The sequence below is a fragment of the Pseudomonas bijieensis genome (assembly GCF_013347965.1).
GTDB classification, from domain to species: Bacteria; Pseudomonadota; Gammaproteobacteria; order Pseudomonadales; family Pseudomonadaceae; genus Aquipseudomonas; species Aquipseudomonas bijieensis.
Map to the genome: position 1 here is coordinate 5073674 of NZ_CP048810.1, position 461373 is coordinate 5535046.

At 60.7% G+C, this 461373-nt stretch carries 392 protein-coding genes, 8 tRNA genes, 3 rRNA genes, 1 other RNA gene and 24 pseudogenes (2 of these 428 only partly in view); 232 read left to right on the plus strand and 196 right to left on the minus strand.

Annotated elements, in window-relative coordinates:
* Positions 1–136, minus strand: the beginning of a protein-coding gene (locus tag GN234_RS22310) for a polyribonucleotide nucleotidyltransferase (protein WP_109756263.1). 284 nt of this gene lie to the left of the window's left edge; 136 of the gene's 420 nt are visible here — the first part of the coding sequence; the start codon lies at positions 134–136; the stop codon falls past the left edge of the window.
* A gap of 95 nt (positions 137–231) precedes the next feature.
* Here GN234_RS22310 and hrpB point away from each other — a divergent pair, with 95 nt between their 5' ends.
* On the plus strand, positions 232–2751 hold the full coding sequence (gene hrpB, locus GN234_RS22315) for an ATP-dependent helicase HrpB (protein ID WP_176689088.1): 2520 nt from the start codon (positions 232–234) through the stop codon (positions 2749–2751).
* 18 nt (positions 2752–2769) lie between these two features.
* On the opposite strand, the gene GN234_RS22320 is transcribed toward hrpB, so the two are convergent.
* From GN234_RS22320 to GN234_RS22330, 3 genes are all read right to left on the minus strand, one after another.
* Positions 2770–4005, minus strand: a complete 1236-nt coding sequence (locus GN234_RS22320; RefSeq protein WP_176689089.1) for a hypothetical protein — start codon at positions 4003–4005, stop codon at positions 2770–2772.
* Positions 4006–4018: 13 nt separating this feature from the next.
* Complete coding sequence (locus GN234_RS22325) at positions 4019–5098, minus strand: endonuclease/exonuclease/phosphatase family protein (protein ID WP_109756260.1); 1080 nt, start codon at positions 5096–5098, stop codon at positions 4019–4021.
* Between the two features lie 90 nt (positions 5099–5188).
* A complete protein-coding gene (locus GN234_RS22330; protein ID WP_109756259.1) occupies positions 5189–5851 on the minus strand; it encodes a YciC family protein in 663 nt (220 codons plus the stop codon).
* 176 nt (positions 5852–6027) lie between these two features.
* Between GN234_RS22330 and GN234_RS22335 the strand changes: the two genes are divergently transcribed.
* The 3 genes from GN234_RS22335 (at position 6028) to GN234_RS22345 (ending at position 8028) form a co-directional block, all read left to right on the plus strand.
* Positions 6028–6786 (plus strand): DUF2076 domain-containing protein, encoded by a 759-nt coding sequence (locus tag GN234_RS22335; protein ID WP_163856523.1) that lies wholly within the window; start codon positions 6028–6030, stop codon positions 6784–6786.
* 128 nt (positions 6787–6914) lie between these two features.
* Positions 6915–7394, plus strand: coding sequence for a LabA-like NYN domain-containing protein (locus GN234_RS22340; RefSeq protein ID WP_053182045.1), 480 nt, complete (start codon positions 6915–6917; stop codon positions 7392–7394).
* Positions 7395–7416: 22 nt separating this feature from the next.
* Positions 7417–8028 (plus strand): 3'-5' exonuclease, encoded by a 612-nt coding sequence (locus GN234_RS22345; protein WP_116833518.1) that lies wholly within the window; start codon positions 7417–7419, stop codon positions 8026–8028.
* Between the two features lie 132 nt (positions 8029–8160).
* Here GN234_RS22345 and GN234_RS22350 read toward each other — a convergent pair whose 3' ends face one another.
* Complete coding sequence (locus GN234_RS22350; RefSeq protein ID WP_109756256.1) at positions 8161–8613, minus strand: Lrp/AsnC family transcriptional regulator; 453 nt, start codon at positions 8611–8613, stop codon at positions 8161–8163.
* Between the two features lie 160 nt (positions 8614–8773).
* Here GN234_RS22350 and yedA point away from each other — a divergent pair, with 160 nt between their 5' ends.
* Positions 8774–9676 carry a drug/metabolite exporter YedA gene (gene yedA / locus GN234_RS22355; RefSeq protein ID WP_109756255.1) on the plus strand — a complete coding sequence of 301 codons (903 nt, stop codon included), beginning with the start codon at positions 8774–8776 and terminating at the stop codon, positions 9674–9676.
* Between the two features lie 58 nt (positions 9677–9734).
* Positions 9735–11072 (plus strand): DEAD/DEAH box helicase, encoded by a 1338-nt coding sequence (locus tag GN234_RS22360; RefSeq protein ID WP_116833517.1) that lies wholly within the window; start codon positions 9735–9737, stop codon positions 11070–11072.
* A 124-nt stretch (positions 11073–11196) separates the two neighbouring features.
* Here the strand turns inward: GN234_RS22360 and GN234_RS22365 are convergent, their stop codons facing one another.
* Both GN234_RS22365 and GN234_RS22370 read right to left on the minus strand, forming a co-directional pair.
* The gene (locus GN234_RS22365) at positions 11197–12438 is read right to left on the minus strand and encodes a TIGR03862 family flavoprotein (protein ID WP_176689090.1); all 1242 of its coding nucleotides are present in this window, start codon (positions 12436–12438) and stop codon (positions 11197–11199) included.
* 280 nt (positions 12439–12718) lie between these two features.
* Complete coding sequence (locus tag GN234_RS22370) at positions 12719–13639, minus strand: histone deacetylase family protein (RefSeq protein WP_176689091.1); 921 nt, start codon at positions 13637–13639, stop codon at positions 12719–12721.
* Positions 13640–13712: 73 nt separating this feature from the next.
* Between GN234_RS22370 and GN234_RS22375 the strand changes: the two genes are divergently transcribed.
* From GN234_RS22375 to GN234_RS22385, 3 genes are all read left to right on the plus strand, one after another.
* Positions 13713–14282 (plus strand): GNAT family N-acetyltransferase, encoded by a 570-nt coding sequence (locus GN234_RS22375; protein WP_116833514.1) that lies wholly within the window; start codon positions 13713–13715, stop codon positions 14280–14282.
* 104 nt (positions 14283–14386) lie between these two features.
* Positions 14387–15256 (plus strand): acyl-CoA thioesterase II, encoded by an 870-nt coding sequence (tesB, locus tag GN234_RS22380; protein WP_176689092.1) that lies wholly within the window; start codon positions 14387–14389, stop codon positions 15254–15256.
* On the plus strand, positions 15253–15846 hold the full coding sequence (locus GN234_RS22385; protein ID WP_116833512.1) for an HAD family hydrolase: 594 nt from the start codon (positions 15253–15255) through the stop codon (positions 15844–15846). Before tesB ends, GN234_RS22385 begins: the two co-directional genes overlap by 4 nt.
* A 144-nt stretch (positions 15847–15990) precedes the next feature.
* Here GN234_RS22385 and GN234_RS22390 read toward each other — a convergent pair whose 3' ends face one another.
* Both GN234_RS22390 and ypfJ read right to left on the minus strand, forming a co-directional pair.
* The gene (locus tag GN234_RS22390; protein WP_163856533.1) at positions 15991–16938 is read right to left on the minus strand and encodes an alpha/beta fold hydrolase; all 948 of its coding nucleotides are present in this window, start codon (positions 16936–16938) and stop codon (positions 15991–15993) included.
* The gene (gene ypfJ, locus GN234_RS22395; RefSeq protein WP_134925918.1) at positions 16939–17826 is read right to left on the minus strand and encodes a KPN_02809 family neutral zinc metallopeptidase; all 888 of its coding nucleotides are present in this window, start codon (positions 17824–17826) and stop codon (positions 16939–16941) included.
* Positions 17827–18038: 212 nt separating this feature from the next.
* On the opposite strand from ypfJ, the gene GN234_RS22400 reads away from it, so the two are divergent.
* The gene (locus GN234_RS22400; protein WP_176689093.1) at positions 18039–18815 is read left to right on the plus strand and encodes an IclR family transcriptional regulator; all 777 of its coding nucleotides are present in this window, start codon (positions 18039–18041) and stop codon (positions 18813–18815) included.
* A 54-nt stretch (positions 18816–18869) separates the two neighbouring features.
* Entirely contained in the window at positions 18870–19748 is an 879-nt protein-coding gene (locus GN234_RS22405; RefSeq protein WP_116833508.1) for a DMT family transporter, read from the plus strand.
* An 85-nt stretch (positions 19749–19833) separates the two neighbouring features.
* Here GN234_RS22405 and GN234_RS22410 read toward each other — a convergent pair whose 3' ends face one another.
* On the minus strand, positions 19834–21171 hold the full coding sequence (locus tag GN234_RS22410; protein WP_109756243.1) for an MFS transporter: 1338 nt from the start codon (positions 21169–21171) through the stop codon (positions 19834–19836).
* A 270-nt stretch (positions 21172–21441) separates the two neighbouring features.
* Here GN234_RS22410 and quiC point away from each other — a divergent pair, with 270 nt between their 5' ends.
* Together quiC and GN234_RS22420 are read left to right on the plus strand one after the other, a co-directional pair.
* Positions 21442–23343 (plus strand): 3-dehydroshikimate dehydratase QuiC, encoded by a 1902-nt coding sequence (gene quiC, locus GN234_RS22415; protein WP_109756242.1) that lies wholly within the window; start codon positions 21442–21444, stop codon positions 23341–23343.
* 103 nt (positions 23344–23446) lie between these two features.
* A pseudogene (locus GN234_RS22420) lies at positions 23447–24125 on the plus strand (TetR/AcrR family transcriptional regulator).
* Between the two features lie 121 nt (positions 24126–24246).
* On the opposite strand, the gene GN234_RS22425 reads toward GN234_RS22420, so the two are convergent.
* The 4 genes from GN234_RS22425 to GN234_RS22440 form a co-directional block, all read right to left on the minus strand.
* A complete protein-coding gene (locus GN234_RS22425; protein WP_370873694.1) occupies positions 24247–25098 on the minus strand; it encodes a shikimate dehydrogenase in 852 nt (283 codons plus the stop codon).
* 5 nt (positions 25099–25103) lie between these two features.
* A complete protein-coding gene (gene aroQ, locus GN234_RS22430) occupies positions 25104–25544 on the minus strand; it encodes a type II 3-dehydroquinate dehydratase (RefSeq protein ID WP_109756239.1) in 441 nt (146 codons plus the stop codon).
* Positions 25545–25790: 246 nt separating this feature from the next.
* Positions 25791–26870, minus strand: a complete 1080-nt coding sequence (trmA, locus tag GN234_RS22435; RefSeq protein WP_176689094.1) for a tRNA (uridine(54)-C5)-methyltransferase TrmA — start codon at positions 26868–26870, stop codon at positions 25791–25793.
* Positions 26867–28162, minus strand: coding sequence for an NCS2 family permease (locus tag GN234_RS22440; RefSeq protein ID WP_109756231.1), 1296 nt, complete (start codon positions 28160–28162; stop codon positions 26867–26869). The genes trmA and GN234_RS22440 overlap by 4 nt, the downstream gene beginning before the upstream one ends.
* Before the next feature lie 204 nt (positions 28163–28366).
* Between GN234_RS22440 and GN234_RS22445 the strand changes: the two genes are divergently transcribed.
* The 5 genes from GN234_RS22445 (at position 28367) to GN234_RS22465 (ending at position 33537) form a co-directional block, all read left to right on the plus strand.
* Entirely contained in the window at positions 28367–28822 is a 456-nt protein-coding gene (locus tag GN234_RS22445; RefSeq protein ID WP_176689095.1) for a DUF4879 domain-containing protein, read from the plus strand.
* A gap of 137 nt (positions 28823–28959) precedes the next feature.
* Positions 28960–29526 (plus strand): DJ-1 family glyoxalase III, encoded by a 567-nt coding sequence (locus GN234_RS22450; RefSeq protein WP_116833502.1) that lies wholly within the window; start codon positions 28960–28962, stop codon positions 29524–29526.
* Positions 29527–29813: 287 nt separating this feature from the next.
* Positions 29814–30338 carry a (2Fe-2S)-binding protein gene (locus GN234_RS22455; protein ID WP_176689096.1) on the plus strand — a complete coding sequence of 175 codons (525 nt, stop codon included), beginning with the start codon at positions 29814–29816 and terminating at the stop codon, positions 30336–30338.
* Positions 30335–31336 carry an FAD binding domain-containing protein gene (locus GN234_RS22460; RefSeq protein WP_176689097.1) on the plus strand — a complete coding sequence of 334 codons (1002 nt, stop codon included), beginning with the start codon at positions 30335–30337 and terminating at the stop codon, positions 31334–31336. Before GN234_RS22455 ends, GN234_RS22460 begins: the two co-directional genes overlap by 4 nt.
* Complete coding sequence (locus GN234_RS22465) at positions 31336–33537, plus strand: xanthine dehydrogenase family protein molybdopterin-binding subunit (RefSeq protein ID WP_176689098.1); 2202 nt, start codon at positions 31336–31338, stop codon at positions 33535–33537. Before GN234_RS22460 ends, GN234_RS22465 begins: the two co-directional genes overlap by 1 nt.
* On the opposite strand, the gene GN234_RS22470 is transcribed toward GN234_RS22465, so the two are convergent.
* Complete coding sequence (locus GN234_RS22470; RefSeq protein ID WP_116833500.1) at positions 33534–34772, minus strand: MFS transporter; 1239 nt, start codon at positions 34770–34772, stop codon at positions 33534–33536. The genes GN234_RS22465 and GN234_RS22470 overlap by 4 nt on opposite strands.
* 506 nt (positions 34773–35278) lie before the next feature.
* On the opposite strand from GN234_RS22470, the gene GN234_RS22475 reads away from it, so the two are divergent.
* Genes GN234_RS22475 through GN234_RS22485 form a run of 3 tightly spaced genes read left to right on the plus strand, consistent with a single transcriptional unit; the run spans position 35279 to position 37896 of the window.
* A complete protein-coding gene (locus tag GN234_RS22475) occupies positions 35279–36709 on the plus strand; it encodes a cytochrome ubiquinol oxidase subunit I (RefSeq protein ID WP_176689099.1) in 1431 nt (476 codons plus the stop codon).
* 3 nt (positions 36710–36712) lie between these two features.
* Positions 36713–37720 (plus strand): cytochrome d ubiquinol oxidase subunit II, encoded by a 1008-nt coding sequence (gene cydB, locus GN234_RS22480; RefSeq protein WP_053125566.1) that lies wholly within the window; start codon positions 36713–36715, stop codon positions 37718–37720.
* 11 nt (positions 37721–37731) lie between these two features.
* Positions 37732–37896, plus strand: a complete 165-nt coding sequence (locus tag GN234_RS22485) for a DUF2474 domain-containing protein (protein ID WP_003205785.1) — start codon at positions 37732–37734, stop codon at positions 37894–37896.
* 40 nt (positions 37897–37936) lie between these two features.
* Here the strand turns inward: GN234_RS22485 and GN234_RS22490 are convergent, their stop codons facing one another.
* Positions 37937–39061 carry a methyltransferase gene (locus GN234_RS22490; RefSeq protein ID WP_163856545.1) on the minus strand — a complete coding sequence of 375 codons (1125 nt, stop codon included), beginning with the start codon at positions 39059–39061 and terminating at the stop codon, positions 37937–37939.
* Between the two features lie 181 nt (positions 39062–39242).
* Positions 39243–39983 (minus strand): autoinducer binding domain-containing protein, encoded by a 741-nt coding sequence (locus GN234_RS22495; RefSeq protein ID WP_233459483.1) that lies wholly within the window; start codon positions 39981–39983, stop codon positions 39243–39245.
* A gap of 265 nt (positions 39984–40248) precedes the next feature.
* Here GN234_RS22495 and GN234_RS22500 point away from each other — a divergent pair, with 265 nt between their 5' ends.
* Complete coding sequence (locus GN234_RS22500; protein WP_176689100.1) at positions 40249–41025, plus strand: ferredoxin--NADP reductase; 777 nt, start codon at positions 40249–40251, stop codon at positions 41023–41025.
* Positions 41026–41067: 42 nt separating this feature from the next.
* On the opposite strand, the gene mscL is transcribed toward GN234_RS22500, so the two are convergent.
* Positions 41068–41481: a large-conductance mechanosensitive channel protein MscL gene (mscL, locus tag GN234_RS22505; RefSeq protein WP_072411386.1), complete on the minus strand. Its 414-nt coding sequence runs from the start codon at positions 41479–41481 to the stop codon at positions 41068–41070.
* Between the two features lie 282 nt (positions 41482–41763).
* On the opposite strand from mscL, the gene katB reads away from it, so the two are divergent.
* The 3 genes from katB to radA all read left to right on the plus strand — a co-directional run bounded on the left by katB (position 41764) and on the right by radA (position 45401).
* Entirely contained in the window at positions 41764–43305 is a 1542-nt protein-coding gene (katB, locus tag GN234_RS22510; RefSeq protein ID WP_163856547.1) for a catalase KatB, read from the plus strand.
* A 137-nt stretch (positions 43306–43442) separates the two neighbouring features.
* The gene (locus tag GN234_RS22515) at positions 43443–43991 is read left to right on the plus strand and encodes an ankyrin repeat domain-containing protein (protein ID WP_109756327.1); all 549 of its coding nucleotides are present in this window, start codon (positions 43443–43445) and stop codon (positions 43989–43991) included.
* 42 nt (positions 43992–44033) lie between these two features.
* Positions 44034–45401: a DNA repair protein RadA gene (gene radA, locus GN234_RS22520; protein WP_030140305.1), complete on the plus strand. Its 1368-nt coding sequence runs from the start codon at positions 44034–44036 to the stop codon at positions 45399–45401.
* A gap of 140 nt (positions 45402–45541) precedes the next feature.
* On the opposite strand, the gene GN234_RS22525 is transcribed toward radA, so the two are convergent.
* Complete coding sequence (locus GN234_RS22525) at positions 45542–45898, minus strand: PilZ domain-containing protein (RefSeq protein WP_109756220.1); 357 nt, start codon at positions 45896–45898, stop codon at positions 45542–45544.
* Positions 45899–46056: 158 nt separating this feature from the next.
* Between GN234_RS22525 and GN234_RS22530 the strand changes: the two genes are divergently transcribed.
* The 3 genes from GN234_RS22530 (at position 46057) to yjiA (ending at position 49463) form a co-directional block, all read left to right on the plus strand.
* Positions 46057–48123 (plus strand): carbon starvation CstA family protein, encoded by a 2067-nt coding sequence (locus GN234_RS22530; RefSeq protein WP_116833495.1) that lies wholly within the window; start codon positions 46057–46059, stop codon positions 48121–48123.
* Between the two features lie 13 nt (positions 48124–48136).
* Complete coding sequence (locus GN234_RS22535) at positions 48137–48334, plus strand: YbdD/YjiX family protein (protein WP_003201656.1); 198 nt, start codon at positions 48137–48139, stop codon at positions 48332–48334.
* 157 nt (positions 48335–48491) lie between these two features.
* Positions 48492–49463 (plus strand): GTPase, encoded by a 972-nt coding sequence (gene yjiA, locus GN234_RS22540; protein ID WP_163856549.1) that lies wholly within the window; start codon positions 48492–48494, stop codon positions 49461–49463.
* Here yjiA and GN234_RS22545 read toward each other — a convergent pair.
* From GN234_RS22545 to GN234_RS22570, 6 genes are all read right to left on the minus strand, one after another.
* Positions 49455–50168: a GntR family transcriptional regulator gene (locus GN234_RS22545; RefSeq protein ID WP_176689101.1), complete on the minus strand. Its 714-nt coding sequence runs from the start codon at positions 50166–50168 to the stop codon at positions 49455–49457. The genes yjiA and GN234_RS22545 overlap by 9 nt on opposite strands.
* 22 nt (positions 50169–50190) lie before the next feature.
* Positions 50191–50895, minus strand: coding sequence for a FadR/GntR family transcriptional regulator (locus tag GN234_RS22550; protein ID WP_176689102.1), 705 nt, complete (start codon positions 50893–50895; stop codon positions 50191–50193).
* 59 nt (positions 50896–50954) lie between these two features.
* On the minus strand, positions 50955–52268 hold the full coding sequence (locus GN234_RS22555; RefSeq protein WP_109756398.1) for a C4-dicarboxylate transporter DctA: 1314 nt from the start codon (positions 52266–52268) through the stop codon (positions 50955–50957).
* Positions 52269–52754: 486 nt separating this feature from the next.
* Positions 52755–53285, minus strand: coding sequence for a hypothetical protein (locus tag GN234_RS22560; protein ID WP_176689103.1), 531 nt, complete (start codon positions 53283–53285; stop codon positions 52755–52757).
* 208 nt (positions 53286–53493) lie between these two features.
* A complete protein-coding gene (gene glyA / locus GN234_RS22565; protein ID WP_058544066.1) occupies positions 53494–54747 on the minus strand; it encodes a serine hydroxymethyltransferase in 1254 nt (417 codons plus the stop codon).
* Positions 54748–54969: 222 nt separating this feature from the next.
* Complete coding sequence (locus tag GN234_RS22570; protein ID WP_176689104.1) at positions 54970–58818, minus strand: sensor domain-containing protein; 3849 nt, start codon at positions 58816–58818, stop codon at positions 54970–54972.
* Positions 58819–59089: 271 nt separating this feature from the next.
* Here GN234_RS22570 and ettA point away from each other — a divergent pair, with 271 nt between their 5' ends.
* Entirely contained in the window at positions 59090–60754 is a 1665-nt protein-coding gene (gene ettA, locus GN234_RS22575; protein ID WP_018601028.1) for an energy-dependent translational throttle protein EttA, read from the plus strand.
* A 177-nt stretch (positions 60755–60931) separates the two neighbouring features.
* On the opposite strand, the gene lanM is transcribed toward ettA, so the two are convergent.
* From lanM to GN234_RS22605, 6 genes are all read right to left on the minus strand, one after another.
* Positions 60932–64006: a type 2 lanthipeptide synthetase LanM gene (gene lanM / locus GN234_RS22580; protein ID WP_176689105.1), complete on the minus strand. Its 3075-nt coding sequence runs from the start codon at positions 64004–64006 to the stop codon at positions 60932–60934.
* Positions 64007–64090: 84 nt separating this feature from the next.
* Entirely contained in the window at positions 64091–64249 is a 159-nt protein-coding gene (locus GN234_RS22585; protein ID WP_162893868.1) for a hypothetical protein, read from the minus strand.
* 533 nt (positions 64250–64782) lie between these two features.
* On the minus strand, positions 64783–65274 hold the full coding sequence (locus GN234_RS22590; RefSeq protein ID WP_109756394.1) for a GreA/GreB family elongation factor: 492 nt from the start codon (positions 65272–65274) through the stop codon (positions 64783–64785).
* A gap of 70 nt (positions 65275–65344) precedes the next feature.
* Positions 65345–65701, minus strand: a complete 357-nt coding sequence (locus GN234_RS22595; RefSeq protein ID WP_109756393.1) for a hypothetical protein — start codon at positions 65699–65701, stop codon at positions 65345–65347.
* A gap of 103 nt (positions 65702–65804) precedes the next feature.
* Positions 65805–67658, minus strand: coding sequence for an Lnb N-terminal periplasmic domain-containing protein (locus tag GN234_RS22600; protein WP_176689106.1), 1854 nt, complete (start codon positions 67656–67658; stop codon positions 65805–65807).
* Between the two features lie 87 nt (positions 67659–67745).
* Positions 67746–68234: a DUF3015 domain-containing protein gene (locus GN234_RS22605; protein ID WP_030140293.1), complete on the minus strand. Its 489-nt coding sequence runs from the start codon at positions 68232–68234 to the stop codon at positions 67746–67748.
* Positions 68235–68520: 286 nt separating this feature from the next.
* Here GN234_RS22605 and GN234_RS22610 point away from each other — a divergent pair, with 286 nt between their 5' ends.
* The 4 genes from GN234_RS22610 to GN234_RS22625 all read left to right on the plus strand — a co-directional run bounded on the left by GN234_RS22610 (position 68521) and on the right by GN234_RS22625 (position 73093).
* Positions 68521–70959 carry a Lon protease family protein gene (locus GN234_RS22610; protein WP_109756391.1) on the plus strand — a complete coding sequence of 813 codons (2439 nt, stop codon included), beginning with the start codon at positions 68521–68523 and terminating at the stop codon, positions 70957–70959.
* 351 nt (positions 70960–71310) lie between these two features.
* The gene (locus GN234_RS22615) at positions 71311–71652 is read left to right on the plus strand and encodes a PA4575 family protein (protein ID WP_013694243.1); all 342 of its coding nucleotides are present in this window, start codon (positions 71311–71313) and stop codon (positions 71650–71652) included.
* Positions 71653–71784: 132 nt separating this feature from the next.
* Entirely contained in the window at positions 71785–72273 is a 489-nt protein-coding gene (locus tag GN234_RS22620; RefSeq protein WP_003205748.1) for a TIGR00645 family protein, read from the plus strand.
* A 202-nt stretch (positions 72274–72475) separates the two neighbouring features.
* The gene (locus GN234_RS22625; RefSeq protein ID WP_042731943.1) at positions 72476–73093 is read left to right on the plus strand and encodes an FKBP-type peptidyl-prolyl cis-trans isomerase; all 618 of its coding nucleotides are present in this window, start codon (positions 72476–72478) and stop codon (positions 73091–73093) included.
* Positions 73094–73225: 132 nt separating this feature from the next.
* Here GN234_RS22625 and GN234_RS22630 read toward each other — a convergent pair whose 3' ends face one another.
* From GN234_RS22630 to GN234_RS22640, 3 genes are all read right to left on the minus strand, one after another.
* Positions 73226–73483, minus strand: a complete 258-nt coding sequence (locus GN234_RS22630; protein ID WP_176689107.1) for a PA4570 family protein — start codon at positions 73481–73483, stop codon at positions 73226–73228.
* 205 nt (positions 73484–73688) lie between these two features.
* Positions 73689–74030 (minus strand): zinc ribbon domain-containing protein YjdM, encoded by a 342-nt coding sequence (locus GN234_RS22635; RefSeq protein ID WP_053123983.1) that lies wholly within the window; start codon positions 74028–74030, stop codon positions 73689–73691.
* Between the two features lie 146 nt (positions 74031–74176).
* Positions 74177–75145 (minus strand): polyprenyl synthetase family protein, encoded by a 969-nt coding sequence (locus GN234_RS22640; protein ID WP_176689108.1) that lies wholly within the window; start codon positions 75143–75145, stop codon positions 74177–74179.
* A 239-nt stretch (positions 75146–75384) separates the two neighbouring features.
* Between GN234_RS22640 and rplU the strand changes: the two genes are divergently transcribed.
* The 6 genes from rplU (at position 75385) to GN234_RS22670 (ending at position 81432) form a co-directional block, all read left to right on the plus strand.
* The gene (gene rplU / locus GN234_RS22645; protein ID WP_003176051.1) at positions 75385–75699 is read left to right on the plus strand and encodes a 50S ribosomal protein L21; all 315 of its coding nucleotides are present in this window, start codon (positions 75385–75387) and stop codon (positions 75697–75699) included.
* Between the two features lie 35 nt (positions 75700–75734).
* Complete coding sequence (rpmA, locus tag GN234_RS22650) at positions 75735–75992, plus strand: 50S ribosomal protein L27 (RefSeq protein WP_003205738.1); 258 nt, start codon at positions 75735–75737, stop codon at positions 75990–75992.
* 190 nt (positions 75993–76182) lie between these two features.
* On the plus strand, positions 76183–77406 hold the full coding sequence (cgtA, locus tag GN234_RS22655) for an Obg family GTPase CgtA (RefSeq protein ID WP_176689109.1): 1224 nt from the start codon (positions 76183–76185) through the stop codon (positions 77404–77406).
* A 325-nt stretch (positions 77407–77731) separates the two neighbouring features.
* Complete coding sequence (proB, locus tag GN234_RS22660) at positions 77732–78850, plus strand: glutamate 5-kinase (RefSeq protein WP_176689619.1); 1119 nt, start codon at positions 77732–77734, stop codon at positions 78848–78850.
* Positions 78851–78859: 9 nt separating this feature from the next.
* A complete protein-coding gene (locus GN234_RS22665; protein ID WP_003205733.1) occupies positions 78860–79315 on the plus strand; it encodes a CreA family protein in 456 nt (151 codons plus the stop codon).
* An 80-nt stretch (positions 79316–79395) separates the two neighbouring features.
* Complete coding sequence (locus GN234_RS22670) at positions 79396–81432, plus strand: toxin-antitoxin system YwqK family antitoxin (protein ID WP_176689110.1); 2037 nt, start codon at positions 79396–79398, stop codon at positions 81430–81432.
* 227 nt (positions 81433–81659) lie between these two features.
* Here GN234_RS22670 and rpsT read toward each other — a convergent pair whose 3' ends face one another.
* Entirely contained in the window at positions 81660–81938 is a 279-nt protein-coding gene (gene rpsT / locus GN234_RS22675) for a 30S ribosomal protein S20 (protein ID WP_003185593.1), read from the minus strand.
* A gap of 254 nt (positions 81939–82192) precedes the next feature.
* On the opposite strand from rpsT, the gene murJ reads away from it, so the two are divergent.
* From murJ to ispH, 6 genes are all read left to right on the plus strand, one after another.
* Complete coding sequence (murJ, locus tag GN234_RS22680; protein WP_116833487.1) at positions 82193–83731, plus strand: murein biosynthesis integral membrane protein MurJ; 1539 nt, start codon at positions 82193–82195, stop codon at positions 83729–83731.
* 130 nt (positions 83732–83861) lie between these two features.
* A complete protein-coding gene (gene ribF / locus GN234_RS22685; protein WP_162893867.1) occupies positions 83862–84800 on the plus strand; it encodes a bifunctional riboflavin kinase/FAD synthetase in 939 nt (312 codons plus the stop codon).
* 13 nt (positions 84801–84813) lie between these two features.
* A complete protein-coding gene (gene ileS, locus GN234_RS22690) occupies positions 84814–87645 on the plus strand; it encodes an isoleucine--tRNA ligase (RefSeq protein WP_163856561.1) in 2832 nt (943 codons plus the stop codon).
* Positions 87638–88150, plus strand: a complete 513-nt coding sequence (gene lspA, locus GN234_RS22695; protein ID WP_109756384.1) for a signal peptidase II — start codon at positions 87638–87640, stop codon at positions 88148–88150. The genes ileS and lspA overlap by 8 nt, the downstream gene beginning before the upstream one ends.
* The gene (fkpB, locus tag GN234_RS22700; protein ID WP_116833486.1) at positions 88143–88580 is read left to right on the plus strand and encodes an FKBP-type peptidyl-prolyl cis-trans isomerase; all 438 of its coding nucleotides are present in this window, start codon (positions 88143–88145) and stop codon (positions 88578–88580) included. Before lspA ends, fkpB begins: the two co-directional genes overlap by 8 nt.
* Positions 88581–88716: 136 nt before the next feature.
* Positions 88717–89664, plus strand: coding sequence for a 4-hydroxy-3-methylbut-2-enyl diphosphate reductase (gene ispH / locus GN234_RS22705; protein ID WP_134925881.1), 948 nt, complete (start codon positions 88717–88719; stop codon positions 89662–89664).
* On the opposite strand, the gene GN234_RS22710 is transcribed toward ispH, so the two are convergent.
* Positions 89618–90157 (minus strand): GspH/FimT family pseudopilin, encoded by a 540-nt coding sequence (locus GN234_RS22710; RefSeq protein WP_176689111.1) that lies wholly within the window; start codon positions 90155–90157, stop codon positions 89618–89620. The two genes, ispH and GN234_RS22710, sit on opposite strands and share 47 nt — an antisense overlap.
* Before the next feature lie 189 nt (positions 90158–90346).
* Here GN234_RS22710 and GN234_RS22715 point away from each other — a divergent pair, with 189 nt between their 5' ends.
* The 8 genes from GN234_RS22715 (at position 90347) to GN234_RS22750 (ending at position 98743) form a co-directional block, all read left to right on the plus strand.
* Positions 90347–90820: a GspH/FimT family pseudopilin gene (locus GN234_RS22715; protein WP_176689112.1), complete on the plus strand. Its 474-nt coding sequence runs from the start codon at positions 90347–90349 to the stop codon at positions 90818–90820.
* A complete protein-coding gene (gene pilV / locus GN234_RS22720; protein ID WP_116833483.1) occupies positions 90817–91278 on the plus strand; it encodes a type IV pilus modification protein PilV in 462 nt (153 codons plus the stop codon). The genes GN234_RS22715 and pilV overlap by 4 nt, the downstream gene beginning before the upstream one ends.
* On the plus strand, positions 91275–91988 hold the full coding sequence (locus GN234_RS22725; RefSeq protein ID WP_109756378.1) for a PilW family protein: 714 nt from the start codon (positions 91275–91277) through the stop codon (positions 91986–91988). The genes pilV and GN234_RS22725 overlap by 4 nt, the downstream gene beginning before the upstream one ends.
* Positions 91989–92008: 20 nt before the next feature.
* Entirely contained in the window at positions 92009–92479 is a 471-nt protein-coding gene (locus GN234_RS22730) for a pilus assembly PilX family protein (protein ID WP_176689620.1), read from the plus strand.
* Positions 92466–95567: a pilus assembly protein gene (locus GN234_RS22735; protein ID WP_176689113.1), complete on the plus strand. Its 3102-nt coding sequence runs from the start codon at positions 92466–92468 to the stop codon at positions 95565–95567. Before GN234_RS22730 ends, GN234_RS22735 begins: the two co-directional genes overlap by 14 nt.
* Before the next feature lie 10 nt (positions 95568–95577).
* The gene (locus tag GN234_RS22740) at positions 95578–95979 is read left to right on the plus strand and encodes a type IV pilin protein (protein WP_134925875.1); all 402 of its coding nucleotides are present in this window, start codon (positions 95578–95580) and stop codon (positions 95977–95979) included.
* 56 nt (positions 95980–96035) lie between these two features.
* Positions 96036–97136, plus strand: a complete 1101-nt coding sequence (gene thiO / locus GN234_RS22745) for a glycine oxidase ThiO (protein WP_176689114.1) — start codon at positions 96036–96038, stop codon at positions 97134–97136.
* Positions 97137–98377: 1241 nt separating this feature from the next.
* Positions 98378–98743: a DUF6124 family protein gene (locus GN234_RS22750; protein ID WP_176689115.1), complete on the plus strand. Its 366-nt coding sequence runs from the start codon at positions 98378–98380 to the stop codon at positions 98741–98743.
* A 174-nt stretch (positions 98744–98917) separates the two neighbouring features.
* On the opposite strand, the gene GN234_RS22755 is transcribed toward GN234_RS22750, so the two are convergent.
* The 4 genes from GN234_RS22755 to GN234_RS22770 all read right to left on the minus strand — a co-directional run bounded on the left by GN234_RS22755 (position 98918) and on the right by GN234_RS22770 (position 103215).
* Positions 98918–100264 (minus strand): sigma-54-dependent transcriptional regulator, encoded by a 1347-nt coding sequence (locus GN234_RS22755; RefSeq protein WP_163856580.1) that lies wholly within the window; start codon positions 100262–100264, stop codon positions 98918–98920.
* Positions 100261–101850, minus strand: coding sequence for a two-component system sensor histidine kinase NtrB (locus GN234_RS22760; RefSeq protein WP_176689116.1), 1590 nt, complete (start codon positions 101848–101850; stop codon positions 100261–100263). The genes GN234_RS22755 and GN234_RS22760 overlap by 4 nt, the downstream gene beginning before the upstream one ends.
* Positions 101840–102073, minus strand: a complete 234-nt coding sequence (locus tag GN234_RS22765; RefSeq protein ID WP_109756371.1) for a PP0621 family protein — start codon at positions 102071–102073, stop codon at positions 101840–101842. The genes GN234_RS22760 and GN234_RS22765 overlap by 11 nt, the downstream gene beginning before the upstream one ends.
* Positions 102074–102198: 125 nt before the next feature.
* Positions 102199–103215: an outer membrane protein assembly factor BamD gene (locus GN234_RS22770; RefSeq protein WP_176689117.1), complete on the minus strand. Its 1017-nt coding sequence runs from the start codon at positions 103213–103215 to the stop codon at positions 102199–102201.
* Positions 103216–103366: 151 nt separating this feature from the next.
* On the opposite strand from GN234_RS22770, the gene rluD reads away from it, so the two are divergent.
* From rluD to GN234_RS30420, 9 genes and pseudogenes are all read left to right on the plus strand, one after another.
* The gene (rluD, locus tag GN234_RS22775; protein WP_116833478.1) at positions 103367–104329 is read left to right on the plus strand and encodes a 23S rRNA pseudouridine(1911/1915/1917) synthase RluD; all 963 of its coding nucleotides are present in this window, start codon (positions 103367–103369) and stop codon (positions 104327–104329) included.
* A complete protein-coding gene (gene pgeF / locus GN234_RS22780; protein WP_163856586.1) occupies positions 104326–105051 on the plus strand; it encodes a peptidoglycan editing factor PgeF in 726 nt (241 codons plus the stop codon). The genes rluD and pgeF overlap by 4 nt, the downstream gene beginning before the upstream one ends.
* 130 nt (positions 105052–105181) lie before the next feature.
* Entirely contained in the window at positions 105182–107746 is a 2565-nt protein-coding gene (clpB, locus tag GN234_RS22785; protein ID WP_053125348.1) for an ATP-dependent chaperone ClpB, read from the plus strand.
* A gap of 299 nt (positions 107747–108045) precedes the next feature.
* Positions 108046–108121: transfer RNA gene (locus GN234_RS22790), tRNA-Asn, on the plus strand.
* A 7-nt stretch (positions 108122–108128) separates the two neighbouring features.
* Positions 108129–108205 (plus strand) — tRNA-Pro (locus GN234_RS22795).
* Positions 108206–108210: 5 nt separating this feature from the next.
* Positions 108211–108286 (plus strand) — tRNA-Lys (locus GN234_RS22800).
* A gap of 93 nt (positions 108287–108379) precedes the next feature.
* Positions 108380–108456 (plus strand) — tRNA-Pro (locus GN234_RS22805).
* A gap of 145 nt (positions 108457–108601) precedes the next feature.
* A pseudogene (locus tag GN234_RS30415) lies at positions 108602–109324 on the plus strand (MCP four helix bundle domain-containing protein); the annotation flags it as partial.
* A 303-nt stretch (positions 109325–109627) separates the two neighbouring features.
* Positions 109628–110227, plus strand: a pseudogene (locus GN234_RS30420) (methyl-accepting chemotaxis protein); the annotation flags it as partial.
* A gap of 208 nt (positions 110228–110435) precedes the next feature.
* Here GN234_RS30420 and GN234_RS22815 read toward each other — a convergent pair.
* Genes GN234_RS22815 through GN234_RS22830 form a run of 4 tightly spaced genes read right to left on the minus strand, consistent with a single transcriptional unit; the run spans position 110436 to position 113171 of the window.
* A complete protein-coding gene (locus tag GN234_RS22815; RefSeq protein WP_176689118.1) occupies positions 110436–111734 on the minus strand; it encodes an NAD(P)/FAD-dependent oxidoreductase in 1299 nt (432 codons plus the stop codon).
* A 60-nt stretch (positions 111735–111794) separates the two neighbouring features.
* Positions 111795–111968 (minus strand): DUF3094 domain-containing protein, encoded by a 174-nt coding sequence (locus GN234_RS22820; protein ID WP_003185543.1) that lies wholly within the window; start codon positions 111966–111968, stop codon positions 111795–111797.
* Between the two features lie 52 nt (positions 111969–112020).
* Positions 112021–112548 (minus strand): MOSC domain-containing protein, encoded by a 528-nt coding sequence (locus tag GN234_RS22825; protein WP_116833475.1) that lies wholly within the window; start codon positions 112546–112548, stop codon positions 112021–112023.
* Positions 112545–113171, minus strand: coding sequence for a DUF1780 domain-containing protein (locus GN234_RS22830; protein WP_003205682.1), 627 nt, complete (start codon positions 113169–113171; stop codon positions 112545–112547). Before GN234_RS22830 ends, GN234_RS22825 begins: the two co-directional genes overlap by 4 nt.
* A gap of 145 nt (positions 113172–113316) precedes the next feature.
* Here GN234_RS22830 and GN234_RS22835 point away from each other — a divergent pair, with 145 nt between their 5' ends.
* Positions 113317–114003, plus strand: coding sequence for an energy-coupling factor ABC transporter permease (locus GN234_RS22835; protein WP_116833474.1), 687 nt, complete (start codon positions 113317–113319; stop codon positions 114001–114003).
* 63 nt (positions 114004–114066) lie between these two features.
* Positions 114067–114282 (plus strand): hypothetical protein, encoded by a 216-nt coding sequence (locus GN234_RS22840; protein ID WP_013694234.1) that lies wholly within the window; start codon positions 114067–114069, stop codon positions 114280–114282.
* Here the strand turns inward: GN234_RS22840 and yacG are convergent.
* The 5 genes from yacG to pilB are packed head-to-tail and all read right to left on the minus strand — an operon-like array spanning position 114279 to position 118896.
* Positions 114279–114485, minus strand: a complete 207-nt coding sequence (gene yacG, locus GN234_RS22845) for a DNA gyrase inhibitor YacG (protein ID WP_109756364.1) — start codon at positions 114483–114485, stop codon at positions 114279–114281. The two genes, GN234_RS22840 and yacG, sit on opposite strands and share 4 nt — an antisense overlap.
* Positions 114482–115105 carry a dephospho-CoA kinase gene (coaE, locus tag GN234_RS22850; protein ID WP_163856593.1) on the minus strand — a complete coding sequence of 208 codons (624 nt, stop codon included), beginning with the start codon at positions 115103–115105 and terminating at the stop codon, positions 114482–114484. Before coaE ends, yacG begins: the two co-directional genes overlap by 4 nt.
* On the minus strand, positions 115105–115974 hold the full coding sequence (locus GN234_RS22855) for a prepilin peptidase (protein WP_176689119.1): 870 nt from the start codon (positions 115972–115974) through the stop codon (positions 115105–115107). Before GN234_RS22855 ends, coaE begins: the two co-directional genes overlap by 1 nt.
* Before the next feature lies 1 nt (position 115975).
* Positions 115976–117193 (minus strand): type II secretion system F family protein, encoded by a 1218-nt coding sequence (locus GN234_RS22860; RefSeq protein WP_109756361.1) that lies wholly within the window; start codon positions 117191–117193, stop codon positions 115976–115978.
* Between the two features lie 2 nt (positions 117194–117195).
* Positions 117196–118896, minus strand: a complete 1701-nt coding sequence (gene pilB / locus GN234_RS22865; RefSeq protein ID WP_109756360.1) for a type IV-A pilus assembly ATPase PilB — start codon at positions 118894–118896, stop codon at positions 117196–117198.
* A 224-nt stretch (positions 118897–119120) separates the two neighbouring features.
* On the opposite strand from pilB, the gene GN234_RS22870 reads away from it, so the two are divergent.
* Both GN234_RS22870 and GN234_RS22875 read left to right on the plus strand, forming a co-directional pair.
* Positions 119121–119540, plus strand: coding sequence for a pilin (locus tag GN234_RS22870; protein ID WP_134925863.1), 420 nt, complete (start codon positions 119121–119123; stop codon positions 119538–119540).
* A 281-nt stretch (positions 119541–119821) separates the two neighbouring features.
* Positions 119822–120175 (plus strand): BON domain-containing protein, encoded by a 354-nt coding sequence (locus GN234_RS22875; RefSeq protein WP_109756359.1) that lies wholly within the window; start codon positions 119822–119824, stop codon positions 120173–120175.
* A 311-nt stretch (positions 120176–120486) separates the two neighbouring features.
* Here the strand turns inward: GN234_RS22875 and GN234_RS22880 are convergent, their stop codons facing one another.
* From GN234_RS22880 to dksA, 14 genes and pseudogenes are all read right to left on the minus strand, one after another.
* Positions 120487–120783, minus strand: a complete 297-nt coding sequence (locus tag GN234_RS22880; RefSeq protein WP_176689120.1) for a DUF2845 domain-containing protein — start codon at positions 120781–120783, stop codon at positions 120487–120489.
* 1 nt (position 120784) lies between these two features.
* Positions 120785–123718 carry a DUF748 domain-containing protein gene (locus GN234_RS22885; protein WP_176689121.1) on the minus strand — a complete coding sequence of 978 codons (2934 nt, stop codon included), beginning with the start codon at positions 123716–123718 and terminating at the stop codon, positions 120785–120787.
* A 121-nt stretch (positions 123719–123839) separates the two neighbouring features.
* Positions 123840–124856: a class I SAM-dependent rRNA methyltransferase gene (locus GN234_RS22890; protein ID WP_176689122.1), complete on the minus strand. Its 1017-nt coding sequence runs from the start codon at positions 124854–124856 to the stop codon at positions 123840–123842.
* Between the two features lie 195 nt (positions 124857–125051).
* Entirely contained in the window at positions 125052–126989 is a 1938-nt protein-coding gene (acs, locus tag GN234_RS22895; protein WP_176689123.1) for an acetate--CoA ligase, read from the minus strand.
* 224 nt (positions 126990–127213) lie between these two features.
* Positions 127214–128878 (minus strand): glucose-6-phosphate isomerase, encoded by a 1665-nt coding sequence (pgi, locus tag GN234_RS22900; RefSeq protein ID WP_116641323.1) that lies wholly within the window; start codon positions 128876–128878, stop codon positions 127214–127216.
* Positions 128879–129253: 375 nt separating this feature from the next.
* A pseudogene (gene panC / locus GN234_RS22905) lies at positions 129254–130115 on the minus strand (pantoate--beta-alanine ligase).
* Positions 130112–130912 carry a 3-methyl-2-oxobutanoate hydroxymethyltransferase gene (gene panB / locus GN234_RS22910; RefSeq protein WP_116833467.1) on the minus strand — a complete coding sequence of 267 codons (801 nt, stop codon included), beginning with the start codon at positions 130910–130912 and terminating at the stop codon, positions 130112–130114. The pseudogene panC and the gene panB overlap by 4 nt, the downstream one beginning before the upstream one ends.
* Positions 130913–131277: 365 nt before the next feature.
* Entirely contained in the window at positions 131278–131763 is a 486-nt protein-coding gene (gene folK / locus GN234_RS22915) for a 2-amino-4-hydroxy-6-hydroxymethyldihydropteridine diphosphokinase (RefSeq protein ID WP_109756352.1), read from the minus strand.
* A 3-nt stretch (positions 131764–131766) separates the two neighbouring features.
* Positions 131767–133164, minus strand: coding sequence for a polynucleotide adenylyltransferase PcnB (locus GN234_RS22920; protein ID WP_057450877.1), 1398 nt, complete (start codon positions 133162–133164; stop codon positions 131767–131769).
* Between the two features lie 716 nt (positions 133165–133880).
* Positions 133881–135314, minus strand: coding sequence for a sigma-54-dependent transcriptional regulator (locus GN234_RS22925; protein ID WP_116833466.1), 1434 nt, complete (start codon positions 135312–135314; stop codon positions 133881–133883).
* A gap of 22 nt (positions 135315–135336) precedes the next feature.
* Positions 135337–138291: a sensor histidine kinase gene (locus tag GN234_RS22930; RefSeq protein WP_163856611.1), complete on the minus strand. Its 2955-nt coding sequence runs from the start codon at positions 138289–138291 to the stop codon at positions 135337–135339.
* Positions 138275–138451 carry a hypothetical protein gene (locus GN234_RS22935; RefSeq protein WP_003176118.1) on the minus strand — a complete coding sequence of 59 codons (177 nt, stop codon included), beginning with the start codon at positions 138449–138451 and terminating at the stop codon, positions 138275–138277. The genes GN234_RS22930 and GN234_RS22935 overlap by 17 nt, the downstream gene beginning before the upstream one ends.
* Positions 138452–138528: 77 nt before the next feature.
* Positions 138529–139416: a tRNA glutamyl-Q(34) synthetase GluQRS gene (gluQRS, locus tag GN234_RS22940; protein ID WP_176689124.1), complete on the minus strand. Its 888-nt coding sequence runs from the start codon at positions 139414–139416 to the stop codon at positions 138529–138531.
* 155 nt (positions 139417–139571) lie between these two features.
* Positions 139572–140015 carry an RNA polymerase-binding protein DksA gene (dksA, locus tag GN234_RS22945; protein ID WP_109756347.1) on the minus strand — a complete coding sequence of 148 codons (444 nt, stop codon included), beginning with the start codon at positions 140013–140015 and terminating at the stop codon, positions 139572–139574.
* 350 nt (positions 140016–140365) lie between these two features.
* Here dksA and GN234_RS22950 point away from each other — a divergent pair, with 350 nt between their 5' ends.
* Together GN234_RS22950 and sfsA are read left to right on the plus strand one after the other, a co-directional pair.
* On the plus strand, positions 140366–141538 hold the full coding sequence (locus GN234_RS22950; protein WP_109756346.1) for a pyridoxal phosphate-dependent aminotransferase: 1173 nt from the start codon (positions 140366–140368) through the stop codon (positions 141536–141538).
* Positions 141538–142293 (plus strand): DNA/RNA nuclease SfsA, encoded by a 756-nt coding sequence (gene sfsA / locus GN234_RS22955; protein ID WP_163856620.1) that lies wholly within the window; start codon positions 141538–141540, stop codon positions 142291–142293. Before GN234_RS22950 ends, sfsA begins: the two co-directional genes overlap by 1 nt.
* On the opposite strand, the gene GN234_RS22960 is transcribed toward sfsA, so the two are convergent.
* Entirely contained in the window at positions 142249–142566 is a 318-nt protein-coding gene (locus GN234_RS22960) for a Rieske (2Fe-2S) protein (RefSeq protein WP_109756344.1), read from the minus strand. The genes sfsA and GN234_RS22960 overlap by 45 nt on opposite strands.
* A 194-nt stretch (positions 142567–142760) precedes the next feature.
* Between GN234_RS22960 and GN234_RS22965 the strand changes: the two genes are divergently transcribed.
* From GN234_RS22965 to GN234_RS22980, 4 genes are read left to right on the plus strand one after another with little or no spacing between them, the layout of a single operon-like run.
* Positions 142761–143639, plus strand: a complete 879-nt coding sequence (locus GN234_RS22965) for a heme/hemin ABC transporter substrate-binding protein (RefSeq protein WP_176689125.1) — start codon at positions 142761–142763, stop codon at positions 143637–143639.
* Between the two features lie 50 nt (positions 143640–143689).
* Positions 143690–144673, plus strand: a complete 984-nt coding sequence (locus GN234_RS22970) for a FecCD family ABC transporter permease (protein WP_162893923.1) — start codon at positions 143690–143692, stop codon at positions 144671–144673.
* Positions 144673–145440: a heme ABC transporter ATP-binding protein gene (locus GN234_RS22975; protein WP_109756341.1), complete on the plus strand. Its 768-nt coding sequence runs from the start codon at positions 144673–144675 to the stop codon at positions 145438–145440. The genes GN234_RS22970 and GN234_RS22975 overlap by 1 nt, the downstream gene beginning before the upstream one ends.
* A gap of 22 nt (positions 145441–145462) precedes the next feature.
* A complete protein-coding gene (locus GN234_RS22980) occupies positions 145463–146311 on the plus strand; it encodes a ChaN family lipoprotein (protein ID WP_176689126.1) in 849 nt (282 codons plus the stop codon).
* A gap of 240 nt (positions 146312–146551) precedes the next feature.
* On the opposite strand, the gene GN234_RS22985 is transcribed toward GN234_RS22980, so the two are convergent.
* The 3 genes from GN234_RS22985 to GN234_RS22995 all read right to left on the minus strand — a co-directional run bounded on the left by GN234_RS22985 (position 146552) and on the right by GN234_RS22995 (position 149046).
* Positions 146552–146824 (minus strand): TfoX/Sxy family protein, encoded by a 273-nt coding sequence (locus tag GN234_RS22985; protein ID WP_003205623.1) that lies wholly within the window; start codon positions 146822–146824, stop codon positions 146552–146554.
* Between the two features lie 232 nt (positions 146825–147056).
* The gene (locus GN234_RS22990) at positions 147057–147398 is read right to left on the minus strand and encodes a pentapeptide repeat-containing protein (RefSeq protein ID WP_063324353.1); all 342 of its coding nucleotides are present in this window, start codon (positions 147396–147398) and stop codon (positions 147057–147059) included.
* A 91-nt stretch (positions 147399–147489) separates the two neighbouring features.
* Entirely contained in the window at positions 147490–149046 is a 1557-nt protein-coding gene (locus tag GN234_RS22995) for a bifunctional aminoglycoside phosphotransferase/ATP-binding protein (protein WP_176689127.1), read from the minus strand.
* 116 nt (positions 149047–149162) lie between these two features.
* On the opposite strand from GN234_RS22995, the gene mrcB reads away from it, so the two are divergent.
* From mrcB to GN234_RS23010, 3 genes are read left to right on the plus strand one after another with little or no spacing between them, the layout of a single operon-like run.
* Positions 149163–151481: a penicillin-binding protein 1B gene (gene mrcB, locus GN234_RS23000; RefSeq protein WP_109756338.1), complete on the plus strand. Its 2319-nt coding sequence runs from the start codon at positions 149163–149165 to the stop codon at positions 151479–151481.
* A 16-nt stretch (positions 151482–151497) separates the two neighbouring features.
* Positions 151498–152217 (plus strand): hypothetical protein, encoded by a 720-nt coding sequence (locus tag GN234_RS23005; protein ID WP_176689128.1) that lies wholly within the window; start codon positions 151498–151500, stop codon positions 152215–152217.
* Positions 152217–152546, plus strand: coding sequence for a YqcC family protein (locus tag GN234_RS23010; RefSeq protein WP_116833458.1), 330 nt, complete (start codon positions 152217–152219; stop codon positions 152544–152546). Before GN234_RS23005 ends, GN234_RS23010 begins: the two co-directional genes overlap by 1 nt.
* Before the next feature lie 6 nt (positions 152547–152552).
* Here the strand turns inward: GN234_RS23010 and GN234_RS23015 are convergent, their stop codons facing one another.
* Positions 152553–152975, minus strand: a complete 423-nt coding sequence (locus tag GN234_RS23015) for a DUF4124 domain-containing protein (protein ID WP_162893865.1) — start codon at positions 152973–152975, stop codon at positions 152553–152555.
* 401 nt (positions 152976–153376) lie between these two features.
* On the opposite strand from GN234_RS23015, the gene GN234_RS23020 reads away from it, so the two are divergent.
* From GN234_RS23020 to GN234_RS23085, 14 genes are all read left to right on the plus strand, one after another.
* On the plus strand, positions 153377–155101 hold the full coding sequence (locus GN234_RS23020) for an acetolactate synthase 3 large subunit (protein WP_116834279.1): 1725 nt from the start codon (positions 153377–153379) through the stop codon (positions 155099–155101).
* Positions 155102–155103: 2 nt separating this feature from the next.
* A complete protein-coding gene (ilvN, locus tag GN234_RS23025; protein ID WP_003205610.1) occupies positions 155104–155595 on the plus strand; it encodes an acetolactate synthase small subunit in 492 nt (163 codons plus the stop codon).
* A gap of 45 nt (positions 155596–155640) precedes the next feature.
* The gene (gene ilvC / locus GN234_RS23030) at positions 155641–156657 is read left to right on the plus strand and encodes a ketol-acid reductoisomerase (protein WP_109756335.1); all 1017 of its coding nucleotides are present in this window, start codon (positions 155641–155643) and stop codon (positions 156655–156657) included.
* A gap of 144 nt (positions 156658–156801) precedes the next feature.
* Entirely contained in the window at positions 156802–157647 is an 846-nt protein-coding gene (gene pssA, locus GN234_RS23035; protein WP_053125264.1) for a CDP-diacylglycerol--serine O-phosphatidyltransferase, read from the plus strand.
* A 75-nt stretch (positions 157648–157722) separates the two neighbouring features.
* Positions 157723–158736 carry a protein-methionine-sulfoxide reductase catalytic subunit MsrP gene (gene msrP / locus GN234_RS23040; RefSeq protein WP_176689129.1) on the plus strand — a complete coding sequence of 338 codons (1014 nt, stop codon included), beginning with the start codon at positions 157723–157725 and terminating at the stop codon, positions 158734–158736.
* A complete protein-coding gene (gene msrQ / locus GN234_RS23045; RefSeq protein WP_109756333.1) occupies positions 158736–159356 on the plus strand; it encodes a protein-methionine-sulfoxide reductase heme-binding subunit MsrQ in 621 nt (206 codons plus the stop codon). Before msrP ends, msrQ begins: the two co-directional genes overlap by 1 nt.
* Before the next feature lie 544 nt (positions 159357–159900).
* Positions 159901–161436 (plus strand): 16S ribosomal RNA (locus GN234_RS23050).
* Positions 161437–161500: 64 nt separating this feature from the next.
* Positions 161501–161577: transfer RNA gene (locus tag GN234_RS23055), tRNA-Ile, on the plus strand.
* A gap of 27 nt (positions 161578–161604) precedes the next feature.
* Positions 161605–161680 (plus strand) — tRNA-Ala (locus tag GN234_RS23060).
* A 247-nt stretch (positions 161681–161927) separates the two neighbouring features.
* A 23S ribosomal RNA gene (locus GN234_RS23065) occupies positions 161928–164811 on the plus strand.
* Positions 164812–164983: 172 nt separating this feature from the next.
* A 5S ribosomal RNA gene (gene rrf, locus GN234_RS23070) occupies positions 164984–165099 on the plus strand.
* The 16S, 23S and 5S rRNA genes sit together here with 2 tRNA genes alongside, the layout of an rRNA operon.
* A 148-nt stretch (positions 165100–165247) precedes the next feature.
* Positions 165248–165907 (plus strand): paraquat-inducible protein A, encoded by a 660-nt coding sequence (locus tag GN234_RS23075; protein WP_116833455.1) that lies wholly within the window; start codon positions 165248–165250, stop codon positions 165905–165907.
* Positions 165894–166517 carry a paraquat-inducible protein A gene (locus tag GN234_RS23080; protein ID WP_109754934.1) on the plus strand — a complete coding sequence of 208 codons (624 nt, stop codon included), beginning with the start codon at positions 165894–165896 and terminating at the stop codon, positions 166515–166517. The genes GN234_RS23075 and GN234_RS23080 overlap by 14 nt, the downstream gene beginning before the upstream one ends.
* Positions 166510–168813 (plus strand): PqiB family protein, encoded by a 2304-nt coding sequence (locus GN234_RS23085; RefSeq protein ID WP_116834278.1) that lies wholly within the window; start codon positions 166510–166512, stop codon positions 168811–168813. Before GN234_RS23080 ends, GN234_RS23085 begins: the two co-directional genes overlap by 8 nt.
* Before the next feature lie 198 nt (positions 168814–169011).
* Here GN234_RS23085 and mksF read toward each other — a convergent pair whose 3' ends face one another.
* The 3 genes from mksF to mksB are packed head-to-tail and all read right to left on the minus strand — an operon-like array spanning position 169012 to position 173820.
* On the minus strand, positions 169012–171852 hold the full coding sequence (mksF, locus tag GN234_RS23090; RefSeq protein WP_025215488.1) for an Mks condensin complex protein MksF: 2841 nt from the start codon (positions 171850–171852) through the stop codon (positions 169012–169014).
* Positions 171849–172550, minus strand: coding sequence for an Mks condensin complex protein MksE (gene mksE / locus GN234_RS23095; RefSeq protein WP_176689130.1), 702 nt, complete (start codon positions 172548–172550; stop codon positions 171849–171851). Before mksE ends, mksF begins: the two co-directional genes overlap by 4 nt.
* Positions 172540–173820, minus strand: coding sequence for an Mks condensin complex protein MksB (gene mksB / locus GN234_RS23100; RefSeq protein WP_109754932.1), 1281 nt, complete (start codon positions 173818–173820; stop codon positions 172540–172542). The genes mksE and mksB overlap by 11 nt, the downstream gene beginning before the upstream one ends.
* A gap of 181 nt (positions 173821–174001) precedes the next feature.
* On the opposite strand from mksB, the gene GN234_RS23105 reads away from it, so the two are divergent.
* Positions 174002–174781 carry an energy transducer TonB gene (locus GN234_RS23105; RefSeq protein ID WP_109754931.1) on the plus strand — a complete coding sequence of 260 codons (780 nt, stop codon included), beginning with the start codon at positions 174002–174004 and terminating at the stop codon, positions 174779–174781.
* On the plus strand, positions 174774–175226 hold the full coding sequence (rimI, locus tag GN234_RS23110; RefSeq protein ID WP_047229376.1) for a ribosomal protein S18-alanine N-acetyltransferase: 453 nt from the start codon (positions 174774–174776) through the stop codon (positions 175224–175226). The genes GN234_RS23105 and rimI overlap by 8 nt, the downstream gene beginning before the upstream one ends.
* A 143-nt stretch (positions 175227–175369) precedes the next feature.
* On the opposite strand, the gene GN234_RS23115 is transcribed toward rimI, so the two are convergent.
* Positions 175370–175774, minus strand: a complete 405-nt coding sequence (locus GN234_RS23115) for a serine kinase/phosphatase (protein WP_176689131.1) — start codon at positions 175772–175774, stop codon at positions 175370–175372.
* Between the two features lie 132 nt (positions 175775–175906).
* Here GN234_RS23115 and can point away from each other — a divergent pair, with 132 nt between their 5' ends.
* Positions 175907–176551, plus strand: a complete 645-nt coding sequence (can, locus tag GN234_RS23120) for a carbonate dehydratase (protein ID WP_003205581.1) — start codon at positions 175907–175909, stop codon at positions 176549–176551.
* Positions 176552–176558: 7 nt separating this feature from the next.
* Here can and GN234_RS23125 read toward each other — a convergent pair whose 3' ends face one another.
* The 3 genes from GN234_RS23125 to GN234_RS23135 all read right to left on the minus strand — a co-directional run bounded on the left by GN234_RS23125 (position 176559) and on the right by GN234_RS23135 (position 179955).
* Positions 176559–177086, minus strand: coding sequence for an SET domain-containing protein (locus GN234_RS23125; RefSeq protein WP_109754929.1), 528 nt, complete (start codon positions 177084–177086; stop codon positions 176559–176561).
* A gap of 177 nt (positions 177087–177263) precedes the next feature.
* Complete coding sequence (locus tag GN234_RS23130; protein ID WP_109754928.1) at positions 177264–178424, minus strand: hypothetical protein; 1161 nt, start codon at positions 178422–178424, stop codon at positions 177264–177266.
* A gap of 112 nt (positions 178425–178536) precedes the next feature.
* A complete protein-coding gene (locus tag GN234_RS23135; RefSeq protein ID WP_109754927.1) occupies positions 178537–179955 on the minus strand; it encodes a short-chain fatty acid transporter in 1419 nt (472 codons plus the stop codon).
* 375 nt (positions 179956–180330) lie between these two features.
* Here GN234_RS23135 and GN234_RS30425 point away from each other — a divergent pair.
* The 4 genes and pseudogenes from GN234_RS30425 to GN234_RS23150 form a co-directional block, all read left to right on the plus strand.
* Positions 180331–180903, plus strand: a pseudogene (locus tag GN234_RS30425) (PAS domain-containing protein); the annotation flags it as partial.
* 156 nt (positions 180904–181059) lie between these two features.
* Positions 181060–181491, plus strand: a pseudogene (locus GN234_RS30430) (methyl-accepting chemotaxis protein); the annotation flags it as partial.
* A gap of 94 nt (positions 181492–181585) precedes the next feature.
* On the plus strand, positions 181586–182140 hold the full coding sequence (locus GN234_RS23145) for a DUF2975 domain-containing protein (RefSeq protein WP_176689132.1): 555 nt from the start codon (positions 181586–181588) through the stop codon (positions 182138–182140).
* A gap of 7 nt (positions 182141–182147) precedes the next feature.
* Positions 182148–182381 carry a helix-turn-helix domain-containing protein gene (locus GN234_RS23150; RefSeq protein WP_176689133.1) on the plus strand — a complete coding sequence of 78 codons (234 nt, stop codon included), beginning with the start codon at positions 182148–182150 and terminating at the stop codon, positions 182379–182381.
* Here the strand turns inward: GN234_RS23150 and ggt are convergent.
* From ggt to GN234_RS23165, 3 genes are all read right to left on the minus strand, one after another.
* Complete coding sequence (ggt, locus tag GN234_RS23155; protein WP_176689134.1) at positions 182363–184204, minus strand: gamma-glutamyltransferase; 1842 nt, start codon at positions 184202–184204, stop codon at positions 182363–182365. The two genes, GN234_RS23150 and ggt, sit on opposite strands and share 19 nt — an antisense overlap.
* Positions 184205–184404: 200 nt before the next feature.
* A tRNA-Met gene (locus GN234_RS23160) sits at positions 184405–184481 on the minus strand.
* A 103-nt stretch (positions 184482–184584) separates the two neighbouring features.
* Positions 184585–186642, minus strand: coding sequence for a methyl-accepting chemotaxis protein (locus GN234_RS23165; RefSeq protein ID WP_116834277.1), 2058 nt, complete (start codon positions 186640–186642; stop codon positions 184585–184587).
* A gap of 331 nt (positions 186643–186973) precedes the next feature.
* Between GN234_RS23165 and GN234_RS23170 the strand changes: the two genes are divergently transcribed.
* Entirely contained in the window at positions 186974–188191 is a 1218-nt protein-coding gene (locus GN234_RS23170; protein WP_116833452.1) for an MFS transporter, read from the plus strand.
* Between the two features lie 217 nt (positions 188192–188408).
* Here the strand turns inward: GN234_RS23170 and GN234_RS23175 are convergent, their stop codons facing one another.
* A complete protein-coding gene (locus GN234_RS23175; RefSeq protein ID WP_176689135.1) occupies positions 188409–190709 on the minus strand; it encodes a hypothetical protein in 2301 nt (766 codons plus the stop codon).
* A gap of 511 nt (positions 190710–191220) precedes the next feature.
* Here GN234_RS23175 and GN234_RS23180 point away from each other — a divergent pair.
* From GN234_RS23180 to GN234_RS23215, 9 genes and pseudogenes are all read left to right on the plus strand, one after another.
* Complete coding sequence (locus GN234_RS23180; RefSeq protein ID WP_163856661.1) at positions 191221–191790, plus strand: hypothetical protein; 570 nt, start codon at positions 191221–191223, stop codon at positions 191788–191790.
* A gap of 38 nt (positions 191791–191828) precedes the next feature.
* Positions 191829–192929, plus strand: coding sequence for an ankyrin repeat domain-containing protein (locus GN234_RS23185; RefSeq protein ID WP_233459484.1), 1101 nt, complete (start codon positions 191829–191831; stop codon positions 192927–192929).
* A 773-nt stretch (positions 192930–193702) separates the two neighbouring features.
* Positions 193703–194677 (plus strand): annotated as a pseudogene (locus GN234_RS30435) (PDC sensor domain-containing protein); the annotation flags it as partial.
* A gap of 429 nt (positions 194678–195106) precedes the next feature.
* Positions 195107–195625, plus strand: a pseudogene (locus tag GN234_RS30440) (methyl-accepting chemotaxis protein); the annotation flags it as partial.
* 65 nt (positions 195626–195690) lie between these two features.
* A pseudogene (locus tag GN234_RS30090) lies at positions 195691–195884 on the plus strand (ATPase domain-containing protein); the annotation flags it as partial.
* A gap of 170 nt (positions 195885–196054) precedes the next feature.
* Positions 196055–197251 carry an enoyl-ACP reductase FabV gene (fabV, locus tag GN234_RS23200; RefSeq protein ID WP_116833448.1) on the plus strand — a complete coding sequence of 399 codons (1197 nt, stop codon included), beginning with the start codon at positions 196055–196057 and terminating at the stop codon, positions 197249–197251.
* 140 nt (positions 197252–197391) lie between these two features.
* The gene (locus tag GN234_RS23205) at positions 197392–197835 is read left to right on the plus strand and encodes a DUF3592 domain-containing protein (RefSeq protein ID WP_109754917.1); all 444 of its coding nucleotides are present in this window, start codon (positions 197392–197394) and stop codon (positions 197833–197835) included.
* 4 nt (positions 197836–197839) lie between these two features.
* The gene (locus GN234_RS23210) at positions 197840–198427 is read left to right on the plus strand and encodes a hypothetical protein (RefSeq protein WP_176689138.1); all 588 of its coding nucleotides are present in this window, start codon (positions 197840–197842) and stop codon (positions 198425–198427) included.
* Positions 198428–198643: 216 nt separating this feature from the next.
* Positions 198644–200707, plus strand: a complete 2064-nt coding sequence (locus GN234_RS23215; RefSeq protein WP_176689139.1) for a calcium-binding protein — start codon at positions 198644–198646, stop codon at positions 200705–200707.
* Positions 200708–200768: 61 nt separating this feature from the next.
* Here GN234_RS23215 and ychF read toward each other — a convergent pair whose 3' ends face one another.
* The 8 genes from ychF to GN234_RS23255 all read right to left on the minus strand — a co-directional run bounded on the left by ychF (position 200769) and on the right by GN234_RS23255 (position 207689).
* Entirely contained in the window at positions 200769–201869 is a 1101-nt protein-coding gene (gene ychF, locus GN234_RS23220) for a redox-regulated ATPase YchF (RefSeq protein WP_109754914.1), read from the minus strand.
* A 22-nt stretch (positions 201870–201891) separates the two neighbouring features.
* Positions 201892–202476, minus strand: coding sequence for an aminoacyl-tRNA hydrolase (pth, locus tag GN234_RS23225; protein ID WP_003185374.1), 585 nt, complete (start codon positions 202474–202476; stop codon positions 201892–201894).
* A 166-nt stretch (positions 202477–202642) separates the two neighbouring features.
* Positions 202643–203245 carry a 50S ribosomal protein L25/general stress protein Ctc gene (locus tag GN234_RS23230; RefSeq protein WP_109754913.1) on the minus strand — a complete coding sequence of 201 codons (603 nt, stop codon included), beginning with the start codon at positions 203243–203245 and terminating at the stop codon, positions 202643–202645.
* Positions 203246–203388: 143 nt separating this feature from the next.
* Complete coding sequence (locus GN234_RS23235) at positions 203389–204330, minus strand: ribose-phosphate pyrophosphokinase (protein WP_003171603.1); 942 nt, start codon at positions 204328–204330, stop codon at positions 203389–203391.
* Between the two features lie 47 nt (positions 204331–204377).
* Positions 204378–204452: transfer RNA gene (locus GN234_RS23240), tRNA-Gln, on the minus strand.
* Positions 204453–204489: 37 nt separating this feature from the next.
* Positions 204490–205341, minus strand: coding sequence for a 4-(cytidine 5'-diphospho)-2-C-methyl-D-erythritol kinase (ispE, locus tag GN234_RS23245; protein WP_109754912.1), 852 nt, complete (start codon positions 205339–205341; stop codon positions 204490–204492).
* A gap of 1 nt (position 205342) precedes the next feature.
* Positions 205343–205960: a lipoprotein insertase outer membrane protein LolB gene (gene lolB / locus GN234_RS23250; RefSeq protein WP_109754911.1), complete on the minus strand. Its 618-nt coding sequence runs from the start codon at positions 205958–205960 to the stop codon at positions 205343–205345.
* A 4-nt stretch (positions 205961–205964) separates the two neighbouring features.
* Positions 205965–207689 (minus strand): tetratricopeptide repeat protein, encoded by a 1725-nt coding sequence (locus GN234_RS23255; protein ID WP_060740651.1) that lies wholly within the window; start codon positions 207687–207689, stop codon positions 205965–205967.
* 172 nt (positions 207690–207861) lie between these two features.
* Here GN234_RS23255 and hemA point away from each other — a divergent pair, with 172 nt between their 5' ends.
* The 6 genes from hemA (at position 207862) to GN234_RS23285 (ending at position 213241) form a co-directional block, all read left to right on the plus strand.
* Positions 207862–209151: a glutamyl-tRNA reductase gene (gene hemA / locus GN234_RS23260; protein WP_116833445.1), complete on the plus strand. Its 1290-nt coding sequence runs from the start codon at positions 207862–207864 to the stop codon at positions 209149–209151.
* Positions 209148–210230, plus strand: coding sequence for a peptide chain release factor 1 (prfA, locus tag GN234_RS23265; RefSeq protein WP_063324387.1), 1083 nt, complete (start codon positions 209148–209150; stop codon positions 210228–210230). The genes hemA and prfA overlap by 4 nt, the downstream gene beginning before the upstream one ends.
* 14 nt (positions 210231–210244) lie before the next feature.
* Positions 210245–211075, plus strand: a complete 831-nt coding sequence (prmC, locus tag GN234_RS23270; protein WP_176689140.1) for a peptide chain release factor N(5)-glutamine methyltransferase — start codon at positions 210245–210247, stop codon at positions 211073–211075.
* On the plus strand, positions 211069–211824 hold the full coding sequence (locus GN234_RS23275; protein WP_176689141.1) for a molybdopterin-synthase adenylyltransferase MoeB: 756 nt from the start codon (positions 211069–211071) through the stop codon (positions 211822–211824). Before prmC ends, GN234_RS23275 begins: the two co-directional genes overlap by 7 nt.
* Positions 211817–212608, plus strand: coding sequence for a glutamate racemase (gene murI / locus GN234_RS23280; protein WP_163856691.1), 792 nt, complete (start codon positions 211817–211819; stop codon positions 212606–212608). Before GN234_RS23275 ends, murI begins: the two co-directional genes overlap by 8 nt.
* Positions 212609–212722: 114 nt before the next feature.
* Complete coding sequence (locus GN234_RS23285) at positions 212723–213241, plus strand: acyloxyacyl hydrolase (RefSeq protein ID WP_025215451.1); 519 nt, start codon at positions 212723–212725, stop codon at positions 213239–213241.
* A gap of 133 nt (positions 213242–213374) precedes the next feature.
* Here the strand turns inward: GN234_RS23285 and GN234_RS23290 are convergent, their stop codons facing one another.
* From GN234_RS23290 to GN234_RS23315, 6 genes are all read right to left on the minus strand, one after another.
* Entirely contained in the window at positions 213375–213680 is a 306-nt protein-coding gene (locus GN234_RS23290; RefSeq protein ID WP_163856702.1) for a YkgJ family cysteine cluster protein, read from the minus strand.
* A gap of 27 nt (positions 213681–213707) precedes the next feature.
* Complete coding sequence (locus GN234_RS23295; protein ID WP_176689623.1) at positions 213708–214481, minus strand: SDR family NAD(P)-dependent oxidoreductase; 774 nt, start codon at positions 214479–214481, stop codon at positions 213708–213710.
* 123 nt (positions 214482–214604) lie between these two features.
* Positions 214605–216056 carry a deoxyribodipyrimidine photo-lyase gene (phrB, locus tag GN234_RS23300; protein WP_176689142.1) on the minus strand — a complete coding sequence of 484 codons (1452 nt, stop codon included), beginning with the start codon at positions 216054–216056 and terminating at the stop codon, positions 214605–214607.
* Positions 216057–216070: 14 nt separating this feature from the next.
* Positions 216071–217018: a MerR family transcriptional regulator gene (locus GN234_RS23305; protein ID WP_176689143.1), complete on the minus strand. Its 948-nt coding sequence runs from the start codon at positions 217016–217018 to the stop codon at positions 216071–216073.
* Positions 217018–217980 carry a YbgA family protein gene (locus tag GN234_RS23310; RefSeq protein ID WP_163856712.1) on the minus strand — a complete coding sequence of 321 codons (963 nt, stop codon included), beginning with the start codon at positions 217978–217980 and terminating at the stop codon, positions 217018–217020. Before GN234_RS23310 ends, GN234_RS23305 begins: the two co-directional genes overlap by 1 nt.
* A 174-nt stretch (positions 217981–218154) precedes the next feature.
* A complete protein-coding gene (locus tag GN234_RS23315; RefSeq protein ID WP_163856715.1) occupies positions 218155–219141 on the minus strand; it encodes an NAD(P)/FAD-dependent oxidoreductase in 987 nt (328 codons plus the stop codon).
* A gap of 196 nt (positions 219142–219337) precedes the next feature.
* On the opposite strand from GN234_RS23315, the gene GN234_RS23320 reads away from it, so the two are divergent.
* Both GN234_RS23320 and hemH read left to right on the plus strand, forming a co-directional pair.
* The gene (locus tag GN234_RS23320) at positions 219338–220237 is read left to right on the plus strand and encodes a TIGR01777 family oxidoreductase (RefSeq protein ID WP_109754902.1); all 900 of its coding nucleotides are present in this window, start codon (positions 219338–219340) and stop codon (positions 220235–220237) included.
* A gap of 13 nt (positions 220238–220250) precedes the next feature.
* Positions 220251–221276 carry a ferrochelatase gene (gene hemH, locus GN234_RS23325; protein WP_176689144.1) on the plus strand — a complete coding sequence of 342 codons (1026 nt, stop codon included), beginning with the start codon at positions 220251–220253 and terminating at the stop codon, positions 221274–221276.
* 142 nt (positions 221277–221418) lie between these two features.
* Here the strand turns inward: hemH and GN234_RS23330 are convergent, their stop codons facing one another.
* On the minus strand, positions 221419–222693 hold the full coding sequence (locus GN234_RS23330; protein ID WP_109754900.1) for a uracil-xanthine permease family protein: 1275 nt from the start codon (positions 222691–222693) through the stop codon (positions 221419–221421).
* A 2-nt stretch (positions 222694–222695) separates the two neighbouring features.
* Positions 222696–223334, minus strand: coding sequence for a uracil phosphoribosyltransferase (gene upp / locus GN234_RS23335; RefSeq protein WP_003185330.1), 639 nt, complete (start codon positions 223332–223334; stop codon positions 222696–222698).
* A gap of 173 nt (positions 223335–223507) precedes the next feature.
* Here upp and GN234_RS23340 point away from each other — a divergent pair, with 173 nt between their 5' ends.
* Complete coding sequence (locus GN234_RS23340; protein WP_060614135.1) at positions 223508–224065, plus strand: hypoxanthine-guanine phosphoribosyltransferase; 558 nt, start codon at positions 223508–223510, stop codon at positions 224063–224065.
* Positions 224066–224068: 3 nt separating this feature from the next.
* The gene (locus GN234_RS23345; protein ID WP_109754899.1) at positions 224069–224542 is read left to right on the plus strand and encodes a WbuC family cupin fold metalloprotein; all 474 of its coding nucleotides are present in this window, start codon (positions 224069–224071) and stop codon (positions 224540–224542) included.
* 135 nt (positions 224543–224677) lie between these two features.
* Here the strand turns inward: GN234_RS23345 and dauA are convergent, their stop codons facing one another.
* A complete protein-coding gene (gene dauA, locus GN234_RS23350) occupies positions 224678–226420 on the minus strand; it encodes a C4-dicarboxylic acid transporter DauA (protein ID WP_163856722.1) in 1743 nt (580 codons plus the stop codon).
* 286 nt (positions 226421–226706) lie between these two features.
* Between dauA and GN234_RS23355 the strand changes: the two genes are divergently transcribed.
* The 3 genes from GN234_RS23355 to GN234_RS23365 all read left to right on the plus strand — a co-directional run bounded on the left by GN234_RS23355 (position 226707) and on the right by GN234_RS23365 (position 228191).
* Positions 226707–227192, plus strand: a complete 486-nt coding sequence (locus GN234_RS23355) for a hypothetical protein (protein WP_163856725.1) — start codon at positions 226707–226709, stop codon at positions 227190–227192.
* Positions 227193–227252: 60 nt separating this feature from the next.
* Entirely contained in the window at positions 227253–227540 is a 288-nt protein-coding gene (locus GN234_RS23360) for a PA4642 family protein (RefSeq protein ID WP_109754896.1), read from the plus strand.
* Between the two features lie 186 nt (positions 227541–227726).
* The gene (locus tag GN234_RS23365) at positions 227727–228191 is read left to right on the plus strand and encodes a hypothetical protein (RefSeq protein ID WP_176689145.1); all 465 of its coding nucleotides are present in this window, start codon (positions 227727–227729) and stop codon (positions 228189–228191) included.
* A 54-nt stretch (positions 228192–228245) separates the two neighbouring features.
* Here GN234_RS23365 and mqo read toward each other — a convergent pair whose 3' ends face one another.
* Both mqo and GN234_RS23375 read right to left on the minus strand, forming a co-directional pair.
* Positions 228246–229751, minus strand: a complete 1506-nt coding sequence (gene mqo / locus GN234_RS23370) for a malate dehydrogenase (quinone) (protein ID WP_116833437.1) — start codon at positions 229749–229751, stop codon at positions 228246–228248.
* Positions 229752–230488: 737 nt separating this feature from the next.
* Positions 230489–230722, minus strand: a complete 234-nt coding sequence (locus tag GN234_RS23375; RefSeq protein ID WP_109754893.1) for a hypothetical protein — start codon at positions 230720–230722, stop codon at positions 230489–230491.
* Positions 230723–230906: 184 nt separating this feature from the next.
* Between GN234_RS23375 and GN234_RS23380 the strand changes: the two genes are divergently transcribed.
* Positions 230907–231491, plus strand: coding sequence for a YajG family lipoprotein (locus GN234_RS23380; protein ID WP_003205489.1), 585 nt, complete (start codon positions 230907–230909; stop codon positions 231489–231491).
* Between the two features lie 133 nt (positions 231492–231624).
* Here the strand turns inward: GN234_RS23380 and GN234_RS23385 are convergent, their stop codons facing one another.
* A complete protein-coding gene (locus tag GN234_RS23385) occupies positions 231625–231831 on the minus strand; it encodes a hypothetical protein (RefSeq protein ID WP_047735959.1) in 207 nt (68 codons plus the stop codon).
* Positions 231832–232171: 340 nt separating this feature from the next.
* Between GN234_RS23385 and GN234_RS23390 the strand changes: the two genes are divergently transcribed.
* Positions 232172–232453 (plus strand): hypothetical protein, encoded by a 282-nt coding sequence (locus tag GN234_RS23390; protein ID WP_109754892.1) that lies wholly within the window; start codon positions 232172–232174, stop codon positions 232451–232453.
* Positions 232454–232659: 206 nt separating this feature from the next.
* Here GN234_RS23390 and GN234_RS23395 read toward each other — a convergent pair whose 3' ends face one another.
* The gene (locus GN234_RS23395) at positions 232660–233826 is read right to left on the minus strand and encodes a 1-acyl-sn-glycerol-3-phosphate acyltransferase (protein WP_109754891.1); all 1167 of its coding nucleotides are present in this window, start codon (positions 233824–233826) and stop codon (positions 232660–232662) included.
* Between the two features lie 138 nt (positions 233827–233964).
* Between GN234_RS23395 and GN234_RS23400 the strand changes: the two genes are divergently transcribed.
* Genes GN234_RS23400 through GN234_RS23410 form a run of 3 tightly spaced genes read left to right on the plus strand, consistent with a single transcriptional unit; the run spans position 233965 to position 235078 of the window.
* Positions 233965–234147, plus strand: coding sequence for a CPXCG motif-containing cysteine-rich protein (locus tag GN234_RS23400; RefSeq protein ID WP_109754890.1), 183 nt, complete (start codon positions 233965–233967; stop codon positions 234145–234147).
* A gap of 11 nt (positions 234148–234158) precedes the next feature.
* Positions 234159–234419 (plus strand): putative signal transducing protein, encoded by a 261-nt coding sequence (locus GN234_RS23405; protein ID WP_109754941.1) that lies wholly within the window; start codon positions 234159–234161, stop codon positions 234417–234419.
* A 35-nt stretch (positions 234420–234454) separates the two neighbouring features.
* On the plus strand, positions 234455–235078 hold the full coding sequence (locus GN234_RS23410) for an SOS response-associated peptidase (protein ID WP_176689146.1): 624 nt from the start codon (positions 234455–234457) through the stop codon (positions 235076–235078).
* 196 nt (positions 235079–235274) lie between these two features.
* On the opposite strand, the gene GN234_RS23415 is transcribed toward GN234_RS23410, so the two are convergent.
* The 3 genes from GN234_RS23415 to algW form a co-directional block, all read right to left on the minus strand.
* Positions 235275–235994, minus strand: a complete 720-nt coding sequence (locus GN234_RS23415) for a DUF4198 domain-containing protein (protein ID WP_176689147.1) — start codon at positions 235992–235994, stop codon at positions 235275–235277.
* 13 nt (positions 235995–236007) lie between these two features.
* Positions 236008–238113 (minus strand): TonB-dependent siderophore receptor, encoded by a 2106-nt coding sequence (locus tag GN234_RS23420; RefSeq protein ID WP_176689148.1) that lies wholly within the window; start codon positions 238111–238113, stop codon positions 236008–236010.
* A 254-nt stretch (positions 238114–238367) separates the two neighbouring features.
* Complete coding sequence (gene algW / locus GN234_RS23425; protein ID WP_109754886.1) at positions 238368–239528, minus strand: Do family serine endopeptidase AlgW; 1161 nt, start codon at positions 239526–239528, stop codon at positions 238368–238370.
* A 104-nt stretch (positions 239529–239632) separates the two neighbouring features.
* Between algW and GN234_RS23430 the strand changes: the two genes are divergently transcribed.
* The 3 genes from GN234_RS23430 to cysN all read left to right on the plus strand — a co-directional run bounded on the left by GN234_RS23430 (position 239633) and on the right by cysN (position 243487).
* Positions 239633–240391, plus strand: a complete 759-nt coding sequence (locus tag GN234_RS23430; RefSeq protein WP_176689149.1) for a Nif3-like dinuclear metal center hexameric protein — start codon at positions 239633–239635, stop codon at positions 240389–240391.
* Positions 240392–240661: 270 nt separating this feature from the next.
* Positions 240662–241579 (plus strand): sulfate adenylyltransferase subunit CysD, encoded by a 918-nt coding sequence (cysD, locus tag GN234_RS23435; protein ID WP_003178041.1) that lies wholly within the window; start codon positions 240662–240664, stop codon positions 241577–241579.
* Between the two features lie 9 nt (positions 241580–241588).
* Entirely contained in the window at positions 241589–243487 is a 1899-nt protein-coding gene (cysN, locus tag GN234_RS23440; protein WP_109754883.1) for a sulfate adenylyltransferase subunit CysN, read from the plus strand.
* A 179-nt stretch (positions 243488–243666) separates the two neighbouring features.
* Here the strand turns inward: cysN and GN234_RS23445 are convergent, their stop codons facing one another.
* The 3 genes from GN234_RS23445 to GN234_RS23455 are packed head-to-tail and all read right to left on the minus strand — an operon-like array spanning position 243667 to position 247072.
* The gene (locus tag GN234_RS23445; RefSeq protein WP_163856736.1) at positions 243667–244575 is read right to left on the minus strand and encodes an acyltransferase; all 909 of its coding nucleotides are present in this window, start codon (positions 244573–244575) and stop codon (positions 243667–243669) included.
* On the minus strand, positions 244576–246675 hold the full coding sequence (gene pta, locus GN234_RS23450) for a phosphate acetyltransferase (protein ID WP_109754881.1): 2100 nt from the start codon (positions 246673–246675) through the stop codon (positions 244576–244578). It lies immediately after the preceding gene.
* 58 nt (positions 246676–246733) lie between these two features.
* Complete coding sequence (locus GN234_RS23455) at positions 246734–247072, minus strand: DUF3565 domain-containing protein (RefSeq protein ID WP_109754940.1); 339 nt, start codon at positions 247070–247072, stop codon at positions 246734–246736.
* Between GN234_RS23455 and GN234_RS23460 the strand changes: the two genes are divergently transcribed.
* The 3 genes and pseudogenes from GN234_RS23460 to GN234_RS23470 all read left to right on the plus strand — a co-directional run bounded on the left by GN234_RS23460 (position 247041) and on the right by GN234_RS23470 (position 249481).
* Entirely contained in the window at positions 247041–247526 is a 486-nt protein-coding gene (locus tag GN234_RS23460; RefSeq protein ID WP_003205467.1) for an FKBP-type peptidyl-prolyl cis-trans isomerase, read from the plus strand. The two genes, GN234_RS23455 and GN234_RS23460, sit on opposite strands and share 32 nt — an antisense overlap.
* Positions 247527–247647: 121 nt before the next feature.
* Positions 247648–248130 (plus strand): glutathione peroxidase, encoded by a 483-nt coding sequence (locus tag GN234_RS23465; RefSeq protein WP_109754880.1) that lies wholly within the window; start codon positions 247648–247650, stop codon positions 248128–248130.
* Positions 248131–248376: 246 nt separating this feature from the next.
* Positions 248377–249481 (plus strand): annotated as a pseudogene (locus GN234_RS23470) (NADH:flavin oxidoreductase).
* 118 nt (positions 249482–249599) lie between these two features.
* Here the strand turns inward: GN234_RS23470 and GN234_RS23475 are convergent.
* A pseudogene (locus GN234_RS23475) lies at positions 249600–250800 on the minus strand (glycosyltransferase family 4 protein).
* A gap of 40 nt (positions 250801–250840) precedes the next feature.
* The gene (gene cysZ, locus GN234_RS23480; protein ID WP_109754877.1) at positions 250841–251596 is read right to left on the minus strand and encodes a sulfate transporter CysZ; all 756 of its coding nucleotides are present in this window, start codon (positions 251594–251596) and stop codon (positions 250841–250843) included.
* Between the two features lie 310 nt (positions 251597–251906).
* On the opposite strand from cysZ, the gene trxB reads away from it, so the two are divergent.
* Positions 251907–252869, plus strand: a complete 963-nt coding sequence (gene trxB, locus GN234_RS23485) for a thioredoxin-disulfide reductase (RefSeq protein ID WP_003205459.1) — start codon at positions 251907–251909, stop codon at positions 252867–252869.
* A gap of 181 nt (positions 252870–253050) precedes the next feature.
* On the opposite strand, the gene GN234_RS23490 is transcribed toward trxB, so the two are convergent.
* From GN234_RS23490 to GN234_RS23520, 7 genes are all read right to left on the minus strand, one after another.
* On the minus strand, positions 253051–254301 hold the full coding sequence (locus GN234_RS23490) for a 2-aminoadipate transaminase (protein ID WP_109754876.1): 1251 nt from the start codon (positions 254299–254301) through the stop codon (positions 253051–253053).
* 300 nt (positions 254302–254601) lie between these two features.
* The gene (locus tag GN234_RS23495) at positions 254602–254940 is read right to left on the minus strand and encodes a HopJ type III effector protein (RefSeq protein ID WP_176689150.1); all 339 of its coding nucleotides are present in this window, start codon (positions 254938–254940) and stop codon (positions 254602–254604) included.
* Positions 254933–255229: a DUF1244 domain-containing protein gene (locus tag GN234_RS23500; RefSeq protein ID WP_063324421.1), complete on the minus strand. Its 297-nt coding sequence runs from the start codon at positions 255227–255229 to the stop codon at positions 254933–254935. The genes GN234_RS23495 and GN234_RS23500 overlap by 8 nt, the downstream gene beginning before the upstream one ends.
* Positions 255230–255333: 104 nt before the next feature.
* On the minus strand, positions 255334–255705 hold the full coding sequence (gene folX, locus GN234_RS23505) for a dihydroneopterin triphosphate 2'-epimerase (RefSeq protein WP_003178065.1): 372 nt from the start codon (positions 255703–255705) through the stop codon (positions 255334–255336).
* The gene (folE, locus tag GN234_RS23510) at positions 255706–256266 is read right to left on the minus strand and encodes a GTP cyclohydrolase I FolE (protein ID WP_109754874.1); all 561 of its coding nucleotides are present in this window, start codon (positions 256264–256266) and stop codon (positions 255706–255708) included. It lies immediately after the preceding gene.
* Between the two features lie 20 nt (positions 256267–256286).
* Positions 256287–256997 (minus strand): dihydromonapterin reductase, encoded by a 711-nt coding sequence (folM, locus tag GN234_RS23515; RefSeq protein WP_116833426.1) that lies wholly within the window; start codon positions 256995–256997, stop codon positions 256287–256289.
* A 95-nt stretch (positions 256998–257092) separates the two neighbouring features.
* On the minus strand, positions 257093–257653 hold the full coding sequence (locus GN234_RS23520; protein WP_116833425.1) for an antibiotic biosynthesis monooxygenase: 561 nt from the start codon (positions 257651–257653) through the stop codon (positions 257093–257095).
* A 209-nt stretch (positions 257654–257862) separates the two neighbouring features.
* On the opposite strand from GN234_RS23520, the gene GN234_RS23525 reads away from it, so the two are divergent.
* The gene (locus GN234_RS23525; protein WP_163856757.1) at positions 257863–258822 is read left to right on the plus strand and encodes a MerR family transcriptional regulator; all 960 of its coding nucleotides are present in this window, start codon (positions 257863–257865) and stop codon (positions 258820–258822) included.
* Between the two features lies 1 nt (position 258823).
* Here the strand turns inward: GN234_RS23525 and GN234_RS23530 are convergent, their stop codons facing one another.
* Together GN234_RS23530 and GN234_RS23535 are read right to left on the minus strand one after the other, a co-directional pair.
* Positions 258824–259429: a hypothetical protein gene (locus GN234_RS23530; RefSeq protein WP_109754870.1), complete on the minus strand. Its 606-nt coding sequence runs from the start codon at positions 259427–259429 to the stop codon at positions 258824–258826.
* Positions 259430–259483: 54 nt separating this feature from the next.
* Positions 259484–259957 carry a PAS domain-containing protein gene (locus tag GN234_RS23535; protein WP_109754869.1) on the minus strand — a complete coding sequence of 158 codons (474 nt, stop codon included), beginning with the start codon at positions 259955–259957 and terminating at the stop codon, positions 259484–259486.
* Positions 259958–260111: 154 nt separating this feature from the next.
* Between GN234_RS23535 and GN234_RS23540 the strand changes: the two genes are divergently transcribed.
* From GN234_RS23540 to GN234_RS23555, 4 genes are all read left to right on the plus strand, one after another.
* Positions 260112–260567 (plus strand): flavodoxin, encoded by a 456-nt coding sequence (locus tag GN234_RS23540; protein ID WP_109754868.1) that lies wholly within the window; start codon positions 260112–260114, stop codon positions 260565–260567.
* A gap of 135 nt (positions 260568–260702) precedes the next feature.
* Positions 260703–261485, plus strand: a complete 783-nt coding sequence (locus GN234_RS23545; protein WP_176689151.1) for a class II aldolase/adducin family protein — start codon at positions 260703–260705, stop codon at positions 261483–261485.
* Positions 261485–262387 carry an alpha/beta fold hydrolase gene (locus GN234_RS23550; protein WP_176689152.1) on the plus strand — a complete coding sequence of 301 codons (903 nt, stop codon included), beginning with the start codon at positions 261485–261487 and terminating at the stop codon, positions 262385–262387. Before GN234_RS23545 ends, GN234_RS23550 begins: the two co-directional genes overlap by 1 nt.
* Before the next feature lie 262 nt (positions 262388–262649).
* Positions 262650–263561, plus strand: coding sequence for an SDR family oxidoreductase (locus tag GN234_RS23555; protein ID WP_134925770.1), 912 nt, complete (start codon positions 262650–262652; stop codon positions 263559–263561).
* A 44-nt stretch (positions 263562–263605) separates the two neighbouring features.
* On the opposite strand, the gene GN234_RS23560 is transcribed toward GN234_RS23555, so the two are convergent.
* Both GN234_RS23560 and GN234_RS23565 read right to left on the minus strand, forming a co-directional pair.
* Positions 263606–264370, minus strand: a complete 765-nt coding sequence (locus GN234_RS23560; RefSeq protein WP_176689153.1) for an N-acetylmuramoyl-L-alanine amidase — start codon at positions 264368–264370, stop codon at positions 263606–263608.
* Between the two features lie 205 nt (positions 264371–264575).
* Entirely contained in the window at positions 264576–264827 is a 252-nt protein-coding gene (locus GN234_RS23565) for a bacteriocin immunity protein (protein ID WP_176689624.1), read from the minus strand.
* A 768-nt stretch (positions 264828–265595) separates the two neighbouring features.
* On the opposite strand from GN234_RS23565, the gene GN234_RS23570 reads away from it, so the two are divergent.
* From GN234_RS23570 to GN234_RS23585, 4 genes are all read left to right on the plus strand, one after another.
* Positions 265596–267389: a DUF1302 domain-containing protein gene (locus tag GN234_RS23570; protein WP_176689154.1), complete on the plus strand. Its 1794-nt coding sequence runs from the start codon at positions 265596–265598 to the stop codon at positions 267387–267389.
* A 22-nt stretch (positions 267390–267411) separates the two neighbouring features.
* On the plus strand, positions 267412–268779 hold the full coding sequence (locus tag GN234_RS23575; protein ID WP_109754862.1) for a DUF1329 domain-containing protein: 1368 nt from the start codon (positions 267412–267414) through the stop codon (positions 268777–268779).
* A gap of 226 nt (positions 268780–269005) precedes the next feature.
* On the plus strand, positions 269006–271561 hold the full coding sequence (locus tag GN234_RS23580) for a helix-turn-helix transcriptional regulator (protein WP_176689155.1): 2556 nt from the start codon (positions 269006–269008) through the stop codon (positions 271559–271561).
* Positions 271562–271684: 123 nt separating this feature from the next.
* Positions 271685–272386 (plus strand): hypothetical protein, encoded by a 702-nt coding sequence (locus tag GN234_RS23585; RefSeq protein WP_176689156.1) that lies wholly within the window; start codon positions 271685–271687, stop codon positions 272384–272386.
* On the opposite strand, the gene GN234_RS23590 is transcribed toward GN234_RS23585, so the two are convergent.
* The gene (locus GN234_RS23590; RefSeq protein ID WP_176689157.1) at positions 272351–273172 is read right to left on the minus strand and encodes an IclR family transcriptional regulator; all 822 of its coding nucleotides are present in this window, start codon (positions 273170–273172) and stop codon (positions 272351–272353) included. The two genes, GN234_RS23585 and GN234_RS23590, sit on opposite strands and share 36 nt — an antisense overlap.
* 152 nt (positions 273173–273324) lie before the next feature.
* Here GN234_RS23590 and hmgA point away from each other — a divergent pair, with 152 nt between their 5' ends.
* Genes hmgA through maiA form a run of 3 tightly spaced genes read left to right on the plus strand, consistent with a single transcriptional unit; the run spans position 273325 to position 276583 of the window.
* Positions 273325–274629 carry a homogentisate 1,2-dioxygenase gene (gene hmgA, locus GN234_RS23595; protein WP_176689158.1) on the plus strand — a complete coding sequence of 435 codons (1305 nt, stop codon included), beginning with the start codon at positions 273325–273327 and terminating at the stop codon, positions 274627–274629.
* 3 nt (positions 274630–274632) lie between these two features.
* Positions 274633–275937, plus strand: a complete 1305-nt coding sequence (gene fahA / locus GN234_RS23600; RefSeq protein WP_163856774.1) for a fumarylacetoacetase — start codon at positions 274633–274635, stop codon at positions 275935–275937.
* 10 nt (positions 275938–275947) lie between these two features.
* Positions 275948–276583, plus strand: a complete 636-nt coding sequence (maiA, locus tag GN234_RS23605) for a maleylacetoacetate isomerase (RefSeq protein ID WP_176689159.1) — start codon at positions 275948–275950, stop codon at positions 276581–276583.
* Between the two features lie 204 nt (positions 276584–276787).
* Here maiA and GN234_RS23610 read toward each other — a convergent pair whose 3' ends face one another.
* Positions 276788–277591: a SirB1 family protein gene (locus GN234_RS23610; RefSeq protein ID WP_109754855.1), complete on the minus strand. Its 804-nt coding sequence runs from the start codon at positions 277589–277591 to the stop codon at positions 276788–276790.
* A gap of 186 nt (positions 277592–277777) precedes the next feature.
* On the opposite strand from GN234_RS23610, the gene GN234_RS23615 reads away from it, so the two are divergent.
* Positions 277778–278797 carry a Glu/Leu/Phe/Val dehydrogenase family protein gene (locus GN234_RS23615; RefSeq protein WP_109754854.1) on the plus strand — a complete coding sequence of 340 codons (1020 nt, stop codon included), beginning with the start codon at positions 277778–277780 and terminating at the stop codon, positions 278795–278797.
* A 137-nt stretch (positions 278798–278934) separates the two neighbouring features.
* Here the strand turns inward: GN234_RS23615 and glyA (GN234_RS23620) are convergent, their stop codons facing one another.
* The 5 genes from glyA (GN234_RS23620) to GN234_RS23640 form a co-directional block, all read right to left on the minus strand.
* On the minus strand, positions 278935–280173 hold the full coding sequence (gene glyA / locus GN234_RS23620; protein WP_116833415.1) for a serine hydroxymethyltransferase: 1239 nt from the start codon (positions 280171–280173) through the stop codon (positions 278935–278937).
* Positions 280174–280184: 11 nt separating this feature from the next.
* Positions 280185–281438 carry a threonine synthase gene (thrC, locus tag GN234_RS23625; protein ID WP_176689160.1) on the minus strand — a complete coding sequence of 418 codons (1254 nt, stop codon included), beginning with the start codon at positions 281436–281438 and terminating at the stop codon, positions 280185–280187.
* A gap of 94 nt (positions 281439–281532) precedes the next feature.
* Entirely contained in the window at positions 281533–281964 is a 432-nt protein-coding gene (locus GN234_RS23630; protein ID WP_109754851.1) for a Rid family detoxifying hydrolase, read from the minus strand.
* Between the two features lie 27 nt (positions 281965–281991).
* Positions 281992–283164: an NAD(P)/FAD-dependent oxidoreductase gene (locus GN234_RS23635; protein ID WP_176689161.1), complete on the minus strand. Its 1173-nt coding sequence runs from the start codon at positions 283162–283164 to the stop codon at positions 281992–281994.
* Entirely contained in the window at positions 283161–284366 is a 1206-nt protein-coding gene (locus GN234_RS23640) for a benzoate/H(+) symporter BenE family transporter (protein WP_176689162.1), read from the minus strand. Before GN234_RS23640 ends, GN234_RS23635 begins: the two co-directional genes overlap by 4 nt.
* A gap of 342 nt (positions 284367–284708) precedes the next feature.
* On the opposite strand from GN234_RS23640, the gene GN234_RS23645 reads away from it, so the two are divergent.
* Positions 284709–286100, plus strand: coding sequence for an aminotransferase-like domain-containing protein (locus GN234_RS23645; protein ID WP_109754848.1), 1392 nt, complete (start codon positions 284709–284711; stop codon positions 286098–286100).
* Positions 286101–286165: 65 nt separating this feature from the next.
* Here the strand turns inward: GN234_RS23645 and GN234_RS23650 are convergent, their stop codons facing one another.
* On the minus strand, positions 286166–286426 hold the full coding sequence (locus GN234_RS23650) for a YebG family protein (RefSeq protein ID WP_003205410.1): 261 nt from the start codon (positions 286424–286426) through the stop codon (positions 286166–286168).
* Between the two features lie 322 nt (positions 286427–286748).
* Between GN234_RS23650 and GN234_RS23655 the strand changes: the two genes are divergently transcribed.
* On the plus strand, positions 286749–287249 hold the full coding sequence (locus tag GN234_RS23655; RefSeq protein ID WP_047699631.1) for a phosphate-starvation-inducible protein PsiE: 501 nt from the start codon (positions 286749–286751) through the stop codon (positions 287247–287249).
* Here the strand turns inward: GN234_RS23655 and GN234_RS23660 are convergent.
* The gene (locus GN234_RS23660) at positions 287246–287563 is read right to left on the minus strand and encodes a DUF3509 domain-containing protein (RefSeq protein ID WP_109754847.1); all 318 of its coding nucleotides are present in this window, start codon (positions 287561–287563) and stop codon (positions 287246–287248) included. The two genes, GN234_RS23655 and GN234_RS23660, sit on opposite strands and share 4 nt — an antisense overlap.
* 506 nt (positions 287564–288069) lie before the next feature.
* On the opposite strand from GN234_RS23660, the gene GN234_RS23665 reads away from it, so the two are divergent.
* Complete coding sequence (locus tag GN234_RS23665; RefSeq protein ID WP_109754846.1) at positions 288070–288480, plus strand: HPF/RaiA family ribosome-associated protein; 411 nt, start codon at positions 288070–288072, stop codon at positions 288478–288480.
* A gap of 405 nt (positions 288481–288885) precedes the next feature.
* Here GN234_RS23665 and GN234_RS23670 read toward each other — a convergent pair whose 3' ends face one another.
* Positions 288886–289761: a helix-turn-helix domain-containing protein gene (locus GN234_RS23670; protein WP_109754845.1), complete on the minus strand. Its 876-nt coding sequence runs from the start codon at positions 289759–289761 to the stop codon at positions 288886–288888.
* A gap of 140 nt (positions 289762–289901) precedes the next feature.
* On the opposite strand from GN234_RS23670, the gene GN234_RS23675 reads away from it, so the two are divergent.
* Complete coding sequence (locus GN234_RS23675; RefSeq protein ID WP_109754844.1) at positions 289902–290804, plus strand: DMT family transporter; 903 nt, start codon at positions 289902–289904, stop codon at positions 290802–290804.
* 45 nt (positions 290805–290849) lie between these two features.
* Here the strand turns inward: GN234_RS23675 and GN234_RS23680 are convergent, their stop codons facing one another.
* The 5 genes and pseudogenes from GN234_RS23680 to norR all read right to left on the minus strand — a co-directional run bounded on the left by GN234_RS23680 (position 290850) and on the right by norR (position 296051).
* Positions 290850–291779, minus strand: a complete 930-nt coding sequence (locus GN234_RS23680) for a 2-hydroxyacid dehydrogenase (RefSeq protein ID WP_233459558.1) — start codon at positions 291777–291779, stop codon at positions 290850–290852.
* 275 nt (positions 291780–292054) lie between these two features.
* Positions 292055–292804, minus strand: a complete 750-nt coding sequence (locus tag GN234_RS23685; protein ID WP_109754842.1) for a YkgJ family cysteine cluster protein — start codon at positions 292802–292804, stop codon at positions 292055–292057.
* A 78-nt stretch (positions 292805–292882) separates the two neighbouring features.
* Complete coding sequence (locus GN234_RS23690) at positions 292883–293209, minus strand: hypothetical protein (protein ID WP_116833410.1); 327 nt, start codon at positions 293207–293209, stop codon at positions 292883–292885.
* A gap of 98 nt (positions 293210–293307) precedes the next feature.
* On the minus strand, positions 293308–294210 hold the full coding sequence (locus GN234_RS23695; protein ID WP_109754840.1) for a chemotaxis protein CheV: 903 nt from the start codon (positions 294208–294210) through the stop codon (positions 293308–293310).
* Positions 294211–294493: 283 nt separating this feature from the next.
* A pseudogene (norR, locus tag GN234_RS23700) lies at positions 294494–296051 on the minus strand (nitric oxide reductase transcriptional regulator NorR).
* Positions 296052–296203: 152 nt separating this feature from the next.
* Between norR and hmpA the strand changes: the two are divergent.
* Entirely contained in the window at positions 296204–297385 is a 1182-nt protein-coding gene (gene hmpA, locus GN234_RS23705) for an NO-inducible flavohemoprotein (protein WP_163856787.1), read from the plus strand.
* A gap of 113 nt (positions 297386–297498) precedes the next feature.
* Here the strand turns inward: hmpA and GN234_RS23710 are convergent.
* Positions 297499–298458, minus strand: a pseudogene (locus GN234_RS23710) (IS110 family RNA-guided transposase).
* Positions 298459–298871: 413 nt separating this feature from the next.
* Between GN234_RS23710 and GN234_RS23715 the strand changes: the two are divergent.
* The 8 genes from GN234_RS23715 (at position 298872) to GN234_RS23750 (ending at position 305796) form a co-directional block, all read left to right on the plus strand.
* Entirely contained in the window at positions 298872–299381 is a 510-nt protein-coding gene (locus tag GN234_RS23715; protein WP_109754837.1) for a disulfide bond formation protein B, read from the plus strand.
* A 775-nt stretch (positions 299382–300156) separates the two neighbouring features.
* A complete protein-coding gene (gene cyoA / locus GN234_RS23720; RefSeq protein WP_003205397.1) occupies positions 300157–301104 on the plus strand; it encodes a ubiquinol oxidase subunit II in 948 nt (315 codons plus the stop codon).
* A gap of 3 nt (positions 301105–301107) precedes the next feature.
* Positions 301108–303138, plus strand: coding sequence for a cytochrome o ubiquinol oxidase subunit I (gene cyoB / locus GN234_RS23725; protein WP_109754836.1), 2031 nt, complete (start codon positions 301108–301110; stop codon positions 303136–303138).
* Between the two features lie 3 nt (positions 303139–303141).
* A complete protein-coding gene (locus GN234_RS23730) occupies positions 303142–303768 on the plus strand; it encodes a cytochrome o ubiquinol oxidase subunit III (RefSeq protein WP_109754835.1) in 627 nt (208 codons plus the stop codon).
* On the plus strand, positions 303769–304104 hold the full coding sequence (gene cyoD, locus GN234_RS23735; protein ID WP_025211927.1) for a cytochrome o ubiquinol oxidase subunit IV: 336 nt from the start codon (positions 303769–303771) through the stop codon (positions 304102–304104).
* An 11-nt stretch (positions 304105–304115) separates the two neighbouring features.
* Positions 304116–305003 (plus strand): heme o synthase, encoded by an 888-nt coding sequence (gene cyoE / locus GN234_RS23740; RefSeq protein WP_109754834.1) that lies wholly within the window; start codon positions 304116–304118, stop codon positions 305001–305003.
* Between the two features lie 137 nt (positions 305004–305140).
* Positions 305141–305485 carry a toxin gene (locus tag GN234_RS23745; protein ID WP_176689164.1) on the plus strand — a complete coding sequence of 115 codons (345 nt, stop codon included), beginning with the start codon at positions 305141–305143 and terminating at the stop codon, positions 305483–305485.
* Entirely contained in the window at positions 305482–305796 is a 315-nt protein-coding gene (locus GN234_RS23750; RefSeq protein WP_003205391.1) for a helix-turn-helix domain-containing protein, read from the plus strand. Before GN234_RS23745 ends, GN234_RS23750 begins: the two co-directional genes overlap by 4 nt.
* Before the next feature lie 237 nt (positions 305797–306033).
* On the opposite strand, the gene GN234_RS23755 is transcribed toward GN234_RS23750, so the two are convergent.
* The 4 genes from GN234_RS23755 to GN234_RS23770 form a co-directional block, all read right to left on the minus strand.
* Positions 306034–306738, minus strand: a complete 705-nt coding sequence (locus tag GN234_RS23755) for a hypothetical protein (RefSeq protein ID WP_109754832.1) — start codon at positions 306736–306738, stop codon at positions 306034–306036.
* A 138-nt stretch (positions 306739–306876) separates the two neighbouring features.
* Positions 306877–307620 carry a DUF72 domain-containing protein gene (locus GN234_RS23760; protein WP_109754831.1) on the minus strand — a complete coding sequence of 248 codons (744 nt, stop codon included), beginning with the start codon at positions 307618–307620 and terminating at the stop codon, positions 306877–306879.
* A gap of 92 nt (positions 307621–307712) precedes the next feature.
* The gene (locus GN234_RS23765) at positions 307713–308726 is read right to left on the minus strand and encodes a sensor domain-containing diguanylate cyclase (protein WP_109754830.1); all 1014 of its coding nucleotides are present in this window, start codon (positions 308724–308726) and stop codon (positions 307713–307715) included.
* Between the two features lie 243 nt (positions 308727–308969).
* On the minus strand, positions 308970–309887 hold the full coding sequence (locus GN234_RS23770) for a LysR family transcriptional regulator (RefSeq protein ID WP_176689165.1): 918 nt from the start codon (positions 309885–309887) through the stop codon (positions 308970–308972).
* A 97-nt stretch (positions 309888–309984) separates the two neighbouring features.
* Between GN234_RS23770 and GN234_RS23775 the strand changes: the two genes are divergently transcribed.
* Positions 309985–311160: an aspartate aminotransferase family protein gene (locus tag GN234_RS23775; RefSeq protein WP_109754828.1), complete on the plus strand. Its 1176-nt coding sequence runs from the start codon at positions 309985–309987 to the stop codon at positions 311158–311160.
* Positions 311161–311311: 151 nt separating this feature from the next.
* Positions 311312–312050: pseudogene (locus GN234_RS23780) on the plus strand (OmpA family protein).
* A 361-nt stretch (positions 312051–312411) separates the two neighbouring features.
* On the opposite strand, the pseudogene GN234_RS23785 reads toward GN234_RS23780, so the two are convergent.
* Positions 312412–312850, minus strand: a pseudogene (locus GN234_RS23785) (Z-ring associated ZapG family protein).
* Positions 312851–312997: 147 nt separating this feature from the next.
* On the opposite strand from GN234_RS23785, the gene GN234_RS23790 reads away from it, so the two are divergent.
* The 3 genes from GN234_RS23790 to zapE all read left to right on the plus strand — a co-directional run bounded on the left by GN234_RS23790 (position 312998) and on the right by zapE (position 316205).
* Complete coding sequence (locus GN234_RS23790) at positions 312998–313627, plus strand: alpha/beta hydrolase (protein ID WP_109754826.1); 630 nt, start codon at positions 312998–313000, stop codon at positions 313625–313627.
* A 24-nt stretch (positions 313628–313651) separates the two neighbouring features.
* Positions 313652–315007, plus strand: coding sequence for a tryptophan--tRNA ligase (locus GN234_RS23795; RefSeq protein WP_163856809.1), 1356 nt, complete (start codon positions 313652–313654; stop codon positions 315005–315007).
* Between the two features lie 103 nt (positions 315008–315110).
* Complete coding sequence (gene zapE / locus GN234_RS23800; RefSeq protein WP_163856812.1) at positions 315111–316205, plus strand: cell division protein ZapE; 1095 nt, start codon at positions 315111–315113, stop codon at positions 316203–316205.
* A 190-nt stretch (positions 316206–316395) separates the two neighbouring features.
* On the opposite strand, the pseudogene GN234_RS23805 reads toward zapE, so the two are convergent.
* Positions 316396–317293 (minus strand): annotated as a pseudogene (locus GN234_RS23805) (GlxA family transcriptional regulator).
* 245 nt (positions 317294–317538) lie between these two features.
* Between GN234_RS23805 and GN234_RS23810 the strand changes: the two are divergent.
* Entirely contained in the window at positions 317539–318675 is a 1137-nt protein-coding gene (locus GN234_RS23810; protein WP_116833403.1) for an acyl-CoA dehydrogenase family protein, read from the plus strand.
* A gap of 132 nt (positions 318676–318807) precedes the next feature.
* Here GN234_RS23810 and GN234_RS23815 read toward each other — a convergent pair whose 3' ends face one another.
* Positions 318808–319848 carry an NADP(H)-dependent aldo-keto reductase gene (locus GN234_RS23815; RefSeq protein ID WP_116833402.1) on the minus strand — a complete coding sequence of 347 codons (1041 nt, stop codon included), beginning with the start codon at positions 319846–319848 and terminating at the stop codon, positions 318808–318810.
* 245 nt (positions 319849–320093) lie between these two features.
* On the opposite strand from GN234_RS23815, the gene rplM reads away from it, so the two are divergent.
* The 7 genes from rplM (at position 320094) to GN234_RS23850 (ending at position 324971) form a co-directional block, all read left to right on the plus strand.
* The gene (gene rplM / locus GN234_RS23820) at positions 320094–320522 is read left to right on the plus strand and encodes a 50S ribosomal protein L13 (RefSeq protein WP_003205365.1); all 429 of its coding nucleotides are present in this window, start codon (positions 320094–320096) and stop codon (positions 320520–320522) included.
* A gap of 14 nt (positions 320523–320536) precedes the next feature.
* Positions 320537–320929, plus strand: coding sequence for a 30S ribosomal protein S9 (gene rpsI, locus GN234_RS23825; protein ID WP_003228056.1), 393 nt, complete (start codon positions 320537–320539; stop codon positions 320927–320929).
* 256 nt (positions 320930–321185) lie between these two features.
* Positions 321186–321779 carry a ubiquinol-cytochrome c reductase iron-sulfur subunit gene (gene petA, locus GN234_RS23830; protein WP_109754820.1) on the plus strand — a complete coding sequence of 198 codons (594 nt, stop codon included), beginning with the start codon at positions 321186–321188 and terminating at the stop codon, positions 321777–321779.
* Entirely contained in the window at positions 321779–322990 is a 1212-nt protein-coding gene (locus GN234_RS23835; RefSeq protein ID WP_003205362.1) for a cytochrome b, read from the plus strand. Before petA ends, GN234_RS23835 begins: the two co-directional genes overlap by 1 nt.
* Entirely contained in the window at positions 322990–323772 is a 783-nt protein-coding gene (locus GN234_RS23840; protein WP_109754819.1) for a cytochrome c1, read from the plus strand. Before GN234_RS23835 ends, GN234_RS23840 begins: the two co-directional genes overlap by 1 nt.
* 151 nt (positions 323773–323923) lie before the next feature.
* Positions 323924–324541 (plus strand): glutathione S-transferase N-terminal domain-containing protein, encoded by a 618-nt coding sequence (locus GN234_RS23845; protein WP_003178195.1) that lies wholly within the window; start codon positions 323924–323926, stop codon positions 324539–324541.
* Between the two features lie 16 nt (positions 324542–324557).
* Positions 324558–324971, plus strand: a complete 414-nt coding sequence (locus tag GN234_RS23850; RefSeq protein ID WP_058545586.1) for a ClpXP protease specificity-enhancing factor — start codon at positions 324558–324560, stop codon at positions 324969–324971.
* Between the two features lie 164 nt (positions 324972–325135).
* Here the strand turns inward: GN234_RS23850 and GN234_RS23855 are convergent, their stop codons facing one another.
* The 4 genes from GN234_RS23855 to GN234_RS23870 form a co-directional block, all read right to left on the minus strand.
* Positions 325136–325714: a BON domain-containing protein gene (locus GN234_RS23855; RefSeq protein ID WP_030139689.1), complete on the minus strand. Its 579-nt coding sequence runs from the start codon at positions 325712–325714 to the stop codon at positions 325136–325138.
* Positions 325711–326304, minus strand: coding sequence for a phosphoheptose isomerase (locus GN234_RS23860; protein ID WP_007928463.1), 594 nt, complete (start codon positions 326302–326304; stop codon positions 325711–325713). The genes GN234_RS23855 and GN234_RS23860 overlap by 4 nt, the downstream gene beginning before the upstream one ends.
* A 102-nt stretch (positions 326305–326406) precedes the next feature.
* Entirely contained in the window at positions 326407–326769 is a 363-nt protein-coding gene (locus GN234_RS23865) for a YraN family protein (RefSeq protein WP_109754818.1), read from the minus strand.
* Positions 326769–328580: a penicillin-binding protein activator gene (locus GN234_RS23870; RefSeq protein WP_109754817.1), complete on the minus strand. Its 1812-nt coding sequence runs from the start codon at positions 328578–328580 to the stop codon at positions 326769–326771. The genes GN234_RS23865 and GN234_RS23870 overlap by 1 nt, the downstream gene beginning before the upstream one ends.
* Before the next feature lie 366 nt (positions 328581–328946).
* Here GN234_RS23870 and rsmI point away from each other — a divergent pair, with 366 nt between their 5' ends.
* The 19 genes from rsmI (at position 328947) to GN234_RS23965 (ending at position 352634) form a co-directional block, all read left to right on the plus strand.
* Positions 328947–329819, plus strand: coding sequence for a 16S rRNA (cytidine(1402)-2'-O)-methyltransferase (rsmI, locus tag GN234_RS23875; RefSeq protein WP_176689166.1), 873 nt, complete (start codon positions 328947–328949; stop codon positions 329817–329819).
* A gap of 74 nt (positions 329820–329893) precedes the next feature.
* An RNA gene (gene rnpB / locus GN234_RS23880) (RNase P RNA component class A) lies at positions 329894–330247 on the plus strand.
* A 308-nt stretch (positions 330248–330555) separates the two neighbouring features.
* Positions 330556–331011 carry a division/cell wall cluster transcriptional repressor MraZ gene (gene mraZ, locus GN234_RS23885; protein WP_003205355.1) on the plus strand — a complete coding sequence of 152 codons (456 nt, stop codon included), beginning with the start codon at positions 330556–330558 and terminating at the stop codon, positions 331009–331011.
* The gene (rsmH, locus tag GN234_RS23890; protein WP_162893864.1) at positions 331008–331955 is read left to right on the plus strand and encodes a 16S rRNA (cytosine(1402)-N(4))-methyltransferase RsmH; all 948 of its coding nucleotides are present in this window, start codon (positions 331008–331010) and stop codon (positions 331953–331955) included. Before mraZ ends, rsmH begins: the two co-directional genes overlap by 4 nt.
* On the plus strand, positions 331952–332245 hold the full coding sequence (gene ftsL / locus GN234_RS23895) for a cell division protein FtsL (RefSeq protein ID WP_003178214.1): 294 nt from the start codon (positions 331952–331954) through the stop codon (positions 332243–332245). The genes rsmH and ftsL overlap by 4 nt, the downstream gene beginning before the upstream one ends.
* A complete protein-coding gene (locus tag GN234_RS23900; protein WP_162893922.1) occupies positions 332245–333984 on the plus strand; it encodes a peptidoglycan D,D-transpeptidase FtsI family protein in 1740 nt (579 codons plus the stop codon). The genes ftsL and GN234_RS23900 overlap by 1 nt, the downstream gene beginning before the upstream one ends.
* Positions 333984–335447 (plus strand): UDP-N-acetylmuramoyl-L-alanyl-D-glutamate--2,6-diaminopimelate ligase, encoded by a 1464-nt coding sequence (locus tag GN234_RS23905; protein ID WP_176689167.1) that lies wholly within the window; start codon positions 333984–333986, stop codon positions 335445–335447. The genes GN234_RS23900 and GN234_RS23905 overlap by 1 nt, the downstream gene beginning before the upstream one ends.
* Positions 335440–336807 carry a UDP-N-acetylmuramoyl-tripeptide--D-alanyl-D-alanine ligase gene (locus GN234_RS23910; RefSeq protein WP_163856821.1) on the plus strand — a complete coding sequence of 456 codons (1368 nt, stop codon included), beginning with the start codon at positions 335440–335442 and terminating at the stop codon, positions 336805–336807. The genes GN234_RS23905 and GN234_RS23910 overlap by 8 nt, the downstream gene beginning before the upstream one ends.
* A complete protein-coding gene (gene mraY / locus GN234_RS23915) occupies positions 336807–337889 on the plus strand; it encodes a phospho-N-acetylmuramoyl-pentapeptide-transferase (RefSeq protein WP_109754813.1) in 1083 nt (360 codons plus the stop codon). The genes GN234_RS23910 and mraY overlap by 1 nt, the downstream gene beginning before the upstream one ends.
* Positions 337890–337894: 5 nt before the next feature.
* A complete protein-coding gene (gene murD / locus GN234_RS23920) occupies positions 337895–339241 on the plus strand; it encodes a UDP-N-acetylmuramoyl-L-alanine--D-glutamate ligase (protein WP_109754812.1) in 1347 nt (448 codons plus the stop codon).
* Positions 339238–340455 carry a putative lipid II flippase FtsW gene (ftsW, locus tag GN234_RS23925; RefSeq protein WP_109754811.1) on the plus strand — a complete coding sequence of 406 codons (1218 nt, stop codon included), beginning with the start codon at positions 339238–339240 and terminating at the stop codon, positions 340453–340455. Before murD ends, ftsW begins: the two co-directional genes overlap by 4 nt.
* Positions 340445–341515 (plus strand): undecaprenyldiphospho-muramoylpentapeptide beta-N-acetylglucosaminyltransferase, encoded by a 1071-nt coding sequence (gene murG / locus GN234_RS23930; protein WP_109754810.1) that lies wholly within the window; start codon positions 340445–340447, stop codon positions 341513–341515. Before ftsW ends, murG begins: the two co-directional genes overlap by 11 nt.
* On the plus strand, positions 341508–342968 hold the full coding sequence (gene murC / locus GN234_RS23935) for a UDP-N-acetylmuramate--L-alanine ligase (protein ID WP_109754809.1): 1461 nt from the start codon (positions 341508–341510) through the stop codon (positions 342966–342968). The genes murG and murC overlap by 8 nt, the downstream gene beginning before the upstream one ends.
* Positions 342965–343930 (plus strand): D-alanine--D-alanine ligase, encoded by a 966-nt coding sequence (locus GN234_RS23940; protein ID WP_109754808.1) that lies wholly within the window; start codon positions 342965–342967, stop codon positions 343928–343930. Before murC ends, GN234_RS23940 begins: the two co-directional genes overlap by 4 nt.
* 3 nt (positions 343931–343933) lie before the next feature.
* Positions 343934–344800, plus strand: coding sequence for a cell division protein FtsQ/DivIB (locus GN234_RS23945; RefSeq protein WP_030139675.1), 867 nt, complete (start codon positions 343934–343936; stop codon positions 344798–344800).
* A gap of 14 nt (positions 344801–344814) precedes the next feature.
* Positions 344815–346074, plus strand: coding sequence for a cell division protein FtsA (gene ftsA / locus GN234_RS23950; protein WP_003178237.1), 1260 nt, complete (start codon positions 344815–344817; stop codon positions 346072–346074).
* Between the two features lie 98 nt (positions 346075–346172).
* Positions 346173–347366 (plus strand): cell division protein FtsZ, encoded by a 1194-nt coding sequence (ftsZ, locus tag GN234_RS23955; RefSeq protein ID WP_109754807.1) that lies wholly within the window; start codon positions 346173–346175, stop codon positions 347364–347366.
* A 112-nt stretch (positions 347367–347478) separates the two neighbouring features.
* On the plus strand, positions 347479–348390 hold the full coding sequence (gene lpxC, locus GN234_RS23960) for a UDP-3-O-acyl-N-acetylglucosamine deacetylase (RefSeq protein WP_030139673.1): 912 nt from the start codon (positions 347479–347481) through the stop codon (positions 348388–348390).
* A gap of 200 nt (positions 348391–348590) precedes the next feature.
* Complete coding sequence (locus GN234_RS23965; RefSeq protein ID WP_176689168.1) at positions 348591–352634, plus strand: dermonecrotic toxin domain-containing protein; 4044 nt, start codon at positions 348591–348593, stop codon at positions 352632–352634.
* 34 nt (positions 352635–352668) lie between these two features.
* Here GN234_RS23965 and GN234_RS23970 read toward each other — a convergent pair whose 3' ends face one another.
* From GN234_RS23970 to GN234_RS23990, 5 genes are all read right to left on the minus strand, one after another.
* Positions 352669–354165, minus strand: a complete 1497-nt coding sequence (locus GN234_RS23970) for a sensor domain-containing diguanylate cyclase (RefSeq protein ID WP_109754805.1) — start codon at positions 354163–354165, stop codon at positions 352669–352671.
* Between the two features lie 232 nt (positions 354166–354397).
* Positions 354398–355765: a heavy metal sensor histidine kinase gene (locus GN234_RS23975; protein WP_109754803.1), complete on the minus strand. Its 1368-nt coding sequence runs from the start codon at positions 355763–355765 to the stop codon at positions 354398–354400.
* Positions 355752–356435, minus strand: coding sequence for a heavy metal response regulator transcription factor (locus tag GN234_RS23980; protein WP_109754802.1), 684 nt, complete (start codon positions 356433–356435; stop codon positions 355752–355754). Before GN234_RS23980 ends, GN234_RS23975 begins: the two co-directional genes overlap by 14 nt.
* Positions 356436–356444: 9 nt before the next feature.
* A complete protein-coding gene (locus tag GN234_RS23985) occupies positions 356445–359561 on the minus strand; it encodes a multidrug efflux RND transporter permease subunit (RefSeq protein WP_176689169.1) in 3117 nt (1038 codons plus the stop codon).
* Entirely contained in the window at positions 359558–360715 is a 1158-nt protein-coding gene (locus tag GN234_RS23990; protein WP_109754800.1) for an efflux RND transporter periplasmic adaptor subunit, read from the minus strand. Before GN234_RS23990 ends, GN234_RS23985 begins: the two co-directional genes overlap by 4 nt.
* Positions 360716–360951: 236 nt before the next feature.
* On the opposite strand from GN234_RS23990, the gene GN234_RS23995 reads away from it, so the two are divergent.
* Positions 360952–361209, plus strand: a complete 258-nt coding sequence (locus GN234_RS23995; RefSeq protein WP_109754799.1) for a hypothetical protein — start codon at positions 360952–360954, stop codon at positions 361207–361209.
* A 29-nt stretch (positions 361210–361238) separates the two neighbouring features.
* On the opposite strand, the gene GN234_RS24000 is transcribed toward GN234_RS23995, so the two are convergent.
* On the minus strand, positions 361239–362207 hold the full coding sequence (locus GN234_RS24000; protein WP_176689170.1) for a LysR family transcriptional regulator: 969 nt from the start codon (positions 362205–362207) through the stop codon (positions 361239–361241).
* A 324-nt stretch (positions 362208–362531) separates the two neighbouring features.
* Between GN234_RS24000 and GN234_RS24005 the strand changes: the two genes are divergently transcribed.
* The 4 genes from GN234_RS24005 to GN234_RS24020 are packed head-to-tail and all read left to right on the plus strand — an operon-like array spanning position 362532 to position 367280.
* Complete coding sequence (locus GN234_RS24005; protein WP_176689626.1) at positions 362532–364004, plus strand: efflux transporter outer membrane subunit; 1473 nt, start codon at positions 362532–362534, stop codon at positions 364002–364004.
* Positions 364005–364011: 7 nt separating this feature from the next.
* On the plus strand, positions 364012–366216 hold the full coding sequence (locus tag GN234_RS24010; protein ID WP_109754938.1) for an FUSC family protein: 2205 nt from the start codon (positions 364012–364014) through the stop codon (positions 366214–366216).
* Positions 366206–366406: a DUF1656 domain-containing protein gene (locus tag GN234_RS24015; RefSeq protein ID WP_024617598.1), complete on the plus strand. Its 201-nt coding sequence runs from the start codon at positions 366206–366208 to the stop codon at positions 366404–366406. The genes GN234_RS24010 and GN234_RS24015 overlap by 11 nt, the downstream gene beginning before the upstream one ends.
* 10 nt (positions 366407–366416) lie before the next feature.
* Positions 366417–367280, plus strand: coding sequence for an efflux RND transporter periplasmic adaptor subunit (locus tag GN234_RS24020; RefSeq protein ID WP_176689171.1), 864 nt, complete (start codon positions 366417–366419; stop codon positions 367278–367280).
* Between the two features lie 207 nt (positions 367281–367487).
* Here the strand turns inward: GN234_RS24020 and GN234_RS24025 are convergent, their stop codons facing one another.
* The 14 genes and pseudogenes from GN234_RS24025 to GN234_RS24090 form a co-directional block, all read right to left on the minus strand.
* A complete protein-coding gene (locus GN234_RS24025) occupies positions 367488–368312 on the minus strand; it encodes an SDR family oxidoreductase (protein ID WP_116833392.1) in 825 nt (274 codons plus the stop codon).
* Between the two features lie 38 nt (positions 368313–368350).
* Positions 368351–368815, minus strand: coding sequence for a multidrug transporter (locus tag GN234_RS24030; RefSeq protein WP_109754794.1), 465 nt, complete (start codon positions 368813–368815; stop codon positions 368351–368353).
* A 161-nt stretch (positions 368816–368976) separates the two neighbouring features.
* Positions 368977–370429, minus strand: a pseudogene (locus tag GN234_RS24035) (mannose-1-phosphate guanylyltransferase/mannose-6-phosphate isomerase).
* 218 nt (positions 370430–370647) lie between these two features.
* The gene (locus tag GN234_RS24040; RefSeq protein ID WP_109754792.1) at positions 370648–371313 is read right to left on the minus strand and encodes an alginate O-acetyltransferase AlgF; all 666 of its coding nucleotides are present in this window, start codon (positions 371311–371313) and stop codon (positions 370648–370650) included.
* Positions 371314–371327: 14 nt separating this feature from the next.
* Positions 371328–372503 carry an alginate O-acetyltransferase gene (locus GN234_RS24045; protein WP_116833391.1) on the minus strand — a complete coding sequence of 392 codons (1176 nt, stop codon included), beginning with the start codon at positions 372501–372503 and terminating at the stop codon, positions 371328–371330.
* A gap of 11 nt (positions 372504–372514) precedes the next feature.
* Positions 372515–374080, minus strand: coding sequence for an MBOAT family O-acyltransferase (locus GN234_RS24050; RefSeq protein WP_109754790.1), 1566 nt, complete (start codon positions 374078–374080; stop codon positions 372515–372517).
* Between the two features lie 223 nt (positions 374081–374303).
* Positions 374304–375428: a mannuronate-specific alginate lyase gene (locus GN234_RS24055; RefSeq protein ID WP_134925699.1), complete on the minus strand. Its 1125-nt coding sequence runs from the start codon at positions 375426–375428 to the stop codon at positions 374304–374306.
* 23 nt (positions 375429–375451) lie between these two features.
* Positions 375452–376900 (minus strand): alginate O-acetyltransferase, encoded by a 1449-nt coding sequence (locus GN234_RS24060; RefSeq protein WP_109754787.1) that lies wholly within the window; start codon positions 376898–376900, stop codon positions 375452–375454.
* A gap of 11 nt (positions 376901–376911) precedes the next feature.
* Positions 376912–378501 (minus strand): mannuronan 5-epimerase AlgG, encoded by a 1590-nt coding sequence (gene algG, locus GN234_RS24065; protein WP_109754937.1) that lies wholly within the window; start codon positions 378499–378501, stop codon positions 376912–376914.
* 26 nt (positions 378502–378527) lie between these two features.
* A complete protein-coding gene (locus GN234_RS24070; RefSeq protein ID WP_176689627.1) occupies positions 378528–380018 on the minus strand; it encodes an alginate export family protein in 1491 nt (496 codons plus the stop codon).
* A 5-nt stretch (positions 380019–380023) separates the two neighbouring features.
* Positions 380024–381508, minus strand: coding sequence for an alginate biosynthesis TPR repeat lipoprotein AlgK (gene algK / locus GN234_RS24075; RefSeq protein ID WP_176689172.1), 1485 nt, complete (start codon positions 381506–381508; stop codon positions 380024–380026).
* 15 nt (positions 381509–381523) lie between these two features.
* The gene (locus GN234_RS24080; protein ID WP_109754785.1) at positions 381524–382693 is read right to left on the minus strand and encodes an alginate biosynthesis protein Alg44; all 1170 of its coding nucleotides are present in this window, start codon (positions 382691–382693) and stop codon (positions 381524–381526) included.
* A 35-nt stretch (positions 382694–382728) separates the two neighbouring features.
* Positions 382729–384210 (minus strand): mannuronan synthase, encoded by a 1482-nt coding sequence (gene alg8 / locus GN234_RS24085; RefSeq protein ID WP_370873689.1) that lies wholly within the window; start codon positions 384208–384210, stop codon positions 382729–382731.
* A gap of 100 nt (positions 384211–384310) precedes the next feature.
* Positions 384311–385627 carry a nucleotide sugar dehydrogenase gene (locus tag GN234_RS24090; RefSeq protein ID WP_057448969.1) on the minus strand — a complete coding sequence of 439 codons (1317 nt, stop codon included), beginning with the start codon at positions 385625–385627 and terminating at the stop codon, positions 384311–384313.
* Positions 385628–386100: 473 nt separating this feature from the next.
* Between GN234_RS24090 and GN234_RS24095 the strand changes: the two genes are divergently transcribed.
* Positions 386101–386355 carry a hypothetical protein gene (locus GN234_RS24095; protein ID WP_176689173.1) on the plus strand — a complete coding sequence of 85 codons (255 nt, stop codon included), beginning with the start codon at positions 386101–386103 and terminating at the stop codon, positions 386353–386355.
* Between the two features lie 83 nt (positions 386356–386438).
* On the opposite strand, the pseudogene yaaA reads toward GN234_RS24095, so the two are convergent.
* Positions 386439–387220, minus strand: a pseudogene (gene yaaA / locus GN234_RS24100) (peroxide stress protein YaaA).
* 272 nt (positions 387221–387492) lie between these two features.
* Between yaaA and GN234_RS24105 the strand changes: the two are divergent.
* From GN234_RS24105 to GN234_RS24130, 6 genes and pseudogenes are all read left to right on the plus strand, one after another.
* A complete protein-coding gene (locus GN234_RS24105) occupies positions 387493–388617 on the plus strand; it encodes a polysaccharide deacetylase family protein (protein WP_176689174.1) in 1125 nt (374 codons plus the stop codon).
* 338 nt (positions 388618–388955) lie between these two features.
* Positions 388956–390351 (plus strand): annotated as a pseudogene (locus tag GN234_RS24110) (PhoH family protein).
* 261 nt (positions 390352–390612) lie between these two features.
* On the plus strand, positions 390613–391086 hold the full coding sequence (gene moaC, locus GN234_RS24115; protein WP_030139643.1) for a cyclic pyranopterin monophosphate synthase MoaC: 474 nt from the start codon (positions 390613–390615) through the stop codon (positions 391084–391086).
* A complete protein-coding gene (locus tag GN234_RS24120) occupies positions 391083–391325 on the plus strand; it encodes a MoaD/ThiS family protein (RefSeq protein ID WP_163856846.1) in 243 nt (80 codons plus the stop codon). The genes moaC and GN234_RS24120 overlap by 4 nt, the downstream gene beginning before the upstream one ends.
* A 3-nt stretch (positions 391326–391328) precedes the next feature.
* A complete protein-coding gene (gene moaE, locus GN234_RS24125; protein ID WP_109754779.1) occupies positions 391329–391781 on the plus strand; it encodes a molybdopterin synthase catalytic subunit MoaE in 453 nt (150 codons plus the stop codon).
* 268 nt (positions 391782–392049) lie between these two features.
* Positions 392050–392826, plus strand: coding sequence for an ABC transporter substrate-binding protein (locus GN234_RS24130; RefSeq protein WP_176689175.1), 777 nt, complete (start codon positions 392050–392052; stop codon positions 392824–392826).
* 127 nt (positions 392827–392953) lie between these two features.
* On the opposite strand, the gene GN234_RS24135 is transcribed toward GN234_RS24130, so the two are convergent.
* From GN234_RS24135 to GN234_RS24155, 5 genes are all read right to left on the minus strand, one after another.
* A complete protein-coding gene (locus GN234_RS24135) occupies positions 392954–393580 on the minus strand; it encodes a helix-turn-helix transcriptional regulator (RefSeq protein WP_109754777.1) in 627 nt (208 codons plus the stop codon).
* A gap of 88 nt (positions 393581–393668) precedes the next feature.
* Positions 393669–394796 (minus strand): NAD(P)/FAD-dependent oxidoreductase, encoded by a 1128-nt coding sequence (locus GN234_RS24140; protein WP_109754776.1) that lies wholly within the window; start codon positions 394794–394796, stop codon positions 393669–393671.
* Between the two features lie 149 nt (positions 394797–394945).
* Positions 394946–395902, minus strand: coding sequence for an ornithine cyclodeaminase family protein (locus GN234_RS24145; RefSeq protein ID WP_176689176.1), 957 nt, complete (start codon positions 395900–395902; stop codon positions 394946–394948).
* 164 nt (positions 395903–396066) lie between these two features.
* On the minus strand, positions 396067–397530 hold the full coding sequence (gene rhlB / locus GN234_RS24150) for an ATP-dependent RNA helicase RhlB (protein WP_109754774.1): 1464 nt from the start codon (positions 397528–397530) through the stop codon (positions 396067–396069).
* Positions 397531–397628: 98 nt separating this feature from the next.
* Positions 397629–398285 (minus strand): alpha/beta hydrolase, encoded by a 657-nt coding sequence (locus tag GN234_RS24155; RefSeq protein ID WP_109754773.1) that lies wholly within the window; start codon positions 398283–398285, stop codon positions 397629–397631.
* Positions 398286–398758: 473 nt separating this feature from the next.
* Between GN234_RS24155 and GN234_RS24160 the strand changes: the two genes are divergently transcribed.
* From GN234_RS24160 to GN234_RS24175, 4 genes are all read left to right on the plus strand, one after another.
* Positions 398759–399790, plus strand: a complete 1032-nt coding sequence (locus tag GN234_RS24160; protein ID WP_060740792.1) for an amino acid ABC transporter substrate-binding protein — start codon at positions 398759–398761, stop codon at positions 399788–399790.
* Between the two features lie 65 nt (positions 399791–399855).
* Positions 399856–401037 (plus strand): amino acid ABC transporter permease, encoded by a 1182-nt coding sequence (locus tag GN234_RS24165; RefSeq protein ID WP_109754772.1) that lies wholly within the window; start codon positions 399856–399858, stop codon positions 401035–401037.
* A gap of 10 nt (positions 401038–401047) precedes the next feature.
* Complete coding sequence (locus GN234_RS24170; RefSeq protein WP_109754771.1) at positions 401048–402145, plus strand: amino acid ABC transporter permease; 1098 nt, start codon at positions 401048–401050, stop codon at positions 402143–402145.
* A gap of 10 nt (positions 402146–402155) precedes the next feature.
* Entirely contained in the window at positions 402156–402920 is a 765-nt protein-coding gene (locus GN234_RS24175; protein WP_003178331.1) for an amino acid ABC transporter ATP-binding protein, read from the plus strand.
* Between the two features lie 63 nt (positions 402921–402983).
* On the opposite strand, the gene GN234_RS24180 is transcribed toward GN234_RS24175, so the two are convergent.
* Positions 402984–403466 carry a type II toxin-antitoxin system MqsA family antitoxin gene (locus GN234_RS24180; RefSeq protein WP_109754770.1) on the minus strand — a complete coding sequence of 161 codons (483 nt, stop codon included), beginning with the start codon at positions 403464–403466 and terminating at the stop codon, positions 402984–402986.
* Positions 403463–403774: a type II toxin-antitoxin system MqsR family toxin gene (locus GN234_RS24185; protein WP_176689177.1), complete on the minus strand. Its 312-nt coding sequence runs from the start codon at positions 403772–403774 to the stop codon at positions 403463–403465. Before GN234_RS24185 ends, GN234_RS24180 begins: the two co-directional genes overlap by 4 nt.
* 165 nt (positions 403775–403939) lie before the next feature.
* Here GN234_RS24185 and GN234_RS24190 point away from each other — a divergent pair, with 165 nt between their 5' ends.
* The 5 genes from GN234_RS24190 to GN234_RS24210 all read left to right on the plus strand — a co-directional run bounded on the left by GN234_RS24190 (position 403940) and on the right by GN234_RS24210 (position 407855).
* Positions 403940–404599 (plus strand): FadR/GntR family transcriptional regulator, encoded by a 660-nt coding sequence (locus GN234_RS24190; protein WP_109754768.1) that lies wholly within the window; start codon positions 403940–403942, stop codon positions 404597–404599.
* Complete coding sequence (locus GN234_RS24195; protein WP_176689178.1) at positions 404589–405917, plus strand: CynX/NimT family MFS transporter; 1329 nt, start codon at positions 404589–404591, stop codon at positions 405915–405917. The genes GN234_RS24190 and GN234_RS24195 overlap by 11 nt, the downstream gene beginning before the upstream one ends.
* Positions 405918–406004: 87 nt before the next feature.
* Positions 406005–406475: a nuclear transport factor 2 family protein gene (locus GN234_RS24200; protein ID WP_116833389.1), complete on the plus strand. Its 471-nt coding sequence runs from the start codon at positions 406005–406007 to the stop codon at positions 406473–406475.
* Positions 406476–406516: 41 nt separating this feature from the next.
* Positions 406517–406840 (plus strand): GIY-YIG nuclease family protein, encoded by a 324-nt coding sequence (locus GN234_RS24205; protein WP_109754765.1) that lies wholly within the window; start codon positions 406517–406519, stop codon positions 406838–406840.
* A gap of 79 nt (positions 406841–406919) precedes the next feature.
* A complete protein-coding gene (locus GN234_RS24210) occupies positions 406920–407855 on the plus strand; it encodes a glutathione S-transferase family protein (protein ID WP_176689179.1) in 936 nt (311 codons plus the stop codon).
* 210 nt (positions 407856–408065) lie between these two features.
* Here the strand turns inward: GN234_RS24210 and GN234_RS24215 are convergent, their stop codons facing one another.
* Positions 408066–408422, minus strand: coding sequence for a glutaredoxin family protein (locus GN234_RS24215; protein WP_109754763.1), 357 nt, complete (start codon positions 408420–408422; stop codon positions 408066–408068).
* On the minus strand, positions 408422–409426 hold the full coding sequence (yejK, locus tag GN234_RS24220) for a nucleoid-associated protein YejK (protein ID WP_014340016.1): 1005 nt from the start codon (positions 409424–409426) through the stop codon (positions 408422–408424). The genes GN234_RS24215 and yejK overlap by 1 nt, the downstream gene beginning before the upstream one ends.
* Before the next feature lie 396 nt (positions 409427–409822).
* Here yejK and GN234_RS24225 point away from each other — a divergent pair, with 396 nt between their 5' ends.
* A complete protein-coding gene (locus GN234_RS24225) occupies positions 409823–410104 on the plus strand; it encodes an HU family DNA-binding protein (protein WP_058544106.1) in 282 nt (93 codons plus the stop codon).
* An 89-nt stretch (positions 410105–410193) separates the two neighbouring features.
* On the opposite strand, the gene rlmF is transcribed toward GN234_RS24225, so the two are convergent.
* The 5 genes from rlmF to GN234_RS24250 form a co-directional block, all read right to left on the minus strand.
* Positions 410194–411219, minus strand: a complete 1026-nt coding sequence (gene rlmF, locus GN234_RS24230; protein ID WP_109754762.1) for a 23S rRNA (adenine(1618)-N(6))-methyltransferase RlmF — start codon at positions 411217–411219, stop codon at positions 410194–410196.
* 265 nt (positions 411220–411484) lie between these two features.
* The gene (locus tag GN234_RS24235; RefSeq protein WP_176689180.1) at positions 411485–414331 is read right to left on the minus strand and encodes a valine--tRNA ligase; all 2847 of its coding nucleotides are present in this window, start codon (positions 414329–414331) and stop codon (positions 411485–411487) included.
* A 245-nt stretch (positions 414332–414576) separates the two neighbouring features.
* Entirely contained in the window at positions 414577–414942 is a 366-nt protein-coding gene (locus GN234_RS24240) for a DNA polymerase III subunit chi (RefSeq protein ID WP_109754759.1), read from the minus strand.
* 8 nt (positions 414943–414950) lie between these two features.
* Positions 414951–415379: a DNA polymerase III subunit chi gene (locus GN234_RS24245; protein ID WP_109754758.1), complete on the minus strand. Its 429-nt coding sequence runs from the start codon at positions 415377–415379 to the stop codon at positions 414951–414953.
* A gap of 60 nt (positions 415380–415439) precedes the next feature.
* On the minus strand, positions 415440–416930 hold the full coding sequence (locus tag GN234_RS24250) for a leucyl aminopeptidase (RefSeq protein WP_109754757.1): 1491 nt from the start codon (positions 416928–416930) through the stop codon (positions 415440–415442).
* A 314-nt stretch (positions 416931–417244) separates the two neighbouring features.
* On the opposite strand from GN234_RS24250, the gene lptF reads away from it, so the two are divergent.
* From lptF to pdxJ, 8 genes are all read left to right on the plus strand, one after another.
* Positions 417245–418366, plus strand: a complete 1122-nt coding sequence (gene lptF, locus GN234_RS24255) for an LPS export ABC transporter permease LptF (protein ID WP_176689181.1) — start codon at positions 417245–417247, stop codon at positions 418364–418366.
* Positions 418359–419420 carry an LPS export ABC transporter permease LptG gene (gene lptG, locus GN234_RS24260; protein ID WP_109754755.1) on the plus strand — a complete coding sequence of 354 codons (1062 nt, stop codon included), beginning with the start codon at positions 418359–418361 and terminating at the stop codon, positions 419418–419420. The genes lptF and lptG overlap by 8 nt, the downstream gene beginning before the upstream one ends.
* A 213-nt stretch (positions 419421–419633) precedes the next feature.
* Positions 419634–421433, plus strand: a complete 1800-nt coding sequence (gene lepA / locus GN234_RS24265) for a translation elongation factor 4 (RefSeq protein ID WP_109754754.1) — start codon at positions 419634–419636, stop codon at positions 421431–421433.
* Positions 421434–421438: 5 nt separating this feature from the next.
* Entirely contained in the window at positions 421439–422293 is an 855-nt protein-coding gene (gene lepB, locus GN234_RS24270; RefSeq protein ID WP_109754753.1) for a signal peptidase I, read from the plus strand.
* Between the two features lie 184 nt (positions 422294–422477).
* On the plus strand, positions 422478–423167 hold the full coding sequence (rnc, locus tag GN234_RS24275; RefSeq protein ID WP_109754752.1) for a ribonuclease III: 690 nt from the start codon (positions 422478–422480) through the stop codon (positions 423165–423167).
* Positions 423160–424062, plus strand: a complete 903-nt coding sequence (gene era / locus GN234_RS24280) for a GTPase Era (RefSeq protein WP_109754751.1) — start codon at positions 423160–423162, stop codon at positions 424060–424062. The genes rnc and era overlap by 8 nt, the downstream gene beginning before the upstream one ends.
* A gap of 169 nt (positions 424063–424231) precedes the next feature.
* Positions 424232–424921 (plus strand): DNA repair protein RecO, encoded by a 690-nt coding sequence (gene recO / locus GN234_RS24285; RefSeq protein ID WP_116833386.1) that lies wholly within the window; start codon positions 424232–424234, stop codon positions 424919–424921.
* A gap of 49 nt (positions 424922–424970) precedes the next feature.
* The gene (gene pdxJ, locus GN234_RS24290) at positions 424971–425714 is read left to right on the plus strand and encodes a pyridoxine 5'-phosphate synthase (RefSeq protein WP_109754749.1); all 744 of its coding nucleotides are present in this window, start codon (positions 424971–424973) and stop codon (positions 425712–425714) included.
* A 217-nt stretch (positions 425715–425931) separates the two neighbouring features.
* On the opposite strand, the pseudogene mltF reads toward pdxJ, so the two are convergent.
* Positions 425932–427393 (minus strand): annotated as a pseudogene (gene mltF, locus GN234_RS24295) (membrane-bound lytic murein transglycosylase MltF).
* Positions 427394–427681: 288 nt separating this feature from the next.
* Between mltF and purL the strand changes: the two are divergent.
* The 3 genes and pseudogenes from purL (at position 427682) to ltrA (ending at position 433798) form a co-directional block, all read left to right on the plus strand.
* Positions 427682–431578: a phosphoribosylformylglycinamidine synthase gene (purL, locus tag GN234_RS24300; protein ID WP_109754747.1), complete on the plus strand. Its 3897-nt coding sequence runs from the start codon at positions 427682–427684 to the stop codon at positions 431576–431578.
* Positions 431579–431582: 4 nt separating this feature from the next.
* Positions 431583–431894, plus strand: a complete 312-nt coding sequence (locus GN234_RS24305; RefSeq protein WP_109754746.1) for a YqfO family protein — start codon at positions 431583–431585, stop codon at positions 431892–431894.
* A 481-nt stretch (positions 431895–432375) separates the two neighbouring features.
* Positions 432376–433798: pseudogene (gene ltrA / locus GN234_RS24310) on the plus strand (group II intron reverse transcriptase/maturase).
* Positions 433799–434160: 362 nt separating this feature from the next.
* Here ltrA and nagE read toward each other — a convergent pair.
* From nagE to GN234_RS24335, 5 genes and pseudogenes are all read right to left on the minus strand, one after another.
* Positions 434161–435877 (minus strand): annotated as a pseudogene (nagE, locus tag GN234_RS24315) (N-acetylglucosamine-specific PTS transporter subunit IIBC).
* 33 nt (positions 435878–435910) lie between these two features.
* Entirely contained in the window at positions 435911–438424 is a 2514-nt protein-coding gene (gene ptsP / locus GN234_RS24320) for a phosphoenolpyruvate--protein phosphotransferase (RefSeq protein ID WP_176689182.1), read from the minus strand.
* Between the two features lie 44 nt (positions 438425–438468).
* Entirely contained in the window at positions 438469–439491 is a 1023-nt protein-coding gene (locus GN234_RS24325; protein WP_176689183.1) for an SIS domain-containing protein, read from the minus strand.
* Entirely contained in the window at positions 439472–440578 is a 1107-nt protein-coding gene (gene nagA / locus GN234_RS24330; RefSeq protein ID WP_109754742.1) for an N-acetylglucosamine-6-phosphate deacetylase, read from the minus strand. Before nagA ends, GN234_RS24325 begins: the two co-directional genes overlap by 20 nt.
* Positions 440579–440595: 17 nt before the next feature.
* The gene (locus GN234_RS24335; RefSeq protein ID WP_176689184.1) at positions 440596–441327 is read right to left on the minus strand and encodes a GntR family transcriptional regulator; all 732 of its coding nucleotides are present in this window, start codon (positions 441325–441327) and stop codon (positions 440596–440598) included.
* A gap of 1167 nt (positions 441328–442494) precedes the next feature.
* On the opposite strand from GN234_RS24335, the pseudogene GN234_RS24340 reads away from it, so the two are divergent.
* A pseudogene (locus GN234_RS24340) lies at positions 442495–443793 on the plus strand (IS4 family transposase).
* A gap of 299 nt (positions 443794–444092) precedes the next feature.
* On the plus strand, positions 444093–444449 hold the full coding sequence (locus GN234_RS24345) for a DUF6124 family protein (RefSeq protein ID WP_176689185.1): 357 nt from the start codon (positions 444093–444095) through the stop codon (positions 444447–444449).
* Positions 444450–444671: 222 nt separating this feature from the next.
* Here the strand turns inward: GN234_RS24345 and GN234_RS24350 are convergent, their stop codons facing one another.
* From GN234_RS24350 to GN234_RS24360, 3 genes are all read right to left on the minus strand, one after another.
* The gene (locus GN234_RS24350) at positions 444672–445745 is read right to left on the minus strand and encodes a scabin-related ADP-ribosyltransferase (RefSeq protein ID WP_176689186.1); all 1074 of its coding nucleotides are present in this window, start codon (positions 445743–445745) and stop codon (positions 444672–444674) included.
* Positions 445746–446117: 372 nt separating this feature from the next.
* The gene (locus tag GN234_RS24355; protein WP_072409000.1) at positions 446118–446624 is read right to left on the minus strand and encodes a L,D-transpeptidase family protein; all 507 of its coding nucleotides are present in this window, start codon (positions 446622–446624) and stop codon (positions 446118–446120) included.
* 46 nt (positions 446625–446670) lie between these two features.
* Positions 446671–447222 (minus strand): NUDIX hydrolase, encoded by a 552-nt coding sequence (locus tag GN234_RS24360; RefSeq protein ID WP_092166299.1) that lies wholly within the window; start codon positions 447220–447222, stop codon positions 446671–446673.
* A 145-nt stretch (positions 447223–447367) separates the two neighbouring features.
* Between GN234_RS24360 and GN234_RS24365 the strand changes: the two genes are divergently transcribed.
* Genes GN234_RS24365 through GN234_RS24375 form a run of 3 tightly spaced genes read left to right on the plus strand, consistent with a single transcriptional unit; the run spans position 447368 to position 448714 of the window.
* On the plus strand, positions 447368–447967 hold the full coding sequence (locus tag GN234_RS24365) for a CoA pyrophosphatase (RefSeq protein WP_109753727.1): 600 nt from the start codon (positions 447368–447370) through the stop codon (positions 447965–447967).
* Between the two features lie 16 nt (positions 447968–447983).
* Positions 447984–448508, plus strand: coding sequence for a gamma carbonic anhydrase family protein (locus tag GN234_RS24370; RefSeq protein WP_109753728.1), 525 nt, complete (start codon positions 447984–447986; stop codon positions 448506–448508).
* Positions 448505–448714 (plus strand): DUF1289 domain-containing protein, encoded by a 210-nt coding sequence (locus tag GN234_RS24375; protein ID WP_109753729.1) that lies wholly within the window; start codon positions 448505–448507, stop codon positions 448712–448714. Before GN234_RS24370 ends, GN234_RS24375 begins: the two co-directional genes overlap by 4 nt.
* A 92-nt stretch (positions 448715–448806) precedes the next feature.
* On the opposite strand, the gene GN234_RS24380 is transcribed toward GN234_RS24375, so the two are convergent.
* Together GN234_RS24380 and GN234_RS24385 are read right to left on the minus strand one after the other, a co-directional pair.
* Positions 448807–449418 (minus strand): Pr6Pr family membrane protein, encoded by a 612-nt coding sequence (locus GN234_RS24380; protein WP_109754012.1) that lies wholly within the window; start codon positions 449416–449418, stop codon positions 448807–448809.
* Between the two features lie 36 nt (positions 449419–449454).
* Positions 449455–449685 (minus strand): VF530 family protein, encoded by a 231-nt coding sequence (locus GN234_RS24385; RefSeq protein ID WP_003205228.1) that lies wholly within the window; start codon positions 449683–449685, stop codon positions 449455–449457.
* A gap of 502 nt (positions 449686–450187) precedes the next feature.
* Here GN234_RS24385 and GN234_RS24390 point away from each other — a divergent pair.
* Positions 450188–452604 (plus strand): annotated as a pseudogene (locus GN234_RS24390) (glucose/quinate/shikimate family membrane-bound PQQ-dependent dehydrogenase).
* Between the two features lie 196 nt (positions 452605–452800).
* Here the strand turns inward: GN234_RS24390 and purT are convergent.
* From purT to GN234_RS24410, 4 genes are all read right to left on the minus strand, one after another.
* Positions 452801–453982: a formate-dependent phosphoribosylglycinamide formyltransferase gene (purT, locus tag GN234_RS24395; RefSeq protein ID WP_063324546.1), complete on the minus strand. Its 1182-nt coding sequence runs from the start codon at positions 453980–453982 to the stop codon at positions 452801–452803.
* 101 nt (positions 453983–454083) lie between these two features.
* A complete protein-coding gene (locus GN234_RS24400; protein ID WP_176689187.1) occupies positions 454084–454551 on the minus strand; it encodes a VUT family protein in 468 nt (155 codons plus the stop codon).
* Between the two features lie 258 nt (positions 454552–454809).
* The gene (locus tag GN234_RS24405) at positions 454810–455595 is read right to left on the minus strand and encodes a siderophore-interacting protein (RefSeq protein WP_163856894.1); all 786 of its coding nucleotides are present in this window, start codon (positions 455593–455595) and stop codon (positions 454810–454812) included.
* Positions 455592–456170, minus strand: a complete 579-nt coding sequence (locus tag GN234_RS24410) for a helix-turn-helix transcriptional regulator (protein ID WP_116833372.1) — start codon at positions 456168–456170, stop codon at positions 455592–455594. Before GN234_RS24410 ends, GN234_RS24405 begins: the two co-directional genes overlap by 4 nt.
* Before the next feature lie 426 nt (positions 456171–456596).
* On the opposite strand from GN234_RS24410, the gene GN234_RS24415 reads away from it, so the two are divergent.
* The 4 genes from GN234_RS24415 to GN234_RS24430 all read left to right on the plus strand — a co-directional run.
* A complete protein-coding gene (locus GN234_RS24415; protein WP_176689188.1) occupies positions 456597–457082 on the plus strand; it encodes a CS1 type fimbrial major subunit in 486 nt (161 codons plus the stop codon).
* 125 nt (positions 457083–457207) lie between these two features.
* Complete coding sequence (locus tag GN234_RS24420; protein WP_176689189.1) at positions 457208–459721, plus strand: CS1-pili formation C-terminal domain-containing protein; 2514 nt, start codon at positions 457208–457210, stop codon at positions 459719–459721.
* 256 nt (positions 459722–459977) lie between these two features.
* Entirely contained in the window at positions 459978–461222 is a 1245-nt protein-coding gene (locus tag GN234_RS24425) for a hypothetical protein (protein ID WP_176689190.1), read from the plus strand.
* Positions 461223–461266: 44 nt separating this feature from the next.
* Positions 461267–461373 carry the 5' portion of a hypothetical protein gene (locus tag GN234_RS24430; protein WP_176689191.1) on the plus strand. The gene runs 1141 nt beyond the window's last position, so 107 of the gene's 1248 nt are visible here — the first part of the coding sequence; the start codon lies at positions 461267–461269; the stop codon falls past the right edge of the window.

A 461373-nucleotide genomic window follows, 5' to 3' on the forward strand; every position in this document is an offset into this window, starting at 1 on the left:
GCGCGGCAATCGCCGGGTCGATCTTGCCATCGATCTGGCCGCGACGGTCCGGGTAGAAGATCGAGCCACAGGCGCTGATCTGAGTCAGCAGGGAGGCGACCAGCACGCCACCGATCACGCGAAAGGGAATACGCATAGCAATCTCCTGAACAGGTAAAGGCGTTGCTGGTTGGAGTCCAGACCACGCTAAACAGTTCGCCGTTATACTCGGCCCTCTGTTTTGGAGCCAGCATGATTTCTTTGCCGATTGATGAAGTTTTACCCGCCCTGCGTCAAGCCTTGGCATCGCGCCACGAAGCCGTGCTCGAAGCGCCGCCCGGTGCCGGTAAAACCACCCGTGTGCCCCTGGCCTTGCTGAACGAGCCCTGGCTGGCCGGGCAGACCATCCTGATGCTCGAGCCCCGGCGCCTGGCGGCACGGGCGGCGGCCGAGCGACTGGCCAGTGAACTGGGGGAAAAGGTCGGTGAAACCGTCGGCTACCGGATTCGCCTCGACAGCAAGGTCGGGCCCCAGACCCGCATCGAGGTGGTCACCGAAGGCATCCTCACTCGCCGCTTGCAGGATGATCCGGCGTTGGAAGGCGTGGGGCTGCTGATTTTCGATGAGTTCCACGAACGCAGCCTCGATGCCGACCTGGCCTTGGCCTTGAGCCTCAACGGCCGAGAGCTGTTTCGTGACGACCAGCCGCTGAAGATCCTGCTGATGTCCGCCACCCTGGAAGGGGAGCGCCTGGCCGGGTTGCTGGACGATGCGCCGATCCTGCGCAGCGAAGGGCGTATGTTCCCGGTGGCGGTGCGTTGGGGGCGGCCGTTTCAACCCGGTGAATTCATCGAGCCGCGACTGGTGCAGACCGTGCTGGAAGCGCTGCACGATGAAACCGGCAGCGTCCTGGTGTTCTTGCCCGGCCAGGCGGAAATCCGCAGGGTCCATCAACAACTGGCCGAGGCCTTGGGCGAAAACACCGATGTGCTGCTCTGCCCGCTGCATGGCGAGCTGGACCTGGCGGCCCAACGCGCCGCCATCGACCCTGCGCCACCGGGCCAGCGCAAAGTGGTGCTGGCCACTAACATCGCCGAAACCAGCCTGACCATCAACGGCGTGCGGGTGGTGATCGATGCTGGCCTGGCGCGGGTGCCGCGTTTCGACCCGGGCAGCGGCATGACCCGTCTCGACACCCAGCGCATTTCCCGGGCCAGCGCCACCCAGCGGGCCGGACGGGCCGGTCGATTGGAACCGGGCGTGTGCTATCGATTGTGGTCCGAAGACCAGCATGAACAACTGGCTGCTTACGGCAGTGCGGAGATTCTTTCGGCGGATTTGGCCGGGTTGGCCCTGCAACTGGGGCGCTGGGGTATGGCGCCGCAGCAATTGGTCTGGCTCGATGTCCCGCCGGCCGCTGCATATGCCCAGGCCCAGGATCTGCTGCAACGCCTGGGCGCGCTGGAGGGCGAGCAACTGACCCGCCACGGCCAGGCCATGGCCGAACTACCAGCCCACCCGCGCATCGCGCATCTGCTGCTGCGCGGCCAGGCGCTCGGGCTGGCGGACATGGCCTGTAACGTCGCTGCGCTGCTGGGCGAGCGCGATATTCTGCGTGGCGCCGGTGCGGATCTGCACAGTCGCCTGGCCTTGTTGTCCGGCGAAGAACGAGCGGCGCGTGGCGCCCAAGGCGGGGTGCAGCGGGCGCGGCAACTGGCCCGGCAGTATCGCGGTTATCTACGGGGCAAGGCCGAAGAAGCGGTGGCCGATCCCGATCATCCACGCTGGCTCGGTGCGTTGCTGGCGCTGGCCTACCCCGACCGCGTCGCCCAGCAGCGCCGGCCCGGCGGCGCGGAATATCGCTTGGCCAATGGCCGTGCGGCGCTGTTTGCCGAAGCTGACAGCCTGATGAAACAAGCGTGGCTGGTGATCGTCGACCTGGGCAGCCGCCATGGCCAGCGGGAAGAGCGGATCTACCTGGCGACGGATTTCGACCCAGCGTTGTTCGATTCGGTATTGGCCGAGCAAGTCCGTGTTGTGGATCAACTGGATTGGGACGAGCGTGAAGGTGTGCTGCGTGCCGAGCGCCAGCGCAAGGTCGGCGAACTGGTGCTCAGCCGCGAGCCATTGATCGGCCTGGATGAGTCAGCCCGTAGCCAGGCCCTGGTAAACCTGGTGCGTCGCAAGGGCCTGGAATTGTTGCCCTGGACCCCGGAACTGCGGCAATGGCAGGCGCGGGTGGCGCTGCTGCGTCGCCTGGACCTGGAGGCCAAGGGCGAGAGCGAGTGGCCGGATGTCAGCGACGTGGCGTTACTGGACAGTCTCGAACATTGGCTGATGCCGTATCTGGGGCGAGTCTCGCGCCTCAGTCACTTCGCCAACCTGGACTTGTCCAGCATCGTTCACAACCTGTTGCCCTGGCCCCTGCCGCAACGCCTGGATGAACTGGCGCCGCACCATTTGAGCGTGCCCTCGGGCTCGTCCATCCGGCTGGACTACAGCGAGCACCCGCCGATCCTGGCGGTGCGCTTGCAGGAGCTCTTCGGCCTGGCCGACACCCCGCGCATTGCCGGCGGGCGGCAGGCGGTCAAGTTGCACCTGTTGTCACCGGCGCGGCGACCGGTGCAGGTGACCCAGGACCTGGCGAATTTCTGGCGCAGCACCTACGCCGAGGTGAAGAAGGACCTCAAGGGGCGCTATCCCAAGCATTACTGGCCGGACGACCCCCTGGTGGCGGAGGCGACGGCGCGGGTCAAGCCGCGTAAACCCTAGTGCCCTGTATCACAAAGACTATTTCAGATGCCTCGAGACGATATCTGCAATCAAAAGACCTATTTTTTCGCTGAAGGCCACTGATACCTGACCGTTGGCATACTGGATCCTGGCCGGTGCGAGGGATTCGTCGCTTTCGGTCACGCCCTTTACAACGGCATATCCATTGACCGATACGGTCAGGCGAACTCTCTTGACCGACAAGCCATGGCCAAAGTCCTTTTGCAGGACGTCCGCCGGGACAATGCCTGAAATTCTGGGGTCCGCTAGCGGCGAGCTTGCATCTCTATCGTAGTGGTTGAAGAACCGCTCGATGAGTACGCCCTCTACCTGCTCGAATGTGAACGCCAGGTTGTCGAAAAGTCGGTGTGGGTCGAATTCCTGTGTTCTCAGGCAGAACGTCAAGACCTTCAAGATGACTTGCGACCCTTTGAAATTAGGGTTACCCGCAGGCGGATGAGTGCTTTCGGAGAAATGGAGCCGGGTCAGGTACAGGGCATCGTCCTTGACCAGGATATTCAAGTCGATCCTGGGTGGCGTGGGTTTTATCCCGGCGGATTTAATGCTGTACCATTCATAAAATCCGCCGAACCGGTCATGAATGGGGGTATTGGGTTTACGCCCGTTGTTGATGTCGGATTCGTAATACAGCATGTTGGAACACAGTGATTCCGCCAGTTCTTCAGTCGGCGAGATATGCGTCCAGGGCCACTCCTCGATGGAAGCGAAGCGTTCGTCTTCCGTTTCGATCTGGTGCCTGAGATGGTGTGTCCCGGAACCGGCTAGATAGCAGGTTCCAAAGTTCTTGGTGGTTATCGTGGCTTCGGGGCGGTGGATGTAGGCGCGCTTGGCACCTTTTCCATCCAGTAGAACGCCCAGCATATGGAATGCACCCGCGGTCCTGCCCATGCCCATTAGAGCCTGGTCGATCGTGTCGGCATCTATCAGGGCATCCGGTTGATAGCTGAGTTTTGTCTCGATCGACCCTGCCAGCGCCACCCAGAATTCATAAGCCGATCGACAATCCCCTGCAAAGGCGAGCATGCCGCTGTTGTTCTTCAGGATGTAGGTTTTTCGACCCATTCGCGCGATATGAAACGGACCGTCGGCGTCATGCCAATCAGTGGGTATCAACCCCAGTGAAGGAACCCATACAGACATCGATTTGCGCATGTCCGGACCGTCCGCGCTGATCAAACAGTCGGCGATCAAGTGCGGGTCATTCTCGGGGTTGATCAGGGCGATTACCGTCATGGTGACACTCCGTTCATGGCATTGCCGGCAACAAGAACCGCGCAATCACCGGCAAATGATCGGAGATGCGCAAGGTATCGTCCTGCCTTACCTGAGCTTCAACCCGTTTGATCCGCGGGCTGTAGAACAGGTAGTCGACGGTGCGGTCGGGGCCGTTGAGGCCGGGGTCGTTCGGGTAGTGGGTCAGCCAGTGTTCGCGGTCGATGCCGCTGGCCTCGTTGTTGGTGGGGATCATCGGGTATTTGTCCCACAACAGGTGCAAGGGGCTGTCGGCGGAGTAGGGCGTGCGTTGCTCGGACGGCAGGCGCCGGTACTGGCCCAGGGGCAACTGGTTGAAGTCGCCGCCGATCAACCAGGGCGTGCCCGCCGATTCGAATTTATCCAGTGTCTTGGCGACGGCGGTGATTTGTCTGGGCGGGGTTTCTTCCGGCTCGGTGGCCCGTTCCAGATGCGTGTTGAGCACCGCCAGTTGGCCGCCATCGCTCAGTGGCAGATAGCTCACCAACAAGGCATTTTTCGGCTGGAACTGACGGCTGATGAAGTTGGCGTCGGCCACCGGCAGTTGTACTCGTTCGGCGTGTTCGATGCGGTAGCGGCTCAGGGTCGCCAGTTGCCGGCCGACGCTGCCGAAGATATGCGGGTTGGGGATGAAGTCGGCCTTCCAGTCGAAGGCACTGGTGCCGCACGGGTAGAGGTCGGCCAGGCGTTCCTGCAACAGCTTGAGCTGGTCCTGGTAATCGCTGGCCTTGGCGCCCTTGTCCAGTTCCTGGAGCAGCACGATGTCCGGTTGCTCGTCGCGGATCACCCGTGCCACTTCGTCGAGGCTGAAGGCCATGTCTTCCAGGGTCGGGCTTTCATCGTCGCCCTGGGCCAGGTCGTTCCAGAACACGTAGCGCTTGCCGGCGAGGAACTGAACGTTCCAGGTCATCACCTTCAACGCCTGGCCGGGCACCAGCGGTGCCGCGTTGGCGGTGCAACTGACCGGCACGGTTTCCCGGGGCTGTGGTCGCCAGGTCAGGCCGTAGATCGACAGGGCGGCCAGGCTGAGGATCAACAGCAGGCCCAGCAAGGTGTAGCGCAGTAGACGGGTCATGGCTCGGCTTATGGGCGAAACGCGAAAGTGCTCCCGAGCATAACCGAGAGCGGTTCTCAAGCCCAAGCCCAGGGCCTTCGCAGTGTGCGATCAGCGGTTATCAGGCTTGGCCTCGATCAACATGAACATGCGGAACAGCACCACGCTGGTGAACAGTTGCAGGAAACTGTGGACGCTGTCGATCAGCAGGCTGAGCACGGGGTTCTGGGGCGACGGATACACCGAGACGCTGACGCCCTTGAGCAGCCATAGCGGGCCCATCACCGCGAGAATGCACAGCAGGATCCGCCAGAAGTTGCCGCGGGACAGGTTCAGGCTTTCCTTCATCGCGGCCAGGGGTGTCAGGCCCCTGAGGACCAACAGGTATTCACTGAAGGCCAGGGTCACCATCAGCCACAGGCCAGGCAGGAAGTACAGCGAAAGCCCCACCAGGATCAACAGCGTGTTGAGGGCCGTCAGCAAGGCAAAGCGTGGCCACAGGGTGAGGGCGGTTGCGAGCAAGTCACGGGTGCGTGGCGCTTCACCGCGGCTGCGGGCGTCGAGAAACAGGATCAACGCGGCGGTGTACAAGGGGTAGACCAGGAGCCCGACGATCACGCTGTAGCCGGGGAAACCCTCGGGGCCGACGGCGTTGTCCACGCCTTGCTGCAGCACAGCCTCGAGTATGACCAACGGCAGGCACAATTGGGCGATCCGGCCCAGATGGCGCTTGAAGAAATACAAAGAGTCGCGCAACACGTCAAACGGATTCATGAGTCGGTATCGCAGTTCAAAAAAGCGGTTCGACACTTTAACCGATCAGGCGCCCGCACAAGCAAACGTAAACATCAGGTAAAGACCATTGAAACCTTTTTGGCGAGCCCCATTACTGGTGGGCACCGGTCTTCGGGATCGGAATGGTTTCTACCCGGCAATCTAACGAGGTCGCCATGAACAGCGAAGAACAAACCCTGATCGATGGACTGTTTTCACGGCTGCAACAGGCCGAAAAGGAATCAGCCCCGCGTGACGCCCAGGCCGAGGCGCGGATCAAGGAGCACATGGTCAGCCAGCCAGCGGCGGGCTATTTCATGGCCCAGGCGATTCTGGTGCAGGAGGCCGCGATCAAGCGCCTCGATGAACAGAACAAGCAACTGAGCCAGCAAGTCGAGCAATTGCAGGCCGAGCTGCAACAGGCCCGCAAACAGACGTCGGCGCCCAGCGGCGGCGGTGGTTTTCTCTCGAGTATTTTCGGTGGCAGCTCGCGGGATTCACGCCCATCGAGCCCGCCGGCCTCCAGTGGGGGCGGCTGGCGCGAACCGGCGCCGTCGTCCTTCAATGCTCCGCCCCAACAGGGCTTCGGCGCGCCGCCCGGCAATTACGGCGCACCGCAACAGCAGGCCCCGGCAGCGAGCAGCTTCCTGGGCGGCGCCCTGAAAACCGCAGCGGGCGTGGCCGGCGGCGTGATGCTGGCCCAAGGCATCAGCAGCCTGTTCCACAGCGGCCAGCAACCGCAGGAAATCGTCGAAGTCATCAAGGAAGAGCCGGCCCAACCGGTCAACGACACTGCCAACAGCAGTGACAACGGCTGGGGTGATGATCAGCGGGTGGCCGATAACGATACCTATGGCAACGACCAGGGTGGTTTCAGCGACGCGGACTACAGCGACGATTCTTCTTTCTTCGGCGACGACGACTCCTTCGTCTGACCCACCATTCGTCCGGGGCGCCCTGGCGCCTCGGGCCGATTATTCGCGGAACAATCCTTCAGACTGGCATACTGGGCAACTTTTCGGCCCAGGTGGTCTGCGTGCGTGTGCATCCAAGAGGAAACGCGGTGAAAAAAATTGCAGTGTTCGCCGATGTCCAGAACCTCTACTACACCGTGCGCCAGGCCTATGGTTGCCATTTCAATTATGCCGCGCTGTGGGCCGATGTGAGCAAGCAGGGGCAGATCGTCGAGGCCTATGCCTATGCGATCGATCGCGGCGACAGCAAACAGCAGCAATTCCAGCAGATCCTGCGCAACCTGGGTTTTGTCGTGAAGCTCAAGCCCTACATCCAGCGCAGCGACGGCTCGGCCAAGGGCGACTGGGATGTGGGCATCACCCTCGACATCATGGACGCCGCCGACCACGTCGATGAAGTGGTGCTGGCCTCCGGTGACGGCGATTTCGACATGCTGCTCGAGCGCATCATCCAAAAGCACGGCGTCCAGGCTGTGGCCTATGGCGTGCCGGGGCTGACCGCCAATTCGCTGATCCGCGCCGCCAGCCGCTACGTGCCCATCGAAGGCGCCTTGCTGCTCAAGAATTGATTTTTACGGAGCTCAGACAGGTTTGGAACGCATCGCAGTCATCGACTTTGAAACCACCGGCATCACGCCAAGCAGCAGTTGTCGGGCCACCGAAATTGCCGTGGTGATCCTTGAGCAGGGCCGGATCGTCGACCGCTACCAGAGCCTGATGAATGCCGGCGTGCGCGTCCCGGCGTTTATCGAGCAACTGACCGGCATCAGCAATGCCATGCTGCGCAGTGCACCGTCGGCGGAAAAGGTGATGAACGAGGTCAACGAGTTCGTCGGCATCACGCCGCTGCTGGCCCACAACGCCGCGTTCGACCAGAAGTTCTGGGACTTCGAACTGGGGCGAATCAAACGCACCCGCTTGCAGAATTTTGCCTGTTCACTGTTGCTGGCCCGGCGCCTGATGCCGGCGGCGCCGAACCACAAACTCGGCACCCTCAACGCGTTCGCTGGCTTGCCCCACACCGGCCAGGCTCACCGGGCCATGGCCGACGCCGAAATGGCCGCCAACCTCACCGCGCACCTGGCCTCGGAACTGCGGCAAAAGCATGGGCTGCGGGAGTTGTCCCATGATTTGCTATGCAGCTTGCAGAAAGTGCCGGCGGCGAAGATCAACGAGCATCTCAAGCGGCATCGCGGGTTCTAAGCACACCACAAAACAAAAACTGTGGGAGCGAGCCTGCTCGCGATTGCGGTATGTCAGTCGACATTGATGTTGGCTGATCCAACGCTATCGCGAGCAGGCTCGCTCCCACAGTTTTGATTTGTGTTGGGTCGTTTATTTCCCGTTGCCTTCCAACTGCCCCAACGGCACACGCTTTTCAATGGCGCTGGACAGCACGATCGAGGTCTTGCTGAAGCCGAACTTGGCGATGCGGTTGATCAGCTCTTCCAGCTCCGGCATAGAACCGACCGCCGCTTGCATGATCACGCACGGATCGCCGGTCACCCGATGGCATTCGGTCAGTTGTGGGATCTTGCACAGTTCGTCGTAAGTCTTCTGTTTACCGTGTTGGTCCATCCGCAGTTCGATGACGCATTGGATCGGCAGGCCGATTTTCGCCATGTCGACTTTGGCTTGATAGCCGGTAATCACGCCGCTGGTTTCCAGCTTGCTGACTCGCTCGGCCACGGCGGGGGCCGACAGGTTCACTTTGCGGGCCAGTTCGGCGTAGGACGCACGACCGTTTTCCAACAAAGCGCTGAGCAGCATGCGGTCGTATTTATCCACGGTTTGGCTTCCGATGACATGACTTTCGAAAGCATGGTTTATAGCGTTTATCTCCGTGTTTTGAAAAGTGTATGGGTCGGATAAACAGGTTTTGTAACTTATTTTCCGTCTGTCGCCTTTCTAGAATAGCGTCTCTCATTGTCCTGACTTCGAGCCGACCATGCCTGGCCCACGCCGTTTTCCTTTGCCATTGATCGCTGCCTTTTTCGCCTTGTACGTCATCTGGGGATCGACCTACCTGGTGATTCGCATCGGTGTCGAGCATTGGCCGCCGCTGTTGCTGGCGGGGATCCGTTTCGTGCTGGCCGGTTCGCTGATGTACGGCTTCCTGCGCTGGCGTGGAGCGCCGGCACCGACTTGGGCGCAATGGAAGGCCGGGGCCATCATTGGCGTGCTGTTGCTCAGTTTCGGTAACGGTGCGGTGAGTGTGGCCGAGCACACGGGCGTGGCATCCGGGGTCGCTGCGCTGGCGGTGGCGACGGTACCTTTGTTTACCCTGCTCTGCGGCTACTTCTGGGGCGCGCGCAATACCCGTCTGGAATGGGCGGGGATTGTGCTAGGGTTGATCGGCATCGCCATGCTCAATCTCGGTTCGAACCTGCAATCGAGCCCGTTGGGCGCGACCTTGCTGGTGTTCGCGGCAGCGTCCTGGGCCTTCGGTTCGGTGCTGAGCAAGCACCTGCCGTTGCCGGCGGGGGCGATGGCCAGCGCCGTGGAAATGCTGGTGGGTGGCGTGGTGCTGTTGATCGGCAGCGTGGCCAGCGGTGAGCATCTGGACAGTATTCCGCCGTTGGAAGGTTGGTTCGCCCTGGCTTACCTGACTTGCTTCGGCTCGATCGTTGCCTTCAACGCCTACATGTACCTGCTCAAGCATGTACGTCCGGCGGCAGCCACCAGTTATGCCTACGTCAACCCGGCCGTGGCGGTGTTGCTGGGCATTGTGTTCGCCGGTGAGACCATCGGCATCGAAGAAGCCCTGGCGATGCTGGTGATCATCAGTGCGGTGGTGTTGATCGGCTTGCCCCAGTGGCGCAAACCCAAGCCTGCGCCGGCCACATCCTGATTTAGGGTAAACTGCCGCGCATTGCACACCTTGCGCTGATTTTTCCTACGGTATTTCCATGACTTTCGCCACCCTTGGCCTGATCGAACCCTTGCTGCGCGCCCTCGAGACGCTTGGTTACCAGACCCCGACTCCGGTGCAGGCCCAAGCCATGCCGGCAGTGCTGGCCGGTCGCGACTTGATGGCCGCCGCCCAGACCGGTACCGGCAAGACCGCCGGTTTCGCCGTGCCGCTGTTGCAACTGCTGACCACCGAGGGACCGAAAGTCGCGGCCAACTCGGTGCGGGCGTTGATCCTGGTGCCGACCCGCGAGCTGGCCGAACAGGTCCATGAAAGCGTGCGTCAGTACGCGCAAAACTTGCCGCTGAGCACTTACGCTGTGTACGGCGGCGTCAGCATCAACCCGCAGATGATGAAACTGCGCAAAGGCGTCGACCTGCTGGTCGCCACGCCGGGCCGCTTGCTCGACTTGTTCCGCCAGAACGCGCTGAAGTTCAACCAGTTGCAGACCCTGGTGCTGGACGAAGCCGACCGTATGCTCGACCTGGGCTTCTCCGAAGAACTGGCGAATATCTACAAGGCCCTGCCGAAGAAGCGCCAGACCCTGCTGTTCTCGGCAACCTTTTCCGATGCGATCCGCTTGCTGGCCGGGCAGATGCTCAACGATCCGCTGAGCATTGAAGTGAGTCCGCGCAACGTGGCCGCCAACACCGTCAAGCAATGGGTGGTGACGGTGGACAAGAAGCGCAAGCCGGAATTGTTCGTGCACCTGATGCGCAAGAACAAGTGGAAGCAGGTGCTGGTCTTTGCCAAGACGCGCAACGGCGTCGATGCGCTGGTGGAAAAACTCCAGGGCCTGGGCGTCAACGCCGACGGCATCCACGGTGACAAGCCCCAGGCCACCCGCCAGCGTGCCCTGGACCGCTTCAAGGCCAGCGAAGTGCAGATCCTGGTGGCCACCGATGTCGCCGCCCGTGGCCTGGATATCGAGGATTTGCCGTTGGTGGTGAACTTCGACCTGCCGATCGTCGCCGAAGACTACATCCACCGTATCGGTCGTACCGGTCGGGCGGGCGCTACGGGGCAGGCGATTTCTTTAGTCTGCGCCGATGAAGTGAATCTGCTGTCGGCCATCGAGATGCTGACCCGTCAGACATTGCCCCGGCAGATGGAGCAGGACTTCGAGCCTGAGCATCGGGTGCCGGACACTGATGCCAGTGGCCAGGTCATCAAGAAACCGAAAAAGCCGAAGAAACCAAAGGCCTCGGGCGGTGGTGGCAAGCGCAACCTGGGCAAGTGGGTGGACAGCGGCGATTCCTCGCCTGTGGAACCCTCGGTCAAGCCTGTGCGAAAAGTGCCGGTGTTCAATACCGGGCCGCGTAAGCGTAAGCCTTGATGATCTGCTCTATCTGATAAACCACTTTCGCGAGCAGGCTCGCTCCCACATTCGACCGAGTTCTTTCAGAAAGAATGCGATCACTGTGGGAGCGAGCCTGCTCGCGATGGCCGCGCCTCGATCTTCAATCCAGGCGCTGTAACCACTCCACCATGCCCAACCCCGCCGCCCGGCCGCTGGCAAAGCACGCCGTGAGCAGGTAGCCGCCGGTCGGCGCTTCCCAATCGAGCATTTCCCCAGCGCAGAACACGCCAGGCATTTGCTTGAGCATCAGGCGTTCATCCAGGGCTTCGAACGCCACGCCACCGGCGCTGCTGATTGCTTCGTCCAAAGGCCGGGTCTTTACCAGGGTGACCGGCAAGGCCTTGATCGCCTGGGCCAGCCGCGCCGGGTCAGCGAAACAATCGGCGGGTGTGAGCTCGCGCAACAGCGCCGCCTTGACCCCATCGATGCCCAACTGGCTGTGCAGGTGCTTGGCCAATGAGCGTGAACCGCGAGGCTTGCTCAGGGCTTGCTGGATTTTGTCCACAGGTCGCCCTGGCAGCAGGTCCAGATGAGTCGTTGCGCTGCCGTGTTGGTTGATCGCTTCGCGAATCGCTGCCGACAACGCATAGATCAAGCTGCCTTCGATGCCCGTGGTGGTGATCACGCATTCGCCGAGGCGCGGCACATCGTCGTTAAGGCCGATGGCGATGTTTTTCAGTGGGGCGCCGGCGAATTTGCTGATCATCAGGTCGCTCCAGGCCTCGACCTCGAACCCGCAGTTGCTCGGTTGCAACGGTGCCAGGGCCACGCCGTGCTGTTCCAGCGCCTGCATCCAGGCGCCGTCAGAGCCCAGGCGTGACCAGCTGCCGCCGCCCAGTGCCAGCAGTGTCGCGTCGGGGCGTAGTGTTTTCTCACCTTCCGGACTGGCTATTCGCAAACTGCCATCGGGGTTCCAACCGAGCCAGCGATGACGGGTGTGGATCACCACGCCGGCATCACGCAGGCGCTTGAGCCAGGCGCGCAACAGCGGGGCGGCTTTCATGTCGGTAGGAAACACTCGCCCGGAACTGCCGACGAAGGTGTCGATGCCCAACCCGTGAATCCATGTGCATAACTCATCCGCACCGAATGCCCGCAGCAGCGGCGCGAGGTTCGGTGCGCGCTCGCCATAGCGGGACAGGAGGGCCGGGAAGGCTTCGGAGTGGGTGATGTTCATGCCGCCAACGCCAGCCAGCAGGAATTTCCTGCCTACCGATGGCATGCCGTCGTACAGGTCGACCTGAAGGCCGGCCTGGCTCAACACCTCGGCCGCCATCAGGCCGGCGGGGCCGCCGCCGATGATGGCGATGTTCGGTGTGGAAGGCTTGGCGGTCGAGGTCATGATTTGAACTGTGGGGGCTGGAATAGGCGGGGCATTCTACCAGCACAGATCCCTGTGGGAGCGGGCTTGCTCGCGAATGCGGTGTGTCAGTAACATAAATATCGACTGGCGCACCGCATTCGCGAGCAAGCCCGCTCCCACAGGAGTAGGTAGGTGCTCTTGAGAGCTGATCAAAAAACAACCAGGACTGCGCAAGCTATAGTCAACACAGCCTGTAGGCCGTTTCGCTCAGGTTATCCACAGGCCGGCCCACAGGCATTGTGGGTAACGCGCCCAGCGTTCAATGACAACCTGATGACGACCAGACCTTTTGTACGCTGTGGTGCAGGATCCCATGGCGACGGGCCAGGGCCTGGCGGTCCTTGCTGTAGCCGCCGCCGATCACGCCGACCACCGGGATATCGCGTCCCAGGCAATGGCGCATGACGCTCTCGTCCCGGGCGGCGAGGCCTTCGTCGGTCAGCTTCAGGTAACCGAGGGCGTCGTCCTTGTGGACATCGACGCCGGCGTCATACAGCACCAGGTCGGGCTGGTAGAGCGGCAGCAGATAGTTGAGCGCATCGTCCACCACCTTCAAGTAAGCGGCGTCGCCCATGCCCATGGGCAAGGGGATGTCCCAGTCGCTTTGGGCCTTGCGTGCGGGAAAATTCTTTTCGCAGTGCAAGGAAACTGTCACGGCATCGGGGGTGTCATGGAGTATTCGAGCGGTGCCGTCGCCCTGATGTACATCGCAATCGAAAATCAGCACCCGCGAGACCCGACCGCTGGCCAGGAAATAGCGACTGATCACCGCCAGGTCGTTGAAAATGCAGAACCCGGCCGGGTGGTCGTAATGGGCGTGATGGGTGCCGCCGGCCAAGTGACAGGCCAGACCGTGCTCAAGGGCCTGTTCGGCGGCCAGGAGCGAGCCGCCCACGGCGCGTACCGTTCGACGGGCCAGGGCTTCGCTCCAGGGCAGGCCGAGTCGCCGTTGGTCTTCGCGGGACAACTCGCCGCCCATGTAGCGTTCGATATAGCCACGGTCGTGGGCCACGGCGAGAATGTCTGGCGGACACAGCGCCGGGCGCAGCAGGTCGGCGTCGCGGGTCAGGCCGCTGTCGACCAGGTGATCGCGCAGCAGGCGAAACTTATCCATGGGGAAACGATGTTCGGCCGGGAATTCGGGACTGTAGTCTTCGTGATAGATCAGTGGCAGCGGCATGGTGTTTTCAGTGGTGATTATGTGACGGATCCTACCAGCGTTGTAGACTCTGGGGCATGGAAGGGGAGTGAAGATGGAGCCGATACTGGAACTGGAAAGCGCACGGCTGCTGTTGCGGCAGTGGCGTGACGAGGACTTGCCGGAATTTGCCGCCATGTGCGCAGACCCACAGGTGATGCGTTATTTCCCCGCGCCCTTGAGCCGCCTGGAAAGCGCCGCCCTGATCGGTCGCGTGCGTGGGCATTTCGCCGAGCATGGTTTTGGTTTGTGGGCCCTGGAGCGCAAGGACACCGGGGCCTTCATTGGCTTTACCGGGCTCGGTGTGGTCGGGTTCGACGCGCCGTTCACACCGGCCATCGAGATCGGCTGGCGTCTGGCGCGGGAGCACTGGGGGCTGGGCTATGCCAGCGAGGCGGCGTGGACCGCACTGCGCTGCGCCTTCGACCAGTTGTTGCTGGACGAAGTGGTGGCGTTCACCGCTGTGGATAACCTGCCGTCGCAAAAGGTCATGCAGGCCATCGGCATGCAGCACGATCCGGCTGACGACTTCGAACACCCAAAGCTCGCGGTCGGGCATCCATTGCGTCACCATGTGCTCTATCGCATCAACCGTGAACAGTGGCTACAGACCCTGCACGGTTAGCCGACACGGACGTTTACAATGCCCGCCACAATGGCTCGGGCCAACAATCGATCCACCGCCGCAGCGCAGACTGCGCGGTGTTGCGCTGTGTGAGGAAAGTCTGAATGAGCCACGTGTTGGAAGATCTGGTCGACCTGCTGACCCTGGAACCGATCGAAGAGAACCTGTTTCGCGGTCGCAGCCAGGACCTGGGGTTCCGTCAGTTGTTCGGTGGCCAGGTGCTGGGTCAGTCGTTGTCGGCGGCCAGCCAGACCGTGGAGGAGGCGCGTCATGTGCACTCAATGCACGGTTATTTCCTGCGTCCGGGTGATGCCGCACTGCCGGTGGTCTACCAGGTGGACCGGGTGCGTGATGGCGGCAGTTTCAGCACCCGCCGGGTGACGGCGATCCAGAAGGGCAACCCGATTTTCACCTGCAGTGCGTCGTTCCAGTATGACGAACAGGGCTTTGAGCACCAGAGCAGCATGCCGCAAGTCGTCGGGCCGGAGAACCTGCCGTCCGAGTTGGAGCTGACCCAGCAGCGCGCGCACCTGTTGCCTGAGCACATGCGCGAAAAACTGCTGTGCCCCATGCCGATCGAGGTGCGCCCGGTCACCGAAAAAGACCCTTACAACCCGCAACCGGCCGATCCGATCAAGTACGTGTGGTTCCGCGCCGATGGCGCCCTGGCCGATTCGCCAGCGTTGCACAAATACCTGCTGGCCTACGCCTCGGACTTCGGCCTGTTGACCACTTCGCTGCTGCCCCACGGCAAATCGGTGTGGCACAAGGATATGCAGGTCGCCAGCCTCGACCACGCCTTGTGGTTCCACGCCGACCTGCGCGCCGATGACTGGTTGCTCTACGCGATGGACAGCCCGTGGGCTGGCAATTCCCGCGGGTTTTCCCGTGGCAGCGTGTTCAATCGCGCCGGGCAACTGGTGGCCTCGGTGACCCAGGAAGGCTTGATCCGCCATCGCAAGGACTGGGCATGAGCCTGGCCGACGTTCGACACTGGGTATTCGACATGGACGGCACGCTGACCATCGCCGTGCATGATTTCGCGGCGATCCGCGTGGCTCTGGCGATTCCGGCCGAAGATGACATCCTCACCCACCTGGCGGCGTTGCCGGCCGATGAAGCCGCAGCCAAGCATGCCTGGCTGCTGGAGCACGAACGGGACCTGGCGTTGGGCTCCAAGCCCGCACCGGGGGCGGTCGAGTTGGTGCGCGAACTGGCGGCGCGTGGCGTTCGCCTGGGGATCCTGACCCGCAACGCCCGCGAGCTGGCCCACGTGACCCTTGAAGCCATCGGCCTGGCGGACTGTTTCGCCGTGGAAGATGTGCTGGGCCGCGACGAAGCACCGCCCAAGCCTCATCCCGGTGGCCTGTTGAAACTGGCCGAGGCCTGGAACGTGGCACCTGAGACAATGGTGATGGTCGGTGACTACCGTTTCGACCTGGACTGCGGGCGTGCTGCTGGGGCGCGGACGGTGCTGGTGAACCTGCCGGACAATCCATGGCCGGAGCTGACGGATTGGCATGCGCGCGATTGTGTCGAGTTGCGGCGGATGCTTTTGGCTTGAGGGTTGTATTGTCTGATCGATCGTTATCGCGAGCAGGCTTGCTCCCACAAGGGGATTTCTGTTGATCGCAGAATTTGTGTCCACACCAGATCTACTGTGGGAGCGAGCCTGCTCGCGATGAGGTTCTGGCATTCGCTAAAAAACTCACTGACCAAACAACACCCTCAACCCCTCAGGCGAAGTCAGCATCCCATTCCCGTTATGCCCCACCCCCGGCACTTCGATCAGCCGCTGGTTCAACCCCACGGGATGGCGCCGGGTCAGGTAGTCAAAGAAGAAATGCCCGCGCAATAACCGATACGGCCCCTGGGTCTGCGCTTCGCAGCCCTTATCCAGCGCCGGCTGCTCCGGATCGGTGTCTTGTTGCCCGAGCAAATAGACGATGTCGCGCTTGACGTAGTTATTTTCCAGTTGCGTGGGTGTTTGTCCCGCCGCGTAGGCGGGCAAATCCTGCAGGCCGTATTTCCAGTGGTTGAAGCCAGGGCAACTGGCAGGGTCGAAAGCCATGGGGCGTTGGGCATCGAAGTAGGCATAGGACGACGGGTTGGCGATGACAAAGCGTGGCTCTATCCGATATTGACCGTGGGCGAGCAGGGCATAACGCTGCACGACCTGGGCGCCGCCGGAATGGCCGGCGATGACGATTTCTTTCACTTCGGGAAACTGCTGCCGGTCACTGACGCGCGCAACGATGTCGTCCAGAACCTGGTAGGAACTGACCGGATTGGGCCCTGTGGACAGGCCTCCGGCCATCCAGTCGTTGCCGTGCCAGCGCAGGACGTCATTGGGTAGCGTGTGGCGAGCCACGTCCTGCTCATTGAGGAACTGCGGGGCGATGATCAGGGTGGTGCCCAGTTGCCCGGCCTGCCCGGCAGCCTTTTCGGCGCTGTGCAGATAGGTGTTGGCATTGCGCAGCCGACCGTGGAGGATGATCAGCACACGCTGGATAGACGCCGGGGGCGGGCTCACGGCGACGGCCATGGCTCCGCCTTTGAGTTGCAGGCGCCCTTGGGCGACCACCTTGACGCTGTGTTCCTCGGCCTGGGCCACGGCGCAGCACAGCACCAGCCCGATCAATGCCCCCCACTTCATCTACAGGGTTTTCGCCGCGAACGTGTCGCACTGGCTGACCTGGCCCTGGGCGAAGCCGGTCTTGAACCAGCGCACTCGTTGTGCCGAAGTGCCATGGGTGAAGGAGTCCGGTACCACGCGGCCCTGGCCTTGTTGCTGCAAGCGGTCATCACCGATGGCATTGGCGGCGTTCAAGGCCTCCTCGATGTCCCCCGGCTCCAGCCAGTTCAGGCGTTTTTGCGCATGGTTGGCCCACACGCCGGCCAGGCAGTCGGCTTGCAACTCCTGGCGTACCAATAAGCCTCCATCACCTTCCATCTGCCGACCTTGTTGGCGGGCTTCCTGGATTTTCGCCGACACGCCGAGCAGGGTCTGCACATGGTGTCCGACTTCGTGGGCGATGACGTAGGCCTGGGCGAAGTCCCCGGCGGCAGCGAAGCGTTGGGACATTTCCTTGAAGAAGCTCATGTCCAGGTAAACCTGGCGATCGGCCGGGCAATAGAACGGACCGGTCGCCGAAGAGGCGAGACCGCAGGCCGAGTTGACCCGACCGCTGAACAACACCAGTTTCGGTTGTTGGTATTGGCGTCCGGCTTGCTGGAAGACCTGGCCCCAGGTGTCTTCGGTGTCGCCGAGGATCGAGCGCACGAATTCGGCCTGTTCATCGTTGGCCGGTGGCGCCTGGCGGGTTTGTGAGGAGGCGGGCGCAGAGGTCTGGTCCATCTGCCCGGCCAGTTGTCCGAGAATCTGCATCGGATCCTGGCCGGTGATCCAGCCAATGCCGACGATCAGAATGATGGCCGTCAGGCTCAAGCCCTTGCCGCCGCCGAAGCGCATCCCGCCACCGCCCCCACCGTCACCGCGAGCGTCCACCACGTTGTCACTGCGGCGACCTTTTTTCCATAACATGTGGGCGTTCCTCTGATTGACCGGAGTGTCACTGTACTGCCGTTGCGGTGAGTCTAGCTTTTGGGGCGTCAGGATGCGCGTGGCGCCTGAGCTTTCAGGCAATCATCGCGGGGTTTGGTTCATCAGGGCATGAATGAATGGCTCACCGGTTCCAGAATTTGAATTACACTTTGCATATTCTGGAACTTGCGAACATTACATCTGGATCTCTCATGGCCGGCAGTCAAATCGAACGGGTTTTCAATGTGCTGGAAAGCCTCGCCAGTGACCCTCGCGGGTGGCCGCTGCTCGGCTTGGCCGAACAGTTGCAGATCCCCAAGAGTGCCACCCACCGTTTGCTCGCCGAACTGATGCGCCTGGGCTATGTGCGCCAGAACCCCGAGAACCTGCGTTATCACTTGTCGACCCGCCTGGTTGCCATGGGTTTTCGCTATCTGTCGCGAAGCGGTGCCGACATCGTGCAGCCAGTGCTCGATCGCCTGGCACGGGAAACGGGTGAACTGGTGCGCCTGGGTGTCATCGAAGGGGAGTGCCAGACCTGGATCGCCAAGTCTCAGGGGGCTCGTTCCGGCTTGCGCTACGACCCGGACATGGGGCGTGAGACGCCGTTGTTCTATACCGCGTCGGGCCATGCCTGGCTGGCGTGCATGAGTGATGCCGAGGCGTTGGCGCTGGTGGCGCGCCAGGCCGTGCAAATGCCGGCGGACGCCGGGCCGAACGCGCCACGCAGCAAGGCTGAACTGCTCCAGTACCTGCACCAGGCTCGTGAGCAAGGCTATGCCTGTGTCGAGGAAAGCTCGGCGATCGGCACGTCGGCCATTGCCGCTGTGGTCCGTCATCCATTGGATGGCCGGGTCATAGGTGTGCTGAGTGTTGCCGGGCCCAGCGCTCGGATGACACGGGCACGCCTGCATGAGCTGGCACCGACCTTGCTGGTGTTTGCGGAGGAGTTGTCGCAAGCCAGCCAGGCCTCGGAGTTGTTCAGCTGAATCCACGGTCGCAGATATTGGTTCTTCCCTACACACGCAACGCAGGATTCCTACATGACCGTCAGCACCCCGCTTTCCGGCGTCAATCAGGCCTTCAAGGGCATCCTGCTTATTCTCTGTGCGACGTTCCTGTTCTCCAGCCATGACGCACTGTCGAAATATCTCTCGGGTTTCTATCCGATCATCATGGTGGTGTGGGCCCGATACGTGGTGCATACGTTACTGATGGCAGGTATTTTCCTGCCGCGCTCGGGGCTGCGGGTCCTGCGGACCAAGCGCCCTCTGTGGCAACTGGCCCGGGCCCTGTGCCTGCTGGGGACCAGCCTGTTCTTCACCACGGCCCTGATGTATATCCCGTTGGCCGAGGCGACCGCGGTCAACTTCCTGGCCCCGGTGCTGGTCACCGCGCTGTCGGTGCCATTGTTGGGCGAGCATGTGACGCGTGGCCAATGGATCGCGGTGATCTTCGGTTTTATCGGGGTGTTGATCATCGTCCATCCGGGCGGGGATCTGTTTACGCCGGCGGTGTTGTTGCCGTTCTGTTCGGCGCTGTTTTTCTGCTTCTACCAGTTGCTCACGCGCAAGCTCAGTGAGATCGACAGCCCGACCACCAGCAACTTCTTCGCCGGCCTGTGCAACACCTTGGTGATGAGCGCACTGGTGCCGTTCTTCTGGCAAGTGCCGAGCCTGTTGCACGGGGCGATGATGCTGGCGCTGGGGGCCTGCGGGATGACGGCGCACCTGATGCTGACCCAGGCCTTCCGCTTTGCCGCCCCGGCGCTGCTCGCGCCGTTCGGGTACTGCCAGATCGTGTTTGCCGGCTTGCTGGGGTGGTTGCTGTTCAACCACACGCCGACGCTGACCACGGTGGTGGGCATCGCTCTGATTTGCTTGAGCGGGCTGGCGGCGGCGTGGCAACAGCGGCGTAAATAACTGGCTACACAGACCTCCTGTGGCGAGGGGATAAATCCCCTCGCCACAAAGGTGCTCGGCTTGATTGCTCGAAACTGGCCCGGTATCAGTTTTCCAGCGTCGGCACCTTGCGCGGCGCCATGAAGTACAGCCAGGTCAGGGCAATGAAGTACATCGCCGGAATCAGCGTGAACAGCACGGTGTAGTTGTTATTGGTGATCGTCAGGATGTGGCCCACCAGTTGGGTCATGAACATCCCGCCGATGGCCGCGCACATGCCGCCGAAGCCGAACACCGTGCTCATCATGTGCTTGGGCGTGTAGTCCATCACCAGGCTCCAGATGTTGGCAGTCCAGGCCTGGTGCGCGCCGATGGCCAGGGAAATGGCAAACACCGCCATCCACAGGTTGCTTGCGCCGGCCGCCATGATCACGCCGATGATGCAGCAGGCGAACAGCAGCATGGACACCAGTCGCGCCTTGATCGGATTGAGGCCGCGACCGATCAGGAACGAAGACAGGATGCCGCCGCCCACGCTGCCGAAGTCGGCGGTGAGGTAGATGATGATCAACGGGATGCCCATCTGGGTCACGTTGATGCCCAGGTTGTATTGCTGGTTCAGGAACGGCGGCAGCCAATACAGGTAGAACCAGAACACCGGTGCGGTGATCGAGTAGGCCAGGGCGAAGGCCCAGGTGCCCCGCATGCGCAGGATGCGGGAGAACGGCACGCGGACCTGGTCTGGCTCGTCCTGGGCCTGGATGTAGTCCAGTTCCGACTGTTTGACGCGGGGATGATCTTCCGGGTTGAAGTATTTCAGGCCCCAGAACAGTAGCCAGATCCCGCCCAGCGCGGCCATGCACAGGAACGCGGCCTGCCAGCCCCATACGTGCAGGACCAGCGGCAGCAGCATCGGGGTGAACATCGCGCCGACGTTGGTCCCAGCGTTGAAAATGCCAGTGGCCACCGCCCGTTCACCGGCCGGGAACCACAGCCGCGTGGTCTTCACGCAGGCCGGGTAGTTGGCAGCTTCGGTCAGGCCCAGGATAAAGCGGCAGACCATGAAGCCCACCGCCGAGGTGGCCAGGCCGTGGGCGCCGGTCGCCAGGCTCCAGAGCAGCACGGCGCAGAAGAACACGCGCTTGACGCCGATCCGGTCGATCAGCCGCCCTTGCAACACGAAGCCGACGGCATAACCGACCTGGAACCAGAAGTTGATGTTGGCGTAATCCATCGCCGTCCAGCTCATCTCCTTGGCAAGAATCGGCTGCATCACGCCCAGGGCGGCGCGGTCGATGTAGTTCAGGGTGGTGGCAAAAAACACCAGGGCGAGCATGCCCCAACGGGTCTTGCCTACGGCCATGGCGCCGCGGATCTTGTCACCGATGCCACTGGTCGAGACACCCAGGCCGGGGGCCAGGCGGGAGCTTTGGGAAGGAATCATAGCGGGTACCCGTTTTTGAAATTCTTATGGTTGGTCTGGGTCTGTCCATTGATGCCGGCGGCCAGGGCCTGCGTCAATGTGGAAGCGATGGTGCGCAGTGAGCAAAAAATCGTCAATTCGACAATCGGCATTTTGTTCGATAATCGCCCAAAAAACTAACCGGATGGTACATATTAAATTGCTGAAAGAAACCGGCAGCTCAATAATCGGCTGACTCTTTAAAAAGCGGCGCACCTTTTGTAGCCGATGCCTGTCCCGGGAGCCGAAGTCATGCAGCGTTCCATTGCCACCGTGTCCTTGAGCGGTACCTTGCCGGAAAAACTCGAAGCCATTGCCGCCGCCGGTTTTGACGGGGTGGAAATCTTCGAGAACGACCTTCTCTATTACGATGGCAGCCCTCGGGAAATCAGGCAGATGTGCGCCGATCTGGGCATTGCCATCACCTTGTTCCAACCGTTTCGTGACTTCGAAGGCTGCCGCCGCGATCGCCTGGCGCGCAACCTGGAGCGCGCCGAGCGCAAGTTCGACCTGATGCAGGAGCTGGGCACCGATCTGGTGCTGGTGTGCAGCAACGCCTCGGCCGACAGCGTCGGTGATGAACAGATCCTGGTCGATGACCTGCGCTTGCTCGCCGAACGCGCCGGTGCGCGTGGCTTGCGTATCGGTTACGAAGCGCTGGCCTGGGGGCGGCACGTCAATACGTATCAACAGGTCTGGAACATCGTGCGCCAGGCCGATCACCCCAGCCTCGGCGTGTTGCTCGACAGCTTCCACACCTTGTCCCTCAAGGGCGATCCGAGTGCGATTGCCGAGATCCCCGGCGAGAAAATTTTCTTCGTACAAATGGCCGACGCGCCGATCCTGGCGATGGATGTGCTGGAGTGGAGTCGGCATTTCCGCTGCTTCCCCGGGCAGGGTGAATTCGATTTGCCTGGCTTCCTGGCGCCGATCATCAAGAGCGGCTACACCGGGCCGTTGTCCCTGGAAATCTTCAACGACGGCTTCCGCGCCGCGCCGCCACGGGCCAATGCCGCCGACGGTCTGCGCTCGCTGCTGTACCTGGAAGAAAAGACCCGCCAGCGCCTGGCCGAAGAAGCGCCGTCCACCGGCAATGCCGATATCCTTTTCGCCACACCGCCGGCGAGTGAATACAACGGCATCGAGTTTCTCGAGTTTGCTGTGGACGATAACCTCGGCGCCAAACTGTCCCATTGGCTGGAGCGGCTGGGCTTCGTCAAGGCCGGTCAGCATCGCTCCAAGAATGTGAGCCTGCTGCGCCAGGGCGATATCAACCTGATCCTCAACACTGAGCCGTACTCCTTCGCCCACAGCTTCTTCGAAGCTCATGGACCATCGTTGTGCGCCACTGCCGTGCGGGTGAAAAACAGCGCCAGTGCCCTGGAACGGGCGGTGGCCTACAAGGGTCAGCCTTATCGCGGGTTGGTGGGCCCCAACGAACTGGAACTGGCGGCGGTGCGTGCCCCGGACGGCAGCCTGATCTACCTGGTGGATCAGGAAGCCGATGTCTATGGCACCGATTTCAACTTGCAGCCCGGTGCCGTGATTGGCGCCGGACTCAAGCGCATCGATCACATGGCGATGGCGCTGCCGGCCGACAGCCTCGACAGTTGGGTGCTGTTCTACAAGAGCCTGCTGGATTTCGAGGCCGATGACGAAGTCGTCTTGCCCGACCCTTATGGCCTGGTAAAAAGCCGTGCGTTGCGTAGCCGCTGCAGTTCGATCCGCTTGCCGCTGAACATTTCCGAGAACCGCAATACCGCGATCTCACACGCACTGTCGAGTTATCGCGGTTCGGGGGTGCATCACATCGCTTTCGACTGCGACGACATCTTCGCCCAGGTCAGCCGTGCCAAGGAAGCTGGTGTGCCGTTGCTGGACATCCCGCTCAACTACTACGACGACCTGGCGGCGCGGTTCGATTTCGATGATGAGTTTCTCAGCGAGCTGGCGTATTTCAACGTGCTGTACGACCGCGACGCCCAGGGTGGCGAGCTGTTTCACGTCTACACCGAGCCGTTCGAGGGGCGGTTTTTCTTTGAAATCATCCAGCGCAAGAACGGTTATGCCGGTTACGGCGCGGCCAACGTCGCGGTGCGCCTGGCGGCCATGGCCAAGTCCCGCAGCGGTGGCTTGCGGCACGCCAAGTTGTAGGGAAATCGTAAATGCGGCGGTAAAGGGCAATGCCGTGGCTTCCTTCACTGCACGGTGCGGCCCATAATCGCCAGCCTGTGCAGTGATGGCCGTGAGCCCCGCAATGACTATGAATCCAGAGCTTTCCGCAGCGCTCGACGAACCCGTCGCCACGCCGCGCAAGAGTCGCAAGAACAACCCGGAGAAGACCCGGGAGAACATTCTTCAGGAAGCCATCGTCGAGTTCGTCCAGCAAGGCCTGGCTGGCGCCCGGGTCGACGCCATCGCCGAGCGCATCCACACCTCCAAGCGCATGATCTACTACTACTTCGGCAGCAAGGAGCAGTTGTACGTCGAGGTGCTGGAAAAACTCTACGGGGATATCCGCACCACCGAGAGTCGCCTGCACCTGGCCGAGCTGGCCCCGGTCGACGCGATCCGGCGCCTGGTGGAGTTCACCTTCGACCACCATGACCGTAATGTGGATTTCGTGCGCATTGTCTGCATCGAGAACATCCACAACGCCGAATACGTGAAGCAGTCAGGCGCGATCAAGGCGATGACCAATACCATCCTCGATTCCCTGGGCGTGATCCTGCGGCGCGGTGCTGAAGAGGGCGTGTTCCGTCCTGATCTCCAACCCCCTGGACGTGCACTTGCTTATCAGTTCTTTCTGCTTTTACCGTGTGTCCAACCGCCAGACGTTCGGCGAGATCTTTCAGATCGACCTGTCGGATGAAGCGGTCAAGCAGCGGCATCGGCGGATGGTTTGTGAGTCGGTGTTGAGATACTTGCAGGCCTGATTCTGGAAACCTTGTGGGAGCGAGCCTGCTCGCGATAGCGGTATGCCAGTCAAGTCGATGCTGGCTGATCCACCGCTATCGCGAGCAGGCTCGCTCCCACAGGGGGGAGTATCACTAGACCTTAATGATTCATGCTCTGGAAATGCGCCAGCATCCGTTGTGCATCCGGCGCCACGCCGCTGAACAGTTCGAACGCCTTCACCGCCTGGAACACGGCCATGTTGCCGCCGTCCAGCGTGCGGCAGCCGAGGGCACGGGCGTTGCGCAGCAGTTCGGTTTCCAGTGGGAAGTAGACGATTTCCGCGACCCACAACTCGCCCCGCAACAGCTCGACCGGTACCGGCATGCCCGGCAGTTTTGCCATGCCCATGGGCGTAGTGTTCACCAGGCCGTCGGCATCGGCCATGGCGCTGGCCAAGTCATGCCCGGCCCGGGCGCGGCCTGCGCCGAAGTGTTGGTTGAGGTTATTAGCCAGGGCCTCGGCACGGCTGACTTCGACGTCAAAAATGCTCAGCGTCTGCACGCCTTCTGCCAGTAGCGCATGGGCCACCGCCGCGCCAGCGCCACCGGCGCCCATCTGGACCACGCGCTGGCGCGCCACATCTCCCAGGCCGCGCCGAAAACCTTCGGCGAACCCCAGGCAGTCGGTGTTGTGGCCAATGCGTTTGCCATTCTTGAGCACCACGGTATTCACCGCGCCAATGCCCCGGGCCTCCGGTGACAGTTCGTCCAGCAATGGGATGATCGCCTGCTTGCAGGGAAAGGTAATGTTCAGGCCGGTGAAGTCCATGCGCTCGGCGGCCTTGAGCAAATCGGGCAGGGCGCCGCTGTCGAGTTTCAGCGCGTCGAGGTCGATCAGCCGATAGAGGTAGCGCATGCCCTGGGCATCGCCTTCACGCTCATGCAGCGCCGGTGTGCGAGACGCCTGGATGCCCGCACCGATCAGGCCGGCCAGCACAGTGATATTCGACATGCTCATCAACCCTTCAAACGCTGACTGAAATGTTCCAGGGCCATGCGATAACCATGGCTGCCAAACCCGCACATCACGCCGATGGCGACCGATGAGACGAAGGAGTGGTGGCGAAAGGTTTCCCGGGCGTGGACGTTGGACAGGTGGACTTCGATGACCGGCACTTCGCTCGCCACCAGGGCGTCGCGGATTGCCACCGAGGTGTGGGTCCAGGCTGCCGGGTTGATGACGATGCCGGCGCATCGGCCGCGTGCGCCATGCACCCAGTCGAGCAACTCGCTTTCCTGGTTGGTCTGGCGAAACTCCACCGCCAGGCCGAATTCTTCAGCAGCACGGCCGCACAGTGCCGAGATGTCGGCGAGGGTTTCGTGGCCATAAGTTGCCGGCTCGCGGGTGCCGAGCAGGTTCAGGTTCGGGCCGTTGAGCACCAGAACGATCGGAGGCATCGCAATTTCTCCACATTTTTATTGTTGGCGTCGGCCAGGTTCAGCCGCTGGAGATAAATTGTACTAGATGGTTAATTTGGTCAAACAAAGCAGCCGACATCGGCCAATAAGTGTTCGATGATCGAACATGACCTTTGTCGGGAGAGGAGGGAGGGCACTTGTGGCGAGGGCATTTATTTGTGGGAGCAAGCCTTGCTCCCACAGAGTTTTGCTCCGTCCAGCCCATAGGGGAGGACGCCCCAGCGTTTAACGCCGAGTCAACAACACCCCAGATTCCATGTGATGGGTCCAGGGAAATTGATCGAACAACGCGCAGCGCGTGATGCGGTGGGTGTCGTTCAGTTGCGCGATATTCGCGGCGAGGGTGTCAGGGTTGCAGGAGATGTACAGGATGTTGTCAAAACGGCGGGTCAGCTCGCAGGTGTCCGGGTCCATGCCGGCGCGGGGCGGGTCGACGAAGACGCTACCGAATTCGTAGCTCTTGAGATCGATACCGTGCAAGCGACGGAAGGGCCGGACTTCGTTCAAGGCTTCGGTCAGTTCTTCGGCGGACAGACGTACCAGCGTGACGTTATCCACAGCGTTTTCGCTGAGGTTGCTCAACGCGGCATTCACCGAGGTCTTGCTGATCTCGGTGGCCAACACTTTGCGTACGCGAGTGGCCAGGGGCAAGGTGAAGTTGCCGTTGCCGCAGTACAACTCCAGCAGATCGTCGCTGCGATCGCCCAAGGCCTGGTAGGCCCAGTTGAGCATCTTCTGGTTCACCGTGCCGTTGGGCTGGGTGAAGGCGCCTTCGGGTTGGCGATAGCTGAAGGTCCGGCCGCCGACGTCGAGTTTCTCCACCACGTAGTCGTGGCCGATCACTTCGCGCTTGCCCTTGGAGCGACCGATGATGCTCACGCCCAGGTCGGTCGCCAGTTTCGCGGCCGCCGCGTGCCAGTGTTCATCCAGCGGGCGGTGATAGCACAGGGTGATCATCGCATCGCCCGCCAGGGTGGTCAGGAACTCCACCTGGAACAGCTTGTGGCTCAAGGGCGCGCTGGCCTGCCAGGCGGCCTTGAGCTGCGGCATCAACTGGTTGATGCGCAGGCTGGCGATGGGAAATTCCTCGATGAGGATCGGTGTGCGCTTGTCGTCCTGGGAGAACATTGCGTAGTGCCGTTCGCCGGCCTCGCGCCACAGGCGGAATTCGGCCCGCAGGCGAAAGTTTTTCAGGGGCGAATCGAACACCGCAGGTTCTGGTGCATCGAACGGGGCCAACAGGTCACGCAAGCGGGTGACCTTGTCCTGCAACTGGGCGGCATAGGCCTGGGAATCAAAAGTCATGCGTTGAACCAACCCAATTTGATCACGAACAGGATCGACAGAATGACCAGCGCCGGGTTCAGCTCACGGCCACGACCCGACACCAGCTTGATGGCGGTCCAGGCGATGAAGCCGAAGGCGATGCCGTTGGCGATGGAATAGGTGAAGGGCATCGCCAGGGCGGTGACCACCACGGGGGCGGCGACGGTGATGTCGTCCCAGTCGATTTCCGCCAGGCCCGAGGTCATCAGCACGGCGACGAACAGCAAGGCTGGGGCGGTGGCGAAAGGCGGGACACTGGCGGCCAGTGGCGAGAAGAACAGCGCCAGCAGGAACAGGATCGCCACGACGATGGCGGTCAGGCCGGTGCGGCCGCCAGCGCTGACGCCCGCTGCCGACTCGATGTAGCTGGTGGTGGTGGAGGTGCCCAGCAGCGAACCGGCCATGGCGGCGGTGCTGTCGGCGATCAGCGCACGGCCCATCTTCGGCATATGGCCGTCCTTGCCCATCAGCCCGGCGCGCTTGGCGACGCCGATCAGGGTGCCGGAGTTGTCGAACAGGTCGACGAACAGGAAGGCGAAGATCACGCTCACCAGGCCAATGTCCAGGGCGCCCTTGATGTCCAGTTGCAGGAAGGTTGGGGCCAGGGACGGTGGTGCGGAAATGATGCCGCCAAACGGGGTGAAACCCATCAGGATCGAGACGATGGTGACCGCCAGGATGCCGATCAGTACCGCGCCGCGGACTTTCAGTGCTTCGAGGGCGACGATCAGGATGAAACCAAGGGTGGCGAGGATTGGCGCCGGCTGTTTCAAATCGCCGAGGCCGACCATGGTCGCCGGGTTTTTCACCACGATGCCGGCATTGTTCAGGGCGATCAGCGCCAGGAACAGGCCGATACCGGCGGCAATGGCCGAACGCAGGGGCAGCGGGATGCTGTTGATGATCCATTCGCGGATGCGGAAGATCGAGAGAATGAAGAACAGCACGGCGGAGATGAACACTGCGCCCAGCGCCACTTGCCAGGTGTGGCCCATGTGCAGGACTACGGTGTAGGTGAAGAAGGCATTCAGGCCCATGCCCGGGGCGAGGGCGATCGGGTAGTTGGCGATCAGGCCCATGACCGTGGAGCCGATGGCCGCGGCCAGGCAGGTGGCGACGAACACCGCGCCTTTGTCCATGCCGGTTTCGCCGAGGATGCTCGGGTTGACGAACAGAATGTAGGCCATGGCCAGGAAGGTCGTGACGCCCGCCAGGATTTCGGTCCGCACGTTGGTGTTGTGTGCCTTGAGTTGAAACAGCCTTTCCAGCATGTCTGCTCCCCGTGGCGCGCCCGGCGCCGTGAATGTATCGACCTCAACAGCAAAGCACAGGTCGCCAGCGGCGCCCGGGAATTTTCTGTGGGTCGGAAAAAGCCGCGCATCATACCAGCAGCGTAGCGTTGTGGCTGCGATCGTCGTCGATGTTTTGCCAACGCGCCAAGTGGGCCATACTGCGCGCGGTTCCGGGAGATCTCTATGTATCGCATGAATAAAAAGCTGATGGCGGCAGTGGGCTGCACGCTGGGCCTGTGGTTGCCCGGCCAGGCTGCGAATGCCGCGTCGGCGCCACCGCTGAGTGAGGTCAAGGTGCTCAAGGTCGAGTCGCCGGCCTGTGGCTTCGAGGACATCGCCTTGGGGCAGGCGCAGACGCGTTGCGATCACAGTGGCCCGAATATCAAGGTCTACGTGCTGGAGGTCGGCTATGGCCGTCAACCCCATGTCACCCTGGACGGCTTTGAAGTCGACGGCACCCGCTCGCCGGTGTGCGCGTACAGCAATGGCAATCTCAATGACTGCTCGGTGCGGACCAAAGTCGTGGGCTATTTGTACGTCTTCGACCTGAAGGGTAAGCAAGAGGGGACCTTCAGCTTCAGCAACATCTCGATCAACGCGCCGGGCAACCGGATGTCGACCCAGCTGTACATCAAATAACCGCTACCCCATGCAGGAGCTGTCGAGCGAAGCGAGGCTGCGATCTTTAACCCCACGCTTGAATCTCAAGCGCATATCAAAAGATCGCAGCCTTCGGCAGCTCCTACACTACAAGCATCATCCAGCGGAGAGCGCCCATGATTCCTGGAACCAAGATCCCCCGAGCCCTGATAGCCGTCGCCGAGGGTGTCGACGACTTGCAGACGGTCACCCTGATCGACGTGTTGCGTCGAGCGCAGATCGAAACCGTGGTGGCGAGCATCGAAGGGCGGCGCATGCTCACCTGCGCCCGCGGCACGCGCCTGACGGCCGATGGCATGCTGGTGGACATGCTCGTGCAGGATTTTGACCTGATCGTCCTGCCGGGCGGCATCATCGGTGCCCAACACCTGGCGGCCCATCAGCCGCTGCAACAACTGATCAAGGGCCAGGCCGCCACCGGACGTTTCTTCGCCGCCATCGCCGAAGCCCCGGCCCTGGCGCTACAGGCATTCGGCGTCCTGCGCCAGCGGCGCATGACCTGCCTGCCGGCGGTGAGCCAGCAACTGTCCGGTTGCAGCTTCGTCGATCAACCCGTGGTGGTGGACGGCAACTGCATCACCGCCCAAGGCTCGGCTGCCGCCCTGGCGTTTGCCTTGATGCTGGTGGAACAACTCAGCGGCAAGGGCGTAAGAAGCGTGGTGGCGGCGGAGCTGCTGGCCTGACACTCGTCAAGCCGACACCGGCCTGTGGTACCGCTATCGCGAGCAGGCTCGCTCCCACAGGGATTTATGGTGGATGCAGGATCTATGAGCACCCGAGAACCCATGTGGGAGCGAGCCTGCTCGCGATGGCGTCAGCACATTCAACCTCAGTGCAAGCTGACCCACTGAAGGCGCTGGCTTCCAACGTCAATCATTTGCCTTGAACGCTTCACCCCACCCAGAAGTCGTACCCCTTATGACGGCGGTTTCCCAAAACGCCGCGAGTACGACCAACCGTGAGGTGTTCCATGAGCGCGACCCTGTCCGAAGCGACGCCGGCATCCTTCGCCCGTCATCCTATCCGTCTGACACTTAATGGCCTGGTGCGTGAACTGCAGGTGTTGCCCTGGACCACGCTGCTGGACCTGCTGCGCGAGCAACTTGACCTGGTGGGCAGCAAGAAAGGCTGCGACCACGGCCAGTGCGGTGCCTGCACGGTGCTGCGCGATGGCAAGCGTATCAACGCCTGCCTGACCCTGGCCGTGATGTGCGACGGCGCCGAGTTGACCACCGTCGAAGGCCTGGCCGGTGACGATGCCTTGCATCCCATGCAGCAGGCTTTCATCACTCATGACGCGTTCCAGTGCGGTTATTGCACGCCGGGGCAGATCTGTTCAGCGGTGGGGCTGGTCAACGAGGGCAGGGCGCAGACCCGCGCAGAGATCGGTGAACTGATGAGCGGCAACCTTTGCCGGTGCGGCGCCTACAACAACATTCGCGATGCTATCGAAGAGGCTTTGCCGCTCTGCCAGCAACCGGGAGGTGATCAATGAATCCTTTCCAGTACAGCAAACCCGCCACTGTGCAGGCTGCCGTCGACTTGTCGAGCCCGGTGTCACGTTTCATCGCCGGCGGCACCAATCTGCTGGACCTGATGAAAGAGAACCTCACCCGCCCCGAACACCTGATCGACATTACCGGGCTGCCCCTGGCGGACCTCAGCGAAACCCCTTCCGGCGGGGTGATGATCGGTGCGCTGGTGAGCAATGCCGACCTGGCCTGGCACCCCTGGATCGAACGCCGCTATCCGCTGCTGTCCCAGGCGATCCTGGCCGGCGCCTCGCCGCAGTTGCGCAACATGGCCAGCACTGGCGGCAACCTGTTGCAACGCACCCGCTGCTATTACTTCTATGACGCCAGCGTGCCGTGCAATAAACGCCGACCCGGCAGCGGTTGCCCGGCCCGCAACGGTTTGAACCGGATCCACGCGATCTTCGGTGCCAGCGAACAATGTGTCGCCACTCATCCTTCCGACATGTGCGTGGCCTTGGCGGCCTTGGAGGCGGTGGTCCATGTCCTGGGGCGGGGTGGCGCGCGGACCATCGAGTTTGCCGACTTCCATCGCTTGCCCGGTGATGCCCCGGAACGGGATAACCAACTGGCCGATGATGAGCTGATCACTGCTATTGAGTTGCCTGCCGCCGGTTTTGCCGACCATAGCCACTACCTGAAGATCCGTGACCGCGCCTCCTACGCTTTTGCGCTGGTCTCGGTAGCGGCGGCGCTGGAGTTGGACGGGCCGGTGATTCGCCAGGCGCGCCTGGCCCTTGGCGGCGTGGCGCACAAACCCTGGCGCGACCGGGCTGTGGAGAGCTGGCTGGCCGGGCAGACCGTCAGTCGCGAAACCTTCACTGCCGCCGCCGATGCGCTGCTGCAAAACGCCGAGCCGTTGGAGCACAACGGCTTCAAGGTCCGATTGGCGCGCCGGGCAATTGTCCGCGCCTTGAGTGATGCCGCATTGGGTTGCGTACCGCAGGGAGGACACGCCTGATGAACGCTTCGAGCAAATCCATAGGGCAGCCACTGGACCGCATCGATGGCCTGCTCAAGGTCACGGGCCAGGCTCGTTATGCCGGTGAGTACCCCGAGGACGGCCTGCTGCACGGCAGCGTCGTGTCCGGCACTCTCGCTCGCGGCCGCGTGCTGCGCATCGATGCCTCCCGAGCCCTGGCGCTGCCCGGTGTGGTCGCGGTCATCGATCACACCAATCGGCCGAGGATCGCCAGCTACGATGAGCCCTACCAGGATGCCGATGCGGCGGACGGTTCGCCGTTCCGGCCGCTGTACAACGACCACGTGCTCTACAGCGGCCAGCCATTGGCCCTGGTGGTCGCGGAAAACCTTGAGCTGGCCCGGTATGCAGGTTCCCTGGTTGAAATCGAATACGAGGCCCAGGAGCATCAGACCGATCTGATCACTCTGCAAAACGACGCCCATCCGGCACCGGCCGAACTGCCCAAGCCCCGTGGGAATTTTCAGGGCGAGTACGCCAGCGCCGCGCTCAGCGTGGATGTGTCCTACAGCACGCCGATTGAACACCACAACCCGATGGAGCCACACGCCTCCACTGTGCTGTATCAGCCTGATGGCAGCCTGCACATCCACGACAAGACCCAAGGCACGCAAAACTGCCAGGCCTATGTGCAAAAAGTGTTCGGGCTGGAGAAAGAGCAGGTGCGAGTGTTCGCCGCGTTTGTCGGCGGCGCCTTCGGTTCAGGGCTGCGCCCGCAGTACCAATTACCTTTGGCGGTGATGGCGGCACTGGCCCTCAAGCGCTCCGTGCGGGTCAGCCTGACGCGCCAACAGATGTTTACCTTTGGCTATCGGCCGCGAACCCTCCAGCGCGTGCAACTGGGGGCGGCGGCCAACGGTCGCTTGCTGGCCGTGGCGCACACCGCCGTCGGCCAGACTTCGCGCTTCGAGGACTTCACCGAGCACGTGGTGGAGTGGAGCGGCATGCTCTATCACTGCGATAACGTCCAGTTGACTTACAAACTCGTGCCCCTGGACGTCTACACGCCCCTGGACATGCGCGCGCCCGGTGCCGCCCTTGGGCTGATTGGCCTGGAATGCGCCATGGATGAACTGGCCTGTGCCCTGGCGCTCGATCCGGTCCAGTTGCGGTTGATCAACTACGCCGAGCGCAACGAGAACGAAGGTAAGCCGTATTCCAGCAAAGAGTTGCGCGAGTGTTATGCCCAGGGCGCCCGTCGTTTCGGCTGGGACAAGCGCAACCCGGAGCCGCGCAGCATGCGTGAGGGGCGGCAACTGGTGGGTTGGGGCATGGCCGGTGGTGTATGGGAGGCCATGCAGCAGAAAGCCAGCGCCCGGGCCTCGCTGGACCTCGATGGCAAGCTGACTGTCAGCAGCGCCACCACGGATATCGGCACCGGGACCTACACGGTCATGACCCAGATCGCCGCCGAGGCGTGCGGCGTTGCCCTTGAGGACGTCACGTTTGTCCTGGGTGATTCGTCGCTGCCCACCGCGCCATTGCAGGGCGGTTCGTTCACGGTTTCGTCGGTGGGCACCGCCGTGCAGCAAGCCTGTGAAGCGCTGAAGGAAAAACTCCTGGCCGTGGCTCGCCAGGCGTGTCCGGCCTTCGGTGGCGCGACCCTTGAACAAGTGACGTTTGTGGATGGCCAACTGCGGCTGGGCGAAGCGAGCGTTGCATTAGCGGAGTTGGCGCAGAAAAGCGGCGAGACCCCGTTGCAAGCCCAGGTCACGGCCAAGCCGGATGAAAAACGCCAGGCCTACGCCACGGCCACGCACTCGGCGGTGTTCGTTGAAGTGCTGGTGGATGAAGACCTGGGGACGGTGAAGGTCAACCGCGTGGTGAGCACCATCGCCGCCGGCCGGGTCGTCAACCCGAAAACCGCCCGCAGCCAGATTCTCGGTGGCGTGGTATGGGGCGTCGGCATGGCTTTGCACGAAGAAACCCTGACCGATCACACCCTGGGTCGCCACATGAATCACAACCTGGCCGAGTATCACGTGCCGGTCAGTGCCGACATCGGCGACATCGAGGTGATCTTTGTCGAGGAGCGTGACGAGATCGTCAATGCGCTGGGTTCCAAGGGCGTGGGTGAAATCGGCATCGTCGGGGTGGCCGCGGCGGTGGCCAATGCGATTTACCATGCCACCGGCAAGCGGGTGCGGGACTTCCCCATCACCCTCGACAAGTTGCTCTAGGCTTTTGCTTCGTCCACCGGTTCGTGCATCCGGTCACGGTTGGCCAGGGTCGGGAACAGTTTGATCCAGGCCCCGGTCACCAGCAGCGTGCCGATGCCGCCCATGACCACCGCCGGCACGGTGCCGAACCAGTGGGCGGTGAGGCCGGACTCGAACTCGCCCAACTGGTTCGAAGCGCCGATGAACAGCCCGTTCACCGCGCTGACCCGGCCACGCATTTCATCCGGTGTTTCCAACTGCACGAAGGAGGCGCGGATGACCATGCTGATCATGTCCGCCGCGCCCAACACCACCAGCACCGCCAGGGAAAACCAGAACGAGGTGGAGAGGCCGAAGGCAATGGTGGCGACGCCGAACACGCCCACCGCAGTGAACATCACTCGGCCGACCTTGCGCTCCACGGCAAACCGCGCCAGCCACAGCGACATCAGCAAGGCCCCGACCGCCGGCGCCGAGCGCAACAGACCCAGGCCCCAGGGACCGGTGAGCAGGATGTCCTTGGCGAACACCGGCAGCAGCGCCGTCGCGCCGCCGAGCAACACCGCGAACAGGTCCAGGGAAATCGCGCCGAGAATGTCCGGGCGACTGCGAATGAAGCGAATCCCGGCCAGCAATGAATCCAGCGTCGCCTTGCCTTTGTTCAGCGGCGTCTGCCGAGCGGGCAGGTTGAGCATCAGGCAACAGGCGATGAGGTAGAGCACCACGGTCGGTCCATAGACCCAGATGCTGCCGAAGGCATAGAGCAGGCCGCCGAGTGCCGGGGCGACGATGGTGGCCGATTGCTGGGCCGATTGCGCGGCGGCCACGGCCCGGGGAAACAGGCCCGCCGGCACGATACTGGGCAGCAGCGCCTGGGTGGTGGGCATCTCGAAGGAGCGGGCGGCGCCCAGGAGGAAGGCAAGGATGAAGATCATTTCCCGGGTGACATTGTCGGTGGCGCTGCCGATCACCAGGGCCAGGGCAATCATTGCCTGCAATGACTGGCAAATGGCCGCGACCTTGCGCCGGTCATAGCGGTCAGCCACATGCCCGGTGTGAAGCATGAACAGCACGCGCGGGGCAAACTCCACCAACCCCACCAGGCCCAAGTCGAGGACGTTGCCGGTCAGTTGATAGAGGTTCCAGCCAATGGCCACGGTGAGCATCTGGAAGCCGCTGGCGGTGAATATCCGTGCCAGCCAGAAGGCGATGAAGGGACGATGGTGACGGAGCAGCAGCGGCGCTTGGCTGGGCATCTATGACGGGTCCGGTGGTGAAGACCACGAGATTATCACCGAGCTGTAACAGGAAGTTGCGTTGGCTGGAAAAATAGTTAGCCAAACATCTACTTTTCACTTAGCACGCTTTTTTTTGTGGCGAGGGGATTTATCCCCGCTCGAGTGCGCAGCGCTCGCAAAAGCTTGGGGCCGCTTCGCGCCCCAGCGGGGATAAATCCCCTCGCCACAACAGTGCACTCCTCAAGATTCAAGGAATCCTGGTTTGGAGCAGGGTTTCGACACTGAGACAACCTGCCACGCGACAAAAGACCACGCCGTCCATCGGTAATAATGCGACTACTCTTTGAGCATTGCTTGATCCAGGTCAATACCTCTCGGGGCGTTGGGCTGGCGGCCATCCGGCCAGAGTCCTGCGTTGTGACGGTTATAAAAAAGAACGATTTGAAAAGCATCGCACTCCATATCCCTGGGGCTTGTGATGCAGGCCCCGCCCGCAGCCGGTTTTACCTGACAGAGGAAGACTTATGTTCGGTTTGGAGGCGCTCGATCTCGCCCGAATCCAGTTCGCGTTCACCATCTCGTTCCACATCCTGTTCCCGGCCATCACCATTGGCCTGGCGAGTTACCTGGCGGTACTCGAAGGCCTGTGGCTCAAGACTCGCGACGATACCTACCGCGACTTGTACCACTTCTGGTCGAAGATCTTCGCCGTCAACTTCGGCATGGGCGTGGTGTCCGGTTTGGTCATGGCCTATCAGTTCGGCACCAACTGGAGCCGTTTCTCGGACTTCGCCGGGGCGGTGACCGGACCGCTGCTGACCTACGAAGTGCTCACGGCGTTCTTCCTCGAGGCGGGTTTCCTGGGGGTGATGCTGTTTGGCTGGAATCGCGTTGGCCGTGGCCTGCACTTCTTCTCCACGGTGATGGTGGCGATCGGTACGTTGATCTCGACCTTCTGGATCCTGTCCTCCAATAGCTGGATGCAGACTCCGCAGGGTTACGAAATCGTCGATGGCCGGGTGATTCCGGTGGACTGGCTGGCGGTGGTGTTCAACCCCTCGTTCCCCTATCGCCTGCTGCACATGTCCACGGCGGCGTTCGTTGCGACGGCGTTCTTCGTCGGTTCATCGGCGGCCTGGCATCTCTTGCGCGGTCGCGATACCCCGGCCATCCGCCGGATGCTGTCGATGGCGATGTGGATGGCCTTGCTGGTGGCACCGATACAGGCGGTCATCGGCGACTTCCATGGCCTGAACACCCTCAAGCATCAACCGGCGAAGATCGCTGCCATCGAGGGCCACTGGGAAAACGTCGGCAATGAGCCCACCCCGCTGATCCTGTTCGGCTGGCCAGACATGCAGGCCGAGAAGACTCGCTTCGCCGTGGAAATCCCCTATCTGGGAAGCCTGATCCTGACTCACAGCCTGGACAAACAGGTGCCGGCCCTCAAGGAGTTCCCTCCTGAGGACCGACCGAACTCGACCATCGTGTTCTGGTCGTTCCGGGTCATGGTCGGCCTTGGATTGCTGATGATCTTCACTGGCCTGTGCAGTCTATGGCTGCGCCGCAACGATCGGATCTACCAATCACGACCGTTCCTCCACATGGTGTTGTGGATGGGCCCCTCCGGCCTGGTCGCGATCCTGGCCGGCTGGTTCACCACGGAGATCGGCCGCCAACCCTGGGTGGTCTATGGCTTGATGCGCACGGCCGATGCTTCCTCCGGCCACAGTTTCGCGCAGATGAGCATCACCCTGGTGCTGTTCGTCGTGGTGTATTTCGCGCTGTTCGGCGCGGGCTTGAGCTACATGATGCGTCTGGTGCGCAAGGGGCCGCAGGTCCACGAAACCGAGCCGAGCGATGGTGGCCCGGGCCAGAAACGTACGCCGGCCCGGCCATTGTCGGCCGCCGATGACCATGTGGACCAAAACGACCGCTCGAACAAGGGGAATTGAGTCATGGGTATTGATCTTCCGCTGATCTGGGCCGTGGTCATCATCTTCGGCATCATGATGTACGTGATCATGGACGGCTTCGACCTGGGGATCGGCATTCTCTTCCCCTTCGTCAAGGGTGAGCGCGACCGCGACGTGATGATGAACACCGTGGCGCCGGTCTGGGACGGTAACGAAACCTGGCTGGTGCTCGGTGGTGCCGGGCTGTTCGGGGCATTTCCGCTGGCTTATTCGGTAGTGCTTTCGGCACTGTACCTGCCGTTGATCCTGATGCTCATCGGGTTGATCTTCCGCGGCGTGGCCTTCGAATTCCGCTTCAAGGCCAAGGCCGAGAAGCGCCACCTGTGGGACAAGGCATTCATTGGTGGTTCGCTGACGGCCACTTTCTTCCAGGGGGTGGCGCTGGGGGCATTCATTGATGGCTTCGAGGTGGTCAATCGCCAGTTCGCCGGCGGCTCCTTGGACTGGTTCACGCCATTCACGGTGTTCTGTGGCTTGGCGTTGATCGCCGCCTATGCGTTGCTTGGCTGCACCTGGCTGATCATGAAGACCGAGGGCAAGCTGCAAGAGCAGATGCATGACCTGGCGCGGCCGCTGGCGTTCGTGGTGTTGGCGGTGATCGGTATCGTCAGCATCTGGACACCGCTGGCCCACGCGGACATCGCCGCCCGCTGGTTCACCCTGCCGAACCTGTTCTGGTTCCTGCCGGTGCCGATCCTGGTGCTGGTGACCATGTACGGCTTGTTCCGCGCGGTGGCGCGTAACGCCAACTACACGCCATTCATCCTGACCCTGGTGTTGATTTTCCTCGGCTACAGTGGCCTGGGCATCAGCCTGTGGCCGAATATCGTGCCGCCATCGATCTCGATCTGGGACGCCTCGTCACCGCCCCAGAGCCAAGGCTTCATGTTGGTCGGCACGCTGTTCATCATTCCGTTGATCCTGGTGTACACCTTCTGGAGCTACTACGTGTTCCGCGGCAAGGTGACCCATGATGATGGTTACCATTGAGGACGTTGAGCATGGCCAAACCTGACTTGAAGGACATCGAGGCCGCCGAACGCAAGCCGCTTTGGCAGCGGCTCGGCTGGCTGGCGCTGATCTGGGCCGGCAGTGTGCTGGCGTTGTTCATCGTCGCCAGCCTGATGCGGATGTTCATGAATGCCGCGGGGCTGACCACCCACTGATTTCCCTGTGGGAGCAAGCTTTGCGCCCACAGAGGACGATTTATTTCCGGGCTTTGAGTATCACGAACTTCGGCGTGGCGGCCACTTGTTCGACGCCTCGGAACAACCGCGCCAGTTTGCTGTGGTAGCCCAGGTGCCGGTTGCCGACGATGTACAGCGCGCCACCCACCACCAACGCTTCGCGAGCCTGCTGGAACATTCGCCAGGCGAGGAAATCGCCCACCACTTGCTGCTGGTGGAAAGGCGGATTGCATAACACCACATCCAGCGACTGCGCCTCTTGTCCCGCCAGGCCATCGCCGGCCCGGATGATCACTTCCCTATCGCCCAAGGCCGCACGCCAGTTCTCGGCGGCCGATTGCACGGCCATATACGACTCGTCCACCAGGGTGTAGTGGGCGTCGGGGTTTTGCAGGGCACTGGCGATGGCGAGCACGCCGTTGCCGCAGCCCAGGTCCGCGACACGGGCTGTCCCGAGGTTTTTCGGCAGATGTGGCAGGAACGCGCGGGTACCGATGTCCAGGCCTTCGCGGCAGAACACGTTGGCATGGTTGAGCAGTTCGATCTTCGGTTCGTCCAGCCAGTAACGCGTGGGGTAGGGCGATACGCTGGGCGGCTTGGCTTGCGGCGTGGCGATCAACAGGCGGGCTTTTTTCTGCGCCAGGGAGGCCTGCACCGGGCCAATATAGCGCTCCAGCAAATCGCCGGCGGCCCGCGGCAAGTGCTTGATCATGGCCCCGGCAATCACCTGGGCGCCTGGTGCCAGTTGGCCTTGCAGGCGAATCAGCTGTTCCTCCAGCAGGGCCAGGGTTTTCGGTACTTTGACCAGGACACGATCGAATGGGCCGGTCGGGGGCTCGCTGGCAGGCAACGTCGGCACCGCATCGAAGGGGCGACCGTTGCGCACCAGGTTTTTCTCCAGCGCCTGCAATGCCAGGAAGGAATCATTGCTGCTGGTTACTTGGACCTTGCCGGCCAGGCTGGCCGCCAGGGCGCCGAAGCCGTCATTGAGCACCAGGACCCGAGTCTGCGCGCTCGGCTGTTGTTCGGCCAGGTACGCGAGCAGGTATTCATCGGCCGCATCGAAGGCTTGCAGTGGTTCGTTCTGCTGTTCGGGTTGGCGGATCAGGTCGAGTTGGGCGAAGGGGCTGTCGAGCAGGGGCATGGCTGGGGACTCTGGAGATCAACGAATGTCCCGCTGCCTGGAGGTAGGTGTCTGTGCGGGACCGCCTGAATGAACTGCGTCGCGTGCAAGAAGCGGCATCATTCAAGTGGGACCGTAAATGGTACGTTTTTTTGTTGCACATTACTCGCAGGTTTTCAGCCTGACGCTGCCACTCCACTGTTCAGATCACATGGATCTGGGCCGCTTTTGCCACCGCTGAAATTTTATTGCTGACGTTCAGTTTCCGCATGCAGCTGCACACATGGAAGTTCACGGTTCGTTCGGAAAGACAGAGAATCCTGCCCACTTCCGACGCTGTCTTGCCTTCGGCAGACCACCTCAACACTTCGATCTCTCTGGGCGACAGGTGGTATTTGGGCTTGACTGCCAGGGCGTCAGACAATTTTTTGCTGGCGAGTACGTGCAGCCTTTGACTGGCGAAGATGGCATAGCCGAGATTTGCGTAGTGTTCCTCGATATCAATGGGGCAATGACTCCGGGCCAGGCTGAACAGGCTGCAACGTGACCCCTGGTCATCATGAACGGCTTGGGTCCAGCCGTACTTGAGTCCCTGTCGATTAAGTTCTCGCCATAACTTGGGGGCCTGAGCGAAAACAGTCTCATCCCATAAGATAGGGAGCGGTGATTGATTGCAATGTGCTACTAATGGATCGTTCGATGCATAGCCATTCTGTTCATAAAGTCTGTCCCACCCATAAGGGTAGTTATTGAGGTTCACCTTGCTGGTGTGCTTGTCGGGGCTTCCGAGATAGGCTGCAAATGCGCAATATTCAAATCCCTGATTGTTAAAGAAATTCAGGACCAGACGATAGGCCGTCTGCAGGTCTTTTTCACAAGACAACTTTCTCAATAGCAAGTCCTTCCACTTTTCCATCGCTCTCTCCTGGGTTGATTCGTCCATGCGGATCCAATCCATGATGCGAAATTTCAGTGTAGGACTATTCTTAGTTTGTAGTGAGTTTTTTTTGATTTGCTTACATTGAGAGATGTTTAAAAAAATAAACTTTTTAATTAATTATTGCTACAGCTACTGCGGTTTTGTATAGGTTCGGTAAAGGTTTTTGCCGGTGGCGCGAAATTAGTGGTTAAAGTGCTATTGCTCACCGTTGGTGGTGGAGACGCCCGCTTTGCGGGACACTGTGAGTCTTGTCCCATTGGAGTGGCTCATGAGCGACAGCGCAGAGAAGTTCACCCGCCAGACCCTGCTCGATGTCCAGCCGTTGACATCTCATTTGTTTACTTTGCGTACGACCCGGGATCGCGGCTTTCGCTTCCGGGCGGGTCAGTTTGCCCGGCTGGGGGTTGTCAAGGCGGACGGGAGCACCGTCTGGCGGGCGTATTCCATGGTGTCTTCGCCGTTCGACGAGTTCCTCGAGTTCTTTTCCATCGTGGTTCCCCATGGTGAGTTCACCAGTGAACTCAGTCGCTTGCAGCCGGGTGACGAACTGCTGGTGGAGCGGCAGGCCATCGGCTACCTGACACCGGATCGTTTCGTCGACGGTCGGGATTTATGGCTGCTGTCCACGGGGACGGGGGTGGCGCCGTTTCTTTCGATCCTCCAGGATTTTGAGGTCTGGGAGAAATTCGAGCGGATCATCCTGGTGTACAGCGTGCGCGAAGCACGAGAGCTGGCGTATCAGGAGTTGATCAAGGACCTGACCCAGCGCGACTACCTGGCCGAGTACGCTCATAAGTTTCGTTTCATTGCGACCGTCACCCGCGAGCAGCATCCAGGGGCGCTCAATGGGCGGATTACCACGCTGATCGAAAATGGTGAGCTGGAGCGAGTGGCCGGTGTAGCGCTGACGCCGGAGCATTCGCGAGTGATGTTGTGTGGCAACCCGCAAATGATCGACGACACGCGCAAGTTGCTCAAGGCCAGGGGGCTGCAACTGAGCCTGACCCGTCGGCCAGGCCAAGTGGCGGTGGAAAACTACTGGTAGGCTGATGTCGATCAGTTGGGGGTATGGCTGTGACCGACTGGTTCAGGGCCGTTCGTTCTGAGCCTTGAGCAGGTCGCGAATCTCGGTGAGCAGCAATTCTTCCTTGGTTGGAACGGGAGGCGCGCTAGGGGCTACGGCTTCTTCGCGCTTGAGGCGGTTGATGGCCTTGACGCCCATGAAAATGGCGAACGCCACGATGATGAAGTCTATGGTGCTCTGGATGAATTTACCGTAGGCCAGTACCACGGCAGGTGCATCACCTTGGGCTGCCTTGAGGGTGATGGCCAGGTCACTGAAGTCCACCCCACCGATCAGCAGGCCAATTGGAGGCATGACCACGTCGCCAACGAATGACGAAACGATCTTGCCAAAAGCGGCACCGATGATGATCCCGACGGCCATGTCGACGACATTGCCCTTGACCGCGAAGGCCTTGAACTCGCTTAGCACGCCCATGAGTTATTCCTTGTGACAGATGAAAGATGAGTGGCAGTGTAAATCAGCCTAGCGAGTCCCGCTCGAAACACCGGCTTACAAAGCTTCAGTTATCGACCCGGCCCTGGGGGAAAAGTTTTCAAAGTGCCATCAATCGCGCGTGATACGCGGTTTTAGCATAGCCCCCCATAACGTTTTTTCTATCGATGCGGTACGGCATTTCTATTTAGGTTTTCCTTTTTCGAGCACTAGCCTCTGGATGGCGCACATGGATGCGCTCTATAACATCAGAGGAACACGCCTATGAATACTTCCTTCGGCTACGGGCCTTATTCCCATCGCCGCGCTTTTTTTGTGCTGACCGCGAGCCTCTTGTCCTTGTCGGTCAACGCGGCCACCCTGACCCGGGACAACGGTGCGGCTGTCGGCGACAACCAGAACTCGCAAACGGCGGGCCCCAACGGCCCAACCCTGTTGCAAGACGTGCAGTTGATCCAGAAGCTCCAGCGCTTTGACCGTGAACGCATCCCCGAGCGCGTGGTGCATGCCCGTGGTACCGGCGCCCATGGCACATTCACGGTGTCCGACGATCTCAGCGACCTGACCAAGGCCAAGGTCTTTGCCGCAGGCCAGGTCACGCCAGTGTTCGTGCGTTTTTCTGCCGTGGTACACGGCAATCATTCGCCGGAAACCCTGCGCGACCCCCGTGGTTTTGCCACGAAGTTCTACACCGCCGACGGTAATTGGGACTTGGTGGGTAACAACTTTCCGACCTTCTTCATTCGTGATGCCATCAAGTTTCCAGACATGGTCCACGCCTTCAAACCCGACCCGCGGACCAATCTGGACGATGATTCACGTCGTTTCGATTTCTTCTCCCATGTACCAGAATCGACCCGCACTCTGACCGAGTTGTATTCCAACTCCGGGACCCCGGCCAGTTACCGTGAAATGGACGGTAACGGCGTGCATGCTTACAAACTAGTTAATGCCAAGGGCGAAATTCATTATGTGAAGTTTCATTGGAAAAGTTTGCAGGGGCTGAAAAACCTCGATCCGAAAGAAGTTGTGAAAGTTCAGGGTCAGGATTACAGCCATATGACAAACGATCTGGTGGCTCATATTAATAAGGGCGACTTCCCGAAGTGGGACTTGTACGTCCAGGTACTGAACCCACAGGACCTTGCCAAGTTTGACTTCGACCCACTGGACGCGACCAAGATCTGGCCGGGTGTGCCTGAGCGAAAAGTCGGGCAAATGGTCTTGAACCGCAATCCGGCGAATGTCTTCCAGGAAACCGAACAGGTGGCCATGGCGCCGGCCAATCTTGTGCCGGGTATCGAACCTTCCGAGGACCGTCTGCTCCAGGGGCGAGTCTTTTCCTACGCCGACACGCAGATGTACCGGATAGGCGCCAATGCCCTGCAATTGCCGATCAATGCCCCCAAGGTGGCAGTGAACAACGGTAACCAGGACGGTGCGATGAACCCGGGCAGCACCAGCACCGGCGTGAACTATCAGCCAAGTCGCCTGACCCCTCGTGAAGAGCCGCAAGCGGCACGCTACAGCCAGACTGCGCTGACCGGCAGTACCCAGCAGGCGAAGATCCAGCGTGAGCAGAACTTCAAGCAGGCCGGTGATTTGTATCGTTCGTTCAGCAAGAAAGAGCGTGATGACCTGATCGAAAGCTTCGGCGGCTCTTTGGCGACCACCGATGACGAGAGCAAGCACATCATCCTGTCGTTCCTCTACAAGGCTGACCCTGAGTACGGCACTGGCGTGGCCCGTGTCGCCAAAGGCGACCTGGCCCGGGTCAAGGCCCTGGCGGAAAAACTGAGCGACTGATTCACAGTCCGGCAAGTGCATAGCCTGTGGGAGCAAAGCTTGCTCGCGAAGCAGGCGCTGCGGTCTGAATCCAGACCGAGTTGTCTGCGTCGCGGGCAAGCATGCGCCCACAGTCGTATGCCAGAGGAGACATCATGATGCGCAGATTCCTTTTATCGATGCTTGCGATCTGGTCAATGAGCGTACTGGCCGATCAGCCAATACCCACTGAGCCGGCGGTCGTACAGGAACAGTTGCAAAACTATTATTTCGACGCCGCTCGCCGCGGCGATGTGCCGATGCTCGATACCTTTATAGAGGCCGGTTACTCGTTGGATACCCGGGATGAAAAGGGCTACACCGCGCTGATTCTGGCGGCCTATCACGGCCACGGCCCGGCGGTGGAGCGGCTGCTGGCGGCAGGGGCCGATGCCTGTGCCCAGGACAAACGCGGCAACACAGCGTTGATGGGCGCCATTTTCAAGGGCGAAGTGCAGATTGCCCGGCGTCTGCTGTCCACCGATTGCAGTCCGGACCAACGCAATGGTGCCGGGCAGACCGCAGCGATGTATGCCGGTCTGTTCAAGCGTGATGAATTGCTCGACGCCTTGAAGGCCAAGGGCGCCGACCTGGAGGCCAAGGATCCGTTGGGCAATACCGCGATGGGACTGGCCAAGGGTGAAATCAGAATGCCGGCCCCTCAGTGAACCTTCACTGGGCTATCATCGCGGTTTTGACCCGGAGTTCAGATGGCCAAGGCAAAGCGCATGTACGGCTGCACCGAGTGCGGCTCGACCTTTCCCAAATGGGCCGGCCAGTGCAGCGAGTGCGGGGCCTGGAACACCCTGACCGAAACCATGGTGGAGAGCGGCGGAGCGGCGGCGCCCACCGGTCGCACTGGCTGGGCCGGGCAGCAGGCGCAGATCAAGACCCTGGCCGAAGTCAGCGTCGAAGAAATTCCACGTTTCTCCACCGCGTCCGGTGAACTGGACCGCGTACTGGGCGGTGGCCTGGTAGACGGTTCGGTGGTGCTGATCGGCGGTGATCCGGGTATCGGCAAATCCACCATCCTGTTGCAAACCTTGTGCAACCTTGCCACCCGCATGCCGGCGCTGTATGTCACCGGCGAAGAGTCCCAACAGCAGGTCGCCATGCGCGCCAGGCGCCTGGGCTTGCCCCAGGACCAACTGCGGGTCATGACCGAGACCTGCATCGAAACCATCATCGCCACGGCACGCCTGGAAAAACCCAAGGTGATGGTGATCGACTCGATCCAGACGATTTTCACCGAACAACTGCAATCGGCCCCCGGCGGTGTGTCCCAGGTGCGCGAAAGCGCGGCGTTGCTGGTGCGCTACGCCAAGCAGAGCGGCACGGCGATTTTCCTGGTGGGCCACGTCACCAAGGAAGGTGCGTTGGCGGGGCCACGGGTGCTGGAGCACATGGTCGATACGGTTTTGTATTTCGAGGGCGAATCCGATGGTCGCCTGCGTTTGCTGCGGGCGGTGAAGAACCGCTTCGGTGCCGTCAACGAACTGGGTGTGTTCGGCATGACCGACCGGGGCCTGAAAGAAGTCTCGAACCCTTCGGCGATCTTTCTGACACGAGCCCAGGAAGAAGTCCCCGGCAGTGTGGTCATGGCAACGTGGGAAGGGACTCGCCCGATGCTGGTGGAAGTGCAGGCGCTGGTGGACGACAGCCATTTGGCGAACCCGCGCCGGGTCACCCTGGGCCTGGATCAGAACCGGCTGGCCATGCTGCTGGCGGTGTTGCATCGACACGGTGGGATTCCGACTCATGACCAGGACGTGTTCCTCAACGTCGTGGGTGGGGTCAAGGTGCTGGAAACCGCATCCGACCTGGCGTTGATGGCGGCGGTCATGTCCAGTCTGCGCAACCGGCCGCTGCCCCACGATCTGTTGGTGTTCGGCGAAGTGGGGCTGTCAGGCGAAGTGCGGCCGGTGCCCAGTGGGCAGGAGCGGCTCAAGGAGGCGGCCAAGCACGGCTTCAAACGCGCCATCGTGCCCAAGGGCAACGCGCCGAAAGAAGCGCCGGCGGGGTTGCAGATCATTGCCGTGACACGCCTGGAACAGGCGTTGGATGCGTTGTTCGAATAACACTGGCCATTGCGGAAGAAATGTATGTGGGAGCAAAGCTTGCTCGCGATGCAGGCGACTCGATTTCGAAAGACCGCATCGCAGCCATCGCGGGCAAGCCTTGCTCCCACATGGATCCCCGTGCCAAGGGGCGGAGCAGCTCAGATATGAATCAACGCCGCCAACTCCCGCTCCAGTTCATCATGATCGGCCAGGTTCAGCTCCACCAGTCGGCGCAGGTGGGCGATGGAGTCCAGGTCGATATGCTCGCAGACGAAGCCCAGGTGGCCGTGGTCGTCGTGAGCCAACCGAACCTCCATCTGCACTTCCACCTCATTGCTCAGGTGAATGTCGGCAGTAAAGGTTTTCTCGGGATTACCCAGCCAGGGCTCGGGCTTTTCGATCAGCAGGCCCTTGAGGGACAGGTCCAGCAGCTCCACCGGCCATTTGTATGGGGGCTGGCTCAGTTCGGTCCTGGCATGGAATTCGATTCGTACGAAGCGGCGACGATCGCTCATTACGTATTCCCTCTGAAGATTCATTGACTATAGACCCTGCTGGCGGAGCATCGTCACCGTTCGGCCGCCGACAGACGAATGTCGGGTATGGCCTTTGCCCTGGTTAGCGCTAAACTCCAGTGGCTGCCTTTCTTGTCCACCCTGGCTGGAATATAAAAATGAAAAACAATAATAGCCTGCTGCGCCATCTACCCTGGCTACTGCTGGCCGTCGTAGGAGCGTGCGCCCTGGGCGTCGTGGCTTTGCGTCGAGGCGAGGCGATCAACGCCTTGTGGATCGTCGTCGCAGCCGTGGCCATCTACCTGGTCGCCTACCGCTACTACAGCCTCTTCATCGCCAACAACGTGATGCAACTCGATGCGCGCCGGGCCACCCCCGCCGTGCTCAACAACGATGGGCTGGACTATGTCCCGACCAACAAACACATTCTCTTCGGCCACCACTTCGCGGCCATTGCCGGCGCGGGGCCGCTGGTCGGGCCGGTGCTGGCGGCGCAGATGGGCTACCTGCCCGGTACGCTCTGGCTGATCGCCGGCGTGGTGCTGGCCGGGGCGGTGCAGGACTTCATGGTCCTGTTCCTGTCCACCCGCCGCAACGGGCGCTCCCTGGGCGACATGGTCCGCGAGGAAATGGGCCGCATCCCCGGCACCATCGCGCTGTTCGGCTGCTTCCTGATCATGATCATCATCCTCGCGGTGCTGGCGCTGATTGTGGTCAAGGCCCTGGCCGAGAGCCCGTGGGGCATCTTCACGGTGATGGCGACCATCCCGATCGCGATGTTCATGGGCCTCTACATGCGCTACATCCGCCCGGGCCGCATCGGCGAGATCTCGCTCATCGGCGTGCTGTTGCTGCTGGGCTCGATCTGGCTGGGCGGGCAGATCGCCGCCGACCCGGTCTGGGCCAAGGCCTTCACCTTCACCGGGATCCAGATCACCTGGATGCTGATCGGCTACGGTTTTGTCGCGGCGGTACTGCCGGTGTGGCTGATCCTGGCGCCGCGGGACTACCTGTCGACCTTCCTCAAGATCGGCACCATCGTCGCCCTGGCCATCGGTATCCTGGTGACCATGCCCGAGCTGAAAATGCCGGCGTTGACCCAGTTCACCGACGGCACCGGGCCGGTGTGGAAGGGCGGGCTGTTCCCGTTCCTGTTCATCACCATCGCCTGCGGCGCGGTCTCGGGCTTCCATGCGCTGATCTCCTCGGGCACCACGCCCAAGCTGCTGGATAACGAAACCAACGCCCGCTATATCGGTTACGGCGGCATGTTGATGGAATCCTTCGTGGCGATCATGGCCATGGTCGCCGCGTCGGTGATCGAGCCAGGCGTGTACTTCGCCATGAACAGCCCGGCGGCGATCGTCGGCGGTGACGTGGTGGCCGTGGCCCAGACTGTCAGCAGTTGGGGCTTCGCCATCACGCCAGAGGCGCTGCAAGCAGTGGCCAAGGACATCGGCGAGACCACCGTGCTGGCCCGTGCCGGCGGTGCGCCGACCCTGGCGGTGGGGATCGCACAGATCCTGCACTCGGTGCTGCCGGGTGAAAACACCATGGCGTTCTGGTACCACTTCGCGATCCTGTTCGAGGCGCTGTTCATCCTCACGGCGGTGGACGCCGGCACCCGTGCCGGGCGGTTCATGCTGCAGGATCTGCTCGGCTCGTTCGTGCCTTCGCTCAAACGTACCGAATCCTGGCCGGCCAACCTGATCGCCACCGCCGGTTGCGTGGCGCTGTGGGGCTACCTGCTGTACCAGGGCGTGATCGATCCGCTGGGCGGCATCAACACCTTGTGGCCGTTGTTCGGCATCTCCAACCAGATGCTGGCCGGTATCGCGCTGATGCTCGCCACCGTGGTGCTGATCAAGATGAAGCGCCAGCGCTACGTCTGGGTCACGCTGCTGCCGGCGTCCTGGCTGCTGATCTGCACCACCACCGCGGGCCTGATCAAGCTGTTCGACGCCAACCCGGCGATCGGCTTCCTGGCCCTGGCACGCAAATACAACGATGCCCTGGCCGCCGGTCAGATCCTGGCCCCGGCCAAGAGCATTGAGCAGATGCAGCACGTGGTGTTCAACGCCTACACCAACGCGACGCTGACGGTGTTGTTCCTGTTCGTGGTCTTCAGCATCCTGTTCTACGCGCTCAAGGTCGGCATCGCCGCCTGGGGCACCAAGGAACGCACGGACAAAGAAGCGCCATTCCAGGCACTGCCGGACGCTTGAGAGGATTGCAACGATGTTCAATGACTTGAGTCGCCTGGGTAAATACCTCGGTCAGGCCGCCCGCCTGATGGTCGGCATGCCCGACTACGACAACTACGTCGAGCACATGCAGACCAAACACCCGGACAAGCCGTTGATGGACTACGAGGCGTTCTTTCGCGAACGCCAGGAGGCCCGTTACGGCGGCAAGGGTGGGCCCAAGTGCTGTTGAAGCACCGCTTGGGTTGAGGTAATCCCCTGTGGGAGCGGGCTTGCTCGCGAAGGCGTAGTGTCAGTTAGCAGATCATGCGGCTGACCCACCGCGATCGCGAGCAGGCTCGCTCCCACATTGGCTTGTGGTCTTCTTTTAATTTCGAAACAGGAGAACCATGTTGTCCTCTCCCATCCCGGTCACCATCCTCAGCGGCTTCCTCGGCGCAGGCAAGACCACGCTTTTGCGCTATCTGCTCAAGGCCGAGCACGGCCTGAAAATCGCCGTGATCGAGAATGAATTCAGCGATGCCGGCATCGATACCCAGCTATTGGGCGACGAGCCGGTGCAAGTCATGACCCTGGCCAACGGTTGCGTGTGCTGCACCATTCACACCGACCTGACCAAGGCCCTGTACCTGCTGCTCGAACGACTGGACAGCGGCGAAATCGCCTTCGACCGCCTGGTGATCGAATGCACCGGCCTGGCTGATCCGGCGCCAGTGGCGCAGACGTTCTTCATCGACGAGGACTTGCGCGAGCGCTATATCCTCGACGGCATCCTGACCCTGGTGGACGCCGCGCACGCCGAGATCCACCTGACCCAGGCCATCGCCCAGGCCCAGGTCGGGTTTGCCGATCGCCTGCTCCTGAGCAAGACCGATCTGGTGGACGCGGCCCAGGTCCAGGCCCTTGGCGAGCGTCTGGCGCGGATCAACCGGCGCGCGCCGATCAGGGTGGTCGAACACGGCAAGATCGACCTGGCCGAGCTGCTCGACATTCGTGGTTTCAACCTCAATGCCGACCTGGGCGCGGGGTTCAGCCTGCGTCCGGTTGGCAAGGCGACCCCGGGCGATCGCATCAGCAGCCTGGTGCTGCGCACAGACAAGCCGCTGGATATCGACAAGCTCAGTGAGTTCATGAACCAGTTGCTGGAAGAACATGGCAAGCAATTGCTGCGCTACAAAGGCGTGCTGAACATCGCGGGCGAACCCCGTCGGCTGGTGTTCCAGGGCGTGCTCAAATTGTACGGTTTCGATTGGGACACCGAATGGGCGCCAGGCGAAGCCCGGGAAAGCGTGATCGTGTTCATCGCCGACGAACTGCCCGAAGAGAAGATCCGCGCCGGCTTCGAAGCCGCTCTACTTTGACGATCCCGTGCCTGCGGTCAGCAGCAGTTTTTGCTCCAGGTGGTCCAGGTGCTCGTCCATCAGCCGCAGCGCTTCGTTGACGTTACGGCCTTCCACCGCGTCGACGATTGCCAGGTGTTCCTGCCAGGCGCAGTGCCGGCGGGATTTGACCTCGTGCCGCGCCAGGGCCAGCGAGGTCAATGGCACCAGGCTACCGAGGAATTGTGCCAATGGCGCGTTGCCGGCCATGGCGGCCAGTTGCAGGTGAAACTCGCCGGACAGGCGTATCGCCGGGCCGCGCTCACCGCGATCCAGGCAGCGCTGCTCCTGTTCCACCAGATCCCGCAGATGCCGTAGATCCTGCGGTTGCGGTGCCTTGCAGGCCAGGCGCACCAGGGTCTGCTCAGCCAGGCGGCGGGCGTGGAGGATCTGCCGGGTCTGTTCCAGGTCCGGTGCGGCGACTTGTGGCCGGTGATTCGGTCGCAGGATCACCACTTGCTGGTGGGACAGGCGCGCCAGCACCCGGCGAATGATGCTGCGGCTGACACCGAACACATCCCCCAGGCTTTCTTCGGTGAAGCGGCTGGCCGGGGCAATGCGTTGTTCGAGGATGGCGTCGAAGATTCGCGGGTAGATATCGTCCACCGACGGTTTGCCGATCCGGCCGGGCAGAGGCAGGGCGGCAAGCATATTGCGATTATGTTGATGGGAAACGAGAGTGTTCATGGCGGTCTCCGCAGGCAATGGCTCAGGTGCCGAGGTTGTCGTCCGGAATATTCAATTCGATGCCCATGCGCTGGCCTTCCCGGAGAATGTGCCGACGCATTTCGGCGCTGGCCTGGGCGCTGTTCTTGCCCCGGATGGCACGGACCACGGCTTCGTTTTCTTCCAGGCGCTCGGCCAGGTGTTCGGGTGAGTTGCGCAGCACATCGGCGCTTTGCTTGAGGGCGTTGCTGGTCTGCTGGACCACGTTCTGGAAGATCGGGTTGGACGTCAGGGCAAACAATTCTTCATGGAAGGCGATGTAGGCGTTGGCGCAGGCATCGCTGTCATTGGCTTCCAGGGCTTCGCGCATGTCCATGAGGGTCAGGCGCAACTGGCCGACCTCCTTGCTGCTGATGGACTGGGCCACCAGGCCAACGATGAAGGGCTCCAGGGTGTAGCGCAGTTGCAGCACGTCTTCCAGGCTCGCGCCGGCCATGGCGCTGCCTTCACGGGTGGCATCGTTGAGACTGGCCTCCAGCACCACCACGCCCTTGCCGGGCATCGATCGCACCAGGCCCAGGGTCTCCAGCACAATCACCGCTTCACGCAGGCTGGGTCGGCTGATGCCCAGTTGTTCGGCCAGCTCGCGTTGGCCGGGCAGCATCTCGCCCGAGCGCCATTGGCCCCGGGCCAGGGCGGCGCGGAGCTTCTCCACCACGGAATTGACGACGGTTGATGAACTGATCACATGTCACTCCTTGAAAATCACTCAGGCGGTGCCGGTTCGCGGGCCGGCACCGCAGTCTTTCAGAATTGCTGGTGATGGGCACTGCCCACCGGTTTTCTGGGTTGGAAGGTATAGCCTTGTTGACCGGACAGCACCTTGCGCGCACGAGGGATGTCGATGTCTTTTTCCCAGCGGGCGATCGCCACGGTCGCCACGCAATTGCCAATCAGGTTGGTCAGGGCGCGACCGATGCCCATGAACCAGTCCACGGCCAGCACCAGCACCAGGCCGACCACCGGGATTGCCGGGATCGCGGTCAGCGTGGCCGCCAGGATCACCAGCGCCGAGCCGGGAATCCCATGGGCGCCCTTGGAGGTGATCAGCGAGACCAGCAGGATGGTCAACAGATCGCTCATGGCCAGGGGCGTACCGGTCGCGTTGGCGATGAAGACAATGGCCAGGGTCAGGTAGATCGAAAAACCATCGAGGTTGAACGAGTAGCCGGTGGGAATGACCAGGCCCACGGTAGAGCTGCCGACCCCCAGGTGTTCGAGTTTGCGCATGATCTGTGGCAACACGGCGTCGGACGACGCGGTGCCGAGTACGATCAGCAGCTCTTCGCGCAGGTATTTGAGGAACGGCAGCATCGGCAGGCCCGACACGCGCATCACCACGCCCAGGATCACCGCGACAAAAGCGATGCAGGTCAGGTAGAACAGGCCGACGAGGTTGCCCAGGTGCTGTAGCGAATCCAGGCCGTATTTGCTGGTGGTGAAGGCAATGGCGCCAAAGACACCGATAGGGGCCAGGCGCACGATCATGCCCATGATGCGGAAGATCACGTGGCTGAGTTCGTTGATCAGGCGGGAAATACCGGACGCGGCATCACCGACGAGATTCAGTGCGCTGCCAAACAGCACGGCAAACAGCAGCACCTGCAGGATGTTGTTCTCCGCGAATGCTCCGATCACTGACGTCGGGATCAGGTTCATCAGGAACTGGGTGGTGGTGACCATGTGCTGGCCGCGCTGGGCGATATCGCCCATGTCGGCGCTGGAAAGCTGGTCAAGATGGATGTTCGCGCCGCTGCCGATGCCCGTGGTGAAGGCAAAGACCAGGCCGATGACCAAGGCGATGGTGGTGAGTATTTCGAAATAGATGACCGACTTGAGGCCGATGCGCCCGACCTTCTTGAGATCACCGGCGCCGGAGATGCCGCTGACCACCACGCAGAACACGATCAGGCCGATGAGCATCTTGATCAGCTTGATAAAGCCGTCGCCGAGGGGTTTGAGCTGTGCAGAGTATTCGGGAAGGGTAAGCCCGCAGACGATGCCGAGCACCAGTCCGAGGACAACTTGAAGGAAGATCGACCGCGAGCACCATTTGAGCATGGGAGGGATTCCTGGTTCGGTGTCCATGTCCGCCGGCGCTGGGGCTGTTGGCGTCAGGACTTCATTATTGTGGTCTTACCGGTTTGTCCAGTGCAGGCACAGTCTAGGCGCTGTTTTTGCGGGTATGCAAGCTTGATTGTGATGATTTGGCTTTACCGGTCTTACCAGTTGTGGTGAAAGCCTTGAGCTTGAGCCTTTTTCCGGCCGGAAAAAATTTTGCCGCCAGATGCCTACGCAAATAGTGAGGAGAGAACACAAGACTGTGGCGCAATGCTGTTCACTTAAGGATTGCTTGATTCATTGTGGCGAGGGGATTTATCCCCGCTGGGCTGCGCAGCAGCCCTGACCCGGCCACTGTGGTGTGCCAGGTGAATCGCATTCAAGCTTTTGGGGCTGCTGCGCAGCCCAACGGGGATAAATCCCCTCGCCACAGGGGATAGATGGGTTGTCCCTGTCTTACATTAAAATGTTCTACGGGTATTTTGTTCAGAGAATACTCAGAATGAACGTCGCTTTTGACTGTTCTTCCGTCTCGGCAAGATAGAGATAAGGCGAACCTCGCAGTCTTAATCCCCCCACATGTTTTTTATTGGCGGTCATGAGCGAAATGCGGGTGTGGCCGGATTTGATATTTTTCGGCGTGATGACATTCTGTTGAAAGTCGATAAGGGTGAAAAGAGTCGGCTTTTTAGTATTGGGATCCTTTGCACCAAGTACTTCGAACCAGCTTTTACTGAGCACTTTGTTGTAGTGCTCGCCAGTGTTTTTTAGGGTCAGGAGATAGCCATTCGCGGTATGCCGGAAGTGCAACCGCAAGGGTTCACCGCGCGTCCTCGGATCTTCGGCGCGCATGCCAAGCAGGTGTGAATGATCCTGGGTCTGGGGTTTGCCGGTATAAAAACCACCGCTGAAAGAGCTGACGGTCGCCAGCGCGGGTTTGCCATGCAGCCTTTCCAGTAGATTGACGTGAGCGCTAAACATATCAAGTGTTGCATGAAAGGAATTTTCACTGTCCATGTGAATATTGACTCCTGTAGTTGTTGATTAAATTTTGGATGGGGCGAACTGGATCTTATTGAGTTGTTAATCCCTTGTGGGGCTGTCTGTATTACAGGAGGTTAAATGCTGGCTGGCGTTAGTTGTTTGGTCGTATGTTTTACAACGCCAATAAAAAAGGCCCGCATCTTTCGATGCGGGCCTTTTTGGTTACGTTTTGGCGAGCTGATTAAGCGCCGTACACCGGCAGCTTCTTGCAGATAGCCTTGACCTTCTCACGCACGGCGTCGATCACCGCTTCGTTGTTCAGGTCTGCCAGGATGTCGCAGATCCAGCCGGCCAGTTCCTTGCACTCGGCTTCCTTGAAGCCGCGAGTGGTCACGGCCGGGGTGCCGAAACGCAGGCCCGAGGTGACGAACGGGGAGCGTGGGTCGTTTGGCACCGAGTTCTTGTTCACGGTGATGAACGCCTTGCCCAGCGCCGCATCGGCGTCTTTTCCGGAGATCTCTTGCTTGATCAGCGAGAGCAGGAACAGGTGGTTCTCGGTACCGCCGGACACCACGTCGAAGCCGCGTTCGATGAACACGCCGGCCATGGCCTTGGCGTTTTTCACCACTTGCTGCTGGTAAGCCTTGAACTCAGGTTGCAGGGCTTCCTTGAAGCAGATCGCCTTGGCAGCGATCACGTGCTCCAGTGGGCCACCCTGGGCGCCTGGGAAGACAGCGGAGTTCAGCTTCTTCTCGATATCGGCGTTGGCGCGAGCCAGGATCAGGCCGCCACGTGGACCGCGCAGGGTCTTGTGGGTGGTGGTAGTGACCACGTCGGCGAATGGCACCGGGTTCGGGTAGACGCCAGCGGCGACCAGGCCGGCCACGTGAGCCATGTCGACGAACAGGTAGGCACCGACCTTGTCGGCGATCTCGCGAAAGCGCGGGAAGTCGAGGACCTGGGAGTAGGCGGAGAAACCGGCCACGATCATTTTCGGCTTGTGTTCCAGCGCCAGGCGCTCGACTTCGTCGTAGTCGATCAGGCCGTTGCCGTCGATGCCGTACTGGATGGCGTTGTACAGCTTGCCGGAGGAGGAAACGCTGGCGCCGTGGGTCAGGTGACCGCCGTGGGCCAGGCTCATGCCCAGGATGGTGTCACCGGCCGACAGCAGCGCCAGGTACACGGCGGCGTTGGCTTGGGAGCCTGCGTGCGGCTGGACGTTGGCGTAATCGGCGCCGAACAGTTGCTTGGCGCGGTCGATGGCCAGTTGCTCGACCACGTCGACATACTCGCAACCACCGTAGTAGCGCTTGCCCGGATAGCCTTCGGCGTACTTGTTGGTCAGTACCGAGCCTTGAGCTTCCATCACCGCGGGGCTGGTGTAGTTTTCCGAAGCGATCAGCTCAATGTGCTCTTCCTGGCGCTGAGCTTCTTGCTCCATGGCGGCAAAGAGATCGGCGTCGTACTTGGCAATAGTCAAATCACGGCTGAACATGGCGGTCCTCAAGGATCGGGGGCAGAAAAGGGGGGCATTCTAACCCAACCGGTTTTGGAAGGCATATGAAAGGACATCATGTCGCGGACGAATGGGTTTCACGCAACAGGGGTGTCACCTGTGCAGGCCCTATCGCGGGCAAGCCTTGCTCCGACAGAAGTCTGCGTTCCCCTGTGGGAGCAAGGCTTGCCCGCGATAGGGCGGCCCAGATGGTACAAGGCCTCAGTCGAGCATGAACAACGCATCATTGCTGAACTGCGCTTCAAACCGGTTGGCCGGCATCGGCCGACCGAACAGGTAGCCCTGGACTTCGTCGCAGCCGTGTTCGCGCAAAAAGTCCAATTGCTCGTGGGTCTCGACCCCTTCGGCGATTACCGCCAGGTTGAGGCTGTGGGCCATGGCGATGATCGCCCGGGCGATCTGTGCATCCTGCTCGCCGGACGGCAGGCCGTCGACAAACGTGCGGTCGATCTTCAGCACGTCGATGGGGAATTGCTTGAGGTAATTGAGCGAGGAATAACCGGTGCCGAAGTCATCCACGGCGATGCTCAGTCCCAGGTTTTTCAAGCCGGCCAGAATCTGCATCGCCTCGCTGACTTCGCGCATCAGGATACTTTCGGTCAGTTCCAGCTCCAGGCAGGCCGGCGGCAGGCCGGTGCTGCGCAGGATATTGGCGATGCGCGTGCCCAATTGGCCGTCGGAGAACTGCCGGGCGGAAATGTTGACCGAGACCTTTGGCACCCGGACCTTGGCCTGGTGCCACGTCCTGAGCTGCCGACAGGCTTCGGTGATGACCCAGTCGCCGACGTCCACTACCAGCCCGAGTTCTTCGAGTACCGGGATGAAGTCTCCCGGCGGCACCAGGCCGCGACGTGGATGGCGCCAGCGCAGCAGCGCTTCGGCGCCGGTCAAACGTTTGCCATCGCCGCTGAACTGCGGCTGGTAGTACAACACGAACTCGTTCTGTTCCAGGGCGTGGCGCAAATCGCTTTCCAGTTCCAGGCGCTCCAGGGCGCTGGCGTTCATGTCGGCCTGATAGAACTGGAAGTTGTTCTTGCCGCGTTCCTTGGCGTGGTACATGGCCGTGTCGGCGTTTTTCATCAACTGGCTCAGTTCACTGCCATCCTGGGGACTCAGGGCGATGCCGATACTGGCGGTGACGAAGAACTCCCGGCCTTCGAGCACGAATGGCCGGACCAGGCTGGCGAGGATCTGCTCGGCCACGGTAATGGCCCGGTTCAGCGCCATTTCGCGGCTGGCGCGCGGCTGCAGCAACAGGGTGAATTCGTCGCCGCCCATGCGCGCCACGGTATCGTCGTCGGCGACACAACCGAGCAGGCGCGTGGCCATTTCCTTGAGCATCCGGTCACCGGCGGCGTGACCCAGGGAGTCGTTGATGGGCTTGAAGCGGTCCAGGTCGAGGAACATCAGCACCACCCAGGTCTTCTGCCGCTCGGCCGATTGCAGCGCGGTGTGCAGGCGATCCTGGAACAGCGTGCGGTTGGGTAGGTGAGTCAGGGCGTCGTAATAGGCCAGGCGATGAATGCGTTGCTCGCTGGCCTTGCGTTCGCTGATGTCGCTGAAAAAACACACATAGCTGGCCAGGTCGCCTTCGTCATCGAGCACGGCGGTGATGCCGACCCAGGCCGGGTAATGCTCGCCATTGCGACGCTTGAGCCAGACTTCGCCTTCCCAGGTGCTGTGCTGTTGCAGTTGCTTGAGCACGTAGCGCAGGTGGGCTTCCTGCTGCTCGTCCACGGTCAGCATGTTGGGCAACTGGTCCAGCACTTGCGACACGGCATAACCGCTGACGCGACTGAAGGCTTCGTTGGCCTGGACAATGTAGCCCGCCGGGTCGGTGATCAGGATTGCCGAAGTCGAATGCTCGAATACCGTGGCGGCCATGCGCAGGTCTTTTTCGGCGCGACGCTGCTGGCTGATGTCGCGGCCGACGCCGAGCACGCCTTCGAACGCGCCGCTTTCATCCCACACCAGCACCAGCCGCAACTCGATGGGGATCTTGCGCCCGTCGGCACGCAGGCAGTCGAACAGGAACAGCTGGGTCTGCATCTGGTTGCGCAGCTCGGCCAGTTGTTCGGGCTTGTCGAGGGCCTTGCTGACCCGGTCCATCAGGCTGTAGATGCCGGTCAGTTGTTGCGGATTGGCGATGATCGATTGCCAGCCGTTCTGGAAAATCCAGTCGGCGGTGTAGCCCAGCACCGCTTGCACCGACGGGCTGACATAGTTGAGCGAAAGCTTGTTGTCGGTGGAGAAGATCACGTCGCTGATGCTTTCGGCGAGCATCCGGTAGCGTTGCTCGCTGTCGCGCAGCGATTCGCTGGCCTCGATCTGCTCTGTGACGTCCTTGGCCACGCCGATGATGCGTGTCACCTGGTCGTGCCGGTCCCGGGCCAGGGCCTGTTCACGGATGTCGAAGCAGCGCCATCTGCCATTGCGATGACGAAAGCGCAGCTGGCATTGCAACAGTTGCGTGTACCCGCCCCGGCGCTGTTCCTGGCGCAGGTTGTGGTAGTGATCGGCGTCTTCGCTGTGCAGCAGGATTTCCCAGAAGTACTCGCCCATCTGGTGCAGTTCGGTGCGGTCGTATCCCAGGGTCTGGCCCAGGTGATGGTTGCTGAAGATCATCCGCTGGCTGATGACGTCCTGCACATAGAGATGATCCGGCACGGTGCGCACCACGTCGGACCAGAAACCCTCGCGTTCGAGCAGCGAGAGTTCGATCAGCTTGCGGCTGGTGATGTCACTGATGCTCAGGATGACCGCGTTGTAGTCGTGCTGTTTTTCCGGCAGGCGCAAGACCAGCCACAGGTGCTGGTCGCGGCCATGGGCGTCCTGGAGCTTGATTTCCAGTTCCAGTTGCTTGTGTTGGTCGAGCAGTGCTTCGAGCAGCTTCGAACCAACGGGGTTGTGTTCCTGCGCACCCTTGCCGACCAGCAGTTGCCAGGCCTGGTCGCAGGAGTCGACGTTGAGCAGTTTCAACGCCATCTGGTTGACTTCGGTGACGTGAACTTCCTGGCGCAATTGTTCGAGTTGATGAGAGGTTTTCATCCAGGCGCGCAGTTGATCGCCATTGTGCAGGCCGGCCCGCTCAAAAAAGGCCTTGAGCCCCGACAGGTCGAGCACACACAGGGCTACGCCGGTGCCTTCGAAAATGTCCTGGTAGCGCCGCCGACCTTCATGCAACTGTCGCTGCCGCCGGCGCATGTTCAACAGCGCGATCACTGGCAACAACGAAAACGCCAGGCCCAGCAGGCATTTGCCGATGAAGGCCGGCAGCAGTTGCTCGAGCACCTGGCGACGGTCGAACAGCCCCCGCAACTGCCAGTCGCTGCTGCTCAGGGGGATGGTCAGTACGGTGTTCTCCAGGTCATCCGGCGACAAATGGGTAGGGCTGCTCGAGGGCAGGCTTTCGTCGCGGCTGATGATCTGCTGGTTGAGACGGTTTTCCACCAGCCACAGCGGGCGCAGCCCCACATCGGCCTGCTTGGTCAGGGTCGAGAAAAAGCTCGGCGTCAGGCGCAGGGCCCAGTAGCCACGGCTGCTACCGCTGGCCTGGTGCAGCAATAGATGCACCACGGAGCCGTCTTCGGCATTGCTGAAATAATGTGCCTGGGCCCGGCTACGTCGCACCAGCTCACCCAGGTAATCGGCGTCGTGACTGCCGGCGTCGCTGTCACTGAGCACTCGGCCGGAGGGGCTCAGCAGTGCCAGGCTGCGCAATTCAGGGAGCGATTGCTGGAGTTTGCGAACCAGGGCCCGCTGTTCGTCGGCTGTTTGTGGTTGTTCGACGATCGGTAGCAGGTTAAGGGCGATTTGCGCGTTCAGGGCCATGTTCAGGCTGACCTGCGCGGCGAGATCGGCGGTGTAGTCGATGGTGTATTGGCGTTGTTGCTGCTGGGTTTCGCGCAGTTGGTCGAGCAATTGCCAGAACAGCAACCCGAGCAATAGCAGCACGAGGGTGGCCAGCGCGCCCTTCAATGTCCCGCGCAGGGGCGAGCCAGGCACGACAGCGGGTGCGCGAGGGGACAGGGGCGGCGTGACGTTGGACAAGCTGTAATCCTGCGGTTTGCTGGACTGGCGCGACGTGCACTATAAGCCGGACGCCCGAAGGGCGGCTAGCATGCCTTGACTTGTGGCAAAGTGCCAGCCCCTGGCGGCTGGACCTTGACCGACGGTTGAGGTAGCTTTGCCGATCAAACAAGAGCGTTCCAGCTCCAGATCCCCAGGCTCTATCCGCCCGCAGGCATTGATGACCGTCAAGTGCCGGCGCCGCGCATGGCCTGGCTCGTTCTTTTCACCTGTCACTGACGCTAGGTTCACCATGGCTCAATACGTCTTCACCATGCATCGGCTGAGCAAAGTTGTTCCGCCGAAGCGGGAAATCCTGAAAAACATTTCACTGTCCTTCTTCCCCGGCGCCAAGATCGGCGTACTGGGCCTCAACGGCTCGGGTAAATCCACGCTGCTGAAAATCATGGCCGGCGTCGATAACGAATTCGACGGCGAAGCCCGGCCAATGCCGGACCTGAATATCGGTTACCTGCCGCAGGAACCTCAGTTGGACCCGAGCAAGACCGTTCGCGAAGTGGTCGAGGAAGCGGTCAGTGTGATCAAGGACGCCCAGGCGCGCCTCGACGAGGTCTATGCCGCCTACGCCGACCCGGATGCCGACTTCGACAAGCTGGCCGCCGAACAGGCCAAGCTCGAAGCGATCCTGCAGGCCAGCGACGGCCACAACCTGGACCGCCAGCTGGAAGTCGCCGCCGATGCGCTGCGCCTGCCGGCCTGGGACGCGAAGGTCGAGCACTTGTCCGGCGGTGAGAAGCGCCGCGTGGCCTTGTGCCGCCTGCTCCTGTCGGCTCCGGACATGCTGCTGCTCGACGAACCAACCAACCACCTGGACGCCGATTCCGTCGCCTGGCTCGAACACTTCCTGCACGACTTCCCAGGTACCGTGGTCGCGATCACGCACGACCGTTACTTCCTGGACAACGTCGCCGGCTGGATCCTGGAGCTCGACCGTGGTGCAGGCATTCCGTATGAGGGCAATTATTCGGGCTGGCTGGAAGCCAAGTCCGATCGTCTGGCCCAGGAATCCAAGCAGCAGTCGGCCCATGAAAAAGCCATGAAGGAAGAACTGGAATGGGTGCGCAAAGGCGCCAAGGCCCGTCAGTCCAAATCCAAGGCACGCCTGCAACGCTTCGAGGAAATGCAGTCCCAGGAATTCCAGAAGCGCAGCGAAACCAACGAGATCTATATCCCGGCCGGTCCGCGCCTGGGTGACAAGGTCATCGAGTTCAAGAACGTCACCAAGGGCTATGGCGATCGCGTGCTGATCGACAACCTGTCGTTCTCCATGCCCAAAGGCGCCATCGTCGGTGTGATCGGTGGTAACGGTGCGGGTAAATCCACGCTGTTCCGCATGTTGATGGGCAAGGAAACCCCGGATTCGGGCAGCATCGAAATCGGTGAAACCGTGCAACTGGCCTGCGTCGACCAGAGCCGCGAAGACCTGGACGGCAGCAAGACCGTGTTCCAGCAGATCTCCGACGGCTCCGACCAGATCCGTATCGGCAACTATGAAATCCCGTCGCGCACTTATGTGGGCCGCTTCAACTTCAAGGGCGGCGACCAGCAGAAGTTCGTCAAGGACCTGTCCGGTGGTGAGCGTGGTCGCTTGCACCTGGCGCTGACCCTGAAGGAGGGCGGTAACGTCCTGCTGCTCGACGAACCGTCCAACGACCTCGACGTCGAAACCCTGCGTTCCCTGGAAGAAGCCCTGCTGGACTTCCCGGGCGCCGCCATTGTGATCTCCCACGATCGGTGGTTCCTCGACCGCGTGGCGACTCACATCCTGGCGTACGAAGACGACTCGCAAGCGGTGTTCTTCGAAGGCAACTACACCGAGTACGAAGCCGATCGCAAGAAGCGCCTTGGCGAAGCGGCTGCCCAGCCGCATCGCGTACGGCACAAGAAACTGGCCTGATTCGGTCAGTTGCATAAAAAAACGGAGCCTTCGAAAGGCTCCGTTTTTTTATGGCCGCCGCAAATATTCCCTGTGGGAGCGGGCTTGCTCGCGAAGGCGTCGGATCAGCAAGCATTGTGGTTGACTGACCCAGCGCTTTCGCGAGCAAGCCCGCTCCCACAAGGTATGTGGCTGTTTTTATCCCGTGGACTGCTTCGCAAAATCGAGCGAAAGAATATTCGGAAGGGTCGGATCCATCTCGTACAGCAAGGCATAGCCTGCACCGGTTATTCCAGTCAACAGACTGACATCGGGCACCCGATCGCTGTCGAGATAGGGCCCTTCGAAAAACTGCCGGGAGACATCCTCAAGTGCTTTTCTGACTCTGCTGATGCCCTCAGGATTATCCGAGTGCCGATACAGGTCATACAGGCAGAGCAGATTGCCAAAATCGCCATGACAAAGGTTGTAGCCATCGCCAAACCCGTGTTGCCAGAGATTGTTTTCGCACCGCTGTATATCGTCGAGCACTGTCTGCCGGGTCGCTTCGTCCAGGGCGTCCCCCATCGACTCCATGAGCTGTCGCCTGGCGATGAGGATACCGCCGTCGCCGTGGCACCATTTGGACGCATGGTCCAGCGGCCCGAGGTTGCGCAGGTCCAGCCAGAAACCATCCCGACTCAAGCGGTTTTCTCCCTCGAGCACCTGGACGGCCAGGGGCACCAGGGTCACGTCGCCGGTCACCTCATAGGCTTTGCACAATGCATGGATGACACCCGAGAGGCCGTGGGACAAGCCTGTCAAAATGACGGAGCGCTCATCACGTCGCAGAAGCTGGCCGTCTTCAATCAGGATTTGGCTCTTTATGTAGTCGACCATGCGTTGGATCGCCGGCCGCACATCCTCTTGCGCAGAGAGTGCATGGATATTGGCCAGCAGTGTCACAGCACCACAACAACCGCCCAGGAAGTCGAAATCATAGTCTTCAGGAGGCACTTCAATCAGTTGGGTCAGCAGGCCAGCAATTTTCTCATCATGCCTGGCGTCCCCAGTGATCTGGCGACGATTGATGAGCAGATAGAGGTAAGCCCCCAGTCCGTGATACGCGCTGACAGTCAAATCGGTTTTGAAAAAGCCGAAGCGTTGTTCCAGTGAGTCCAGGACCTGATCCATGCGTGACAGAAAGTGTGGTTTGCCGCTCACCTTGAACAGGCTCAGATAAAACAGGCCAATCCCGGCGATACCGGAGTACAGCCCGTGATCCATTGGCGACGGATATTTTCTCTGAGTCGTGGGGTGTGTATGGAAAGACAGCCAGCTTACATCCTCTACTGCGCCCACTATTGCGAGTTCCTCGAGGCGGGTGCTGATCCTCAGGATCGCGTCGAGGGGCTCCTTTTCAAGGTTCGCCAGGGGCTGCTCGATACGCGATGGAAGATGTCCATTCTGTTCTGGGAACAAACAGATTTCGAGCAAGGTGCGTTGCAAGGCCCAGTCTTTGCGAGACAGGTTGGCTATTTTCTGTAGGCAGCTTTCTAGCGGGGGCTCCACGGCTGCCATCGGTATTGTTTCACCCTGTGCGCTCGTAAAATAGTTGGCGTTCAGCGGCATGGTAAAGCACGGAATGCTGGACCTTTGCAGGTCGGCTATTTCATAGCGGGGAATGCCCTTTTCCCGATAGGGTTCTTTCAAATCCTTCCACAAGGTCGCGAGCAGAAGTTCTCTGTCGAGCATGTTTTGCATGAAGCGTGGGTGGCGGATCAGCCCGATGAAATCAGCGTAGCGCTGAGAGTTTTTCAGCAACACCCGGGTCGACAGTTCGCCTGCGGCTTGTTCAAGCCTTTGCATGATCGCGTGCCGATGAACCATGAGTCTGCCATAGGCATATTCAAAGCCTTGGAGAAGCTCTGCTTTATAAGCTTCGGGCCCCTTGCGCTCACCCTGCAAAAGAGGCAGGTGTTTTTGCGTCAGGTGGTGTTCGAATTCAACTTTACGCAGATGGTAAAAGCCACTGTCGAAAATCAGGGAATTGCGGGTCGAGATGAATAGAGCTTGCCGGGTCAGACCGCTTTGGTCGTTTTTGGACTGTTGTGAAAAGGGTACGAAGCCGCTGGAACATATCGACCGCTGGACCAATTTAAAGCTATTGGACAGTGCGCAGCCAGCGGGAAGGTCAGTGAGCAGGTCGCTGGTGGAGGCCGTGAACAAACACTCGAGGTCAATCATGACCGGACTGTTGCCGCACGCGATAATGTTTTCGTAGTGAAAGTCGATCCCATTCAACGCATGGATGATGGCTATTTGTGCCCCCAATTTTTCATAGAACAGTCCAACCTCCGCTTCGCTGTCACAAGGCAGGTTGTCGATTTTTTCTACCCAGCTATGTCGCTCGCGGCTGAGGATCCTTGGGGTGTGGATGGAAAAACAATCCGCACCTGTCCACTCATGCAATTGTCCAAGAAGACGATAGAAAAAAATCGCCTCCCGGTTTGCTCTTGGCTTGTAGACCAATGAAGTCGTGCTGATTTTGACTTGGCAAACCGTTTCGCCGCGACCATGGGGGTCACCCAGGCCAAGCTCGATAGCCTCGATTTTCCGGGATGGGATCGAAAATTCCCGCTCCAGCGCTTCCGCATCGTCGGCGAAGTTGTGAATGACTGCATAAAGGTAATGGAGGGTGTCTTCCAGCAGGTCAAACAGCAGTGTCGCCAGCACTGGGTAGGATTCGAAGAATTTCAGCAGCGGCAATGTGTGCAGATGCTCATTGAATCCGTTCAGGTCAATGTCATCACCGTTCGCAATTCGTGTATTCAAATAATGGACCAGGCTTTGTTCTGCCGTGCGTCCAACCCGGGCCAGGACATAGCGTTCAAGGCTTGCAAACAAAGCGGGTTCATCAATGTGCGTTGACGCATTCAAATAGCGCTCATCGGCCTTGAAGGTGTCGACGAAATAAAGAAAAAAACGATAGCTGAACCAATAAAAATTATCCGTGCCGCCTGAGCTTTCTTTTTCAATGCTAATGCTATCGAGGCGAGCAAGTTTATCCTTGAGGGTGTTCAAGGCGGTTTCGCCATCGGCGGGCAAGCACTGCTGGTTGATAGGCTCCTTGATATAAGATACCAGTTGTTCCCTGTTCAACCCAAAGTGATTCAGCAAGGTTTGGTCGTCAGCATGCAGACGGGTCAGGTTGTTTTCAAAAAGGGCGATGTCGCCTTCGGAAGAACCTCTGTGCTTCCCTCGCTGATCCAACTTCAAAGCGTTAACAAGCATGCCGTAGCTCCTGGCATGGATAGAGCAGGCGATGCCTGCTCTATGTTTATAAGTGTTGCCTGTGTGATGATTGGTTAACTGGGGTTAACACATGATTGTCGAGCATTCGAGGTTGGTGCACGTTCCAAAAGTATTGCATTCCATCGTGGTTGCCAGCATTCCCCCAATGTTGTTGGCGGGCGCTTGGTAAGCGTCGAATTCGAGATGGAAGTCGCCGGACATGTTCAGGATTTTTTCGCTCATGGTATTTCCTCATCAATTATTAAACATCACGTACAGTAATCTGCGGTCAATCGGAGCCGATCAGTGCGCCCGAACTGTAGGATGTGAAATGAAGTTTTTTATGAATGGGATTAGGGATGTTAAAAGTCGTGTTGCATGGACGACTTTGAAAGGGTGGGATTTAGCACAAAAGAGCGGTGCACCCTATGGTGCCGCACTCGACAATGGTCAGCGCTGCTGACTCAATGCCAAGACTGTTAACTTGTCGGTAGGACATGAAGTCACCGTCGAAGTCACCTGACATTGCCAGTATTTGTTCGCTCATTATGTTTCTCCTCTTTTGTTGTTATGCACCTGTTGGGGTGCGGGAAAAACAGTAGCATGCTCCTGATTTGACACCAACTTGTCGTTATGACCTTATGTTGCGGTTACATGTTGCTACAGGCATGTAACCTACTGTCATCACCTTCTAGTGATAGAGCTTTTAGAACGCCGATCCTGTTGGTGATGAGAGTGGTTTGCAATGTTTTATCGGTGCACTTAATGACAGTCGCTTAATCAAGCTCTATCGCAATGATTTCAATGGCGAGATTCCCCACCGGTCGCTCCCAGATCACCTCATCCCCGACCTTCGCTCCCAGTAACGCTCGCCCCAGCGGCGAGCCCCAGTTGATCAGTCCGCTGGCCGCATCGGCCTGGTCTTCACCGACCAGTTGCACCCGCTGTTCATGATCATGCTCGTCGACGAAGGTCACCCAATGTCCGATCCGCACCTGATCCATTGATGTCGGTACAACGACCTGCGCACTCTGCAAACGCTGGTTGAAGTAGCGCAGGTCGCGTTCAATGTCGGCGATGCGTTGTTTGTCTGCTTGATCGCCTTTGGCCGCGTGTTGGCCATGTAGCGCTTGTAACTGGGCGACGCGGGCCTGCAACTGGGCAAGTCCCGAAGGGGTCACGTAGTTGGGTTGCGCACTGACCTGGCGTTCGACCGGCTGGTCGGCCTGGGCTGCGGCGTTGTCTTCGTTGACGAAAGCGCGACTCATGGTGTTCTCCTCTATTGGAGTTTGGGCCATGGTCGCAGGGTTTTGGTTTCGATGAATGTCTGTACGCGACTCACTGCGAGCGATAAGCCCGGGCGGCGTCTTGGTCTTTCTGTTGCTGCCAGGCCCGTTCACGTTCGTCCCAATGGCGTTCGCGATAGGCATTACGCTCTTCGCTCTCGCGCATGGCCTGGCACTGACGGAAACCATCGCTCCAGCCTTCGGCGTAGCGCGGGTCCTTGAGGTAGCGCGGTACGTCTTTCCTGAACTGGCCGGTGATCACTCCCGCCGCTTGCCGGCCACTGCTGCAACCATCGTCGTAGCCGTCGGCGAACGCAGGTGGATAACCCCGGGCGATCAAGTCTTCGTGGGTGGTTTCACAGCCACCGAGCAACATCAACATACCCAGGACCACTGCCACACGCTTCATTCCGCTTTTCCGCCGATTCCCGCTCATACAAGAAGTCTAGGAGTGAATTCGTCAGAAAGGCGTGAAAGGCCGGTGATTAATCCGTTCGTTGCACGCGCCGTTGTCAGTAGTGGTACCACTTCACCTCAAGCATCACCTCGTTCTCCGGCGAGGCCAACTGGCTGAATTCCCGCTGGGCGCTCAGGCGCAGGCCGAGGTTGCGGGACAATTCCCACTGCTGATTCAGGCTCAGACTACGGCGCACTTCGCCGTTGACGAAATAATCGCCCTTGGCTTCCAGGCTCAGGTTGCCCAGGGGAATTTTCCACAGCACACCGCTGTTGAAGCCGGCAGCCGGGGCGATGAATTGGGCGAAGTCATTGTTGTGCTCGACTCGCACCGTGCCCAGGGCAAAGCCCAGCACATCTTCACCCAGCGCCCAGGTGCCGCCCGCGCCGCCATTGACGTGACTGACCAGGGTTTCATCGTCGTGTTTGCCCGGTACCCGCTCCAGGCCGCCGGTGACCTGCCAGGACAGTGGCTGCAGCAACTCATTGCGCGGCGTCAGCGAGCGAATGGTTGCCAGGTCGAGTTGCTGCACCTGCCAATCATTGCCTTCGTACTGGCGCAGTTTCAATTGCAGGATCTCGATCTGCGCGCCCAAGGGGAAACTCTCGGCGTTGTCATTGAGGTCGTGGTAGGCCATGCGCAAGCCATATTCGCCGAACGCCCGGTCGCCCCGCGTGCCGAGGCCGGCCTGCCAGGTGCGTGATTCATGACCGTCCTCGGGCAGGCCCGGTTGCGGGATTTCGAGTTCTGGCGCGGGGTTCTGGTTGATCGCCCGTAACAGTTCGAAGCTGCGCTGGGCGCGTTGCGGATCGCGTTCCTGGCCATTGGCGCGATAGCGTTCCAGGCGATAGGCCGCATCGATGATCAGCGCCTGGCGTTCGCGCGCCAGCGCTTTGAATCCAGGCGTTTGCAGTTGTTGCTGGTCGGCGCTGACTTTCAGTACCCATTGCTGCTCATCGTCGCTGAGCGGCTCGGCGCGGCTGAGCAGTTCCCGTTCCCGGGACGGTCGATACTGGATGCTTTCCACCAACCCGGCTTCTTTCACTGCCTTGACGGTGTCGGTGGGAATCGCCGTCAGTGGGAATTGTTCGGTCAGGCGCAGGCTGGGACGGGCCACTTGCAGCAGCTCGAGCAGGCGATAAGAGCAGTTTTCGTCGAAGAAGAAATAGTCGAACTGGATCTGCTTGAGTTCCCAGACGTGCTCGACCATGCGCTCGGTTTCCGCCTGGCTCAGGTTCAGGTGGTATTCCCACAGGTCGCGGTTCTCCAGGCTACGGTACTCGGAGAGTTTTTCCTGGTATGGCACCAGGGCGAAGAGGCCGGGATAGCCCCCCATCAGGCCTTTCCAGGCGTAAAGGATGCTGTTGTCCGAACCTTCGATGTAGGCGCCGAAATTGATCGCATAGCTGAGCAGGGCGGTCTTGTCGCTTTGCACGTCGGCCTGGTCGATGCGCAGCAGGGTATGGCCGAACATCGAGGACGGGCTGTTCAGGTAGGCGGCGGGAAAGATCATCACCGCGCTGTGGGGCGACACGTCCTTGAACCACTGGTTGAATTCGCTGCAATCGACGGTCGGCAGGTCGGTCAGGTTGAGCTGCGCCTTGAGCCAGCGCGTTCGCGCCGGGTACACGCACTGGGCATGCTGCTGGCCGGCGCTGGCAGGGCCATAGAGGGCTCGCAGCGTGGCGGTCAGTTCTCGGTCAGGATGTTGATTGCCGTCGGGGGCGAGGAAGAATTTTTTGTCGCTGATATAGCTGCGCCAGCCACCCAGTTTGGCGGTTTCGTAGTGGCCCAGGGAAATCCAGAAGCGGTCATTGGCCAGTTGCTGCAAACGTTGAGGATCGACATGAGGCGCGGCGGACAGCGGGGCGCACACACAGAGCGCCAGCCAGGCAAGGCGTTTGAGCATAGTCGGCTACTTGGAAAGTCGAAAAAAAAGACCGAAGGGGCCCCAAAAAGAAAACCCGCTCCCCGAGAGGAGCGAGTGCTGTCGAGCTTAAGCTTGAGTGGCGTACTTGGCCAGGCGAGGATCGTTTTTCAACACGGCCAGGGTATTGGTATGCACATCTTCGGCGGTCACGTCAGCCTTGCTGAAGATCTGCTGAAAGTGCTCGTGGGTGACGGCGGAGAAGTGCGCGCGGTCTTCCGGGGCTACGCCCAGTACCACGGCGTAGGTGGTCAGCGCTTCGCCCTGACCCTTGGCCATGTCCTCGGACAGCTCGTTCATCATGCCATTCATGGCCAGCCAGGACTTGCCACCGTAGGTCAGTGCCGCGTTGGTCGAGCAACCGTTGGTGCCGGATGTCATGCCGAAGGTAGCGTTACCGGAAGTGCCGTTGGTGGTGGATGCCAGGAAGTGAGCCGGGGTGCCACGCTGACCTTCGAACAGCATGTTGCCCCAGCCGCAATCCGGGCCGCCCGGCGCCTGAGCCATGGCGTTGATGGATACAGCGGTGAAGAGAGTACCGAGAAGAATCCGTTTCATAGCTATGTTCTCTTTATGTGCATACCGATGGACAGGGTCTGGCACCTCGTTCCTGTTGGGCTAGGCGCCAGTGGGCCGGTTATTGTTCCAGCCGCGCAATTTGGAGTTTAGGCACGATCCCAGGGTTCCGTGACATTTTGCAAAAACATTACGGGGGGATCGCTTCTCTCCGGGCCCGCCCGAGGTTTTCCCGTTGACTATGCTTTGGGCAGAGACGCTCCTTGCCAGTCAGGTACAGGCGGCGCCAGAATGCCGCTATCTGCCCCGCCTGATGTAAGGAAGCCCGATGCCTGATCCTGTTGCTGCCAGCTTGCGTCTAGCGCCCGAAGCGCTGACCCGTCCGTTTTCCGCTGAACAGTTCAGCTTCTCTACCACCAATGATCTGGAGCCCTTCCGCGGTGTGCTTGGCCAGGAACGTGCGGTCGAAGCCTTGCAGTTCGGCGTGGCCATGCCGCGCCCCGGTTACAACGTATTCGTCATGGGCGAGCCCGGCACTGGCCGGTTCTCGTTCGTCAAACGCTACCTCAAGGCCGAAGGCAAGCGCCTGCAGACCCCGGCGGACTGGGTCTACGTCAACAACTTCGATGAGCCCCGCGAACCCCGTGCCCTGGAACTGCCATCGGGCACGGCCGGGGCTTTCATCGCCGACATCAACGGCCTGATCGACAATCTGCTGGCGACTTTCCCGGCTGTGTTCGAACACCCGTCCTACCAGCAGAAAAAAAGCGCCATCGACCGCGCTTTCAACCAGCGCTACGACCGTGCCCTGGATGTGATCGAGCGCCTGGCGCTGGAGAAGGATGTCGCGCTGTATCGTGACAGCAGCAACATCGCTTTCACGCCGATGAGTGAAGGCAAGGCCCTGGACGAGGCGGAATTCGCCCAGTTGCCGGAAGCCGAGCGCGAGCGTTTCCATGAGGACATCTCGGGCCTGGAAGAGCGCTTGAACGAAGAGCTCGCCAGCCTGCCGCAGTGGAAGCGCGAATCCAGTAATCAACTGCGCCAGCTCAACGAAGAAACCATCACTCTGGCCCTGCAACCGTTGCTGGCACCGTTGTCGGAGAAGTACGCCGAGAACGCTGCGGTCTGCGGTTATTTGCAGGCCATGCAGGTCTATCTGCTCAAGACCGTGGTCGAGCAATTGGTGGACGACAGCAAGACCGACGCCATCGCCCGCAAGCTGCTGGAGGAGCAATACGCCCCGAGCCTGGTGGTGGGGCATCCGTCCAGCGGTGGCGCGCCGGTGGTGTTCGAGCCGCACCCGACCTACGACAACCTGTTCGGCCGGATTGAATACAGCACCGACCAGGGCGCGCTCTACACCACCTATCGGCAGCTGCGTCCGGGTGCCTTGCACCGGGCCAATGGCGGTTTCCTGATTCTCGAAGCGGAAAAAATGCTCGGCGAGCCGTTCGTATGGGATGCGCTCAAGCGCGCCCTGCAATCGCGCAAGCTGAAGATGGAATCGCCGCTGGGCGAGCTGGGACGGCTGGCGACGGTCACCCTTACACCGCAACACATCCCGTTGCAGGTCAAGGTCGTGATCATCGGCGCCCGTCAGCTGTATTACGCCTTGCAGGACCTGGATCCGGACTTCCAGGAAATGTTTCGCGTGCTGGTGGATTTCGACGAAGACATCCCGATGGGCGACGAGAGCCTGGAGCAGTTCGCCCAATTGCTCAAGACCCGCACTTCGGAAGAGGGCATGGCACCGCTGACCGCCGACGCGGTGGCGCGCCTGGCGACCTACAGCGCGCGGCTGGCCGAACACCAGGGGCGCTTGTCGGCGCGTATCGGCGATCTGTTCCAACTGGTCAGCGAGGCGGATTTCATTCGCCAACTGGCCGGTGACGAGATGACCGACGCCGGCCACATCGAGCGGGCCCTCAAGGCCAAGGCTACCCGTACCGGGCGCGTCTCGGCACGGATCCTCGACGATATGCTGGCCGGGATCATCCTGATCGACACCGACGGCGCGGCGGTGGGCAAGTGCAACGGGCTGACGGTGCTTGAGGTCGGCGACTCGGCGTTTGGTGTGCCGGCGCGAATTTCCGCCACGGTGTACCCGGGCGGCAGCGGCATCGTCGATATCGAACGGGAGGTCAACCTCGGCCAGCCGATCCACTCCAAGGGCGTGATGATCCTCACCGGCTACCTGGGTAGCCGTTATGCCCAGGAGTTCCCGTTGGCGATCTCGGCCAGCATCGCCCTTGAGCAATCCTACGGTTACGTGGACGGCGACAGTGCGTCCCTGGGCGAGGCTTGCACGCTGATCTCGGCTCTGTCGAAAACGCCGTTGAAGCAGTGCTTCGCCATCACCGGCTCGATCAACCAGTTCGGTGAAGTGCAGGCGGTGGGCGGGGTCAACGAGAAGATCGAAGGCTTCTTCCGCCTCTGCGAAGCCCGTGGGCTGACCGGTGAGCAGGGGGCGATCATTCCCCAGGCCAACGTCGCCACCCTGATGCTCGACGAGAAAGTCCTGGCTGCCGTGCGCGCCGGTCAATTCCATGTTTATGCAGTGCGTCAGGCCGATGAAGCCCTGAGCCTGCTGGTGGGTGAGCCTGCCGGCGAGCCGGATGAAAACGGCGAGTTCCCGGAGGGCAGCGTCAACGCCCGGGTGGTGGAACGGCTGCGGGTGATCGCGGAGATGATCAGCGAAGACGACATCAAGGAAGCGGAAAAGGAACTGGCGCAGCAAGCCTTGGCGGAGGCCAAGCCGGCTTGATGTTTTCCTGACCGCCGCAAGCCCCTGTGGGAGAACAGCCTGTGGGAGCAAAGCTTGCTCGCGATAACGTTTGTCCAGTCAACAGAAATGTTGCATATGACAACCCCATCGCGAGCAAGCTTTGCTCCCTCAGGCTTGCTCTCACAATCAATGTTTTGTTGATTATTACTGAAAGGTGCCACCACTTTGGCGTCAATATTCACACTGTGACCGCTCGGCGCATTCTGGTCTCGAAACCCCTTGTAGTCGGAACTTTTCTTCTATCCTCTGCTCAAGGATAACGAGAGTCATCATCGGATCGAAACAGCCTCTTCCCGAGACTGAATACCGGATCTACCGAGGGGCGCCGCCATGTCGCGCAACCTTTGCCTCACTCGTCAATGCCTGGGCCTTGTCACCCGTATCGAATGCGCCATCCGTCCCCTGGCGGGAGATACCGGGATGTGGACCTTGCTCTTCGCCGCCGGAATGGCCGGTGAACAACCTTCCGCCATCAAGGCCCAGGGGCCATTCCCCGGCCCGACTGCCGCCGAATCCATCCTCGATACCATTGTGCAGAGCCTGACATTGCACGGCTATGAGCTGGCCGACGACCCGCAGATCTGGTCCCTGCACATGCAAGCCCAACTGCGTGAAATCAATGGAGGCCGTTGTCGCAACGTGGGTGGCTTCGAGTTTCGCCCGCTGCACTGAAGGCCAACACCGCGCGGACACTGGCAGTAAAGTTTTGACACAAGGGCAGGGACCACGGAGGGCCCCGGCATTTGTGGGGCCAGTCGTGGCTGATATACTCGCCGCGATTTTTCAGCCCTGGTGTGAGACTCAATGGAACGCTTTATCGAAAACGCAATGTATGCCTCCCGTTGGCTGCTGGCGCCAATCTATTTCGGGCTGTCCCTGGGCTTGCTGGCCCTGGCGCTGAAATTCTTCCAGGAAGTCTTTCACGTCATCCCCAACGTGTTCTCCATGGCCGAGTCCGACCTGATCCTGGTGCTGCTGTCGCTGATCGACATGGCGCTGGTGGGCGGCCTGCTGGTGATGGTGATGATTTCCGGCTACGAGAACTTCGTCTCGCAACTGGACATCGGTGACGACAAGGAAAAACTCAACTGGCTCGGCACCATGGACTCTTCATCGCTGAAGATGAAGGTTGCTGCCTCGATCGTGGCCATTTCCTCCATCCACCTGTTGCGCATTTTCATGGATGCCAAGAACGTCGATCCCGAACACTTGATGTGGTACGTGATCATCCATATGACCTTCGTGGTCTCGGCATTTGCCATGGGTTACCTGGATAAACTGACCAAGCACTGAGGTCGTTTCATCGCCCTGGCGCGACGCCCGCCTGCCGAGAAGCAGGCGGGCGTTGTCGTTTCTGGCGGCGGCCCTTGATGCGGGGCTCGTCACCCGCCCCGGCATCTGTGCTAGTCTGCTCGCCCTTTTGGTTCCGGGCGCTCCCGGAGGCGCTGTGGTACACACGGCAACTCTGGAGCCGTCCGCACAGCGGAGCAGCATCATGTCCGAAGTTAACCTGTCCACCGACGAAACCCGCGTCAGCTACGGCATTGGCCGCCAGTTGGGCGACCAACTGCGCGACAACCCGCCACCGGGCGTGAGCCTGGACGCGATCCTGGCCGGCCTGACCGACGCGTTCGCCGGCAAGCCAAGCCGCGTGGGCCAGGAAGAGATGTCCGCCAGCTTCAAGGTCATTCGTGAAATCATGCAGGCCGAAGCCGCTGCCAAGGCTGAAGCCGCTGCTGGCGAAGGCCGTGCATTCCTGGCCGAAAACGCCAAGCGTGAAGGCATCACCACCCTGGCTTCCGGCCTGCAATTCGAAGTGCTGACTCAGGGTGAAGGCGCCAAGCCGACCCGTGAAGACCAGGTGCGTACCCATTACCACGGCACCCTGATCGACGGCACCGTATTCGACAGCTCCTACGATCGTGGCCAGCCAGCCGAATTCCCGGTAGGCGGCGTGATCCCAGGCTGGACCGAAGCACTGCAACTGATGAACGCCGGCAGCAAATGGCGCCTGTACGTGCCGAGCGAACTGGCTTACGGCGCTCAAGGCGTTGGCAGCATTCCGCCGCACAGCGTACTGGTGTTTGACGTCGAGCTGTTGGACGTTCTGTAAGACCCTGCCTGGTTTAGCGTCGGGCAAATAGGTGGGAGCGGGCTTGCTCGCGAATGCGGACTGTCAGTCGACATTATCGTTAACTGACACACCGCTTTCGCGAGCAAGCCCGCTCCCACATGACGTCTGCGTTCATCCGTGGAACCTGGCATTGAAATCGCCAGTCGGGCGCAACGCCCGGGCGTAGCAGAACAGGAACAGATTGCGCACCAGCTCCTTGAGCACCAACGGTTCGCTGGAATTGAGGCTGTTGAGGTCCAGATCCCCTTGGTCCTGCAGCTCGCTCAAGGCTTCTTCTTCAAGCACCGCACAAACTTCCCCGGTTTCCCGATGCAGGATCCTGAGGTAGGGATGTGGGCGGTCCAGCCAGGCATCGATCAAATAAGTCATGGTTCTCATCTCCTTGATGGATTCGATGAGAATAATTCTTATTCGCTAAATAGCAAGCCTCTATTGGTGTTCCGATTGTTTTTCTGATGATGGGTTGTGGCCGCTCAAGACGGCTGGCACCTGGCCGGCGCCCGAGAAATGGGCCTAGAGCGGGGAGGGTGGGGCACCATCCCGCACACGGGGTGCGGGATGGAATACAGCAAGATCAGACTTTTCTGACGAACTCGGATTTGAGTTTCATCGGGCCGATGCCGTCGATCTTGCAGTCGATGTCGTGGTCGCCATCGCACAGGCGGATGTTCTTGACCTTGGTGCCGACCTTGACCACCAGCGAAGTGCCCTTGACCTTGAGGTCCTTGATCACGGTGATGGTGTCGCCGTCCTGCAGGACGTTGCCGACCGAATCTTTCTTCACGGTGTCGTCGGAGGCCGCTTCAGCTTCGCCGCTGGCGGACCATTCGTGGGCACACTCCGGGCAGACCAGTTGGGTACCGTCTTCGTAGGTGTATTCGGAATTGCATTTCGGGCAGGGAGGCAACGTGCTCACTAAGGTTCCTTGGGTATCAGGAGGACAAAAGGGCGCACATTATATAGGGATTTGTGGCTAAAGAGGGACGGTGCTGCGTTCGGAGATCCTGTGGCGAGGGAATTTGTGGGAGCAAGGCTTGCTCCCACAAAAAAATCCCTTGTGTATCAGTGGGTACGGGCTACCGCGAACTCGCTCAGTTCCACCAGAGCATCGCGGTATTCGCTGGCCGGCAGGGCATCGAGGCATTTGATCGCGCGGGCGACGTAGTCCCGGGCCAGTTTCGCGGTGTAGTCCAGCGAGCCAGACGCTTCGACCGCGGTACGGATGCTCTCCAGGTCTTCGATCCCGCCTTTCTGGATCGCCTGGCGTACCAGTGCCGCCTGTTCCGGCGTGCCCTCGCGCATGGTGTAGATCAGCGGCAGGGTCGGCTTGCCTTCGGCCAGGTCGTCACCGACGTTCTTGCCCAGGGTTTCGGCGTCGCCTTTGTAGTCCAGCAGGTCGTCCACCAATTGGAAAGCCACGCCCAGGTGATCGCCGAAGGTGCGCAGCGCCTCGCTCTGCTCGGCGCTGGCGCCGGCCAGGGCCGCGGCGCTGTGGGTCGAGGCTTCGAAGAGCATGGCGGTCTTGCCGCGGATGACTTCCATGTAGGTTTCTTCCGTGGTGCTGGCGTCACGCACCTTGGACAGTTGCAGCACCTCGCCTTCGGCGATGATGCGCGTGGCCTGGGACAGGATCTTCATCACCGGCATCGAGCCCAGTTCGACCATCATTTCGAACGAGCGCGAATACAGGAAGTCGCCCACCAGCACGCTCGGGGCATTGCCCCACATGGCGTTGGCGGTCGAACGGCCACGGCGCATGCCGGACATGTCGACCACATCGTCGTGCAGCAGGGTCGCGGTGTGCAGGAATTCGATGGTGGCGGCCAACAGGCGCATGTCATCGCCTTCGCGACCCAGGGCCTTGCCACACAGCAGCACCAACAAAGGACGCAGGCGCTTGCCACCGGCTGAGGTGATGTAGTCGCCGATTTTCGATACCAGAGGCACTCGGGAAGTCAGCTGCTTCTTGATGATGCCGTCGACGGCGCTAAAATCGTCCGCCACCGCGCGGTAGAAAGCTTGGGGTTGCATCAGCGACAGGTGCTCCAGAAGGGTTGCGCGGCATGCTAGGACCCACGTCCGCAGGTGTCAAGGCGCGATGGACGGCTACTTGCAAGGCTGTCTTGGCTTGCGTACAATCGCGCACCCTGAACTTCCTGGGCAGCACCTGCCTTACGCAATTGCATCCGGGCCTTCCAGCCCATGCAGCCATGCCAGCCAATACCTCTTCTTATAAAGCGCTGGGTGAGCAGGATTATCGGAGAAATACCATGTCGTACGCAGTAATTGTTACTGGTGGCAAGCAATACAAGGTCGCCCCAGGTGAATACCTGAAGATCGAAAAACTGGAAATCGCTACCGGCGAATCCGTGACTTTTGATCGCGTTCTGTTGGTCGCCAATGGCGATGACGTGAATATCGGCGCTCCAGTCGTTGCTGGCGCTACCGTTGTGGCTGAAGTGATCTCCCAAGGTCGTCACGATAAAGTCCGCATCATCAAGTTCCGTCGCCGTAAGCACCACATGAAGCGTATGGGCCACCGCCAGTGGTACACCGAGATCAAAATCACCGGTATTCAGGCTTAATTTCAGCCTAATTCCTCACTAGGAGAATTGAACTCATGGCACACAAAAAAGCTGGTGGTAGTACCCGTAACGGTCGCGACTCAGAAGCCAAACGCCTTGGCGTGAAGATGTATGGCGGCCAGGCTATCAAAGCAGGCAACATCATCGTGCGTCAGCGCGGCACCCAATTCCACGCTGGCTACGGCGTTGGCATGGGCAAGGATCACACCCTCTTCGCTAAAGTCGAAGGCGTGATCAAGTTCGAAGTAAAAGGCGCCTTCGGTCGTCGTTACGTAAGCGTTATCGCAGCTTAATTGCGAGACCGCTGGAAAAGCCCTGTCTTGCGACGGGGCTTTTTCGTTTGTGGGGTGAGTCTCTTGCAAAACTGTTTGTATGGGCTGTCGGCGCTGCGGTTGGGGCGTGTCATCAGGTCGCTGCGCTCATTTTTGCAAGAGTCTTATGTCTTGTTTTTTTGGCTCGTCCGTATGGCGAGAGGCGTGTGTCATGAAGTTTGTTGATGAAGTATCGATTCGAGTGAAGGCCGGCGACGGCGGCAATGGTTGCATGAGTTTCCGTCGGGAAAAATTCATTGAAAACGGTGGCCCGAACGGCGGTGATGGTGGCGACGGCGGCTCGATCTATATGCTCGCCGACGAAAACCTCAATACCCTGGTGGACTACCGTTACACCCGGCACTTCGATGCCGAGCGTGGCTCCAACGGTGGCAGCACCGACTGCACCGGCAAGAAGGGTGAAGACCTGATCCTGCGCGTGCCGGTCGGCACTACGGTGATCGATTCCGCCACCCAGGAAGTGATTGGCGACCTGACCAAGGCTGGCCAGCGTCTGTTGGTCGCCCATGGCGGCTGGCACGGCCTGGGCAACACCCGTTTCAAATCCAGTACCAACCGTGCACCACGCCAGACCACGCCAGGCAAGCCGGGCGAGCAGCGTGACCTCAAGCTGGAAATGAAAGTGCTGGCCGACGTGGGCCTGCTGGGCCTGCCGAACGCCGGTAAAAGTACCTTCATTCGCTCGGTGTCGGCGGCCAAGCCGAAAGTTGCTGATTATCCGTTCACCACCCTGGTGCCGAACCTGGGCGTGGTCAGTGTCGATCGTTGGAAGAGCTTCGTGATCGCCGATATTCCGGGGTTGATCGAAGGCGCTTCCGAGGGCGCGGGCCTGGGCATTCGCTTCCTCAAGCACTTGTCCCGTACCCGTCTGCTGCTGCACCTCGTGGACATGGCGCCATTGGATGAAACCAGTGCCGCCGATGCCGCCGAAGTCATCGTCAACGAACTGGCCAAGTTCAGCCCTGCCCTGGCCGAGCGTGACCGTTGGCTGGTGCTGAACAAGTGCGACCAGATCCTCGAAGAAGAACACGAGGAGCGGGTCAAGGAAATCGTCGACCGTTTGGAATGGGAAGGTCCGGTCTATGTGATCTCGGCCATCGCCAAGGAAAACACCGAGCGCCTGTGTCACGACATCATGCGTTACCTGGAAGATCGCGCCGACCGCCTGGCCAACGATCCGGCCTACAAGGAAGAGCTGGCCGAGCTCGATCAGCGCATCGAAGACGAGGCTCGTGCCCAGTTGCAGGCGCTGGACGACCAGCGTGCCCTGCGTCGCAGTGGCGTGAAGTCGGTCCATGACATCGGTGATGACGATTGGGACGAAGAGGATGTGGATGACGAAGACGGTCCGGAAATCATCTACGTTCGTGACTGACCGTGTGCTGATGTCACTCAACTGAAGCCAAGACCTGTGTGGGCGAATCTGTGGGAGCAAAGCTTGCTCGCGATAGCGGTTTGCAGCCAGCAAAGGTGTTGGATGTGACAAGGCCATCGCGAGCAAGCTTTGCTCCCACAGGCTCACTCCCTCAAGGATTCTTGGGGACAGGTTTAACTGGTCCTGCGCGGTGTTATCATCGCCGGCAAGCCGGTTCCCAAGGCGCCGCTCATTCGAGCGGCGTTTTGGTATCTGTAAAACGCAAATACGAATAATCCCATGGGCGGCGCTGGGTCGCGCCGTTCGCTGGCAAAGGTTGAAGATGATGCGGAGCAAGGTGACGGGTGCGCGGCGCTGGGTCGTGAAGATTGGCAGCGCACTGCTGACGGCGGATGGCAAGGGCCTGGATCGCCAGGCAATGGCGGTGTGGGTCGAGCAGATGGTGGCCTTGCATGAGGCTGGCGTCGAGCTGGTATTGGTCTCTTCGGGGGCTGTGGCAGCCGGTATGAGCCGTTTGGGCTGGACGTCGCGACCCAGCGCGATGCACGAATTGCAGGCCGCTGCCGCCATCGGCCAGATGGGATTGGTGCAGGCTTGGGAATCGAGCTTTGCCGAGCACGGTCGCCATACGGCGCAGATCCTGCTGACCCACGACGACCTGTCCGACCGCAAGCGCTACCTCAATGCCCGCAGTACCTTGCGCGCGCTGGTGGAGCTCAAGGTCATCCCGGTGATCAACGAGAACGACACGGTCGTCACCGACGAAATCCGTTTCGGCGATAACGACACACTGGCCGCGCTGGTGGCGAACCTGGTGGAAGCGGACCTGCTGGTGATTCTCACGGATCGCGACGGCATGTTCGACGCCGACCCGCGCAACAATCCGGATGCCAAGTTGATCTACGAAGCCCGTGCCGATGATCCGGCACTGGATGCGGTGGCGGGCGGTACCGGTGGTGCGCTGGGCCGTGGCGGTATGCAGACCAAGTTGCGTGCGGCGCGTCTGGCCGCGCGTTCTGGGGCGCACACCATCATTGTCGGCGGTCGGTTGGAGCGGGTGTTGGATCGCCTGAAGGCGGGCGAGCGCATCGGCACCTTGCTTTCCCCTGAGCGCGGCATGCTGGCGGCACGTAAGCAATGGTTGGCCGGGCACCTGCAAACTCGTGGCACCTTGGTATTGGACGAAGGCGCGGTCGCGGCTTTGTCCCAAGGCAACAAAAGCCTGCTGCCGGTGGGGGTGAAGCTGGTCCAGGGCAGTTTCCGTCGTGGCGAAATGGTGGTGTGCGTAGCGCCGGACGGTCGTGAGATCGCTCGTGGCCTGGCCAACTACAGCGCCCTGGAGGCGCAGAAAATCATCGGCCAGTCGTCTGATGCGATTGTCGGTCTGTTGGGCTACATGGCTGAGCCGGAATTGGTTCACCGTGACAACCTGATCCTCGTCTAAGGAAAAATCATGGGTTTGGCAAAAGGATTGATTGGCTTGCTGCTGGCAGTGCCGCTGCTGGCTTCGGCCGAGGAGATCGGCCAGGTATCGACGGTGTTCAAGTTTGTCGGGCCGAACGACCGGATCGTGGTCGAGGCGTTCGATGATCCCAAGGTGGATGGCGTGACCTGTTATCTGTCGCGGGCCAAGACCGGTGGCGTGAAGGGTGGCCTGGGCCTGGCCGAGGATCGTGCCGAGGCCTCTATTGCCTGTCGTCAGGTTGGCCCTATCAGCTTCAAGGGTGAACTCAAGGATGGCGAAGAAGTGTTCCGCGAGCGTACCTCGCTGGTGTTCAAGACCATGCAAGTGGTGCGCTTCCTCGACAAGAAGCGTAATACGCTGGTGTACCTGGTCTACAGCGACCGCGTGATCGAAGGCAGCCCGCAGAACGCGGTGACGGCTATTCCGATCTTGCCGTGGCGTTGAGTATCGAATGACGGGCGAGCCGATCGGCTCGCTTTTTAATTTCCATGGATTTGTTGTGCTTTTGGCGCGAAGGGATTCGTATGCGTTCGTTTTTGCTGCTGTTTGTATTGGGTTGTTCCGTTTGCGCCGGGGCGCTGGCCGAGCCGTTTTATGGTGCAAAGCCGCTGGCGCATCCGGTGATAAAAACTTCCCAGGAGAGTGGGGCGACGCTGGCGTTTATCCGCGAGACGGAGGGTGTCGTCGGCTATTCATGCCTGTGCGATTCGCCGGACGGTGTCCCGCAAGTGCTCGACACTTATGGCGATGCGAGCATCGAGTCGGTGTTCTACGCCAGTCTCGACAGTGATCTACAGACGTTGATCGTGTTGTCCCGCATCAAGGGGCAATCTGCACTTCACGGCTATCGCTTCGTGCCGGCCGCTGGTGGGTATCGCCGGCTGGAGACGCTGCAACCGGTATTGGATCGTATTGCCGCTGAGCGCAAGGTCCTCACTGCTGCGCTGGTCCAGAAAGAGCTGGGCAAGTTGCCGCCCTACGACTACAGCGCTGTGTTACCCAAGACCGGTATCGCCGAGTTCGACGCGTTGGAGCCCGCGAGTGGCACGCTGGTGGGTTACTTCGGCGTTGATGGTGTCCCGGCGTCTGCGGGGCAGTCGGCAGAGGATCCTCATCGCGATACCTACAAAAAGACCTTCCAGCAGCGCGAAGGTCGATGGCTCACGCTGACTTATGGGCGTGTGCCTCCCCGGGATGAGGATGTGGGCTCTGCCTACCGTGTCAGCAGAATGGCTTGGGAGTCCAATCCAAAGGTCTATCAGGGCTCCGAGGATGGGGCCTGGGCGGCCTTGGGCGATGGGCGGCTCTGGGCGCTGGGTTCGTATGTCCAGGGTAAGAGGTCGGGCCAGTGGACTGAATTCGACGAGTCGGGCTACGCGTCCACCGGCGCCTATGTGGAGGGATTGCGCCAGGGGCCGTGGGTCGTCAGTGACGGGGGCGCGGTTTCCAAGGGCATGATCGTCGACGATTTTTATGAGGGGCGCTGGACGATAGAAGCGCGGGACGATGGGGAGCAGATGTCGGGCTTCGATACCTACAAGCATGGTGATTTTGACGGGCCATCCGAGCGCGTAAGCCGGGACGTGGTTGTTCAGCGCGGCGATTTCGTGGCGGGGCAACAACACGGGGACTGGATAATGCCCTGGGGTGAGGGGCGTTATGTGCGAGGTGTGCGAGAGGGTCGCTGGACATTGAAAATGGACGGCGGCGGTATCCAGACTGTGGATTTTGTCGCCGACAAGAAGCAAGGCGAATTGCGCGAAGTGGATGCCGCGGGTGTATTGCGGCTCGTCGAGCATTACCGCGCGGGTGTGCTGGATGGCTTGAAAGAAACCTACGCGGCCAATGGCAAACTCACCTATTCGGCCAACTACACCAATGGTCAGATCGAAGGGCGGGCGCTGACCTACACCGATGACGGTGCGGTGCTGCTTTCAGATATCTCGTGGCGCCATGGTTCGCGAGAGGGCGATTTTCGTCTCTACCACCCCAATGGCCGGCCCGATACGGTGGCAACCTACGAGGCGGATGAGCCCATTGGTAACGTGCAGTCATTCGATGCGAATGGGGTGTTGATCGCGGACCGGAACTATTGCCACGTGCCTGATGGTAAATACACTCGTATCAAGCTTTGCGGCAAGCAACGCGGGGCTTTCAACAATGGTCATTTCGACTCGGAGAGTGATTACCTGTTCGGCAATGAGCAAAGTGCCCGCCATAGCCAGGATGGGCGCAAGGTTCGGGAGGTGTTGCTGGGGCCTGATGATCGCGTGACTCACAACGAGTACTACCCCAGCGGTCAGCTGAAATTCTCCGAGGCCAAGCAGGGCTTTCGCCTGATAACGGTCGAGGGGAAGGAGTACAAGGATTACTCATACGCCAAGCGTGAAGGCGAGACGGTCTACTACTACCCGACGGGTGTGGTTGAGCGCCGCATGAACTTCAAGGATGACAAGATAGTCGGGTGTTACACCGGCTACGATGAGGCAGGCGTGCAGAATTTCCCGCCGCCGGGAGGTTGCCCTCCGCCCAAGCCGGTGGTTTTCAATTTTGGGGAATAGAGTTACCGCGGAGGATGTGGGGGTGAGCTCAGGGCTCATGCCCACTGAAGATCCAGTGTGGGAGCGAGCCTGCTCGCGATGAGGGCAGTGCAGTCGCCATCTTCATCGTCTGGCCCGCCGCCATCGCGAGCAAGCTCGCTCCCACAGGAGAAAGGTGCTCTGGTTGGAGGTAGATCGCAGGCAATCAAAAACCGACCCTGAGGTCGGTTTTTTAACGAGCGCGTCGCTTAGGCAGCAGCGGCAACGTTCAGGGCCTTTACGTGGCCATTCAAACGGCTCTTATGGCGAGCAGCCTTGTTCTTGTGGATGATGCCTTTATCGGCCATGCGGTCGATAACTGGCACAGCCAGAACGTAAGCAGCTTGAGCTTTTTCAGCGTCTTTTGCGTCGATGGCCTTGACTACGTTCTTGATGTAGGTACGGACCATGGAACGCAGGCTGGCGTTGTGGCTGCGACGCTTCTCAGCCTGTTTTGCACGTTTTTTGGCGGAAGGTGTGTTGGCCACCGTCGAGCTCCTCGAAAGACTTTTTGGGAAATAGCAAACAAAATAGGCCGCGAATCATGCCGATGAGTTGAAGTCTTGTCAAGGGCGGGTGACGCGTTCCGCTGAATGGCAGGTGCGGCGCACCGAAGGATTTCTTTCCGGCGTGCGACCTGTAAACTCGCGGGCTTTGGCTCTGCACTGTTTAGCGGCGCGGAGTATCGCACAAGTGGGCGCGTTGTTCGCCTGCTGTTTATCGACAGGCAAAAACTCTTTTCATGAATCTGCTCAAATCGTTGGCTGCCGTCAGCTCTATCACAATGCTTTCCCGCATCCTGGGGTTCGTTCGCGATACGCTCATCGCACGGATATTCGGCGCCGGGATGGCCACCGACGCCTTCTTCATCGCCTTCAAGTTGCCCAACCTGTTACGGCGGATCTTCGCCGAGGGGGCGTTTTCCCAGGCCTTTGTGCCGATCCTGGCGGAATATAAAAGCCAGAAGGGCGACGAAGCGACCCGCACGTTCATTGCCTATGTCACGGGGCTACTGACCTTGGTGCTGGCACTGGTCACGGCCGCCGGCATGCTCGCCGCGCCCTGGGTGATCTGGGCCACGGCGCCGGGTTTCACCGATACGCCGGAAAAGTTCCAGCTCACCTCGGACCTGCTGCGGGTGACCTTTCCTTATATATTGCTGATTTCCCTGTCGTCCCTGGCTGGGGCGATCCTCAATACCTGGAACCGCTTCTCGGTGCCGGCCTTTGTGCCAACCCTGCTCAACGTCAGCATGATCGTGTTCGCGGTATTCCTGACACCGTATTTCGATCCTCCGGTGATGGCCCTGGGCTGGGCGGTGCTGGTGGGTGGCCTGGCGCAATTGCTGTATCAACTGCCGCACCTGAAAAAGATCGGCATGCTGGTGCTGCCACGGCTGAACCTGCGCGACAGCGGCGTGTGGCGGGTAATGAAGCAGATGCTGCCGGCGATCCTCGGGGTTTCGGTGAGCCAGATTTCCCTGATCATCAACACCATCTTTGCCTCGTTTCTGGTGGCCGGGTCGGTGTCGTGGATGTATTACGCCGATCGGTTGATGGAATTGCCGTCCGGTGTGCTGGGTGTGGCCCTGGGCACGATCCTGCTGCCAACCCTGGCCAAGACCTACGCCAGCCAGGATCGCCATGAATACTCGCGCATCCTCGATTGGGGCCTGCGCCTGTGTTTCGTGCTGGTGTTGCCGTGTGCCCTGGCGCTGGGCATCCTGGCTGAGCCACTGACGGTTTCGCTGTTCCAGTACGGTCAATTCAATGCGTTCGACGCCTTGATGACCCAGCGTGCGCTGATCGCCTACTCGGTGGGCTTGCTTGGGATCATCGTGATCAAGGTGCTGGCGCCAGGCTTCTATGCCCAGCAGAACATTCGCACGCCGGTGAAGATCGCCATTTTCACCCTGGTGATGACCCAATTGTTCAACCTGTTGCTGATCGGCCCGCTGGCGCACGCCGGCCTGGCCTTGGCGATCAGCGCCGGGGCCTGTCTCAACGCCGGGCTGCTGTTTTATCAACTGCGCAAGCAGAAGATGTATCAGCCGCAACCGGGCTGGGGCAAATTTGGCCTGAAGCTGCTGGTAGCCGTGACGGTGATGTCGGCGGTTTTGCTTGGCGCGATGCATTTCATGCCGGCCTGGGGCGAAGGGCAGATGCTCGCGCGTTTCCTGCGTCTGGGCGTATTGGTCGTCGCTGGTGTGGTGGCGTATTTCGGTATGTTGCTGCTGATGGGTTTCCGTCTGCGCGACTTCAATCGCAAGGCCTTGGGCTGAAGGGGCGGCCCTCGATAATTCAGGGGCGGACGGCGGTTTTGTCGGTTCGATCACTTTGGGGTGCGGTGTTGCCTGTCGTCGGCCGCCGGGTGTGGTTATAATCGGCCACTTTATGAGCAAGAAGCGCGTTATGCAGCTGGTTCGAGGCCTCCACAACCTGCGCCCCCAACATCGGGGCTGTGTCGCCACTATTGGCAACTTTGACGGTGTTCACCGTGGCCACCAGGCTATCCTGGCGCGGTTGCGCGAGCGTGCGCTGGAATTGGGCGTGCCGAGCTGCGTGGTGATCTTCGAACCGCAGCCCAGGGAGTTTTTCGCCCCGGACACCGCCCCGGCCCGGCTGGCCCGGTTGCGGGACAAGCTGCAATTGCTGGCGGCCGAAGGTGTCGACCGGGTGCTGTGCCTGGCCTTCAACCAGCGCCTGAGCAAGCTCAGTGCCGCCGAGTTCGTCGAGACCATCCTGGTGGACGGTCTCGACGTGAAGCATCTGGAAGTCGGCGATGATTTCCGTTTCGGCTGCGACCGGTCAGGGGATTTCGATTACCTGCAACAGGCCGGTAGCGTCCATGGCTTCACCGTCGAAGCGGCGCAGACCGTCGAGATGGGCGGCTTGCGCGTCAGCAGCACCCAGGTCCGCAATGCCCTGGCGGCTGCCGACTTCGAATTGGCCGAGCGCTTGCTCGGCCGGCCGTACCGGATTGCCGGGCGGATCCTGCACGGGCAGAAGCTGGCGCGCCAATTGGGCACGCCGACGGCCAACGTGCAGCTCAAGCGTCGTCGTGTGCCGCTGACCGGGGTGTTCCTGGTGAGTGTCGAGATCGACGGCAAGACCTGGCCCGGTGTCGCCAATATCGGCGTACGGCCCACGGTCCAAGGGGATGGCAAGGCCCACCTCGAAGTACATGTTCTGGATTTTGCCGGCGATCTGTATGACCGGCGTTTGACGGTGGTTTTCCACCAAAAGCTGCGTGAAGAGCAGCGTTTTGCCTCTCTGGAGGCGCTCAAGACGGCGATCCATGCAGATATCGCCGCCGCCCGTGCCCTTGTCGCAACCAGCGCCAATCGCTAATGAAGAGCCTTAAATGACCGACTATAAAGCCACGCTAAACCTTCCGGACACCGCCTTCCCAATGAAGGCCGGCCTGCCTCAGCGCGAACCACAGATTCTGCAGCGTTGGGACAGCATTGGCCTGTACGGAAAGTTGCGCGAGATTGGCAAGGATCGTCCGAAGTTCGTCCTGCACGACGGCCCTCCGTACGCCAACGGCACTATTCACATCGGTCACGCGCTGAACAAGATTCTCAAGGACATGATCATCCGCTCCAAGACCCTGTCGGGTTTTGATGCGCCGTATGTCCCGGGCTGGGACTGCCACGGCCTGCCGATCGAACACAAGGTCGAAGTGACCCACGGCAAGAACCTGGGCGCGGACAAGACCCGCGAGCTGTGTCGTGCCTACGCCACCGAGCAGATCGAAGGGCAGAAGTCCGAATTCATTCGTCTTGGCGTGCTGGGTGACTTCGCCAACCCGTACAAGACCATGGACTTCAAGAACGAAGCCGGTGAAATCCGTGCCCTGGCGAAAATCGTCGAGGGCGGTTTCGTGTTCAAGGGCCTCAAACCGGTGAACTGGTGCTTCGATTGCGGTTCGGCCCTGGCCGAGGCGGAAGTCGAGTACGAGAACAAGAAGTCCTCGACCATCGACGTCGCGTTCCCGATTGCCGATGAAGACAAGCTCGCCGCCGCTTTCGGCCTGGGCAAGCTCGCCAAGCCGGCCGCGATCGTGATCTGGACCACCACCCCGTGGACCATCCCGGCCAACCAGGCGCTGAATGTCCACCCGGAATTCAACTACGCCCTGGTCGACGTCGGCGACAAGCTGCTGGTGCTGGCCGAAGAATTGGTCGAATCCTGCCTGGCCCGCTACAACCTCGAAGGTTCGGTGGTCGCCACCGCGCCAGGTTCGGCGCTGGAGCTGATCAATTTCCGTCACCCGTTCTATGACCGTCTGTCGCCGGTATACCTGGCCGACTACGTGGAACTGGGGGCGGGCACTGGCGTGGTTCACTCCGCGCCGGCCTATGGCGTCGACGACTTCGTGACCTGCAAGAAATACGGCATGGTCAATGACGACATCCTCAACCCGGTACAGAGCAATGGCGTGTACGCGCCGTCGCTGGAGTTCTTTGGCGGCCAGTTCATCTGGAAAGCCAACCCGGCCATCGTCGACAAGCTGACCGAAGTCGGCGCACTGCTGCACACCACTGTCATCGAACACAGCTACATGCACTGCTGGCGCCACAAGACCCCGCTGATCTACCGCGCCACCGCGCAGTGGTTCATCGGCATGGACAAGCAGCCCACCACTGGCGACACCCTGCGCCAGCGTTCCCTCAAGGCCATCGAAGACACCACGTTCGTGCCGGCCTGGGGCCAGGCGCGCCTGCACTCGATGATCGCCAACCGTCCCGACTGGTGCATCTCCCGCCAGCGTAACTGGGGCGTGCCGATCCCGTTCTTCCTGAACAAGGAAAGCGGCGAGCTGCACCCGCGCACCGTCGAACTGATGGAAGAGGTGGCCAAGCGCGTCGAAGCCGAAGGCATCGAAGCCTGGTTCAAGATGGATGCCGCTGAGCTTTTGGGTGACGAGGCGCCGCTGTACGACAAGATCAGCGACACCCTGGACGTCTGGTTCGACTCCGGCACCACCCATTGGCATGTGCTGCGCGGTTCGCACCCGATGGGCCACGAAAGCGGCCCGCGTGCCGACCTGTACCTGGAAGGCTCGGACCAGCACCGTGGCTGGTTCCACTCCTCGTTGCTGACCGGTTGCGCCATCGACAACCACGCGCCGTACCGCGAGTTGCTGACCCACGGCTTCACCGTCGACGAGTCCGGCCGCAAGATGTCCAAGTCCCTGGGCAACGTGATCGCGCCGCAGAAGGTCAACGACACCCTGGGCGCCGACATCATGCGCCTGTGGGTGGCCTCCACCGACTACTCCGGCGAAATGGCCGTTTCCGAGCAGATCCTGCAGCGCAGCGCGGACGCCTACCGGCGGATCCGTAACACTGCGCGCTTCCTGCTTTCCAACCTGACCGGTTTCAACCCGGCCACCGACCTGCTGCCCGCCGAAGACATGCTCGCGCTGGACCGTTGGGCCGTGGACCGTACCCTGCTGCTGCAACGCGAATTGCAGGAACACTACGGCGAATACCGTTTCTGGAACGTCTACTCCAAGATCCACAACTTCTGCGTGCAGGAGCTCGGTGGTTTCTACCTCGACATCATCAAGGACCGCCAGTACACCACCGGCGCCAACAGCAAGGCGCGCCGTTCGTGCCAGACCGCGTTGTTCCACATCAGCGAAGCGCTGGTACGCTGGATCGCGCCGATCCTGGCGTTCACCGCCGACGAGCTGTGGCAATACCTGCCGGGCGAGCGTAACGAGTCGGTGATGCTCAACACTTGGTACGAAGGCTTGACCGAACTGCCGCAAGGCTTCGAGCTGGACCGTGCCTATTGGGATCGCGTGATGGCGGTCAAGGCCGCGGTCAACAAGGAAATGGAGATCCAGCGTGCGGCCAAGGCCGTCGGTGGCAACCTGCAGGCCGAAGTGACCCTCTACGCCGAAGACGCCCTGAGTGCCGATCTGGCCAGGCTGAGCAACGAGCTGCGCTTCGTACTGATCACCTCCACCGCCAGCGTTGCACCTTTCGTGCAGGCGCCGGCCGATGCGGTGACCACTGAAGTCAGCGGCCTGAAGCTCAAGATCGTCAAGTCGAACCACACCAAGTGCGCTCGTTGCTGGCACTGCCGCGAAGACGTTGGCGTGAACCCGGAGCATCCGGAAATCTGCGGTCGTTGCGTGGACAACATCAGCGGCAGCGGTGAGGTTCGTCACTATGCCTAACGTGGCGAGCCGTTTCGGACGGCTGGGCTGGTTGTGGTTGAGCGCGCTGGTCCTGGTCATCGACCAGGCCAGCAAGTACTACTTCGAGCACTCGCTGACCATGTACCAGCAGATCGTGATCATTCCTGACTACTTCAGCTGGACCTTGGCCTACAACACCGGGGCGGCGTTCAGTTTCCTGGCCGACAGTTCCGGCTGGCAGCGCTGGCTGTTCGCCCTGATTGCCGTCGTGGTCAGCGCCGTGCTGGTGGTCTGGCTCAAGCGCCTGGGGCGCAATGAGACCTGGCTGGCGGTGGCGCTGGCCTTGGTGCTCGGTGGTGCCCTGGGCAACCTCTATGACCGCATCGCCCTGGGCCACGTCATCGATTTCATCCTGGTGCATTGGCAGAACCGCTGGTATTTCCCGGCGTTCAACTTTGCCGACAGCGCCATCAGCGTGGGCGCCGTGATGCTCGCCCTGGACATGTTCAAGAGCAAGAAAACCGGAGAAGCCGTCCATGACTGAGCAGCGTATCGCTCAAAACACCGAAGTGAAGCTTCACTTCGCCCTGCACCTGGAAAACGGTGACACCGTCGACAGCACCTTCGACAAGGCCCCGGCGGTGTTCAAGGTCGGTGACGGCAACCTGCTGCCCGGCTTCGAAGCGGCAATTTTCGGTTTCAAGGCCGGTGACAAGCGCACTGTAGTGGTTCCACCGGAAAATGCCTTTGGTCAGCCCAATCCGCAAAACGTGCAGACCATGCCACGCTCCCAGTTCCAGGACATGGAGTTGTCCCAGGGCCTGCTGGTGATCTTCAACGACGCGGCCAATACCGAGCTGCCGGGTGTGGTGAAGGCATTCGACGACGCCCAGGTAACCGTGGACTTCAACCATCCGCTGGCGGGCAAGACCTTGAGCTTCGAAGTGGAAATTATCGAGGTCAAGGCGCTTTAAGGTTTAACGGGCAGTGGCTGCCCCCACAATTCCTGTGGGAGCGAGCCTGCTCGCGATAGCTGAGTCCCAGCCACCGTCAAGCTGACTGATCCACCGCATCGCGAGCAGGCTCGCTCCCACAGACACGAGGCACAGCATGCAAATCAAACTCGCCAACCCCCGTGGCTTCTGCGCCGGTGTGGACCGGGCGATCGAAATCGTCAACCGCGCCCTGGAAGTCTTCGGGCCGCCGATCTATGTGCGCCACGAAGTGGTCCACAACAAATTCGTCGTCGAAGACCTGCGTAGCCGTGGGGCGATTTTCGTCGAGGAACTGGACCAGGTGCCGGACGACGTCATCGTGATCTTCAGCGCCCATGGGGTTTCCCAAGCGGTGCGCACCGAAGCCGCCGGCCGTGGCCTGAAGGTATTCGATGCCACTTGCCCACTGGTGACCAAGGTGCACATTGAGGTGGCGCGCTACAGTCGCGACGGTCGCGAATGCATCCTGATCGGCCACGAAGGCCATCCGGAAGTCGAAGGCACCATGGGCCAATACGATGCCAGCAACGGTGGTGCGATCTACCTGGTCGAAGACGAGGACGACGTTGCGGCCTTGCAGGTGCGCAACCCTGAGAGCCTGGCTTTTGTCACCCAGACGACCCTGTCCATGGATGACACCAGTCGTGTGATCGACGCCCTGCGTGCTCGTTTCCCGGCCATCGGCGGCCCGCGCAAGGATGACATCTGCTACGCCACCCAGAACCGTCAGGACGCGGTCAAGCAACTGGCCAACGAATGTGATGTAGTGCTGGTTGTCGGTAGCCCGAACAGCTCCAACTCCAACCGCTTGCGCGAGCTGGCCGAGCGCATGAATACGCCGGCCTACCTGATTGATGGCGCTGAGGACATGCAACGCAGCTGGTTCGATGGCGTCGAGCGCATCGGCATTACCGCCGGCGCTTCCGCGCCGGAAGTGCTGGTGCGCGGCGTGATCCAGCAATTGCAGGCCTGGGGCGCAACCGGTGCCGATGAGTTGGCCGGTCGCGAAGAAAACATCACGTTCTCGATGCCGAAAGAGCTGCGCGTCCGCTCCTTGCTTTAAGTTCTTTCTCGCATAGCGCCTGCTTGGCTTCGACGCTTTCCAGGCGAACGCGGCCGGAGGGCGCCAATACCACTTGATGGTGGCTGACCGGCCCGCGTTTGGCGCAGACATGCAGCGTGCCTGCCTGGAATGCGCCGTTGGCGTGTAGCGCTTCTCCCTGGCTGCCGAACCTCACCCTGCGTTTCACCGGCTGGTTGCCGGCCACCCGGGCGCTTGCCCTGCGCTCCATCAGTACGGTCTTGTCCTTGTCGTCCAGGGTAATGCGCCAACCCCGGCCCCAATCGCCGTCTATCCCCCTGAGCACGACTGTCTGGTTGCGGGCAATGGCTTCGGTGCGGGCGCTGCGCAAGCCGCTGATCAGCAACTGCGCGGTGTCCTCGCGTTCGATGGATTCGATCAGCTCTTTGTAGCCCGCGCCGGCCCACGGCAGAACAATTGCGGCAATTGCCAGTCCCATGAGCAGTTCGATCAGGCTGAAGCCCTGTTGATACATGACGTCTCCTCCCTGGAGAGCGTGAAGCGAATTCAAGACTAATGAATCATTGTGGTGAGGGGATTTATCCCCTTTGGGCTGCGTAGCAGCCCCAATGAAGCTAAATCCCCTCGTCACAGATGCACACAAAGGCGGTGGTTTGTTCTAGCGTGTACAAGCAGGTATAGCCGACGGCAACGGAGGGCACCGATGGATCTTCGTACAAAAGGTTTCACGCTGATCGAGGTGCTGGTGGCCCTCGGCGTGCTGCTGATCCTGATCACCATGGCGGTGCCGGCGTTTACCGGATCGATGCAGAGCACCAAGGCCGATACCGAGATCGGCGATCTGCGTCGGGCGCTGAACTTTGCCCGCATGGAGGCGATCGACCGCGGTATCACCACGCGAATTCGTCCCACGGCCCAAGGCAGTGTCTGGAGTGGCGAACTGACGGTGTATGACAGTACTGGCTCGTCGCCCAATGTATTGCGGGTTGTTCCAGCAATGGGCAGCGGCGCGACTCTGACGCTAACCTCAGAGGTGAGCAATATTGATTTCAACAACCTTGGCGGGTTGTCGGCACCGACCACGCCGGTGAGTTTCAATTATGTACGAGGGGCGCAGAGCAGGACGCTGAGTGTTTGCCTCAATGGAAGAATCGTATTGGGTGGAAGTTGCGGATGAAGGGTTGCAGTAAAAGGGCGCAGGCCGGCATGACGTTGATCGAGGTGCTGGTGGCGGTGCTGATTCTCGGCGTCGGCTTGCTGGGGGCGGCAATGATCCAGCTCAATGCGCTCAAGTACACCGACAGTTCGCGCATGACCAGTCAGGCCAGTTTCATTGCCTACGACCTGCTGGACCGCATTCGCGCCAATTCCGGCGCCGACTACACCATCACGCCGCCCAGCTCGCCGAACCTCAGCGTGGCCCGGGACCAGGACCTTTATGATTTCAAGACCAACATCATCGCCTTCGGCGGCGCCACTGCCACCGGCACCATTGCGCTGAATCAGCGGGTCTACACCATCACCATTTCCTGGGACGACGCACGCGCCGCCAACACCACCAACGCGGCCGAGGCGCGGCGCAGCTTTGTGCTGACCAGTCGCGTCGCCGTCGATCCGGTGGGGGCGACGCCATGAACCGGCACAGTCGCGGTTTTGGCCTGATCGAGTTGATGATCGCGCTGGTGCTCAGCTTGATCGTCGTGCTGGGTGTCGTGCAGATCTTCATCGCCGCCAAGAACACCTACATCAGCCAGAGCGCGGCGGCGGTGATGCAGGAGGACGCCCGGTTCGTACTGAGCAAAATGGTCCAGGAGATTCGCATGGTGGGCATGTTCGGTTGCCTGGGGACCATTACCGATGCGTCCACGGCCAATGATTTCAATGCCAGCCAGATCACCCCGATCCGCTGGGACAACGCTAACCGGAGATTGACCCTGGTCACCGCGGACATAGGCAGTGGCGGGAGCACTCCGACCTGGACCGTCGTCTCCGATTGCCGCACCTCGGCGACGGCCTATACCAATGCACGGTTACCGGCAGCGGGGCAGTTGGCCTTCCCGATCCGCCGACTGATCTACAGCTTCAACAACAATCAATTGCTGTTGGGCAGTGGCGCCGGCAACCCGACCTTGTCGGTGCTGGTGGATAACGTACGGGCATTCGACGTGACCTTCGGCGTGGCCGGCAGCGCGACGGATATCGCGGCGTCGAGCTACACCGCCAACCCGGCAGACCCGGCACTGATCCGCAGCGTACGCTTGACCCTGACGCTCTTTGATCCGAAGAACGCGGTGCGCGAGCAGACCTTCAATGTGGTTGCCGCCTTGCGCAACCGGCTTCTATGAGGGGGCGATCGATGAGTTCGATGAATCTCAAGCATCGCCAGCGAGGCATGGCTCTGCTGGTTAGCCTGGTTTTTCTGTTGCTGCTGACGCTGATCGGCCTGTCGTCGATGCAGAGCGCCACTCTCCAGGAAAAAATGACCAGCAGCGTCATGCTGCGCAACCAGTCCTTCCAGATTGCCGAGGCGGCGTTGAGGGTGGGTGAGAGCGCGGTGCAGGTCGAGACCTATTCACTGGCGGTCTGTACCACCGCGACTCAGTGCGCGCCACCGGCCGAGTCGGCGACCATCATGGCGGCCGGGCGCAATTCATCCTCGGGGGTGCTCTGGGTCGCCGCTGGTGGCGGGTTTTATGGCGTGCAGAACATCGGCACCACGCTCGCGGCGGTCAATGTACCCAGCAATACATCCGCGACGCTGTACCGGATCACGGCGGTAGCCGTGGTGGGCAATAACCAGCGCAGCGTGGTGGAGAGCATCTATGCGAAATACTGAGGCTCGCCGTGGCTGGATAGCGATGTTGTGGGGGGTATTGCTCAGCCTTTATCTGGCTGCCCCGGCCTATGCGTTCACGCCTTCGGACTCGCCGTTGCTGAGTGCGGGTGCCGTCACGCCGAACGTGATGCTGCTGATCGATGACTCGGGGAGTATGAACAACATTATCTGGGCGGCGGGGTTTGATCCGGCTGTGACGCAAGTGCGCACTTATGCCTGCAGCGCCAGTAACAACTGTAACGACAGGTATGAGCTGGACCTGGAAGATTCGAACATCCTGTTGGTGGGCCTGTTGCGTGGCGGCTGCTCGTCTGGCTGGTACGGTTTCTATCGACCCAGCATTGGGCGGGTCTGCCTTCGGTTGCCAGATCCTGTGGGAGGCGGCAATACCCGTTACACCGGTAAATACCTGGCGTATCTGGTGACCCTGGCCAACGGCTCGAGCCGGGATTTCACCACCGGCACGATTCCCAACGATTATCGAATCAACGTGGCGCGGGATGTGTCCAACGACCTGGTTGCCAGCAATCGTGCCTTGCGTATCGGCCTCGCCACGTTCAACCCGCCCAACAGCAGCAATTCCGGGCCAGGAGGCTACATCGCTCGCGCCATCAGCGACCTTTCGCCGGTCAGCGGCAGCGTGACCCAGACCCAGGCCAACAGCAACTACACTGCCCTGATCAACGCGATCAACGGTCTGGGCGCCGTGGCGAATACGCCGCTGGCCGAGAGCTATTACGAAGTCACCCGTTATTTCAGGGGCATGGCGCCGTACTACAACAGCACACCGGCCACCTATACCAGCCCGATCCAGTACCGTTGCCAGAAAAACTTCGGCGTGGTGATCACCGACGGCTTGCCTACCTATGATCGTACGTTTCCCACCAACGACCCGCTGGGAGGGGCCCGCTTGCCGAACTGGGATGGCATCAGCACCAACGATGGTGACAACCCCAGCGGTGACGGCGAGGGCGATACGCTGTACCTGGACGACATCGCCAAGTTCGCCTTCGACATCGACATGCGCTCCACCGGCACCGATGCCACCGGCCAGAGCTGGAACGCCACGGATTTCACTCGGCAGTACCTGAACACCTACACCGTGGGTTTTACCGCCACCAATCAAATGCTGTCCGACGCCGCCCGCTACGGGGCAGGCAAGTATTACCAGGCGACCGACAGCGAAGGCCTCAACTCTGCGTTGGCCTCTGCCCTGAGCGATATCACCTCCAAGGCCGGCTCCGGGGGCGCTGGCACCACCAACGCCGCCACGGTGTCCAACACCTCCAGCTACTACCAGACCACCTACGACCCCAAGGACTGGCGCGGGACCATCCGGGCATTCGGCTTCACCACGGCAGGTACGGTCAACAGGGCTGCGGTGCAATGGACCACCGACACGGCCATCGTGCCCGGTGCCACGGCGCCGATTTACCAGTCGTGGAATACCGCGACCAATGTGCCTGTCACCCTGGCCTACGCTAACTTCTCGCCGGCCCAGCAAACCAGCCTCAGTCAGAACCTGCCCACGGGGATCACCGGTAACGATCTGGTGGAGTGGAGCAAGGGGGTCAATAAGACCGGTTTGAAGGTGCGCAGTGTATTGCTGGGGGACATCATCAATTCGCCGTTGGTGCTGGCATCGCCCAATGAGCAGACCGCTGCGGATTTGCTCAACGACACCAGCTACAGCACGTACCTGACCACCAAGGCGACGAATATGAATACCAGCCTGGTGGTGAACGCCAACGACGGTTTTTTCAGCGTCATCAACAGTGCCAACGGTACCCGGCGTTACGCCTATATGCCGTCGAGCGTGCTGCCCTCGTTGCAGAGCATTGCCGACACCAACTACATCAATGGTGTGAGCCACAAGTTCCTGGTGGATGGACAGGTCGGCGTATTCGATACGCAATCGGGGAGTGTCTGGAAGACCGTGGCCCTGGGCGGCACTGGTGCCGGGGGCAAGACGTTCTATGCGGTTCAGTTGTTCGATGCGACAGCGGGCAATGTGTTGCGGGCGTTGTGGGAGATCAGCGCGCCGACCGTGGCCAACACCGCCAACGCCTTCAATGACCTGGGCTACGCCTACGCCCGGCCCGAAGTCGCCCGCCTGGCGGATGGGCGCTGGGCGGCGTTCATTTCCAATGGCTACGGCAGCAACAGCGGTGTCGCGGCGTTGTACGTGGTGGATATCCGCGACGGCTCGCTGATCAGGAAAATCGTCATCAACAGCAGCGAGACCGGCAATGGCTTGTCGTCGGTCAAACTGCGGGTCAATTCCCAGAACGTGGTGCAGGCGGCTTACGGTGGCGACTTGAAAGGGCGGATGTGGAAGTTCGACCTCAGTGCTACTTCCCCGACCACATGGGGCGTGGCGTTTTCCGGCCAGCCGTTGTTCACCACCTCTGGTGGCGCGACTCAGCCGATCACCGTTCAACCGCTGCTGGCGGACAACCCGCAGGGCGGTACCCAGGTGTTTTTCGGCACCGGCAAGTTCAACGAAACGGCGGATAAACTCAACAAGGACCTGCAAGGGTTCTACTCGATATGGGACGCCACCGGCGGTGCCGGGCAAATCACCGTGTCGAACCTGCAGGCCCAGTCGATCACGGGGGTGTTCTCAGGCAGTACGGGGCAGTTCGTGACCACCAGCCAGACCGACGTGGCTTATCCTTCGAAAAAGGGCTGGTACCTGCCCTTGGTGTACAACAACGTGCTGACCGGAGAGCGGGTGATCAACCCGGCCAATCTGGTGAGCGGGCGCGTGGTCTTTACCACGGCTGCCGTGGACACCACCGACCCTTGCGCCAGCTTTGGTACCGGCAAACTGATCGAAGTGGATGCGTTCAACGGTAAGATGCTCAACTATGCGGTGCTCGATACCAACGGTGACGGCAAGCTCAACAGCTCTGACACGATTTCCAGCGGGGTGGTCTTCACGGGCGGTATTCCGACCTTGAGCGCCGTGGTTAGCGCCAGTGGGGCTACCAACATGATCGTCAACGATTCCAGCGGCAATATCACCGAGTTGCTGGAAAAATCCGTGGGCGGCAGCCGTCGCATCATGTGGCGGCAAATACAGTGAGAGGCAAGGCATGCGCAGATCCAACCGGGGTTTCACCTTGATCGAAATCATGATCGTGATTGCGATCATCGGTATCGTGATCACCGTCGGCTATCCGAGCCTGACCGAATACATGAAGAAGGGCCGACGCACCGAAATAGCTGGGTTGCTGTCGCAGCAGGCGCAGATTCTCGAGCGCTACTACTCGAAGAACAACGTCTACACCAACGCGACCGGCCTGAGCAGCGGTAACGATTTCTACACCATTACCCCGACCCTGGCAGACCAGAGCTTCACCCTGACCGCCGTGCGCAAGAGTGGCTCGTCCATGGCCACGGACAAATGCGGTGACTTCACGATCAACAATACCGGTGTGCGGAGCATGATCAACGCTGCTGCCGGGCTGACCACCAAGGATTGTTGGGGCCGCTGAGTTTCTTTTATTCGGGCGCTGTCTTGCGCCCTCTGTCTTATGAGTCGAATCAGAACATGACCAGGCAACAGCAAGTGGTGATTGTCGGCGGCGGAGTCATTGGCCTGTTGACAGCGTTCAATCTGGCGTCCGAAGGGCAGCGCGTGGTGCTGCTGGACCGCTCCAGTGTCGGCCAGGAATCGTCCTGGGCCGGCGGCGGTATCGTGTCGCCGTTGTACCCCTGGCGCTATAGCCCGGCGGTCACGGCGTTGGCCCATTGGTCGCAGGACTTTTATCCACAACTGGGCGAGCGCTTGTTCGCGGCGACCGGGGTCGATCCGCAAGTGCATGTCACCGGATTGTATTGGTTGGACCTGGATGACCAGGAAGAAGCGCTGGCCTGGGCCGAACGGGAAGGGCGTCCGTTGCTGGCTGTGGATATCTCAATTGTCCACGATGCGGTGCCGGTGCTGGGCGCGGGTTTTTCCCGGGCGATCTACATGGCCGACGTGGCCAACGTGCGTAATCCCCGGTTGGTGAAATCCCTCAAGGCGGCGTTGCAGGCGCTACCTAATGTCACGTTGCATGAACACTGTGAAGTCAGCGGATTCATCCGTGATGGCGGGCGAGTGGTGGGGGTGCACAGTTCTGCCGGTGAAATTCGTGGCGATGAAGTGGTACTGGCCGCCGGTGCCTGGAGTGGCGAGCTGCTCAAGACATTGGGCTTGAAGTTGCCGGTCGAGCCGGTCAAGGGCCAGATGATCTTGTACAAGTGCGCGTCGGATTTTCTGTCGAGCATGGTGCTGGCCAAAGGGCGTTATGCGATTCCGCGTCGTGATGGGCATATCCTGGTTGGTAGCACGCTGGAGCGCGAAGGTTTTGACAAGACCCCGACTGATGTTGCGCTGGAGAGTCTGAAGGCTTCGGCGGTGGCACTTATTCCGGAACTGGCCGATGCTGAGGTGGTTGGGCATTGGGCTGGGCTGCGGCCCGGATCGCCCGAAGGCATTCCTTATATCGGCGAGGTGCCTGGGGTGGCGGGGTTGTGGTTGAACTGTGGGCATTATCGCAATGGGTTGGTGTTGGCGCCGGCGTCGTGTCGGTTGTTTACGGATTTGATGTTGGGGCTTGAGCCTGTGATTGATCCTGCGCCTTATGCGCCAGCGGGGCGCTTGTAAGGTTCGGTTTTGGCTTGGGAGTTTTGGTGACGAGGCGGCCTTAAAGCCGACCGGGATTTGTTGACCGAGTACATATCCATTCCTGCGGTAACGGCCACTTATGGTTTCGCTTTTACAGCGACTCACTTTCGAAGAGCCCGGAAGCCGGCCCAGTCGAAAGTAAGCAAAGCGCTTCTGCCCCACCACTCGGTGCCTCGCCTAGGCTCGGCATGCCCGAACGAAGGCATTGCTCCGTGGGCCGCCGCGAAGGGCCATCCATGGCCCAGCGCGGCTACCTCGGCATCCATGCCGAGGTGCCCACTGCGCAATACCTGCGTTCGGCCATCGTGGTTAACGGGGCGCCGAGATCAACGTCCACCGCGAGGCGGCCTGACAGCCGGCCTGGCTCTCCCCGGTGGTACACCAATCAGATTTTGTGGGAGCAAAGCTTGCTCGCGAAGGCGGCCTTACAGCCGACCTGCTTCTCCTGCTGTGCCCCCGATCCAATTGTGGGGCTGTTCGCGAAGGCGGCGGTACAGTCGATGAATATGTTGAATGCTCCAGTCTCTTCGCGAGCAGGCTCGCTCCCACAGGAGGATCGCGATCATCAAAAAATCAGGTCGGCTATAAGGCCGCCTCGCAGTGGACGTTGATCTCGGCGCCCCGTTAACCACGCTGGCCGAACGCAGGTATTGCGTAGTGGGCATCCCGGCATGGATGCCGGGATAGCCGCGCTGGGCCATGGATGGCCCTTCGCGGCGGGCCCACGGAGCAATGCCGGAGTGAGGGCACACCGAGCCTAGGCGAGGTGCCGAGTGGTGGGGCAGGAGCGCTTTGGTTACTTTCGCGCTTTTCGAAAGTGACCCGCTGTAAGAGCGGAACCATAAGTAGCCGTTACCGCAGAAACGGATATACACACCGCCCTCACAGCCGACCTGTCTTTGTGGGAATGATCGGACAAAGTTCTGATTCGAACCGAATTTTCAGACGAGTTCTGGCGGTTGCCGGGTGGGAAGGGCTTTGGCTAACCTTTTCCCGTCGCTGCCAATTCAGCGTCCGGGCGTCGCGGCCCGCTAACTTGGTGCATAATTCCAGTCGACGACAGTGCTTCGGTATTTGTCGTCGTGCCATGGCTGGCTGTGCGTGGGATACCTTCGGGTATGCCGGGTGTTCAAGTTCTCGGTCCGCGAACCTGCGTACAGCTGCCACCTCCAATTGCGTCGCGGCGATCGGTGGCAGCTCCAAAAACTTGGAGATGCACAATGATTAAAGATACGCCCAATCCCCCCGAAAAAGGTTCCTCGTCAACCGGCGTCGATCCTGATCACCAAAAACTCGATGAAGCCGCCAAACGCGCCCTCGACTATTACCTCGGCCCAAAACCCGAAGCCAAAAAGAAACCAACCTCAAACCAGTTATTCACTGTAGTGGACGGCATCGACACCGAATGCCTCCTCACCAACCTCAGCGAAACCCTGGCCTCCGCCAACGCAACGGTCAGCGACCTGGCCTTCGAGCTCGAAGGCTCGCGGCGACATATCGCCTTGGGGGTACAGCAATTGATTGAGTTGAGTGAGTTATTGGCCAATCGTGTTCTGGACGAGTGGGTACCTGTGCCGGAGGGCTAGAGAGCGGCGTTACAGAGGGTGAACGCCGAACCTGTGGTGAGAGAGCTTGCTCCCGCTGGGACCTGAGATCTCGGAGTGTGAGGTTGATTGAGTCGCTGCTTTGGGGCTGCTTCGCAGCCCAACGGGGATAAATCCCCTCGCCACAGAGGCAGGCGCGGGCTTCGAAACCGCGGCTCAATCCAACCCCAACTTCTTTAACCGATACCGCATCGACCGAAACGACAACTTCAACCGCTGCGCCGCCGCCGTGCGGTTCCAGCGGGTTTGCTCCAGGGCCTGGAGGATGAGCTTGCGCTCGACGTCTTCCAGGTAATCCTCCAGGTTGTCGACCTGCATCAAATCGGGATTGCCCGCCTCAGTAGTACTATTACCCTCGGCCAGGCGCAGGTCGTCGGCTTCGATTTGTTGCTGTTCGCAAAGGGTGTAGGCACGTTCAAGCATGTTCTCCAGTTCCCGCACGTTGCCCGGGAAGCGGTAATTCCTGAGAGCGTCCAACGCCTGGGGATGCAACTTGGCCGGTGGACTACCGGTGTTGGCCGCCAGACGCTGGAGCATGTGATTGGCCAGCGGTTCGATGTCTTCGCGACGTTCGCGCAAGGGCGGGACGCGCAGTTCGATGACATTTAGCCGGTAATACAAATCCTGGCGAAAGCGCCCGGCGGCGACTTCGGCATCCAGGTCCTTGTGGGTGGCGCAGAGAATTCGCACGTCCACCACTTCTTCCTGTTGGCCGCCAACAGCGCGCACGGCCTTTTCCTGGATGGCGCGCAGTAGCTTGACCTGCATCGCCAGGGGCAGGTCGGCCACTTCATCGAGGAACAAGGTCCCGCCATGGGCGGCCTGGAACAGCCCGGGCTTGTCTTCGATGGCGCCGCTGAAGCTGCCTTTTCGATGGCCAAAAAACTCGCTTTCCATCAGCTCAGTGGGAATCGCTCCACAGTTGACTGGCACAAAACCCTGGTTGGAACGGGGCCCCTGTTCGTGGATCAGCCGGGCGACCAGTTCCTTGCCGCAGCCCGATTCCCCGCTGATGTACACCGGTGCCTGGCTGCGAGCGAGTTTTTCGATCTGTTTGCGCACATTGCGCATCGGCGGGGAGTCACCCAGCAGGCAACGCTCGATAGTGCTTGCCGGAAGAGCGACCGGCGGCAGGCGCAGGGCGCTGCTGACCAGCTCCCGCAACCGACCCAGGTCGACCGGCTTGGTCAGGAAGTCGAAGGCGCCGGCCTTGAGGGCGTCGATGGCGGTTTCCAGGCTGCCGTAGGCAGTGATCATCGCCACGGGCAGCTGCGGGTAGCGCTGCTGGATGTGCTGCACCAGTTCCAGGCCGGTGCCATCGGGCAGGCGCATGTCGGTCAGGCACAGGTCGAAGGTATCCCCCGCCAGCAGGCTTTGGGCCTCGGCCAGGTTCTTGGCGCTGCGGGTGTCGAGTTTCATCCGGCCCAGGGTAATGTCCAGGAGTTCGCGGATGTCCGGTTCGTCGTCGACGATCAGGATTCGTTGCCGTGAGCGAATATTCAAATCTGTTTCCGTCCGTGAGCAAAGGTGATGCGAAAGCAGCCGCCGCCTTGGCGTGGTTTGAAGTCTAGGCGGGCCTGGTTGCTTTCGCACAGCTCACGGGACAGATAGAGCCCAAGGCCGGTGCCCTGGCTACTGGTGGTAAAGAAGGGCTCGAACAAGTGCGCTTGCTGTTCTGGAGTCACGCCGGGGCCGTTGTCGATGATGTCCAGTGTGGACAGCTGGCTGTGGGGGTCGATGAACAGTTTCAGCCAGACCTCGGCCTGTTCGTGGGCCATTGCGCTGTGGCGCCAGGCGTTGCGCAGCAGGTTGTCGAGTACCTGGGTCAACTGGTCGGGGTCCATCAGCGTGGTGTAGTCGCCCGGATCGATGCTCAGGTGCAATTGCTGGTGCTCGGCCATGCTTTCGTGGGCCTGTCGGACGAACTGTTCGAGCCAGGTCCGCAGATCGAGGCGTTGGGGTGTGGTTTGCTGGCGGCGAGACAGTTGCAGGACGTTTTCAATGACGCGATTCATTCGTTGAGAGTGATCTTGAATAATCTGCGTCAGACGCCGATCCGCGTCGTTCAGTTCCTCGGATTCGCGCAGCAATTGCGCCGCGTGGCTGATGGCGCCCAGGGGGTTGCGGATTTCGTGGGCGATGCCGGCCGTCAGGCGTCCGAGGGAGGCTAGCTTGAGTTGTTGGGCCTGCTGCGCAACCTGGGCCAGGTCTTCGAGGAAGACCAGGATCTGATGTTGCTCGTTGTGGCCCAGGGCGATGAAGCTCGGTTGCAGTGCCAGGCCTGTGCCGCTGATGGTCAGGCTCTGTGCGCGCAGGCTAGGGTTGTTCAGCCACAGTCGCAGACGTTCGACCAGGGCGACGGAGTAGTCATCGATCCGCTGGCCGACCAGGTCGTGCATGCCCAGCAGGTTCAAGGCGCTTTCGTTGGCCAGTTGTACCCGACGTTCGCGGTCCAGCACCAGGATGCCGGTGCGCATGCGTTGCAGGATCAGCGCGTTGAGTGCTTCGAGGCCGATCACTTCGCTGGCCCGTTGCTCAGCCAGGGTTTCGCTGGCTTCCAGTCGTCGGGTCAGGCCTTGTACCAGCAGGGCGGCGGCGAAGCACAGTGCCCCCAGGGTCCCGGCTTGCAGGTAGCTGCTGGGGCGGTTCGAGTCGCTCAGGCCGAGGAAGAAAGTCGAGCCGACGATACCGATCGTGGCGACAGCGGCGATCAACAGGCCGACTCGGCCTCGCAATAGCGTATTGCCGATGGCTACCGAGACGATGAGCAGGTTGCCGATGGCGCTGGGCACACCGCCTGCGGCGAAGAACAGCCACGAAAGCAGCAGTACGTCGGTGAGGGCCAGGCCGAACAGCCGGGCAGGGCGGCGAGTGTTTTCAAGGAACACTACAAGCAGGATGTTCAGCACCAGATACAACCAACTGCCGCTGCGCAGCAGGTCGTCGTTGGCGAACTCCAGCAGGCGATTGTCCAGTTTGCTGGAGATCAGCAGCACCAGGGTGATGCCGATGCTCAGGCGGTACAGGTGATAGAGACGCAGCAGACGCTGCGTCTGTTTTTCGCGCGGGCTTGAGGTCTCAGCGCTCACGAGTGCCCGGGCCTTGCTCGAGGTGAGCCTGGCTGCAATACCATTGTTGTTCGAGGGCCAGTGCCCGGTCGCGAGGCAGGTGTACGCCGCAATGAGCGCAACGGACCATGGGGGGAGCGTCCTGCTCGCGGGGTGCCTGTGATGGGGAAGAGGTGCTCTTGAGCTTGCGCCAGAACCATACCGCGGCGGCAATCAGGGCGATCCAGAACAGTAAACGAAGCATGATGGGCGGCTTTTTGGCTAATGATCCGGCAGTTTAGCCAAGGACATGAACGGCGCACAGCGCTATAAAAGCCAGGCACAAAAAAGGGAGACCGTCGGGTCTCCCTTTTGGCTGATGCCCTGGTCTCAGTCGAACAGGCCGAAGGTCAGGTGGCTGAACCAGGAGCGGTCGCTGGACTCGTTCTCAGGCTCTTCTTCTTCGATCACGTCACCATTTTCATCCTTGGGCTTGAGTTCGTTCGGGATGGCTTCCTTGGCATCCTGGAATTGGCGTTGCACGTCCTGGTTGGCGCGCGTCTCTCCCGGCGGCAGCGGCGGACGCGACTCGATCAGGCCCAGGGTCGCCTTGCTCAGCCACGAACGGTTGTCCGCTTCGTCGACCCGCGGGGTGAACTGACCATCGACCAGGGATGGGTGATCCGGGTAGTTCAGCTTGAGGGTTTCCAGGCTGGTGGCCGCCAGGTCGTCCAGGTGCAGGCGCTGGTACGCTTCGATCATCACGGCCAGGCCGTCGCCCACCGATGGGGTTTCCTGGAAGTTTTCCACCACGTAGCGACCGCGGTTGGCAGCGGCGACGTAGGCCTGACGAGTCAGGTAGTAGTCGGCTACGTGGATTTCGTAGGACGCCAGCAGGTTGCGCAGGTAGATCATGCGCTGCTTGGCGTCCGGCGAGTAGCGGCTATTGGGGAAGCGGCTGGTCAGCTGGGCGAACTCATTGTAGGAGTCGCGCGCGGCGCCCGGGTCACGCTTGGTCATGTCCAGCGGCAGGAAACGCGCCAGCAGGCCGACGTCCTGGTCGAAGGAGGTCAGGCCCTTGAGGTAATAGGCGTAATCGACATTCGGGTGCTGCGGGTGCAGGCGAATGAAGCGCTCGGCGGCGGATTTGGCGGCTTCCGGCTCGGCGTTCTTGTAGTTGGCGTAGATCAGTTCCAATTGGGCCTGATCGGCGTAGCGACCGAACGGATACCGCGACTCCAGGGCCTTGAGCTTGGCGGTGGCGCTGGTATAGCTGTTGTTATCCAGGTCGTTCTGCGCCTGTTGGTACAGTTCGACTTCGCTCAGGTTTTCGTCTACGACTTCCTTCGACGAGCAAGCAGCAGTCAATGCGAGGATGGCGATCAGCAGCAGGTGTTTCACTTGCATGGCGGCTTGCGTCCCTATGACGGCCGCTGTCTTGGGCGGGGCCGTCCTGTTATGATGAGCGCCCCGTTGAAAAGCCTCGGGGCAAAAGACGCCGTATTTAACCACAAGCGCGCAGCCGAAACCAAAGGCTGTGCCGACGCCCAGTCCGAGCATGTCCGATAAAATAGAACTTCGCGCAGAGGTGCCGTCCGAATTGGGCGGCCAACGCCTCGATCAAGTCGCCGCACAACTCTTCGCCGAGCACTCGCGCTCGCGCCTTTCCGCCTGGATCAAGGACGGCCGCCTGACTGTGGATGGGGCGGTGATCCGCCCGCGCGACATCGTCCACGGCGGTGCCATCCTCGAGCTGACCGCCGAGCAGGAGGCCCAGGGAGAATGGGTCGCCCAGGACATCGCCCTGGACATCGTCTATGAAGACGACGACATCCTGGTGATCAACAAGCCGGCGGGCCTGGTGGTGCACCCGGCTGCCGGTCATGCCGACGGGACGTTGCTCAATGCCTTGCTGCACCATGTACCGGACATCATCAATGTGCCGCGTGCCGGCATCGTGCATCGTCTGGACAAGGACACCACCGGTCTGATGGTGGTGGCCAAGACCATCCAGGCGCAGACACAACTGGTCACTCAGTTGCAAAGCCGCAGCGTCAGCCGTATCTATGAGTGCATCGTGATCGGCGTGGTCACCGCCGGTGGCAAGATCAACGCACCGATTGGCCGTCACGGCCAGCAGCGCCAGCGCATGGCGGTGATGGAGGGCGGCAAGCAGGCGGTCAGCCATTATCGTGTGCTTGAACGCTTCCGTTCCCACACGCATGTGCGGGTCAAGCTGGAAACCGGGCGTACCCACCAGATCCGTGTGCACATGGCCCACATCAACTTTCCGTTGGTGGGTGACCCGGCCTACGGCGGTCGCTTCCGCATTCCGCCAGCCGCCAGCCAGACCATGGTCGAATCGCTGAAGAATTTCCCGCGCCAGGCGCTGCACGCGCGTTTCCTGGAGTTGGATCATCCGACGACCGGCAAGCGCATGAGCTGGGAGTCGCCGTTGCCGGATGACTTTGTCTGGCTGCTGACGTTGCTCAAGCAGGACCGCGAGGCGTTCGTCGGATGAGTGACTGGCTGATACCCGACTGGCCTGCGCCGGCCCGGGTCAAGGCCTGCGTCACCACCCGAGGGGGCGGCGTCAGCCTGGCGCCGTTCGACAGCCTCAACCTGGGCGATCATGTGGGCGACGACCCCACGGCTGTCGCCGAAAACCGCCGTCGTCTCACCGATCAGTTCGCCATCACCCCGGCCTGGCTGCAGCAGGTCCACGGCATTGCCGTGGTCGAGGCTGACCCCACCCAGGTAGCGACCGCCGATGCCAGTTGGACCGACACACCGGGTATCGCCTGCGCGGCAATGACGGCGGACTGCCTGCCCGTACTGTTCTGCAACCGTGCCGGCACCCGCGTCGCAGCGGCCCATGCCGGTTGGCGCGGGCTGGCCAACGGTGTGCTGGAGGCCACCCTCGACAGCCTTGCCGTGCCTGCGGATGAAATCCTCGCCTGGCTCGGCCCGGCCATTGGTGCGCAAGCGTTTGAAGTCGGGCCGGAGGTGCGTGAAGCCTTCATCGCGCAATTGCCCCTGGCGAGCCAAGCCTTCGCTGCTAGCCCCAACGCCGGCAAGTTCCTGGCCGATATCTACCAACTGGCCCGTCTGCGTCTGGCCGCGCGCGGGGTCACGGCCGTCTACGGTGGCGGTCTCTGCACCGTGACAGACCCTCGTTTCTTTTCCTACCGCCGCAATCCGCGCACCGGTCGCTTCGCCTCGCTGGTCTGGATCGAACGCTAGACTTCTCTGATCTGTATCAAGGGCGCCCGGCTTGAATCTTCCAGAATCGACCACATGTATAACGGTATCTGGCAGGTTTCTTCATTCAGGATGTTTCCAAGGTCCGGCCTGCTCATTAGGAAGGTGACCCATGCGTATTGATCGTTTAACCAGCAAATTACAGTTGGCCCTGTCCGATGCCCAGTCCCTGGCCGTCGGCCTGGACCATCCCGGTATCGAACCGGCGCATTTGATGCAAGCCATGCTCGAACAGCAGGGCGGTTCCATCAAGCCCCTGCTGATGCAGGTCGGCTTTGACGTCAACAGCCTGCGCAAAGAACTGGCGAAAGAACTCGACCAGTTACCCAAGATCCAGAATCCGACCGGTGACGTGAACATGTCCCAGGACCTGGCGCGGCTGCTCAACCAGGCCGATCGCCTGGCCCAGCAGAAGGGCGACCAGTTCATTTCCAGCGAGCTGGTGCTGCTCGCCGCCATGGACGAAAACAGTAAGCTCGGCAAACTCCTGCTTGGCCAAGGCGTGAGCAAGAAAGCCCTGGAAAATGCCATCAACAACCTGCGTGGCGGCGAAGCGGTCAACGACGCCAACCACGAAGAGTCGCGCCAGGCGCTGGATAAATACACCGTCGACCTGACCAAGCGTGCCGAAGAAGGCAAGCTCGACCCGGTGATCGGCCGTGACGACGAGATCCGCCGCACGATCCAGGTGCTGCAACGCCGCACCAAGAACAACCCGGTGCTGATCGGTGAGCCGGGCGTGGGTAAAACCGCCATCGCCGAGGGCCTGGCCCAGCGCATCATCAACGGCGAAGTGCCGGATGGCCTCAAGGGCAAGCGGCTGCTGTCCCTGGATATGGGGGCCTTGATCGCCGGCGCCAAATACCGTGGTGAATTCGAAGAGCGGCTCAAGGCGCTGCTCAATGAGCTGTCCAAGCAGGAAGGACAGATCATCCTGTTCATCGATGAACTGCACACCATGGTCGGTGCGGGCAAGGGTGAAGGCTCGATGGACGCCGGCAACATGCTCAAGCCAGCGTTGGCTCGTGGCGAGCTGCACTGCGTCGGCGCGACCACGCTCAACGAGTACCGCCAATATATAGAGAAAGACGCGGCCCTTGAGCGGCGCTTCCAGAAAGTACTGGTGGAGGAGCCGAGCGAAGAGGACACCATCGCTATCCTGCGCGGCCTTAAAGAACGCTATGAAGTTCACCACAAGGTGGCGATTACCGATGGCGCGATCATCGCGGCGGCCAAGCTCAGCCACCGCTACATCACCGACCGCCAATTGCCGGACAAGGCCATCGACCTGATCGACGAGGCGGCCAGTCGCATCCGCATGGAAATCGACTCCAAGCCTGAAGTGCTGGATCGGTTGGAGCGGCGACTGATTCAACTCAAGGTCGAATCCCAGGCCCTGAAGAAAGAAAGCGACGAAGCGGCGAAGAAGCGTCTGGAAAGGCTGCAGGAAGAAATCGTTCGCCATGAACGCGAGTATTCCGACCTCGAGGAAATCTGGAACTCGGAGAAAGCCGAAGTCCAGGGCTCGGCGCAGATCCAGCAGAAGATCGAACAGTCCCGCCAGGAGCTGGAAGCGGCGCGCCGTAAAGGCGACCTCAATCGCATGGCCGAGCTGCAGTACGGGGTGATCCCGGATCTGGAGCGCAGCCTGCAAATGGTCGACCAGCACGGCAAGAGCGAAAACCAGTTGCTGCGCAGCAAGGTCACCGAGGAAGAAATCGCCGAAGTGGTCTCCAAGTGGACCGGTATTCCGGTGTCGAAAATGCTCGAGGGCGAGCGTGACAAGCTGCTGAAGATGGAAAGCCTGCTGCACCAGCGCGTGATTGGTCAGGAAGAAGCGGTGGTGGCGGTGTCCAACGCCGTGCGCCGTTCCCGCGCCGGGCTGTCGGACCCTAACCGGCCGAGCGGTTCGTTCATGTTCCTCGGCCCTACCGGTGTCGGTAAGACTGAATTGTGCAAGGCGTTGGCCGAGTTCCTCTTCGATACGGAAGAGGCCATGGTGCGCATCGACATGTCCGAGTTCATGGAGAAACATTCCGTGGCACGGTTGATCGGTGCGCCACCAGGTTATGTCGGCTATGAAGAGGGTGGCTACCTGACCGAGGCTGTGCGGCGCAAACCGTACTCGGTGATCCTGCTCGATGAAGTCGAGAAGGCGCACCCGGATGTGTTCAACATCCTGCTGCAAGTGCTGGAGGATGGTCGCTTGACCGACAGCCACGGGCGCACGGTGGATTTCCGTAACACGGTGATCGTGATGACCTCCAACCTGGGCTCGACGCAGATCCAGGAACTGGTGGGTGACCGCGAGGCGCAGCGCGCTGCGGTGATGGATGCGATCTCTACCCACTTCCGGCCAGAGTTCATCAACCGGGTCGACGAAGTGGTGATCTTCGAGCCGTTGGCCCGCGATCAGATTGCCGGCATTACCGAGATCCAGTTGGGTCGCCTGCGCAGCCGTCTTACCGAGCGTGAGCTGAAACTGCAATTGAGCGATGAGGCATTGGACAAGTTGATTGCCGTGGGTTACGACCCGGTCTATGGCGCACGGCCGCTGAAGCGGGCGATCCAGCGCTGGATCGAAAACCCGCTGGCGCAGTTGATCCTGTCGGGTCGCTTCATGCCGGGTGAAACCGTGACCGGTACGGTGGAGAACGACGAAATCGTCTTCAACTGAAAGCCGGCATTGCCTGCAATTGGAATGGCCTCGCTTTGCGAGGCCATTTTTTTCATCAGGCCGTTGAACTCAAAGGAAAAGGCTTGTAAAGTGCGCCCCGCAGTCAGTCACCCCAAGGACGACTTCTCACTGAGAAGGAATCCAAAATAAGTTGCAAATCATTGTCTTGAAAGCAATTTAAGGGGTTGACAGAGGTTTTGAAGATTGTAGAATAGCGCGCCTCAGACACACGAACGCAGCGATGCGTAAGGGTAGAAGAGGTTGAAGCTAGCTTCAACGTTGTAACTTGAAATATCAGTTCCGTGATAGCTCAGTCGGTAGAGCAAATGACTGTTAATCATTGGGTCCCAGGTTCGAGTCCTGGTCACGGAGCCATTTCAATCGGGGTATAGCGCAGTCCGGTAGCGCGCCTGCTTTGGGAGCAGGATGTCAGGAGTTCGAATCCCCTTACCCCGACCATATTTGGGTCGTTAGCTCAGTTGGTAGAGCAGTTGGCTTTTAACCAATTGGTCGTAGGTTCGAATCCCACACGACCCACCATTTTTGAAACCAGTTCGCTGGAATCGAATCTTAAGATCAGAGGCCAAAAGCGCTGATCGAGAAGGCGACTTGCGAAGGTCGCCTTTTTTTTACCGGGGTATAGCGCAGTCCGGTAGCGCGCCTGCTTTGGGAGCAGGATGTCAGGAGTTCGAATCCCCTTACCCCGACCATATTGAAAATCCTCGTATCGAAAGATACGGGGATTTTTTTTGCCTGCGATAAAGCAGATTGCCTTAAGTCATCGTACAACCTGCCGATAACCCACCGACAGGGGCATGGCCCCACTTCAGGCCAATAATAAAAAAGGCGCTCCCCATGGTTCTTCGTCAACTGAATATCGCCCCCCGTGCTGCGTTGGGTTTCGCTTTGATCGCCGTGCTGGTGGCATTGCTCGGGGTGTTTGCGCTGGGACAGATGTCGAGTATCCGTGACAGTGAAGTTGCGGTAGAAACCCAGTGGTTGCCCAGTATTCGCGGCGGTGACGAGATCCGTGAATTGATGTTGCGCATCCGCACGATCTCCCTGCGCATGGCCCTGGACCAGGATCCGAAGAACATCTCGGTGTATCGTGGGCAAATGGACACCCGCGACAAGGAACTGAGCGAAAAAATCGCCAGTTACGAAAAGCTGGTCGTCACGCCTGAAGGCAAAGCGCTTTATGACCAGTTCAAGCAAACCTTCGCTGCTTACCGCACGGGCATCGCCCAATCCTTTGCACTGGCAGAGCAGGGACGTCGGGACGAGTTGATCAAGCTGCTGCTGGTGGACATGAAGACCGTGGTGGACGGTTCCGGCAAACAACTCAACGACCTGGCGGAGCTGTTCTCCAAACAAGTCTCCATCGAAAGCCAGAAATCCCAGGAGCACTACGTCAATTCCCGGATGATCGTCAGCCTGTTCATCGTGCTCGCCGCCCTGGCGACGGTGGCCCTGGCCATGCTGCTCACCCGCAGTATCGTCAAGCCTTTGGGCGAGGCCTTGAATGCTGCCGAGAACGTTGCCCGAGGCGACCTGACCCGACCGATCGAGACCCACGGCAGCGACGAAGTGAGCCGCTTGCTCAAGGCGCTGGCGACCATGCAGCAGAACCTGCGTGAAACCCTGCAGGGTATCAGCGGCTCGGCTACCCAACTGGCGACCGCCGCCGATGAGCTGAACGCGGTCACCGTCGATAGCACCCACAGCCTGCAACAGCAGAACAACGAAATCGAACAGGCGGCCACTGCCGTCACCGAAATGACCACCGCCGTGGAGGAGGTCGCGCGCAATGCGGTTTCCACCTCCGATGCCACGCGTCAGTCCAGTGAGTCGGCGTCCCTTGGGCAGCAGCGGGTCAGCGACACGGTCGATGCCATCGGCGCCCTTGCCAGCGATGTGCAAGTGACTGGCGGCCTGGTGCAATCCCTGGCCAACCAGTCGCAGGATATCGGCAAGGTGCTGGATGTGATCCGGGCCATCGCCGAGCAGACCAACCTGCTGGCCCTCAACGCGGCCATCGAAGCGGCCCGGGCGGGTGAGAGTGGACGGGGGTTCGCGGTGGTCGCGGACGAGGTGCGGGCGCTGGCTTATCGCACGCAGCAATCGACCCAGGAAATCGAACAGATGGTCCAGGGCATGCGCAGCGGTGCCACCCAGGCACTCGACTCCATGCAGGCCAGCTCCAGTCGCGCCGCCAGCACCCTGGCGATGGCGGAACGGGCAGGGGAAGCGCTACAGACCATCACGGCCTCGGTCAACGAGATCCACGAGCGTAACCTGGTGATCGCCAGCGCCGCCGAAGAACAGGCGCAAGTCGCCCGTGAGGTGGATCGCAACCTGGTGAACATTCGTGACTTGTCGGTGCGCTCGGCCTCCGGCGCGGACCAGACCAGCGCGTCCAGCCATGAGTTGTCGCAACTGGCGAATTCGCTGCGCACGATGGTGCAGCGGTTTCAGGTTTGATTGATGCTGCGGAGCTCGATTTTTATCGTTTAGATGACTATTGACTGCACTGCCGCCTTCGCGAGCAAGCCCGCTCCCACAGGAGATCGAGTATTTCATGAGTATGCGATCAACTGTGGGAGCGGGCTTGCTCGCGAAAACGGTGGAACAGGCGATGCACCTCTAGAACCCATCTCTGTCACGAGCAGTTTACGCGTCGCTTTTATCCTCAGTGCAACTTCAGCCGAGGCTCAGTCCCACGCCCGATCTTGCTCCCCAACATCAGCATCGCCGTGCGAAACATGCCGTACAGCGCCATCTGGTGCATGCGGTACAGCGACACGTAGAACATCCGCGCCAGCCAGCCTTCGAGCATCACGCTGCCGGTCAGGTTGCCCATCAGGTTGCCCACTGCCGAGAACCGCGACAGCGAGATCAACGAGCCGTAGTCGGTGTACTTGTATTCAGGCAGGGCCTTGCCCTCGATCCGCAGCTTCAAGGACTTGGCCAGCAGCGAGGCCTGCTGATGCGCTGCCTGGGCGCGGGGCGGGACGTTGCGTTCGCTGCCGGGTTGCGGGCAGGCGGCGCAGTCACCGAAGGCGAAGATGTTCTCGTCACGGGTGGTCTGTAGCGTAGGCAGCACGTGCAACTGGTTGATCCGGTTGGTCTCCAGGCCGTCGATGTCCTTGAGGAAGTCCGGTGCGCGAATCCCGGCGGCCCAGACTTTCAGGCTCGCGTCGATCACTTTGCCATCCGCCGTAATCAGGCTGTCGGCGGTCACCTGGCTGACAGCGGCGTTGGTCATGACATTGACCCCGAGTTTTTCCAGGGTCTTGTGCACCGGTCCGCCGATACGCTCCGGCAGTGCCGGCAAGACGCGTGGGCCTGCCTCGATCAGGGTGATGTGCATGTTTTCCGGTTTGATGCGGTCCAGGCCGTAGGCGTGCAGTTCGTGGGCGGCATTATGCAGCTCGGCCGCCAGTTCGACCCCGGTCGCACCGGCGCCGACGATGGCGACGCTGATGCGCTCGACGATATCGGTCTGCCCGGCATGGGCACGCAGATAGTGGTGAAGCAGTTGCTGATGGAAACGCTCGGCCTGTTTGCGGGTATCGAGGAACAGGCAATGCTGCGCCGCGCCTTCGGTGCCGAAGTCGTTGGTGGTACTGCCGACGGCAATTACCAGGGTGTCGTAGGCCAGTTCCCGGGCCGGCAACAACTCGACGCCTGCCTCGTCATAGGTGGCGGCCAGTTGGATTCTCTTGCGCTCGCGATCCAGGCCACTCATGCGCCCGAGCTGGAACTCGAAGTGGTTCCATTTCGCCTGGGCGACATAGTTGAGTTCGTCTTCGGAAGAGTTCAGGGAGCCGGCGGCCACTTCATGCAGCAGGGGTTTCCAGATGTGGGTCAGGTTCGCGTCGACCAGCATCACACAGGCCGTACCGCGCTTGCCCAGAGTCTTACCCAGACGGGTAGCCAACTCCAGACCGCCGGCGCCGCCGCCAACGATGACAATACGATGAGTCATGGGGATATCTCGCAAGGCTAAAGGAAATCGGTGCCGTTACCTGCGCGAGCATCAAGCGGCTCATAGCGTCAGGTAACTGATCAGTCGGCTCAACAGGCCCAGGCCGATGGTCACGGCCAGTACCACCACCAGGAGCATCCACGGCCGGAAGGGCCGGCGCTCGACTCGGTGCTGGGACAGTTGCAGGTACTCTTCGACATGCTTCTGGTCATCTGGGTTCAGGCGGCTGGTCATAAAGGCCTCGTCAGGTAGACGTTGCGAAAGGTGTAGACGCTACAGCGTCCGGCTATCCGGCATTGAAAGCAGCGTAGCCGCTCGCCGGAACAGGTTCGACACGCAAGCTGTCGTCCAGGCGAATGATTCCACTTTTTAACACCCGGGCTGTGATTCCGCCATGGCCGCGTACGGCCTGGAACGTCCCTTCGCCGAGGTTTCGCTCCAGTCGCGCGCACGGCTGGCACCAGCCGGTGGTTTCGAAGATCGCCTGGCCGATGCGAAAGCGCCGGCCCTTGAGGCTGAACAGATTGATGCCGCTGATCACAAGGTTGCGTCGCAGCTCTTGTGGCAACACCGGTTGATCCGCCGCGCGGCCCATCAGGGAACTGATCACGGCCAGGTGCTCCCACTGAATCAAGGTGACTTGCCGGGCATTGCGCACGCCGGGGCGGGCATGATCACCCGTCAGGCCGGCTTCCAGGCGGGCCTCCACGGCGTCCAGTTCGATCATGGGGGCATGGCCCTGGGGGCGCACGCCAATCCAGCGTACGCGGCCCTGCTGCGGCACGGCGGCGATCAGTTCCTGCAACGGGCTCACAGGCTGATCCCGACATCGAACACAATGCTGCGCCCCAGGTTGCTGCGCAGGAAGTCCGGTGCATCGGGATGGGCGAACAGCACCCGGGCAAAGGTTGGCCCCACCAGCGACAGCGAGCGCCAACCCTGGCGCAGGTATTCGGTCGGCGGCGGGAAATGGCTGTTGAGGTCCAGCACTTCGCGCTTGAGGCTGGCGAAGGCGATGATGTCCAGGTCGCCCAGGTCCATGCCGCGCTCGGTGTAGTTATGGGCTTTCTTGCGCAGGGTCGGGGCCAGCCGCATCAGGAATTCATTGGCCGGGATCCGCCGGGGCTTGGCCTCGCGACGCACCAGTTGGCTCAGGGAGAACGCACTGCGGCGGCGTTGCAGTTCATCGCGCCATTCATCATTGAGACGGCGGCCCTCGTCGAGCACGAAAAAAACCTCGAAATTGGCATCGCGAAACAAGACGTCCGGCGGTTCGCCGGCCGGCGCGAACTCGTCGGCGCGATAAGGCACGTTCAACCCTTGCAGCAGGCGTTGGCAGACCCAACGCTCACGCTCCCATTTGCGGGCATTGGAGAGAAAGGCGTTGGCTTGCTCGGCCGCGATGGTCAGCAGGCGTAAGTAATCGGAGTCATCCATGAGCCCAAGCTTAGCGTTCAATTGCGACAAGCTGGAAGCGTTGCGTTGATTAATGGCCGTTATGGGGCGGGGTGTAGACTGCCAGCTTGGATCGCGAAGCGATCAAGGAGTCTTTGATGCAAGGGCAAGTGAAAGGAGTAGTCCCATGATCGGTGCTGAACTGCTCTCACCGCAGACCCTGGCGGCCGGTTGGCTGATTTATGTGCCGGTATTGGTCTGGGCGGTGTCGCGAGCACCGTGGGTCGAGTTGTTCACCGACAGTCGTCGCCAGCACCTGCTGTTCGGCACGGTGTTGGCGTTGTTCATGCTGTGGCTGGTGCGCCGGGATTTCGACACGGGTGTCTCGTATCACTTCATAGGCATGACCGCCGTGACGTTGCTGCTGGACTGGCCCTTGGCGATCCTGGGGGGGCTGTGTGCACAGTTTGCGCTGGTGCTGTTGGGGCGCCAGGACATGGCGGCGGTAGGGGTCAACGGTGCGCTGTTGATCCTGTTGCCGGTGCTGGTTACCGAGTGTTGCGCGATCCTGGTGGAGCGCGCCCAGCCGCGCAATCTGTTCGTATATATCTTCTGCTCGGGTTTTCTCGCTGCCGCGCTTTCGGCGTTGGCGTGCCTGCTGCTGGGGCTTGGCCTGCTGTGGTACGACGGTATATTCGCCATGCCTTACTGGCTGGAAGATTTTGTCGGCTACCTCTGGCTGATCATTTTTCCCGAGGCCTTCATCAACGGCATGGTGATCAGTGCGTTGGTGGTGTTCAGCCCCGAATGGTTGGAAACCTTCAACCGCACGCGCTACCTGTCGGCCCCGTGGAACGATGATGACAAGCCTTGATTCACGTCAAGGCTGCACAATCGCACGCCCTTCATGCTCTGGAAAACTTCCAGGAGCACAACCATGAGTGTTTATGAGTGGGCGAGACAAGAGATCAGGCGTAGTCACGATGCCGCAATGGAGATCGGTTTCGACCCGGGCTTGAGCCTGCGTGCCTTGCTCAGTGCGATCGTGCAGCAGAGCAAGACAGTGCGCAGCCCAGAAGACCTGGCCGATGAGTTGAGTTTCCTGGCGGAAAACCTCGACGATGAACAGGACTACGGTTTCATGAGGCCTTAATGATGTGAACGCGGTTCGAAATCTTCGCTGAACAGCTCATCCTCGGCATCGGGGCTGACCGGAATCTTGTGTTCTTCCGACGCCCAGGCGCCCAAGTCAATCAGCTTGCAGCGATCGGAGCAGAACGGCCGGAATTTGCTCTCCGGGCTCCATTCCACGGGGGCGCCACAGGTTGGGCAATCAACGGTTGGGATTTGGCTCATGACTGGCCTCCACGCAAAGTAAGGTAAAAGTGATGCAGGCGCTCGACCTCGCTGTGCAGCCAGGCGAGGTCGCGATCGTTGACCACCACATCGTCGGCATGGCTCAGGCGATCCTGACGGCTGGACTGGGCCTTGAGAATCGCCTGGACCTGCTGCTCGCTGGTCTGGTCGCGCTGCAAGGTACGTTCGATCTGCAGTTGTTCCGGCGCATCGATCACCAGGATCCGCTGGGTCATGGCGTACTGCCCTGACTCGATCAGCAGTGGCGATACCAGGATGGCGTAGGACGATTGTGCCTGGGCCAGGTGATGGGCGATCTCATCGGCGATCAGCGGATGCAGCAACGCCTCGAGCCAACGGCGTTCGTCGGCATTCTCGAAGATCAGCTTGCGCAGCGCCGCCCGGTCAAGTGCGCCATCGGCCTGCAATACACCGGGGCCGAAGTGCTCGGCGATTTTCGCCAGCGCCGGACGCCCGGGCTCGACCACCCAGCGCGCCGCATGGTCGGCGTCGATCACGTGCACGCCCAGATCGATGAAATGCTGGGCCGCTGCGCTCTTGCCGCTGCCGATGCCACCGGTCAGGCCGAGAATCCAGGGTTTTTCCAGGGGGGTATTCATTAGAAACCGACAGACTGCCAATAGAAGTCGGTTATTTGACCACCCCAGAGCAAGGCAATCCAGCCGGCAATGGCCAGATAAGGCCCAAAGGGGATCTGTGTCGACCCAGGGGCATCCCGCAGGCGCAGCACGATGACCCCGATAACGGCGCCCACCAGCGACGACAACAGCAACGTCAGCGGCAGGATCTGCCAGCCACCCCAGGCGCCGAGCATCGCCAACAGCTTGAAATCCCCGTAGCCCATGCCCTCCTTGCCGGTGATCAGCTTGAACACCCAGAACACCGACCACAGCGCCAGATAACCGGCCACCGCGCCCCACATCGCCTGGTTCAAGGAAACGAACAGCCCGAAGCTGTTGACGATCAAGCCCAGCCACAATAACGGCAATACCAGGGTATCGGGCAGCAATTGATGTTCGGCGTCGATCAGGCTCATGCCCAGCAGGCCCCAGGACAACACCATCACCATCGCCGCTTGCCAGCCAAAGCCGAAATGCCAGGCGACGAACGCCGACAGCGCGCCGCAGGCCAGTTCGGTCAGGGGGTAACGCCTGCCGATGGGCGCGGCGCAGCTCGAACAGCGACCGCCCAGCATCAGGTAGCTGAGCAGCGGAATGTTTTCCCAGGCGCGGATGCGATGGCCGCAGTGCGGGCATTGGGAATGGGGCAGCATCAGGTTATAGATCGGGCCCGGGGTTTCAGCCGGCAGGCCCAGCAGATCGTGGGCTTGCAGGCGCCATTCGCGGTCGAGCATCTTTGGCAGGCGCCACACCAGCACGTTGAGGAAGCTGCCGATGATCAGGCCGAGCAGTGCCGCAACGAGCACGAAAGCCAGGGGATATAGCACGAAGAATTCGCTCAGGGGCATGTCAGATCGCAGAGCCGAGTTGAAAGATGGGCAAGTACATGGCAACCACCAGGCCACCGACGACGACCCCCAGGACCACCATGATGAAGGGTTCCATCAGGCTGGTGAGGTTGTCCACCAGATTGTCCACCTCGGCCTCATAAAAGCTCGCCACCTTGTCGAGCATGTCATCCAGCGCACCGGATTCTTCGCCGATGGCGGTCATCTGGATCGCCAGGTTCGGAAAGATCCCTGAGGTACGCATGGAGAAATTCAACTGCATGCCGGTCGAGACGTCTTGCTTGATGCGCTGCACCGCGCGCTTGAACACCACGTTGCCGGTGGCGCCAGACACCGAGTCCAGGGCTTCCACCAGCGGCACGCCGGCGGCGAAGGTGGTGGAGAGCGTGCGGGCGTAGCGGGCCACGGCGGATTTGTACATCAGGGTGCCGATCAGTGGCAGCTTGAGCAGCCATTTATCGCGCCAGTCACGAAAGGCCTCGGAGCGCCTGAGTGCGTATTTCACGCCAAAGAATCCGCCCACCATCCCGCCGAGCAGTATCCACCATGACTCCTGCATGAACTCTGACAAGCCGATGACCATCACCGTGAAGGCCGGCAGCTGCGCGCCGAACCCGGAGAATACCGATTCGAACTGCGGCACCACCTTGACCAGCAGGATCCCTGTGACCACTGCGGCGACGAGAACGACGGCGGCTGGATAGGTCATGGCTTTCTTGATCTTGGCCTTGAGGGCTTCGCTCTTTTCCTTGTAGGTCGCGACCCGGTCCAGCAGCGTGTCCAGGGCGCCGGCCTGTTCACCGGCGTCCACCAGGTTGCAGTACAGGTCGTCGAAATACTGCGGGCATTTGCGCAGCGATGCGGCAAAGCTGTTGCCGGCGGCGACTTCCTGTTTCACCTCGTCCACCAGCTTGCGCATATTGGCGTTGTCGAAGCCTTCGCCAATGATGTCGAACGCCTGCAACAGAGGCACACCCGCCTTGAGCATCGTTGCCATCTGGCGGGTAAAGAGCGCGATATCCAATGGCTTGATGCGCTTGCCCTTGCTGAATATCGAGGTGGACTTCTTGCGTACCTTCTGCGGGTTGATGCCTTGTTTACGCAGCTGTGCCTTGACCAGGGCCGGGCTCTGGCCCGTCAGCTCGCCGGTCATTTTGGTGCCTTTGCGGTCCTTGCCTTCCCAAGTGTAAACATCGGTTTTGACTGCTTTGACCGCCATGTTCAATCCTTGGTGACCCGGTTGATTTCTTCGAGGCTGGTGACGCCCTGCATCACTTTGAGCAGCCCCGATGTACGCAGGTCATTGAAACCGTCCTTGCGCATTTGCAGATCGATTTCCAGCGAGTTGCCCTCGGCCATGATCAATCGCTGCAGCTCGGGCGTGTTCTTGACCACTTCGTAGACCCCCACGCGCCCTTTGTAACCATGGTTGCACTGTTCGCAACCGACCGGCTCATAGATCGTGAATGTGCCGATGCGTTCCCGGGGGAAGCCTTCCTTGAGCAAGGTCTCTTCGGGGATCTCGATGGCCTTCTTGCAGTGGTTGCACAACTTGCGCGCCAGCCGCTGGGCGATGATCAGGTGCACGGCGGTGGCGATGTTGAACCCTGGAATGCCCATGTTCTGCAGGCGGATCAGGGTTTCGGCGGCGCTGTTGGTGTGCAGGGTGGAGAGCACCAGGTGCCCGGTCTGGGCGGCCTTGATGGCGATCTCGGCGGTTTCCAGGTCGCGGATCTCGCCGACCATGATCACGTCCGGGTCCTGGCGCAGGAACGAACGCAGGGCCTGGGCGAAGTCCAGCCCCTGGCGTGGGTTCACGTTGACCTGGTTGATGCCTTCCATGTTGATCTCCACCGGGTCTTCAGCGGTGGAAATGTTGATGTCCACGGTGTTGAGGATGTTCAGCCCGGTGTACAGCGATACGGTCTTGCCCGAGCCGGTCGGCCCGGTCACCAGAATCAGCCCTTGCGGTTGCTTGAGGGCCGCCATGTACAGGTCTTTCTGGTCCGGTTCGTAGCCCAGGGCATCGATGCCCATTTGCGCGCTGGACGGGTCGAGGATCCGGATCACCACTTTTTCGCCCCAGAGCGTGGGCAGGGTGTTGACCCGGAAATCGATGGATTTGCTTTTCGACAGGCGCATTTTCAGGCGTCCGTCCTGGGGTTTGCGTCGTTCGGAAATATCGAGGCTGGCCATGACTTTCAGGCGCGCGGCGATACGGTTGGCCAGTTGGATCGGCGGCCTGGCGACTTCCCGCAGCATGCCGTCGGTGCGCACCCGCACCCGGTAGATTTTTTCATAGGGCTCGAAGTGCAGGTCGGAAGAGCCGCCCTTGATCGCGTCCAGCAGCATCTTGTTGACGAAGCGCACCACGGGCGCGTCGTCGGTGTCCTGGCCGGCGATGGAATCCTGTTTGGTATCGTCGATCGATTCGATGTCCAGGCCATCGAGGTCGACATCGCCCATGCCTTCCAGGCCTGTGCTACTGGATTCGAAGAACTTTTCGATGGCGTCGCTGAGCTTGTCGTCCTCCACCAGGATGGCTTCGGTGGTCAGGCCGGTGCTGAACTGGATGTCATTGATGGCCTGGTGATTGGTGGGGTCGGAGATGCCCACGAACAATTTGTTGCCTCGTCGCCACAGCGGCAGGGCGTGATGCTGGCGCACCAGTTTTTCGCTGACCAGGCCTGTGGGCTGGGTTTCCTTGTCCAGGCTGTTGAGGTCGAGTAGGGCGACGCCGAAGTGCTCCGAGGCGATTTCCGCGACCTGGCGGCTCTGGACCAGTTTGTTCTGTACCAGATAACTGACCAGGGGTATGCGACTGCGCTGGGCCTGTTGATACGCCTGTTGCGCGCTTTGCTCGGTGAGCAGTTCGGCCAGTACCAATTGCTTGGTCAGGCCGCTGAGGGCGATGTCATTCATGGGAATCCCGGCGGCGAACAGTTCATGACTTATAGCCTAGTCAAGCATCGACGCCAAACCAGCGAGCCAGGGTGACAAAAAACGTCAGATAGTGCGGTTGTTGAGGTAGGACGTAGCCGTTGAGCTGGTTGAAACCCCCTTGCTCATGGGGTTGCCGGGTTGGCATGTGCCCTGCAATGGCCGTTTCAGGTCATGAGATTCCGACTCATGCATGGGAGATGTCTATGAATAAGCAGAGTGGCTTTACCTTGATCGAGCTGCTGATCGTCGTGGCGATCATCGGCATTCTGGCGACCTTTGCGTTGCCGCAATATTCCAAGTACCAGGCGCGAGCCAAGGCAACGGCGGGACTGGCGGAAGTATCTGCGTTGAAGGTGCCGTTCGAGGACATCATGAATCAAGGCACCAACCCATCATTGGCCAATATTGGTGGGACATCGCCTACCAGCAATTGCACCTTGACCGCTTCAGGTACTGCTTCGGCTGGAACGGGTACCATCGCATGTACCTTGTTGAACGCGCCCGCTCCGGTCCTTGGCAAGGCGATCACTCTTACACGTTCTGCCGAAGGTGTTTGGAGTTGTGGTTCGACAGCTGCCCAGGAGTTCTTGCCAGCCGGCTGTACTGGTACAGCGGCTCCGTAAATTGAAGTTCGCTTGATCGGGTGGCGAGGGAGCGGGCTCCCTCGCTAAAGAAAATCCTTCGCAATTCATTAGCTTAGAAAAAGACCCAAACCCGCAAGTTGCATGTCCAGAATCACCGCTTCATGCATTTTGCATGATCACGAAAATCGCCGTTTCGCTTAACTTACTGATTTATAAGAAATTAATAAAAATTTCAAAAGTGGCACAGCCTTCGCACTACTCCTGATAACCCTGCCGGGATGCACGTCCGGCAGTTTTTGAGAAAAACAGGAGTTACTCGTATGAAGAAGTTCGCTATCACTGCCGCCGCTGCTACCGCTCTGACCCTGTCCATGGCTAGCGCATTCGCCGAGACCACTCAAGCAACTCAGGCGCCAATGATGCTGGCTGCGGGCGAAGTGACAGAGGCCAAGGAAGACGTTTCCGATACCTGGATCACCACCAAGGTCAAAGCTGATCTGGTCACTGAAAAAGGCATTCCAGGCACAGATATCAAAGTCGAAACCAACAAAGGTGTTGTGTCCCTGTCTTCGATGACCAAAGTCACTGATGCACAAAAAGACACCGCTGTGGCGATCGCCAAGAAAATCAAAGGCGTCAAGGCCGTATCGGCTGACGGCCTGAAAGCCGAGTAAGGCTAAGACTTCTCGCCTGGACTGGGAGAAGGCGCGGCAAGCGGGCCAGGATATACGTTTGCCGTCGCTTTGGAGTTCATGCGAAAGGCCACAAGGATGTGGCCATTACAGGCCTCCGGCATTCGTGTCGGGGGCCTGTTCTATTTCAGGGTGGCTCAAACTGTGGGTCAGACTCAGGCACCGGGCTGTTGCCATCGTGAGCAGGCTCGCTCCTACAGGTGATCGATTTCTCTCAGGAAGAACGCAATCCAATGTGGGAGCGAGCCTGCTCGCGATGGCGGCGGTACTTCAACACATATGGATGGACAAGCTCAGCGCCCACGCTTGCTGGTAATCTGCACCAGCCGATTGCCCACGAAACGCAGGTATTGATACATGCCGCTGTTGGGGCCGTAGGTCCATTCTTCCACCGGGTACTCTTCCCGACGATTGACACTGCGCTTATAGCCCAGGTCATCCCGCGCCACCGGCTCCCCGCACTTGCGCAGCACTTCACTCGAGCGGTCGCCGACGCTGATCAACTGGCTGCCGCAGCGCAGCGTTTCGGCTGCCGACACTTGGCCAGCGACAAGCAGTAGCGTCAGGCTGAGGCCGTACAAGTGCTTCATCTTATTCGGCATCCAGATGCATAGGCGTGATCACGCGACCGTCGCTCTCGGCCTGGCCGAGGCTGGCGTCGATGAAATACACGCGGTCGTCGGCCAGTTGCCCTTTGTCCACCAGGAAGTCCTTGATACTGCTGGCCCGTTCCTGTCCAAGTTGGCGCAGGAGCACGTCACTGCCACTCCAGAACTTGATCACGCCTTCACGCAGTTTCTCGATACGCGCCTTTTTGTCCAGTTGCGTCCATTCGGCGGGCGGCTGGGTCTTGAGGCGGGTGCGGTAGATGCCTTCGAGCAGTGGTGGTTTTTCATCCTCGGGCACCTGTATCAGCGAGGCCTGGGCCGGTACCTTATCGCCCCGACGCTGCAGCATCTTGTAGTAGTTGTACTGGTACTCGCGCTCCAGGCGCTGGGCGGCGAGCAGCGGGCCGTCGCTGCTCTCGGCGGCGGTGCCTTCGATCTCCAGGCGCAGCTCCGGACGTTTACCCAGGGCCTCGGACAGCTTGAGCAGTACACCTTCGTTTTCCTTGCTCAGATCGCTGGAGCCGGGAGCGAACGACACACTGCCCAGGTCCTCAGAACTGCCACCGGCCACCAATCCGCCAATGAGCTTGAACGGCGCCTGGGCCGCTCGTACCACCAGGTTGCGCAGGGTCTGCCAGATGATTGGCATGACGCTGAATTGCGGATCGTTGAGATCGCCGGACACCGGCAGTTCGATGGAAATCTTGCCGTCGGAGTCCTTCAGCAGTGCGACAGCCAACTTGAGTGGCAGGCTCACGGCATCCGGGCTGTCGACTTTTTCCCCCAATTGCAGTTGCTCGACCACCACCTTGTTCTCCGCCTGGAGCTTGCCCTGGGTGATCCGGTAATGCAGGTCGAGATTGAGCCGGCCCTTCCGGATGCGATAGCCAGCGAACTTGCCGGAGTAGGGGGTCAGGGTGGTCAACTCGACCCGTTTGAAGCTGGTGGCGATGTCGAGGCTGGCCATCGGGTCGAAGGGGTTGACCGCACCCTTGATGGTGACCGGTGCATAGCGATCGACCTTGCCCTTGATGTCCACGCTGGCCGGTTTGGCCTGGCGGCTGTCGATGGTGCCGATCTGGCCGTTGAGCTGCTGGATGGCCGTGGCGAAGTTTGGGGTCAGGCTGAAGTCGGCGAAGTTGGCCGAGCCGTCGTTAATGGCAATGCCGCCGATATGGATACCCAGCGGTTTTTCCTGGGAGGCCGGTTTTGCCGCGGTTTTCTTCGTGCCGCTGTCGGCCGGTTGTGGGATCAGCAGGTCATCGACATTGGTGGTGCGGTCGTCGTTGATCATGAAGCGCGCGTACGGCTGGAACAGGTTGACCTTGTCGATGGACAGGCTGTCTCCGTGCTGATAGTTCAGGCCCTCGAGGACCAGGCTCTGCCACTTGAGGAAATCGCGGGTCTTGAGGGTGTCGAGGGTGTGCAACTGATCGACCTGGGCGCGACCGGTAACGGCGAATGCCAGCGGCTCGGTGCTCTTGAGATCCACCGCCAGGTCGCTGCCGAGCATCCCGGAGCGTAATTCCAGGCGAATGAATGGGTTGATGTACGACTGGGCAACACGCAGGTCGACGTCCTGGGTCTTGACCTTGAGTCGGGCGCTGATCGGGTTCAGGTTGACCTCGCCGTCGGCCAGGATCTTGCCCTGTTTGCCTATCCCGGTGTCCAGCTTGAGGGTAAAGGGCGAGCCGTTGAGGGTGTCGTAGTTCTGCAGGTCGAGGTTCAGCGGGCCGACCTCCAGTGCCACGGCGGGCTGCGCCTGGCGGTCGGCCAGGTGCACCTGGTAGTTGCGCAGTTGCACGTCCTTCAACATCACCTGCCACGGTTTGCTGGGCGGTGCCGGTTCAGCTTTTGGCGAATCGGCCGCTGCCGGTGCGGACGCCGGTTCAGCCTTGACCTGGGGTTTGGCCGGCTGGCTGGCGAAGAGTTTCTGCCAATCCAGTTGTCCGTCCGCCTCGCGTGCGGCCCAGGTTTCCAGCTTCTGGCTGCGGATCTTGCCCACCACCACTTGCTGCTTGGCCAGGTCCACCGTGGTTTCACTGACGTCCAGGCGTTCGAGTTTCACCAGTGGACGGCCATCGGGGGCCTTGATGGCGAAAGGTGCGACGCTGATGGCGACGTTGTTGAGCAACAACTCGGTGCCCTTGGCCAGGTTCAGCTTGTAGTCGGTGCTGAGGTTCAGGATGCCGTTTTCCAACACCAGCGGTACGGCGTCGCGCACATAGGGCCACCAGGCTTTCATCTGGCCGCCGGTGACTTTGAGCGTGCCTTGGGAGGCGATCGGCGTGAGGCTGAAATTACCGGTCCAGTCGATCTGCCCGCCTTCTGGGCCGGCGGCCACCAGGGTCATGTCGGCATTGTCGTCGGGCAGGGTGCTGAGATTTTTCAGCTCGAAATCGAGGGTGTCGTAGAGAAATTCGATGGGCTCGCTGGGACGCAGGTCCTGGAAATGCACATAACCGCCGGCCAACTTGATGCGATCGACCCGCAGGGGGAACGGTTTGGCCTCGGGGTCGGCGGGCGTCGGTTCGCTGGCCGGCAGCTTGAACAGGCCCAGCAGGTTCAGCTGGCCGTCGTTGGTGAACACCACTTCGGTCTTGGGCTTGTCCAGTTCGATGTCGACCAGATGCAGGGCGCCGGACCACAGGCTATCGAGTTGCAGGTTGGCGTAGAGCCGTTCGAAGCCGACCTGCTCCTTGCCCGGTTCGCCGATATTCAGGCCCCAGAGGGTGACTTCCAGACTGAAGGGATTGAGTTCTATACGCTGGATCTGGGCCGGCACCGTCGCAAGGGCGGCCAATTGCTGGTTGGCGATGCGCAAGGCAATGCCCGGCAATATCAGGAAACCCAACAGGCTGTAGAGGGCCAGTGCGGTCAACAGAGCGCCGATAGCGCGAATCAATCCTTTGGGCATGTGCGGCTTCATCTTGGTGTGAATTCGGAATGCCTTGGAGTATGGCATGCGTTTACGGTTCCGAAGCCACTGTGATTTATGAGATTTGTCTGGTTTTCTCGGTAAGAATTTCGACGCGGGCCTAGAGCTGGAGGATCAACGTCTTGAGCGGCGGTTGCTGATCCAGCGAGGGGAAATCGCCGCCAGGCGTCAGCACGCTCCATTCGCGCACCGGCCGGCCAGCCTTTTCCGCGCAACGCAACACCTGCTCGCGCCAGTCGTCCATGGACACTTTTGCCAGGTTGTTGCAGCAGATCAGTACGCCATTGTCGGCGGTGGTGAGCAGCGCCGGTTTCAGCAAGCTTTGGTAGTCACGCAACAGGTCGACGGTGCCGAACGCACTTTTCGCCCAGGCCGGTGGGTCGAGCAGCACGAGGTCGTACTGGCGTTGCTCCAGGCGCGCGTAGCTTGGCAGTTTCTGCCCGCGACGCTGGCTGATGGGCAGGCCGGCCAGTTGGCGGATCGCCGGGAAGTAATCCGACTGCACGAATTCCATCGGCGGCAAATCGGGGTTGAGCAGGCCGTTTTCGCGGCCCACCGCCAGGTTGCCCTCGGCGAAGTCCAGGTTGCACACCTCCCGCGCGCCACCGGCCGCAGCACTCAGGCCAACGCCGCAGGTATAGGCGAACAGGTTCAGCACGCTTTTGTCGCGGCTGTGTTCCTTGACCCAGCCCCGGGCGTTGCGCAGGTCGAGAAACAACAGTGGATCCTGCCCGGCATGGCGGCCGCGAACGCGATAATTCAAGCCCCATTCATGTCCGACCAGGTCTTGCAGGGCGGCCTCGTCAGCCTGATAGACCGTGTCCTGGCGGTCGATGCGCGAATTGCCCCGGGCGCGGTCGTTGTAGACCAACAAGGTTTCCAGGCCCAGCCATTCGTTGACGATGCCATGCAGTTGCAGCAGGTCGTCGCGCTCCAGTGATTGATGGAAGCTCTGCACCAGCAGTTGCGGGCCGTAGCGGTCGACGGTCAGGCCGGGCGCGCCTTCCTGGCTGCCGTGGAACAGGCGATAGCAATCGGTGCCTTGCTCATGCAATTGGCCAAGCAGTTCCTGACGCTGGTCGAGGGCGGCGCGCAGCGCCTGATTCAAGGAAGACATGCTGGGCGCGCCTTTGAGAAATGAGGCGCGGGAGTTTAGCAGTTATGAAAGATCGGGTTTGAGGTTGCATCAGGCTGCGAACCCGATACGGTCCCGTGGCGAGGGAGCTTGCTCCCGCTGGGCTGCGCAGCGGCCCTATGATTTTTGTGCTACGCACTCCAGCGGAGCAAGCTCCCTCGCCACAGGTTCTTGTGCTTATCGATTCAAGCGCTTGTCGATCAGCCCCTCCACCACACTTGGATCGGCCAGGGTCGAGGTATCGCCGAGGCTGTCGAGCTCATTGCAGGCGATCTTGCGCAGGATCCGCCGCATGATCTTGCCCGAACGAGTCTTGGGCAGTGCTGGCGCCCACTGGATCAGTTCCGGCTTGGCGAAGCTGCCGATTTCCTTGCTGACGTGGGCCAGCAACTCCTTCTTCAACTCGTCATTGGCCTCCACACCGTTCATCGGCGTGACGAAAGCATAGATGCCCTGGCCCTTGAGGTCGTGGGGGTAGCCGACGACCGCCGCTTCGGCAATGTTGTCGTGCAATACCAGGGCGCTTTCCACCTCGGCGGTGCCAATGCGATGCCCGGAGACGTTGATCACATCGTCGATACGCCCGGTGATCCAGTAATCGCCGTCCTCATCGCGGCGCGCCCCATCGCCGGTGAAGTAATAGCCGGGATAGGGCTTGAAGTAGGTGTCGACCATGCGCTGATGGTCGCCGAAGACGCTGCGAATCTGCCCAGGCCAACTGGATTTGATCGCCAGCACACCGCTGCCGGCACCGCTGATTTCCTTGCCCACCTCATCCAGCAAGACCGGTTGTACGCCGAACATTGGCCGGGTGGCGCAGCCGGGCTTGAGCCGTGGCGCGCTCACCAGGGGGCTGAGCATGATGCCGCCGGTTTCGGTCTGCCACCAGGTATCGACAATCGGGCAGCGCTGTTCGCCGACCGCGTTGAAGTACCATTCCCACGCCTCCGGGTTGATCGGCTCACCGACACTGCCGAGCAATCGCAGGCTTTTGCGCGACGTTTCCTGCAGCGGTCCGGTGCCTTCGCGCATCAAGGCCCGCAGTGCGGTGGGTGCGGTATAGAAGATGTTGACCTGATGTTTGTCGATCACCTGCCAGAAACGCGAACTGCTGGGGTGGCTCGGCACGCCTTCGAAGATCAGCGTGGTGGCGCCGTTGGCCAACGGGCCGTAGACGATGTAACTGTGGCCGGTGACCCAGCCGACGTCGGCGGTGCACCAGAACACTTCGTTGTCGCGGTAATCGAGCACGTACTTGAACGTCATCGCCGCTTGCAGCAAATAGCCGCCCGTGGTGTGCAGCACGCCCTTGGGTTTGCCGGTGCTGCCGGAGGTGTAGAGGATGAACAGCGGATCCTCGGCATCCATCGGTTCGGGTGGGCAGTCGTCGCTCATCTCGTGCATGGCCTCGTGGTACCGGAGGTCACGCCCTTCAACCCAGTCCATGTCGCCCTGGGTGCGCTCGACCACCAGCACGGTGCTGACGTTCGGACAGCTTTCCAGGGCTTTGTCGACGTTGCGCTTGAGCGGTATGAAGCGCCCGCCGCGCACACCCTCGTCGGCGGTGATCACGGTGCGGCAATCGGCATCGAGAATTCGGTCACGCAGCGAATCCGGCGAAAAACCGCCGAACACCACCGAATGCACCGCGCCGATGCGGGTGCAGGCGAGCATGGCGTAGGCGGCTTCCGGAATCATCGGCATGTAGATGCAGACCCGGTCGCCTTTCCTCACCCCACGGCTTTTCAGCACGTTGGCCAGGCGGCTCACATGATTGTGAAGTTTCCTGTAAGTGATTTGCGCCGATTCGGCGGGGTCGTCGCCTTCCCAGATGATCGCGACCTGGTCACCGCGGGTGTCCAGGTGGCGGTCGATGCAATTGGCGCTGACGTTCAGCTTGCCGCCGGCGAACCAGGTCGCGTCGCCGTTCTTGAGGTCATAGCGCTGAACGGTTTGCCAGGGCGTCATCCAGTCGAGAAAGCGCGTGGCCTGCTCGGCCCAGAAGGCGCTGGGGTGTTCGATGGATTCTTTGTAGAGCCGCTGGTATTCGTCTTGACTCAGTTGCGCAGCCCGGCGGACGGCATCGGCGTGGGGGTACTGGCTGATATCGAACATGACGGTTCCTTATTCTTGTTTTTGCGACAAGTCATAAAGATGCGCCCAGTAGCGGGAGGGTTCAAGTCATGTACAAAGCAACTGTGGGAGCGAGCTTGGTGGGGGCAAAGTTTGCTCGCGATGACGTCGTCACATTCAACGGATAGGTTGATGTCAGACCGCTATCGCGAGCAAGCTTTGCTCCCACCAAGCCCGCTCCCACAGGGGGAGTGAAAACCCAGGGATCAGCCGCGATGACGCCCGCGGAAGTAGTTGATCAAGCCCTGGGTCGAGGCATCTTCGGCCGGGCTTTCTTCGCTGCCCACCAGGCGGTTGTAGACGCCCTTGCCCAGTTCCTTGCCCAGTTCCACGCCCCATTGGTCGAAGGCGTTGATGCCCCAGACCACGCTCTGCACGAACACCTTGTGTTCATACAGCGCCACCAATGCGCCGAGGCGCCGTGGGCTGATGCGTTCGACCACCAGGGTATTGCTCGGACGGTTGCCGGGGATCACCTTGTGGGAGGCCAGTTTCTGCACCTCTTCTTCGCTGGCGCCCTTGTCCCGCAGTTCGGCTTCGGCTTCGGCGCGGGTCTTGCCGAGCATCAGCGCCTGGCTCTGGGACAGGCAGTTGGCGTACAGCCACTGGTGGTGATCGGAAACCGGGTTGAAGCTGACGATCGGCACGATGAAGTCGGCCGGGATCAACTGGGTGCCTTGGTGCAGCAACTGGTGATAGGCGTGCTGGCCGTTGCAACCGACGCCGCCCCAGATCACCGGGCCCGTGTCGGTCGACACCGGCGTGCCGTCCTGGCGCACGCTCTTGCCGTTGGACTCCATGTCCAGTTGCTGCAAGTGCTTGGTGATGTTGCGCAGGTAATGGTCGTACGGCAGGATCGCGTGGCTCTGCGCGCCCCAGAAGTTGCCGTACCACACGCCCAGCAGTGCCAGGAGCACCGGCATGTTCTGCTCGAACGGTGCGCTCTGGAAATGCTGGTCCATGGAATAGGCCCCGGACAGCAACTCCTTGAAGTTCGACATGCCGATGGCCAGGGCGATCGGCAGGCCGATGGCCGACCACAGCGAGTAGCGCCCGCCGACCCAGTCCCACATCGGGAAGATGTTTTCTTCGCGAATACCGAAGGCCACGGCGGCGGCGTTGTTGCTCGACACGGCGATAAAGTGGCGATACAGCTCCGCTTCGGAACCGCCCTGGGCCAGATACCAGGCGCGGGCTGCCTGGGCGTTCTTCAGGGTTTCGAGGGTGTTGAAGGATTTCGACGAAACGATGAACAGCGTGGTTTCGGCGCGCAGCTTCATGGTCAGTTCATGGAATTCGCTGCCGTCGATGTTCGCCAGATAGTGGCAGCGAACGCCTTTTTGCGCGTAGGACAACAGCGCTTCGGAAACCAGTTCCGGGCCGAGGAAAGAGCCGCCGATACCGATGTTCACCACGTCGGTGATGGGCTTTTCGGTGTAGCCGCGCCACAGGCCGTCGTGAATGCGGCCGACCAGGTCGGTGATCTGGTTCAGCACTTTATGTACGTCTGGCATCACGTTGACACCGTTGACCAGCAATTTGTCGCCCACTGGCCGACGCAGGGCGGTGTGCAAGGCAGGGCGGTTTTCCGAGGCGTTGACGATTTCGCCTTCGAACAGCGACTTGATCGCGCCCTTGAGGTCGACTTCGTTGGCCAGGCCCACCAGCAGGTCGCGGGTCTGGGCATTGATCAGGTTTTTCGAGTAGTCGAGAAACAGGCCGCAGCTCGACAGGGTGAATTGAGTGAAACGCTGCGGATCGGCATTGAACGCTTCGCGCATGCTGAAATCCTGCATGGCTTTGCGGTGGTCATTCAGCGCTTGCCAGGCTGGCAGAGCGGTCACGTCATGAGGGGTTCGGTAATACGCCATCGCTGCGGGTTTCCTTTTTTACTTGAACGACCTTTTGTACACTAAAAATTCCGACGCGGCTCGAGGTGGGCGTGCGGACACTGCGTCGACACGATCGCCGGACGCAGGGCGACTACAGTAAACCTCGCGTTGCGATCTGTCTTGACTTTGTAAGACCGGTTCCCGGTACTTTTTTATACAACGGGGGTGGGACGGGGCCGACAGACGGAAACGCGATGAGGTCTTGCGGACAAACTGAGTTGTTGTGGGGGGGCTTGTGGGAGCAAAGCTTGCTCGCGACGACGAGGTCACATTCAACACCTATGTTGACTATCAGACCGCTATCGCGAGCAAGCTTTGCTCCCACGGGCCTCCTCCCGCGGGGTGTGCGTTGGTTCAGGCGGGGGTGTCGAGATCCAGATGCAAGTTGTCGATCAGGCGCGTGGTACCGAGGAAGGCCGCCACCAGAATGACCAGGTCGCGGTCCTCGCTCGACGCCGGGCGCAGGGTCTTGGCGTGACGGATTTCCAGATAATCGGGGAGCAGGCCAGCGGCTTCGAGTTGCTTGAGCTGCTCGCCGATCAGCGCCGGGGAAGTCCCGTTGGCCCTGCCTGATCGCTTCGGCGATCTGGCTCAGGCTGCGATAGACCACGGGCGCGACGGCGCGTTGCTCCGGGCTGAGGAAGCCATTGCGCGACGACAGCGCCAGGCCGTCCTCGGCACGGACGGTCGGCTCGCCGATGATCTGGATCGGCATGTTCAAGTCATGGACCAGGGCGCGAATCACCGCCAGTTGCTGGAAGTCTTTCTGGCCAAACACCGCCAGGTCAGGCTGGACCATGTTGAACAGTTTGCTGACCACCGTCGCCACACCCTCGAAATGCCCTGGACGGCTGGCGCCGCACAAGCCTTCGGACAATTGCGGGACGCTGACCCGGGTTTGTCCGGCCATGCCGTCGGGGTACATCTCTTCGACGCTGGGAGCGAACAGCAGATGGCAGCCGGCCTGGAGTAGTTTTTCCTGGTCGGCCGCCAGGGTGCGGGGGTATTTGTCCAGGTCTTCGCCGGCGCCGAATTGCAGCGGATTGACGAAAATGCTCGCCACCACGAAGTCGGCCCGTTGCGCAGCCTTGGTCACCAGCGCCATATGACCGCTGTGCAGGTTGCCCATGGTCGGTACGAAGGCGATGCGTTTGCCTTCGCCGCGGGCACGGGCCACGGCGGCCCGCAGTTCGCGTACGGTTTTGACGGTGTTCATGCGGAGAATCCGTGTTCAATGCCTGGGAAGGTGGCTGCCTTGACTTCAGCGACGTAGGCACCCAGGGCCGCCTGGATGGAGGTTTGCCCGGTCATGAAGTTCTTCACGAACTTGGGCACGCGACCGGTGATCGACAGCCCGAGCATGTCGTGCAGGACCAGCACCTGGCCGTCGGTGGCGCTACCGGCGCCGATCCCGATGACCGGGATCTTCACCGCCTGGGTGATTTCTTCAGCCAGTTCGCTGGGCACGCATTCAAGCAGCAACATCGCCGCGCCAGCCTGCTCCAGTGCAATGGCATCGGCGCGCATCTGCCGCGCCTGGTTTTCATTGCGGCCCTGGACTTTGTAGCCACCGAGGATGTTCACCGCTTGCGGGGTCAGGCCCAAGTGCGCGCACACCGGGATACCGCGCTCGGCCAGTAACCGAATCGAATCGGCCAGCCACAACGCGCCTTCGACCTTGACCATGTGGGCACCGGCCTGCATCAGCATGGCGCTGTTGGTCATGGTTTGTTCGAGGGTGGCGTAGGCCATGAACGGCAGGTCGGCGAGGATCAGTGCATCGGTGTTACCGCGTTTGACAGCGGCTACATGGTAGGCCATCTCGGCGGTGGTCACCGGCAGCGTGCTGTCGTGACCTTGCAGCACCATGCCGAGGGAATCGCCCACCAGCAACACTTCGACACCGGCCTCGTTGCAGGCGTGGGCGAAGGTCGCGTCATAGCAGGTCAGCATGGCGATTTTCTCACCTTTTTGCTTGAGACCTTGCAGCGTGGTCAGGGTAATAGCTGGCATGAAAAAGTCCTCATTAGGCGCTCGTGAATTACTGCGAGTAACGCGCATGATTCGTCATTTATACAGGCGCACCCTCTATGCGTGGTGCTTGTAAGGCCTGGACTGCGCCCTTTAAACGCCGCGTTGGCGGCAACGGGACGCCTATAGTCGTGAGGAGCACTCGGGAAGTCAATTGGATGTGTTACCGCCGGGTGTTACCGGGGTTACTGATGCGTTTCAGCGTAGAGGGAGTGTCCCGGATCTGACTGTCCGGTACCGGATCCTGTGGGAGCGAGCCTGCTCGCGATAGCGGTGTGTCAGTCGACATATACATTGACTGATCCGCCGCTACCGCGAGCAGGCTCGCTCCCACAAGGGTATCTATGTCAGTTGGGAGGCAAGCGTTCCAGGCCGACGAATGGGCACGCCGCAAGCAGGTCCTTGAGCCGGCGCCCATCGGCCAGGCGCAGGTCGGCGGGCGCCAACTCGGCCAGTGGATACAGCACGAAGGCCCGGGCCTGCATGTGGTAATGGGGGACCTTGAGGCGGGGCTCGTCGATCAGGCGATCACCAAACAGCAGGATGTCCAGGTCCAGGGTGCGCGGGCCCCAGCGTTCGAGGCGTTCGCGACCCTGTCCGGTTTCGATGGCTTGCAGCGCATCGAGCAGATCCAACGGCGCCAGGTGGCTGTCCAGCGCCGCCACCGCGTTGGTATAGCGCGGCTGGCCGGGCAGCAGGGAATCGCTTTGATAAAACGCCGAGACCCCCACCAGTTGGGTCTCGGGCAATTGCGCCAGCGCCTGGACGGCACAGCGCAATTGTTCGGCGGGTTCGGCCAGGTTGCTGCCCATGCCGATGTAGATGCGTTCCATCGATTACTCGCCCGATGCGCTCGGTACACCGGCACGCTTGCGCTTGGCGCCGCTGCTGCGACGACGCTTGCGCGGGCCGCTGGCGCCGTCATCCTTGCCGCTGAGTTCGCGAATCATGTCGCGGCGCTCGCTGTCGTTGGCGTCCTGGTAATCGGTCCACCATTCGCCCAGGCCATCGGTCTGCTCGCCTGCGCTTTCACGCAGCAGCAGGAAGTCGTAGCCGGCGCGGAAACGCGGGTTGTCCAGCAGCAGGTCGGCACGTTTGCCGCTGCGCCGTGGCAGGCGCTCCTGCATGTCCCAGATCTCGCGGATCGGCATGGTGAAGCGTTTTGGAATGGCGATGCGCTGGCACTGCTCGGCGATCAGCTCGTGGGCGGCCTCCTGCATCGCCGGGATCGGCGGCATGCCACGTTCCTGCAGGCGCAGTACCCGGGCCGGCAGGGCCGGCCAGAGCAGGGCGGCAAACAGGAAGGCCGGGGTTACCGGCTTGTTCTGCTTGATGCGCAGGTCGGTGTTGATCAGCGCTTCGCTGATCAGGGTGTGGGTATAGGTCGGGTTGTGCTCCAGGGCCTCGGCGCTGGCGGGGAACAGCGGATCGAACAGTTGCAGGTCCACCAGCATCTCGAAGGTGTCCGCCGCGTTGCCCGACAGGAACAGCTTGAGCACTTCTTCGAACAGTCGGGCCGAAGGAATTTCCCGCAGCATCGGCGCCAGTTCGCGAATCGGAAGGGCGCTGTGTTTTTCGATGCCGAAATCCAGCTTGGCGGCGAAACGCACCGCTCGCAGCATCCGCACCGGATCTTCCTGGTAGCGCTGCTTGGGGTCGCCAATCAGGCGGATCAGGCGATTGCGAATGTCGTGTACGCCGTTGGCGTAATCGAGGATGCGCTCGCTGACCGGATCGTAATACAGGGCGTTGATGGTGAAGTCGCGGCGTTGCGCGTCTTCTTCCAGGGTGCCGTAGACGTTATCGCGCAGGATGCGCCCGCTCTCGTTGCGAGAAGACTGGTTGCTGTCTTCCTCTTCGTCGTTTTGCGGGTGATTGGCGCGGAACGTCGCCACTTCGATGATTTCGCGACCGAAGTGGATGTGGACCAGCTTGAAGCGCCGGCCAATGATCCGCGCATTGCGAAATTCGGCCCGTATCTGTTCCGGCGTGGCACTGGTGGCGACGTCGAAATCCTTGGGCGTGATGTTGAGCAGCATGTCGCGCACGCAGCCACCGACCAGGTAAGCCTGGTAGCCGGCGTTCTGCAAACGTTCGACGATGTTCACCGCATAACGGCTGAACTGGGCCTTTTGCAGTGAATGCTGGCCGCTGTTGAGCACTTCAGGCGTGCTGCGAATGTGTTGCGTACGACGCAAGGGAGAACGGAATGACTGGAACAGCTTCTTCAGCATGGGATGCACTGTTTGAAGGAATATTCGGCCAAAAACAAAGAATGACCGCATGATGGGCCGGGATTCTAGCATTTAGTCGAGGGATGGTGTAGGACGCAGGAGTTTTGAGCTGCAAGCTTGCGCGACAAGCCTTGTAGGCTACGGGAGAGTGGAACGACAGAAACCACAAGGGGAGCCGAAGCTCCCCCAGAATTAGTTGCGTGCTCTGTTTTTATTATTGGTTTCGGGCTTCTTGTTTTTGTTGAGTGCCCGCGCCACGAGGTTTTCCCTTCGTGACCCTCCCAATCGGGAGTCAAGAGCAAACGGATTGCTTTGGTCGCTGTGTTGCAGTGATCTGTCGATCCAACCAGTTCAGGCACCTGTCTTGAGACAGTTTTTATTGTTCTCGGCCTGGTTGTGGGGCAAGCCCCAAATACAACGCCTCTCCAAAAGAATCAGTTAGCTGCGCCTCTCGCCGTCTTGTTTTTATTGTGCGTGAGTCGATTCGTCTTATTTTTATTGTCTTTTGCATTGCTTGTTATTGTTCTTGTACCAAAGCTATAGCAGGGTGCGTGCCAACTTTTGCGAAACCCAGCGAAACCGGGGGTTCTATGGTTATAGCCATTTTCCCGGGGCGAAAAAAAGCCGGGGTTTCGTTACCGTAAACCCCGGCTTCTGTTACGTGAAAAAGACTGGGGTAACAGTTTTTTCACATTCAGAGGTGTTACCCCCACACCTCAGCTTTCGCTGGTCGCCCCGGTCTTGCGCCGTGGAATCCCCAGGCGCTGGCGACGTTCCCACAGGCACTTGCGGCTGACGCCCAGCTTGCGTGCCAGTTCGGTCTCGGTCATGTGGTCCTGGTGCTCGAGCACGAAGTGCTGGAAGTAGTCTTCCAGGGACAGGTCTTCAGTGGGTTCGTGGCTGGTGTTGTTGGCGGCGCCGCCCTGTTGCGGGGCCAGGCCGATGAATTCTTCGTCGTCCAGGTCACTCAGCTCGATGTCGATGCCCAGCAGGTCGGCGGAGATTTCCGGGCTCTCGCACAGAATCACTGCCCGCTCGACTGCGTTTTCCAGCTCTCGAACGTTACCCGGCCAGGCGTAGTGACGAATGGCTTGTTCGGCGTCCGGGGCGAACTTGAGGTCGGTGCGGTTGACCCGCGCACTCTGGCGGGCCAGGAACGCCTGGGCGATTTCATTGACGTCCGCGCCACGCTCGCGCAGGGGAGGCAGCTTCAAGGCGATGACGTGCAAGCGATAATACAAGTCTTCACGGAACTGGCCGATCTTGGCCAGGCTCTTGAGGTCTCGGTGGGTGGCCGCGATCAGGCGGACGTCGACCTTTTGCGACTGCACCGAGCCGACCCGGCGGATTTCGCCTTCCTGAAGGACCCGCAGCAATCGCGCCTGGGCTTCCAGTGGCAGTTCGCCGATTTCATCGAGGAATAACGTGCCGCCGTCCGCCGCTTCCACCAGCCCGGCGCGTCCGGCGCTGGCGCCGGTGAACGCGCCTTTTTCGTGACCGAACAGTTCGGACTCGATCAGGCTTTCCGGAATCGCCGCGCAGTTCACCGAGATCATCGGCGCCTTGGCCCGGCGTGACAGATTGTGCAGGGCCCGGGCCACCAGTTCCTTGCCGGTACCGGATTCGCCCTGGATCAGGACATTGGAATCGGTGGGCGCCACTTTGCGGATCTTGCCGTACAAGTCCTGCATGGGCGGGCAGGAACCGATGATGCCGATTTCGCCATTGCTGTTGCTGGCGCCGGCTTTCGCCGAGGCGCTGGCCTTGCCGACGGGTTCCGCCGGGTTGCTGGTCGCCGCCTGTCGGTCGCGCAGGATGCGGGCCACGGCCTGGAGCATCTCGTCGTGGTCGAACGGCTTGGCGATGTAGTCCACCGCGCCCATTTTCATGGAGTCGACCGCCGAGCGCAGGCTGGCGTAACTGGTCATGATCAGCACGGGGGTGCCCTGGCCGAGCTTGATCAGCTCGGTACCCGGGGCGCCAGGCAGGCGCAGGTCGCTGACGATCAGGTCAAACGTGGGAATGCTGAAACGCTCTTGTGCTTCCTGCACTGAACCGGCTTCGCTGACCTGGTACTGGTTGCGTTCCAGCAGGCGGCGCAAGGCGGAGCGGATAATTGTTTCGTCTTCGACGATCAAAATGTGCGGCATTGATTCGATTCTCTCGACGGTCTCAGTTCACAGCGGACGTCGCTTCGACATGACGCGGCAAGGTCACCCGGATACGGGTGCCGCGTTGGCTTTGTACATCGGCCGGGCTGTCGATGGTGATTTGTCCATAATGCTCTTCAACGATGGAATAGACCAGTGCGAGGCCCAGACCGGTGCCTTCGCCAGGATCCTTGGTGGTGAAGAAGGGTTCGAACAATCGGTCCATGATGTTCTGTGGGATTCCGCTGCCTTCGTCTTCGACGATCAGGTCGACCGTGTGTTCGAAGGCTTCGCTCTTGACCCGCACCGCGCTGCCGGCCGGTGAGGCGTCCCGCGCGTTGGATAGCAGGTTGATCAACACCTGGGCGAGCCGCTGGGGGTCGCCATCGACCCAATGTTCCGGGTCGCACAGGTTGAAGAATTGCACTTCGAAATTGCGCCGGTTCAGCGCCAGCAGACCAATGGCATCCTGGGCCACTTCGGCCAGACAGACGGGCTCGTCATTGTGCTGGTGACCGCCGGCATGGGCGAAGCTCATCAGCGACTGGACGATACGCGACACGCGCTTGGTCTGTTCGAGGATCTGGCCGCTGATTTCCGTCAGCTCGCCGTCGTCCTCGCGCTCTTCGCGCAGGTTCTGCGCCAGGCAGGCGATGCCGGTGATCGGGTTGCCGATCTCGTGGGCCACCCCGGCGGCCAGCCGGCCGATGCTTGCCAGCCGTTCGGAATGCACCAGCTTGTCTTCAAGCATCTGCGTGTCGGTGAGGTCTTCCACCAGCAGCACCAGGCCGCTGTTACCGGGTGCCAACGGCTCGTCGATGGCCGCCTTGTGCAGGTTCAGCCAACGGGTCTGGCCGTCGAGGGCCAGGTGCTGTTTGTGCAAGTGCTCGTCCGGCAGGTCGATGAAGCCTTGCAGCAAGCCTTTCCACGGTTCGCCCAAGGTGCTCAGGCGCGAACCGACCACGCGCTGGGCGGCGATCCCGGTCAGTTCTTCCATGGCTTTGTTCCACATCAGGATTTCCTGGTCCTTGGCCAGGGAGCACACGCCCATCGGCAGTTCCTGCAAGGTCTGGCGGTGGTAACGGCGCAAGGCGTCCAGTTCGGCGGCCAGGCCCGTGAGGCGCGAGTGGTAATCCTCGAGGCGGCTTTCGATGAAGTGGATGTCTTCGGTGACATAGTTTTCGCCGCCGGCCTTGTAGGGCAGGAACGTCTCGACCATGTCCTGGGCCACGCTGGGGCCCATCAGGCCGGACAGGTTGGCTTCGATCCGGTCCCGCAGGCGACGCAAGGCATACGGGCGGCGTTCATCGAAGGGCAGGTAGAGGTCGCGCAGGGCCTGTTCGACTTCCTTTTGCGCGGCCTTGGCGCCCAGAGGCTTGGCCAGTTGCGTGGCGAATTCCTGGGGCGAGGCGGCGTGCAGCTCGCGTCGCTGCGGGCGGCGGACGTTGTCCACCGCACAGGCTTCGGCGGCGCTGGCCTCTTCGCTGCTGGCGTTGGTGAACAGTGAGATCAGGGTGAACATCAGCACGTTCGCCGCCAGGGAGGCGATGGCCGCCATATGCCAACTGGTGTCGTCGAGCACATAGATCATATTCAACAGCGGAATATAGAAGCCCTGCAGGTTGCCCATCAGTGGCAACAGCATCGCCACCAGCCACACCAGGATCCCGGCCAACAGGCCGGCGATGAACCCGCGGCGGTTGGCGGTTGGCCAATACAGCACCGACAACACGCCTGGCAGGAACTGCAAGGTAGCGACGAAGGCGACGATGCCCAGGTTGGCCAGGTCCTGTCCGTCACCCAGCATCAGGTAGAAGCCATAGCCGGCCATGATGATCGCGACGATCAGCGCCCGACGCGTCCATTTCAGCCAGCGATAGATATTGCCTTCGGCCGGTGGCTGGTAGAGCGGCAGCACCAGGTGGTTGAGAGCCATGCCCGACAGGGCCAGCGTAGTGACGATGATCAGGCCGCTGGCCGCCGAGAGGCCGCCGACGTAGGCCAGCAGCGCCAGGGCCTTGCTGTTGGCGGCGATGCCGATGCCGAGGGTGAAGTATTCCGGATTGGTGCTGGCGCCCAGTTTCAAGCCGGCCCAGAGGATCAGCGGTACCGCCAGGCTCATCAGCAGCAGGAACAGCGGCAAGCCCCAGCTCGCGCTCACCAGCGAGCGCGGGTTGAGGTTTTCGGTAAAGGTCATGTGGTACATGTGCGGCATCACGATGGCCGATGCGAAGAACACCAGCAACAGCGTGCGCCACGGGCCTTCCTGCAAGGGCGTGTGCAGGGCGGCGAGGGCGGTCTGGTTCTGCAGCAGCCACAACTCAAGCTGCTGCGGGCCATCGAACACGCCGTACAAGGCATAGAGCCCGACGCCGCCAATGGCGATCAGCTTGATCACCGATTCGAAGGCGATGGCGAACACCAGGCCTTCGTGCTTTTCCCGCGTGGCAATGTGCCGGGAGCCGAAGAAAATCGTGAACAGGATGATCAGCGCACAGAAGCTCAACGCCACCCGGTGCTGTACCGGCTCGCGGGTCAGGATGCTGATGGAGTCGGCCACGGCCTGGATTTGCAGGGCCAGCAGTGGCAACACCCCGACCAGCATGAAGATCGTGGTCAGCGCACCGGCCCAGGTGCTGCGAAAACGAAAGGCGAACAGGTCGGCCAGCGACGACAGTTGGTAGGTGCGGGTGATTTTCAGGATCGGGTAGAGCAACACCGGCGCCAGCAGGAACGCGCCCGATACACCGAGGTAACTGGAGAGGAAACCATAGCCGTACTGGTAGGCCAGCCCGACCGTGCCATAGAACGCCCATGCGCTGGCATAGACACCCAGCGACAGGGTGTAGGTCAGCGGGTGGCGGATGATCGCGCGGGGGATCATGCCTCGTTCGCTGATCCAGGCGACACCGAACAGCACGGCCAGGTAGGCGGCGCTGATCAGGATCATCTGGGTCAGGCTAAAGCTCATCGGCATCTTTTTGGCTCTGCAAGATGAAGGTCACGACAATCAGGATCAGCCAGAGCAGGTAAGGCCGATACCAGGCACCCGTGGCATCGATCCACCAATCCATGATGGCCGGGGAGAACAGATAAATCCCCACTACCAGGAGCAGGACCAAGCGATAGATATACATCCCGGCCTCTCTAATTTATGCGCGTGCCCGAAAACGTGCGGCGATGGTAACGGATGGGCGCCAAGCTGCAAGGGCCGTCAACGTATTTGCGCTTCGGGCAGGCTCAGTGTGCGCGGGATCTTGCCCGCGTCCCAGTGGCCAATGCCCCAGGCCAGCAGTTCCCGTGGGCTGGCATCGACCAGTTCGAGGCCCGGTTGCTGGCCCAGCGCGCGCAACGCCCGTAACAGCAGCGGTGTGGCCTGGTCGGCCGCCAGGGGCGGTGAACGATAGGATTTGCCCAGCTTGTGCCCGTCGGGCTGGGTGATCAACGGCACGTGCAGGTAACGCGGTTGTGGCAATCCGAGCAGTTCTTGCAGGTAGAGCTGGCGTGGTGTGGAGTCCAGCAGGTCGGCACCGCGCACGATATCGGTTACCCCCTGCCAGGCGTCGTCCAGGACCACGGCCAGTTGATAGGCGTAGAGCCCGTCGCGGCGGCGGATCACGAAATCGCCGACCTCACGGCCCAGGTGCTGGCGGAACTCGCCCTGGACCCGGTCGGTAAAGTGATATTCAAGTTCGGGGACGCGCAGGCGGATGGCGGCGTCCTCGGTGTCGTGCCCGGCGTTGCGGCACAGTCCCGGATAAATGCCCTGGTACGGCTCCAGTTGTTTGCGCGAACAGGTGCAGGCGTAGGCCAGGCCCTGGCTGAACAGCCGGTTGATGACCTGGTCATAGGCAGCATGGCGCTCGCTCTGGCGGACCATTTCGCCGTCCCACTCAAACCCGTAGCTTTCCAGCGCCTTGAGAATCGCTGCTTGTGCGCCCGGTTCCTCCCGGGGTGGGTCGAGGTCCTCCATGCGCAGCAGCCAGCGCCCGCCCACGGCCCGGGCATCCAGGTACGACGCCAGGGCGGCGACCAGCGAGCCGAAATGCAAGTGGCCGCTGGGGGTGGGGGCGAAGCGGCCGATGTAGGGGGTGATAGTCATAGGGGAATATTACTAGCTTGGATCTGGCAGAGGCGCATTTGTGGGAGCGAGCAAGCCCGCTCCCACAGGATGTCGCAAGGTTCAGGATGGTGGTCAGGTGCCAGAAACAAAAAACGGAGCGTATGAACGCTCCGTTTTTGTAACAGCCCCGGCGATTACTTGCCGACCTGTTTTTCCTTGATTTCCGCCAGGGTCTTGCAGTCGATGCACAGGTCGGCGGTCGGGCGGGCTTCCAGGCGACGAATGCCGATCTCGATGCCGCAGGACTCACACCAACCGTATTCTTCGTCTTCGATCAGTTGCAGGGTCTTGTCGATTTTCTTGATGAGCTTGCGTTCGCGATCACGGGCGCGCAGTTCGAGGCTGAACTCCTCTTCCTGACTGGCACGGTCGGCCGGGTCCGGGAAGTTGGCCGCTTCGTCTTTCATGTGATCCACGGTGCGGTCGACTTCCTGCATCAAGTCCTGTTTCCACTTGTTCAGGATCTTGGTGAAGTGCGCGCGCATGGGGGCGCCCATGTACTCTTCGCCAGCTTGCGGGACGTAAGGCTCAAACCCGCTGAGCGTGTTATTTGGGTTTTGCTTTGCTTGGGTGGGCATGAATGGACCGCCTCTACTCTTGTAATCCACTACGCAGGATTGCTCCATCACCGACACCTGCCGGCCCTGCGGCTGCAAGCGGGCGAACTTACCAGATCAAATCGGGCCGCGCTACTCCCGGTTGTCGAGCCTGCGGCGGCCGGGGTCTGTAGAACGTGGCTGGGTTCGCTTCGGTGGGGATGTAAACCTGCTCAATGCTTGATTCTAGTCAAGCCTGGGCCAATCGCGGGAGTCATTTCCTGCAATTCACGGCCTCAGACCGCTTTCGGTTCGCGCTCGTTCCCGCAGTTGTTTCTGACTTGGCGGGAGAGTTGGGTAGAATCGGTTCTTTTTTTCCTGAAGGAAGGCCAATGGCTCAGCCCTACAGTGCGCGCAGCCGCGCCATCGAACCTTTCCATGTGATGGCGCTGCTGGCCCGTGCCAACGAGCTGCAGGCCGCCGGGCATGACGTCATCCACCTGGAGATAGGCGAGCCGGACTTCACCACCGCCGAGCCGATCATCCAGGCCGGTCAGGCTGCGCTGGCGGCGGGCAAGACCCGCTACACCGCGGCCCGCGGCATTCCCGAGCTGCGCGAGGCCATCGCCGGTTTCTACGATCAGCGCTATGGGGTGGAGATTGATCCGCGACGCATCCTCGTGACCCCAGGCGGATCCGGCGCGTTGTTGCTGGCCAGCGCCTTGCTGGTGGACCCTGGCAAGCATTGGCTGCTGGCCGACCCCGGTTATCCGTGCAACCGTCATTTCCTGCGCCTGGTCGAAGGTGCGGCGCAATTGGTGCCCGTGGGGCCGGAAGTGCGTTACCAATTGACGCCGGACCTGGTGAACCGGCATTGGGATCAGGACAGCGTCGGTGCGTTGGTGGCCTCGCCGGCCAACCCGACCGGGACGATTCTCACTCGGGACGAACTGGCGGGGTTGTCCAAGGCCATCAAGGGCCACAACGGTCATCTGGTGGTGGACGAGATCTATCACGGCCTGACCTACGGCACCGATGCCGCCAGCGTGCTGGAAGTCGACGACGAGGCCTTTGTCCTCAACAGTTTCTCCAAGTATTTCGGCATGACCGGTTGGCGGCTTGGCTGGCTGGTGGCCCCGTCGGCGGCCGTCGGCGAGCTGGAAAAGCTCGCGCAGAATCTCTACATCAGTGCGCCGAGCATGGCCCAGTACGCCGCCCTGGCCTGTTTCGAACCCGCGACCATCGAGATCTTCGAGCAGCGGCGGGCCGAGTTCGCCCTGCGCCGTGACTTTCTACTGCCGGCCTTGCGTGAATTGGGCTTCGGTATCGCGGTGGAGCCGGAAGGGGCGTTCTACCTGTATGCCGACATCAGCGCGTTCGGCGGCGATGCCTTTGCGTTCTGCCAGCACTTCCTGGAAACCGAACACGTGGCTTTCACGCCGGGGTTGGATTTTGGCCGCCATCAGGCCGGCCATCATGTGCGTTTCGCCTACACCCAGAGCCTGCCGCGGCTCCAGGAAGCCGTGGCGCGAATCGAACGTGGACTACGGAGTTGGCAAGGCTGATGCATTTTTCTCCTGCGTTGGAAGAAGGTCGCTTGATTCGGCGTTACAAGCGTTTTCTTGCGGATATCGAGACCGTTCACGGCGAACTGCTCACCATTCACTGCCCGAACACCGGCTCGATGCTCAATTGCATGGCGCAAGGCGCGCGCGTCTGGTTCAGTCGCTCCAGCGACCCCAAGCGCAAGTTGCCCGGCACCTGGGAAATCGGCGAAACCCCTCAGGGGCGACTCGCTTGCATCAATACCGCGCGGGCCAACGCCTTGGTCGAAGAAGCCTTGCGCGCTGGGGTCATCAGCGAACTGAACGGGTTTACCGGGCTCAAGCGTGAAGTGGCTTATGGTGTGGAAAACAGCCGAATCGATTTTCGCCTGGACTACGATCGAGGCTCGGCCTGGGTCGAAGTCAAAAGCGTCACACTGGGTTTCGATGGCACCAACGTTGCGGCGTTTCCCGATGCGGTGACACTGCGCGGCGCCAAGCACCTGAGGGAACTCGCCTGCCTGGCCCGGGAAGGCGTGCGGGCGGTGCAACTGTATTGTGTGAACCTGAGCGGCATCGAAGCGGTGCGCCCGGCACAGGAAATCGACCCGGTGTACGCCGCTGCCCTGCGTGACGCGGTGGCGGCGGGTGTGGAGGTGCTGGCCTATGGGGTCACGCTGACGCCCGAGCAGATGTGGGTCGACCGCGCGTTGCCGGTGTTGCTCGAGCCGCTAGAGCTGGACCCAGATGCCATGCTCGTCCTCCCGGCTGTCTAGGGCCGCCAGGAACTGGCCGGCGCAGGGCCCGGCCACGCATTCACCGCTTTCGATCAGGAACAGCGCGCCGTGAGTGGCGCACTGGATCAGGCTGGCGCTGGGGTCGAGAAACTGGTCGGGTTGCCATTCCAGCGGCACGCCACGGTGCGGGCAGCGGTTGAGATAGGCATACACCTGGCCGGAGCGCCGCACGGCCAGCACCTTGCGCCCATCCAGATCGAAACCGCGACTGCCGTTGTCGGGCACTTCGGCGGCGGTACAAAGAAACTTCATGGGTATCTCTATATTTGTGTTGAAAAGTCCCCTGTGGGAGCGAGCCTGCTCGCTCCCACAGAGGTTCATGCCACAGATGTCTATGCTTGACGGTCAAATGAAAACAATTATCAAATGGCGCCATCTTTCGCAGATGGGGGAGGATACTTGGCCATGCCCGCTCCTGCGAAAAACTTCTTTGAGGACGCTGCCTGATGCGCCTGAACATCCGCTTTGTTGCGCTCTGTGTCGCACTGTTGATCAACCAGGGGGCCCGCGCGGACGAATTGCCGCAACGTTGGGTCAGCGCCGGTGGCGCGTTGTCGGAGTGGGTCAGTGCGTTGGGGGGCGAGTCGAAGCTGGTGGGCGTGGACACCACCAGCCAGCATCCCGAATCCTTGCGGGCCCTGCCCAGTATCGGCTATCAACGACAGCTGTCGGCGGAGGGGGTGTTGAGCCTGCGTCCGCAGATCCTGGTGGGCACCGAAGAAATGGGGCCGCCGCCGGTGCTGGCTCAGATTCGCAACGCAGGCGTGCAGGTCGAACTGTTCTCGGCCACGCCTGATCTGCCGACCCTCCAGGGCAATTTACGGCACTTGGGGCAGTTGCTAGGGAGTGAAGCCCAGGCCGCGCAGTTGTTCCACGGTTATCAACAACAGCTTGACCAGCAAACCGCCCGGGTGCGCGAAGTCCAGCTCAAGCAAAAGGCTCCCGGCGTGTTGCTGCTGGTGGGAAGTTCCGGCGGCAAGTTAATGGTGGCCGGCAAGGACACCGCCGCTGACTGGCTGTTGCAGCAGGCCGGGGGCCGCAACCTGGCGACCCACGGTGGCTACAAGTCTTTTTCCGTGGAGAGCCTGGCCGGCCTGAATCCTGAAGTGCTGGTCTTTGCCGACCGTGCCTTGAGCGGCGAAGAAGCGCGCGCGGCGCTGTTCAAGGAAAACCCGATTCTGTCCTCGACTCGAGCCGCCAGGGATGGGCGCGTCATGGAGCTCGACCCGACGCTCTTGGTGGGCGGGTTGGGTCCGCGGTTGCCACAAAGCGTGGAGAAACTGACGGCAGGGTTCTATCCGGCTGTGTCGGCCAGGGCGCCATGACTTCGTTGGTCAAGCCACGCACCTTGTTCATCGGCCTGAGCCTGTTGTGTCTGCTGGCGACCTGGTTGTCCCTGGCCCTGGGGCCGGTGAGCTTGCCGCTGCTCGACACCTTGCGCGCCGCCGCGCGCCTGCTGGGTTTGCCGGTGGCTGCCGATGGCCTGGAACAGGCCGAACTGATCCTCGGCCAGATCCGTTTGCCGCGCACCTTGCTGGGGTTGGCGGTGGGCGGGGTGTTGGCATTGTCCGGTGTGGCGATGCAGGGGCTGTTTCGCAACCCATTGGCCGACCCGGGGCTGGTGGGCGTTTCCAGCGGTGCGGCACTGGGCGCCGCGTTCGCCATTGTCGGTGGCTCGGCGCTGGGTGGGTTGCCCGAAGCCTTTGGCCCCTACGTGTTGTCGTTGTGCGCATTCCTCGGCGGGCTTGGCGTTACGGCGCTGGTCTATCGTCTGGGGCGACGTAATGGCCAGACCCATGTCGCGACCATGCTCCTGGCCGGTATTGCCCTGACCGCACTGTCCGGTTCGGCCGTCGGCCTGTTCACCTACCTGGCGGACGACGCGACCCTGCGCACCCTGACGTTCTGGAACCTGGGCAGTCTCAACGGCGCCAGCTATGCGAGGTTGTGGCCGCTGTTGCTGGTCAGCTTTGGTGTGGCGCTCTGGTTGCCTCGGCGGGCCCGGGCGCTCAATGCGCTGTTGCTGGGGGAGTCCGAAGCGGCCCATTTGGGCGTCGACGTCGAAGGCCTCAAGCGTGAACTGGTGTTTTGTACGGCGATGGGGGTTGGCGCGGCGGTGGCGGCGGCGGGCATGATCGGTTTTGTTGGGCTGGTGGTGCCACATCTGGTGCGACTGGTGGCCGGCCCTGACCACCGTGTGTTGTTGCCCGCCTCTGTGTTGGCGGGTGCCAGCCTGTTGCTGTTCGCCGATTTGGTGGCGCGCCTGGCACTGGCCCCTGCGGAATTGCCGATCGGCATTGTCACGGCCTTCATCGGGGCACCGTTCTTCCTTTATCTATTGGTGCGAGGGCGCGCCTGATGCTGCGAGCGCAGAACCTGCACATTCAGCGTGGCCGGAAAACCGTGCTGGCGGACATCGATCTGCTGCTCAACCCCGGCGAAGTGCTCGGTGTGCTCGGGCCCAACGGTGCGGGCAAAAGTACCTTGCTGGCGGGCCTGTGCGGCGAATTGCGCCCGGCCCAGGGGCAGGTCTGGCTCGATGACCGGCCACTGGCCCAGTGGCACGGTGCCGAGCGTGCCCGTCGCCTGGCGGTGTTGCCGCAGTCCTCGACCCTGGATTTTGCCTTCCGTGTCGAGGAAGTCGTCGGCATGGGGCGCCTGCCGCACCAGAGTGGTCGGCTGCGCGACGAACAAATCGTCGCCGAGGCGCTGCAAGCGGCAGATGCTGCGCATCTGCACGGTCGCAGTTACCTGGCGTTGTCCGGCGGCGAGCGTCAGCGGGTGCATCTGGCGCGGGTGTTGGCGCAGTTGTGGCCGGGTGAGGCGGGGCAGACCCTATTGCTGGACGAGCCGACCTCGATGCTCGACCCGCTGCATCAGCACACCATCCTCCAGGCGGTGCGTGAATTCGCCAGTCGCGGCGCCGCCGTGCTGGTGATCCTGCATGACCTGAACCTGGCGGCGCGTTACTGTGATCGCCTGTTGCTGCTCGCGTCCGGTCGCCCAGTGGCCCTGGACACGCCCCGGCATGTGCTGCGCCCGGAACCGCTCAAGGCGGTGTTTGGCCTGGACGTGTTGGTGCAAGACCATCCGGAGCGCGGGCATCCATTGATCATTGCCCGTTGAGGGCACCCTTGAGGATACCGACGTGCGCCTGCTCCTGATTCTGGCATTGAGTGTACTGACGGCGTGCCAGAGCATCGCACCGCCCCCGCTTGGCGGACGAATCCGTGATTTGCACAATGGCCAGGCCGTGACTCCCCAGGCGTTGATCGAACGCCTGGCAAAGGCGCCTCGGGTGGTGATGGGAGAACGGCACGACAATCGCGATCACCATGCACTGCAGGTATGGCTGCTCCAGGCTTTGGCCGGACAGCGGGCCCAGGGCAGCCTGTTGCTGGAAATGCTCACCCCCTCCCAACAGCCACGCGTCGATTCGGTCCGCCAGTTACCCGCCTTGCCAACGGACCTGCCCGACGCGCTGGCCTGGTCGCCCGGCTGGGATTGGAGCCTGTACGGGCCCGTGGTCGAGTTTGCCCTGGCGCAACGTTATCCGTTGCTGGCCGCCAATCTGGACGCCGCCGAGATCCAGCGTTTCTATCGAAACCCACCCACCTTGATGGGCGCTCGCTCCAATGCGGCCACAGTCAAGGACGAGTTGTTGGGGCAGATCCGTGAATCCCACTGCGGTTTGCTGCCGGAGTCGCAAATGCCAGCGATGCTGGCTGTGCAGCAACAGCGTGACCGCCGCATGGCCGAACGCCTGCTGCAAGCGCCGACACCGGCATTGTTGTTCGCCGGTGCCTGGCATGCTCGAAAGGATGTCGGTGTGCCGCTGCATGCAGTGGATCTTGGTGCCAGCGAGGCACCGATCGTCCTGATGCTGGCCGAGGAGGGCAGTGACGTAACGTCGGCCATGGCGGATTACGTGTGGTACACGCCGGCCATGCCACCACAGGATTACTGCGCGCAGATGCGTGAACACGCCGGAAAATGATCTTCTACAGGTGATTTTTCTACAGGCAAAAAAAGACCCGGCAAAAGCCGGGTCAAATAACCGTGATTAGCCTGATGAGGAGATATCTGAGAGTCCGAACCAAGGGCTGTTCAAATATCGACCAGTCTCGCGACCGGATGTGGTAATCATAGCGATTCTCATTACCATGTCAAACATTGTTTTTCGATTCGCGAAAATAACCTGGTCGGTTATGGCGCCATTCGACAAAACAAGAGGCAGTCAGGCTTTATGACGCGTCGAAATGGCGTCCAGCTGCTTGTTCAGGGCTTCCTTGCGTTCGGCGGGGATGTCGTTCCAGTGCACATCCATCAATGCGCCTTCGATGGCGTACAGCAACACCTTGGATGCCCGGAAGCCGCGCGTGCGCACGGCCCGATAAGCGTCCACCGCACCAAGCCGGCGTAAATCCGAGGCGCTGTGAATGCCGACGGCGTGCAGCCACTGGGCTGATGTCTTGCCCAGATTCTTCAGGTGTTGCAGTTCATCATTCATCGAGCCTCCTTGCGACGGCCGACTGGTGCATTGGGCAAGCTTCTGAGCAGTGTAGCGGTCAGTAGGAAAAGCGTGATTCTTTGGTGGGATTCGATGCAAAAGCTTCTAATGCATTACGCACGATAGGGGGAGCGTGCGGCACGGTGCATCGTCCAGCGCGGGCGGGGGCGCTGGAGCTCAGTTCGGACTGTGGTGGGTTTGCCGCATGTCGGCTTACCCGGTTTCCACCGTATCAGCGGGTGCGATAGCGCAGGCGGGTGCCGAAGTTCATCGACATCAGGATCTCGTCCGCAGACAGTTCGGGCGGGAAGTAGGCGCCGGATATTTGCGCGTGGGCCAGGCTCGCGCCTTCCAGTGACGACTTGCGAAAATCGATGCCACGCAAATCGGCGGAGCGGAAGTAGGCGTCGCTGAAGTCAACGTCGTCCGCGTTCAGTTCCCGCAGATCGAGGCCTCGAAAGTCGCCGCCGCGCATGTCGACCGGACCTTGTGGGCGTTCGCTGTTGAACCCGGCGATATCGTCTTTGCGCAGCAAGGCATAAAGCGGGGTATTGAGAAGCTTGGGAAGGCTCATTTCATATCACCTGTTGGTTTTATGACGCCAGTATAGTGCCACTATTTGGTGGCCGTGAAGCCGGGCATCGCTTCACGGCCCAAATAGTTACCTACAGGCCGGGCAGGCGCTGACGGATTTGCGCGACCACGACGTCGAGCGTGCCGCTTTCATTGGTTTGGACTCGTTTGCTGCAGAGGATTTCCGCCGGAGTAAGGGCTTCACGGCTGGACTGTTGGGCAGCAATGACCGCCAGGTTCGCATCGGAAGGGTCGTTCTGGTCGGCCTGGCGCTGGGCCAGCCGGCTTTCGATGACCGCTTGCGGTGCGTCGCAGTCGAGGATCAGGAACGGGGCGCCGGTGGCCTCGGCGATTTTCGCCGCGGCGTCGCGCTGATCGTGCTTGAGGTAAGTGGCATCGATCACCACCGGGAAGCCGGCGCGCAGGATCACCGCGGCGATTTCATGCAGGCGAGCGTAGGTGGCGTTGCTGGCGTCGTTGTTATAAATGCCGGCCTGTGGGGCGTTGGGCACCTGTTGCTGGCCGAACAGGCGCTTGCGCTCTACATCCGAACGCAGGCGAATGGCGCCCAGCGCCTCTACCAGACGCATCGCGACATGGCTTTTGCCGACGGCCGAAACGCCGTGGGTGATGGCCAGGAAGCGCGAAGGAATGGTGCTGTAGCTTTCGGCCAGGTTGGCGTAGTTGCGGTACTGGCGCAGGGTGGTGGCGCGCTGCACCGGATCGGCTTCGGCGGGCATGCTGAACAGCGCGACTTTTGCCCGGACAAGGGCGCGATAGGCTTTATAGAAATTCAGCAACTCCAGGCCCTGGTAGTCACCGGTCAGTTCCAGGTACTGGCTGACGAAGCGCCGCGCCAGCGACTTGAGGCCGCGGTCCTCCAGGTCCATCGCCAGGAACGCGGTGTCGGCGTAGACGTCGGTGAAGCGGAACGGTTCGTTGAACTCGATGCAGTCGAAGATCACCACCTTGCCGTCGATCACGGTGGCGTTGCCCAGGTGGATATCGCCGTGGCATTCGCGGATGAAACCTTCGGCCTTGCGTTGGGTGAACAACGGCTTGAGGCGTTCGAAACTGGTCTCGGCCCAGGCTTGCAGCGCTTCGAGTTGCAGCAGGTCGGCCTTGTCGTTGAGGAATGGGCGGATCTGTTCGAAGTTCTGCAGCACCGGAGCCATCACGCTTTGCGGGGTGCCGGCGTCGTTCTCGGCGGGTACCTTGGGCGTGGAGAGGTGGAATTGGGCGATTTGCGCGGCCATCTCATCGATGTGCGTGGTGGTCAGTTCGCCGTTGGCTTGCAGCGTGCTGAGCAGTTGGCTCTGGGGGAACTGGCGCATTTTCAGGGCGTATTCGATGGCTGGGCCGTCGCCACCCAGTTGCGGCGCTTCGGCGCTGCCGGTAATCGGCAGGACGTCCAGGTACAGGTCCTGGGTCAGGCGCTGGTTCAGGCGCAACTCCTCGCCACAGAAATGTTTGCGCGCCTCGAGGCTGGTGAAGTCGAGGAAACCGAAGTTGACCGGCTTCTTGAATTTGTAGGCGTAGGGCCCGGTGAGCAATACCCAGGAAATGTGGGTCTCGATGACCTGGAACCCTTCGACGGGATGCGGGTAGAGGGCCGGGTTTTGCAGGGCAGCGATCAGGGATTGGCTCACGGGCGGTCCTTCAGAGACTGGAAAATTCAAGGCCGTCATTATGGCCGTAAGCGACGTTAACGCAAACCTCGTCGGGCTCATGTTGAACCGCGGCAAAGTGCGTATAATCCGCCGCCATGACTCGTACCCGATCCCCCCGTACCCCCAAGAAACCACCCGCCAGCCGCCTGCGGCCCTGGCTGGGCTGGGCCCTTAAACTCAGCCTCGTGGGCCTCGTCGTGCTCGCCGGTTTTGCGGTCTACCTCGATGCCGTGGTCCAGGAGAAATTCTCCGGCAAGCGCTGGACCATTCCGGCCAAGGTCTATGCCCGGCCATTGGAGCTGTTCGTCGGACAAAAGCTGAGCAAGGATGATTTCCTGACCGAGCTCGATGCCTTGGGGTATCGCCGTGAAAGCGTGGCCAATGGCCCGGGTGCGGCCTCGGTCAATGGCAATACCATCGATCTCAACACCCGTGGCTTCCAGTTCTATGAGGGCATGGAGCAGGCGCAACCGGTGCGGGTGCGTTTTTCCGGCGATTATGTCGCTGCACTGACCGGCGCCAACAATGCGAGCCTGTCGGTGGTGCGCCTCGAACCGCTGCTCATTGGTGGCTTGTACCCCAAGAACCTCGAAGACCGGATCCTGATCAAGATCGACCAGGTGCCGCCGTTCCTGCTCGATACGCTGATCGCCGTCGAAGACCGCGACTTCTATCATCACTTCGGCGTCTCGCCCAAGTCGATTGCCCGGGCCGTCTGGGTCAACACATCCTCGGGGCATATGCGCCAGGGCGGCAGTACCCTGACCCAACAGTTGGTCAAGAACTTCTATCTGACCAACGAGCGCAGCCTGACCCGCAAGCTCACCGAAGCCATGATGGCGCTGTTGCTGGAGCTGCATTACGACAAGCAGGAGATCCTGGAGGCCTACCTCAACGAGGTATTTATCGGCCAGGACGGTCAACGAGCGGTGCACGGTTTCGGCCTTGCCAGCCAGTTCTTCTTCAGCCAGCCACTGTCCGAGCTCAAGCTGCACCAGGTAGCGTTGCTGGTGGGCATGGTCAAGGGGCCGTCTTCCTACAATCCGCGGCGTAATCCGGAGCGTGCCCTCGAGCGGCGCAACCTGGTGCTCGACCTGCTGCAACAGCAAGGCGTGGCGACCGCCGAGCAAGTCGAAGCGGCGAAAAAGATGCCATTGGGCGTGACCAAGCGTGGCAGCCTGGCGGACAGTTCCTTCCCCGGCTTCATGGACCTGGTCAAGCGTCAGTTGCGCGAAGACTATCGCGACGAAGACTTGACCGAAGAAGGCCTGCGCATCTTCACCAGTTTCGACCCGATCCTGCAGATGAAGGCCGAAGCCTCGGTCGAAGACACCTTCAAGCGGCTGGGCGGGCGCAAGGGCGCTGACGAAGTCGAAGCAGCCATGGTGGTGACCAACCCGGAAACCGGCGAAGTGCAGGCCATGATTGGTAGTCGCCAGGCCAGTTTCGCCGGTTTCAACCGGGCCCTGGACGCGGTGCGCCCGATTGGCTCGCTGATCAAGCCGGCGGTTTACCTCACCGCCCTGGAAAAACCGAGCCAGTACACGCTGACCAGTTGGCTGTCGGACGAGACGTTCTCGGTCAAGGGCGCGGATGGCCAGGTCTGGAAACCGCAGAACTATGATCGTCGTTCCCACGGCACGGTGTTCCTGTACCAGGGCCTGGCGCATTCCTACAACCTGTCGACGGCTCGCCTCGGGTTGGAGGTCGGCGTGCCGAACGTACTCAAGACCCTGGCGCGCCTGGGGGTGAGTCGCGAGTTCCCGGCGTTCCCATCGATGCTGTTGGGGGCTGGCGGCCTTACGCCGATCGAGGTGGCGGCCATGTACCAGACGCTGGCCAACGGCGGTTTCAATACACCGATGCGCGGGATCCGCAGCGTGCTGACCGCCGATGGCGAGCCGCTCAAGCGTTATCCGTTCCAGATCCAGCAGCGTTTCGATCCGGCCTCCATTTATCTGATCCAGAGCGCCATGCAGCGGGTCATGCGCGAAGGGACCGGCAGTTCGGTCTATAACGTGTTGCCCCGGACCCTGAACCTGGCGGGCAAGACTGGTACCAGTAACGATTCGCGCGACAGTTGGTTCGCCGGCTTCAGCCAGGATCTGCTGGCGGTGGTCTGGCTCGGCCGTGATGACAACGGCAAGACCCCATTCACCGGTGCCACCGGTGCGTTGCAGGTCTGGACCAGTTTCATGCGCAAGGCCGACCCGTTGCCGCTGGACATGCCGCAACCGGACAATATCGTTCAGGCCTGGGTCGATTCGCGCACGGGACAAGGCTCAGATGCCAATTGCCCGGGCGCCGTGCAGATGCCGTATATTCGCGGCAGCGAGCCGCCACCCGGTGCTGCCTGTGGCGGCACGAATCCCGCCGAATCGGTGATGGATTGGGTCAAGGACTGGATGAATTAAGCAAAGAGGGTTTCAAGTGAACAAGTGGTTGATTCCAGCGGTAACGGCCGTGGCTTTGCTCAGTGGTTGCTCTACCGTACAGCGCGGTTCGATTCCGGTCGTAGACTCCGGCACCGCTGTTTCCAACAGTGAGCGGATCTCGGCCAACGGCGGTTTCCGGCAAACGACGGTGAAGCGGCCGGCGCAGGGCCAGGTCCAGGCAATTCCCCAGGGCGACACCGGTGTCGTCGTGATGGTGCCCGGTGGTGGCGCGACGACCTCGGCGCCGATCAGCAGCACGCCGATCACGCCGGGCCCGATTACCCCGGGCCCTATCGAGACTTCGCCGATCGATCAGGGCAGCTACAGCATGCCTTCGACGCCGAGCAGCATCCCGTCGGCGGGCGCCGGTGGGTTGTCCGCCGATGAGCAACTGGACGGCCCGGTGTTGGCCTTGCTGACCACGGCGCAACAGCAACAGGCCGGAGGTGACCTCAACGGTGCCTCCTCCAGCCTGGAACGTGCCCAGCGTGTGGCGCCGCGCGAACCCCAGGTTCTGTATCGCCTGGCCCAGGTGCGCATGGCCCAGGGCGATGCGCCGCAAGCCGAACAACTGGCCCGGCGTGGCCTGACATTCTCCAGCGGTCGTCCGGCGCTTCAGGCCAGCTTGTGGGAATTGATCGCCCAGGCTCGTGAGAAACAAGGCGATTCCGCTGGCGCGGCGTTGGCCCGTCAGAAGGCCAAGGTTTCGCTCTGATGGATACGCGTTTTCCCCAGATCGCCGATCAGTTGTTGCTGATCGAGCGGGAACTGCGTGTCCAGGGCTGGTGGAGCGACGTTTCGCCTTCGGCGCAAGCGTTGGCCAGTGTCGAGCCGTTTGCGGTCGACACCCTGGACTTCGAGCAATGGCTGCAATGGATTTTCCTGCCGCGGATGAAAACCATCCTGGAAAATGACCTGCCGCTGCCCAACGCCTCGGGCATCCTGGCCATGGCTGAAATGGTCTATGCCCAGCGGCCAGGGCAGGGCGTGGCGCTGCAGCGGCTGTTGGCGCAGTTCGATCAGATGATCAGTAACGTCGGCTGACCGACGTTACTGGCAGTGCTCCTCGATCTGCTTGCTGGTTTCATCGATGCGCTGGCGCCGCTCTTCGTCAGTGAGGCGGCGCATTTCCCCCTCTACGTCCTCGCGAACCCTCGGGTTGTTTTGCAACTGCGCCAGGTTGGTCCTGGCCTGTTCGCAAAATGCCTTGAGCTGGGCTTCCTGCTCGGCAATCTGTTTCTTGACCTCTTTATCGATCGCTTTCTGGTCACCAATGGGCCCACCGGAAGGCGGTGCAGGCGGTTTGGTGACGGACGGTGAGGACTTGATCACGGTGGTGGCCTCGGTGCCTTCGGGCGGCTGGGCGCCGAAGTGGGTAACGCCCTGGGCGTCTACCCATTTGTAGACCTGGCCGGCCATGCACATCGGGCTCAGGCCAACCAGCAGGCTGGCCGTCAGGAAGATCATTCGCATGCTGTTTCCTTGTCATGGGTTGCGCAATTGAAGCTAACACAGTTGCCGTTTAAAGGTTTTTTCTTGCGTTCTCATGCGCTTACTTCGAATAAAGCACATTGACGACTTGACTTGCAGAAGGCGAAACAGAAGAATCCAAAGTCCGCTGTAGAGGGACTGCCAGAAGCAGACCCACTCGGCAGATCATGAGGCGCACATCCGCGCCGACCTGTTACACCCGCAACGCGTTACCTCGCGCTGGGTGGGAAAGGCCCGCAACACTTGGGACGATCCCAATACTTGCTCAGTCAGTGCTGACGTAGTCGGCGACCACCGTCGCTCATGCTCTGCCGAGAAGTAAACCTATTAAGACCCGTCCCCTCTTTGTGGGTCGGTATTCTGGCGTTTTAGAGGTGAACAACGTGGAGCTTTTATCTGGCGGTGAGATGCTCGTCCGCTTTTTGCGTGACGAAGGCGTCAAATATATCTACGGGTACCCCGGCGGTGCTCTTCTTCATGTCTATGATGCCCTGTTCAAAGAACCGGAAGTGACCCACATCCTGGTTCGTCACGAGCAGGCGGCCACCCATATGGCTGACGGTTATGCCCGTGCTACCGGCAAGGCCGGCGTGGTATTGGTGACTTCCGGTCCAGGCGCCACGAACGCCATCACCGGTATCGCCACCGCGTACATGGACTCCATCCCGATGGTGATCATCTCCGGCCAGGTGCCTAGCACCATGGTCGGCACCGATGCGTTCCAGGAAACCGACATGATCGGCATCTCCCGGCCGATCGTGAAGCACAGCTTCATGATCAAGCACGCGTCGGAAATCCCGGAGGTCATGAAGAAAGCTTTCTACCTGGCTGAATCCGGTCGTCCGGGCCCGGTCGTGGTCGATGTCCCGAAAGACATGACCAACCCGGCCGAGAAGTTCGAATACATCTTCCCGAAAAAAGCCAAGCTGCGTTCCTACAGCCCCGCGGTCCGTGGTCACTCCGGGCAAATCCGCAAGGCAGCCGAAATGCTGCTGGCGGCCAAGCGTCCTGTGCTGTACTCCGGTGGTGGCGTGATCCTCGGCGGTGGCTCCGCGCCGCTGACCGAGCTGGCGAAAATGCTCAACCTGCCGGTCACCAATACACTGATGGGCCTGGGCGCGTTCCCGGGCAGCGACCGTCAGTTCATCGGTATGCTCGGCATGCACGGCAGCTACACCGCCAACCTGGCGATGCACCACGCCGATGTGATCCTGGCGGTCGGCGCGCGTTTCGACGACCGTGTCATCAACGGCGCGGCGAAATTCTGCCCGAATGCCAAGATCATCCACATCGACATCGACCCGGCTTCCATCTCCAAGACCATCAAGGCAGACGTGCCGATTGTCGGTCCGGTAGAGAGTGTGCTGACTGAAATGGTCGCCATTCTCAAGGAAATCGGCGAGGTTCCGAACAAGGATTCCGTGGCCAGCTGGTGGAAGCAGGTCGATGAATGGCGCGGCGATCGTGGCCTGTTCCCTTACGACAAGGGCGACGGCAGTGTGATCAAGCCGCAGACCGTGATCGAAACCCTGTGCGAAGTGACCAAGGGCGATGCCTTTGTGACCTCCGACGTGGGCCAGCACCAGATGTTCGCCGCGCAGTACTACAAGTTCGACAAACCCAATCGCTGGATCAACTCCGGCGGCCTGGGCACCATGGGCTTCGGTTTCCCGGCGGCCATGGGCATCAAGTTGAGCTTTCCGGATGCCGACGTCGCCTGCGTCACCGGCGAGGGCAGTATCCAGATGAACATCCAGGAACTGTCCACCTGCCTGCAATACGGCTTGCCGGTGAAGATCGTGATCCTGAACAACGGTGTGTTGGGCATGGTTCGCCAGTGGCAGGACATGAGCTACGGCAGCCGTCACTCGCACTCCTACATGGAATCGCTGCCTGATTTCGTCAAGCTGGCGGAGGCCTATGGTCACGTTGGCGTGCGCATCACCGAATCGAAGGATTTGAAGTCGAAGATGGAGGAGGCGTTCGCCATGAAGGATCGCCTGGTGGTGATCGATATTGCGGTCGACACCAGCGAGCACGTCTACCCGATGCAGATCAAAGACGGCTCCATGCGCGATATGTGGCTGAGCAAGACGGAGCGTACCTAATCATGCGACATATTATTTCCTTGCTTCTGGAAAACGAACCGGGTGCGCTGTCTCGTGTTGTAGGCCTGTTCTCGCAGCGTAACTACAACATCGAAAGCCTGACCGTGGCGCCAACCGAAGACCCGACCCTGTCGCGTCTGACGCTGACCACCGTAGGGCACGATGAAATCATCGAGCAGATCACCAAGAACCTGAACAAGCTGATCGAGGTGGTCAAGCTGGTGGACCTGTCGGAAAGCGCTCACATCGAGCGTGAGCTGATGCTGGTCAAGGTCAAGGCCACCGGCGCCCAGCGCGCCGAGATCAAACGTACTACCGATATTTATCGTGGGCAGATCGTCGATGTCAGCGCCAGCGTCTATACCGTTCAGTTGACCGGTACCAGCGACAAGCTCGACAGCTTCATTCAATCGATCGGTACTGCCTCGATTCTGGAAACCGTACGCAGTGGCGTCACCGGGATTGCCCGTGGCGACAAAGTACTGAGCATCTAAACCAAATTAGCGAATGGCCTGAACGGCCGGATATAGGGGAATTTCATGAAAGTTTTCTACGATAAAGACTGCGACCTGTCGATCATCCAGGGCAAGAAAGTCGCCATCATCGGCTATGGCTCCCAAGGTCACGCCCAGGCGTGCAACCTGAAGGACTCTGGCGTTGACGTGACCGTCGGCTTGCGTAAAGGCTCGGCCACCGTTGCCAAGGCTGAGGCCCATGGCCTGAAAGTCGCTGACGTGGCTTCTGCCGTTGCCGCCGCCGACCTGGTGATGATCCTGACCCCAGACGAGTTCCAAGGCGCGTTGTACAAGAACGAAATCGAGCCGAACATCAAGAAAGGCGCGACCCTGGCCTTCTCCCACGGCTTCTCGATCCACTACAACCAGGTTGTTCCGCGTTCCGACCTCGACGTGATCATGATCGCGCCGAAGGCCCCGGGCCACACCGTGCGTTCCGAGTTCGTGAAGGGCGGCGGTATCCCTGACCTGATCGCGATCTATCAGGATGCGTCCGGCAACGCCAAGAACGTGGCCCTGTCCTACGCCGCTGGCGTGGGTGGCGGTCGTACCGGCATCATCGAAACCACCTTCAAGGACGAAACCGAAACCGACCTGTTCGGCGAGCAAGCCGTTCTGTGTGGCGGTACCGTCGAGCTGGTCAAGGCCGGTTTCGAAACCCTGGTTGAAGCTGGCTACGCGCCAGAAATGGCCTACTTCGAATGCCTGCACGAACTGAAGCTGATCGTTGACCTCATGTACGAAGGCGGCATCGCCAACATGAACTACTCGATCTCCAACAACGCCGAGTACGGCGAGTACGTGACTGGCCCGGAAGTCATCAACGCCGAGTCCCGCCAGGCCATGCGCAACGCCCTGAAACGTATTCAGGACGGCGAATACGCCAAGATGTTCATCAGCGAAGGCGCCACCGGCTATCCTTCGATGACCGCCAAGCGTCGCAATAACGCCGCCCATGGCATCGAAATCATCGGCGAGCAACTGCGCTCGATGATGCCGTGGATCAGCGCCAACAAGATCGTCGACAAAACCAAGAACTAAGTCGCGAGCTTGATCGAAAAACGCGGCCTTGGCCGCGTTTTTTCGTTTGGGCGGTGGCTTCTGGTATAAAGCTGCATCGTTTGCGGCCGAACCGTCGACCCAGACATCTGTCGAATTTTTTCACACCGTTGCAAGGTATTGTCCATGAGCGAACGTCCCGACGAGCCAAACCAGGCTCCTGACGCCGAAAGCCTGTTGCCCATCGATGAGCACATCGAAGAAGGCCATGACGCTGAAGGCCGTAAGGTCCGGCATCGTGGCATCTATCTGCTGCCGAACCTGTTCACCACCGCGAACCTGTTCGCCGGCTTCTATTCCATCATCAGCTCCATGAGTGCCCAGGCCGCCTTGAGCGCCGGCGATAGCGCAGGGGCGAGCCGCTACTTCGCGTTCGCCGCCATCGCGATCTTCGTCGCCATGGTGCTCGATGGCCTGGACGGGCGTGTCGCCCGCATGACCAATACCCAGAGCGCGTTCGGTGCCGAGTACGATTCGCTGTCCGACATGGTCGCTTTTGGCGTGGCTCCCGCCTTGCTGGCATTTGGCTGGGCGCTGGGGGACATGGGCAAGGTCGGCTGGATGGTCGCCTTTATCTACGTGGCAGGTGCGGCGTTGCGCCTGGCGCGTTTCAACACGCAAGTAGGCAAGGCTGACAAGCGCTACTTCATTGGCCTGGCCAGTCCGGCTGCGGCCGGTGTCGTGGCCGGTGTCGTCTGGGCATTCAGCGACTACGGCATCCAGGGTTCGAAGATGTCGTTCCTGGTGGCGTTGCTGGTTGCGGCGGCCGGGATGCTGATGGTCAGCAACATCAAGTACAACAGCTTCAAGGAGTTGGATCTGAAGGGCCGTGTGCCGTTCGTTGCGATTCTGGCGGTGGTGCTGGTATTTGCCGTGGTGTTCAGTGACCCGCCGCGTATCCTGCTGCTGGTGTTCCTTGCCTATGCCGCTTCCGGCCCGGTGCAGTACTTGCTGCGTCTTCGTCGACGCTAAACGTTGCCTTAATGTAATTTCCCCCATACTCCGCAGTCTATTGGTGCATCTGCCCTCCAATACTGCGGAGTTGTCATGCTGATCAAGATCCCCAAGTCGTCCGACTGCCGTGAATCGGATGTCACGCCCGAATCCCTCTATCTATCCCGTCGTCAAGTCCTGGGGGCCACCATGGCGGGTCTCGCCGTGAGCAGCTTGCCGCGATGGGCCGGCGCGGCCGATGCGGCGCGTTACGCCGATGTCGAGCCCGGCAAGGCTCCGTCCTGGTTTGTCGAGAAACTACCGTCTACCCAATGGGGGGCGGTCACGGTCAAGAATGAGCCCATTACACCGTTCAAGGACGCGACTCATTACAACAACTTCTATGAGTTCGGGGCCGACAAGGGGGATCCGGCAGCCAATGCCGGATCCTTGAAGACCGAGCCCTGGAGCGTGGTAGTGGACGGGGAAGTGGGCAAGCCGGGACGCTATGGGTTGGAAGACTTCATGAAGCCTTATCAACTGGAAGAGCGTATTTATCGATTGCGCTGTGTCGAGGCTTGGTCGATGGTCATTCCGTGGATCGGCTTTCCCATCTCTGCATTGCTCAAGCAGGTCGAGCCGACCTCCAAGGCTAAATACATTCGCTTCGAGACTCTGCAGGATCCCAAGACCATGCCCGGGCAGCGTTCAGGTTTCGCTTTGATCGACTGGCCGTATGTCGAAGGCTTGCGATTGGATGAGGCGATGAACCCGCTGGCCATCCTGGCGGTAGGGATGTACGGGCGGGAGTTGCCGAACCAGAACGGCGCGCCGTTGCGGTTGGTGGTGCCGTGGAAGTACGGTTTCAAAAGTGTGAAGTCGATTGTGCGGATCAGTCTGGTGAGTGAGCAGCCGAAGACGACTTGGCAAAGCATTGCGTCTGATGAGTACGGCTTCTATGCCAACGTCAATCCGACAGTCGATCACCCGCGTTGGACCCAGGCACATGAACGCCGTCTGCCCAGTGGGCTGTTCAGCCCCAATGTCCGCGATACGTTGATGTTCAACGGCTATCAGGATGAAGTCGCTTCTTTATATGCGGGGATGGACCTGAGGAAGGACTACTGATGCGTTTTCCTGTCTGGCGAATTGGCGTCTTCATCGCGGCGGCGGTCTGGCCGTTGTTCTGGCTTTACGAGGCCTTGATGAACGCGCTGGGTCCTGACCCGGGCAAAGTCCTGGTGGATCGGCTCGGGTTGGGGACGCTGATTCTGTTGCTGATCACCTTGAGCATGACACCGCTGCAGAAACTGACGGGGTGGGCGGGGTGGATCGCCGTCCGGCGGCAGTTGGGGTTGTGGTGCTTTGCTTATGTGGTGTTGCATTTGAGTGGGTATGCGGCGTTCATATTGGGGTTCGACTGGTCGCAGTTGGGCGTGGAGTTGAGCAAGCGGCCTTACATTATCGTCGGGGCGCTCGGGTTCCTCGGTTTGTTGGCGCTGGCGGTCACATCCAATCGCTACAGTCAGCGACGGCTTGGTGTGCGCTGGAAGAAATTGCATCGCCTGGTTTATCTGATCCTGGGGCTTGGGTTGCTGCATATGCTGTGGATCGTGCGGGCGGATCTGAAGGAGTGGGCGATATACGCCTTTATAGGTGGCGTACTGTTGCTGCTGAGGGTGCCGCCGGTGATGCGCCGGATCCCGCGTTTGCTGGGCAGGAAAGTTCCTTCCGCAACAAAAGCGTAATTAAGGGTTGACGGCAAATTCTGGACGTCTATAATTCGCCCCACTTCCGGCGCAGTCGAAACGGAAAACTCCTTGAAATTCAATGAGTTAAGTAGGTTTCGAAGGGGTCGGGCTTCAGGTCATCGAAGCCAGGAAGTAGCTGATAAGGCAGTGTGGGTTTGGTCTTGTCAGCGGTTCGATCTTCTCGGTCGAAAGCGGTGAAAAAGAGGTGTTGACAGCAGCGAGTAACGCTGTAGAATTCGCCTCCCGCTAACGAGAGATCGGAAGCGCAAGTGGTTGAAGTTGAAAAGGAAACTTTGAAAACTTCTGAAAATAACCGCTTGACAGATACGCCGGGCGCTGTAGAATGCGCGCCTCGGTTGAGACGAAAGCTCTTAACCAACCGCTCTTTAACAACTGAATCAAGCAATTCGTGTGGGTGCTTGTGGAGTCAGACTGCTAGTCAACAGATTATCAGCATCACAAGTTACTCCGCGAGAAATCAAAGATGTAACCAACGATTGCTGAGCCAAGTTTAGGGTTTTCTCAAAACCCAAAGATGTTTGAACTGAAGAGTTTGATCATGGCTCAGATTGAACGCTGGCGGCAGGCCTAACACATGCAAGTCGAGCGGTAGAGAGGTGCTTGCACCTCTTGAGAGCGGCGGACGGGTGAGTAATGCCTAGGAATCTGCCTGGTAGTGGGGGATAACGCTCGGAAACGGACGCTAATACCGCATACGTCCTACGGGAGAAAGCAGGGGACCTTCGGGCCTTGCGCTATCAGATGAGCCTAGGTCGGATTAGCTAGTTGGTGAGGTAATGGCTCACCAAGGCGACGATCCGTAACTGGTCTGAGAGGATGATCAGTCACACTGGAACTGAGACACGGTCCAGACTCCTACGGGAGGCAGCAGTGGGGAATATTGGACAATGGGCGAAAGCCTGATCCAGCCATGCCGCGTGTGTGAAGAAGGTCTTCGGATTGTAAAGCACTTTAAGTTGGGAGGAAGGGCATTAACCTAATACGTTAGTGTTTTGACGTTACCGACAGAATAAGCACCGGCTAACTCTGTGCCAGCAGCCGCGGTAATACAGAGGGTGCAAGCGTTAATCGGAATTACTGGGCGTAAAGCGCGCGTAGGTGGTTCGTTAAGTTGGATGTGAAAGCCCGGGCTCAACCTGGGAACTGCATTCAAAACTGTCGAGCTAGAGTATGGTAGAGGGTGGTGGAATTTCCTGTGTAGCGGTGAAATGCGTAGATATAGGAAGGAACACCAGTGGCGAAGGCGACCACCTGGACTGATACTGACACTGAGGTGCGAAAGCGTGGGGAGCAAACAGGATTAGATACCCTGGTAGTCCACGCCGTAAACGATGTCAACTAGCCGTTGGGAGCCTTGAGCTCTTAGTGGCGCAGCTAACGCATTAAGTTGACCGCCTGGGGAGTACGGCCGCAAGGTTAAAACTCAAATGAATTGACGGGGGCCCGCACAAGCGGTGGAGCATGTGGTTTAATTCGAAGCAACGCGAAGAACCTTACCAGGCCTTGACATCCAATGAACTTTCCAGAGATGGATTGGTGCCTTCGGGAGCATTGAGACAGGTGCTGCATGGCTGTCGTCAGCTCGTGTCGTGAGATGTTGGGTTAAGTCCCGTAACGAGCGCAACCCTTGTCCTTAGTTACCAGCACGTTATGGTGGGCACTCTAAGGAGACTGCCGGTGACAAACCGGAGGAAGGTGGGGATGACGTCAAGTCATCATGGCCCTTACGGCCTGGGCTACACACGTGCTACAATGGTCGGTACAGAGGGTTGCCAAGCCGCGAGGTGGAGCTAATCCCACAAAACCGATCGTAGTCCGGATCGCAGTCTGCAACTCGACTGCGTGAAGTCGGAATCGCTAGTAATCGCGAATCAGAATGTCGCGGTGAATACGTTCCCGGGCCTTGTACACACCGCCCGTCACACCATGGGAGTGGGTTGCACCAGAAGTAGCTAGTCTAACCTTCGGGGGGACGGTTACCACGGTGTGATTCATGACTGGGGTGAAGTCGTAACAAGGTAGCCGTAGGGGAACCTGCGGCTGGATCACCTCCTTAATCGACGACTCAGCTGCTCCATGAGCTCCCACACGAATTGCTTGATTCATTGAAGAAGACGATTGGGTCTGTAGCTCAGTTGGTTAGAGCGCACCCCTGATAAGGGTGAGGTCGGCAGTTCGAATCTGCCCAGACCCACCAATTTCATGGTGTCCCCGGTAAAGATACGGGGCCATAGCTCAGCTGGGAGAGCGCCTGCCTTGCACGCAGGAGGTCAGCGGTTCGATCCCGCTTGGCTCCACCATTACAGATTGGCACAACGTTTAAAGCTTAGAAATGAGCATTCCACCCCAGGGTGATGAATGTTGATTTCTAGTCTTTTGATTAGATCGTTCTTTAAAAATTTGGGTATGTGATAGAAAGATAGACTGAACGTTACTTTCACTGGTAACGGCTCAGGCTAAGGTAAATTGTGAGTTGCTCTCATGAGCAAGATCGAATTTTCGGCGAATGTCGTCTTCACAGTATAACCAGATTGCTTGGGGTTATATGGTCAAGTGAAGAAGCGCATACGGTGGATGCCTTGGCAGTCAGAGGCGATGAAAGACGTGGTAGCCTGCGAAAAGCTTCGGGAGTCGGCAAACAGACTTTGATCCGGAGATGTCTGAATGGGGAACCCAGCCATCATAAGATGGTTATCTTGTACTGAATACATAGGTGCAAGAGGCGAACCAGGGAACTGAAACATCTAAGTACCCTGAGGAAAAGAAATCAACCGAGATTCCCTTAGTAGTGGCGAGCGAACGGGGACTAGCCCTTAAGCTTCTTTGATTTTAGCGGAACGCTCTGGAAAGTGCGGCCATAGTGGGTGATAGCCCTGTACGCGAAAGGATCTTAGAAGTGAAATCGAGTAGGACGGAGCACGAGAAACTTTGTCTGAATATGGGGGGACCATCCTCCAAGGCTAAATACTACTGACTGACCGATAGTGAACTAGTACCGTGAGGGAAAGGCGAAAAGAACCCCGGAGAGGGGAGTGAAATAGATCCTGAAACCGTATGCGTACAAGCAGTGGGAGCCCACTTTGTTGGGTGACTGCGTACCTTTTGTATAATGGGTCAGCGACTTATTTTCAGTGGCGAGCTTAACCGAATAGGGGAGGCGTAGCGAAAGCGAGTCTTAATAGGGCGTCTAGTCGCTGGGAATAGACCCGAAACCGGGCGATCTATCCATGGGCAGGTTGAAGGTTAGGTAACACTGACTGGAGGACCGAACCGACTACCGTTGAAAAGTTAGCGGATGACCTGTGGATCGGAGTGAAAGGCTAATCAAGCTCGGAGATAGCTGGTTCTCCTCGAAAGCTATTTAGGTAGCGCCTCATGTATCACTGTAGGGGGTAGAGCACTGTTTCGGCTAGGGGGTCATCCCGACTTACCAAACCGATGCAAACTCCGAATACCTACAAGTGCCGAGCATGGGAGACACACGGCGGGTGCTAACGTCCGTCGTGAAAAGGGAAACAACCCAGACCGTCAGCTAAGGTCCCAAAGTTATGGTTAAGTGGGAAACGATGTGGGAAGGCTTAGACAGCTAGGAGGTTGGCTTAGAAGCAGCCACCCTTTAAAGAAAGCGTAATAGCTCACTAGTCGAGTCGGCCTGCGCGGAAGATGTAACGGGGCTCAAACCATACACCGAAGCTACGGGTATCACGCAAGTGATGCGGTAGAGGAGCGTTCTGTAAGCCTGTGAAGGTGAGTTGAGAAGCTTGCTGGAGGTATCAGAAGTGCGAATGCTGACATGAGTAACGACAATGGGTGTGAAAAACACCCACGCCGAAAGACCAAGGTTTCCTGCGCAACGTTAATCGACGCAGGGTTAGTCGGTCCCTAAGGCGAGGCTGAAAAGCGTAGTCGATGGAAAACAGGTTAATATTCCTGTACTTCTGGTTATTGCGATGGAGGGACGGAGAAGGCTAGGCCAGCTTGGCGTTGGTTGTCCAAGTTTAAGGTGGTAGGCTGGAATCTTAGGTAAATCCGGGATTCTAAGGCCGAGAGCTGATGACGAGTTACCCTTTGGGTGACGAAGTGGTTGATGCCATGCTTCCAAGAAAAGCTTCTAAGCTTCAGGTAACCAGGAACCGTACCCCAAACCGACACAGGTGGTTGGGTAGAGAATACCAAGGCGCTTGAGAGAACTCGGGTGAAGGAACTAGGCAAAATGGCACCGTAACTTCGGGAGAAGGTGCGCCGGTGAGGGTGAAGCACTTGCTGCGTAAGCCCACGCCGGTCGAAGATACCAGGCCGCTGCGACTGTTTATTAAAACACAGCACTCTGCAAACACGAAAGTGGACGTATAGGTGTGACGCCTGCCCGGTGCCGGAAGGTTAATTGATGGGGTTAGCTAACGCGAAGCTCTTGATCGAAGCCCCGGTAAACGGCGGCCGTAACTATAACGGTCCTAAGGTAGCGAAATTCCTTGTCGGGTAAGTTCCGACCTGCACGAATGGCGTAACGATGGCGGCGCTGTCTCCACCCGAGACTCAGTGAAATTGAAATCGCTGTGAAGATGCAGTGTATCCGCGGCTAGACGGAAAGACCCCGTGAACCTTTACTATAGCTTTGCACTGGACTTTGAATTTGCTTGTGTAGGATAGGTGGGAGGCTTTGAAGCGTGGACGCCAGTTCGCGTGGAGCCATCCTTGAAATACCACCCTGGCAACTTTGAGGTTCTAACTCAGGTCCGTTATCCGGATCGAGGACAGTGTATGGTGGGTAGTTTGACTGGGGCGGTCTCCTCCTAAAGAGTAACGGAGGAGTACGAAGGTGCGCTCAGACCGGTCGGAAATCGGTCGTAGAGTATAAAGGCAAAGCGCGCTTGACTGCGAGACAGACACGTCGAGCAGGTACGAAAGTAGGTCTTAGTGATCCGGTGGTTCTGTATGGAAGGGCCATCGCTCAACGGATAAAAGGTACTCCGGGGATAACAGGCTGATACCGCCCAAGAGTTCATATCGACGGCGGTGTTTGGCACCTCGATGTCGGCTCATCACATCCTGGGGCTGAAGCCGGTCCCAAGGGTATGGCTGTTCGCCATTTAAAGTGGTACGCGAGCTGGGTTTAGAACGTCGTGAGACAGTTCGGTCCCTATCTGCCGTGGACGTTTGAGATTTGAGAGGGCTGCTCCTAGTACGAGAGGACCGGGTGGACGAACCTCTGGTGTTCCGGTTGTCACGCCAGTGGCATTGCCGGGTAGCTATGTTCGGAAAAGATAACCGCTGAAAGCATCTAAGCGGGAAACTTGCCTCAAGATGAGATCTCACTGGGACCTTGAGTCCCCTGAAGGGCCGTCGAAGACTACGACGTTGATAGGCAGGGTGTGTAAGCGCTGTGAGGCGTTGAGCTAACCTGTACTAATTGCCCGTGAGGCTTGACCATATAACACCCAAGCAATTTGTATCCTCCAGGCCAAAGGCCAAGAGACCAGATTGCGGTGTGTGAAGACGACACGAACCGAAAGTTCGACATCGCTCACGAACGCAGCACACAAATCTATCGCATACCCATTCGCTGGCACGTGACCGCAAGGCACGCACCGGCTACCGAATTTCTTGACGACCATAGAGCATTGGAACCACCTGATCCCATCCCGAACTCAGAAGTGAAACGATGCATCGCCGATGGTAGTGTGGGGTTTCCCCATATGAGAGTAGGTCATCGTCAAGATTAAATTCCGAAACCCCTATCTGCTGACGCAGGTAGGGGTTTTGTTTTGCCCGCAGGAAAAGTCTACGAAAGCTCGTGATAAATTTGCACAGTTATTTCCGAGCTGGAGCACTAGAATAGCCCCACCTTAGCTGAGCCAGAGCTGTTTATGCCCGATCCGTCAGACATTGATAGGTTGTCAGATCTACCCCTGAGCGATCTGGTGGCATGTCATGAGTGCGACCTTTTGATGCGCAAGCCTCAACTGGCCCATGGCGAAAAAGCCGAGTGCCCCCGCTGCGGCTATGAGCTCTATGCTCACCGGCACAACGTAGTCGAGCGCAGTCTTGCCCTGGTTATTGCCGCCCTGCTGTTATACGTGCCGGCCAACTTCTTACCCATCATGCAACTCAATCTGCTCGGGCAGTCGTCCCAGGATACCGTTTGGAGTGGGGTAGTCGGTTTGTTCGATACCGGTATGCAAGGCATCGCGGCAGTGGTGTTCCTGTGCAGCATGGGCATCCCGCTGCTCAAGTTGCTTTGTCAGTTGGCTGTGCTGTTGACCATTCGCTTGGACTTTGGCCGTAGCTACGGTTTGTTGCTGTACCGCATTTATCACCATTTACGAGACTGGGGGATGCTTGAGGTCTACCTCATGGGCGTGCTGGTGGCCATCGTCAAGTTGGCCGACATGGCGGCCATCACCGTAGGCCTTGGCCTGGTGTGTTTCATCAGTTTGTTGCTGGTCCAGGTCTGGCTGGAGGTGGTGATGTCACCGCATCAGATCTGGCAGGCGTTATCAGGAGAAGATGCCCATGCGGGCGATTGATGCAGGCATTCTGATCTGTACGGAGTGCCATGAGTTGAATCGGCAGGACGCTGAAGCCGACAACCAAACCTGTACTCGCTGCGGCGCGCTGGTTCACCCCCGTCGCCCGAACAGCTTGATGCGGACCTGGGCATTGTTGATCACGGCCGCGATTCTCTATATTCCGGCCAACATGTTGCCGATCATGACCATCAACTCGCTGGGCCAAGGTGCCCCGAGTACGATCATGTCCGGCGTCATCGAGTTGGTACAACACGGCATGATTCCCATCGCCGCCGTGGTGTTCATCGCCAGTATCCTTGTACCTACCTTCAAGTTGGTGGGTATCGCCTTGTTGCTGTTTTCCGTGCAACGACACCAGCCCATGTCGGCGCGGCAACGCATCTTTATGTACCGTTTCATCGAGTTCATTGGTCGTTGGTCGATGCTGGATATTTTCGTGATTGCCATTCTGGTGGCAGTGGTGAATTTTGGGCGGCTCGCCAGTGTCGAAGCCGGTCTCGGCGCGATCGCTTTCGCCAGCGTAGTGATTTTGACAATGATTGCCGCAGTAACTTTCGATCCCCGACTGATTTGGGATAACACGGAGTCGGATGACGACCATGACTGATTTGCCTACCGCTAAAACCCGACCGGCTTCGAACTGGTCGGCCATCTGGGTCTTGCCGTTGATTGCCTTGATCATCGGCGGCTGGCTCGGCTGGCGGGCTTATAACGAGACCGGAATCGAGATCACTGTGCGCTTTGAGAGTGGCGAAGGCATCCAGGTCAACAAAACCGAAGTCGTCTACAAAGGGATGACGGTCGGCAAAGTGACGGCCCTTAAACTCGATGACGAAGGCAACTCCAAGGGCGTGGTCGCGACGGTCGAGATGAATAAGGACGTCGAGCAATACCTCAAGACCGGAACGCGTTTCTGGCTGGTCAAGCCGAGCGTAAGCCTGGCCGGGATCACTGGCCTGGAAACCCTGGTATCGGGTAACTATGTGGCCATCAGCCCCGGTGAAGGCGAATCGACCCGTAAATTCAAGGCCCTGGTCGAAGAGCCGCCGCTGTCGGACGCCAAGCCGGGTTTGCATCTGACCCTCAAGGCTGATCGGTTGGGTTCACTGAACCGTGGCAGCCCGGTGTTCTACAAACAGATCCAGGTCGGTCAGGTGAAGAGCTACCTGCTGTCCGAGGATCAGAGCAAGGTCGAGATCAAAATCTTCATCGAGCCGACCTATGCCAACCTGGTGCGCAAACATACGCGTTTCTGGAACGCCAGTGGCATCAGCATCGATGCCAACCTCTCGGGCGTCAAAGTGCGCAGCGAGTCCCTGGCCAGCATCGTGGCCGGGGGGATTGCCTTCGCCACGCCGGAAAGCCGCAAGGACAGCCCGCCGACGGACCCAAGCCTGCCGTTCCGTCTTTACGAAGACTTCGACGCTGCTGCGGCGGGTATCCGTGTAAAGGTCAAACTCAGCGATTTCGAAGGATTGCAGGCCGGCCGTACGCCGGTCATGTACAAGGGTATTCAGGTCGGCAGTCTGAAGAACCTCAAGGTCGATCCAGACCTGTCCAGCGCCACGGCTGAATTGACCCTGGACCCGCTGGCCGAAGATTACCTGGTGACCGGCACGCAGTTCTGGGTCGTCAAGCCGTCGATCTCCCTGGCGGGTATCACTGGCCTGGAAGCGCTGGTCAAGGGCAACTACATTGCCGTGCGACCGGGTGACAAGGGCGGCGCGCCGCAGCGCGAGTTCGAAGCCCGGGCCAAAGCGCCGCCGCTGGACTTGCGTTCCCCGGGGCTGCACTTGGTCCTGCTGACCGAAAACCTCGGATCGCTGGAGGTTGGCAGTCCGATCCTCTACAAGCAGGTCAAGGTCGGCTCGGTGCAGAGCTATCAGTTCTCCCGCAAGAAAAAGCAGTTGATCATCGGTGTGCACATCGAGAAGGAATACGAAGGACTGGTCAACGGCTCCACACGTTTCTGGAACGCCAGTGGCATCACCCTCTCGGGAGGCTTGACGGGCGGGATCCAGGTCAAGAGTGAGTCCCTGCAAAGCCTGATGGCTGGCGGGATTGCCTTCGAAACCCCGGAACCGAATGTGCCGCTGAAAAGACGCATTCCACGCTTCCGCCTGTTTGCCGATCATGAAACTGCACAGCAGCGGGGCACCATGGTCACGATCAAGGTCGACCGCGCCGATGGTTTGCGCAGTGGTACGCCGATTCGTTTCAAAGGGTTGGATGTAGGCAAGATCGAGGATGTTGATCTCAGCGCCGATATGCAATCGGTGCTGCTCACTGCGCGTATCACCGAAGTGCCGGAGCGCATCGCCCGGGTCGGGTCCCAGTTCTGGGTGGTCAAGCCTGAACTGGGGTTGATGAAGACCTCCAACCTGGAAACGCTGGTAACCGGCCAATACATTGAAGTGCAGCCTTCGGCGAAAAACCTCGGGCCGCAGAAGAGCTTCGTGGCCCTTGCCAATCCACCGGAAAGCGCTGTGCCTGAAGCGGGGCTGAGCCTGGTGCTGAGCGCGGCCCGCCGTGGTTCGTTGAAGATCGGCGTGCCAGTGACCTATCGCGAGATTACGGTGGGCAAGGTTACCGGTTATGAACTGGGCCAGACGGCGGACCGGGTGCTGATCCATATTCTGATCGAGCCTAAATATGCGCCGTTGGTGCGCAGCGGCTCACGCTTCTGGAACAGCAGTGGCTTCGGTCTGGACTTCGGTCTGTTCAAGGGCGCGACGGTGCGAACCGAGTCGCTTGAAACGCTGATCCAGGGTGGCATTGCCTTCGCAACGCCGGATGGCGAAAGAATGGGCAGCCCGGCACGAGCGGAGCAGACCTTCCCACTGTTCGACAAGTTTGAAGATGAATGGCTGACTTGGGCGCCGAAGATCAGTCTCGGCAAATAATTGGGCCGCGTTAGTTTGTCCTGACGTCTTCGCGATCAGGCTCGCTCCCACAGATCAAGTGTCGTTCATGGCTATCAAGTACGACATCAATCCAATGTGGGAGCGAGCCTGCTCGCGATGATGTTCATTAAAGACTTCGCAATGAAAAAGGCCGCGATCCATTTGGATCGCGGCCTTTTTCACATCCGGAGATTCACATCACACCGGATCCAGCTCCGGCTCATCGGCCTGTACATTCACCGTGGCCTTCACTGCATCATGACGACGGATGTACTTCCAGTCCGCTTCGTCGATGTAGATGCCGTTCGGGCCGCTGCCGCCCTCCAGGTCGATGGCGACACTGGCGCAGACTTGCGGCTTCACGCTGGCCAGGATCGGCACGAAGCCCAGTTGCAGGCTGGTTTCCAGCAGCGCGGCCTGGTTTTTCTCGTCGATGTCCGCCGCTTCGTCGAGGTAGTACGGCAAGCGCACACGACCGGCCTGTTCGCGGTCCATCAGGTGCAGCAACAAATACATGTTGGTCAGCGCCTTGATGGTCATGGTGGTGCCGTTGGATGCCGCACCGTCGATGTCGGTGTGGATCACGGGTTGGCCGTTGACCTTGGTGATCTCGAACGCCAGTTCGAACAGGTCCTTGAGACCGAGCTGGTTGTGGTTCGCTGCCACCAGCCGCGCCAGGTATTCCTTGGCTTCTTCGTTCTTGTTGTCCTGCTCGGCGCTCTGGCTGAGGTCGAACACCGACAGCGTCTCGCCTTCCTCGTACTGGCCGGCACTGTGGATGATCTGGTCGATGTGCTTGAGCGCTTCCTTGTTCGGCGCCAGGACGATCCGGAAGCTCTGCAGGTTGGACACCTGGCGCTTGTTGATCTCGCGGTTGAACAGCGCCAGTTGATGTTCGAGGCTGTCGTAGTCGCTGCGAATGTTGCGCAGGGTCCGGGCAATGTCGGTCACTGCCGCGCGTCGGGCCTTGCCCAGGGTCAGGGCTTCGTCGGTGCGGTGGGCATAGGCGTTGATCAGCAGTTGCAGACGGCGTTCCATGTCGTCTTCACTGTCGAACTTGGCCACGCCCTTGAGGCGCACCTGGGCATACAGCGCTTCGATCTGGCCGTCGACCCGCAACAGGCCTTGCCAGCTATCCTGATAGTCATTGAGCAGCGGCAGCAGGTTGTCCATGGAATCGTCGACCGGGTCCATGAATGGCGTGCCGAACGGCAGGTCCGCGGGCAGCAATTGGCGACGGCGCAGGGCGTCGTCGAGGGTGCGCTGCTTGGCTTCCATGTCGGCGATCTGCCTGCCCACCAGTTGCAACTTGGCGGACAACTGCTGGACGCGCTCGGTGAAGGCATCGCTGGAGCGCTTGAGTTCGTCCTGGGCGGCTTCCATTTGCGCCAGTTGCTCGAGCTTCTCGCCTTCCTCGGCACTCAGGGTCTGGGTGCGGCGGAAGTCTTCCAGGGCTTTTTGCGCATCCAGGACCTGTTGGTACAGCGCTTCGGTCTGGGTCTTGCTCGCGGCACGGTCGGCGGCCACGGCTTGCTGGGTCTTGAGCTGCTTGAGTTCTTTTTCCAGGCGCTCTTTCTGGTCCCGCAGTGCGGCGCGATCGGCCAGGGCTTGCAGGGCTGGCGGTTCGATGTGGGACAGGTCGATGGACAGGCCCGGGACTTCGAAGCGTTCGCCCTTGAAGCCGTCGAGGATCAGTTCCATGGATTTGACCCACTCGCCGTTTTCGTCCAGCGCGATGCCGTGTTCGCCCAGTGGCAGGCTGAACAGGGCGCTGTTGAACAGGCGCATCAGGCGCTCGACATCCTGTTGCGAGAACTCTTCGCGCAGGCGGGCGTAGCTGTTGTTGTCGGCGTGATCGAGTTGCTGCTTGACCGACTTCAGGCGTTTTTCCAGATCCCGCAGGCGCTCTTCGAGGTCTTCGGCGCTGAACTGCCGGGACTGGGCCAGGGCGCCGGCCAGTTCATCGTGGGCGTCCTTGGCGGCAAGCAGTTGCTGCTCCAGGACCTTGACGTCATCCACCAGGGCGAAGCGGTTCTTGAGCACCGACAGCTCGCCGATCCAGCGCTGGATACCGCTGATTTCCCGCTCCAGGCGCATCAGCTCCTGGGTGCCACCGCGCTGGTCGTTCTGCAGCGAATCCTGTTCGTTGCGATAGTGTTCGGCCTGGATGGTCAGCTCTTCCTTGCGCGCACTGGCGTAGTCCGACCAGGTACCCAGCAACGAGTCGAGCAATGGCGACAGGCGATGCAGTTTTCCGCGCAAAATGTCGCGCTGCTTCACGCCATTGGCCAGGGCTTCAACCAGCGGGCCGGCGGCGACCAGGGAGTTGTAGTCCTGCTCCATGCGTCGTACGTCGCGGAAGGCTTCTTCGCACGCGGCGATGTAATCCACGCTACCGGAGCGCAGGCTGTGCTCGAACGCGTCGAGGAACAGTTGCTTGAGCTTGGCCGCGGTGATTTCGCGCATGTGCAGCAGGTTGATGAACAGCGCGCGGAAAGTCTTGAGGCTTTGCTCGCTGGTGGAGCGCAGCGGGATCAGCGTCAGGTCCAGCGGAATCGAGGTGTGCCCACCCACCAGCAGGCGCCGCAGTTCATCCGGTTTGAGTTCGTAGGCTTTGAGGCCTTCACGCTCCAGGTTGGTGAACAGCTCTTTCTGCCGCAGGCAGGTGTCATCTTTCTGGTAGTGAGCCAGGTCCAGTTTGCCGGCGTAGGCAAAGAACTGGTGACCGAAACCGCCGCCCGGGCCGCGACCGACCACGCCGATCACATGCGGGCCGTGGGGCAGGGCGACTTCCACCAGGATGTAGCTGGTGTCCGAGGCAAAGTAGAACCGCCGGGATTGTTCCAGGCTGTACTTGCCGAAGCTCATGTCCGACATGCGCGCCAGGATCGGGAACTGCAAGGCGTTGATCGAGGCGGATTTACCCAGGTTGTTCGCGCCATACACCGACAACGGTTCTTCCAGCGGGAACAGGCCGAGGCTGTAGCCGGCGGTGTTCAAAAGGGCAAAGCGGCGGATGCCGTAGCGTTCCTTGCTCATGCGTCGGTCTCCTGTTCTTCGGCAATGGCGCGGGCCAGTGCGTCTTCTTCGCTTTCACCTTCGAATTCGCTCAGATCCAGCGGATCATCGGTTTGCAGCAGCTTCTCATCGCTGTCTTCGTCGATCAGCTCCGGTGCCGGCAACGGCAGTATGCTGTGCAGGCTGGCGGCCAGGTCGCGGTCCTGCTGGACCGACAGGCAGACATCAAGGAAGCGGTGCATCGGCGGCAGGAAGCGATACACACCGTTCTCTTCGCTGGCAAAACCCAGTTGGGTCATGCGCCGCATGATTTTTTCTTCCAGCTCTTCCTGGGTTTGTACTTCGGCCTGGATGAACAGGTCGCGGTATTTTTCCAGCAGCGAAGGCAGCTCATCGCGACCCAGGCTGCCACCGTCGAGCACGGCGATCGGGTCACGGCCCTGGTCGGCCAGGTGCTCGACGAGGATGAAGGTGAACAGGGCCAGGCGCTGGGCGGTCTTGTTCACCGCCGCGGCGGCCAGGTCCGGCACGAAGTAGTAGAAGCCACGGGTGTCGCATACCAGCTCGAAGCCCAGGGCCTTGAACAGCGTGCGGTACTGGTCCTGGAAGTTCGACAGTTGCGCGTACAGCTCCGGGTCGCGGCGGCTGACGTGATAGCCCTTGAACAGCTCGCGGAAGATCGGCGCCAGCTGGGACAGTTCGGATAGATCAAGATGCATGGGGGATGCTCGCAGAATCCTCGGCGGCGCTGTCGCGGGCCGAGAGCAGGGCGAAGGAGCGCAGGCTGACCTGATGCTCGTGAGTGTGGTATTCGCGGCGTTCCAGACGCTCGCGCTTGAAACGTTTTTCCCGCGACAGGCGCGAGAACCAATACAGCAATTCGTCGGTGGCGCCGTCCGGTTCCTGTTCCAGCAGCCAGGTCATGAGGTCCGGCATCGGCAGGGCGTCTTCGCAACGCTCGACCATCTCGCGCACGGTGCGTGGCGCACGCGGTGCTTCGCCGCCCTTGTGGGTCTTGTGGGACTTGGGGAAACGCGCCGGTTTCGGTTCGAAACGGGCCAGGGCATAGACATAGGCCTCGACCTGGCTGGCGCTGCCGAGGAAGGTGCTTTGCGGCCGGGTGAACAGCGGCATGGCGGCCTGTGGCACGGCATCGATGCCTTTGCGACGAATGGCGGCCAGGGCCAGCGCGGCGCCACGGGTCACGGCGTTGTGGCGGCGGGCTTCTTCGCGCAGTGGCAGGAGCAGTTCACGGGCATGGCGCAGGGTCAGTTGGGCACTGGTCTGCATCTCGAGGATGCGCGCGTGGGTACGCAGCAGCATGTCGTCGTCCACCAGGTGGCCGAGGCGCTGCTGTTCGGTGAGCATGCGCAACAGCACGTTCTCGACCTTGCGCACGCCTTGCTCGAACGCGCCATCGGCGTTCACCAGTTGGATCATCGGCTCGACGTATTCGTCCCAGGTTGCCAACACTTCCGCGTAGCGCTGGCGCAGCGGGATCTGCCGGTCGCTGGTCTTGGCCCGTTCGGCCACGGCCACCAGAGCCTGTTCGTCGTTGGCGAGTTTCTTGAGCACGTCGCGCACGCGCATGTCCAGCAGGCGCAACTGGCGGGCCAGGTCGTTGCCGTCGCGGATGTCGAAGGCGTCCTGGATGTAGCCGGCGAGGCGCTCGAGGTGGCGCAGGTAGGCTTCGATCTCCAGGCACAGGCCCAGGCGGTGTTCGCGGCGCAGGTAGGCGAGGAAGTCATGGATCTGGGCATTGAGCTCGAAGCGGTTCGGGCTTTTCGCCACCGGTACGAGGATGTCCAGGCGGATCCACACGTCCAGCAGGTTGGTGATGTCCTGGGGCGTGCTGTCCAGTTGTTGGGCGGCCAGCTGTGAACGCAATTCGTTGAGGCTCAGGGTGCCCTGGTCGAAGTGCTCGCACAAAGGTTCCAGCAATGCCCAGTGTTCAGCGAGGGCGCGCAAGACGCGCTTGGGTTCGATCATCGCAATGGCCGTCGGGTTGGCAATTAAAAGCGGCGATTGTACTGCATCGGGCCGGTTGCGATTCACCCCTTGGACGGACTGTCGTTCTGTATCGATCAACTATCGGTGCAACAGGGAAGCGATCCGCGCCGAAGGGCGGTAGAATCCCTTCCACTTTCAGTTATCCACAAGTGGCCGACCCTTGCTTATCGAGTCCCGTCGCCGCGCCTATCTGACCGCCATGCAGGTGGTCAACTGGCTGCCGCGTACCGAATTGCCGTTCGCCGCCCCGTCGCGGCCCGAGCTGCTGGAAACGCCCGAGCCCGAGTACATCGCGCCGGTCGTGACCGCGCCTGTGGCCAAGACGGTGGCCGAGCCGGTAGCGCCCGTGGCCGAACGGCCGAAAATCGAAGTGCCGCGGCCGAGCCTGGCCTCGACCCGGACCAATGCCAAGCCGGTGGAAGAAGTTGTCGAGGCGCCGCCCAAGGCACCTTACGTCGCGCCGCCGCGTTTCGCCCTGCAACTGCTGCGGGCCGGGCGTTGCCTGTTGCTGGTGGAATTGCCCACGGGCGATCCCTTCCAGAGCCGCGACCCGGCGTATCTGCTGCTCAAGGACATGCTGCGCGCCGCCGGTCTGCCGGACAGCCCGCAAATCATCGGTGAGCCGGTGCGCTGGCCGCTGTTGTCCCGCGGCACCATGGACCAGGGGCCGGAAGCGGCGCGGGATTTCGTCCAGGGCTTTGTTTCGGCGCGGCTCGAAGATGAACCCTGTGCGTGTTTGTGGCTGATCGGCCTGCCGGCGGTGAAGTTCGCCGGCGAGGCGGATGCCGAAGCGTTCAATCGCGAACTGCAGGTCGAAGGCCTGGGCTCGGCCTGGGCGTTGCCCGGCCTGGAACTGTTAATGGAAACGCCACAGCGCAAGGCTGATGTTTGGCAAGCCATGCGCCGGCTGATGGCGCGCTGGAAAGAATCGAATGAGTGACGCTGTATCGTTCCGCCCGATGACCGAGGCGGACCTCGACGCTGTGCTGAAGATCGAATACGCCGCCTACAGTCATCCCTGGACCCGCGGGATATTTCTCGACGGGCTGGGCAAATACCAGATCTGGCTGATGTTCGAAGGCCAGCAGCAAGTGGGCCATGGCGTGGTGCAGATCATCCTGGATGAGGCGCACCTGCTCAACATTACCGTCAAGCCGGAAAACCAGGGCCGTGGCCTGGGCTTGCGTCTGTTGGAACACTTGATGTCGATTGCCTACAAGGCCGAGGCCCGGGAATGCTTCCTGGAAGTGCGCGACAGCAACCGCACCGCGTTCCGGCTGTATGAGCGCTATGGCTTCAATGAAGTGGGCCGGCGCCGGGATTATTACCCCGCGGTGGGTGGGCGTGAGGATGCGGTGGTCATGGCGTGTACCTTGGTGGACTGAACTGCCACATCAAGGTTGACCGCAACACCGTCATCGCGAGCAGGCTCGCTCCCACATTAGATCTGCATCGCTCAAGACATTTGGTTATGACGCAGAACCTGTGGGAGCGAGCCTGCTCGCGATGGCGTCAGCTCTATCGACACTTACCGCTTGCCATCCAGCGGATCGATATCGGCCATTTCCGCTTCATCCAGCCCATCGCCCCCACCAATATCATTTTCATCCACCACGCTCAGGTCCCAGTCCGCCTGCTCGTCGTCCCCGGCCTCGCGGGCATCCCGGGCACCGTCTTCGCGAATCAGTGTTTCCGGGCTCAGGTCGTCGTCGGTCGGCTCGTGATCATCCGTCGAGGCGCCGGTCATGCCCGCTTCGCGCACGCGTTCACGTGGCATCAGCTGTTCGCGTTCGTTTTCCGGCAATTCGTCGCCGATTTTCGCACTGGGCTGTTCGTCGTCGAACTCCAACTCATGCATCGAGCCCATGCGATCTTCGTTGTCGTCGATGGGTTCCGGTTGCGTCGCATCGAAGGGGCGTCGTGAATCATTCATGGCAATTCCTCATACTGTGGGCCTTACTGGTGTCGACCGGCAGCGCACCCAGGAATTCCAATGCATCGCTGACGTGACCTCGACCGGCGGTCGTCTGTCACAGTTGCGCACTCTCTATCGAGGCTAGACAGCATGAACGAATTACAAGATCTGATTGATAACAACGCGCGCTGGGCCGATGCGATCAAGCAGGAAGATCCTGACTTCTTCTCCAAGCTGGCCCGTCAGCAAACCCCGGAGTACCTGTGGATCGGCTGTTCCGATGCGCGGGTGCCGGCCAACGAGATCGTCGGCATGTTGCCGGGCGATCTGTTCGTACACCGTAACGTGGCCAACGTGGTGCTGCACACGGACCTCAACTGCTTGTCGGTGATCCAGTACGCGGTGGACGTGCTCAAGGTCAAACACATCCTGGTCACCGGCCATTACGGCTGTGGCGGTGTGCGGGCCTCGATGCAGGACCGGCAACTGGGCCTGATCGACGGCTGGTTGCGCTCGATTCGCGACCTGTACTACGAGCATCGCGAGGCGTTGGGCCAATTGCCGACCGAAGAGGAACGTGTCGACCGCTTGTGCGAGCTCAACGTGATCCAGCAGGTGGCCAACGTCGGTCATACCAGCATCGTGCAGAACGCCTGGCACCGTGGGCAGAAACTGTCGATCCACGGCTGCATCTACGGCATCAAGGACGGACGCTGGAAAAGCCTGGACACCACGATCAGCGGTTTCGAGCAACTGCCGCCGCAGTATCGGCTGCGTCCGGTCGACGCACCCTGATTCAGGGTCAGTCGCGATGACAGCGACGACGCCAGTGCCGTAGGAATTTCATTCCCTGCTCATTGGGCGGTTCGTCATAGCCGGTGATCCAGCCGTGACAGTTGGATGAACCGCACCGGCAGGCGAACTGCCGATACAGTTTCCGTTCGGTGCTGGCGTAGTCCATCGTCAGGTAGTCGCCTTTGTGGATGTGGGTCAGCGACCACAACCACAATTCGCTCATGTCGAGAAAGACATTCGGGTTGCAAGAATGCAGCAGCAATCCAGCGAAACGTGGGTCATACATGTGTATTTCCGGCAATATCTGCAGCGTATGCAGGCGTCGTCGGCTCACCAGAAGCCCCGATACCCGGCACATCCGCTCCATGGGGGGGAAGGCCCTTCGGGCGATGACCCCATTGCTGCGTCCGTCGCTCGTTTGATGCACGTCGAAATCGCGGACGGATGGATAACCCAGGCGGGTGCTGAGTTCTTTTTCAGGGTAAATGCAATCCTGGTTCTGTGAGCTAGCTCTATTTGCAATGAAGGTGGTCATGACGGTCCCTGTCGGCTTAGGGCACTCGAATTTTTGGCGCCGGCGATCCTGCCAGCGGTCGCTATAGACATTGATAGCTTCGCCTAAGTCGAGCGCGGCATCTACTGTCGACTCTGACAGGAGCCAAAGGCGCTTTCCCGCGTCAGTGCAAGCTTACGCGGGAAGGCGCCCCAAGGTTCAGACCGCTTCGGCAGGCAGCGGCATGGGCACCTTCAGTTGCGGAAGTTGCGACTTGATCGCCGGCGTTTCGCATTTTTTCTCAGCGTCTTCCTCGCTCAGTTTACGCACCGAGGTGTAGAACAACTCGCAGGTCTTTTCCTTTTGCGTGACTTGCCAGGTCTGCGTGCACTGGTTCAGCAGGGCGCTCGGATCGGTGCCCGGCTTGCTGCCCATGCCAGCCTGCCAGCATGCAGCACTCAGGTCCTGGCCCATGACTTTCAAGCCGGCGGCATCGGCCTTGGCTTCGTCACCGTCGTAGTTTTCCTTGTCGGCGGCGTACCAGATGTAGCTCGGGTGGTTGGAGCCCAGGACCGGCACCTTGACCCCCGCAGTCGGCGTGATGCTCGCCAGGCCGAGCACGCCCACAGTCTGGCCGTACTGGGTCTTGATCCAGTTCCGAACGGGCGCTCCGAAGGCCACCATCGGCAACGCGGCGCCGCTGGCGGTTTGGGTGATCTGCGTGACCATGGTGGTCTGGTAATCGTTGAAGTAACTGTAGAGGCCTTCCAGCGTGCTGCCGGCATTGGACGGCGCTGCGATGGGCGCGATGTCGATGATGGTCTGGTAGGCCGGTGTCTGGTCGGCGGCAATGCCGTTGACGGTCAGCAGGGTGGCCCAGCGATCGGTGGTGGCCGACTCCAGGTAGTCCTGGGCCTGGGTCAGGGAGTAATCCGGCGGGAAGTGCAGCAACTCGACACTCTTGCGGTTTTCCAGGGCCATGCCCAGCGGCAGGAACAGGTACCAGTTGTAGGACCATTTCTTGTCGCTGTTGAGTTTGCTCGCGCCGTTATACGCCAGGTCACCAGCGTCGAGCAGGGCCTTCAGTGGTTGGCCGTAGCTCTTGGGCACTCCGCTGATGCTGGCATAGACCTTGTCGTTATCGATTTTGACGTGGACCTTGGCCGTGCCGTAGCCGTCGCGCTGCACGCTTTGGGTCAGGTAATGCTCGACGGTCTGTTCCAGGGTCCAGTCGCGAAAGCAAATGACGTTGCAGTTGTTGGGGTAGGCGAAGAGGCGGGTAACGCGTTCGGTGCTGCCCAGTTGTACGTCAATGTCGGTGGCATGGGCGGCGGCACTGAAGGCCAGGGCGGCAAAAGAAAGTACGGCGAGTTTGGACATGCTCAGATCCTTTTCAGCGTGTGGACCCCTCGAAACAGGGTGTCTCCATACTGAAACAGACCGGGCCGAAGAAAAAGTGGGCCGACGGAAATATCGGCCCTTTTTTATGGCTTTATGGCATCACTGGCGGTAAATAACTCAATGTTGTCCCCAGCGCCCACAGCAGCACCAGTACCAGGGGCGTATGCACCAGCAACTGCACGAAGGAAAAACCGATCAGGTCCCTGGCTTTCAGCCCCAAAACCCCCAGCAAAGGCAGCATATAGAACGGGTTGATAAGGTTCGGCAGCGCTTCGGCGGCGTTGTAGATCTGTACGGCCCAGCCCAGGTGATAGTTCAGGTCATTGGCCACCTGCATGACGTAGGGCGCCTCGATAATCCACTTGCCGCCGCCGGAAGGAATGAAGAAGCCCAGCACTGCCGAGTAGATGCCCATCAACAGGGCGTAGGTGTCGTGGGAGGCGATCTGGACGAAAAAGGTCGAGATGTGGTGGGCCAGGGTCTGGGCGTCACTGCCCTTGACCGTGGTCAGCAGCGCGGCGATCGAGCCATACAGCGGAAACTGGATCAACACGCCCGTGGTGGTCGGCACCGCGCGCGCCACGGCGTCGAGAAAGCTGCGCGGCCGCCAGTGCAGCAAGGCGCCCAGCATGATGAACAGGAAGTTATAGGTGTTGAGGCCGGAAATGGCACTGATCGCAGGTTTGGTCGAAAACTCGTGGAACAGCCAGCCGGCGGCCAGCAGCACCAGCGCAATGATCAGCAGCGGACTGTGCTCCAGCCACTCCCCAGGTCGGGTGCGGGGCTGCAACGCCGGCATGCTGAAACTCGGATCGATCCCGCAAGCGGCGGCGTCACGGGCGCTGTTGGGGCCGGGAGCAGTGGCGTAGGCGACGATCAACGAGATCACGATCAGAGCCAGCAGCATCACGCCAGACTGCCAGAGGAAAATCGTCTGGGTAAACGGAATGACACCGGTAATGGACAGGATCGACGGCGGCAGGCTGGCCGGGTTGGCCTGCAATTGCGCTGCCGACGAAGACAAGCCCAGGGCCCACACCGCGCCCAGGCCCAAGTAGGCGGCGGCTCCGGCGGCGCGGTAGTCCATCTTCAAGTCGGTGCGACGGGCGAGGGCGCGCACCAGCAAACCACCAAATACCAGCGACAGGCCCCAGTTGAGCAACGACGCGACCATGGAAATCAGCGCCACCCACGCCACTGCGGAGCGGCCGTTGGTCGGAATGCGTGCCAGGCGGTCAATCAATTTTACGGCCGGTGGCGAGCTGGCGACCACGTATCCGCCGATCACCACGAAGGCCATTTGCATGGTGAATGGGATCAGGCTCCAGAAGCCGTCACCGAACGCCATGGCCGCCGCCGTAGGCGTGGCGCCGATCAATTGTGTCGCCATGGCAACCACCAGCACCGCCAGCGCGGCAAAGACCCAGGAGTCCGGGAACCAGCGCTCGGCGAAACTGGAACAGCGCAAGGCGAAGCGGGCGGAACGGCTGTCTTCGATGTCGGTGGTCACGGTAATTACCTCGTTTTTATGGTTATGGGTATTGATGGCGGCAAGGCTTCAAGGGACAGGCGCAACAGTAGAACAATCCAGTGACCATGGCAGGCTTATCGGGTTCGAGGGCGTCCTGGAATATTTTCAATATGGGCTCGCGGCGCTCTTTAGAAAAAAAACGCTGCGCCGATGGCAAGGGAACAAGCCACTTAATTCTCCCGCTGTCGGAGCTGCCCAATGTTTAACAACCGCCTGAAGCAGGAGCTACTGGCTCTGCGCCAAGAACTGTCCAGTCTTATGCAAGTCAAGGAAAGCCTGGACCGTGAAATGCTTGGCCTCACCCTGGACGCCGACGGACGGATTCAATCGGTCAACCAGAACTTCCTCGACGAGATGCGTTACAAGAGCCAGGACTTGATTGGCCGGCCTGTGAATGAGCTGGTTCCCGCGTATTTGAAATCCAATGAGTTCCAGGTTCGCTTCACGTCGGCGCTGACCCGCGGCGAACACTTTTCCGGTGCCGTGCGCCTGCTGCGGGGCAATGGCCAGGAAGCCTGGCTGCGTTCGATCCTCCAGCCCGTACGGAATGTCGATGGGCGGATTCGCTATTTTTCGATGTACTCCAATGATCTGACCCGCACCATCGAGGCTTCTCGCGAGCATGAGAACCTCATCGGTGCGTTGGTGCGTTCAACGGCGGTGATCGAGTTCGATTTGGGTGGTCATGTGCTGACGGCCAATGATCGCTTCCTCAACGCCATGGGCTATAGCCTTGCGCAGATCAAGGGCAAGCATCACCGCACGTTTTGCGAGCCTGAGGAATACAACAGCGCGGCCTACGAGCAGTTCTGGAAGCGCCTGAACAGCGGTGAATTCGTGGCTGGCCGTTTCAAGCGTCTCGACAGCAGTGGTCGCGAGGTCTGGCTGGAAGCTTCCTACAACCCGGTGCTCGATGCCAACGAGCGGTTGTACAAAGTGGTCAAGTTCGCGACCAACATCACGGACCAGGTCAACCAGGAAAAAGCCGTCGCCGAAGCCGCCAACATTGCCTACAGCACCTCGTTGCAGACCGACAACAGTGCCCAGCGCGGCACGACCGTGGTGACCCAGGCGGTGGATGTGATGCGCGACCTGGCCCGGCACATGCAAACCGCTGGCGAAGGCATCGAGGCCCTGAATGAGCAATCCCTGGTGATCGGTACCATCGTCAAGACCATCAGCGGCATCGCCGAACAAACCAACCTGCTGGCGCTCAACGCCGCGATCGAAGCGGCCCGGGCCGGCGAGCAAGGGCGCGGTTTTGCGGTGGTGGCCGATGAAGTGCGACAACTGGCATCGCGCACCAGCCAGGCGACCGATGAAATCGTCGGCGTGGTCCGCCAGAACCAGGACATGGCCCGCAATGCCGTGGCCCTGATGACCGATGGCCAGCACCAGGCCGAACATGGCTTGGCCCTGGCCGCCGAAGCGGGGACGGTGATCGTCGAGATCCAGGACGGGGCGAAGAAGGTGGTCGATGCGGTGAGTCAGTTTGCAAACCAGTTATCGACCTAAGTACAGGTTATTATTGTTTTTTACATATTAATTATTGTTTTGTGATAATTTCGTGGCTATGTTCTGGGCTCCTCTCATTCTGTTGGAGCCTCACATGCGTACGAATCGTCTCGCCCTGTATAGCCAGCGCATGGCTGCCATAACGCTTCTGTTCATGGTTGCGATGATGGCCGCCAATGCGGCGGCCTGGCTTTTTCCCGACGTTGCGTCACGATACGGTCTGGGGTTTGCCCTGACCCAGCGACAGATGTCGAGCTTGTCTGAAGAGGCGATGTACTTGACCGCCTGGCAGTCTCTTGGCGGCATCCTGCTGTCGAGTATCCCTTTGCTGGCGTTGGCTGCCGGGCTGGCGAATTTGCGGCAGTTGTTCAAGCGGTATGCCCACGGCCAGTATTTCTCCAACGAAGCAGCTGTTTATCTGGGCAAGGCCGGGCGCGCGGTTGCGTTGTGGGTGTTGCTGGATTTCCTCTGTGAGCCGTTTCTCAGCCTGCTGATGACGATCAATGCGCCGGTTGGCCAACGATTGCTGACCCTCAGCATTACCGCCCCATCTTTTGTGGCTTTGTTTCTTGCGGCCTGTATTGCGATCATTGCCCGGATCCTGTCCCAGGCCAGTGAAGTCGATTCAGAAAACCGAACTTTCGTTTGAGAACCTCATGCCTATCGTGATTCAACTTGATGTAATGCTGGCGACACGCAAGGTCAAATCCAAGGACCTTGCCGCTGCCATAGGCATTACCGAAGCCAACCTTTCCTTGCTCAAGCAAGGAAAGGTCAAGGGCATACGCCTGGCGACCCTCGAGGCTATTTGCAGCTATCTGCAATGTCAGCCAGCCGATCTGCTGGTCTATCAGCCCCCGAGCGAGGTTGATCAATCCCCCAGCGCTTGACCCTCGCGCCTTGGATCCGCGCCGCCGGCCAGAGACGTTTTCCCTTGCGCATCACGCACCCGGACGATGGCCTGGGTGCCGCTGTTCATGTCGATCTCGCTCACGGTGTGGCCCTTGTCTTTCAGGGCCTGGATCAGCGTCGGGCTGAACTGCCCCTTTTCCAGTTCGGTGGGGCCGTTGCGGCTGCCGAAGTTGGGGAGGTTGATAGCGGTTTGCGGGTCCAGGTTCCAATCCAGCAGACCAATGACTGACTTGGCGACGTATTCGATGATTTGCGAGCCGCCGGGGGACCCGACAGCGGCCACCAATCTACCTTGCTGATCGAAGATCAGCGTCGGCGCCATGGATGAGCGAGGGCGTTTGCCCGGTTCGACGCGGTTGGCGACTTTTTGCCCATTCTCTTCGGGGATGAACGAGAAGTCGGTCATCTGGTTGTTGAGCATGAAGCCCTGGACCATCAAATGTGAGCCGAACGCCGATTCCACCGTCGTAGTCATGGACACCGCGCCACCCTGATCGTCCACAGCCACCACTTGCGAGGTGGAAATACGCAGTGGGGAACGGTCCGGGGCGTAGGCCACCTGGATGCCCGGTGGGGTGCCGGGCTTGGCGACACCCATGCTACGAGGGCCGATCAGGCTGGCGCGGCTGGCCAGGTAACCTCGGTCGACCAGGCCTTTGAGCGGTACCGCGACAAAATTCGGGTCGGCGATGTATTGGGCGCGATCGGCATAGGCCAGGCGCTCGGCTTCGGCGATCAGGTGCACCGCTTCGGCGGTGGGTTCAATGCCGGCGGGTTTAGTGGTCTTGAGAGGTTTCAGGGGCGCGAGGGCGGCGCTGCTGTCGCGCTGTTCCAGGGCCTGCAATGTCCCGAGGATCTGCGCCACGGCAACCCCGCCCGAAGACGGTGGTGGCATGCCGCAGATTTGCCAGCGCTTGTAGTCGGTGCACAACGCTGGCCGCTCCCGTGCGGTGTAGCCCTTAAGGTCGTTCAGCGAAAGACTGCCGGGGTTGGCGTGGCCCTGCACCTTGGCGACGATTTCCTCGGCAACCGGCCCTTTGTACAAGGCATCGGGGCCTTCGTGGGCGATGCGCTTGAGCACGCCAGCCAAGGCTGGATTCTTCAGCACAGTGCCGACCGCTTTTGGGCTGCCATCGGCATTGAGAAAGTAGGCCGCCATGTCTGGCGAACCCGGCAACGACGGGTCGGACGCGATCAAGGCATGCAGTCTGGGAGAGATCGCGAAGCCCTGCTCCGCCAGCGCGATGGCCGGCTCGAACAGCGTCGCCCATTCGAGACGGCCATGTTTGCGATGGGCCAGTTCCAGTCCGCGCAATACCCCCGGTGTACCCACCGAACGACCGCCGATCTGCGCGGCAGTAAAGGGCATGGGTTGGCCGTCGGCTTGCAGGAACAGTCTTTCGGTGGCGCCGGCCGGTGCCGTTTCGCGTCCGTCGTAAGTGCGTACGGCGTTGCCATCCCACAGCACAATGAACGCGCCGCCGCCGATGCCTGAAGATTGCGGTTCCACGAGAGTCAGCACCGCTTGCATCGCAATCGCCGCGTCGATGGCCGAGCCGCCACGTCGCAACATCTCCCGCCCGGCCTCGGCCGCCAACGGATTGGCCGCGGCAGCCATGTGCTTGTCGGCGTAGCGGGTCTGTAGATCGGTGCGGTAGCCGGAGACGACCTCCGGTGGGGCAGGCAATGCCGGTGTGGTTGTGGAGGAGGGCGGGGCCTTACAGGCTGCGAGTGTCAGAGCGACAGCCAGCAGCGAAACGGCTGACAGGTGACGAAGGTTCGGTTTCAGATCTGTAGGCACGTGTCACTCCATCCGTGGGCTTGGGATATAGAGGCTGACTGTAGTCATGGGCGGTGTGTGGCGCAAATCAACACCAGACTGATGGAGCCTGGTGCCACCTCGCCACTGAGGCTCAAGACCACTCTGAATCCTGATAGAGCAGGTACTTTTCGCGAGGCATAAAAAAACGGCTTATCTTTCGATAAGCCGTTTTTAGTACTTGGTGGCTACACAGGGACTTGAACCCCGGACCCCAGCATTATGAATGCTATGCTCTAACCAACTGAGCTATGTAGCCAAGTGGCGCGCATTATTCGCCGGTAACGAAGATGTGTCAAGCGTAAATCTGAAATATTTCTCTGCGCTTTCAACCGCTTAACAATCCTCGCTGCAAATCCTTGTCAGCCGAGCTGAAATCTCCCGGTGTTGGCGCTCAAGGCCTGGCTTCCCTGGCTCAGCGTGTCCGCCGCCAGGTTCACCGCTCGTGCGCCTTCGAGCAAGCGCATGGCCGCCTGGTCGACCTGCTGGATGTTGCCACTGACCTCATCGGCGGTGCTGGCTTGTTCATCCACGGCAGTGGCGATCTGCGCCAGGGTGTCGGTGACGCTTTGCACCGCGCTGGCAATTTCTCCCAGGCGTTCGCCAAGGCCGGTGACCGCTTGGGCGTCGGTCTGGGCCTGGCCGCAGGCGGCTTCCATCAGGCTGACGGCTTCGTTGACCGTGGCGCGCAAGCTGTCGACAGTGGCGGCAATCTGTTGCGTGGAGGACTGGGTGCGTTGTGACAGGCTGCGCACCTCGTCGGCCACTACCGCGAAACCACGGCCCTGTTCTCCGGCGCGAGCCGCTTCAATGGCGGCATTGAGGGCCAGCAGATTGGTCTGCTCGGCCACGCCACGGATGGTATCGACCACCAGTTGAATCTGTTGCCCCTGTTCACTGACTCGCCCCAATGCGGCGGCGGTTTCGTTGAGGCGCTGGTTGAGCTGCTGGATGCTCGCCGTGGTGCGTTGGCTGTCGCGGCTGCTGTCGGTGGCAATGCGGCGGGTTTGCTGGGCGCTGTCGGATGCCTGTTCACAGCTCTTCGCCACGCCTTGGGAGGTGGCGGCCAGTTGCGTCGCGGCGGCAGCGATCTGGCTGATCTGCATCTGTTGGGCCTCGACTTCTCCCAAGGCGCCGCTGGAGTGCGTATTGAGGGTGCGCACGGCATTGCTCAACTGCAACGTTTCGTGGTCCACCCCCAGCAGGCTGGTGCGCAACTGCACCACGGCGACGTTGAGGGCAGTGCTGATGGCCGCCAGTTCATCGCGCCCTTGCACCGGCACTTGCAGGCTGAGATTGCCGTCGCGCAGGGCTTCGGCCAGCAGGGTGATACCACTGGCGCTGCGCCGGATCGACGCTTGCAGGCAAACAAAAAGATACAGCGCGGCCAGCAGCAGGCAGCCCAGCACCGTCGCTACCAGGGTGAACTGGCGGATCGCCGAACCGTGGTAATGGTCCAGGCGCGTATCCAGTGCCACCAGCGACTGTTGCCGCAGGGTCGCCAGATCAGCGAGAAGGGCATCCATGTGTTTCTCGAAGTCTTCGGGCTTGAGGTTGATGGAGCCGCCGAACACGCCGTCATCCAGCACTTTCAGGCCAGCATCCAAGTGCTTGAGGCTGCCCTGGTACTGTCCGGCCCAGGTTTGCAATTCGCTGGGCAGGCGGGTTTCCAGGAGTGCTCCGGTCTTGACCAGTTGGTCCCGTGCGTCACCGATACGGCTGCGCAGATCCCGCAGTTGCAGGCGACTCTGCAGCGTGAACTGGCCCGACACCACGGAGGCCTGGCCGACGCTGGCCAGGCGGCCGACCCGTTCGATCAGGTCGGGCGTCTGCTGAGTGGAAATCTGCGTCAGCAGATAGGTTTCCAACCAGGAGGCGAGGGTCAGGCGGTTGTCCATGACCATCTGCTCGCGCAAGGCTTGCAGGGCGCTGAGGGCGGCGGTGAAGCGGTCGTAGCCGTCGGGCCACCAGCCCACGCTGCCCAGGCTTTTCGAATCCAGACCGTTGAGGCTGGTTTGCAGGGCTTGATAGCGGGCGAGGGTATCGGCTTCAGCGCCTTCGGTTTGCAGGGTAGTGGCCAGGTCACTGGCGGCCTGGTTGAGGGCCGGTTGAACGGCATCGAATGCCGCCATGGCAGCCAGCGTCGCCGGGGTTGGTTGCCGATTGGTTTCGGTGGCACGCCAGCGGGCGGCGCGGTTGCGCTGGGCGGTGAGCAAGTTGTCGAGGTTATCCAGGGCCAGCAATTGGCGCACCCCGGTGCGTTCCCCGGAAATCAGGCTGAGTTTGTCGCGATAATCCTGGCCGATTAGCCACAGGCTGCCCATGAGCGGCAGGATAAAAAGCAGGAACAGCAATTGGAATTTGCGGGCGAAGCCGAAGTGCCCCAACAATCTGATTCCGGGTGATAAAAAAGCCTGCATGCCCATACTCCCCTGAACACCTTTGCACTGTTTTTGTGCGTTTCTACACAAGTGCTGAAACAGGTGCCCTTTTAAAAGGCCTCGAAAGTTTGTCCAAATCGGCTCGGTAGGCCAGCTCTGTAGCGAAACTTCCCATTCTCGGTCCCCTTTGTAAGGGGCCGCGTTGTAGCTGATTAACAAGGCAAGATTCAGACCATGGCGTTGAGCTATCACCTTGGATTTCGACAATTTTTCAAGGTCGATAGCTAGCTAAGGGGATAGCCTTGCTGCACCGAAAAATGGCACATTGACGCACCTGCCCGCGTGCGCCCTCTGTCGTATGGAAACTCCCATGGCTATCAGCAATACCCAGGCTGTCACCCCACCCGTTACCGCCCCGGCGCAAAGCAGCCCGCTGGTCATGCGGATCATCGGCGCCGTGGCGCTGGCGCACCTGATCAACGACTTGATCCAGGCGGTGCTGCCCTCGATTTATCCAATGCTCAAGGACAGCTATGGCCTGACGTTCACCCAGGTTGGCTTGATCACCTTGACGTTCCAGTTGACCGCTTCTTTGTTGCAGCCTTGGGTCGGTTATCACACTGACCGCCACCCCAAGCCCTGGCTGCTGCCGGCCGGAACGGTGTGTACGCTGGTCGGCATTGTGATGATGTCCATGGTCGGCAGTTTTGCCTTGATCCTGTTGGCGGCGGCATTGATCGGCATCGGTTCGTCGACCTTCCACCCGGAAGCGTCGCGGGTGGCGCGATTGGCCTCGGGCGGCCGCTTCGGGCTGGCGCAATCGACGTTCCAGGTGGGCGGTAACGCCGGCTCGGCCTTCGGCCCGCTGCTGGCGGCGGCGATCATCATTCCCTACGGGCAAGGCAATGTGGCCTGGTTCGGGTTGTTCGCACTGTTTGCGCTGTTCGTGCTGTACCGCATCAGCCGCTGGTACGCCAATCACCTGAACTTGTTCAAGCTCAAGCAAGGCCAGGCGGCCACCCATGGCCTATCCAAGGGCCGGGTCTTGAGTGCGCTGGTGGTGCTGGGGCTGCTGGTGTTTTCCAAGTACTTCTACATGGCCAGCTTCACCAGCTACTTCACGTTCTATCTGATCGAGAAGTTCGACCTGTCGGTGGCCTCTTCGCAGTTGCACCTGTTCCTGTTTCTCGGAGCGGTGGCGGCGGGGACTTTCTTCGGCGGGCCGATTGGCGACCGGATCGGGCGCAAGGCGGTGATCTGGTTCTCGATCCTCGGCGTGGCACCGTTCACCTTGATCCTGCCTCACGTCGACCTGTTGTGGACCAGTATCCTCAGCGTGGCCATCGGTTTCATCCTGGCCTCGGCGTTCTCGGCCATCGTCGTGTATGCCCAGGAATTGGTGCCGGGCAATGTCGGGATGATAGCCGGCGTGTTCTTCGGGCTGATGTTCGGTTTCGGCGGGATTGGCGCCGCGTTGCTGGGGCATCTGGCGGACATCCGTGGCATCGAGTACGTGTATTGGTTGTGCTCGTTCCTGCCGTTGTTCGGGGTATTGGCGATTTTCTTGCCGAGGACTCGAAAGGCCTGAGGCGGGGAGCATCGATGTGACTGAGCCTGCGCAATCGCGAGCAGGCTCGCTCCCACATGGGGTTCGGGTGTTCATAGCATCTGGGCACGACACAAAAACCTGTGGGAGCGGGCTTGCTCGCGAAGGCGTCGGCACTCCAACATCATTGCAAGCTGACCCTCCGCTATCGCGAGCAAGCTCCCACAGGGGCCCGCTCCTCATGCCTGCGATTCACCCCTCAAGGACGGTAGATACTGGCCTGGATGGCGCCAGGGTATTGCTTGTACCCGCCCGTGTTGCACAGTGGTGTCGACAGTTGGTAGTCGCCCGCCGTCGTGGCGTTGGCGGTGCGCACATTACCGGCCGCGAACCCAGAGTAATCCTGAAAGGCATCGAACGAGGCGATTGGCTCGTCGAAGTAGTTGCCACGGGAAGGGTCGAAGATCGAGAGAGTGATCGCTACGCCACCAGGATATGCAGCTTCGGCCTCGATCAACACCGTCTCGTAGGGATACAGGGTTTGTGGGGACGGCCCGGCGGAGGTGGGGGATGGATTGAACACCGTGGCCACCAGCGTGTTCGGGCTCAGGTTGGTCAGCGCGATGACCAGGTAATTGGCGGCGTTGCCGCTGTAGGTGTAGGGCCGCGTCAAGGCGAACGCCCAACCGTTCCTGCTGTTAAAGAAGTCGTCCTTCGAGCCACCGTTGTCCCACACTTGGGTGAGCGCGATTTCTTCCGGATAGATTGACCAGTCCGTCGAGTCGGCGATCCAGTATTTGAAGTAGGTCCCGTCGATCGCCGCAGTGATGTACTGCGCATAGGCGGGCACACCGTCGATGGGGTTGTCATTGACGTCCAGGTATTGGTAGATCTGGAATTTGGCCGGCAGCAGCATCTGCATCACCGACAGCACGTAACCGTGCTTGGCGGCTGTCACCATGTTTCCGGTTTCACCGGAGTTCCAGAACAACCCGTCGGGCGCTTTGGAGGCGATCAGCGTATAGGTGACCTCCAGCTTGGCCCAGTCGGTCAGTATCGCGTTTTCCATGCTGCCGAAAGTGCTCAGCAACCCTTCGAAGGTAACGCTCAATTGCCCCCAGAGGTCGGCGTAGGCCACCTGGAACAGGCTGGGAGAAACACTCGAACTCTGGGCCGCAACCGCCACATTGATGCCGCTCTGGAGAACGTTGGCCGCGACGGCGAAATAATTGATGTCGCCTTCCATCGTCTCCGCCGAGAGCACGGTGTAGATGACGCCCGAGAGCACCGCCAGGATGATGCCGCCGATGTTGGTCGAGTCACCGTCCTCGAAGCCGGCATCCTGGCCCAGCTCGGAGAGCAGCGCCCCCTGGTCCACGAACAACTGGGTGTGGAAGCTGCTGTAGCAGGCGAACAGGCTGTTAACAGCGCTCGCTGCGCTGAGCTCCAACTTGAGTTGATCGACCACGGGTTGCCAGACTTGCGGCTCGAATGCGCTGTAGTCCAGGCCGAGCATGTCTTGTCGGTAACCATCCAGGGTGCTGGCGCCGTTGGTGTACTGTTCGCGCAGGATCAAATGGGGTTGATTGTTCATGGCGGCCAGTTTGCTGTTGATCCAGTCGTAGACCACCTGTTGGTCAGGCGTAAAGGCTGGAAAGGGCGGGTCGGACGCCGGCAAGGCCATGATGCTGTCCAGGGGAGTGGTGGGCATGAAGTACCATTGGCCCGAGGTGTCGGTATCTTGCATCTGTACCGAGCCCTCTGCGATGTCGACACTCAGGTACTGGTTCGAGCCGCTGTTCTGGAGGGTGGTGGGGCCCAGTCCCGTTCCCCAGAGCCAGGTCTGCTCGACCGGGACGGGCACGTTCTGTGTTGTGTTGATTGCCGTACTGCTGCCTGCATCCTGACCCAACACCAACCCGCCGAGCAGCCCACTGAGCAGCCGTCCATCGGCGGTGATTTGCCAGATTTGGTTGGGCGAACCGGCCACGAAGGGGCTCAACGTCATGCCGTCGGAACCGGCGGTGAGTACAAAGGGCACGCCTTTCACGGGCGCGACGAGGCTGCTTTGCACATTGACCCAACGAGTCGGTGGCCAGACCTGATAGTGATTGCTGCTCGAGGCCCAGCAGGCTTGGCCGAGGGTGTTGTACAGCACCAGGTTACCGTCGTTCTGTACGCGCAATTCCTGAGGGTCGATGCCGTTGGTATAAGGCGACCACGCCACGTTGCCGTCGCTGGTACCCAGGACCAGGTTGCCATCGGTCTGGACGTCGAAATAGGCACCGTCGTCGGTGTTCGTGGCCCAGATCGCGCTACCGGTGAACGAGCTGTTGGCCGACACGGGCCCCGTGACGACCTGGTACAGCACCAGATTGCCGTCAGTCTGCAGCAGCAACACATAGCCGTTGCCGGCCGCTGCCGCCCACTGACCGGGCAGCATCCGCGTATTGGGTGGAATGTTGCCGCTGTCGGCCTGGACCGGCTCGCCGAGTGGCATGGTGCGGAAAATGCTGGGGTTGGTGGATGTTGCCAGCGCTGTATCGCTCAGGTTGTTCATGTGAATCTCCTTTTCACTGCATTGGGTGGACGCCTTGCGGTTGTTGTCGGAAATGAGCGACGGGGCATGGGCCGGGCTGCGGTCGCACAAATACCGCGCGTCTATGCCCACTGCGCCGACTCGATCGGTCGGGAAACCTTGCAAGTTTGGTGTTGCAACCAGGCCTGGAGGCGCATCAACAGATCCAGGAGGTGGTTTGGATGAGGGGGTCAGCCAGGCTGATGTCTTGCAATGCGGCCAGTCGCTGGCGACGGTGTGGAAACGGAGGGGGCAGGTCTCTTTATATATCCATAGGTTGCGAGACGGTTCATACGAATCTCCCTATCTGCGGATGAAGGCGTTTGAGTGATATGCCTTGCAGAACGCGCATGAAGTGTAGCCCGGCATTCATACCCTGCCTGAGGTTCTTCGAAGCGATTCCGGGAGGTGTCATACTTCGCTGAACCCATGCACTGCCATATCGAGCGGGCGCCTGCCTCCAGCCGTCGCTCAGGCCAAACGCGAGACTTTCATGGAAGAAACGGCACATCACATCGCAAAGAATCGGCATCTGGCACAGACCTTGGCGACCGCGTTCGATATTGATTTCGCTCCTGTGCCTGACGAGTCGGTATGGTTTACCGTCAAGGCGCCAGAGTCTTTCCTGCCTATCGCCACCGAAGGCGCTGGCGGTGTATTCCTGCAGGGGGGTTCCAGCGATTCGATTCTCTACGTCACCTCTGAGGGGCAGGCTGGAATAGTCGCGGCTTCGCTCGCGGAGTTTTTGCAACTGGTGATGGCTCATCCCTATTGGTTTGATCTGTTGAAATTCTCTGGAGGCGGCCAACTGCGAGAAATGGAGCGAGTTGCCCGGTACCTCGAAGAGGATCTGCTTGAAGATAAACCTAGCATTCAGATGTCTCGTGACATCGTTGCGCAGGCATTACTACTCGCTAGCGCACCAGGTCCGATTTCCGCACTTCACTTTGCTGTTACAAGTATCGGTGCAGGGGTCTCAGTGCAGGCACCGGATGGCACCGAGTGCAGCGGGCTCTTTGGTTCATTTGTCGTGGAAGACAATCGGATGTGGCGTGAGGTTTAACCCCATCGAGATGGCTGTTACCAATGAAATCCAGTTTTATGATGAAGACCTTTTTGATCAGAACGGTGACCGCCGCCATGGGTAAGCGTAAACGCAAGACATTGCCGAAGGATTTCGCTCAGTTGCTGGAGCGGGCCTCGTTTGCCGAGCTGGTTGCCGTGTTCGATGAATGCGAGCTTGAAGCCACCGGCGGTTACAGCAAGAGCACCGCGCTGGGCTTCTACAACTGTCCCGATGAACTGGCCCGCTGGCTGGTGGAGCAGGGCGCCGACATCAATGCCCGTGACACTTACCAACGAACACCCCTGCACCATCGCAGTTCGAGTTGGATCGGCGGTGTCGACCTGCTACTGGATCTGGGCGCCGATATCGAGGCGCAGGATTACCAGGGCTACACGCCGCTGCATGCCGCGGCCAACAGTCACAAAGCCGAGGCCATCGCTGCCCTGATCCGCCGCGGCGCCAGCGTCGATGCCAGGAGTCGGCAGGGACAGGGTGTGCTGCATATTGCCCTGGCGACTACCCGCAATGCCGATATCGAGGCCACCGCGAAAATCGCCCAGACTCTGCTGGCGGCAGGGTTGCAACCCGATGACGGCATGCTCGCCGAGGTGCAGCGCATCGGCCGTGAATTCGAATTTCATCGGGCCTCCTTCAACCCGGACTATCTCGAGGCAACGGACGCTGCCCTGGCCAGTCTTTATCGTCTTTTCGACGTCACTCCCGTTGCCTCCCGCAAGGTTCACGACGGTCAGGCCGCTATCGTCGTCACGGCCAGTGGCTGGCCTGACCAGCATCAGCAACTGTGGGAGCTGCTGGTGCCATCCTCTGGCGCCGCAGCGACGATGCAAGGTGAGGTGATCCGCATCAGTGGCCGTATATCCCGAGAGATTCACCACAACGGCTCGGCCAACTGGGACGCGGATTTCAAAGCGATGTTGGCGGCTCTGGTTGACCACGTGGGCAGCGCCGTGTCCTTGCCGGCGGCCGAACTCGCTGAAACACGGGCGCTGGCAGTTGCTCTGCGCAATGGCAACGATGACGCCGAGCACACTGATCGTCTTTGTGAATTGGCTGTGCGCTGGGTCATCGCCAACCCGCAGCCGGTGCCATTGGCGATGCCCTCCTATAGTCGATAACGCGACGGGGTGCCCAGCCCTTTTCAGGATCAAATGGCCCGGCGTGACGCCTCAGATATTCCCGGTAAGGCACGGTGTTCACGTCGCTTGTGGACACTTTCATCCGGATGATGGGGCCCGGCGAATTACGCCTAAAGCACTATTTTGTATAAGTCCTAAGTTCGATTTTGTACAAATCTCGACCGTGTTAATTTGCTGTTGTGGTTATTGGTCTGAATGGATTCTGCGGCATTATTCAAGGGTGACCCTGTGGTTACTGGACAAGCAGGCTTCGCATTCTTTCCAGCTATCGCCCTTACTGTCCTGGACATAAGGCCTTCGGTTCCTGACTTGAATACCTCTACTGCTTTTGTGCCCCCAACCTGCCACGTTTCAAATACTTATAAAGCAGCTGTATCGCCGTGCCCTTTCAAGGCGATTGTCTCGTAGGCCGCGTAAACAGCCGTGATCGATGCTTATTCGCTGCGTCGTGCATGAGTTAGAGACCGTCGTCTTTAACGCTGGCAATAAATAGAAATCAGGCAGGGGATGATATGAAGTTCAAGTCATTGCAGGCACGCATTTGTGTCACGGCAGGCGTTTGCCTGTTTGTTTCATCGGTCAGCCTGATTATCTACGGGCTCTTTACCGCACGGGCCAATGAGCAATACGTGGCCACCGAAGTCTCGGCGCTGGTGGAAAAATCAACCATCCGGGAAATTCAGAACCTGGCCGAATCCCGGGCCAACGCCATTCAGGCCAAGTTGCAAAATGCCCTGGATGCGGCCCGCACCATGGCCAATGCCTTTGCCGCCAGCAAGGCCACGCCAAGCCCCCTGGCATTGGGCCGGGAGCAGATCAATACGGTGTTGCTCGGCGTCCTCAAGGACAACCCCGATTTCAATGGCACCTATTCCTGCTGGGAACCGGATGCGTTGGATGGACAGGATCTGGCATCGCGCAACACCCAGGATGGCAGTAATCCACAGACGGGGCGCTTCACGCCTTACTGGACCCGCAGCGCCGGTGGCCATGTCGCGGTGCAGCCGTTGGTCGAGTATGACTCGCCGGATCGTCACCCCAATGGTGTGCCTAAAGGCGGTTGGTACAGCGGCCCGCGCGACACCCTGAAGGAAAGCGTGCTGGACCCCATTCCTTACGTGGTCCAGGGTAAAAACGTATGGCTGACCACCTTGTCGGTTCCGATCGTCGCCAATGGCAAGTTCTATGGTGTGGTCGGGGCGGACTACGATATCGCCTTTATCCAGAAACTCAGCGAGCAGATGTCCGCCGAGCTCTACGGTGGCAAGGGCACGGTGTCGATCCTGAGTAACCAGGGGCTGGTAGTCGCGGACAGCCAGCGCACTGATCTGATTGGTCAGTCCATCAAGGCCTTGCTGCCTGAGTCCTGGGAAAAAGTGCTGAGTGATATCCAGGGCGGTCGTAGTGACGGCTTGCTCAACCCTCAAACCCAGAATATCGAAGTGCTGATGCCCATTACGCTCGGTCGTACTGGCAAGCCCTGGGCGGTACTGATTCGCCTGCCCAAGGCCGTGGTCATGAGCCAGGCCATTGCCCTGGAGCAGGAGTTGCAGGCGCGCAGTATCAGCAACAGCATCTGGCAAGTCTCGGTAGGCTTGGGTATTTCGCTGCTGGCCCTGGCCGCCCTGTGGTTTGCCGCCGCGAAGATCGTCGGGCCGATCCGCGAGGCCGCGGCCTTGGCCGCCAACATCAGCCTGGGGGATTTCTCCCGTCGCTTGGTGCAGAAATCCGAGGATGAAGTCGGGCAGTTGTCTGCGGCCCTTAACGACATGTCTGAAAGCCTGCAACGGCAAGTGCGGGTGGCCGAGCGCATTTCCGAGGGAGACCTGGACCTGGAGGTTCGCTTGTCTTCGCCCCACGATACCCTGGGCAAGTCACTGGAGAAGATGGTCAGCAACCTCAATCAACTGATTTCCGAGGTTCAAATCAGCGCCACGCAGATTACCGGCAGCTCGGCGCAGGTTACCGACCTGAGCCAGTCACTGTCCGATGGCGCGTCCAATTCCGCCTCGTCCATCACCGAAATCAGTGCGGTGATGACGCAAATGGCGGCGCAGACCCGGGACAACGCCGCCAACGCCAAGAAGGCCGATGAGCAATCCCAGGCGTCGCGAGCCGATGCGGGGGAGAGCGATAAACTGATGAGCGAGCTGATTGCCGCCATGGCCGAGATCGACAATTCGGGCAAGGACATCACCGCGATCATCACCACCATCGACAACATCGCTGCACAAACCAATTTGCTGGCCCTGAACGCGGCCATCGAAGCGGCCCGGGCCGGTGAGCTTGGGCGCGGTTTTGCCGTAGTGGCCGATGAAGTGCGCAGCCTGGCCGCCCGCAGCGCCGAGGCCGCCCAGCAGACGGCCGCGCTGATCGCCGACTCCTCGAGCAAGACCCAGCGCGGCATGATCATCGCCGGCCGGACCGCCGAATCGCTGAAGAACATCGTCAATGGAACCAGCGCGGTTTCCAACCTGGTTTCGTTGATCTATCAAGCCTCCAGCGAGCAGGCTTCGGGCTTGCAGCAGGCCAGCATCGGCTTGGAGCAGATCGATGAAGTGACACAGAAAAACCAGTCCAACTCACAAGAGTGCGCGGTGGCGGCCAAGGACCTTTCGGAGCGGGCATCGCTGATGCAGCGTGTGCTGGGACGCTTCAAGGTCAAAAGGAGTTAGTTTTTTTCCAACCCGCTCCAGGCGCCAGCCTGGAGCGCGGGCACCCTTCAACCCGGGCGAATCGCCGCAACGGTGAAACCGGCGTGATTGCGATGTTCGAACAGCGTCCCAATCATTCCCATAGCCCCACACTCGCCAACTTGATTCAATCTGGAGAAATCGGCTGGCCGATAGCCGCGCGCCGGACTTGTCCATCGATGAAATCGTGCACTTGCTGCTCCGCGAGATCGGCTGCCTGAAAGCGATCCGGGTGGTCATTGCCCATCGATAACGGTCGGCCGGTCATGTTCGCCGCGTTGTTGGTGAGTCTACCGTTGGTGAGTCCGACCACGTCAGGACGCATTCATCGTGACGCTTCAACTTTCCAGGCGTCTACGACTTAATATTGCCAGTGTTGGCGCTCTACATCCTGGAAGAGGCAGATTCTCTATGATCATCAAGCCGCGCGTTCGTGGTTTTGTCTGTGTGACCACCCACCCCACTGGCTGCGAAGCCAACGTCAAGAGTCAGATCGACTACGTGACCGCCCAAGGTCCCATCACCGATGGGCCAAAGAACGTACTCGTGATCGGTGCATCGACCGGCTACGGGCTGGCTGCGCGGATAACCGCCGCTTTTGGTTGTGGCGCCAAGACCCTGGGGGTGTTTTTCGAGCGTGAAGGTGATCCAGGCAAGCTTGGCACCGCTGGTTGGTACAACACCGCGGCCTTTCACTCGTTCGCCGAGTCAGAGGGGCTCTACGCCAAGAGCATCAACGGCGATGCGTTTTCCGATGAAATCAAACAACAGACCATCGACGTCATCAAACGCGACTTGGGCAAGATCGACCTCGTTGTCTACAGCCTGGCCGCGCCACGCCGGACACACCCCAAGACCGGTGTGGTATTGAGTTCTACCCTCAAGCCGCTCGATAAGGCCGTGACTTTGCGGGGCCTGGACACGGATAAAGAAGTGGTCAAGGACACGACCCTGGAACCGGCGACCCAGAGCGAAATCGATGGCACGGTGGCCGTAATGGGCGGCGAAGACTGGCAAATGTGGATCGATGCCCTGCACGACGCAGGTGTCCTGGCCGACGGGGCGAAAACGACCGCGTTCACCTACCTGGGCGAAAAGCTGACGCATGACATCTACTGGAATGGCTCCATTGGCGCGGCCAAGAAGGACCTGGACCAGAAAGTCCTTGGCATTCGTGAGCGACTGGCTGCCCTGGGGGGCGATGCGCGGGTCTCGGTATTGAAAGCCGTGGTGACTCAGGCCAGCTCAGCGATCCCGATCATGCCGCTGTACCTGTCATTGCTGTTTAAAGTCATGAAGGCGCAGGGCACGCACGAGGGGTGTATCGAGCAGGTCCATGCGCTCTACAAAGACAGCCTGTACGGCCATTCTCCCGTGATGGATGAGGAGGGGCGCCTGCGCGTGGACTACAAGGAACTGGCTCCCGAAGTCCAGGATCGCGTCAAGCAACTCTGGGATCAGGTCAGCACCGATAACCTTTACGAGCTGACTGACTTTGTCGGTTACAAGGCGGAGTTCCTGCGTCTCTTCGGTTTCGGCATCGAAGGGGTGGACTACGAGGCTGACGTCGATCCGGACGTCAAGATTGCCAATCTGGTCCAGGCATAGGTAATAAGTCTGGAAGCTGCCTCGACGCTTCATGCAAGAGGCAGCGGCTTCTCCTGGCCCTGAATAATTTTGTTGGGGGGATAGCGAGACTTCTTTGTTATCCTGACGGCCTCTTTCATGGATGAACGCCGAGATAAACCATGGCTAACGACACCCCGTCACGTATCGGGACAATTCTGCTGGGCCTGCTTTTTGCCCTGATTGGCATTGGCTTGTTGGGCATTGCCGTCAATCTCACAATCGATCGACGCGACTTTCTCGCCCGGGCACAGACTGCCGATGGCATTGTCAGCCACTTGAATGCCGGTGGTTCGCATCCTGAGATCGCTTTCACCACCGCCAGCGGCGAAAAGATTTCCTACCCCCAAGGCGGCTTTATCTTCGGTTACCAGAAGGACCAGCCGGTGCGGGTGCATTACTTGCCCGAGCAGCCGGCGGGCAGCGCCATCGTCGATGCCCCGGCCGCCCTGTGGGGCACCTCTGGAGTACTGGGATTCATCGGCCTGGTGTTCACTTTTGTCGGCCTGCTGAAAGCCATCCGGCCGCGCGGCCGCGGTGCGGTTCATTCACATAAAGGACTTTGAACGTATGAGCTACAACATCCCACTCCCGGTCAATGAAAGTCGTTGGCAGTACCAGACCGCCAGCGGTGGTGGCCTGACTGTGGTCATGGTGGCGGGCAGTGGCGGCTCGATTATCCTGCGCTCGCCCCAAGGCGAAGACGTCAGCTACCGCTATGGCGGGGTCGGCGTGGGTGCCGGGTTTGGCGCGAGGCTGCCGCGCTTCGGCAAGATCAATATCCAGATCAAGGGCAAGGGCGTGAGTGCGGCCGGTGCGGCTGAGGCGTTTCCCAGCACCGGCAAGGTGTTCGTCAGCGACGCCCTGGTCAGTCGCGACCTGACCAGTGACGACATCACCGGCCCTTGCATGTATACCGAAGTGGGCGTGGGCCTGGGGATTGGCGGCTCGGCCACGGCCCTGCTGTTCGGGCTCGATCCCAAGCTGCTGGCATTGTCGATGGCGTTGAACGCCAACCCGGCGACCGCGCTCATCGCGTCCACCACGGTCAACCGGCAGTTGGCGAAGTCGGCCAAGGGCGCGTTGGTCATGGCAGGCATTAATGCTGGTTTGCAGGCCGGTGGTGGCGGGGCGATCTATATAGGCTATCTGTTCTAGGCCGTAGCGAATCTCAAGTACCTCTATGCCACGCCCATGAAAAAGCCGCGAACCAACGCGGCTTTTTGCTATGCGCACCTTTTTCAGCCCTCCAGCGAGGCCAGACGGCTAAAAAAAGCCATCGGTCGGACGCTGCTCGTGTCAGCGATGGGGCCGCGTGCAAATCCTTCCTGCTCCACTAGAGTGACGGATCCAATGCCCTTAAAGGATTAACCCATGGCAACCACCGACAACACGACGGTCAGTACTCATACCGTGAGAACTGGCCCGGGCACAGTCCAGGTCGACCTCACCGGCCAGTTCGATGATAACCAGAGCATCGTTATCCAGCCGGACGGCAAGATCCTGGTCGGTGGCTATACGGAGTACCTGGCATGGGGCTACCCCGGGGCGCCAGGCGAGGAAAGCTACGGCTACGAACAGAACCATAGCGTTATCCGCCTGAACGCAGATGGTAGCCTGGACACCGGCTTCCATGACGGCGGTGTCGACATCGTCCCCGCCGCGATAGCCCCGGCGTCGCGCTACGAGCTGACGGCGGTGCAACCTGATGGCAAGGTGCTGATCGCCACAGCGCTGAACATCGGCGTTCAGGTGGAGCGCTTCAACAGCGACGGGACGCGCGATGCGACCTTCGGTCAAAACGGCGCTATCACGGTCGATATCAGCCATGACTTCAAGGACATCGACCTGACGGCCAATACGGATGGCACGTTCCAGATCAGCGCCCGCGGGTTTGACCAGGCTACAGTGACCAGGCTCGACAATGACGGCACTTTCGTCGATGGCTTTGGCGACCATGGCGTGCTGACCGTCAACATTCCCGAAGACGAATACTACAACGGCGCAATTTCCACTGCGGTACAGGCCGATGGCGGCGTCGTGGTCGGGGCTGCGTACAATGCCGCCGGCGCGGGTGAGCCGACGTACGCCTTGCAGCACTTCAATCCCGACGGTCAGCTGGATACCCATTTCGGTGATGGCGGTGTTCTCTACTTGAGTGCTGCCATGGGGTTTGGCGAAGACTCAGTGGTCACCGTGCAGGCTGACGGCAAGATCATCGTCATGGGCCATGGCGAAGGTTCCACCTCGGCTACTGTGGCGCGGTTTAACGCCGACGGCTCCTTTGACACCGGCTTTGGCTCCAATGGCAGGGTGACCTTCGAGGCCGAAACGCCTGTGGCTGTGACGGTGCAGGCCGATGGCAAGATCCTCGCGACCGGCACGAGCGGTGGGGATTTCAACATCATCCGCTGGAACGCGGATGGCAGTGTGGATACAAGCTTCGGCAGCCAGGACGGCAAGCTCCATGTGGACGGATACGTCGGTGAAGAAATCTTGCAGGGTACCGATGCCGCCGAAATTATCCGTGGCCTGGCGGGGGATGATGTGCTTCAAGGCAACGGCGGGCGCGACCTCCTGCTAGGTGGCGCTGGCGCTGACATCTTCCGCTTCACCGAACTGAGCGACAGTTTCCGCACAGCGGCGCAAAACCACAGTGACCGGGTCCAGGACTTCGACGCCTCTCGGGACCACATCGACTTGATTGCCCTGGGCTTCACCGGCATCGGCGACGGCCATGACGGCACCTTGGCCGTCCAGGCCAGCGCAGACGGCACGCTCACCTACCTCAAGAGCTACGACGCCGATGCCGCCGGGCAACGGTTTGAACTGGCCTTGGACGGCAACCTGGTGGGGCAATTGAACAGCACCAACCTGGTGTTCACCGCGCCCACCGTTGAAGGTGCGTCTACCGCGGATACGATCAATGGTTCTGCCTTGTCGGAAATCATCTATGGCCTGGACGGCAATGACCGTATCGACGGCGGCGCTGGAGCGGATGTAATCATTGGCGGCGCGGGCGCCGACCGTCTCAACGGCGGAGACAGAGCCGACATCTCGTTGTGGACCGATAACCGGGAAAACGCCGACGTGTTCCGCTACACCTCTACCGAAGACAGCTACCGTACTGACAGGCAGAGCTTTACCGACCTTATCGAAGGCTTCACGGTTGACGACAAGATCGATGTGGCGACGCTGGGCTATACCGGCTTCGGAGACGGTACGGGCACTACGCTGAAGATGGTTTACAACCAGGAACTGGACCGCACTTATCTGGCGGATGTGGAAGCAGACGCCCAAGGCCATCGGTTCCAGATCGCGCTGGCCGGGGATTGGCGGGAAAACCTCGACGAAGATGACATGATCTTTGCGCCCGACGCCGGGATAGGGCTGATCGGGGTAGCGGCAGAGGTCGATCAAGGGCATCTATTGACGTGACGTCTGCTTGAGAAGGTCGCGTGGCAGTGAGTGCTGCCACGCGATAGGCTCAGGAAAGCCGTCAGACGTTGAAACGGAAGTGCATCACGTCGCCATCCTTGACGATGTATTCCTTGCCTTCCAGGCGCCATTTACCGGCTTCCTTGGCACCGGCTTCGCCCTTGTACTGGATGAAATCGTCATAGGCGATGACTTCGGCGCGGATGAAGCCTTTTTCGAAGTCGGTGTGGATCACGGCCGCGGCTTGTGGCGCGGTGGCACCGACGCGAACGGTCCAGGCGCGGACTTCTTTTACGCCTGCGGTGAAGTACGTCTGCAGGTTGAGCATTTCATAGCCGGCGCGGATCACGCGGTTCAGGCCAGGTTCTTCCAGGCCCAGGGCCTCCAGGAACATGTCCTTCTCTTCGCCGTCTTCAAGCTCGGCGATTTCCGCTTCGATCTTGTTGCAGACCGGGACGACCATGGCGCCTTCTTCTTCGGCAATGGCCTTGACCACATCCAGGTGCGGGTTGTTCTCGAAGCCGTCTTCAGCGACGTTGGCGATGTACATGACCGGTTTGGTGGTCAGCAGGTGGAAGCCGCGAATGATCTGCTTCTCATCGGCACCCATGTTCTTGATCAGGCTGCGGGCCGGCTTGCCCAAGGTGAAGTGGGCGATCAACTGTTCGAGCAGGGCTTTCTGGGCGACGGCTTCTTTGTCGCCACCCTTGGCGTTGCGAGCGACTTTCTGCAGTTGCTTTTCGCAGCTGTCGAGGTCGGCGAAGATTAGTTCCAGGTCGATGATCTCGATATCGCGTTTCGGGTCGACGCTGTTGGAGACGTGAATCACGTTTTCGTCTTCGAAGCAGCGGACCACGTGGGCGATGGCGTCGGTCTCGCGGATGTTGGCCAGGAACTTGTTGCCCAGGCCTTCGCCCTTCGAGGCCCCGGCCACCAGGCCGGCGATGTCGACGAACTCCATGGTGGTCGGCAGCACGCGTTCCGGGATCACGATGGCCGCCAGGGCCTCCAGGCGTGGGTCGGGCATCGGCACGATGCCGGTGTTCGGCTCGATGGTGCAGAAGGGGAAGTTCTCGGCCGCGATACCGGATTTGGTCAGGGCGTTGAACAGGGTGGACTTGCCGACGTTAGGCAGGCCGACGATGCCGCAATTGAATCCCATGGTGTTTCCCCTCGGATAAGTGTCAGGCCTTCTGGCTGTGCAGGTTTTTCATCGCGCGGTTCCATTCACCGGCGAGGATATCCGGCAGCACGCCGAGGGCAAAGTCGATGCTGGCATCGAGTTTTTCCTGTTCGGCGCGAGGCGCACGACCCAGGACAAAGTTTGAAACCATACTGGCTACGCCCGGGTGGCCGATGCCGAGCCGCAGGCGGTGAAAGGTATTCTGATTACCCAATTGCGCGATGATGTCGCGCAACCCGTTGTGCCCGCCATGGCCGCCGCCTTGCTTGAGCTTGGCAACGCCCGGAGGCAGGTCGAGTTCGTCGTGGGCCACCAGGATTTCTTCAGGCTTGATGCGGAAGAAACCGGCCAATGCCGCCACGGCCTGGCCGCTGCGGTTCATGTAGGTGGTGGGGATCAACAGACGAACATCCTGACCCTGATGCGAGAAGCGCCCGGTCAGGCCGAAATATTTGCGATCGGCCGCCAGGCTGACGCCTTGTGCGTGCGCGATGCGCTCAACAAAAAGGGCCCCTGCGTTATGCCGGGTCTGTTCGTATTCAGCGCCTGGATTTCCCAGGCCAACGATCAGTTTAATGGCAGTCACGATAGGGGCCCTTCCTGGAGTGTGGATAACAATGTCGCAATCAGGCGGTGTTGCGACAGTGGACGAAAATGGAGGATTTACCGTTAAGTAAACTTCGCGTTCTCGCCCGCTGTCTCGCTACGTTCCAGTCCGCGATGTTTCCGGTCACTCCGGCGACAGAGTGAAATTACTCTGCAGCGCCTTCTTCAGTGGCTTCTGGAGCAACACGTGGAGCGTGGACGTTGGCAACAGCCTTGTCATCGCCGTGTGCCAGAGCAACAAACTCAACGCCTTTAGGAGCCTTGAGGTCGGACAGGTGAATGATCGTGCCGACTTCGGCGTTAGCCAGGTCGACTTCGATGAATTCAGGCAGGTCTTTCGGCAGGCAGGTCACTTCGATTTCCGAAACAACGTGCGAGATTTCGCCGCCTTTCTTGATCGGAGCAGCTTCGCCAACGAAGTGCACAGGCACGATAGCGGTCAGTTTCTGGCCAGCTACTACGCGTACGAAGTCGGCGTGCATCACGTGGCCTTTGGCCGGGTGACGCTGCAGGGCCTTGATCACGACGTTTTGCTTGGTGCCACCAACGTTCAGCTCGATGATGTGGCTGTAGGCCGCTTCGTTTTCGAGCAGTTTGGCAACTTCTTTGGCCAGCATGCTGATGGACTCAGGGGCTTTGTCGCCACCGTAGACTACAGCTGGAACCAGGCTTGCGAGACGACGCAGGCGGCGGCTCGCACCTTTCCCCAGGTCGGAACGCACTTCAGCATTCAGAGTAAAATCGTTCATGTTGTATCTCCAAAGTAACCACATTCACCCCAGCGCTTGCGACCAGCGCTAAAGGCGATATGGGCAAAAAAGCCCCGCCCCGACAGTGAATGTCGGGGCGGGGCGCTTTTCGTCAACGAGATGTCGCGGTGAGGGCAGGGCCCTTAGCGGAACATCGCGCTGATCGATTCTTCATTGCTGATGCGGCGAACCGCTTCGGCAACAACCGGTGCGATATCCAGTTGACGGATACGCGCACAGGCTTGTGCTGCTGCGGACAACGGGATGGTGTTGGTCACCACCAGTTCGTCCAGCACGGAATTTTCAATGTTTTCGATCGCTCGACCCGACAGCACAGGGTGTGTGCAGTAGGCAAAGACCTTGGCGGCGCCATGCTCTTTCAGGGCCTTGGCCGCGTGGCACAGGGTGCCGGCGGTATCGACCATGTCGTCGACCAGAATACAGGTACGCCCTTCGACGTCGCCGATGATGTGCATCACTTCGGAGTGATTGGCTTTCTCACGGCGTTTGTCGATGATACCCAGATCCACGCCCAGGGATTTGGCAACGGCCCGTGCACGCACGACGCCACCAATGTCCGGGGACACGATCATGAGGTTTTCGAAGCGCTGATCTTCGATATCATCCACCAGGACCGGGGAGCCGTAGATGTTATCCACGGGAATATCGAAGAAGCCCTGAATCTGGTCAGCATGCAAGTCAACCGTGAGGACACGATCGATGCCGACTACGGTAAGCATGTCAGCCACGACTTTCGCGCTGATTGCCACACGTGCGGAACGCGGACGGCGATCCTGACGGGCATAACCAAAGTAAGGAATAACAGCAGTGATACGAGTAGCCGAGGAACGGCGGAAGGCATCAGCCATCACGACGAGTTCCATCAGGTTATCGTTGGTCGGAGCGCAAGTCGGCTGAATAATGAAGACGTCTTTACCGCGAACGTTTTCATTGATCTCGGCAGTGATTTCGCCGTCGGAGAACTTACCGACAGAAATGTCACCGAGAGGGATATGCAGCTGACGTACGACACGCCGAGCCAGATCGGGGTTGGCGTTCCCCGTAAAGACCATCATCTTGGACACGCGCAGTACCTGAAGGCTGAGGGTATACCTGGATGAGTATAGGAAAATGGCAGGGGCGGCTGGATTCGAACCAACGCATGGCAGGATCAAAACCTGCTGCCTTACCGCTTGGCGACGCCCCTGTATCTGTTGCTGCGAGTGCCCAGCACTCGATTCCTTTTAGAGCAGGTTTTGTAGCTTGCGATGCAACATCGAAACGTTGCTTCCTTTTGCTACAAACCCCGTAAGGGTCTCTGTCAGAAGGGCCGAGACTTTATCAGCTTCAGCTTTGCTTGGGAAGCCCCCAAACACACAACTTCCAGTTCCGGTGAGTTTTGCTTCGGTAAATTTACCTAACAAATTCAATGCGTTACGAACATCTGGATAACGCCTTGCTACCACCGGTAAGCAGTCATTTCGACTGTTTCCCTTGGGAACGGGGCGCACTTTAATGGGAGGAGAGTTACGTGTCAACAGCGGATCTGAAAAAATTTCTGCTGTACTTACAGAGACTTGCGGCACCAGTACCAAGTACCAGGGTTCTTCGGGTTCCACCGGGGTGAGTTTCTCCCCTACGCCTTCGGCGAAAGCGGCGTGGCCACGCACGAAAACCGGCACGTCGGCACCCAGTGTCAGGCCCAGCGCCGCCAGGCGATCCGCGTCCCAGCCCAACTGCCAGAGGTGGTTTAGCCCCAGTAAGGTTGTCGCGGCATTCGAGCTGCCGCCACCGATGCCACCGCCCATGGGCAGGATTTTTTCGATCCAGATGTCGATGCCCAACGAACAACCGGATTGTTCCTGGAGTTTTTTCGCCGCCTTGACGATCAGGTTGCTGTCGTGGGGGACGCCATCGAATTCGGTGTGCAGGTGAATCACACCGTCGTCGCGCACGGCAAACGTGATTTCGTCGCCGTAGTCCAGGAACTGAAAAATCGTCTGCAGCTCGTGATAGCCGTCGGGGCGGCGACCGAGGATGTGCAGCATCAGGTTGAGCTTGGCCGGGGAGGGCAGGGTCAGGCGTGCAGCGGTCATGTCATTGCCCCAGCTTGCGCGGCTGCCATTGCTTGATCACCAGCGTGACGTCGAGATTGCTGCCATGCAGCTTGATGCGCTCGGGCAGCCAGTAGCCGTTCTGCTGGGCATAGCTCAAGTATTCGATCTGCCAGTCATCCTGGTCCAGGTTGGACAGGCGGCTGTCGGCGTCGAGGGTCAGGCGGCTCTTGCTGTCCGGTGCCGGTAGCCCGCGAACCCACCAGGTCAGGTGGGATACCGGCAGTTTCCAGCCCAATTGTTCTTCCAGCAGCGCTTCGGGGGTGGGTGCCTCGTAGCGTCCCTGGTTGGCGACTTCCAGCGAAACCTGGCCCGGCCGGCCGGTCAATCGTGCCGCGCCGCGACCCAGTGGGCCCGACAGGCGAATGTCGTAGTAGTCCTGGCGTTGCAGCCAGAAAAGCGTGCCACTGCCCGAGTCCTTCGGCGCGCGAATGCCGATCTTGCCGTCGATCTGCCAGCCGTCGAGGCCGCTCAGTTGTTGCTTGTGCTCGCGCCACTGGGCCTGGTTGCCCTGGCCCTGGACGGATTCACGGGCGCCGAAGCCCGCGCAACCGGCGAGCAAGGCAATGAAGCTGAAAACGATGAAATGGCGCAAAAACATGATTTTAAAGAGTCTCGGATCCGGTCAGGCGTTTGATGGTGCTGCGCAGGATAGGGCTGTCAGGCTGATCCTTGAGGAATCGGCTCCAGATCTGCCGCGCTTCACGTTGCTTGCCGTTGGCCCACAGGACCTCGCCCAGGTGAGCGGCGACTTCCTGGTCGGGAAAACGCTCCAGGGCCTGGCGCAACAGGCGTTCGGCTTCGTCGAGATTGCCCAGGCGGAAATTCACCCAGCCGAGGCTGTCGAGCACCGCCGGGTCTTCCGGGTTGATCTGGTGGGCCTGTTCGATGAGCAGCTTGGCTTCGTCATAGCGGGTGGTGCGATCCGACAGCGTGTAGCCCAGGGCGTTGAGGGCCATGGCGTTGTCCGGGTCGCGCTGGATGATCAGGCGCAGGTCTTTTTCCATCTGGGCCAGGTCGTTGCGTTTTTCCGCCAGCATCGCACGGGTGTACAACAGGTTCAGATCGTCCGGGTACTGCTTCAAGGCTTGTTGCAGCACGTTCCAGGCCTTGTCGCCCTGATTGTTGGCCGACAGGGTTTCGGCTTCGATCAGGTACAGCTGGATGCCGTAGTCCGGCTGGGAATCGCGCTGTACGGCTAGGCGGCTCTGGGCGTCGGCGGTCTTGCCATTGCTGATCAGGATATCGGCCTGGCGCAACTGCGCCGGCAGATAGTCATTGCCCGGGCCGACCTGGGCGTACTCGATCAGTGCGCTCTCGGGGTCATTGCGTTCCTCGGCGATGCGACCCAGGTTCAGGTGGGCCGAGTCGACATGGCTTTCCCGGGCGATCAGGTCCTCCAGGTAGCCCTTGGCCTCTTCCCAGGCCTTGGCTTCCAGGCAGACCAGTGCCAGGGAGTAGCGCAACTCGTCGTCTTCCGGGTATTGCTGGACCAGGCTGGAGAACTCCACCTTGGCGTCGTCCATGCGGTTGTTTTCCACCAGCATGCGGGCGTAGGTGAGGCGCAGGCGTTTGTCGTCCGGGTACTTCTTGATGCTTTTTTCCAGCAGCGGCAGCGCTTCGTCGCCGCGATTCAAGCCTTGCAGCAGGCGCGCGCGCAGGAGGATAGGTGCCACCTCGCCGGCTTCCGGCGGGTTGTCTTCCAGCAGGGTGAGGGCGCCCTGGGTGTCACCATCCTGTTGCAGCAGCAAGGCCTTGCCGAAAATCAGCTGGCCGTTGTTCGGGTGGCGCTGCAACAGGCGATCGAAGCTTTTCATCAGGCCGTTGCGGGTTTCCTGGTCGGTATCGGCGGCGGACAGCGCCAGGAAATCGAAATGGGTGTCGCCCTTGCCCAGCAGGACCTTCTCCATATACACCATGGAGTCGTCGTAGCGCCCGGCCCGGGCCAGTTGCACGGCGGCGGCGCGCTGCGCTTCCAGGTCATCGGGAGCATTCCTGGCCCAGATCAGTGCGGTATCCAGCGCGGGCTGGTCGGCGCCCAGGTATTCGGCAATGCGAAAGGCCCGCTCGGAGATGCCCGGGTCCTGGGTGTTGATGGCCTGGGTCACGTAGTTGTCCAGCGCGATGTCGAAGCGATTGCGCTGGCCTGCCAGTTCGGCGCTCAACAGGCTGAAGATGGTTTCTTCGCTGAACGAACCGTAGACCTTGGGTTTTTCAGGTGCCTGCACGCTGTCTTCGACCGGCGGCGTACCGTCCGTCGAAACGGGGGCCATGGACTGGCAGCCGCTGAGCAAGGCAAGGGCGAGGAGCAACGCGGAAGATCTATTCATATAGGAAGAGGACGACTAACCTGCGGTCGGATCATCATGACACAAGCCTTGAGTCAAACATAACCGCCCCGTCGATTTACCATCCCGGGCAGAGCGATAGAGATCGAGTGGTTGTTCTGAATCTGACGAAGTAGGACAATTGCCGGCTTCACGTCACCATCAGCGACCTTGAATGGCCTTCCTTGCACTCGGTATTAACCACAAGACTGCTTCAGTAGACGTCCGCGAGCGCGTGGCCTTTACGCCTGAGCAGCTGGTTGAGGCCTTGCAGCAGCTCTGCCGACTCACCGACAGTCGCGAAGCTGCGATCCTCTCCACCTGCAATCGCAGCGAGCTTTATATAGAACAGGATCACGTTTCAGCCGATTCAGTCCTGCGCTGGCTGGCCGAATATCACAACCTGAGCCTTGAAGAGCTGCGCGCCAGTGCCTATGTGCACGAAGACGATGCGGCCGTTCGTCACATGATGCGTGTCGCCTCGGGGCTCGACTCGCTGGTGTTGGGCGAACCACAGATCCTCGGCCAGATGAAGTCGGCCTATGCCGTGGCCCGTGAGGCCGGCACCGTCGGCCCGCTGCTGGGGCGCCTGTTCCAGGCTACGTTCAACGCCGCCAAGCAGGTACGCACCGACACGGCCATCGGCGAGAACCCGGTGTCCGTGGCGTTTGCCGCTGTCAGCCTGGCAAAACAGATTTTCAGTGATTTGCAACGCAGCCAGGCGCTGCTGATCGGCGCTGGCGAGACCATTACGCTGGTCGCCCGCCATCTCCACGACCTGGGTGTGAAGCGCATTGTCGTCGCCAACCGCACCCTGGAGCGGGCCAGTAGCCTGGCCGAGCAGTTCGGCGCCCATGCGGTGCTGCTCTCGGACATCCCGGCCGAACTGGTACACAGCGACATCGTCATCAGTTCCACCGCCAGCCAGTTGCCGATCCTCGGCAAGGGCGCTGTGGAAAGTGCCCTGAAGCTGCGCAAGCACAAACCGATTTTCATGGTGGACATTGCCGTTCCCCGGGATATCGAGCCGGAAGTCGGCGAGCTGGACGACGTTTACCTCTACAGCGTCGACGATCTGCACGAGGTGGTCGCCGAGAACCTCAAGAGCCGGCAGGGCGCGGCCCAGGCGGCGGAAGAGATGATCAGCGTCGGTGCCGACGACTTCATGGTGCGCCTGCGCGAGCTGGCCGCGGTGGATGTGCTCAAGGCGTATCGTCAGCAGAGCGAACGCCTGCGCGACGAGGAACTGCAAAAAGCCCAGCGCCTGCTGGCCAACGGCGGCAGTGCCGAAGAGGTGCTGGTGCAACTGGCCCGCGGCCTGACCAACAAATTGCTCCACGCCCCCAGCGTCCAGCTCAAGAAGCTGACCGCCGAAGGTCGCCTCGATGCGCTGGCCATGGCCCAGGAACTCTTTGCCCTCGGTGAGGGCTCACCGGATAGCTTTTCGGATAAAAAACCGCAATGAAAGCGTCACTGCTCAACAAGCTGGACATCCTCCAGGACCGTTTCGAAGAACTGACCGCCTTGCTGGGCGATGGCGAGGTCATTTCCGACCAGAACAAGTTCCGCACCTATTCCAAGGAATACGCGGAAGTCGAGCCGATCGTCGCCACTTATAAACAGCTGCTCAAGGTGCAGGGCGACCTCGAAGGTGCCCAGGCGCTGCTCAAGGACAGCGATCCGGATATGCGCGAGATGGCGGTGGAGGAAGTTCGCGAAGCCAAGGAGCAGTTGCTCGAACTGGAAAGCAACCTGCAACGCATGCTGCTGCCCAAGGACCCGAATGACGGGCGAAACGTATTTCTTGAAATTCGTGCCGGTACCGGCGGTGACGAGGCGGCGATTTTCTCCGGTGACCTGTTCCGCATGTATTCACGCTACGCCGAGCGGCGCGGCTGGCGGGTGGAGATTCTCTCGGAGAACGAAGGCGAGCACGGCGGCTATAAAGAAGTCATCGCCCGGGTCGAAGGCGACAATGTCTACGGCAAACTGAAATTCGAATCCGGCGCCCATCGCGTGCAACGCGTGCCGGCCACCGAGTCCCAGGGACGCATCCATACCTCGGCTTGCACCGTGGCGGTATTGCCCGAGCCGGACGAGCAGGAAGCCATCGAGATCAACCCGGCGGACCTGCGGGTCGATACTTATCGTTCCTCCGGCGCGGGCGGCCAGCACGTCAACAAGACCGACTCGGCGATCCGCATCACGCACTTGCCGTCGGGCATCGTGGTCGAGTGCCAGGAAGAACGTTCCCAGCACAAGAACCGCGCGCGGGCGATGGCCTGGTTGTCGGCCAAGCTCAACGACCAGCAGACCAGCGCCGCCGCCAATGCCATCGCCAGCGAGCGCAAGTTGCTGGTGGGCTCGGGGGATCGTTCCGAGCGGATCCGTACCTACAACTTCGCCCAGGGCCGAGTCACCGACCATCGTGTCAACCTGACCCTGTATTCCCTCGACGAGATTCTTGCCGGTGGTGTCGATGCGGTGATCGAGCCGTTGCTGGCCGAATACCAGGCCGACCAGTTGGCTGCGATTGGCGAGTAAGCACAGGTGAATAAATGACCATCATCGCCAGTCTGTTACGCGCCGCCGAACTGCCGGATTCGCCCACGCCGCGGCTGGACGCCGAGTTGTTGCTGGCCGCTGCGCTGGGCAAGTCCCGCAGTTTCCTGCACACCTGGCCCGAGCGGATCGTGCCCAGCGAGGCGGCGTTGCTGTTCTCCGAATACCTGCGCCGGCGTCGTTCCGGCGAGCCGGTGGCGTACATCCTCGGGCAGCAGGGCTTCTGGAAGCTTGACCTGGAAGTCGCGCCCCACACCCTGATCCCGCGTCCCGACACCGAGTTGCTGGTGGAAACCGCGCTGGCGTTGCTGCCGGCGACCCCGGCCCGGGTCCTGGACCTGGGCACCGGTAGCGGCGCGATTGCCTTGGCATTGGCCAGTGAGCGAGCGGCCTGGAAAGTCACGGCGGTCGACCGGGTGCTGGAAGCCGTGGCCCTGGCCGAACGTAATCGCCAGCGCCTGGACCTGGGCAACGTCACGGTGTTGAGCAGCCACTGGTTCAGCGCGTTGGAGGGCGAGCGTTTTACATTGATCATCAGTAATCCGCCTTACATCGCGGCCAGCGATCCGCATCTGGTCGAGGGCGACGTGCGTTTCGAACCGGCCAGTGCCCTGGTCGCGGGACCGGACGGTCTGGATGACCTGCGCCAGATCATTGCCCTGGCCCCCGGGCATCTTGAACCGGACGGCTGGTTGATGCTTGAACACGGTTACGATCAGGCCGAAGCGGTGCGTGATTTGCTGCGAGCCCAAGGCTTTGTTGAAGTCCATAGCCGCAAGGACCTGGGCGGTCACGAGCGCATCAGCCTGGGGTGCCTGCCGTGCTGAACGATCAGGAGCTGTTGCGTTACAGCCGGCAGATTCTGTTGCAGCACGTCGACATCGACGGCCAATTGCGTCTCAAGCAAAGCCGCGTGCTGATCGTCGGTCTTGGCGGTCTTGGCGCCCCGGTGGCGTTGTACCTGGCCGCCGCCGGGGTGGGGGAGATGCACTTGGCGGATTTCGACACCGTCGACCTGACCAACCTGCAACGCCAGATCATTCATGACACCGACAGCGTCGGCCTGAGCAAGGTCGATTCGGCGATGCGTCGCCTGACGGCGATCAACCCCGAGGTCCGGCTGGTGCCTCACCTGGCGGCCATGGATGAAGACAGCCTGGCCGCGGCGGTCGCGGCGGTGGATGTGGTGCTCGATTGCTCCGACAACTTTTCGACCCGCGAGGCGGTGAACGCGGCCTGTGTCGCGGCGGCTAAACCGCTGGTCAGTGGCGCGGCGATTCGCCTGGAAGGGCAGTTGTCGGTGTTCGATCCGCGTCGCCCCGAAAGCCCTTGCTACCACTGCCTCTACGGCCACGGCAGCGAAGCCGAGCTGACCTGCAGCGAAGCCGGCGTGATCGGGCCGTTGGTGGGCTTGGTAGGCAGTCTGCAAGCCCTTGAAGCCTTGAAGTTGCTGGTCGGTTTCGGTGAGCCGTTGGTGGGGCGCCTGCTATTGATCGATGCATTGGGCACGCGTTTCCGTGAACTGCGGGTCAAGCGTGATCCAGGCTGCAGCGTCTGTGGTGGTCGGCATGAGTGAGGCGCCGGTCGGTGTGCTTGACTCGGGTGTCGGCGGGTTGTCGGTGCTGGGGGAAATCCGTCGGTTGCTGCCCGATGAGTCACTGTTGTACGTGGCTGACTGTGGGCATATTCCCTACGGCGAGAAAACCCCGGAATACATCCGACAACGCTGCTCGATCATTGCCGACTTTCTCCTGGGCCAGGGCGCCAAGGCGCTGGTCGTGGCGTGCAACACCGCAACGGTGGCTGCCGTTGCCGATCTGCGCCGTGATTTCCCCGATTGGCCCATCGTCGGCATGGAGCCGGCGGTCAAGCCGGCGGCTGCCGCGACCCGCAGCGGTGTCGTCGGTGTGCTGGCCACCACCGGTACCTTGCAGAGCGCCAAGTTCGCCGCGCTGCTCGACCGTTTCGCCACCGATGTGCGGGTCATCACGCAACCCTGTCCGGGGCTGGTGGAACTGATCGAGGCGGGTGACCTGCACAGCCCGGCCTTGTATCAGTTGCTGCAACATTACGTCGAGCCCTTGCTGGCGGCTGGCTGTGACACGTTGATCCTGGGTTGCACGCACTATCCGTTCCTCAAGCCATTGCTCGCGCGGATGATTCCGGAGCACATCAGCCTGATCGACACCGGTGCCGCCGTGGCCCGGCAACTCCAGCGCCTCTTGACTGAGCGCGGGCTGTTGGCGGAGGGGCCAGCCAGTGAAACGCATTTCTGGACGAGTGCAGACCCGATACATTTAAGAAAAATCCTACCCACGCTATGGCATTCGTCTGGCGTTGTGCGAAGCTTTGATCTGTAAAAAAAACGTGAAAATTGTGTAAAACAGGCTGAACTTCTGTTTTAGCGCAGATTTCTATAGCTCTGTCTATTTGTAAGAAAATCAACTAAGTCTGTTCGGAAAAGGATGTTTCTAATGAAGCGCTTATTCTGTTTTGCCGCGTTTGCGGCTGCATTGTTGGGGCACACTTACACTGCACAAGCAGCGGGAGTGGAGTTTGGGGTTGGCCAGACCAGCGACTCGACCATGACTTATCGCCTGGGCATGCAGTTCGACTGGGACAAGAGTTGGCTGCAAAGTGATGTCGGTCGCCTGACCGGCTACTGGAGCGGCGCCTATACCTATTGGGAGGGGGACGAGACGTCCAGCAACCACAGCCTGTCGTTCTCGCCTGTGTTTGTGTATGAGTTTTCCGGCCAGAACGTGAAGCCTTACATTGAGGCGGGTGTCGGTGTGGCGTTGTTCGCCAATACCGAAGTGGAAGACAACAAGCTCGGTACGGCTTTCCAGTTTGAAGATCGCATCGGGTTCGGCCTGCGCTTCAACGGTGGACATGAAGTGGGCATTCGCGCCACTCATTACTCCAACGCCGGCATCAAGTCGACCAACGACGGTGTAGAAAGCTACGCGCTCCACTACACGATGCCGCTGTAACAAAACAGCTTGAGAACTGTGGGAGCGAGCAGGCTCGCGAAAGCGGTGGGCCAGCCAATATGGTGTTGCCTGATCTACCGCTTTCGCGAGCAGGCTCGCTCCCACAGTAAATCAGCTCTGTCAGATCATTCCTTTATCGATACGCCGTCGCAATCCCCTGGCGTTCTTCCAGGCATTCCGGCGCCCCCATCTCGAATTCGCGGCAGATCAGCGGGCGCTTTTCGTAGATGCTGCACATCATGCTGTCCCGATCCAGGGCCGCGCACCACCCGTCATCAAGCCGCAGCATGACCTCGCCACCCCAATCGTCCGTGTCGATAAAACGCTCCGGGACCCCGGTGTCGGTGATCAGCATCACTTCCAACTGGCAGCAGCATGCCGCGCACGTCGAACACGTGACAGCCGGTGCCGGGATTTCATGCAGGGGGATGGTTTTCATGGCGCGCAGTGTAAGGCAATCGACGGCTCAGGGTTGTCCCTTGATCGGATAGCCGTTTTTTGCCTGGCATGAGTCGGTATCGGCCGGCATGGTTTCGGTCGAAGAAGGTAAGGGCCAGAGTGCGGTCATGCATGCGATGGGGAGCGCGACTTCCCGGGGGCGTTCGACGAGTTGTTCGAGCACATGCCGCGCCGCTTCGTCCGCTGACTGGTGGGCCTGCGTTGGAAAGCAACCGTCGGGCCCCAGCGACGGACCGTCATACCCAGGGTGCACCAACGTCACATCGATACCTGCGGATGCCAGCCCAGCTCGATCCGATGTGAACAGATAACGCATTGCATTGCCACCCGTTTCGTTTTGCGAGGGCGGCAGATAAGTTACCGGGCTGGCAATGCCCACCAGATGAGGTTCGGCCCCGGCGCGCAGCAAAGGCATGGCCACTTCAATGCAGAAACTGGCGGCCAGCAGGTTGCTGCGCACGATGTGTTCTATCAAGGTGTGATCGGCCGGCTGCCCGTCAACGTACTCAGCCGTTCCGAGATTGAGGATCACGCTGTCCAAGGCGCCCCATTGGCGGGCGATTTGTTCGCCGATTTCGCGCACGCTCTGACTGTCGGTCAAATTGCCAGGCACTGTCAGCACTTGTCCTGGATAACGTACCGAAAAGCTGTCGCACGATCGGGCCGAGCGCGAACTGACGGCCAGATATGCGCCTGTCTCCAGGATCGCTTCAGCCAACGAAGCGCCGATTCCGTTGCCAGCCCCGGTGAGCCAATAGCGCCGCGGCAGTGTTAGACCCATTCCATGCTCCTTTCGATTGGACAGCGTACTGATTAAGCGCATTTTCAGTAGAGTCCATACGATTAGTAAGACTATATGTCATCGGGTAAATAATGCACCCCACAGGCCGGCATTTCTTGTTCGCTAATCGCCCATCCCTTCAGTACCTGCATCCTGGCGCGCTGGCAGGTTTCTGAACGCTGCCAGCGCACGCGCCCTGGATTCGCGCAAATCGACGATCGGTGCCGGATAATCCACTGCGCCAAACAAGCCGCCCTGGGTATTTGGGCTATGGACCTGTTGGCTGTTCAGATCGTTCAGTCCAGGCAACCAGCGTTTGATGAACAAGCCTTCGCGATCGAATTTTTCCGACTGGCTCATTGGGTTGAAGATGCGGAACCAGGGCGCCGAATCGGTGCCGGTGGAGGCGCTCCACTGCCAGCCGCCATTGTTGGCGGCCAGGTCGCCGTCGATCAAGTGCTGCATGAAAAAGCGCTCGCCTTCGCGCCAATCGATCAACAGATTCTTGGTCAGGAACATCGCCACGACCATCCGCAAACGGTTGTGCATCCAGCCGGTCTCCAGCAACTGGCGCATGGCCGCATCGATAATCGGCAGGCCGGTGCGTGCTTGCTTCCATGCCTCCAGTTCTGCGGGGGCCTCGCGCCACGCCAGCGCCTCGGTTTCCGGGCGAAAGGCGCGATGGCGCGACACGCGTGGATAGCCCACCAAAATATGTTTATAGAACTCGCGCCAGAGCAGTTCATTGATCCAGGTCACTGTTCCGGCACTTCCGCTTTCGAATTCACCCTGGTTGGCTTGTAGCGCGGCGTGCAGGCACTGACGCGGCGACACCACCCCTGCCACCAGATAGGCCGATAGCTGGCTGGTGCCCGGCCTGGCGGGAAAGTCCCGTTCGTTCTGGTAGTCGTCGATGTGTTGGTCGACAAAGGTGTCCAGGCGCCGACGGGCTTCGGTTTCGCCAGCGGGCCAGAGGGCGCGTAGCGCTTCGCTGGGTGGGGGGAATCCAGCGACTTGCGTCGGCACCGGATCACGGGCAATGCCGGTGGGAGCCTGCCGGAGCGGTGTGGCGACCAGGCTCGGCAAGGAGAAATGCAGGCGGCTGTAGCAGACCTTGCGGAACTGGCTGAACACTTGGAAATAGTTGCCGGTCTTGGTCAGTACGCTGCCGGGCTTGAACAGCAATTGGTCGAGATGGCTGTGAAATTCAATGCCTTGGTCATTCAAGGCGCGGGCGACCTCGGCGTCGCGTCGCGTTTCATTCAGGCCGTACTCTTCGTTGACATGCACGGCGCCGACGTTCAGCTCGCGACACAGTTTGAGCAGCACTTCTGGGGCATGGTGCCAATGCGCTGCGTCGCGGATCAGCAGCGCAATGTTCAATTCGTCCAGGGCCGCGCTCAACGCGCCGAGGTTGCGTAGCCAGAAATCGATCTTGCACGGTGCATCGTCATGGGCGCGCCATTGTTCGGGGCTGGTCAGGTACACCGCCACGCATGGGCCCTGGGCCGCTGCCGCCGCCAGGGCGGTGTTGTCGTGCAGGCGCAAGTCGCTGCGCAGCCAGATCAGTTGCATGCTGTTTTTTCCATCTAAAGGAGTGCTCTGCGGCTCAGTTCGCGATGAGCCGATAACGGGTCTACGGCCCAGGACACGTCAACCAGCGAGACGCCTGTGGATAACCTGGCGTGGTGGATCGACGCGGCCGGGCCGGCAATGATGATCGGGCAATCGATGCCGCCCAGCAGCCGGGGCAGTTGGGAAAGGTTGAGGGCATGACTGGAATACAGCAGTACGCCCCGGGCCTTGAGGCGTCCCACCGCCAGGGCCAGTTCGCCCGGCGGTAGAGGGCTGTCGAGTACTTCCACCGGGCAGTCAGCGCTGCTGGCCAGCCAGGCAGTGAGCCACAGGTGCGGCTCCTGGGGCGAGTCTGAATGATTGATCAGCAACAATGGTGCGCCGCGCAGCTGACGGTTGTTGTGGTAGATGCGGCTGCCGAATTTGCTGCGCAGCCACGAGTACAGGAAGACCCGTTCCAGCTGCGCGCCGAACTGGCCCTGCCAGTGCAGGTGCAGCTCGGCCAGCAACGGCAAGAGCAATTGCTCGCACACGGTCCAGGGCGGGTACAGCGCCATCGCCTGATTGACCAGGTCATCGATCTGGCGCTCGGCCAGTTGCGTCACCGCCAGCACCAGGGCATGACGTTGGGGCTGCCAGTCATTCTCTGGCGCCTGCGTGGGTTCGCTCGGCGGCTGCGGTGTGTCCAGCAAGGGTTTGATCTTGCTCACGGCAACGCCACGATCGATCCAGGTGAGGATGTTCAGGATCCGTTGCACATGATCGGCATTGAACAGTCGGTGGCCCTTGGGCGTGCGGTGCGGCACGATCAGGCCGTAACGGCGCTCCCAGGCCCGCAGCGTGACGGCGTTGACACCGGTTTGCCGGGAGACCTCGCGTATGGGCAGCCAGCCTTGTGCCAGGGCCTGGGCAAAATCGGCCCCGAGGTCTTCGCGGGCGCTGGAGTCGGGCTCGTTGCTCATCAAATAGCGTTTCGCAGGCTGAGGTTTTCCGGGTGCGGTTGCAGGTAGACCTGCTGTGCCAGGTAAGGATCGGGGTGCTGGCGCAAGTGATGCTTGAGCAACGTCAGTGGCACTACCAAGGGCACGATGCCGAGGCGATATTGCCCGATGAGATGCTGTACTTCCTGTTTGTCCTCGGCGTCGATGGCGCGCTTGAGGTAACCGCTCAGGTGTTGCAGCACATTGGTGTGGGTGCGGCGGGTCGCGCATTTCTTCAAGGCCGCCATCAATGCACTGAAGTAGCGTGGGCCCAGCTCATCAGGGTCGGTCCTGCCCATGTTGCCCAACAAGGAGCCCAGGACCTTGTACTGCACCGGGTTGTGGGCCATCAGCAGGTATTTGTAGCGCGAGTGGAATTCGATCAGGCCGCGACGGGTCAGACCCTGGCGACGCAAGGATTGCCAGGCGGCATAGGCAAACACGCGGGTCAGGAAGTTCTCCCGCAGCACCGGGTCGTTGAGGCGACCGTCTTCCTCCACCGGCAGGTCGGGGTGGTGGGCACAAAAGGCCTGGGCATAGATGCCGCGCCCGCCGCCGTCCTGGGTCACGCCGTTGTGGTCGTAGACCTTGACCCGCTCCAGCCCACAGGACGGCGATTTCTGCATGAAGATGTAGCCGCAAATGTCATCCAGTTCCCCTGCCATCTGCTGCCCATAGTCGGCCAGTGGCCGGGTCACGTTGAGGTCGCGATTCACCGTGCCCAGCGCCTCAGGGTGTCCGGGGTTGCCCACCAGGCGGATCGGTTCGCGGGGGATACCCAGGCCAATGGCGACTTCGGGACATACCGGCACGAACTCGAAATAGTCGACGAGGGTGCGGCTGCACAACTGCGATTGCTTGTGCCCGCCGTTAAAGCGAACTTCAGCACCCATCAGGCAGGCGCTGATGGCGATTCTGGGTTTGGCGATGGCTGCGCTGGGCATGGGCGACCTCTGATTGCTAAATCTTGTACAAATTTTTGTATATGTACAATATTTTTATCATAGGCTCGAACCCGCGCAAGTCAATCGGATTGAGTAGCGAGGCGGCGTCAAACTGTGTCGAAGGCAGGCTGCTGTCTCTTTCGACAGCAGCGTAAAGCGATGGGGTGACGCGATCTATTGCAGGCTTGCATGCAGGCGGCGGGCAGCTTCCTGGCCGCTTAGCCATGCGCCTTCGACCCGGCCGGACAGGCACCAGTCGCCACACACATACAGGCCCAGGTCGGCATCGGCCAGGGCGCCCCATTCATGGTTGCCAGCGGGGCGGGCGTAGAGCCAGCGATGGGCGACACTGAAGCTTGGTGCGGGCATGGCGCTGTGCAGCAGTTCGGCGAAGGCGCCGTGCAGGTGTTCGATCACCGCTTCCTTGGACAGGTCGATGTGCTGCCGGCTCCAGTCGCTGGTGGCATGCAGTACCCAGGTATCGAGCTTGCTGTCGCGTCCGGGTTTGCTGCGGTTGCGGGCCAGCCAGTCGAGGGGGCTGTCCTGTACGAAGCAGCCTTCCATGGAGGTATCCAGCGGCTTTTCGAACGCCAGGGCCACTGCCCAGGTCGGGTCCATCTTTACCCCCGCTGCCACGCCAGCCAGCTTCGGCACGGCCGCCAGCAACGCGGTGGCCTGGGGTGCGGGCGTGGCGATCACCACCTGGCCGAAGGGGCCGTGGGTGAAACCTTCCGCGTCCTGCAAATGCCAATGTTCCTGGCCGCGGTACACCTCGGTGATCCGGCAGGAAAACTGCACTTGCAACTTGCCGAGCAGGGCACGGGTGATGGCGCTCATGCGCGGAGTGCCGACCCAGCGGGTCTGTTCGTCCGGCGAAGGGCTCAGTTGCCCGCCCTGGAAATTGTAGAGTTGCGGGTTCCATTCCGCGGCCCAGCCGTTGGCTTGCCAGCGCTGGACTTCCGTGACAAAGCGCCGATCGCGAGCGGTGAAGTATTGCGCGCCCATGTCCAGGGCGCCGGCATCGCTGCGTTTGCTTGACATGCGTCCGCCACTGCCGTGGCTTTTATCGAAGAGTTGAACGATATGCCCGGCCTCCGTCAGGGCCTGGGCGGCTGAAAGTCCGGCGATGCCGGTGCCGATGATTGCGATAGGTACAGTCATGAGGGCCTCGTTTACCTTTCTGTACAGACTACGCCGTCGTTTAAACCTGTACAATTCGGGTTTTTGGTATAAGTTTTACCGTTCGCGTTTGGACAGGTTGTCCTATTGTTAAACACAGACCCTGTCCGATACGAAAAATCCCTGCTTATAAAAATAGACTAATGGGCCGGGTAAAACGCGATGCGAGGAACATCTCATGCACATATTGCTGACCGGCGGTACTGGTTTGATCGGACGTCAGCTCTGCCGCCTCTGGTTGGAGCAGGGACATCGCTTGACGGTATGGAGTCGCCGGCCTGAAGAGGTGGCGAAAATCTGTGGGGCACAAGTGCGCGGCGTTGCCAGGCTCGAGGACATCGATGTGCCGGTGGACGCGGTGATCAACCTCGCGGGAGCGCCCATTGCCGACCGGCCCTGGAGCCACAAACGCAAGATGTTGCTATGGAGCAGTCGCATCACATTGACGGAAGTTTTGCTGGCGTGGCTGGAGCGTTGCGAACAGAAACCGCAGGTGTTGATTTCCGGTTCGGCAGTGGGCTGGTACGGCGATGGTGGCGAGCGCGAGTTGACCGAGGAATCGGGACCGGTGAGCGAAGATTTTGCCAGTCAGTTGTGTATCGCCTGGGAAGAAACCGCGCAGCGGGCCGAGGCGCAGGGCATGCGCGTGGTACTGGTTCGTACCGGCCTGGTCCTGTCTGCCGAGGGCGGCTTTTTGTCGCGGCTGTTGCTGCCATTCAAACTGGCGCTGGGCGGGCGTATCGGCAATGGTCGGCAGTGGATGCCGTGGATTCATATTGACGATCAAATCGCCCTGATTGATTTTCTTCTGCACCGCTCTGATGCCAGCGGTCCTTATAATGCGTGCGCTCCTAACCCGGTGCGCAACCGCGATTTTGCCAAGGCCTTGGGGCGCGTGTTGCATCGGCCAGCCGTGGTGCCGATGCCGGAGCTTGCGTTGAAAGTCGCATTGGGGGAATTGTCACTGCTGTTGCTCGGCGGCCAGCGCGCCACGCCGGCCCGACTGCAGGCGGCGGGTTTCACATTCCGGTTCACTGATTTGCCCGCGGCCCTGGAAGACTTGTCCAGCCGCCTTTGAAATAGGACGTTGCATGACCGATCACGCGTTGCTTCTGGTGAATCTGGGTTCGCCTGCCTCCACTTCGGTGGCCGATGTGCGCCGCTACCTCAATCAATTCCTGATGGATCCGTATGTCATCGACTTGCCATGGCCGGTACGGCGCTTGCTGGTGTCGCTGATTCTGATCAAGCGTCCCGAGCAGTCGGCTCATGCCTACGCTTCGATCTGGTGGGAGGAGGGGTCGCCGTTGGTGGTGCTCAGTCGTCGGCTGCAACAGGCCATGACCGTGCAGTGGACCCAGGGCCCGGTGGAACTGGCGATGCGTTATGGCGAGCCGTCCATTGAATCGGCGCTGGTGCGCCTGGCGAGCCAGGGGCACAAAAAGATCACCCTGGCGCCGTTGTACCCGCAGTTCGCTGACAGTACCGTCACCACGGTGGTCGAGGAAGCGAAGCGGGTTGTGCGGGAAAAGAAGCTTAATGTGCAGTTCTCGATTCTCCAGCCGTTCTACGACCAGCCGGAGTACCTCGACGCCTTGGTGACCAGCGCCAAGCCCTACCTGATGCAGGATCACGATCACCTGCTGTTGAGTTTCCACGGCTTGCCCGAGCGACACCTGACCAAGCTCGACCCAACGGGGTTCCATTGCTTCAAGGATGCCGACTGCTGCAAGAACGCACCGCCGGAAGTCATGGCCACCTGTTACCGCGCCCAGTGCATTCGCACGGCCGAACAGTTCGCCCAGCGCATGGGGCTCAAGGAGGGCCAGTGGTCGGTGTCGTTCCAGTCGCGGCTGGGCCGTGCCAAGTGGATCGAACCCTACACCGAAGCGCGCCTGGATGAGTTGGCCAAAAGTGGCGTGAAGAAAGTCTTGGTGATGTGCCCGGCGTTCGTGGCCGATTGCATCGAGACCCTGGAGGAAATCGGCGATCGCGGGCGCGAGCAATTCCGCGCGGCAGGAGGGGAGGAGCTGGTGCTGGTGCCGTGTCTCAACGACGAGTCGCAGTGGGCGAAGGCGTTGAGTACGTTGTGTGAGCGGGCGCCCATCGCTTTGTGAAATTCAAGGGCCCCATCGCGAGCAGGCTCGCTCCCACAGTGGATCTCGAGTGATCACAAAACTGGTGTTCACAACAGATCCCATGTGGGAGCGAGCCTGCTCGCGATAGCTATCTGACTGACAACAAAACCTCAAGCTCGAATCAGATCAGCGGCTCATCCGCCTTCTTCTGCTTCCAGCTGTCATTGCCCGGCAGCAGCAGGTTCAGGGCGATCGCCACTACCGCGCACAGCGCAATGCCTTTGAGGCCGAAGTCGTCCGGGCCGGTGCCGGTGCCCACCAGTACACCGCCGATGCCGAACACCAGGGTCACCGAAACGATCACCAGGTTGCGGGCTTCGCCCAGGTCGATCTTGTGGCGGATCAAGGTGTTCATGCCCACCGCCGCGATCGAACCGAACAACAGGCACAGGATCCCGCCCATCACTGGCACCGGGATGCTTTGCAGCAGCGCGCCGAACTTGCCGATGAACGCCAGGCTGATGGCGAAGATCGCCGCCCAGGTCATGATCTTCGGGTTGTAGTTCTTGGTCAGCATCACCGCACCGGTCACTTCGGCGTAGGTGGTGTTGGGCGGGCCGCCGAACAGGCCGGCGGCGGTGGTGGCGAGGCCGTCACCGAGCAGGGTGCGATGCAGGCCGGGTTTTTTCAGGTAGTCGCGACCGGTCACGCTGCCCACGGCAATCACGCCGCCGATGTGCTCGATGGCTGGCGCCAGGGCCACCGGTACGATGAACAGGATCGCCTGCCAGTTGAATTCAGGTGCAGTGAAGTTTGGCAGGGCGAACCACGGCGCGGCGGCGATTTTCGCGGTATCCACCACACCGAAGAAAAACGCCATGGCAAAGCCCACCAGCACGCCGGAAATGATCGGCACCAGGCGGAAAATACCTTTGCCGAACACCGCGACGATCAGGGTGGTGAGCAGGGCTGGCATCGAAATCAGCATCGCGGTTTGATAATGAATCAGTTCGGTGCCGTCGCCGGCCTTGCCCATCGCCATGTTGGCCGCAATCGGCGCCATGGCCAGGCCGATGGAAATGATCACCGGGCCAATGACCACCGGCGGCAGTAGCCGGTCGATGAAGCCGGTGCCCTTGATCTTCACCGCCAGGCCCAGGAAGGTGTAGACGAAACCCGCCGCCATCACGCCACCCATGGTCGCGGCCAGGCCGAACTGGCCCTTGGCGAGGATGATCGGTGTGATGAAGGCAAAGCTCGACGCCAGGAACACCGGCACCTGGCGTCCAGTGACGATCTGGAACAGGATCGTCCCCAGGCCGGCGGTGAACAGCGCCACGTTAGGGTCCAGCCCGGTGATCAGCGGCATCAATACCAGCGCGCCGAAGGCGACGAACAGCATCTGCGCGCCGGACAGGACCTGGCGCCAGAGCGGGTCGTTGAACTCGTCCTGCATGCTCAAGCGTCCTTCTGCTTGGTGCCGAAGATCTTGTCGCCGGCATCGCCCAGGCCCGGGATGATGTAGCCATGCTCGTTGAGTTTCTGGTCGATGGACGCGGTGTAGATGGTCACATCCGGGTGGGCGTCCTGCACGGCCTTGATGCCTTCGGGCGCCGCGACCAGCACCATGGCGCGGATGTCCCGGCAACCGGCTTTTTTCAACAGGTCGATGGTGGCGACCATGGAGCTGCCGGTGGCGAGCATCGGGTCGATGATCATCGCCAGGCGCTCGTCGATTTCCGGCACCAGTTTTTCCAGGTAGGTGTGCGCCTGCAGGGTCTGCTCGTTGCGAGCCACGCCCACGGCGCTGACCTTGGCCCCGGGGATCAGGCTCAGTACGCCCTCGAGCATGCCGATGCCGGCGCGCAGGATCGGCACCACGGTGATCTTCTTGCCGGCGATTTTCTCGACCTGGACCGTACCGGCCCAACCGTCGATTTCATAGGACTCCAGGGGCAGGTCCTTGGTGGCTTCGTAGGTGAGCAGCGCACCGACTTCCTGGGCGAGTTCACGGAAGTTCTTCGTGCTAATGTCAGCGCGGCGCATCAGGCCGAGTTTGTGTCTGATCAGCGGATGGCGGATCTCGAGGATGGGCATGGGGAAGGCTCCGGCGGCGGGCAAAAAAACCGGCCTAGATTAATCTATCCGAGGGTGTTGTCCTATAGACAATACAGAACGTTAGTCCACAAACGCTTGATCTGGCCGGGCGGGATGCGTACCTTTGCCGGCTTTTCCGAACCCGTCCCCCTCAATCTCTCCTGGAGAGCGCCATGTCCGCTGATCTCGAGCATATCCGTCAAATCATGCGAGAGGCTGACTGCCTGTACACCGAAGCTGAAGTCGAAGCGGCCATCGCCCGTGTCGGTGCGCAAATCAACGACCAACTGGCGGATGCCAACCCGGTGGTGTTCTGCGTCATGAACGGCGGGCTGATTTTCTCCGGCAAGCTGCTGACCTACCTGAACTTCCCCTTGGAAGCGTCCTACCTGCACGCGACCCGTTATCGCAACGAAACCAGCGGCGGTGATCTGTTCTGGAAAGCCAAGCCGGAAGTCTCGTTCATCGACCGTGACGTGCTGATCATCGACGACATCCTCGACGAGGGGCACACCCTGGGCGCGATCATCGATTTCTGCAAACACGCCGGCGCTCGTGCCGTGCACACCGCCGTGCTGATCGACAAGGATCATGACCGCAAGGCGCGGCCTGACTTGAAAGCCGATTTTGTCGGCCTGCCGTGCGTCGACCGCTACATCTTTGGCTACGGCATGGACTACAAAGGCTACTGGCGCAACGCTAATGGCATTTTTGCCGTCAAGGGGATGTAATCGATGACTCGGCCAAGTTTTCTGGAACGCGCACTGTTCGACGATTTGGCCGAAAAAGCTGCGGCCAGTCCTCGCGGGCGGCAGCACCATAATTTCCATGCGATGGACGAGCCGTGCCACCGCATGGCGGTGGGCTTGCAGCCTTCGACCTACATTCCACCGCACCGCCACCTGAGCGCCGACAAGGCGGAAACCTTGCTGGTACTCAAGGGCCGGTTGGGTGTATTGATCTTCGACGACGCCGGTGCGGTGGTGGATAAGCGCATCCTGCAGGCCGGTGGCGATTGCCTCGGGGTCGACCTGCCAGCCGGCGTGTATCACGGCTTGGTGGTGCTGGAAGCCGACAGCCTGATGTTCGAATGCAAGGCCGGCCCATACCGGCCTGTGGGCGAGGGCGAACTGGCTGACTGGGCGCCCCGCGAAGCCGAGCCAGGCGTGGCCGAGTACCAGGCCTGGATGCGCGCGCAGTTCGACTGAACGATGCGGCAGCAGGGCTTCTGTGGCGAGGGGATTTATCCCCGCTGGGTTGCGAAGCGACCCCGAGATTGTTGGTGTGCCCAAGAGCTTGCGAGTGCTCCGCACTCGAACGGGGATAAATCCCCTCGCCACAGATCAGACAAATCTTGAATGAGCGGCGCTGCCGGCTGCGAGCCATTTTTCGCTTTTGACCCGCGCCTGCTCCAGGGTTTGCACATACGCCAATTGGCGCTGCTCGCGATGAATGCCGGCACGGCGCAATTTCAGGCGCACCCGGGGGGCGGTCGCCACCAGGATCAGGCCGATGCCCTGCTTGCGATAGTCTTTCAGGATATTTTCAAAAGCGGCCAGCGCGGTCATGTCCAGCATCGGCACGGCGCTCATTTCCACCACCACCACGCGCACCCCCGGATCGAACCTGCGCAGCACATCCAGGGCTTTTTCGGCTGCACCGAAGAACAGCGGCCCACGGATTGCGTAGCAGCGTACATGCTCGGGCATGTCCAGCAAGGCTTGATGGAAGTGACGAGGCAGTTCGGCGCTGTCCGTCAGCTCGCTCATGCGCTTGATGAACAGGCCGGCGGCCAGCAGCAGGCCGACGGCAACCGCCATGACCATGTCGAACAAAACGGTCAGGCTCAGGCAGGTCAGCAGCACCAGTACGTCGCTGCGCGGCGCAATGCGCAACGTGTGCAGGACATGCCCGGCTTCGCTCATGTTCCAGGCAACTATCACCAGCAGTGCCGCCAGGGCAGCCATGGGCAAGTAACTGAACAACGGCGCCAGCAGCACCATCGCCAGCAGTACCACGAGGCTATGAATGATCGCGGCCAGCGGTGAAGAGGCGCCACTGCGCACATTGGTCGCGCTACGGGCAATGGCCGCCGTGGCGGTGATACCACCGAACAGCGGCGCCACGACGTTACCCAGGCCTTGGCCGATCAGCTCGGCGTTGGGGTCGTGCTTGCTGCCGGTCATGCCGTCCGCCACCACGGCGCACAGCAGCGATTCGATGGCGCCAAGCATGGCAATGGCGAAGGCCGGGCCCAGCAATTGGCGGAGCAGGTCATAGGACAGCACCAGGGGATGGCCCTGGCCATCTGGCAGGTTCCATGGCCAGTCAAAGCGCGGCAAAAACGGCGGGATACCGGGATGGCTGATGCCATCGACCACATAGCTGAAACGCTCACCCAATGTCGCAACCGGCCAACCGCCGCGTTCCAGCACCAGTCCCAATAGCGCCCCGACCAGCAAGGCCACCAGATGCCCGGGAACCCGTGGTACCCAGCGTGGCCAGGCAATCAGCACCGCCAGGCAACTGATGCCGATGATGCCATCGCCGAGTCGGGCACTGGGCAGCGCCACGATCAATTCGCCCAGCTGTTCGATGTAGTGCTTGGCTTGCCCGACGGTGGTCAGCCCCAGCAGATCCTTCAGTTGCAAGGTGGCGATGACCACGCCGATCCCGGCGGTAAAGCCGAGGATGACCGGATAGGGAATGTATTGGATCAGTCGCCCGGCGCGCATCAATCCCAAGGTGATCAGAATCAGGCCGGCGAGCATGGTGCACAACAACAGGCCACCGAGGCCGTATTGTTGGGTAATGGGCAGCAGGATCACCACGAACGCCGCCGTCGGCCCGCTGACGTTGAAGCGCGAGCCGCCGGTGAGGGCGATCAAGGGCGCGGCCACCAACACCGTGTACAAGCCGTGTTGCGGCGGGACGCCGACGGCAATTGCCAGGGCCATGGCCAGTGGGATGGCGATAATACCGACGGTCAGCCCGGCCACCAGATCGCCGCGCAGGCGTTCAAGGGTGTAACCGGCGCGCCAGCTTTGGCGCCAAGCGGCGAATAACGGTGGGGCGGAGAAAGACATGGGTACTCCACGCACGAAAGAAAGGAAACCCCCTGAGCCTTGGCAAACACAGGACCCGTGGCGAGGGAGCTTGCTCCCGCTCGAGTGCGTAGCGCTCGCAAAATTCTGGGGCAACTGCGCAGCCCGGCGGGAGCAAGTTCCCTCGCCACAAAGGCATACACCTGCTGGGCAAGGCTGATGGCTCTCTGAGTATGCCGCGCTCGTCGTGTGTAAGTATTGATCCGGGTCGTTATTTTTACCGTCCAGGCTCATGCTAGAGTGCCAGGCCAAGACCCTGGAGCCTGTCATGAGTGTATCGATTCGCCGTTGTGCCGCGTTGCTGCTGATCTCCAGCCTGCCCCTGGCAGCCGTTGCCGCGCCGATGCACAGCCAGTTCCTGCCCCCCGATGACCTGGTGGTGCGCCAGGAGCAGCCTGAACAGCAGCAATTGCTGCAAGTGACCGAGTATTCGGTGGTGCTGGGTAACCAGCGTCAGTCCAACCAGCAACCGATACCGGTCACTTCTCCCTTGCTGGTACGCCTCAAGGGCAAGCCGATGAACAAGGGGGCCACCCTCAACCAGGTGATCCTCAACTTCGACGGCGAAAGCAAGAGCCTGAAGAAGCCGGTCTTCGACGAGGCGAGCAAGACCCTGACGCTGTCTTATCCACAGGCCCAGTACCGGGTGGTCATCGATCTGTTGCGCAACAACACGGTCTACGTGCAGTTTCTCACCTATGCCAATGGTCATATCTGGGCCGACCTGCACACCGGTGCCGAACGCCCGCGTTGAGCCTGGGCGTTGCCGGGGGTAAACTGCCCGCCCCGTGAACTGTGCGAGCTGGAGCCGGCAATGCGTAAAGACAAGAAACAAGTGATTGGCGACGAGATTGGCGATGAACAGATCAAGCTGTTCCTCAATTTCGAACCGGTCGATGCCACTTCGCCGTCGCTGCACAAACTGATCAAGGCCTACCGTGGCCTGCGGGTCGACGATTTCGAGCGCTTCCTGACGTTTTTCGTCGAAGCCGGTCATGACCTCAATGGCAAGGATGAGCATGGCAACGATTTCGTGGCGTTGGTCCAGGACCAGCGCAATGCCGAGGAATATATCGAGTTGATCAAAAAAGCGCGTGGCTGATTGCGTTAAAGTATTGTCAGCGCCCTTCGGGGCGTTTGAAGTTCCGTCAGTGTTCCTGCGTTTTATTCAACCGGGTCCGAAAGGTTATGTCACCATTCGGGCTGTTTTGTTTTAACTGCATTTCCATTACTTTTGCACTGAAGCCAAGTGGCTTCAGTCTAATTGTTCAATGGAGTTGTATTTATCATGGAAGATAAAAGCAGATATATCGCCGGGGCGTTATTGTCTCTGGTCGGTTGTACGGCAAGTTCGGTTTCCAGTGCGTTCGATGAGATCGTCAATGTGGAAATCTTCAATGCAACGTCAGCGGTCATCGTACCGGGCAGCGATTTCACGTGGTCCCTGGCCCCGGAAAACGCAGGCCACAGCTTTTCGGTGAATCCCGGTGAGAGCCAGGAGCTAACCTATTACCTGCCCCAGTCGCGCGCCGAACGGGAATCGTTTACCTACACTCAAGGAAGGCACACCTGTCATTTCAGTTTCGGGCATATCGCCAGAGCGCCGTTGAGCGACCAGCAGACAATGCCTTATCTTCGCTGGGCTGAAGCGAAGCCGGCAGGTTCTTGTAGCGCAGAGTTATTGGAAGTCGAAGATGACGACGATTATGTTCGTCATGGCGGAAGTCGCGTCAAGTTCAGCATGAAGTCATAACGCGGATAATAAAAAGCCTCCCGTTTGCGCGGGAGGCTTTTTATAAGTGCAGTATCAGGCGTAACTTTGAGCCTTGTTGTCTTCAACCAATTCCAACGCAATGTTGTTTTGCGCGTTGATCTTGCGATACAGCGCTGCGTCGGTTTCCAGCACTTTTTCCCGGGCCGGGAAGATCTCTGCGAGCTTGGCAGCCCATTCGCCCTTGGCCTTGTCCGGGAAGCAGCGTTCGATCAGTTCCAGCATGATCGACACGGTCACCGAAGCACCCGGCGATGCGCCGAGCAGGGCGGCGAGGGTGCCGTCCTTGGCTGCCACCAGTTCGGTGCCGAACTGCAGGACGCCACCTTTCTTCGGATCCTTCTTGATGATCTGCACCCGTTGGCCGGCCACTTCCAGGCGCCAGTCCTCGGCTTTCGCCTCGGGGTAGAAGCGCCGCAGGGATTCCAGGCGTTGTTCCATGGACTGCATCACTTCGCTGATCAGGTACTTGGTCAGGTCCATGTTGTCCCGGGCCACGGCCAGCATCGGGCCGATGTTGCCGGCGCGTACCGACAGTGGCAGGTCCATGAGCGAGCCGTGCTTGAGGAACTTGGTGGTGAAGCCGGCGTACGGCCCGAACAGTAGGGACTTCTTGCCATCGACCACACGCGTGTCCAGGTGCGGTACCGACATGGGCGGCGAACCCACGGCCGCCTGGCTGTAGACCTTGGCCTGGTGGTGCTTGACCACTTCCGGGTTGTCGCAACGCAGCCACTGGCCGCTGACCGGGAAGCCGCCGAAGCCCTTGCTTTCCTCGATGCCCGAAGCCTGAAGCAGCGGCAACGCTGCGCCGCCGGCGCCCAGGAACACGAACTTGGCGTCGACGTCGCGGCTGCTGCCGGAATTGACGTCCTTGATGCTCACGGTCCAGCCACTGCCGTTACGCTTGAGGCCGGTGACGCGCTTGCAGTATTTGACCTGGGTGTCCGGGGCGCTGGTCAGGTGCTTGAGCAACTGGTTGGTCAGGGCGCCGAAGTTGACGTCGGTACCGTTCATGACACGGGTCGCGGCGATGACTTCGTCGGTCGGCCGGCCAGGCATCATCAGCGGCATCCACTCGGCCATCTTGGCCTTGTCTTCGGTGTATTCCATGTCGGCGAAGGCGTGATGCTGGCGCATCAGCTCGAAGCGCTTCTTCAGGAACGACACGCCTTTCTCGCCTTGCACGAAGCTCAGGTGTGGCACCGGGGCGATGAAGGACTTGGAGGAGCCGAACGTGCCTTTTTGAGTCAGGTACGTCCAGAACTGCTTCGACACCTCGAACTGGGTGTTGATGTGCACGGCTTTCTTGATGTCGACAGTGCCGTCGGCCGCCTGGGGCGTGTAGTTGAGCTCACACAGCCCGGCGTGGCCGGTGCCGGCGTTGTTCCACGGGTTGGAACTCTCCGCGGCACCGGAATCCATCAGCTCGACGACTTCCAGCGAAATCGCGGGGTCGAGCTCCTTGAGCAGGACGGCCAGGGTGGCACTCATGATGCCGGCCCCTACCAGAACTACATCGACTGCTTCGTTATGCGCCATTTAACGCGTCTCCAAAATCTGCAGCACCAAATTGTCGGCATAGCGGCCAGGAGTGGCGGGGCAGGTCAGTTGCGCCCCAGTTATCCATGGCCAGGATCGCCATGTCCGAATCTTCGCAATTTTTCGCACCTACTGCGGATGCATGCAGCCTGGCCTCAAGAGTCACATGAACTCATTTAAGCGCCGGGCAGGCAATTCGACTTATGGCCGAGACATCCGTTCGTGCAAGCAAATCCGTAGCGGACAGGCTTCAGGCGCCGGTTCTTGAGCGATATCCGGTCCTGTGTCGTTGGGCTGTTTCAGACGCTAATGGTGCTTGTTCAGACGCAAAACTCTTCATTTGCTCGCCACACTCTCGTGAAGTTGTGAAAACCCGTTTTTTCACGCTCTTTTGAAGACGTGAACCTCAAAAAAGGGCTGTCCCAGCCTGGCACTGCGCCCGGTTTGGTTGCCCCCATGTAGTACATGACAGGCAAAACGGGCAGACAGCTCAGTGACCGAGCGTAATGACAGCTCTGCAGATTCGCGAAAAGTGGGGATTTGCCTGAAGAACAGCAAGCGCGCCAGCTTCACTCGATCTGTGTGGGCGGCTCTCTGTGGGCGTTGCGGGGTGCCAATACCAGCGCATCAGCGGTGTTGCGAGGCCCGATCAGGAGACGTCCTTATAATCGGGGGGAGATTGTATCGAAGAAACGCAGGGAAATGGTCGTGTTTAATGACTTTTATTAGCCGTCTGGTCAGATGGTCAACAGCTGTCGGTTGCGTGGGCGAGCACTAAGCGGTTGCACGCGGGCGCTGGCGGGCAATGGCTGGTGCAACCAGTTGAGACGAATCTCGTCGATTTCCACCCAGCCTTCGCCCATGGGTTGCAGGCTACATTGCTTGAATGCCTGGCAACGGCCATTGCGATCGAGCAGGGCGAAGCTGCGGTGATGTGGGCGTGGGGTGAACAGGGAAATAAGGAAGCGCATGATCGAATACCGGGTCAGGGAGCTTGGGATAAGCCTGACAGCGGGCCATGACATGCCGGTGTAAGGACCGTGACAATGGGGTGACAGGAACCGGCAGCCACGGCCCGTGTCAGACATCTGGTTCACGGCGATGGCGCACCGCTATACTGCCGGCTTGTTTGTGCCCGATTCTGGAGAGAAGAGCATGTTGCAACGCCTGTTGTTCGGTTTGATCGCTGTGACCAGTCTGACCCTCGTCGGCTGCGCCCACAGCCCGCAACAACTTAACCCGGAGCCCAAGCTCAACGCCCAGTTGGCGCCTGTGGGTCGTGGCCAACCGGTGGTGGTGCGGGTCGTGGACGGTCGTCCGTCGCCGACGCTCGGCACCCGTGGCGGGTTGTATCCGGAAACCAGCGTGATCACGGTGCAGGGCGCGCAGATCCTGCCCAAGCTGCAGGCCCAGGCTGAAGCCGCGGTGCGTTTGCTCGGTTTCACGCCGACCGCCAATGCCTTGAATGCCCCGCAACTGACCGTGACCCTGGCCGAGCTCAAGTACCAGTCGCCCAAGGAAGGCATGTACGTGACCGAAGCCACCATCGGCGCGACCTTCCGCTCCGACGTGCAGAACGCCAACCGCCGCTACAGTGGTCGTTACGGTGCTTCCCTGGACCAGCGCTTCGGCATGGCACCTAACCAGGACACCAACACCAAGCTGGTCAGCGACGTCTTGAGCGATGCCCTGACCCGGCTGTTCAAGGACCCGACCATTGGCCAGGTGCTGGCAGAGTAAGTAATACGTCCGATAACCCCTGTGGGAGCGAGCCTGCTCGCGATAGCGGAGTGTCAGCCACTTTAGTATTGACTGATCCACCGCCATCGCGGGCAAGCCTTGCTCCCACAGGGGTTTTTTATGGGTGATATTCTCAGGCTGCCTGGGAATACAGCTCCAGCACACTGATCCCGGTCAGCAGGTCGGTCTCTGGAAGGTCGGCATGTTGATGGCCGCCGAGGGCGCAATACACCAGCCAATGTCGGTCCTGCACGTTGAAGGACAGGCTGTCGACGAGGTTCTGTTGTTCGTCGCTCGGGCTGATGAGATAGAGGCGATCCTGGTTTTCGGCGTGCAGCATGACGGGTTCCGGGCAAGTTTGAAGGGCGACAGAGTGGCCTAATCAGATGACGAAACCGTGACGCAAAGAATTATGATGGATTGAACCTTTCTCTTGTGGCGAGGGGATTTATCCCCGTTCGAGTGCGCAGCACTCGCAAGCTCTTGGGCGCTGCAGAAATCCTGGGGCCGCTTCGCAGCCCAGCGGGGATAAATCCCCTCGCCACAAAATCACTGGGTCATCACCGCAGGGGATCGTTACTGGTCGGAAAAAACGGCGCAGGGCGGCAGGCTTTCGGTAGAATCCGCGCCCTGTTCGTAGGCCCGGATGTGTCCTGTCCGTTTTTCGCTTGAGGTTCGTGATGTCGTCGCATCTGCTTTCGTTGTTCGCCGCCCACCCCGCCAAACTGATCAACCTGCTGGCGTTGCTGTTTGCCTGCCCGGGTGGTTGGGTGTTGCATGCCACGCGTCGCCGTGAACAACGGGCGCGGGCCTGCCTTGAAGCGCGCAATCGCGAAGGTAATGAACGATTCGAAGCTCTGCTGGACCTGGCCACCCAGCGGATGAACCGGTTTTTCTACCGGTTTGGCTTTGGCTGCCTGGCGCTGGCGTTGCTGGTGTCGTGGATCAGTACGCAGTTCTGATGGCGTAGCCGTTTTGATCGGGGACCTGTGGCGAGGGGGGATTTATCCCCGTTGGGCTGCGTAGCAGCCCTGATCGGTTTGATGTGATCGACCTGACTCACCGAGCTGTCAGGGTTTGGGTCTGCTGCGCAGCCCAGCGGGGATAAATCCCCTCGCCACAGCAAGCTCCCTCGCCACAGGGGAACCCTTGTCCTCAGACCTATCGCTTAAAGCGCCAGCCCCGCCTTGACCCGATACTGATTACGCACCGGCGTCGCATATTGCAGCACCAGAAATGGCCGGTGTTCCGGTGGGCAGGCGTCCAGCCGGCGTTGCCATTCCTGTTCGGCCTTGGCCAGCTCTTCGGCGCCAAACACCTCGGCCGCTGTCGGAACCTGCAACTGCGGGTCGGCGTCGGCCCATTGGGCGTAGGCCAGGTAATGCACCGGGAACAGCCGGTAGCCGCCGAGAATCTGCCGGTCCATCTCCTGGGCCAATTGCTTGGTGTCCTCGTAGAACTCGGTGATCGGCGCGGCGAAGTTCACGTGGACCCGGCCCTTGTAGCCGGTGATGCCCTTGGCGATGCTCACGTCGTCCTCGCCTGGCGCCTTGGTGTAGGTGCCGGTGGTGGCGCGGATGTACAACTCGCGGGCCTTGGCCTGGTCGCACGGGTCGTATTCGTAGCTGATCGACACTGGTGTGAGGTTCAGCGACTGGATCACCTCGCCGAACGGCTCGTCCTTGCGGCTCATGTGGAACATCTTGAGGATCGCCGATTCGGTCCGGTCGTCACCGTCCTTGGCCCGCCCTTCGGCCTGGGCGATCCAGATCGAGGCGCAGTCGTTGCGGATCGAATGGTTGATGTACGCCGACAACAATTGGTACGCCGCCATTTTTTCCCGGCGTCCGGTGATGGAGCGGTGCACGATGAAGCTCTTGTTCAGGCGCATCAGGTCGCTGACAAAGGGCTTTTGCAGCAGGTTGTCGCCAATGGCGATGCGCGGCGTCGGCAGGCCGGCGTGGTACACCGCGTAGTTGACGAAGGCCGGGTCCATCACGATATCGCGGTGGTTGGCGATGAACAGGTACGCACTGCCCGACTTGAATTGCTCCACCCCGGTGTAGGTCACGCCATCGGTGGCGCGCTCGATGGTGTGGTCGACGTAGAACTCCACCTTGTCCTGCAACGTGGCGACCGACGTCACACCAGCGAACTCACGGCGCAATCTTTGCGCTATAAGGGGTTTGAGCATCCAGCCGAAGGCGCCGGCCAGGCGTGGGAAGCGGAAGTGGGTGAGGATATCTAGAAACGCCTTGTCGCCGAGCAGCCGTGCCAGCACCGCTGGGACTTCACTGTCGTCGTAAGGTCGGATGGCATCGAATTCGCCCATCATGCTCTCTTGTTGGAAACGGCTAGGGTAAGTAAAGGTTCGATCAAAAAACGACGGGGCACGGTCTGGAAGATAAGCCAGACAAAAATAGCCCTGCAAATAGACCGGCGATTATACGCACAAGTCACCTGGGAGACCGCGATGCTGGAAACCGCTCTGTATGAATGTCCGTATTGTGGCGAGGAAGTGGAGACTTCGGTGGATCTGTCCGGTGGCGATCAGACCTATATCGAGGACTGCCAGGTCTGTTGTCGCCCGATAACTTTTGTACTGCAGGTCCACGGTGAAGAGTGGCATCTCGAGGTCTTTAGCGAAAACGAGTGATGGGGGCGTCCATGCGACGAATCTATGAGCTGGAAAATCTGATGGAAGGCGAGTTGCTCCAAGGCATGCTCGCCAGCGAAGGCATCACGGCGCACCTGGTGGGGCGTGATCTGCTGGGCGGTGCCGGGGAACTGCCGATGCACGGGCTGTTGGGGCTGGCGGTGGAGGACGATCAGGCGCAATACGCCCGGGAGTTGATCGCCGAGTACAATGCCGCGCTGCCATTGCCCGGCGATGAACCGGACAGTTACCCCGGCACGCTGGTCTGCTAGGCTGGCGGCCGTTTGATCAAGAGTCGTGTTGCCCCATGTGTGGACGTTATGCCCTGTTTCGCTGGAACCCCGCCTTCGCGGCCCTGCCCGGTTTTCCCGCCGATCAGAAGGCCCAATGGAATATTTCGCCCAACGATTCGGTGCTGATGCTGCGGGCCGGCGCCGATGGCCAGCGCGAACTGGCCCGAGCGCGCTGGGGCTTGACGCCACCGTGGCTGACCGACCTGTCCCGCACCCCGGCCCATGCCCGGGCTGAAACCGTGGCCGAGCAGCCGATGTTCCGTGAGGCCTTGCGCCTGCGCCGCTGCCTGCTGCCGGCCAATGGTTTCTATGAATGGCGTGGCGGCACGCGCAAGCGTCCGTACTGGCTGACACCGGGGGAGGGTTCGTCGTTATTCTTTGCCGCGATCTGGGAGGCGTATCCGGTGCAGGAGCAGGTGTGGCTGAGCACGGCGGTCATCACCCAACCGGCGGCGGGTCAACGTCGGCCATTGATCCTGGACGAAGAAGGCCAGCGCCTGTGGCTCGATCCCGCAACCCCGCTGCATGCCTTGCAAGGGCTGCTGGCCAGCGAACTGGCGCCACTGCGCGAGCGAGTGCTGGCCAACATGGTCAATGATCCGAAGCTCAACGGGCCGGAGTGCTTGACCCCGGCTTGAGTTTTGCGGCGATTGTACTGGCCTCATCGCGAGCAGGCTCGCTCCCACAGTGGATTGCTGGTGTACTCAAATTTCCCTTATATCCGCGATCCCTGTGGGAGCGAGCCTGCTCGCGATGGCGTCGTGTCAGTCAACCTCAATGCTGGCTGATCTGTCGTCATCGCGAGCAGGCTCGCTCCCACAATAGATTCGGGGGTTACTCGTGATGCGGTTCACCGAGGAAGGTCAACGAGGTGAACACGCCGCGCGTGGCCACGTCCTTGTCGTCCTTGAGCGCAATTTCCATCTGCGCCGCGATCACGTTCAAGCCTTCGTTGCGCACCAACACCTTGGCCCGGCCTTCCGCGTCAGTTTCCGTCGATACGGTGTTTGGCGCGCTGCGGTAGTCGCCCACCAGCTTCACCCCGGCCGCCGGTTTGCCATCCAGCAGCACCCGTACCGGCAATGACTGGCCCGGCCCGACGGTCAGCGGGTCGACTTCCGGCAGGATCACGAACTTGATCGGTGCAAGCGCCGGCAGTTTTGCCCCCGGCTCATAGATCGCCAGGCTGTACTTGAACGTGTGGGTCGATTCAATCGCTCCGGGCACTTTGCTGCGGCCTTCGTTGATCCACTTCTTGTCGGCGGTCTGCGACCACATGCCGTTGTCCAGCGCCACCGCCAGCACGGCCGGCGGCTTGAGCGTTTGCAGGCGGGCGTGGTCCGGCAGGCGCTCCACGGTGACGGGGATCATCTTGCCGCCCAGGTCATAGGCCCAGGCGCCGCTGACTTTCTGCGCTTTGAAGGCGTTGTCTTCGGCACCGTGACCGTAGACCACTTCGATGTTGCCGCGCCGCTGTTCGGTCCACAGGCCATGGGCCGAGGCCTGTGTGGCCAGGAGCAGGCCGAGCAGGGCGAAGGTCTTGGGGTGTTTCATGTCGATTTTCCTTTTATAGCGCGAGGGTGAGACTGACAGTGAAGTTGCGCGGCTCGCCGGGGGTGACCCAGTAGTTGCTGTAGGAGCGCTCGTAGTATTTTTCGTCGAAGACGTTGTTCAGGTTGAGGCCCACGGTGACGTCATCGCTGGCCTTGTAATGGGCCAGCAGGTCGACTGTGTGGTAGGCCGGCAGTTCGAAATCCTTGCCGGCCTCGCCCGAGCGATCCCCAACGTAAGTGAATGCCGCGCCGACGTCCGAGCCGCGCAGGTGGCCGTCCTGGAATTCGTAGACCCCCAGCACGCTGCCGCTGTGTTTGGCGACGCCGAGGATCCGGCTGCCGGTGGGAATCTGCTGGTCGCCCTTGGTCACTTCGGCATCGATGTAGGCGAAGGCGCCGATCACCCGTACGGCATCGGTCACTTGCCCGGTGAATTGCAGGTCGATGCCTTGGCTGCCAGCCTTGCCCACGGCCCGGCTGAAGTCGGTCCCGGCGACCGGGCTCAGGACGTTTTCCTTCTCTATATGGAACGCCGCCAGGGTGGTGCTCAGGCGGTCGTCGAACAATTCGCTCTTGATTCCCACTTCATAGCCGACGCCTTCCTCGGGATTGAAAGATTTGCCGTCGGCATCCAGACCGCTATTGGGCTTGAATGAAGTGGAGGCGTTGGCGAACAGACCCACCTGGGGCGTCAGTTGATACAGCAGGCCGGCTCGTTGCGTCAGGGCGTCGTGGCGCTGGCGGCTGGTGCGATCACGGGTGTGGTCGTCGATGCTCTGCTCGAAATGCTCGTAGCGCACGCCGAGCAGGCCCCGCAGTTTGTCGGTGAAGACGATCTGGTCCTGCAGGTTCAGCGCGCGGCTTTGCACATGTTCGAAGAAGTCTGTGCCGGTACGAGCACCATTGGGTTTCGGCTGGCCGTAGATCGGCTGGTAGATGTCGATGGGGTAGGTGCCGCCGCCGATGGTGGTCACGCGCTCGTTCTTGCGGTAGTCCTCATATTCGCTGCCGATCAGCAGTTCGTGCTGCCACGGGCCGAGGTCGAACAGGCCACGCAATTCCAGTTGGGTGATGCTGTCGTGCCAATTGTTGTCACGCTCGCGATAGCGGCGGTTCACCGTATGGCCGTCGGCGTTCAGCGGGCGCGCTTCGGAGGCGAAACCCCAGAGTTCACCCTGTTTGTAATGGCTGGCCAGGCGCAGTTGCCAGGTGTCGTTGAGCTGATGTTCGAGGGCGGCCTGGAGCATGTTGTTGTGATTGTCGATATCGCCGTCGTTGGGTTCGCCCAGAAAGGTCGAGCGGGAAACGCCGCTCCAGCGATTGTCCGGGGCGACGATGCCGCGGTCGAAGGTTGAGCTGTGGCGCACGATTTCGCTTTCCACCAACAACCGCGTGTCGGGGTTCAACTGCCAACTGATGGAAGGGGCGACGAAGACGCGCTTGCTGTCGACGTGATCGCGAAAGCTGTGATTGTCCTCGACCGCCAGGTTGACCCGCGACAACAAGTGGCCTTCGGTATCCAGTGGCGTGTTGACGTCCAGCGCGGTGCGATAGCGATCCCAACTGCCGGCGCTGGTCTGCAGGGTGGTGAAGGCTTCAGGCTGGGGTTTCTTGGTGACGATGTTTACCGTGCCACCCGGGTCGCCTCGCCCATACAGGCTGGCGGCGGGGCCCTTGAGCACTTCGATGCGTTCGATGTTGGCCGCGTCCGGGGTGCTTGGGTAGCCGCGGTTGGCGCTGAAACCATCCTTGTAGAACTCCGACGTCGTGAAGCCGCGCACGCTGTATTCGTAGAGCGTCAGGCCACCGAAGTTGTTTTGTTTCGACACGCCGCCGGCATATTCCAATGCCCGTTCGACGTTGGTGCTGCCCAGGTCCTTGAGCACGCTTGCGGGAATCACGCTGATCGATTGCGGGATGTCGCGCAGGGCCGTATCGGTTTTGGTGGCACTGGCGGAGCGGGTGGCGCGGTAGCCCGTCACGGGGCCGGTGGGCGATTCGTACTCGGATGTGACGCTGATGGCGTCCAGTTCCACGGGCTGGGTTTCTTCGGCGTAGGCGGGATCGCCGAGCAGACCCAGGGCGAGGCTGGCAACGGAAATCCGTTTCAGGGATGACATGTTATGTTGTTCCAATTTTTAGTATTGAAACAATATAACACTACTAATGAGAATTTATGCTATTCCTGATTTTCAGAAAAAGTAGCGCCAGACGCTGTTTTCGTGGCGAGGGGAGCTTGCTCCCGCAGGGCTGCGAAGCAGCCCCAACAGGATTGATGCGATCAGTCTGGGTTTTTGCGGTGGCAGGTTCAGGACTGCTGTGCAGCCCAGCGGGAGCAAGCTCCCCTCGCCACGGGGATGGGGGCTGTTGCGGCTTACTGCTCTTCCTTGACCGCCGCTGGTGCGGGCGGTGGGCGCAGGCCGATTTCAGCGGTGAGCTTGAGCTCCTTGCCGTTGCGCATGACCTGGATGGTCACCTTGTCGGTGGGCTTGATCCGCGCCACCTGGTTCATCGAGCGGCGGCCATCGCCGGCCGGTTCGCCATCGATGCTCAGGATCACATCGCCCAACTGCAGGCCGGCCTTCTGCGCCGGGCCGTCGCGGAAAATCCCTGCCACCACGATGCCGGGCCGCCCGGACAAACCGAAGGACTCCGCCAGTTCCTGGGTCAGCGGCTGGACTTCAATCCCCAGCCAGCCGCGAATCACCTGGCCGTGTTCGATGATGGACTTCATCACCTCCATCGCCAGCTTCACCGGAATGGCGAAGCCGATGCCCTGGCTGCCACCGGACTTGGAGAAGATCGCCGTGTTGATCCCGGTAAGGTTGCCGTTGGCATCCACCAGCGCACCGCCGGAGTTGCCGGGGTTGATCGCGGCGTCGGTCTGGATGAAATCCTCGTAGTTGTTCAGGCCCAACTGATTGCGCCCGGTGGCGCTGATGATGCCCATGGTCACGGTCTGGCCAACGCCGAACGGGTTGCCGATGGCCAGGGTCACGTCGCCGATGCGGATGCTGTCGGAGCGGCCGATGGTAATGGCCGGCAGGTTCTTGAGGTCGATCTTCAGCACCGCGAGATCGGTTTCCGGGTCGCTGCCGATCACCCGGGCCAGGGTCTCACGACCGTCCTTGAGGGCCACCACGATCTGATCGGCACCGCTGGTGACGTGGTTGTTGGTCAAGATATAACCTTCCGGGCTCATGATTACGCCCGACCCCAGGCTCGACTCCATGCGCTTCTGCTTGGGCGAGTTGTCGCCGAAGAAACGCCGGAATTGCGGGTCTTCGAACAGCGGATGGCTGGGTTTGTTGATGACCTTGGTGGTGTACAGGTTCACCACGGCCGGCGCGGCGGTGGTCACGGCATCGGCGTAGGACACCGGCCCCTGTTGCACCGCCTTGCTTTGCGGCGCCTGCTGCAAGTTGACGTCGAGGCTCGGCAGCCCGACCCATTCCGGGTAGCGCTGGATAATCAGTAGAGCGACAAGCACGCCGGCCAACAGCGGCCAGCCGGAAAAACGCAGCGCCTTGAGCATTAAGCACGTCCTACAAAGGTTGCAGGCGGTATGAGACCGCCCATAATGTCGCGCATTATACGAGGCCGCGCGCGCCTCTGAACGGGATATTTAGGAGTCTTTTCATGGCCGTAGCCCTGAGCACCCTGGTCGAAGAAACGGACCGTTACCTGGCGAGCAGCCGGATTGCCGATTACTGCCCCAATGGCCTGCAGGTCGAAGGCGCGCCCCAGGTGATGCGCATTGTCAGTGGCGTCACCGCCAGCCAGGCTTTGCTCGACGCTGCAGTCGAGGCCGAGGCCGACCTGGTGCTGGTGCATCACGGTTATTTCTGGAAGGGCGAGAACCCCTGTGTCACCGGCATGAAACAACGTCGCCTGAAAACGTTGCTCAAGCATGACATCAGCCTGCTGGCTTATCACTTGCCGTTGGACCTGCACCCCGAGGTGGGCAATAACGTGCAACTGGCCCGTCAGTTGGACATCACCGTCGAGGGACCGCTGGATCCGGACAACCCCAAGATTGTCGGCCTGGTCGGTTCCCTGTCCGAACCGATGACGGCGCGGGACTTTGCGCGCAAGGTCCAGGAAACCATGGGGCGCGAGCCCTTGCTGATCGAAGGCGAGCAGATGATCCGCCGGGTCGGCTGGTGCACCGGCGGCGGCCAGGGCTATATCGACCAGGCCGTGCTGGCAGGCGTCGACCTGTACCTCAGCGGCGAGGCCTCGGAGCAGACATTCCACAGTGCGCGGGAAAACGGCATCAGCTTCATCGCCGCCGGGCACCATGCGACTGAGCGCTATGGTGTGCAGGCGCTGGGCGATTACCTGGCGCGACGCTTTGCCCTGGAACATATCTTCATCGATTGTCCGAATCCCATCTGACTAACGCTGAACTGAATGTGGAAGCGGGCCTGTGGGAGCAAAGCTTGCTCGCGATAGCGGTGTTGCATGTGCCGACGTCATCGCGAGCAAGCTTTGCTCCCACAGAGTTCACTGGCTCCCACAGAGGGCATTGCAATACCCGAACCACCAGGCATATCCATATGCTGTTTCGATCTAGTTGGCGCCCTGATTAGAAGAGGTCGCTGTGCTAGGATTCCCCGCTCGAACACGGCCCGCTGGCCGTTCATAAGAAAGTTTTCGTGAGTAGCCATGGTCGACAAACTGACGCATCTGAAACAGCTGGAGGCGGAAAGCATCCACATCATCCGCGAGGTGGCCGCCGAGTTCGATAACCCGGTGATGCTGTACTCCATCGGTAAAGACTCCGCCGTGATGCTGCACCTGGCACGCAAGGCGTTCTTCCCCGGCAAGCTGCCGTTTCCGGTGATGCACGTCGACACCCGCTGGAAATTCCAGGAAATGTACAAGTTCCGCGATCGCATGGTCGAAGAGCTGGGCCTGGACCTGATCACTCACGTGAACCCGGATGGCGTGGCCCAGGGCATCAACCCGTTCACCCACGGCAGTGCCAAGCACACCGACATCATGAAGACCGAAGGCCTCAAGCAGGCCTTGGACAAATATGGTTTCGACGCCGCGTTCGGCGGTGCCCGTCGCGATGAAGAGAAATCCCGTGCCAAGGAGCGCGTGTATTCGTTCCGCGACAGCAAGCACCGCTGGGACCCGAAGAACCAGCGTCCGGAGCTGTGGAACGTCTACAACGGCAAGGTCAACAAGGGCGAGTCGATCCGCGTGTTCCCGTTGTCGAACTGGACCGAGCTGGACATCTGGCAGTACATCTACCTCGAAGGCATCCCGATCGTGCCGCTGTACTTCGCCGCCGAGCGTGAAGTGATCGAGAAGAACGGCACGCTGATCATGATCGACGACGAGCGCATCCTTGAGCACCTGTCCGACGAAGACAAGGCCCGCATCGTCAAGAAGAAAGTGCGTTTCCGTACCCTTGGCTGCTACCCGTTGACGGGCGCGGTGGAGTCCGAGGCCGAAAGCCTGACGGACATCATCCAGGAAATGCTCCTGACGCGAACTTCCGAGCGCCAGGGCCGGGTCATCGACCACGATGGCGCAGGCTCGATGGAAGATAAAAAACGTCAAGGTTATTTCTAAGGGGCTGTCATGTCGCATCAATCTGATTTGATCAGCGAGGACATCCTCGCCTACCTGGGCCAGCATGAGCGTAAAGAGCTGCTGCGCTTTTTGACCTGCGGTAACGTCGACGACGGCAAGAGCACCCTGATCGGGCGCCTGCTGCACGACTCCAAGATGATCTACGAAGATCACCTGGAAGCCATCACCCGCGATTCGAAGAAAGTCGGCACCACCGGTGACGACATCGACCTGGCGCTGCTGGTGGACGGCCTGCAGGCCGAGCGCGAGCAAGGCATCACTATCGACGTTGCGTACCGTTACTTCTCCACCGCCAAGCGCAAATTCATCATCGCCGACACGCCCGGCCATGAGCAGTACACCCGCAACATGGCCACCGGTGCCTCCACCTGTGACCTGGCGATCATCCTGGTAGACGCCCGCTACGGCGTGCAGACCCAGACCCGTCGCCACAGCTTCATCGCCTCGTTGCTGGGCATCAAGCACATCGTCGTGGCCATCAACAAGATGGACCTCAAGGACTTCGACCAGGGTGTGTTCGAGTCGATCAAGGCTGACTACCTGAAGTTCGCCGAAGGCTTGAAGATGAAGCCCACCAGCATGCACTTCGTGCCGATGTCTGCCCTCAAGGGTGACAACGTGGTGAACAAGTCCGAGCGCTCGCCGTGGTACACCGGCCAGTCGCTGATGGAAATCCTCGAGACCGTGGAAGTGGCGGGTGACCGTAACTTCACCGACCTGCGCTTCCCGGTGCAGTACGTCAACCGTCCGAACCTGAACTTCCGCGGCTTCGCCGGCACCCTCGCCAGCGGCATCGTGCACAAGGGCGACGAAGTGGTGGTGCTGCCGTCGGGCAAGAGCAGCCGCGTGAAATCCATCGTCACCTTCGAAGGCGAGCTGGAGCACGCCGGTCCTGGCCAGGCGGTCACGCTGACCATGGAAGACGAGATCGACATCTCCCGTGGCGACCTGCTGGTGCATGCCGACAACGTGCCGCCGGTGACCGACAGCTTCGAAGCGATGCTGGTGTGGATGGCCGAAGAACCGATGCTGCCGGGCAAGAAATACGACATCAAGCGCGCCACCAGCTACGTGCCGGGCTCGATTGCCAGCATCGTCAACAAGGTTGACGTGAACACCCTGGAAGAGGGACCGGCCAGCGCGCTGCAGCTCAACGAAATCGGCAAGGTGAAGATCGCCCTCGATGCACCGATCGCCCTGGACGGTTACGAGAGCAACCGCACCACCGGCGCGTTCATCGTCATCGATCGTCTGACCAACGGCACGGTCGGCGCCGGCATGATCGTCGCCCAGCCGCTGGCCCATGGCAGCAGCACGCACCACGGAAAACTGGCTCATGTGTCGGTTGAAGAACGCGCCCAGCGCTTCGGCCAGCAACCGGCCACGGTCTTGTTCAGTGGCCTGTCGGGCGCCGGCAAGAGCACGCTGGCCTATGCGGTGGAACGCAAGTTGTTCGACCTGGGCCGTGCAGTCTTCGTCCTCGATGGCCAGAATCTGCGCCATGACTTGAACAAAGGCCTGCCGCAGGACCGTGCCGGGCGCACCGAGAACTGGCGTCGTGCGGCCCACGTGGCCCGTCAGTTCAACGAGGCCGGCTTGCTGACCCTCGCTGCGTTCGTTGCGCCGAACGCCGAAGGGCGTGAGCAGGCCAAGGACCTGATCGGTCGGGAGCGTTTGCTGACGGTCTATGTCCAGGCCTCGCCAGCGGTCTGCGCCCAGCGTGATCCGCAAGGGCTGTACGCCGCTGCTGGTGACAACATCCCGGGCGAATCCTTCCCGTATGACGTGCCGCTGGATGCCGACCTGGTGATCGACACCCAGTCGCTGACGCTGGAAGAAAGCGTCAAGCAGGTGTTGGATCTGCTGCGCAAGCGTGGAGCGATCTAACCAACGCGGCAGTCAATAAAAAGCCCGCAGGTGAGCAATCATCTGCGGGCTTTTCATTTATCTGGAGCCAACTCGGTTAACTGTGGGGAGCGAGCCTGCTCGCGATAGCGGTGGGTCAGTCTCCATTTATCCACGCTGAGACACCGCAATCGCGAGCAGGCTCGCTCCCCACAAGGGATTCAGTGGCGGTTCGGATACTCGCGATGCATCTGCGCAAGCAGCGCATCCTTGTCCTGCCACAACTGGTTGATCCAGCCCTGGAACTCCAGGCGGTACACACCGTCCTGATCGTAGTTCTTGCCAATGAACTGCGGCGGGATCTTCAGTTCCTGGAAATGCACCACCACCTCTTCCACGTTGCCGCAGAGCAAATCCCAATACCCTGGACGACCGCTCGGATAATGGATCGTCACGTTGATGATCGACTCCAGTTGCTCACCCATGGCGTCGAGTACAAACGCGATGCCGCCGGCCTTGGGCTTGAGCAGGTAGCGAAACGGTGACTGCTGCTGGGCATGTTTGCCTTCGGTGAAGCGCGTGCCTTCGACGAAGTTGAAGATGCCCACCGGATTGTCGCGAAACTTCGCGCAGGTCTTGCGGGTGGTTTCCAGGTCCTTGCCCTTCTTTTCCGGATGCTTTTCCAGGTACGCCTTGGAATAGCGCTTCATGAACGGGAACCCCAGCGCCCACCAGGCCAGGCCGATCACCGGCACCCAGATCAGCTCCTGCTTGAGGAAAAACTTCAATGGCCGGATGCGCCGGTTCAGCACGTACTGCAACACCATGATGTCGACCCAGCTCTGGTGGTTGCTGGTGACCAGGTATGAGTGTTGGTAGTCCAGCCCTTCCAGGCCGCTGAGGTGCCAGCGGGTGCGGCGTAGCAGGTTCATCCAGGCCTTGTTGTTGCTGATCCAGGTTTCGTGGATGTGGCCCATCAACCAGTCGGTGCAGCGCTGGGCAGCGGGGAAGGGCAGTAGCAGTTTGAAAATCGCCACGATGAACAACGGCGTGCAGCAGGCGATGGTATTGAGCGCCAACAGCAGCGAGGCAATCACGCCCCGCAGTGGGACAGGCAGGAAATCCAGCATTTAAATATCCAGGGGTCGGTTGGCGGCTTGGATCGCGGTCAGGGCGATGGTGTACACGATGTCGTCGACCTGGGCGCCGCGCGGCAAGTCGTTCACCGGTTTGCGCAGGCCTTGCAGCATCGGCCCGAGGCTGACGCAATCGGCGCTGCGTTGCACGGCCTTGTGGGTGGTGTTGCCGGTGTTCAGGTCCGGGAAGATGAATACCGTCGCCCGACCGGCCACCTGGCTGTTGGGTGCCAGTTGCCGCGCCACGGTTTCGTTGGCGGCGGCGTCGTATTGCAAGGGGCCGTCGATCAGCAAGCCGTGTTGCGCCTCGTGGGCCAGCAAGGTGGCTTCGCGGACTTTCTCCACTTCCTCGCCACTGGCTGACTCGCCGCTGGAATAGCTGAGCATCGCCACCCGTGGGGTGATGCCGAACGCGGCGGCCGAGTCGGCGCTTTGCAGGGCAATTTCCGCCAGTTCCGCCGCGCTGGGGTGCGGGTTCATCACGCAGTCGCCATACACCAGCACTTCTTCGGGGAACAGCATGAAAAACACCGAAGACACGAGGGAGCAACCCGGCGCGGTCTTGATCAGTTGCAGGGCCGGACGGATGGTGTTAGCAGTGGAGTGGATGACCCCGGACACCAGCCCGTCCACCTCGTCCAGGGCCAGCATCATGGTGCCGATCACCACGGTATCTTCCAACTGCTGCTCGGCCATCGGTGCGTTCAGGCTTTTGCTTTTGCGCAACCTCACCATCGGTTCCACGTAACGCTCGCGAATCGAATCGGGGTCGAGAATCTCCAGCCCTGGCGGCAACTCGATGCCTTGGGCACGGGCCACCGCCTCGACGTCGGCCGGTTTGGCCAGCAACACGCAGCGGGCAATGCCGCGGGCCTGGCAAATGGCGGCGGCCTGGACGGTCAACGGTTCGCTGCCTTCGGGCAGCACGATGCGCTTGTTGGCAGCCTGGGCGCGCTGGATCAACTGGTAGCGGAATACCGCCGGCGACAGACGCATTTCCCGTGGCGTGCCGCAGCGCTGGTGCAGCCAGTTGGCGTCCAGGTGGCTGGCGACAAAATCGGTGATGATCTCCGCACGTTCGCGGTCATCGATAGGAATTTCCTTGTTCAGTCCGTTGAGCAGGTTGGCGGTGTCATAGGAGCCGGTGCTCACCGACAGCACCGGCAGCCCGGCCTGCAAGGCGCCTCGGCACAGGTCCATGATGCGTGGGTCGGGCAGGGTATCGCTGGTCAGCAGCAAGCCGGCCAGCGGCACACCGTTGAGCGCTGCCAGGCTCACCGCGAGGATGATGTCGTCGCGATCGCCGGGAGTCACCACCAGCACGCCGGGCTTGAGCAACTCCACGGTGTTGCGCATGGTGCGCGCGCAAATGATGATGTTGCTCATGCGCCGGGTTTCGTAGTCGCCGGCATTGAGCACCTGGGCGCCCATCAGGTCGGCCACGTCGCGGGTGCGCGGGGCGTTGAGTTCAGGGCGAAACGGGATGCAACCGAGCAGGCGGAAATCGCCGCTGCGCAACAGCGGCGAGTGCTCCTTGAGGCGTGCGGAAAACGCCTCCATGCTTTCGTCGGCGCGGACCTTGTTCAGGATCACCCCGAGGACTTTCGGATCTTTCGGCCCACCGAACAGTTGCGCCTGCAATTCCACCCGGCCGGACAGCTCGGCCAGCACTTCGTTTTCTGGCGCCGACACCAGGATGACTTCGGCGTCCAGGCTCTTGGCCAGGTGCAGGTTGACCCGGGCGGCGTAGCTGGCGCTGCGGGTCGGGACCATGCCTTCGACCACCAGCACGTCTTTGCCGATGGCGGCCTGTTGGTAAAGGGTGATGATTTCTTCCAGCAACTCATCGAGCTGGCCGTCGCCGAGCATGCGCTCGACATGCGCCAGGCCCAGGGGCTGTGGCGGCTTGAGGCCGTGGGTACGGGCCACCAGTTCAGTGGAGCGCTCCGGCCCGGTATCACCGGGGTGAGGCTGGGCAATGGGTTTGAAAAAGCCGACTTTCAGCCCGGCTCGTTCGAGGGTACGCACCAGCCCGAGGCTGATGGAGGTCAGACCCACACCAAAATCGGTGGGCGCGATAAAAAAAGTTTGCATGCGGATTCTCTAAAGGTGCATGGCAAGGGCGAGGCTATAACTGCCGTCTACCGTCAATTCAGTCGCCAAGGTTATCGCTAACCGGGCCCTGCGCGCACCAGCCGCAATCAAAGGGCTGGCCTATTTTTTCAACGCGTTGCGCCGGATCCAGCACCCAGGCCCGGGACTGCCACGGCGGCTGGTGGCGCAGATGCTGGGTGTGGCCACAGGACAGCTCGGCCACCCAGTGTCCGTCCTCGTCCTGATGCAAACCCGTGACCGTCGGTCTGTTCGAGCAGGCCCGTTTGTCCGGGTTCCGTTCGCTTTCGGGCAAATCCTTGTTTAGACTTGTCCGTTCTTCATTCTTATGCAAAAGGTCTCGCCCCATGCTGATCGCCGCCAATAAGGCTGTCTCCATCGACTATACCCTGACCAACGACGCTGGTGAGGTCATCGACAGCTCTGCCGGCGGCGCTCCGCTGGTCTACCTGCATGGCGCAGGCAACATCATCCAGGGTCTGGAAAAAGCCCTGGAAGGTAAAACGGTCGGTGACGACCTGAACGTTACCGTCGAACCGGAAGACGCCTATGGCGAGTACTCCGCCGAACTGGTCAGCACCCTGAGCCGCAGCATGTTCGAAGGCGTGGATGAGCTGGAAGTGGGCATGCAGTTCCACGCCTCGGCGCCCGATGGCCAGATGCAGATCGTCACCATCCGCGACCTGGAAGGCGACGACGTCACCGTTGACGGCAACCACCCGTTGGCCGGCCAGCGCTTGAACTTCAAAGTCAAGATCGTCGACATCCGTGATGCCAGCCAGGAAGAAATCGCTCATGGTCACGTCCATGGCGAAGGTGGTCATCACCACTGATTTCTGCGCTACGCTCAAGTGACCAGTGAACTGAAAAGGCGCCATGCGGCGCCTTTTTAGTCGGTTGCTGTTAGCATCACCCATGGCTGTTTCGAAAAGATCCGCAAACCTGGAGTTCGTCATGAGTGCTTTTCACGACCTTAAACTCAAAGCCCTGGATGGTCAGGAGCTTGCTCTGGCACCGTTCAAGGGGCAAGTCGTGCTGGTGGTCAACGTCGCCTCCAAATGTGGCCTGACGCCTCAGTACGCGGCGCTGGAAAATCTCTATCAGCAATACAAGGCCAAAGGCTTTACCGTCCTGGGCCTGCCCTGCAATCAGTTCGCCGGGCAAGAGCCCGGGACCGAGCAGGAAATCCAGGAGTTTTGCAGCCTCAACTATGGCGTGACGTTCCCGCTGTCCAGCAAGCTGGACGTGAACGGTCATGATCGTCACCAGTTGTACCGCTTGCTCGCGGGCGAGGGGGCCGAGTTTCCCGGGGACATTACCTGGAACTTCGAAAAATTCCTCCTCGGCAAGGACGGCCGGGTGTTGGCGCGATTCTCACCGCGCACGGCGCCGGATGATCCTGCCGTGATCCAGGCGATCGAAAAAGCGCTGAGCTGAAGCCAGGCACTGGACTTCGTGGCGAGGGAGCTTGCTCCCGCTCGGTTGCGCAGCAACCGCAAAAAAGGGGCCGCTACGCAGCCCAGCGGGAGCAAGCTCCCTCGCCACAGATGTCGCATTGAGCCATCGCCTCACTGCTCCCTTTTGATCCTTAATCATTCAAATCAATAGTGCTACCCAGCGCCGTCCATGCTCCATATTATCGTCGTCATATCCGATCTGTGACTTCGTCCCGTGGAGTGCCTCATGCCTGTAAAAGCCCTGTTCAAACCTTTCCACCTCGGCGCGTTCGAGTTGCCGACCCGGGTGGTGATGGCGCCGATGACCCGTTCCTTTTCGCCCGGTGGCGTACCCAATGCCAAGGTGGTCGAGTATTACCGTCGCCGCGCGGCGGCTGGGGTCGGCCTGATCATCACCGAGGGCACGACGGTCGGGCACAAGGCTTCCAACGGCTACCCGAACGTGCCGCATTTCTATGGCGATGCGGCTTTGGCCGGCTGGAAGAAAGTGGTGGATGCAGTGCACGCCGAAGGCGGCAAGATCGTTCCGCAGTTGTGGCATGTGGGCAACGTGCGCCGCCTTGGCACCGAGCCGGATGCCAGCGTGCCGGGTTATGGCCCGAGCGAGAAACTCAAGGACGGCCAGGTGGTGGTCCACGGCATGACCCAGACCGATATCGACGAGGTCATCGCTGCGTTTGCCCAAGCGGCAAAAGATGCCCAGGGCATCGGCATGGACGGCGTGGAAATCCACGGTGCCCACGGCTACCTGGTGGACCAGTTCTTCTGGGAAGGCAGCAACCAGCGTACCGACGGTTACGGCGGCACCCTGGCCAACCGTTCGCGCTTTGCGATCGAATTGATCCGTGCCGTGCGCGCCGCGGTGGGCGAGGGTTTCCCGATCATTTTCCGGTTCTCCCAATGGAAGCAGCAGGATTACACCGCGCGCCTGGTGCAGAGCCCCGAAGCCCTGGGCGAATTCCTCAAGCCGTTGTCCGACGCCGGCGTGGATATTTTCCACTGCTCGACACGGCGCTTCTGGGAGCCGGAGTTCGACGGTTCCGAACTGAACCTGGCCGGCTGGACCCGCAAACTCACCGGCAAGCCCACCATCACTGTCGGCAGCGTCGGCCTGGATGGCGAGTTCCTGCAGTTCATGGTCAACACCGACAAAGTCGCGCAACCGGCCAGCCTGGAGAAGCTGCTGGAGCGCCTGAACAATGATGAGTTCGACCTGGTGGCGGTGGGGCGCGCGCTGCTGGTGGATCCGGACTGGGCGCAAAAAAGTGCGTGAAGGGCGCGAGCAGGAGATCTTGCCATTCAGTCGTGAGGCGTTGATGACCCTGGTTTAAGCGGCGCCTTCCAGGGCCTCATCGCGGGCAAGCCTTGCTCCCACAGTATTATCAGCTGTTCACAAGTAATGTGTTCACTGAAGTCCCATGTGGGAGCAAGGCTTGCCCGCGATGCTTTTCAGCGTGGCGACACTGCTTGTGGCAACGGCAGTTCGCTCTGACAAACCCCGCGCAACTGCGCCTCGAACTGCTCGATCACCGACGCCCAGCCCTGGCGGCTGGCGTGTTGGCGGGCATTGAGCCGCACGCACCGTAAGGCCTCGCGCTCATCCAGCAACCAGCGGGCCGCGTCGCAGAAGGCTTCTTCATCCCCCCGGCATTGCAAGTACGCCGTTGTAACCATGACGGATGTGTTGCGCCGCCGCGGCCTGATCGTAGGCCACCACGCCCAGCCCGGACGCCAGCGCCTCCAACACCACGTTGCCGAAGGTTTCGGTCAGGCTCGGAAAGACAAACACATCCCCGGACGCATAATGGCTGGCCAGCGCTTCGCCGCGTTGCGAGCCACAAAAGATCGCTTCAGGCAGTTCCTGCTCCAGCGCGGACCTTTGCGGGCCGTCGCCGACCACCACCAGTTTCATCCGTCGCTGCGGGAAAGCGCTGCACAGTGTGGCGAAACAGCGCTTGAGCAACCCGAGGTTTTTCTCTGGTGCCAGGCGTCCGACATGGAACACGGCGATGTCGTCGTCGCCCAGGCCCCACGCCTCACGCAGGCTCGCTGAACGCTTGATCGGATGGAACAGTTGACTGTCCACGCCGCGAGACAGCAGTGCCACGCGCTCGAAGTGGCGTCGCTCCAGTTCCAGGCGCTGGCTGAGGCTGGGCACCAGGGTCAGGCTGGAGCGGTTGTGAAACCAGCGCAGGTAATGGGTGAGCCCGCGACTCAACAGCCCGAGGCCGTACTGCTGGGTGTATTGCTGGAAGTTGGTGTGGAAACCACTGACCACCGAGATGCCCAGGCGTCGTGCCGCGCGCAGTGCCGACAAACCCAGCGGCCCTTCCGTGGCGATGTACAGTACGTCCGGACGATGGCGTTTCCAGCGCCTGAGCAGTTTGTGCATGGACGCCTGGCCCCATTGCAAACCCGGATAGCCCGGTAGCGGCCAGCCCCGGCACAGCAGCAACTGCTCGTCACTGGCCTGGCGTCGGTCGTCGACCTGGCGAGGCCGTATCAGTTCGACTTGATGCCCACGGGCACGCAGGCCGTCGTACAGGCGGCCCAGGGTATTGGCCACGCCATTGATTTCCGGCGGGAAGGTTTCAGTGATCAGGGTAATGTGCAGGGGTGTGGTCATGACCCCAGTGTCGACCGGGGCCATTTCGTCATTGTGACGCCAGGATGATGGATTTGTGACCGACTCAGCCCTGCCGGGCCAACGCGGTCTCGGCGCCTTGCTCGCGCACCCAGAACAACGTCGCCCCAGCCACCGCCGCCGGCATCATCAGGATGTTCACCACTGGGATCAGCAGCACCAGGTACACGCTGCCGCCAAAGCCCAGGCTCTGCCAGCGTTTTTCCCGCAGCCAGGCGAGCATCTCGTTCCAGCCCAGCTTGTGGTTGTCCGCCGGGTAGTCGATGTACTGGATCGCCATCATCCACACGCCGAACAGCAGCCACAGCGGTGCCGCCACCAGGTTGACCACAGGGATGAACGACAGCACGAACAGCCCCAGGGCGCGGGGCAGGAAGTAGCCAAGCTTGCGCGCTTCCCGGCCAAGGGTACGCGGGATCATGGCGATCAACTCGCCCCAACTGAACGCCGGGAAGTCGTCTGTGCCGCGGACGACCACTTCGACTTTCTCCGCGAGAAAACCGTTGAACGGTGCGGCGATGATGTTGGCGAGCATGGTGAAGGTGAAAAACACCATCAGTACGACGAGCACCACGAACAGCGGCCAGAGAATGTAGCTGAGGAAACTCAGCCAGTCCGGCAGCGACGGCATCAGCGTATCGACCCACAGGCTGAACTGATGGCCGGCCAGGTAAATCAAGCCGACGAACAGCACCAGGTTGATCGCCAGGGGCAAGAGCACGAACAGGCGCAGGCCCGGGCTCAAGACCAGCTTGAGGCCTTCTCGCAAATATTGCGGGCCGGACAGGACGGGGGCGGGCATAGGTGGCTCCGAGCGAAGGTGAACGCGCCGACCTTACCGGCTTTGCCCCGCCTGGGAAAGCGGCGACATGGCGTGTAACAACGTTTCTTGCGCTGAAGGCGCCTATTGGAAGGACCGCTGAGCATAGAGCTCACCTATGAGCTGGATTGTTAAACCGTATTTCCTTAATCTTCGCTCCCTCGATACGCTGCACCCATTCTTTTTCAGGACTGTCGAAACCAGCCTTCCCCAAGTGCGTCAACGGTCCTTTTTTATTCACGCCGCTCACCCGGCGTTCCGGCCCTCAAGGTCCGGTCAACAGGAGCAGGTCATGTCTGAAGTGCGTCATTCGCGAGTGATTATTCTCGGTTCCGGCCCTGCCGGTTACAGCGCTGCGGTTTATGCGGCCCGTGCCAACCTCAAGCCGCTGCTGATCACCGGCATGCAGGCCGGCGGTCAATTGACCACCACCACCGAAGTCGACAACTGGCCGGGCGACGTCCACGGCCTGACCGGCCCGGCGCTGATGGAGCGCATGAAAGAACACGCCGAGCGTTTCGAGACCGAAATCGTTTTCGACCACATCAATGCCGTGGATTTCGCCGCCAAGCCCTACACCCTGACCGGCGACAGCGCGACCTACACCTGCGATGCCCTGATCATCGCCACCGGTGCCAGCGCTCGTTACCTGGGCCTGCCGTCGGAAGAAGCCTTCATGGGCAAAGGTGTTTCCGCCTGCGCCACCTGCGACGGTTTCTTCTACCGCAACAAGCCAGTGGCAGTGGTCGGTGGCGGCAACACCGCGGTCGAGGAAGCGCTGTACCTGGCGAACATCGCCAGCACGGTCACCCTGATCCACCGTCGCGAAACCTTCCGCGCCGAGAAGATCCTGATCGACAAGCTCAATGCCCGCGTGGCCGAAGGCAAGATCATCCTCAAGCTCAACGCAACCCTGGACGAAGTGCTGGGCGACAACATGGGCGTGACCGGTGCCCGCCTGAAAAACAACGACGGCAGCTTTGACGAGATCAAGGTTGACGGCGTCTTCATCGCCATCGGCCACACCCCGAACACCTCGCTGTTCGAAGGCCAGCTGGAACTCAAGGACGGCTACCTGGTGGTCAAGGGTGGGCGCGACGGTAACGCTACCGCTACCAGCGTCGAAGGTATCTTCGCGGCCGGCGACGTGGCTGACCACGTCTACCGCCAAGCCATCACCTCGGCCGGCGCCGGCTGCATGGCGGCCCTGGACACCGAGCGCTACCTGGATGGCCTGCAGAACGCTTCGTTCTGATCCATCCGCATAAAAAAAAACCGGCTTCGGCCGGTTTTTTTACTTAGGCTCCACGCAAACCTGTGGGAGCGGGCTTGCTCGCGAATGCGGTGTGTCAGTCAACACTGTGCTGGCTGATCCCCCGCATTCGCGAGCAAGCCCGCTCCCACAAGTTTTTTGGTGTGATCAGAAACACCGCATTTCAGGCCAACTTAGCCAGGCACGCTTCCAGAATATCCAAGCCCTCTTCCAACACCGCCGCCTCGGTCGTCAACGGCGCCAGCAGCCGAATGATATGCCGCGATTTACCACTGGGCATCAGCAGCAAGCCCGACTCCCGTGCCAGGGCCAGCAACTGCGTCAGTTGTGCCGAGGCCGGTGTGCCGTCGGCGTGGGCCAGTTCTATACCGCGCATCGCGCCGACGCCGGTCAGGCGGCCCAGGTAGGGCGTTAGCCCACGACGCCGCCAGGATTCGTAGCGGCTGACGATCGCCTCTTCCTGTTGCGAGCCCCAGGCGTGCAGGTTGGCGTCGGTCATTTCATCCAGGGTCGCCAGGGCGGCGGCGCAGGCGATGGGGTTGCCGGAATAAGTGCCGCCCAGGCCGCCCTTGGGCAGGTTGTCCAGCAGCGCCTTGCGTCCCACCACAGCCCCCAGAGGCACGCCGCCGGCAATACTTTTGCCCAGCAGAATCAGGTCTGGTTCGATGCCCAGTCGCGAGAACGCAAAGCGTTGGCCGGTGCGGCCGAAGCCGGACTGGATCTCATCGATGATCAGCACAATGCCCTTCTCGTCGCAGAACTGTCGCAGGGCCTGGGCGAAGGCTATGTCCATCGCCAGGAAGCCGGCTTCGCCCTGCACCGGTTCGACAATGAAACAGGCCACGTCACTCACATCGATCTCGACGCTGAACAGCCGCTCCATGGCCTTCAAGGCCTCTTCGCAGGTTACGCCGTTGTCCTGGCTGGGGTAGGGCAGGTGATACACCGGCCCGGGCAATACGCCGACTTTCTGTTTGTAGGGCGCGACCTTGCCGTTGAGGTTGAGGGTCGCCAGGGTGCGGCCGTGAAAAGCACCGTCAAACGCGATCACAGCGGTACGGCCCGTGGCACCACGCACGATCTTCAAGGCGTTTTCTGCCGCCTCGGCGCCGCTGTTGGTGAGCATGCCGCTGACCGGGTAATCCACCGGGACAAACGTCGCCAGGCGCTCCATCAACTCAATGTAGGGGGCGTGGGGAGCGGCATTGAAGGCGTAGTGAGTCAGCCGGGTCGCTTGTTCACGGATCGCCTCGACGATGCGTGGATGACAATGGCCGAGGTTCAACACACCGATGCCGCCGACGAAATCGATGTAGCGTTTACCGTTGGTGTCCCAGACCTCGGCATTTTTGCCATGGCTGAGGCTGACGGGATGCACGATGGAGATCGACTGGCTGATGGTTTCGCTGCTCATGGATGACGGCTCGGACGGAGGAGAAATTTCCGTTATCTAAGCCGCGAGCAGAGGGGAGCCGGCAAACGAAATAAAGTTGCCGGGTCAATCTTAAAAGTCGGGATGTGGTGAGGTGCCACTGACTTGGGATGTGCACTGTGGCGAGGGAGCTTGCTCCCGCTGGGGCGCGAAGCGGCCCCGAAACCTGGCAACCCGGAGTGTCAGGCAAATTGAGTTTGACTGTTTGGGGCTGCTGCGCAGCCCAGCGGGAGCAAGCTCTCCCTCGCCACAAAAGCGGACCCCGTCACAAAAGCGGGACGATCAGCGCCGTTGCAGCGGCTGCGCCTCGAATTGCACACCCGCCAGCCCATGGACCATCAGCGCGCGGATATTGCCGTGGTCACTGCCCTCGGGCGTGGCCAGCACCGAACGGTAGTGTTCGCCAAACGCCAGCAGCGCTTCTTCATCGCTCAGGCCTTCGAGCAGGGCCAGGCCCAGGGTCTTGCACGAGCCTTCGTTCTGCCCGGCGGCGTTTTGCACGCCGCCGTTGTCGAAGGCCTGGGGTTGGTAGTCGTAGCCGGCGGCGATAAAGGCCAGGGTGTCGGCGAAGGCATGTTCGCCGCTCTTGAGGCGGGTACGCAGGGTATTGAGATCAGGCATCGGGTTTTCCTTTGGCGAACGCCGCCTGTTGTTCGGCGCTGGCTTCTTTCTGGTATTGGGCTTTCCACTCGGCGTACGGCATGCCGTAGACCACTTCGCGGGCGTCGTCGAGGCTGACCTCGATCTGGCGTTCATCGGCGGCGGCCTTGTACCACTTGGACAGGCAGTTGCGGCAGAAGCCGGCGAGGTTCATCAGGTCGATGTTCTGCACATCCTTGCGGCTGTCCAGGTGGGCAACCAGCCGACGGAAAGCGGCGGCTTCGAGCTCGAGGCGTTGTTGGTCGTTCATGATGGTCTCTGACGAACAGCTTCAAGCGGCGTGCTTCAAGCTGTGGGATGGATTGCAGTGACGACAAGCTTACCGCTTGAGGGCTGCGTCTGAAAACGCGCCGCTCAGCGGCTTGCCGCAAGGGTAATCGACACCGACTCGGCGAATCGCAAGGCGTGGGGCTTGTCGACTTCGACTTCGGCGTACAGCACCGACTCGTTGGCCATGACCAGGTCGAGCAATTCCTGGGTCAGGCGTTCGAGCAGGGCGAAGCGGTTGCCTTCCACGTGGGCGATGATTGCCTTGGTAATGGTGCGGTAGTTCAGCGCATGGTCGATGTCGTTGTCGCGCACCGCCTCCTGGGCGGCGTAGAGGATGGTCAGGTTGATCAACACATCCTGCTTGTTGAGGATTTCATCCTCGTTGATCCCGATGAAGGTGCGCAGACGCAGGTCCTTGACCTTGATGCGTGCCATGGCTGGCTGAAGTTGTGGCATTTACTTGCTCCGTCGAATCAATTGCAGGAACTCCTGGCGCGTGGTGCTGGAATCGCGAAAAGCGCCGAGCATCACCGAGGTGTTCATGGTCGAGTTCTGTTTTTCGACACCGCGCATCATCATGCACATGTGCTGGGCCTCGATCACCACCGCCACGCCAGCGGCCTGGGTGACTTGCTGCACCGCGTCGGCGATTTGCCGGGTCAGGTTCTCCTGGATTTGCAGGCGGCGGGCGAACATGTCCACCAGCCGGGCGATCTTCGACAGCCCCAGGACCTTGCCCGTAGGAATATAAGCCACATGGGCCTTGCCGATGAAGGGCAACAGGTGATGTTCGCAGAGTGAATAGAGTTCGATGTCGGCGACGATGATCATTTCATCGCTGTCAGAGGCGAACAGCGCGCCATTGACGATCTGCTCGACGCTTTGTTCATAACCATGGCAAAGGTACTGCATGGCCTTGGCGGCACGAGCCGGGGTATCGAGCAGCCCCTCGCGCTCGGGGTTTTCCCCCAGGCCGATGAGGATCTCGCGGTAGTTCTGGGGCAGGGATAGCGTCATGGTGCATCCTCGAAACAAGGCTATTTGACGTGCCGCCCGCCGTTGACGGTCAGGGTCGTGCCGGTGACATAAGGGTTGTCCAGCAGATAACGCAGGCTCTGGTAGATCACTTCGCTGCCGGGTTCGATACCCAGCGCGGACTTGGCCAGGGCCTTGGCGCGGTAAGTCGCGTCGTCCTCGGGGTTGAACAGTAGCAGGGCAGGGGCGATGCCGTTGACCTTGATCGCCGGTGCGAACTTCGCCGCGAACGACAGTGTCAGGCTTTCCAGGCCAGCCTTGGTGGCGCAGTAGGCGATATGCCGGGCGCTGCCCTTGCGGGTCACGTCATCGCTGATGTGCACGATATCTGCCGGCGTTGAACGCTGCAGTAGCTCGGCGCTGTGCAGGTTGATCAGGTATGGCGCGAGCATGTGCACGCCGAACATGGCGTTGAGGGCCGCCGCTTCGCTGCCCGGACTTTCGGCCAGCCAGGCCGAGGCGTTGTGCACGATGGCGCGCAGCCGGTCGGTGTGCTGCTTGAGTTGTTCGATAAAGGCCAGGATCCCCGCTTCGCTGGATAAGTCGGCGAACAGCATCACCGCGCCCAGGTCCCGCAGCGTCTGCACGCCCGGGCGTTCGGTGCGATAGGTCGCAATCACCGGTTGCCCGTCTTCCAGCAATCGCCGGGCGCAATGCAGGCCGACGCGCTGGGCTGCGCCAGTGATCAGGATCGGAGCGGTGGCGCTGGACATAGGACGACTCGGTTCGCGGCAAGAGCAAAACTATAACAGCGCCGCAGGGTGTGTCCTATGTACAAAGGTGAATCCAGTGCTGTCTTGTGGGAGCATCAGTGATTCTGAGTCGCCGGCAACCTTCGCTGCGGCGCGCCGTTGAGCCAGTTCGCCAGCAGATGGGTCGACATCGGGATAAACAGGTAGACCATCAGCGGCGTCAGGATCAGCGTGCTGATGAACACGCGGCTCAACAAACCCAGTTCGCCCAGCAGCGGCCCCAACAGGAAATTGAACAACAGCGACACGGGAAAGAACGCGAGCCAGATGGCCACGGCCTGTTTCCAACGGGGCGGACGCTGGCCGATCGTGCCAAACCAGCCATCGATGCCACGTACCCGGTGTTCGGAGGGGTGGGCAAACAGATCGCTGCCCCGTCCCAGCCAGGCCGTGCGTGAGGCGGAGTGTTCCCAGGCGTGCAGCGTCTGCTCGTCGGCAAAACGGAAGATAATCTGGAATTCATCGTCCTGGGGCGGTGGCGCGAGTACGCCGGAACCCAGGTAGCCGGGAAAATCGGTGGCCAGTTGTTCGCCTTCGCGCAACCAGGCGATCAGATCCTGATAGCGTCCATTGGCGACGCGGCGGGCAACCATCAGGGTGACGGGTGAGGTAGACATTATGCATCTCCGTAAGACAGGCGCGGCACTCCGGGTAGGAGGTTCGCGGGGGACGCCCCGGGGTGGTGGGTAGCGTCTGGTCGCCAAAAGACAGGCAAGGATTATTCCCGATTGCGCATAAAACAACAAAACCGCGCATTATCCTTGTCATGACATGTCTTGGGGGGAGTAAACTGGGATCCAATTTCCCAGCCGGAATTGTCTCCCCAATGAGTGTGATTACAGAAGATAGCTTTGTTTTCCAGGCATCAAATGCCTTGAAACGGGAAGATCTGTTCCCCATTCGTGAAGTCGCGCGCATGACCGGCGTGAATCCGGTGACCCTGCGCGCCTGGGAGCGGCGCTACGGTTTGATCCAGCCTACCCGCACCGAAAGCGGGCATCGCCTGTACTCGTTGGGCGATATTGATAAGGTGCGCAGCATTCTGGCGTGGATCGAACGCGGGGTGGCGGTAAGCAAAGTAGGAACGATCCTGGCGAAGACCGAGTCGGTGCAACCCGTCTCCACGCTGATTTCATCCGACCTGGTCAGGGCCGATCATGCCCGTTGGCAACAACAAGTGGCGGACGCGGTGGCCTGCTTTGACGATGTGGAGCTGGATCGCGTCTACGGGCAGGTCTTTTCCACCTACACCGTCCCGGTCGTATTCCAGGACATCCTGATGCCGCTCTGGCGCCAATTGATGCAGCGTCAGCAGGCGTTCGGACAAACCAGTGAATGGGTGTTTTTCGATGGTTTCCTGCGTTCGCGCATCATCCAGCGACTCTTGTTCAAGCGCGAAGGTACGTCGCCGCGTGTCCTGGTCTGCGCCATTGCCGATCATTGCCATGAGCTGGAGTTGCTGGTCACGGGGCTGTTCCTGTCCAAGGCGGAAGTGGGCGTCAGGCTGTTATCGATCGGCCTGCCGTTCGAGGAGCTGACCTTGGTGTGCCAGAAGATCCAGCCTGTGGCATTGGTGCTGGTTTCCAATCATGCGCCGGTCCCGGACTTGCCCAAGCGCCTGGGCAAATTGGCGATGAGCCTGGATTGTCCGCTGATGCTGGCCGGTGATGCATCTGACTTGGCGCAGGAAAGCCTGATGGGCTCGTCAATCGGTTGCCTGGGCAACGAAGGAGCGGTGATGCCCCAGCGCCTGCGTCAATTTCTGGCAGGCAACCTGGATACTTGAGTTAGAGATGCATGGTTGGATGGGTCAGGCGATGTTGCTGCAGGATGTACTGGCGCAGGCGTTCCGTCTCGTCCTGGTCATTCTGGCTCAGATGGTAGGCAAACAGGCCTTGATCGGTTTCCCGTTCGAAGGTGCCTCGTAACGAAATTCTCTCGTAGCCCGATGGGCTGAACCACAAGGCAAACTGCTTCGGCGGCTTGGCACGACTGCGGTTTTCCAGCAATACGCCCTTGCAGGACACTTCGTGGACCCACAGCGGTCCCGGTTGCCCCTTGATATTTTCCAGCGCTACCGGCTCTTCGAGCGCCAGGCGCCATGGGCGAATCTTCGGTCCGTCTTCGTAGATGCTCGGCACACCCAAGCGCAGGTGCATCGCATGGAATTCGTCTTCCACCAGATGCAGCGGAAAGGTCATCTGCTGGTTTTCGAAATTGGCTTGCAGCGTAACCTGCTCATTGGCGGCCAGACGTGTCAGCAAGTCACGGATCTGCGACCCACCGTTTACCAGCAAGCTCGACGTGACATCCCGCTCGTTCAACTGCGGGTTGTGTTGCATGGTGCGGATGAAATCCAGTTCATCCTGCGTCAGGAGGGCATCGCGCTGCATGATCTGCTCGAAATGATAATTTACATTTTCACTGGTGATTGTAGTGACTGACCATTAATTCGTGGTTTTGTTTACACCGTTCGTCGCTTCAAGCCGGGCAATTGTCTCTCGTGCTTCGGCCAGCTCCCGTTCCAGCTGGGCGACGCGTTGTTGAGCCTTGACCTGGGCCGTGACATCTTTTTGCACACCCACGAAATAGGTATGCCCGTCAGCCTGGTTTTTTACCGTGGACAGCGACAACTCATTCCAGAACGGCGTGCCGTCCTTACGGTAGTTGCGCAACACCTCGCGGCAAGCACCGCCCTCTTTCAAGGCCTGGCGAATAGGCTCCAGAGAGGCTTGGTCCCGATCACCCGATTGCAGGAACCGGCAATCCTGATAAAGGATTTCGTCGCGCTGATAGCCGGTCAATCGTTCGAAGGCCGGGTTCACGTAGATCAGGATGTTGTCTTCGCCTTCTTTTTCGGCGATGACAATTCCGTCGTTCGAAGCGTTGATGACCAGTTGCATCAGTTGAGCGTTGATCATGGAGAAAATCCCCTTTGAACGTCCGTGTTGGAGCTGCATTCTAGAAGAAATCGTTAGGCTGTCCACTGGCCATTATGGCTATCGAGAGCCATTCGCAGCCAGGCAGGTGCAACTGTTACTATCCCGGTTCTTTTTCAGCTTCAGGATCAGATTGATGAAAGTCGCCATCCTTTCCGGCTCGGTATACGGCACAGCCGAAGAAGTCGCCCGGCACGCCGCCAAACTGCTTCGCGATGCGGGTTTTGACGCCTGGCACGACCCTCGCGCGACCCTGGCGGATGTCCAGGCATTCGCGCCAGAGGCGCTGCTGGCGGTGACTTCCACGACCGGCATGGGTGAGTTGCCGGACAATTTGATGCCGTTGTATTCGACCATCCGCGACCAATTGCCAGGTTTTTTTCGCGGCTTGCCTGGCGCGGTGATCGGCCTGGGCGATGCCAGCTATGGGGATACCTTCTGCGCCGGCGGCGAGCAGATGTGCGAGCTGTTCGCCGAATTGGGCGTGCGTGAAATACTGCCGATGCTGCGTCTGGACGCCAGTGAAAGCGTCACACCGGAAACCGATGCCGAGCCGTGGCTCGCGGAGTTGATCGACACGTTGCGCCCTTGAAGCGCAGGCGCTGACTCGTTCGGCCAGTAAGCTGGCTGCCAATGCAACTACCGCCTCTGAAAGACCTGACTAGACTGATTTTCTTGCGTACGACGTTTCGATCGATACCTATAACAAGAAAACAGGGGCAGAGCCGTGAGCGTAGCGCCTATCCAAACGACACTCAGTATCAAGGAACAGGTCAGTGCGGCCGAATGGCAAACCCGGGTGGATCTTGCCGCCTGTTATCGGCTTGTCGCGCTGCATGGTTGGGATGACCTGATCTTCACCCATATTTCCGCGAAGGTCCCCGGTACCGAAGATTTCCTGATCAACCCGTTCGGGATGATGTTCCATGAGATCACCGCCTCGTGCCTGGTCAAGGTCGATCAGGCCGGCAACAAGCTGATGGACAGCCCCTACGAGATCAACCCGGCCGGTTACACCATTCACAGCGCGGTGCATGAGGTGCGCCATGATGTGGCCTGTGTGCTGCACACTCACACCGCCGCTGGCGTGGCGGTATCGGCACAGAAGCAGGGGGTGCTGCCGATCAGCCAGCAATCGCTGTTCGTGCTCTCGAGCCTGGCCTATCACGCCTACGAAGGGGTGGCCTTGAATCACGAAGAAAAGGCGCGCCTGCAGGCGGACCTGGGCCAGAGCAACTTCCTGATGCTGCACAACCATGGCCTGCTGACCTGTGGCGGGACCATCGCCGATACCTTCCTGATGATGTTCACCTTCCAACGAGCCTGTGACATCCAGGTCCTGGCCCAGAACGGTGGGGCCGAACTGATTGCCATCGAGCCACAGATCCTGGCCGGCGCCCGGGCGATGATCGCCGGGGTGACCAAAAGCGCCCAGGGCATGGGCGGCGCGTTGGCCTGGCCGGCTTTGCTGCGCAAGCTCGATCAACAAGACGCCGGGTATAGAAGCTGATGCCTCCGGCGCAGATTCCCCTGCGTATCTGGCGCCAGCGCAGCCAGATCTTCATGTTCCGTGGCCATGCCATCCGTTACTGGGTGGCGGGGCAGGGCGAGCCGTTGCTGCTGATCCACGGTTTCCCCACCGCCAGTTGGGATTGGCATTACCTGTGGCAACCGTTGGCGCAACGCTACCGGGTGATCGCTTGTGACATGCTCGGTTTCGGCGACTCCGCCAAGCCGACGGATCACGTCTACAGCCTGCTGGAGCAGGCCGATCTGCAACAGGCCTTGCTGGCGCACCTGAGCGTGAAGGACGAACTGCATGTGCTAGCCCACGATTACGGTGACAGCGTGGCCCAGGAGCTGCTTGCACGGCATTACGAAGCGCGCATCCGTCTTGCCAGTTGTGTCTTTCTCAATGGTGGCCTGTTCCCGGAAACCCATCGTCCGGTCCTGGCCCAGAAACTCTTGCTCAGCCCCCTGGGCTGGCTGTTGGGGCGGGCGTTCTCCCGGGAGAGCCTGGTCAGCAGTTTCCGGCAGATTTTCGGCCCCAAGACCCGCCCCACGGAAAGCGAACTGGATGATTTCTGGAGCCTGGTAGAAGCCCATCACGGTCCGCGGATCATGCATAAACTCATCAGCTATATTCCCGAGCGCCGTGTGCAGCGCGATCGCTGGGTACAGGCGATGCAGCGCGGCGATGTGCCGTTGCGGGTGATCGACGGCGCGGTCGACCCGATTTCCGGTGAGCACATGGTGGCGCGCTACGAGGCCCTGATCCCCAACCCTGACACGGTGCTGTTGCCTGACATCGGGCATTACCCGCACACCGAGGCCCCGGTGCAGGTGCTCAAGCATTACCTGGCCTTTCGTGAGGCCATCGCCACGCCGCGCAGACAAATGGCCTGTTCATGACGACACCCTGCGGGAGCGAGCCCGGGTGGGAGCGATTGTGAATACAGAATTTTTGGGCAACAGAAATCCCTTGTGGGAGCGAGCCTGCTCGCGATAGCGGTGCTGCGGCCAGCAGGAAAATCGAATGTGCCGCCGTGGCTTGGGCCTGCATCATCCCCCCGCCTTATCGGCCACCATTCACTCGCAACCGTGTTGATTGTGACCGGCCCACTTGTGCCGGACACTCGTGCCCATTGTCCTGTCCGCCTGCTGGAGTTCTGCCATGAGTGAGTCTGTGCGCTTCGAAGATAAAGTCGTGATCGTCACGGGAGCCGGCGGCGGCCTGGGACGCGCCCATGCGCTGCTGTTCGCCAGGCAAGGCGCGAAAGTGCTGGTCAACGACCTTGGCGGCTCGGCCCAGGGCGAAGGGGCCAACGCCTCGGCAGCAGATCGGGTGGTCGCCGAAATCCGCGAGGCGGGCGGCATCGCCGAGGCCAACCACGACTCGGTGACCGATGGCGACAAGCTTGTACAAAATGCCCTCGACGCATTCGGTCGCGTCGATGTGGTGGTTAATAACGCCGGGATTCTGCGGGACAAGACGTTCCACAAAATGGACGACGCCGATTGGGACCTGGTCTATCGCGTCCACGTCGAGGGCGCCTACAAGGTGACCCGGGCCGCCTGGCCGCATCTGCGTGAGCAAAACTACGGGCGGGTGATCTTCACCGCTTCCACCTCTGGCATCTATGGCAACTTCGGCCAATCCAACTACGGCATGGCCAAGCTCGGTCTTTATGGCCTGACGCGGACCCTGGCCATCGAAGGCCGCAAGAACAATATCCTGGTCAATGCCATCGCCCCCACCGGCGGCACCCGCATGACCGAAGGCCTGATCCCGCCGCAGGTATTCGAACAACTCAAGCCTGAACTCGTCAGCCCGCTGGTGGTGTACCTGGCCAGTGAGAACTGCCAGGAAACTTCTGGCCTGTTCGAAGTGGGCGGCGGCTGGATGGGCAAGGTGCGCTGGGAGCGCAGCCTGGGGGCGGGCTTCGACCCGCGTAAAGGCTTTTCGCCCGAAGACGTCGCCGCCCATTGGCAGCAGATCTGCGACTTTGAAAATGCGGTACACCCGAACGACAACCTGGAAGCCTTGAAGGAAATGATGGCGAATCTGCAACGCCACGCCATTTAAACTTCATGGCCTGGGCCGGTTGCCGTCAGCGGCGGCAACCGTGCTCATGGAAAATACTTTTTCACCAGGGCCGCCAGGTTCGCGGCGGTCTCGATATCCATCACACCATCATATTTGGCCGGACGAAAGTGCAGCTGGAAGGCGCGCACCAGGCGCTGGAAGCCCGCGCTTGTCGTGGCCGCCGAGGTGTCATAGCCATATTTTTTGAACAGTGTGAGCAATTGTTCGCGAAGAGGGATTCCGCTGGCTTGGTAAGCCTGCAAAAAAGTCTTTTGAGTAGTGTCATCGAACCAGGCGCCGATACCCTTGAGATACAACGCGTGCCAGGGGAACATCGGACCTGGATCACTCTTTCGCCCGGCGGCGATGTCCGAATGCGCCACCACGTTGACCGGGCTGATGTCGGGGTAGCGCTTGAGAATATCCGCCGCGAGATATTCGATCGCCTCGATTTGCTGTTCCTTATAGGGCGGAAAGGTAAATTGCCCCTGGTTATCGGTCGCCAAATTGACAATTTCCACGCCGATCGAGCTGTCGTTCAGGTTGCTGCGATTCCCCCAACTGCTTACACCTGCATGCCAGGCCCGCTGGTTTTCGTCTACCAGGTTGAAAATCTGCGGTTCCTTGAAACCTGCTTTCAAATAGGTGGGATCGCAAAAGTCGGGAATCAGGTAATGGGCGCTGACCGAAGGGCCAGTCAGTGCATTGATGGACGATGTGAAGTTGCCGGCGGTGTAATGGAAAACCAAAAAACGAACGCGACTATTATGGCCTTTTTTTGAGCGATAGCTTGTATTGTTTATTTGCATTCTCGATAACTCGCTGTTCAATAAATCGAAGCGAAGTGCTGCGATTGATTTCAGCGTAACAGTGGATTTTTTATGTGCACGTAGTTGGGTTCTGGTTTTATTGTAGGAACGGGCGCTAAGAGGCTAAGGATTATTAATGATGGCGATAGAAAACCCTTTTGCTGCGCGGGCTGTCAGCAGCAAAAGGGCGTTGATTTATACAGGGTCAGGGCTGCCTGAAGCCTGGTTTTCCGTTGGCAGTACGCCAGCTTTTTATCTCATTTACTATCGCTTCTGAGCTTTCCTTACCGGGCTCTGGATAGAATAGTAAATCTGACCCGGCGGGATGTTCTGAGATTCTCTCGAATTCTAGTACTGCCTCGATATCGGCTTCTTCTGAAGGATAATTTCCCTCTGAGATTTCTACTACAAAGGCGAGGAATTCTTTCTCAGTTATGTCTGTTATTGATTTTTTAATAGTTTGGGCGCTCTATGAATTTCAATGTGTCTTTTAGGGTAGAAAAGGTGCATCTCGTTTTCTACTGATGGGAAAGGGGCCAAATACTACGGGTTCGGTAGATCAATGCGCGGTATTGTGACCCCTGCTGCTTAATCAGCGGCAGGGAGTGTTCAAATATTAGAGAGTCAGGATTGCTTGAAACACACGCGGTCGTTCATGGCTATTTGCTTAGTCCCCCATCCTGGGCGACCAAGGAAAACTATAAGTTCGATCTCTAAATGCAGGCAGGTGAGCCTTTCCGACAACACTGTAGGAAACAAGAAATTTTAACTTGGAAATAACCCCACATAAAAAAGGCCGCTGCCAAAAGCAGCGGCCTAAACATGACGTTGCAAAGGAGCTACAAACCAACGTCGCTAAGCACGGGATGATGGACCAATAAGCAATCCATCCGAATGACGGTGCGCCAGGCATGAGGGATGCCATGACGACTTGGGCTTGCAGGCCCGTTGCCCTGCAAGCCCGGCCAGCATAGGCATCGAGCCCGGTGGGAAACAGCCCGGATCCGGACATGCACCGTTGCAGGGCGCGTAACAGTCGCAGGCCGGGCATGAATATGCGCGGCGCTGATGACCCATCATCCAGACCGTCCATGCACGGCGCAAAGGCCCGCCGTGCAAGGGCTGTAATCCTTTTTAGGTACAGCGCGAATACCTCCTTGGTGCGCTTATCGCCCATGGCGTGCGGCAGTAGGGTGAAGCCTCTGTCACTCACCGGGGAAGACGCATGACAACAATAACAATGCGCGCCATCTTCAAGCCGCAGGCGCTGGCCGTCGCGGTGGCCTTGGGTTGCTGTGCCCAGGCGCAGGCCGTTTCATTCAACATTGGCGAGATCGAGGGTCAGTTCGATTCGTCGCTGTCCGTGGGCGCGAGCTGGGGCATGCGCGATGCCGACAAGGACTTGGTCGGCACGGTCAACGGCGGCCGGGGCCAGTCCTCCACCGGTGATGATGGGCGGCTGAATTTCAAGAAAGGCGAGACCTTTTCCAAAATCTTCAAGGGCCTGCACGACCTCGAACTCAAGTACGGCGATACCGGTGTGTTCGTGCGCGGCAAGTACTGGTACGACTTCGAACTCAAGGATGAAGGCCGCGAGTTCAAGGACATCAGCGACAGCAATCGCAAGGAAGGCGCCAAGTCCTCGGGGGCACAGATTCTCGATGCCTTCGTCTATCACAATTATTCCATCGCCGATTTGCCGGGCACCGTGCGCGCCGGCAAGCAGGTGGTCAGTTGGGGGGAGAGTACCTTCATCGGTAACTCCATCAACAGCATCAACCCGGTGGACGTGTCCGCGTTCCGTCGCCCTGGTGCGGAGATCAAGGAAGGCTTGATCCCGGTGAACATGCTGTTCGCTTCCCAGGGCCTGACCGACAAGCTCACTATCGAAGGTTTCTACCAGTTGGAGTGGGACCAGACCGTGGTGGATAACTGCGGCACGTTCTTCGGCAACGATGTGGTGGCCGATGGCTGCACCACTGGCTACACTGTGGGCAGCCCGGCGATTGCGCCGTTCGTGCCATTGACCCAGGCATTTGGCCAGGATATCCAGGTCTCCAGTGAAGGGGTGATCATTCCCCGTGGCGGTGACCGCGACGCCCGCGACTCCGGCCAGTGGGGCACGGCGTTGCGCTGGCTCGGCGATGACACCGAGTACGGCCTGTACTTCATGAACTACCACAGCCGTACGCCTACCGTCGGGACGACCACGGCGGGGCTCTCGACGCTGGCGGCGTTGCCGGGCATGGTCGCGATTGCCAACGGCCTGGCGCCTGGCAGCGGTGCGGGTCTGGCGCAGAGTGTGATGCTGGGGCGTGGTGGGTATTATCTTGAATACCCGGAAGACATCCGCCTGTACGGCGCCAGTTTCTCCACGACGTTGCCCACCGGCACCGCGTGGACCGGGGAAGTCAGCTATCGTCCCAACGCGCCGGTTCAGGTCAATACCAACGACCTGACCCTGGCCCTGGTCAACCCGATTGCCGGTGGCGCGGCGTCGCCCATCGCAACCGCACCGGGTGCCGACAACACCGGTTACCGGCGCAAGGAAGTGACCCAGGTCCAGAGCACCCTGACGCACTTCTTCGATCAGGTGCTGGGGGCTGATCGCCTGACCGTGGTCGGCGAGGCGGCGGTGGTGCATGTCGGTGGCCTGGAGTCCAAGGACAAGCTGCGTTATGGCCGTGATTCGGTCTATGGCCAGTATGGCTTCCGGGGTGACACCGATGGCTTCGTCACCTCGACGTCCTGGGGCTATCGCGCCCGGGCGATTCTTGATTATTCCAACGTGATCGGCGGGGTGAACTTCAAGCCCAACGTGTCCTGGTCCCATGACGTGGCCGGCTATGGCCCCAACGGTCTGTTCAACGAAGGCGCCAAGGCGGTCAGCGTTGGTGTCGATGCCGATTACCGCAACACCTACACCGCCAGCTTGAGCTACACCGACTTTTTTGGCGGCGATTACAACGTTCTCGAAGACCGCGACTTCCTCGCGTTGAGCTTCGGCGTGAACTTCTGATCTGGCTGACAAGGAAAACCCAATGCGCAAGATGATCCTGCAATGCGGTGCCCTGGCCTTGAGCCTGCTGGCCGCGAACGTGATGGCGGCGGTCTCGCCGGATGAAGCGAACAAACTGGGCACCAGCCTGACGCCGTTGGGCGCGGAAAAAGCCGGCAATGCCGATGGCTCGATCCCGGCCTGGACTGGCGGTATTCCGAAAAATGCCGGAGCCGTGGACAGCAAGGGCTTTTTGGCCGACCCATTTGCCAATGAAAAACCGCTGTTCACCATCACCGCCGCGACTGTGGACAAGTACAAGGACAAGCTGTCCGAAGGCCAGGTCGCGATGTTCAAGCGTTACCCGGAAACCTACAAGATCCCGGTCTACCCGACTCATCGCAGCGTCGGCTTGCCACCGGAAATCTATGAGTCGGCCAAGCGCAGCGCCCTTAACGTGAACGCCATCAACGATGGTAATGGCCTGGCCAATTTCACCGGCAACCGCTACTACGCCTTCCCGATTCCCAAGAATGGTGTGGAAGTGTTGTGGAACCACGTCACCCGCTATCACGGCGGTAACCTGCGGCGCATCATCACCCAGGCCACGCCGCAGACCAATGGCAGCTTCACACCGATCCGCTTTGAAGAAGAAATTGCCGTGCCGTTCCTGATCAAGGACGCCGACCCGGAAAAGGCCAGCAACGTATTGACCTATTTCAAGCAGGAGGTGACTGCTCCGGCACGCCTGGCCGGCAACGTGCTGTTGGTGCATGAAACCCTCGACCAAGTGAAGGAACCACGCCTGGCCTGGATCTACAACGCCGGCCAACGCCGGGTGCGTCGCGCCCCGCAAGTGGCTTACGACGGCCCGGGTACCGCCGCCGATGGTCTGCGTACTTCCGACAACTTTGACCTGTTTTCCGGCGCGCCGGACCGTTACGACTGGAAGCTGATCGGCAAGAAGGAAATGTACATCCCGTACAACAGCTACAAGCTCGATTCGCCAAGCCTCAAGTACGACGACGTGATCAAGGCCGGCCACATCAACCAGGACCTGACCCGCTATGAATTGCACCGGGTCTGGGAAGTGGTCGGCACGGTCAAGCCGAGTGAGCGGCACATCTATGCCAAGCGCCACATGTACTTCGACGAGGACAGCTGGCAGGCGGCGCTGGTGGATCACTACGACGGTCGCGGCCAACTGTGGCGTGTTGCCGAAGGTCATGCCCAGTTCTACTACGACCATCAGAACCCGGGCTACACCCTGGAGGCGCTCTACGACATCATCGCTGGTCGCTACATCGCGCTGGGGATGAAGAACGAAGAGAAACACAGCTACGAGTATGGCTTCGAAGCCAGGGCCGCCGACTACACGCCGGCAGCGCTGCGTTCGACCGGGGTTCGCTAAGGTCTGGCAGCCAACTGTGGCGAGGGGATTTATCTGTGGGACAAGCCTTGCTCCCACAGTAAATCCTCTCTTCATCAGGTTGTGCCTGACTTGATGATCATGATCGACCGGCAGCGCTCCTGCCGGTCGTTTTTTTATGGGCGCCAATCAGCGCGCTGAATACTTCTCCAAAGCTTGGCGACACAGGACTAGGGTGGTGAGATAACAATAAACAGGATCTTCCCACATGACCGCCATGACCCCGTGTCCGGACCGTCCAGGATTGCTGCCTCGCCTGTCCTCGACGCATGTGCCGCGGCGGTCCCTGAGCGAGCCGCTGCTGACTTCCGAAGCGCGGGTAAAACTGCTCTGCGCGCCGGCGGGCAGTGGCAAGAGTGCATTGTTCGCCGAATGCTTCCTGCAGGCTCCCCCCGGTTGTCGCTTGCATTGGTTGCCCCTGTGGGGCGCGGCGTTGAGCGCGGTGCAAATGTGCGAGCACTTGGCGCAGACCCTCGGCTTGCCGAGGCTGGATGAAGCGGGGCTACTGGCCCACCTGGCGCGTTTGCAAACCCCCACGTGGTTGTTCCTGGATGATTACTGCCGGGTGCCGAATCCAGAACTGGACCAGTTGCTTGACCGTCTGTTGAATAACAGCAGTCCGGCGTTGCATCTGTGGTTGAATGGCCGCCGTCGGCCCCACTGCAACTGGCCGCGGCTGTTACTCGATGACGAGCTGCACGAGTTCGATGCGCAGGCGTTGTTCTTCACCCCTGACGATGTCCTGCCATTGCTTCGTCACCTGCCCGGTCCTCAGGCTGCCCGCACTGCCCGTGAGGTGATCCAGCGCAGTGGCGGCTGGTGTGCCGGGGTACGCATCACCCTGCTCGAGCGTTGCGAATGGGCACGCAGTCATGCAACGCCAGGGCGGCCCGGGACCTTGCTCGACTACCTGGAGTACGAACTGTTCAGCACGCTGACCCCGGACCTGGCGCAGGCCTGGCGTGTGCTGGCGCGTTTGCCGCGCTTCAATGCCCGGCTGTGCGAGCATCTGTTCGGCGACACCGTGGGCGCTGAGTGCCTGCCGTTGTTGCTGGACCTGGGGTGTTTCATCGAGCCGTGGGAGCAGACATCGGACTGGTTGCAGATATTCCCGGCCCTGGCTCGGCTGGTCCGTGAAGAGCCCTGGTCGCAAGGGCGTTCCTGGCATCGCCGGGCCTGCCAATGGTTTGCTGCCGAGCAGGACTGGCAAATGGCGTTCGAGCAAGCCCTGTTGGCCGGAGAGTTCGAGACGGCCGTGAGTTTCTTGCAGCATCTGAGCTTCGAACACGTCTTGCAGCGCCGCAACGTCGTGCTGTTGTTGGGCTTGCATGATCAACAAGGCGAAGCGCTGACCCTTGGTACGCCGCAATCGGTGGGGTTGGTCACCGCTGCGCTGCTGTTCGCCGGCCGTTTCGACCAGGCCTCGGCATGTATTGAACAACTGGCCAGGTTCATGCCCCAGCCTTCAGCCTGTCGGCAGCGACAGGTGCTGGCAAGGTGGCAGGTCTTGCAGGGCTGGTTGCTGCACCTCTCGGGCGATGGCGAGCGGGCGCGTGAGCACTTCCTCCAAGCCCAGGGCAGCCTGGACCCCGATGCCTGGGCCCAACGGGTGCTGTGCCTCGGTGGGCTGACGCAACAGGCGCTGCTTGCCGGCGAACTGGCCTCTGCACAATTGATCAACCGACAGGCATTGTGCCTGGCGCGTGCGCAAGGCTCGCTGGTATTTGAAGGGTTGCTGGAACTGGACCACGCCCAAATCCTGGAGCAACGGGGGGCACCGCACCGGGCCGATCATCTGCTGGCCGCCGTTCAGGCGCTGCTGGATAAACCGGGCCAGGATTTTTCTGCGTTGTTGGGGCGTATTGCCCTGCGGCGTGGGCGCCTGGCCTTGCGCATGGGCTTTGAGGAACGGGCCGCCGAACAGTTTCAAGCGGGCCTGGAAACGGGCCTGCACAGCCAGGACAAACAGGTGCTCTACGGCTTTCTCGGCAAGGCTACCCTGGCCGCCAACCAAGGCGACTATGGCGAAGCCTTCATGCAACTGCGCGATGCCGAGCGGATCATGCAGCAGCGGCACATCCCCGACACCGTTTACCGTGGCGTGTTGTTGCAAACCAGTTGCCAGTTCTGGTTGCAACAGGGACGGGCGCAATTGGCCCATGAAGCCTTGACCCGCGTCTTGCGCCATTTTCGCGGACCGCGGGCCAAACACGCGCCTCCCGCGACCCTGGAGTTGATTGCGCGACTTGAATACCTGCTGGTGCTGGCCGAGGTCTACTTGCAGCGGGCACATGATCCGCAAACTCGACTCAGGGCAATGATCGCCCAGGCACAGGACAGTGAAATGCACAGCCTGGAAACCGAGCTGCATCTGGTGCTGACGGAGGTTGTCTGGTTGTCCGGTGATCGTGCCCAGGCCCGGACGATGCTGCAGGAGGGGTTTGAACGAGTCACCTGCTGGCGGGCCGAGCAAGCTTTGTGTGAGTTGCGCTTGCGCCAGCCCGAGTTCTTGCGTTGGGCACAAATGACGGAGCAAGTCGAGGAGACGACCGTGCTGGCGGTCGAAGAACCGTTACTCAGTCACCGTGAACTGGAAGTGCTGGAGTTGATTGCACAGGGCTATTCCAACCAGCAAATTGCCGAACGGTTGTTCATATCGTTGCATACCGTAAAAACTCATTCGCGGCGGATACATAGCAAGTTGGGGGTGCAGCGGCGTACTCAAGCGGTAGCAAAAGCCAAGGTCATGGGCATGATGGCTTAGTTTCAATCGAGTTCTTTACGCACTCTTACATTTTGCCTTTTTACAATAAGGGGGGAGGCTGAGGTATAACTGAATTGATCGGCCGAACAGGAAGTTCGTGCCCCTGACATGACAAGGATGTTTATGAATACTCAGTTATTTTCTTCTTATTCCGAAAAACTTCGCGCCCTGAAGAACACTCGCGTGGATTTTGCGGTAAAGGTGCTGTTGGGCGATCGTCTGGATGGCTTGGGCGTCAACCCGTTGAACACCTATCTGAATACATTGGCAGATTTTCCCAACACCGAAGTTGGATCTTCCGAAACCCTGTTCGATGAGGCGCTGGCCTGCGTTGTGGAGCAGCGATTGCCCAATTACACACAAGCCGTCAGTAATGTGTTCAGCAAGCGTTATTCCTTTGCCACGGAAGACCGGGTCAAGGCCCTGGATTTAATCGCTTTTGAAAAAATTGTCGTGGATATCGTTACAAGCCTGGCAGAAAAACCTGCAATGGATTTATCCAAGCGCTCCATCCGGCCGTTGGATGCCATGGATGTTCATGCGGCCTTGAAAGCTCATTTGCCCGGCGTCGACCTGGATAAAGTCTACGTCACCAGTTTTGTGCCCCATGACTCCGGTAAACGGATGGTGTCGTCTTCTGAACTACTGGTTGAATACCTACTGGACCATTTCCACCATAATGATATTCCCTACCACTCCAAGGGCGATCATCAGGGTATTTATATGGTTGCCTTCAGTGGCGAAGAGCGTGATAGCCATCCGCGGCTGGTCCCCGCTCATCTCAATGAACTACTGATCAGGATTGTCCCGGATTTCCTGGGCTGATCCCGGACCTGCTTCATACCCCATCCGCCAACTCACGGCCCGGGTCGCCGCCAACAGGCGTTGCGCCGCCGGGCCGTTTTCGTCGGCGTGGAACAGCGAGGTCGGACCGACGATGGTCATCACCGCCTTCACCTCGCCAACGGCATTGAATACCGGAGCAGACAAGGCATCCACGCCCGGCATCAGCAAGCCATGCACATGGTGCAGGCCGCGATTGCGAATCTGCTCGCACAGGGCGGCGTAGGCGCGGTCGTCGGCGAGGGAGTGATGCTCGCTGCCTTGTACTTCCTGTTCGCGCAAACCGATGGTCTCGCGCTCCGGCAGATAAGCGCTGAACACCAGCCCCGTGGACGAACTGAGCAGCGGCAATACCGAGCCCAGTTGCGTCACCACGGTCACGGCCCGCACGGCGGGTTCGATACGCACCACGGTCGCGCCATGGTTGCCCCATACCGCCAGGAAACAGGTTTCGTTCAAGTCGTCGCGCAACTCGGACAAGGGCAGGGCGGCCACTTGCAGCACGTCCATGCCGTTGAGCGCCGCCAGGCCCACGCGCAGGGCCTCGCGGCCCAGGCCATAGTGGTTGGTGGCGGCGTTCTGCTCGGCAAACCCGCTGGCGATCAAGGCCTGCAGGTATCGATGCACCTTGCTCGCCGGCATTTGCACGTGTTCGGCCAGCCGCGATAGCGATGTGGAGGGGGACAGTTCCGCCAGCGCCTTGAGGATGTCGGTGCCGACTTCGGCCGAGCGGACTTTCTGTTTACCGTTGCTGAGCGGGGTTTCCATGGTGGCGCAGGGTCCAGAGGCGAATGGGCGTCTTTATAGCTTGACGGTCGCTGTCGAGCAAATTACGTTATGCGTAATTGAATTACGATAAAAATAAACCCGGTGCGCCTCAACCACTCCGTTGAGTGACGGGCCGCATTCCTGGAGGCTCCATGAACCTCGATTCCCCAGTGTCGGACCTGGTCTACCAATCAGGCTTCGGTAACGAATTTGCCAGCGAAGCATTGCCCGGTGCATTGCCGGTGGGCCAGAACTCACCGCAGAAAGCTCCGTACGGTCTCTATACCGAATTGTTCTCCGGCACCGCGTTCACCATGGCCCGCAGCGAAGCGCGGCGTACCTGGATTTATCGTATCCGGCCGTCGGCCAATCACCCGGCCTTCACCAAGCTCGAACGGCAATTGGCGGGCGGACCATTGGGCGAAGTCACGCCCAATCGCCTGCGTTGGAACCCGCTGGAGATTCCCGCCGAGCCCACCGATTTCATCGACGGGCTGGTGTGCATGGCGGCCAACGCCGCTGCGGACAAACCGGCCGGCATCAGCCTTTATCACTACCGGGCCAACCGCTCCATGGAGCGGGTGTTTTTCAACGCCGACGGTGAATGGCTGATCGTGCCGCAACTGGGACGGCTGCGGATCGCCACCGAACTGGGTGTGCTGGAGCTGGCACCGCTGGAAATCGCCGTGCTGCCCCGGGGCCTGAAGTTTCGCGTCGAACTGCTCGATCCGCAGGCCCGTGGTTACCTCGCCGAGAACCACGGCGCGCCGTTGCGCTTGCCGGACCTCGGCCCCATCGGCAGCAACGGCCTGGCGAACCCACGGGATTTCCTGACGCCGGTCGCCCATTACGAGAATCTCGCGCAACCGACCCCGCTGGTGCAGAAATTCCTCGGTGAGTTGTGGGGTTGCGAGTTGGATCATTCGCCCCTCGACGTGGTGGCCTGGCACGGCAACAACGTGCCGTACAAGTATGATCTGCGCCGCTTCAACACCATTGGCACGGTCAGCTTCGATCACCCGGACCCGTCGATTTTCACTGTGTTGACCTCGCCCACCAGTGTCCATGGCCTGGCCAACCTCGATTTCGTGATCTTCCCGCCACGCTGGATGGTGGCGGAAAACACCTTCCGTCCGCCGTGGTTCCACCGCAACCTGATGAACGAATTCATGGGCCTGATCCAGGGTGCCTACGATGCCAAGGCGGAAGGTTTCCTGCCGGGTGGCACGTCCTTGCACAGTTGCATGAGTGCCCATGGCCCGGACGGCGAAACCTGCACCAAGGCGATCAACGCTGAACTTCAGCCGGCGAAAATCGACAACACCATGGCATTCATGTTCGAGACCAGCCAGGTGTTGCGCCCGAGCCGTTTCGCCCTGGACTGCCCGCAACTGCAAACCGACTACGATGCTTGTTGGGCCTCGCTGCCTGTCACGTTCGACCCGACCCGGAGATAACCCATGACTCAACCTTCCCCTGACCGTAGCTGGGTCACCTCCGCCAACGGCCATGCCGACTTCCCGCTGCAAAACCTGCCGCTGGGCATTTTCAGCACCGACGGCGGCGCCCCTTGTAGCGGCGTGGCCATTGGCGAGTTCATCTTCGATTTGCAGGCCGCTTTGCAGGCGGGCCTGTTTGACGGCGCGGCGCGCGAAGCCATCGAGGCCATGAAGGGCGGCCAGTTGAACGGGTTCTTCGATCTGGGCCGCGGCGCTCGGGTGGCGTTGCGTGAGCGCTTGCTGGAGTTGCTGCGCGAAGACAGCTCGCTGCGGGGCAAGATCGAAGCCCTGGGTGCGAAGCTGCTGATCCGCGCCGCCGACTGCCAGATGCACCTGCCGGCCAGGATCAACGACTACACCGACTTCTATGTCGGTATCGAACACGCGCAAAATGTCGGCAAGCTGTTTCGTCCCGACAATCCCTTGCTGCCCAACTACAAGTACGTGCCCATCGGTTATCACGGCCGCGCCTCGACCATTCGCCCCTCCGGCACCGACGTGCGCCGCCCCAAGGGCCAAACCCTGCCCGCCGGCCAGACCGAGCCGGCTTTCGGCCCGTGTGCGCGGCTGGACTATGAGCTGGAGCTGGGGATCTGGATCGGCAAGGGCAATGCCTTGGGCGAACCTATCGCCATCGGCGATGCCGCCGAGCACATTGGCGGGTTCTGCCTGCTCAACGACTGGTCGGCCCGGGATATCCAGGCTTGGGAATACCAGCCCCTGGGGCCATTTCTGTCGAAGAGTTTCCTGACCAGTATTTCGCCGTGGGTGGTGACCGCTGAGGCCCTGGAACCGTTCCGCCGCCCACAACCGGCGCGCCCGGAAGGCGATCCACAGCCACTGCCGTATCTGCTGGACAAGCGTGACCAGGCCGGTGGCGCCTTCGACATCGAACTGGAAGTGCTGCTGCTGACCGAGGCCATGGTCGAGCAGAATCTGCCGGCCCAGCGCCTGACCCTGAGCAACACCCAGTACATGTACTGGACCGTGGCGCAAATGGTCGCGCACCACAGCGTCAACGGTTGCCAGTTGCAGGCCGGTGATCTGTTTGGCTCGGGCACCTTGTCGGGGCCTGAAAACCATCAATTCGGTAGCCTGCTGGAAATCACCGAGGGTGGCAAAAAACCGATCGAACTGGCCTCTGGCGAAGTGCGCCGCTTCCTCGAGGACGGTGACGAAATCATCCTGCGGGCCCGTTGCCGCCGCGAGGGTTTCGCTTCCATCGGCTTCGGCGAGTGCCGGGGCAAGATCCTGTCGGCGCGTTGAGGGCCAGGGCATGGAACTCTATACCTACTACCGTTCCACCTCGTCCTACCGGGTGCGCATTGCGCTGGCGCTCAAGGGCCTGGATTACCAGGCCTTGCCAGTCAACCTGATCGCCGCGCCGGGGGGCGAGCATCGCCAGCCGGCCTACCTGGCGATCAACCCCCAGGGCCGGGTGCCGGCGCTGCGTACCGATGAAGGCGCGTTGCTGGTGCAATCGCCCGCCATCATCGAATATCTGGAGGAGCGTTATCCACAGGTGCCGCTGCTCAGCGCCGACCTGGCGGTTCGGGCCCATGAGCGCGGTGTGGCGGCGCTGATCGGTTGCGATATTCACCCCCTGCACAACGTCAGCGTGCTCAACAGATTGCGCCAGTGGGGCCACGATGAAACCCAGGTGACGGAATGGATCGGGCACTGGATCAGCCAGGGGCTGGCGGCGGTGGAGCAGTTGATTGGCGATGACGGCTATTGTTTCGATGCAGAGCCGGGGTTGGCGGACGTGTTCCTGATTCCGCAGTTGTACGCGGCCGAGCGTTTCAATGTGTCCTTGCAGGCGTATCCGCGGATCCGTCGCGTGGCGGCGTTGGCGGCTGCGCATAGGGCGTTCCAACAGGCGCATCCGGCGAATCAACCCGATACACCTTGATCCTTCCTGTGGGAGCGAGCCTACTCGTGATAGCGGTGGGTCAGCCCCAATGATGTTGGCGCTGCTTGCCTCATCGCGAGCAGGCTCGCTCCCACATGTGGTCTGCGGTGAACATCGAGCCTGAGTTCGATGCGATCAACTGTGTGCGAGCTTGCTCGCGATAGCGATTCAACCAGCAACCTGAATCTGCACGCCTGCAACCGCTCAATGCACAACCGAATTCGGTGGCAAATGCCCCAGCCGCTCCGTCAGCCGGATCCGCTGGATCGGGTCGTCGCTGAGCATCAGCGCATGTTCCAGGTCGAAGCGTTCGGCATTCGGACAGTCGAGCCGCTGATACAGGCTGGCGCGTGCCAGGTAGTCGGCGGCGCTGGCGTTGCCCAGTTCCAGCACCCGTTCGGCGTCGATCAGGGCCGCGATGTAGTCGTCGTTGGCCAGATGCAGTTGGCGCAGGTTGCGCGACAGGCGCTGGAGCATCTGTATCGGCTCGGCGTTGAGCAGATGCTCGGCCTTGAGCGGCATGTTCGCGCCGTATTGGCGCTGTAGCAGTTCCCGGCAGTCATTGGGGTATAGCCGGCGGCCACCGCATGGATCGAGCAGATGATCGGCCCCGGGTACTTTCAGCAGGAAATGGCCGGGGAAATTGACACCGACCATCGGAATTTCCAGGCCTCGGGCCAACTCCAGGGCAATCAAGCTCAGCGCCAGGGGTTGCCCGCGCTTGCGGGTGAGCACTTGGTTCAGCAGCGCCGCACGTGGGCGCAGCGGCGTGAAATCGTCCTGAGCGAACCCCAGGTCATTGAGTCGTCGCAACAAAGGTTGACCCAGCTCGCTGACCGGCAACATCGGCAGGCCATGGCTGACCTGTTGTTGCAGCTCCTTGAAATCCTTCAGCAAGGCCGGTACGTCCACATCGCTATCATGTTCGGCAGCGATCCACAGCGCCGCTTCGAACAGCGCCGGTGGCGAACGGTGCAAACAGTCAAAAAAGGCTTGGCGCGGTTTCATCAAACTCTCCGGGCTATGCCTCGTTTTAGCCCTGCCTTGGATTTTCGTCCAGTCTCGGACAGACGCGGTTACAGGTTATGCCGAAAAAGACTGGCAATCCCGGCGGCTTATTCCGGCGTGCTCCAGCAAATTTCGGCCGCACGCCTATACTGGCGAAACAAACAAAAGTGATTCGGGAGCCTTACGATGTTTGCTCTCATGCAAAGCTCCCGCCTTGAATCGCTGCACCTAAGCGTAGACCCGACGACCGGGTTGAAGGCGGTGATTGCCATTCATTGCAGCCGTCCCGGGCCCGCCCTGGGGGGCTGTCGTTATCTTGCCTACCCCGACGACGAAAGTGCCGTGGCTGACGCCGTGCGCCTGGCCCAAGGCATGAGCTATAAGGCGGCGCTGGCTGGCTTGCCTGTGGGCGGCGGGGTCGCGGTAATCATGCGTCCAGCCCATGTCGAGAGTCGGGCGGCGCTCTTCGAAGCCTTCGGTCGTTGTATCGAGCAATTGGACGGGCGCTACATCACCGCCATCGACAGCGGTACGTCGGTGGCCGACATGGATTGCATCGCCCAGCAGACTCGCCATGTCACCAGCACCACCGCCTCGGGAGACCCTGCGCCCCACGCGGCAATGGGCGTATTTGCCGGCATCCGTGCCACCGCCATGGCCCGCCTGGGCAGCGATAATCTCGAAAGCCTGCGGGTGGCGATCCAGGGCTTGGGCAATGTCGGTTATGCCCTGGCCGAACAGCTGCACGCGGCGGGCGCCGAACTGCTGGTCAGCGACATCGACCCAGGCAAGGTGCAATTGGCGATGGAGCAACTGGGCGCTCATCCGATCGCCAACGATGCGTTGCTCAGTACCCCTTGCGACATCCTTGCCCCTTGCGGCCTGGGCGGCGTGCTCAACAGCCACAGCGTGGCGCAACTGCGTTGCTCGGCCGTTGCCGGCTCGGCCCACAATCAGTTGAGCAACCTGCAAGTGGCCGACCAGTTGGAAAGACGTGGAATCCTCTATGCACCGGACTATGTGATTAACTCCGGCGGGCTGATCTACGTCGCGTTGAAGCATCGTGGCGAAGAACTGTCGACGATCACCGCGCATTTGTCGAAGATCGGCGCCCGGCTCACGGAAGTCTTCGCTCACGCCCAGGCGGAGAAGCGCTCACCGGCCCGGGTGGCCGATGAGCTGGCGGAGCGTTTGTTGTACCGCTGAAAATCAAAAGGAAGTAATGGGTAGCAGTGAAGCAGCCTATCTGTGGGAGCAAGGCTTGCCCGCGATGCAGGCGTCGCGACTGTTCAGGCTAACCGAGTCATCGTTCATCGCGAGTAAGCTTTGCTCCCACAGCTGAATCACCTCAACAGATACACCGGAAAGCATTCGCACAAATGCATCACCCGGCGCCGGGTGTTATCCAGGCGCGCGGCGTTGTCCGGTTGTTCCAGCAGGTCGGCGATCAAGTTCGCCACTTCGGCGCATTCCGCTTCGCCAAAGCCGCGCGTGGTCAATGCCGGCGTGCCGATGCGAATGCCGCTGGTGATCGCCGGTTTCTGCGGATCATTGGGGATCGCGTTTTTGTTCAGGGTGATGTGGGCACTTTCCAGCAGGGCCTCGGCGTCTTTGCCAGTGATGTTCATCGAGCGCAGATCGAGCAGGAACATGTGGCAGTCGGTACCACCGGACACTACCCGCAAGCCGCGTCGGGTCAGGACATCGGCCATGACGCGGGCGTTGTCGATCACCCGCTGCTGGTAATGTTTGAACCCGTCGCCCAAGGCTTCGTTGAACGCCACGGCTTTGGCGGCGATGACGTGCATCAGCGGGCCGCCCTGGTACACCGGGAAAATCGTCTTGTCGAGCAGGGCGGCATATTGCGCCTTGGCCAGGATCAAGCCACCGCGCGGGCCGCGCAAGGTCTTGTGGGTGGTGGAGGTGATGAAGTCGGCGATGCCAACCGGCGACGGGTAGACACCGGCGGCGATCAACCCGGCGTAGTGCGCCATGTCCACCATCAGGTAGGCGCCGATTTCATCGCAGATCTTGCGAAAGCGCTGGAAGTCGATGGTCCGCGAATAGGCCGAGGCTCCGGCGATGATCATCTTGGGCCGGTGTTCCCTGGCCAGGGCTTCCATCTCTTCGTAGTCGAGGGTTTCGGTTTCCGTGTCCAGGCCATAGGAAAAGGCCCGGTACATCTTGCCGGAAAAATTCACCGAGGCGCCGTGGGTCAGGTGGCCGCCGTGGGCCAGGGACATGCCCAGGATCGTATCGCCGGGTTCGAGTACCGCCAGGAACACCGCCTGGTTGGCCTGGGAGCCCGAATGCGGTTGCACGTTGACGTATTCGCAGTTGAACAGTTTGCGAGCACGTTCGATGGCCAGGTTCTCGACCTCATCGACGACCTTGCAGCCGCCGTAGTAGCGCCTGCCCGGATAACCTTCGGCATATTTGTTGGTCAGTACCGAGCCCTGGGCCTGGAGCACTTCTTCGCTGACATAGTTTTCCGAAGCGATCAGCTCCAGGTGGGTTTCCTGGCGATTGCGCTCGCGGTCGATCAGGCGGGCAATGGCGGGGTCGAAATTTTGCAGGCTCATGGTGTGATTCCTTAGATAAGCGCTTCGGCCGGTGGCGCAGTCACGTGATGCGGCAACGCTCGTGGATGGCTTTTGGTCGAGCTGGACAGAAAAATGGAGGTGTCTTTCAAACCGCTACCGGTAATCAGGATCACGGCGGTTTGCGCCGTGTCGGGGTGTGTTTCTGCATACTTGAGCAGGCCGGCGAAGGCGCTGGCGGCGCCGGCTTCTGGAAACACGCCGGTGCTGGCGGCCAATCGGGAGGCGGCGGCGACAATGCTCGGGTCGCTGACGCAGATGAACTCACCGCCACTGGCGGTAACCGCGCGCATGGCCTTGAGGCGATCACGTGGCAGCGCCACATTGATGCTGCTGGCCAGGCTGGTGGGCGGCAGGCGTTCGGTCTTCTGCATCGAGCGGTCGTTGCGCCAGGCGCGGTACATGAAGTTGCTGTGCTCGGCCTGCACGCCGATCAGGCGTGGAATGCGTTCGATCCAGCCCAATTGCAGCAAGTCGAAAAAGCCCTTGTAGACCGAACCCAGGATGCAGCCGTTGCCGACGGGTACGAACACCAGATCCGGTACCTGCCAGTTGAGTTGTTCGCACATTTCGAAGGCGACGGTTTTCTTGCCTTCGCTCATGTACGAGTTGATCCCGGTGGTGCGGTTGTACCAGCCGTGGTCTTCGCAGGCGTAGAGGCATTGTTCGAAGGCTTCGTCATATTGCCCATCCACCAGCACGATCTCGGCGCCGTAGCCCTGCATCTGCGCAAGCTTTTCGCGGGGCGCGCTCCTGGGCAGGTAAATGACGTTGTGCAAACCCAGGCTGGCGCTCATCCCGGCCAATGCCGAAGCGGCATTGCCGGTGCTGGCCACCGCCACGGTACGCGCACCGGATTGCATGGCGTGGGCCACCGCCAGGGCGCTGGCGCGATCCTTCAACGACCCGGTCGGTTGCCGCGATTCGTCTTTCACGAAGACTTTGATCCGGGCACCTTTACCGAGCAATTCCGGGCGCGAGTACAGCGGCGTGTTGCCCACCAGTAACGGTGGAATGAATTGCGTCGAGCTCAACGGCATCAAGCGGTCATAGCGCCACATGCCACGGGCGTGGTCATGGGCCAGGCTGTCCCGGGACCATTCGCGCTTGAGTGTCGGGTAATCGTAAAGCGCGTCCAGGGCGCCATCGACTTTGCAATGAGGGCAGTAGTAGCTGACCTCATGGGGCTGGTAGCTTCGATCGCAAACCAGGCACTGCAATACATACTCTCTGTACGAATTTTTCATGGTCACCCTCTGAAAGTACGCTGTGCTGGTGCTTTCCTTGCCAACGTCGGTCCAGCTCACCGGACCGACGGGCACTCCGCTGACAGAAGGTGTTTCAAATCACCATGATGGCGTCGATGGCAACCAGGGTATTGCGTGCCAGCGCACTGGCGCCGGCGGTGGTGCGGGCCGGATACGGCTTGGTGAAGTACTCTTCCATGACGCGATTGAGGGTCGGGAACTCGCTCAGGTCAGTGATGAATGCCGTGACCTTGACCACGTTCGCCAGGGTGCCACCTGCCGCTTCGGCCATTTGCACCAGGTTGTCGAGGGTCTGGCGCAGTTGGCCTTCGAAATCCTTGGCCAGCACTTCGTTGTTCAGCGCCGAGACCGGGGTTTGTGCCGACAGGTAGATGGTCTGCCCGTGATTGACCTTGATGCCTTGGGAATAAGTGCCCAGCGGCAGTGGCGCCTTGTCGGTGAAGATCACGTTTTCTTCGCCCAGGAAAGGTTTGGCGGCGGGCTGGATTTGAGCGGTGGTTTGCATGGTGACGTTCCTTGTTAAGTGGATGGGTTAGTGCAAATCGGCAACCTGCTTGACGGCCAGGCTGGAAAATTCCTCGTCGCGGCAACGGGCCGGAGAAAAGTGCTGGTAGTTGAGTTGCAGCGCCGCCAGGTCATCCGGCATGGCGATGCCCAGCGCCGCATGGCTGCACAGGCGTGCAATGGCGGGGGCTGCCTGGATGCCGTAGCCACCGAGGGCTGCGAGCCAGATAAAACTCTCTTGCTGTGGGTCTTGGCCGAGCACCGGCGAGCGGTCGGCGACGAAGGTGCGCAGGCCTGCCCATTTATTGATGATCGAGCGCGGGCGCAGGCGCGTGGTGTTTTGCAGACGATCCATGGTGATGGCCAGGTCAAGCTCTTCCGGTAGTGCGTCACAGGGCAGCGAAGGGCTTTCATCGCACGGGGAGACGATCAGTCGCCCGGCTTCGGGCTTGATGAAAATGTCCTCGTCCACCGTCCCCAGGTAGGGCGTGTGGTGCACATCGCATTGTGGATCGACCGCCAGCACGGTGCGCCGCAACGGGCGGACACCGACCTTGGGCACGCCGCAGCGCTCGGCGAGTTCATCGGCCCAGGCCCCGGCGGCGTTGACCACGATGGCGGCTTGCAGTTGTTGGCCATCCTGGGTGTGCAAGCGCCAGTGCCCATCGCGATATTCGCCACGCGGCACTTGGGTCTCACGCTTGATCACCCCTCCGCGGGCACGCAGCCCACCGAGGTAGGCACCGTGGATGCCATGTACGTCCAGGTCGAAGGCGCTGGGCTCGTAGATCCCTGCACTCCAGGCGCCTTCGGCGAGGTAGGGGACCAGTTCCAGCACTTGCTTGTCGTCGAGCAGCTCGGCCGTGGGCACTTGCCCCAGTACGGCGCTGAAACGCGCTTTGAGTTTGTCCACCCGAGCCGCCTGGGCCACGATCAGCGCGCCCCGTGGAGCCCATAGCGGATATTCGGCCAGGCCCTCGGGCGGGTTTTCGAAGAAGTTGCGGGATGCGCAGGTCAGTGAGCGGATCTGTTGGTTGCCGTAGCTTTCCATCGAGATCGCGGCTGAACGCCCCGTGGTGTGATAGGCCAGTTGCTGTTCCTGTTCGAGCAGGCAGACACTGCCATGGGCCGCCAATTCATAAGCGACAGACACGCCGGCGATGCCGCCACCGATCACAATGAAGTCGTAACGAGCGGTCATGGTCGGCTGCCCTCGGCGATAACGGCGGCTTTGCTTTCGCGGGTGTAAGTCAGAACGAAGTGCGCCACGAGGCCGAAGATCAACCCCCAGAATGCGGCGGCCAGGCCCAGGAAACTCATGCCCGAAGCCGTCACCAGGAAGGTGATCAAGGCAGCTTCACGTTGCTTCTCGTCAGCCATGGCGCCGCTCAGCCCGGCACTGATCGCGCCAAACAAGGCGAGGCCGGCGAGGGATGCGATCAATTCTTTCGGCAGGGCGGAGAACACCGAGGCCAGGGTGGCGCCAAAGGTGCCCATCAGAATGTAGAACACCCCGCAGGCAATCCCGGCCATGTAGCGTTTGTCGCGGTCCTCGTGGGCTTCGCGGCCGGTGCAGATCGCTGCGGTAATGGCCGCCAGGTTAAAGCCGTGGGAGCCGAATGGAGCCATCAGCACCGAGCCAATCGCAGTGACGGAGATGATCGAGCGCGCTGGCGTGTTGTAGCCCGAGGTGCGCAACACCGCCATGCCAGGCACGTACTGGCCGGTCAAGGTCACCAACGCCAGGGGCAGGCCGATGTTGATGATTGCGTGCCAGTTCCATTCAGGGGCGATGAAGACCGGCTGGGCCACGGCAATGGTGATCGAGCTGCTGTTGAGTTCACCGAACGAGGCGGCCACCGCGCAACCGACGATCAATACCGACAGGATCGCGTAGCGTGGCGAAAAGCGCTTGAAGACCAGGTATGCCGCGATCATCGCCAGCACCAATGCCGGCTGCAGCTTGATCGACGTGAACAGTTCGGCGCCAAAGCGGAACAGGATGCCGGCGAGCATGGCGGCGGCAATGGCCTTGGGCAGGCGACTCATCAGCTTGTCGAACGCCCCGGACAGACCGACCAGCGCGATGATCACCGACGCCACCACATAGGCCCCGATGGCTTGGGGCAGGGTCACGGTGGGCAGCATCGACACCAGCAACGCCGCCCCGGGTGTCGACCACGCGGTGATGACTGGAACACGCAGGCGCCAGCTCAGGAACAGGCCGGTAATCCCGCTGCCGATGGAAATGGCCCAGATCCATGAAGACACCACGTCGTTGGGCAGGTGCGCTTCCTTGGCTGCCTGGAACACGATGATGAGCGGGCCGGCGTAGGAGATGATCACGGCGATGAAGCCCGCAATCACCGCTGAGAGGGATAGATCCTTTCTGAGTGTGTCCATGATGTCTCGACTTGGCGCGACAGGAGCGCGCGGTGGATGATTGAGTCGATTGCTTCGATTCGAGATCAGTGTATTTGAATGGATTGAGTTGATTCAATAGGGGGCGGGATTGTTACGAGATATTTTTCTGCTATTACGGGCTGTTTTTGGTTTTATTTTTGATTAACTATTTGATTTTTATAAATATTATTGCTCGTAAAAATTTCTTAACGTCGCGTTGAAAAAGCATTCAATAATCGAATCAATCGACTCAATGTGTTGATTGTGTCGAATTATTAGTTGCCTAACCTCCATGTGATATGCTCGGATATTCATCATTTCTACGATGGGCAGTGATCATTCATGTGGGTTCCCCAGCTAAGCGAGTTCAACCAGCCGATGTATCTGTCGATTGCCGATGCGTTGGCGCGCGATATCAACAATGGCGTGTTGAACGAGGGCGATCGCCTGCCGACCTTGCGGGAGCTGGCCACCACCTTGAATGTCACGCCGGGCACCATCAGCCGGGCCTATAGCGAAGCCCACCGGCGTCGGTTGGTGCAGGGGGAAGTGGGGCGTGGCACCTACGTGCTCAACCAGAAGCAGCTGGAACTGCCGGCAAGCAACAGTGCCTCCGCGCCGCTGAACCTGGGGCAATCCGAACTGCTCGATCTTTCGATCATCAAGCCCTACAGCGAAACCCTGGAGTACTGGTTGCGCGGTGCGTTGGTGGGCATGGCCAAAAGCACCGATTTCGCTCGCGCACTGGATTACGCGCCGGATGGCGGTCACCCGGCTCATCGCGAGGCGGGTGCGCAGTGGTTGCGCCATTCATTGCCCGACGCGCAATGGCAGCAAGTGGTGATTACCGCAGGGGCCCAGCATGGCTTGATGGTCGCGATGAGCGCCCTGACCAACGCCGGTGACCTGGTGCTCTGCGAAGCGCTTTGCTACCCCGGCATCATTTCCCTGGCCCATGGCCTCGAGCGCCGCCTGCGTGGCGTGCCGATGGATGACGAAGGCATCATTCCCGAAGCATTGCGCGAACTGTGCCTGCGGGAGAAGCCGGCGATGCTGGTCTGCGTGGCGACGTGCCAGAACCCGACGGCGGCGATCATGTCGCAGAAGCGTCGGGCCCAGATCGCTGCGCTTGCCGAGGAATTCGACTTCATCATCCTGGACGATGACATCTATGGTTTCCTGGCCACCGATCCGTCGATCAAGCCACTGTCGGCCTTTGCGCCGGAGCGGTCGGTGTACCTGACCAGCCTGTCGAAATCGGTCATGCCGGCGCTTCGTGTCGGTTACATCTACAGCCCGCCGAAACTGCTGTCGCGCCTGACCTCGATGGTGCGCAGCAGTGTCTGGATGCCGTCGCCGTTGACCGCGCAGTTGGCCAGCAATGTGATTACCGAAGGCCTGGACAAGAAACTGATCCGCATCCAGCGCAACGAGGCGGCGGGGCGACAAGCCATCGCCCGGGAAATCTTTGCCAATTTCGAGCTCAAGACCCAGCCGTATTCCTATCACGTCTGGTTGACACTGCCGGAGCCCTGGACCAGCGACGAATTCACCATGCTCGCCCGGGCCAACGGTGTATTGGTGCTCAGTGGCACCCAGTTCCAGGCTGAGCGTTCGGGGACTACGCGATGTGTACGGTTGGTGTTGATGTCGCCCACCAGCCAGGATGAACTGCGCTTCGCCCTGACCAAGCTGGCCAGCCTGATCGATTCAGACCCACGCCGTTATTATTGAAAAAGATCGCCGCCTTTGGCAGCGCCTACGCGGTGTAGGCGCTGCCAAAGGCGGCGATCTCTTGGTCATTCGTCCGACGGGTTGAGCAGTTCGGACAAGGCGTCCGGCTGGCTCTTGAAAGCCTTGGCGAACACATCACGATTCTTCGCCATGTAGATCCCTGCTTCCTCGACCTGTTGCTCGCTCAGCGATGGAACGGCTTTTTGCAACACCTCCGCCAGCAATTCGGCGAGTTCCAGCATTTTGTCATGACGGTCAGCTTCGGCTTTATCCATGAACAAGCGCTCCAGATCTCGGCTGCTGCGGTATACCACTTCGACGGCCATTCACCACCTCACATGCCTTCACATTGGTTGTCTTTGTGACTACTGTATTTATATACAGGCAAAAGAATAAGCGAATCCTTTTGCTTTGGATAGTGGCTTTTTAATGTAGACCGGTTTCTGCATGTGAGCGCGAAGCTAATGTGAGCAAAGCTTGTGTGGGAGCAAAGCTTGCTCGCGATCCGGCCGCATGAAGCCACCAAAAGTGCCGCATACCAGCCTATCGCCATCTCACTCTCAGTCGCTGGCCTTTTTTCTGCATGCAGAACAACCGTCACGTCCAACCCGCATCATCCGGTCGAAGCCGACCTAAGGAAACTACATCGTGAAAATCAACTGGGCCGAGAATTTGCGCCAGAACGTCCACCAACTGGCCGAATCCCTGGGAAACCTGTTCGTCGAGACCTTTCACTACCTGGCGCTGTTCGCCATCGGTGCGGTGACCGCGTGGGCAGCGGTGATGGAATTCTTGCAGATGATCGAGGCAGGACACATCAAGATCGATGACATCCTGCTGTTGTTCATCTACCTGGAATTGGGGGCGATGGTCGGGATCTACTTCAAGACCAACCACATGCCGGTGCGGTTTCTGATCTACGTGGCGATCACGGCGCTGACACGGCTGCTGATTTCCAATGTTTCCCATCACAGCCCACCAGACCTGGGGATCATTTACCTGTGCGGAGGCATCCTGCTACTGGCGTTTTCGATCCTGGTGGTGCGCTATGCGTCGTCGCAATTCCCTTCGGTCAAGATCGAGCACCCGCACCGCAAGGTTGGCGCGGGCTCCAGTGAGCATGCCGAAGTGGAGAAGGGGGAAATCTAGAGGCCGGTGGCGGCGGAGGCTGGCCCCTGTGCGTGCGGTGGTGGCAGCTTGATGTTGTCACCGCCGGTCATTGCTTCGAGGATGGCCACGGCGCTGTGGCCCTGTTCGATGGCGATACCGAATTGAATGCTCTGCACCAGGCGCTTGAGCCGCTCCGGATCGTTGCGCTGCTGGGCGCTGATCATGCGTTTGGCGACGACGCGCCCGCTTTTGGACAGGGTTAGCATAATGCTGCCGTCCAGGCCCTGAATACTCAGGTTGATTTGATAATGCGGCGCAAAGGCGTCGGTAATGATCTGAAAAGGGTTGTCCATGATGCGTCACCGCCTGATTGAACGTGCAGTTGTTGACCGGCCGTGATCGGGATTAGTTCGCAACACCAGACCATCGGCCATTCCATGATCGTGTTCATCTCAAGATTCCGGGGCCGGACAGGCCCAGGATCAAAAGACCGCGGCCTGCGGCAGCTCCTGCATAGAGTTAGCAAGTGGCATGCCGGAAAAACTGTCGGACAATGATCGCGGAGCCTGGGCGCCGAACGCTCTGGAATGCGGCCGTGGCCGCTGCCCGTTTCGGGGCAATAACGCGCGGATGTTCGTTGACGGTGCAGGAGGCAGGGACGATTTGCGCTGGATAGGCAGGGCAGGGCAACTCCCGACATTAACAGCGCTTTTGCTCGTTGTCCGGCTTTATTTGCGTATGAATATTTATCTTTTTCCAGGGGTTGAATTGTTCCTCCTCCAGCCCGACTCTGTATTCAAGGGGCCGTTGCATCAACGTCGATGGCCCCCGGCGAGCTAGCTGAAATAAGGGATGAACTATGCAAATCCAAGTCAACAGCGATAACCATATTCAAAGCAGCATCCGACTGGAGGAGTGGGTACGTACTACCATCGAAAGCACGCTCGAACGTTATGAAGAGGACCTGACACGGGTCGAGGTTCATTTGCGCGATGAGAACGGCGACAAGCCGGGTCCCCATGACCTGCGCTGCCAGCTTGAAGCACGGCCGAAGGGCCATCAGCCGATTTCCGTGACGCACAAGGCCGAATCGCTGGAACTGGCGATTGAAGGTGCGGCCACCAAACTTGAAAATGCCCTGGAGCATTTGTTCGGCAAACTGCGCGGCAAGCGCGCCGCCGTTGACAAGCCGAGCGAATCCGTAGCCTTGGCCGATGCGCTGCTGGAAGAAGAATTCCTCGAGAACGAACGGGCTTCGCTTCACGGCTGAAACCCCGTCCATTTCAATTTCGACTGAACAACGGGCCTGCAATTGCAGGCCCGTTTTGTTTTTGTATGTGAACTGTTATCTGGAGAAGCGCAATCGATGGGGGAGCGAGCCTGCTCGCGATAGTGGTGGGGCAGCTTGCATGGATGTTGGATGTGCCGACGTCATCGCGAGCAGGCTCGCTCCCACACTGGATCTTCAGTGGATTTGAGTTTCATGTTCAGCATAGGACTTCTGTGGGAGCGAGCCTGCTCGCGATAGTGGTGGGGCAGCTTGCATGGATGTTGGATGTGCCGACGTCATCGCGAGCAGGCTCGCTCCCACACTGGAGCTTCAGTGGGTTTGAGTTTCATGTTCAGCATAGGACTTCTGTGGGAGCGAGCCTGCTCGCGATGGCGATAGCCGGGGCTAGCGCAAAAACGCCTGCCGATACTCTCCGGGCGTCGCGCCCAGGGCCTGGCGGAACCGGTTGGTGAAGTGGCTGGCGCTGGCAAACCCGCAGGCCAGTGCTACGTCGCCCAGCGGTTGTGAAGTGGTGCGCAGCAAGTGTTGCGCGCAGGTCAAGCGTCTAGCCAGTACGTACTGGTGAGGCGGCAGCCCGAAGCTTTCGCGGAACATCCGCGCGAAGTGGTATTCGGACAACGCACACAGCGCCGCCAATTGACCGAGACTGATGGCGTCGGCCAGGTGGCTGTCGACGTAATCCACCAGCAACCGCCGCTGGTGAGCGGCCAGGCCGCCCTTGAGGCGAAGCCCTTGGCGCTGGCCCACCTGGCTGAGCAGCAGGTGGTTGAGCAGATCGTGGGCCAGGCTGGTGGTCAGCAGGCGTTCGCCCGGTTCATCCCAGTTCAGCGCAATCAACTGGCGAAAACGCTGTGCCTGTCGCGGGTCGTCGAGGAATGTCTCCTCGTGCAATTGCACCTGTCGAGGCTCGCGATCCAGCAGCGTGACGCACCCCAGGGCGAATTGTTCAGCGCTGAAATACAGGTGGGCGAGGCGAATGTCGCCGTTGATGACCCAGGCTGACTCATGCCCGGCCGGCAGGATGCAGAGTTTGTCCGGTGCCCCCGTGGTGTCGGGCCGTTCGCGGCGAAACGTGCCGGTGCCGCCGGCGATGTAGCACGACAGCGTATGGTGGGTCGGCGCCTCATAGTCCCGGGCGTCGTGATGATTGCTCCACAAAGCGGCCGCCATGCCGTCCCCGAGCTCGGCACTGTGCTCCAGGCGAGCATTGGGCGAGCTGTTGAGGGCTTGAAAGACTTGCAGGGTTTGCAGTGTGGGCATGATCGGTTCTCTCCAACGCCTTGCATCCTACTCCGTCGATGGGGGCGTGCCAGCCTGTCTGTCGACAAAAACCGCAAGTTTACGCAAGTGCCGCAGGCGCAGTGGCGTGACACTGGCTGTCATTGTCAGGAGTCGTCGCCATGAACCTCTCGTTGTATCTGCTCACCGTGCTCATCTGGGGCACCACCTGGATTGCGCTGAAATTGCAATTGGGCGTGGTCGCCATTCCCGTGTCGATTGTCTATCGCTTCGGTCTCGCGGCTCTGATTCTGTTTGCGATGCTCTTGCTCAGCCGGCGCTTGCAGGTGATGGGGCGGCGCGGCCATTTGATTTGCATTGCCCAGGGCCTGTGTCTGTTCTGCATCAACTTCATGTGCTTCCTGACCGCCAGCCAATGGATTCCCAGTGGTTTGGTCGCCGTGGTGTTTTCCACCGCCACGCTCTGGAATGCCCTCAATGCCCGCGTGTTCTTCGGTCAGCGGATCGCGCGCAACGTGCTGTTGGGTGGTGCCCTGGGTCTGCTGGGGTTGGCGCTGCTGTTCTGGCCGGAGCTGGCCGGCCACAGCGCAAGTCCGCAAACCTTGCTTGGGTTGGCGCTGGCGTTGCTGGGGACCTTGTGTTTCTCGGCGGGCAACATGCTCTCGAGCCTGCAACAGAAAGCCGGCCTCAAGCCGCTGACCACCAATGCCTGGGGCATGGCCTACGGCGCGGCCATGCTGTCGCTGTGGTGCCTGTTCCAGGACATCCCGTTCGACATGGAATGGAACACGCGCTACATCGGTTCGCTGTTGTACCTGGTGATCCCGGGGTCGGTGATCGGCTTTACCGCCTACCTGACGCTGGTGGGGCGCATGGGGCCGGAGCGGGCAGCGTATTGCACGGTGTTGTTCCCGGTGGTGGCGTTGAACGTCTCGGCGTTTGCCGAGGGCTATCAGTGGACCGCGCCGGCATTGGTGGGATTGGTCCTGGTCATGCTGGGCAACGTGCTGGTATTTCGCAAGCCGCGACCAGCGCCAGCAAATGTGGTCTTGGGCGCTCGCTGAATCGAAAGGAATGGCAGGCCCGCCCGACAGGGCCTGCCAGGCGGGTTACTTCCAGACCTGCGGGTTGACCAGGTTCTGCGGACGCTCGCCCAGCAAAGCGCTGCGCAAGTTATCCACAGCAAGATTGGCCATGGCTTCGCGGGTTTCGTGGGTCGCCGAGCCGATATGGGGCAGGGTGACGGCGTTCTTCAACTGGAACAGCGGCGATTCGGCCAACGGTTCTTTCTCGTAGACATCCAGCCCGGCGCCGCGGATGCGATTGTTTTGCAAGGCTTCGATCAGTGCCGGTTCATCCACCACCGGGCCACGGGAAATGTTGACCAGGATGGCGCTCGGTTTCATCAGGCTCAGTTCGCGCTGGCCGATCAGGTGACGGGTCTTCTCGCTCAATGGCACCACGAGGCAGACGAAGTCCGCTTCGGCCAGCAACTGATCCAGCTCGCGAAATTGTGCGCCCAACTGGTTTTCCAGCTCGGTCTTGCGGCTGTTGCCGCTGTAGAGGATCGGCATGTTGAAGCCCAGCCGGCCGCGCCGTGCAATGGCTGCACCGATGTTGCCCATACCGACGATACCCAGGGTCTTGCCATGCACATCGCTGCCGAACAATTGCGGCCCGACTGTCGCCTGCCATTGCCCGGCCTTGCTCCAGGCGTCCAGCTCGGCTACGCGACGGGCGCTGCTCATCAGCAGGGCGAAGGCCAGGTCGGCGGTGCTTTCGGTGAGTACGTCGGGGGTGTTGGTGAGCATGATCCCGCGCTCATTGAAGTAGGCCAGGTCATAGTTGTCGTAGCCCACCGAGACACTGGCGACCACTTGCAGGTTCGCAGCGCCCTGCAACTGCTCGCGCCCGAGCTTGCGACCGACCCCGATCAGCCCATGGACGTGGGGCAGGGCTTCGTTGAACTGTACGTTGATGTCGCCCTTGGACGGGCTCGGCACGATCACGTCGAAGTCCTGTTGCAGGCGCTCGACCATCTGGGGCGTGATACGGCTGAAGGCAAGTACGGTTTTTTTTTCATCGTGCAAGGCTCGTCTGGGAGAAGATACCAAGCACGCTAACATTCCTGGCGAGGGTTAGGCGAGGGGGAGCTTGACTGGGGTATCGCAAACTCCACCTGTGGGAGCGGGCTTGCTCGCGAAGGCGTCGGGTCAGCTTGCATTGATTTTGAATGCCAGACCGCTTTCGCGAGCAAGCCCGCTCCCACATTTGATTTGTGGTGGGCTCAGATTTTGTAACCACTAAAAAAATCTTATGCCGCCCGCAAGGAAATAAAGGCGTAATTGACCGGCGCTTCAGTAACCACCTGTGCGCCACAGGCCGATACCTGGCTGGCCACGTCGTCGCCAGACAGATGGAACTGCCATTGACTGAAGTGTTGTTGCGCCGGTTGCCGGCGCGCCTCATCGAGGGCTGCCACGAATGCGCTCATGTCCGGCAGGTATGCGGTGAAACCGTCGCCCTTGAGCGCCGTCGTGCGGATGCCGAGGGCGGCGCAGATGCGGTCCTTGATGGCGATCTCTTCACGGTCGGCCTGGCGTGAGCGTTCGATCAACCGAGCCAGTTCCTGGTCGACCAGTTCACCGCCGAGTATCAGTTGTGGCCCGGTTTCCCATGACTCGGGAGGGCATTCCTTTACGGCGATATTGAGGGGAATGTGCGGATTGATTTCCATCGGATAGATACGGCACACCAAGGGGCGACGCTCATAGATGCGACAGAGGTTTTCTTCGTCAAGATTCCGACAGCGGCCGACGTTGTAGGCGGCAAAAGTGATCGCCACAAAGGCCTCGGTGCTGCCGCTGTGGACCACCGCCGAGCGGCGCTCGGCATGCTCGCGTTGTACCGTCGGCAGGCCGAGGCCGTTCGGTAGGAAGGCCTCCACCAGGACAATCACCTGGCCGCCATCGTCCGCCCACATGCGGGCCTCGTCGAGGGTCAGGGGAACGTGGTGATCGGTGCAGCATTTGCCGCACCCTACGCAGGAAAACGTTGTGTTCATTGGGCGACCGATGGGGAAGGCTGAAACACGGCGACGGAAACACGCCGATCAGCTGTTGCGAAGCAAGTTATGCGCCATTCACCGGGCGCTATCGGTCGGACGGATCGAGTCCCACTCGGTGACATAGGCTGTCTTGGTTTTCTTGCGATAGAGGCACAGCTCGGTGCCACTCGCGCCTTTCATGTGCTTTTGCGGGTACTGGCCTTGCAGCAGCAACGCGGTGTAACCGACGCGGTCGTCGAATTGTGCGGCAGTGCCTACCGGTTCGGCGTCTTTCAAACTGCTGGCCTTGAGGCAACTGGCGAGTACGGCTTTATCGTGGGCTGCCCACGCGTCGGGACTGGAGGCGTGGGTCTGGGGGGCCAGGGCAGTGAGGCCAAGGAGGATCAGGGTTTGGGGTTTCATCAGCAATGTCCTTATTCTGGGAGGCCAGGGCAGGAGTATGCCTGAATGGTGCCGGGCGACGATCGATCCCAGGCCGCCCGGGACCGATCGGGTGTGCCTCAGTGACCTTGCTCGGCAACGGCCTTGGCCGCCGTGATCAGGCATTTGGTCAGTTCCGGCGAGGAGAACTTGGTGAGCACGCCGTTGGCGCCGGCCAGCCGGGCCTTTTCGCTGTTCATGGCGCTGTCCAGCGAGGTGTGCAGCAACACGTAGAGGTGGGCGAAGTCCGGCGTTTCGCGCAGTGTCCGGGTGAGGGCGTACCCGTCCATCTCCGACATTTCGATGTCGGAGACGATCAGGTTGATTTGTTCGGCCGTGCCTTGCAGGTCCAGCAGGCACTCGATGGCTTCCTTGGCACTGCGAGCGGTGTGGCATTGCAGGCCCAGGTTGCGCAGGGTGTGCACTGATTGTTGCAGCGCGACCTGGCTGTCATCGACCACCAGGATCCGTGCGTTGCCCAGGACTTCGGCGTCTTCCATGCTCAATTCGGTTGGCGCGGTTTCGATCTGCGCCGGTGCTATGCCGTGGATGACCTTTTCGATGTCCAGTACCTGCACCAGCGTACCGTCCACCGAGGTCACGCCGGTGATGAACGAGCGCACGCCGCCGGAACCGTAGGGCGGCGGTTTGATGTCGGTGGTCAGGCAATGCACGATCTTGCTCACCGCCTGCACATGCAGACCCTGTTTGGAGCGGCTGACGTCGGTGACGATCAGGCAGCCGCCATCCGGATCTTCCAGTGGCCGCTCGCCAATGGCGCGGCTCAGGTCGATCACCGACAACGATGTCCCGCGCAGGGTGGCGATGCCTTTGACGTGCGGATGCGACTCCGGCAGCTTGGTCAACGGTGGGCAGGGAATGATCTCACTGACCTTGAGCAGGTTGATCGCCATCAGCTTGCCGCTGCGCAAGGTAAACAGCAGAAGCGAAAGTGAATCTGCGCGGGCTTTGTTGGAAGACATAAAAAACCTTCTGTGGAAAAAGGTGGGGCGAGCATACCGATCGCCAGAACAGCTTGTGATATCGGGTTATCGACTTGTCGGGGACAGGCTTTAGGGCAAAAGCTTGTCGATAGCATTGATTGCCGTCATCAGGTCTTTGTGCGGGATAGCTTTTGTGGCGAGGGAGCTTGCTCCCGCTCGGCCGCGTAGCGGTCGTAAGATTCGAAACCGCGCTGCCGTTGATAGGGGCTGCTTCGCAGCCCAGCGGGAGCAAGCTCCCTCGCCACAAAAGCACCTCCAGCCACTATTTCAGGCCAAGCCGTTTTGCCATCCGCCCCAGGTTCGCCCGGTCCAGACCCAGCTCCCGGGCGGCGCTGGCCCAGTTGTGCTGGTGACGCTCCAGGCAGGCCGCGATCAGTTGGCGCTGGAACTCGTCCACCGCTTCGCGCAAGTCCCCCCTCACCTGCGCCATGGCCGGTGCTGGACTGAGGGGACGAAGGTGCGGGGTTATCCACAGGAGCCTGGGGCAAATCCAGATCCTGGGCGCTGAGGCTGAGGATTTTCGGGCGTGTCGTGCACCGACCCAAGGCCTTCAGGGCGCTGCGGCCGATCAGGTGTTCCAGTTCGCGCACGTTGCCCGGCCAGTCGTAGGCCAGCAGTGCCGCCTGGGCGTCGCTGGTCAGGCGCAGGCTGCCCAGGCCCATGCGCGAGCGATTTTGCTCCAGGAAGAACCCGCTGATCAGCAGCACGTCCCGCCCACGATCACGCAGCGCCGGCACCTGCAACGGATACACACTCAAGCGATGGTAGAAGTCGGCCCGATATCGGCCGTTGCGCACTTCTTCGGCAAGGTCGCGATTGGTGGCCGCGATCAGGCGTACGTCGACCCGATGTTCCTTGTCCGAGCCCAGGCGTTGCAGTTGGCCACTCTGCAGCACTCGCAGCAACTTGGCCTGGACGGTCAGGGACAGCTCACCCACCTCATCGAGGAACAAGGTGCCGCCGTCGGCCAGTTCGAACTTGCCGCGCCGGTCGTTCGTGGCGCCGGTGAAGGCGCCTCGTACATGGCCGAAGAGTTCACTTTCCACCAGCGTATCCGGCAGGGCGGCGCAATTGAGGCTGATGAGTGGCTGCTCGGCGCGTTTTGACGCGGCATGGATGGCCTGGGCGACCAGTTCCTTGCCCACACCGGTTTCGCCTGTGATCAGTACGGTCAAGTCACTGCCGCCCACCAGCGCGATCTCTTCCACCAGGCGCTTGTGGGCCTTGCTCTGGCCGACCATGTCGCGAGGTTGCTGGCCGCTGGCCTGGCGATAGACCTCGGCGCGACGGTGCTCGTCCTCGGCCTTCAAGGCCAGCCGCTCGATGCGCTCGGCGGCGCTGACCGTGGCGGCGGCGAGGCTGGCGAAGGCTTGCAGGGCACTCAGGTCGATGGGCTCGAAGCGCTCCGGGTCCAGGGAGTCGAGGGTCAGCAGGCCCCAGGGGCGCTCGTCGACGAACAGCGGACAGCCCATGCAGTCATGAACCTCCAGATGCTCGGCCAACCCTTCGACCAGCCCGTCATACGGATCGGGCAGGCCGCTGTCGGCGGCGAAGCGGGTGGGCTGCGGGTTGGCCAGCAGTGCTTCGAAGCGCGGATGTTCGCTGACCCGGAACCGCCGGCCCAGCGTATCGGTGCTCAAGCCATCCACGGCGAGCGGCACCAGGCAGTCGCCGTCCAGGCGCAACAACGCCGCCGCATCGCAGGGCAGCAGGGCGCGCAAGGTGCCGAGCAGTCGACGATAGCGTTCGCCTTCAGGCAATTCGCGGGACAGATCGGCCACCAGTGGCAGCAGGGAGGTCAGCAGAGCGGTTGCGGTCATAATGACTCCATGTAGTCGTAACGACTATAAAGCGCGTCGTGTCGTTATGACTACAGTGTTCTTAACTTACTGATATTAAATGGAAAAATTTATGGCATGGAAACTGATAAGGCTTAGGTAACTGTTATCGGTCATATGCCAGGAGTCACCCTATGCTCAGTCGAGAAGAACGCGCCATCATTCGCTCCACCGTTCCGTTGCTGGAAAGCGGGGGTGAAGCGTTGATCACTCACTTCTATCGCATGATGCTGTCCGAGTACCCGCAGGTGCGCCCGCTGTTCAACCAGGCTCACCAGGCCAGCGGCGATCAACCGCGTGCCTTGGCCAACGGTGTGTTGATGTATGCACGGCACATTGACCAGCTCGATCAACTGGGCGACCTGGTGGCGAAGATCGTCAACAAGCACGTTGCCCTGCAGATCCTGCCGGAACATTACCCTATTGTCGGTTCATGCCTGTTGCGGGCAATCGCCGAAGTGCTGGGTGCAGAGATCGCCACGCCCGAAGTGATTGCGGCGTGGGGCGCAGCCTACAACCAGTTGGCCGATATCCTGATCGGCGCCGAAGCCGGCATGTACGACAAGAAGGCCGAGGCGCCGGGCGGCTGGCGTGGCGAACGAGAGTTCATCCTGACGGCCAAGGTCCAGGAAAGCTCGGAGATCACCTCGTTCTACTTTGAACCTGCGGACAAGGGCCCGATCCTGGTGGCCGAACCGGGCCAGTACATTGGCATGAAGCTGGTGCTCGATGGCGAGGAAGTGCGCCGCAACTATTCACTGTCGGCCCTGGCGGACAATGGTCAGTACCGTATCAGCGTCAAGCGCGAGCCGGGTGGGCGGGTGTCCAATCACCTGCATCATCATTTCGATGTCGGTAGTCGCATCCAGTTGTTCCCGCCGTCCGGGGATTTCTACCTGACCGCCAGCGACAAGCCATTGGTGCTGATCAGCGGCGGCGTCGGCATCACCCCGACCCTGGCCATGTTGCAGGCGGCGCTGCAAACCGAGCGGCCGGTGCATTTCATTCACTGTGCGCGCAACGGCAGTGCCCATGCTTTCCGCGACTGGATCGACGACCTGGCCAAGCGGCATCCGCAGCTCAAGCGCTTCTACTGCTACGACGAAGACGACGGCTTGAGCCCGGCGGCCGACAAGGTGGGGCTGTTGAGCCAGGAGCAACTGGCGCAATGGCTGCCGCAGCAACGTGACCTGGACGCCTATTTCCTCGGGCCGAAGGGTTTCATGGGGGCCGTCAAGCGCCACCTCAAGGCCTTGGGTGTGCCGGACCAGCAGAGCCGTTACGAATTCTTCGGCCCGGCGGCGGCGCTGGAGTAAGGTCACGGCTAATCCGGGGAACCGGGTTGGCCTCATCGCGAGCAGGCTCGCTCCCACAGGGGATTTGTGGTGGACACGATTCCTGTGAACGCCACAAAAAACTGTGGGAGATTCTATGTTGCAGGGGAACCCTGCAACCGTGAATTTGGTTGGTATTCGCTCTGATTTTTCATCAGGGCGAATGCTACCCGACACAACTTGCGGGCGAGGATAACCAAGGCCTGAGTTCTGGCCAGGCCTCGTGCCAAGAAGGCCTCATAGTAAGGTTTCCAGGCAGGAGACCGACAGGCCGCCATCGCGGCGTTGTGCGCCAGGCGTCGTAGCTCCCCGTCCCCTTTTTTGCTCAAGTGACGAGGACTGTGCTTCTTCCCTGAATCTTTTGGACGCAAATCCATCCCCAAGAAAGCAATGAATGCATCGCCACTGACAAAGTGACCGCGCATGAATGCGGTCGCCAAGCCAATGGCCGTCAGTTCACCAATCCCTTCGATGGCTTTGCAGCGGTTGATGTTTTCAGTGATCCCTGCCGCTTGGCTGGCCTCACGCATTAGTTTCTGAATGGCCTGATCGGACTCTTTGAAGACCTCCAACTGCCGGGCCAAGATGTCCTTCAGACACGGTTCGTTCGAAAACTCAGCACGATACTGACGCGGGCCTTGATGAGTGCCGCACGTTTTCTAAGCAGGTTTTAACACTTTGTAGGCTTCTGGAGGTGGGCTCCAGATACGCAGCCTTGCTTGCTCGTTCGTTAGATACCGAGCCAGCAAACGCGCATCACAAGGATCAGTTTTAGCCCGCAGCCCAATACTTTCACGGTAATGGGCCACCCGATAAGGATCCACAACGTAAACATGAAACCCCATTCCATGGGCCAGCTCAGCTGTGTCCAGGTGATAAAAGCTGGTGGCTTCCAGCGCAATCGAGCTTTGGGCTGGTAGCGTTTTGAGCCACCGGCCAAGAGCTTCGCGGTGGTTGGCGATGGCTTGAGTGATTTTCAGGTCTTCGCGGTAAACGACGATTTCGGCCTTCGCTACATCGATACCAATAACCGTTGGTGAGTTAAGGATTGTCATGACGAATCCTCGGAGCTAGGGTTTAGGTGCTTGTCGGGGTCTACCTTTGCGCTGGCTTGCCTCTATCGTCGGTTTTACCGATGAATTCCTTATCGGCGCTTTAGGTAGAAAGGGCGGAACGAGAAGTCTCCCACGGTCCGTACTGGCTAGAGTCGGAATCGAGCTTTTAGTCCCGCCCACCCCTTCAAGTCTAAACATACAAGCGAGCTTGCTCGCGATAGCGGCGGCAGGTCCGCCCCTGTCCAACGGACCCGCATTAATCTGCTCTTAACCTTCTTGCGGTCTATTCCCCTCCAATGTCGACGCCCGCTGCTCGTTCACTGTCATGGTCTGCGTGTAGACTTCGGGCATCCGAGTGCGCACCCGAGTGTTGCCGTGCTGCGCGTCGATCCATGCAGACAAAGGGAAACGCAATGAGTGAGGAAATGATGCGGTTGGGCCGTGAGCGGCGCTACCTGGTGCTGCTGGGGCTGATCTGCCTGGCACTGATCGGCGGTGCGCTGTACATGCAGGTGGCCCTCGGTGAGGCGCCATGCCCGCTGTGCATCCTGCAACGCTATGCGCTGTTGCTGATCGCGATTTTCGCCTTCATCGGCGCAGCCATGCGCACCCGTCGCAGCCTGACGATCTTCGAAGGCCTGGTGGTGCTCAGCGCCCTGGCCGGTGCCGGGGTGGCGGGGCATCACGTGTACACCCAGTTCTTCCCCGCGGTCAGCTGCGGTATCGACGTGTTGCAACCGATTGTCGATGACCTGCCGCTGGCGAAGATCTTCCCGCTGGGCTTCCAGGTCGATGGCTTTTGCTCCACCCCCTACCCACCGATCCTGGGTCTGTCCCTGGCGCAATGGGCGTTGGTGGCTTTCGTGTTGACGGCGGTGCTGGTGCCGTTGCTGGTGTCGCGTAACCGTAAACAGATTCGCTGAACCGCCTTAATGAAACGCCCCGGTTTCTCTCCAGGAGAGCCGGGGCGTTTTGCGTTTCACTCTCGAGCCGGGTCGTCCTTGATCCGAGGCAAGAATGGCCTGCGACAATGTGCGACATGTTGTCACATATCTTGAGGCGCTCTGCCTTTGCGAGGCCGATTAAGCGCTTCTCCCTGTAATAAAAAAACGTCTGCTTTCGCAACAAGCGCATCGCTGGCAGCAGGCATTTTTAACAGCGAAGCGTCAGGCGCCAGAGGCCCCGAAAACTGGGCGCTTGCCGGGCAAATAAGCGCTTGGCGGTCCTCCCGAGCTGTCTAAATCGGGCGTAGTAGGCCTACGTTTTTTGGGGTTCTTGTTGAGAATGAATTTCGATAACATGCTTGCCCGTTGCAATATCGGCAAGAGATTGTTGCCGGATCGGATAAAAATTATTTCGGGATGAGACATGGTCTACAGCGCGTCAGCTCACTACAATCGCCCGCACCGATTTTCCGACCCGGCTCAAGCTTGAGCACGAGAGTGGTCGAAGGGCGCCAGCGCCCCATGCGACCCCAGGTGTCGGTGCCTCCAACTATCCGCACCAAATGGAATTGGGCTTGAACTAGGCCTTTGACCAACGAATAAGAACTCACTGCTGGCCCAGGATGTGTCGAACAGCCGCTGACGTTCGACGGGCAGCCCTTATTCAATCCAAGAAAATGCCAACCCTTGGCAGGGTGAAGTGTTGGCGATCAAAACCCAACTGCATTGCGCAAGCTGCTTTAGAGGTCGTGAGATGAGTAAAAACAGGTACCCCCGATTACTAGGCTTGCTGCCGCTGCTCGGCACGTTGTTGCTGGGAGGCTGCAACATGACCCTGCTCGATCCCAAGGGCCAGGTCGGCCTGGATGAACGAAACCTGATCATCACCGCCACGTTGCTGATGTTGCTGGTCGTCGTGCCAGTCATCGTCATGACTTTCCTGTTCGCCTGGAAGTACCGCGCGACCAACACCAATGCCACCTACACGCCGAAGTGGTCGCACTCGACCAAGATCGAAGTGGCGGTGTGGACCATTCCGGTGCTGATCATCATTGCCCTGGGTTACGTCACCTACAAGTCGACCCACGCCCTGGACCCGTATCGTCCGCTGGATTCCGACGTCAAGCCGATCACCATTGAAGTGGTCTCGATGGACTGGAAGTGGCTGTTCATCTATCCGGAACAAGGCATCGCCACCGTCAACAAGATCGTGTTCCCGGCCCACACGCCGATCAACTTCAAGGTCACCTCTGACACCGTGATGAACTCGTTCTTCATCCCGGGCCTGGGCGGCCAGATCTACGCGATGGCGGGCATGCAGACCAAGTTGCACCTGATCGCCAACCAGAACGCCGAACTCGACGGTATCTCCGCCAACTACAGCGGCGCGGGTTTCACCGGCATGAAGTTCAAAGCAATCGCCACGACCCAGGAAGATTTCGACGCCTGGGTCAACGATGTGAAGAAGGCACCTAAACAGCTTGAAAAAGCTGAATACGAAGCCCTTTCCAAACCGAGCCAGAACAACCCAGTCGAACTCTACTCGTCGGTTACGCCGAACCTGTTCCAGACCATCATCGACAAATATGAAGGGATGAATCCGGGCAAGCCGATGCACCACGAGAAGAACGAGAAGGAAGTGGCTCACAACATGGAAGGGATGGACATGAGCTCGCATTCAGCTGCCGGGGCAGAGGAGTAAACGATGTTTGGTAAATTAAGTTGGGAAGCGATCCCGTTCCACGAGCCGATTGTCATGGTGACCCTCGCCATCATCGCGCTCGGTGGTCTGGCATTGTTTGCAGGCATCACTTATTTCAAGAAGTGGACCTACCTGTGGACCGAGTGGCTGACGTCGGTCGACCACAAGAAAATCGGCGTGATGTACATCATCGTCGCCATGGTCATGCTGCTGCGCGGTTTTGCCGACGCCATCATGATGCGTACCCAGCTGGCCATGGCCACCGAGGGTTCGCCTGGCTACCTGCCGCCTGAACACTATGACCAGATCTTCACCGCCCACGGTGTGATCATGATCATCTTCATGGCGATGCCATTCTTCACCGGCCTGATGAACCTTGCAGTGCCGCTGCAGATCGGCGCCCGCGACGTGGCCTTCCCGTTCCTGAACTCCTTGAGCTTCTGGCTGCTGGTATCGGGCGTGGTGCTGATCAACTTGTCCCTGGGCGTTGGCGAATTTGCCAAGACCGGTTGGGTTGCCTATCCGCCGCTGTCGGGCTTGCAATACAGTCCGGGCGTGGGGATGGATTACTACATCTGGGCGCTACAGCTTTCCGGGTTGGGTACGACGCTGACGGGGGTCAACTTCCTGGCCACCGTGGTGAAAATGCGTACCCCGGGCATGAAGCTGATGGACATGCCGATCTTCACCTGGACCTGCACCTGGGCCAACGTCCTGATCGTCGCCTCCTTCCCGATCCTGACCGCTACCCTGGCTTTGCTGACGCTTGACCGTTACATGGATTTCCACATTTTCACCAATGAACTGGGTGGAAATCCGATGATGTACGTCAACCTGTTCTGGGCCTGGGGTCACCCTGAGGTGTACATCCTGATCCTGCCGGCGTTCGGGATTTTCTCCGAAGTCATCTCGACCTTCTCCGGCAAGAAACTGTTCGGCCACCACTCGATGATCTACGCTTCCGGCGCGATCTCGGTACTGGGCTTCATGGTCTGGCTGCACCACTTCTTCACCATGGGTTCCGGGGCGAGCGTCAACGCCTTCTTCGGCTTGGCGACGATGCTGATTTCGATCCCGACCGGGGTGAAGCTGTTCAACTGGCTGTTCACCATCTATCAGGGCCGCCTGCGTTTCACCAGCCACGTAATGTGGACCCTGGGCTTCATGGTGACCTTCGCCATCGGCGGCATGACCGGCGTACTGCTGGCCATCCCGGGTGCTGACTTCGTGCTGCACAACAGCCTGTTCGTGATCGCGCACTTCCACAACGTGATCATCGGTGGCGCCGTGTTTGGCTACATCGCCGGTTTCGCCTTCTACTTCCCGAAAGCGTTCGGCTTCAAGCTGCACGAAGGTTGGGGCAAGGCCGCGTTCTGGTTCTGGATCACCGGCTTCTTCGTCGCGTTCATGCCGCTGTATGTACTGGGCTTCATGGGCATGACCCGTCGCCTGAACACCACTACCAACCCTGAGTGGGTGCCGTACCTGTACGTCGCCATGTTCGGTGCGGTGATGATCGCCGTCGGTATCGCCTGCCAGCTGATCCAGTTGTATGTCAGCGTGCGCGATCGCAACAAACCAGAGAACATGTGCGAACACGGCGACCCGTGGAATGCCCATACCCTGGAATGGTCGACCTCTTCGCCACCGCCGTTCTACAACTTTGCCGTGCTGCCAAAAGCGGACGTCATCGACCCGTTCACCGAAGCCAAGGAAAACGGTACCGCGTACCCGGTTCCGGCCAGGTACGAGCCGATCCACATGCCCAACAACACCGCCACCGGTGTGGTCATGGGGGCGCTGCTGACCGTGTTCGGTTTCGCGATGATCTGGCACATCTGGTGGCTGGCCATCGCCAGCCTGGTCGGCACCGTGGTGTATTTCGCCATCCATGCCGCCCGTGACGATCAGGGCTACATGGTGCCGGTGGATGTCATCGAGCGCATCGAAGCCGAGCAGCACAAACGTCTGGTAGCGGCCGGGAAAGTCCCAGCCACCGCCACCCGTGTTGAAACCTCGTTGGAACAGGCTTAAACCATGTCGAACTTAGTGACCAATGTTGGACACGCCCATGGTCAAGACCATGGGCACGATGACCATCACCACGACTCGGGCGAGATGACCGTATTCGGTTTCTGGCTCTACCTGATGACCGACTGCATTCTGTTTGCGTCGATCTTCGCAGCGTACGCGGTGCTGGTTAACAACGTCGCCGGTGGCCCGTCGGGCCACGACATCTTCGAGCTGCCGTACGTACTGGGCGAAACCGCGCTGCTGCTGTTCAGCTCGATCACCTACGGCTTCGCCATGCTGGCGTTGTTCAAGGGCAAGAAAACCCAGGTACTGGGCTGGCTGGCCATGACCTTCCTGTTCGGTGCCGGCTTCATCGGCATGGAGATCAACGAGTTCCACATGTTGATCTCCGAGGGCTACGGTCCTAACCGCAGCGGCTTCCTGTCCGGGTTCTTCACCCTGGTCGGTACCCACGGTCTGCACGTGACCAGCGGCCTGATCTGGATGGCGATCATGATGTACCAGGTCCAGAAAAACGGCCTGACTGCCACCAACAAGACGCGCCTGAGCTGCCTGAGCCTGTTCTGGCACTTCCTGGACGTGGTGTGGATCTGCGTATTCACCGTTGTTTATCTGATGGGGACCCTGTAAATGGCTAACGCTCATTCCCATGATGGCCACGACGCCGGCCACGGCAGCGTCAAGTCCTACGCCATCGGCTTCATCCTGTCGGTGATCCTGACCGTCATTCCGTTCGGCCTGGTGATGTACCCGACGCTGCCGAAAAGCCTGACCCTGTGGATCATCCTGATCTTCGCCGTGGTCCAGGTACTGGTGCACCTGGTGTACTTCCTGCACCTGGACCGCTCCGCCGCCCAACGTAACAACGTGGTCGCGTTTGTCTTTGCCGCGATCGTGATCGTCCTGCTGGTTGGCCTGTCGTTGTGGATCATGTTCAGCATCCATACCAACATGATGGCGCACTGAGGAAAATCCGGATGTCCCTGAAGCACTTTATCCAAATCACCAAGCCGGGGATCATTTTCGGTAACGTGCTTTCTGTGGCAGGCGGTTTTTTCCTGGCCTCCAAAGGGCATGTCGATCTGGCCATCTTCCTGGCGGCGATGATCGGCACGTCCCTGGTGGTGGCGTCCGGTTGCGTGTTCAACAACTGCATCGACCGCGACATCGACATCAAGATGGAGCGCACCAAGAACCGCGCCCTGGTTCAGGGCCTGATCCCGGTGCAACTGGCCTTGGTGTTCGCCACGGTGCTGGGCGTGGCCGGTGTCGCGCTGTTGTACTGGGTCGCTAACCCGTTGGCGGCGTTGTTCGCAGTGATCGGTTTTGTCATCTACGTCGGCCTCTACAGCCTGTACCTCAAGCGCAAGTCGGTCCACGGCACGCTGGTGGGCAGTCTGTCGGGGGCGATGCCGCCGGTGATCGGTTACGTCGCGGTGAGCAACAGCTTCGACATGGCGGCGCTGACGCTGCTGGTGATGTTCAGCCTGTGGCAGATGCCGCATTCCTATGCCATCGCGATCTTCCGCTTCAACGACTACCTGGCGGCCTCGATTCCGGTGCTGCCGGTCAAGCGTGGTATCCGGGTGGCGAAGAAGCACATCCTGCTCTACATCCTGGCCTTCCTCGTGGCGACCTTGATGCTGACCTTCAGCGGCTACGCCGGCATGAGCTACCTCGCCGTCGCCGCCGCCATGGGCATGTACTGGCTGTACATGGCCTGGACCGGCTACAAGGCGGTGGATGACACGGTCTGGGCACGCAAGCTGTTCGTGTTCTCGATCTTCACCATCACCGCCCTGAGCGTCATGATGTCCCTGGACTTCAAAGTGCCAAGTGAGCTGCTGCTGACTTACGCGCCTTAAGCTTCAGACGCTGCACAAAAGCCCCGCCTTCGAGAGAAGCGCGGGGCTTTTTTTCTAGAAGGACATGGATGGACTGTCATTCGTCGCAATAGATTATGGTTTGTTGAGCTATACGCAATTTGCCTATAGTTTCTGCCATGCGTACCCTATTCTTTGAAACGACTACGTTCACCGCCACGGTTGGCCATTACCTGACTGATGATGAGTATCGCCTGCTTCAGTCCTATTTGCTGGAGCATCCAGAAGTCGGTGACGTCATGCCACGTACCGGCGGCTTTCGTAAGCTGCGCTGGTTCGATGAGCGTCGTGGCAAAGGGAAGCGGGGTGGGTTGCGAGTCATTTACTATTGGCTCATGAACGATCGTCAGTTTTGGATGTTCGCGATTTATGACAAGGACGAGTTGGTAAACCTGACCTCCGAGCAAGAGAAGACGCTCAAGCGCGCCATAGAAGCTGAGTTGAAAGTACGAGGTACCTTATGAAAAAGCGCGATCTGTTTGCCGAGATGATGCAAGGCGTCGAGGAGATGGCCGCTCACCGCGAGGGCAAGATTACCCTTCGCCAGATATCGATCGAAGACAAACCGGTTCCCGAGGTGTCGGCCCAGGAAATCGTGGCTTTGCGCGACAAGCTCCACATGTCCCAAGCCGTTTTCGCCAAGAGCATCAGGACCAGTCCAGGTACCCTGAGAAATTGGGAACAGGAAAAATCCAAGCCTAACGCCCAGGCGGCTTTGTTGATCAAACTGGTCGAGAAGTTTCCAGATATGGTCGAACGACTTGGCGCTGTTTGAACAGCTGACACCCATGAAAAAGCCCCGCCTTTGACACAAGCGCGGGGCTTTTTCATGGTGTTGTCGGTGTTTCCGTGGTGGACACATGGTCGACAAACGCCGCTGATCCATTGTGGGAGCGAGCCTGCTCGCGATGAGACCGGCACATTCAACATCGATGCAAGCTGAACCACCGCTATCGCGAGCAGGCTCGCACCCACAGGTGTTTGTGGTGGACTCACAACCTCCTGAAAAGGCTTATTGCTGGGCGATGCTGTAGCCGTCGAAGGCTTTTTGCTGTTGCAGGGCGGTGACGATGCTCTTGCGGGTGACCGGTTGTTCGGTGCCGTCGTTGTCCAGGAAGGTTTCGCTTTCCAGCTCGGCTTCTTCGCCTTCGCCGACAAAATTGAAACCGAGGAATTCGAAGGCTTCACGGTCGACGTTCGGCTTGGAGCGTGGTGTGCGCAAGGGCAGGGTGACGCTGATGCCGTCCTTGCTGATGACAAACACTTCGGCTTCCTTCTTGGCTCGCGAGGCCTTGCCCTTGCTGCCACTTGGATTGCTGATGGCCTGGTGGGTCTGGTTCAGCACTTTCAGGGCCAGGCCGTAGACCAATTCCTGGAACGATGGATCGTCCTTGTAGCTGGAGAGAATGCGGCTGATCGGGAAGCGGCTGCTCAGGTCTTCCAGGGCCGCGAAGTCGGCGGCTTCGGCGTCCTTGAGCTGCTTGAGCTGGCCCATCAGTTCGTAGGCCTTGTCGTCGTCGAACGCATCGTGAGCCTGGCGGATGGCGTTGCGCAGTTCGCGGATCTGGTCGCTTTCGCGGTTCGACTGGAACGCATCGAGGACCATCTCACTGATGCTTTTGGCCTGGGGCAGATGCTGTGAAAGATTGATGGAGTTTTCGTATTCCGCTTTGGACGACAGGGTGACTACGGATTCAGCGGTATTGGAATCGGACATTGAAATTTCACTACTTCTGTTAGCGGGATGAGGCGAGAAAGGCATTGAGCTTTTTTCCGGTCGCCTAATCTATTGGACGCGGACGGTGTTGTCACGGTCGGACCGGCGACAGGTTGGCTTTTGTTGCCGGTCCTGGCTTCAATCTCGCATCAGCTCCAACAGTCGCAGGGCATTGGGCGTTGCGGCGCCACTGGCAGTGTTGTCAAAGATGCACCAGGTCGGTGTGTCGGCCCCGGTCTTCAATTGCCGGGCGAGCCGTTCCAGCCAGGGCTCATCGTACGGGGAGTAGTAAATTCGCGGCGAACCGTGCAACCGGTAGTAACGAACGCCAGGCCAGCCTGCCGGTCGATCGCAACCGGGCAATGGCGAGGGATCGGCGGCGACGCGGCCGATGTGCTGGGCTTGCAGCAGTGCTTGCGCCGTCGGCGCGAGCCAGCTCGGATGCCGGGGTTCAAGCACGGCATAGCCCTGATAACGGTCGCGCAATGCGGTGAAGAATGCTTCGGCCACTGCGGCATCGAAGGCCAGTGATGGTGGTAACTGGATCAGCAGGCAGCCCAGTTTCTCTCCCAATTGCGAGCATTGCCCCAGAAAATCATCCATAAGCCCTTCGCAATCGAGCAGCCGCCGTTCATGGGTGATCTGTTTTGGCACTTTGACCGAGAAGCGAAAGTCCGAGGTGACGCTATCGGCCCACTTTGCGTAGGTGGCGGGGCGGTGCGGACGGTAGAACGAACTGTTGATCTCCACCGCCGGGAAGCGTGCGCTATAGCGCTGCAAGTGGGTGCCCTCGACGGGAAAGGCCAGCCATTGCTCCCGGGGTAACGACCAACCGGCGCAGCCCAGATAAAGGTTAGAAGGGGAAGGGGATCGAGTCGACAAGTGCCCGGACCTGATTGCAAGCGTTACAACCTATGACCGCTGTAAACGCCGCAAAGATGCATTCATTTTTGCCGCGGACCCTGAGCCCGGTTTCATTTGCAGATCACATTCTTGCCGGCCATCTTTGAGCGATACAGCGCCTGGTCCGCCCGGTCCAGCAGCGCCGCTTGTTGTTCATCGTCGAAGCGCTGCACCACGCCAAAGCTCATGGTGATCTGAAAATCGCCCACCGGCAGCAGGTCGGACAATCCACGGCGAATGGTTTCGGCCATCAGGCAGGCGTCGGTCAGGGAGGTGTTGGGCAAGATCATGATGAACTCGTCGCCGCCCCAGCGCACCAGCAGGTCGCCGTCGCGCTCGCAGCGCTGGACCGCCTGCACCACTTGCACCAATGCCGCATCGCCGAAAGCATGTCCGTAACGGTCGTTGATGTCTTTGAAATCGTCGACATCCATGGCGATCAGCGACAAAGGTTCGCGAAAGCGCTGGGCACGTTCGCAGGCCAGTGGCAGCGCTTGCTCCAGGCGATAGCGGTTGGCGACCAGCGTCAGTGCATCGGTCTCGGCGAGTCGACGGTTTTCCTCGAGTTGAATCTGCAATTGTTGGTTGACCCGGGACAGTTCGCGGGTGCGCTCTTCGATCACTGCTTCCAGGGACTTGTTGCGCCGCTCCAGTTGCTCGAACAAGCGCTTCTTGTCGTCGATACTGCGATGGGCGCCGATCATGCGCGCCACCGTGCCGTCAGGGTTGCGGGCGATCACGTAGCCGCGATCCTCGATCCAGATATAGGAACCGTCGCGCGTGCGACAACGGTATTCGGCCTGGTAGCCGTGGGATCTTTGTTCCAGATAGTCGTCGAACAACGCCATGACCCGTGGATAGTCACCCGGGTGGATCACGCTCTCCCAGGTCAGCACGGTGTTGTCCAGGGAGTGAGGCGGGTAGCCAAGCATCGTGTACCAGCCGGGATTGCGGTAGACAAAGCCGGTGTTGGCATTCCAGTCCCAGATGCCATCGCTGACCAGTTCCAGGATGGTGTGCAGTACGCCTTCGTCCAGATCGGACAAGTCGAACCGCAGCATGTCGATGTTCGAGGCATCTCCCATCGTCGTTTCCTCAATCAGCCTTGATATCAAAATGCTCGTCCAAGGAGGAAGAGTAGCTGATGGGGCGCGGGGTCACTAGCGGGGGATGTTCAGGCGGGGTTCGCTTTTGTGGCGAGGGGATTTATCCCCGTTGGGTCGCGTAGCGGCCCCAGAAATCATCAAACCCGACATCATCTGCGATGTGAGCCGACAGCCTTGGGGTTGCTTCGCAACCCAGCGGGGATAAATCCCCTCGCCACAACATCATTCGGCTGGGGTTGGGGTTTTGCCCCATTTCTCCAACGCAAACTCGACAAAACTGCGCAGCTTCGGCAAACGGTAGCGATCCTGCGCGTACATCAGGCTCATCGGCCGATGGGGCAGCTGGTAGCCCGGCAGCAACGTCACCAGGTGTCCATCCTTCAGGTCCTGGGCCACCAGCGCATCGGGCAGCATCACCACGCCCATCCCGGCCAGGGCGGCGCGATGCAGGCCCGAGGAGCTGTTGATCAGCATCGGTCCGTTCACCGGGATCTTGATCTCGCCTTGCGGGCCATTGATCGGCCAGTGATCCTGGGCAAAGCGCCATTCGTCTGCTGCCGAATAGGCGAACGACAGGCAGTCGTGCTGTTGCAAGTCCGCGGGTTGTTCCGGCGTGCCTCGCCGGGCCAGGTAAGCAGGGGAGGCGCAGATGGTCAGGGTGTAGTCCATCAACGGACGGGCAATCAGTTTCGGATCGGGATGGCCAAGGCGGATGGCCACGTCGAAGCCATGGTCGAGCAGGTCAAGGCGCTGGTTGGTCAGCACCACGTCGAGCTTGACCTGGGCGAAGCGCTGGCTGAATTCGGCCAGCGCTGGCGAAAGGCGTTCGGTACCAAAGGTCAGCGGTGCGGTGATGCGCAGGGTGCCGGTGGGCTCGCCCTGGGCCTGTTCGGCCAGGCGTTCGGAATCGGCCACCAACCCCAACACTTCCAGGCAACGCTGGTAGTAGGCGGAGCCGAATTCAGTCAGGCGCTGGCGCCGTGTCGTACGGTTGATCAGGCGCACGCCGAGGCGTTGCTCCAGCGCCCGAAGATGATTGCCCACCATGGTGGTGGACATTTCGCAGGCCTGGGCCGCCGCTGTCAGGCTTCCGGTTTCTACCACCTTCACGTAAACGGTCATTGCCTGGAACAGGTCCATTATCAAGCTCAGCTTTTAAATGATTGAAGTAAAGTCGCATTTATCCATTTTGAGTGGCTAACCATACTGGAAAAAACCACCCGATGGAGCCTGAGCCATGACCGCTGCCTGCCTGATGACCACTTACCAACCCCTGGCGCTGAATTTCACCCATGGCTTGGGCACGCGCCTGTGGGACCAGGACGGCCGCGAATACCTCGATGCGGTGGCGGGCGTGGCGGTGACCAATGTCGGCCACTCTCACCCTCGACTGGTGGCCGCCATCAGCGAGCAAGCCGGCCTGCTGTTGCACACATCCAACCTGTACAGCATCGATTGGCAGCAACGCCTGGCGCAAAAGCTCACCCAGTTGTCCGGGCTGGAGCGGGTGTTTTTCAACAACTCGGGCGCCGAGGCCAACGAAACCGCGCTGAAACTGGCGCGCCTCTATGGCTGGCACAGGGGCGTCGAGCAGCCGTTGGTGGTGGTCATGGACAACGCGTTCCACGGGCGCACCTTGGGCACCATGTCCGCCAGTGACGGCCCGTCCGTGCGGCTGGGTTTCAATCGGTTGCCGGGGGATTTCATCAAGGTACCGTTTGGCGACCTCGCGGCGTTGGAAGAGGTCCGGCAGGCTCATGCCGAGCGCATCGTTGCGGTACTGGTGGAGCCGATCCAGGGCGAGAGCGGTGTGCAGCTCGCCCCACCGGGTTACCTCAAGGCCTTGCGGCAACTGTGCAGCCGGCGGGCCTGGCTGTTGATGCTCGACGAGATCCAGACCGGTATCGGTCGCACCGGCCAATGGTTCGCGTTCCAGCATGAAGGCATCGTGCCGGACGTCATGACCCTTGCCAAAGGCCTGGGCAACGGCGTGCCCATCGGTGCCTGCCTGGCGCGGGGCAAGGCTGCCGAGTTGTTTACTCCTGGCAGTCATGGCAGCACCTTTGGCGGCAATCCACTGGCCTGTCGGGTCGGCTGCACGGTGCTGGATATCATTGAGCAACAAGCGCTGGTGGATAACGCCAGGCACCAGGGCGAACAATTGCTGAGTCGGTTGCGGATCGAGTTGGCGGACAACCCCAATGTATTGGCGATTCGCGGTCAGGGCTTGATGATCGGCATCGAACTCAAGCAACCGGTCCGCGACCTGACCCTTCGCGCCGCCCGGGACCACGGGCTGCTGATCAATGTCACCCGGGGCCAGACCATCCGCCTGTTACCGCCGTTGACGATCGATGGGCGCGAAGTGGAGATGATTGTCAGGGGCGTGAGCCGCTGTCTGGCGCAGGGTTGAGGGGCGTTCGCCCGGACGCCGGTTTTTATCGGGCAGCCGGGCGAAACGCGACGCAGCGGGACGGAATTTTTAACGATTGCCGTGTTCCAACGCCTGCCAGAGTCGATTGCCTACGCCCTGGCACTTCAGACTGAAAACCCAGGAGCATTCCATGTTCACCTCGCGTCGCTTGATCGTTGTCGCTACTGCTGTGGCCCTGTTGTCCGGCTGTGCGTCGCCTAACCCCTATGACAACCAGGGCCAGGCCTCTACCGAATCGTCGGGTATGAGCAAAACCGCCAAGTACGGCGGCCTCGGTGCACTGGCGGGGGCGTTGGCCGGTGCGGCCATCGGTCACGATAACCGCGGCAAAGGGGCGTTGATCGGCGCGGCGGTGGTGGGGGCTTCCGCAGCTGGCTACGGCTACTACGCCGACCAGCAGGAAAAGAAACTGCGTGCGAGCATGGCCAATACCGGCGTTGAAGTGCAGCGCCAGGGTGACCAGATCAAGCTGATCATGCCGGGCAACATCACCTTCGCCACCGACTCGGCGAACATCGCCTCCAGCTTCTACCAGCCACTGAACAACCTGGCCAACTCCCTCAAGGAGTTCAACCAGAACCAGATCGAAATCGTCGGTTATACCGACAGCACCGGCAGCCGCCAGCACAACATGGACCTGTCCCAGCGTCGTGCCCAGAGCGTGGCGACCTACCTGACATCCCAGGGCGTGAGCGGTGCCAACCTCTCGGCCCGTGGCGCCGGCCCGGGACAACCCGGTGGCGAGCAATGCCGATGTCAATGGTCGTGCGCAGAACCGTCGTGTCGAGGTGAACCTCAAGGCTATTCCCGGCCAGCAGTACCAGCAGGCACCGGCGCAGCAGGGGCAGACTTACCAGCAATATCCGTAATCGCTGGGCTGTGTAAATGAAGGGGGCCATGGAAACATGGCCCCCTTTTTTGCGGCTAGCGTTTGGACCTTTGTGGCGAGGGAGCTTGCTCCCGCTGGGCTGCGAAGCGGCCCCCCAAACCTTTCACCTCAACTCCCTGACACACCGTGGTGGCTGGTTTTGGGCCTGCTGCGCAGTCCAGCGGGAGCAAGCTCCCTCGCCACAAAGGTGTTCACTCGAGTGATGGGCCGCATCGCCAGCGCCCGGGCAATCGCCATCCGTCTTCGCGAGCAAGCTCGCTCCCACAGGGGGATTTTCTTGAGCCAATAAAAAAGCCCGCCCGATCAGGTGATCGGGCGGGCTTTTGGGTGTCGCTTGGAGATTACTTCTTCAAACCGTAATGCTCATCGAGCATGCCGGGTGAATTGGGGGCCTTGGGGGCGTAGTCCCGCGGCGGTTCCTGGATCCCTTTTTGGTGGGGTCAGGCGTTCCCGTGGAGTCTGTGCTGCATCGGCTTGCAGAGCAGCCAGCAGACGTTGGCGAGTCTGCTCGTCCAGGGCCAGGCGATTGGCACCTTCGGACAGATGATCCTGGACGTCCTGGTAGCTCTGGGTGAGTTTTTTCACCAGGGACGCGGTGCTGTTGAAGTGGGTGACCACCTCATTCTGATAACTGTCGAAACGTTCCTGAATGTCGTCCAGCTGACGTTGCGTGCTGTTGGGCACCGCGTTGGGCAGCAATCGGGCAAGCAGGAATCCAATGGCGACACCGGCAACCAGGGCAAGAGTCGGCAACAGCCAAACTAAGAGCGAGTGTTCCACGAGTCCTTCCTCTATAAACGGCTTTGCTTTACGTTAACGGCTCGGACCTGCGCTGTATACCGCGAAGAACATCGCAATCATGCCAGGCACAGACTTTAGCTAGACGAGTCGACCCTATTCGAGGTCACGGAGTTCTTTCCCTTGCTTATGCGCGAAACCCCTGTAGTCATCGATGGCCCGGTGGGCCAACTGGAAGCCTTGTACCTGGACAGCGAGGCGCCCCGTGGCCTGGCGCTGATCTGCCACCCGAACCCGGTGCAGGGTGGGACCATGCTCAATAAAGTGGTCTCGACCCTGCAACGCACTGCCCGCGATGCTGGGCTGGTTACGTTGCGTTTCAATTATCGTGGCGTGGGTGCCAGTGCCGGTACGCATGACATGGGCACTGGTGAAGTCGACGACGCCCAGGCCGCCGCCGATTGGCTGCGGGAAAAATACCCGCAACTGCCGCTCACCCTGTTCGGTTTTTCGTTTGGTGGTTTCGTTGCCGCGAGCCTTGGCGGACGCCTGGAAGCCCAGGGGCAACCGCTCAAACACCTGTTCATGGTGGCCCCGGCGGTGATGCGCCTGAATGAACAGTCGCCCTTGCCGATGAGTGGCGAGTTGACCGTGATCCAGCCGGAAACCGACGAAGTGGTCGATCCGCAACTGGTTTACGAATGGTCCGACACGCTCCAACGCCCCCATGAGCTGCTGAAAGTGGCAGAATGCGGACACTTTTTTCATGGCAAGCTGACCGATCTCAAGGATCTGATCCTGCCGCGCCTTTCGAATTGACAGCAGTCTGACAAGCGATAACCCATGACGACGCGTACCCGTATCCTGACCGGCATCACCACCACCGGCACCCCGCACCTGGGCAACTATGCCGGCGCTATCCGTCCGGCGATCCTCGCCAGCCGCGACAGTAACGCCGATTCGTTCTACTTCCTGGCCGACTACCACGCCCTGATCAAATGCGATGACCCGCTGCGTATCCAGCGTTCGCGCCTGGAAATCGCCGCCACTTGGCTGGCCGGCGGCCTGGACGTGGACCGCGTGACCTTTTATCGGCAGTCCGACATTCCCGAGATTCCCGAACTGACCTGGCTGCTGACCTGCGTCGCCGCCAAGGGCCTGCTCAACCGTGCCCATGCCTACAAGGCCTCGGTGGACAAGAACGTCGAGGCCGGCGAAGACCCGGACGCCGGCATCACCATGGGCCTGTACAGCTACCCGGTACTGATGGCCGCCGACATCCTGATGTTCAACGCCCATAAGGTGCCGGTCGGTCGTGACCAGATCCAGCACGTGGAAATGGCCCGCGACATCGGCCAGCGCTTCAATCACCTGTTCGGCCAGGGCAAGGAGTTCTTCACCATGCCCGAGGCGCTGATCGAGGAAAGCGTGGCGACGCTGCCGGGCCTCGATGGCCGCAAGATGTCCAAGAGCTACGACAACACCATCCCGTTGTTCAGCAGCGCCAAGGACATGAAGGACGCGATCTCGCGGATCGTTACCGACTCCCGTGCCCCGGGCGAAGCCAAGGATCCGGACAATTCGCACCTGTTCACCCTGTTCCAGGCTTTTGCCACTGCCGAACAGTCCGCCGGCTTCCGCAGCGAACTGCTGCAAGGCCTGGGTTGGGGCGAAGCCAAGAACCGTCTGTTCCAGTTGCTCGACAGTGAGTTGGGTGAAGCGCGTGAGCGTTATCACCAGTTGATCGAGCGTCCGGCGGACCTGGAAGACATCCTGCAGCACGGCGCGAAAAAAGCCCGGGCCGTGGCGACGCCGTTCCTCAATGAACTGCGCGAGGCCGTTGGCCTGCGGTCGTTTGTCAGCCAGGTCCAAGTGGCCGCCAGCACCAAGAAGAAAGCCACCAAGGCTGCACGCTTCGTGAGCTTTCGCGAAGACGACGGCAGTTTCCGCTTCCGTCTGCTGGCCGCCGACGGCGAGCAACTGTTGTTGTCCCGCCACTTTGCCGATGGCAAGGCTGCTGGCCAGGTCACCAAGCAATTGCAGTCCGGTCAGCCATTGGATGTTCGTAACGACGGACAGAGTTTCAGTGTCTGGCTCGACGGCGAATGCGTGGCGGACAGCCCGGCTTTCGCAGACAGCGCCGCTCGCGATGCAGGCATTGATGCGTTGCGTGTTGCCCTGACACCTGCCCAGGACTGATTCTGGCGCGTAACTCCGACCATCGGCCCGAATACGGGCCGATTGCCATTCCTTTGGGCCATCGCTACAGTGACGGCCCGTTTTTGTTGCCTTGCTAACGAATATGACGCCCCTAGAACGATATCAAGCTGATCTGAAACGCCCGGAGTTTTTCCACGACGCAGCCCAGGAAACGGCGGTGCGGCATTTGCAGCGCCTGTACGATGACTTGGTCGCGGCGTCGAACAACAAGCCGGGCCTGTTGGGCAAACTGTTCGGCAAGAAAGACCAGACACCGGTCAAGGGCCTGTATTTCTGGGGCGGCGTAGGCCGTGGCAAGACTTATCTGGTGGACACCTTCTTCGAAGCGCTGCCGTTCAAGGAGAAGACGCGGACGCACTTCCACCGCTTCATGAAGCGTGTGCACGAAGAAATGAAGACCCTGGGTGGCGAGAAGAACCCGCTGACCATCATCGCCAAGCGTTTCTCCGACGAGACCCGGGTGATCTGCTTCGATGAGTTTTTCGTGTCCGACATCACCGACGCCATGATCCTCGGCACCTTGATGGAAGAGCTGTTCAAGAACGGCGTGACCCTGGTCGCCACCTCGAACATCGTGCCGGATGGCCTGTACAAGGACGGCCTGCAGCGGGCGCGTTTCCTGCCGGCCATTGCGCTGATCAAGGAGCACACCGAAATCGTCAACGTCGACAGCGGCGTGGATTATCGCCTGCGTCACCTCGAGCAAGCCGAGCTGTTCCACTTTCCCCTGGATGCCGCCGCCGAAGAAAGCTTGCGCAAGAGCTTCCGTGCCTTGACGCCGGAATGCACCCAGGCGGTGGAAAACGATGTATTGATCATCGAGAACCGTGAAATCCGCGCCATCCGCACCTGTGACGACGTGGCCTGGTTCGACTTCCGCGAACTGTGCGACGGCCCTCGCAGCCAGAACGACTACATCGAGCTGGGCAAGATCTTCCACGCCGTGCTGCTCAGCGGCGTCGAACAAATGAGCGTCACCACCGACGACATCGCCCGCCGCTTCATCAACATGGTCGACGAGTTCTACGACCGTAACGTGAAGCTGATCATTTCGGCTGAAGTCGAACTCAAGGACCTTTACACCGGCGGTCGCCTGACGTTCGAATTCCAGCGGACCTTGAGTCGTTTGCTGGAGATGCAATCCCACGAATTCCTGGCGCGGGCGCATAAGCCGTAGGGGGATTCGGAACAAAAAAGGCCTGCGATTGCAGGCCTTTTTTGTGCGCGCGAGATTTAGCAGTTCACTGCATAACCCTGTGGGAGCGGGCTTGCTCGCGAAGGGGGCGGTATGTTCAGCATAGATGCAAGCTGACCCACCGCTTTCGCGAGCAAGCCCGCTCCCACATTGGATTGCATTCAGCTCCGGTTCACGCCGCCTGCTGAAACTGCTGCCGATACTGGTTCGGCGACAGGTCGGTATGTTGCCGGAACAACCGGGCGAAAAAAGCTCGCATCGTCGTAGCCGACTTCATAGCTGATGGTCTTGATGCTCTTGCGGCTGCCGGAGAGCAGGCCCTTGGCGGTTTCTATCCGCAGTCGTTGCAGGTAATGCAGTGGTTTGTCACCCGTTGCGGTCTGGAAGCGGCGCATGAAATTGCGAATGCTCATGCCGTGTTCGCGGGCGACGTCCTCGAAGCGGAATTTGTCGGCGAAGTGCTCCTCAAGCCAGTGCTGGATCTGCAGGATGATCACATCCTGGTGCAGTTTCTGCCCGCCGAAGCCGATCCGTCCCGGCGAATAGCTGCGTTGCACTTCATACAGGATGTCCCGCGCCACGGCCTGGGCCACATTGGCGCCACAGAAGCGTTCAATGAGGTAAATGTAGAGGTCGCAGGCTGAGGTCGCACCGCCAGCGCAGAACAGGTTGTCGGCGTCGGTCAGGTGCTTGTCCTGGTTCAGGTGCACTTGGGGGAAGCGCTCCTTGAAGGCATTGAAGAAGCGCCAGTAGGTGGTCGCCTCCTTGCCGTCGAGCAGCCCGGACTCGGCCAGCCAGAACACCCCGGTGGCTTCGCCGCAGAGCACCGCACCGCGGGCATGTTGTTCCCGCAGCCAGGGCAGGACCTGAGGATAACGTTGGCAGAGGCTGGCGAAATCATCCCAGAAGGCTGGCAGGATGATGACGTCGGTATTTTCCAGGCCACCGTCCACCGGCATGATCACATCGCTGAAGCTGTTCACCGGTTTGCCATCGGGGCTGACCAGGCGGATTTCAAACGCCGGCGTCAGGCCTAGGCCCAGTTGCTTGCCATAGCGCAGGCTGGCCAGGTGGAAAAAATCCTTGGCTTGCATGAGGGTGAAGGCGAAGACCCGGTCGATTGCCAGGATGCTGACGCGCCGCAAGGGCGTGGAGACGTGCATAGACATAATTCATCTTTATTTTTATAGGGGAAAGTGGTCACCAGACGGCTGGATCGTCTTATTTTTTGTCGGATGTGTCCAGTGTCCTGTCGTACACCGCAGGCTTTAGGCTCTATCGGATAACCACGTCCAACAATAATCAAAGGTGCCTCATGATCCCAAGAACACTGTTCAGTCCCGAGCACGAATTGTTTCGCGACAGCGTACGAACCTTCCTCGAAAAAGAAGCCGTGCCGTACCACAGCCAGTGGGAAAAACAGGGGCATGTCGACCGCCAGCTCTGGAACAAAGCGGGGGAGGCGGGCATGTTGTGCTCGCACCTTCCAGAAGCCTACGGCGGGCTGGACGCGGACTTCCTCTACAGCACGGTGGTGATCGAGGAGATCGGCCGCCTGGGGCTGACGGGGATCGGTTTCTCGCTGCATTCCGACATCGTCGCGCCGTACATCCTGCATTACGGCAGTGAAGCGCTGAAACACAAATACCTGCCGAAACTGGTGTCTGGTGAGATGGTCACGGCCATCGCCATGACCGAGCCGGGCGCCGGTTCCGACCTGCAAGGCGTGAAGACCTCGGCGGTGCTGGACGGCGATGAGTACGTCATCAACGGCTCGAAGACTTTCATTACCAATGGTTTCCTGGCTGACCTGGTGATCGTGGTCGCCAAGACCGATCCGAAGGCTGGGTCCAAGGGCACCAGCCTGTTCCTGGTGGAGGCGGGCACGCCGGGTTTCGAAAAGGGCAAGCGCCTGGAAAAAGTTGGAATGAAGGCCCAGGACACCTCGGAATTGTTCTTCCAGGATGTCCGCGTGCCGAAGGAAAACCTGCTTGGCCAGGCCGGAATGGGCTTCGCCTACTTGATGCAGGAGCTACCTCAGGAGCGCCTGACCGTCGCCATTGGCGGCCTGGCCTCGGCCGAAGCGGCGCTGCAATGGACCCTGGACTACACCCGCGACCGCAAGGCGTTCGGCAAATCCATCGCGGACTTCCAGAACACCCGTTTCAAGCTCGCGGAAATGGCCACCGAAATCCAGATTGGCCGGGTCTTCGTCGACCGCTGCCTGGAACTGCACCTGCAAGGCAAGCTCGATGTACCGACGGCGGCGATGGCCAAGTACTGGGGCACCGACCTGCAATGCAAGGTGCTCGACGAATGCGTGCAGCTACACGGCGGCTACGGCTTCATGTGGGAATACCCGGTTGCCCGGGCGTGGGCGGATGCGCGGGTGCAGCGGATCTATGCCGGGACCAATGAAATCATGAAGGAGATTATTGCGCGGTCGCTTTGATGACGTAGTGACTGTTAGACCGCTATCGCGAGCAGGCTCGCTCTCACAAGGGTGTCTGTCGAATCACAAATTGTGGTCAGACATAAATCCAATGTGGGAGTGAGCCTGCTCGCGATGAGGGCTATGAATCAATCAAGGCGCCGGATTCGGCTGGTCCTTGTGAATCGCCTCGATCCCCGCCAGGACTTCATCCGACAGCTTCAGGTCGAAGCTGGCGATGTTGCTGTCCAGTTGCTCCAGCGTGGTGGCGCCGATGATGTTGCTGGTCACGAACGGCTGCTGGGTGACGAACGCCAGGGCCATCTGTGCGGGGTCCAGGCCATGTTCGCGGGCCAACGCCACATAGCGGCTGCATGCTGCTTCCGACTGCGGATTGAAATAGCGCATGAAGCGGCTATAGAGGGTCAGGCGACCCTTGGCTGGCCGTGCGCCGTTTTCGTATTTGCCCGACAGGAAACCGAACGCCAGGGGCGAGTAGGCCAGCAGGCCGCACTGTTCGCGGATGGCGATTTCCGCGAGGCCGACCTCGAAGCTGCGATTGAGCAGGTTGTAAGGGTTCTGGATCGACACCGCCCGCGGCCAGCCACGGGCTTCGGCCAGGGCGAGGAATTTCATGGTGCCCCAAGGCGTTTCGTTGGACAGGCCGATGTGGCGGATCTTGCCGGCGCGGACCTGTTCGTCCAGGGCTTCGAGGGTTTCCTCCAGCGGGGTGAACGTTTCGTCGGCCTTGTGCTGGTAGCCCAGTTGGCCAAAGAAATTGGTGCTGCGTTCCGGCCAATGCAACTGGTAAAGATCGATCCAGTCGGTCTGCAAGCGCTTGAGGCTGGCATCCACCGCTTCGACGATGTGGCGGCGGTTATGCTTGAGGTTCTGGTCGCGGATGTAGTCGATGGTGTTGCCGGGACCGGCGATCTTGCTTGCCAGGATCCAGTCGGCACGGTCGCCGCGGCTCTTGAAGTAATTGCCGATGTAGCGCTCGGTGGTGGCGTAGGTCTCGGCCTTCGGTGGCACCGGGTACATCTCGGCGGTGTCCATGAAATTGATGCCGGCACCCTTGGCGCGTTCGATCTGGGCGAAGGCTTCGGCCTCGCTGTTCTGCTCACCCCAGGTCATGGTTCCGAGGCACAGGGCACTCACGTTCAGATCGGTACGGCCTAGCTGGCGATAGTCCATCGGGACCTCCTTGGGCAAAACAATCATAAAAGCAGGTTGAAATATTTTTCGCAATCTGCATAATTGCGCACCTCTTTCTGCAGTGGAAGTGATGCGCCGCCGCCGAAGAATCTTGCCGTTGAACGGACGCGCCGACCCGAGCCCCCGAAAGCGTCTGTATCCGGCTGCCTTTGACTTGTCAAAGTACGCACTATTCAGTAAGATCCGCCGTCTAATTTACAGGGCGGCCCCTGAGGCTATAAAGAATGAAAACTTTTACTGCTAAACCGGAAACAGTAAAGCGCGACTGGTTTGTCGTCGACGCTGCTGGTCAGACCCTGGGTCGTCTGGCCACCGAAATCGCGAGCCGTCTGCGTGGCAAGCACAAGCCTGAGTACACCCCTCACGTTGACACCGGTGACTACATCGTCGTGATCAACGCTGAGCAAGTACGTGTTACTGGCGCTAAAACCACTGACAAAATGTACTACTCCCACTCCGGTTTTCCTGGCGGCATCAAGTCGATCAACTTCGAAAAGCTGATCGCCAAAGCCCCTGAGCGCGTGATCGAGACCGCGGTTAAAGGCATGCTGCCTAAAAACCCACTGGGTCGCGACATGTATCGTAAGCTGAAGGTTTATGCGGGCGCTGCTCACCCTCATACTGCTCAGCAGCCCCAAGAACTGAAGTTTTAACGGAATAGTTCATTATGTCGGCGACTCAAAATTACGGCACTGGCCGTCGCAAGACTGCAACCGCACGCGTTTTCCTGCGTCCGGGCACTGGTAACATCTCCATCAACAACCGCTCCCTGGATAACTTCTTCGGCCGCGAAACTGCCCGCATGGTAGTTCGTCAGCCGCTGGAACTGACCGAGACCGTCGAAAAATTCGACATCTACGTCACCGTTATCGGTGGTGGTGTAAGTGGTCAAGCTGGCGCAATCCGCCACGGCATCACTCGCGCCCTGATGGACTACGACGAGACTCTGCGTAGTGCTCTGCGCAAAGCCGGCTTCGTAACTCGCGATGCTCGCGAAGTTGAACGTAAGAAAGTCGGTCTGCGTAAAGCGCGTAAGCGTCCGCAGTACTCGAAGCGTTAATTCCGCTTCCGCTTTCAAAAGGCGCCCAGTTCCTCACGGAGCTGGGCGTTTTTTTATGGGCAAAAGAATTGCTCTGTGACAACTTGCCACATTCGTAGAGCCCCTATACTACAAGGCTTGGCGGTTTGGCCGCTTGGTAATTACCTTGTCAGAATTGGGGCTTTTCATTACCATTCGGCAAAATTTTTATAAGTTCAGATTTTTACTTAGTAGACGCCTGATCTAACAGGCCACAAAGCTGATGGGAGAGGACTGAATGAGCAATGACGGCGTGAATGCAGGCCGGCGTCGCTTCCTGGTAGCAGCCACATCCGTGGTGGGTGCTGCAGGAGCGGTGGGGGCTGCGGTCCCGTTCGTGGGGTCATGGTTTCCCAGTGCCAAGGCGAAAGCTGCAGGTGCACCGGTGAAAGTGAATGTCAGCAAGATCGAGCCAGGCCAGCAGATGATTGCTGAGTGGCGCGGCCAGCCGGTGTTCATCGTCCGCCGTACAGAGGAAATCCTGGGGAATCTGAAAAAGATCGAGGGGCAGTTGTCCGACCCCACCTCCAAGAACTCGACGCAACCGACCTATGTCGATCCGGAGACACGTTCGATCAAGCCAGAAGTCCTGCTTCTGATCGGGATCTGCACGCACCTGGGTTGCTCGCCAACGTTCCGTCCTGAAGTGGCGCCTGCCGACTTGGGCAAGGACTGGGTTGGTGGTTATTTCTGCCCTTGCCACGGCTCCCACTACGACCTGGCCGGTCGCGTCTACAAGTCGCAGCCTGCACCTCTGAACCTGCCAGTTCCCCCGCATTCCTATGAGTCGGATGACATCATTGTCATCGGCGTCGACACGGAGAAAGCGTGATGAGCAAATTCATGGATTGGGTTGATGCGCGCTTTCCCGCGACCAAAATGTGGGAAGACCATCTCAGCAAATATTACGCTCCAAAAAACTTCAACTTCTTCTACTTCTTTGGCTCTCTGGCATTGCTCGTTCTGGTCAACCAGATCGTTACCGGTGTCTGGCTGACCATGAGCTACACCCCGTCGGCGGAAGAAGCGTTTGCCTCCGTCGAATACATCATGCGCGATGTCGAGTACGGCTCGATCCTGCGTCTGCTGCACTCCACTGGCGCTTCGGCGTTCTTCATCGTGGTCTACCTGCACATGTTCCGTGGTCTGCTCTACGGTTCGTACCAGAAGCCTCGTGAGCTGGTGTGGGTTTTCGGCATGCTGATCTACCTGGCGCTGATGGCCGAAGCCTTCATGGGCTACCTGCTGCCATGGGGCCAGATGTCCTACTGGGGTGCCCAGGTGATCATCTCGTTGTTCGGTGCGATTCCGGTCATCGGCGACGACCTGACCCAGTGGATCCGCGGTGACTACCTGATCTCCGGCATCACCCTGAACCGCTTCTTCGCCCTGCACGTCGTGGCCTTGCCGATCGTGATCCTCGGTCTGGTGGTACTGCACATCCTGGCGCTGCACGAAGTCGGCTCGAACAACCCCGATGGTGTGGACATCAAGAAGCACAAGGACGAGAACGGCGTACCGCTGGATGGCATTGCCTTCCACCCGTACTACACCGTGAAAGATATCGTCGGTGTGGTGGTCTTCCTGTTCATCTTCTGCTCCATCGTGTTCTTCTTCCCGGAAATGGGTGGTTATTTTCTCGAGAAGCCGAACTTCGAGCAAGCGAACGCCTTCAAGACCCCTGAACACATTGCCCCGGTCTGGTACTTCACGCCGTTCTACGCGATCCTGCGGGCGATTCCGGACAAGCTGATGGGCGTTATCGCCATGGGCGCGGCCATCGCCGTGCTGTTCGTCCTGCCGTGGCTGGACCGCAGTCCGGTCAAGTCGATGCGCTACAAAGGCTGGCTGAGCAAGATCTGGCTCGTGGTGTTCTGCATCTCGTTCGTGATCCTGGGCGTGCTGGGTGTACTGGCACCGACACCGGAGCGTACGTTGCTGTCGCAGGTTTGCACCTTCCTGTACTTCGCCTACTTCATTCTGATGCCGTTCTATACCAGGCTCGAGAAGACCAAACCGGTTCCGGAAAGGGTGACTGGCTGATGAAAAAGCTATTTGCTGTACTGATTCTTGCTGCTATGCCTGTATTGTCCTTCGCGGCCGAACACGGTGGTCCAGAGCTGGAAAAAGTCGACATCGACGTTTCCGACAAGGCTGCCATGCAGGACGGCGCACGGACGTTCGCCAACTACTGCATGGGCTGCCACAGTGCCAAGTTCCAGCGCTACGAGCGTGTAGCCGATGACCTGGGCATTCCCCATGAAATGATGCTCGAGAAACTGGTGTTCACCGGTGCCAAGCTGGGCGATCACATGACCATCGGCATGCAGCCTGCGGATGCCAAGACCTGGTTCGGCGCCGCGCCGCCGGATTTGACCCTGGTCGCCCGCGTACGTGGAACTGACTGGCTTTATGGTTACCTGCGTTCGTTCTACGAAGACCCTGCGCGTCCATGGGGCGTGAACAACAAGGTCTTCCCGAACGTCGGCATGCCTAACGTTCTGGTCGGCCTCCAGGGGCGCCAGGTGGTAGGCTGCAAACAGGTTCAGATCGTCGAGGGTGGTAAAAAGCAATTCGATCCGCTGACTGGCACCGCTTTGACGCATGAAGCCTGCGACCAACTGACCGTATTGCCGAACACCGGTAGCCTGACCCCGGAGCAGTTTGACGAGAAGGTCAAGAACCTGGTGACCTTCCTGGCCTACTCGGCCAACCCGGTGAAGCTGGAGCATCAGCGCATCGGTACCTATGTATTGCTGTACCTGGCGTTCTTCTTCGTATTCGCTTACCTGCTCAAGCGTGAATACTGGAAAGACGTGCATTGATAAAGCTGTAAGCCGTTGCTGTTAATCGTGCGCGCCCAAGGGCGTCTCTAGAAATGTAACGAGCCTGGTCAGCCAGGTGTTACGGGAGACGCTCTCTGGGCGCGCTCGTTTTTCCGTTTTTCGATAATTTCAACAAGCGAGGAGGATCGCCATGGGCGTGACCAATCGGTTGGCCTGTTACTCCGACCCCGCCGACCACTATTCCCACCGGGTACGCATCGTACTGGCAGAGAAGGGTGTCAGCGCCGAGATCATTTACGTCGAAGCGGGCCGTCAGCCGCCGAAGCTGATCGAAGTGAACCCTTACGGCAGTCTGCCCACACTGGTCGATCGTGACCTGGCATTGTGGGAGTCGACCGTGGTGATGGAATACTTGGATGAGCGTTATCCGCATCCGCCTTTGCTGCCGGTGTACCCTGTCGCACGCGCCAACAGTCGTTTGCTGATCCATCGCATCCAGCGTGACTGGTGCGGGTTGGTGGATCTGATCCTGGATTCCCGGACCAAGGAACCCGCGCGGGTCGTGGCACGTAAGGAACTGCGTGAAAGCCTGACTGGCGTATCGCCGTTGTTCGTCGACAAGCCGTTTTTCCTCAGTGAGGAACAAAGTCTGGTGGATTGCTGCCTATTGCCCATACTCTGGCGTTTGCCGATTCTGGGTATCGAACTGCCGCGGCCTGCCAAGCCGCTGCTTGATTATATGGAGCGCCAATTCGCGCGTGAGGCTTTCCAGGCGAGTCTGTCTGGTGTCGAACGCGACATGCGCTAAGGCTTAGGGAGCCGCTATGAACTCCAGTCGACCTTATCTGGTCCGCGCGCTCTACGAGTGGATTGTGGATAACGATTGCACCCCGCACATGCTGGTCAACGCCGAGTATCCGTCGGTGCAGGTGCCGCAGGGTTTTGCCAACGATGGGCAGATTGTCCTGAACGTATCGCCAGCCGCTGTGCGTCACCTGCACATGGATAATGACGCCGTCAGCTTCGAAGGGCGCTTCGGTGGTGTGCCGCACACGCTGTACGTGCCTATTGCTGCGATCCTGGGGATTTATGCTCGGGAGAATGGCCAGGGCATGGTGTTTGAGCTGGAAGCGCCGCTGGACGGTGAAGAAGAGTTCGAGCCGGATGATGACCTGCCGCCACCGGATGACGAGCCGCCGCGTCCTAGCGGGCGGCCTAGTCTGAAAGTGGTGAAATAGATCTGCTGGCTGGTTTGAAGAAAATGCCTGTGTCGTGAGATGCGGGCATTTTTTTTGTGGTTCCGTGGTTGGTGTGTATATCACGCCAGTCAGCCCTGAAATCGAACCCAAAAAAAGGCGCTTTCCCCGCCTGGGAAAAGCGCCTTTTCTGAGCTCGCGCTGTATCAGTCAATGTACTCAAACAACTTGACGATTTTCTGCACCCCGGACACACCCTGCACCAGATTGGTCGCCTGCGCGGCCTCTTGCTTGGTCAGCAGCCCCAGCAGATAGACAATGCCATTCTCAGTCACGACCTTGATGCGCGAGCCGGGAATGCTGGCGTCGGTGAGCATCTGGGTCTTGATTTTGGTGGTCAGCCAGGCGTCATTCTGGCGTGCCAGCAGCGAGGACGGTTGCAACACCTGCAGTTCGTTATGCACGGTCTTGACCCGCTGCACGGCGCTGGCTTCCTGCTCGGCCTTGGCCTTGAGGTCGGCGCGCGGGGTCTGGCCGGCCAGCAATACGACGCCGTTGAAGCTGGTGACGACGATGTGCGAGTTGTTGTCCAGGTCCGGGTCGGCCTTGGCGATGTTCACTCCCACTTTGGTTTCGATCAGGGAGTCGTCGATCTTGCTGCCGAAGGTGCGGGTGCCGCGGTCGTCTTCAATCGGCTTTTCCCGGCTGGCGTTAACCACCGATGTGCAGCCGCTGATGCCGAGGCACAGGGTCAGGGCCAGAAGGCCTAGGCGATTAGGGGTCATTCTTCACTCCCGAACAGTTGGCTGTCGATCAAGTCGCAAAGGCAGTGGATCGCCAGCAGGTGGACTTCCTGGATACGTGCGGTGACATTGGCCGGTACGCGGATCTCGACGTCTTCAGGCAATAGCAGGGACGCCATGCCGCCGCCGTCACGACCGGTCAATGCTACGACAATCATTTCGCGATCATGTGCGGCCTGGATCGCTTGAATAATATTGGCCGAGTTGCCGCTGGTGGAAATGGCCAGCAGTACATCGCCGGGTTGACCCAGGGCGCGGATCTGTTTGGAGAATACTTCGTTGTAGCTGTAGTCGTTGGCGATCGAGGTGATCGTCGAGCTGTCGGTGGTCAGGGCGATCGCCGGCAGGCTCGGACGCTCGCGTTCGAAGCGGTTGAGCAGTTCCGAAGAGAAATGCTGGGCATCGCCGGCCGAGCCGCCATTGCCGCACGAAAGCATCTTGCCCTCGTTGAGCAAGGCGTTGACCATCACTTGGCTGGCTTGCTCGATGTGTGGTGCAAGTACGTCCATCGCCTGTTGCTTGGTGTCGATACTGGCCTGAAAAAGCTGGCGAATTCGCGATTGCATGTCCATCAGTGTGACCTTAAGTAGCGCGGCTTATCGGCACAAAAGTGTGCGGCGCGCAAAGCAAAGAGCAAAAAAGTTAGGTGAAGGTGTCCGGCTCGGCATGGGCGCTCAACTGTCGAAGGCGTTCTGCAGCCAATTCAACTGGGCGGCGTTGCTGTCGATGGCAACCACGTCGAAGCGGCAGGGATGATCGGCCCAGCGAGACTCGCTTTGCAGAAAGTACTGCGCGGCGAAAACCAGCTTCTGGCGCTTGCGCTCGTCAATGCTGTCGAGCGCGCCACCCCATTGAGTATTTTTTCTGTAGCGGACTTCGACGAATACTACTGTATCGCCGTCAAGCATGACCAGATCAAGCTCGCCGCGTTTACACAACCAGTTCTGCGCCACCAGCCGCAGGCCTTGCTGCTGGAGATGCGCGAGAGCCTGGCCCTCGGCATCCCGTCCGCGTTGCTGGCGTGATCGGTCAGGCATCAGCGCTGGGTATCCGGCAGGCGCTGTACCTGGCCGTTGACGAACTCGGCCCATGGCAGTTGACGCTGTACGCGCTGGGTTGCGGATACTGCCAGGCTGCCCGACAGGCCTTCGATGCGGCTGTCCGGCAGCGTCTTGAGCTGGCCCAGGCGCGGTGCCAGGCGATAGGCATCTACACCCATCGCGTACAACCGACCCAGGCTGCCACCGGCCTGGGGCCACTGGGCGGTGACCTGCTTGCGCAGTGGGTCATTGGCGTCGAGCAACCACGGGGTTTCGCAGAAGCGGATGCCGCTCATGTCGTTGTACTGGTTCTGGTCGCCGCTGGCGCTGAACACCGAAGACGTCGCGTAGACCGGCACGTCACCGGCGTACTGGAAGTTCAGGGTTGGCTTGATCTGCTGAGCCTGTTGCGGCGTCGAGGCCAGGAAGATGAACTCGATGTCCTGGCGACGGGATGGCTGGGCTGCGACCGTGGTGCCAACGGTGTTTTGCAGGCTTTTGGCGCGGCCCTCGCTCTGGCGCAATTGGAACATGTCGGCGATCTGCTGGGCCAGTTGCACTGGCTGGTCGACCCGTTCGATCGCGATGATGGTGCCGCCATTGGCCTGCCAGTCCTGGCTGAAGGCCTTCAGTACACGATCGCCCCATTCACCCTTCGGTATCATGGCGGCGGCACGATGCAGGCCGTCGGCACGGGCGCGACGGGACACTTCGCGCGCTTCATCCTCGGGCGCCAGGCCAAACTGGAACAGTTGCGGTGGCCCTTGTTCGCCTTCGCTGTAGTTCAGCGCCAGGGTGGTGATTGGCAGTTGCGGGCGAGTGCTGATCTGCTTGACCAGTGGTTTTTCCAGCGGTCCGACCACCAGTTGCACGCCGTCGGCCTGGGCCTTGCGGTAGAACTCGTCCATGGAGGTCAGGCTGGAGCTGTCGTAGAACTGGATGCTTGGTGGCTTCTGCCCGGCCTGCTGGGCCTGGTAGTGCGCGGCCATGAAGCCCTCACGCAAGGCCTTGGCAACCGCGGCCAACGGGCCATTCTGCGGCAGCAGCAGGGCGATCTTGCTCAGCGGCTGGCTCGCCAGTTCCTTGAGCTTGACCAGGGGTGTCGGTAGTTGCAGGGCGGCGGGGTGCTTCGGGTTCTGTTCGCGCCAGTGGTCGATGGCCGCCTGCTGTTGTTCCAGGGTGCCGGCGGTCTTGACGGCTTGGGCGAGGCTCAGCCAGCCGCCCAGATCGTCGTTGCTGGTCGGTTGCAACTGGTCGGTGGGCAGCGAGGCGATCAGTACCCAGATGGCTTCGTGGTTTTTCGCCGCGGCGTCGTTTTCCAGCAGGGGCGCGATGAAGATGCGCTCCTTGGCGGCGGCCAGGGTCTGGCCATCGGCCTCGAGGGCGCGGGCGCGGACGGTGCCGGTGCGGACCTGCTGCTCTACTGGCATTTCGCTCAGGTGTTGCAGGCTTGGGTGGCTCAGGGCAGTCAGTGCCGCCTTGGGCTGGTTGCGGGTCATCGCCAGTTCGGCCGACAGCGTGCTGGCAAAAATCTGCTGGCCGGGCTTGAGTTGCTCCATCGGCACTTGTTGCAGGATCTGTGCGGACTGGCCGGCGTTGCCCTGGCGGTAGGCCAGGTCGGCAGCGCTCAGGCGCAGTAGGGCGGCTTTTTCCGGGTTTTTGCTTTGGTTGGCCTGTTCGAGCAACTGCTCGATACTGGCATCCGGGGTCCGTGGAAGCTCGCCAAGGCTGGACGAGGGCGAGCTGGCGCAGGCCGCCAGGAGGGCAGCGAGGCAGAGGGCGGAGAGCAGCCGCAGGCAAGCGATCATGTAAGTGTTCCTGATACGAGATCAAATTAGCGTCGAATTGTACCCAAGCACTGGCCGGGGCGCGATGTTAGTGGTGTGAATCGATCAATTTAGGTATTTCAAAGGGTGCGGTGCAGCACAAAAGCCGCTACTCACTCGGGTGGCGACACCAACCTGTGGCGAGGGGGGATTTATCCCCGCTGGGTTGCGTAGCAGCCCCAAGACCTTCCACATCGGTGTGTCAGGCTGAATGGTTTCCAGCCTTTTTGGGGCTGCTGCGCAGCCCCGCGGGGATAAATCCCCTCGCCACAATGGCTGATGTGAACAACTGAGAGGGCTGGCACACGCTACAATGGCGGTTTTTACCGATCATGAGGTGTGCGCTTTTTGACTGCTCCAGGTGCTTTGAATTCCGCTGCCGGCTCGCTTTATGTGGTGGCGACGCCCATCGGCAACCTGGACGATATCAGTGCTCGGGCGCTGAAAATCCTGCAGGAGGTTGCGCTGATCGCGGCGGAAGACACGCGCCACTCCCAACGCCTGCTGCAGCATTTCGGTATTTCCACGCCATTGGCGGCCTGCCATGAACACAATGAGCGCGACGAGGGCAGCCGTTTCATTACCCGGCTATTGGCGGGCGATAACGTCGCGCTGATTTCCGATGCAGGGACGCCGCTGATTTCCGATCCTGGCTATCACCTGGTGCGCCAGGCTCGGGCCGCTGGCATCAATGTGGTTCCGGTGCCGGGCGCCTGCGCATTGATCGCTGCACTGTCGGCGGCGGGCCTGCCGTCGGACCGGTTCATCTTCGAAGGTTTCCTGCCGGCCAAGGCGGTGGGGCGGCGCGCCCGTCTGGATGCTATAAAGGAGGAGCCGCGTACGCTGATCTTCTATGAAGCGCCGCACCGCATTCTGGAATGCCTGCAAGACATGGAGTTGGTGTTTGGTCCCGAGCGTCCGGCACTGTTGGCTCGTGAGCTGACCAAGACGTTTGAAACCCTGAAGGGCCTGCCGTTGGCCGAGTTGCGAGCCTTTGTCGAAAGCGACAGCAACCAGCAACGCGGCGAGTGCGTCGTGCTAGTGGCCGGGTGGACAGCGCCGGAAAGTGAAGACGCTGTCAGCAGCGAGGCGATGCGCGTCCTGAACCTGTTGCTTGAGGAGATGCCCCTCAAGCGCGCCGCTGCCCTTGCTGCGCAGATCACTGGCGAGCGCAAGAACGTGCTGTATCAGGTCGCGCTGGAAAAACAGAAAGGCCAGTGAAACCGGGATATGGGGCTGGCCCAAGGCTTTTAGCGCTTGTTCTTCGGGCGCTCTACCGTTAACCTTCGCGGCGGAGAGTCGATTGGACAGTCGCTGCCCTCTATGAGAATTAGGGGGGGGAGGAAAGTCCGGGCTCCATAGGGCGAAGTGCCAGGTAATGCCTGGGAGGCGTGAGCCTACGGAAAGTGCCACAGAAAATAACCGCCTAAGCGCTTCGGCGCCGGTAAGGGTGAAAAGGTGCGGTAAGAGCGCACCGCACGTCTGGCAACAGTTCGTGGCTAGGTAAACCCCACTTGGAGCAAGACCAAATAGGGTCCCAAGGCGTGGCCCGCGCTGGGACCGGGTAGGTTGCTAAAGATGTCCAGTGATGGCCATCGTAGACGAATGACTGTTCAAGACAGAACCCGGCTTACAGATCGACTCTCCACCTTTTCCCTCCCTGCCGGAATCACTGGCAGACGCAGTTCCTAATACCAAAAAAATCTTACTCTTAACAAATCACTTTAACTTGTGCGCGCAGCCTCCTGTGCTTCCTCGGGTTGAGGCGAAATTTCCTACGTCAGATTCTTGTTACCCCTCCTGAAACGCTCCTAAATCTCCGATCTATAAGGCTTTTCCTTCAATCCGCGCCTTGACGGTGCGGTGGGCGCATTCCTATAGTGTGCGCAAGTGGCGGAAAGTGGCATGAAGTGGGTTTTTTTGAAGGTAAAACGCCAAAAAGTGGAGAAACGCTGACGTGTTTCGCGGAGCTAACGCTATCAGTCTCGATGCAAAAGGCCGTCTCGCCATGCCGAGCCGGTATCGTGACGAGCTCGTTTCGCGAAGTTCCGGGCAGTTAATCGTCACGATCGACGCTGTTGATCCATGTTTGTGTGTTTACCCTCTGGATGAGTGGGAAATCATCGAAACCAAACTGCGCGCACTGCCTTCGCTGCGTGAAGAAAACCGTCGCCTGCAACGCTTGCTGATTGGTAATGCCGTCGACCTCGAGCTCGATGGCAGCGGTCGTTTCCTGGTGCCGCCGCGCCTGCGCGAATACGCCAAGTTGGACAAGCGCGCGATGCTGGTGGGCCAACTGAACAAGTTCCAGCTGTGGGACGAAGATGCCTGGAATGCGGTTTCTGCCGCCGACCTCGCTGCTATTCAACAACCGGGCGCCATGCCTGATGAACTGCGTGATTTGATCCTGTGACTATTGATAGCGGCTTTAACCACATCACCGTACTGCTTGACGAAGCCGTCGAGGCTCTCGCCGTACGTCCTGATGGCTGCTATCTGGACGGCACGTTCGGACGTGGCGGGCACAGCCGGTTGATTCTCAGCAAGCTGGGGCCGGGCGGCCGGTTGCTTGGATTCGACAAGGATCCTCAAGCGATTGCCACCGGGCAAGCGCTGGCGGCCGAAGACGGCCGCTTTGTCGTTGTGCAGCGCAGCTTTGCCGAGTTGGGTTCGGAAGTCGCCGAGCGTGGCCTGGCCGGCAAGGTCAGTGGCGTGCTGCTCGACCTGGGCGTGTCTTCGCCACAACTGGATGACCCGGAGCGCGGCTTCAGTTTCCTCAATGATGGCCCGCTGGATATGCGCATGGACCCGTCCCGTGGCATCAGCGCTGCCGAATTTGTCAACACTGCCCCGGTGGAAGAAATCGCCCGTGTCTTCAAGGAATACGGTGAGGAGCGTTTCTCCGGCCGTATGGCCCGTGCCGTGGTCGAGCGTCGCGACATCAAGCCTTTCGAGCGCACCGGCGATCTGGCCGAAGTACTGAAAGTCGCCAACCCGGCCTGGGAGAAGGGCAAGAACCCGGCGACCCGTGCTTTCCAGGGCTTGCGTATCCACGTCAATAACGAGCTGGGCGATCTGGAAGTCGGTCTCGAAGCGGCGCTTGAGGCACTGGAGATCGGCGGTCGGCTGGTAGTGATCAGCTTCCATTCCCTGGAAGACCGCATCGTCAAGCTGTTCATGCGCAAACTCACCAAGGGCGAAGCCGATAACCTGCCGCGCAACCTGCCGGTGCGTTTCGAAGCCTTCGTGCCGAAAATCAAGATCCATGGCAAAGCGCAGTTCGCTTCCGAAGCCGAGCTCAAGGCCAACCCACGCGCCCGTAGCGCCGTCATGCGTGTCGCGGAGAAGTTGCGGTGAGCAAGCTCTTCGCCAAGCCCCTGCCCGGCGGCAGCTTTTTCATGCTGCTGCTGTTTATCGGCGTGCTCGTGTCGGCCATCGCCGTGTCCTATAGCGCGCACTGGAACCGGCAGTTGCTCAATACCCTCTACAACGAACTGAGCGTGCGCGATAAAGCGCAGGCCGAGTGGGGCCGGTTGATCCTGGAGCAGAGCACCTGGACCGCCCATAGCCGCATCGAAGTATTGGCCACCGAACAACTGAAAATGCGCATTCCCGGCGCCGCCGAAGTGCAGATGGTGGCGCCATGATGAAACTCGAAGGGGCGCTGTTCCCGTGGCGGTTTCGTCTGGTTTTGGGCCTGCTCGGGATCATGGTGGCGGCGATTTCGTGGCGCATCATCGACCTGCAGGTCGTCGACCGTGATTTCCTCAAGGGGCAGGGCGATGCCCGCAGCGTGCGGCACATTCCGATCCCGGCTCACCGTGGCCTGATCACCGACCGCAATGGCGAACCCCTGGCCGTGAGCACCCCGGTGACCACCCTGTGGGCCAACGCCAAGGAAATGCAACTGGCCAAGGAAAAATGGCCGGCACTGGCCGCCGCTCTCGGGCAGGATCCCAAGGCCCTGGCCGAGCGCCTCGAAGCCCAGGCCAACAAGGAATTCATCTATCTGGTGCGCGGGTTGACCCCCGAGCAGGGCCAGAGCGTGCTCGACCTTAAAGTGCCGGGCGTCTACGGCATCGAAGAGTTCCGGCGTTTCTACCCGGCCGGTGAAGTCACGGCCCACATGGTCGGGTTCACCGACATCGATGATCGAGGTCGGGAAGGTGTCGAACTGGCCTATGACGAATGGCTCGCCGGGGTCGCCGGCAAGCGCCAGGTCATCAAGGACCGGCGCGGACGGCTGATCAAGGATGTCCAGGTTACAAAAAACGCCAAGGCCGGAAAGCCCTTGGCGTTGTCCATTGACCTGCGCCTGCAATACCTGGCCAACCGTGAACTGCGCAATGCCATCGTAGAGAACGGTGCCAAGGCCGGCAGCCTGGTGATCATGGATGTGAAGACCGGCGAGATCCTGGCCATGGTCAACCAGCCGACCTACAACCCGAACAACCGCCGCAACCTGCAACCTGCGATGATGCGCAACCGCGCAATGATCGACGTGTTCGAGCCGGGCTCGACCATGAAAGCCGTGTCCATGGCTGCAGCCCTGGAAACCGGGCGCTGGAAACCGAGCGACACCGTCGAGGTGTATCCGGGCACCTTGCAGATCGGCAAGTACACTATTCGTGACGTGTCCAAGACCGAAGGCCCGGTGCTCGACCTGACCGGCATTCTGATCAATTCCAGTAACGTCGGCATGAGCAAGATCGCCTTCGATATCGGCGGCGAGACGATTTATCGCCTGGCCCAGAAGATCGGCCTCGGCCAGGACACCGGCCTGGGCTTCCCGGGCGAGCGTGTCGGCAACCTGCCGAACTACCGCGACTGGCGCAAGGCTGAAACGGCCACCCTGTCCTACGGCTACGGTGTTTCCGTGACGGCGATCCAACTGGTCCACGCATTTTCCGCGCTGGCCAACAATGGCCGTATCGCTCCGCTGACGCTGATCAAAACCGACAAGGCACCGCAGACCACCCAGGTGATCCCGGAGAACGTCGCCAAGACCATGCAGGGCATGCTGCAACAGGTGATCGAGGCGCCACGCGGCGTCTACCGCGCCCAAGTGCCGGCTTATCATGTGGCAGGTAAATCGGGTACCGCGCGCAAGACCTCCGTGGGCACCAAAGGCTACGCCGAGAACTCCTACCGTTCGCTGTTTGCCGGTTTCGGCCCGATGAGCGACCCGCGCTACGCCATCGTCGTGGTCATTGATGAACCGAGCAAGGCGGGCTACTTCGGTGGCCTGGTTTCGGCACCGGTGTTCAGCAAAGTGATGTCCGGCACCCTGCGCCTGATGAACATTACCCCGGATAACCTGCCGCCGACCCAGCAGGCCAACACCGCACCGGTCGTTCCCTTGAAAGCCGAAGGAGGGCGCGGCTGATGTCCCTGAGCCTGAACAAGATTTTTGCCCATGCCGGTCACGATCTGTTGATTCGCGAGCTGGCCCTGGATAGCCGCAATGTACGTGCCGGAGACCTGTTCCTGGCGGTGCCGGGCGCGCGTTTCGATGGTCGCGCCCACATCGCCGATGCCCTCAAGCGCGGTGCGGCGGCCGTGGCTTATGAAGTGCAAGGCGCGACCGTGCTGCCGATCACTGACGTTCCGCTGATTCCAGTCAAGGGCCTGGCGGCACAGCTGTCGGACATCGCCGGGCGTTTCTATGGCGACCCGAGCCGTCACCTGAACCTGATTGGCGTGACCGGTACCAACGGCAAGACCAGCGTTACCCAACTGGTGGCCCAGGCCCTGGATCTGCTCGGCCAGCATTGCGGCATTGTCGGGACCCTGGGCAACGGTTTCCATGGCGCACTGGAAAGTGGCCTGCACACCACGCCGAACCCGATTGCCGTGCAAGCGACCCTGGCGGACTTGAAGAAGGCCGGTGCCAAGGCCATTGCGATGGAAGTCTCATCCCATGGTCTGGACCAGGGCCGTGTGACCGCGCTGGCATTCGATGTCGCGGTGTTGACCAACCTGTCCCGGGATCACCTGGATTACCACGGCACCATGCAGGCCTACGGCGAAGCCAAGGCCAAGCTGTTCGCCTGGAATGATTTGAAATGCCGGGTCATCAACCTCGATGACGAGTTCGGTCGGCAATTGGCTGCCGAAAAGCGCGAGTCCCGGTTGATTACCTACAGCCTGGAAGATGCCAGCGCCTACCTTTATGTACGCCAGGCGCAGTTCACTGACGAAGGTGTTCGCGCCACGCTGGTCACGCCCCAAGGCGAGCATCATCTGCGCAGCACCTTGCTGGGTCGCTTCAACCTGAGCAACGTATTGGCCGCCATCGGCGCCTTGCTCGGCCTGGACTACGCGTTGGACGAAATCCTCAAGGTCTTGCCGAAGCTCGAAGGCCCGGCCGGTCGCATGCAACGCTTGGGTGGCGGAACGCAACCGCTGGTGGTGGTCGACTACGCCCATACCCCCGATGCCCTGGAAAAAGTCTTGATGGCCCTGCGGCCTCACGCCAAAGGCAAGTTGCTGTGCCTGTTTGGCTGCGGCGGCGATCGTGATCGCGGCAAGCGCCCGTTGATGGCCGAGGTGGTCGAGCGGCTGGCCGACGGTGTGTTGGTCACCGATGACAATCCACGTACCGAAGACCCACTGCGGATTTTCGACGACATCCGTGCCGGCTTCTCGGCGGTGGATAAAGTCACCTTCGTGGCCGGTCGCGGCCAGGCCATCGCCCAGTTGATTGCCAGCGCTTCGGCGGACGACGTCATCGTCCTGGCCGGCAAGGGCCACGAGGACTATCAGGAAATCAACGGCGAACGCCATGCTTTCTCCGATCTGGTGGAAGCCGATCACGCCCTGACCGCATGGGAGGTGGCCCATGCTTAAGGCCCTGAAACTCAGCGAACTGACCAACGCCCTGAATGGGCGCCTGCTTGCTGCGGACGCTTCCTTCGATGGCGTCAGCATCGACAGTCGCGCCATCGCCCCGGGACAACTGTTTGTCGCCCTGGCCGGGCCGCGCTTCGATGGTCACGATTACTTGAACGAGGTCGCGGGCAAAGGTGCGGTCGCGGCGTTGGTCGAGCGGGAAGTGACCAACAGCACGTTGCCGCAGTTGTTGGTCAACGACACCCGCCAGGCCCTGGGCCAGCTCGGTGCGCTGAACCGCGCGGCGTTTGGCAATCCGGTCGCGGCCATCACCGGCTCCAGCGGCAAGACCACGGTCAAGGAAATGCTTGCCAGCATTCTGCGCACCCGCGGTCCGGTGCTGGCGACCCGTGGCAACCTGAACAACGACCTCGGCGTGCCGCTGACCCTGCTGGAACTGGCGCCGGAGCATAGCGCAGCGGTCATTGAACTGGGGGCTTCGCGGCTCGGCGAGATTGCCTACACCGTGGCCATGACCAAGCCCCATGTGGCGGTACTCAACAACGCCGGGACCGCCCATGTCGGCGAGTTCGGCGGCCCGGAAAAAATCGTCGAGGCCAAGGGCGAGATCATCGAAGGGCTGGATGCCGATGGCGTCGCCGTGCTGAATCTCGACGACAAGGCCTTTGAAATCTGGAAGACCCGGGCGGGTGAGCGCAAGGTGTTGACCTTCGCCCTGAGCAACCTCGCCGCGAATTTCTACGCCAGCGACCTGGACCGCGATGCCCGTGGCTGCCCGGCCTTCAACCTGCACAGCCCCGATGGCGCCGAGCGGGTCCAGTTGAATCTGCTCGGCACCCATAACGTGGCCAATGCCCTGGCCGCCGCCGCCGCCGCTCATGCCCTGGGCGTGTCGCTGCCAGGCATCGTCGCCGGGCTGAACGCCGTACAGCCGGTCAAGGGACGCTCCGTCGCGCAACTGGCCAGCAACGGCATGCGCGTGATCGACGACACCTACAACGCCAACCCGACGTCCATGTGCGCGGCGGTGGATATCCTTGCTGGTTTCTCCGGCCGTACCGTGCTGGTGCTGGGGGATATCGGCGAACTGGGCGAGTGGGCGCAACAGGGCCATCACGATGTCGGTGCCTATGCGCGCGGCAAAGTCGATGCGCTGTATGCCGTCGGCCCGATGATGGTCCACGCGGTCGCGGCGTTTGGCGAACACGCACAGCATTTCACCACTCAGGCCGAGCTGATCCAGGCCCTGGGCGCCGAGCAAGACCCGAACACCACCTTATTGATCAAGGGCTCACGCAGTGCAGCGATGGAAAACGTCGTCGCGGCGCTGTGCGGCACCCGTATGGAGAAACATTAATGCTGCTGCTGCTAGCGGAGTACCTGCAACAGTTCCACAAAGGCTTCGCGGTCTTCCAGTACCTGACCCTGCGCGGGATCCTGGGTGTGCTGACCGCGCTGTCGTTGTCGCTGTTCCTGGGCCCGTGGATGATCCGCACCCTGCAGAACCTGCAAATCGGCCAGTCGGTGCGTAACGACGGCCCGCAGTCGCACCTGTCCAAATCCGGCACCCCGACCATGGGCGGCGCGCTGATCCTGTCGTCCATTGGCATCAGTACCGTGCTCTGGGCCGACCTGGCGAACCGTTACGTCTGGGTCGTGCTGTTGGTGACCCTGCTGTTCGGCGCCATCGGTTGGGTCGACGACTATCGCAAGGTCATCGAGAAGAACTCCCGTGGCCTGCCAAGCCGCTGGAAATACTTCTGGCAGTCGGTGTTCGGCCTCGGCGCGGCGATCTTCCTTTATATGACCGCCGCCTCGCCGGTGGAAACCACCCTGATCCTGCCGATGCTCAAGGATTACAGCATCCCGCTGGGCGCCGGTTTCGTCGTGTTGACCTACCTGGTGATCGTCGGTTCGAGCAACGCGGTCAACCTCACCGACGGCCTCGATGGCCTGGCGATCATGCCGACGGTGATGGTCGGCGGTGCGCTGGGGATCTTCTGCTACCTGTCGGGTAACGTGAAGTTCGCCGAATACCTGCTGATCCCTTATGTACCGGGGGCGGGCGAGCTGATCGTGTTCTGCGGTGCGCTGATCGGTGCCGGCCTGGGCTTCCTGTGGTTCAACACCTACCCGGCGCAAGTCTTCATGGGCGACGTCGGCGCGTTGGCGCTGGGCGCGGCCCTGGGCACCATCGCGGTCATCGTTCGCCAGGAAATCGTCCTGTTCATCATGGGCGGTGTGTTCGTGATGGAGACCCTGTCAGTCGTCATTCAGGTTGCTTCCTTTAAATTGACCGGCCGCCGCGTATTCCGCATGGCGCCGATCCACCACCACTTTGAACTTAAGGGCTGGCCCGAGCCGCGTGTGATCGTCCGTTTCTGGATCATCACCGTGATCCTGGTGCTGATCGGCCTTGCCACCCTGAAGCTGAGGTAGAACGAGTGTCCCTGATCGCTTCTGACCACTTCCGCATCGTTGTCGGCCTCGGCAAGAGCGGCATGTCCCTGGTTCGCTTCCTGGCGAACCGGGGTGTGTCGTTTGCCGTGGCCGATACGCGGGAGAATCCGCCTGAGCTGGCCACGCTGCGCCGTGACTATCCCCAGGTGGACGTGCGTTGTGGCGAGCTGGATGTCGAATTCCTGTGCCGCGCCGATGAGCTCTACGTGAGCCCCGGCCTGGCCCTGGCGACTCCGGCCCTGCAGGCGGCGGCTGCCCGTGGCGTGAAACTGTCCGGCGACATCGAGCTGTTCGCGCGTAACGCCAAGGCGCCGATCGTCGCCATCAGCGGTTCCAATGCCAAGAGCACCGTCACCACCCTGGTGGGCGAGATGGCCGCGGCAGCTGGCAAGCGTGTCGCCGTGGGCGGCAACCTCGGTACCCCGGCACTGGACCTGCTCAGTGACGACGTCGAGCTGTACGTGATGGAGCTGTCGAGCTTCCAGCTGGAAACCACTGACCATCTGGGTGCCGAAGTGGCGACCGTGCTCAACATCAGCGAAGACCACATGGACCGCTACAGCGGCCTGCCGGCTTATCACCTGGCCAAGCACCGGATCTTCCGTGGCGCCCGGCAGGTGGTGTTCAACCGCCAGGACGCCCTGACCCGTCCGTTGCTGGGCGAGGGCCTGCCGTGCTGGTCCTTTGGCCTGGGCGTTCCGGATTTCAAAGGCTTCGGGCTGCGCGAAGAGAATGGCGAGAAGTACCTGGCCTTCGAATTCCAGAACCTGATGCCGGTGCGCGAGCTGAAGATTCGCGGCGCCCACAATCAGGCCAATGCCCTGGCGGCCCTGGCCTTGGGACATGCGGTCGGTCTGCCGTTCGACGCCATGCTCTCGGCGCTGCGTACTTTTGCCGGTCTCGAACATCGTTGCCAGTGGGTGCGCGACCTCGATGGCGTGGCCTGGTACAACGATTCCAAGGCCACTAACGTGGGCGCCGCGCTGGCGGCCATCGAAGGGTTGGGCGCGGACATCGAAGGCAAACTGGTGCTGATCGCCGGTGGCGACGGCAAGGGTGCCGACTTCAAGGATCTGCGCGATCCGGTGGCGGCCAACTGCCGTGCCGTGGTGCTGATGGGCCGCGACCGCGAGTTGATCGCCCAGGCGCTTGGCGATGCCGTGCCGCTGGTGCGCGTCGCTTCGCTGGATGAAGCGGTGCAACAGTGCCGCGCCCTCGCGCAACCGGGCGACGCGGTCCTGTTGTCGCCGGCCTGCGCCAGTTTCGACATGTTCAAGAACTACGAAGAGCGCGGGCAGTTGTTCGCCCGGGCGGCGGAGGACTTGGCATGAGCCTGATGAACATCATCAAGCCGTACCCGTCGCCATTGATCACCGGGCGTGGCATCGACCTGGATTTCCCGATGCTCGCCGGTTGCCTGGCATTGCTGGGCCTGGGCCTGGTGATGATCACGTCCGCATCGTCCGAAGTGGCCGCGGTGCAGTCGGGCAATACGCTTTACCACATGATCCGCCACCTGATTTACCTGGTGATCGGCTTGGGCGCGTGCATCGTCACCATGATGGTGCCGATCGCCACCTGGCAGCGCCTGGGCTGGATGATGCTGCTCGGTGCCTTCGGCCTGTTGGTGATGGTGCTGTTGCCGGGGATCGGCCGCGAGGTCAACGGTTCGATGCGCTGGATCGGCTTCAGCTTCTTCAACGTTCAGCCTTCGGAGATCGCCAAGGTCTTCGTGGTGATCTACCTGGCCGGTTACCTGGTGCGTCGCCAGAAGGAAGTACGCGAGAGCTGGATGGGGTTCTTCAAGCCGTTCATCGTGTTGCTGCCGATGGCGGGCCTGCTGCTGATGGAGCCGGACTTCGGCGCCACGGTGGTGATGATGGGCGCGGCGGCGGCGATGCTGTTTTTGGGTGGCGTCGGGCTGTTCCGTTTCACCCTGATGGTGGCGCTGGCGGTGGCGGCAGTGACCGTGCTGGTCCAGGCGCAACCGTATCGGATGGCGCGTTTGATCACCTTTACCGACCCGTGGGCCGACCAGTTCGGTTCCGGCTATCAATTGACCCAGGCGCTGATCGCCTTCGGTCGTGGCGAATGGCTGGGCGTGGGCTTGGGCAACAGCGTGCAAAAGCAGTTCTACCTGCCCGAAGCGCACACCGACTTCGTGTTCTCGGTGCTGGCCGAAGAGCTGGGTGTCGTGGGCTCGCTGTGCACCGTGGCGCTGTTCGTGTTCGTCTGCGTGCGCGGTATGTACATCGGCTTGTGGGCCGAGAAGGCCAAGCAGTTTTTTGCCGCGTACGTGGCGTATGGCTTGTCGTTCCTGTGGATCGGCCAATTCCTGATCAACATTGGCGTGAACGTCGGCCTGTTGCCGACCAAGGGCCTGACGTTGCCGTTCCTCAGTTATGGCGGCAGCTCCCTGGTGATCTGCTGCGCCTGTCTCGGCTTGTTGTTGCGTATCGAATGGGAGAGTCGAACCCATTTGGGCAGCGAAGAGATGGAATTCCAGGAGAGCGACTTCGCCGAGGAGCCGACTCATGGGCGCTAACGTGCTGATCATGGCGGGCGGTACCGGCGGGCATGTCTTCCCGGCGCTGGCCTGTGCCCGGGAGTTCCAGGCGCGCGGCTATACCGTGCACTGGCTGGGCACGCCACGGGGGATCGAGAACGAACTGGTGCCAGGTGCCGGCCTCGAACTGCACCGGATCGACGCCAGTGGCCTGCGCGGCAAAGGCAAGCTGTCGTTGCTCAAGGCACCGCTGATGCTGCTCAAGTCGATCTGGCAGGCGCGGGCGATCATCCGTCGGTTGCGGCCCGTGTGCGTGGTCGGGTTCGGTGGTTATGTGACCGGTCCTGGCGGTGTCGCGGCGAAATTGGCCGGTGTGCCGGTGATCGTTCACGAACAAAACGCCGTGGCCGGTACCGCCAATCGGTTACTGGTGCCGTTGGCCGCCCGGGTCTGTGAAGCCTTTCCCGACACCTTTACCCTGTCGGGCAGCCGCCGTACCACCGGTAATCCGGTGCGTACCGAGCTGTTTTTCGATACACCGCGTCCGGCCCTGGCTGGACGCAAGGCGCGTTTGCTGGTCCTGGGCGGAAGCCTGGGGGCAGAACCGTTGAACAAATTGCTGCCTGAAGCCCTGTCGCAGGTCGCCCCCGAACTGCGTCCGGAAGTGTTTCACCAGGCCGGCAAGAACCACGATGAAGTGACCGCAGAGCGCTACCGCGCTGCCGGCGTCGAGGCGCAGGTGCAGCCTTTCATCAAAGACATGGCCCAAGCCTATGGCTGGGCCGACCTGGTGGTCTGCCGCGCAGGCGCGTTGACCATCAGTGAACTGGCTGCCGCCGGTCTGCCCTCGATGCTGGTGCCTTTGCCCCACGCGATCGACGATCACCAGACCCGTAACGCCGATTATTTGGCCCGTGAAGGCGCTGCCTTCCTGATGCCGCAAAGAACGACTGGCGCCGCGGATCTTGCCGCCCGCCTGACAGAGGTTTTGATGCAGCCGCAACGACTTGAAGAGATGGCCCGCGCCGCACGCCGCCTGGCCAAACCCGATGCCACGGCCCAAGTGGTCGATACCTGCCTGGAGGTGGCCCATGGTTGAGAATCGCAAAGCCATGCCACAACCGGAAATGCGCCGTATCCGCCGCATCCACTTCGTCGGAATCGGCGGCGTGGGCATGTGCGGGATCGCCGAAGTGCTGTTGAACCTGGGCTATGAAGTCTCCGGTTCCGACCTGAAAGCGTCCCCGGTGACCGAGCGTCTGGAATCCTTCGGCGCGCAGATCTTTATCGGCCACCGTGCCGAGAACGCCGCCAATGCCGACGTGCTGGTGGTTTCCAGTGCCGTGAACACCTCCAACCCGGAAGTCGCCACCGCCCTGGAACGCCGCATTCCGGTGGTGCCACGGGCCGAGATGCTCGCCGAGCTGATGCGTTATCGCCACGGCATCGCCGTCGCCGGTACCCACGGCAAGACCACCACCACCAGTCTGATCGCTTCGGTGTTCGCCGCCGGTGGCCTGGACCCGACGTTCGTGATCGGTGGGCGGCTGAATGCCGCGGGCACCAATGCCCAGTTGGGCACCAGCCGCTACCTGATCGCGGAAGCCGACGAGAGCGACGCGAGCTTCCTGCACCTGCAACCGCTGGTGGCCGTGGTGACCAACATCGACGCCGACCACATGGCGACCTACGACGGTGACTTCAACAAGCTGAAGAAAACCTTCGTCGAGTTCCTGCACAACCTGCCGTTCTACGGTTTGGCGGTGGTGTGCCTGGACGACCCGGTGGTGCGCGAAATCCTGCCGCTGATCAAGCGTCCGACCGTGACCTACGGTTTTGGTGAAGAGGCCGACGTACGCGCCATCAATGTGCGCCAGCAGGGCATGCAGACGTTCTTCACCGTGCTGCGCCCTGATCGCGAGCCGCTGGATGTGTCGGTGAACATGCCCGGCAACCACAACGTGCTCAACGCCTTGGCCACCATCTGCATCGCCACCGACGAAGGCGTCAGCGATGAAGCCATCGTCCAGGGGCTGTCCGGCTTCCAGGGCGTGGGCCGGCGTTTCCAGGTCTACGGCGAACTGCCGGTGGACGGCGGCAACGTGATGCTGGTGGACGACTACGGCCATCACCCGACCGAAGTCGCCGCGGTGATCAAGGCCGTACGCGGTGGCTGGCCGGAGCGCCGCCTGGTGATGGTCTACCAGCCGCACCGCTACAGCCGCACCCGCGACCTGTATGACGATTTCGTCCAGGTACTGGCCGACGCCAACGTGCTGCTGTTGATGGAAGTCTACCCGGCCGGTGAAGAGCCAATCCCGGGTGCCGACAGCCGCCAGCTGTGCCACAGCATTCGCCAGCGCGGTCAGTTGGACCCGATCTACATCGAACGCGGCGTGGACCTCGCGCCGCTGGTCAAGCCGCTGCTGCGCGCCGGCGACATCCTGCTGTGCCAGGGTGCCGGCGATATCGGTGGCCTGGCCCCGAAACTGTTGAACAGTCCGTTATTCGCCGGGGCCATCGTGGCTTCCAGCGCGGGGAAACTGAAATGACTGCTGCCTACGCTAACCTGGTCTCGACCCTCGATCCGAAAGCCTTCGGTCGCGTGGCCGTGCTGTTCGGTGGCAAGAGCGCCGAGCGCGAGGTGTCCCTCAAGTCCGGCAACGCCGTGCTGCAAGCCTTGCAAAGTGCTGGTGTCGACGCATTCGGCATCGATGTGGGCGACGATTTCCTGCAGCGCCTGCTGAACGAAAAGATCGACCGTGCGTTCATCATCCTGCATGGTCGCGGTGGCGAAGACGGCAGCATGCAAGGCCTGCTCGAATGCCTGGGCATTCCCTACACCGGTAGCGGCATCCTGGCTTCCGCCCTGGCGATGGACAAACTGCGTACCAAGCAGGTCTGGCACAGCCTCGGCATTCCGACGCCGCGTCACGCCGTGCTGGCGTCCGAGGCCGATTGTATTTCGGCGGCCACGGAACTGGGCTTCCCTTTGATCGTCAAACCGGCCCATGAAGGTTCAAGTATCGGCATGGCGAAAGTGAATTCGCTGCCTGAGTTGACCGCGGCATGGAAAGACGCCAGTTCCTACGATTCGCAAGTGTTGGTCGAACAATGGATCACCGGTCCCGAGTTCACCATCGCCACCCTGCGTGACCAGGTGTTGCCCCCGATTGCGCTGGGCACCCCGCACACGTTCTACGACTACGACGCCAAGTACGTCGCCAACGATACCCAGTACCGCATTCCCTGCGGGCTGGACGCCGCCAAGGAAAAAGAACTGATGGACCTCACGGCCAAGGCCTGTGAGGCGCTGGGTATTGCCGGCTGGGGCCGGGCAGACGTGATGCAGGACGCCGATGGGCAGTTCTGGTTCCTGGAAGTCAACACCGCTCCCGGCATGACCGATCACAGCCTGGTACCGATGGCGGCCCGGGCCGCTGGCCTGGATTTCCAGCAACTGGTGCTGTCGATCCTGGCCGCCAGTGTCGGCCAACAAGAGCCAAGAGGTTAAGCCATGCAAGGCGCATCGCTTCGTCATCAGCCATCCGCACCCGGTCGCAAGCCGGTGCCGCGGGGTGCCAGCCGAATGGTGGCCAAGGAGCCGATGTCGGCGCGTCTGCCGAAAGCCAACTTTGGCTTTCTCAAGAGCCTGTTCTGGCCGGTGCTGCTGGTGGCGTTGGGGTTCGGTACTTATGAAGGCGCCCAACGGCTGTTGCCTTACGCCGACCGGCCGATTGCCCGGATCAACGTCCAGGGCGACCTGAGCTACATCAGCCAGCAGGCGGTGCAGCAGCGGATCGCCCCGTTCGTGGCCTCGAGCTTCTTCACCATCGACCTGGCGGGCATGCGCACGGAGCTGGAGCAGATGCCCTGGATCGCCCACGCCGAAGTCCGCCGGGTATGGCCCGACCAGGTGTCGATCCGTCTGGAAGAGCAACTGCCGGTGGCCCGATGGGGCGACGAGTCGTTGTTGAACAACCAGGGCCAGGCGTTTACGCCGCGGGAACTGGCCAACTATGAACATTTGCCACAACTGTTCGGCCCACAGCGGGCCCAGCAGCAAGTGATGCAGCAGTACCAGGTGTTGAGTCAGATGTTGCGGCCACTGGGCTTCTCCATCGCGCGCCTGGAATTGCGTGAGCGCGGCAGCTGGTTCCTGACCACTGGCGCGGGCAGCTCGGGGCCGGGCATCGAGCTGTTGCTCGGTCGCGGCAACCTGGTGGAAAAGATGCGCCGCTTCATTGCCATCTATGACAAGACGCTCAAAGAACAGATTACGAACATTGCGCGCATCGATCTGCGCTACGCCAACGGCCTGGCTGTTGGCTGGCGGGAACCTGTAGCGCCGACGACGGCCGTACCCGCCGTCGCGAAGAATTAAGAAGAGGCAGGACCATGGCAAACGTGCAAAGCGGGAAAATGATCGTCGGTCTGGATATCGGCACTTCCAAGGTGGTGGCGCTGGTAGGCGAAGTCGCGGACGACGGCACGCTGGTCATCGTCGGGATCGGTACACACCCGTCCCGCGGCTTGAAAAAAGGCGTGGTGGTGAACATCGAGTCCACCGTGCAATCGATCCAGCGCGCCATCGAAGAGGCGCAGTTGATGGCCGGTTGCCGGATCCACTCGGCGTTCGTCGGCGTGGCAGGCAATCACATCCGCAGCCTGAACTCCCACGGCATCGTGGCGATCCGTGATCGCGAAGTCAGCTCCGCCGACCTTGAGCGCGTGCTCGACGCGGCCCAGGCCGTGGCGATCCCGGCCGACCAGCGTGTGTTGCACACCCTGCCGCAGGATTACGTGATCGATAACCAGGAAGGCGTGCGCGAGCCCTTGGGCATGTCTGGCGTTCGCCTGGAAGCCAAGGTCCACGTGGTGACCTGTGCGGTGAACGCTGCGCAGAACATCGAGAAATGTGTGCGCCGCTGCGGCCTGGAAATCGACGACATCATCCTCGAGCAACTGGCTTCGGCCTACTCGGTGCTGACCGACGACGAGAAAGAGCTGGGCGTGTGCCTGGTGGACATCGGCGGCGGCACCACCGACATCGCGATCTTCACCGAAGGCGCCATCCGTCATACGGCGGTGATCCCGATTGCCGGCGACCAGGTGACCAACGACATCGCGATGGCGTTGCGCACCCCGACCCAGTACGCCGAGGAAATCAAGATCCGCTACGCCTGCGCCCTGGCGAAACTCGCTGGTGCCGGTGAAACCATCAAGGTGCCAAGCGTCGGCGACCGCCCACCGCGCGAACTGTCGCGCCAGGCCCTGGCCGAAGTGGTCGAGCCGCGTTACGACGAGCTGTTCACGCTGATCCAGGCCGAATTGCGCCGCAGCGGCTACGAAGACCTGATCCCGGCCGGCATCGTCCTGACCGGCGGTACCTCGAAGATGGAAGGCGCGGTCGAACTGGCCGAAGAGATCTTCCACATGCCGGTGCGCCTGGGCGTGCCCCATGGCGTCAAGGGCCTGGATGACGTGGTTCGCAATCCGATCTATTCCACCGGCGTGGGCCTGTTGATGTACGGCCTGCAGAAGCAGTCCGACGGGATTTCCTTCTCGGGCATCGGCAGCCGTGACAGCTACAGCAACGACGAGCCGAAGGCACCGCTGTTCGAGCGGCTCCAGGCTTGGGTCAAAGGCAACTTTTAAACAGTTTCAAAGCTTCAAGCGACAAGTTTCAGGCTTGGCGCTGGAAGACGCGGCAAACGCAGTAGGCGAAAAAACTAGAGAATGAAAGGAGAGGGAAAATGTTCGAACTCGTAGACAACATCCCCGCTAGCCCGGTTATCAAAGTAATCGGTGTCGGCGGTGGCGGCGGCAACGCTGTCAACCACATGGTCAAGAGCAACATCGAAGGCGTCGAATTCATTTGCGCCAACACCGATGCTCAAGCGCTGAAAAACATCGGCGCGCGGACCATCCTGCAACTGGGTACCGGCGTGACCAAGGGCCTGGGTGCCGGCGCGAATCCCGAGGTTGGCCGTCAGGCTGCCCTGGAAGACCGCGAGCGCATCGCTGAAGTCCTGGCCGGCACCAACATGGTGTTCATCACCACTGGCATGGGCGGCGGTACCGGTACCGGTGCTGCTCCGATCATTGCCGAAGTGGCCAAGGAAATGGGGATCCTCACCGTTGCGGTGGTGACCCGTCCGTTCCCGTTCGAAGGCCGCAAGCGCATGCAGATCGCCGACGAAGGCATCCGCGCGCTGAGCGAAAGCGTCGACTCGTTGATCACCATCCCCAACGAGAAGCTGCTGACCATCCTGGGTAAAGACGCAAGCCTCTTGTCGGCTTTCGCCAAGGCCGATGACGTACTGGCCGGTGCCGTTCGCGGTATCTCCGACATCATCAAGCGTCCAGGCATGATCAACGTCGACTTCGCCGACGTACGCACCGTGATGTCCGAAATGGGCATGGCGATGATGGGCACTGGCTGCGCCAGCGGTCCGAACCGTGCTCGTGAAGCCACCGAAGCGGCCATCCGCAACCCGCTGCTCGAAGATGTGAACCTGCAGGGCGCTCGTGGCATCCTGGTGAACATCACTGCCGGTCCCGACCTGTCCCTGGGCGAGTACTCCGACGTGGGTAGTATCATCGAGGCGTTCGCTTCCGACCACGCGATGGTCAAGGTCGGCACCGTGATCGATCCTGACATGCGTGACGAGCTGCACGTGACTGTAGTTGCCACCGGTCTGGGCGCGAAAATCGAGAAGCCGATGAAGGTGATCGACAACACCGTTCAAACCACCATGGCCTCCCAGCCACAGCAACAAGCGGCCGCTCGTCAGGAACAACCGGCTGTGAACTACCGTGACCTGGACCGTCCGACCGTCATGCGCAACCAGGCCCAGGCCGGTGCTGCGACTGCCGCGAAGATGAATCCGCAAGACGATCTGGATTACCTGGACATCCCGGCATTCCTGCGTCGTCAGGCCGATTGATGAAATGTATCAGGGGGATACGGGTGATTGGTGTTCAGCAAAGGTCTGGTCTGCTATCATCGCCAGCCTTTGTTGATACCAGTTCGCAATTTGCGCTGAAGCGGCCCATGCCATGATTAAACAACGCACCCTGAAGAATATTATCCGTGCCACAGGTGTCGGCTTGCACTCCGGCGAGAAGGTCTATCTGACCCTCAAGCCCGCGCCTGTCGATACCGGCATCGTGTTTTGTCGTGCCGACCTCGACCCTGTGGTGCAGATTCCTGCTCGCGCGGAAAACGTTGGTGAAACCACTATGTCGACCACGTTGGTCAACGGTGACACCAAAGTGGACACGGTGGAGCATTTGCTCTCGGCCATGGCTGGCCTGGGCATCGATAACGCCTACGTCGAGCTCTCCGCGTCCGAAGTCCCGATCATGGATGGCAGTGCCGGACCCTTCGTATTCCTGATTCAATCGGCTGGCCTGGAAGAGCAGGACGCGGCCAAGAAGTTCATCCGCATCCTGCGGGAAGTGACAGTGGAAGACGGCGACAAGCGCGCCACTTTCGTCCCTTTCGAAGGTTTCAAGGTGAGCTTCGAGATCGATTTCGATCACCCGGTTTTCCGTGACCGCACCCAAAGTGCAAGCGTGGATTTTTCCAGCACTTCGTTCGTAAAAGAAGTCAGCCGCGCCCGTACCTTTGGTTTCATGAGTGACATCGAGTACCTGCGCAAGCACAACCTCGCACTCGGCGGCAGTGTTGAAAACGCGATCGTGGTCGATTCCGATGGTGTACTGAACGAAGACGGCCTTCGTTATGAAGACGAATTCGTCAAGCACAAGATCCTCGATGCAATCGGCGACCTCTACCTGCTGGGCAATAGCCTGATTGGTGAGTTCAAGGGCTTCAAGTCCGGCCACGCACTGAACAACCAGCTGCTGCGCAAGTTGATTGAGCAGAAAGATGCTTGGGAAGTCGTGACGTTTGAAGATGCCAGTACCGCACCAATCTCTTACATGCGCCCTGTAGCGGCTGTGTAAGCAAAAAAACCTCTCTAGTTTTTTAAGGGCTGCCTTTGGGTGGCCTTTTTTTATGGCTGTTTCTTGGGTAAGCATCGTGCTGGGCGAGAACGCTTTCTGTGGCAAGGGGAGTGATACCGCCACGTGCGGTATATATGTACCACCCTGTCCCAGTATTCCTTCACTACGTTGTTCCTTCCAAACCCCCTCAGGAAGAGAACATGCTGGAGAATATCCCCTTACACACCGCTATCGCCCTGCTGTTAAGCCGACTCCATGCTTCGCAGCAGCAGATGATCCACTTGAACGACGCCGTTCCACGCGCCTCGAAGGTGGCGGCGCGGCATCTGGACTATTGGTTCACGAGAACCTTCCCCGCGCTCACGGACAAGGTGACGGTAAAAGAAATACGCGTGTGCCGGCTGCAGGGCGGCGCCAACTCCGAGCACACAGCCGATGGGCCAGCGTTAACACGCACGGCAGTGGAAACCGTCCCCCTCGACACGCTGTTCTGGCGCGCGGTCGCCGGCCAAATGAGTGCTCGCGAGTTCTTTCTCGAATTGGGCAACATCGACATCGTCGTCGAAAAAGACAGCGTCACCGATCGGCCGACCGTCCTGAACAGCCGTGACGCCAAGGAGCAAATCAAGCGACTGATCGGCATCACCCCAGGGTCATATGAACGACTGTTGGTGCGGGCGCTGGATGACTTCTGGGACCGCCCGCCCGACCGCAGCCAGGACACCCCTGTCAGCGATTGGCTGGCCTATGAGTTCGGTGCGCAGCTCAAGGCACAAGCGGATCTTCACCGGCTGGATCGAACGCTGAGCCTGCCAATGCACAAGGCGATTACCGAGGGTGCGCTGGCGGCACTGGACGCGGCGACTCGCGCCTGGCTCGAGGAACGTGTTCGGCCCGGGGTGTATAGCCTGAGTATCACCCCCGAAGGGTGGGGGGGCGACGTGTTGGTGTCGGGCGTCGTGGTACTGACGCAGCATGACAGTCTCGACGACCCGGGGGGCGCGCTGTTGTACAGGCCGGGCAGGCCGCTGGAGGTGTACAGCGACCTGGCGGCGCTGAAGACTAGCCTGAAAGCTGACAATGACGCGTCGGACGAGGTGGACATCGTCCCCATCGCCGAGGACTTTCTTGCCCGTTTGGTCACGGACCTGCGAACGGCGCAGAAAACAGCCGTGAGCGACGCTTTACTTAGAGGCCCGGCAGCGGGAGAGACCATCACTGCCTGGGTGGCGAGGCTGGATGCCGCGGCGAGCGTCAAGCACAGGCTGGACCTGGCCGCCGCCATGGACGAACGCGAACTACGGCTTAACCTGCAAAGACTCGGCGCCTGGCTGCACGGCAACCCGAACGTTATCGGCAGCGACCGCGTGGCCTGGTGGCGCGCGGTGCAGGATCTGCAAAGCGCCACGGCGGATACACCGCCACCAGACCCGGTGACGCTGGCCACCCCTGAAGCCCTTCACGACCGGACCCGCACACTGCTGGCTGGTTTCATCAGCGAGAAATACCCACCGGTCGATCCGGACGATGTGTCGCTGAATATCAGAAGGCAGTTGATTGACTCACACGCCCCCACAGGCGGGTCGCCGTTTGGCTCCGGGATATCGCAAGGCAGCGTGAGGGGGGTTATCGATGATCGGCGCTCCATGACGCAGTGGGCGATGTCGAACCTGACAGATGACGAACGCAATGCGCCTCAACCTACCGTCGAAGGGCCGCTGAGTTTTGCGCAGATTGTAGAGGTCATTGAGAGGGCCAATATCGGTGCCCGGCTTGCGACCGAGCTGCAGCTCGCAGCCCGGGAGCGCCAGGCAGAATGGATGTCTCTGAAAGCGAAGCAAATGCGGGCCCAAGCATGGGCCGCCCATATCTCGGGCGACTTGAGGCACGACCGCGACAATACCGGGCTGAAACTGGTGCTGGAGGCGCTGGACAACCCAACGGCCGCGGGGCGCGGTAAGGTCAACGGGCACGAAGTGGTCGTTCGTCAGTTGTGCTGGGGCGATAGCGTGTTGAAGGAAGTACTGGCGTTTGGGGTGAAGACGGTGGCGAGCCGACCCTCGCTGACGCTGTACACGCCGGGAGCGCCGGACGGAAAAAACTTCAGGGATGTCGATGCGCAAAACGCTCGTGCATTGGAAACGACCCTGGCGCAGACGCTCACCGCCACCTCGGAAATGACCCGCTGGCTCATTTCGCATCTGCCATTGCAGGAGCAGGCCGAGCAGCTTGACAGCCTGGTACCGAACTCGGAAAACCTGACGTTCGAGCAGAAGATAAAGCAAGTCACCCAGTCCGTGATCGGGTGGGCAAAGGACAGGGCACAGAATGATTTCGCGATGAAAATTTCGTCGCCCGTGGTTGAAGCGAATCTGTTCAGCGTGCTGCATGAAACGCAAATAGCCCATGCGATTAAAACGGCGGACATGCTGACCGTGACGAATGCCGAGCGCGACAGCGCGTCGGTGCGGGAGGGGCGCCGAAACGGCGTCATGCTGCTGACGGGGGCGATGTCGATGTTCCCGGTAGGTCAACTGGGCGGCATTTTGGGGCGCGCGATCCTGCCGACAATGCTGGGCGGCGCCGCGCTTTCGGCCATAGACGATGCGAGCGGAAGCCTCCGTCAGTGGACGAGTGATTTTATTGGTGGGCTGGGCGAGATCATCGCCGAGGCCGGGCAGGACTTGATCATGGCCCGCGTGGGGCGCCGGGGCCAGGCACGCCCGATGCTATCGTCCTTGCCCCGCATGCCCGATCCAGAGTTGGAGCCCTTTGTTCTCAGAGGGTTTGACGGTAAGGGATTGGTGCCCGAGGGGCGCAACCGGTACAGGGACGCCGGCGGGCAGGGGTATCTGGTGATGCACCAGGGTTTTTACAAAACAGCTGTGCAGGGCGGTGAGCGGATCATTTACGCGCCAGACAACCGATCCAACCAGCGCACGGTGACGTGGGAAAAGGGCGAATGGCGGGTTGAAGAGCGCCAGCGCTTGCGCGGTGGTGGCGCGGTACAAAGCCTGCTCGGTTGGCCCTCCGAGACCCCGCAACAGAGAACCTACAATGCTTTAGTGGAGGGGGTATTGGTCAAGAATCGCAACGCCTCCCCCGAGGCCATCAACACGGCAAAGGGCATTTTTAATTCGATGCCCGAGGTGCTGGCCGAACGCATCCTTAGCGAGAGCATGGCGGATACAGGCGCAGCCGATATAAGTACTTACCGTTCACAGATCCGAGACTTGAGTCGGGGATGGGGCAATATGGCTAGACATAAAGCCGCCCATGGAAAGCTGTTGGACAAGATGAACACTTGGGGCATCGTCGTCCTGAGTTGCATGGACATCGAAGCACAGGTGTCCAACATAGCCCTTACCGACGTCCAGAAAATAAAAATATATGACACGATACTGGCTCATCAAAACATGTTCTTTACCCAAGACACCATCCGGATGAACACGACTATCATCACGGACAATCTTACCGGCGCGGTCTTCATGGCCATCACCCCCAAGACTGGGAAAAAAAGGGCAGCCATCGATAAAATAGCGAAAGACACCCGGGAAATGTTAGTGGCCGTAGAGCGTAAAATGGAGGCCAGGGCAACCGCTCTATTCCCGGGAAATGAGCCGCAAGCAATAGCCGCCAAGCGCAACTACATGGCCTCGACCGACTACTATAACGAACTGATCGATGCACTCAGGGAGGAGAAGCAACGCCGGCATAAACCCGGGCTGCTGACCGAGATAAGGAACCATCGAGTGCCTTACATAATCGCCAATCGGGGCAAGACGCGGCGAAACGTCATGTTGATCACCGAAGAAGAAATCACAAATTTTACGAGTACCCTCTCCAACTACGAACCGTTCGACATCGACCTTGTTACACAGGCCCGAACTCATCGCGTGACCGCGACCCAGCCAAGCGTCACAACCCCTGTTTTACCTGAGCCATCGCCCGCACCGGACAAGTTCACGGTAGGCACCAGCCTGCTGGCTGAAACGCAGATGGCATACGATAACTTTACCGAGACCGCCAGGACGAAAGTCATGGAGATCATGGACGACATTCGTGCCGGCAGGGTGACCACCAAGAGAATCAACAGGTATTACTGGTATGACATGGCTCGGCTAGACCCAGGCCATGGCAGAGGCGCATGGCGCGCCGCGTTTGAACGCCAGGGCGATACATGGACGCTCCAGGGTTTTTATGATTATCACGCGAACAAACCGGCGACCGTCTGGGGGGGCTGAACAAAGCGAAAGCTGGTGCTTACCTGATCAGGTTTTACATCGCACAAACTACGCGATTACGCCCACTGGCCTTGGCCTGGTACAACGCCTTGTCCGCGGCGAACAGGAGTTGTTCGAGTTCGCCATACGGCCCTTGGACCCAAGTGGCGATGCCGATGCTGACGGTCAGGGGCGCGCCACCGGCGATAGCCGGTGGCAGTTGTTCCACCGCCTCGCGGATGTGCTGGGCCATGGTGAACGCGCCGGCGGTGGTGGTTTCCGGCAGTACTACCGAGAATTCCTCACCGCCGTAGCGCGCTGCCAGGTCGGCCGGTCGGCGGACGTGCCTGCTGATCAACCGCGCGAGGGTTCGCAAGGCCTCGTCACCGCCCTGGTGCCCATGGCGATCATTGAACGCCTTGAAGTGATCGGCATCAATCATCATGACCGACAGCGGCTGGCCTGAGCGCTGTGCCCGTAGCCATTCCTGTTGCAGTGCTTCGTCCAGGGCCCGGCGGTTGGCCAGGCCTGTTAGCGAGTCGACGGACGCCAGTTGGGCCAATTCCCGCTCCGCAGCGTGGCGGCGTCGTAGTTCACGGCGCAGCAGCCAGGTGAGCCAGAGTAAACCGATGCACAGTGCGCCGGTAGCGCCGCTGACCAGCAGTGCTGTACGTTGCCATGAAGCAAAGACCTCCTGGGTCGAGAGCGCGACCACCACGATCAACGGCAAGTTGCCCACTTGGGAAAAGGTGTACAGGCGCGTCGTCTGGTCCTGGCCAGACACGCTGGTGAAACTACCATTGCCTTCGCGCAGGATGCGTACGAAGTTCGGTCGGTTACTGAAGTCCTTGCCTGTCAGGTCTTCGGCCAAGGGCGGTTCTTGCGCCAGGAGAATACCGTCTCGGCTGACCAGATTGACCGTGCCGCCATGACCGATGTTCAGGCTCTTGAACAATTGGTTGAAGTAGTTCAAGCGCATTGCTGCCTCGGCCACGCCTATGAACTCACCCTGTTCATCGCTCAGCCGACGGCTGAAACTGATGCGCCAGTCCTGCGCGTGGCTCCTGGACCGAAACGGGCGGCTGATCATCATGTCCAGGCTCGGGTTCTGGACATGGGATTGGAAATACTCCCGATCGGCATAATTGCCTTTGCGCGGTTCGATCGAGGCGGAGTCAGCGATCACATCGCCGTGTTTGTCGAGCAGCAGGATGTCGCCTTTGTAGGGCGCGGCGGTGGCGCGATCGAACAGCGCCAGATGGCGAATCGTTGGCGAAACGTCCTTCAGATCATCGCGCTTGGCGGCGGCGACCAGACCTTGCAGCGACAGATCGTAGAGCTCCACGTTGCGCAGCACATCGGCATCGATCAGTTGCACGATATTGGTCGCCGCACGCGTCGCTGCCTGTTGGGCGGCGGCGTGTTCACGAATCAGCAGGAAGGTCACGATGCCCAGAATGGCAACGACAACCAGCGAGCTGGCCAGTACGAGTACCCATTCTGAACGTCTGGAAAGCGGGGTGTTGCCGGGTGTCGCACTGCGCGCGCTCATGGTTCCGATGTCTGCATTGTCATGTGGCTGGGATCCGTCCCAAAGGATTGCAAACCGGCAATGAACCAGATGCTGGCCTTTTGCTGATTGTGCTTGGATCGGTGGAGGCGGGCAATCAGTGTTTGTGCAATAAGCCGGTGGGAGCTGCCGAAGGTTGCGATCTGTTGATTTTGATCGAGCTGGCTTTCGCCCAGCATTCAATTCGGGAAAAGATCGAATCCTATGGAGGGCTTCAGGCCGGCAAGCGGATCCCGAACGTGTTGGCGCCCTGGTCGCTGTGCACGAACACATCCCCACCATGCATCAGTGCAATCGCCTTGACGATGGCCAATCCCAGCCCATGGTTGGCGCCGCTGTTGCTGCGCGAGGCGTCGACGCGATAGAACCGTTCGAACAGGCGCGGCAGGTGCTCGCCGGCAATCGGTTCGCCGGGGTTGGTGACGGCAAGGCAGATCTGGTCGCCAAGGGCTTCGATGCGCACGTCGATCACTTGCCCTGGCGCGGTGTGTTGTACGGCGTTGCTCAACAGGTTGATCAGTGCTCGACGCAGGTGGGCGATCTCGATGTTGGCCTGGGCGTCGCCGCTGACCCGGACCTGGACCTGGGCGTCTTCGAGAATGAAGTCCAGGTAGTCGAGGGTGGTCGCCACTTCGCCGGCCAGGGAGGTGCTGGTCAGCTTGGTGGCCTTGCTACCCTGGTCGGCGCTGGCCAGGAACAGCATGTCGTTGATGATCGAGCGCAGCCGTTCCAATTCTTCGAGGTTTGACTGCAACACTTCGAAGTAATGCTCGGCCGAGCGTCCGCGGGTCAGGGCTACTTGGGTCTGGCCGATCAGGTTGGTCAGGGGCGAGCGCAGTTCATGGGCGACGTCTGCGTTGAACGATTCCAGGCGCGAGTAAGCCTGTTCGACCCGGTCGAGGGTGGCGTTGAAGGAACTGACGAACTGGCTCAGCTCCGGCGGCAAGGGCGATAGCTGCAAGCGTCCGGACAGGCGGGGCGGGGCCAGGCGCCGAGCCTCATCGGACAGCTTGATCAGCGGCTTGAGGCCGATACGCGCGACCCAGTAGCCCAGCAATGAAGCCAGGATCACACCGACGATCGCCAGGCTCACCAGCGCCACCAACAGGCGATGCTGGGTCTGGTAGAAGGTCTCGGTGTCGATGCCGATCATGAAGCGTAGCGATGGGCGCAGGTCCTTGGCCGGGAATTGGCTCACCAGCACTTTCATCGGGTAGTGCCGGTGGGGCAACGTCAGGTCGCGTTTGCCCAGGGGGCCTTGGGCAAAGGTACGGATCTGCGCATCGGGATCGCCGTATTCAAAGCGCGGATCGTCACTGACGATCCAGAAATGGATGCGCTTGTCTTCTTCACCGAGCAATCGCAGCTTGTTGTTGATCTTCACCCAGTGTTCAGGCGTGCCGTAGCGGCCGACCGTGGACTCCAGGACGCTGTAGCGGGCATCGAGTTCGGCTTCGGGCAGCAGCCCCAGGCCCTTGGCGACCTGTTGGTACAAGGCACCCCCGATCAACAGGAACACCAACGCCGCCACCAGCGTGAACATGGCGCTCAGGCGCAGGGCGATGCTGTCAGGGAAGCTCATCACTGCGACTCTCCAGCACATAGCCCATGCCGCGGATGGTGTGCAGCAGTTTCTGCTCGAATGGCCCATCGAGCTTGGCCCGCAAGCGTTTGATCGCCACTTCCACCACGTTGGCATCACTGTCGAAGTTGATGTCCCAGACCATTTCGGCAATGGCGGTTTTCGACAGGATCTCGCCCTGGCGACGGGCCAGGACGCTGAGCAGGGAGAATTCCTTGGCCGTCAGGTCGAGGCGCTGGCCGGCACGGGTGGCCTTGCGGCTGATCAGGTCGATCCACAGGTCGGCGATGCTCACCTGCACCGGTTCATGACCACCGCTGCGGCGGGTCAGGGCTTGCAGGCGAGCGACCAGTTCCAGGAACGAGAAGGGCTTGCCCAGGTAATCATCGGCACCGTCGCGCAGCCCCTTGATGCGGTCCTCGACCCGTTCCCGGGCGGTGAGCATGATCACCGGTGTCTGCTTGCGGGCGCGCAAGGCCCGCAGTACGCCGAAGCCGTCCAGGCCCGGCAGCATCACGTCGAGCACGATCACCGCATAGTCGGTTTCCAGGGCCAGGTGCAGCCCCTCGATGCCGTCCGGCGCCACGTCCACGGTGTAGCCCTGTTCGGTCAGGCCGCGGTGCAGGTAGTCCGCGGTTTTTTCTTCGTCTTCGATAATCAGAACGCGCATGGCCCCGCCTCAGTGGTCTGTGCTCGCCAGTGCCGCCGTCGGCGCCGACCCTGGCTGATGGGCGGGCCGATGGAACAGTCGCTCCAGCCACAAGTATATGACCGGTGTGGTGAACAGCGTCAGCGCCTGGCTCACCAGCAGGCCGCCCACTACCGCGATGCCCAGGGGCTGGCGCAGCTCTGCGCCGGGGCCATAGCCGAGCATCAGCGGCAAGGCACCGAGCAGCGCGGCCAGGGTGGTCATCATGATCGGACGGAAGCGTGTCAGGCACGCCTGGAAAATCGCTTCCTGGGGCGCGAGTCCTCTGTTGCGCTGGGCGTCGAGGGCGAAGTCGATCATCAGGATGCCGTTCTTCTTGACGATCCCGATCAGCAGCACCAGCCCGATCAGCGCCATGATCGAAAAGTCCTGGCCCAGCAGCCAGAGCATGATCAGCGCGCCGAGGCCGGCGGAGGGCAGGGTGGAGATGATCGTCAACGGATGCACGAAACTCTCGTAGAGCACGCCAAGAATGATGTACACGGCCACCAGCGCGGCGAGGATCAGCCATGGCTGGCTGGCCAGGGAGCTCTGGAAGGCCTGGGCTGCGCCCTGGAAGCTGCCGGTGATGGCCGCCGGCATGCCGATTTCGTTCTTCGCCTGGTCGAGCAGGCGCACCGCGTCCCCCAGGGCCACGCCTGGTGCCAGGTTGAATGACAGGTTGGCGGCCGGGAACATGCCGTCGTGAGCAATCGACAGCGGGCCGTTGCTCGGCGCATCGAAGCGGGCCAGGGCCGAGAGCGGCACCATTTCCCCGCTCAGGGGCGAACGCAGGTAGAAATACGCCAGGCTTTCGGCCTTGCCTCGTTGCTGGGCGTCGAGCTCCAGGATCACGTTGTACTGGTTGGTCTCGGTCTGGAATTCATTGATCTGGCGCTGGCCGAAGGCGTCGTATAGAGCCTGGTCGACATCGGTGGCGGTGAGGCCGAAACGTGCCGCCGCGCTGCGGTCGATGTTGATGTGGGTAATGCTGCCGCCCAGTTGCAGGTCGTTGGAGATGTCACGAAACGCCGGGTTGCCGCGCAGCTTGTCGGTGAGTTTTTGTGTCCAGGCGTTCAGGCTCGGCCCATCGTTGCTCTTGAGCACGTATTGATACTGGGCGCGACTGGGGCCGGAACTGAGGTTGATGTCCTGTCCGGCCCTGAGGTACAGCACCACGCCGGGGATTTTCAGTAATTGCGGGCGGATCCGGTCGATGAAGCCGCTGGCCGACACCTCACGCTCGCCCCGGGGCTTGAGGGCGATCCAGAAGCGGCCGTTGGCGATGGTCTGGTTGTTGCCCGAGACGCCGACGGAGTGGGAGAAGGTTTGCACCGCCGGGTCGGCGGCGACGATTTCGGCCAGGGCCTTGTGCTTGGCCACCATGTCCGGGAACGACACATCGGCGGCGGCTTCGCTGGTGCCCAGCACCAGGCCGGTGTCCTGTACCGGGAAGAACCCCTTGGGAATGAACACGTAGCCCACCACCGCCAATGCCAGGGTCAGGCCGAACACACCGATCATCAGTTTTTGATGGGCCAGGGCCCGACGCAGGCCGTGCTCGTACCAGCTCAGCAGGCGCTCGCCGAACCCGATCTTGTTGTGGGCATTATGCACCGGGGCGCGCATGAATAGCGCGGCCAGGGTCGGCGCCAACGTGAGCGACACCACCACTGAAATCAGGATGGTCGAGGTGGCGGTCAGGGCGAACTCCTTGAACAGGCGCCCGACCACGCCGCCCATGAACAGCAACGGAATGAACGCCGCTATCAACGAGAAACTGATGGAGACCACGGTGAAGCCGATTTCGCCAGCGCCCTTGATCGCCGCTTCGCGCATGCCGTCTCCGGCCTCCAGGTGCCGGTGGATGTTCTCCACCACCACGATCGCATCGTCCACCACGAACCCTACCGAAATGACGATCGCCACCAGGGTCAGGTTGTTCAGGCTGAAGCCCATCACGTACATCAACGCGAAGCTGGCGGTCAGCGATACCCCCAGCACCGCCGAGACAATCAGGGTCGCCGAGAGCTGGCGCAGGAACAACGCCATCACCGCGACCACCAGCAGCACCGCGATCAGCAAGGTGATTTCCACTTCATGCAACGAGGCGCGGATGGTCTGGGTGCGGTCGATCAGGACCTTGACCTGCACTGCGGCGGGCAACATGGCTTGCAGGGTGGGCAGGGCCGCCTGGATGCGGTCGACGGTCTCGACGATGTTCGCCCCCGGCTGCCGGAAGATCACCAGGTTGACCCCCGGTTCGTTGTCGGCCCAGGCCTGGACGTAGGCGTTTTCCGAGCCGTTGACGACCTTGGCGATGTCCTTGAGGTGAACCGGTGCCCCGTCCTTGTAGGACACGATCAGCTCACCGTACTCCTCAGGTTGGAACAGCTGGTCGTTGGTGGACAGGGTGGAAACGCTCGATTCGCCGTACAGGGCGCCCTTGGCCAGGTTGAGGCTGGCCTGCTGGAGCGCCAGGCGGATGTCCGCCAGGGTCAGGCCGATGGCGGCGAGTCGGTCAGCCGAGGCCTGGACCCGGATCGCCGGACGTTGCTGGCCGGTAATGTAGATTTGCCCTACACCATCGATCTGGCTGATCTGACGCGAGAGCAGGGTCTCGACGTAGTCGCTCAGCTCGGTGCCGGGCATCAGGGTGGAACTGATACTGAGGATCAGCACCGGGCTGTCGGCGGGGTTGACCTTGCGCCAGGTCGGCAGGTTCGGCATGTCGTTGGGCAGTTTGCCGGCGGCGGTGTTGATCGCCGCCTGCACTTCCTGGGCGGCGGTGTCGATGCTTTTATCGAGGCTGAATTGCAGGATCAGGTTGGTCGAGCCCAGTGCGCTGCTGGAGGTCATCTGGGTGATGCCGGGGATGGCACTGAATTGCACTTCCAGCGGTGTGGCCACCGACGAGGCCATGGTTTCGGGACTGGCCCCCGGCAACTGCGCGTTGACCTGGATGGTCGGGAATTCCGCCTCCGGCAACGGCGCGACGGGCAGGCGAGGAAACGCGATCACCCCCAGCAGGACCAGGGCAAACGTCAGCAGCACCGTGGCGATGGGGTGGTCGATGCACCACGCCGAAACCGAGCCGCGGCCCTTCATGGTTGCGGCTCCGCGGTCTTGGCCAGGGCGGGCGGATCACTGAGCACCTGGATGTGGCTGCCAGGCTTGAGCCGTGACTGACCGTCGCTCACCAGTTGGTCGCCGGCGTTCACGCCCTTGATGATGTGCATGTCGCTGTCCTGGTAAACCATCACCACCGGCACGCTCTCGACCTTGTCGCCCTTGATCCGGTACACGAAGTGTTGCTCCAGCCCGCGCTGGACCACGGTGGGAGGCACCACCAGGGCGTCCTTGTCGAGGGCGGTCTGGATCTTCAGCGTCACCAGTTGCCCGGGCCACAGCCGTTGCGCGGCGTTGTTGAATTCAGCCTTGGCCCGCAGGGTCCCGGTGTTGGTGTTGATCTGGTTGTCGATAAGACTCAGGCGCCCCTCGCCCAGCAACTCCCCGGTGGCACCATCGGCACCGATGTAGGCCTTGACCAAGGCTTGCTCGGGCGCCGCGATCAACCGTTGCAAGGTGGGCAGCATCTGCTGGGGCAGGGAGAACTCCACTGCGATCGGATCGATCTGGGTCACCGTGAACAGGCCTTCGGTGTCGCTGGTGCGCAGGAAGTTGCCTTCATCCACGTTACGAATGCCGACACGCCCGCTCACCGGGGAGCGGATCTGGGTGTAGGAAAGTTGCACCTGCGCCGAGTCGATGGCCGCCTGGTTGCCCTGGGCGGTGGCCTTGAGCTGGTTGACCAGCGCCTGTTGCTGGTCATAGGTCTGTTTCGATACGCCGTCATCGACGCTGAGTAATTTGTAGCGCTTGAGATTGACCTGGGCCACGGCGAGCTGCGCCTGGCTCTCGCCGAGTTGGGCCCGGGCCTGGTCGAGGCTGGCGCGGATCGAACGATCGTCGATGGTCGCCAACAGGTCCCCCTTCTTGACCAACTGTCCTTCCTTGACCAACAACCGGGTGAGGATGCCGTCGATCTGCGGCCGGATGACCACGCTGTGCAGCGACAGGACCGTGCCGATGCCGCTGGCAAAGCGCGGTACGTCTTTTTGCACCACGCTGACGGCCCGTACCGGAACAGCGGCAGGAGCGCTGGGCTTGGCGGTCACGGGCTTGAGCACAAACCAGAGGACAAGGGCCGCCAGGGCGACCAACAGCACGACGAGCAGGACAGTTTTCTTCTGGGTGTGCATGGATATGAAAGGCCGGTTCGGGACACAGGAGTTGGAGCTTTCTTATATAGCGTTACGAGCCGGTCAGGAAGGTGACGGCTAACTGTCAGGCTTGTCAGTTTTGTCCCGGCTTGCTGTCAGATGAATGGTTGTGCTGGATGAAACTGCCCTGCGCGCTGTGATATCGGCCAGGTATACTGCCGCCTTTCGCGGCTCGCTCTTCGGGCCCGACTGGCATGCATGACCCGGAGCCCTACATGAATTCCCCGACATCTTCGCCTGCGGACGAACTCCCTGGCGGCGAACAGGCCGATTTGTCCCACAGCGATGTTTCCAGCGCCGAGGACGTCAAAGCGCCGATTCCGGCCTTCAAATTCCCATTCAAACCAGGTGAGCTGGCTGCGGCCAAGGGTGCCGGGCAACAGCCGTGGTACAAGAACGGCGCGAAGAATGGCCATACCAAGACCCCGGGCGCTGCGCCTCCCGGCACGCGTCGTTCGATGGGCAAGCGCTGAAATCATCCTTCTTCACGCACGGGGCGATCTCAGTTCGCGACCCGTGCGCCAGCCAGCTTTCCGCTCAATTCGTAAGCCGCCAGCTCAGACTGGTGCGCCGCGAGGATTTCCGGCAACGAGCCTCGCAGGTACTCGACCCAGGTCTTGATCTTCGCATCCAGGTATTGGCGCGACGGGTAGATGGCATAGAGGTTCAGTTCCTGGGAGCGGTAGTTGGGCATGACCCGCACCAGCGTGCCGTTGCGCAAGCCTTCGATGGCGGCGTACACCGGCAGTACCCCCACGCCCATGCCGCTGGTGATCGCGGTTTTCATCGCGTCGGCGGAATTGACCAGGAACGGTGAGCTGTTGATGGTGACCATCTCCTGGCCTTCCGGGCCGTCGAACACCCATTTTTCCAGCGGAATGACCGGGCTGACCAGGCGCAGGCAGGCGTGGTTGAGCAGGTCGCTGGGTTTTTGCGGGCAGCCGCTGGCTTTCACGTAGGCGGGCGACGCGCAGACGATGCTGTAGGTAATCCCCAGGCGCTGGGAGACAAAACCCGAATCCGGCAGCTCGCTGGCGAGCACGATGGAGACGTCATAGCCCTCGTCGAGGATGTCCGGCACCCGGTTGGCCAGGGTCAGGTCGAAGGTCACATCCGGATGCGTCTTGCGGTAACGGGCGATGGCGTCGATCACGAAATGCTGGCCGATGCCGGTCATCGTGTGGACCTTCAACTGCCCGGCCGGTCGCGCGTGGGCATCGCTGGCCTCGGCTTCCGCTTCTTCGACATAAGCCAGGATCTGCTCGCAACGCAACAAGTAGCGTTTACCCGCCTCGGTCAGGGCGATCCGGCGAGTGGTACGGTTGAGCAGGCGGGTTTGCAGGTGGGCTTCCAGATTGGAAATCGCACGCGAGACGTTGGCTGTGGTGGTATCCAGTTGCACGGCGGCGGCGGTGAAACTGCCGGCTTCGGCAACACAGCTGAACGCGCGCATGTTTTGCAAGGTGTCCATGGAGGGCTCTCTTGGGAGGTGGCAAATTGTGACACGAAGTTACAGAGCTGCGGGACCCGACTAATGGATTATCGCGTTAACGGTAACAAAGATTCACAGAAAGGTCGGCTTATCGCCGGGGAGGGCGATGCCTAGAATTGCCGCCAATCCTGGACCTATTGACTCCTTGTGGGGAGCGAGCCTGCTCGCGATGGGGGGCACCACATCCACCTTCGATGTGTCTGGCCGGACGCCATCGCGAGCAGGCTCGCTCCCACAAGTGTGTTACCAGGCATGCATCCTCATGATCGCTTCATGCCTCTCCATCTCAGGAATTTTGCGCAAGTGCCGCGTTGCATCAGCAGAGAGCTGAAGACTCTCAGTGTTTGGGTTCTGACATTAACCATCAGCGGTTGCATCGGGACAGGAGGGATTGGGCCGCAAAGCCAGGTGTTACCGGCCAACCAATTGGCTACCGATGCGGCCATCCGCGATGCCGCCCGCGATGCCCACTGGCCTACCCACCAGTGGTGGAACGCCTATGGCGACCCGCAGTTGAATCGCTGGATCGACCTGGCCGTGCACGACAGCCCGAGCCTGGCCATGGCCGCCGCCCGGATACGCCAGGCTAAGGCGATGGCCGGTGTCGTCGAGGCCGCCGAGTCGCTGCAGATCAATGGCCAGGCGACCCTCAAGCGTCACAACTGGCCCACCGATCAGTTCTATGGCCCTGGCGAGCTCGCCGACACCACCACCTGGGACAACAACGCCGGCCTGGGCTTGAGCTACGCCCTGGACCTGTGGGGCCGCGAGCGTAATGCCAGTGAACGGGCGGTTGACCTGGCCCATGCCAGTGTCGCTGAGGCGCGGCAGGCGCAACTGGAATTGCAGAGCAACATCGTGCGCGCCTACATCCAGTTTTCGTTGCACTACGCCCAGCGCGATATCGTCGCCGCGACCCTCCATCAACAAGAGCAGATTCTAGAGCTGGCGCAAAAGCGCCTGGATGGCGGCATCGGCACCCATTTCGAAGTCAGCCAGGCCCAGGCGCCGTTGCCTGAGACCCATCGCCAACTCGACGCCCTCGACGAAGCCATTGCCTTGAGCCGCAATCAATTGGCGGCGCTGGCGGGCAAGGGGCCAGGAGAGGGCGCGCGGCTGCGGCGTCCGACCCTGGCCCTCGGCGCACCTTTGAAGTTGCCGTCGGCCTTGCCCGCCGAGCTGCTCGGCCAGCGTCCGGATGTGGTGGCCGGGCGTTGGCAAGTGGCCGCTCAGGCGCGGGGTATCGATGTGGCTCGCGCCGGCTTTTATCCCAACGTCGACCTGGTGGGCAGTATTGGCTACATGGCCACCGGCGGCGGGGCGCTGGAGTTCTTGACCGGCAAGAAGCTTACCTACAACGTCGGACCGGCGATCACGTTGCCGATCTTCGACGGTGGGCGCTTGCGTTCGCAGTTGGGCGAGGCGGCGGCCGGTTATGACATCGCCGTGGCCCACTACAACCAGACACTGGTGAATGCCCTCAAGGGGATTTCCGATCAGTTGATCCGGCGTGAATCGATGGACAAGCAACAAGCCTTCGCCGCTGAATCGGTGGCGGCCGCCCAGCGCACTTACGATATTGCGCTGGTGGCGTTCCAGCGCGGGCTGACGGATTACCTCAACGTGCTCAACGCCCAAAGCCTCTTGTTCAAGCAGCAACAGGTGCAGCAGCAAGTGGAGGCGGCGCGCTTGAGTGCCCATGCCGACCTGGTGACGGCATTGGGCGGTGGGCTGGAAGCCGGTAACGACTCCTCCGACTTGAGCCATGCAGAGTAGTTCTATTGTGATGTCTTTACTCGCTCCTGCCCGCCGGCTCTATCGCCTCGAGTGGCGCCGTGGTTTCTTCGACTGGGCCCGCAGCGACGGGGTGACCTGGGTCTATATCTTCAAGGTCCTGTTTGCTGCGTTTTTGACCTTGTGGCTGGCGATGCGCCTGGAACTGCCCCAACCGCGCACGGCCATGATCACCGTATTCATTGTCATGCAGCCCCAGAGCGGGCAGGTGTTCGCCAAGAGCTTCTATCGCTTGCTCGGTACCCTGGCCGGCTCGGCGGTGATGGTGGCGTTGATCGCCTTGTTTGCCCAGAACACCGAGCCGTTTCTCGGTTGCCTGGCGATCTGGGTTGGCCTCTGTTCGGCGGGGGCGGCGCGTTACCGCAACTTCCGGGCCTACGGTTTTGTGCTGGCCGGCTACACCGCGGCGATGATCGGCCTGCCAGCCCTGGCCCATCCGGAAGGCGCGTTCATGGCGGCGGTCTGGCGGGTGCTGGAGATATCCCTGGGAATTCTCTGCGCTACCCTGGTCAGCGCCGCGATCCTGCCGCAAACCGCCAGCGCCGCCATGCGCAATGCCTTGTACCAGCGCTTTGGGGTATTTGCCCTGTTCGTGACCGATGGCCTGCGTGGGCGCAGCCAGCGAGAGGCCTTCGAGGCGCGTAACGTGGGCTTCATCGCTGAAGCCGTCGGCCTGGAAAGCCTGCGCAGCGTGACCGTGTTCGAAGACCCGCACATGCGTCGGCGCAATGGCCGGCTCAGTCGTTTGAACAGCGAGTTCATGGGCGTCACCACCCGCTTCAACGCCTTGCACCAATTACTCGAACGCTTGCGCGGCAGTGCGGCGGATCACGTGGTCAACGCCATCAAGCCGGGTTTGCAAACCTTGGCTGAACTGCTCGATGGCTTCAGTGGCCGCGCCCTGACCGACGCCGATGCGGCCCGTCTGGCGGTGGCGCTGGCCGACTATAAGGCCGAACTGCCGGCCCAGGTACGACGGCTGCGAGCGTTGTTCCAGGAAACGGAACCCAGTGATGGGCAGCAGTTGGATTTCCATACCGCCTACGAGCTGCTTTATCGCTTCGTCGACGATCTGCATGGCTATGCCCTGACCCATGCATCCCTGGCCGATCATCGCCACGAACGTGAGCGCTGGGACGAACCATTCGTGCCGCAGACCAACTGGTTGGCTGCCACGGCATCGGGTATTCGTGCCGCCTTCATCCTGTTGGTGCTGGGTAGTTACTGGGTCGCCACGGCTTGGCCGAGCGGCGCGACCATGACGATGATCGCCGCCGCCACGGTGGGCTTGTCGGCCGCGACGCCCAACCCCAAGCGCATGGCGTTCCAGATGGCCTGCGGCACGTTGTTCGGGGCGTTGATCGGCTTCGTCGAGATGTTTTTCATCTTCCCGTTGATCGATGGCTTCCCGTTGCTTTGCGTGATGCTGGCGCCAGTGATCATGCTCGGTTCGTTCCTCAGTTCCAGGCCGCAATACGCCGGAGTCGGGCTGGGGCTGCTGATCTTTTTCAGCACCGGTTCGGTGCCGGACAACCTGACGGTCTACAACCCCTACGCGTTCATCAACGACTACATCGCGATGATCCTCGGCATGCTGGTATGCGCCGCCGCCGGGGCAATCATCCTGCCGCCCAACAGCCGCTGGTTGTGGCGCCGGTTGGAGCAGGACCTGCGCGAGCAAGTGGTGTTTGCCATCAGCGGCAAGCTCAAGGGCCTGGCGTCGAGTTTCGAAAGCGGTACCCGCGACTTGCTGCACCAAGCTTACGGGCTGGCGGCGGGGCAGCCCCAGGTGCAACGGGGATTGCTGCGCTGGATGTTCGTGGTGCTGGAGGTTGGCCACGCGATTATCGAGTTGCGCAAGGAGCAGGCGATTTTGCCCGTGCATCCGGCTTATGCCGAAAGCCAGCCGTGGCGCCAGGCGATCCGCGTGATGGGGCGGGCACTGGTGCGGCTGTTCCGCCAGCCGAGCCAGAGCAATCTGGAGCGTGCCCTGGTGGCAGTGGATCACGCCATCAGCCGTGTGCAGGCCACCGACGAACCCTTCGCCCCGCATTTCGACACCTCGGCCCTGCGTCGGGTGAAAAGCTACCTGCATTTCATCCGTACCTCGCTGCTCGACCCGCAATCGCCATTGGCCGGCTATGCCATGCCGCCTGCCACACCGCTGTCCCAGGAACCTGAACATGCCCCGTGAGATCGCCTTCCATGGCGTGTACATGCCCACCATGACCTTGATGTTCTTCATCGCCGCCGCCCTGGCCTGGGCGCTGGACCGCTTCCTGTCGGGGCTGGACCTGTACCGCTTCTTCTGGCACCCGGCGTTGCTGCGCCTGAGTCTGTTTACCTGCCTGTTCGGCGCGCTGGCGCTGACGGTCTACCGTTGAGATCGATGCGATGAAAAAGTTTTTCAGCCTGCTGGCGACACTGTTGGTGCTGGCCCTGGCCCTGTGGATTGGCCGTACGTTATGGGTGCATTACATGAACACCCCCTGGACCCGCGATGGTCGGGTGCGGGCCGACATCATCAACGTCGCCGCCGACGTCAGCGGCGAAGTGGTCGAGGTGCCGGTGCGCGACAACCAAATCGTAAAAAAGGGTGACCTGCTGCTGCGCGTCGATCCCGAGCATTACCGCATCGCCGTGAAGCAGGCGCGTTCCCTGGTGGCGTCGCGCAAGGCCACCTGGGAGATGCGCAAGGTCAACGCCCATCGCCGCGCCGACCTGGACAGCCTGGTGATCTCCCGGGAAAACCGCGACGACGCCAGCAACATCGCCGACTCGGCCCTGGCCGATTACCAGCAGGCCCAGGCGCAACTGGAGGCGGCCGAGCTGAACCTGGCGCGCACCGAAGTCCGCGCGGCGGTGGACGGTTACGTCACCAACCTCAACGTGCACCGTGGCGACTATGCGCGCATCGGCGAGGCGAAGATGGCCGTGGTGGACATGCATTCGTTCTGGGTCTATGGCTACTTCGAAGAGACCAAACTGCCCAAGGTGCGGGTTGGTGATTCGGCGCAGTTGCAGCTCATGAGCGGCGAAATGCTCAAGGGACACGTGGAAAGCATCTCCCGCGGCATCTACGACCGTGACAACCCTGAAAGCCGCGAATTGATCGCCGACGTCAACCCGACCTTCAACTGGGTGCGCCTGGCCCAGCGGGTGCCGGTGCGGATTCATCTCGATGAAGTGCCGGAAGGTGTGCTGCTGGCGGCGGGGATGACCTGTACGGTGGTGGTCGAGCCCCACGACAATCGCTGAGATCACTGATTACCAATGGAATGATGGTGAGATTTGATACACACCAGAGATCCCCTGTGGGAGCGGGCTTGCTCGCGAATGCGGTGGTTCAGCTTGCATTGATATTGGCTGTGCCGGCGCCTTCGCGAGCAAGCTCGCTCCCACATTGGATCTTCGGTGGGCATGAGTTTTGTGTCCGCCACAGAAAAGTGCCTGCTTTTTCAGTAGCTACAGCGACCCACCCAACCCAAACCGCTTCATCAACCCCTTCTCCAGAAGCCCCTTGGGCAGCCACCCGGCCATCAAGGGCAGTGACCGGCTGCCGTTGCCCAGGCGCAACAGGCGCGGAGGCTTGGGTTGTTGCACGGCCTTGAGCAGGCCGGCGGCGAATTCGTTGGCCGGGGTCGGGTTGTCCTGGGAGGCCTTGGCGCGGGAGCGGATGCCGTCGCGCAGGGGCCACCAGGGCGATTGTTCGCTGATCAGCTGTTCGGCTTCATGGCCGGCATTCTTGGCGAAGCTGGAGGCTATCGCGCCGGGCTGGACTTCCATCACGCGAATGCCGAACGGCGCCAGTTCCATGCGCAAGGCATCGCTCAAGGCGTGCACCGCGGCCTTCGAGGCGCAGTAGGCGCCGGCAAACGGCGTGACCAGTACGCCGGACACGCTGCCGATGTTCACCACCAGCCCCCGAGCGCGGCGCAACACCGGAAACAGCGCGCGCGTCACGCCGACGATGGCGAACACATTGGTTTCGAACTGCCGCTGCATGGCCGGCACGCCACCGTCCAGCAGCGGGCCCATGGCACCGTAGCCGGCATTGTTGACCAGCACATCCAGCCCGCCGTGCTGCTGGTTGATCCGCTCGTTCAGTTGTTCCAGGGCCGGGCCGTCGTTGACGTCCAGCTGCACGGCGGTGAACCCGGCGGTGGCGAGTGTCGCCACGTCGTCAGTCTTGCGCGCCGTGGCCCAGACCTGATAACCCGCAGCCTTGAAGGCGTCGGCGAGGGCGCGGCCAATGCCGCTGGAACATCCGGTAATCAACGCAACAGGCATGGTGCATTCCTTATGCAAAAAAGTGGGGGGCAGGGCAATCAGTTGGAAAAGCTACCGTGCAATCGCTCGGCGCGAAACTCCAGGGTCTGTGGGCGATACCCTGGGCGCAGGGGCGGCAGCGGCAGGCAGTCTTGCCAATCGGCCCCGGCCTGCAATTCGCCCGGGCCACGGTAGCGCGGTGCGTCGTAGGGGCTGTCGGCGAGGTTGATGGTGTCGCCAGGCGCATAGGCCGCGACCCGCCACTGCAGTTCGATCAGCGGCACGTCATTGGTGTTTTTTATGGTCAGCGACAGCGGCCGGTCGGCGGGGCATTGTCCGGGGGCATAGCTGATGCGCAATTCCAGGCGCTCCAGTTGCCGGGTCTCGCGGTTTTCCTGCCAGAGCACCCACGCGGCGACCAGGCCCAGGCCGATGAACGCCGCCAGGGATACCGGCAAGGCCTTGGCCGGGTAGCGCAGCAGCAGGATGAGCCAGGTGATAACCAGCAAGACGCCGATAAGCATGGTTGAAGCCTCCGATACCGTAGGCCCATCCTACCGAAGAGAGTGGCAGGTGTTGAAGCGATGATGCTGCTCGGCATGTGCAGGCAAAAAAAAGGCCCCACCCAACCCACTGCGGATAGGGGACGCAGTGGGCTGGACGGGGGCTTCTCTTTTGCGAAGGTTTACTGCGCGATGGTTTTCACCGAGACGCCGCGCTCAACCGGGGTGGAACGACCGTAGATGTCCTCGAAACGCTCGATGTCGTCTTCGCCCAGATAGCTGCCGGACTGAACCTCGATGATTTCCAGCGGGATCTTGCCCGGGTTGCGCAGGCGGTGGACCGACGCGATCGGGATATAGGTCGACTGGTTTTCGCAGAGCAGGAACACGTTCTCGTCGCAGGTCACTTCAGCGGTGCCGCTGACCACGATCCAGTGTTCGGCGCGGTGGTGGTGCATCTGCAACGACAGGCACGCGCCCGGCTTGACCGAGATGTGCTTGACCTGGAAACGACCGCCCATGTCCACCGAGTCATAGGAACCCCACGGACGATAGACCTCGCAGTGGTTCTGGGTCTCGGTGCGGCCCTGGGCGTTGAGGGTGTTGACCATCTGCTTGACGCCTTGGACCTTGTCCTTGTGGGCGATCATCATGGCGTCCTTGGTTTCGACCACCACGATGTTGTCCAGGCCAATCACCGACACCAGCTTGCCGTTGCCGTGGATCATGCAGTTGCGGCTGTCCTGGACGACCACGTCGCCCTTGGTGACGTTGCCGTTGGCGTCCTTGGCATTGACTTCCCACAGCGACGACCAGCAGCCGACATCACTCCAACCGGCCGACAGTGGGACCACACAGGCGCGCTGGGTCTTTTCCATCACCGCGTAGTCGATGGAGTTGTCCGGGCAGCAGGCGAAGGTGGCTTCGTCGAAGGTGATGGTATCCGGGGTCTGCTCACTGCGCTCCAGAGTCAGCAGGCAGGTGTCGTAGATGTCCGGATCGTGCTTTTTCAGCTCTTCGAGGAAGCGGCTGGCACGGAACAGGAACATGCCGCTGTTCCAGAAATACCCGCCGGCCTCGACGAACTCGGTGGCACGCTTGACGTCGGGTTTTTCGACGAAGTGCGAGACGCGGCTCACGCCCTCGGGCAGCAGCGCATCGTTGGTCGACTTGATGTAGCCGTAGCCGGTTTCCGGTTTGGTGGCCGGTACGCCGAACAGCACCATTTCGCCACGCTCGGCAGCCACGGTGGCCAGGGCCAGGGCGCGTTGCAGGGCTTTCTGGTCTTCGATCACGTGGTCGGCCGGCAGCACCAGCATCAACTCGTCGCGACCTTCGTTGACCAGCATCATCGCGGTCAGCGCCACGGCCGGTGCGGTGTTGCGCCCGAACGGTTCCATCAGGATGCGCTGGGCTTCGAGCTTACGGTTGCTCAACTGCTCGTTGACGATGAAACGGTGGTCTTTGTTGCAGACCACGATCGGCGTGTCCATGCCTTCGAACACCAGGCGCTCGAGGGTCTGCTGGAACAGGGTGTGTTCACCGGTCAGGGGCCAGGAACTGTTTAGGGAATTGCTTGCGCGAAAGCGGCCAAAGACGTGAGCCACTACCACCTGACAAGATCACCGGAATCATGTTTGTTACTCCTTGAAGCGAAATGGTTGTTAGAGCTACTGCGTTCTGTCGTTTCACTCTCTTGTTGTTGTTCCGTACCCGAATGACACCCCGATTCAGGGTGGGAGCGGGCTTGCTCGCGAAAGCGGTGGTTCAGCCAACATCAATGTTGAATGTGAGACCGTATTCGCGAGCAAGCCCGCTCCCACAGGGGGTACAGCGTCAATCAGGCGAATTCATCAGCGGGTCGACACTGGGCGTTTCACCCACACTGGCGACAGGCTGCTGCCTGAACCGGTGACGTACAGCACGGCCGCTTCGCCGCGTTCCAGGGCCACGGGCTTGAGGTCGCCGACTTTCTTGTCGCCTTCGAACAGCGCCAGGGTCACCTTCACTGGGTTGATTTCACGCTCGCCACGACCTTTGGCCGCGACGTTCGGCACCACTTCGGTCTTGCCATCGGCGGTCTTGAGGGTCAGAGCCTTGTCGCTGAGGTTCTGCACGCGCACCAAGGACTTCTGCTTGTTCTTGAACGGCGGCTCTTCGATCAACTGAGGCTGGCCGCTGGCGTTGTTGACCAGGGTGTAATAGTGATCGGAAGCCAGTTTCACCGGCACGGTCTGGCTGCCGACCTTGGCGCTGTAGTCGCCACCGGGCATGAAGCTGAAGTCGCTGCTGGCCAAGGGAGCTACGTCGCTGATGTTGGTGCTGCCGACGGTGGCGCTGACTTCGGCGTTGGCGGCGTTATAGACCCGCACGAAGCTCGAGCCTTTTGGCGCGACCGGGCCGTACAGGGCCGAGTCACCGGCAAAGGCTGACAGAGAAAGGGCGCTCATGCTGGCGACGAGGGCAACGGCCTTGAAGGAGCGAGCAGCGAGACGGCGAGGAGTAGTGTTGAAAGTCATGGTGGACCTCTCTTTCAGTTTTGCGCCCGGTCGGGCGTCTCGGATGGGGTGTTGGCGGCTACGTTCTGTTGGCGCGCACCGGCTTGTTTGAGCTCTGCGACCCACTGTGGGTCGGCGTCGCCGATTTCGTTGTTCACGGGCAGATAACGTTCAGGGAACTCCCAGATCAGCACCTGTGGCGGGCTGTTCTTGAAGGCATCGCTCTTGAGGTAGCTGAGCATCGGCAGAATCGGGCCGTGGCCGTCTTCGGCGTAGTTCACGACGTCGCTGTGCAGGGCTTGCTTGAGTGCACCGACGAAGTTCCAGGTAGGGTTGGCGCTGTAGCTGGTGCCGATCAGGGCCACGGGCACCTGGGCGTCAGCGAACAGCGCGTCGTCGCCGGCCGGCTGGTCGTCGGCTTCGCGGGTATTACGCTTGACCAGCGGTTCCTGGGCCGGCATCAGGTTTTCGAACAGCGGATCCAGGGGCAGGAACTGACGCAGGTCGCCCTTGTGGGTGATTTTCTCCGCAGGCTCGGTGACGAAGCGTTGCGGCTCGCCGTTGAGCGGTGATTTCTCGGCAATGGCCTTGGCCAGGTTCTCGGCAGCGACCTGGGCACCTTCCGGGGTCCAGTGGGTGTCGGTGCGCAGGAACACTTGCTGGCCGCTTTGCTTGGCCTGTTGCAGCGGGCCGAGCAGGTCAGGGGCGAGGATCTTGTCGGCCGCCACGCGAGCGTGGAAGTCCTGGTAAAGGTTGGCGTGAATGCTCGATGGCTTCACGTCACCCAGGTGCTCCGGATACAGGCGAGCCTTGGCCGGTATGATCGCCATCACCAGGGTGATGCCTTGTTCCTTGAGCTTCTGGCGCACGCCTTCGACCAGTGCGTAGTTGCCTTGCAGGTTCAGCTCTTCGTTGACGATCGGGTTGAACTCTTCGTCGCTGTACAGCCACTGGTCGCGGCCCAGGACCACGCCTTTACGGCCTTCGTTGAACAGCTTGTAGTCCAGCGCGGCCCAGATGTTGGTGCCCAGGCGCTTGATCGGGAACTCGTCGTCGTAGTGCGTTTCCACGGCTTTGGCCCAGCGCCCGTTGAGCACGGTCGCGTCGGGGTTGGTGTTGAAGCCGAAGAAGCTGCGCATCGACCACAGGCCCAGCGCTGTCAGGATCAGCATGAACAGTGCGATGTAAAAGATGCGTAATGAGCGGGTCATATTCAGATCCCTCAGAACTGGAAGTAAAGGAACGGCGAGAAGCTTTGCGCCGAGAGTTTGAGAATCGAGGCGATGAACAGCAGCAGTACCAGGGCGCGCATCACGTAGCGTGACCAGTCCACGGTCCAGTAGGCAGGTTGCACCTGGGCTTCGACACCCACGGTGTAGCCCGGTTCATGGATCGTCGATGGGTTGTCACCCGGTACGGCCTTGATCATCCCCGGTTGCGCGGTGGCCGGGCCGTTGGCCTCGGTGTTGACCTCGGGCTTGGTCTTGAGCGGCGGACGGTTGGTGTAGAAGTCCCGCAGGCCGAAGAATGCGAGGGTGATGTAGGCCACCACCAGCGTCGCGATCTGCAGGCCGGTGAGGTTGGCGCGGGTCAGTTCCGATAGCGACCAGTCGCCGAAGCTGAACATGGCGCCGTACATGCGACCGGCCACGTGCAGGTTCTCGGCACGGAAAATCACCCAGCCCATGACCACCAGCAGGAAGGTCAGCGCCCAGCGGATCGGGTTGATGCTGCGTGGTGTGGTGTTGATGCCCACGGCCTTCTCGATGGCCAGCCAGATACCGTGCCAGGCACCCCAGATCACGTAGGTGATGTTCGCGCCGTGCCACAGACCACCGAGCAGCATGGTCAGGAACAGGTTGCGATAGGTCATCAACGTACCTTTGCGGTTACCGCCCAGGGTGATGTAGAGGTAATCGCGCAGCCAGGTGGAGAGGCTGATGTGCCAGCGGCGCCAGAACTCGGTGATCGACTGGCTGATGTAGGGCTGCTTGAAGTTTTCCATGAAACGGAAACCCATCATCAGGCCCAGGCCGATGGCCATGTCGCTGTAGCCGGAGAAGTCGAAGTACAGCTGCGCGGTGTAGGCCAGGGCGCCGAGCCAGGCATCGCCCGTGGTCGGGTTTTGCAAGGCGAAGCAATGGTCGGCCACGACCGCCAGGGTGTCGGCGATGAACACTTTCTTGATGAAGCCCTGCATGAAGCGGGTGCAGCCTTCGGAGAACTTGTCCAGGGTGTGGGTACGGTTGTTGAACTGGTCGGCCAGGTCGCGGAAACGCAGCACGGGGCCAGCGATCAGGTGCGGGAAAATCGCCACGAACGCCGCGAAGTCGATCAGGTTGCGGGTGGCCGGTGTGTCACCGCGATAGACGTCGATGATGTAGCTGATGGACTCGAAGATGTAGAACGAGATCCCGATCGGCAACAGCACGTGGGTCAGGATGAACGGGTTGAGACCGAAGCCGGTGATGATTGCGTTGAGGCTGTCCACGCCGAAGTTGGCGTACTTGAAATAGCCCAGGATGGCCAAGTCCACGCCCACGCCGAGCAGCAGCCAGCGCTGGGCCGGTTTGGTGCGCACACCCGCGGCGCCGACTTTCAGGCCTATCCAGTAGTTCCACAGGGTCACGCCGGCGAACAGTGCGAGGAAGTCCACTCGCCACCAGGCATAGAACACGTAGCTGGCGATCAGCAGCAGCAGGTTGCGATAGCGTTGCCCGCTCAAGTAGTACAAGCCGAGAAAGATCGGCAGGAACAGGAACAGGAACACATTGGATGAAAATACCATCCCGATCTCTCCATGTTGAATCAACAGTCAAGGGCCAGAGCCCCCCCAAACCCCCCCATGAAAACCGGGGGGCTTCATTACATTCGAAACAGACCCAACTCCCCTTGTGGGAGCGAGCCTGCTCGCGATGACGGTGTATCAGTCGACATCCTTGGCGAATGTCAGACCGCTATCGCGAGCAGGCTCGCTCCCACAGGTTTCCCTGTCGGCAGGGTGAGTGGTGTCAGCTTCCTTTTTCGCCTTTCTCCCGTGACGGGTCATACACCTTGGTCAAGTCCCCGCCGAGGCGGAAAGTCTTGAACGGTTGCATTTCGTGCTTGCGCTCCAGCACATCCTCGGAACAGGTGTAGAGGCTGCAGAACGGTTCGAGCCAGGCGAATTTCGAATCGATCTTCAGGTCCTTCATGTCCTGCTCGTCGCCGTTCTTCTCTTCGAAGATGTCCGGGTCTTTCACCCCGGCCAGCACCCGATCACCCAGTCGCTTGAGCGCACCGTTGTTTTCCTGGCGCAGGTCCACGCCGTTGACCTGGGCGAAACTGGCGATCATCGCCAGCGGCGGCAACGCGTAGTTGTGGTAGGACAGGGCCCGTTGTTTGCGCTTGAGTTCGTTGGGCAGGAAACCGTCCGCATCGACCTGGTTGACGCCGACCTTGTATTCCTTGACGGCCCAATCGAACAGGTCGCGGCGGTTGGTTGCCACGGCCGTTGCCATCACCGACCAGGCGGCCCAGTAGGAGTGGTTGTTGGTCTTGTCCAGCGGCAGGTTGTCCCAGTCGCTGACCACCTGATCGGCCATCCGGCTGAACCAGCCTTCGATCAGTTGCGCCTGCTCCTGATGATTGGCCAGTGGGCGGGACTCGGAGAACTTCAGGCGTACATAGGCCGAAGCCATGCTGCCCAGCGCCCATTTGCGCATGGACTTGCCGGTGTGGTTGAAGTCCTTGGACATCAGTGCATCGGCCTGGGCCCACGCGGTCAGCCAGTTGAGGGTGCATTCCAATTGTTCGGGACGACCGTCACGCATGAATTGCATCACTTGCTTGCTGACGCCACGCTCGATCTTGGTGATGTCGGCGGTGCTGTCGCGGAAGGCTTTTTCCGACTGCACGTTCAGGGTCGCGCGGGCCTTGTCGGAGCCCTCGTACTTGCTGCGAAATTGCAGGGAGCCAGTGTAGGGCGTCGGTGTGGCATCGCAACCTTGGGCGGCTTCGCCCACCTTGACCTTCTCGATCGGTGCGAAGTAACCCTGTGGCGGACGCAGCGGGGCCGCCGCCTGCGTGGCCCCGGCGAACATCGCCAGGGTCAGCAGGGATGGCGCCAGCAGCGTTTTCAACGTTCGGGTGCGCATGGTTCTAGTCATGAGACGAGACCTCATTGTCCGATTTGAGCCGTTTGTTCGGCTTGCGGAGATGCGTTGCGTTTGCAGATTTTCGCTTCCACTTGCTGTGGCTCCTTGCCGGCTTCAGGTCCCTGGACTTCTACAGCCAGCAGGTTCTGGGAAGCCCAGTCGTCATCAGTACGCAATTGGAAGGCGAAACGTCCGTCGGTTTCCGAGGTATCCGGTTTTTCGATCTTGATATCCTCGTGGCGCCCATTCATGTACCAGAGGGTGGCTTGCAAGGTTTTCACCGAGGTGTCGGCGAAGCGGATGTCGACTTGGTGGCTGCTGTTACGCAGATCCATGTTCTTGCTATTGACCATCAATTCGTTCTTGCCCGGCTTGAGCGCGGTCTTGCTGCTCATGAGTGCCGGCTTGCCTTCGCAGCCGTTGTTGTCCAGCAGCGCCATCATCTGGCGGTAGATGGTTTCCTGGTCCAGGCGATACAGCGGCGAGAATTCCCAGATGAGGATTTTCGGCGGGTTCTTCTGGAACTCTTCGCTGCCCAGGTACTGGATCATCGCGCCTTCCAGGCCGCCACCAGGGAAGGCGACGTTGAGAATGTCGGCGCCGATGGCTTCTTCCAGGAAACCGGCAAAGTTGTAGTTCTTGCCGCTGTGACTGGTGCCCACGAGGGTGATCTGCGGGTTGCCGGAATCGCCGAACAGGTCGCCGTCGCCAGCCTCGCCCTTGGGTTCGGTGGTGAACTGGTCCATGTACTGGATCGCATAGCTGGTGCCGCACAGTTGCCCGGCCATGTTGTGCAGGGTGCCGGTCTTGCCCATGCGGCCGGACTTCTTGGTCTCGAACTCACGCTTGGGAATGTCGGCGAAGGCCGGGATCTGCTTGACCTTCTCGGCGACGATCTTGGCCGTGCGCTGGGCGCCGTACGGAGTCCAGTGCTGGTCGCCACGGAAATAGAAATCGTGGGCCGGCAGGGTTTCCGGCAGGTTCTCGTTGGTCAGCGGCGACAGGTCCGGCACCACATAGCCCATCTGGGCGAAACGGCCGAGCATGGATTTGTAGTTGGTCAGGGCTTTCTCATAGTCGAAAGCGGCCTTTTCCTGTGGGTTGAGCTTGTTGCGGTTTACCAGGCCCCGGGTTGGCTGGTAGACGATCACCAGCTCGACGCCTTTGGCCTTGAACGCATCGTGCAACTGCTGCATGCGCTTGTAACCGGCGGGGGTGGTGTTGAATTCGGTACGCAGGTCTTCCTGGGTCCGGAACAGCCAGTCACCCTGGGCTTGTACCAGCGTGGTGAAGTTCTGCTGGTAGCGCGTGGTGTAGTTCTTCGCGTCGTGGGCGGCAGGGCACAGATTGCAGCACGGTTCGGCCGTGAAGGTCGGGGCCTTGATTTCATCGGCGCGGGCGCCGCTTGCGGCGGCGAGAATGCCGGCAGTCAGGGCGGACAGGCCCAGGAGTTTGATCATTTGTGGGTTCATAAAGGTCATCCTCAGTCCCGCATTTCGGTCTGGCGTTCGACAGGGTCGATCAGCACGGCTTTCTGCTGGCGTACCAGCAGGTCGAGAATTTCATCCTGGCGTTCGCCAAGGATCCCCGTGAAGCTGATGCCGCTGGATTTGGTCGGCGCAAGCATGGACACGCGGTACAGCTCGACGCTCAACGGCGAGTCGATGGACAGCGGGCCGCTGCCGTTGGCAGCCAGTTCGCCGCCGACCACGATCAGCGAGACTTCGGCGTCGAACGGGTCGAGCTTGATGTCCCGGTCGGTATCTGACAGGTCCTTGATGTGACCGTAGATACCGGTCAGGCCGTTGGCCATGGAGACGTTTTCGTAGAGGCGGATGTTCACGCTGTTACGAATACGAATACCGTGGCGTTGGTTGCTGATCACTTTGTTGCCCCACAGCAGGTTGTCAGCACTCTCATAGAGCGTGATGCCATCGGTGTGGTTCTTGTAGATCTCGTTGTAGGCGATCAGGTTGTTCACGCTGTTACGGTCGATCACCAGGCCCGAGAGTTTGTTGTCGTAGCTTCTGTTGTTGATGATGAAGCTGTCGTTGACCTCACGGGAAATAATGATCCCGTGCTTCTTCTTGGTCCCGTAGACGGTGTTGTCGGCGATGATCAGCCGATGGGAACGGTCGTGGGGGTCGATGCCGTAGACGATGTTGTCTTTGTAGGTGTTGCTCTTGACGACAAAGTCGCGGGTCTCGTAGCAGTAGAAGCCGTACCACATGTCCGAGAACTCGGAACCGATGATCCAGCCGGTCGGCTCCGGGCGCTTGAGGACCTTGGCCATGTTCGGCGTGTATTGGGAAATACTCACCCCGTACGACTTACTGTTGGCGTAGCCGAAGCTGGCCATCTTGGTGTTGACGATATAGGTCTCGGTGCCGCCCCAGGCCAGCAGGAACGGTCGGAATTCCTTGGGCGAGCGGAACGTGGCGGGGCCATTGTCCTTTTCACGCCAGCCGGTGACCTTGGTGTCGCGGATGAACATCTGGCCATCGTTGACCAGGAACGCACCGCCCTCCTGGGACAGGCGCAGTTCCTGGGTCTGTTTGTCGATTTCCAGGATGCCTTTCTGGCCGACCACGATCGGAATCTTCGCCAGGTAGACACCTGGCGAAGTCTGGATGATGTACTTGGGCTGTTTCTTGGCCAGCTCCTTGAGGTTCATGTAGCCATCGTCGACGAAGATGGCCTGTGGGATGCCGTGCTGACGCACTACCCACTCGGCCATCTTGTTGTCGCCGCCGATGAAGTCCTTCAAGGCGTTTTCCTGCATCATCCGACGCACGCTGACTTTGCCGGGCTTGGTCCGCACGATTTTTGCCGCGGCCGCTTCGGCGGTGTAGCCGGAGAGGTCGGGCAGGGTCGGCTTGGCCAGTTCCAGTGGCGCGGTCGGCGCACTGTTGACGGTGTAGGTCTTGGCCCGTTGCAGTTCCTTGACCACGTTGCCCGGCTTGACCGCCGGTTCAACGTTGGCGAACGCCGGCGCGCCGGCCAGCAGCATCGCTGCGACCAACAGGCTGATCGAACCTTTCATCGCCTGGCTGTTCCTGAGGTAGCGGTTCATTTCGGGCACTCCCATGGCCATTCGCATCAGAAGCGCCAGATCACGTCGACAAAGGCGCGATGCATGTACGAATCGACCTCTTTGCCGTAGGCGTCGCCTGGCTTGAACACGCCGCCACGAAAGCGCACCAGCGCCGACGGCTCATCAATGGACTGACTCAGCGCGGCCGGCAGCAGGCCTTGCTTGAAGTACTTGGTAACCACCAGGTCGACTTCCTGGCCCAGGTCCTTGTTACCGTCACGCAGCGGCAGGGACGAGGTGGACAGGATCGCGCCGGTCACGTCGTCGGTGTTGTTTTCCACGGCGTTGATGCCGTTGCTGCCCACCGGCTTGTTGCCGTCCACGCGCCAGAACTTGTGGTACACCAGGCTGGCGTCGTATTCGTCACGCAGCTGCCAGGAACCGAACAGGCTGGCGCTCTGGGTGTTGGCCATTTCGCCACGGAACGCTTCGCCGAAACGGTGCACGCGCGAGCGGGTGCCGGTGAAGTTCGAGCGGTTGCTTTGCAGGCCGTTCTGTTCGTAGTCCTCGCTGGCGCGGGCATAGGCCGCACCGACTTGCCATTGCGGGTCCAGACGCAGGCGGATACCCAGGTCGGTGGCCCAGCCGTCGACGTCATCACTGTGCTTGGCTTGCGCCGGGCGCGTGCCGTCGGCATTGAGCGGGTTGACGGTGTCACGGTCGCCGGTCATGCCGGTCAGGCTCGCCCAGTAGTTGACGGTGTTGGTGTTGCGCCAGTTGTAGGCGTCGCTGTTGGCTTCCAGGCCCAGCCAGGAGATGTCGCCGTTCTGGGTCTTGTCCAGGGTATCGGTAGGTTCGCCCGGCGTCGGGTAATCGAGGCTGCCGCTGTCGTGGGAATGGTGGGCACGGATACCGGCCCACTGGCCGGGCATCCACTGGTAACCCACGTCACCGTAGACGTGCAGGCGATCCTTGTCCTTGGGGGACAATTCTTTCAGGTCGGTGCGGTATTCGCTGAACCGCTCGGCGACGCCGAGGTTGGCTCGCAGCAAGGTGGTGTCGAAGGTCCAGTTCAGGGCTTCGATGTTGGTGTCGCGCCATTGGCCGTCGTCATTGCGCAGGCGCTGGCGACCGAACTTCAACTGCTCGCCCGGGTAAGGGGTCAGCCCACGGTAGCCAATCCAGAACTCGCGCATGGCCAGGTAGCTTTTCTTGGCTTCGCGATCGCCGCTGTCGGTTTCCTGGGTGCTGCCATCGGACTGCTGCAGGGTGTCGGTCTCGATGATATCGGAGGACGTCACGGCCTGGGCCATGGCGTAGGCGCTCCAGGCACCGCTTTCGCTTTCGCCGTAGACCCAGGGACGCAGGTCCAGGCCGACGCCGTTGACGTCGCCACCGCTCTGGGTGCCAAGGTCACGGTCGTCTTCGGACTGGCCGGTGATCTTCACTTCCAGGCCGAAGTTCTTGGTGTCGGTCAGGGCCGCCAGGGTCGGGCAGGACCACAGCAGGGCACAGGTCAGGCCAATTCCGGCCTGCACAAAAGGATTGAGCTTCAAAGGCTTCATAGAGGTTCCTCGCCGTCATCTTCTTTTAGGGCTTGCAGTTCCAGCGTATCGGGGCTCATCGAGCCGCGAATGGCCTGCTCTTGTTGTAGCAGGCGTTGGGCTTGTGCAAGTTGTTGCGGCGGTAATTGTGTTTCGAGGGTCTGGGCAAGTTCGGTCGCTTGCGGGGTGTTCTGCGCCTTGGCCAACTGGCTGAAGACATAGGCGTTGACCGGGTTGGGCTTGGTGCCCTTGCCCTGGGAGAACAGCTGGGCAATGGCGAAATCGGCGCTGTTCTGGCCGTTGCGGGCGGCCTTGAGCAGGTGGTCCAGGGCTTTTTGCGGGTACACCTGGCCCAGGTAGCCGCGGCGATAGATCTGGCCGAGGTAGTAGTCGGCAGCCACTTCGCGACCAACAGCTTTCTGGAAATGCGCCTCGGCGACCTTGGCATCGGCCGGGACCCACTTGCCTTCGTAGTAAAGCTTGCCTAGCAACAGCTCGGCGCGAGGCTGGTCGGCGGCGCGGCCGTTTTCCAGGTACTGCATCATCTTGTCGACGTCACCCAGTTCGGGGAAGTCGTAGAGCAATTGCGCCAGGCTGACCCAGGCAGCGGGGTAGCCAGGGGCGATGCCTTCGAGCAACGACTGGGCGGTCTTTTCATCGGTCTTGCCCAGGCTGGCATCGGCCAGGACACGGGCGACGCTGTCCACGCGCTGGGCGGATACGACGCCACGGGCGTGACCGTCCTGCATCTGCTTGAGCAACGCGGCCTGCTGTTCCGGCTGGCCGCGTTTCTGATAGACCGTGGCCAATTCGACGTAGCAAATGTCCGTAGTCGCCAGCGCGGCCTTGCAGACCTTCTCGACTTCATCCAGGTGCTGGTCGTAGGTGTCCTGGGTGCGGTAGAGCAGAATCTGCGCCAGACCTGCTTCCGGGTAGCCGGCGCTGCGCCATTGGCTGATCTGCTGCTGGGCGTTGACGTTCGGGAAACTGTGGGGATATTGCAGGTACAGCATCGCCAGCGGGATCAGGGTATTACCTTCACCGTTGGCGAAAGCTTTTTTCAGCAGACCTTCGGCTTCGTGTTTTTCCGCTTCGGTGGAGCCCGGCTTGGCTACCAGCAGGCGACCCAGGCGCGCCTGGGCCCGGGGCGAGATATCGGCCGCGGCGCGATAGGTCGCCTCGGCTTTTTTCATCTGCTCCGGATCACGGCTGTCCACCTGGATATCGGCCAGGCCGACCTGGGCTTCGCTGTAGCCCAGGTCTGCCAGTTGCTGATAGTTCTGCTGCGCCAGCGCCGTGTCGCCGCGCTTGAGGGCTTCGTTGGCCAGGCGTTGATCGGGCAGGCCGGCGCAACCGGCCAGGCTGACGGCCAATGCCAGGGCACAGAGTGTCCCCATGTGGGAACGAGCTTGCGGCATATCATCCTGACCGCGTTGATCCTTTCGCGAGCAAGCTCGCTCCCACAGGGTCTGTGGGGTGTTAAGGATTTTTATAATGGTCACGGGCATATCCTCGACTTAAAGACCGACGGCCATGGCTTTGTCGATCAGCCAGTTCAGGTTCGGGCCACGGTCGCTGGTGACTTCTACCGGACGGCCGGCCAGCGAGCTGTCCAGGGGTTCGTCAGGCTGGATCAACACACGGATATCGGAAGACAGGTCGGCACTTTTCAGGCTGGTGCTGCTGACGATCTTGCCGGTACGGGTACCTTCTTCGCCGGCGACCTGGAAGTTGACGGGCGTACCTGGGCGCACGTCGCCGAACTGGCGATAGGAGAAACGCGCCTCGACGTTGGCTTCGGTGCCCCGTGGAACCAGTTGGAAGATCACGTCGCCCTTGCTGGCGTACTGGCCGTTGGCGACCAGTTGCTGGGCCACGATGCAGTCGCACGGAGACGTCAGGGTGCCGGTCATTTGCTTGCCGAACAGCTCTTCGACCTTGGCTGGCTGCAACTGGTTGTCGTCCAGGTGACCTTTGAGCACATCGAGCATGCTGGTGCTGAAGGTCGCCAGCGGGGCGCCCTTGGCTGCCACGCCGTCGGCCTTGACCAGGCTTTGCACGGTGCCGTCGCGCGGCATGGTGATGGCCGTGCCCGGTACGTTCACCAGGCCCGCCTGGGCGTGGCTGACGAAGTACATGCCGTACACCGACTTGAAGATGAAACCGAACGCCGCCAGGCCAACGATGAAGACCCCGAGGCTGAAGGTCACGGCGCGCAGGCGACCCAAGGCACTCATGCCGCCGTTTTCGTCTTTCTGCTTGCGAGCCTTGGTGAAGTTATCGCGCTGCAGGGTCGCCAGTACGTCACCGACACCGACGATGTCGCCGGCCAGGTGCGAGGTGATGATGTGACGCAGTGTCGAGATGTCCCGAGGCTCCAGGTTCTGGAACTGGCAACCGGTGCGGCCGGTCTGGCGGTCGTAGGAGCGGATCTGCAATTCCACGTCCATGGCCAGGCCAAGGTTGTCGATGACGAACTGCAGGCGACCCTTGTAGGACTCACCGACCTTGAGGGGCATCTGGCCGGCATTGAAGCTCAGGCCACCGGCGGACAGGTCCAGGACCTTGACTTCCATGGGGGTGCGGTCAGGGCCGAAGAAGCGCAGCTTGGCCGGGATTTTGACCCGGGCGTGTTGGCGCTGGGCTTCGGATTCATGCACTACGTTGACATTCACGGCGGTGTTCATAGGGGCGATTTCCTAGTTAATTCATTCAAGTCCGGTCAGACCATCGTCAGCAGCACGGCGACAAAAATGCTGCCGGCGGAGAAGGTCATGGTCCGAGACGACCAAGTGTTGAACCAACGTTGAAAGCTGGCGAGATCACGGGTCAGGTGGGTGGGCTGGCGGGTCCAGGACTGTTGATCGAGGCGGAAGAACACGTAGATCTTCACCAGGGCACCGACGATCTGGTTGTAATAGAGAATCGCCGGGTAGGCAGGGCCGATCCGGTGTCCGGAGCACGACAGCAGCAGGGTCAGGATCAACCGCGTGATGCCGATCCACAGCAGGTACACCAGGATGAACGCGGTGCCGTACTTGAAGCTGGCGATCAGTGCGACGGTCAGGCCCAGCAGCGAGGTCCACATCGACACGCGCTGGTCGAACAGCACCACCGAAGTGAACAGGCCCAGACGGCGCAGCCCCAGGCCCAGGGCCCGGGAGTTCTGTCGCAGGTTGTTGCCGTACCAGCGGAACATCAGCTTGCGGCTGGCCTTGATGAAGCTTTTCTCCGGTGGATGCTCGACGGTGTTGATCGCCGCATCAGGTACGTAGAAGGTGTCGTAGCCCAGGCGCATCAGGCTGAACCAGCTCGACTTGTCATCACCGGTGAGGAACTTGAAGCGACCCAGGCGCCAGTGTTGCAGCGAGTCGCTTTCCACGTCGGCGATGAAGTCCGGGTTGGTCACCACGGTGGCGCGGAACACCGACATACGGCCGGTCATGGTCAGCACGCGCTTGGACAAGGCCATGGAGCACATGTTGATATGCCGTTGGGCGAAGCGCAGCTTGTGCCATTCGCTCATGATGTAGCCGCCGCGCACTTCGCAGAACTCGTTGGTGGTCAGGCCGCCGACGTTGCCGAACAGCTGGAACCACGGCACGGTCTTGCGTACGACGCCTTCGGCGAGCACGGTATCGCCGTCGATCACCGCAACCACGGCGCGGTCGTCCGGCAAGTGGCGGGAGATGGCGCGGAAGCCGTAGGCCAGGCCGTCACGCTTGCCAGTGCCGGGAATGCGCACGAAGTCCAGCTTGACCCGCGCTGGCGGGTTCATGCGGGCCCAGAGGCTCTTGACCAGCAGTTCGTCGGACATTTCCACGATGGAGCAGACCACGGTGGTGGGCAGCTCGCAGTCGATGGCCTCGCGAATCACCGAGCCATACACCTGGGCAGTGGTCAGCGCATCGATCCGGAAGCTGGTGACCATCAGGTACACGTGGGACGGATCCGCCGCCTTGCCCAGCTTGCGTACCTTGCGGCGCAGGTGCGGGTAGACGATGTAGAGGAAGATCATGCCGCGCACGAAATGCGTTGCTCCCATGGAGTAACGCCAGATGCCCACGGCGCCGATCAGGAAGATGAAATCCTTGGATTCGGAGTCGAACGTGGACGTGGGCAGCGCCATGGCGATGCCCATCAATAAACTCAAGTAAAACAGCCAACCGGCGGCCTGAAGCAGGCCGTGCTTTAGCCTGTGCATAATCTGCATCCGTCTCTATCTCGGGCGGGCCTTGTGGGCGGCCCGATGGGTTAAGGCAGGCGAAAGGCCGGCCGGGGCAAGCCCCGGCCGGCAAACAGACTTACCAGCAGATGCCTTCGGTCCGGCCACTCGGGTTGGTGGCCTTGGACATGAAGCCGACCAGGTCAATGACCTGCTTGCCTTCCGGTACGTTTTCGGTCAGCGCGCGGAACTTCTCGTCGCGGTTGCCCAGGATGATGATGTCGGAGCTGTCGATCACCGAGTCGAAGTCGGCGTTGAGCAAGGACGAGACGTGAGGAATCTTCGACTCGATGTAATCCTTGTTCGCACCGTGGACGCGGGCGTATTCGACGTTGCTGTCGTAGATTTTCAGGTCGAAACCCTTGCCGATCAGCATTTCCGCCAGTTCCACCAATGGGCTTTCACGCAGGTCGTCGGTGCCGGCCTTGAAGCTCAGGCCCAGCAGGGCAACTTTGCGCTTGTCGTGGCTGGAAACGATGTCGAAGGCGTTCTGCACCTGGGATTCGTTGCTGCGCATCAGCGAGTTGAGCAGCGGCGCTTCCACGTCCAGGGAACCGGCGCGGTAGGTCAGGGCACGAACGTCCTTGGGCAGGCAGGAACCGCCGAAGGCGAAGCCTGGGCGCATGTAGTACTGGGACAGGTTCAGGGTCTTGTCCTGGCAGACTACGTCCATCACTTCACGGCCATCGACGCCGACTGCCTTGGCGATGTTGCCGATCTCGTTGGCGAAGGTCACCTTGGTGGCGTGCCACACGTTGCAGGTGTACTTGATCATCTCGGCGACGGCGATGTCCTTGCGGATGATCGGTGCGTCGAGCTCTTCGTACAGCGATTGCAGAACGTCGCCAGAGGCTTTGTCGAACTCACCGATAACGGTCATCGGCGGCTGGTCGTAGTCTTTGATTGCGGTGCTTTCGCGCAGGAACTCAGGGTTGACCGCGACACCGAAATCGACGCCGGCTTTCTTGCCGGAGCAGTCTTCCAGGATCGGGATGACAACGTTTGCCACAGTGCCCGGCAATACGGTGCTGCGAACCACGATAGTGTGGCGGGTGGTCTTGTCACGCAGGACAAAACCGATCTCGCGGCACACCGCTTCGATGTAGTTCAGTTCCAGGTCGCCGTTCTTTTTGCTGGGTGTACCGACACAGATCATCGACAGGTCAGTATCGCGAATTGCCTCGGCGAAGTTGGTCGTACCGCGCAGTCGGCCTGTTTGAATGCCTTGCGCCAATAGCTCGCCAAGACCAGGTTCAACGATCGGCGATTTGCCGGCGTTGATCATGTCGATTTTGTCTTTGGCGACATCCACGCCAACTACATCATGGCCCCGTGCAGACAGGCAACCGGCACATACTGCACCGACGTAACCCAAACCAAATATGCTAATGCGCATCGCATTTACCTCTGTTTTTCACGCCATTAAATGGCCGGAGTTAATAGTGTTCAGCGGTCATAGTGCACTCGGAAGTGTGGAATGCAGGCGCCACAATGCCGTGTGCAGGCATACTAAGTTCCGAGTGTCTAAATAATTGCACTCAAGTTGTGCGCAAAGCGGCCTAGTTTGTTATGACCTGCCCTGTTATGCAGCCAGTTCCCGTTTTCAGGAACGCTCGTGCAAAAGTCCTTCACTTCCGATCCCTGGCAAAAAGCCCACAAAATCAGAAGCTTGTGTGCTCGGGTGAGCACGTTGTAGGGGCGCAGCCTTGGCCTTGTAGGGGATAGTAATGGTGCGTTATCTCCTGTCCTTTATAAGATGGATCCAAATAGGCGACCGTTTCGCTAAATTGCCATGACAACTTGGTTACTGGGATCGACGGCCTATGTAAGTCTTCTCTTACACGCTCCGTGAGAATCGTTACGGGTGGTATGAGCCGTGCAATTTCACATAGTTCCGATCCGCTCATCGCGATTTTCGAAATTTTTCGAAATATTATCGAAGATGGCACTGCCCTCAATATGATGGCACTTGCCGTTTCATCCTTTATTAATGGGGAGTTAGGAAGGGGAGATAGTTTTGTGCCACTACCGATAAAAAATTTTGGTGCCACTACGCAAAAAACTGACGAGTGTCGAGTGAAAGAAAAGTTAGCGGGGGAGTGGGCCGATTTATTGACGTCATGAAACTGGCGAAACAGGCGGGTAACTAAGATGACAGATCGGGGCTTGATCGAAGCCCCCGATCAGGGGCGATATAAGGTTATGCCTTATTCGGGGGCGTGATCGCGCAAGAACACCAGTTTGTCCTGGCTCGACTGTTGTGCACTGAAGCGATAACCCTGCACATCGAATTGGCTGAGTGCCGCAGGGTCGTTGATCCGTTCCTGAATCACGAAACGACTCATCAGGCCCCGGGCTTTCTTGGCGTAGAAGCTGATGATCTTGTACTGGCCATTTTTCAGGTCTCGGAACTCGGTATCGATAACGCGCGCTTTCAGTGCGCTGCGCTTGACCGCCGAGAAGTACTCATTGGATGCCAGGTTCAACAGGACGTCATCGGCTTGTTCGGCCAGGGCTTCGTTCAGCCATTCGCTAATGCGTGTACCCCAGAAAGCGTAAAGGTCCTTGCCCCGGGCATTGGCCAGCTTCGTGCCCATTTCCAGGCGATAGGGTTGCATCAGGTCCAGTGGCCGCAGCAGGCCATAGAGGCCGGAGAGCATGCGCAAGTGTTGCTGGGCATAGTCGAAATCGGCTTCGCCAAAGCTTTGCGCATCCAGGCCCGTGTACACGTCGCCCTTGAAGGCCAGCAGCGCCTGCCTCGCGTTGGCCGGGGTGAACGCCGGCGTCCAGCTACCGAATCGAGCGGCATTGAGCCCCCCCCAATCTTGTCGGAAACGTGCATCAGCTCGCTGATCTGTGCCGGCGAGAGTTCGCGCAACTGTTCGATCAGTTCCTGGGAATGATCCAGGTACTGCGGTTGGGTAAAACGCTCGGTGGCCGGCGGTGTTTCGTAATCGAGGGTCTTGGCGGGGGAAATCACCATCAGCATGAAATCGTCTCCTTGAGGGTGCGGCGATTCTAGGGGGTTGTCCGGGTGGACTCCAGCTATTGGGGTGATAGGTGATCGGTGGTGATGCTTTTGTGGCGAGGGAGCTTGCTCCCGCTCGGTTGCGCAGCGACCGCACAAACTCTGGGGCCGCTTCGCAGCCCAGCGGGAGCAAGCTCCCTCGCCACAAAGGCTAATTAGACCTGTTTGCCAGAAGGTGTCGCACCAGGATCGGCTATGATGCCGCGCGGGTTTCGTTATGGAGACATCCCTTTTTGCGTATCGCTCTTCTGTTATCGGCCTGGCTGTTGAGCCTGGGCGCCATTGCCGCGCCCAACGATGTCGCCACCCTGGATCGCAGCACGTGGCCGGAACAGCTCACCAGCCCGACGCTGTTCGATGTGGCCTCGCGGGCCGAAATCCTGATGTTCGCCCGGGTCTTGCTGGACGTCGATGCCATGGACGAAATCGCGCTCAAGCAATACCTGGGGCTGCGCACGGTGAATATGGTCGCGATCGACGCGCTTCGCGCCCGGCTGTGGCAGCGTTTGCTGGCCAACTACAACTTCGCCCAGCGCAGCTGCGATCAGGACGCCTCCTTCTGTTATCTGGTCGAGGACATGGCGACCCTGCGCGAAGAGGCGCGCAGGTTCCATCTGGACGACGACTCCTATTACATCAAGTGGGCCGCGCCGAGCCAGATCTTTCATACCCAATACCGCGATGAATTGCTGCGTAAAGCCGCGCTTTTTCCGCAAACCAGCAGCGAAATCGAACGTTTCGGCGATTACGAGCGCAACGGCGAAGATATGAACGACCGCCTGTTCCTGCTGACCTTCGACAGCGCCGCCAACGTTGCGCCGGACAACTCCCCGTGGCTGACCGACTACCTGCGCAAGGCCAACATGAATGGCACCTTCTTCGTGCTGGGCAAGGACATCCAGGCGCGGTTGGAAGAGCGCTCGGTCAACAATCTCCAGGCGTTGTATTCAGGACAATGCGTGGGTGTGCAGGGCTGGGAGTTCCGCTCCCACAGCCATTGGCAGGACTGGCAAGACTCGGTCCGGCGCAGTGTCGAGCTGGTCAAGGGCAAGCTGCCGGAGAATTACGTGCCGCTGTTCCGCCCGCCCCAAGGCCAGCGTCGTGGCGATGCGCAAGCGTTCTTCCGGCAGCAGGGCTTGCAAGTGGCGCTATGGGACATCGACCCCCAGGACAGCAACAGTCGGCTCAAGCCTGAGCAAAGCGCCCAGCGCGCGCTGACCCTGATGCTGCTGTGGCGCCACGGGGTGATCAATTTCAATGCCAAGCAGGATGGGGTGAAAACGGCGTTGCCCTGGCTCATGACGCAAACGGCGCAAAGCGGAATCGGTTGGGCGGAGTGTCAGGACGCGTTTCGCTGAAACCGGCGAAGGCCCGGAAACATTGGGGGAGGAGAAAAAAACGGCGCACATTCATGACAACCCGACTTCCGACTTTAACGGCGCAACGGCGGTACGCCAAGGGTTATTCGTCACTCTGAAAAATAAACTTCAAAAAAGCGTCAAAGTGCTTTTTCCTGTCATGGTTTTTGGAGTATCAAGAAGTCAGACCGCCGAAACCTGCAACACAGGTGGCGTCTTCCAAGACCCAGATTGTGTGCAGTTCACCTGAAAATCCTCGCGGGTGAATTCGGTGGCTACCTCGAGGCGCAGCACTGTCACGGTATTGCGTCGAATGGCCCCCACATAGGTGACCGAGTATGGATGACCACGGACGTAGCCTTTCCTCCAACCAGCCAATCCTCTATGTACTCGATACCAACGTATTGATCCACGATCCAAACGCACTCCTGAACTTCGAAGAACACCACGTTGCCATCCCAATGACCGTGCTTGAGGAGCTGGACAAGCTCAAGAGCGGGCACCACAGCGTTGCGGCCGAATGCAGGCAGGCGATCCGCCTGATCGACAAGACCCTGGGCGATGCCTCCCCTGAGGATGTAGAGCTTGGCGTGCCGATCCAGCGTGGCAAAAGTGGTCCCAAGGGCCTGCTTTCGATTCTGATGAGCAAGCGCACCGAACCCAACCTGGTGCTGCCTGAACACCTGAACGACAACATCATCATCAACCAGTTGATCGACCTGCACGCGCGCACCAAGGACCAGGCCGTGGTGCTGGTGACCAAAGACATCAACATGCGCCTCAAGGCCCGCGCCTGCGGGATCGCGGCGGAGGACTACAGCACCGACCAACTGGTCGACGACGTCTCGCTGTTGCCCAACGGCTACCACACCATGACCGGCTCTTTCTGGGACCGTGTGAGCAAGGTCGAGACTCGCCAGGACCATGGTCGCACCTGGCACCAGGTGCAACTGATCGACAACCTGCCGGCCGTGCACATCAACGAATTCATCATCGACGAGCAAGGATTCGTCGGCTGGATCAAGGAAATCCAGGTCGACAAGCTGCTGATCCTCGACCTGCACCAGGAACCTTTGCTGCACCAGGAAGCCTGGGGTCTCAAGCCTCGCGACATCTACCAGAGCCTGGCCCTGTTCGCCTTGCTCGACCCGGATATCCACTTGGTCAACCTGTCCGGCGCCGCCGGTTCCGGCAAGACCATCCTGGCCCTGGCCGCAGCCATCGAGCAGACCATGGTCAGCAAACGCTACCGGCGCATCATCGCCACCCGCAGTGTGCAGGGCCTGGACCAGGAAATCGGTTTCCTGCCCGGCACCGAAGCGGAGAAAATGGAGCCGTGGCTGGGGGCGATCACCGACAACCTCGAAGCCTTGCACATGGATGACGAAAGCACCCATGGCAGCGTCGACTATATCCTCAGCAAAGTGCCGTTGCAGTTCAAATCCCTCAACTACATTCGCGGGCGCAGCTTCCAGCAGAGCCTGATCCTGATCGACGAATGCCAGAACCTGACCCCGCACCAGATGAAAACCATCATCACCCGTGCCGGTGCCGGTTCCAAAGTGGTGTGCCTGGGTAACCTGGCGCAGATCGACACCCCCTTACCTGTCCGCGACCAGCTCCGGGCTGACCTACCTGACCGAACGCTTCAAGGACTTCCCCAACGGGGTCCACATCACCCTGCAGGGCGTACCGCGCTCGATCCTGGCCGAATACGCCGAATCCCATCTGTAACCCCAGGCAAACCGGGCGACCTCAAGGTCGCCCGGTTTTTTACCCTGTCACCATAAGCGCCTGTGGGAGCGAGCCTGCTCGCGATGACGGTGTGCCAGCCACATATTTTTATCTGATAAACCGCCATCGCGAGCAGGCTCGCTCCCCACAAAGGGATCTACGGTGTTCAGCAAATTACAGGCCGCCGTGGGTGCGACAATCAACCCTGCCGGAATCTGACCCACAGGTTTACAATCGACACTCCCGATCAGGAGTAACCCTGTGCTGACTCATCTCGATTCCCAAGGTCGCGCCAACATGGTCGACGTGACCGACAAGGCCGTGACGTTCCGTGAAGCCACGGCTGAAGCCTTTGTGCGCATGTTGCCCGATACCCTGCAGATGATCGTCAGCGGCGGCCATCCCAAGGGCGATGTGTTTGCCGTTGCGCGCATTGCCGGTATTCAAGCGGCGAAAAAAACCAGCGATCTGATCCCGCTCTGCCATCCGCTGATGCTCACCAGCGTCAAGGTTGAGCTCAATGCCGAGGGTGAGGACCGCGTTCGCATCGTTGCCCGTTGCAAACTGTCGGGGCAGACCGGTGTGGAGATGGAAGCACTGACCGCCGCCAGCGTTGCCGCGCTGACCATCTACGACATGTGCAAGGCCGTGGATCGCGGCATGACCATCGAAGGTGTGCGGGTGCTGGAGAAACTCGGCGGCAAGAGCGGCCACTTCCAGGCGGATGCCTCATGAAAATCAACGTGAAATTCTTTGCCCGTTACCGTGAAGCGCTTGGCGTGGACTCGGTGACGGTGGAAGGTGATTTTGCCACGGTCGACGATGTGCGCGTGTTGCTCGCCCAGCGTGACGGTGCCGAGGTGCTGAAGGAACAAAACCTGATGTGCGCGCGCAACGAGGACCTGTGTCAGCTCGACGAGCCGCTGCTGGACGGTGACGAAGTGGCGTTCTTCCCCACCGTGACCGGAGGCTGAGCCATGGCGATTCGTGTGCAGGCCGATCCGTTCGACCCGGGCGCCGAAGTCAACGCGATGCACGCGGCCAATGTCGGCGTGGGGGCGGTGGTGAGTTTTGTCGGCTACGTGCGTGATTTCAATGACGGCCTCGATGTGTCCGGGATGTTCCTGGAGCACTATCCGGGCATGACTGAAAAAGCCCTGGGCAAGATCGCCACCGAGGCCGAGCAGCGCTGGCCGCTGCTCAAGCTGGAGGTGCTGCACCGCATCGGTGCCCTGGAGCCGGGCGAGCCGATCGTCTTCGTCGCGGCCGCCAGTGCCCATCGCCAGGCGGCATTCGACGCCTGCGCCTTCGTCATGGACTACCTCAAGACCCGAGCGCCGTTCTGGAAAAAGGAAAACACTGTCGACGGCCCGCGCTGGGTGGAAGGGCGCGACAGTGATCATGCGGCGGCGGATCGCTGGAAGCAGTAGGCAGTCTGTCAGTCGTTTGGAGGCTGTGAGTCCGCCTTCGCGAGCAAGCCCGCTCCCACAGGGAATCTGTGTCGTACACAATATTTGTGCTCAACGCAGGGCCTCTGTGGGAGCGGGCTTGCTCGCGAAGGGGCTATCAGCCTTCCATCATTTTCCCGCTTTTCCCAATTGACGATATGTACATTAAAGTCCAGTATGGATTTATAAGTACAAATAGTCGCATCCACCTTTCTCTGCCAAACCAACAACAACCCGCGAGAGATCGATCATGAAAAAATTCCCCCTCATCACCGGCCTGGCCTTGAGCCTGCTGGCCTCCAGCAGTCTGTTCGCCGCCGAGAAAACCTTGCGCATCGGCATCGAGGCGGCTTATCCGCCGTTTGCTTCCAAGACCTCGGAAGGGAAGATCGAGGGTTTCGACTACGACATCGGCAATGCCCTGTGCGTGCAGATGCAGGTCAAGTGCGAATGGGTCGAGGGTGAGTTCGACGGGCTGATTCCGTCGCTGAAGGTGAAGAAGATCGACCTGGCGCTGTCGTCCATGACCATCACCGAAGAGCGCAAGAAATCGGTGGATTTCACTCACAAGTACTACTTCACCTCATCGCGACTGGTGATGAAGGAAGGGACGGTGGTCGATGACCAATACGCCAGCCTCAAGGGCAAGACCGTGGGCGTGCAGCGGGCCACCACCACTGACCGTTATGCCACCGAAGTCCTCGAACCCAAGGGTGTAATAGTCAAGCGCTACAGCAATAACGAAGAAATCTACATGGACCTGGCGTCCGGTCGCCTGGACGCGATTTTCGCCGACACCATCCCGCTGGAAGACTTCCTGTCTATGCCCCGTGGCAAGGGCTACGCGTTTGTCGGGCCGGAGCTCAAGGACCCGAAATACGTCGGTGAGGGCGCTGGTATCGCGGTGCGTAAGGGCAATACCCAACTGGTGGCGGACTTGAACAAGGCCATCGATGGGATTCGGGCCAATGGGGAGTATCAGAAGATCCAGGCCAAGTACTTCAAGTCGGATATCTACGGCGACTGATCGATCGCCATCGCGAGCAGGCTCGCTCCCACATTGGATCTCATTGAACACAAATAGCGTGTTTGATACAGACCCCTTGTGGGAGCGAGCCTGCTCGCGATGAGGCCAGGCCTGGCGACAAAAAACCTCAGCCCTTCAACTCCTTCAAATGCTTGTAAACCGTCGCCCGCCCCATGTTCAGCACATTGGCCACATAGTTGGAAGCGCTCTTGCCCTTGAACGCGCCTTCGGCATGCAGCGCCAGCACCAGCTCGCGTTTGTGGTCGCGGGTCAGCAGGTTCAGGCTCAGTTGCCGTTCGCGCATCCAGGCGTGCAGGAAGGTGTTGATCCGCTCCTGCCAGTCATCTCGAAACAGTGAGTCCGGCTGCGGGATCAATTTCCCCGGCGACAGGAACAGGTCCAATGCGGCCTTGGCATTCTCGAACAGCGAAATATTCAGGTTGATGCACAGCACCGCCAGCGGATGCCCATTGGTGTCACGCAGTACGCTGCTGAGGCTGCGAATCTTCTGCCCGTCCCAGTTCAGTTTTTCGTAGGGCCCGATGTTACGTTCGCTGACGTCCTCGCTGAGCATGTCCTCCAGGGACGAATCGTCGCCAATCTCGCGCTTGGACAGGTTGTTGGCGATGTAGTCGACTTTCTGAGTGCGCAGGTCGTGCAGCACCACTTCGGCGTGGGGGTAGAACAGCGTGGCGATGGCGTCGGCGATGGTGCGGAAGTTTTCCAGCGCCGGATCGGGTTGCGAGGCGGTCATGACAGGGCTCCAGGCAGCGTCAGCGCCCCGTGAGACAGGGGCGCGGGGGAGTGTGCCGCAATCGTGGCGATGCGTCACCTGAGTGGGTTCACTCCAAGCGCTTGGGGGAGAGCATGGCGCTGCTCAGGCCGAAACGGGTCAGCGCCTCGGGCAGCGGTTCGCCACGCACCAGCGCCGCGCTGGCCTGGCCCATCGCCGGGGAGGTCTGGATGCCGTAGCCACCCTGGGCCGCGACCCAGAACAGCCCGGGCACCTGTGGATCGAAACCGGACAACAGGTCGCCGTCGTGAACGAAACTGCGCAACCCGGCCCAGGTCCGGGTCGGACGGCGGATGGTCAGGGTGGTGGCTTCTTCGATCTGGTAGATGCCCATGGCGATGTCCAGCTCTTCAGGCTGTACATCATGGGGCTCCACCGGATCGGCGTTGGCCGGCGAACCAAGGAACATCCCGGCGTCGGGCTTCATGTAGAAGGATTCGTCCAGGCTCACCAGCATTGGCCAGTCATGAATATCCACGCCCTCGGGCCCGGCAAAGATGAAGGCCGCGCGCCGCTTGGGTTGCAGCCCTAGCTTCCGGGCGCCGGCCATTTCGGCCACCTGGTCGGCCCAGGCGCCAGCGGCGTTGATCAGTACCGGCGCGCTGAAGGTCTGGCCGGCGGTTTTCACCTGCCACAATCCCTGGTCGTCGCGGCTCAGGCCCAGCACTTCGCTGTCGGTGTGCACTTGGCCGCCGCTGCGACGAATACCGCGCAAGTAGCCCTGGTGCAGCGCATCGGTGTCGATGTCGCAGGCCGTGGGGTCGTAGATTGCCCCGTGGACCTTGTCCCGCCGCAGGATTGGCAGCCGTACGCAGGCTTCTTCGGCGCTGAGCAGTTGCATCTGCGGCACCGTGGCCTTGGCGCTGAGGTACTGGTTGTTCAGCTCGGTCGGGTCACCGGTGAAGTCCACGGTCATTTCGCCCCGTGGGGTCAGCAATGGATGCTCGCAGAAGCCGCTCGGCGGGGCGTCGAAAAAATCCCGACTGGCCTGGGTCAGCGCCCGCACCTGAGGGGTGCCGTAGGCGGCGCTGTACAGCGCCGCCGAGCGTCCGGTGGAGTGGTAGGCCGGATGGGACTCGCGTTCGAGCACGATGACCCGGCCGTGGGGCGCCAGCCAGTAACCGGTGGAGGCACCGGCAATGCCGCCGCCGATGATGATGAAATCTGCTGAGGTCATGTAGCTCTCCTGTCGAGCAACGGTGCCGGGCGTTCGTAGGAACCTGTGGAAGCGAGCCTGCTCGCGATAGCGGTGTGTCAGCCACCTATATTTATCTGATACACCGCCATCGCGAGCAGGCTCGCTCCCACAAGGGAAACTGGGGGGTGTCAGTTGTGAAGTCGGTAAAGCGCATTCGCCAACGCAACGTCTTCCAACCCCAGACCAATGGAACGGAAGAACACGTGGCGTTGATAATCGGGACGGGCCACGTAGTCGCTGAGCAGTTCGGGCAAGTCGCCGACGATTTTCGAAACATCCCAGCCGAACTGTTCGCTGGCTATCAGCATTTCACCGGCTGAACCTGGGGTGGTCTGACGATAATCGCAGAACACATCCATATCGTTGAGGCTCTGCGGCGGCACTTCGTGGGCGCGCGGAGCGTTGGTGCTGATGGAGGTGATCAGTGCCGGTTTGCTCAGGGTCTGTGGGTCGAGTACTGCCTTGGCGGACGAGGTGCAGAGCATCACCACGTCGGCGTCATGCAGCGCCGCTTCGAGGCTGTCAGCGATGTGCAGGCGTGGGTCCAGCTTGGTGATCGGCGCGAGCTCTTGTGCCGTTTTGCCCTTCAGGCTCGGTGAATAGAGACTGATGCCTTGCCAGTCCCGCAGGTCCTTGACGTATTGCACGTGGGTCCGGGCCACCGCACCGCTACCGATGACCGCCAGACGCCTGGCCCTGGGAGGAGCGAGGGCATCGACGGCGACAGCCGTGGTGGCGGCGGTGCGAGCGGTGGTCAACTCGGCGGCGTCGCACAGCAGCAGCGGCTGGCCGGTCTGCATCGACATCAACAAGGTCCACGCGGTTACCAATGGGCCTTGCTCGCGCACGATATAGGGCGAGGTCTTGACCCCGTAGACCTGCTCTTCGGCCAGCACGCCCAGGTAGTTGATGAAGTCCCCGGCACCCTGGGGAAACACCACCAGTTGCTGGGGCGGCTGCACCGCTTGCCCGACGGCGAGATCGCGGAACAGCTTGCGCAGGATCTGCGGCACATCGACTTGCCCGAGCAGTTCTTGGGCCTGGGCTTGAGTCATCACATAGGGCGTGCTGGGCGTGCTGGGCATGGGGCCTCCGGAGTGCTTTTGTAAACTAATTTGTCTATTATGGACTTTTAGTTTTATCGAGCAATATCCCGGGCAAAAAAAAGCGCAGCCTGTCTTGGCTGCGCTGATCGTTCCCAAGCTCTGCGTGGGAATGCCTCAATGGACGCTCTGCGTCCGTCTCGATGCTAAGGTCGCTTGCGCTCTACCGGCCGCAACAGGTGGGTCGGTGGCATTTCACAACTGATCTTGCGACCCAACAACGCCTCGATCGACGGCAACTGATAAGAATCATCCTCCCCCGCGAAGCTGATCGATACACCCGCAGCCCCGGCACGGCCAGTACGCCCGATCCGGTGCACATAGTCATCCGGCACTTCCGGCAGGGTGAAGTTGATCACATGGCTGATCCCGTCAATGTGAATCCCACGGCCTGCCACGTCAGTAGCCACCAGCACACGAATCTTGCCCTCGCGGAAACCTTCCAGTGTCTTGATACGCTTGTGCTGCGGCACATCGCCCGACAGTTGCGCGGCGTTGACGCCATCGCGCACCAGGCGTTCTTCGATGCGGCGTACTTCGTCCTTGCGGTTGGCGAAGACCATCACCCGTTCCCAGCCATTGTCGTTGACCAGGTTGTAGAGCAGCTTGTACTTGTCGGCCCCGGCGACGGCGTAGATGTGTTGCTCGACGTTTTCGCTGGCGACGTTCTCGGCTTCGATCTCGACGATGGCCGGGTCGGTGGTCCACTGCTTGGCCAGGTTCATCACATCTTCGGTGAAGGTGGCGGAAAACAGCAGGGTCTGGCGTTCGCTTTTCGGTGGGGTCTGGCGAATGATCTGGCGCACTTGGGGAATGAAGCCCATGTCGAGCATGCGGTCGGCTTCGTCCAGCACCATCACTTCGACCATGTCCAGATGCACGTCGCCGCGCTGGTTGAAGTCCAGCAGGCGGCCCGGCGTGGCGACCAGGATGTCGCAGTGGCGGGCTTCGAGGTGCTTGAGCTGTTTGTCGAAGTCCATGCCGCCCACGAACGTCATGACGTTCAGGCCGGTGTACTTGGTCAGGTCGGCGGCGTCCTTGGCGATCTGCACCACCAGCTCGCGGGTCGGGGCGATGATCAGCGCCCGTGGCTCGCCCATGTAGCGTTCCTTGGGCGGTGGGGTCTGGAGCAGTTGGGTGATGATGGAGATCAGGAACGCGGCGGTCTTGCCGGTGCCGGTCTGGGCGCGGCCGATGGCGTCTTTGCCGGCGAGGGTGTAGCCGAGCACTTGCGCCTGGATCGGCGTGCAGTACGGGAAGCCCAGGTCCTGGATGGCATGCATCAGTTCCGGGGCAAGCTTGAAATCGTGGAAGCGGGTCTTGCCTTCCTGGGGTTCTACGACGAAGTCTTCGAGTTTCCAGGCGACGACCGGCGGTTTTGGTGCGCGTTCGCGGCGTGGCTTGGGGGCTTCGCTACGTGGTTTTTCCGGTTCAGGGGCGCTGACAGGTTGGGCGGCGGGCTCTTTTTTGGCCTGTGCAACAGGGGCGGCGCGGCGCGGTTGTTGCGCATCGGTACGGCTCGGGCCTTGGGTCGGCGCAGTGGAGCCAGGCGCGAGTTGCTCGGCCTCGCTTTTACCGAACATCTTCTTGAGTGCTTTGAGCACGGTCATCTCATCGATTGGTTAAGGAATGTACGCCGGCCAGTGTAATGCAAGAAACGGGCGCGGCGTAGTGTGATGATCAATGCGTTGACCTGGCAATCAGGCCTTCAGCGCAACCGCTCGGCCAGCCAGGTGCCGATGTCGCGAATCTCCTCGGGTAACACTTCGTGGCCCATTGGGTATTCCTGCCATGTCACGGTGACACCATGCTGCTTTAAATACTCTTTCGCGGTGCGGCCCATCGGGTTGAGTACCACTTCGTCGTATTGCCCGTGCAGCGCCAGGACCGGAATGCGTTGCTGGCTGGCCGACAATTGCAGCTCGTCGCTGAAGGTCGGTGCATAAGTAGACAGCGCGATCACGCCGCCCAGTGGGCCTTCCCATTTCACGAAGGCGGTGTGATAGACCACCGCGCCGCCCTGGGAGAAACCCGCCAGGAAAATCCGCGAGGCGTCTATTCCGCTGGCTCGCTGGCTGTCGATCAAGTCAATGACCCGTTGTGCCGAGGCTTCGAGTTGCTGCTCGTCAATGGCCCGCGCCGGGCTCAGGGCACGGATGTCGTACCAACTGGGCATCTCATAGCCGCCGTTGATCGTTACTGGTTGGGTCGGGGCCTGGGGCAGAACGAAACGTGTGGTGAGCAGTTTTTGCTGCAGCATTTCGGCAACCGGCAGGAAATCAAAACGATCGGCGCCCAGGCCGTGGAGCCAGATTACGCACGCGTCGGCAGTGCTGCTGGGCTCGAGAATCAAGGGGTCGGACATGGCTGTGCTCCAAATCTGTGCGGGTGCGCTTAATCAGTGCGTGATTACAGTGCGTTCCCGGTGCCTCAGTTAATTAGATGTCGCAAAGTTGAAAGTTTTTGTCTTGACGTGTTTTACAAGGGCTAAGCGCAGCGGTCTGGTACGGGCTTTGCTATGGGGTAGCTGAGTGATGATTCTCACGCTACGCGGTAACACTATCAGTTAGACGCGCCGCATGGGATATCGGAAATCCGGTGATGGATGTTCGCCAATAGCCGCTACGGGGCTTCGCGAACGTGAAGGGCTACAGCCCGTTCGGCCGATTGGTGAGAAGTGGGCATGAACACTGATTGTGGACGTTCTCATTAATAGACTCATAGCGAAGGTCCAGACGTCGGTTGACCCTAAAAAAAGCCAACAAGGGTCGGCAATGCCTCAAAAGGGTGCGACAGGACCCAAGCTCCGACACAACAAGAGCAAAACTGGAGGTTTGAATGAAGTTACTGAAATCCACCCTGGCTGTCGTGACTGCCGCAGCTGTGCTCGGTGTCAGCGGGTTCGCTCAGGCGGGTGCAACCCTGGATGCCGTGCAGAAGAAAGGCTTTGTGCAGTGCGGTGTGAGTGATGGCCTGCCGGGTTTCTCGGTGCCTGATTCGACCGGCAAGATCGTTGGTATCGACGCTGACTTCTGCCGCGCCGTTGCCGCTGCGGTATTTGGCGATGCGACCAAGGTCAAGTTCAGCCAGTTGAACGCCAAGGAGCGCTTCACCGCGCTGCAATCGGGCGAAATCGACATGCTCTCGCGCAACTCCACCATGACCAGTTCCCGTGACGCGGGCATGGGCCTGAAATTCCCAGGCTTCATCACCTACTACGATGGCATCGGCTTCCTGGCCAACAACAAGCTGGGCGTCAAGAGCGCCAAGGAACTGGACGGTGCAACTATCTGCATCCAGGCCGGTACCACCACCGAGCTGAACGTTTCCGACTACTTCCGCGCCAACGGCCTGAAGTACACCCCGATCACGTTCGACACCTCCGATGAAAGCGCCAAGTCGCTGGAATCCGGTCGTTGCGACGTGCTGACCTCCGACAAGTCCCAGCTGTTCGCCCAGCGCAGCAAGCTGGCTTCGCCGAAGGACTACGTGGTTCTGCCGGAAACCATTTCCAAGGAACCCCTGGGCCCGGTCGTACGTAACGGTGACGACGAGTGGTTGGCCATCGTGCGCTGGACTGGCTACGCCCTGCTCAACGCGGAAGAAGCCGGCGTAACTTCGAAAAACGTCGAAGCTGAAGCCAAGTCCACCAAGAACCCTGACGTCGCTCGTATGCTGGGCGCCGACGGTGAGTACGGCAAGGACCTGAAACTGCCGAAAGACTGGGTCGTGCAGATCGTTAAGCAAGTCGGCAACTACGGTGAAATGTTCGAGCGCAACCTCGGCAAGAGCACTCCGCTGGAAATCGACCGCGGCCTGAACGCTCTGTGGAACGCTGGCGGCATTCAATACGCACCACCAGTGCGCTGATGGTTCTATCACCCGGTGGGCCAACCACCGGGTGATGTTCTGTTCCATTCTTTGCGGGGCACTTCATGCAAAATTCAATCGGCGCACCTAAGCAGAGGCTCAGCCTCAGCGATCCACGAGTGCGTGCGTGGGTATTTCAGATCGTCACGGTCGTGGCGGTTATTTCGCTGGGCTGGTTTCTGTTCGATAACACGCAGACCAACCTCGCGCACCGGGGCATCACCTCCGGTTTCGGCTTCCTGGAACGCAGTGCCGGGTTCGGCATTGCCCAACACCTGATCGACTACACCGAAGCGGACAGCTATGCCCGTGTCTTTGTCATCGGCTTGCTCAACACGCTGCTGGTGACGTTCATCGGCGTGATCCTGGCGACCATCCTCGGCTTCATCATCGGCGTGGCGCGGCTGTCGCCGAACTGGATCATCGCCAAGCTGGCGACCGTTTATGTGGAGGTTTTCCGCAACATCCCGCCGCTGCTGCAAATCCTGTTCTGGTACTTTGCCGTGTTCCTGAGCATGCCGGGACCGCGGGCCGCCCATAACTTCGGCGACACCTTCTTCGTCAGCAGCCGGGGCCTGAACATGCCCGCCGCGCTAGTGGCCGAAGGGTTCTGGCCGTTTGTGATCAGCATCGTACTGGCGATTGTCGCCATCGTGCTGATGACTCGCTGGGCCAACAAGCGTTTCGAGGCGACCGGTGAGCCGTTCCATAAATTCTGGGTCGGCCTGGCGTTGTTCCTGGTGATCCCGGCCTTGAGCGCGCTGCTCTTTGGTGCGCCGGTGCATTGGGAAATGCCGGAGCTCAAGGGCTTCAACTTCGTCGGCGGTTGGGTACTGATTCCCGAACTGCTGGCCTTGACTCTGGCCTTGACCGTGTACACCGCGGCGTTCATCGCCGAGATCGTGCGTTCGGGCATCAAGTCGGTCAGCCACGGCCAGACCGAAGCGGCCCGTTCCCTGGGGCTGCGCAACGGTCCGACCTTGCGCAAGGTGATCATCCCGCAAGCCCTGCGCGTGATCATTCCGCCGTTGACCAGCCAATACCTGAACCTGGCGAAAAACTCGTCCCTGGCCGCCGGTATCGGTTACCCGGAAATGGTTTCGCTGTTTGCCGGCACGGTGTTGAACCAGACCGGCCAGGCCATTGAGGTGATCGCGATCACCATGAGTGTGTACCTGGCGATCAGTATCAGCATTTCCCTGCTGATGAACTGGTACAACAAGCGCATTGCGCTGATCGAGCGGTGAGGAAACGCGCATGACGACTCATACTTTCAAACCTGACATGCCCCCGCCGGGCAGCAGCATCGGCGTGGTGGCGTGGATGCGCGCCAACATGTTCTCCAGCTGGATCAACACGCTGCTGACGTTGTTTGCGTTCTACCTGATCTACCTGATCGTTCCACCGCTGTTGCAGTGGGCGATCCTCGATGCCAACTGGGTCGGTACTACCCGCGCCGACTGCACCAAGGAAGGCGCCTGCTGGGTGTTCATCCAGCAGCGTTTCGGTCAGTTCATGTACGGCTACTACCCGGCGGATCTGCGCTGGCGCGTAGACCTGACCGTGTGGCTGGCGGTCATCGGCGTGGCACCACTGTTCATCTCGCGCTTCCCGCGCAAGGCGATCTATGGCCTGAGCTTCCTGGTGCTGTACCCGATCATTGCCTGGTGCCTGTTGCACGGTGGCGTGTTCGGCCTGGACGCCGTGGCGACCAGCCAGTGGGGCGGCCTGATGCTGACCCTGGTGATCGCCACCGTGGGTATCGTCGGCGCACTGCCGCTGGGTATTGTCCTGGCCTTGGGCCGGCGCTCGAACATGCCGGCGATTCGTGTGGTCTGCGTGACCTTCATCGAGTTCTGGCGCGGCGTGCCGTTGATCACGGTGCTGTTCATGTCCTCGGTGATGCTGCCGCTGTTCCTGCCCGAAGGCATGAACTTCGACAAGCTGCTGCGGGCGCTGATCGGGGTGATCCTGTTCCAGTCGGCCTACATTGCCGAAGTGGTGCGTGGTGGCCTGCAAGCCATTCCCAAGGGGCAATACGAAGCGGCCGCGGCGATGGGCCTGGGCTACTGGCGCAGCATGGGCCTGGTGATTTTGCCGCAAGCCCTGAAGCTGGTGATCCCGGGTATCGTCAACACCTTCATTGCGTTGTTCAAGGACACGAGCCTGGTGATCATCATCGGCCTGTTCGACCTGCTCAACAGCGTGAAACAAGCTGCCGCCGACCCGAAATGGCTGGGCATGGCCACTGAAGGCTATGTGTTCGCCGCCCTGGTGTTCTGGATTTTCTGTTTTGGTATGTCCCGCTATTCCATGCATTTGGAACGCAAGCTGGACACTGGCCACAAGCGTTAGGAGTTGACTCATGAGTGAAGCGATCAAACAGCCTGTGAGCCCTGAAGGCATTATTCAGATGCAGGGCGTAAACAAGTGGTACGGCCAGTTCCACGTGTTGAAAGACATCAACCTGAACGTCAAGCAGGGCGAGCGTATCGTGCTGTGCGGCCCGTCGGGCTCCGGCAAGTCCACCACCATCCGCTGCCTCAACCGCCTGGAAGAGCACCAGCAGGGGCGCATTGTGGTCGACGGCGTGGAACTGACCAACGATCTCAAGCAGATCGAAGCGATCCGCCGTGAAGTCGGCATGGTGTTCCAGCACTTCAACCTGTTCCCGCACCTGACCATCCTGCAGAACTGCACCCTGGCGCCAATGTGGGTACGCAAGATGCCCAAGCGCAAAGCCGAGGAAATCGCCATGCACTACCTGGAGCGCGTACGCATTCCAGAGCAGGCGCACAAGTACCCGGGCCAGCTCTCCGGCGGTCAGCAACAGCGTGTGGCCATTGCCCGTGCCCTGTGCATGAAGCCGAAAATCATGCTGTTCGACGAGCCGACCTCGGCCCTCGACCCGGAGATGGTGAAAGAGGTACTGGACACCATGATCGGCCTGGCAGAAGACGGCATGACCATGCTCTGCGTGACCCACGAAATGGGCTTCGCCCGCACCGTGGCCAACCGCGTGATCTTCATGGACAAGGGTGAAATCGTCGAACAGGCCGCGCCGAACGACTTCTTCGACAACCCGCAGAACGACCGCACCAAGCTGTTCCTGAGCCAGATCCTGCATTGATCCAGCCTTAGGCAGCGAAATGAACCCGGACTTGTCCGGGTTTATTTTTTCTGCTTCGGCTGCTCAGGAAGCCGTGAGGGTTTCGTGCTCCTTGTGCACCGTCGTCTTGAAACCTCTCAAGTCCGCGTCTTCGGCCAGGGCTCGCGCATCTGCAAGCAAATGCGGGTAACGGTCAAGCAGACGCATCAGCAAGATCAACGCCTTGGGTGGTACTACCTCGCCGCGCTCGTAGCGGGAAAACGCATTGTGTCCACCGCCCGATAGCAGCAGTACCGCTTCCTTTTGCGATAGATGCAGTTTGCGCCGGACACGTTTGATCTCTTCGCCGATCATTCGCCTGGCCGCATTGACCAGCTCATCACCTGCGTGGTCGTAGCGATCCGAACAGCTTGAATCGAGCTCGACTTCGCCGCACATCTGACATTCCCAGCCAGACAAGTCATCGACCCGGCATTCCAGTCCCTTGACGCTCATGGTTTCGCCGCGACCTTCGAAATGCAACATGCCCTCCGGGGCACCACAGCTGAAGCATTGCTGGTGTTTCATGAGTTTTTCTCCTTGAAGGAAATTACCGGTGGGCCTCCGCTGGGGCGGTACGTCACCTTCAGGTAAATCTGCAGACCGTGTGAATTGGCGTGGTAGACGTCATGCCAGACCCGATGATCGTCATAGGTGGTCATCGCTTTGTAGAACTGTTTTCGCTCAAGCCCGTGGATGACCTGCTGCATGTCCGAGACGTTTAAACCAAGTGTTCGAGCAGTGTTCTTCGCAGTGCTGGTGAAAGCTTTCCCTTCAAGCCGTCTGACATCCGCCTGTATCGCCACCAAGGCGTAATGGGGTGTGTTCTTTTCCATGGAACGGTGTGCCTTGTCCTTAAAATTACCCTTAAAGGGTAATGTTGGCTAATCGAAAATTTCGCTCCTTTTCCGTCCCATTGACCCTAGGCGGTTGCCGTCCTACATGAAGCTGACTAACATGTCAGAAAATTCATCCTATGATTGGATGAAAAGGCGAATCCAATGTCAGATAGCTCTCCGTTAATAAAGCGCTCCCTGGTCGATCAGGCCCTGGAGCAATTGCGTCGGCGCATCAGCGATGGCGTGTGGGCCGTCGGCCAGCGCCTGCCTACCGAGCCGGAGCTGGTGGCCGAGCTGGGTATCAGCCGCAACACCGTGCGCGAAGCCATGCGCGTGCTGGCGTTTTCCGGGTTGATCGAGATCCGTCAGGGCGACGGCAGCTACGTGCGGGCAGTGGTCGATCCGCTGGATACCCTCAAGGTGCTGTCGCGCTGTTCGCTGGAGCAGGCCCGGGAAACCCGGCATATCCTGGAAGTCGAGGCCATCGGCCTGGCCGCGTTGCGACGCACCGATGAAGACTTGATTGCCTTGCGCCAGGCGCTGCAAGACAGCGGTGAGCATTACCACGGCGACCTGGAGCACTACATCGCCTGCGACCTGGTGTTCCATCGCCTCCTGGTGGATGCCGCGCACAACCCCGCGTTGAGCGAGCTCTATCGCTACTTTTCCAGCGTCATCGGTGCACAGTTGCGCCAGAGCCTCAACATCACCCCGCGCCATCAACATGTGTTCGACCTGCACGTCGAAATCCTTGAAGCCGTCGAGCAACAGGATCCGCAACGGGCCAAGTCCCTGTGCCGCCAGTTGATCAATGAACCCTGAATCCGAGCTTTCCATGTCCCGCGATCTGCTTGACCCTGCCACCTCGACGGCGCCCAAACGCGCCGCCGAACTTGAAGAACTGTTGATCGACGCCGAGGCCGACGATGAGCAGGCCCAGCAGCGTCCTCTGTTGGTGCGTCGTCCCTGGTTGTTGTTGCTGGGGTTGATCCTGGTGGCGCTGAATCTGCGTCCGGCGTTGTCGAGCATGGCGCCGCTGCTCAGCGAAGTGTCACGAAGCCTTGGCCTGTCGGCTGCCCAAGCCGGTTTGCTGACCACATTGCCTGTGCTTTGCCTGGGCCTGTTCGCGCCGCTGGCGCCGGTGCTGGCACGGCGCTTCGGTGCCGAGCGCGTGGTGCTGGGAATCTTGTTGACGCTGGCGGGTGGGATTGTCCTGCGCAGTGCGTTCGGTCAGGTCGGGCTGTTCGCCGGCAGTATCCTGGCCGGTGCGAGTATCGGCGTGATCGGCGTGCTGCTGCCGGGCATCGTCAAGCGCGACTTCGCCAAGCAGGCCGGCGCCATGACCGGTGTCTACACCATGGCGCTGTGCCTGGGCGCGGCGATGGCGGCCGGGGCGACAGTGCCGTTGAGCGAACACCTGGGTCATAGCTGGGCCTTGGGCCTGGGGTTCTGGGTGGTCCCGGCGCTGCTGGCCGCGGTGTTCTGGTTGCCGCAAGTGGGCGAGAAACACGGTGCCCATCAAGTGGCGTACCGGGTCCGCGGCTTGCTGCGCGATCCCCTGGCTTGGCAAGTCACGTTGTACATGGGGCTGCAATCGTCCCTGGCCTACATCGTCTTTGGTTGGCTGCCCTCAATTCTTATTGGACGTGGCCTGACCCCGACCCAGGCCGGGCTGGTGCTGTCCGGTTCGGTCATCGTGCAATTGATCAGTTCCCTCGCAGCTCCGTGGCTGGCAACGCGTGGCAAAGACCAGCGCCTGGCCATCGTGATCGTCATGCTCATGACCCTGGGGGGGCTGTTTGGTTGCCTCTACGCTCCGCTCGATGGGTTGTGGGGCTGGGCGATCCTGCTGGGTTTGGGGCAGGGCGCGACGTTCAGCCTGGCGCTCACGCTGATCGTGTTGCGTTCGCGGGACGCCCACGTGGCCGCCAACCTGTCCAGCATGGCCCAGGGCTTTGGTTATACGCTGGCGTCGCTGGGACCGTTCGCGGTGGGCGTGGTCCACGACTTGACTGGCGGTTGGAATGCACTGGGCTGGATCTTCGGCCTGGTTGGCCTGGGTGCGATCATCGCGGGCATCGGCGCAGGCCGGGCGTTGTACGTGGGGGTCAGTAGCGAAAAAGTCACCGATCTTCGTTGATGTCATTTTCATGGCGAATGACGATAGTCTTCGCCGCTGTGACAGATTATCGTGCAGGTTTATTGAAGCGAATTTCGGAGCCTGTCCATGAGTGATGCCCACAACGCCTTGATCACCCACTTTTACCAGGCCTTCCAGCGCCTGGACGCCGAAGCGATGAGTGCTTGCTACACCGACGATGTGGTGTTCAGCGATCCGGCGTTTGGTGAATTGCGCGGACGTGATGCCGGCGACATGTGGCGCATGCTCACCACCCGGGCCAAGGACTTCTCCCTGACCTTCGATAACGTGCATAGCGATGAGCGTACCGGCGGAGCGCATTGGGTGGCGACCTACCTGTTCAGCCAGACGGGTAACGTCGTGATCAATGACATCCAGGCGCGGTTCGTTTTTCGCGACGGCAAGATCTGCGAGCACCACGACAACTTTGATCTGTGGCGTTGGTCCCGTCAGGCATTGGGCGCCAAGGGCCTGTTGTTGGGCTGGACACCGCTGGTGCGCAACGCCGTCAGGGCCCAGGCGCTCAAGGGGTTGCGGGCGTTCCAGGCCAGTCGCTGATAAGATCTCGGCTTGTCTGTGCCGACCTGTTGAACATCTTTGTGACGAACGCCACCCCATCTCCCGATCTGCCTGCACAAGGCCCGGCCGAACCGGACAAACCCTGGTTCGTCTACCTGGTGCGGGCCGCCAATGGCTCGCTGTACTGCGGCATCAGTGATGACCCGGTGCGCCGTTTCGCCAAGCATCAAAGCGGCAAGGGCGCACGCTTCTTCCTTTCCAGCCCGGCGGTGGCCCTGGTGTATACCGAGGCTTGTCGCGACAAGGGCGAAGCCCTGCGCCAGGAGCGGCTGATCAAAAAGCTCAGGAAAAGCGCCAAGGAATGCCTGGTGGCCAGTGCGCTGTCGCTTCATCAGCCGGACTGATAGGCCTTTATCAGGCCGGTAGGCTGCTCCGGTCAGGCGCGCTAAGCTGCAAGACTTCATTCCTGCAGTGGCGAATCCCATGTCAGAGCTGATCCTTCATCATTACCCGACGTCTCCTTTCGCGGAAAAGGCCCGGCTGTTGCTGGGCTTCAAGGGCCTGTCCTGGCGTTCGGTGAGCATCCCGCCAATGATGCCCAAGCCTGACCTGACGTCGCTGACAGGCGGCTACCGCAAGACCCCGGTATTGCAGATTGGCGCGGACATCTATTGCGATACGTCCCTGATCGCTCGTCGGCTGGAACAGGAAAAAGCCTCGCCGGCCCTGTTCCCCGAAGGCCGGGAAATGCTGGCCGCGTCCTTTGCTGCCTGGGCCGATTCGGTGGTGTTCCAGCATGCCGTGAGTCTGGTGTTCCAGCCTGAATCGGTGGCGGTGCGTTTCGCCAAGCTGTCGCCTGAAGCCATCAAGGCGTTCATCAGCGACCGCGCCGGGCTGTTCAGTGGCGGCACGACCACGCGCTTGCCCGCTGACCAGGCCAAGCACCAGTGGCCGACGATCATGGCGCGCCTTGAGCAACAGTTGCAGCGCGAGGAAGGCGACTTCCTGTTGGGAGATCCCTCGATTGCCGACTTCGCCATGGCTCACCCGCTGTGGTTTCTCAAGGGCACGCCGGTGACCTCGCCGCTGGTGGATGCGTATCCGGCGGTGTCGGCCTGGTTGGCACGGGTGCAGGGTTTCGGCCACGGCGCGCCGAACGAGATGAGTTCCGAAGAAGCCCTGGAAATTGCCCGCAATGCCACACCGGCAGCGCTGCCGGATGAGGTGTTCGAAGAGCCGAATGGGTTTGTACCGGGGCAACAAGTGAGCATCGCGGCGACTGACTACGGCGTCGATTCCGTGGTCGGGGAGTTGCTGTTTGCCGGTCGCGAAGAACTGATCCTGCGCCGTGAAGACGCGCGTGGCGGGGTGGTGCATGTGCACTTTCCGCGGTTCGGGTTTCGAATCGAGCCTCGATGAACGACCAATGACCCTGTGGGAGCGAGCCTGCTCGCGATGGCGGTGTGACAGTCAACATCACTATTGAATGTGCCGTCGCTATCGCGAGCAGGCTCGCTCCCACAATGATTCACGGCGGACACGAATCCTGTGGCCACCACAACTCCACTGTGGGAGCGAGCCTGCTCGCGATGAGGACATCAGATCCAACATCGCCGTTAGCGAACAACCCTATGTCGCGGACAACGCCTTGAGAATATTCTCCGGCTCAAACCCACGAATCAACGTGCCATTCACATCGAGGATCGGAATCCCCCGGCCACCCAGTGCCTCATAGGCCTTGCGCGCCTCGGTGTCCTTCTCGATGTCAAACTCGCGAAACGGCACGCCCTTCTCATCCAGGAACCGTCGGGTGGCCTTGCAGTAGCCGCACCAATCAGTGGCGTACAGCGCGACGCGGGCGTTGCTGCGAATCTGCTCGGAAACCATCTGCGAGGGATTGAACACCCGTTCGATCTTGCCCCAGTTCTGGTACGCCACCACCACCAGCAAAATCAGCAGAAACTTCTTCAGCACCCCACCGAGCATCAGTTGCGGCGCTTGAGCTGGTCGGTCAGCGATGTGGGCAGCCCCTTGATGATCAACGTGCCGGCCTCTTCGTCATATTCGATCTTGGAGCCCAGCAAGTGCGCCTCGAAGCTGATGGACAAACCTTCGGCGCGGCCGGTGAAGCGGCGGAACTGGTTGAGGGTACGTTTATCCGCCGGGATTTCCGGCGACAACCCATAGTCCTTGTTGCGGATGTGATCGTAGAAGGCTTTCGGGCGATCTTCATCGATCAGCTCGGACAGTTCTTCCAGGCCCATCGGCTCGCCGAGCTTGGCCTGGCTGCTGGCGTAATCCACCAGGGTCTTGGTTTTTTCCCGGGCATCGTCTTCCGGCAGGTCTTCGCTTTCGACGAAGTCACTGAAGGCCTTGAGCAGGGTGCGGGTCTCGCCGGGGCCGTCGACGCCTTCCTGGCAGCCGATGAAGTCGCGGAAGTACTCCGAAACCTTCTTGCCGTTCTTGCCCTTGATGAACGAGATGTACTGCTTGGATTGTTTGTTGTTCTGCCATTCCGACACGTTGATCCGCGCCGCCAGGTGCAATTGGCCCAGGTCCAGGTGACGGGACGGGGTCACGTCCAGTTCATCGGTCACGGCCACGCCTTCGCTGTGGTGCAGCAGGGCGATGGCCAGGTAGTCGGTCATGCCTTGCTGGTAATGAGCGAACAGCACGTGGCCGCCTACGGACAGGTTGGACTCTTCCATCAGCTTTTGCAGGTGTTCCACCGCCACGCGACTGAACGCGGTGAAATCCTTGCCGCCGTCCAGGTACTCCTTCAGCCAGCCGCTGAACGGATGCGCCCCGGACTCGGCATGGAAAAAGCCCCAGGCCTTGCCTTGCTTGGCGTTATAGCTCTCGTTGAGGTCGGCGAGCATGTTCTCGATGGCCGTGGACTCTGCCAGTTCGGAGTCGCGGGCATGGAGCACGGCAGGGGTGCCGTCGGGTTTTTTGTCGATCAGGTGGACGATGCAATGACGGATCGGCATGGATTTCTCGGCTGATGAAAGAGAGGAGGGCGCGCTCCCCGAAAAAGGGCCCAGTGTACCGCAATCACTGGTTTTGCAACCCAGCAAAGGCCCTTTCAACCCCGTCCGACGCCCTATATGCATTTTTTTAACGTTTTAGCGCAAGAAAGCTGACCAAATGGGTAGCTAGAGGCGGATATTTCAGAGGCGTTGTGCTAGTTTTGCCCGGTCTTACGCGAAGTCACTGCGTTAAGCGTGCATTCAGCATCTGTCAGGTCGAACCAAACCCGGTTTTCGGCATCTATTACCCCGATCCGTCGCGGTGATTGCCGAGGGTGCCTGATCAAGAGAGATCGGGCTCGATGGCTGACACTGCACTCTGCAATCCATATGAATTTGATAGGGAAGGAACACTACATGGCTCTTACTAAAGACCAACTGATCGCTGATTTGGCTGAATCTGTAGACGCACCAAAAGCTACCGTGCGTGCTCTGCTGGACCAACTGGGCCAAGTCGTTGCCGATCAGCTGGAAAATGGCGGCGAAATCACTCTGCCAGGCGTTGGCAAGCTGAAAGTCACCGAGCGTCCTGCCCGTACCGGCCGCAACCCTTCGACTGGCGCTGCCATCGAAATCGCTGCCAAGAAAGTGATCAAGCTGGTTGTGGCCAAAGGCCTGACCGACGCGGTCAACAAGTAAGACCGCTGTAAAAAAAAACCGTGCCTCGGAGCGATCCGGGCACGGTTTTTTATTGCCTTGGAAAAAGTTGTGGGAGCAAGGTAGCTCCCTCAGTCCCTGCGCACCCAGCGGGCCTGGCGCCAGGCTTGCTGCTGTGCCTCGGTCTGGAAGGTCCAGGCCACGAAACGACTCTGCTTCTGGCCCTGAGACATCTCCACCACCTGGCTGTGCAGCGCCCCGGCCTTTTTCAGTGCGGCTTGAATCGCCGGCAGGTTCGACGCCTTCGACACCAGGGTGCTGAACCACAGCACTTGCCCAGCCACCTGCGCGCTTTCGCTGATAAGTTGCGTCACGAACCGCGCTTCTCCACCCTCACACCATAGCTCGGCGGCCTGACCGCCGAAATTCAGCACAGGCAGCTTGCGCTTCGGATCGGCCTTGCCCAGCGCGCGCCACTTGCGCTGGCTGCCCTTGGTGGCTTCCTCCAGGGACGCATGGAACGGCGGGTTGCACAGGGTCAGGTCGAACTGCTCGGCATCCTCCAGTAAGCCCAGCAGGATCTGCTTGCGGTTGGTTTGTTGGCGCAACTGGATGGCCTTGTTCAACCCGTTGGACTGGATAATCGCCTTGGCCGAGGCGATGGCCGTCGGGTCGATCTCCGAACCGAGGAAGTGCCAGCGGTAGTCGCTGTAGCCGATCAGCGGATAGACGCAGTTGGCGCCGGTGCCGATGTCCAGCACCTTGACTGCCGCTCCGCGGGGGATTTCACCGTCGTTGTGGCTGGCGAGCAAGTCGGCGAGGAAGTGCACATAGTCCGCACGACCTGGCACCGGAGGGCACAGGTAGTCGGCCGGGATATCCCAGTGGGCGATGCCGTAGAAGGATTTGAGCAGCGCCCGGTTGAACACCCGCACGGCTTCGGGGCTGGCGAAATCGATGCTTTCCTTGCCGTAGGGGTTGATGATCACGAACTTGGCCAACTCAGGCGTGGATTTGATCAGCGCTGGGAAGTCGTAGCGGCCCTGGTGACGGTTACGTGGGTGCAGGCTGGCCTTCTCCCGTGGCGCCACGGGTTTGGCCTCAGTGGCGGACTTGGGCTTCTGGCGGGCAGGTTTGGGTGTGCGGGGGGCAGTCATGGGCGGGTCGATTCGGGGATGGGTTCAAAAAAGTGGCGGGCATTGTCCCACATCCAGCCCGTGTGAACCCAACTGCAACGACCGGCGCGACCCCGTGTGGGAGCGAGCCTGCTCGCGATAGTGGTGGGTCAGCTTGCATCAATGTTGAATGTACCTCCGTCATCGCGAGCAGGCTCGCTCCCACCGGGGGTATCCAGTGTTCGTAAGAAGTGATGGCATGAAAAAGGAGGCCACCAGGGCCTCCTTTTTCAGTAGCGAACCGCCGTTACAGGCTGGAGATCCGCCCATGCTGCTCGGCCAGCTTGCCCAAGGCCTGTTCGGCCTCGGCCAGTTTGGCCCGTTCCTTCTCGATGACTTCGGCTGGTGCCTTGTCGACGAAGCCAGCGTTGGACAGCTTGCCGCCGACTCGCTGCACTTCGCCCTTGAGGCGCAGGATTTCCTTGTCCAGGCGCGCCAGTTCAGCGGCCTTGTCGATCAGGCCGGCCATTGGCACCAGTACTTCCATCTCGCCGACCAGGGCGGTGGCCGACAGTGGCGCTTCTTCGCCGGCTGCCAGGACCGTCACCGATTCAAGCTTCGCCAGTTTCTTGAGCAGCGCCTCGTTTTCGTTGAGGCGACGCAGGTCTTCGGCGCTGGCGTTCTTCAGGAACAAGGTCAGCGGTTTGCCCGGACCGATGTTCATTTCGGCGCGGATGTTACGCAGGCCCAGCATGAAGGTCTTGAGCCATTCGATGTCGTCTTCGGCCGCCGGATCGATGCGGGTTTCGTTGGCCACCGGCCAAGGTTGCAGCATGATCGTCTTGCCTTGGGCGCCTGCCAGCGGTGCGATGCGCTGCCAGATTTCCTCGGTGATGAACGGCATGAACGGATGCGCCAGGCGCAGGGCCACTTCCAGCACGCGTACCAGGGTGCGACGGGTGCCGCGCTGGCGCTCGACCGGTGCGTTTTCGTCCCACAGCACAGGCTTGGAGAGTTCCAGGTACCAGTCGCAGTACTGGTTCCAGATGAACTCGTACAAGGCTTGTGCGGCCAGGTCGAAACGGAACTGGTCCAGTTGGCGGGTCACTTCGGCTTCGGTGCGTTGCAGCTGCGAAATGATCCAGCGATCGGCCAGGGTCAATTCGTAGGCTTCGCCGTTCTGACCGCAGTCTTCGCCTTTATCCAGCACGTAGCGTGCGGCGTTCCAGATCTTGTTGCAGAAGTTGCGGTAGCCTTCGACGCGGCCCATGTCGAACTTGATGTCGCGACCGGTGGACGCCAGCGAACAGAAGGTGAAACGCAGGGCGTCGGTGCCGTAGCTGGCGATGCCCTCGGCGAATTCTTCGCGGGTGGCTTTCTCGATCTTTTTCGCCAGTTTGGGCTGCATCAGGCCGGAGGTGCGTTTCTGCACCAGGGTTTCCAGGTCGATGCCGTCGATGATGTCCAGCGGATCGAGGACGTTGCCCTTGGACTTGGACATCTTCTGGCCCTGGCCATCGCGCACCAGGCCGTGGACGTAGACGGTCTTGAACGGGACTTGCGGCGTGCCGTCTTCGTTCTTCACCAGGTGCATGGTCAGCATGATCATCCGGGCGACCCAGAAGAAAATGATGTCGAAACCGGTGACCAGTACGTCGGTGGAGTGGAATTTCTTCAGGAATTCGGTCTGCTCCGGCCAGCCGAGCGTGGAGAAAGTCCACAGGCCCGAACTGAACCAGGTGTCGAGAACGTCGTTGTCCTGTTGCAGCGCCACGTCGGCGCCGAGGTTGTTCTTGGCACGCACTTCGGCTTCATCGCGGCCGACATAAACCTTGCCCGACTCGTCGTACCAGGCCGGGATGCGATGGCCCCACCACAGTTGGCGACTGATGCACCAATCCTGGATATCGCGCATCCACGAGAAGTACATGTTTTCGTATTGCTTGGGCACGAACTGGATACGGCCATCTTCCACGGCGGCAATCGCCGGCTCGGCCAGCGGTTTGGTGGAGACGTACCACTGGTCGGTCAGCCACGGCTCGATGATGGTGCCGGAACGGTCGCCTTTCGGGACTTTCAGGGCGTGATCGTCGACGCTGACCAGCAGGCCGGCGGCCTCGAACGCCGCGACGATCTGCTTGCGTGCCTCGAAGCGGTCCAGGCCGGCGAACTGCGCCGGGATCTGGCCGTCGACGCTTTCGTTCAGCGTGCCGTCGAGGTTGAATGCCTGGGCTGCCGGCAATACGTGGGCGTTCTTGTCGAAGATGTTCAGCAGCGGCAGGTTGTGGCGCTTGCCGACTTCGTAGTCGTTGAAATCGTGGGCCGGGGTGATTTTCACGCAGCCGGTGCCGAATTCCGGGTCGCAGTAATCATCGCCAATGATCGGGATACGCCGGCCAACCAGGGGCAGCTCGACGAACTTGCCGATCAGGGCCTGGTAGCGCTCATCGTTCGGGTTCACCGCCACGGCGGCGTCACCCAGCATGGTTTCCGGACGCGTGGTGGCGACGATCAGGTAATCCTTGCCTTCGGCGGTCTTGGCGCCGTCGGCCAGCGGGTATTTCAGGTTCCACAGGAAACCTTTCTCGTCGTGGTTCTCCACTTCGAGGTCGGAAATGGCTGTGTGCAACTTGGTGTCCCAGTTGACCAGGCGCTTGCCGCGATAGATCAGGCCGTCTTCATGCAGGCGCACGAAAGCTTCTTTCACTGCTTCCGAGAGGCCGTCGTCCATGGTGAAGCGCTCGCGGCTCCAGTCCACGGACGAGCCGAGGCGACGGATCTGCCGGCTGATGTTGCCACCGGACTCGTCTTTCCATTCCCAGACTTTCTCGAGGAATTTCTCGCGACCCAGGTCATGGCGACTCTGGCCCTGGGCTTCGAGGCGACGTTCCACCAGCATCTGCGTGGCGATCCCGGCGTGGTCGGTACCCGGCTGCCACAAGGTGTTGCGACCTTGCATGCGACGGAAACGGATCAGTGCGTCCATGATCGCATTGTTGAAACCGTGGCCCATGTGCAGGCTGCCGGTGACGTTCGGCGGCGGGATCATGATGGTGTAGGAATCGCCCGCGCCTTGCGGAGCGAAATAATTCTCGGACTCCCAGGTGTTGTACCAGGAAGTTTCAATGGCGTGCGGCTGGTAGGTCTTATCCATGCGCGGCGGGACCCTATTGGCATTTATTCAGGAAAAGCCGGGAAGTATAGCGGGGCGTGGGGCGCAGGGCGAGTCGGGGTGGTCGTGATCGCTTCATTCAAACTGAGAAACATTGTGGCGAGGGAGCTTGCTCCCGTTGGGCCGCGAAGCGGCCCCAAAACCAGGCGGCGCCATTGCGACTGCTTCGCAGCCGAGCGGGAGCAAGCTCCCTCGCCACAAAAAGCCTAAGCAACCGGGTCGCAGTGTTATTCGTACTGACTCAACAACCGTTCCATCCGCGCATCCAGCCGGCGCTTGATCTCGGTCTCGATATGCGGGGCGAAGTCGTCGATGACGTCTTGCAGGATCAACTGCGCCGCAGCGCGCAATTCGCGGTCCAGGTGCAGCAGGGCGTCGGGCCCCTTGGCTTCGGCCTTGGCAGCCGGCTTGGGTTCAGGCTGGCCGTTGATCGGCTCGAACAGCAGGGGGATCTGTTCGTCATGCACCACCTCGTGCACGACCGTATCGGTCAGCAGCGGCGGTTGCAGGTTATCGTCACCGAGCAGCTGGCGGATCGATTCGAGGTCATCCAGCAGGTGTGCGGGCTTTTGTGGCGGTTTTGGAGTGTCCATCGTAGGGCTCAGAGTCGCTGTAAACGGTGGTCTTGCAGAGGATAGCCCTGTTCGCGGTAGAAACGGAAACTCTCCCGCGCGGCTTGTCGGATGGCCGGGTCTTCGACCACCACTTCCGCCACGCGGGCGAAGCGCTGGGCAAAGGCCGGTACTTTCAGGTCGAGGTTGACCAGCAGGTCCTGGTGCGGGCCGCAGTCATTCCCCAGCCCCAGCACGATCAACCCTTCGGGTTCGTTTTCGGCCGGGCCGTGGGGCACGAAGCTCTCGCCCTTGAATGCCCACAGGCGTGCGTCCAGGTCCTCGCGCTGGGCGGCATCGCTGCAATGCAGGTAGATGCTGTGCCCCATGCGCCAGGCCTTTTCGACGAGCTTGCAGGCGAAATCCAGCCGCGCCGACGGATCGGCGCTGGGCAGGATATAGAAATCGACTTTGGTCATTGCGGTTCCTGAGCCGTCGCTGATGTCACCCGAGGGCGACACCAACGACGGTCATTGGTGTCAGGCCTTGGCGCGGTCCAGCAGGTACTGGGTCAGCAGGGGCACCGGACGACCGGTGGCACCCTTGTCCTTGCCACCGCTGGTCCACGCCGTGCCGGCGATGTCCAGGTGCGCCCAGTTCAGGTTCTTGGTGAAGCGCGACAGGAAGCACGCCGCCGTGATGGTCCCGGCTTTCGGGCCGCCGATGTTGGCAATGTCGGCGAACGGGCTGTCCAGCTGTTCCTGGTACTCGTCGAACAGTGGCAACTGCCAGGCGCGGTCGTCGGCCTGTTGGCCGGCACTTAGCAATTGGCCGATCAGTTCGTCGTTGTTGCCCAGCAGGCCCGAGGTGTGGGAGCCGAGGGCGACGATGCAGGCGCCGGTCAGGGTCGCGATGTCGATCACCGCTTGCGGCTTGAAGCGCTCGGAGTAGGTGAGGGCGTCACACAGCACCAGGCGGCCTTCGGCGTCGGTGTTGAGGATTTCCACGGTCTGGCCGCTCATGGTGGTGACGATGTCGCCCGGACGCGAGGCCGTGCCGCTGGGCATGTTCTCGGCGCAAGCCAGGATGCACACCAGGTTGATCGGCAGTTGCAGTTCGAGCACGGCGCGCAGGGTGCCGAACACGCTGGCGGCACCGCCCATGTCGTACTTCATCTCATCCATGTTGGCGCCCGGCTTGAGGCTGATGCCGCCGGTGTCGAAGGTGATGCCTTTGCCCACCAGTGCGTACGGCTTCTCGGATTTCTTGCCGCCGTTATATTGCATGACGATCAGGCGCGGCGGCTGGGCGCTGCCCTGGCCGACGGCATAGAACGAGCCCATGCCCAGGTCCTTGATCTTCTTCTCGTCGAAGACTTCGACCTTCAGGCCCTTGAACTCCTTGCCCAGTGCCTTGGCCTGTTCGCCGAGGAATGTCGGATGGCAGATGTTTGGCGGCAGGTTGCCCAGGTCGCGGGTGAACGCCATGCCATTGGCAATCGCGGTGGCGTGGGTCACGGCACGCTGGACCTCAGCCTGGGCGGCCTTGATGGTCAGCAGGGTGATTTTTTTCAGGGCGCGGGGTTCGGCCTTCTGGCTCTTGAACTGGTCGAACTGGTATCCGCCGTCCACCAGGGTCTCGGCCAACAGGCGGTTCTTGCCGTAGCTGTCGCGGCCCTTGATCACCAACTCGTCCAATGCCAGTGCCGCATCACTGCCGCCCAAGCCCTTGAGTGTGCCCAGTACGCCGGCGATGATTTTACGGAACGGACGGTCGCCCAGTTCGGCGTCCTTGCCCACTCCCACCAGCAGCACGCGATCGGCCTTGAGGTTGGGCAGGTTGTGTAGTAGCAGGCTCTGACCGACTTTGCCGGCCAGGTCGCCGCGCTTGAGCACGGCACTGATGGCACCACCGCTAAGGGTATCGAGCTGGGTGGCGGCCACGCCGAGCTTGCGGTTTTCACCGACGGCGACTACCAGCGTGGCGGTTTTCAACGTTTCTGGGCTGACGCTTTTTACAACCAGTTCCATTTCCGGATCCCTGAGTCAATGGTCAAGAGGCCAGGCGCCGAGGCAATGGCGCGCTGAGCAAGCTTCTTCTATATAAAAGAAGCGCCGGTTTTTGCCGGCGACAAAGGCCGCAGTTTGAACCCCGGCGCCCGAGCCTGACAACCCTCGGTGCCCTTAACTTTTTGGCTTTAAGCACCGGCTTAAAGCGTGCGAAGTGACAGGCGCCTCCAATCACAGGATAATGCGGCTCTTTTTTCGGCGGCTCGCGTTGGCGGGCCGACTCGATACGTTTGCTTGTTTGGCCGCCTTAGCCTGACAACCCTGGAGTGTCTGGTTTGATCGTCTTTCGTTATCTATCCCGCGAAGTATTGCTGACCCTGAGCGCCGTGAGCGCCGTGCTGCTGGTCATCATCATGAGCGGACGCTTCATCAAATACCTTGCCCAGGCGGCCTCCGGTGCCCTGGATCCGGGCTCGCTGTTCCTGATCATGGGGTTCCGCCTGCCGGGCTTCTTGCAGTTGATCCTGCCGTTGGGGTTGTTCCTCGGCATCCTGCTGGCCTACGGGCGCTTGTACCTGGACAGCGAAATGACCGTGCTGTCGGCCACTGGCATGAGCCAGCAACGGCTGTTTCGCATGACGCTGTTCCCGGCCACGTTGGTGGCACTGGTGGTGGCCTGGCTGAGCCTGAGCCTGGCCCCCCAGGGCGCCAACCAGTTCCAATTGCTGATCAACCAGCAGGACGCCATGACCGAGTTCGACACCCTGGTGCCGGGGCGTTTCCAGGCCTTGCGCGACGGTACGCGTGTGACCTACACCGAACAGCTCTCAGACGACCGGATCGACCTGGGCGGTGTCTTCATTACGCAAAAGAACCTGTCTTCGGACACCAAGAAGGACCGTGGCATTTCCGTGCTGGTGGCCGAGAAGGGCCGCCAGGAAATCAATCCCGACGGCAACCGTTACCTGATCCTGCAGAATGGCTATCGCTATGACGGCAAGCCCGGGCAGGCCGATTACCGGGCCATCAAGTACGACACCTATGGCGTGCTGTTGCCCAAGCCCGAGGTCAGCAACGAAGTCACCGACCGCGACGCGATGACCACCGCCAGCCTGCTGGGCAACAAAGACATTCGCGCCCGTACCGAGCTGCAATGGCGCCTGTCCTTGCCGCTGCTGGTGTTCATCGTGACTCTCATGGCGGTCCCGCTGTCGCGGGTCAATCCGCGCCAAGGGCGTTTCCTCAAGCTGCTGCCGGCGATTCTTTTGTATATGGCTTACCTGACCATCCTGATTTCCGCCCGTGGCGCCCTGGAAAAGGGCAAGATTTCGCCGACGCTGGGCTTGTGGTGGGTGCATGGCATCTTCCTGGCCATCGGCCTGGGGCTGCTCTATTGGGAACCACTGCGCCTGAAGCTGGCCAGTCGCCGCAACGCGCTGGAGGTGGCCCGTGGTTAAACTCGATCGCTACATCGGCAGCAGTGTGTTCATGGCGATCCTCGCGGTGCTGGGGATCATCCTCGGCCTGGCGACCCTGTTTGCCTTCATCGATGAAATGAGTGACGTCAGCGACACCTACACGCTGACGGACGTGGCGAGCTACGTGCTGCTGACCGCGCCGCGGCGTTTGTATGACATGTTGCCGATGGCCGCGCTGATCGGCTGCCTGATCGGCCTGGGCAGCCTGGCCAGCAACAGTGAGCTGACCATCATGCGCGCCGCCGGCGTGTCCATTGGTCGGATCGTCTGGGCGGTGATGAAGCCCATGCTGGTGCTGATGCTGGTGGGCGTGCTGATTGGCGAATACATCGCCCCGGCCACCGAAAATACCGCTCAGGCCAACCGTTCCCTGGCCCAGGGCGGCGGTGATGCGCAAAGTGCCAAGCACGGCCTGTGGCACCGCCAGGGCGACGAGTTCATCCACATCAACTCGGTCCAACCCAACGGCATCCTCTATGGCGTGACCCGCTATCGTTTCGACGACCAACGGCACATGCTCTCGTCGAGCTTCGCCAAGCGCGCCAACTTTGCCGAGGATCACTGGCAATTGAGCGATGTCACCACCACCCTGTTCCATGACAAGCGCACCGAAGTGGTCGCCGCCGCGCAAGAGCGTTGGGACGTGTCGATCAGCCCGCAGTTGCTCAGCACCGTGGTGATGGCGCCAGAATCCCTGTCGATTACCGGTTTGTGGGGCTATATCCACTATCTGGCGGACCAGGGCCTGAACAACGGCCGCTATTGGCTGGCTTTTTGGGTCAAGGTGTTGCAACCGCTGGTCACCGCCGCGCTGGTGCTCATGGCGATTTCCTTCATCTTCGGCCCGCTGCGTTCGGTGACCCTGGGGCAGCGGGTGTTCACCGGTGTGCTGGTGGGCTTCACCTTCCGTATCGCCCAGGATCTGCTGGGGCCTTCGAGCCTGGTGTTCGGCTTCTCGCCGCTGTTCGCGGTGCTGGTGCCGGCCGGCGTCTGTGCGTTGGCAGGGCTCTGGCTGCTGCGTCGGGCCGGTTGAACATGCACCTGTAGCACGGGGCTGTGGGAGCAGGGCTATGTGGGAGCAAGCTGTGGGAGCAAGGCTTGCCCGCGATGAAGCCCCTGCGGTCTTCCATAGATCGGGGGCGGCTGTTTCGCGGGCAAGCTTTGCTCCCACTTGCGCGCTGTATCAGGTACAATTCCCGGCTATTTTTCGGCGGGCCATGCCTGCAGCCTTTTTGAGTGTTGATCCGTGAGTGATTTGAGTCATATCCGCAATTTCTCCATCATCGCCCACATTGACCATGGCAAGTCGACGCTGGCTGATCGCTTCATCCAGATGTGCGGCGGCCTGGCCGAGCGTGAAATGGAGGCCCAGGTCCTGGACTCCATGGATCTGGAGCGTGAGCGCGGGATCACCATCAAGGCCCACAGCGTTACCCTCTACTACAAGGCCCGCGACGGCATCACCTATCAGCTGAACTTCATCGATACCCCGGGCCACGTCGACTTCACCTATGAAGTCAGCCGGTCGCTGGCGGCCTGTGAAGGTGCGTTGCTGGTGGTCGATGCCGGCCAGGGCGTCGAGGCCCAGTCGGTCGCCAACTGCTACACGGCCATCGAGCAGGGCCTGGAAGTCATGCCGGTACTGAACAAGATCGACCTGCCTCAGGCCGATCCGGACCGCGTGAAGGAAGAAATCGAGAAAATCATCGGCATCGACGCCACCGATGCGGTCACTTGCAGCGCCAAGACCGGCCTGGGCGTGGATGAAGTGCTCGAACGCCTGGTCACCACCATTCCCGCGCCAACCGGCAACATCGAAGATCCGCTGCAAGCGTTGATCATCGACTCCTGGTTCGACAACTACCTGGGCGTGGTCTCCCTGGTTCGCGTGCGCCATGGCCGCGTGAAGAAGGGCGACAAGATCCTGGTCAAGTCCACCGGCAAGATCCACCTGGTGGACAGCGTCGGTGTGTTCAACCCGAAACACACCGCCACCGTTGACCTGAAGGCCGGTGAAGTGGGCTTCATCATCGCCGGTATCAAGGACATCCACGGGGCGCCGGTCGGCGACACCCTGACCTTGAGCTCCACCCCCGACGTCGATGTGCTGCCAGGTTTCAAACGCATTCAGCCGCAGGTCTATGCCGGCCTGTTCCCGGTCAGCTCCGACGACTTCGAGGATTTCCGCGAAGCCCTGCAAAAGCTGACCCTGAACGACTCGTCCCTGCAATACACCCCGGAAAGCTCCGATGCCCTGGGCTTCGGCTTCCGTTGCGGATTCCTGGGCATGTTGCACATGGAAATCATCCAGGAGCGCCTGGAGCGCGAGTACGACCTGGATCTGATCACCACGGCGCCGACGGTAATCTTCGAGCTGCTGCTCAAGAACGGCGAAACCCTCTACGTCGACAACCCGTCCAAGCTGCCGGACCTGTCGGCCATCGAGGACATGCGCGAACCGATCGTGCGGGCCAACATCCTTGTGCCTCAGGAGCACCTGGGCAACGTCATTACCCTGTGCATCGAGAAGCGCGGCGTGCAGCACGATATGCTGTTCCTCGGCTCGCAGGTCCAGGTGACCTACGACCTGCCGATGAACGAAGTGGTGCTGGACTTCTTCGACCGCCTCAAATCCACCAGTCGCGGCTATGCTTCGCTGGACTATCATTTCGATCGTTACCAATCGGCTAATCTGGTGAAGCTGGATGTGCTGATCAACGGTGAGAAAGTCGATGCCCTGGCATTGATCGTGCACCGTGACAACGCGCACTACAAAGGTCGTGCATTGACCGAGAAGATGAAGGAACTGATTCCGCGGCAGATGTTCGATGTGGCAATCCAGGCCGCCATTGGTGGGCAGATTGTGGCGCGTACAACCGTCAAGGCGCTCAGAAAGAACGTATTGGCCAAATGCTACGGCGGCGACGTCAGCCGTAAGCGCAAGCTGTTGGAAAAGCAGAAGGCCGGTAAAAAACGCATGAAGCAGGTCGGTAACGTGGAAATTCCACAGGAAGCCTTCCTTGCGGTGCTCAGGTTGGATAGTTAGGTCCTATGTCGCTAAATTTCCCGCTGTTGCTGGTTATCGCCGTGTTTGTCTGCGGCTTGTTGGCGTTGCTTGATCTGTTGTTCCTGGCGCCTCGGCGCCGGGCGGCCATCGCCTCTTATCAGGGCAGCGTCAGCCAGCCTGATGGTGTGGTGATCGAAAAGCTCAACAAGGAACCGTTGCTGGTCGAGTACGGCAAGTCGTTCTTCCCGGTGCTGTTCATCGTGCTGGTGCTGCGTTCGTTCCTGGTGGAACCGTTCCAGATCCCGTCCGGCTCGATGAAGCCGACCCTGGACGTGGGCGATTTCATCCTGGTGAACAAGTTTTCCTACGGGATCCGTCTGCCGGTGATCGACAAGAAAGTCATCGAGGTCGGTGACCCGCAACGCGGCGATGTGATGGTGTTCCGCTTCCCGAGCGACCCGAACGTCAACTACATCAAGCGTGTCGTCGGCCTGCCGGGCGACACGGTCCGCTACACCGCCGATAAGCGTCTGTTCGTCAATGGCGAATCGGTGGCCGAACAGTTGCTTGGCTCCGAGCCTGGTACGCTGGGCAGTGCCGAGCTCTACCGGGAAAAACTCGGCGAGGCCGAGCACCTGATCCGCAAGGAAATGAGCCGCTACCGCGCCACGCCGGACCATTCGTGGACCGTGCCGGCGGGGCACTACTTCATGATGGGCGACAACCGCGACAACTCCAACGACAGCCGTTACTGGGATGATCCGAACATTCCCAAGGACATGCTGGGCATGGTCCCCGACCGGAATATCGTCGGCAAGGCCTTTGCGGTCTGGATGAGCTGGCCGGAACCCAAACTCAGTCACCTGCCGAATTTCTCGCGGGTTGGCCTGATCAAGTAATCACACACGGCGCTGTTGAACACAGCGCCGAATGCTTTTCTGGAGCCTGCACAAGGTTGCCCGAAGGCATGAAGCCAACGATAGTCAGGACGTCATTTTTGAACACAGCGTTAATTGTCCCAAGCCAACGGCGCCTCGCCGCCGTAGCGGTGGAATCCAGCCACGAACTCAGCGTGGGTAAACCGTGAGCGTTTCTCTAAGCCGTCTCGAGCGCCAGCTCGGCTACACCTTCAAGGACCAGGACCTGATGCTCCTGGCCCTCACTCACCGCAGTTTTGCCGGGCGCAACAACGAACGCCTGGAATTCCTCGGTGATGCCATCCTCAACTTCGTGGCGGGCGAGGCGCTGTTCGAGCGTTTCCCGTTGGCTCGCGAAGGCCAGTTGTCGCGTTTACGCGCGCGCTTGGTAAAAGGTGAGACCCTGGCCGTACTGGCTCGTGGTTTTGACCTGGGCGAATACCTGCGCCTGGGTTCCGGTGAATTGAAAAGCGGCGGTTTCCGTCGTGAGTCGATTCTGGCCGACGCCCTGGAAGCATTGATTGGCGCGATCTACCTGGATTCAGGCATGGAAATGGCGCGCGAACGCGTGCTGGCCTGGCTGACCTCCGAGATCGACAGCCTGACGCTGGTGGACACCAACAAGGACCCGAAGACCCGTTTGCAGGAATTTTTGCAATCGCGCAGTTGCGAGTTGCCGCGCTACGAAGTCGTGGATATCCAGGGTGAGCCGCATTGCCGTACCTTCTTCGTCGAATGCGAAGTTGTCCTATTGAATGAAAAAAGCCGGGGTCAGGGTGTGAGTCGTCGTATTGCCGAACAGGTAGCGGCGGCCGCAGCACTGATTGCCCTGGGTGTGGAGAATGGCAATGACTGATACAACCGTCACCCGCTGCGGCTACGTCGCCATTGTCGGTCGGCCGAACGTGGGCAAGTCCACGTTGCTGAACCACATCCTGGGCCAAAAGCTGGCGATCACTTCGCGCAAGCCCCAGACCACTCGCCACAATATGCTTGGCATCAAGACCGAAGGCGCCGTGCAGGCGATCTACGTTGACACCCCTGGCATGCACAAGGGTGGCGAGAAGGCCCTGAACCGTTACATGAACAAGACCGCTTCGGCGGCGTTGAAAGACGTCGACGTGGTGATCTTCGTGGTCGACCGCACCAAGTGGACCGAAGAAGACCAGATGGTCCTCGAGCGTGTCCAGTACGTCACCGGTCCGCTGATCGTGGCGCTGAACAAGACCGACCGCATCGAAGACAAGGCAGAGCTGATGCCGCACCTGTCCTGGTTGCAGGAACAGTTGCCGAACGCCCAGATCATCCCGATCTCCGCCCAGCACGGCCATAACCTCGACGCGCTGGAGCGGGTGATTGCCGAGCACCTGCCGGAAAACGATCACTTCTTCCCCGAAGACCAGATCACCGACCGCAGCAGCCGTTTCCTCGCCGCCGAGTTGGTGCGCGAGAAAATCATGCGCCAGATGGGCGCCGAGCTGCCGTACCAGATCACCGTCGAGATCGAAGAGTTCAAGCAGCAGGGCAGGACCCTGCACATCCATGCGTTGATCCTCGTCGAACGTGACGGCCAGAAGAAAATCATCATTGGCGACAAGGGCGAGCGCATCAAGCGCATCGGCACCGAGGCGCGCAAGGACATGGAACTGCTGTTCGACTCCAAGATCATGCTCAACCTGTGGGTCAAGGTGAAGGGCGGCTGGTCCGACGACGAGCGGGCGTTGCGGTCGTTGGGTTACGGCGACCTGTAATCCTTCTGGGATACATGAATTCCATTGTGGGAGCGAGCCTGCTCGCGATAACGGTCTGTCAGTCAACATCTTTGTTGAATATCAGTCCCTCATCGCGAGCAGGCTCGCTCCCACAGTGGTTTGTGGTTGTCAGTAAAATTGTGCTTGCTCATTGAGAACCGCGATCCCCATGCCCCCAACCCAACCCATCGCCCAACCCGCCTACGTCCTGCACTCGCGCGCCTACCGCGAAAGCAGCGCCCTGGTGGATTTCCTCACGCCGCAAGGGCGGCTGCGGGCGGTGTTGCGTGGGGCGCGGGGCAAGGCCGGGACGCTGGCGCGGCCATTCGTGCCGCTGGAAGTCGAATTCCGCGGACGAGGCGAGTTGAAGAATGTCGGGCGCATGGAAAGCAACGGCGTGGCGGCGTGGCTCAACGGCGAGGCACTGTTCAGCGGTTTGTACCTCAACGAACTGCTGATCCGCCTGCTGCCCGCCGAAGATCCCCACCCGGCCGTCTTCGACCACTACGCCGCCACGCTGCTGGCCCTGGCCGAAGGCCGTCCTCTGGAGCCGCTGTTGCGCTCGTTCGAATGGCGGCTGCTGGATGACTTGGGCTATGGCTTCGCGCTGAACACAGACCTGCACGGCGACCCCATCGCGGCCGACGGTCTGTACCGTTTGCAGGTGGATGCCGGCCTGGAGCGGGTCTACCTGTTGCAACCGGGGCTGTTCAATGGTGCTGAGCTTCTGGCCATGGCCGAGGCCGACTGGAGTGCGCCAGGCGCCTTGTCGGCGGCCAAGCGCCTGATGCGCCAGGCCCTGGCCGTGCATCTGGGCGGTCGGCCGCTGGTCAGTCGCGAGCTGTTTCGCAAGCCCTGATCTACCCGTATGCTGTGGGCCGAATACTTGTCCCTTCAGGAGCCTTTTCGTGAGCACCAGCAATCGCATTCTTCTCGGCGTGAACATCGACCATGTCGCCACCCTGCGCCAGGCCCGCGGTACGCGCTACCCGGATCCGGTCAAGGCCGCACTGGACGCCGAAGAGGCGGGCGCCGACGGCATCACCGTGCATTTGCGTGAAGACCGTCGCCACATCCAGGAGCGCGACGTGCTGCTGCTCAAGGATGTGCTGCAAACCCGCATGAACTTCGAAATGGGTGTGACCGAAGAAATGATGGCGTTCGCCGAGCGCATCCGCCCGGCGCACATCTGCCTGGTACCGGAGACGCGCCAGGAACTGACCACCGAAGGCGGCCTCGACGTAGCGGGGCAGGAGTCGCGGATCAGCTTGGCAGTGGAACGCCTGTCGAAGATTGGTGCCGAGGTGTCGCTGTTCATCGATGCCGACGAACGGCAGATAGAAGCTTCCAAACGTGTCGGCGCGCCCGCCATCGAACTGCACACCGGCCGTTATGCCGATGCCGAAACCCCCACGGACGTGGCCGATGAGCTGCAGCGCGTGGCCGACGGCGTCGCCTTCGGCCTGGCCCAGGGCCTGATCGTCAACGCCGGCCATGGCTTGCACTACCACAACGTCGAAGCCGTCGCGGCGATCAAGGGCATCAACGAACTGAACATCGGCCATGCGCTGGTGGCCCATGCGTTGTTCGTCGGGTTCAAGTCGGCTGTGTCGGAAATGAAAGCGCTGATCCTGGCTGCCGCCAGATCCTGAACCCATCCCATAACCCCATGTGCCGGCTCACTTGGGCTTGCCTGATCCACTGTGGCGAGGGGGGATTTATCCCCGCTGGGCTGCGCAGTAGCCCTAAAACCCGGCGCCTCGATGTGTCAGGCAGATTGAGTTGACCTGTCCTGGGGCCGCTTCGCGCCCCAGCGGGGATAAATCCCCTCGCCACAGGTTCATCACAGCATCAGGAGTTGTGTACAGCTTATAGCGGCGGGGTTTCCTGGTTCGGCTTGCTCTTGTCCACACCCGGCACGTGAAGATTGCCCTCGGCCACCTGATTGCCTTCGAGCTGCGGCTGCGTCACCCAGGTCAGGATGTCGTAGTAGCGACGGATGTTCGCCACGAAATGAACTGGCTCGCCGCCCCGGGCGTAGCCATAGCGGGTCTTGCTGTACCACTGTTTCTGCGACAGGCGCGGCAGGATTTTTTTTCACGTCCAGCCACTTGTTCGGGTTCAGCCCTTCCTTGGCCGCCAGTTTGCGGGCGTCGTCCAGGTGACCGCTGCCCACGTTGTAGGCGGCGAGGGCGAACCAGGTGCGGTCCGGCTCCTCGATGCTTTCGTCCAGTTGATCCTTCATGTAGGCCAGGTACTTGGCGCCGCCCATGATGCTTTGCTTCGGATCCAGGCGGTTGGACACGCCCATGGCTTGGGCGGTGTTCTGGGTCAGCATCATCAGGCCGCGCACGCCGGTCTTGGACGTCACCGCCGGTTGCCACAGCGATTCCTGGTAGCCGATCGCGGCCAGCAGGCGCCAATCGACTTTCTCCTGCTTGGCGTAAGCCTTGAAATGCTGTTCGTATTTGGGCAGCCGCTGCTGCAGATGCTGGGCGAACGTGGTGGCGCCCATGTAGCCGAGGACATCGACGTGCCCGTAATAACGGTCCTTGAGGCGTTGCAGCGTGCCGTTCTTCTGCACCTTGTCGAGGTAGCTGTTGATTTCGTTGAGCAGGCTGTTGTCTTCGCCGGGGGCCACTGCCCAGCTCTGGCTACGAGCGTCGCCCAGGTCGAAGGCCACGCGCACGTTGGGGAAGTACACCTGGTTCATCGCCACTTCGTTGGAGTCCACCAGGGTCAGGTCGATCTGGCCTTCGTCGACCATGCGCAACAGGTCGACCACTTCAACCGCGTCGGACTCTTCGTATTCGATGCCCGGATACTGCTGCTTCAACTGCGCCAGCTGTTCGGCGTGGCTGCTGCCCTTGAGCACCATGATCTTCTTGCCGGCCAGGGCGGCGGCATCGGTGGGGCGCGACTGGCCGTTGCGGTAGATGACCTGCGGGGTGACTTCCAGGTAGGGATGGGAAAACCGCACCTGCTTTTTGCGTTGCTCGCTGCTGACCAGGCCGGCGGCGGCCAATACCGGGCCGTTGGGCTTGCCGATCTGGCTGAACAGGTCGTCGAGGTTGTCGGCGGTCTCTATCTTCAGTTCCACCCCCAAATCGTCGGCGAAGCGCTTCACCAGCTCGTATTCGAAGCCGGTTTCACCGTTACGATCCTCAAAGTAGGTGGCGGGGCTGTTTCGGGTGACCACCCGCAGCACGCCATCCTCCTTTACGCGCTCCAGTGTGTTGGGTTTCTCAACACAACCACTGAGCACCAGGAAGAGTCCGGTTGCGATCAGCCATTTGGCATATCGCGGACGCAAAGCCGTTGGGGAAAACATCTGCGCAGTATACGCAAACGGCCCCTACCGCCATATCTCGACAGCAAAAGGCCAGTCTGCTAGCCATTGCAAAACATGTCCGCAGCGCAGGCCGGCCGGCGCGCGGCGGGCTTTGCGTCGCTGAAAAATATCTCTTCGCGAGCATGGGTACCGCTGTCCAATAGCGCCGTGCAAGCAAAGACCGACATTCGGCTCGCACCGCGCGTGCCGTTTCGGGTGCCGTTGCCGGCGGTTTAGGCTAGAATGCACGGCCTCAAAGCACACCCCCTTCCCGAGGCTGTCCCGAAGATGTTGATCCTGCGCGGCGCTCCTGCCCTTTCTGCCTTTCGCCACAGCAAACTCCTTGAGCAACTGAGCCAGAAGGTTCCGGCTGTCAGTGGCTTGTATGCTGAATTCGCTCACTTCGCCGAAGTCACCGGCGGTTTGACCGGCGACGAACAGCAGGTGCTCGCGCGCCTTCTGAAGTACGGTCCCAGTGTTCCCGTCCAGGAGCCGGCCGGTCGTCTGTTCCTGGTACTGCCGCGTTTCGGCACCATTTCGCCATGGTCGAGCAAGGCCAGCGATATCGCCCGCAACTGCGGCCTGGCGAAAATCCAGCGCCTGGAGCGCGGCATTGCGTTTTATGTCGCCGGTGAGTTCAGCGAGGCCGAGGCCCAGTTGATCGCCGATGGCCTGCATGACCGCATGACCCAGGTCGTGCTGGGTAACCTGGAGCAGGCTGCCGGCCTGTTCAGCCACGCCGAACCCAAGCCGCTGACCGCTATCGACGTGCTGGGCGGCGGTCGTGCCGCGCTGGAAAAAGCCAACGCCGAACTGGGCCTGGCCCTGGCCGAAGACGAGATCGATTACCTGGTCAATGCCTTCCAGGGCTTGAAGCGCAACCCCCATGACATCGAACTGATGATGTTCGCCCAGGCCAACTCCGAGCACTGCCGCCACAAGATCTTCAACGCCAGTTGGGACATTGATGGCCAGAGCCAGGAAAAAAGCCTGTTCGGCATGATCAAGAACACCTACCAGATGCACAACGAAGGTGTGCTCTCGGCCTATAAGGACAACGCCGCGGTGATCGTCGGCAACGTCGCCGGGCGTTTCTACCCGAACCCTGAGACCCGCCAGTACGGTGCGGTCCAGGAGCCGGTGCACATCCTGATGAAGGTCGAGACCCACAACCACCCGACCGCCATCGCCCCATTCCCGGGCGCGTCCACCGGTTCCGGTGGCGAGATCCGTGACGAAGGCGCCACCGGTCGCGGTGCCAAGCCCAAGGCAGGCCTGACCGGCTTCACCGTATCGAACCTGCAGATCCCTGGCTTCGAACAGCCGTGGGAAAAGCCTTACGGCAAGCCTGAGCGCATCGTCAACGCCCTCGACATCATGATCGAAGGTCCCCTTGGGGGCGCGGCGTTCAACAACGAATTCGGCCGTCCGGCCCTGACTGGCTATTTCCGTACTTTCGAACAGTCCATCAGCACCCCGCGTGGTGAAGAAGTTCGTGGTTACCACAAGCCGATCATGCTTGCCGGCGGCATGGGCAACATCCGCGCCGAACACGTGCAGAAAGGCGAAATCGTGGTCGGCTCCAAGCTGATCGTCCTCGGTGGCCCGGCCATGCTGATCGGCCTGGGCGGCGGCGCCGCTTCCTCCATGGCCACCGGCACCAGCTCGGCGGACCTGGACTTCGCTTCGGTCCAGCGGGAAAACCCGGAAATGGAACGCCGTTGCCAGGAAGTCATCGACCGTTGCTGGCAGTTGGGCGAACACAACCCCATCAGCTTCATTCACGACGTCGGCGCCGGCGGCCTGTCCAACGCCTTCCCGGAACTGGTCAACGACGGTGGCCGTGGCGGCCGCTTCGAATTGCGCAACATTCCGAACGACGAGCCGGGCATGGCCCCGCACGAAATCTGGAGCAACGAATCCCAGGAGCGTTACGTCCTGGCGGTCGGCCCGGCTGACTTCGAGCGCTTCCAGGCCATCTGCGAACGCGAGCGCTGCCCGTTCGCCGTGGTGGGTGAGGCCACTGCCGAGCCACAACTGACCGTCACCGACAGCCACTTCGGCAACAGCCCGGTGGACATGCCGCTGGAAGTGCTGCTGGGCAAAGCCCCGCGCATGCACCGTTCGGCCGTTCGTGAAACCGAGTTGGGCGACGATTTCGATCCTTCCACCCTCGACCTTGCCGAGTCCATCGAGCGCGTGCTGCATCACCCGGCCGTGGCGAGCAAAAGCTTCCTGATCACCATCGGCGACCGCACCATCACCGGCCTCGTGGCCCGCGACCAGATGGTCGGCCCGTGGCAAGTGCCGGTGGCCGACGTGGCCGTGACCGCCACCAGCTTCGACGTCTACACCGGCGAAGCCATGGCGATGGGCGAGCGCACGCCGCTGGCGCTGCTGGATGCTCCGGCGTCGGGCCGCATGGCGATTGGCGAGACCCTGACCAACATCGCGGCTTCGCGCATCGGCAAGATTTCCGACATCAAGCTGTCGGCCAACTGGATGTCCGCCGCCGGCCACCCGGGTGAAGACGCCCGCCTGTACGACACGGTCAAGGCCGTCGGCATGGAGCTGTGCCCGGAGCTGGGCATCACCATTCCGGTGGGCAAGGACTCCATGTCCATGGCCACGCGCTGGAACGACGAAGGCGTGGACAAGAGCGTGACCTCGCCGCTGTCGCTGATCGTGACCGGTTTCGCGCCAGTCACCGATATCCGCCAGACCCTGACCCCGCAACTGCGCATGGACAAGGGCACCACCGACCTGATCCTGATCGACCTGGGCCGTGGCCAGAACCGCATGGGCGCCTCGATCCTGGCCCAGGTACACGGCAAGCTCGGCTCGCAAGCACCGGACGTCGACGATGCCGAAGACCTGAAGGCGTTCTTCGCCGTGATCCAGGGCCTCAACGCCGACGGTCACCTGCTGGCCTACCACGACCGTTCCGATGGCGGTTTGCTGACCACCGTGGTGGAAATGGCCTTTGCCGGCCACTGCGGCCTGAGCCTGACCCTCGACAGCGTCGCCGAATCCACCGCTGAAATCCCGGCCATCCTGTTCAACGAAGAGTTGGGCGCGGTGATCCAGGTTCGCCAGGACGCCACCCCGGACATCCTCGCTCAGTTCAGCGCGGCTGGTTTGGCCGACTGCGTCTCGGTGATCGGCCAGCCGATCAATAACGCCCACATCAATATCACCTTCAACGGCGATACCGTCTTCGAAGGCCAGCGCAGCCTGTTGCAGCGCCAGTGGGCGGAAACCAGCTACCAGATCCAGCGTCTGCGCGACAACGCCGACTGCGCCGAGCAGGAATTCGACGCGCTGCTGGAAGAAGACAACCCGGGTTTGAGCGCCAAGCTCAGCTACGACGTCAACCTCGACGTGGCCGCGCCTTACATCAAGAAAGGCATTCGCCCACAAGTGGCGGTCCTGCGCGAGCAGGGCGTCAACGGCCAGGTGGAAATGGCGGCGGCGTTCGACCGTGCCGGTTTCAGCGCGATCGACGTGCACATGAGCGACATCCTCGCCGGTCGTGTCGACCTGAACGACTTCAAGGGCATGGTCGCCTGTGGCGGTTTCTCCTACGGTGACGTGCTGGGTGCCGGTGAAGGCTGGGCCAAGTCGGCACTGTTCAACAGCCGCGCCCGTGATGCGTTCCAGGGTTTCTTCGAACGTACCGACAGCTTCACCCTCGGCGTGTGCAACGGTTGCCAGATGATGTCCAACCTGCACGAACTGATCCCGGGCAGCGAGTTCTGGCCGCACTTCGTGCGCAACCGCTCCGAGCAGTTCGAAGCGCGCGTGGCGATGGTCCAGGTCCAGGAATCGAACTCGATCTTCCTGCAGGGCATGGCCGGTTCGCGCATGCCGATCGCCATTGCCCACGGCGAAGGCCATGCCGAATTCGAAAGCGAAGAAGCGCTGCTCGAAGCCGACCTGTCCGGTTGTGTGTCGCTGCGTTTCGTCGACAACCACGGCAAGGTCACCGAAACCTACCCGGCCAACCCGAACGGCTCGCCGCGCGGAATCACCGGCCTGACCAGCCGCGACGGTCGCGTCACGATCATGATGCCGCACCCCGAGCGCGTATTCCGCGCGGTGCAGAACTCGTGGCGTTCGGACGACTGGAACGAAGACGCGCCATGGATGCGCATGTTCCGCAACGCCCGCGTCTGGGTGAACTGAGGCGGTGTACAAGCTCTGCTTCTTCGTCCCGGCCAGCCACCTGGACGTGGTCAAAAGTGCCGTATTCGCCGCCGGTGGCGGGCGGATCGGCGACTACGACCACTGCGCCTGGCAAGTGCTGGGCCTGGGCCAGTTCCGCCCGTTGGACGGCAGCCAGCCGTTCATTGGCGAAGCGGGCCAGGTCGAGCAGGTCGAGGAGTGGAAGGTGGAGCTTGTCGTTGCCGATGAGTTGATCCGTGCGGTGGTGGTGGCGTTGAAGCAGAGCCATCCCTACGAGACACCGGCGTATGAAGTGTGGCGGTTGGAGGATTTCTGATCCTCCGGCCGTTGAATGAGAAACCCGCTGATTGATTCAGCGGGTTTTTTTATTGGTGCGCCAGGCATGGCGCGTTGCGCGAAGCGCAACCAGTTTGGCTATGGTGGCCACGCTGGTGACTTGGAGGTGAAAGTCCTCTACACACCCGGCAAGGGGAAGTGTTAGCCAGAGGCAAGGGTGTCGCGGGTGACCGCGAATCTGAAGGAAGCCCGAGGCAAAATGCTGGCCTGACGAACAGGAAGCGGATAGAGGCGGCGCAGCGGGGTAAGAAGGCCAATATCTTCAAAGCCCAATACTTGCACGGAACGCTGTGACGTAGATCCGACAGGCATAAGCAGGAAGGTCGCGCGAATTACCCTGGGAGATCTGCACGTTTGCCACTGTGCTACCGGGCGTCGAGAGGCGACGGGATGAGCGTGCAGAAGTCAGCCGAGGCCGTAGTAAGTGACGAGTAACCCAGTCACCAAGGGCCGAACAGGTTATGCCGCCAGTAGGCGTCAGAGTCTCGTCGAATGTCGAAAAAGCAGAAATCTCTCCACAAGAGGGCTGTAACCCCAAGTCCCGGACGGAATCCGGGGTTTGTGGCTGGCAGTGCGCAGACATCGGCGGCGTCTGTGGTGTGGACGAACGCGGAGCTGGACACGCTGATGGAACGGGTGCTCGCACCCGCCAACCTCAGACGTGCGTATCAACGCGTGGTCAGTAACAAGGGCGCGCCGGGTGCCGATGGCATGACGGTCGCCGAATTGGCAGGCTACGTGAAACAGTATTGGCCGATCCTCAAAGCCCGACTGCTGGCCGGTGAGTACCAGCCGCAAGGTGTGCGCGCCGTTGACATCCCCAAACCCAAAGGTGGAACTCGGCAGTTGAGTATTCCCAACGTCGTGGATCGTCTGATCCAACAAGCCTTGCTGCAACAGCTCACGCCGATTTTCGACCCCCTGTTTTCGGACTACAGCTACGGTTTTCGTCCGGGCAGAAGCGCTCATCAAGCCATCGAAACAGCCCGTGCCCACGTGGCGGCGGGTCAGCGTTGGTGCGTGGAACTTGATCTTGAGAAGTTCTTTGATCGTGTTAACCACGACGTTCTGATGGCCCATATAGAGCGCCAAGTCGAAGACAAGCGAGTGCTCAGGCTAATCCGCCGTTACCTCGAAGCCGGGATCATGTCGGGTGGCATCGCCAGCCGACGGCAGGAAGGGACTCCGCAAGGCGGCCCGCTCTCGCCGTTGCTGTCGAACATCCTGCTTAATGAACTCGACCGCGAGCTGGAACGGCGGGGCCATCGCTTCGTGCGCTATGCAGACGATGCGAACATTTATGTACGCAGTCATCGTGCAGGCGAACGGGTCATGACCAGTGTTGAGCGTTTCCTGAATCAGCGTCTTAAACTGACGGTGAACCGGGAAAAGAGCCGTGTGGCACGGCCTTGGACCTGTGATTACTTGGGCTATGGGATGAGCTGGCACAAACAGCCGAAGCTGAAAGTGGCAACGATGAGTCTGGGTCGCTTGCGCGACCGACTCAGAGAGCTGCTGCGCGGAGTACGGGGTCACAAGATGGCGAACGTCATCGAGCGGATAAACCCCGTAGTGCGAGGTTGGGCTGGCTACTTCAAGCTCAGTCAGAGCAAACGACCACTTGAGGAGTTGGATGGTTGGGTGAGACGCAAACTTCGTTGTGTCATCTGGCGGCAATGGAAGCAGCCCTCTACGAGGGCGCGCAACCTGATGCGCCTGGGGCTCGACGAAGGACGCGCCTGTAAATCAGCGTTCAATGGCCGAGGCCCGTGGTGGAACTCCGGAGCGCCACATGTGAATCAGGCGCTACCGAAGAAGCTGTGGAATCGACTCGGACTGGTCTCGATACTGGATACGATAAACTGGCTTAACCGCATAGCCTGAACCGCCGTATACGGAACCGTATGTACGGTGGTGTGAGAGGACGGCGGATGTAAATCCGTCTCCTACTCGATTTGTGGCGAGGGGGGATTTATCCCCGCTGGGCTGCGAAGCAGCCCTAAACTCGGCACCTCGGTGTGTCAGGCAAATTGAGTTTGGTTGTTTTGGGGCTGCTGCGCAGCCCAGCGGGGATAAATCCCCTCGCCACAGGGGGTGGTCTGTCAGATGTGTTGGGTGTGTGCAGGCCTCATCGCGAGCAGGCTCGCTCCCACAGTGGAGTAGTGTTGTTCACAAAATTTATGACCTACACCCTACCCTGTGGGAGCGAGCCTGCTCGCGATAGCAGGCTATCAGGCAACGAAAATTCAGGCTTTGACACCCGCCTGACGGCTCAGCACCACCGCCTCCAACGCCCGCCACAACCCCGGTGCTTTCTCCCCCAGCAGCAAGTGCCAGACTCCACCGTCCAACGGGCTCACTCCCCTGGCAACCCAGTGTTTTGAGCTGGCTCTCCGACAGCCCTTGGCCATCGGCCAGTCGCACCCGTAACCGGCTCGTCGCCACGCAATCGAACTGCAACACATTGTCAGCGCCACCCAGCGCATCCAGCCATTGTTGCGCTTCGGCCCCAGACACGGCGGTCGGTTCAGCAGGTTCAGCCAGCGCAACCACGGGCGCAGTGGCTGGACGCTCGGAAGAGGGCAACGCCAAGCGGATTTCATCGGCAATGCTGTCGGCCATCGGCCCGACCACTACCTGCAAGCTCCCACCATTGCCGGGACGCACCACGGCCATGGCGCCAAGGGCTTTGAGTTGCGTGTCGGACGCTTTGTTGCGATCGACCATGTCCAGGCGCAGCCGTGTGGTACAGGCGCCGACGGTGATCAGATTGTCCGCACCACCCAAGGCCTGGATGTAGGCCTTGGCGCGCTGGTTCTGGGCGATGACCGGTTTGTCCCCGGCCGGCACGTCTTCACGCCCCGGGGTCTTCAGGTCGAAGCGGCGAATGCAGAAGTCGAATACAACGTAATAGATCACCGCATAGACCAGGCCCACCGGTACCACCAACCAACCGTTACTGGACTTGCCCCACCCCAGGACCATGTCGATGAAACCGCCGGAGAAGGTGAAGCCCAGGCGAATGTTCAGCCAATCGGTGATCGCCATCGACAGCCCGGTGAGCAAGGCATGCAACAGGAACAACAGCGGCGCGAGAAACATGAAGGCGAATTCCACCGGCTCGGTGACCCCGGTGAGAAACGACGTCAGCGCCATGGACAGCAAAATCCCGCCCATGACTTTGCGCCGCTGGGGTAGGGCATTGCGGTACATCGCCAGGCACGCGGCGGGCAGGCCGAAGAGCATTACCGGGAACATGCCGGTCATGAACTGGCCGCCATTGGGGTCGCCGGCAAAGTAGCGAGTCAGATCGCCCGTGACCACCGCGCCGGTTTGCGGATCGGTGAAGCTGCCGAAGATGAACCAGGCCATGTTGTTGAGGATGTGGTGCAAACCGGTGACGATCAGCAACCGATTGAATACACCGAAGACGAACGCGCCGAAGCTGCCACTGGCCATCAGCAGTTCGCCGAAGCTGTTGATGCCCTGCTGGATCGGTGGCCAGATCAGACCGAACACCACGCCAAGGCCGACGGCGCTGAAACCCGTGACAATCGGCACGAAGCGCCGGCCACCAAAGAACGCCAGGTACTCCGGCAGCTTGATGTCCTTGAAGCGGTTGTACAGCGCACCGGCCAGCAGGCCACTGATGATCCCGGCGAGCATGCCCATGTTGATGCTGGCATCGAGCACTTTCAGGGTAGCGATCATCACCAGATAACCAATGGCCCCGGCCAACCCCGCCGTACCGTTATTGTCCCGGGCGAAACCCACGGCGATGCCGATGGCGAAGATCATTGCCAGGTTGGCGAAAATCGCCTGCCCGGCATCGTGAATGATGGCGATGTTCAAAAGATCGGTGTCGCCCAGGCGCAGCAACAGGCCAGCAATCGGCAGGATCGCGATCGGCAGCATCAGCGCACGGCCGAGGCGTTGCAGCCCTTCGATGAAATGCTGGTACATGGCGTCTCTCCTTTTATTGTTCTTCGACGTGGCTCAGCCCAGGGGCCAGTGTTGATGACAGGCGCGGCGCACGGCGGCGGCACTGCCCAGGTTCAGCAGCTCGGCGCTGAGGCAAGCGCACTTGACGGTGTCGAGCTGGCGCACGCGCGCCTTGATTTCAGCGATCTGCGGTGGGCTGACCGATAGCTCGCGTACGCCCAGCCCGATCAGCACGGGCGTGGCCAACGGATCGCAGGCCAAGGCGCCGCACACGCCGACCCAGCGTCCATGCTTCGCCGCGCCAGCGCAGGTCTGGGCGATCAGCCGCAGCAGTGCCGGATGCAAGGCATCGACCCGGGCGGCGAGGCCGGCGTGGTCGCGGTCCATGGCGAGGGTGTATTGCGAGAGGTCGTTGGTGCCAATGGAGAGGAAGTCGGCGTGCTCGGCCAATTGTTCGGCCAGCAACGCGGCGGCCGGCACTTCGATCATCACCCCTAGTTGCGGGCGTTCGCTCAGGCCCAGCTCGCTGGCCAAGGTATCGAGGCGCTGGCGGATGTGCAGCAGTTCGTCGACCTCGGTCACCATCGGCAGCAGGATTCGGCAGCGCTGCAGCGGACGGGTTTGCAGCAAGGCCCGCAATTGCTGGTCGAGCAGTTCCGGTCGCAACTGGGCCAGGCGAATGCCGCGCAGGCCCAGCACCGGGTTGGCTTCGGCCGGCAGCGGCAGGTAATCCAACTGCTTGTCGCCGCCGACGTCGATGGTGCGGATGATCACCGGCTTGTCGCCCATGGCATCGAGTACGGCTTGATAGGCCTGGCGTTGCTCTTCTTCGTCGGGTGCGGTGTGACGGTCGACGAAGAGGAATTCAGTGCGCAACAAGCCAACCCCGTCGGCACCGCTTGCCAGTGCCTGGGCCGCATCGCTACGGGAGGCGACATTGGCCGCCACTTCTATATTCACGCCGTCACGGGTATGCGCCGATGTGTGGGCGAGGGCCTCTTGTTGGGCGTGTTGGGTCGCTCGCCGCCGTTGTTCTTGCTGCACCTGGGCCAGGCGCTCGGCGGTTGGCGCGAGTTCGAGGCGGCCGCCGTCGGCATCCAGCACCACCGATTGCCCCGGCGTCTGTACCAGCAGTGCATCGCCCAGCGCCACCAGGCACGGCAGGCCTTTGCCTCGGGCCAGGATCGCCACATGGGAGGTTGCCCCGCCCTCAACCATGCACACACCGGCCACGCCTTGAGCGCAGAGTTGCAGCAGCTCCGACGGAGTTAGCTCCTGCGCGGCAACGATGGCGCCCGCGGGCACGTCGAATTGCCAGGCCTCGCCCAACAGCACGCGCAAGACCCGCTGGCGCAGATCGCGTAAATCATTGGCGCGCTCGGCCAGCAGCGTGCTGCCCAGTTGCTGCAGCACCTTGCACTGCACGTCGATGGAGCGGCTCCAGGCGTGGCTCGCGGCACTGCCCTGGTCGATGGCAAGGTGCGCGGCGTCGAGCAAGATCGGGTCTTCCAGCAGCGCCAGATGGGCGCTGAAAATCGCTTCTTCGTCGCGATGGCGACGGGCCTTGGCGTTTTCCAGGGTGAGCTGGATTTCGCGACGAACGTGCCCCAAGGCACTGTTCAACTGCTGCCGTTGTTCTTCGACGTTGTGGCGGCCAGCGTCCTCGGGCAATTGAATGCCATCGAGCCGAACCAGCGGCCCAGCCACCAGACCGGGGGCCGCACACACACCATGCAGCACGCCGGCTTCGGCGCTACGGTGCTGGGCTTTTACCGCAGGCGCCACGGCGTGGGCTTCTTCAGCCAGGGCTGTGGATAACGTGCTCAGCAGGGCGTGCAACGCCGCCTCGGCATCGCTGCCCCGGCAACTGACGTGCACCTCTGCCTGCTCGGTAATGGCCAGGCCCATCATTCCCATCACGCTGTCGCAGGATGCCGTTTTGCCTTGGAAATGCAGCTGCGAACGGCTCTTGAAACCCTGGGCGGTCTGACGAATCAACGCCGCCGGGCGGGCGTGCAGGCCTCCGCGATGGGCGATGCGCACCTGACCGAAAACTTCGATGCCAACGGCCTGTTCTTCGTCTTGCGTCTCAGCCGGGGTCTTGGCGACGACGTGCAACAGCGGCTCGCCGACCTTCACCCCTTTGAGGGTGATAGGCCGCGCCTGGAAGTGCTCGCCGTTGGTGATGACCAACAGGCTGACCAGGCTCTTGCAGCGCAGTGCCACCTTGTCTACGTCGTAACGCAGCAGCGGCTGGCCGTTGCTGACCCGCGCACCTTCCTTGACCAGCATGGAAAAACCCTCGCCTTGCAGCTCGACCGTGTCCAGGCCCAGGTGCAGCAGCAGTTCGGCGCCGTTGTCGGCGCGCAGGGTCACGGCGTGGCCGCTGCGGGCGACGTGGATCACTTCGCCGGCACAGGGCGCGTAGAGGGTGTCGTTCAGCGGGTCGATGGCGATTCCGTCGCCCATCGCGCCGCTGGCGAACACCGCGTCCGGGACATTGGCGAGGGTGAGCACCGGGCCGCTGAGCGGGGCGCTGAGGATCAGCTCTTTATTATTGTTGGGCATGGGGCGCTCTCATCAGACTCTTTTATTGAAAGAAAGCCGTTGGCTCAGTGCGTACGGGTGACCTTGCTCAAGTGCCTTGGTTGGTCCGGGTCCAGTCCTCGGGCCACGGCCAGACTCGCGGCCATGCCGTAGAAGCTCTGGATGGCCAGAATCGGGTCCAGGGCCGGGTGTCCGGCGCGGGTCAGCGTCAGGTCGCGTTCGGCGATGTCATCCGGCGCCGCCAGCAGTACCCGGGCGCCGCGCTGGCGCATGTCCGCGGCCAGGCTCAACACCCCGGCCTGCTCGGCACCGCGCGGGGCGAACACCAGCAGCGGGTAGTCGGCATCGATCAGCGCCATCGGCCCGTGGCGGACTTCGGCGCTGCTGAAGGCTTCGGCCTGGATCGCCGAGGTTTCCTTGAACTTGAGCGCCGCTTCCTGGGCGATGGCGAACCCGGCGCCCCGGCCGATCACCATCAACCGCTGGCAGTTGCGCAGGGCTTCGACGGCAACGTTCCAGTCCTGACGGGCGGCATCGCGCAAACCTTCGGGCAGGGCATTGCCCGCTTCGAGCAACTCGGCGTCGTCCTTCCAATGGGCTACCAGTCGCGCACTGGCGCTGAGGGTGGCGATGAAACTCTTGGTGGCGGCGACGCTGCTTTCGACGCCGGCGCACAACGGCACGCTGAATTCACACGCCGCTTCCAGCGGTGAGTCGGCAGCATTGACCAAGGCCACGCTCAAGGCGCCGCGCTTGCGCAGCAGACGCAGGCTGTCGACCAGGTCCGGGCTCTGTCCCGACTGGGAAAATGCAAAGGCCACCTGGCCGCTGACCTTGAGCGGCGCCTGCTGCATGGTCACCACCGACATTGGCAGCGAGGCCACCGGGATGCCCAATAGCTGCATGGTCAGGTAGGCGAAGTAGCTGGCGGCGTGGTCGGAACTGCCCCGCGCCACAGTCATCGCCACTTGCGGCGGTTGACGGCGCAGGCGTCCGGCGATTTCCACCAGCGCCGGGTCCAACTGTTGCAACTGACGCTCGACGGCTTCGAAAGCGCTCAGGGCCTCTTCAAGCATTTTGCAAGTCAATGGCTTCTCCTTCGACCATCACGTCGGTCAGCGTCAGGGAACGGTCCAGGCGCACGCAGTCGGCCCAGGCACCGGGTTGCAGGCGTCCGCGCTCGGGCAGGCCGAGGTAGTCGGCAGGGAATTGGGACAGGCGTTGCGAGGCTTCGCCGATGGGCAGGCCGATCTTCACCAGGTTGCGCAAGGCCTGGTCCATGGTCAGGGTGCTGCCGGCCAGGGTGCCGTCGGCCAGCCGAACGCCGCCCAGGCACTTGGTCACGGTGTGGCTGCCCAGCTTGTACTCGCCATCGGGCATGCCGGCGGCGGCGGTGGAGTCGGTCACGCAATACAGGCACGGGATCGAACGCAGGGCCACGCGCATGGCGCCGGGGTGCACATGCAGCAAGTCCGGGATCAGCTCGGCGTATTGCGCATGGGCCAGCGCCGCGCCGACGATGCCCGGTTCGCGGTGGTGCAGCGGGCTCATGGCGTTATACAGATGGGTGAAACTGCTGGCCCCGGCGGCCAGCGCGGCGACGCCTTCCTCGTAGCTGCCCAGGGTGTGGCCGATCTGCATGCGCACACCTCGGGCGCTGAGCGTACGAATCAGGGCGTCGTGGCCGGCGATTTCCGGGGCAATGGTGATCACCCTGATCGGTGCCAGGGCCAGGTAACTCTCCACCTCGGCCAGCAGCGCGGTGTGGGCGAAATTCGGTTGGGCGCCCAGTTTGCCCGGGTTGATGTAAGGGCCTTCCAGGTGTACGCCGAGAACCCGGGCGTTGCCGCGCTGGCGCTGCTCACAAAACTCGCCGAGGGCCTTGAGCACGCTGGCGATCTCGTCGCTGGGCGCGGTCATGGTGGTCGCCAGCAACGACGTCGTGCCGAAACGCACATGGGTGCGGGCGATGGTTTCGAACGCCAGGGCGCCTTGCATGATGTCCATGCCGCCACCGCCATGGACGTGCAGGTCGATGAAACCGGGCAGCAAATAGGGCAGGTCATTGCTCGCCGGATCGCAGGGTTGGCCATCGATGGCCACGATCTTGCCGTGTTCATGGATCAGGTGGCCGCGAACCCAGCCGTTGGAGGTGAGGATGTTGTCTTCGGACATGGGCACTCTCTAGTCGTCTAACGCCGCAGCTCTGCGACAAAGTCGTAGTAGTCGTTGCGGCAATAGGTGTCGGTGACTTCGATGGGGGTGTTGTCTTCCAGGTAGCCGACCCGGGTCATCAGCAACATCGCGGTGCCGGGGGCGATGCCCACCAGGGCGGCGAATTCGTCCGAGGCGTTGATGGCCTGGATGTGTTGCAGCGCGCGCACCACCGGCTTGCCGATGCCGTCGAGGAATTCATAGAGCGAATCGCCCACCGCTTGTGGCTTGGGGATGATGCTGGCGGGCAGGGTGCTCATTTCGATGGCCATGACCGTGTCGTCAGCCTTGCGCAGGCGCTTGAGCCGCGCAACCTTGTCGGTGGGTGACAGGCCCAGGCGGATCAGTTCTTCGTGGGTTGGCGGGGTGATTTCCCGCTCCAGCCATTGCGAACCCGGCACGAAGCCCTTGAGCCGCAGCATCTCGCTGAAGCAGCTGAGGCGTGACAGCGGTTGTTCCAGGCGTGGGGTAATGAACGTGCCCGAGCCCTGGTTGCGGCGGATCAGGCCTTGTTCGAACAGCACTTCCAGCGCTTTGCGGGCGGTGACTCGGGAAATGCCCAATTGCTCACTTAAGCTGCGTTCGGATGGCATCGCTTGCTCGGCTTTCCACTGGCCGGCGTGGATGGCGGTTTCCAGGTTGCGGGCCAGTTGCAGGTAGAGCGGGGTGGGTTGGGTGTCGTCGGGGCGTAGGGCCAGGATGTCGTTCATTTGTTTGTCCGATGCGGTTTTGTAGGCGTTGTCGCTCGGTGAGTTGCGGTTGAAGCTAATACCACTTGAATACCATGTCAACGCTGGTTCTGGTGGGTTACGAGTGTTTATGGGGTGTTTTTAGAGGGGTTGTTTGAAGTGGTATTAGGGTGGTGGGGATAGTGCGTGAAATTACTTGCTTTGGGCTGGGGGGTTAGAGGTCAGTGGTATGCATGGGGCGCGGGTTTTGAAATTTGATATTTATTTTTGTGGTGACCGGCGGTGGTTTGTTTTGTGTGTATATCCGTTGCTGCGGTAACGGCCACTTAGGGTTCCGCCCTTACGGCGGGTCACTTTTGAGAAGCGCAAAAGTAACCAAAACGCTTTTGCCCCACCACTCGGTGCCTCGCCTAGGCTCGGCATGCCCGAACGCAGGCATTGCTCCGTGGGCCCGCCGCGAAGGGCCATCCATGGCCCAGCGCGGCTACCTCGGCATCCATGCCGAGGTGCCCACTGCGCAATACCTGCGTTCGGCCAGCGTGGTTAACGGGGCGCCGAGGTCAACGTCCACCCCACCACGAGGCGGCCTGATAGCCGGCCTGGCGCACCCAGTCGTACACCCGTCAGATCTGTGGGAGCAAAGCTTGCTCGCGAGGCGGCCTGACTGCCGACCTGGCTCTCCCGGTCGTACTCCGATTCCCCTATGGGAGCGGGCTTGCTCGCGAAGGCGGCATAACAGCCAACGAGGATGTTGAATGTACTGGCCTCTTCGCGAGCAAGCCCGCTCCCACAGGAGAAACGCGGTCCCACCAAGAACCAGGTCGGCTGTCAGGCCGCCTCGCGGCGGACGTAGATTTTGGCGCCCCGTTAACCACGATGGCCGAACGCAGGTATTGCGGAGTGGGCATCCCGGCATGGATGCCGGGATAGCCGCGCTGGGCCATGGATGGCCCTTCGCGGCGGGCCCACGGAGCAATGCCGGAGTGAGGGCACACCGAGCCTAGGCGAGGTGCCGAGTGGTGGGGCATGAGCGCTTTGGTTACTTTCGCGCTTTTCGAAAGTGACCCGCCGTAAGGGCCATCCCTTTCAAGGTCTTAGGTAAAATCCCCTGAAGTTTCTATCAGGGATACCCGAACGATGTGGGCCGATGTTCTGGAGCGTTTCGAGAAAAAAGCACCTGCCAGCGTTATGGCCAAATTGGCGTTGGAGCACGCTATTGCCCCTGAGTGGGTCGATCAGGTCTTCGAAGAACATCGGCAACGGCAGTATTCTCGTGAGCTACTGTTCTCGACCATCATCAAGCTGATGTCCCTTGTTTCATTGGGCTTGAAGCCGTCCTTCACGCCGCCGCGCGGCAACTGGAAGATCTTCCTGTCAGCCTGGCGGCCCTCTACGACAAGATCAGTCGTACCGAGCCAGCTTTGTTGCGCGCCCTGGTCACGGGCTGTGCGCAGCGCCTGGCTCCAACCATCAGGAGTTGGGTTGCACGACGATGTTGTCGGGTTGGCAGGTTCGGGTGGTGGACGGTAATCACTTGGCATCCACTGAGAAACGACTGGGGCTTTACGCCACGAGCGCGGCGCCGCTCGGCCCGGGTTTTCGGTGGTTGTCTACGACCCCGACCTGGATCAAGTCATCGACCTGCAGGCATGTGAAGATGCCTACGCAAGCGAGCGTGTTTGTGTGCTGCCTCTATTGGCCAATGCCGAGCCGGGCCAGGTGTGGCTGGCTGATCGACTCTATTGCACGCTCCCGGTCATGGAGGCTTGCGAACAGGTCCAAACCTCCTTTGTCATTCGTCAACAAGCCAAGCATCCACGCTTGATTCAAGAGGGTCATTGGCAAGAACCCGTGCCTGTGGACGCGGGCACTGTGCGTGAGCAGATCATTCAGGTCAGAGGCGGTTATCAGTGTCGGCGTGTCGAACTGACGCTTCATTCGCCAACAGACTCGGGTGACAGCAGCTTGATGTTCTGGAGCAACCTGCCTGAAGGCGTCAGCGCGCAGCAGATCGCGGAACTCTATCGCCGCCGCTGGAGCATTGAAGGCATGTTCCAGCGACTGGAAACAATCCTGGAAAGTGAAATCGAAACCCTTGGTAGCCCAAAGGCTGCATTGCTCGGGTTCACTACTGCGGTGTTGGCCTACAACGTCCTGGCCGTACTCAAACGAAGCGTCGAGCAAGCCCATCAGGCTTCCCAGCCTGACGGCTGGGAAGCCTCAACCTATCACTTGGCGGTTCAGGTCCGGAGTGGTTATGAAGGCCTGCAAATTGCGCTGCCCTCGGAATGTTTTCCCGTCATACCTCTGGAAAAACTGGCCCAGCGCTTGTTGGAACTGGCCAGAAACATCCAACCAAAACAAGTTGCGAAAAATCCCCGGGGCCCCAAGGTGCCTAAACCCAAAACATGGGTACAAGGCACTGCGGTGCATGCACATGTTTCAACGGACCGAGTAATCAAGGCCGCCAAAACTAAAAGACCTTGAAAGGGATGGCCGTAAGGGCGGAACCCTAAGTCGCCGTTACCGCAGCAATGGATATGTACCCAATCCCATCCAAAAAAAGCCTATCTGAAATTTGTGCGAAACATCCCTGATCAGATGGGTGGTCTGTCAGACGCACCGAAGTTTCCGACATGTTTTTAAGGTTGTCCCTCGGAAGTGAGAGCTCTAGCCTCAGGGTGTCGCTGCCAACTCAGCGACCGGGTTTGACCGTCCGAAAAAAATCAAGGGGCAACAGGCCCGGACGTTTTGTCCTGGGCTCCATTAGATAAAAGGAGCTTCCATTGAAAAACAATTCTGACATCCCTAAACCCGCCTCCACCTTCCCCTACGGCGACTACGCCCCCGACAAGCTGAAAGAAGCCGCCGACCGTGCGATGGACCATTACCTCAAGCCCGACGGCAGCGAACCAGAACCCCAACCCTCGACGCAGTTATTCACCGTATCGGACAACGTCGATACCGAAGCCCTGCTAGCCAACCTCAGCGAAACCCTGGCCTCGGCCAATGCGATGCTCAGCGACCTTGCTTTCGATCTGGAAGGCTCGCGGCGGCACGTGTTGTTGGGAGTGGCGCAGATCATTGAATTAGGGACGTTGTTGGCGAACAAGGCTTTGGACCGGGTAGAGCTTCGGACCTGATGCAAGTAAGTGCCGGCCTCATCGCGAGCAGGCTCGCTCCCACAAGGGACGGGTGTCGACCACAAGTTCTGTGAGCACCACAAATCCACTGTGGGAGCGAGCCTGCTCGCGATAAATCGAAAGACGAATACAAAAATCCCGGCAGAGCACTGAACCTGTGGCGAGCAAGCCCCAAGTGACAACATCAGCCACCCTGCACGGCAGATGGCATGGGCTTGAAAACTATTGATGGCGGTTCTCGAGGCGGCAAACCTCTTTTTCTATGCCGATGCATTCGACCGGTTCGCCCACGCCTTTCTCGAAACGACGGGCGTTCATCAGCAGGCCTCCTTTGATGCCACCGATGAACGCGAAGGCGCCTTCACGTCCGCCTGTGTTACGTCCTGACAAGTCCACGGCCACGCTGTTGGGCCTGACTTCATATACCCAGCCGCCGTTTTGCGCTTGGGCGATGGCCCAGATCTTGGCATCGGTATAGTCGCGAAACGCGACAACGGCCGAGTTGGTAAAAACGGACGACTCTGGATCACTCGCCAATCTCAAGTTCGGTACCTGCGAATTCCAGGCCCGTAATCCTTGGGCAAGTGCATCCGCCCCTTGTACGGAGTTGATTATTGAAGAGCCGACTGCCCAGAGGGACTGCTTACTCGTTACCCAGGCCAGACCTTCCGGGGGCGTGATCCGGCTCCAATCGATGCTCACCGCCGCGACCTCCAATGGGCTTTCATGGCCCGTCGGTTCGCGGTAGTTCGGGTTCGGCTCACAATCGGCAAGGTTGTCTTTCTTGCATGCTTGCTTGATGAACTGGCGCTTGACGCCTCCCGGAAAGCTGATTTCCTGCTCACTGACAGGTCCTCCCGACACATCCTGATCGATACCATGGGGGGCTTTGATCTCATACACCCACTCCTTGGCGAAACGTTGGGCGAGCCCCTGGTCGCGGGTTGTACTGCTGTAGACCGATTTACCTGCGCCAGCCCCGTGGCTCCACCAGTCATACATCCACTCGATGACGGGGGAGCCTACGGCTTTGGGTAAAATCCCGTCCTGGAAGGCCCCGAGTCCCTGATCCGTCGTGTCCCCTCGATAGAGCGTGTTCATGTCGGTACGCCAATGCAACGATGGCTTGGTATCGCGGATCGGCACACTCGAATCCGCGGTAACCTGAAGCCAGGCGGTATACCACGGCTCCTCTTTTCCATCGGCTCCCCACGCGTCTGCGCTCGGTTGCCACACACCCGCCAACACCACCACCGCGACAGCTGTCGCCCGTATGAAATTGTTATTGGTTGTCATGATTTGATGTCTCATCTGGAACGGTGAAGCCCTGTCGAATCACATACGTCATGACTGCCTATGCTTCGACGTGACACATCTCACTTTGGATTCTGCGGGGGGCTGCTGGGCAGAGCCTCGACCTACCGCATCAGTTCTGAGAGTAGATCAAGGCTGGGGGAGGGATTGCGTTGCGGTGCCTGGACTTGTAACAAAAGGCTGATAGCCACCGACTTTTGTGGCGAGGGGATTTATCCCCGCTGGGCTGCGAAGCAGCCCTCAAGCCAGGTAATTCGGTGTGTCAGGCAGATTGAGTTGTTGGCTTAGGGGACTGCTGCGCAGTCCAGCGGGGATAAATCCCCTCGCCACAGGGAACTCATGTGTGGTCGAGTTCTACGGCCGGATCTCGATCATCGTCCCATCCGGCACCAGGTTCCAGACTTCGCGCATGTCCACGTTGCGCATGGCGATGCAGCCGTCGGTCCAGTCCAGCGTATGGAACAACTGTTCAGGGTTCTCTTCCGAATCCGGCGTGCCGTGGATCATGATCATGCCCCCCGGCTCCACGCCTTCGCGTCGGGCGCGGGCGGCGTCGCTGATGTTGGGGTAGGAAATGTGCATCGACAGGTAGAAACGGTCGCTGGTCTTGCGCCAGTCGATCCAGTAGAAACCCTCGGGGGTGCGCTTGTCGCCTTCGATCAGTTTGGGGCCTTTCTTGGCGCCCTTGCCCAGGGAAATACGATAGGTCTTGAGCGGCTTGCCGTCGTTGATCAATTGCAATTGATGGGCAGACTTGAGCACCAGCACTTTTTCGATGACTTTGCCGTTGTAGGTTCCCACGGCGGCGGCCTGGGACACAGCGGTGAACGACAAGCAGAACAGGACAAGCAACCAGCGCATTGAAACGATATCCCTAGAGGTGTCGCGGCTATATTGATTGGTATTTTCAGGTGTTGGCAGGCTGGGCCAGCGGTGGGATCGATTCGGATCGCACCGGGTAATCCTCGGCCCGGCGGTCAGCGTAGAAATATTCCAGGGTACGGCCCACCGTGCGGAAAGCCAGCTCGTCCCAGGGAATATCCGCTTCTTCGAACAATTTCACTTCCAGGCTCTCGGGCCCGGCGGCGAAATCCTCATCCACCAGTTCGGCGCGGAAGAATACATGTACCTGGCTGATATGCGGTACGTCAATCAGCGTATAGATGCTCAAGTTTCGCACCCGGGCGCAGGCCTCTTCGGCGGTTTCGCGCACGGCGGCCTGTTCGATGGTTTCTCCGTTTTCCATGAAGCCTGCCGGTAGCGTCCAATAACCGCGCCGCGGCTCGATGGCGCGCCGGCACAACAGGACTTTACTGCCCCAGGTCGGTACGCAGCCGGCCACTATATTGGGGTTCTGGTAATGGATGGTATGGCAGGTGTCGCAAACGAAGCGCAGGCGCGAGTCGCCTTCGGGTATGCGCTGGGTCACCGGGTTACCGCACTGGCTGCAGAATTTCATGCTTGGGTTCCTGAATGCTGCGCCTATCTTGGCGTGCGTGGGCCGGTGCGGCAAGTTGTCGTTTCGCGACACGACGCGGTGCGGGGCTTGGGCCGCTTGAATGATTGGTGCATGATGCAAGGTAGCGAATAAATCGAGAAGTCTCATGCTGGACGAGCTACTGCATCGAGTAAGCAACCATACCCCGCAAGACCTGCAGGCCGACCGACGTTTCCCTGAAGCCGCGGTGCTGGTGCCGATCACCCGCAGCGATGAACCGGAGTTGGTCCTGACCCTGCGCGCCAGCGGGCTCTCGACCCATGGCGGCGAGGTGGCCTTTCCTGGCGGGCGCCGCGACCCGGAAGACCCCGACCTGATCTTCACCGCCCTGCGCGAGGCCGAGGAAGAAATCGGCCTGCCTCCTGGCCTGGTGGAAGTGATCGGCCCCCTCAGCCCGTTGATTTCGCTGCATGGCATCAAGGTCACGCCCTATGTCGGGGTGATTCCGGACTACGTCGAATACCAGGCCAACGATGCCGAGATCGCCGCGGTGTTCAGCGTGCCGCTGGAGTTTTTTCGCAAGGACCCGCGCGAACACACGCATCGTATCGATTACCAGGGCCGCAGTTGGTACGTACCCAGCTATCGTTTTGGCGAATACAAGATCTGGGGCCTGACAGCGATCATGATCGTCGAACTGGTCAACCTGCTGTACGACGCCGATATCGACCTGCACACGCCACCCAAAAGCTACATCAATACCTGATGACCCGAGGATCCTCATGAAATACCGCCTGGGCGATGCCCGTGTCGAAACCCACCCACAGAGCTGGGTCGCGCCCAACGCCACGCTGGTGGGCAAGGTTCGCCTCGAAGAGGGCGCCAATGTCTGGTTCAACGCCGTCCTGCGCGGCGACAACGAACTGATCCTGATCGGCAAGCACAGCAACGTGCAGGACGGCACGGTGATGCACACCGACATGGGCTATCCGCTGACCATCGGCACCGGCGTGACCATCGGCCACAACGCCATGCTCCATGGCTGTACGGTGGGCGACTACAGCCTTATCGGCATCAACGCGGTGATTCTCAACGGCGCGAAGATCGGCAAGAACTGCATCATTGGCGCCAACTCGCTGATTGGTGAGGGCAAGGAGATCCCCGACGGCTCGCTGGTGATGGGCTCGCCTGGCAAGGTCGTGCGGGAATTGACCGAGGCCCAGAAGAAAATGCTCGAAGCCAGCGCGGCTCACTACGTCCACAACGCGCAGCGCTACGCCCGCGACCTCGCCGAGCAAGAACAATGACCCCGTCCGAACGCCCGGTTCGCTCGCCCTGTGTGAACGTCTGCGCGCTGGACGATGACGACGTCTGCACCGGTTGCCAGCGCACCGTGGCGGAAATCACCCGATGGAGCCGGATGGATAACGAGGAACGGCGCAGTGTCTTGGCGTTGTGTCATGAGCGGGCCAAGAGCAGTGGGCTGGTGTGGATGTTGCCGGCCAGGCGCTGATGCCGGATATGCAACACAACCCCCTTGTGGCAGAGGATTGATCTGTGGCGAGGGGATAAATCCCCTCGCCACAAGAGCATATTCACCAGGCTTCAATGTGTTCGCCCCAACCACCGATCCACCCCCACCACCGCCAACGCAATCCCGACAAACCCCGCCAAGATCCCCCCGGCATTGATGAACACCTGTGGATAACCCAGGTTCGCCACATCAATGAAAGGGTAGGGGTAGGCCGCCAACAGATCCCCGCGCAGCAGGACATAGGCGAAATACACCAAGGGATAGATCATCCACAGCCCGATGTGGCCCAGGCGCAAGGTGCCTTTGGGCACATACAGCCACCAATAGACGATGTACAGCAGCGGCATCACGTCGTGCAGCAACTCGTCGGCCACGAACTGCCAGCCTTCGGGCTGCCATAGATGCCGCAACAGCAGGTTATAGGCCAGGCTGACCAGGGCGATGCTCACGGCGATACCACTACGCACGCTGGGCCACAGAAACCAGCGACGGGCTGGGGATTGGCGCGGGTTCAGTTCCCAGGTCAATACCACTGCCACCAAGGTGTTGGTCAGCACCGTGAAAAAACTGAAGAAGTTCACCAACCCGCCCAGCAGGCTCGCGTCCAGCTCCCATCGGCCGAGCAGGATCAGGTACAACTGGATGCTCAAACCCGTCCAGCCGAGCACTGCCGCCACCGCCACGAGCCGCGCGGGACGACGCAGATCGATATCCACGGTTCAGACCGGCCGCTTGGTACGCATCAACTTGATGTACAGGCGCTCGACCTTCTCCCGCGCCCACGGCGTCTTGCGCAGGAAGGTCAGGCTCGACTTGATGCTCGGGTCGCTCTTGAAACAGCGGATGTCGATGCGTTCAGCCAAGCCCGACCATTCGTAATGCTGCACGAGGGCGTTGAGGATCTGCTCCAGCGTCACGCCGTGCAGCGGGTTGTTGTTGGGTTCGGTCATGGAAGGCCTTCGCATGCAAAAGATGTAAAGCCGCGCACCTTAGCCGAGGTGCCCTTGTGGTGGAAGCATAGCCTTCAACATGGCCGCCAGAGCCCGACGCGCACTGTTACCGAATCCGAGATGATTCATGTCAACAAAAGCCCTTTCTCTATCGAGAACAGGACATTATCCTTGCGCCGCCTGCTGAAACGCTTCTGCGCCGTTAGGTGAAGCCTCTGCGTCCAGCTCCTGCTGGAAGATCAAAGATTTTTTTATACCTGATGTCCAGGCTCTGAAAGACAGCGCTGTCTTTACCGACGAGACCTGTGGGGGCGAGCCTGCTCGCGATTGCGATTTCACATCCAGCCACGATGTCGACTGCCAGACCGCAATCGCGAGCAGGCTCGCTCCCACAGGGATTTGCAATAACCGAATACCTTTGACTGAACCATGCCCCCTCAAGATCGTCATCTACAGTGACTACTTGCGCGGGACTCCTTAAAACGTCACGGAGAATCACACTATGAGCACTGAGGGTGCTTTGAGTCGAAGCCGTCTGCTACCGAGCCTGCTCGGCATTCTGCTTCTATTGATGGGCCTGGCCCTGTTGGCCGGGGGGGAGTCAAGCTGAGCACGCTTGGCGGCTCGTGGTATTACCTGCTGGCCGGTATCGGCCTGGCGCTGACCGGCGTACTGCTGATCATGGCCCGTCGCGCGGCCCTGGGCCTGTACGCGCTGGTATTGTTCGCCAGCACCGTGTGGGCGTTGTGGGAAGTGGGCCTGGATTGGTGGCAACTGGTGCCGCGCCTGGCGCTGTTGTTCGCCCTGGGCATCGTCATGTTGCTGCCATGGTTCCGTCGCCCGCTGTTGAGCGCTGATGCCCCGGCCACGGGAACCCGCGCATTGGGCGCCGCCGTGGTCATCGCCGGTATCGCCGCACTGGCCAGCCAGTTCACCAACCCGGGCGAGATCAAGGGCCAACTGGACCGCGACAGCGTGCCGGGCATGACCAACACCGCCCCGGCCATGCCCGATGGCGACTGGAACTCCTACGGCCGTAGCGCCCATGGCGACCGTTATTCGCCGCTGGCGCAGATCACCCCCGAGAACGTCAGCAAACTGGTGCCGGCCTGGACCTATCGCACCGGCGACCTGCCGGGGCCGAACGACCCGGGCGAGACCACCGCGGAAAACACCCCGCTGAAGGTCAACGGCATGCTCTACGTGTGCACGCCCCACAGCCAGGTGATTGCCCTGGAGCCGGAAACCGGCAAGGAAATCTGGCGTTTCGATCCGAAGCTTTCCACCCAAAAAGCGGAAAACTTCAAGGGCTGGGCCCATATGACCTGCCGTGGCGTGACCTATCACGATGACGCGGTGTACGCCTCGGCCGAACAGAGCCCCACCGGCACCGCCAGCGCCACGCCGGCCAGCACCTCGTGCCCGCGGCGGATCTTCCTGCCGACCGCCGACACCCGTCTGATCGCCCTGAACGCCGACACCGGCAAGATGTGCGAAGACTTCGGCGACAAAGGCCAGGTCGACCTGACCGCCAACATCGGCGGCTTCACGGCCGGCGGTTACTACTCCACCTCGCCACCGGCGGTGACCCAGAACCTGGTAGTGATCGGCGGTCACGTCACCGATAACGTCTCCACCGACGAGCCAAGCGGTGTGATCCGCGCCTACGACGTCCACACCGGCAAGCTGGTGTGGAACTGGGACAGCGGCAACCCGGACGACACCACGCCGATTGCCGAGGGCAAGACCTACACCCGCAACTCGCCGAACATGTGGTCCATGTTCAGCGTCGATGAAAAACTCGGCATGCTCTACCTGCCGATGGGCAACCAGACCCCCGACCAGTTCGGTGGTAACCGCACGCCGGAATCGGAAAAATATTCCGCCGGCCTGACCGCCCTGGATATCGCCACCGGCAAGGTGCGCTGGTACTTCCAGTTCACCCACCACGACCTGTGGGACATGGACGTCGGCGGTCAACCGACCCTGCTGGACATGAAGACGGCCGATGGTGTGAAACCGGCTGTGTTGGCTTCCACCAAGCAAGGCAGCCTCTACGTGCTCGACCGCAGCAACGGCCAGCCGATCATCCCGATCAAGGAAATCCCGGTGCCGCAAGGCGCGGTGGAAGGCGACCACACTTCGCCGACCCAACCGATGTCCGACCTGAACTTCGTGCCGCCGGTCCTCAAGGAGCGGGACATGTGGGGCGTGACCCCGTTCGACCAGATGCTGTGCCGGATCGACTTCAAGTCGCTGCGCTATGACGGCATGTTCACCCCACCGTCGCTGCAAGGCTCGATCGTCTACCCGGGCAACTTCGGCGTGTTCGACTGGGGCGGCATTTCGGTTGACCCAGTGCGGCAGATCGCCTTCGTCAACCCGAGCTACATGGCGTTCAAGTCGAAACTGGTACCGGCGGCCGAAGTGGCTGGCGGCCCGGGTCGCAAGAGCGAAACCGAAGGCGTACAGCCGAACAAGGGCGCACCGTATGGCGTGATCCTCGAAGCGTTGCTCTCGCCCATGGGCCTGCCTTGCCAGGCACCGGCCTGGGGTTATGTCGCGGCAGTGGACCTGACCAACAACAAGACCCTGTGGAAGCACAAGAACGGCACCGTGCGTGACAGCTCGCCGGTGCCGATCCCGCTGAGCATGGGTGTACCGAGCCTGGGCGGCACCTTCACCACGGCCAGTGGCCTGGCGTTCCTCAGCGGCACCCTCGACCAGTACCTGCGTGCCTATGACGTGAAAAACGGCAAGCAACTGTGGGAAGGGCGCCTGCCCGCTGGCGCCCAGACCACGCCGATGACCTACACCGGCAAGGACGGCAAGCAGTACGTGCTGGTCGTTGCGGGTGGTCATGGTTCCCTGGGTACCAAGCAGGGTGACTATGTGATTGCGTACAAGCTGCCGGATTAAGCAAAACCGGCGCTCATGAAAAAGGCGACACCCTTGCGGGTGTCGCCTTTTTCTTTAGCCCGATGTCACCCCAAGTTAACTGTGGGAGCAAAGCTTGCTCGCGATGCTGGCGCCCTGGTCTTCAGGTGGACCGCGTTATCGTTCATCGCGGGCAAGCCTTGCTCCCACAGATCTCCATGAGGCAAGCAGATACTGCTTACAACTCGATCTTCACCGCCTGGGAAGCCCGGGTCGCCTTGGCACGGGCCGCTTCGATGGACTCATCACGGGCCAGGGCCACGCCCAGGCGGCGCTGGCCGTTGACTTCCGGTTTGCCGAACAGGCGCAGGGCAGTGTCCGGTTCGCTCAGGGCGGCGCCGAGGTTGGCGAAAGCGGTCTGGGTCGACTGGCCTTCCACCAGGATCACCGCCGACGCCGAGGGGCCGAACTGGCGGATCAATGGGATCGGCAAGCCGAGAATGGCCCGGGCGTGCAGGGCAAACTGCGACAGGTCCTGGGAAATCAGCGTCACCAGGCCGGTGTCGTGGGGGCGCGGCGAGACTTCGCTGAACCACACCTGGTCACCCTTGATGAACAGCTCGACGCCAAACAGACCGCGACCACCCAGGGCCTCGGTCACTGCCTTGGCCACGCGCTCGGATTCGGCCAGGGCCACCGGGCTCATGGCCTGGGGTTGCCAGGATTCCTGATAGTCGCCCTTTTCCTGACGGTGGCCGACCGGTGCGCAGAAGGTGGTGCCGCCGACGTGGCGCACGGTGAGCAAGGTGATTTCATAATCGAAATCGATGAAACCTTCGATGATCACCCGACCCTTGCCGGCACGGCCGCCTTCCTGGGCGTAGTCCCAGGCTTTCTGCACGTCATCGGCACTGCGCAGCAGGCTCTGGCCCTTGCCCGAGGAACTCATCACCGGCTTGACCACGCAGGGAAAACCCAGGGTTTCCACGGCCTTGCGGTAGTCTTCCACGGTGTCGGCGAAGAAGTATGGCGAGGTCGGCAGGCCCAACTCTTCGGCGGCCAGGCGCCGGATGCCTTCGCGGTTCATGGTCAGTTGCGCGGCGCGGGCGGTAGGGATCACGGTGAAGCCTTCGGCTTCCAGTTCCACCAGGGTGGCGGTGGCGATGGCTTCGATTTCCGGCACGATGAAATGCGGCTTCTCGGCCTCGATGACCGCGCGCAGGGCAGCGCCGTCGAGCATGTTGATCACATGGCTGCGGTGGGCCACTTGCATGGCCGGCGCGTTGGCGTAGCGATCCACGGCAATCACCTCGACGCCCAGGCGCTGCAGTTCGATTACCACTTCCTTGCCCAGCTCACCGCTGCCACACAACAAAACGCGGGTCGCGGTGGGCGACAATGGGGTTCCGATACGGGTCATCTGAAGGTCCTCAAACAGGAGCGGATCATCGCGGGTTGCGCGCCGGGCGAGCTTCCCATGGGAGAAAGCGCGGCATTTTACATGAACCGCGGGGTTTGGCTTCAGCCGGCGACGGTTTGCTTGCGTAAACGCCAGGCCATGATCAACCAGACGACCGTGACTCCGGCGAATTTCGAGGCCAGGGCGGTGATCACCACGGGCGGTGTCAGGGCGTCGATCAGGCCGAAGAAGATAAAGGTGTCCAGGGGGATACTCAGGGCCGAACTGATCCACAGTCGATCATGCAGCGGACGCTTGGTAATGGTGAACACCAGCCAGTCGATGCACTCGGACACCGCAAACGCGGTGGCGCTGGCCAGGGCGATGGTTGGGTCCGAGGTGACATAGGACAACCCCAGCGCCACCAGCATCGCCACGATGGCGCCATGGCCGAAACGGGTCTGCACCATGTCCCGCAGGATAAACACCAGCCCGCCCCAGGCCGACCAGATGATGTCCAGGTGCGGTGCGGCAGAGAACGCGAAGTTGATCAGCACGACGCTGGCGATGTAGGCGAGCAGGTAAAGCATGGGGCGGGTACCTGGTGATGACGGATAAGGTATTAAAGGACAGCGATACTCCCCTGTGGTGAGGGGATGTATCTGTGGCGAGGGGATTTATCCCCGCTGGGCTGCGCAGCAGCCCCCAGAACAGTCACCCCAATCTTTCTGATCCACCGAGTTGCCTGGTTTTAGGACTGCTGCGCAGCCCAGCGGGGATAAATCCCCCTCGCCACAGGAGGTTGACGGTGTCAGTGGATGAAGGGTACTTCAGCCATAAGCCGTCCCTCAATCCTCCTCACTGCCCTCCAGCTTCCAATACCCCACCGCTTTCACAAAGTCCTGGTCCAAGCCTTTCTCCTCCAACAACACCTTGCGAATCTGCCGCGATACCTTGCTCTCGGTCGCGACCCAGGCGTACAGCTTGCCACTGGGCATTTCCAATTGCTGCACGGTGGTCAACAGGCTGTCCCGGCGACCTTCGCGCAGTACCCAGATCACATGCACTTGCGCCGGGCTCTGGAGGATCTGCTGTTCGGCGCCGTTTTCCACTTCCACGACTACCAGCGCGCGCCGGTTGGGCGCCAGGCCTTCGAGGCGGCGGGCGATGGCGGGCAGGGCGGTTTCGTCGCCGATCAGCAGATAGCTGTCGAAGATGTCCGGCACGATCATCGAGCCCCGTGGCCCGCCGATATTGAGGTATTGCCCGGGCGCCGCCTGGGCCGCCCAGGTCGCGGCAGGGCCGTCGCCGTGGAGCACGAAATCGATGTCCAGCTCCAGGGTGTCCAGGTCGTAGCGGCGCGGGGTGTAGTCGCGCATCTCGGGCATCGGGCCCTGGGCTTTACCTGCGCCGGGGTTGAAGTTTTCCAGGGCGGCGTGTTCCTCGGCGTTCTGCGGGAACATCAACTTCACGTGATCGTCCGTGCCCAGGCTGACAAAACCGGCCAGTTCCGGCCCGCCGACGGTGATGCGGCGCATGCGTGGGGTCAGGTCCTGTACCCGCAACACTTGCAAGCGACGGCGTTTGATCTCGTGGGTGACGCGGTGAATGGTGTTTGGATCGACTTCGGTCATTGGCTTGACTCCGAGACAGGTGGACGGTCAGGGCCGTCGGTGATGGCTTTGGCGGTGGCGTCGAGCAGATCGCGCACCCGCTGGATTTCTTCCGGGCTCCAGTGGCCATGGTGCTTTTGCAGCGCATGGCGCAGGTTATACACCGCTTCATGGATTTCCGGGGGACGATTGTGGCCGCGCAATGTGCGCTTGCTGATTTCAATGCGTGTACGCACCTCATCCAGCGTTTCGGCCTGGTCCTCAAGGGATAGACGTCCGGCATCGGTCACGCTGTAGCACTTTTTTCCGTCTTCGAGGCCGCAACTGATCATTGCGTTCATTTCCAGGAAGGTCAGGGTCGGATAGATCACCCCGGGGCTGGGGCTGTAGGCGCCGTCGAACATGTTCTCGATCCGGCGGATCAGGTCATAGCCGTGGCACGGCTGTTCGGCAATCAGCGCCAGCAGCAACACCTTCAAATCACCGGGGGCGAAGACCCGGGGGGCCCGGCTGCCACGCGAGCCTGTAGGGCGTCGTTCGAAACCGTCATATTCACGTTTGGAGGAAGAATCGGAATGAGAATAAAGGGCGTTCATATGCTGTCTCCGTTCTGCATATAGATAGCACTCAGATATATCTTGAATAAAAGATATATCTTTTGACTTGATGGTTTTTTGCAAACTAAGATATATCTTTATTTCGCGGCGGGTTATTTGGGTTCAGGGAAAGACCTTACATGAATACTCAATGTATGCGAGGTGCGGTTGCATACATTTGTAATGATTAAAAGCGTGTCAGCTTAAAATGTGGGCTGTTTCTGACAGCTGAACTTAAGTTTTATCGATATCGGGGTATTTTTCGCTCTTCTGCGTGCTGGCTTTACTACAAGCCTATAGGAAATTGCCTGCTTTTTTTTAGTTAAAGAGCGCCGATCATGCTCGGCGTTGGAGGGACAGGCCAAGTTGCTGTTGGTCTGCAATTTCAATCATTTCTCTTTATTGCTAAGAACAGGTGTTAACAACATGCTCAAACAACTTGTATCCGTTACTGCTCTGGCCGTCGCTGCCGTGAGTTCTTCGCTGGCCTTCGCTGCCGCCGATGCACGCTCGTCCATCCACATCACGGCGAACATCCCGACCCAGCAGTTCCATGTGCAGCCGCGCAACCCGGACTTCGGTAAAGATGAAACCATGAGCTACAACACGGTCAGCGGTACTTTGACTTCGTTGCGCCAGACCTATGATGTGAAAAACACCGAAGGTTCGGTAAACGCTTATATCGAAGGCGGCCCGGCTGCACTGTACAACGGTAGCGACGCCATCGCCCTGACCACCGCCTTCAACGGCGTCACCCTGACCGCCACGCCTCAGGAAGTGGTGGACGATGCAACCTCCACCCCGGGCACCCAGGCTGACATGACCATCGTCGCGGCCAAGCCTCTGGCTACCCAGAACGGCCTGTACACCGCCGACATGACCGTCATCTTCGACGCCGTGCCTCGCCCGTAAGGCCATTCGTTGCCCGGTGAGTTTCACCTCACCTCCACGGGCATGCCGCAGGCCGACCTGTTCTCCCCCAACGGGTCGGCCCGCACCTGAACGCCCTGATAGCTCGCTGATTAGAGAGTCCGTTGATGTTTTCGATAACACCCATCGCGGGTGCGCTCGCGCTGTTGTTGTGCGCGAACGCATTGGCCGCCCCGGCCGCCCCCGGTACCACTCCCAGAAGCCTGTTGTCCCAGGCCAAGGGCCTGCCGGCGGAGTTTGAAGCGCACTTCTTCGATGTTCCCCTTGCGGTTCGTGTTGAACTCAACCAACAGTACCTGGGTGAAGCCATGGTGGTCTTGACCCGCGATGATCGCATTACCCTGCTGGAGTTTACCGACACGCAAGACAGTTCGATAAAGGCCATTGACCGGGAGCTATGGGAGCAACGACTCAAGCAAGGTCAAGCGCTGGGCGCTTGTGAAACCAATTGCACCGCGGGGCTGCTCGCCGTGCATTACAGTATCGAGAACTCCTTGGTGTCGATCCTCACTAAAGACGTCGAGCGCACCACCGAAACCAAGCGCTATCACGATCAACCGGAAGGCGGCAGCCTCGGCCTGATCTTCAATAACCAACTCAATCTAAACGGTGGCCAGGAGCAGGATACCGGCGGGCGCTATGGCCTCAACGCCAGTTCCAGCCTGGGCAACTGGAGCCAGTCGCTGGACCTCCAGCTTTCGCGCCTTGGCGGGCCGGATGACAAGCTCTACCACGCCGTCCATGAGCTCTATACCCAGCGCGAATTGGAAGGCCATTTCTTTCGCCTGGGCTATTTCACGCCCAGTTCCGATGGTTTGAATCGTCAGATCCGTTCGTTCGGCGCCAACCCGGACACCGCCCTTGGGGTGATGTTTGGCAGCTCCGACAGCCTGGCGATCGACAATCCAAAACCCAGCGTATACCCCATTTATGTCACCGCGAGCCGTCAGGCTTCGGTGGAGATTTATCGCAACGGCCTGTTGATCAACACACAGGCGGTCAGCGCCGGTTTGCAGAGCCTGGACACCCGACCCCTGCCCGGTGGTATCTATGAGGTGGAAGTGCGGCTGATCGAGGACGGGCAAACCACCGCCACCAGCCAGGAACTGGTCTACAAACCGAACAATTGGAGCAGCACCGAGGACCGCTGGCGCTACAACCTGTTCGCCGGTCGCGAAACCCGCCTGTGGAGCAACTGGGAAGACCAGCCCTCGGGTTTCAACACCGCGGGGCTCGGCGTCAACTACCTGCTACACCCACGGGTGATCCTCGGTGCCTCCACGCGCCAAGTGCAGGACAAGCTGCAAGTCGGCACCTCGATCGACTGGACGCTCGCCAGCAGTACCAGCCTGTACGCCAACGTCTACCAGACCCAGCAGTACGGCACCGGCATGGACCTGCAAGGCCTGTATAGCTATGGCCATGGCAGCATCGTCGCCAGCCACAACCGCAGTTGGCTCGACACCCGCAATACCTACGAGACCTTGCCGGACGGCACCCGTGTCCGTCAGCGCAACGTGTTCGTCGGCCATACCAGCAACTCGTCGCTGTCGGTCAACCATCGCTTGAGCAACAAGACTTCCGTCAACGCACGCCTGGCCTATAGCGAAGGCAATGTCCAAGGCACGGGCCTGGACCTTGGCTTGACCCAACGCGGCAAGCTGCGTGGCAGCGATGCCAACTGGCGGCTGTCGGTGTTCGACCGCCCCGGTACTTCGAGCACCAACGACCGGCGCAATCGCGGCGTGGACCTAAGCCTCAACGTGGCTTTGGGCGGGCCGGGCGAATACTGGTCGGGCACCATCGGCACCCGGACATCCCGGGAGGGCACGCGGGACAACAATGGGTCGCTGACCTATCGCCGCAACCTGGAGGATCACGTGTTGCAAAGCGTCTCCGCCACGGCGCTGGCCGACACCTACGGCGTAGGCCTGTCGGGCATCGCCAGCTTCATGACCGAGTCGATGTATGGCGACGGCTTCGTCCAGCGCTCGTCCTATAACGACAACCTCACCGGCGGCCTGAACCTGAGCAGCACCGTGGCCGTGGGCGGCCAGAAAGCGGCTTTCACCGGCCTGCCCCATGGGCGCGGCGCGGGCATGATCGTCGACGTGGACACCGACCTGGACGACGTCGTTTTGCGCGCCGACGACCTGACCGGCGGCAGCACCACCTTGCACCCGGGCCGCAACTTCGTGCCCATCACCGCCTACAGGAACAGCCTGGTGACCTTCGACTTCGAGGGCGTGCATCCACCGGCGGCGAACATCGAGCCTTCGCGCACCCGTTATCACCTGAACAAGGGCGGGGTGGACTACCGCAAGATCAGCGTGATGAAAACCGTGACCGTGCTCGGGCGCTTGCTGGACGAGCAGGGGCAACCGCTCAAAGGCCACCATGTGATCAACCATGCCAGCCGCGGTATCAGCGAAGTGGACGGGTTCTTTTCCATGGAGATGAACGCCGCCTCCCCGACCCTGGAAGTGCGTTACGGCAACGAGTTGTTCTGTCGGTTCCGCCTCGATCCGGACAACGCCAGCGTCGAGGGCGATGTGCTGATGATCGGTGACTTGCGCTGCACGCCGGACACCCTGGCCGATACCACGGGGGGCCGAGTCTGACAAGGCGAAACAGCGTTCGTGAAGCCCCCTTACTGGCTAATGCCTTTTTATCCAAGAAATACGATGACCCTGTGGCGAGGGAGCTTGCTCCCGCTGGACGCGCGAGCGTCCCCCTACGGTGTGATGGCTGAGATACAGGGGGCTGCTTCGCACCCCAGCGGGAGCAAGCTCCCCTCGCCACGGGTGTTCCGACGTTCTTAAGGCAGCGTTACACCCTTATTTGCAGTGATTTGTCTTGATGTATGAGGTTGTATCAATGAAACCCTTTTCGGTTGCAGTGCGCAGCGTGGTCTCGGTGTTGCTGCTTGCGTGTGTACCTATGGCCAATGCCTTGGAGCGGGATATCACCGCTGTATTCAGGCCTGACGCCTCGAAACCCCAGGAGAATACGTTTCTCAATACCACCCCAACCAGTGGTTACTGTGCGCAATATCCGGCGGAATGCAGAGCCGCAAAGATGTTCAGCATTCGGTTACCGCTGACTGCCGCTTCGGCCGGCCCGATTCAAGCCCTGCATGCAGATTATCGGCAAGGTGCGATGTTTAAAGTGCCTGCCAATTGGCGAGCGCTACAGGTCACCCATGCCGAGACGGGGGAGACGGAAACCGTTGAAGTGCGCTGGTCCGGTTTCGGTTCGCAATACGAGCTCTCCCATAACGCAATCGAGCTGGTGGGTGGCGGTGTGAGTCTCCTGAGGGCTCATCAGTTGTTATGGAGTTCCAGCTGGGTGTATGCCGCCTCTCCCTGCCAATACAGCGGCGTAGGGTCATATGGCTCGAAGATCTATACATTTTTCTGGAAGGCGCCGGTAGAAAGCTCATGCGCCAAAAAGGCCCAGTTCTTGATTCCAGGGCTCAGTTTTTCCTACCTGGATTTTGCTTATGAGCTACGCACCCCCAACCCTTTGAAAATGTCGTCCGGGCAATACACGGGGTCGCTGACGTATAGCGCCGGGCCAGGGCGGGACATCGACCTGGGCGATGTCATGCTGCCCAGCGATTCCGCGCTCACCCTCAATTTCAAGTTGACTGTCGAACACACCCTAAAGGTCGAAGTCCCCCCCGGTGGCAACCGCGTCGAACTGGTGCCTCAAGAGGGCTGGCAATCCTGGCTCAATAGCGGTCGCAAACCCACGCGACTGTTCCGCGACCAGCGCTTCCATATCTCCGCTTCTTCCCGTTTCAAGATGGCACTCGAATGCCAGTACATCAGCGGCAATACCTGCGCCATCGCCGAGACCGGCAGTGGCCATGCCGTGCCGGTGGACGTCAGCGTGACCCTGCCCGATGGCTTGACCGACGGCGCCGGGCAACCGGTCAACCGCCGCCGCTTATTGCGCGATGGCAGTGGCACCGAGCTGTTCCAGCCAGGTTTGTACGTTGATCGGCGCTCGGGAGCGCTGCATTTCGAGATTGCCCAGGGCAGCGTCGAAGCGATGCTCGACGGCGGCGCCACGACCTATACCGGTGACGTCACGGTGATCTGGGATTCACAAGTTTAAAGGCGTGGCTTGGCCCGTTCGAGCCGATTAGAGGGTGGGTATAGATGAAGCAGTTACCAGTGGCAGTGCAAGGCATGGTTTCAGTGATGTTGTGGGTCTGTGCATCGACGGCCAACGCCGTGAGCCAGGATGTCACAGCTATATTCAGGCC

Excerpts from the sequence above, each read along its gene's own strand:
- hrpB (WP_176689088.1), top strand. The coding sequence starts at position 232 with ATGATTTCTTTGCCGATTGATGAAGTTTTACCCGCCCTGCGTCAAGCC.
- GN234_RS22320 (WP_176689089.1), bottom strand. The coding sequence starts at position 4,005 with ATGACGGTAATCGCCCTGATCAACCCCGAGAATGACCCGCACTTGATC.
- GN234_RS22325 (WP_109756260.1), bottom strand. The coding sequence starts at position 5,098 with ATGACCCGTCTACTGCGCTACACCTTGCTGGGCCTGCTGTTGATCCTC.
- GN234_RS22330 (WP_109756259.1), bottom strand. The coding sequence starts at position 5,851 with ATGAATCCGTTTGACGTGTTGCGCGACTCTTTGTATTTCTTCAAGCGC.
- GN234_RS22335 (WP_163856523.1), top strand. The coding sequence starts at position 6,028 with ATGAACAGCGAAGAACAAACCCTGATCGATGGACTGTTTTCACGGCTG.
- yedA (WP_109756255.1), top strand. The coding sequence starts at position 8,774 with ATGCCTGGCCCACGCCGTTTTCCTTTGCCATTGATCGCTGCCTTTTTC.
- GN234_RS22360 (WP_116833517.1), top strand. The coding sequence starts at position 9,735 with ATGACTTTCGCCACCCTTGGCCTGATCGAACCCTTGCTGCGCGCCCTC.
- GN234_RS22365 (WP_176689090.1), bottom strand. The coding sequence starts at position 12,438 with ATGACCTCGACCGCCAAGCCTTCCACACCGAACATCGCCATCATCGGC.
- GN234_RS22370 (WP_176689091.1), bottom strand. The coding sequence starts at position 13,639 with ATGCCGCTGCCACTGATCTATCACGAAGACTACAGTCCCGAATTCCCG.
- GN234_RS22375 (WP_116833514.1), top strand. The coding sequence starts at position 13,713 with ATGGAGCCGATACTGGAACTGGAAAGCGCACGGCTGCTGTTGCGGCAG.
- tesB (WP_176689092.1), top strand. The coding sequence starts at position 14,387 with ATGAGCCACGTGTTGGAAGATCTGGTCGACCTGCTGACCCTGGAACCG.
- GN234_RS22385 (WP_116833512.1), top strand. The coding sequence starts at position 15,253 with ATGAGCCTGGCCGACGTTCGACACTGGGTATTCGACATGGACGGCACG.
- GN234_RS22390 (WP_163856533.1), bottom strand. The coding sequence starts at position 16,938 with ATGAAGTGGGGGGCATTGATCGGGCTGGTGCTGTGCTGCGCCGTGGCC.
- ypfJ (WP_134925918.1), bottom strand. The coding sequence starts at position 17,826 with ATGTTATGGAAAAAAGGTCGCCGCAGTGACAACGTGGTGGACGCTCGC.
- GN234_RS22400 (WP_176689093.1), top strand. The coding sequence starts at position 18,039 with ATGGCCGGCAGTCAAATCGAACGGGTTTTCAATGTGCTGGAAAGCCTC.
- GN234_RS22405 (WP_116833508.1), top strand. The coding sequence starts at position 18,870 with ATGACCGTCAGCACCCCGCTTTCCGGCGTCAATCAGGCCTTCAAGGGC.
- GN234_RS22410 (WP_109756243.1), bottom strand. The coding sequence starts at position 21,171 with ATGATTCCTTCCCAAAGCTCCCGCCTGGCCCCCGGCCTGGGTGTCTCG.
- quiC (WP_109756242.1), top strand. The coding sequence starts at position 21,442 with ATGCAGCGTTCCATTGCCACCGTGTCCTTGAGCGGTACCTTGCCGGAA.
- GN234_RS22425 (WP_370873694.1), bottom strand. The coding sequence starts at position 25,098 with ATGTCGAATATCACTGTGCTGGCCGGCCTGATCGGTGCGGGCATCCAG.
- aroQ (WP_109756239.1), bottom strand. The coding sequence starts at position 25,544 with ATGCCTCCGATCGTTCTGGTGCTCAACGGCCCGAACCTGAACCTGCTC.
- trmA (WP_176689094.1), bottom strand. The coding sequence starts at position 26,870 with ATGACTTTTGATTCCCAGGCCTATGCCGCCCAGTTGCAGGACAAGGTC.
- GN234_RS22440 (WP_109756231.1), bottom strand. The coding sequence starts at position 28,162 with ATGCTGGAAAGGCTGTTTCAACTCAAGGCACACAACACCAACGTGCGG.
- GN234_RS22445 (WP_176689095.1), top strand. The coding sequence starts at position 28,367 with ATGTATCGCATGAATAAAAAGCTGATGGCGGCAGTGGGCTGCACGCTG.
- GN234_RS22450 (WP_116833502.1), top strand. The coding sequence starts at position 28,960 with ATGATTCCTGGAACCAAGATCCCCCGAGCCCTGATAGCCGTCGCCGAG.
- GN234_RS22455 (WP_176689096.1), top strand. The coding sequence starts at position 29,814 with ATGAGCGCGACCCTGTCCGAAGCGACGCCGGCATCCTTCGCCCGTCAT.
- GN234_RS22460 (WP_176689097.1), top strand. The coding sequence starts at position 30,335 with ATGAATCCTTTCCAGTACAGCAAACCCGCCACTGTGCAGGCTGCCGTC.
- GN234_RS22465 (WP_176689098.1), top strand. The coding sequence starts at position 31,336 with ATGAACGCTTCGAGCAAATCCATAGGGCAGCCACTGGACCGCATCGAT.
- GN234_RS22470 (WP_116833500.1), bottom strand. The coding sequence starts at position 34,772 with ATGCCCAGCCAAGCGCCGCTGCTGCTCCGTCACCATCGTCCCTTCATC.
- GN234_RS22475 (WP_176689099.1), top strand. The coding sequence starts at position 35,279 with ATGTTCGGTTTGGAGGCGCTCGATCTCGCCCGAATCCAGTTCGCGTTC.
- cydB (WP_053125566.1), top strand. The coding sequence starts at position 36,713 with ATGGGTATTGATCTTCCGCTGATCTGGGCCGTGGTCATCATCTTCGGC.
- GN234_RS22485 (WP_003205785.1), top strand. The coding sequence starts at position 37,732 with ATGGCCAAACCTGACTTGAAGGACATCGAGGCCGCCGAACGCAAGCCG.
- GN234_RS22490 (WP_163856545.1), bottom strand. The coding sequence starts at position 39,061 with ATGCCCCTGCTCGACAGCCCCTTCGCCCAACTCGACCTGATCCGCCAA.
- GN234_RS22495 (WP_233459483.1), bottom strand. The coding sequence starts at position 39,983 with ATGGACGAATCAACCCAGGAGAGAGCGATGGAAAAGTGGAAGGACTTG.
- GN234_RS22500 (WP_176689100.1), top strand. The coding sequence starts at position 40,249 with ATGAGCGACAGCGCAGAGAAGTTCACCCGCCAGACCCTGCTCGATGTC.
- mscL (WP_072411386.1), bottom strand. The coding sequence starts at position 41,481 with ATGGGCGTGCTAAGCGAGTTCAAGGCCTTCGCGGTCAAGGGCAATGTC.
- katB (WP_163856547.1), top strand. The coding sequence starts at position 41,764 with ATGAATACTTCCTTCGGCTACGGGCCTTATTCCCATCGCCGCGCTTTT.
- GN234_RS22515 (WP_109756327.1), top strand. The coding sequence starts at position 43,443 with ATGCGCAGATTCCTTTTATCGATGCTTGCGATCTGGTCAATGAGCGTA.
- radA (WP_030140305.1), top strand. The coding sequence starts at position 44,034 with ATGGCCAAGGCAAAGCGCATGTACGGCTGCACCGAGTGCGGCTCGACC.
- GN234_RS22525 (WP_109756220.1), bottom strand. The coding sequence starts at position 45,898 with ATGAGCGATCGTCGCCGCTTCGTACGAATCGAATTCCATGCCAGGACC.
- GN234_RS22530 (WP_116833495.1), top strand. The coding sequence starts at position 46,057 with ATGAAAAACAATAATAGCCTGCTGCGCCATCTACCCTGGCTACTGCTG.
- GN234_RS22535 (WP_003201656.1), top strand. The coding sequence starts at position 48,137 with ATGTTCAATGACTTGAGTCGCCTGGGTAAATACCTCGGTCAGGCCGCC.
- yjiA (WP_163856549.1), top strand. The coding sequence starts at position 48,492 with ATGTTGTCCTCTCCCATCCCGGTCACCATCCTCAGCGGCTTCCTCGGC.
- GN234_RS22545 (WP_176689101.1), bottom strand. The coding sequence starts at position 50,168 with ATGAACACTCTCGTTTCCCATCAACATAATCGCAATATGCTTGCCGCC.
- GN234_RS22555 (WP_109756398.1), bottom strand. The coding sequence starts at position 52,268 with ATGCTCAAATGGTGCTCGCGGTCGATCTTCCTTCAAGTTGTCCTCGGA.
- GN234_RS22560 (WP_176689103.1), bottom strand. The coding sequence starts at position 53,285 with ATGGACAGTGAAAATTCCTTTCATGCAACACTTGATATGTTTAGCGCT.
- glyA (WP_058544066.1), bottom strand. The coding sequence starts at position 54,747 with ATGTTCAGCCGTGATTTGACTATTGCCAAGTACGACGCCGATCTCTTT.
- ettA (WP_018601028.1), top strand. The coding sequence starts at position 59,090 with ATGGCTCAATACGTCTTCACCATGCATCGGCTGAGCAAAGTTGTTCCG.
- lanM (WP_176689105.1), bottom strand. The coding sequence starts at position 64,006 with ATGCTTGTTAACGCTTTGAAGTTGGATCAGCGAGGGAAGCACAGAGGT.
- GN234_RS22585 (WP_162893868.1), bottom strand. The coding sequence starts at position 64,249 with ATGAGCGAAAAAATCCTGAACATGTCCGGCGACTTCCATCTCGAATTC.
- GN234_RS22590 (WP_109756394.1), bottom strand. The coding sequence starts at position 65,274 with ATGAGTCGCGCTTTCGTCAACGAAGACAACGCCGCAGCCCAGGCCGAC.
- GN234_RS22595 (WP_109756393.1), bottom strand. The coding sequence starts at position 65,701 with ATGAAGCGTGTGGCAGTGGTCCTGGGTATGTTGATGTTGCTCGGTGGC.
- GN234_RS22600 (WP_176689106.1), bottom strand. The coding sequence starts at position 67,658 with ATGCTCAAACGCCTTGCCTGGCTGGCGCTCTGTGTGTGCGCCCCGCTG.
- GN234_RS22605 (WP_030140293.1), bottom strand. The coding sequence starts at position 68,234 with ATGAAACGGATTCTTCTCGGTACTCTCTTCACCGCTGTATCCATCAAC.
- GN234_RS22610 (WP_109756391.1), top strand. The coding sequence starts at position 68,521 with ATGCCTGATCCTGTTGCTGCCAGCTTGCGTCTAGCGCCCGAAGCGCTG.
- GN234_RS22615 (WP_013694243.1), top strand. The coding sequence starts at position 71,311 with ATGTCGCGCAACCTTTGCCTCACTCGTCAATGCCTGGGCCTTGTCACC.
- GN234_RS22620 (WP_003205748.1), top strand. The coding sequence starts at position 71,785 with ATGGAACGCTTTATCGAAAACGCAATGTATGCCTCCCGTTGGCTGCTG.
- GN234_RS22625 (WP_042731943.1), top strand. The coding sequence starts at position 72,476 with ATGTCCGAAGTTAACCTGTCCACCGACGAAACCCGCGTCAGCTACGGC.
- GN234_RS22630 (WP_176689107.1), bottom strand. The coding sequence starts at position 73,483 with ATGACTTATTTGATCGATGCCTGGCTGGACCGCCCACATCCCTACCTC.
- GN234_RS22640 (WP_176689108.1), bottom strand. The coding sequence starts at position 75,145 with ATGCAACCCCAAGCTTTCTACCGCGCGGTGGCGGACGATTTTAGCGCC.
- rplU (WP_003176051.1), top strand. The coding sequence starts at position 75,385 with ATGTCGTACGCAGTAATTGTTACTGGTGGCAAGCAATACAAGGTCGCC.
- rpmA (WP_003205738.1), top strand. The coding sequence starts at position 75,735 with ATGGCACACAAAAAAGCTGGTGGTAGTACCCGTAACGGTCGCGACTCA.
- cgtA (WP_176689109.1), top strand. The coding sequence starts at position 76,183 with ATGAAGTTTGTTGATGAAGTATCGATTCGAGTGAAGGCCGGCGACGGC.
- proB (WP_176689619.1), top strand. The coding sequence starts at position 77,732 with ATGCGGAGCAAGGTGACGGGTGCGCGGCGCTGGGTCGTGAAGATTGGC.
- GN234_RS22665 (WP_003205733.1), top strand. The coding sequence starts at position 78,860 with ATGGGTTTGGCAAAAGGATTGATTGGCTTGCTGCTGGCAGTGCCGCTG.
- GN234_RS22670 (WP_176689110.1), top strand. The coding sequence starts at position 79,396 with ATGCGTTCGTTTTTGCTGCTGTTTGTATTGGGTTGTTCCGTTTGCGCC.
- murJ (WP_116833487.1), top strand. The coding sequence starts at position 82,193 with ATGAATCTGCTCAAATCGTTGGCTGCCGTCAGCTCTATCACAATGCTT.
- ribF (WP_162893867.1), top strand. The coding sequence starts at position 83,862 with ATGCAGCTGGTTCGAGGCCTCCACAACCTGCGCCCCCAACATCGGGGC.
- ileS (WP_163856561.1), top strand. The coding sequence starts at position 84,814 with ATGACCGACTATAAAGCCACGCTAAACCTTCCGGACACCGCCTTCCCA.
- lspA (WP_109756384.1), top strand. The coding sequence starts at position 87,638 with ATGCCTAACGTGGCGAGCCGTTTCGGACGGCTGGGCTGGTTGTGGTTG.
- fkpB (WP_116833486.1), top strand. The coding sequence starts at position 88,143 with ATGACTGAGCAGCGTATCGCTCAAAACACCGAAGTGAAGCTTCACTTC.
- ispH (WP_134925881.1), top strand. The coding sequence starts at position 88,717 with ATGCAAATCAAACTCGCCAACCCCCGTGGCTTCTGCGCCGGTGTGGAC.
- GN234_RS22710 (WP_176689111.1), bottom strand. The coding sequence starts at position 90,157 with ATGTATCAACAGGGCTTCAGCCTGATCGAACTGCTCATGGGACTGGCA.
- GN234_RS22715 (WP_176689112.1), top strand. The coding sequence starts at position 90,347 with ATGGATCTTCGTACAAAAGGTTTCACGCTGATCGAGGTGCTGGTGGCC.
- pilV (WP_116833483.1), top strand. The coding sequence starts at position 90,817 with ATGAAGGGTTGCAGTAAAAGGGCGCAGGCCGGCATGACGTTGATCGAG.
- GN234_RS22725 (WP_109756378.1), top strand. The coding sequence starts at position 91,275 with ATGAACCGGCACAGTCGCGGTTTTGGCCTGATCGAGTTGATGATCGCG.
- GN234_RS22730 (WP_176689620.1), top strand. The coding sequence starts at position 92,009 with ATGAATCTCAAGCATCGCCAGCGAGGCATGGCTCTGCTGGTTAGCCTG.
- GN234_RS22735 (WP_176689113.1), top strand. The coding sequence starts at position 92,466 with ATGCGAAATACTGAGGCTCGCCGTGGCTGGATAGCGATGTTGTGGGGG.
- GN234_RS22740 (WP_134925875.1), top strand. The coding sequence starts at position 95,578 with ATGCGCAGATCCAACCGGGGTTTCACCTTGATCGAAATCATGATCGTG.
- thiO (WP_176689114.1), top strand. The coding sequence starts at position 96,036 with ATGACCAGGCAACAGCAAGTGGTGATTGTCGGCGGCGGAGTCATTGGC.
- GN234_RS22750 (WP_176689115.1), top strand. The coding sequence starts at position 98,378 with ATGATTAAAGATACGCCCAATCCCCCCGAAAAAGGTTCCTCGTCAACC.
- GN234_RS22765 (WP_109756371.1), bottom strand. The coding sequence starts at position 102,073 with ATGCTTCGTTTACTGTTCTGGATCGCCCTGATTGCCGCCGCGGTATGG.
- GN234_RS22770 (WP_176689117.1), bottom strand. The coding sequence starts at position 103,215 with ATGCAAGTGAAACACCTGCTGCTGATCGCCATCCTCGCATTGACTGCT.
- rluD (WP_116833478.1), top strand. The coding sequence starts at position 103,367 with ATGTCCGATAAAATAGAACTTCGCGCAGAGGTGCCGTCCGAATTGGGC.
- pgeF (WP_163856586.1), top strand. The coding sequence starts at position 104,326 with ATGAGTGACTGGCTGATACCCGACTGGCCTGCGCCGGCCCGGGTCAAG.
- clpB (WP_053125348.1), top strand. The coding sequence starts at position 105,182 with ATGCGTATTGATCGTTTAACCAGCAAATTACAGTTGGCCCTGTCCGAT.
- GN234_RS22815 (WP_176689118.1), bottom strand. The coding sequence starts at position 111,734 with ATGACTCATCGTATTGTCATCGTTGGCGGCGGCGCCGGCGGTCTGGAG.
- GN234_RS22820 (WP_003185543.1), bottom strand. The coding sequence starts at position 111,968 with ATGACCAGCCGCCTGAACCCAGATGACCAGAAGCATGTCGAAGAGTAC.
- GN234_RS22830 (WP_003205682.1), bottom strand. The coding sequence starts at position 113,171 with ATGGATGACTCCGATTACTTACGCCTGCTGACCATCGCGGCCGAGCAA.
- GN234_RS22835 (WP_116833474.1), top strand. The coding sequence starts at position 113,317 with ATGATCGGTGCTGAACTGCTCTCACCGCAGACCCTGGCGGCCGGTTGG.
- GN234_RS22840 (WP_013694234.1), top strand. The coding sequence starts at position 114,067 with ATGAGTGTTTATGAGTGGGCGAGACAAGAGATCAGGCGTAGTCACGAT.
- yacG (WP_109756364.1), bottom strand. The coding sequence starts at position 114,485 with ATGAGCCAAATCCCAACCGTTGATTGCCCAACCTGTGGCGCCCCCGTG.
- coaE (WP_163856593.1), bottom strand. The coding sequence starts at position 115,105 with ATGAATACCCCCCTGGAAAAACCCTGGATTCTCGGCCTGACCGGTGGC.
- GN234_RS22855 (WP_176689119.1), bottom strand. The coding sequence starts at position 115,974 with ATGCCCCTGAGCGAATTCTTCGTGCTATATCCCCTGGCTTTCGTGCTC.
- GN234_RS22860 (WP_109756361.1), bottom strand. The coding sequence starts at position 117,193 with ATGGCGGTCAAAGCAGTCAAAACCGATGTTTACACTTGGGAAGGCAAG.
- pilB (WP_109756360.1), bottom strand. The coding sequence starts at position 118,896 with ATGAATGACATCGCCCTCAGCGGCCTGACCAAGCAATTGGTACTGGCC.
- GN234_RS22870 (WP_134925863.1), top strand. The coding sequence starts at position 119,121 with ATGAATAAGCAGAGTGGCTTTACCTTGATCGAGCTGCTGATCGTCGTG.
- GN234_RS22875 (WP_109756359.1), top strand. The coding sequence starts at position 119,822 with ATGAAGAAGTTCGCTATCACTGCCGCCGCTGCTACCGCTCTGACCCTG.
- GN234_RS22880 (WP_176689120.1), bottom strand. The coding sequence starts at position 120,783 with ATGAAGCACTTGTACGGCCTCAGCCTGACGCTACTGCTTGTCGCTGGC.
- GN234_RS22885 (WP_176689121.1), bottom strand. The coding sequence starts at position 123,718 with ATGCCCAAAGGATTGATTCGCGCTATCGGCGCTCTGTTGACCGCACTG.
- GN234_RS22890 (WP_176689122.1), bottom strand. The coding sequence starts at position 124,856 with ATGTCTTCCTTGAATCAGGCGCTGCGCGCCGCCCTCGACCAGCGTCAG.
- acs (WP_176689123.1), bottom strand. The coding sequence starts at position 126,989 with ATGTTCGATATCAGCCAGTACCCCCACGCCGATGCCGTCCGCCGGGCT.
- pgi (WP_116641323.1), bottom strand. The coding sequence starts at position 128,878 with ATGGCGTATTACCGAACCCCTCATGACGTGACCGCTCTGCCAGCCTGG.
- panB (WP_116833467.1), bottom strand. The coding sequence starts at position 130,912 with ATGCCAGCTATTACCCTGACCACGCTGCAAGGTCTCAAGCAAAAAGGT.
- folK (WP_109756352.1), bottom strand. The coding sequence starts at position 131,763 with ATGGAACGCATCTACATCGGCATGGGCAGCAACCTGGCCGAACCCGCC.
- GN234_RS22920 (WP_057450877.1), bottom strand. The coding sequence starts at position 133,164 with ATGCTGAAGAAGCTGTTCCAGTCATTCCGTTCTCCCTTGCGTCGTACG.
- GN234_RS22925 (WP_116833466.1), bottom strand. The coding sequence starts at position 135,314 with ATGCCGCACATTTTGATCGTCGAAGACGAAACAATTATCCGCTCCGCC.
- GN234_RS22930 (WP_163856611.1), bottom strand. The coding sequence starts at position 138,291 with ATGCCGATGAGCTTTAGCCTGACCCAGATGATCCTGATCAGCGCCGCC.
- GN234_RS22935 (WP_003176118.1), bottom strand. The coding sequence starts at position 138,451 with ATGTATATCTATCGCTTGGTCCTGCTCCTGGTAGTGGGGATTTATCTG.
- gluQRS (WP_176689124.1), bottom strand. The coding sequence starts at position 139,416 with ATGACTATCACCCCCTACATCGGCCGCTTCGCCCCCACCCCCAGCGGC.
- dksA (WP_109756347.1), bottom strand. The coding sequence starts at position 140,015 with ATGCCCACCCAAGCAAAGCAAAACCCAAATAACACGCTCAGCGGGTTT.
- GN234_RS22950 (WP_109756346.1), top strand. The coding sequence starts at position 140,366 with ATGGCTCAGCCCTACAGTGCGCGCAGCCGCGCCATCGAACCTTTCCAT.
- sfsA (WP_163856620.1), top strand. The coding sequence starts at position 141,538 with ATGCATTTTTCTCCTGCGTTGGAAGAAGGTCGCTTGATTCGGCGTTAC.
- GN234_RS22960 (WP_109756344.1), bottom strand. The coding sequence starts at position 142,566 with ATGAAGTTTCTTTGTACCGCCGCCGAAGTGCCCGACAACGGCAGTCGC.
- GN234_RS22965 (WP_176689125.1), top strand. The coding sequence starts at position 142,761 with ATGCGCCTGAACATCCGCTTTGTTGCGCTCTGTGTCGCACTGTTGATC.
- GN234_RS22975 (WP_109756341.1), top strand. The coding sequence starts at position 144,673 with ATGCTGCGAGCGCAGAACCTGCACATTCAGCGTGGCCGGAAAACCGTG.
- GN234_RS22985 (WP_003205623.1), bottom strand. The coding sequence starts at position 146,824 with ATGAATGATGAACTGCAACACCTGAAGAATCTGGGCAAGACATCAGCC.
- GN234_RS22990 (WP_063324353.1), bottom strand. The coding sequence starts at position 147,398 with ATGAGCCTTCCCAAGCTTCTCAATACCCCGCTTTATGCCTTGCTGCGC.
- mrcB (WP_109756338.1), top strand. The coding sequence starts at position 149,163 with ATGACTCGTACCCGATCCCCCCGTACCCCCAAGAAACCACCCGCCAGC.
- GN234_RS23010 (WP_116833458.1), top strand. The coding sequence starts at position 152,217 with ATGGATACGCGTTTTCCCCAGATCGCCGATCAGTTGTTGCTGATCGAG.
- GN234_RS23015 (WP_162893865.1), bottom strand. The coding sequence starts at position 152,975 with ATGCGAATGATCTTCCTGACGGCCAGCCTGCTGGTTGGCCTGAGCCCG.
- ilvN (WP_003205610.1), top strand. The coding sequence starts at position 155,104 with ATGCGACATATTATTTCCTTGCTTCTGGAAAACGAACCGGGTGCGCTG.
- ilvC (WP_109756335.1), top strand. The coding sequence starts at position 155,641 with ATGAAAGTTTTCTACGATAAAGACTGCGACCTGTCGATCATCCAGGGC.
- pssA (WP_053125264.1), top strand. The coding sequence starts at position 156,802 with ATGAGCGAACGTCCCGACGAGCCAAACCAGGCTCCTGACGCCGAAAGC.
- msrP (WP_176689129.1), top strand. The coding sequence starts at position 157,723 with ATGCTGATCAAGATCCCCAAGTCGTCCGACTGCCGTGAATCGGATGTC.
- msrQ (WP_109756333.1), top strand. The coding sequence starts at position 158,736 with ATGCGTTTTCCTGTCTGGCGAATTGGCGTCTTCATCGCGGCGGCGGTC.
- GN234_RS23075 (WP_116833455.1), top strand. The coding sequence starts at position 165,248 with ATGCCCGATCCGTCAGACATTGATAGGTTGTCAGATCTACCCCTGAGC.
- GN234_RS23080 (WP_109754934.1), top strand. The coding sequence starts at position 165,894 with ATGCGGGCGATTGATGCAGGCATTCTGATCTGTACGGAGTGCCATGAG.
- GN234_RS23085 (WP_116834278.1), top strand. The coding sequence starts at position 166,510 with ATGACTGATTTGCCTACCGCTAAAACCCGACCGGCTTCGAACTGGTCG.
- mksF (WP_025215488.1), bottom strand. The coding sequence starts at position 171,852 with ATGAGCAAGGAACGCTACGGCATCCGCCGCTTTGCCCTTTTGAACACC.
- mksE (WP_176689130.1), bottom strand. The coding sequence starts at position 172,550 with ATGCATCTTGATCTATCCGAACTGTCCCAGCTGGCGCCGATCTTCCGC.
- mksB (WP_109754932.1), bottom strand. The coding sequence starts at position 173,820 with ATGATCGAACCCAAGCGCGTCTTGCGCGCCCTCGCTGAACACTGGGCA.
- rimI (WP_047229376.1), top strand. The coding sequence starts at position 174,774 with ATGAGTGACGCTGTATCGTTCCGCCCGATGACCGAGGCGGACCTCGAC.
- GN234_RS23115 (WP_176689131.1), bottom strand. The coding sequence starts at position 175,774 with ATGAATGATTCACGACGCCCCTTCGATGCGACGCAACCGGAACCCATC.
- can (WP_003205581.1), top strand. The coding sequence starts at position 175,907 with ATGAACGAATTACAAGATCTGATTGATAACAACGCGCGCTGGGCCGAT.
- GN234_RS23125 (WP_109754929.1), bottom strand. The coding sequence starts at position 177,086 with ATGACCACCTTCATTGCAAATAGAGCTAGCTCACAGAACCAGGATTGC.
- GN234_RS23130 (WP_109754928.1), bottom strand. The coding sequence starts at position 178,424 with ATGTCCAAACTCGCCGTACTTTCTTTTGCCGCCCTGGCCTTCAGTGCC.
- GN234_RS23145 (WP_176689132.1), top strand. The coding sequence starts at position 181,586 with ATGCGTACGAATCGTCTCGCCCTGTATAGCCAGCGCATGGCTGCCATA.
- GN234_RS23150 (WP_176689133.1), top strand. The coding sequence starts at position 182,148 with ATGCCTATCGTGATTCAACTTGATGTAATGCTGGCGACACGCAAGGTC.
- GN234_RS23165 (WP_116834277.1), bottom strand. The coding sequence starts at position 186,642 with ATGCAGGCTTTTTTATCACCCGGAATCAGATTGTTGGGGCACTTCGGC.
- GN234_RS23170 (WP_116833452.1), top strand. The coding sequence starts at position 186,974 with ATGGCTATCAGCAATACCCAGGCTGTCACCCCACCCGTTACCGCCCCG.
- GN234_RS23175 (WP_176689135.1), bottom strand. The coding sequence starts at position 190,709 with ATGAACAACCTGAGCGATACAGCGCTGGCAACATCCACCAACCCCAGC.
- GN234_RS23180 (WP_163856661.1), top strand. The coding sequence starts at position 191,221 with ATGGAAGAAACGGCACATCACATCGCAAAGAATCGGCATCTGGCACAG.
- GN234_RS23185 (WP_233459484.1), top strand. The coding sequence starts at position 191,829 with ATGATGAAGACCTTTTTGATCAGAACGGTGACCGCCGCCATGGGTAAG.
- fabV (WP_116833448.1), top strand. The coding sequence starts at position 196,055 with ATGATCATCAAGCCGCGCGTTCGTGGTTTTGTCTGTGTGACCACCCAC.
- GN234_RS23205 (WP_109754917.1), top strand. The coding sequence starts at position 197,392 with ATGGCTAACGACACCCCGTCACGTATCGGGACAATTCTGCTGGGCCTG.
- GN234_RS23210 (WP_176689138.1), top strand. The coding sequence starts at position 197,840 with ATGAGCTACAACATCCCACTCCCGGTCAATGAAAGTCGTTGGCAGTAC.
- GN234_RS23215 (WP_176689139.1), top strand. The coding sequence starts at position 198,644 with ATGGCAACCACCGACAACACGACGGTCAGTACTCATACCGTGAGAACT.
- ychF (WP_109754914.1), bottom strand. The coding sequence starts at position 201,869 with ATGGGATTCAATTGCGGCATCGTCGGCCTGCCTAACGTCGGCAAGTCC.
- GN234_RS23230 (WP_109754913.1), bottom strand. The coding sequence starts at position 203,245 with ATGAACGATTTTACTCTGAATGCTGAAGTGCGTTCCGACCTGGGGAAA.
- ispE (WP_109754912.1), bottom strand. The coding sequence starts at position 205,341 with ATGACCGCTGCACGCCTGACCCTGCCCTCCCCGGCCAAGCTCAACCTG.
- lolB (WP_109754911.1), bottom strand. The coding sequence starts at position 205,960 with ATGTTTTTGCGCCATTTCATCGTTTTCAGCTTCATTGCCTTGCTCGCC.
- GN234_RS23255 (WP_060740651.1), bottom strand. The coding sequence starts at position 207,689 with ATGAATAGATCTTCCGCGTTGCTCCTCGCCCTTGCCTTGCTCAGCGGC.
- hemA (WP_116833445.1), top strand. The coding sequence starts at position 207,862 with ATGGCCTTCCTTGCACTCGGTATTAACCACAAGACTGCTTCAGTAGAC.
- prfA (WP_063324387.1), top strand. The coding sequence starts at position 209,148 with ATGAAAGCGTCACTGCTCAACAAGCTGGACATCCTCCAGGACCGTTTC.
- prmC (WP_176689140.1), top strand. The coding sequence starts at position 210,245 with ATGACCATCATCGCCAGTCTGTTACGCGCCGCCGAACTGCCGGATTCG.
- murI (WP_163856691.1), top strand. The coding sequence starts at position 211,817 with ATGAGTGAGGCGCCGGTCGGTGTGCTTGACTCGGGTGTCGGCGGGTTG.
- GN234_RS23285 (WP_025215451.1), top strand. The coding sequence starts at position 212,723 with ATGAAGCGCTTATTCTGTTTTGCCGCGTTTGCGGCTGCATTGTTGGGG.
- GN234_RS23290 (WP_163856702.1), bottom strand. The coding sequence starts at position 213,680 with ATGAAAACCATCCCCCTGCATGAAATCCCGGCACCGGCTGTCACGTGT.
- GN234_RS23295 (WP_176689623.1), bottom strand. The coding sequence starts at position 214,481 with ATGGGTCTAACACTGCCGCGGCGCTATTGGCTCACCGGGGCTGGCAAC.
- phrB (WP_176689142.1), bottom strand. The coding sequence starts at position 216,056 with ATGCAACTGATCTGGCTGCGCAGCGACTTGCGCCTGCACGACAACACC.
- GN234_RS23305 (WP_176689143.1), bottom strand. The coding sequence starts at position 217,018 with ATGAGCAACGAGCCCGACTCCAGCGCCCGCGAAGACCTCGGGGCCGAT.
- GN234_RS23310 (WP_163856712.1), bottom strand. The coding sequence starts at position 217,980 with ATGCCCAGCGCAGCCATCGCCAAACCCAGAATCGCCATCAGCGCCTGC.
- GN234_RS23315 (WP_163856715.1), bottom strand. The coding sequence starts at position 219,141 with ATGACTGTACCTATCGCAATCATCGGCACCGGCATCGCCGGACTTTCA.
- GN234_RS23320 (WP_109754902.1), top strand. The coding sequence starts at position 219,338 with ATGCACATATTGCTGACCGGCGGTACTGGTTTGATCGGACGTCAGCTC.
- hemH (WP_176689144.1), top strand. The coding sequence starts at position 220,251 with ATGACCGATCACGCGTTGCTTCTGGTGAATCTGGGTTCGCCTGCCTCC.
- GN234_RS23330 (WP_109754900.1), bottom strand. The coding sequence starts at position 222,693 with ATGCAGGACGAGTTCAACGACCCGCTCTGGCGCCAGGTCCTGTCCGGC.
- upp (WP_003185330.1), bottom strand. The coding sequence starts at position 223,334 with ATGCCCATCCTCGAGATCCGCCATCCGCTGATCAGACACAAACTCGGC.
- GN234_RS23340 (WP_060614135.1), top strand. The coding sequence starts at position 223,508 with ATGTCCGCTGATCTCGAGCATATCCGTCAAATCATGCGAGAGGCTGAC.
- GN234_RS23345 (WP_109754899.1), top strand. The coding sequence starts at position 224,069 with ATGACTCGGCCAAGTTTTCTGGAACGCGCACTGTTCGACGATTTGGCC.
- dauA (WP_163856722.1), bottom strand. The coding sequence starts at position 226,420 with ATGTCTTTCTCCGCCCCACCGTTATTCGCCGCTTGGCGCCAAAGCTGG.
- GN234_RS23355 (WP_163856725.1), top strand. The coding sequence starts at position 226,707 with ATGAGTGTATCGATTCGCCGTTGTGCCGCGTTGCTGCTGATCTCCAGC.
- GN234_RS23360 (WP_109754896.1), top strand. The coding sequence starts at position 227,253 with ATGCGTAAAGACAAGAAACAAGTGATTGGCGACGAGATTGGCGATGAA.
- GN234_RS23365 (WP_176689145.1), top strand. The coding sequence starts at position 227,727 with ATGGAAGATAAAAGCAGATATATCGCCGGGGCGTTATTGTCTCTGGTC.
- mqo (WP_116833437.1), bottom strand. The coding sequence starts at position 229,751 with ATGGCGCATAACGAAGCAGTCGATGTAGTTCTGGTAGGGGCCGGCATC.
- GN234_RS23375 (WP_109754893.1), bottom strand. The coding sequence starts at position 230,722 with ATGCGCTTCCTTATTTCCCTGTTCACCCCACGCCCACATCACCGCAGC.
- GN234_RS23380 (WP_003205489.1), top strand. The coding sequence starts at position 230,907 with ATGTTGCAACGCCTGTTGTTCGGTTTGATCGCTGTGACCAGTCTGACC.
- GN234_RS23385 (WP_047735959.1), bottom strand. The coding sequence starts at position 231,831 with ATGCTGCACGCCGAAAACCAGGATCGCCTCTATCTCATCAGCCCGAGC.
- GN234_RS23390 (WP_109754892.1), top strand. The coding sequence starts at position 232,172 with ATGTCGTCGCATCTGCTTTCGTTGTTCGCCGCCCACCCCGCCAAACTG.
- GN234_RS23395 (WP_109754891.1), bottom strand. The coding sequence starts at position 233,826 with ATGATGGGCGAATTCGATGCCATCCGACCTTACGACGACAGTGAAGTC.
- GN234_RS23400 (WP_109754890.1), top strand. The coding sequence starts at position 233,965 with ATGCTGGAAACCGCTCTGTATGAATGTCCGTATTGTGGCGAGGAAGTG.
- GN234_RS23405 (WP_109754941.1), top strand. The coding sequence starts at position 234,159 with ATGCGACGAATCTATGAGCTGGAAAATCTGATGGAAGGCGAGTTGCTC.
- GN234_RS23410 (WP_176689146.1), top strand. The coding sequence starts at position 234,455 with ATGTGTGGACGTTATGCCCTGTTTCGCTGGAACCCCGCCTTCGCGGCC.
- GN234_RS23415 (WP_176689147.1), bottom strand. The coding sequence starts at position 235,994 with ATGAAACACCCCAAGACCTTCGCCCTGCTCGGCCTGCTCCTGGCCACA.
- GN234_RS23420 (WP_176689148.1), bottom strand. The coding sequence starts at position 238,113 with ATGTCATCCCTGAAACGGATTTCCGTTGCCAGCCTCGCCCTGGGTCTG.
- algW (WP_109754886.1), bottom strand. The coding sequence starts at position 239,528 with ATGCTCAAGGCGCTGCGTTTTTCCGGCTGGCCGCTGTTGGCCGGCGTG.
- GN234_RS23430 (WP_176689149.1), top strand. The coding sequence starts at position 239,633 with ATGGCCGTAGCCCTGAGCACCCTGGTCGAAGAAACGGACCGTTACCTG.
- cysD (WP_003178041.1), top strand. The coding sequence starts at position 240,662 with ATGGTCGACAAACTGACGCATCTGAAACAGCTGGAGGCGGAAAGCATC.
- cysN (WP_109754883.1), top strand. The coding sequence starts at position 241,589 with ATGTCGCATCAATCTGATTTGATCAGCGAGGACATCCTCGCCTACCTG.
- GN234_RS23445 (WP_163856736.1), bottom strand. The coding sequence starts at position 244,575 with ATGCTGGATTTCCTGCCTGTCCCACTGCGGGGCGTGATTGCCTCGCTG.
- pta (WP_109754881.1), bottom strand. The coding sequence starts at position 246,675 with ATGCAAACTTTTTTTATCGCGCCCACCGATTTTGGTGTGGGTCTGACC.
- GN234_RS23460 (WP_003205467.1), top strand. The coding sequence starts at position 247,041 with ATGCTGATCGCCGCCAATAAGGCTGTCTCCATCGACTATACCCTGACC.
- GN234_RS23455 (WP_109754940.1), bottom strand. The coding sequence starts at position 247,072 with ATGGAGACAGCCTTATTGGCGGCGATCAGCATGGGGCGAGACCTTTTG.
- GN234_RS23465 (WP_109754880.1), top strand. The coding sequence starts at position 247,648 with ATGAGTGCTTTTCACGACCTTAAACTCAAAGCCCTGGATGGTCAGGAG.
- cysZ (WP_109754877.1), bottom strand. The coding sequence starts at position 251,596 with ATGCCCGCCCCCGTCCTGTCCGGCCCGCAATATTTGCGAGAAGGCCTC.
- trxB (WP_003205459.1), top strand. The coding sequence starts at position 251,907 with ATGTCTGAAGTGCGTCATTCGCGAGTGATTATTCTCGGTTCCGGCCCT.
- GN234_RS23490 (WP_109754876.1), bottom strand. The coding sequence starts at position 254,301 with ATGAGCAGCGAAACCATCAGCCAGTCGATCTCCATCGTGCATCCCGTC.
- GN234_RS23495 (WP_176689150.1), bottom strand. The coding sequence starts at position 254,940 with ATGCCTGATCTCAATACCCTGCGTACCCGCCTCAAGAGCGGCGAACAT.
- GN234_RS23500 (WP_063324421.1), bottom strand. The coding sequence starts at position 255,229 with ATGAACGACCAACAACGCCTCGAGCTCGAAGCCGCCGCTTTCCGTCGG.
- folX (WP_003178065.1), bottom strand. The coding sequence starts at position 255,705 with ATGCCACAACTTCAGCCAGCCATGGCACGCATCAAGGTCAAGGACCTG.
- folE (WP_109754874.1), bottom strand. The coding sequence starts at position 256,266 with ATGACGCTATCCCTGCCCCAGAACTACCGCGAGATCCTCATCGGCCTG.
- folM (WP_116833426.1), bottom strand. The coding sequence starts at position 256,997 with ATGTCCAGCGCCACCGCTCCGATCCTGATCACTGGCGCAGCCCAGCGC.
- GN234_RS23520 (WP_116833425.1), bottom strand. The coding sequence starts at position 257,653 with ATGTCTACCTCACCCGTCACCCTGATGGTTGCCCGCCGCGTCGCCAAT.
- GN234_RS23525 (WP_163856757.1), top strand. The coding sequence starts at position 257,863 with ATGAGTGTGATTACAGAAGATAGCTTTGTTTTCCAGGCATCAAATGCC.
- GN234_RS23530 (WP_109754870.1), bottom strand. The coding sequence starts at position 259,429 with ATGCAGCGCGATGCCCTCCTGACGCAGGATGAACTGGATTTCATCCGC.
- GN234_RS23535 (WP_109754869.1), bottom strand. The coding sequence starts at position 259,957 with ATGATCAACGCTCAACTGATGCAACTGGTCATCAACGCTTCGAACGAC.
- GN234_RS23540 (WP_109754868.1), top strand. The coding sequence starts at position 260,112 with ATGAAAGTCGCCATCCTTTCCGGCTCGGTATACGGCACAGCCGAAGAA.
- GN234_RS23550 (WP_176689152.1), top strand. The coding sequence starts at position 261,485 with ATGCCTCCGGCGCAGATTCCCCTGCGTATCTGGCGCCAGCGCAGCCAG.
- GN234_RS23555 (WP_134925770.1), top strand. The coding sequence starts at position 262,650 with ATGAGTGAGTCTGTGCGCTTCGAAGATAAAGTCGTGATCGTCACGGGA.
- GN234_RS23560 (WP_176689153.1), bottom strand. The coding sequence starts at position 264,370 with ATGCAAATAAACAATACAAGCTATCGCTCAAAAAAAGGCCATAATAGT.
- GN234_RS23570 (WP_176689154.1), top strand. The coding sequence starts at position 265,596 with ATGACAACAATAACAATGCGCGCCATCTTCAAGCCGCAGGCGCTGGCC.
- GN234_RS23575 (WP_109754862.1), top strand. The coding sequence starts at position 267,412 with ATGCGCAAGATGATCCTGCAATGCGGTGCCCTGGCCTTGAGCCTGCTG.
- GN234_RS23580 (WP_176689155.1), top strand. The coding sequence starts at position 269,006 with ATGACCGCCATGACCCCGTGTCCGGACCGTCCAGGATTGCTGCCTCGC.
- GN234_RS23585 (WP_176689156.1), top strand. The coding sequence starts at position 271,685 with ATGAATACTCAGTTATTTTCTTCTTATTCCGAAAAACTTCGCGCCCTG.
- GN234_RS23590 (WP_176689157.1), bottom strand. The coding sequence starts at position 273,172 with ATGGAAACCCCGCTCAGCAACGGTAAACAGAAAGTCCGCTCGGCCGAA.
- hmgA (WP_176689158.1), top strand. The coding sequence starts at position 273,325 with ATGAACCTCGATTCCCCAGTGTCGGACCTGGTCTACCAATCAGGCTTC.
- fahA (WP_163856774.1), top strand. The coding sequence starts at position 274,633 with ATGACTCAACCTTCCCCTGACCGTAGCTGGGTCACCTCCGCCAACGGC.
- maiA (WP_176689159.1), top strand. The coding sequence starts at position 275,948 with ATGGAACTCTATACCTACTACCGTTCCACCTCGTCCTACCGGGTGCGC.
- GN234_RS23610 (WP_109754855.1), bottom strand. The coding sequence starts at position 277,591 with ATGAAACCGCGCCAAGCCTTTTTTGACTGTTTGCACCGTTCGCCACCG.
- GN234_RS23615 (WP_109754854.1), top strand. The coding sequence starts at position 277,778 with ATGTTTGCTCTCATGCAAAGCTCCCGCCTTGAATCGCTGCACCTAAGC.
- glyA (WP_116833415.1), bottom strand. The coding sequence starts at position 280,173 with ATGAGCCTGCAAAATTTCGACCCCGCCATTGCCCGCCTGATCGACCGC.
- thrC (WP_176689160.1), bottom strand. The coding sequence starts at position 281,438 with ATGAAAAATTCGTACAGAGAGTATGTATTGCAGTGCCTGGTTTGCGAT.
- GN234_RS23630 (WP_109754851.1), bottom strand. The coding sequence starts at position 281,964 with ATGCAAACCACCGCTCAAATCCAGCCCGCCGCCAAACCTTTCCTGGGC.
- GN234_RS23635 (WP_176689161.1), bottom strand. The coding sequence starts at position 283,164 with ATGACCGCTCGTTACGACTTCATTGTGATCGGTGGCGGCATCGCCGGC.
- GN234_RS23640 (WP_176689162.1), bottom strand. The coding sequence starts at position 284,366 with ATGGACACACTCAGAAAGGATCTATCCCTCTCAGCGGTGATTGCGGGC.
- GN234_RS23645 (WP_109754848.1), top strand. The coding sequence starts at position 284,709 with ATGTGGGTTCCCCAGCTAAGCGAGTTCAACCAGCCGATGTATCTGTCG.
- GN234_RS23650 (WP_003205410.1), bottom strand. The coding sequence starts at position 286,426 with ATGGCCGTCGAAGTGGTATACCGCAGCAGCCGAGATCTGGAGCGCTTG.
- GN234_RS23660 (WP_109754847.1), bottom strand. The coding sequence starts at position 287,563 with ATGGACAACCCTTTTCAGATCATTACCGACGCCTTTGCGCCGCATTAT.
- GN234_RS23665 (WP_109754846.1), top strand. The coding sequence starts at position 288,070 with ATGCAAATCCAAGTCAACAGCGATAACCATATTCAAAGCAGCATCCGA.
- GN234_RS23670 (WP_109754845.1), bottom strand. The coding sequence starts at position 289,761 with ATGCCCACACTGCAAACCCTGCAAGTCTTTCAAGCCCTCAACAGCTCG.
- GN234_RS23675 (WP_109754844.1), top strand. The coding sequence starts at position 289,902 with ATGAACCTCTCGTTGTATCTGCTCACCGTGCTCATCTGGGGCACCACC.
- GN234_RS23680 (WP_233459558.1), bottom strand. The coding sequence starts at position 291,779 with ATGGTCGAGCGCCTGCAACAGGACTTCGACGTGATCGTGCCGAGCCCG.
- GN234_RS23685 (WP_109754842.1), bottom strand. The coding sequence starts at position 292,804 with ATGAACACAACGTTTTCCTGCGTAGGGTGCGGCAAATGCTGCACCGAT.
- GN234_RS23690 (WP_116833410.1), bottom strand. The coding sequence starts at position 293,209 with ATGAAACCCCAAACCCTGATCCTCCTTGGCCTCACTGCCCTGGCCCCC.
- GN234_RS23695 (WP_109754840.1), bottom strand. The coding sequence starts at position 294,210 with ATGTCTTCCAACAAAGCCCGCGCAGATTCACTTTCGCTTCTGCTGTTT.
- hmpA (WP_163856787.1), top strand. The coding sequence starts at position 296,204 with ATGCTCAGTCGAGAAGAACGCGCCATCATTCGCTCCACCGTTCCGTTG.
- GN234_RS23715 (WP_109754837.1), top strand. The coding sequence starts at position 298,872 with ATGAGTGAGGAAATGATGCGGTTGGGCCGTGAGCGGCGCTACCTGGTG.
- cyoA (WP_003205397.1), top strand. The coding sequence starts at position 300,157 with ATGAGTAAAAACAGGTACCCCCGATTACTAGGCTTGCTGCCGCTGCTC.
- cyoB (WP_109754836.1), top strand. The coding sequence starts at position 301,108 with ATGTTTGGTAAATTAAGTTGGGAAGCGATCCCGTTCCACGAGCCGATT.
- GN234_RS23730 (WP_109754835.1), top strand. The coding sequence starts at position 303,142 with ATGTCGAACTTAGTGACCAATGTTGGACACGCCCATGGTCAAGACCAT.
- cyoD (WP_025211927.1), top strand. The coding sequence starts at position 303,769 with ATGGCTAACGCTCATTCCCATGATGGCCACGACGCCGGCCACGGCAGC.
- cyoE (WP_109754834.1), top strand. The coding sequence starts at position 304,116 with ATGTCCCTGAAGCACTTTATCCAAATCACCAAGCCGGGGATCATTTTC.
- GN234_RS23745 (WP_176689164.1), top strand. The coding sequence starts at position 305,141 with ATGCGTACCCTATTCTTTGAAACGACTACGTTCACCGCCACGGTTGGC.
- GN234_RS23750 (WP_003205391.1), top strand. The coding sequence starts at position 305,482 with ATGAAAAAGCGCGATCTGTTTGCCGAGATGATGCAAGGCGTCGAGGAG.
- GN234_RS23755 (WP_109754832.1), bottom strand. The coding sequence starts at position 306,738 with ATGTCCGATTCCAATACCGCTGAATCCGTAGTCACCCTGTCGTCCAAA.
- GN234_RS23765 (WP_109754830.1), bottom strand. The coding sequence starts at position 308,726 with ATGGGAGATGCCTCGAACATCGACATGCTGCGGTTCGACTTGTCCGAT.
- GN234_RS23770 (WP_176689165.1), bottom strand. The coding sequence starts at position 309,887 with ATGGACCTGTTCCAGGCAATGACCGTTTACGTGAAGGTGGTAGAAACC.
- GN234_RS23775 (WP_109754828.1), top strand. The coding sequence starts at position 309,985 with ATGACCGCTGCCTGCCTGATGACCACTTACCAACCCCTGGCGCTGAAT.
- GN234_RS23790 (WP_109754826.1), top strand. The coding sequence starts at position 312,998 with ATGCGCGAAACCCCTGTAGTCATCGATGGCCCGGTGGGCCAACTGGAA.
- GN234_RS23795 (WP_163856809.1), top strand. The coding sequence starts at position 313,652 with ATGACGACGCGTACCCGTATCCTGACCGGCATCACCACCACCGGCACC.
- zapE (WP_163856812.1), top strand. The coding sequence starts at position 315,111 with ATGACGCCCCTAGAACGATATCAAGCTGATCTGAAACGCCCGGAGTTT.
- GN234_RS23810 (WP_116833403.1), top strand. The coding sequence starts at position 317,539 with ATGATCCCAAGAACACTGTTCAGTCCCGAGCACGAATTGTTTCGCGAC.
- GN234_RS23815 (WP_116833402.1), bottom strand. The coding sequence starts at position 319,848 with ATGGACTATCGCCAGCTAGGCCGTACCGATCTGAACGTGAGTGCCCTG.
- rplM (WP_003205365.1), top strand. The coding sequence starts at position 320,094 with ATGAAAACTTTTACTGCTAAACCGGAAACAGTAAAGCGCGACTGGTTT.
- rpsI (WP_003228056.1), top strand. The coding sequence starts at position 320,537 with ATGTCGGCGACTCAAAATTACGGCACTGGCCGTCGCAAGACTGCAACC.
- petA (WP_109754820.1), top strand. The coding sequence starts at position 321,186 with ATGAGCAATGACGGCGTGAATGCAGGCCGGCGTCGCTTCCTGGTAGCA.
- GN234_RS23835 (WP_003205362.1), top strand. The coding sequence starts at position 321,779 with ATGAGCAAATTCATGGATTGGGTTGATGCGCGCTTTCCCGCGACCAAA.
- GN234_RS23840 (WP_109754819.1), top strand. The coding sequence starts at position 322,990 with ATGAAAAAGCTATTTGCTGTACTGATTCTTGCTGCTATGCCTGTATTG.
- GN234_RS23845 (WP_003178195.1), top strand. The coding sequence starts at position 323,924 with ATGGGCGTGACCAATCGGTTGGCCTGTTACTCCGACCCCGCCGACCAC.
- GN234_RS23850 (WP_058545586.1), top strand. The coding sequence starts at position 324,558 with ATGAACTCCAGTCGACCTTATCTGGTCCGCGCGCTCTACGAGTGGATT.
- GN234_RS23855 (WP_030139689.1), bottom strand. The coding sequence starts at position 325,714 with ATGACCCCTAATCGCCTAGGCCTTCTGGCCCTGACCCTGTGCCTCGGC.
- GN234_RS23860 (WP_007928463.1), bottom strand. The coding sequence starts at position 326,304 with ATGGACATGCAATCGCGAATTCGCCAGCTTTTTCAGGCCAGTATCGAC.
- GN234_RS23865 (WP_109754818.1), bottom strand. The coding sequence starts at position 326,769 with ATGCCTGACCGATCACGCCAGCAACGCGGACGGGATGCCGAGGGCCAG.
- GN234_RS23870 (WP_109754817.1), bottom strand. The coding sequence starts at position 328,580 with ATGATCGCTTGCCTGCGGCTGCTCTCCGCCCTCTGCCTCGCTGCCCTC.
- GN234_RS23900 (WP_162893922.1), top strand. The coding sequence starts at position 332,245 with ATGAAACTCGAAGGGGCGCTGTTCCCGTGGCGGTTTCGTCTGGTTTTG.
- GN234_RS23905 (WP_176689167.1), top strand. The coding sequence starts at position 333,984 with ATGTCCCTGAGCCTGAACAAGATTTTTGCCCATGCCGGTCACGATCTG.
- GN234_RS23910 (WP_163856821.1), top strand. The coding sequence starts at position 335,440 with ATGCTTAAGGCCCTGAAACTCAGCGAACTGACCAACGCCCTGAATGGG.
- mraY (WP_109754813.1), top strand. The coding sequence starts at position 336,807 with ATGCTGCTGCTGCTAGCGGAGTACCTGCAACAGTTCCACAAAGGCTTC.
- ftsW (WP_109754811.1), top strand. The coding sequence starts at position 339,238 with ATGAGCCTGATGAACATCATCAAGCCGTACCCGTCGCCATTGATCACC.
- murG (WP_109754810.1), top strand. The coding sequence starts at position 340,445 with ATGGGCGCTAACGTGCTGATCATGGCGGGCGGTACCGGCGGGCATGTC.
- murC (WP_109754809.1), top strand. The coding sequence starts at position 341,508 with ATGGTTGAGAATCGCAAAGCCATGCCACAACCGGAAATGCGCCGTATC.
- GN234_RS23940 (WP_109754808.1), top strand. The coding sequence starts at position 342,965 with ATGACTGCTGCCTACGCTAACCTGGTCTCGACCCTCGATCCGAAAGCC.
- GN234_RS23945 (WP_030139675.1), top strand. The coding sequence starts at position 343,934 with ATGCAAGGCGCATCGCTTCGTCATCAGCCATCCGCACCCGGTCGCAAG.
- ftsA (WP_003178237.1), top strand. The coding sequence starts at position 344,815 with ATGGCAAACGTGCAAAGCGGGAAAATGATCGTCGGTCTGGATATCGGC.
- ftsZ (WP_109754807.1), top strand. The coding sequence starts at position 346,173 with ATGTTCGAACTCGTAGACAACATCCCCGCTAGCCCGGTTATCAAAGTA.
- lpxC (WP_030139673.1), top strand. The coding sequence starts at position 347,479 with ATGATTAAACAACGCACCCTGAAGAATATTATCCGTGCCACAGGTGTC.
- GN234_RS23965 (WP_176689168.1), top strand. The coding sequence starts at position 348,591 with ATGCTGGAGAATATCCCCTTACACACCGCTATCGCCCTGCTGTTAAGC.
- GN234_RS23970 (WP_109754805.1), bottom strand. The coding sequence starts at position 354,165 with ATGAGCGCGCGCAGTGCGACACCCGGCAACACCCCGCTTTCCAGACGT.
- GN234_RS23975 (WP_109754803.1), bottom strand. The coding sequence starts at position 355,765 with ATGAGCTTCCCTGACAGCATCGCCCTGCGCCTGAGCGCCATGTTCACG.
- GN234_RS23980 (WP_109754802.1), bottom strand. The coding sequence starts at position 356,435 with ATGCGCGTTCTGATTATCGAAGACGAAGAAAAAACCGCGGACTACCTG.
- GN234_RS23985 (WP_176689169.1), bottom strand. The coding sequence starts at position 359,561 with ATGAAGGGCCGCGGCTCGGTTTCGGCGTGGTGCATCGACCACCCCATC.
- GN234_RS23990 (WP_109754800.1), bottom strand. The coding sequence starts at position 360,715 with ATGCACACCCAGAAGAAAACTGTCCTGCTCGTCGTGCTGTTGGTCGCC.
- GN234_RS23995 (WP_109754799.1), top strand. The coding sequence starts at position 360,952 with ATGAATTCCCCGACATCTTCGCCTGCGGACGAACTCCCTGGCGGCGAA.
- GN234_RS24000 (WP_176689170.1), bottom strand. The coding sequence starts at position 362,207 with ATGGACACCTTGCAAAACATGCGCGCGTTCAGCTGTGTTGCCGAAGCC.
- GN234_RS24015 (WP_024617598.1), top strand. The coding sequence starts at position 366,206 with ATGCCCCGTGAGATCGCCTTCCATGGCGTGTACATGCCCACCATGACC.
- GN234_RS24020 (WP_176689171.1), top strand. The coding sequence starts at position 366,417 with ATGAAAAAGTTTTTCAGCCTGCTGGCGACACTGTTGGTGCTGGCCCTG.
- GN234_RS24025 (WP_116833392.1), bottom strand. The coding sequence starts at position 368,312 with ATGCCTGTTGCGTTGATTACCGGATGTTCCAGCGGCATTGGCCGCGCC.
- GN234_RS24030 (WP_109754794.1), bottom strand. The coding sequence starts at position 368,815 with ATGCTTATCGGCGTCTTGCTGGTTATCACCTGGCTCATCCTGCTGCTG.
- GN234_RS24040 (WP_109754792.1), bottom strand. The coding sequence starts at position 371,313 with ATGACTTTCAACACTACTCCTCGCCGTCTCGCTGCTCGCTCCTTCAAG.
- GN234_RS24045 (WP_116833391.1), bottom strand. The coding sequence starts at position 372,503 with ATGACCCGCTCATTACGCATCTTTTACATCGCACTGTTCATGCTGATC.
- GN234_RS24050 (WP_109754790.1), bottom strand. The coding sequence starts at position 374,080 with ATGGTATTTTCATCCAATGTGTTCCTGTTCCTGTTCCTGCCGATCTTT.
- GN234_RS24055 (WP_134925699.1), bottom strand. The coding sequence starts at position 375,428 with ATGCGCACCCGAACGTTGAAAACGCTGCTGGCGCCATCCCTGCTGACC.
- GN234_RS24060 (WP_109754787.1), bottom strand. The coding sequence starts at position 376,900 with ATGAACCCACAAATGATCAAACTCCTGGGCCTGTCCGCCCTGACTGCC.
- algG (WP_109754937.1), bottom strand. The coding sequence starts at position 378,501 with ATGAACCGCTACCTCAGGAACAGCCAGGCGATGAAAGGTTCGATCAGC.
- GN234_RS24080 (WP_109754785.1), bottom strand. The coding sequence starts at position 382,693 with ATGAACACCGCCGTGAATGTCAACGTAGTGCATGAATCCGAAGCCCAG.
- alg8 (WP_370873689.1), bottom strand. The coding sequence starts at position 384,210 with ATGCACAGGCTAAAGCACGGCCTGCTTCAGGCCGCCGGTTGGCTGTTT.
- GN234_RS24090 (WP_057448969.1), bottom strand. The coding sequence starts at position 385,627 with ATGCGCATTAGCATATTTGGTTTGGGTTACGTCGGTGCAGTATGTGCC.
- GN234_RS24095 (WP_176689173.1), top strand. The coding sequence starts at position 386,101 with ATGAGCCGTGCAATTTCACATAGTTCCGATCCGCTCATCGCGATTTTC.
- GN234_RS24120 (WP_163856846.1), top strand. The coding sequence starts at position 391,083 with ATGAAAATCAACGTGAAATTCTTTGCCCGTTACCGTGAAGCGCTTGGC.
- moaE (WP_109754779.1), top strand. The coding sequence starts at position 391,329 with ATGGCGATTCGTGTGCAGGCCGATCCGTTCGACCCGGGCGCCGAAGTC.
- GN234_RS24130 (WP_176689175.1), top strand. The coding sequence starts at position 392,050 with ATGAAAAAATTCCCCCTCATCACCGGCCTGGCCTTGAGCCTGCTGGCC.
- GN234_RS24135 (WP_109754777.1), bottom strand. The coding sequence starts at position 393,580 with ATGACCGCCTCGCAACCCGATCCGGCGCTGGAAAACTTCCGCACCATC.
- GN234_RS24140 (WP_109754776.1), bottom strand. The coding sequence starts at position 394,796 with ATGACCTCAGCAGATTTCATCATCATCGGCGGCGGCATTGCCGGTGCC.
- GN234_RS24145 (WP_176689176.1), bottom strand. The coding sequence starts at position 395,902 with ATGCCCAGCACGCCCAGCACGCCCTATGTGATGACTCAAGCCCAGGCC.
- rhlB (WP_109754774.1), bottom strand. The coding sequence starts at position 397,530 with ATGACCGTGCTCAAAGCACTCAAGAAGATGTTCGGTAAAAGCGAGGCC.
- GN234_RS24155 (WP_109754773.1), bottom strand. The coding sequence starts at position 398,285 with ATGTCCGACCCCTTGATTCTCGAGCCCAGCAGCACTGCCGACGCGTGC.
- GN234_RS24160 (WP_060740792.1), top strand. The coding sequence starts at position 398,759 with ATGAAGTTACTGAAATCCACCCTGGCTGTCGTGACTGCCGCAGCTGTG.
- GN234_RS24165 (WP_109754772.1), top strand. The coding sequence starts at position 399,856 with ATGCAAAATTCAATCGGCGCACCTAAGCAGAGGCTCAGCCTCAGCGAT.
- GN234_RS24170 (WP_109754771.1), top strand. The coding sequence starts at position 401,048 with ATGACGACTCATACTTTCAAACCTGACATGCCCCCGCCGGGCAGCAGC.
- GN234_RS24175 (WP_003178331.1), top strand. The coding sequence starts at position 402,156 with ATGAGTGAAGCGATCAAACAGCCTGTGAGCCCTGAAGGCATTATTCAG.
- GN234_RS24180 (WP_109754770.1), bottom strand. The coding sequence starts at position 403,466 with ATGAAACACCAGCAATGCTTCAGCTGTGGTGCCCCGGAGGGCATGTTG.
- GN234_RS24185 (WP_176689177.1), bottom strand. The coding sequence starts at position 403,774 with ATGGAAAAGAACACACCCCATTACGCCTTGGTGGCGATACAGGCGGAT.
- GN234_RS24190 (WP_109754768.1), top strand. The coding sequence starts at position 403,940 with ATGTCAGATAGCTCTCCGTTAATAAAGCGCTCCCTGGTCGATCAGGCC.
- GN234_RS24195 (WP_176689178.1), top strand. The coding sequence starts at position 404,589 with ATGAACCCTGAATCCGAGCTTTCCATGTCCCGCGATCTGCTTGACCCT.
- GN234_RS24200 (WP_116833389.1), top strand. The coding sequence starts at position 406,005 with ATGAGTGATGCCCACAACGCCTTGATCACCCACTTTTACCAGGCCTTC.
- GN234_RS24210 (WP_176689179.1), top strand. The coding sequence starts at position 406,920 with ATGTCAGAGCTGATCCTTCATCATTACCCGACGTCTCCTTTCGCGGAA.
- GN234_RS24215 (WP_109754763.1), bottom strand. The coding sequence starts at position 408,422 with ATGCTCGGTGGGGTGCTGAAGAAGTTTCTGCTGATTTTGCTGGTGGTG.
- yejK (WP_014340016.1), bottom strand. The coding sequence starts at position 409,426 with ATGCCGATCCGTCATTGCATCGTCCACCTGATCGACAAAAAACCCGAC.
- GN234_RS24225 (WP_058544106.1), top strand. The coding sequence starts at position 409,823 with ATGGCTCTTACTAAAGACCAACTGATCGCTGATTTGGCTGAATCTGTA.
- rlmF (WP_109754762.1), bottom strand. The coding sequence starts at position 411,219 with ATGACTGCCCCCCGCACACCCAAACCTGCCCGCCAGAAGCCCAAGTCC.
- GN234_RS24235 (WP_176689180.1), bottom strand. The coding sequence starts at position 414,331 with ATGGATAAGACCTACCAGCCGCACGCCATTGAAACTTCCTGGTACAAC.
- GN234_RS24240 (WP_109754759.1), bottom strand. The coding sequence starts at position 414,942 with ATGGACACTCCAAAACCGCCACAAAAGCCCGCACACCTGCTGGATGAC.
- GN234_RS24245 (WP_109754758.1), bottom strand. The coding sequence starts at position 415,379 with ATGACCAAAGTCGATTTCTATATCCTGCCCAGCGCCGATCCGTCGGCG.
- GN234_RS24250 (WP_109754757.1), bottom strand. The coding sequence starts at position 416,930 with ATGGAACTGGTTGTAAAAAGCGTCAGCCCAGAAACGTTGAAAACCGCC.
- lepB (WP_109754753.1), top strand. The coding sequence starts at position 421,439 with ATGTCGCTAAATTTCCCGCTGTTGCTGGTTATCGCCGTGTTTGTCTGC.
- era (WP_109754751.1), top strand. The coding sequence starts at position 423,160 with ATGACTGATACAACCGTCACCCGCTGCGGCTACGTCGCCATTGTCGGT.
- recO (WP_116833386.1), top strand. The coding sequence starts at position 424,232 with ATGCCCCCAACCCAACCCATCGCCCAACCCGCCTACGTCCTGCACTCG.
- purL (WP_109754747.1), top strand. The coding sequence starts at position 427,682 with ATGTTGATCCTGCGCGGCGCTCCTGCCCTTTCTGCCTTTCGCCACAGC.
- ptsP (WP_176689182.1), bottom strand. The coding sequence starts at position 438,424 with ATGCCCAACAATAATAAAGAGCTGATCCTCAGCGCCCCGCTCAGCGGC.
- nagA (WP_109754742.1), bottom strand. The coding sequence starts at position 440,578 with ATGTCCGAAGACAACATCCTCACCTCCAACGGCTGGGTTCGCGGCCAC.
- GN234_RS24335 (WP_176689184.1), bottom strand. The coding sequence starts at position 441,327 with ATGAACGACATCCTGGCCCTACGCCCCGACGACACCCAACCCACCCCG.
- GN234_RS24350 (WP_176689186.1), bottom strand. The coding sequence starts at position 445,745 with ATGACAACCAATAACAATTTCATACGGGCGACAGCTGTCGCGGTGGTG.
- GN234_RS24355 (WP_072409000.1), bottom strand. The coding sequence starts at position 446,624 with ATGCGCTGGTTGCTTGTCCTGTTCTGCTTGTCGTTCACCGCTGTGTCC.
- GN234_RS24360 (WP_092166299.1), bottom strand. The coding sequence starts at position 447,222 with ATGAAATTCTGCAGCCAGTGCGGTAACCCGGTGACCCAGCGCATACCC.
- GN234_RS24365 (WP_109753727.1), top strand. The coding sequence starts at position 447,368 with ATGCTGGACGAGCTACTGCATCGAGTAAGCAACCATACCCCGCAAGAC.
- GN234_RS24370 (WP_109753728.1), top strand. The coding sequence starts at position 447,984 with ATGAAATACCGCCTGGGCGATGCCCGTGTCGAAACCCACCCACAGAGC.
- GN234_RS24375 (WP_109753729.1), top strand. The coding sequence starts at position 448,505 with ATGACCCCGTCCGAACGCCCGGTTCGCTCGCCCTGTGTGAACGTCTGC.
- GN234_RS24385 (WP_003205228.1), bottom strand. The coding sequence starts at position 449,685 with ATGACCGAACCCAACAACAACCCGCTGCACGGCGTGACGCTGGAGCAG.
- purT (WP_063324546.1), bottom strand. The coding sequence starts at position 453,982 with ATGACCCGTATCGGAACCCCATTGTCGCCCACCGCGACCCGCGTTTTG.
- GN234_RS24400 (WP_176689187.1), bottom strand. The coding sequence starts at position 454,551 with ATGCTTTACCTGCTCGCCTACATCGCCAGCGTCGTGCTGATCAACTTC.
- GN234_RS24405 (WP_163856894.1), bottom strand. The coding sequence starts at position 455,595 with ATGACCGAAGTCGATCCAAACACCATTCACCGCGTCACCCACGAGATC.
- GN234_RS24410 (WP_116833372.1), bottom strand. The coding sequence starts at position 456,170 with ATGAACGCCCTTTATTCTCATTCCGATTCTTCCTCCAAACGTGAATAT.
- GN234_RS24415 (WP_176689188.1), top strand. The coding sequence starts at position 456,597 with ATGCTCAAACAACTTGTATCCGTTACTGCTCTGGCCGTCGCTGCCGTG.
- GN234_RS24420 (WP_176689189.1), top strand. The coding sequence starts at position 457,208 with ATGTTTTCGATAACACCCATCGCGGGTGCGCTCGCGCTGTTGTTGTGC.
- GN234_RS24425 (WP_176689190.1), top strand. The coding sequence starts at position 459,978 with ATGAAACCCTTTTCGGTTGCAGTGCGCAGCGTGGTCTCGGTGTTGCTG.